Below are 455661 nucleotides of genomic sequence, written 5' to 3'. Positions count from 1 at the left end.
GGAACTCGACGCCGTCCTGGTGAACGGCACCAGGGTCGCGCGGGGTAGCAGGGTGCGGCTGCACCCGTCGCGGCGCGCCGACGCCCAGGACCTGTTCTACGCCGACAAGACCGCGCGAGTGACGTCGGTGCACGCCGACGTCGACGGCGGCGAGCACATCGGTGTCGTCCTCGACGACGACCCCGCCGCCGACCTGCACGACTGGTACGGCCGTCATCTCTACTTCGCGCCCGACGAGGTGGAGCCGCTCGTGGAAGGGAGAGCACCATGGAAGTAGTCGGTCGGATCACGGTGGCACTGGTGGCCGCGGCGGTCCTCGCGGTGGCGGTGGTCGGGGTGCGGTCGATCCCCGACATCCAGCGCTACCTGAGAATGCGCCGCATGTGAGCTGAGGAAGGACTCGTCATCACGCCCCGAATACTGGTGGCCGGGATCGGCAACATCTTCCTCGGAGACGACGGCTTCGGACCCGAGGTGATCCGGCGCGTCCCGCCCCGGCTCACCGGGCCGGACGTCCGGGTGACGGACTACGGGATCAGAGGCATGCACCTGGCCTACGACCTGCTCGACGACTGGTCGGCCCTGGTTCTCGTCGACGCTGTTCCCGACCGCGGCGCGCCGGGCACGCTGGACGTCTTCGACGCCGATCTCCGAACCCACACCGGCCGAACAGGTCTGGACGCCCACGCGATGGACCCGGCCGCGGTGTTCGCCAGCCTGGACGCACTCGGCGGGACACCGCCGCGCACCGTGGTCGTCGGCTGCCAGGTCGCGACGGTGGCGGAGGGAATCGGGCTTTCGCCCGTCGTCGCCGCCGCGGTACCGGCCGCTGTGCGTGCCGTCGAGGACGTGGTGGCCGGCCTGGCGACGCACTCCGCGGCGGGGAGGGGCTGATCATGTGCCTCGGTATCCCAGGACAGGTGGTCGGCATGGTGGACGGCTACGGTGACCAGCTGGCGCTCGTCGACGTCGCCGGCGAACACCGCAAGGTCAACGTCGGCATGCTGCCCGAGGAACACTTCGCGGCCGGCGACTGGGTGATCATCCACATGGGTTTCGTCGTCGAAAAAACCGACAAGGCCGGCGCGGACGCCGCGCTGGCCGGCCTGGAGCTGATGGGCAGAGGGCGCACCGCCGAGGAGTCACCATGAGCGGCCGCAGGCGGGTCCGCGTCTGCGTGCGCGGTGTGGTGCAGGGCGTCGGCTTCCGGCCTTTCGTGTACACCCTGGCCACTGCGTTCGGACTGTCGGGTTCGGTGCGTAACGACAGCACCGGCGCACTCATCGAGATCGAGGGCGCCGAAGCGGACATCGATCGCTTCCTGTCCCGGCTGCGCACCGATCCACCACCCCTGTCTTTCGTGGAATCTGTTGAGGTGCAGGATATTCCGCTGGTGGGCGGCACCGGATTCGCGATCGCCGACACCTCGCGCACCGGCGGCGGCCGCACACTCGTCTCCCCCGATGTCGCCATGTGCGCCGACTGCGCCTGCGAGTTGCGCGCCCCGGGCAACCGCCGCTACCGGCACCCGTTCATCAACTGCACCAACTGCGGCCCGCGATTCACGATCACCGCGGCACTGCCGTATGACCGCGCGTCGACCACGATGGCGGGCTTTCCGATGTGTGCCGCCTGCGCACGCGAATACACCGACCCCGCCGACCGCCGGTTCCACGCGCAGCCCATCTGCTGCCCGCAGTGCGGGCCGACGCTGCGATACCGGGACGGTACCGGGGGCGAAACCCACGGCGAGCTCGCGTTGCGTGCCGCCAGGGAGCTGCTGTGCGGCGGCGGCGTGCTGGCGGTCAAGGGCGTCGGCGGCTACCACCTGGCCTGTGATGCCGCCGATCACCACGCCGTCAACGGGCTGCGCACGCGGAAACGCCGCGGCGACAAACCGTTCGCGGTGATGGTGCCCGATCTCGCCGCGGCACGGACCATCGCCGAACCGGACCCGGCGTCCGCGGCGCTCCTGGGCAGCGTGGCCCGCCCGATCGTGTTGATCCCGCGGCGCTGCGGCGCGCCGATCGACCAGGCGGTGGCGCCGCACAACCCCGACCTCGGGGTGCTGCTGGCCTACACCCCGTTACACACCCTGCTGTTCGGCCTCGACGGCGACGAACCCGGGCCACAGGCTCTGGTGATGACGTCGGGCAATCTGGGAGGCGAACCCATCTGCTTCACCGACACAGACGCGCTCCACCGGCTCCGCGGCCTGGCCGACGGATGGCTGATGCACGACCGGCCCATCCTCGTCCCCTGCGACGACTCGGTGATGCGCGCCGACACCCCGGTCCGGCGCTCACGCGGTTACGCACCTCTGCCGATCGCCCTTCCGGTCGCGGTACCCCCCACACTCGCCGTGGGCGCAGATCTGAAGAACACCATGGCCGTCGCGGACGGCAGGTATGCCTGGCTCAGTCAGCACATCGGCGACATGGACGACCTGGCCACCCTGTCGGCGTTCGACTCCGCACAGCAGCATCTCCGGGTCCTGACCGCGGTGGAACCGGAGGTATTGGTCACCGATGCGCATCCGCGGTACCGCTCGACGGCGTGGGCGCTGCGCAACGCCGCCGGCCGTCCGGTACGCAGCGTGCAACACCACCACGCGCACCTGGCCGCGGTGATGGCCGAGCACGGCATGGACGGCGCCGCGCCCGTCCTCGGATTCGCTTTCGACGGAACGGGGTACGGCCCCGACGGGGCGGTGTGGGGCGGTGAGGTTCTGCTCGCCGACTACAAGGGTTACCGGCGGCTGGCCCGGCTGCGCTATGTGCCGCTGCCGGGCGGTGACGTCAGCGTGCTGCGTCCGTACCGGATGGCGCTGGCCCATCTGTGGGCCGCCGGCCTGCCGTGGACGCCGGACCTGGCACCGGTACGAACATGCCCGCCCCGGGAACAGCGGGTACTGCGCCACCAGCTCGAGACCGGCTTGGGGTGCGCACCGACCTCCAGCATGGGCAGGCTGTTCGACGCGGTGTCGGCGCTGGCCGGCGTTCGTCAGATCGTCGATTACGAGGCGCAGGCGGCGATCGAACTCGAAGGTCGGTCCCGCGACTGTGACTGCGGCACAGCCGGTTACCGGTTCGCCGTCGACCACGCGCCATCCACGGCGGAGATCGACCCCGCCCCCGTGCTGTCGGCGGTGGTCGACGACGCCCGCGCCGGTGTCGCCGCCGGTGTGATCGGGGCGCGTTTTCACGACGCGGTGGCCGCGCTGATCCTCGAGCTCGCGCTCGCCAACCGCGGCTACACCGTGGCCCTGTCGGGCGGAGTGTTCCAGAATGCCCTGTTGCTGCGCCGGTCGCGCATGCTGTTGGCCGCGAACGGGTTCGACGTCATCACACATCACCGTGTGCCACCCAACGACGGCGGTGTCGCGCTGGGTCAGCTGATCATAGGAAACGCCGTCTGAAAGGGAGGACGCCGATGTGTCTGGCAGTACCGGGAAAGATCATCAGCATCGAAGAACGTGACGGCACGCTGATGTCGGTCGTCGACTTCGGCGGCGTCAAGAAGGATGTGTGCCTGCAGTACCTCCCCGACGCCGAGATCGGCCACTACGTCGTCGTCCACGTCGGCTTCGCCATCCAGCGGCTCGACGAGGAGTCGGCACGGCGCACGCTGGCCGAGTTCGAGCACCTCGGCGTCCTCAAGGAGGAATTCGCTGACGGTTTCGAGCTGGCAGCGCGGCAGGCGGGCACCGCCAATCCCGCAACCGACGGACCTTCGGAGGTGAGGTCGTGAAGTATCTCGACGAATTCAGCAACCCGGAGCTGGCCGCACGGCTCCTCGACCAGATCAGGTCGGCCACCACCCGACGCTGGTCGATCATGGAAGTCTGTGGCGGGCAGACCCATTCCATCATCCGGCACGGTATCGACCAACTGCTGCCGGACACCGTCGAAATGATCCACGGGCCGGGGTGCCCCGTGTGCGTCACGCCGTTGGAGATCATCGACAAGGCCCTGGAGATCGCATCCCGGCCGGACGTGATCTTCTGCTCGTTCGGCGACATGCTGCGGGTGCCCGGCAGCGAGAAGGACCTGTTCCGCGTCAAGAGCCAAGGGGGCGACATCCGGGTCGTGTACTCCCCACTGGACGCGCTGACGATCGCGCGGGACAACCCGGACCGGCAGGTGGTGTTCTTCGGTATCGGCTTCGAGACCACCGCGCCCGCCAACGCGATGACGGTCTACCAAGCCAAAAGGCTTGGCATCGGCAACTTCTCGCTGCTGGTGTCCCACGTGCTCGTACCGCCGGCGATCTCGGCGATCATGGAGTCCCCGACGTGCCGCGTCCAGGCGTTCCTGGCGGCCGGCCATGTGTGCACCGTGATGGGCACCGGTGAGTATCCGCCGCTGTGCGACAAGTTCGGAATCCCGATCGTGGTCACCGGTTTCGAGCCCCTGGACATCCTGGAGGGCATCCGGCGCACGGTGATGCAACTCGAATCCGGCCGCCATGAACTGGAGAACGCCTACCCCCGCGCCGTTCAGGACGTCGGCAACCCGGCCGCCAAGGCGATGCTGCTCGACGTGTTCGAGGTGACCGACCGGGCCTGGCGCGGGATCGGCGTGATTCCCGCCAGTGGTTGGCGGCTGTCCGACGCCTACCGGGATTTCGACGCCGAACAGCGCTTCGCCGTCAGCGACATCCACACCGAGGAGTCCGCGGTGTGCCGCTCCGGCGAGGTTCTGCAGGGGCTCATCAAACCACACGAGTGTGCGGCCTTCGGAACCCTGTGCACACCGCGAAACCCGCTGGGGGCCACCATGGTCTCGTCCGAGGGCGCCTGTGCGGCGTACTACCTGTACCGGCGCCTCGAGGTGACCAATGCCTGATACCGAGCCGGAGGCGAGCATCGATATGGAGTCGTGGGTGTGCCCGGCCCCGTTGCGCGACGCCCCCAACATCGTGATGGGACATGGCGGCGGTGGCGCCATGTCCGGCGAGCTCATCGAGCAACTGTTCCTGCCCGCGTACGGGCCGGCCGCCGACGCGGCGATGGGAGATTCGGCGATCGTCGACCTCGGCGGCGCCCGCCTGGCGTTCTCCACCGACTCGTTCGTCGTCAAGCCGATGTTCTTTCCGGGCGGTTCGATCGGCGACCTGGCGGTCAACGGCACGGTCAACGACCTGGCGATGGCCGGAGCGGTTCCGAAAGTGCTCTCGACCGCCTTCATCCTCGAGGAGGGCACGCCGCTGGAGGAGCTGGCACGGATTGCCCAGGCGGTGGGCACCGCGGCGCTGGCGGCCGGGGTCAGGCTGGTCACCGGTGATACGAAGGTCGTCGACTCCGGCCACGGTGACGGGGTCTATCTGAACACCGCGGGTATCGGGCTGATCGACGAGCGCACCGACATCCGTCCGCAGCGGGCGGCGCCGGGCGACGCGGTGATCGTCAGCGGCGACATCGGCGTCCACGGGGTTGCCGTGCTCAGTTGCCGCGAAGGCCTGGAGTTCGCCACCGCGGTCTCCAGCGACACCGCTCCGCTACACGGACTGGTGGCCGCGATGGTCGCCACGGGCGCGGACCTGCACGCACTGCGTGACCCGACGCGCGGTGGGCTGGCCGCGACGCTCAACGAGATCGCCCGGGCCGCCGGGGCCGGTGTGTCGATCGACGAACGCGCGCTGCCTGTTCCGGCGGCGGTGCGCGACGCGTGCAGCATGCTCGGCCTCGACCCGCTCTATGTCGCCAATGAGGGCAAGCTGGTCGCGTTCGTCGCCGCCGCGGACGCCGACCGGGTGCTCGCCGCGATGCGCGCGCATCCACTGGGCGCGCGCGCGGCGGTCATCGGCACCTGTGTTGCCGAACATCCGGGCATGGTGGTGGCCAGGACGGCGCTGGGCGGCACCAGGGTGGTGGACCTGCCGATCGGCGAGCAACTGCCCCGGATCTGCTGACATGCCGGCCCCCGCCGGACAGCACCGCACCGGCCACACGCTGTTCGCGCGTTTCGCCTATCCGCCGAACGAACTCGGGTACTGCGGGCCGGAGGACACCGGCGCGTTGCTCGGGACCGCGGAGCAGACGACCGCGGTGGCGCGGGAGTTCGACGGCGCGTGGCCGTACCTTCAGGCGATCGCGGACGCGGCCGGTGTCGCCGACCCGCTCGACCGGAACGTGGTACGCACTTACTGGGTGGGCGGTCCGCTCCTCGACGCGGTGGGCCGCAAGGACCTGCTCGCCCGGCTCCGGTCAGCGTTCGCCGGTCAGGTGACGGGGCTGCTCGATGAGGTGGGCGATCAGGCAACTGCGTTGGCGCACCACAGTTTTCACGTGCTCGTGGTGTATCCGTGGGTGAGATTCCTGGACCGAGACCCGGGCACAGCGCTGCGCATCCTGCAGAATTGCCGGATCCGTTGGGGCACCGTGACTTCCGTTGACGACGACCATGTGCTCATCGACTCGGCACCGCTCACCTTCGACGCCGGCCGTCTGTCGCTCGGCGACCTCGAAACCGAGCGGGTGCGCTGGCACCGCGACGGCACGTCGCTGACCACCAGACCGGACGTCGGCGATGTCGTGGCCGCCCACTGGGACTGGGTGTGCGAGCGTCTGAGCGAGGCGGACACCGCCGCTCTGAACGCGGCGACGCAGGCCACCCTCGGACTCGTCGCCACCGCCAGAAACCGATCTTGACCAGGGAGAACGCCCCGACCACGCGGTTTCGGTGACCACCCCGGGGGTATCCGCTCCAGCGGGCTTGGCCGCGACGAGCGGCGGCCTGTGAGGAGGGCAACCCATGGACAATGGTAGAGAAAGCGGATCCCGCGACACTGGGGCAGATGAGCCGTCGGGCGGACCGGTAGACCGGCCGTCCGGCGCCATCGAGGGCGCCGAATCGGTGCCCAGTCACGGCGAACCGGGGCAGAACGACTTCGAGACAGGATTCACGACGGAACCTCCGCGGGATGTCGAGCCCGAAGTGCCGCCGTACGCCGGGCGGAAGAAATCGGCTGATTCCGGAAGCGCAGGCGGCGAGCAGAATCACTGACCGGTCACCACTGGTCGCGGGGCACATCGAAGTCGGCGCACAGCGCCCGCCATACCTCGCGGGGCTCGACGCCGTCCTCGATCGCCTGCGCCGCGGTACGGCCGCCGATGCTGGTCAGAACATGGTCCATCAGCATCGACGAGGCCCGCACCGCACCGAACTGCCCCTCGACGAGTTCGTGGAATTCCGTCAACCGCACAGGCCCAAACTACGCCGGGTCCCCGATCGCGTCATGGCACACCCGTACCGGATCGGCGACTTCGGCGGCTCCGGCCCCGGCCCGGCGGGCCGCCGCGCGGTAACTCGGCGTCGCGAGCACCTCCTGCACGGCCGCGCCCAGCGCCCCTGCGGTCAACGGCCGCACGAGGCGCGCACTGCCCTGTCGGACAAGGCGATTGGCGATCTCCCACTGGTCTCCTCCACCCGGGACCACCACCATCGGAACCCCGGCCAGCAGCGACTTCGCGACCGTCCCATGGCCGCCGCCACAGATCAGCACATCGGCCCGGGACAGCAGCTCGTCCTGGCGGCCCAGACCCACCACCGCCCACGGCGGCACCTCGGCGTCGGGTCCGTGCAGGCAGGACACGGCCACCCGGGCTCCCGCGGGCAGCACCTCGCCGGGCACCAGGCTGGTCAGCGCCAGCTCGGCCAGGCCGACCGCACCGGTCGTGGCGGTCGACGGGGCCACCACGACGACGGGACCGTCGCCGTCGGGCAACCGCAGCACGTCGGTTGTCGGTTCGTAATGCAGCGGTCCCACGATGACGGCCTCGGCCGGCCAGTCCGGGCGCGCCACCTCCAGCGCGGGCAGCGTGGCGATCAGGCGGCGCACCGGCCCGGGGTCCTCGCCCGGCAGCCCGATCCCCCGCCGCGCCTCGGAGCGCTGCCGCAGCCCGTCCCGCCATGATTTCGCGCTCAACGCGCGCAACACCGTGTCGCGCAGCCGACCGCGCAGGCCGGTTCCCGGCGCCAGGCCGCTGCCGATGGGCGGCAGCCCCTTGGACGGCCGATAGAGCGGGTGGGTGTTCAATTCCACCCACGGCAGACCGAGCAGGTCGGCGGCCAGCCCACCACAGGCGGTGATCGAATCCGAGACCACCAGATCCGGATCCAGCGCTGCGATGAGGTCCCGGTTCAGGACGGCCATCCGGGCGGCACGCTGGTGGATCTTCGCGCCGGCGTCGGCGTCGTCGTCCTCCGCCGTGGGGTCCAGACCGCGCAGTTCGACCGCGTCGATGCCGTCATGGCGCGCCGCCTCGAGCCATCTCGTTCCGGTGAGTAGCGTCGGCGCGTCTCCGGCGGCGCGCAACTTCAGGCACAGCGCGATAGCCGGAAATGCATGCCCGGGGTCGGGTCCCGCGACCACGGCTACGCGCATGCGGGCTACCCTGCCACACCGTCGGCCCGTTAGGCTCCGACGGTATGACCGACGATGCCCCGCAACCGCTGCTGCCGACCTCCGACTCCACTCCCGCTCTCCCCACCATCGACGCCGCGGAAACGGTGCAGAGGTTCTGTTCGCGATGGCGGATCAGGATTTCGACACGATCGAAGCGCTGGCCGCTCCGGATCTGCTCTGGCAGAACGTCGGTCTGCCGTCGATCCGGGGACGGAGCAGGATCCTCAAGTTGCTGCGCGGCGGTGAAGGCAAGTTCGGTTTCCTGGTGAAGTTCCACCGCATCGCCGCTTCCGATGAGCGCTCGGAGCAGACCGGCATCGGCGGCACGGTGCTGACCGAACGCACCGACGCGCTGATCTTCGGGCCGCTGCGCCTGCAGTTCTGGGTGTGCGGCACATTCGAGCTGAACGCCGACGGGCAGATCACGTTGTGGCGGGATTACTTCGACTTCCTCGACGTGATGGTCAAGGCGCCGCTGCGGGCCCTCGCGGGCCTGGTGGTGCCGTCCCTGCGCCCGACGTTCTGAGCGCAACCGGACTCCCGAACGCCGGCACCCCGCTCCAGGCCCTCCGGGCGGCTCGCAGCGAGCCTCACGCTTGTTTCAGGCGGCCCAACTCGTCGAACGCCTGCGCCCACGCGGTCAATCGGTCGGTGGCCATCCCCAGCTCGTCGCGGTAGCGCCGCTGCGTCATCGGTGAACTCGACATGGCACCGCTGTTCGCCGCCGCCACCAACTGCGCTGCCGCGGAGACCATTTCGTTGTACTGCCGAGCTCCGCGGTCGAGCTGGGTGGTGAACGCGGTGATCGTCGGCGCCAGGTATACGCGCGAATGCGGCGCCGACTTCACGGCCTTCTCCATCGACACCACCTCTGCGGCGGTGGCGACTATGGTCGCCGCGGTCTGCTCAGCGGCCACCCGCAATTCGGAGAGTTCGCCGACGGGCAGCATCTGCCCGCGCTCCATCACGCCGAGTAGCGAGAACAGCCCGCGTTCGGAGGCCGCGAGCGAGGCCATCGGCTGGCGGGCCGCCGATCCCCAGGGCGGCAGCCGGCGACCGGTGCGGGCCCGCTGTGGCGGAAGCGGTTCGCCGCGCAGCCAACGGTAGCGCAGGAATGACAGGGTGGCCAGGAACGCGGCGCCGACCGCGATCGGCGCTGGGATGAACAGCGCCCACACCGGGGTGCTCCACGACGCCAGCAGCGCGGTGACCGCCAGCCAGAACAGCGTCGACACGGTGAAGAACACCCCGAGCCGCAGCGCCCAGCGCCGCTTACGCAGCAATTTGGCACGCGGATCGGCGGCGGCATTGAGTTTCTCGGCCACCAGGTCCGACCATTCTGCGGCGGTGTCGATGCCGCGCTGGGCCAGAGAACGCCAGGCTTCGGGTCGGCCGGTCCGAGTGCTCACGTCATGCTCCCGTGGATGTTATTGCGACAGCGGGTTTTCCGGTGTCGGGTTGGCGGCCGGTGTGGCAGGGGTCTGGGTGGGGGCCGCCGGAGTGGCACCGCCGGCGGGCAGCTGCTCGCCGCGCATCGACGCCCGGATCTGCTCCAGCCGTGAATGCCCGGCCATCTGGACGCTGGCCTGCTGGACCTCCAGCATCCGGCCCTGCACCGAGTTCTGGGCCAGTTCGGCCGAGCCCATCGCGTTGGCGTAGCGACGCTCGATCTTGTCGCGCACCTCGTCGAGGCTGGGAGTGCTGCCCGGGGCGGCGATCTCGCTCATCGAACGCAGCGAGGCGCTGACCTGTTCCTGCATCTTGGCCTGCTCCAGCTGGGACAGCAGCTTGGTGCGTTCGGCGATCTTCTGCTGCAGCACCATCGCGTTCTGCTCGACGGCCTTCTTGGCCTGACCGGCGGCCTGCAGCGCCTGGTCGTGCAGCCCTTTGAGGTCCTCGACGCTCTGCTCGGCGGTCACCAGTTGCGCGGCGAACGCCTCGGCGGCGTTGTTGTACTCGGTGGCCTTGGCCGCGTCACCGGCTGCTACGGCTTGATCGGCCAGCGTCAGCGCTTGGCGGACGTTGACCTGGAGCTTCTCGATGTCGGCGAGTTGGCGGTTGAGCCGCATCTCCAGCTGGCGCTGGTTGCCGATCACTTGCGCCGCCTGCTGCGTCAGCGCCTGGTGCTGGCGCTGGGCCTCCTCGATGGCTTGCTGGATCTGCACCTTCGGGTCGGCGTATTCGTCGACCTTGGAGCTGAACAGCGCCATGAGGTATTTCCACGCCTTGGTGAACGGATTGGCCATGAGTTCATTCCGCCTTCGTGTCTGTCGAACGGTGTCGGCTGTACCGGCAAGTACCTAAACCCAACTTATCGGTTCGGCGCAGATCGCCACACCCCTGCAGGGGGACCGGGTCAGGCCACCGCCATCGACACGACCTGGGGAATGACCACCTTGGTGCTGACGTCGATTCCGGCGGCGCTGGCAACCTTGCCCGCCTCGCGGGCTTGGGCCGCCCGGGACTCCTCGAGGGCCAGGTCGTCACCGGCCTCGGACAGCACCCGCGACAACGGCACGTCCAACGCGCCGCAGATGGCGCTGAGCAGCTCGCTGGAGGCCTCCTTGCGACCGCGCTCGACCTCGGACAGATAGCCGAGGCTCACTCGCGCCGAGTCCGAGACCTGCCGCAGGGTGCGCCCCTGCTCGACCCGGGCGCGACGCAGCACGTCGCCGATGACCTCGCGCAGCAATGTCGTCATCGCGCGTCCCTTCCGATTGATGTCGGTTTGCTCAGTAGTGCAACGCCCGATACCGCCCGGATGGTTCCCGGACGACGACGGCGATGTTCACTGCTGTTCGACCAGCCGGCGCAGATGGCGCACCGCGGCCCTGACCGCGGCCATCCGGATGTCCCAGCGACCTCCGGTGAGCTGCAGCGGCACCACGTCGGTGTCGAGCGGACCGGCCAGACCGAGGAACACCGTTCCCACCGGATGACCGGCGTGCGGCTCCGGACCGGCGACACCGGTGAGGCCGACGCCCCAGGTCGCCCCGCAGCGCTGCATCGCGCCGACCGCCAGCGCGCGGGCCGTCGGTGCGGCGACCGGACCGACGTCGGCGAGCAGTTCGGGTGCCACCCCGGCCAGGCCGGCCTTGGTGTCGACGGTGTAGGTGATCAGCCCGCCCCGGAGCACCGCGCTCGCACCCGGCACCCCGCCCAGGGTGGCGGCGAGCAGACCCGCCGTCAGTAACTCCGCGGTGGCCACGGTCTGCCCGCGCACGGTCAGATCGGCGACCAGCGCCCGCGCGTCGTCATCGACCAGCGGGTCGTCCACGCCAGTCCCTGACGGCCGAGACGAAGTAGTCCACTCCCGTGGTCACGGTCAGCACCACCGCGGTGAGCATGATCACCCACGCGGCGGTCAGCCAGCCGTCGGACAGCGGCAGGATGAACAGCCCGATCGCCACGGCCTGCACCAGGGTCTTGAGCTTGCCGCCGCGGCTGGCCGGGATCACGCCGCGGCGCAGCACCACCAGTCGCAGCACCGTCACGCTCAGTTCGCGGACCAGGATCAGCACGGTCACCCACCAGGGCAGGTCGCCGAGCACCGACAGCCCGATCAGCGCCGAACCGATCAGCGCCTTGTCGGCGATCGGGTCGGCCAGGGTGCCGAACTCGGTGACCATGCCATAGCTGCGGGCCAGGGCGCCGTCGAAGTGGTCGGTGATCACCGCCACCGCGAAGATGGTGAATGCGGTTACCCGCCAGGTGGTTTCGTGGCCATCGCCGACGAACAGCGCGACCAGGAACACGGGCACCAGCACCATCCGCACGCCGGTGAGCATGTTGGCGAGGTTTGCGACCCGGGCACGGGGAACCACAGGATCGGTATGTGGTTGGCCCGGCACCGACACAGAATACTGGTTGCCCTTGCCGATACTCTTCGGTGCATGAGCGCAGATCCGGACGCATCCGCCGGTGAACTGCTGGTGCGCCGCGCCACCACCTCCGACGTGCCGGGGATCAAGGCACTCGTCGACATCTATGCCGGCAAGATCCTGCTGGAGAAGAATCTGGTGACCCTGTACGAGTCCGTGCAGGAGTTCTGGGTCGGCGAGCTCGACGGCGAACTCATCGGGTGCGGGGCACTGCACGTGCTCTGGTCCGATCTCGGCGAGGTGCGCACCGTGGCGGTGCACCCCAAGGTGCGCGGCCGCGGCGTCGGGCACGCGATCGTCGATCGTCTGCTGGCGGTGGCCGCCGAACTGCACCTGCGGCGGATCTTCGTGCTCACCTTCGAAACCGAGTTCTTCGGACGGCACGGGTTCCAGGAGATCGACGGCACCCCCGTCACCGCCGAGGTGTACGAGGAGATGTGCCGGTCCTACGACACCGGCGTCGCCGAGTTTCTGGACCTCTCCTACGTCAAGCCCAACATCCTGGGCAACACCCGGATGCTGCTCACTCTCTGAGCCCTCTGTCGCCGAAACCGCATTCCACGCGGTCGAAACGCGACTTGACGCGCGTGGAATGCGATTTCGGCGGGTTAGAAGTCGGGGTCGTCCGCGTCGGCATCATCGGCGGCGCCGTTGGCATCCGATCCGCCCCGGATCAGCGCCAGCGTCCCCGCCAGCTCGTCGGGCTTGACCAGCACCTCGCGCGCCTTCGACCCCTCCGAGGGGCCGACGATCCCCCTCGTCTCCATGAGGTCCATCAGCCGGCCGGCCTTGGCGAACCCGACCCGCAGCTTGCGCTGCAGCATCGAGGTGGAGCCGAACTGCGAGGACACCACCAACTCGACGGCCTGTAGGAACACGTCCATGTCGTCGCCGATGTCGGGGTCCACGTCCTTGCGCTCGCCGGCCTTGACCGCGGTAACGCCTTCGACGAACTCGGGCTCTGCCTGTTCCTTGGTGGCCGAGACGACTGCGTGGATCTCCTCGTCGGTGATGAACGCTCCCTGCAGGCGCAGCGGTTTGTTCGCGCCCATCGGCAGGAACAGCCCGTCGCCCATGCCGATCAGCTTCTCGGCGCCGGGCTGGTCGAGGATGACGCGGCTGTCGGTCAACGACGACGTCGCGAATGCCAGCCGTGACGGCACGTTGGTCTTGATCAGACCGGTGACGACGTCGACGGACGGCCGCTGCGTCGCCAGCACCAGGTGAATCCCCGCCGCGCGCGCTTTCTGGGTGATCCGCACGATCGCCTCTTCGACGTCGCGGGGCGCGGTCATCATCAGGTCGGCCAGCTCGTCGACGATCGCCAGGATGTAGGGGTAGGGCTTGTACTCGCGCTTACTGCCCAGCGGCGCGGTGATCTCGCCGGAGCGCACCTTCTCGTTGAACACGTCGATGTGCCGCACCCGCGAGGCCTGCATGTCCTGGTAGCGCTGCTCCATCTCCTCGACCAGCCAAGCCAGCGCGGCGGCCGCCTTCTTCGGTTCGGTGATGATCGGCGTGATCAGATGCGGAATGCCCTCATACGGGGTCAGTTCCACCATCTTGGGGTCGATCAGGATCATCCTGACCTCGTCAGGAGTGGCGCGCGCCAGCAGCGAGACCAGCATCGAGTTCACGAAGCTGGACTTGCCGGAGCCGGTGGAGCCGGCCACCAGCAGGTGCGGCATCTTGGCCAGGTTGGCCGAGATCATCTCACCCTCGATGTCCTTGCCCAGCCCAATGACCAGCGGATGGTGGTCTGAACGGGTCACCGGATCGGTGAGCACGTCGGCCAGGCGCACCATCTCGCGGTCGGTGTTGGGCACCTCGATGCCGACGGCCGATTTGCCCGGGATCGGCGCGAGCATGCGCACACTCTCGGTGGCCACCGCGTAGGCGATGTTGCGGTGCAGCGCGGTGATCTTCTCGACCTTGACGCCCGGGCCGAGTTCGACCTCGTAGCGCGTGACGGTCGGCCCGCGGGTGCAGCCGGTCACCGCGGCGTCGACCTTGAACTGTTGCAGTACCGAGGTGATGGCGTCGGTCATCGCCTGATTCGCCGACGTCAGCCGCTTCGGCGGATCCCCGGCGATGAGCAGGTCCAGCGACGGCAGCGTGTAGGGGCCATCCACCACCCGGTCCAGCGTGAGCTTGGGCTCCCTGCGGGGCTTCTTCTTCTCGCGGACGGGCGCCGGGGCAGGCGGCTCCTCATCGTCGAGCGGATAGTTGTCCATCGGCGTGCCGACCGGGCCCGCCGGCTTTGCGAGCGGCTCGGTGGGCTGATTGGCCGTCGGCCACGACCGAGCCTCGTCCTTGCCGAAGTCGGCCTCGTCGTAGTAGCCGTCGGAGAAGTCTTCGGCACCCGCAGCGCCGGGCTCGTCGTCGTCGTAGTCGTCGTACTGGTCGTCGTCGTAGTTGTCGTCGTAGTCGGCGTAGTCACGCTGCCAGCGGGTGGTGAACATGTCCCGGACGACCGAGGGCACCTCGCGGATGGTCGTGCCGGTGACAAGCAGCAGGCCGAACAGCACACCGATGAACAGCAGCGGCGCGGCGATCCAGGCGGTCAGCCCGTCCGACAGCGGGCCGCCGATCGCGAAGCCCAGGAACCCGCCCGCGTGCTGACGTTCGATCGGACCCTGCGGCGCACCCGACCACAGGTGCCAGAGGCCCAGTGCGGGCAGCGCGATCATCGTGAAACCCAGGATCAGCCTCGGCCGGGACTCGGGGTCGGGTTCCGACCGCATCAAGGTGACGCCGATGGCCGCCAGCACGATCGGCACCAGCACCACCGCCGCACCGATCACCACCCGCACCACCGTGTCGATCCAGGCGCCGACCGGGCGGGCCGCCTCGAACCATGAGCTCGCGGCCACCACGACTGCCAGGCCGAGCAGCGCCAGCGCGATGCCGTCGCGCCGATGTCCGGGCTCCAGATCGCGGGCCCGGCCCACCGACCGCGCCGTGCTGCCCGCCCCCTTGGCCAGCATCAGCCAACCGGCCCGCACCCCGCGACCGACCGCGGTTCCCGCCGCGGCCACCGGCGACGGGTGCCGCCGGGCGGGCTTACGGCGCGAGGCCGTCGGCCGCGCCGGCCGGGACCCGCCCCGCGCAGGCGCCTTTGACCTGCTCGGACGGGCTGCAGATCGGGACGCGGTCTTACTCGCCATGCCGGTAAGCCTAGTCCCAAAGGTCTCATATGCACCATCTGCCACAGTGGTCACAGATTGGTGACGGCCCCTGACCTGCATCGGATGCGGTGTGAGGCGCGGCACGTGCGCTGAGTAGGGTGGACAACTGTCCAAAACACCGCAGCGAGGAGTTGCCATGCCCGTCGTCGTCGTCGCCACCATGAAGGCCAAGCCCGAGTCCGTCGACGCGGTCCGTTCCGCATGCCAGACGGCCATCGAGGCGGTACACGGTGAGCCCGGCTGCGATCTCTACGCATTGCACGAAGCGGACGGCACGTTCGTCTTCGTCGAGCAGTGGGCCGACGGCGACGCGCTGCAGAAGCACAGCGCGGCACCCGCGGTAGGGACGCTGTTCGGCACGATCGGCGAACTACTCGACGGCGCCCCCGATATCAAGGTGCTGCAGCCCGTGGTGGCCGGCGATCCGACCAAGGGCCGGCTGCGTCCATAGCGGGTCGACATGGGTGAACTCAACGGCAAAGTCGCCTTCATCACCGGCGCCGCCCGGGGCCAGGGCCGCGCCCATGCGGTGAAACTCGCCTCCGAGGGAGCCGACATCATCGCGCTGGACGTGTGCGCGCAGATCGACTCGGTACCCTACCCCATGGCCACTCCGGAGGATCTGGCCGCGACGGTCAAGCTCGTGGAGGACACCGGCGCGCGGATCGTCAGCTACGAGGCCGACGTGCGGGATCGCGACGCGGTCAAGGCCGCGGTGCGGGGCGGCACCGAGCAACTCGGCGACCGTCTCGACATTGTGGTGGCCAACGCCGGCATCGCGCCGATGGCCGCGGCCGACGCATGGCAGGACGTGATCGACGTCAACCTCACCGGCGTCTACAACACCATCGACGTCGCGATGAAGCCGATGATCAAGTTCGGCAACGGCGGGTCGATCGTGCTGACCAGTTCGGTGGCCGGCCTGATCGGCCTCGGCGCACCGATGGCGGGTTCGGTCGGCTACGCCGCCGCCAAGCACGGCATCGTCGGCATCATGCGGGTGTACGCCAATTTCCTTGCGCAGTACAGCATCCGGGTCAATTCAGTGCACCCGTCGGCGGTGAACACCCCGATGATCGACAACGAGTTCACCCGCTCCTGGCTTGAAGGCTTGGTTAAGGAGAACGACGGCGGTCCCGACATGGGCAACGCGCTGCCGGTGTCGGCGCTGGAACCGGAGGACATCGCCAACGCGGTGTTCTGGCTGGTGTCCGACGCCGCCCGCTATGTCACCGGCGTCACGCTCCCGGTCGACGCGGGGTATATCAATAAACGATGAGTGCCCCGAACGCCGCCGCGCAGACCGCCTTCGGGCCGATGGTGCTGGCGGCGATCGAACACAATGAACCGCCGCACCGGCGCCTGGTCGACGACGATCTGGCCGAGTCGTTCCTGCCCAGGCACCTCAGGCTGCTGGTCGGGTCGACCCGCGCGGCCGCACTGCGCCGCGCGGTGCACGCCGCCACCGAGCGGTCGGGGCCGGGGCTGTGGGCGAGCATCGCCTGCCGTAAGCGCTACATCGATGAGCGGCTGTCCGATCCGCTCAACGTCGCCGACGCGGTCGTGGTGCTCGGCTCAGGGCTGGACACCCGCGCCTGCCGGATCGCCCGCCACGGCGACCTGCCCGTCTTCGAGGTCGACCAGCAGGTCAACGTCGACCGCAAAGCCGGGGTGCTGCAGCGCGTGCTGGGCGGGACGCCGGCGTCCGTGCATCTGGTTCCGGTCGATTTCGAGAACGACGCGCTGATCCCCGCGCTGGAATCGCACGGATACCGCCCGGAACACCGCACCTTCTTCATCTGGGAGGGTGTCACGCAATACCCCAGCCAGGACGCGGTGCACGCGACCCTGTCCCAGCTGGCGTCCGCCGCGCCCGGCAGCAGGCTCATCTTCACCTACATCCGGCAGGACTTCATCGACGGCACCGACCGGCACGGAGCCGATGCGGTCTATCGCCGGTTCCGCGGCCGCCGCCAGGTGTGGCAGTCGGGCATGGTGCCCGAACTCGTCGGCGAACAGCTCGCCGAACACGGCTGGCGCCTCGTCGAGCAGGCCGGCCCGAGCTACTTTCGCGACACCTATATCCGGCCCACCGGCCGGACGCTGGCGGCCTCCCCCATCGAATGGACCGTTCTGGCCGAACGCTGAGTTCGCGACTCCGTCACGCCAGGTCGGCGTAGCATCGGATTCGTCGGGGGGCTCATCGAGCCAGGCCGTTGCCAGATCCTTGCAGGGCCCGTCGGCCATCGGTCGCGGGGCACGAGGGGGACGTGATGCTCGACTCGGAGACAACGGGGCCGTGGCCGCCATCCTGATCGCCGAGGACGAGCCCCGGATCTCCGCCTTCGTCCGAAAAGGATTGTCGGCCAACGGATTTGCAGTGAGTGTGGTTGCCGACGGGATCTCCGCGCTCATGCAGGCGCGTAGCGGCAGTTTCGACCTCATGCTTCTCGACACCGGACTCCCGGGAATGGACGGCTTCACGGTGCTGCGGCGGCTTCGCGCCGAGGGAAGTTCGCTGCCTGTGCTGATGCTGACCTCGCGGGCCAGAGCCGCGGAGTCGGCCCGGATGCTCGAGGCGGGCGCCGAGGACTCCATCGCCAAGCCGTTCCGGTTCGAGGAACTCCTTGCCCGGGTGCGTCTTCGGCTCGCCGCCGGACGCGTCGCCGGGCCCACGACGCTCAAATACGGCACCCTGTCGCTGGACCTGCGGACCCGCCGCGCCCACGTCGGCGACTACTCCGTGGACCTGTCGGCGCGCGAGTGCAAGCTGGCCGAGACCTTCCTGCGCCATCCGGGTCAGGTGCTCACCCGCGAGCAGCTGCTGCAACAGGTGTGGGGCCAGGACTACGAGCCGGGGTCCAACGTCGTCGACGTCTATGTCCGGTACCTGCGGCGCAAGCTCGGCGCGAGCCGGTTCGTCACGCTGCGGGGACGCGGTTACCGGCTCGAACCGATCTGATCCTTCGTCAGCAAACACTTCTCGGTCGGCCTCGTCCGGTCCGCCGGCGACTTCGGCCAGATTGCGGGATGCCACCCCCCGAGCCGGAAGGCGTAGCCGAGTCCACCCCGGGGGATGTTGTGCCCGTCGGCACCACCCAGCCTCCTGAACAGCCAAAGCCGCACCGAGGTCGCGCATGACGCATTAGCTGAAATTGTCACTGCGTAATTGACGAAACCCGATATTCGGTGGAGGGGGCCCGATTTTGTCGATGCCGCATCGCACGCCGGCGTCGCCGTGCATACTCTACTGGTCAGCGATACCGCAGCGAATCGACCAGCCGCCGCGGGCCACGGCTTGTGAGGGGTAGCCGTGACACGTCGGCGGCGCTTCCGCTCTCAGATCTCGATGACCGTCGGGACGATCATCGGCTGCCTCCGGTAGGTCTCCCCGACCCACTTGCCCACCGTCCGCCGTACCGCCTGCGCGATGCGCGAGGGATCGGTGATGTTCTGCGAGGCGAGTTGCTCCAACTCCGCTTCGATCTTCCTGGCCACCGGTTCCAGCGCCTTGGGATCCTCGGAGAATCCCCGCGAGTGCAGGTGCGCCGGAGCAGCCGCCCGGCCGGTGCCGCGGCGCACGACGACCGTGACGGCCACGAAGCCCGACGACAGGATGAGCCGTTCCCCGAGGGTGGCGTCGCCGACATCGCCGGTGATCAGCCCGTCGACGAACATCTTCCCGACCGGCACGGCGCCGGCGATGCTCGCCCGCCCGGCCACCAGGTCGACACTGACGCCGTTCTCGGCGAGCAGGATGTTCTCCTCGGGCACCCCGGTCCGGGCGGCCAGCTCCGCGTTGGCACGGAGCATCCGCCACGTCCCGTGCACCGGCATCACGTTGCGCGGCCGCACCCCGTTGTAGAGGAACAACAGTTCGCCCGCGTACGCGTGGCCCGAGACATGAACGCGCGCTTGCTGATTGGTGACGACCCGGGCGCCGATCTTGGCCAGCGCGTCCATCACCCCGTAGACCGCCTCCTCGTTGCCCGGAATCAGCGACGACGACAGGATGATCAGGTCTCCGGCAGTCAGCGTGATGCTGCGGTGCTCGCCGCGCGACATCCGCGACAGCGCGGCCATCGGCTCGCCCTGGGTGCCGGTGGTGATCAGCACCACCCGGTCGGCGGGCATCATCTCGGCCGCGGCGATGTCGACCACGTCCTCATCGGCGACCTTGAGGTAGCCGAGTTCGCGCGCGATGGTCATGTTGCGCACCATCGAGCGACCGACGAAGGAGACCTTGCGGTCCAGAGCGACCGCAGCGTCGATGATCGACTGCACACGGTCGACGTTGGATGCGAAACAGGCGACGATCACCCGGCCCTCGGCGCCACCCATGAGCCGGTGAAGGGCCGGGCCCACCTCACTCTCGGAGGGTCCGACACCGGGGATCTCGGAGTTGGTGGAGTCGCACAGGAACAGGTCGACCCCCGCGTCGCCGAGCCGGGACATCCCCGGCAGGTCGGTGGGCCTGCCGTCGGGCGGCAACTGGTCGAGCTTGATGTCACCGGTGTGCAGCACGGTCCCGGCCCCGGTGTGGATGCCGATGGCCAGGCAGCCGGGAATCGAGTGGTTGACCGCGAAGTACTGGCACTCGAAGACACCGTGGGTGCTCTTCTGCCCCTCGGTGACCTCGACGAATTTCGGCGAAAGACGATGTTCCCGGCACTTCTCGGCCACCAGCGCCAGCGTGAACTTCGAACCCACGATCGGGATGTCGGCACGCTGCTTGAGCAGGAACGGGATCGCGCCGATGTGGTCTTCATGGGCATGGGTGACGACGAGCGCCTCGATGTCGTCGAGACGGTCGGCGAGGTGCCGCAGGTCGGGCAGGATCAGGTCGACGCCGGGTTCGTCGTGGGTGGGGAACAGCACCCCGCAATCCACGATGAGCAGACGTCCCAGATGTTCGAAAACGGTCATGTTGCGGCCGATTTCGTTGATCCCGCCGAGTGCGGTGACCCGCAGTCCGCCGGGGGCCAGTGGTCCCGGTGCCTTGAGCTCGGAGTTCACTACCGGCCCGCTACCGAAGCACGCCTGCGGCGCGCATGTCGCCGGCCAGGGCCTCAAGCTGTTCGTCGGTGGCCGGGATCTGCGGCAGCCGCGGCTCACCCGCCTCGAACCCTTGCAGCCGCAGCCCCGCCTTGGACAGGGTGACCCCGCCGAGCCGCGCCTGGGCGCGTGCGAGCGGGCCGAGCGAGACGCTGATCTTGCGCGCCGTCGCGACGTCTCCGGACGCGAAGGCCCCCATCATGTGCCGCAGCTGCGCGGCGGCCAGATGACCCCACACGCTGATGAAGCCGACCGCACCCATCGCCAGCCACGGCAGGTTCAGGGCGTCGTCGCCGGAGTAGTAACTCAGGCCGGTCTCGGCGATGATCTGCCCGCCGCCGTGCAGGTCCCCCTTGGCGTCCTTGATCGCGACGATGTTCGGGTGGCCGGCCAGCGCTCGGATGGTGTCCCACTCGATCGGCACCACCGAGCGCGGCGGGATGTCGTACAGGATCACCGGCAGCTCGGTCGCGTCGGCGACAGCGGTGAAGTGCGCCACCAGTCCGGCCTGCGGCGGACGTGAGTAGTACGGGGTGACGACCAGCAGTCCGTGCGCACCCTCGGCGGCGCTGGCCTTCGCCAGATGCACGCTGTGCGCGGTGTCGTAAGAGCCTGCACCGGCGATGATTCGCGCGCGGTCGCCGACGGCTTCGAGCACCGTGCGCAGCAGCACGAGCTTCTCGTCGTCGGTCGTGGTCGGCGACTCACCGGTGGTACCGGACACCACCAGACCGTCGCAACCGGCGTCGACCAGCCGGTTCGCCAACCGGGCCGCGGCGTCGGTGTCCAGCGACCCGTCGGGCTTGAACGGAGTAACCATCGCGGTCAACAGGGTGCCCAACCGGGCCGGGGCGTCGAATCCGCTGGTACTCACGGGCACCAAGATTACCCGGTCACCCTCGCTCGCCACGAATGCCTTTGCAGTCAGATTTCGGTTGCCAACGGGCTGGTGGCCACCTCCGTGCCGTCGGCGAGCACGCTGATCTCGAAGTCCGAGAACACCTGCGGTGCGGCGTCGGTGAGTTGACGCAGGCATTCGACGGCCAGCCGCCGAATCTCCCGGTCGGCATGTTCGCTGGCCCGCATGGCGACGAAATGCCGCCACGCCCGATAGTTGCCCGTCACGACGATCCGGGTCTCGGTCGCGTTGGGCAGCACCGAACGCGCAGCTTGGCGGGCCTGCTTGGCGCGCAGCGTCGACGCGCCCTGTTCGGTGAACTTAGCCTGCAGTCGAGCGAGCAGTTCGGTATAGGCGGCACGGCTCGCGTCCGCGGCCTCGGTGAAGATCTGCAGCAGCTCGGGATCGTCCTCGATGTCCGGCGGCGCAACCACCTGCGAGTCGTGCTCGGGCACATACCGCTGCGACAGCTGCGAGTAGGAGAAGTGCCGGTGCCGGATCAACTCGTGCGTGCACGACCGGGAAAGGCCGGTGATGTAGAACGACACCGATGCGTGCTCGAGTACCGAGAAGTGGCCGACGTCGATGATGTGGCGAACGTAGGCGGCGTTGGTCGCGGTGCGCGGGTTGGGCTTGTTCCAGCTCTGGTAGCACGCGCGGCCGGCGAATTCGACCAGTGCGGCACCGCCGTCGGCGTCGGTGCTCCACGGCACGTCGGCGGGCGCGGTGAACTCCGTCTTGGCGATCAGTTGCACGCGCAGCGGCGCGATCTCGGCCATCGGGTGAGCCTAACGTGCACCGATTTGCCGACCCGGCGTTGACGAGACCGCGGCCACGCCCACCGCGTCACTCCCACATCGCCGCCACGGACGCAGCCGGGATGACAAAACTCGGGGCCTGAGGCCAGGAATGCGCTGCTTGATTCTCGGGACTTCCGAAAAGCCCCGCACAGGCTACGCACAAGGAATTTCCCGCTCGACGGAGAATCGGGGATTCTTGCCATCCACGATGTTCTGCAACGTGCCGCGCGCGAACCCGGTCGCGGCCTCTAACTCCAGAAAGCTGTAGCCGAGGTCTTTGGCTGCCCGGATGAGATCGTAGAGCTTCAACGTCGTAGTGACCGCTTCGTGCACACGTTGATTGATCGCAACCAGCGTCCGGTCCCCGATCGTCGGATCAGCACGCAATTCAGTCACTATCCGTTCCTCCCCCTGATGAGCGCGCCGCCTCCGCATACCGAGGCGCGAGGTCTTCCATCTGTTCGATGACAAGCTTGATGGCCGCCGGCTGTTTGTCCGGCGGGTACTTGTACTTCACCAGCAGCCGTTTGATCGACGATCGCAGTTTCGCACGCACATCGTCACGCACTGTCCAGTCGGTCTTGGTGTCGCGTTGCATGACGGTCACCAGTTCTCGTGCGATCTGAGCGAGCACGTCCTCGCCTTGAAGCTCGACCGCTGATTCGTTCTCGGCGACGGCGTCATAGAACGCCAACTCGTCGTGCGACAGGGGCGGTGAGAACCGCTTCCCCCGGTCGGCCTCCGCGGCAACTTCTTTCGCCATCTCGATCAGCTCGGCGATGATTTCTGCCGAGGTGAGCTGCTGGTTGGTGTACTTGCGCATCAGTTCGGAGACGCGGTCGGAGAACGACCGCTGGCGCACCAGGTTGTTGCGCGTGGCGACGCCCATCTCTTCGGTGATCAACGCCCGCAGGGCTTCGATTGCCAGGTGCGCGTTGTCGGACCGCTTAACCTTGGCCTCGAACTCAGGTGTCAGCTCTGACAGCGACGGCTTGGGCAGCCCCGCAGCATCGTAGATGTCGACGATTCCGCCGGCCGCAGTGGTTTCATCAACCAGCACTGACAGCAGGCGTTTGATGTCCTCGGGGATCGGCTTGCCCTCAGCTTGGCGCTGTTGAGCGTCGAGCTTGCCCATCACCACCCGGACCTGCTCGTAAAACTTGACCGTCTGGCGGAGGTCGTCCAGCGTCTGGCTCCCGGCGCACAGCGACCAGGCCCGGGCCAACTGCGCCGACAACGTCCGGAACCGGTCCCCCAGCGTCGGCTCGGTCTGGTTGCCTGGTGTTTCGGGAGCCCGCAGCTTGCCGGCAAGGTGCACCGCCGCCGACAGCCAGCTCACCTGTTGAGATGCCACCTTTGTCCGCCAATCGTAGACGGCGCAGAGCGCGTCAAGTTGGTTGATCAGGGTGGTGGTGAGGGCGACGGCCTCGTCGATGTCCTTGCCGACGGGCTTCTCTTTACGGTCGGTCTCGGTGTACTCGGCGAGTGCCGCGGCCAGGTTGTCGACCAACGGCGCGTATGCGACGAGCAGTCCGGACGGCTTGCCTCGGAACTTGCGGTTCACCCGCGCAAGGGTCTGCATCAACAGCGCACCCTTCATCGGGCGGTCCAGGTACAGCGTGTGCAGCGGCGGCGCGTCGAACCCGGTGAGCATCATGTCCTTAACGAGCACGATCTGGAGCTTGTCGTCGGGGTCGCGCAGCCGTTTCTGGATGACCTTATTCAGGGCTTCACGGCGCACGTGTTTGACGATCGGTGCCGGATCCTGTGGGGAGCCGGAGTAGACGACCTTGATGACGCCCTTGTCGACGGCCTCGTCGTGCCACTCCGGTCTCAGCTTGACGATTTCCTCGTACAGCCGAGCGCAGATCTCGCGGGTTGCGCCGACGATGAACGCCTTGCCCGTTGATTCGATGAACGGCCGCATGGCCTCGGAGCGGGCATCCCAGTGGGTGACGATGTCCTCGGCGAGTTTCGCGAGCCGCTCCGGAGCGCCGTAGATGGCGTTGATGACGGCGACGGATTTCTCGATCTGGGCGCGTTCAACGTCGTCGAGTCCGAGGGTGGCCTCGTCGACGGCGTGGTCCAGGTCGTCCTCGCTCAGCTTCTCCGACCACCCCACCTTGGCCAGTCGTGGCTCAAAGAACACCGGCACCGTGGCTTTGTCCGTGACGGCGCGCGTCAGGTCGTAAACGTCAATGTCCTTGCCGAACACGTCTCGGGTGTTCCGATCGACGTCGGAGATCGGAGTGCCGGTGAAAGCGATGAACACCGCGTTGGGTAGAGCGTCACGGATGTGACGGGCGTAGCCGTCGAGGTCGTCGTAGTGGCTGCGGTGCGCCTCATCGACGATGACGACGATATTGCGTCGGTCGGTCAGCAGCGGATGGTCCGCGCCGGACTCCTGTTCCTGTTTGGTGAGCCCGAATTTCTGCAGGGTGGTGAAGTAGATGCCGCCGGTGGCGCGGTTGGTCAGTTCGTCACGCAACTGCGCACGTTTGGTGACTTTGACCGGAGACTCGCCGAGTAGTTGGGATCGGTTGAACGTCTCGTAGAGCTGGGAGTCCAGTTCCTTGCGGTCGGTGACGACGACGATGGTGGGGTTCTTCAGCTTCGGCTGCTGTGCGACAAGGTGGGCATAGAGCTCCATCTCCATCGACTTGCCCGAGCCCTGGGTGTGCCAGACGACGCCCGCCTTGCCGTTGGTTTCGGCGGCCTGCACGGTCGAGCCGGCGGCCTTGGTGACCGCGAAGTACTGGTGGGGCTTGGCGATCCGCTTGGTGAGGCCGCCGTCCTCGTCGAAGGCGGTGAAGTTGCGCAGCAATTGCAGGAACCGCTCGGTGTTGAAGAGCCCATCGATCAGCGTCTCCAGTTCGATGGGCACGGTTTCGTCCTCGGCCACGCTCCCGATGCGGATGAGCTTGCCATCATCATCGACGTTCCACGGCGCGAAGTGCTCCAGCGGGGTGAACGGAGTGCCGTAACGGGCGTTGATGCCGTCGCTGACCACGATGAGGACCGCGAACCGGAAGGCCATGGGAAACTCACGCAGGTAGGTCTGCAGCTGTGCGTGCGCCCCGGCGATGTCGGCGTGTTTGGCACCGGCCTGCTTGAGTTCGATGATCGCCACCGGCAGCCCGTTGAGGTAGAGCACGATGTCGAAGCGGCGCTGCAGTTCCGCGGTGCGGACCGTGACCTGTCGGACGGCAAGGAATTCGTTGTCGTCGGGTCGGTGGCTGACGAGCCTGATGGTCGGGTTCTGTTCGATGCCGTCGGAGTCGATGTAACTGATGCCGCGGTAGCCGCCGACGAGGTACCGATGCAGCCGATAGTTCTCGGCCAACGCATCCTGTGATTGGGGCTGCAGGATTTCGGCGCGGGCCTGCTCCAGATACTCCCCCGGCACAGAGGGATTGAGTTCGCGCATCTTCGTCAGCATGCGGTCGGGCAGCACGATGTCAGCCCACGAGTCTCGGCCACCACCGGTGCCGGGCGCGACGTCGGTGCCGGTCAGCTTCTGCCACTCGTGCTCGGAGAGAGTGTCGAGGGCGACGAGTTCCCAGTCGGCTTCGCTGAATCCGGTCATGTCTCGTCTCCTTGGTGGGCCGTACTCTCGAGTTCGGCTTCTAGTTCCTCGACTGTGGGAAGGCTGGTTTCGAGCTCTTCAGGCAGGCTGGCGGTGATCGTGGTCTTCCACTCGGCGACCCCGATGGGTGCGGTGTAGCCGCGCAGCGCGTATTCGGCGACGACGTTGTCCTTGGTTTTGCACAGGAGCAGTCCGATGGTGGGCTTGTCGTCAGCGTGGCGTAGCAGATCGTCGACAGCGGCCATGTACATGCCGAGCTGCCCGAGGTACCTGGGGTCGAAGTCGCCGACCTTGAGCTCGACCACAACGAAGCAGCGCAGCCTCAAGTGGTAGAAGAGCAGGTCTGCGTAGAAGTCGGCGTCTCCGATCTCGAGGTGGACCTGGCGCCCGACGAAGGCGAAACCCTGTCCGAGTTCGAGTAGGAACTTCTCGACGTGGTCGGTCAGTGCGAGTTCGAGGTCGTGTTCGCGGCGTAGGTCTGCGATGCCGACGAAGTCGAAAAGGTAGGGGTCGCGGGTCGCCCGTTGGGCGAGATCGGAGTCGGCCGGCGGCAGCGTGCTGGCGAAGTTGGTGATTGCTTGGCCAGCGCGGAGGTGGAGCTGTCCGTCGATGTGGTGGACCAGGATGTCCCGGCTCCAACCCTGCTCGATCGCCGCGCGGGCGTACCATAACCGCAGGTCGCGGCTGTTCAGCTTCTCCAGCAGTGCTATCTGATGGCGCCACGGCAATGTTGCAACGCCGCGTTGCACAATCGCCCAGTCCGGCCATGCCTCGGCGAACGTGCGCATGTACCTGAGGTTTCGGGGCGAAAATCCCTTCGCGTCAGGGAACCGCTCGCGCAGATCGGCGGCCAGTCGGTCCACGACTCGGGCACCCCAGCCTTCGAACTCCATGCGGGCCACGATCTCTCTACCAATGCGCCAATACGTGGCGACCAACTCCTGATTGGCGGCGATGACCGCTCGTTGCCGTCCTGCGTCGACGTGGTCGGCGACGGCGTCGAGCATCTCGGGATACCAATCCGGCACAGCGGCCGCGGTGGATGCCAGGGGAAATCGTGGGCCCGATGCGCCGGCCTTCTGCTCATTGCTCATGGCGTCCACTTTCTGCGCAGGGACCGACAACCCAGCGTGGACCGCGCCACTTCTGCGGCCCGCCGTCAGGCGGCCTGTCGCACCTCGCAAGACTGCGTGAGAAACGGAAGACAACTGCGATTGATCGGTCAGAGCGCATCGCTGCCCAATGCCTCAGCGTCATTGACGCGGACCTTGCCGGACATCAGTAGCTGGAGGAGTTCATCGCGAGTGCGCGCAAGCGCGACGGATTCTTCGGTGACCGCTCTGGTCACGGCGGCGAATCGCACCGCAATCGCGTCGAACTCGCCAACGTTCGATGGCACCTGAAGCACTAACGTCTTAAGGTTTCCCATGCTGATCTTGGGTTGAACAGCACCTGTGACGAGATGCGCGACGTTTGACCGGATTATGGATTGTCGAAGTGTTTCGGTCGCGACTCCGTTGCCTTTCAGCACATGTGCGTGATTGTTGACCCACGACGGTCCCCAAATGTATTGCACGATCGGGTGCCCCTGGTCGTCAATAACTGAACCATCTTCGCCCACCAGCACCAACGGTTCGTCGAATATGGCTTCGTCGACGAAATCCAATCGACCAGCAGCGCCGTAGTAGGGAACAGCGCCCTTCCGTTCTTCGCGCTGGCGAGATGATAACGGAATGCGCTCTCGGTTCCGAAAGATCGCAAGCTCGCCAAGATCGACTTCCTGACTACCTCTGGACAGGAACGATGCATACTCAGCCGCAACGAGCGACTCGGTTAATCTGAGGAGGTGGTCGTTAGCAGCAATCTTGTCATCGAGGGCATTGAGGACCTCTGCAATGGCGCCTTGCTCGCGCACATCCTCATGCACAAAGAATCGCAGACGACCGAAGTCGCCCTTCTTGAAGTGTGGAATCATAGTGCCCACGTGCATATTTTCGATTCTTGACTGAACGTCCGCTGCGCGGATCCGATAGTACAGATACCGCGAGTTGCAGGTCTCCGGTTTGGCGCGGAGCGCCACCATATCCTGTGCGATACAGAACGGAACTGGGTCTGGGACAACAGCGACCCGCCCCGGCGTCCCCTTGCACACGAACAGAACATCATTCGGTTCTGGATGGGCTCTAAACCAATTCGAGTACGTCTCTTCATCGACGAACCTGACGTTCTCGAACACTGGTTCGCGATAGCCACTTTTCACACAATTAGTTGCAATTAGAGGCATACCAGTCTCAGCTGTCGGACACGTCCGACCACGATTGTCGACTATGAAGCCGACCAGATCCAGCAAGCTGCGCTCCACCAGTGTGCTCACGAGAGCCGCTCCAGCTGCTGCCGCACAACCTGTTCCAACCGCGCCGACTCATCGAATGCCTCCAATAGTTGCTTCTTCAGCCGGGCGATCTTGTCGTCAATGGGCTCGCCGTCGTCCTCGACCTCGGCCGCCCCGACATACCGCCCCGGTGTCAGCGCATAATCTGCGGCCTTGATCTCCGCTAGCGTCGCCGACCTGCAGAAGCCTGGAACATCCTCGTATTCCACACCTTTGGCGGCCGCTGACTTCGATCCCCGCCAGGCGTGGTAGGTGTCGCCAATCCGCACGATCTCCTCGTTGGTGAGCGCCCGCTCGGCGCGATCAACCATGTAGCCCAGTTCGCGGGCGTCGATAAAGAGCACCTGCCCGGTCCTATCCATCGAGCCCTGATTGCCTGCGGCCTTGTCCTTCGCGAAGAACCACAGGCACACGGGGATTCCGGTGCTGCGGAACAGCTGGGTGGGCAGCGCGATCATGCAGGACACCAGATCGGCTTCGACGATCTGGGCACGAATATCGCCTTCTCCGTTCGAGTTTGACGACATCGACCCATTGGCCATCACAACACCGGCTTTACCGCCGGGCGCGAGCTTGGACAGGATGTGTTGGATCCACGCGTAGTTCGCGTTGTTGGCCGGCGGCACACCGAATCGCCAGCGCGGGTCTTCCTCGTTACGGGTCCAATCCTTGATGTTGAACGGCGGATTGGCCATCACGTAGTCCATCTGGACATCGGCATGCTGGTCGCGAGCGAAGGTGTCCCCCCACCGCGCACCCAGCCCCTTGTTGTCGATGCCGTGGATGGCGAGGTTCATCTTGGCCATCCGCCACGTCTCCTCGATGCTCTCCTGGCCATAGATCGCAACGTCTTTCGCGTCACCGTCGTGTTCGGCGATGAATTTCTCGGTCTGCACGAACATGCCGCCCGAACCGCAGCACGGGTCATACACCCGACCTTTGGACGGTTCGAGCACCTCGACGATCACCTTGACCACGCTGGGCGGAGTGAAGAACTCGCCACCCCGTTTACCCTCCGCGCGAGCGAAGTTGCCGAGGAAGTACTCGTAGACCTCGCCCATCAGGTCGCGGGCCCTGTGCTCACCCTGACGACTGAACCGCGCACTGTTGAACAGGTCGATCAATTCCCCGAGCCGCCGCTGATCGATGTTGTCGCGGTTGTACAACCGCGGCAGCGTGCCCTGCAGCGTGGGGTTGGCGGTCATGACGGCGTCCATCGCCTCGTCGATGAGTTGGCCGACGTTCTTGGCGGCCTCGCTGCCCGCGGCCTGCTTACCCTTGGCGTTTTCGGCCAGGAACACCCACCGTGCGATCGGTGGCACCACGAACACGTTGTACCCGTGGTACTCCTCGGGATCGTCGATCAATTCTTCGATCTGAGTCTCGTCCATGCCTTCGGCGGCAAGCTCCGCGCGGATTGCTTCGCGCCGCTCGTCGAACGCATCGGAGACGTATTTGAGGAACACCAAACCCAGGATCACGTCCTTGTACTGGTTTGCCGACAGCGAGCCGCGCAGTTTGTCGGCGGCCTTCCAGAGCGTGTCCTTGAGCTCCTTCATGGTTGACGGCGCCTGCGGTTCTTGCTTCTTACGGGGCGGCATCGCTATCCGTCCTTTCCTGTTCCGACCGCCGCGGCGACGCCGGGCGTGGTGGCTGTGGCCCCGAGCGCCAGAGCGCCGGCGGCGACTCCATCGATCAAGGCAGACTTCAATTCTCGGGCCGCTTCGACCCGGCGGCGGGCTTCCTGTTCGTAAACACCGGCGTCACGCAGTGCCGTTTCCAGCAGCTCGGCTTCCTCACGACCGAGGACCGGGACGCTCCAGGTCTCCCAATCGGTTCCCGGCGATACCCGTTCGTTGATGACGGTGGCCAAGAGATGGGGACCGATCAGGGCGGCCGCCGAGATGCGGAGGATCCGCGCCGGGCACGCGACCATCGCCCCACCCTCCGAATCCACCCAGGCCCGCGGCTGCGGCTTCTCGATGAACACCACATCACCGGGCTCGGTCCGCGCCGCGCGGGGATACTTGAGCTCGGCGTCGAACGGATCCAGTGTCAGCGCCCCGACCAGTTCGACGGGCAGCACCCGAACGGAACCGTCTGGTGCCCCGTCGGCGGGGTCGATCCGTCGGCCGCGTTGGATGATCAGCTGCTTGTGAAGGTGCAACTCGCCGAGAGATCGGTGCTGCAGCTTGATGTTGGCCGGTGATGATTCCACCAGCACGTCGAAAGGTTGGAGGGGCGTGGTGGTGACCAACGTCGCACGGTGCACGCTTTCCAGATGGTCAGCAGCACGGCTGCCGCCGAGCTTCACCGCGCGTACGCCCCGCGGCACCACCGGCCCTCGGGCAAGCGTGGCCGCCAACGCCAGCCCGCGCGCATACCGGTAGGCACGTCCCTCCGTCTGCGCAAGGGCCCCTGCGATATCAGCGGCAAGGTCGGTGAACTCGATGACGCCATCGGCGCCGAGGTCGGCAACCGACACCACCTCGGCATTCGCACCGCCCACGCAGATCCACACCGCCAGCGCCTGCCGGTGCGCCTCGCGCCACAGACCACGCGGAAGACGCAGCGCCGCCACCAGATTGCCGACACGCAGCACGTCCGCGCGACGTGCCTGCAGCGGCCCGGCTAGATCATCGGCCAGTGATGCCGCCGTTCCGATCACGATGGCGATGCTGCCGGGCGCGAGTCCGAGGACGATGTCATCGAGTCGATCGAGCGATGCCGCAACCTCCAGGCTGATCAGCGACGACATCGATACCTGTTGCGCAGCAGTACGTTCACGCACATGGATACCGCGGATCAGAGCGCGGCGCCGCAGAGCTCGGCTGTCCGTCGTGATGTCGAGGCCGCACACCTGGGCGACATCGAGCGCGACGGCGGCATCGTCAGCGGACAACACCACATCCTCATGTTCAAGATGGACGATGGCCGCCTCCACGATTGACCGCAACAGCGCGACGGCGTCCGGCGTCAGGTCACGCAGCGCCATCTCACGCTTGAGGCGTCCGTTCTCGAGTCGATCCAACGCATCACCGGGCCCATGGGATGCGGCGATCAAATCGTCCACATACTCAAGCGCGGCCGGTGTCGGTGTCATCTGCCGGCACTCCGCCGCAATCACCGTGTCGTCGGGGTCGAACTCCTCCGCCGCGCGAACCCGCTCGTCCGCCGTTGTCTGGGCGAGCTCCAGGCCCGTGAGAACGTACCAGCACACCAACGTGACGATGTCCTCAAGCTCGCTACCGTCGGGCACTGCGACGGCCGGTGCGTCGTACTGGTGCTCAGGGTTATTTCCGCGGCCGGTCCTGGCCAGCCAGTCGACCACCTCGTCGCGGTCGAACCGCGCTATGCCGGCCACCTTCTCGACGGGGTCGGGAAACGGCAGTAACACGCCGCGGACATACCGACGCTTTCGCCACATGCTGACGACCGGACGCTGTACGTTGGCGAGGTCGGCGACATCCTGCAACGTCATCGTGCGCAAAGCCGACACCTCCCCTCGCCAGAATCAAACTAAGCTGCGGCGTATTGACATCGCAACAGTAGTTTCCGATAAGCCCCCTTATCAGTGTTTGACGTTGATCCGATGATGTGGACCACAGCATCCTCGGGATCACCCGCACCGAGCGGTCGACACGAGAGGAACTGCCATGAGCGACACCCAGCGAGCCCATCTGCACGACGACAACACCGCCGTCGTCATCGAGAACCTGTCCGTCCGAGACAAGGACGTCGTTCGCGAAGCCCAGCGTTGGACCACGGGAGAGCGCAGCGACATCGTCGACGACCCGACGGTCCTCGCCTGCGCCGACCTCACCCAGTTCGTCACCGAAGCCGTCAAGATCGGCGCACACGCGCTGTCAGCAACCGGCCAATCCCAGGATTCGAGGGCCCTTGAGCGGATGCTGAAGGAGGTCGGCGAGAAGGCGTCCGACGCGACATCTAAAGCGGCCGAGCTCACCGAACGCACCGTGAAGGACGCAACCGCCACAGTGACCAAGGCCGCGGCGGACGCCAAGAAGGCCATCGTCGAAGCGGACGAGACCAGCCGCAAGGAGTTCACCAGGTCGGTGGCTGCGGCCAAGACCGAACTCAACGACGCGGTGCGACGGATCTTCGCCGGCGAGAACCCCGAACTCCTGGAACGACTGCAGCCATTGCTCGACAAGTTCGGCACCGATCTCGACGCCAAGAGCAAGGCCAGCATCAGCGAAGTCCTCGCCAAGGCCGTCAAGCAATTCGACCCCAGCGATCCCACGTCGCCCATGGCCAAGCACTCCGCGAGCCTGGAAGCACGTCAGCAACTGTTGACCGAACAGATCGGCAAGAACCACGACGTCATCGCCAAGAAAGTCGATGACCTCGCCACCGCTCTGAAGGTCCAGGACGCACGCACCAAGCTGAGCAAGGTCACCCCGATCAAGGGTGACACGTTCGAAAACCAGGTCAACGTCGTCCTGGCGGCGGTGGCGGCCGGCCTCGGCGACGAATACACCGACACGCGTGCAAGCGTCGGCCACTTGTCACGGTCGAAGAAGGGCGACGGGCTTCTGACCGTCGACGGTGGTATCGCGCGCGTGGTCATCGAAATGACGGACTCGGCCCGCGGGGGTTGGGCCGAGTACCTGGACGAGGCCGAGCGCAACCGGCATGCCGGCGCCGCGCTCGGCCTCGTCCGAACCCCCGAGCAGAACGGTGGTCAATCCATCCGGGTCCTCGGCTCGCGACGCATCGTGCTGGCGTTTGATCCGACCACCGACGATCCCGATCTTGTCCGCACCGCCATCATGCTGCTACGCACCGCAGCACTAGCGTCGGCCACCCGCCGTGGCGCCGAACAGTTGGCGACCGCTGAGGAGAAGATCACGGCTGCTGTCGCGCAGCTGGATCGCGTCGATGACATCAAGAAGGCCGCCGGCGCCATCCACAAGAACGCCGACAAGATCGAGAACGGATGCACAGCAGCGACTTCTGCGATCAATCGGTTGCTCAACGACGCACTTGCCGCCTTGGCCGAAGCCCACCCGGAGGATGGCAGCGCCTCCTCGGACGCCGTGGCCTGACCATCCGCACGTCCCAACGAAACGAAGAGAAGCCCGTGAACCGAATCGCACTGTGCGTCATCCCCATCGCTCCCCTGGCCATCGCAGCGCTGTCCGGCTGTGTCGCGCAGGATCAGACCAAGGCCCGACCGAACACCCCCGCTGCGGCGTGGTCAGAGGCGACGACGACGCCCAGTCCGATGGTCTCGCCACCGACGGCCGCCGATTTCGAAGTCGGGGTGATCGTCACCGAGCAGAAGTGCTTCGGCTCAGCCGGCTGCAACTACCGGTACACCATAAATCCGCAGTACGTCAGCGCGAAGCCGCTGCCGGACAAGACCACCGTCGTCTTCACCGTCACTGGTGGCGACCAGGACCAAGTCGGCAACTTCACCATCGACCAGGACGGCACTGCCACGTTCGACCGCGAGACGTCGATCTCCGGACAGGAGAACGCCAACTTCCGGGCCACGGTAACGCAGGTGATCCCGGGACGGTGACACTTCGACATTCGCTAATCAGCAAACTTGTGTCACTGGCCGCCGCTAACCTTCCCCTCGGATCTGACCGAATCCGCCTCACCTACAAAGGGAGCATTGCCTGTGTCCAGCCGTCGACGTCAAGCCGATCTGCCGTTGATCGTGGCCGGCAACGACACGCGCGACGACACCGACAAACCGGCGGACCGCAAGTCAACCGAGGAGTGGCGTGTGGTTGCACTCAACATCCTGCACGGTGGCGGCAGCCGCGTGGATGCACTCGCCCGCAGGCTCTTGAGCTACGACGCCGACGTCCTTGTGCTGACCGAGTTCCGTCCGACCGGGACCGGCAAGATCCTCATCGACCGATTGGAAGCGAGTGGCTACGAAGTCTCATATCCTGCGCCGGTCATACAAAATTCGGTGCTCGTCGCTGCGCGCGCGGGCATCAACCGCGCGTGGGCCTTCAGCGACGAACTTGAGGCTCGCCGGCTGTGGTGCGTCGACGTCGACGGCCTCGTCGTCTGCGGTGTCGGCATGCCCAACAAGTACGCGAAGCTTCCCTACTGGGAGGCGCTGGTCGATAGCGGACGCTCCGGCTGGGTCGACCTGTTCGTCGGCGACTTCAACACCGGTGACAACAACCTGGACAAAGATCCTCGTGGGGCCAGGTTTGTGGCGGCTGAGATGCCCGGGCGACTCGTCGAAACCGGTTATGTGGATTTGTGGCGATCAGCCCATGCCGGGGTCCGCGAGTACTCATGGTTCAGCAATACCGGCAACGGATTCCGTATCGATCATGCATTCGCCACTCCAAAGTTGGCCCGCACCGTGACGGGTTGCGAATTCGACCACGCACCCCGAGTCGAGCAGGAGACTGATCACTCTGCGCTGATCGTCTCTTTCACCCGCGCCCCCACTGGTAACGCCGCCCTCACCCCCCGCCTCCTCGAAGAGATCACGCGATGTCTCGACGCGAGTCCGATGCGACACGGCGTCGTCTTCCGCGGGATGCGCGCTGGCCTGACCGCTGAGCAGATGGCCTCTGAGTCCGGCAAGAGCGTCGCACACATCAAGAAGTTCATGCGCAGCGTCGATTTGTTGCTCACCGGACAGCTACCTGGCCCCGGGCCGACACGGATGGCGCTGACGAATTCCTATGTCTATCGCGAGCTGAAGAACTTCTCGATCTCCACCGAGCTGAGCCATTACGTTGACCTGCGACTTCGGGAACTGCAGGGTCTCAACTCGGATATTGACATCAAAGAGCCGTTGAAACGGAGAAGCTTGCCACGAGCAACTTCGGCACGCTGTAAAGTTGCCCCACCTGAAGCGCTGAAGTAGCGCTACGGATTGGCGGCGATGAAGTCGACGACGACGGTCGCCAGTTCGCGGCCCTTGTCCTCCTGCAGGAAATGCCCGCCGCCGGCAATGGTCACCTCCGGCTGCCCCTGGGCGCCCGGGATCAATGTGCGCAGCGGCTCATCGGCCCCGCGGGTGATCGGATCAGAATCCGAGAACGCACACAGGAACGGCTTGTCGAACGTGCGGAGCACCTCCCATGCCGCCCGGTTGGCCGGCGCGGCGGGGTCGTCGGGGCTGGTGGGCACCAGCGTCGGGAACTGCCGCGCGCCGGCCTTGTACGAATCGTCCGGGAATGGTGCGTCGTAGGCGGCGATAACCTCTGGGGAAAGCGTCGACACGCACCCGCCGTCGACGATCTTGCCGACCGGGAAATGGGGGGTCTCCTGACTGAACCGCTGCCACGCCAGGAAGGCTTCACCGGGGTGCTGATCGCCGGTGGGCAGCGTGGTGTTGGCCGCGACCACCCGGGCGAACCGGTCCGGATGCTCACCGACCAGGCGCAGCCCGATCAGCCCGCCCCAGTCCTGGCACACGAGCGTGATCCCGGCCAGGCCGATCGCGTCGATCGCGCCCCACGTCCAGTCCACGTGCGCCTGGTAGGTGTAATCCTCGCGGCGGGCCGGCTTGTCGCTGCGGCCGAACCCGACCAGGTCGATCGCGACCGCCCGCAGCCCCGCTTCGACCAGGACGGGGATCATCCGCCGGTACAGATAGCTCCACGACGGCTCCCCGTGCAGCAGCAGCACCACCGGGCCGTCGGCCGGACCTTCGTCGAGGTAGTGCACCCGTAGCCCGCCGACGTCGACGTAGTGCGGGGCGAACGGGAAGTCGGGCAGGTCGGCGAAGCGCTCATCGGGGGTGCGGAGAACATCCATTGGCTCAGCTTGCCAAGGCCGCGCGCAATTCGGTCGCCAAATCGCCGCGCTCACCTACGACCACGTCGCCCAGGCCGAGCCACTCTGCCATGGTCTGCAATTCGGCGGCCAACCCGCGCGCGACGTGCGCGCCGTCCCGACCGTCCTCGGTGAACGCGCCGAGTACGGCGAGCGCGCCGTTCACCCGGTCGGCCTTGAGGTCGACGCGTCCCGCGAGATCACCGTCGAGCAGAAAAGGCCACACGTAGTAGCCGAACTGCCGCTTATGGGCCGGGGTGTAGATCTCGATGCGGTAATGGAAATCGAAGAGACGCTCCACCCGCGGCCGGAAGAAGATCAGCGGGTCGAACGGGCACAACAGCGCAGTGCCGCGGTCCCGGCGCGGGACGCTCTGCCCGGTGCGCAGATAGGCCGGGGCCGACCATCCCTCGACGTCGACCTTCTCGATCTCGCCGGCGGCGACCAGTTCGGCTATGGCGGGCTTGACCTGCCGGGCATTGAGCCGGAAGTAGTCGCGCAGATCGGCTTCGCTCGCGACGCCGAGCGAGGTGGCCGCGCGCAGGACCAACTCGCGCACCGCCTCGGCCTCGTCGACCTCACGCCCGACCACCTCGGCGGGCAGCACGCGCTCGGTCAGGTCGTAGTGCCGCGCGAACCCGAGCCGGGTGGCCGTGGTCAGCACGCCGGCCGACCACAGCGCCTCGGCGACCCACTTCGTATCGCTGCGATCCCACCAGGGCCCTTTGCGGCCACGGGGCTCAGATGCCAGGTAAGCCTCGATCTGACCTGCGGTCGAGGGACCGAGCGTGGCGACCGCTTCAACGATGTCGTCGGCGAGTGCGGCGTTCTTCTTCACGATCTCGACGCCCCACCGGCCGTGCCGGTACTCCCGCATCCGCCACCGCATCAACGGCCAGTCATCGACGGCCATCAACGCGGCTTCGTGCGCCCAGTATTCGACCAGCAACCGCGGTGAGCGCGCCGAATGGCTCCATGCGGCACGGTCCAGCAGATCGCGGTCGTAAGGACCGAGACGGCTGAACACCGGCGCGTAGTGCGCCCGCACCGCTACCGACACCGAGTCCAGCTGCAGCACCTGCAGCCGGGAGATCAGCCGCTTCAGATGCGCGCGTGTGACCGGCCCCGTCGGCTTCGGCTCGTGAAACCCCTGGGCCGCGACGGCGATCCGGCGGGCCTGTAGGGCGGTCAACGTCGCGCTACGAAGAGAGGACGCCATCGGGTTATCGTGGCCTACCGCACCGACAACTCGGTCCGCGGCGTCTGGCGCAGTTGCGGCCCGTAGCGAGGCCCGACGGCAGATCTCACGCCGCGCGAGCGTTCAGCGCCGTACGTAGGTGTAGAACCGGTAGCGCAGCCCTGACGAGCTCTCGCGCCAGTCCTGCTCGGTACCGACCCACGCCTCGTCGAGCACCGGCGCCAGCGCGTCGTCGTCCTCTCTGCGCAGATCGATGTCCACCTCGGTGACCTCGCACCGCGTCGCCGACGGCAACGCCAGCCCGTAGATCTGCGAGCCACCGATCACCCATGCGTCGTCCAGCGGGGCGTCCTCCAGGGAGGTCACCACCTCTGCGCCGTCGGCCGTGTAGTCAGCCTGCCGGGAGACCACGACATTCCGGCGGCCGGGCAGCGGCCGGAACCGCTGCGGCAGCGACTCCCACGTCAACCGGCCCATGATCACGGTGCGGCCCATGGTGAGCTCCTTGAACCGGACCATGTCCTCCGGCACACGCCACGGGATCCCGTTGCCGCGTCCGATGACTCCGGAACTGGACTGCGCCCAGATCAGGTTCAGATCCCACATACTCATGATTCGGACCTGCAAGCAGTCCTCAACATCTTCGATTCGGACCTGCAAGCAGTCCTCAACATCTTCGATTCGGACCTGCAAGCAGTCCTCAACATCTTCGATTCGGACCTGCAAGCAGTCCTCAACATCTTCGATTCGGACCTGCAAGCAGTCCTCATACAGCCACCGGGGCCTTGATCGCCGGATGCGGGTCATAGTTTCTGATGACGACGTCCTCATAGGTGTAGTCGAAGATCGAATCCCGCGGCGCGAGAACGAGTTCCGGGTAAGGCCGCGGATCACGGGAGAGTTGCTCGATGACCTGGTCGACGTGGTTGTCGTAGATGTGGCAGTCACCGCCGGTCCAGATGAACTCCCCCACGCCCAGGCCCGCCTGCGCGGCCATCATGTGGGTCAGCAGCGCATAGCTGGCGATATTGAACGGCACGCCGAGGAACAGGTCGGCGCTGCGCTGGTACAACTGGCAACTCAGCTTGCCGTCGGCGACGTAGAACTGGAAGAACGCATGACACGGCGGCAGCGCCATCTGTGGGATCTCGCCGACGTTCCAGGCCGAGACGATGTTGCGGCGCGAGTCGGGATCGCGCTTGAGCAGGTCCAGCGCCGCGCTGATCTGGTCGATGTGCTCACCGGACGGGGTCGGCCAGGACCGCCACTGCACCCCGTAGACCGGACCCAAATCGCCTGTCGGAGAAGCCCATTCATCCCAGATTGTGACACCGTGGTCCTGCAGCCACCGGACGTTCGAGTCGCCGCGCAGAAACCACAGCAGTTCATAGACGATGGACTTGGTGTGCACCTTCTTGGTGGTGATCAGCGGGAACCCGGCGTTCAGGTCGTACCGCATCTGATGACCGAACAGGCTGCGGGTGCCGGTTCCGGTGCGGTCGGATTTGGTGATGCCGGTATCGAGCACCAGACGCAACAAGTCCTCGTAGGGCGTGGGGATCGGCACGCGCCAAGCTTACGTCGCCCGAACAGAGGCGAGCAGTTCGACGCGGCCCAGCGCGTTCCTCATCCGATCCACTGTTTCCGGGGCGAGTAGTGCGGATTGCTGTAATCATCGAATCGTGACGTTTCCGCGGGATACCGGGGATATCCCACGACCAACCGAATTGGCCGCCGTCGCCGACTTCTTCCAGGCTGTGGCCGAGCAACCTGCCGCACTTCTGATCGAGGGTGAAGCCGGCATCGGCAAGAGCACCGTCTGGCTGTCCGCGCTCGAGCGGGCCCACTCGTGCGGAATGCGCGTACTCCGTGCACGTTCGGCCGCCGCTGAATCGGTACTGGCCTATGCGGCGCTGGCCGACCTGATCCGGGGCGTCGACCCCCCGGTGTTGGCGAATCTGCCGGAGCCCCAGCGACGAGCGCTGGACCGGGTGATGCTGCGGGCGGGCGTCGAGGACGTCGCCACCGACCCACTCGCCGTGGCGGCAGGTTTCTTGTCGGTCATCGACATCCTGACAGCGGAGTCGCCCGTGCTCATCGCGATCGATGACCTCCAGTGGCTGGACACCTCGAGCGCAAGCGCCCTCGCATTCGCCTGCGCCCGCCTCACCGGTCAGGTGGGATTGCTCGGCACGGTACGCACCCCCACAGACGGCGACCGCGCCCCGCCGCTGCCCCAGATGCCACGGCCGGACCGCACCCGGCGAATACGAGTGCAGCCCTTGTCGGTCGGTGCGCTCCATGCGGTTCTGCACGAACGGCTGGGGCGGACGTACTCGCGACGGACAATGGTGCGGATACACGAGGTCTCCGCCGGTAACCCGCTCTATGCCCTCGAGTTGGCCCGCTCGATCGGGGATGCGGCCACGCTCGCCGATCAGCCGCTGCCTCCCACCCTGGCGGACGTGGTGCGAACCCGCCTCGGCGCCTTGGACGCCGAGCTGCAGGACGTGCTGCTGGCCGCCGCCTGCGCCGCAAGCCCGACCGTCGAACTCGTCGCTCGTACGTCCCGCAGAGGCATCGACAGGACCGTGGAACTACTGGAAGTGGCCGAGAACAAAGGAGTCATCGGGATCGAGGGCAACGGTGTGCGTTTCACCCACCCCCTGCTGGCTTGGGGGATCTACACCTCGGCCGCCCCGGCGAAGCGCCGGGAGACCCACCGGCGACTCGCCGACGCCATCGAGGAACCAGAGTTGCGGGCCCGGCACCTGGCTCTCGGCTCCACCCATGGTGACCCCCGCACCCTTCGGTCGCTGGACGCGGCAGCCGAGTCAGCACGAAGCCGCGGAGCACCGGTGGCGGCAGCCGAACTCACCGATCTGGCCATCGGACTGGGCGGAGACACACCGCAGCGACGAATCCTGTCGGCTCAACACCATTTCCATGCCGGCGAGCCCGCGCGTGCGCGTGCCGAGCTGGAAGCGACGATCGCTCAGCTGCCGCCTGGAGTGCTGCGCGCCGAGGCGACAAGTCTGCTCGGCTACATCCGATTGCTCGACGACAGTTTCCCGGAGGCCGTCGAACTCCTTGAGGGGGCGATACCCGACGCCGCCGGCCATCCCCCGGTCGTGGTGCCGGTGCTGGTCGCCCTGTCTTTCGCACTGTTCAACACGGGCCGCCTGGACGATGCGATACGGCGCGCCGAGGAGTCGGTGACCAGTGCCGAAAATCTGGGGCGCCCCGACTTGCTGAGTCAAGCACTGAGCATGCGGGCCATGATGGCCTTCTTGCGGGGCGACGGCGCCGATGAAGCGGGTCTGCGACGAGCGGTGGAAATGGAGGACCCTCAGGCCAACATCCCGAGCGCGTTCCGGCCCAGAGCGCACCAGGCTGTCATCCGCGCGTGGGTGGGCGAGCTCGATGAGGCTCACGCCGATATGCGCTCACTGCGAAGGCAGTGCATCGAACGCGGTGAGGACGGCGAGCTGATGTTCGTCGCGTTCCACAGCGCGATGACCGAGATATGGCGAGGGAACTTCGCCGACGCCACATTGATCGTCGAAGACACCGTCTTGCTCGCCCAGCAGCTCGGGGGGGACCTGCCGATGTCGGTGACACTCACCGCCCGGGCGCTACTCGGGGCTTACACGGGCCGGGCCGACGACGCGCGCAAGGATGTCACTTCGGCGCTGGCAGCAAGCCAACGCTGTGGGTCGGCACTGCTCGGCGAGTGGCCGAGGACAGCGCTGGGGTTCCTCGAGGTGTCACTCGGCGACCATCAAGCCGCCCTCGACACCCTCGAACCTCTGCTGCCGAAGCTTCGCGCTGCACCGAACGCGACCGAGATCATCACGGCGTCGTTCGTCGCTGATGCCGTCGAGGCGATGGTCGCCCTGGATCGTTGTTCTTCGGCGCTTCCCCTCGTGGAAGCGCTCGAACTCAACGGCCGCCGTCTCGGCCGCGCCTGGATGCTTGCTGTGGGGGCGCGGGGCCGGGCGATGGTGTCGGCCGCCTGCGGCGACGTCGACGCGGCGGTGGTGGCCGCCCACCACGCGATGTCGCGACACGAGCATCTGCCGATGCCGTTCGAGCGAGCACGCACGCAGCTCCTCCTCGGCCAGCTTCAACGTCGACAGCGCCACAAAGAGGACGCGGCGGCAACACTGCAGGACGCGCTGAAGACTTTCGAGCAACTCGGTACCCCGTTGTGGGCCAACCGGGCACGCGCTGAGTTGGGCCGCGCGAATGTCGGCCCACACCGCGACGCCGTGCTCACGCCATCCGAACGGCGGGTGGCCGAACTCGCCGCGTCGGGGTTGACGAACCGCGGCATTGCGGCCGCCATGTTCATCAGCCCAAAAACCGTGGAAGCCAACTTGTCCCGCATCTACGCCAAGCTCGGCATCCACTCGCGGGCCGAACTCGGGCGGCACATGAGCCGACCCGGCGTATAGGGACAATCGCCCTCCACATCGGAAAAGCATAGGGAAACACCCGATTAATCCGCCCCCTGTTCGGGCCTACGCTCCGCGTAGCCGGCTCGGGTGTCTCGCCGAACTGATCCCTGGCCGGTTCAACAAACGCCGGCGATGTCGACCACTGATGGAGAAGTCATGAGCAAACAGATACCCAAGCTATGGGCCATGTTGGCCGCCGCGGCCGTCGTCTTCGGGCTTGTGTGGGTGGCGCCGGCGGCGGTGCCCACTCTGGCCCCGAGCATGACGCCCGTGGCGAATGCCGACGTGCTGCCCAATGGCTATGACGTGAACTGTACGAAATCCAACGACGGCCAGGTGGTGTGCACCATTGCGGGCTGCCCGCGAGTACACGAGGATCTCGCCGGGGACGTCGTGCACACCAAGATCAATGGCGGGCCACAAGCCGAGCTGGACAAGGCGTGCGGCAACGTCACAACCCAGGTCGTCAACACGTCCTCAGGTTTTAATCTGGCGATCCAAGGCTGTCGCAAGAGTACGTTCGGCAGCGATGATTGTGGTGCCTGGTCGGACTACAGGTACACGCCTCCCGCGCCGCCCGCACCTCAAGTTGTTCAGTGCCCGCCTGGGTCGAAGAGCGCCACCGTTCCAGTCGGGCAACAGTGCCAGTTGGCCGACGTGCAGTGCCCGCCTGGCTCGAAGTCCCCGACCGTTCCAGCGGGCCAGACGTGTGCCTTGGCACAGAAGAACTGCCCGCCGGGATCGTTGTCGGCGACCGTTCCGGGTGACCAGCAGTGCGCAGCTCCGACGAATGCAGTGTCGATGAACGTGACTCGGGCCGGGCTCAACGCCAATGTCGCGGTCACCAACAAATCGGCACTGCCCGCCGAATGCGCCTACACCGCAACAAGAACGAGCGGATTGCTCGGGCCGGAAACAGTGAACAGGAACGTCAGCGTCGGCGCGAACAGCACCGGAAACATCACCGACCTGTTGTGGCCGCCACCTCTTGTCAGTTACCGCGCGACTGTGCGATGCACGGCCGACTATGACGGGAAACAGGTCACCATCGGCGAGTCCACCCAGAACGTGAGCGGATAGTCTCGACCGCTCACTGCAACAACGGAAGTGCCTGCCCTGCCTGGGCGACCAGGGGCCTGCGCAAGCCCCCGAGCCTCCAGGCAGGAAGGCACTCTCGTCGGGCAAGCGCAAGCCGCAGTGTTTCATCAGCTGGGTTGCGCCTGAGCCGTGCAACCAAGACGCACGCCCCCAGTAGACCTCGGGCCTCTCCCCCGCTGCCGCGAAGCGGACGCCCGCTCTGATGAGTCGTTTCCGAGTCGTAGGGAAACACCCGATTTACCCTGTCCGCCAACGCGATAGCTTCGATTTGATGAACATCTCCGTCCCGTGCTATCTCGTCGAGTGGTACCGATCGTCAGCCACCGCCGAGTCGCTCGAGGAGACAGCGGCCCGACTCAACGAGTGCGCGGCGTCGGTATCCGCGTTGGGACCGCCCGTGCATCTACTGTCCATGGTTGCCGTGCCCGGCGACGAAGTTCTGTTCGGTGTCTTCACGGCAGGATCGGCGAGCGCCGTCGCACAGACATGCGACCGGGCCGGCATACCGGCCCAGCGCGTCACCACCGCCACCGACCTGGATCTGTCACAGTGACCCCGGCCCGCGCGGTGTCACGCGCTATTCAGGAAGCTGCGGTCCGACCTTGCGCGCGAGTTCGACGGCCGCGTTGTCGGCCTGGTCAGCCGACATGCTGAGCACCGCGACCTGCACACTGTTGTTCCGCCCGGCCGCAGGAAACTCCACCTGGCCGTAGCCCAGGAACCGCATCCCGTCCGGACCCGGCCGGCCGACGTCGGGCATTCCGGGCTCTGGTGGGGGTAATGTGCCGTTGATCGCCGTACCGGGGTTGCCGATCTCCAGCGAAATCGACTCGTAATTCTCCGGGTTCTCCCACACGCATGCAGGTACCTCGGGGTTGTTCGAGGTCGACCTACCTTCCACGGTCACGCCGAGCAACGCCGAGATATCCTCTGCCGCAATCAGCGAACACGCGTCGATCGCAGATGCGTGTCCAGCGTCGGCGGCGACGGTTCTCGACGTGTCGCCGGCATTGGCGTCACCGCCGCTGGGGCCGCTCTGCGAACCGCACCCCGCCATGGTCAAACACAGGACAGCCGACACGAGGCGAGAAGTCGTCGTGAGATCTTTCATCCGAACCCCCTTGATCAGCAGTTGTCACGAATTGCGCACGCAGTCGTAGGTGAGCGGGATTTCGTCGCCCAATCCGACGACGTCGAACTGGTCGACGCCGATCGCGTCGAACGAGTGCGCGTCGATCCCGAGGTCGGCCCACTTCGCGGCGCTGGTTCGATCGTCGGCGAAGGTCAGCGGGATCTCTCCCCCGTCGGAGAGCAGCATGCCGAACGTCTTGAGTGCCCGCAGGATCACCTTCTCCCCTTCCGAGTAGTCCGATTCGTCGAAGCCGGACTTCAACCGAAACCGCACGCCGTAGGGAGGTGCGTCTGGATCGGCACTTGTCGGACCACCGGCATGGGTGGCTGGTCGGACGTAGACGGATTCCTTGATTCTGTCGTTCGGGAGTATGAACCGAAGCGCATGATCGACTGCGCCAGAGGCAACTTCGTCGGCGGTCGGGGTGAGAGCGGCGATCGGGAAGCCGGCGGCGTCAGCGCTCGTGCACTGGTCGCCGCGTAGGGTCGGCGGGTACTTCTTGTCGAGATCCCATACGAAAAAACCTTGCGCCGTGATGGTTTCACCTTCTGCAGTGGCTTGATAGGTCTCGTAGAGTCTCCGGCCGTCGCGGTCGGCGACGAGCAGATGACAGTCACCCTGCCCCGCGCTGTCGCCTGACGCGTCACACGTGAGATCCGGTGACCCTTCGATGTTGGCGTCCAGCGGAACCGGCATCTCGGCGGGAACGCTGTCGCATGCCGCACCGCCCCAGCAGTAGTCGTCGGTGCCGACCACCTGGCGGCGCGGCGTGTCGCCGTCGGCGAAAAAGACAGGGATGGAGAAATCGATCTGGAGAGCGTTGTCGCCGCCCCAGCCGCCCATGCTGCTCAGCGCCTGCACGATCGCGTCGCTGCGGTCGGATATTTCTGCTCCGGAGACGTCGGTGGTCCACGGTTGCGGACCGCTGAACAGGCCGTCGTATGACGCCGGCCGCGGGGCCGGACTCGCGGCGTATCCGCTCTGTGATTGACCGCCGCAGCCAGAGGATGCGACAACAACTGCGCACACGATCGTGAGGGTCTCGGTACGCAGTGTCCCCACCATGCTCACGCTCCGCTGCCTCAAATATCTCGCCGGTTGCTGAAGTGCCGACAGCGTGGTCTGCCCTCCGGGACGGGACGCTATATCGGGTATGTCCGCGATAAATCGGGTGTTTCCCTATGGTGGTCGGGGCACGCACAGCGTGCGTCGACCCGGCTGAGGTAGAACGGAACCCATGCCGAGGATCACCGATACGATCACCACCGCAGACGGCGCCTGCCCCGTCAGCCTGCACACGCCAGACTCCGACGGGCCGTGGCCCGGCATTGTCATGTATCCCGACGCCGGAGGCGCCCGACCGACCTTCCGCGCGATGGCGGACAGGTTGGCCGGCTACGGCTACGCCGTGCTCGTGCCCGACGTGTATTACCGCGACGGTGACTGGGCGCCGTTCACGATGGCGACGGTGTTCGAGGACGAGGCCGAGCGTCGTCGACTGTTCGGCATGATCTCCAAGATCACCCCCGAGATCATGACGTCCGACGCGATCGCGTTCTTCGACTACCTGGCGGCCCGGCCCGAGGTCCGGGGCGCGTCGTTCGGCACGACCGGGTACTGCATGGGCGGCCGCACGTCGCTGGTGGTGGCCGGGCGGGTCCCCGATCGGGTCGCGGCGGCGATGTCCTTCCACGGGGGCGGCCTGGCCACCGACGACACCAGCAGCCCGCATCTGCTCGCCGACAAGATCCGCGCCGCGGTCTACATCGGTGCGGCCCGCAGCGACCGGTCGTTCACCACCGCCGACGGTGAACGACTGGAGAAGGCGCTGACCGATGCCGGCGTCGAGCACACCATCGAGTGGTACTCGGCGTTTCACGGGTTCGCGGTGCCCGACAACGGGCCCTATGACGAGCCCGCCGCGCGCCGGCACTGGGACGCGATGCGTTCTTTCTTCAACAGTCACCTAGTCTGAGCTGCGTGTACGACCAGAGTTTCGGTGAATCGGCGTTCGGTGAGCAGGGCCGGCGGATAGACCCCGTGCTGGCCCGCAGTTGGTTGCTGGTCAACGGTGCGCAGTACGAGCGCTTCGACGCGGCCGCCCACTCCAGGGCCGACATCGTGGTCCTCGACATCGAGGACGCCGTCGCGCCGAAGGACAAGGCCGCGGCCCGGGCCAACGTGATGCGCTGGCTCGGTGAGGGCCACACCGACTGGGTCCGGGTGAACGGGTTCGGCACCGAGTGGTGGGCCGGTGATCTGGAGATGCTGGCGGGCAGCCCGGTGGGCGGGGTCATGCTGGCGATGGTGGAGTCGGTCGACCATGTCACCGAGACCGCCAAGCGCCTGCCCGGCGTGCCGATCGTCGCGCTCGTCGAGACCGCGCGCGGCCTGGAGCGAATCAACGAGATCGCCTCTGCTAAGGGCACCTTCCGCTTGGCGTTCGGTATCGGCGATTTCCGGCGCGACACCGGCTTCGGTGACAACCCGATGACGCTGGCCTACGCGCGGTCGCGCTTCACGATCGCTGCGAAAGCCGCTCATCTGGCGAGCGCGATCGACGGTCCCACCGTCGGGTCCAGCGCACAGAAGCTCAGCGAGGCCACTGCCGTGTCAGCGGAGTTCGGCATGACCGGCAAGATCTGCCTGACCCCCGAACAGTGCCTGACCGTCAACGAGGGGCTCTCCCCGTCGGCGGAGGAGATCGCCTGGGCGAAGGAGTTTCTCATCGAGTACGAGCGTGACGGCGGCGAGATCCGCAATGGCTCCGATCTTCCGCGCATCGCCCGCGCCAACAAGATCCTGGAGCTTGCGCGCGCATACGACATCGAACCGTCAGAGTTCAACGACGTCGACGAGCCCACTCACATCCCGGCCCCGTCGGACACCTACCACTACTGAGGCTGGGGTCCATCACTTTAGGCTAGGGGCGCCGCCTGCGCGCCAAGTAGGTCGTGACGGCCCGCAACGCGCCGCGCGCGGCGTAGATCCCGGCAAGCACCGTCAGGATGATCAGCACGACGAACATGACAAGCCAGTTCGTGCGGGAGTGCTCGACGTTCCACCAGACGATGGTGAACAGAATGGCGCAGATGAACACCACGATGTCGCGCCAGTTCCCCTGGTAGGAGGCCGCCAGTTCACGGAGCTCGCGGCTCTTGTCGGCGGCGGCGATCAGGCCGTCGATGCGCATGTCGATGATGCGCTGAAGTTCGGCGCGACGCTGCGCCTGGTCAGCCGGGAGTCGGTCCAAAAGATCCAGGTCCTTGGCGATCGCCGCGCGTGTTGGCCGTCGCTCAGGATGCAGACGATGGCGTCACTGTGGATGCAGACGTGATTTCGGGGGTCGGTCTGCATTGTGACGGGGTAATCGTCGCGGCGACGCGGTGGTCGTCATGGTGACGACTGTCGGCAGGCATGGTGATGACGCCCCCGGCGGCAGCGCGGGGACGTCGGAGGGTCAGCCGGGTGGCGCCAGAAGGCGGCCGCGGGTGTACATCCCGATCAGGGTCCACGGCGGCTCACCGAGGGCGTAGCGGCGGCGGTCCCAGTAGGCCGCTGCCGACAACAGCGACAGCGCGTGGTGCAACATGTTCCCTCGGTAGCGCAGCGCGGTGAACGTGTCGGGGTCCAGGGCGAGCAGCTGCTCGGTCCCGTCGCGTGCGAGACGGTCCAGGTGCTCTGGCGGTAGTCGGCGAAGCCAGCGGCGCACGGTGGACACCGGCCGCCCCATGGTCGCCGCGATACGCCGGTGTCCGAGTCCATTTGCTTTGTGCAGCAATGCTGTTCCAATCACTGCGGTGGTGTCGGCATGGCGTGGCTGCAGAGCGGCGGGCATCACGATATGCGTTGACGAGCAGGACCGGCATCGCGTGCGGCGGGGGCGCACCGTGATCGTGGTCCCGTCGTGATCGCGCACGGAGCGCCGCCTGCCGTAGCCCCAAGAAGTCAGCTGGCCGTCGCGGCACCGCGGGCAGCGGAGTTCGCCGGCGGCGAGCAGTTTCTCGGCCAGTTCGCCGGTGCGCGCGACGATCACCGCAGAGCCAGTCCATGATCCACCAGCCTTACCTATCACCCGGGAACCGGGATAGGGGTCAGTTCGTGTTGGGCGACCGCAGAATCGACGCGTCCGCCGTCACCGATTGTGACGATCTCGGGATTCGGCATCGCGCCGGAGCCGAAATGGACTCTGCGCGAGCAGACCAGCGCGGGGTCCGTTCGTGGGCACGCTGATGATGCAGACGACCGCCGTCCCCGACCCGGGATTTCGACAACTTCAATGACGATCACCCCCGCCGTGGTCGTCACACAGAGGGACGGTCAACAGCGCGCACGTCAGGCGGACGCAGGTTCCCCGCGGCCAGACCGAGCAGCGCACCACCTGCGATCGGTGCGCCGGCCAGGGCGATTTCGGCGATGCCGGGCATGAGACTCCTTCGTCAGACCATCAGTGTCGCGGCCACTGTCGCACCCAGATTCCAGCACGCTTCCAAGTCGCTTCTGGTCGGCTTGCCGGAGACGATCACAGTTTCGGCGGCTTTCTCCCACTTGAGCGCACCGGTGATCGCTGCGAGTGCCCGCTCAGCGCCCTCGGTGCCTTCGTTGCCGTGCAGATACATCCCGAACGGCCGGCCCTGCGCCGAATCCAGCAGGGGGTAATACGACTGGTCGAACGCGTGCTTGAGCGCGCCGCTCATGTAACCGAGGTTGGCCGGAGTGCCCAGCAAGTAGCCGTCGGCGGCCAGCATCTCGGCCGGTGAGACCGTCAGCGCTGCACGGCGCAGCACCTCGACACCCTCGATCTCGGGATCCGTCGCGCCGGCGAGCACCGCCTCGAACATCTCGTGGCAGTGGGGCGACGGGGTGTGGTGCACGATCAGCAGCGTCTTGCTCATCGGGCCGACTCCTCGAGCAGTACCGCCTTCTTCATCGTCTCCCGAGCGCGGCCGCGGTCACCGGCGTAGTCGTACGCGCGTGCCAGCCGGTACCAGCGGAGCCAGTTCTCGGGGTCGGCCTCCAGTTCGTCGCGCACCGCGCCGAACAACGCGTCGGCCGCATCGCGTTCGATACGGCCAGACGGCCTTCGCGGCAGGTCGCTGATGTCGAGCTCCATTCCCTGTTCGCGGGCAAGCCGCGCCAGTCTCTGATGTGCCAGACCGGCTTTCAGTGTCGCCACCATCGCCCAGATTCCGATGACGGGCAGGATCAGGATGGCCGCCCCGAGCCCGATCGGCGCCGGCTCCCCCGAGGAGATCAAGATCCACGCCGCCCGCCCGAGCAGGACGAAATACACGACGAGCGCGACGCACATGAAGCCGATCATCAGCTGTGTGCGCAGGGCGCGCGCCCCGTCACTCATGTCAGGTCGAGCAGGGATTCGATGCCGATCGTCAGACCCGGATGTTCCCGGATCTTGCGCACGGCCAACAGCACACCGGGTACGAAGGAGGTGCGGTCGATGCTGTCGTGACGGATGGTCAGCGTCTCTCCGAGCGTGCCGAACAGAACTTCCTGGTGTGCGACCAGGCCGGCGAGCCGCACGGAGTGCACGGGGACGCCGTCGACGTCCGCTCCCCTGGCGCCGTCGAGACCGGTACTGGTGGCATCCGGGTTGGGCGGCATGCCTTTTCGTGCCTCGGCGATGAGGCGGGCGGTCCGCATGGCGGTTCCCGACGGCGCGTCAGCCTTGTGCGGATGGTGCAGTTCGATGACCTCGACCGACTCGAAGTACTTGGCGGCCTGCTGCGCGAAGTGCATCGACAGCACGGCGCCGATCGCGAAGTTCGGCGCGATGAGCACCGAGGCGCCCGGTGTGGCCGCAAGCCATTCCCTGACCTGATCGAGGCGCTCGTCGGTGAAGCCGGTGGTGCCGACGACCGCATGAATCCCGTTGTCGATCAAGAACTTCAGATTGTCCATGACGACACTGGGATGGGTGAAGTCGATGACGACCTCGGTGTCGCTGTCCACGAGCGCGGACAGCGAGTCGCCGGCATCGACACCCGTGGTGAAGGTCAGGTCGTCGGCGGCCTCGACGCCCGCCACCATCGTCGCGCCCACCTTGCCCTTGGCGCCCAGCACTCCCACTCGCATGGGCTCACCCTAGCGTCCCAGCTCAGGCCTCAGGAATTTCGCTCGCCGCCGCTGACTTTGCCGGGTCCCCGCGGTCGATCTGCAGGCGTCGGCGCTGACCTGGGGCGCTCCCAAGGATCAGTTGGTGGTGGGTGGTGGGGGTTGGAAGGGTGTGTACCACTTCCACTGAGCCCGTTCGCCGGACGGCCCACGATAGGGCGCGACTTCGGGTGGGGGTTGGGTCGGGGGACGGGCCAGTGACCCGGGTTCGAGGTGTCGGCCGGTGCTGTCGGTGACTGTGAGCCGCTCGGCGGGTCCGGTGATGGTGAGGACGCCGCGGTGATGCAACCGGTGGTGGTGGGGACAGACCAGCACCAGGTTGTCCAACTCGGTCAGCCCGCCGTCTTCCCAATGCCGGATGTGATGGGCGTGCAACCCCCGCGTGGCCCCACACCCAGGCACCACACACGTGCGATCACGATGCTCCAACGCCCGCCGCAACCGCCGGCTGATCGTGCGGGTCGTGCGCCCGGAACCGATGACCTGCCCATGGCGTTCGAACCACACCTCACACGTGGCATCACAAGACAGATACCGACGATCGGCAGCCGAGAGCGCCGGCCCCAAATGCAGGGAGGCGATGCGGTCTTTGACATCGACATGCATCACCACCGTGGTGTGCTGCCCATGCGGGCGCCGCGCCACCTCAACATCCCAGCCCGCCTTCACCAGCGCCCAGAACGCCGCCACCGTGTCCGGCAACGGCGCCCGCCCCACACCCTCACCGCGATCGCCGGTGTCGTAGCCGCGGTCGGTGATGTCGTGGTCGGTGTCGTGGCCGTCGGCGTGGTCGGTGATGTTGTGGTCGCGTTTCCACTGCGCCACCAACGCCTCGTGATGAGACCGCAGCGCCGTGTCGAACGTCGCCGCCTCATCATGGGGCAACGCGATCCGCCAATAGGTGTACTGCTCATCACTGGTCTTGGTGATCGACGCCCGCGGCGCGGGATCCGGCCTGACCGCGGGTTCAGACCGGGACTCGGCCTCGGCCTCAGAGTCGGATTCAGGGTCCGACTCAGGGTCACAGCCGGATTCGGGGTCACAGCCGGGTTCGGGTTCGGGGCGGGGTTCCTGCTTGACCGCGATACGCAACTGGGCCACCGTCGAATGGGCGGCCAACTCGGCGTAATGATCGTCAGAACCCGCCCCCGCGCCCTCGGCGATCACCCCGACCTGATCCAACGACAGCCGGCCCTCCCGCAAATCCCGGCTACAGCGCGGAAACTCCCCAAGCCGGCGCGCCACCGCCACGATCGTCTCGGCGTTACGAAACGAAGTACCCAACTTCCACGCGATCAACCCCTCCATCGACCGCACACCGGTGAACCCCCACAACCCGGCACCATCGATCTCGGCAGCGATCTGCGCGATACGCCCATCAATGGCGTTGCGCTGACCCGCCAACTCCCCCAACTCCTCGAAAAACGCCTCAAGACGATCAGACTGACCCACCACACCACCAGTGCCAGTACCAGTCGGGACCCTCGAGGACATAACCCCATCCTCCCAGCACCCACCGACAAAAAACGGCCGCGCGAAACCGACTCAGGACGGCCTCTTTTCGCCGAATCGGCAGTAAACAGTCAGTGGTGAAATGACCGGGCCGTGCTGGTTCACTTGCTCTGCCTGTCTTGCTACGAAAAACGACATGCTTGCCGAGGATGCACGGCCTCGACCGGAAGCGCGCGCCCATTCCATACGACTCCGGGTCCGTAAGACGCTGCCACGTTCCACACCCCGGCTAGTCTCATGGGATGACTCGTGGCTTCCGGCGGGCGCCGGCGCTCACCTTGGCTGCTGCATGTGCGTTGACGGGCGGCGTGCTGTCCGCGGCGCCCGCGGCCGCGGCACCGTACGGCAGCAACGGCGTCTTCGGTGTCACCACCCAGCCCCGCGACGGCTGGGCGACCGCGTACATCCCGCCCGGGCACTACCGCGTAGACCAGTCCCCCAGCATGCAGCCTTACCAGAGCCCGCCCGGCCGCTGGTTCCGGTGCAGCGACTTCCCCTGTGCGCCAACATCTCCGGGGAACATCATCGGAATGGGCGCGGCCCTGCGGGACGTGCCGACGTTCGTCGAAATTCTGCCCAGCGACGTGGCCGTTGCGCTGCACAACGTGACGCTGACCCCTGCCTGAGGTTCAGCACACCAGGGCCGGATCGAAGGTGGCCCGCGCAGCGACGGAGGCCGCCGCAGCGGCCACCAGCACCGTGGCATCACCGTCGCGGCCCTTCGGGAGGACGATCTCCGCGCTGTCGGGACCGTCGCGGTGGGCCATCAGCCAGTCGTACAACAACCAGTCCAGCGCGCACGCGACGTCGTAGGGATCGGCATCGGTCTGCGCTGCAGATGAAACCACCTTCTGCATGGCCTCGCAGTGCTCACGGCGTGCGGCGTCCTTGTTGGTGCCCGAGCTGTCGTACAGCAACATCGACAACGTCAGCGGCAACCGGGTGCCCGCCTCGGTGCGCACCACCCAGCGGCCGCCTTTCCACGGCCGGGCATGGTCCACCTGCGCCATCTCGCCGTATCCGCCGACGACACCTGGCTTCGGTTCGTCGAGTTCACCGTCAAGGGGGGCCGGCCCTAGCATGTCCAACGGATGTCGGGCCAGAATCGACATCAGCACTGCGGTGCCGATGATCTGGCCGGCCCTGGAATCCGGCGCGAGTCCGAGACGCTCCACTGCTCGCGCATAGTCCAGGCACGCCCGGTCCACACTGCGATAGAGCTCGCCCAGATCCTGACGGTCCTGAACCGTCGGCCTCCGCCCGCCGCCGAGGAGCTCCCCGAACCGCCGGGAAGCATCGATCAGCGAATCGTCGAGCGCGGACAGATGCGTCGCCACCAACCGGTCGGGTTCGTCGTCCTCGCCGACGAGCACGTGCAGCGTGGTGGGCGCTCCGTCGGATGTCGTCCAGTAGAAACCGATCTGGCCGTCGTCCTGCACGATCAGCGGCCTCAAGATCGTCTCCAGATCATGACGCGGTTGTTGCCCGAGTCCGCAACGGCCAACAGATCGCCGTGCAGGCTCACGCCGTACGGCCAGCAGAGGGTGTCGCGCCCCACCAGCGACCAGCGGTTCTCGCCGTTGGACCCGAAGTCGGGTTGGGCCAGCACATGATCGGCCGGCCGACCCCCGAGCGCCCCCGCCTGCACACCGTCCCACACCAGGATTCGATTGTTGGCCGTGTCCGCCACGACGACGCAGCCACCGTCGAGGTCTATCGCGTACGGGAACCGGAACCTGTCACCGGTGTGCGGGCCATAGGGCCACTCCTGCGCGGTGACGAAATCAGGCTGTCCCAGAACGAGATTCGCGGGAGCATCGGCGGCCGGGTGCGGTGACCAGCCGAGCACGCGATGATCTCCGGCATCGGCGACCAGCAGCAGCTCCGACGTCCCGGCGATCGCATGCGGCCACCGAAAGCTCGCCGGTCCGACCGCCTGGCCCCGGTTCTCCTCCCTGGCACTCGCCGTCGGCTGCCCGAGCACGATGTCCGCCGCCTGCCCCGGTTCCGGGATGCCGCCGCTCCACCCCAACACCCTCCGGTTGCCGGTGTCCGCCACCCAGAACCGGTCACCGAGCCTTGCGAATCCGAAGGGCCAGTAGAAGGTCCCCGCCGAGCAGGCCCGGCCCGCATTGGGTTCCACGGATCCGGCGTCGGGCTGCCCGAGCACCACGTCGGGTGCCACATCGTCGGACTCGGGCACCCGGTTCCAGATCAGCAACCGATGATGCCACGCGTCGGCGACGATCAGCCGGCCGTCGATGATCGCGACGCCGGTCGGCAGGTTCATCCCGCGCTCGGGCCCGCGGCCTCCCGCCGCACGGCCCTCCGAAATCCCGTCCGGCTGACCGAGGACCACATCCGCGTCCTGCTCGTCGCTATCCGGCAGGCCGTGCCAGATCAGGACGCGGTGGTTGCCGGAGTCTGCGACGACGACGTGCTCGTCGTCGACGAAAACCCCACGCGGCGAATACATCCAGGCCATGCTTGGGGTCGCTTGGGGCAACGCCAACCCACCCGGCGCTGGTGCTCCCAGCCAGCGCAGCGGTCGCCAGCCGCCGCTGTTGTCCTCGGCCGGCGGCGCTTCCGGTGAGTGGCCGGCAGGCCGCCCGGCAATGGTGTGCCGCACCGTGTAACGGCTCATCGGCCGGTCCGAACCCAGACATCCCCATCGTCGATCCGCAACGGTAGCTGCTCCAGTTGCACCCCCGGCGCGGACAGGCACTCCCCCGACTCCGCGTCATAGCAGAACCCGTGCCACGGACACGTCAGCGTGCCCGCCGTGGCGTCGAAGACCGCATCGCCGAGCGGCAGCGCCTCGTGGGCGCACTCGTTGTAGAAAGCCGACAGTTTCTGTCCGATGTTGACCACGAGGACGTCGCCGCCGAGGACCCGGATCTCGTCGACGGCGATCGAGTCCACGCGGCCGACGTTCACCCATCCGTCCGCCTCCGCTCTGGGCGGTATCCGCAGCGCCTCGACCGGTATCAGCGTCGGTGTGGCCTCGCCGGACACCACCTCGACCGCCTCCAGATTCGGAACACCCTGCAACAGAGCGGCTTCGACGAGCTCGCGAAGAGTCACCGAGGCCATCGAACAACCGTTGCAGGCCCCTTCGAGCCGGACGAACGCCACGCGGTCGTCGACCCGCACCAGCGTCACGTCCCCACCATGGCTGTGCAGTTGCGGGCGAACGGCGGCCAGCGCCCGCTCGGCCAGCGTCACCGGATCGGGCCGGATGATGCCGTGCAGCGTCAGCAGCATCCGGACCACAGGGTCGTCGACCAGATCGAACAGCAGCGGCCGCGCAGCGTCGTCAGCCCGCATCCGGGCCACGATCGTCGTCAGCCCGGCGCGATGGATTTCCTCCACGGCCGCCTTGAGTTCTTCAGCCGCTGCCCGCGCGGTCGGGTCGAGTTCGGCCAGTGCCGCGACCGCAGCATCGACACGCCTGGCAAGAACCTCGAGATCGGCTGCGCCTGCGTCCACGGCAGTCATCGGGCGCCCTCGCGGGAGATCTCGTCGAGCACGCCGCGCACCGCGCGGACCGATTCGGTGTCCCCGTGCTCCTCGAAAAGGAAGCGCGCCTCGTACAGCCTGGCCTTCGCCTGGTCGAACAGACCGAGATGGGCAAGCACGTTGCCCTGGTTGGCCAGCACCCGTGCGCGCCCGTGCGGGTCGACGTCCCGGTCGCGGGCATCCAGCACGGCCTCGTAGATCTCAACCGCCTCGACAAGGTTCTCCTGGCGGTGACGAGAGGGGCTGTACACCAACGAGTTCGCCAAATTCAGCTGCACGCTCGCCCACCGTTGCGGATGCTCGTCGCGGGTGAACACCGTGAGCGCCTGGCGCAACGACTGCGCGGCGATGCCCAGCCGCAGCTGGCTCGACGCCTCCACCATCGGCATCGTCAGGTAGGCGGTGGCCAGATCGGCGTGACCCGAGGCCCACAGCAGCGGAGCGTCCTCGCAGCGGATCAACTGCAGTGCCGAGTGGTAGTGCGGTATCGCTGAGGGCATCAGCTCAGGTCGGAGCGCGGCCTGCTCGTGCAGCATGCCCGCGGCGGTGAGGTGCAGTTCGGCGCGAGCGACCTTCAGCCCGTCGGCACCGTCGAGCAGCGCAAGTGCCCGGTCCACCCGCGCCAGGGCGGACGGGTCGTCACCGTCGCGGCAGATACCGGCGGCCGCGCCGAGCAGGACGCCGGCCAGCGGTCTGCTCACCGGCGCCGCCGCCTCTGCGGCCGCGTCGAGCAGCTGCACGGCCTTCGCCGGTGCGTCCGCGGCGATCGCTGCCGACGCGGCGGTGGCGAGCACCGCGGCAGCAAGCTCGCCGCCGAGTCCGTCAGCGCCGGGGACCTCGTCACTGCGTCCGAGCGCGAACAACACCACGTCGACGAGCACCCCGAACTCGCCGAGATCTGCGCGTACCGCGTCGGGATCGGCCGAGTCGGGATCGAGAACGAACCGGTTGTAGCGCGCCACGGCATCGTCACCGGCCAGTGCCGCCAGCGCAGCGTCGCGGTCACCGACCAGCGCATGCCGGTGCCCGGCCAGCCGGTCGGGCCACACCTCGGGCAGGCGGCCGGCCAGCAGCGCAGCACGCACCGGGTCGGTGTCGTCGCCGGCGGGGATCAGCAGATAGCCGAGGGGAAGGCCGAACACACCGAGTGGTTGCGGTCGCGCCACCAGGTCCGCGGCGCCTCGCCCGGTCGGTTCAACGGCGGTGTCGGTCACGGCCCTCCCAGGGGACTCATCGCAGATCCCGTTCTGCGGCACGCTTGATCAGATCGGCCGCCAGATCCGCGCGGCGACGGGTGCGGTGCGTGCTGATCCGTCTGCGCACCACCGCGTCGTCGAACACGACGACGACATCGACGGCCCACTGTCCGCGTTCGGGCACCACCACTGCCTCGACGGCACGCGCATTGTCGTCACTCACGAGCATCACCGGTCCAGCCTCGGTTCGTCGCCGAGGGGAATGCGCAACGCCGACTGGTCATCGTCCCAGGATGCGCCCCGAACGCCCGTCATAGCGAGGTCCATGAGCACCTCACGAACCAGAACCGACCGGTCCCCGGCGGGTGTGCGTTGCTTGAGCAGCAGTCCGCCGCTTCGGGGGCCACGCAGCGGGATGAGCCATAAGGCACCGTCACGCACCACCGCGGCCACGGCGTCGGACGGAAACCTCGCGGCCGCGAGCTCGGCGTCCAGCCGCAGATATCCGTCCGCGGTGAACTCGACCGTGACCTCACGCCGGCCGGCGGGACGCAGCGGTGCCAGGTAGTCGCGCTCGACGATGGCCAGGACCTCTTCCATTGCGGTCGCCACCGGTTCCGAGAGGTCGGCCCCCATCTCGACGCTGTCGACCTCGATCAGGAACACGGTGATGTCGGTGGGACACGCGTCGCCCAGCGCCCAGCGCGCGAACGCGATCGCGTGATCCCAGCGGAACGAATGGGTGTGCAAACCCTGCAGCGGCGGCAACTCGGCGAGTTCCGCACCGGGCACCCGGAACGTCGTGCCGGGCGCCGAACCCGTGGCCGCCGCGTCGATGATGACCACCCGTCGAGCACCGTTCATCTGGAATGCGACGTCCATGCCGGCGGTGCCACCGTCGACGAGCTTCGCGCCGTCGGGCACGCCGCGCTCCCACAGGTGGCGGACCAGGACCGGACCGACCCCGTCGTCGCCGCGCAGCAGATTTCCGCAGCCGATCACCAGCAGCTCGCAACCCGGCGGCTGGAGGGATGCCGCCGGGCTGCAAGCTTCGGGATCTGTCCCAGGTGACGCCAGTTCACACCATCCCGTTGATCACGAACTTGCTCAGTTCCCGGCCGGTCTTGCCGTCGTAGGCATGCACCGTGCACACCAGGCAGGAATCGAAACTGCGGGCGACGTGGCCGAGTTCGACCGGATCCTCGGCGTCGACGATCGGGGATCCGACCAGCGCCCGCTCGATCGGGCCGAGCACCTCCGAGCCGTCCCGAGGTCCGATGTTCCACGCGGTGGGAGTGACCACCTGGTAGTTCTTGATCTTGCTGTCCTCGATCACGATCCAGTCCGACAGTGCACCGCGCGCGGCTTCGGTGGAACCGAAACCCTTGCCTTCGGCGTACTCGGTGGGCTTGGTGTAGAAGCTCTCCTTCAGCTCCAACGCATCGAGCCACTGCCGCGTCCACTTGTAGTACTTGGGTGCCTCGTGCATGCGGGCCAGTTGGCGCACCATCACCGACGGGCCGATGGTGTTGTAGATGTCGCCGAACAGCGGGTCGTTGTCCTGATGCGCGGCGGCGTCGGGTCCGGCCGCCGCCATGCGGCGCGCCAGCGGTCCTGCCTCCAACGGGATATTGCCCAGATCCCCCACGGCGTAGCGCGGCGACTTGGCCCAGCTGTACTTGCCCTGCTTGCGTCCCTGCTCGGGGTCGATCGGGATGGTCTCGCCGTCGAACGGGTGCAGTGGCCGGTCGCCCTGGTAGAAGGAGTGCGTGACGTCCTCGCGGACGTTGGCCTGGTCGAACTCGAAGTAACGACCGTCGGCGTACACCCCGGAGCGGCCGATCAATGCTGCGTTGCGGCCGTCGATCGTGGGGTTCTCGTACAGGGACGGCTCGAAATATGTTCCGGTGGCAAGGTAATTGCCCACCCCCTGGCCGTACTTGTCGAGCCCGACGTCCAGGCAGTACCTGATGAAGAACCCGCAGTCGCTGTTGTACTGCGCTTCGTTCTCGTCCACCCAGGCCAGTACGTCGTTCCAGGTCTTGTTTTCCAGCCAGCGGTCCACCGAACAGCCCAGCCACTGGCCTTCCAGCCAGGCATCGTTCCAGTGCTCGAGGATCGCGATGGAACGGGTGACGTCACTGAGCGTGGGGGCGCACATCACCCCGCCCGGAACCATGAAGCTCGAGTGGGGCCATTGCCCGCCGTAGATCGCATACACCTCAACAGGTTTGGCGCTCAACACGACACCGGGTTGGTAGCTGGTGCCGACATACGGCGCGAATCGGCGGACAGCCTCGTCATACAACGCCGACTTCGCATAGTTCTTGTTGGTCAGATCGATGGCGAACAGTGCATAGAAGTAGCGCGGGATCGACTGCAACGTCTCACACGCCTGACAGATGTTGCGCACCAGCGTCGCGTTGTGCGGCATGTGGGTGCGCCACGCGGTGTCCAAGGCATACGCGGACTTGTAGAGATGGCTTCCGCCGCAGATGCCGCAGATGCGCGGGCACACCACCAGTCCCGACTGAGGGTCCTTGCCCTGCAGGATGATCTCGAATCCGCGGAACATCGCCGCCTCGGTCCACGCCGAGGTGACGACCCCGTCCTCGATCGTGACGCGGACGTCGAGGTCACCCTCGACGCGGCCGAGCGGGCTGACGAAGAGATCCAGCTTTGACGCCATATGAAAAGTCCTTCCTCGGACGCGCTAGACCACGAACATGTCTTCTTTGGACCACTGCGGCGCCGCGATCCGCGCGGCCGCCGCCAGGCCCATGTACGTGAGGTGATCGGTTCCCTCGGGAACTTCCTTCGGGATCATGCCGCTGACCTTCTGCGTCTTGAACAGCGTCCCCGGCGCCAGGTCGAAGTGCGGGAACTCCGGTTCGGTGCAGCCGATGCAGGGCATCCCGGCCCGGGTCTTCGACGACTGCCGGTTCCACAGAATCCGGTTGCACGGGGAGTGCGTCATCGGACCGCGGCAGCCGAATTCATAGAACAGGCAACCGGTTCGGGTTCCCTCACCGAACGACAGGGTGGACTGCTTGTACTCGAAGAACTGCACCCGGGTGCAGCCGGTCTGGGTGAACGTCTTGAAGAACGTCTCCGGGCGGTGCAGGTCGTCGAGCGTGATGTCGCCGGCGCGGCCGGTGGCCAGCGCCACCAGGATCTGGGTGATCCAGTCCGGGTGAGCGGGGCAGCCAGGCACATTGATCACCGGGAGGCCCATCTTCGACCGGAAGTCGGGGCCGAGGAAGCCGCCCTTCTCCCGCTTGTGGAACTGCAGTCCGGTGGACCCCGACGGGTTGGGTTCCATCGCGGGGATACCGCCCCAGCAGGCGCAGTCACCGATCGCGACGACGATCTGCGCGGCTCCGGCCAGGTCGGTGACCCAGTCCTTCATCGGGCGGTCGGCGAACATGTCCGTGCGGCCGCCGTAGGCCTGCATGACCGTGCCCTCGAACACGAAGATGTCGAGCGGCCGCTGCCCGTCGGCGCAGTCCCGGAAGACCTTCTGGGCGTTCTCCCCGAGTTCGAGCCCCAGCGACGGGTGCCAGAGGAGATCGAGGCCGAAGTCGACGATCAGGTCGACGACGTTGGGCTCCTCGGCGTTGAGGAACGACATGGTGTTGCCACTACATGCCCCACCCTGGAACCACAGCACCGATGCCATGAGCACTCCTCTCGGTCACCGGAAGCGCAGGCCTCCGGAGCAATCAGTTCCCGAATTCAGTTGTGCGGGACCGCGTTGCGTGCGGTCAGACTCGTCGCCCGAAGGCCCGGGCCACTTCGAGCAGGTAGACGAGACCACGTGTGACGTCGGGATCCCTGGCGGCGCCGCGCAGCGTCTTCCACACCCCACGGACCCCGCGGGGCGACGCCGGCATCGACTGCCGCGCCGACACCAGCGCGTCGCCGAGGGCGGCGACCACGTCGGCGCCCTGCGGCTTGGTCAGTGAGGAGTTCAGCAGCGTGCTGATCGCCGGCGCCGCGTTCACCAGCCCACTCGTCAGAACGGCCAGGCTGGCCGACAACTCGCCGAGGTCACCGGTTTGGCCCTTGAGCTCACCGATCGCCGAGGTCAGGTTCGCGGTGATGTCGTCGCCGCGACGGACGAAACCGTCGAGCCCGGTGACCAGGACTGCCAACAGATCTGCATGCTCGAGCAACGTGTCCAGCGCTTCGGCGACCCGGGGGTCGTCGAGGCGGTCCCGGAGCGCGGCGGACGGTCCGGAGACGGTCGGATCCAGAACGGGAGTTGACGACCCACCGTTGGTGTTCACACTCGACCTCCCTGCCGACTCCCCCGCGCGGAGGGATGAACCTCAACGTACTCAGCCGTCGCGGCCCTGCCTATCGCTTTCGCGCAACCGCTATCAGGATTGCGCAGACATGACTACGCTGAAGCGAGTCCGATGTTTAGGAGACGTTGCCGTGCCGACGCGAATTCCGTTATCCCGCCTCGAAGTTAGCCTTCCCTATCTTGCGCGGAAATAGCGGTCCCGGTGTCGCGGCTGACGCGCTTGGGCTTCATCGACATCAGGCGCACGAGTGATCCGGTCCGTCGGAAGGTGCGTTCGCGCGGGGTGCCGCCGGCGCTCACCGAGCACGAGATCTTCTACACCGAGGACATCAGCAAGGCGAAGCGGCTGATCGGCCGCGCCTTGTCGCCGCTGACGCTGACGGTGGATCCCGCCGACGCCGACGGGTTCGCGGCCACCATGCACGGCATCCGGCTGCGCAACGTCAGCATGCTCTACCTCGACCTGCACGTGCCCGCCTCGATCGACATCCCGGAGTCGGGCCGCTACTACGCGGTGCACATGCCGATGAACGGGGTGGCCACGGTTCACCACCCGTCCTCGACGTTTCAGGCCAGCACGATGCGCTCACTGGTCTCAAGCCCGGGTGTGCCGCTGCGCATCGACCTCGGTGTCGACACCCCGCAACTGCTGATCCGCATCGAGCAGCAGGCGATGGCCGCCCATGTGACCCGGCTGATCGGCCGTAATCTGGCGCGGCCGTTGGTGTTCGAGCCCGAGTTCGACCTGGCCACCGAGGCGGCGATGCGCTGGCACGCGGCGGTTCAGCTCGTGCACACCGAGGTCTACCACGCCGGCTCGCTGATTCAGAAGGGTCGCGCGATCGGGCCGGTCGAGGAACTGGTGATGAGCAGCCTGCTGCACCTCCAACCGTCGAACTACCACGCCGACATCACCCAGCCCTCACCCCCGGATCCCCGCCGCACGGTCATCCAGCAGGCGATGGATTTCATCGACGACCATCTGGCGGAACGCATCACGATGGATTCGCTGGCGACCGCCGTGCACATGAGCGTGCGGTCGATTCAGCAGGGCTTCCGCTCCGAACTCGGCATGTCGCCGATGGCGTTCGTCCGTGAGCGGCGCTTGGAGCGGGTGCACGAGGAACTCGCCGACGCCATCCCGTCCGATGGTGTGACGGTGACCGCGGTGGCCGAGCGCTGGGGTTTCCACCATCTCGGCAGCTTTGCGGTGGAGTACCGGAAACGCTGGGGCGAGGCGCCGTCGGAGACGCTGCGCCGCTGAACCTCAGCAGATCCGTGGAAGTTGCTCCCCCAGTTCACGTTCCACCACCCGGGTGGTGCCGAACGGGGTGCGGGCCACCGCCATGCCGGGATGGTCGGCGACGACGCGCCCGATCACCGCGGCGCCGACGCCCTCGGGGCAACCACGCATCGCGGCGAGGACCGCCTCGGCGTGCTCGGGGGCCACGAACGCCACCATCTTGCCCTCGTTGGCGACCTGCAGCGGATCCAGCCCGAGGAACGAGCAGGCCGACGCCACGGTCTCGGGGACCGGAATGGCCGCCTCGTCGAGGTCCACGCCGACCGATGCGGCCCGGGCGATCTCGACGACCGACGCCACCAGGCCGCCGCGGGTGGGATCGCGCAGCGTGTGCACCGCACCGGGCTCGCCTGCAGCCAGCATCGCGCCCACCAGCCGGTGCAGCGGTGCGCTGTCGGTGGTCACCACGGTGCCGAAGTCGATCCCCTCGCGCACGCTCATGATGGCGACCCCGTGCTCGCCGATGTCACCCGAGACGATCACCACGTCGCCGGGGCGGGCCCGTTCCGGGCCGATCGCGACCCCCGGCGGGACGACTCCCACCCCGGCGGTATTGATGAAAAGCTGGTCGGCACCGCCCTTCCCGACGACCTTGGTGTCACCGGTGACGATGGGAACCCCGGCTTCGGCGGCGGCCCTGCCCATCGTCGCCGCGACGGTGCCGAGCACGTCGATCTCCAGGCCCTCCTCGAGGATGAACCCGGCGGTGATCCCGATCGGTTGCGCTCCGCTGCAGGCCAGATCGTTGATCGTGCCGTTGACCGCGAGGTCGCCGATGTTGCCGCCGGGGAAGAACAGCGGCTGCACGACGTAGGAGTCGGTGGTCAGCGCGATGCGGCCGGCGCCGGTGTCGAGCACCGCCGAATCGCGGCTCGGTCCGGGCTGAGATCCGAACGCCGGCAGGAAGAGGTTTTCGATCAGCTCCTCGGACAGCACGCCACCGCCGCCATGCCCCAGCACCACGCGTCTCGTCTCGCGCAGCGGCAGCGGGCACACCCAGTCGGCGGGGTCGACGGACACGGGCGTGTCAGGCATGCGCTGGCTTCGATGTCGGCGCCGGCGCGCCTCCGGCCGTTTCCAGCCGGCGGAACTGGTAGTACGCGGCACACGCGCCCTCGCTGGACACCATGGTCGCGCCCAGCGGTGTGCGCGGCGTACAGGTGCGGCCGAACGCCGGACACTCGTTGGGCTTGAGCAGCCCCTGCAGGACCTCCCCACTGTGGCACTCGGCGGATTCGGCCACCTGCAGATGCCCGACACCGAACCGCCGCTCGGCGTCGTAGTCCGCATAGCGTGGCGACAGGGTCCATCCGGACCGCGGGATCATGCCGATGCCGCGCCACTGCCGGTCGGTGACCGTGAACACGTCGGCGAGCGTCTGCTTAGCCACCACGTTGCCCTCGGCGCTGACGGCGCGGGGGTAGGCGTTGCGCAGCGCGGGTGTGCCCTCTTCCAGTAGCTCGACCACCTGCCGCACGCCTTCGAGCAGGTCCAGCGGTTCGAAACCGGTGACGACGATGGGCACCCCGAATTGTTCGACCAGGGGCTGATATTCGGCGGTGCCCATGACCGAGCAGACGTGGCCGGCGGCCAGGAAGCCCTGCACGCGGTTCGTCGGTGACGACAGGATCGCGGTGATCGCCGGCGGCACCAGCACATGCGAGACCAGCATCGAGAAGTTGGTCAGCCCGAGTCGCTGGGCGTGCAGCACCGCCATCGCGTTGGCCGGTGCGGTGGTCTCGAACCCGACACCGAAGAACACCACCTGCTTGTCCGGGTTGTCCGCGGCGATCCGGGTGGCGTCCAGTGGGGAGTACACGATGCGGACGTCTCCACCGCGGGCGCGCACGCCGAACAGGTCCTGGCTGCTGCCGGGAACCCGCAGCATGTCGCCGAACGAGCAGAAGATGACGTCCTCGCGCGCCGCGATGGCCAGGGCCCGGTCGATCATCTCCAGCGGCGTGACGCACACCGGGCAGCCCGGGCCGTGGATGAACTCGACCGCTCCGGCCAGCAACTGGTCGATTCCGTTGCGGATGATCGAATGTGTCTGTCCACCGCAGACTTCCATGATGGTCCAGGGCTTCGTGGCCCGACGGCGGATCGCGTCGACCAACACCGCTGCCGCCGCCGGGTCGCGGAACTCGTCGAGATATCTCATGCCGGGTCCCTCCTGCCCACCGGCTGCTCGCCGGCCAGTTCCTCGTCGAGGACGCCGAGCTCGGCGAACATGCGCAGCGTCTCGTGGGCCGACACCTCATCCAGTCGGGCGATCGCGAACCCGGCGTGCACGATCGTGTACTCGCCGACCTCCATGTCAGGGAGGTAGGCCAGGCACACCGTCTTGGTGGTGCCGCCGAACTCGACCGTGGACATCCGTGTCCCGGCCTCCTCCCAGATCTCGATCACCTTGCCGGGGATTCCGAGGCACATGGACCGCTCCTTTCCCGAAACATCCTTTGCGAGAGCGTTGCCGCTGCGACAGCCGCCTGCCCCAACGCCAGTCCGCCGTCATTGCACGGCACCACCCGGTGGGTGAGCACTTCCAGCCCGCGCGCACGGAGGCCGCGGGTGATTCCGGCCAGCAGCCTGCGGTTGGCGAACACCCCGCCGGTCAGCCCGATGGTCGGGATACCCGCGGCCACCGCGGCGTCGCCCGCGGCCCGCACCGTCGCGCGCACGACGGCGTCGTGAAACGCCATGGCCAGATCGGCGGTGGGCACCCCGCGGCGCACCCCGTCGACCAACGCGGTGATCACCGGTGCCGGGTCGAGGACTCCGGCGGTCACCTCGAAGTCGACGGCCCGCCAGGGACGCCCGGCACGGGCCCGGTGCTCCAGCTCGATCGCGGCCTGACCTTCGTAGCTGACCTGCCGGCACACCCCGAGAAGGCTGGACACCGCATCGAAGAGCCGCCCCATGCTTGTGGTGGGCACGCATCCCACGCCGCGCCGCAGTTGCTGGGTGAGGATGTGCAGGCCGGCTGCGCCGAGGGCGGCCACCGGCGGGAGATCGTCGGACGCCTCGATCCCGGCCCGGTCGAGCAGGTCCAGCGCGATGCGCGCGGGTTGGCGCACCGCTCCTTCGCCACCCGGCAGCGCGAACGGTGCCAGGTGGCCGACCCGGGTGAAGCGAGCCGGATCGCGGACTGCGAGCAGCTCGCCACCCCAGATCGTGCCGTCGGTGCCGAAACCGGTGCCGTCGTAGGTGACCGCGATGATCGGCTCGCCGAGCCTGCGGTGTTCGGCGAGCAGCGAGACGACGTGTGCGTGGTGGTGCTGCACGGCCAGGAGCCGATCGCCCCGCCGTTGGGCCCACCGCGTGGTCGCGTACTGCGGGTGCAGGTCGTGCGCGAGCACGGTGGGCGCACTGCCGGTGAGAAAACCCAGGTGATCCACCGCGGCCGCGAAGCAGTCCTGGGTGCGCGGGTCGGCCATGTCGCCCAGGTGCGACGACAGATGTGCGCGGCCGTGCCTGCCTGTCAACGCGAATGTGGTCTTGATGTCACCGCCCGTGGCGAGGATCACCGGCAGGTCGTCGGGCTCGCCGGAACCGATGGACACCGGAAGTGGCGCGTAGCCGCGAGAGCGCCTCAGCGGGACCTCGTTTCCGTCATCGTCGATGCTCACCACGGAGTCTTCGCAGGGCACGTGAATCGGCCGGTCGTGGGTCAACACCGCATCGGCGAGGCCGTCGATCCAATCCAGGTCACCGTCGCGGAACACGATCGGCGAACCGCCCTGGTTGGCCGAGGTCATCACCAGTGCCGGCATGTCGGGCTCGGCGAACAGCAGGTGGTGCACCGGCGAGTAGGCCAGCATGACGCCCAGCTCGGTCAGGTTCGGCGCGACGTGGATGCTGACCGCTCCGGCCCGTGCCGGCAGCAGCACGATCGGGGCGGCCGCCGACGTCAGCGACCGAGCGGCGGCATCGTCGACATGGCAGATTCGGCGCGCCGCCTCGATGTCGGCGGCCATCACCGCGAAGGGCTTGGCAGGCCGGTTCTTTCGTCGTCGCAGCCGCGCGACAGCATCGTCGTCATCGGCACGGCAGGCGAGGTGGTAACCGCCCACGCCCTTGACCGCGACGATCAGGCCCGCGCGCAGCGCCGCGGCGGCCGACTCGACCGCACCGCCGTGCGGGCCCGGACCATGCCACGACAATGTCGGCCCACATTCGGGACAGGCGATGGTCTGCGCGTGATAGCGACGGTCGGCCGGGTCACCGTACTCGGCGGCGCATGACGGGCACATTGCGAACCCCGCCATCGTGGTGGTGGGGCGGTCGTAGGGCACATCGGTGATCACCGTGTACCGCGGTCCGCAGTTGGTGCAGGTGATGAACGGATGGCGGTGGCGCCGGTCGGCGGGGTCGAACAACTCGCGCAGGCAGTCTGCGCAGGTGGCGATGTCGGGTGACACCAGCGTGCGGTCACCGTCGTCACCGGACGGCGTGCTATCGAGGATGCGGAAAACCGTCTCCCCGAGCGCCGGACGCATCTCGGTGGCGAACGAGTCGACACACGCCAGCGGCGGCGGGGCGTCGCGAAGGGTTCGGACCGCCACGTCGACGCGGGGTCCGGGACCCTCCAGTTCGCACCGGACAGCGCGCGCGTCGTTGAGAACAAAACCGGCCAACCGGTTCTGCGCGGCGATCCGCGCGACGGCGGGCCGGAAGCCCACACCCTGGACCACTCCGGTGATGGTCAACCGCACCCGCACGGTGTCACTCGGCACGGGCACCGCCGTGTTCTCCGAACGAGCGCTCATGGGCGCGGTCTCCTCTGAACTACAGCCGTCCTGCGTCCCTGGGCTGAGAGCGCAGACCGGTGTCGCCAGGTTAGCCCCGGCAACAGGTCACAACAATCGCAATCTCGCACAAGATGTCTGCGCGTTTCCGATGCCCGTGCGGGCTTATCCTTCGATCTGTGCACGAGTTGTCGTTATGTCACGCCATCGCCGGCGTGGTGAAGACGCATGCCGCCGGCCGTCGGGTCGATGTGGTGCGGGTGCGGGTGGGCGCGCTGCGCCAGGTGGTGCCGGACTCGCTCCTGTTCTGCTGGACGATCGTCCGTGAGCACGAGCACCTCGGCGACGCCGAACTGGAGCTCGAACGGGTACCCGCGGCGGTGGATTGCCGCGGCTGCGGACGGCAGTCCGAGATCGCCTCCCGGTGGTCGGTCTGCTGTCCCTCATGCGGCAGCGGGGATGTCGCCGTGGTGCGCGGCGACGAGTTCCTGGTGACCTCGATCGACGTGGCCTCCGAGGTCGGGCATGGGTAGGTTCCACCGCCATGACGACGGGACGGCGCACACCCACGACCATGACGGCAGCCCTTCCCACGACCACGGTGACCACAGCGGCTACCACACCGCCGCCGAGCGTGTCGACGTGCTGGAGGCCATCTTCTCCGAGAACGACCTGCGTGCCGCGGCGAACCGAAATGCCTTCGAAGAAAACGGGATCCGTGCGCTGAACCTGATGAGCTCGCCCGGATCGGGCAAGACCAGCCTGCTCGCGGTCACACTTGACGAGCTGGTCGGCGAGATCGCGATCGGTGTCATCGAAGGTGACATCGCCACCGACCTGGATGCCGCAAGGCTTGAAGGTCGGGGCGCGCAGATCTCACTCCTGAACACCGACAACGGTTTCGGCGGTGAGTGCCATCTCGATGCCCCGATGGTGCACCGGGCACTGGCCGGCCTCAATCTTGCCGGTCTCGACCTGGTCGTCATCGAGAATGTCGGAAACCTGGTGTGTCCCGCCGAATTCGACGTGGGCGAGCACGCGAAGGTGATGGTGTACTCACTGACCGAGGGCGAGGACAAGCCGCTGAAGTACCCGGTGATGTTCCGCGCCGTCGATGTGGTGCTGCTGAACAAGATCGACCTGGCGCCCTACCTGGACGCAGACGTCGCGACCTACACGGAGCGGATCCGGCAGGTCAACCCCACGGCCACGGTGCTGCCGGTGAGCGCGAAGACAGGCGAGGGCATGTCCGAGTGGTACCGGTGGCTACGGGCCTTCGCCAAGGACTGATGCTCACAGCGGCGAGGCGCCGCGCAGGTGCTCGAAGATCAGCGACGTCTGCGTGCCCGCGACGTCGGCGTCGGCGTTGAGATTCTCCACCACGAACGCCCGCAGGTCGTCGGTGTCACGGGCGGCCACATGCAGGATGAAGTCGTCGGCACCGGCCAGGAAATACACGTCCATCACCTGCGGCTTGCTGCGGATCTGCTGAATGAAGTTGCGGATCTTGCCGCGCGCAGTGAACTGCAGGCTGACCGAGATCATCGCCTGAAGTGTCAGCCCGATCGCCGCCGGATCGATGTCGGCGTAGAACCCGCCGATCACCCCCAGCTCCTGCAGGCGACGCACCCGGCCGTGGCAGGTCGACGGCGCGATGCCGACGAGTTCGGCCAGCGCACTGTTGGAGATACGCGCGTCCGAGTGCAGCGCGGTGAGGATCCGCCGGTCGATGTCGTCGACGGCGGCCCGAACATCCTTCGACGACACGGGCCCTTCCCCACGATAACCCGATGATTCTGCGGCCATAGCCCGATTCTAACGAATCTTCGACAAGAAGATTGCCAACAATCCGCTGTTTCTTCACACTTTGTCTAGCCAGTCATCACAGCGAGGAGCGATCATGCGCGTCGGCATCCCGACGGAGATCAAGAACAACGAGTACCGGGTCGCGGTCACCCCGGCAGGGGTTGCGGAGTTGGTGCGACGCGGGCACGAGGTCCTCATCCAGTCCGGGGCGGGTGACGGATCGGCGATCTCGGACGCCGACTTCAAGCGCGCCGGCGCACAGCTGGTCACCGGCGCCGACGAGGTGTGGGCCGAGGCCGAACTGCTGCTCAAGGTCAAAGAACCGATCGAAGCCGAGTACTCGCGGATGCGCGAAGGCCAGACCCTGTTCACCTACCTGCACCTGGCGGCGTCCAGGTCGTGCACTGACGCGCTCATGGCCTCACGCACCACGTCGATCGCCTACGAAACCGTCCAGACGGCCGACGGTGCGCTGCCGTTGCTCGCGCCGATGAGCGAGGTGGCGGGGCGACTCTCCGCGCAGGTGGGTGCCTATCACCTGATGCGCACCCAGGGCGGCCGCGGCGTCCTGATGGGCGGCGTCCCCGGTGTCGCGCCGGCCAAGGTCGTGGTCATCGGCGGTGGCATGGCCGGCGACAATGCCGCCGCCGTGGCCTGGGGCATGGGCGCGCACGTCACCGTGTTCGACCTCAACGTCAACACACTGCGCAAGATCGACGCCGAGTACGGCGGCGCCATCGAGACCCGTTACTCATCGAGGCTCGACCTGGAGGATGCGGTCAAGCAGGCCGACCTGGTGATCGGCGCGGTCCTGGTGCCCGGCCACAAGGCCCCCAAGCTCGTCACCAATTCGACGGTGGCGGCGATGAAGCCGGGTGCGGTCCTTGTCGACATCGCCATCGACCAGGGCGGCTGCTTCGAGGATTCCCGCCCCACCACCCACGACGATCCGACGTTCACGGTGCACGACACGGTGTTCTACTGCGTGGCCAACATGCCCGGCGCGGTGCCGCGTACGTCGACGTGGGCGCTGACCAACGCCACGATGCCCTACGTGCTCAAGATCGCCGACAAGGGCTGGCGGGATGCCTGCCGCGCCGATGCCGCGCTGGCGAATGGGCTCTCGACCCATGAGGGCGCGCTGCTGTCCGATGAGGTGGCCGCCGATCTCGATCTGCCCTACACCGATCCGGCCGACGTCCTGGCCTGAGGACATCAGTCGAACAGGTCACCGTCGACGTAGAACCACCGGCCGGCGCGCACCGCGAACCGGGACCGCTCGTGCAGGGCCCCGGTTCCGTGGTGGGCGAGGAACTCCACTTCGCCGGTCTGGTCACCGGGTCGGCCTGCGACGAAGTCGACCACCTCCAGCCGCGTCCACGTCACCGTGGCATCGTCGGCGATGCCGTCTGGTCGCGTGCGCGGATGCCACGTCCGCCAGATGTAGTCGGCCTCACCCGCGACGTACGCGCTGTAGCGCGACCTCATGAGCTGTTCGGCGGTCTGCGCCTGCCGCTCCCCTTGATGGAGCGGCAGGCAGCAGCGTCCGTACGGGTCACCGCTGCCACAGGGGCAGTCCTGGTCAGCTCGCATGGTCACAGTGTGCCTGATTTGACGGGTGTCAAGTACGATCGGCGGCATGGTTGCGCTGACCGACGTGCTCACCGACGTTCCGACCACCACCGCCGGGGCGCTGGAGCTCTTCGACTCCTGCCCTGCCATCGAGACCGACTTCATGCTCGGCACCTGGCACGGTGTGGAACTGCCGACCGGCCATCGACTGGACGGGCTGCTGGCCGCCAGCGGCTGGTGGGGCAAACACTTCAAGGACTGCGAAACAGTCCACCCGTTGCTCTTCCCCACCGCCGACGGCACCGGCCTGTGGCCGCTGAACCCGGTGCTGGCGTTCGCCGGCCTCGGAGCGGCCGCCAGGCTGCCCGCACTCGGGAGCCGCGGCTTCGCGGGCGTCATCACCGCGCTCAAACCCGCCCTCCGGGCGCGGGGGCCCAAGGCCAGGCTGCGCACCACCCGCTACCGCGGCGTGGACACCGCCACGATGATCTACGACCAGCTACCGGTCAACGACGTGTTCCGCTCGATCGACGACCGAACCGTGCTGGGCGCGATGGATCTGCGCGGTATCAGGACGCCGTATTTCTTTGTGCTGCAACGCGACAACTCGCTGCGACTAACCTAGTTCGGACAGCGCCAGCGCTGCCAGCTCACCGATGAGCGGGCGCAGACTCGGGGCGTCGGGGTCATCGATCGCGGACCTGGTCATCAGCGACAGCAGCACCTGCTGCCCGGCAGGACCGTACGCCACGCCGACATCGTTGGTGGTGCCGTAATCCCCGCTACCCGTCTTGTCCGCGCTGGTGTATCCGGCGGGCAGGCCCGCGCGCATGCTCGAGGTCTGATTGGCCAGCATCCAGTCCAGGAGCTGTCGGCGGGTCGGCGGATTCAGCACGTCGCCGGTCAGGATGTTGCGGTAACCGTCACCCAGCGCACGCGGCGTGCTGGTGTCCCTCGGATCCCCCGGCAGCGCGGAATTCAACTCGACCTCCCAGCGGTCCAACCGCGTGCGGTGGTCGCCGATGCTGCGTGCGAACACGGTGATCGCCTGCGGGCCGCCCAGCACGCGCAGCAGACCGTTGGCCGCTGCGTTGTCGCTCTGCTGCAGCGCGGCCTGACACAACTCGGCCAACGACATCGACGTCCCCACCCGCGGCTCGGTCACCGGCGAATGGGGACGGATGTCCCCGGGCTCGATCGGGATCGCGTCGTTGAGCGTCAGCTCACCCGTCTGGGTCCGCTGCAGCACCGCCGCCGCGGCGTAGGCCTTGAACGTCGAGCACATCGCGAAAGGTTCGTCAGCACCGAACTCGATACCCCGCTGCGTGTCCAGATCCAGTGCATACAAACCGATCTGAGCGTTGTGTCGCTGTCCGAGCGCCTCTATGCGTTGGTCCAGCGGAGGCAGCGGCTCGACCGGGTCGGCGAGAACGGTCTGCGGGGAACACGCGGCCAATGCCACCAGTGACACCCCGCCGAACAACACGTGTCGTCGGGAGAATTCCGTCATCGGGAGCCAGGCTACCGGTCAGCTCCCGATCCTCTGCAACGGCCGCGGCAGCGACCGCTTCCTGTGCACCGGGCCGAGCACCGCCGCACCGAAGGGTTTGGTGAGCAGTTGCCGCGCGACCGCGTTGACGTCCTCGAGGGTGACCTCGTCGATGCGCGCCAGCGTCTCGGCGATGCTGCGGTGCTTGCCGTAGTTCAGCTCGCTGCGCCCGATCCGGTTCATCCGCGACGCCGAATCCTCGAGACCGAGCACCAGCCCGCCCCGCAGCGACCCCTTCGCGATCCTGCACTCGTCGGCGGTGATTCCGTCACGGGCCACCTCGGTCAGCACGTCGGTGGTCACCCGCACGACCTCGTCGAACCGCTCCGGTAGGCACCCTGCGTAGATCGACAGTGCTCCACTCTCGGCGAATGTGTCCACCGTGGAATACACCGAGTACGCCAGCCCGCGCGTCTCCCGGATCTGTTGGAACAGGCGCGAACTCAGGCCACCACCGAGAGCGGTGTTGAGCACCGACAGCGCCCAGCGATGATCCCAGTTCCGTCCCGGGGTCCGCACCCCGAGCGACAAGTGGGTCTGCTCGGCGTCACGGCGCACCAGATGCAGCGACGGCTTGCCGTTCACCCGTCCCGCCCCCTTGCGGGGCGGCACCGGGGCCCGCCCGCGCACCAGCCGCGGACCGAAGTGCTCACGGACGAGCCGGACCACCTCGTCGTGCTCGACGTTTCCGGCGACGGCGACGACCATCCGATCCGGCGTGTAGCGGCGCAGGTGGAAGGAATGCAGCTGAGCCCGCGTCATCGCCGAGATCGACTCGACACTGCCGATCACCGGTCGGCCGACGGGGTGGTCACCGAACATCGCCGACAGGAAGACGTCGCCGAGCGTGTCCTCCGGGTCGTCGTCGCGCATGGCGATCTCTTCGAGCACCACGTCCCGCTCGATCTCGACGTCCTCGGCGAGGCATCGCCCACGCAGCACTACGTCGGCGACGAGATCGACGGCCAGCGCCAGATCCGAGTCCAGCACGTGTGCGTAGTAGCACGTGTGCTCCCGGGTGGTGAACGCGTTCAGCTCACCGCCGACCGCGTCCATCGCCTGGGCGATCTCGACCGCGGTGCGGGTCGGCGTCGCCTTGAACAACAAGTGTTCGAGGAAATGGGCCGCACCGGCCACGCTGCGGCCCTCGTCGCGGGATCCGACGTTCACCCACACCCCGACCGATGCCGAATGCACCGACGGGATGTGCTCGGTGACCACACGCAGGCCACCGGGCAACAGGGTGCGGCGGACCGCCTTCGACTCAGCTGCTCGGCGTCGCTGCATCAACCGGCGCGTCAGCGGGTGCGTCTGCGGCGTCTTCGGCAACCAGGACCAAGGAGATCTTGCCGCGGTTGTCGATGTCGGCGATCTCCACGCGGAGTTTGTCGCCGACCTTGGCGATGTCCTCGACCTTGGCGATCCGCTTGCCGCGGCCCAGCTTCGAGATGTGCACCAGCCCGTCGCGGCCCGGCAGCAGCGACACGAAGGCACCGAAGTCGGTGGTCTTGACGACGGTTCCGAGGAACCGCTCGCCGACCTTGGGCAGCTGCGGGTTGGCGATCGCGTTGATCTTGTCGATCGCGGCCTGCGCCGACTCGCCGTTGGACGCGCCGACGAACACGGTGCCGTCGTCCTCGATCGAGATCGACGCGCCGGTCTCCTCGGTGATCGAGTTGATCATCTTGCCCTTGGGGCCGATGACCTCGCCGATCTTGTCGACCGGAACCTTGATCGTGGTGATCCGCGGCGCGTACGGGCTCATCTCGTCGGGCCCGTCGATCGCTTCGGCCATCACCTCGAGGATGGTGATCCGAGCGTCCTTGGCCTGGGCCAGCGCGTTGGCCAGCACCTGAGACGGGATGCCGTCGAGCTTGGTGTCGAGCTGCAGCGCGGTGACGAAGTCCTTCGTGCCTGCGCACTTGAAGTCCATGTCGCCGAACGCGTCCTCGGCGCCGAGGATGTCGGTCAGCGTGACGAAGCGGCGCTCGGTCTTGCCATCAACTTCAACGTCGTCGGACACCAGGCCCATCGCGATACCGGCCACCGGGGCTTTCAGGGGCACACCGGCGTTCAGCAGCGACAGCGTCGACGCACACACCGAACCCATCGAGGTCGAGCCGTTGGAGCTCAACGCCTCCGATACCTGGCGAATGGCGAAGGGGAACTCCTCGACGCTGGGCAGCACCGGCACCAAGGCCCGCTCGGCGAGTGCCCCGTGGCCGATCTCGCGGCGCTTGGGCGACCCGACGCGGCCGGTCTCACCGGTCGAGAACGGCGGGAAGTTGTAGTGGTGCATGTAGCGCTTGGACGTCTCCGGCCCCAGCGAGTCGATCTGCTGAGCCATCTTGACCATGTCGAGCGTGGTGACACCCAGGATCTGGGTCTCGCCGCGCTCGAACAGCGCGCTGCCGTGTGCCCGCGGGACGACCGCGACCTCGGCCGAGAGCGCGCGGATGTCGGTGACACCGCGGCCGTCGATACGGAAGTGATCGGTCAGGATGCGCTGGCGCACAAGCTTTTTGGTCAGCGCGCGGTAGGCGGCACCGATCTCTTTCTCTCGGCCGGCGTACTGCTCGGCGAGCCGCTCGAGCACCTCGGCCTTGATCTCGTCGAGGCGGTCATTGCGCTCGTTCTTGTTCGCGATGGTCAGCGCCTCCGACAGCGCCTCGGTGGCCACCGAAGCCACCGCGTAGTAGACGTCGTCGCCGTAGTCCGGGAACAGCGGGTACTCGGCGGTCTCCTTGCCTGCGGCGCCGGCCAGCTCGGCCTGGGCGTCGCACAGCACCGCGATGAACGGCTTGGCGGCTTCCAGACCCTCGGCCACCACGGACTCGGTGGGTGCACCGGCGCCACCGGCCACGAGGTCGATGACGTTCTCGGTGGCCTCGGCCTCGACCATCATGATCGCGACGTCATCGTCCACCTTGCGGCCCGCGACGACCATGTCGAACACGGCATGCTCGAGCTGCTCGACGGTCGGGAAGGCAACCCACTGCCCACCCTCGGCGGTGCCGACAGTCGGATCATTGATGAGGGCGACGCGCACACCGCCGACCGGGCCGGAGAACGGCAGGCCGGAGATCTGGGTCGACGCCGAGGCGGCGTTGATGGCCAGCACGTCGTACAGATCCTTGGGATCCAGGCTCAGCACGGTGACGACGACCTGGATCTCGTTGCGCAGACCGCTGACGAACGACGGGCGCAGCGGCCGGTCGATCAGGCGGCAGGTCAGGATCGCGTCGGTGGAGGGACGGCCCTCACGGCGGAAGAACGAACCGGGGATGCGGCCGGCGGCGTACATGCGCTCTTCGACGTCGATCGTCAACGGGAAGAAGTCGAAATGCTCCTTGGGCGCCTTGCTGGCGGTGGTGGCGCTCAGGAGCATGGTCTCGTCGTCGAGGTAGGCGACGACGGCGCCGGCGGCCTGCTGGGCCAGCCGACCGGTCTCGAAACGAATGGTGCGGGTGCCGAAGCTCCCGTTGTCGATGGTGGCGGTGGATTCGAACACGCCTTCTTCGATTTCAACTACAGACATGGACGTCCGTATGACCTCTCTGATTCACATCAGCGGTTTCGCGTGAGCACGCGCGGTGTGTGCGGACAGCTCCGGAGACCCGGGATGCCGCGCCCGGATGCGTCGACGGCCGTCGATCGAAGCTGCCGGAGTGTTCCTCCGGCAGCCACTACCGAAGACCGCGCGATCGGGCGGTTCGTGTCATGTCACGCGGGAGCGGTGCACGCGGATCTGCGAGGACCGCACCCAGTGTTCGTGCCGTACGGCATCCGAACGCACCCATGCTACATCGCGGCATACCGGAAACCCCTAATCCACCGCACCTGGTCGAGCCGGAAACGCCCGTGGCCGTGACCGCGCGGGGCGGTCACGGCCACGGGGCTCGTTACGTGTGAGGATCCGGCGGTCAGACCGGACGCGTCAGCGGCGCAGGCCGAGACGCTCGATCAGCGACCGGTAGCGCTGCACGTCGACCTGGGCGACGTACTTGAGCAGTCGGCGGCGACGGCCGACGAGCAGCAGCAGACCGCGACGCGAGTGGTGGTCGTGCTTGTGCTGCTTGAGGTGCTCGGTGAGGTCGACGATGCGCTTGGTGAGCAGCGCGACCTGAGCCTCCGGAGAACCGGTGTCGGTGTCGTGCAGGCCGTACTGGCCCAAGATTTCCTTCTTCTGTTCGGCAGTGAGCGCCACGAAACAACTCCATCAATTCGGTCCGCGAACATTGGGGCCCGGTTCAGACACCAGCCCCGAAAAGCGCGGCCACCGCGAACTGCAGCACGCGCCGGGTCGGCGAGGAGTCTAGCAGCGGCCACAGCCGGCCGACGAATCGGCGAACGGGCCGGCTAGCGGGCCGACAAGATGGTGCGGGCACGTTCGGTGTCGGTATCCATCGCACTCACCAGATCGGCCACCGAGTCGAATTTCTCCTGCCCCCGCAGACGGGCGACGAAGTCGACGGCGACGTGCTGACCGTACAGGTCAGCGGTGGTGTCCAGTACGAACGCCTCCACGGTGCGGGTGCGTCCGGAGAAGGTCGGGTTGGTGCCGACCGACACCGCGGCCTGGTAGCGCTCGCCGGGAGTCACGGTGCCGACGACCGGACCGTGCCCGAGCACGGTGAACCACGCCGCGTAGACGCCGTCGGCCGGGATCGCCGAGTACATCGGCGGTGCAACGTTGGCGGTCGGGAAGCCGAGCACCCGGCCGCGCCCGTCGCCCCGCACCACCACACCCTCGACGCGGTGCGGCCGGCCGAGCGCCTCCGCCGCGGCGACCATGTCGCCGGCGTCGACGCAGGAGCGGATATAGGTCGACGAGAACGTGACGGTCTCGTCGCGGTGATGCTCGGCGACCAGCGAGAGCGAGTCCACCGCAAAGCCGAACCGCTCCCCCGCCTTGCGGAGCAGGTCGACGTTGCCCGCCGCCTTCTTGCCGAAGGTGAAGTTGTCTCCCACGACCACCTCGACCACGTGCAGCCGTTCCACCAGCAGCTCGTGGATGTAGCGCTCCGGGGTCAGCTTCATGAAGTCGGCGGTGAACGGCATCACCAGGAAAACGTCGATACCGAGTTCCTCGACCAGCTCGGCGCGCCGGGTCAGCGTGGTGAGCTGGGCCGGGTGACTGCCCGGGAACACGACCTCCATCGGGTGCGGGTCGAAGGTCATCAGCACGACCGGTACGCCGCGCGAGCGTCCGGCCTTGACCGCACGGCTGATCAGCTCCTGGTGTCCGCGATGGACACCGTCGAAGACCCCGATGGTGACGACACATCGGCCCCAGTCTGTGGGGATTTCGTCCTGCCCCCGCCAGCGCTGCACGCCGCTAGCCTACGACCCTTGCGCAACTCCGGCCTAAACACCGGCCGAGCGACACCCCCGGATCGAGTTTCGATTGCCTAAACTTCATCCTCGTGAGTCCTGACGGCAATTCCGCCAACCCCGCCGATCTGTCGACGGTCGCCCAGGACTATCTGAAGGTCATCTGGACCGCGCAAGAGTGGTCGCACGAGAAAGTCAGCACCAAACTGCTGGCCGAGCGGATCGGGGTGTCGGCCAGCACCGCGTCGGAGTCCATCCGCAAGCTGGCCGATCAGGGTCTGGTCGACCACGAGAAGTACGGCGCCGTCACGCTCACCGATGCCGGCCGCCGCGCCGCGCTGGCCATGGTGCGCCGGCACCGGCTGATGGAGACGTTCCTGGTCAACGAGCTCGGCTACAGCTGGGACGAGGTGCACGACGAGGCCGAGGTGCTCGAGCACGCCGTCTCCGACCGGATGCTCGACCGGATCGACGCCAAGCTCGGCTATCCGACGCGGGACCCGCACGGCGACCCGATCCCTGCAGCCGACGGCAAGGTGCCGACCCCACCGGCGCGTCAGCTCTCGGACTGTCAGAACGGCGAGGCCGGCACCGTCGCCCGCATCTCCGACGCCGACCCCGAGATGCTGCGGTACTTCGACACCGTCGGGATCAGCCTGGATTCACGGTTGCGGGTGGTGGCCCGCCGCGACTTCGCCGGCATGATCTCGGTGGCCATAGAGAATCCGGCGAATTCCGACGTGACGGCCGATGAAACCACTGTCGATTTGGGAAGCCCGGCCGCACAGGCGATCTGGGTCATAGCGTAGGAGTGCCGATGGCCAAGCTCGAGATGTCCCGTTCGCTACCGATGCCGGCCGAGAAGGCCTGGGGACACGCATCGGACCTGTCGACGCTGGGCGACTGGATGAGCATGCATCAGGGGTGGCGTTCGGAGCTGCCCGACCAACTCGACGTCGGCGTGACCGTTGTCGGGGTGGCCGGCGCGAAGGGCATGCGCAACCGGGTGACGTGGACGGTGCGCAGGTTCGATCCCCCGTCGGCGCTGGAGATCAGCGGCGAGGGTGTGGGCGGCACGCGCTACAAGCTGGCGATGAAGGTCGCGTCCTCCGGCGACGGCTGCATGTTCACCGTGCGGATGGACCTCGGCGGCGCCCCGCTGTTCGGCCCGATCGGCGCGGCCGCGGTGCGCGCCGTCAAGGGCGACATCGACAAGTCGATCAAGCAGTTCGAGCAGCTCTACGCGTAGCCACGGCCCAGTCGCACGTGTCGGCGTCTCGGCGTCGGTCGCGTACACATCCCGGCGGGCGGTCGCGGCAGGGCGGCGCTACAGCGTGGCAGGCCGGATCACCACCACGGACTTCGTCCGCGAGCCCGCGTCCTCCAAGAGCGCCATCACGCGCCCGTCCGGCGCCGTGGCGGCGTACACGCCCTCGATTCCGGCGGGCGGCAGGGGTCGCCCGTGGCTTGCGTCCACCGCCTCCGCGTCGGTGAGCTCGCGCCGCGGAAACGCCTGCAGGCACGCCTCGTCCAGCGAGTAACTGAGTTCCGGGCGCTCACCCAGCTGCTCCAGGGTGCGCGCCTGATCCAATCCGATTCCGCCCACCCGGGTTCGGCGCAGCGCGGTCAGGTGCCCGCCGACACCCAGCGCGGCGCCGAGGTCACGGGCCAGCGCCCGGATATAGGTCCCACTCGAACAGTCCACGGCCACATCGACATCGATGACGCCGTCGACTCCTTCGATCTCTCGCCGAACCTCCAGCACGTCGAAGCGGTCGATGCGCACCGGGCGGGCCGCCAACTCCACGGCCTGCCCTTCGCGGACCATCTGGTAGGCGCGCTTGCCGGCCACCTTGATCGCGCTGACCGACGACGGCACCTGCTCGATCGGGCCGCGCAGCGGCCCCAGCGCGGCCTCGATAGCCGAGTCGGTGAGGTGGGACGCCGAAATCGATTGCAGCGCTTCGCCTTCGGCGTCCTCGGTGGAGGTCGTCTGCCCCAGCCTGACCGTCGCCTCATACGACTTATCCGTCGCCGTCAGCAGACCGAGGATCTTGGTGGCGCGTTCGATCCCGACGATCAGCACTCCCGTCGCCATCGGGTCCAGCGTGCCCGCATGTCCGACCTTGCGGGTGCCGAACAGACGGCGGCAGCGGCCGACGACGTCATGGCTCGTCATACCGCACGGTTTGTCGACGACGACCAGCCCGGCTGCTGTCACAGGACGATCGCGGTCAGTGCGATCCCGTCGCGGATCGACCACCGCCCCGCCAGAGACGTCAGCGGCGGACCGGTCTCCGCTTGCGGGTCGATCAGGATCTCCGAGGTGAACGTTCCCGCCTGTCCGCAGGAGTCGACCTCGAACGTGATGTGCGCGTCCTCGAAACCCAGCCATCGGTGCGTCAGCGGGAACCACGCCTTGTATGTCGCCTCCTTGGCGCAGAACAGCACCCGGTCCCAGTGCACCCCGCCGGGCATCGCGGAGAGCTCGTGACGTTCGGCGGGCAGGCTGATCGCGTCGAGCACACCGTCGGGCAGCACGTCATGGGGTTCGGCGTCGATCCCCACCGACCGCACCTCGGCCCGCCGCCCCACGGCCGCGCCGCGGAATCCCTCGCAGTGGGTCAGGCTACCGACGATGCCGTCGGGCCAGCACGGTTCGCCCTTCTGGCCCTTGAGAATCGGTACGGGTTCCATCCCGAGGTCGACGAGAGCCTGGCGCGCGCAGTAGCGCACGGTGATGAACTCGTTGCGCCGCTTGGCCACCGACTTCGCGATCAGCGGCTCCTCTTCCGGCAGCGGAGCCAATTCCCGCGGATCCGAGTACATCTCGGCCGCAGCCAGCGCGTCGCTCTCGCCTGGGAGCACCCCGGCGAGCAGTTTGGCCGCGATCACGCCCGATCCCTGATCCGCTGCTGCATCTTGGCGGCGTTGTCGCGCATCTCCTGGGTGATCTGAAAGTGCCCACCGAACTCGTTGAGATAACCCGGCGCGTATTTCGGGTCCGGGAGAATCTGACGCAGCCAACGGTAGGGCCGCCGCCGACGCCACTCCCGCGGATAGCCGACCGAGACCTCTTCGAACCGCACGCCGTCGTACCAGGTGGTGCGTGGGATGTGCAGGTGCCCGTACACCGAGCAGACCGCGTTGTAGCGGGTGTGCCAGTCCGCGGTCGCGGTGGTGCCGCACCACAGCGAAAACTCGGGGTAGAACATCGCGTCGCAGGGTTCGCGCACCATCGGGAAATGGTTGACCTGGATCGTGGGCATCATCCAGTCCAGGTCCTCCAGGCGTTTGCGGGTGTAGTTCACCCGGTCGCGGCACCATGCGTCACGCGTCGAGTACGGCTCCGCGGACAGCAGATACTCATCGGTGCCGACGATATTGCGTTCCTTGGCGATCGCCAGCCCCTCGGCCTTGGTCCCGGCGCCCTGGGGCAGGAACGAATAGTCGTAGAGCAGGAACATCGGCACGATGGTCGCCGGCCCGCCCTCCTCGGTCCACACCGGGAACGGGTGCTCCGGGGTGACGATGCCCATCTCGTCGCACATGTTGACCAGGTAGTCGTAGCGGGCCTTGCCGAAGATCTGCATCGGGTCACGGTTGGTGGTCCACAACTCGTGGTTGCCGGGCACCCAGATCACCTTGGCGAAACGTTTTCTGAGCAGGTCCAGTGCCCACCGGATCTCGTCGGTGCGCTCGGCGACGTCACCGGCCACGATCAGCCAGTCGTCGGGAGAAGCCGGGTGCAGCGACTCGGTGACCGGCTTGTTGCCGGTGTGCCCGGTATGGAGGTCACTGACCGCCCACAGGGTCGGGCGCCGTTCGTCAGTGGTCACGACACCCAAGCCTACTGGTGGACCACAGGAGCCGGCCGGGCGGCAACTAGAACATGTTCTAGGTTCCCGCCCGGCGGCCCGGAGCCGACCGTTACACTCCCGGGCAGACCGGCGATGAACCAGGCGGCAGCCCGCGACGCGGCGGCCACGAGACCCAGGGGGTGTGATGGTCGCCAAGCTGCGACTGTTCTCGGCGCTGTGCGCGCTGGTCGCAGCGGTGGTCGTGGTGGTGCAGACCAGCCCGGCCGTGGTCACCGGCCCGGACGACGTGGACCTCCGCTCGACGTTCGTGCCGCTGCCGAACGCGACCACCACGATCAAGTCGCCGGTGCTTGACCTCACCGACCCCGATCCGTTCGACCCATGCCGGGACATCCCGCTCGACGTCGTCCAGCGCATCGGGTTGGCGTTCACCCCGCCGGCGCACGAGGACAGCCTGCGCTGCAAGTACGACGCCGGGAACTACCAGATGGCCGTCGAGGCGGTCGTGTGGCGCACCTATGAAGAAACGCTGCCGCCTGACGCGGTCGAACTCGACATCAACGGGCACCGCGCCGCCCAGTTCTGGATCATGAAACCGACCGACTGGAACAACCGCTGGTGGATCACCTGCATGGTGGCGTTCAAGACCAGCTACGGGGTGATCCAGCAGTCCCTGTTCTATTCGCCCATCTACTCCGAGCCGGATCCGGACTGCATGCAGACCAACCTGCAGCGCGCACACGAGCTGAGCCCCTTCTACATCTACTGATGAGATTGCTGGACCTACCGATATCCGCTGATGTCGCTCGGACATCTGGCGGCGGTGAACTGGCCAGTAGGGTTCGCTAGGTGAGCTCTGGAATCGTCCGCCGGACCCGGCACGCCGTCAGCCGCACCCTGGGGCTTCCGCCGCCGGTCTGCGATTTCACGGTGCACCGGGCGGTGCGGGTACCGATGCGCGACGGGGTCGAACTGGTCGCCGACCACTACGTGCCCCACACCGGCGTGCCCGCGGGCACACTGCTGGTGCGCGGCCCCTACGGGCGCGGTTACCCGTTCGCGGCGCTGTTCGGGTCGTTCTACGCCGCGCGCGGCTACCACGTCGTCTTCCAGAGTGTGCGCGGTACCTACGGCTCGGGCGGAGGGTTCGACCCGTTCGTCAACGAGGTCGACGACGGCGCGGACACCGCCGCCTGGCTGCGCGACCAGCCATGGTTCACCGGCACGTTCGCCACGGTCGGGTTGTCCTACCTGGGCTTCACCCAGTGGGCGCTGCTCTCGGACCCGCCGCCGGAGCTCAGGGCCGCGGTGATCACTGTCGGCCCCACCGACGTCAGCGGGCCCCGCTGGGGCACCGGGTCGTTCGGGCTGAACGACTTCCTGGGCTGGAGCGATCTGGTGGGACGGCAGGAGGATCCGAACCGGCTGCGCACCCTGGTGCGTCAGGCCCGCGCGCAGCGCCGCGTCACGGAGGCGTCGCTGGGGCTGCCGCTCGGTGCGGCCAGTCGCGCGCTGCTCGGTGACGGCGCACCGTGGTTCGAGTCCTGGCTGGACCACCCCGAGATCGACGACCCGTTCTGGAGCCGCCTCCGACTCCGCCGTGCGCCCGAACGCGCAGAGGTGCCGGTGTTGTTGCTGACCGGCTGGCAGGATCTGTTCGTCGAGCAGACTCTCGAGCACTACAGCCTGCTTGCCGGCCGCGGCGTTCCCGCCGGGCTCACGGTCGGGCCGTGGACGCACGGACACATGATGACCAAGGCCGCGCCGATCGTGCTCCGGGAAACCCTCGACTGGCTCGCCACCCATCTGGGCGGGGCGCCGCCGCAGCGCCGCTCGCCGGTCCGCATCCACCTGAGTGGCCGCGGCTGGCTCGACCTGCCGGACTGGGAACCCGCGATGCCGGCGTTGGTCTTGCATCCGCAGCCGGGCGGCGCACTGGCGGCGACGGCGCCTCATGACGGGGCATCGGCCACCTTCGTGTACAACCCGGCAGATCCGACCCCGACGGTCGGCGGGCGTCTGCTCTCCCCCGTCGGCGGATACCGCGACGACACCGCACTGGCCCGTCGCGCTGACGTCGTCACGTTCACCGGCCCGCCGCTGGCCGCCGACCTGCACCTCGTCGGTGCGCCCGTGCTGGAGGTGGCACACTCGTGCGCCAACCCGCACAACGACCTGTTCGCGCGGATCAGTCAGGTCGACGCGCAAGGACGCTCCCGCAACGTCAGTGACGGCTACGTGGCGTCGGCACCGGACTCCGGCACCGTGCGAATCGAGCTCGACCCGACCGCGTGGACGTTCCCGGCCGGATCACGGATCCGGCTGCTGATCGCCGGCGGCTCCCACCCTCGCTTCCTGCGCAACCTGGGCACCGGCGAACACGCAGCCACCGCAACCGCATGTGCGACCGCCCGGCACACCGTGCACCTGGGAGCGGACACCCATCTGAGGCTGCCGGCCGGCCCACACCCGCCGTCAGCCGACTGAGCTCCGCACGAGCCCGGCGACGCGGTCCAGCTCGCAGTCGGTGTGCACCGGCGGGCCCCAGACCGGGTCGACGGGCAGCTGGACCCAGCTGGAACAACCGCGGTAGTCCGGGGTGCGCACCAGGCGCACCGGCTCGGCCAGCGGCACCGCCGAGACGACCAGTGCGGTCAGCCGATGCCGGGGGCGGAAGTCGAGCCGGTCGGACCGCACCGACTCTTCCGTCCAGATATGAAATGGCGCAACGGCTTTCAGTCCTTCTGGCCGCTCCACAGCGATAGCGGCAACCACGGTCGCACCCGCGCGCACCACGATGGCGTCCTCGGTGCTGTCGGCGGCTGCCGGCTCGAGCAGATCGCGGTGTTCAGGACGGACCCGCTCGGCGTGACTGTGCGCCACGGTCGGGAACAACAGGAACCGCGACGCGGCCACTTCGGGAGCCACCTCGAAGCGCTTCTCGTGGATTCCCCCCTTGCGCAGCAGCACGGTCTGCCTGCCGTCGAGCAGCGCGTGGATCGCCGCACTCCACTCCTTGAGGGCGGGCCGGGCCAGGGTGGCTGTCATGCCAGGTTCAGCCGTGCCCGCACTTCGGGGCGGCGCAGCGGCGGAACGGTCTTCGGGGGTTGCCGACGTGGCTGCAGGCCGGCCAGCAGTCTTCGGGTGGATTCGGTGACCTCGGCGACCGCGGCTTCGAACGCGTCAACGTTGGCCCCCGACGGCCGGGTGATGCCGCTGACCTTCCGGACGTACTGCCGGGCCGCGGCCTCGATCTCGTCGGCCGTCGCGGCCGGTTCGAGGCCGCGTAGCTCGGTGATGTTTCGGCACATGGAATCCACGATAGGGCGCGCAGGCGGGGGCCGATACGGTGTGGCGATGAGCACCGCAGAGGACGTCTTGCTGATCGACACCCAGGACCGCATCCAGATCCTGACGCTGAACCGGCCCGGGTCCCGCAACGCGCTGTCGGCCGCGTTGCGCGGCCGCCTGTTCGAGGCGCTACGTGAAGCGGAGGCCGACGATGACGTCGATGTCGTGATCCTTACGGGTGCCGATCCGGTCTTCTGCGCCGGTCTGGACCTCAAAGAGCTCGGCGACACCACCGAACTGCCCGACATCTCACCGAAGTGGCCGCCGATGACCAAGCCGGTGATCGGGGCGATCAACGGCGCCGCGGTGACCGGCGGCCTGGAGATCGCGTTGTACTGCGACATCCTGATCGCCTCCGAGCAGGCCCGCTTCGCCGACACCCACGCCCGGGTCGGCCTGCTGCCCACCTGGGGCCTGTCGGTCCGGCTGCCGCAGAAGGTCGGCGTCGGAATGGCCAGGCGTATGAGCATGACCGGCGACTACCTGTCGGCCGAGGACGCGCTGCGGTGCGGGCTGGTCACGCAGGTGGTGCCGCACGGCGAGCTGCTCGGCACAGCTCGCCAGATCGCGACGTCGATCGTCGGCAACAACCAGAAGGCGGTGCGCGCGCTGATGGCGTCCTACCACCAGATCGACGAGGCGCAGAACAGTGCGGCGCTGTGGCAGGAGGCGGCAGCGGCCCGCGAATGGATGAAAAGCACCAGCGGCGACGACATCGCGGCGAGCCGCAGCGGTGTGATGGACCGCGGCCGGACGCAGGTCCGGCAATAGGGCGAAGCCGGACGCAGGTCCGGCACCTACTGGTACCGCGAACGTGCGTGTCTGTGCCTTCCGCCCCGGCGTGTCGCTCGCAGATCCGCACGCTCGGCGGCTTGACAGCGCCCCCGCCGGGTGCGCCAGAGTCGAGCCATGAGCGCAGTCGAACGCCCGGTCAACCACCATGGTGATCACCCGGGATTCTGCGGACTGACCGGTGATCTGTTCGCGGTGCTCTTCCTGCTCGCCGGCCGCCGCACCGCGGTGCTGGCGGCCGACCTGACCGACATCACGGCGGGCGACCACGTCGTCGACATCGGGTGCGGGCCAGGCAACGGCGCCCGCACCGCGGCGGCGCGGGGTGCGCGGGTCACCGGTGTCGACCCGTCCGACTCGATGTTGCGGGTGGCGCGCGCAGTCACCCGGGGGCGTCCGGCGATCACCTGGGCCCAGGGCACAGCCGAGGTGCTGCCGGTGCCGGACGCGTCAGCGACGGTCGTGTGGGCTCTGGCCACGGTGCACCACTGGCGCGACGTCAGCCTGGCCCTGGCCGAGATTCATCGGGTGCTCGTGCCCGGTGGGCGGTTACTCGCCGTGGAGCGGCAGGTGGCGCCCGACGCCACCGGTTTCGCCAGCCATGGATGGACCGAACAGCAAGCGAGAACCTTTGCGGCACTGTCCGACACCGCCGGACTGGGAGACGCCACAGTCGATGTTGCCCGCGCCGGCCGGCGCGAGGTGTGGACGGTCACCGCGACACGGCGCCCGGCTGTATGAGGACGGTCTTGAAGGCGACCGTCAGCGGGTGCCGGGCACCAGCCAGCGGCCCGACAGCGCCCGCCAGCCGACGAACATCAGCCGCAGCACCATGAAGGTGCTCAGCCCGGCCCAGATCCCCAGCAGCCCCCACCCGAAGGCCAGCGACAGCCAGGTCAGCGGCAGGAAGCCGACCAGCGCGCTGATCAGTGTCGCGTTGCGCATGAACGTCGCATCGCCTGCCCCGAGCAGCACCCCGTCGAGCGCGAAAACGATTCCGGCGACCGGTAGCTGGGCCACCAGGAACCACCACGGCACGCCGATCTGGTCGAGCACCGAACGGTCGTCGGTGAACACCGTCGGGAACACCTGCGAACCCAGCGCGAACACGGCCGCCAGCACCACACCGGCCACCGTTGAGAACAGCGTCACCCGCCACGCCACCGTCTTGGCGTGGTTCAGCTGACCCGCACCGAGCGCGGCGCCGACCAGCGACTGCGCGGCGATGGCCAACGAATCGAGGACGAGCGCAAGGAAGTTCCACAGCTGCAGCACCACCTGGTGCGCGGCGACGGCGGCGGCCCCGAACCGGGCGGCCACCGCTCCGGCGGAGATGAAGCAGGCCTGGAACGCCATGGTCCGCAGCACCAGGTCGCGACCCATCACCACCTGCGCGCGCAGCACTTGCGGCCGCAGCCGCAACGGCACCTTCTCGACGACCAACGCGCGGCAGAACAATGCCGCCGCCAGGTACTGCCCCACCACGTTGGCCACCGCGGAGCCGGCCAGACCCAGTTCGGGGGCGCCCAGCCAGCCGTACACCAGCAGTGGGCACAGCACCGCCGAAACCGCGAAGCCGAAGATCACGTAGCGCAGCGGGCGCACGGTGTCCTGCACGCCGCGCATCCACCCGTTGCCTGCGGCCGCGATCAGGATCGCGGGCACCGCCAGACTGGCGATGCGCACCCAGGGCAGCGCCGCTTCGGCGATCTCGCCGCCGGCGGCCAGCGCCGACACCAGCGGCACCGCCGTCAGTTGGACGGTGATGACGATCGTGGTGCCGATACCCAGCGCCAACCAGGTGGCCTGCACGCCTTCCTCGACGGCCGCCCGCCGATCGCCGGCGCCGTAGAAGCGTGCCGCGCGGGCAGTGGTGCCGTAGGACAGGAAGGTCAGCTGTGAACTGAGCACGCCCATGATCAGCGCGCCGATCGCGAGTCCGGCCAGGCTCAGGGCGCCCAGCCGACCGATGACCGCCAGATCGAAGAGCAGATAGATCGGTTCGGCGGCGAGCACGCCGAGCGCGGGGAAGGCGAGCGCGGCGATCCGCCGGTTGGTCGCCGGGACCGGCTCAACCAAGGGCGGTACGCAGCGCCTCGACGAGGTCGTCGGCAGTTCCCGACGCGGAATAGCCGGCCGCCAACCGATGCCCGCCGCCGCCGAAAGTGCTTGCCACCGTGGACACATCCAGCGACTTCGACCGCATCGACACCGACCAGCGGCGGGGACCGATCTCCTTGAACACCGCCGCCACTTCGGCCTGCTGCGTGGTGCGCACGATGTCGACGATGCTCTCGATCTCCTCCGAGCGCGCCGCCGACCATTCCTCGTGGTCGACGACGGCGTAGACGAAACCGCGTCCGCCTGCCGCGTCGGTGTCCAGGCGCGCCGAACCCAGCACCCGCGACAGCATGGGCAGCCACGCGAACGGGTGGGTGTCGAGCAGAGTGCGGCTCACCGCGGCGTTGTCCACGCCGATCTCGACCAGTCGCGCCGCCAACCGGTGGGCGCGGGCACTGGCCCAGCGGAACGACCCGGTGTCGGTGGTCAGCCCGGCGTAGAGGCAGTGCGCCACCGCGAGATCGATCGGTTTGTCCCAGGCGTCGAGCAGGTCGGCGACCAGCATCGTCGTCGAATCCGCGGCGGGGTCGACGAAGTTGGCGGTGCCGAACAGCTGGTTCGACGCGTGATGGTCGATGACCAGGACGTCGCGGTCGGACTCGACGAGCTCGCGCAGCGCGCCCAGCCGGTTGATGCTGGGGATGTCGACGGTGACCACCAGGTCGGCATCCCGGCGCAGGTCCTGCGGCGCCACCAGCAGGTGCCCACCCGGCAGCGTGTGCAACGACTCGGGAAGCTCGTCAGGCTCGGCGAAGCTCACCTGGACGCTCTTGTCCGCCTGCGCGAGGACCAGCGCCAGCGCCAGTCCGGCGCCGATGGTGTCGGCGTCGGGAAAGACGTGACACACCACGCTGACACTGTCGGCCGCCGTCAGCAATTCGGCGGCTGCGGAGGCGTCGACGTGCGCGCCCAATCGGGCGGCGGCCGCACTGCTGACGGTGGCCGAGCCGCCGAATCGGGCGGTGGTCGGGACGTCAGTCGTCGCGTCTGTCATCGAGCGCGTCAAAGTCACCCGTGTCCTCAGCGTCCCCGGTTGCTTCGTCCTCCGCCCCCATTACACGGTACGGGTCGGTTTCCCCGGCGTGCTTGGCACCCTGCCGAACTCTCGCCAAATCCTCATCTGCGGCCCGCGCCCGGGCCAGCAGCTCCTCCATGCGGTGGGCCGCGTCGGGCACCGTGTCGCGGACGAACGACAAGGTCGGCGTGAACCGGACCCCCAACGAGGCGCCGACCCTGGTACGCAGCACACCTTTGGCCTTCTCCAGCCCGGCGGCAGCACCCTCGTAGTCGGGTTCCTCGTCAAGGGACCGGCCCAGCACCGTGTAGTACAGGGTCGCGTCGTGCAGGTCATTGGTGACCTTCGCGTCCGTGATCGTCACCCCGGTTAGCCGGGGATCTTTGATCTCGTACTCGATGGCTGAGGCGACGACCGTGGAGATCCGCTTGGCGAGCCGTTTCGCCCGTGCGGGATCAGGCACGACGCTCCTCGCGCGAGCGCTCGGTCACTACGCCCTCGCCTTCTCGACCAGCTCGTACGTCTCGATGACGTCGCCTTCCTTGATGTCGGAGTACGTCAAGGTCAGACCGCATTCGTAACCGTCGCGGACCTCGGTGACGTCCTCCTTCTCGCGGCGCAGCGACGACACGGTGAGGTTCTCGGCGACCACGACGTTGTCGCGCAGCAGGCGCGCCTTGGCGTTGCGCCGCATGATGCCCGACTGGACGAGGCAGCCGGCGATGTTGCCGACCTTCGACGACCGGAAGATCGCCCGGATCTCGGCGCGGCCGAGCTCGCGCTCCTCGTAGATCGGCTTGAGCATGCCCTTGAGCGCGCTCTCGATCTCGTCGATGGCCTGGTAGATCACCGAGTAGTACCGGATCTCCACGCCCTCACGGTTGGCCAGCTCCGTCGCCTTGCCCTCGGCACGGACGTTGAAGCCGATGATGATCGCGTCCGACGCCGACGCCAGGTTGACGTTGGTCTCGGTGACACCGCCGACGCCGCGGTCGATGACGCGCAGTTCCACCTCGTCGTCGACCTGGATGCCCAGCAGGGCCTCCTCGAGCGCCTCGACCGTACCGGCGTTGTCGCCCTTGAGGATCAGGTTCAGCTGGCTGGTTTCCTTCAGCGCCGAATCCAAGTCCTCCAGGCTGATCCGCTTGCGGGTGCGGGCGGCCAGCGCGTTGCGCTTGCGCGCGCTGCGCCGGTCGGCGATCTGCCGTGCGATGCGGTCCTCGTCGACGACCAGGAAGTTGTCACCGGCGCCGGGCACTGATGTGAACCCGATGACCTGCACCGGCCGTGACGGCAGCGCCTCGGTGACGTCCTCGCCGTGTTCGTCGACCATGCGGCGGACGCGGCCGTAAGCGTCGCCCGCGACCACCGAGTCGCCGACCCGCAGCGTGCCGCGCTGGATGAGCACGGTCGCCACCGGGCCGCGGCCCCGGTCCAGATGCGCCTCGATCGCGACGCCCTGGGCCTCCATGTCGGGGTTGGCCCGCAGGTCCAGCGACGCGTCGGCGGTCAGGATGACGGCTTCCAGCAGCGCCTCGATGTTGGTGCCCGCCTTGGCGGAGATGTCGACGAACATCGTGTCGCCGCCGTACTCCTCGGGCACCAGCCCGTACTCGGTGAGCTGACCACGGATCTTGGAAGGGTCGGCGCCCTCCTTGTCGATCTTGTTGACCGCGACCACGATCGGCACATCGGCGGCTTGGGCGTGGTTGACCGCCTCCACCGTCTGCGGCATCACGCCGTCGTCGGCTGCGACCACCAGGATCGCGATGTCGGTGGCCTTCGCGCCGCGGGCACGCATGGCGGTGAACGCCTCGTGGCCCGGGGTGTCGATGAACGTGATGGGCCGCTCGTTGCCGTCCAGATCGACGGTGACCTGGTAGGCGCCGATGTGCTGGGTGATGCCGCCGGCCTCGCCCTCGCGGACGGTGGCGTTGCGGATCGTGTCCAGCAGGCGGGTCTTGCCGTGGTCGACGTGACCCATGACGGTGACGACCGGCGGCCGGAACTCGAGGTCCTCCTCGCCGCCCTCGTCCTCGCCGTAGGACAGGTCGAAGGACTGCAGCAGCTCGCGGTCCTCGTCCTCCGGGGACACGACCTGCACGACGTAGTTCATCTCGCTGCCGAGCAGCTCGAGGGTCTCGTCGCCGACGGACTGTGTCGCGGTCACCATCTCACCGAGGTTGAACAGCGCCTGGACCAGCGAGGCCGGGTTGGCGTTGATCTTCTCGGCGAAATCGCTCAGCGACGCGCCGCGGGCCAGCCGGATCGTCTCGCCGTTGCCGTGCGGGAGCCGCACGCCGCCGACGACCGGGGCCTGCATGTTCTCGTATTCGGCCCTTTTCGCGCGCTTCGACTTGCGACCACGCTTCGGGGCGCCGCCGGGACGGCCGAAGGCGCCTGCGGCGCCGCCGCGCTGACCGGGACGGCCACCGCCGCCACCGGGACGACCGCGGAATCCACCGCCTGCAGCGGCACCGCCGCCACCGCCGGCACCGCCACCGCGGTAGTTACCGCCACCGCCACCGCCGCCGGGACGGCCGACGCCGCCGGGTGCAGGGCGCGGGCCGCCACCGGGGCGAGGGCCGCCACCGGGGCGCGGGCCCTGTCCGGGACGCGCGCCGGCCGGGCGCGGCGGCATGTTGCCGGGCGTAGCGCCGGGGCGGGGGCCGCCACCGGGGCGGGGGCCGCCGGCACCGGGGCCGGGCCGGGGCCCGCCCGGACCCTGCGGCCTGGGCGCCGGCCGCTCGACCGGTTGCTGCGAAGAGAAGGGGTTGTTGCCCACGCGAGGCGTCCTCGGCGCGGGCTTCGGGGCGCCCGGCCGGGGACCGCCGGGACCCGGCCGCGGTCCGGGGGTCGGGGTGGGCCGGGCCGACGGTGCCGCGGGGGTCGCCTGCGGGGCCGCGGCAGCCGGGCTGGGCGGTGCGGCCGGGGGCTGCGCCGGCGCGGCCGGCGGTGCCGGAGGCGCAGGCGGTGCGGCCGGTGCCGCGGGCTGCTGGACTACGGGAGGGCCGGGCTTGGGCGCCGGCCGGCTCTGCGGCGCGGCCGGCTTGGCCGCGGCTGCTGCGGAGCCGTTTCCGCCGGCGGCACCGGCGGACTTGTCCGGCTTGGATCCGCCGAACGATTCACGCAGCCGGCGCGCGACGGGAGCCTCCACCGTCGAGGACGCCGACTTGACGAATTCACCCTGCTCACTGAGCCGGGCGAGCACTTCCTTACTCGTGACACCGAGTTCCTTAGCCAACTCGTGCACGCGGGCCTTACCTGCCACTACATCTCCTGTCTGGGAGGCGACAGCGGTGGTAGGCGCCGCGCCTCGGTTTAGCTATGACGCATGGTCATCGGGACTTCACGGTGTGCTCATGTTCTTCGCTTACCTGTTCTCTAGCCCGAGTGTGTCGTGGCGCCCCCGGTCGGGAACGCGTCGGACAACGCGGTGATGTCCGGTGAACCGGTGATCCGTAGCGCTCGGCTGAACGCCCGCCGCCGAACTGCGGCTTGCAGGCAACCCGGATCGGGGTGCAGCCAAGCGCCCCGCCCAGGAAGCCGTCTCGCTTCGTCAACGGTCACGGCGTGCTCGCCATTCCCGGAGTCGACAGCGACAACCCGGAGCAAATCGACGGCCAGCTCTCGTTTCCGGCATCCGATGCAGGTCCGCACCGGTGCACCCGAGGGTTTGACGGTGTTTTTCCGCATCCGAGCCGATGTCTCGCGCTGGACCACGGCTGAGTCTACCGTCACCGCAGTGCTGAGAGGAAAACCGGTGCGCAATGGCCAGTGGTGTCGGCTCAGTGTTCGCCGGACCGTTCGCCGGACCTCTCCGGTCGCGGCGCGTGCGCGGACGGGCCGGGATGCCCTTCGGCCGCCGCATCGTCGCTGCGGATGTCGATGCGCCAGCCGGTCAGCCGCGCCGCCAGGCGCGCGTTCTGACCTTCCTTGCCGATCGCCAGGGACAGCTGGAAGTCCGGCACGATGACCCGCGCCGCCCGTGCGGCCTCGTCGATCACCGTCACCGAGACCACCTTGGCCGGCGAGAGCGCGTTGGCAACGAACCGGGCGGGGTCCTCGTCGTAGTCGATGATGTCGATCTTCTCGCCGGACAACTCGCTCATTACGTTGCGCACCCGCTGCCCCATCGGCCCGATGCAGGCGCCTTTGGCGTTGAGCCCGGGCGCCCTGGACGCGACGGCGATCTTGGAGCGGTGCCCTGCCTCCCGCGCCACCGCGACGATCTCCACCGAGCCGTCGGCGATCTCGGGCACCTCCAGCGAGAACAACTTGCGCACCAGGTTCGGGTGCGTCCGCGACAGCGTGATGAGCGGTTCCCTGGCCCCGCGGGTCACCCCGACGACGTAGCAGCGCAGTCGGTCGCCGTGCTCGTAGCTCTCACCGGGCACCTGTTCGGCGGCCGGAATCACGCCCTCGGAACCCTTGGTCTCGCTACCCATCCGCACCACCACCAGACCGCGGGCATTGGCGCGGGCATCGCGCTGGATCACCCCGGCGACGATGTCACCCTCGCGGGCCGAGAACTCGCCGTAGTTCTTTTCGTTCTCGGCGTCGCGCAGGCGCTGCAGGATCACCTGCCGAGCCGTGGTCGCCGCGATCCGGCCGAAACCCTCAGGGGTGTCGTCCCATTCGTGCAGCACATTGCCGTCTTGATCGGTCTGCCTGGCCATGACCTTGACCACGCCGGTCTTGCGGTCAATGTCGATGCGGGCGTCGGGCTCGTGGCCTTCGGTGTGCCGGTAGGCCGTCAGCAGCGCCGTCTTGATGGTGTCGACCACCACGTCGACGGTGATTCCTTTGTCGGCTTCGATGGCATGCAGGGCCGCCATGTCGATGTTCATGCTCAGGCTTCCTCTCCGGAGACGCCGGCCAGCTCCAGCTCCCGTGGGTTCGGCGGCGAAAACTCCACCTGGACAACAGCTTCGGCGATCGAGTCGATCGCGATGTCGCGGACCGTCAGGTTGTTCCGGGCCTCACGCACGACGACCCCGACGGTGCCGTCGCCGACGCGGCCGATGCGGCCGGTCAGCGTCGAGCCGTCGACCAGCGCGATCCGGGCGAGCCGGCCCTGCGCTCTGCGGTAGTGCTTCTCGGTGGTCAGCGGGCGGTCCACCCCAGGTGACGTCACCTCGAGCACGTAGGGTGCGGTGTCGAGATCGTCGAGTAGCGCGGACGCCGTGCGGGACAGTTCGGCGATCGAATCGAGGTCCAGGCCCCGATCACTGTCGGTGACGACGGTGATGCGCGGCGGACGCGCGGCGGTGTCGATGACCACGTCCTCGATGTCGTATCCGGCGCGCGCGAATTCGCCGTCGAGCAGTTCGACCACCTGTCGTTGCGACGGTAATCCCGCAGACCGCTCCGCCACGGCGAGCTCCTCGTCTTGAGTTGTCCGGACACGGCCCGCAGGAAGGGCTCCTGCGAATCCGACACCCCACGATACGCCAGCGCCGAGGGGTCAAGGACCGAAAGCACGCGGCACCGGGACGGGGTGGCAGGATGTGGTCGTGCCGAGCCAGCCGCCGACCGTCAGCCGTCGACGTGTGCTCGTCGGTACGGCCGCCCTGGCCGCCTTGGGTGTCGGCGCTGCGGCCTGCGGCGCCCCGTCGCCTCCCCCTGACCTCGACGATCTCACCACCGCACTGGACCGGGCCCGCTCCGACAGCCGGCTCGCCGGCGACCTCGCCACCACGTCGCGCGGACAGCTCGCCGACGCGCTGACAGAGGTCGCCGCGCAGCGCTCGGCGCACGCCGAGGCGCTGGCCGAGGAGATCGTGCGCATGACCGGGCAGGCCGCCCCGACCACCAGCGCCACCGCCACGACGACGTCGACCCCGGCGTCGGTGCCCGAACCGCGGGTCGACGACGTGATCGGCGCGCTACGCACGTCGGCTGACAGCGCCGCGGCCGCGGCCGGCGCGCTGTCCGGATACCGGGCCGGACTGCTGGCGTCCATCGCCGCCTCCTGCACGTGCGCCTACACCGTCGCCCTGGCCGGCGCGGGGGGTGCGCGATGACCTCACCCCGCCCGGACGCGCCGTCGCGGCCCGACGACGCGGCCGACGGCGCGCTGTTCGACGCCCTGGCCACCGAGCACGCCACCATCTACGGGTACGGCCTGGTGTCCGCGCACTCGACTCCGGAGGTGAACTACCTGGTCTCGGACGCGATGGCAGAGCATCGCAAGCGGCGCGAAGCGGCCGTCGCCCTCCTGGAGGAGCGCGGGGTCGAGCCCGCCCTGCCCGCGGCCGGCTACCGGATGCCGTCGGAGGTGGACACACCGAAGGACGCGGTCAACCTCGCGATCACGATGGAGGAGGACGCCGCGGTGGCCTGGCGCGCCGTTGTCGAGCAGGCCACCGACCAGGACGTCCGAGCCTTCGGCGTGACCGCACTGACCGAATGCGCGATCACCGCCGCACGGTGGCGCACGATCCGCGGAGACACCTCGGTCACCGTCGCGTTCCCCGGCGGAACCGAATAGAGCCTCCCGTCACGCCCCGGCGAGCGCGGCGCTGATCAGCTCGGCCGCCTCCGCCGCGGGGATCTCGCGCTTGTCGCCGCCGAAACGGTCCCGCAGCTCGACCACCCCGTCGGCCCATCCGCGGCCCACCACGACGATCCACGGCACCCCGAGGAGTTCGGCGTCCTTGAACTTCACCCCCGGCGAGGCCGTGCGGTCGTCGAGCAGCACCTCGACACCGCGCCGGTCGAGTTGAGCGGCCAGTTCGGTGGCGCCGGTGCGCGCGTCGGCGTCCTTGTTGGCGATCACCACGTGCACGTCGAACGGCGACACCGACGACGGCCAACGCAGGCCGAGTTCGTCGTGGTGCTGTTCGGCGATCACCGCGACCAACCGCGACACCCCGATGCCGTACGAGCCCATGGTCAGCCGCACCGGTTTGCCGTCCTCGCCGAGCACGTCGGCGCTGAACGCATCGGCGTATTTGCGACCCAGCTGGAACACGTGACCGATCTCGATGCCGCGCGCGGCGACCAGCGGCCCGGCGCCGTCCGGGGACGGGTCACCCTCGCGGACCTCGGCGGCCTCGATGGTGCCGTCGGGGGTGAAGTCGCGGCCGGCGACCAGGTCGACGTAGTGCTTGCCCGACTCGTCGGCGCCGGTGATCCAGGAGGTGCCGTCCACCACCCTCGGATCGACCAGGTAGCGAACACCGTTGGCCAACAGCGCCTTCGGGCCGATGTAGCCCTTCACCAGGAACGGGTAGCGGGCGAAGTCGGCGTCGTCGAGCATCGCGTACTCGGCCGGTTCCAGCGCCGCACCGAGGCGTTTGTCGTCGACCTCGCGGTCGCCGGGCACCCCGACGGCGAGCAGTTCCCAGTCCCCGCCCGGCTCCCGCACCTTCATCAGCACGTTCTTCAACGTGTCAGCGGCGGTGACGGCCCGCCCGGAGAAGCTCGGCAGGTTCGCGCCGTTGGCCCAGTCGACCAGCGCGGCGATGGTCGGGGTGTCGGGTGTGTCGTGGGCGACGGCGTCGGGCAGGCCGTCGAAAGGGATCGGTTCGGGCGCGGTGGTGATGACGGCCTCCACGTTGGCCGCGTAGCCGGACTGCACGCAGCGCACGTAGGTGTCCTCACCGACCTCGCTTTCGGCCAGGAACTCCTCCGAGGCGCTGCCGCCCATCGCCCCGGACACCGCGGAGACGATCACGTAGCGAACCATCAACCGGTCGAAAATCCGTTGATAGGCCTCGCGGTGGGCGATGTAGGCGTTCTTGAGGCCGGCGTCGTCGATGTCGAACGAGTACGAGTCCTTCATCAGGAACTCGCGGCCGCGCAGGATGCCGGCACGCGGCCGCGCCTCGTCACGGTACTTGTTCTGGATCTGGTACAGCCGCAGCGGGAAATCCTTGTACGACGAGTACTCACCCTTGACGGTGAGGGTGAACATCTCTTCGTGGGTGGGCCCGAGCAGGTAGTCGTTGGCGCGGCGGTCCTGCAGCCGGAACAGGGTGTCGCCGTACTCGGTCCAGCGGTTGGTGGTCTCGTAGGGCGCACGCGGCAGCAGTGCCGGGAAGAGGATCTCCTGTCCCCCGATGGCGTCCATCTCGTCGCGGACGATTTTCTCGATCTTGCGCAGCACCTTCAGTCCGAGAGGCAGCCAGCTGTACAGGCCGGGGCCGACCGGCCGGACGTATCCGGCCCGGATGAGCAGCTTGTGGCTCGGGACTTCGGCGTCGGCCGGGTCGTCGCGCAGCGTGCGCAGGAACAGCTCGGACATGCGGGTGATCACAGGCGAACACCTTACTGACCCCGCACCTTCCGGCGGATTTCGGGACTTAGAGCTCCCCCGCGTCGATCGCGTCCTTGACTTCCTGGGCGTGCGCGACCTGCTCGGCGGTGTACTTGATGAACAGCGCCGCCCCGCCGACGACGATCGCGACCGCGGCCACCCACAGCAGGCCGTAGGCGTAGCCCTGATCCAGGGCGTGCAGCTGCGCGGGGTTCATGTCTTTGACCGGGCCGGTGGTGCCGCCGAGGTACAGCGTGCGCGACGTGATGACCGCCTGGATGATCGCGAGCACCACGGGACCGCCGAGGTTCTGCAGCATCAGCGCGATCGCCGACACCGGGCCGATCTGGTCGAAGCCGACGCCGGCGATCGCCGAGATCATCAGCGGCACGACGATCATGCCGATACCGAAGCCGCCGATCGTGATGGGCAGCACCAGATTCGGGAAGTACGGGATTCCGGCGTCCAGGGTCGAGCCGTAGAGCATCGCGGCCAGAACCAGGACGCCGCCGCCGATCACGAGCACCCGGGGCGGGAACTTCGACACCAGCGCCGAGGACAAGCCCAGCCCGATGCCGAGTGCGATCACGAACGGGATGAAGCCGACGCCCGCCTTCAGCGCGCTATAGCCCATGATGTCCTGCACGTACAACCCGATGGTCACGGTCAGGGTGAACATCACGCCGCCGGCGAGGAAGATGGCCGCGAACGTGGCGACCCGGTTGCGGTCGTGGAACAGCTCGAACGGCACGACCGGGTTTTCGGCGGTGCGCTCGACCCACAGGAATGCGAGCAGGCAGCCGACGGCGGCGACGCCCGAGGCGATGGTCACCGGCGAGACCCAGCCGGCCTCCGGGCCCATCGAGAACGCGAACACCGCCGCGGTGCAGCCCATGGTGGCCAGCAGGGCGCCGGCCGCGTCGAGCTTCAGGCGCTCGCGGTTGGTCTCGCGCAGAGTCTTGCGGGCCAGATAGATCATGATCAGCCCGATCGGCACGTTCACCAGGAACGCCAGCCGCCAGGACACCTCGGTCAGCGCGCCGCCGACCACCAGGCCCATCACCGAGCCGACGCCGGTCATCGCGGCGAACACCGCGGTGGCCGCGTTGCGTGCGGGGCCCTTCGGGAACGTTGTGGCGATCAGCGCCAGCGCTGTCGGCGACGCGATCGCCGCGCCCACCCCCTGCAGCAGCCGGGCGATGACCAGGGTGGCCTCGTCCCATGCGATGCCGCACAGGATCGAGGCGATGGTGAACAGCGTGACGCCGACGATGAAGGTGCGCTTGCGGCCGATGGTGTCGCCGAGTCGGCCACCGAGCAGCATCAGGCCGCCGAAGGTCAGCACATAGGCGGTGATGACCCAGCTGCGGCCCGCGTCGGAGAGGTTGAGTTCATCCTGAATCTTCGGCAGTGCGACGATGGCGATGGTGCTGTCCATCGTGGCCAACAGCTGCATGCCGCCGATCGCGATGACCGCGGCGATGAAGCGCCGCGACGGCAACCATGCCGGTGTCTTGCCAACTCGTGCTCCGTCGCCTCCGCGGCCGCCGGCCGTCTCACCCGTCCCCGTGACGCGGGCGGGCAGGGCTCGCTTCGGGGCCCGCTCCGAGCCCCGCTTGTCCCTGCCCTCTGCATCACGTCGGATGGCGGCACGCTCCGCATCGTTGAGAGCCGTCATAACGGGCTACCCTACAGTAATATTAAGAATCCTCTAAGCCCCGAAGCCGGCCACAGCGCCGATCACGATGATCGCCGGGGGCCTGATGCCGTCGGACCGGATCCGCTCAGGGGCGTCGGCGAGCGTCGCTCGCAAAGTCCGCTGCGCGGCGGTCGTGCCGTGCTGAACCACCAGAACCGGCGTATTCGCTGGTCTGCCGCCTCTTAGCAGCACTTCCACGAACTGTTCGATCCGTTCCACAGCCATCAGCAAAACGATGGTGCCGCTCATCGCGGCCAGCGCATCCCAATTCACTAACGATTCGGGGTGGTCCGGCGCAACATGGCCGCTGACCACCACGAACTCGTGGGTCAGACCGCGGTGCGTGACCGGTATCCCGGCCAGCGCGGGGACCGCTATGGCACTGGTCACACCCGGTACGACGGTGACCGGAACCCCGGCTTCGGCGCACGCGATCACCTCTTCGTACCCGCGGGCGAACACGAACGGGTCGCCACCTTTGAGCCGGACGACGAACTTGCCCTCCCGGGCCCGCGCGACGAGCACCTCGTTGATCGCGTCCTGCGCCATCGCGCGCCCGTACGGGATCTTGGCCGCGTCGATCACCTCGACCTCGGGCGAGAGCTCGGAGAGCAGGTCCTGCGGGGCGAGCCGGTCGGCGACCACGACGTCGGCATGCGCGAGCAGCCTGCGGCCCCGCACGGTGATCAGCTCGGGATCCCCGGGTCCCCCGCCGACCAGAGCGACGGTGCCCTTCGTCACCCCCGGCGCCGCCGAGCTGTCCACCCCGATCAAGCCCTGCGCAAGGGCCTCGTGAATCGCGGTGCGGATGCCGGCGGAGCGACGGTGCTCGCCGCCGGCCAGCACGCCGACGGACAGACCCTCGTAGTCGAAGGTCGCCGGCGTGACGGCGGTGCCCTCGACCGCGACGTCGGCGCGCACGCAGAACACATGCCTGCGCTCGGCCTCGGACACGATCGCGGCGTTCACCGCGGGGTCGTCGGTGGCGGCGATCACATACCAGGCGCCCTCCAGGTCGCCTTCACGAAACTCGCGCAGCGTCAGCGTGATTCCGTCGATGGCCTCGACCGCCGGGGTGGCGGCCTTGGTGATGACGTGGACGTCGGCGCCGCTGGCGACCAGCAGCGGCAGGCGCCGCTGCGCGACGGTGCCCCCGCCCACGACGACGACCTTCTTGCCGGCCAGACGAAGGCCCACCAGATAGGCGTTCTCGGAACTCACACTGCTCCTCGCGTCCGCCGAACTCACCCGGCGAGCTTAGAGGTTGCCGCGGCCGCGACGAAGCGGGCGACTGCCTGCGGGTGCGCGGCAGGGTGGGTGTGCAGATAGCCGGCGTGCACCCCGCCGAGCACCGCGCCGTCCTCGACCGGGCGTCCACCGCGGCCCGCGTAGCGCCATGCGGGTGTCCGGTCGGAGGCGAATTTCACTGTGGTCCGGTGGAATTCGTGACCGACCACCCGGTCTCCGACGGCGTGCAGCGACGAGTCCGCGACCGCCACCGCGTCACGGTAACCCAGCGTCAGCGAGTCGGTGAACGCCGCCGATCCGGACACCACGCCGCACATCGGGTGTCCGTCGAGGTCGTTCACCAGGTAGGTCAGGCCGGCGCATTCGGCGTGCACGGGGGCGCCGCGCCCGGCCAGCGCCCTGATCTGCGCCCGCACGGGTTCGTTGGCCGCCAGCTGCGGCCCGAACTCCTCGGGGAACCCGCCGGGCAGCACCAGCGCCGCGCAGCCCTCGGGCAACGGCTCCGCCAGCGGGTCGAAGTCCACCACATCAGCTCCCGAAGCGGTCAGGATCTCGCGGTGCTCGGCGTATCCGAAGGTGAACGCCCGGCCCGCCGCGAGCGCGACGGTGACCCGCTCGGTCGGCGCGCACTGGGACGGGGTCCACGACGGACCGTCGACTCGGCTGGCGGCGACGGCGACGACGGCGTCGAGGTCGACGTGGCGGGCCACCAGCTCCGTCATCGCGGCGACCGCGGCGGTGGCCCGGCGGCCGTGTTCGACGGCGGTGACCAGGCCGAGGTGGCGCGACGGGACGGCGAGTTCGTCGGCGCGCGGGATGGAGCCGAGCACCGGCACCCCGGCCTGCTCACACGCTTGGCGCAGCACGTCGTCGTGGCGGGGCGAGCCGACCCGGTTGAGGATCACCCCGGCCAGCCGCACGGACCGGTCGAACGTGGCGAAACCGTGCAGCAGTGCGGCGATGCTGTGACTCTGGCCCCGCGCATCGACCACGAGCACCACGGGAGACCCGAGCAGCCCCGCCACGTGTGCGGTGGAGCCCCGGGCCGGGCCGGCAGCGATGTCGGCGATGCGGCCGTCGAACAGTCCCATCACCCCCTCGACCACCGCGATGTCGGCGTCGTCGCTGCCGTGCCGGTACAGCGGCCCGATCAGCGGCTCGCCGACCAGCATCGGGTCGAGGTTGCGGCCCGGCCGGCCGGTTGCCAGCGCGTGATAGCCCGGGTCGATGAAGTCGGGTCCGACCTTGAACGGCGCCACCCGGCGGCCGGCCCGGCCCAGCGCGCCCATCAGCCCGGTGGCCACGGTCGTCTTCCCGCTGCCGGAAGCCGGCGCGGCGATCACGACGGCCGGGGTGCTCACGCGCCGCTCCCCCACCTGCGCGAGCGTGCGTGTCTGCGGGCGACACTCCGCGGAAACTCCGAATATTGCGCACGCTCGGCGGCGGTACCACCGGTTGGGCGACACGCGTGCGCCGCGCTGGGACGAACCTGCGTTGATGGCGGGTGAGTGAGAGAGGCCGACCAACGTGCGCCGGCGCGGGACGAGTACAAGCTGAAACCGAACGAGCGTGCGCCGAATGCGGTGCGAGTGTGCGCTTTCTTCGGGAAATGCACGGCGTGTCGGTCGCAGACACGCACGCTCGCGCAGGGGGGGACGGCGCTCACCACTCGATGCCCTTCTGGCCCTTGCGGCCGGCGTCCATCGGGTGTTTGACCTTGGTCATCTCCGTGACCAGATCGGCCGCGTCGAGCAGCTTCTGCGGCGCGTCGCGGCCGGTGATCACCACATGCTGGGTGCCGGGACGGGCCGTTAGCGTGGCGACCACCTCATCGACGTCCACCCAGCCCCACTTGAGTGGATAGGTGAATTCGTCGAGCACATAGAAGTCGTGGCGCTCCTCGCCGAGGCGGCGCGCGATCTCGGCCCAGCCGTCCGCCGCCGCGGCTGCGTGGTCCACCTCGGAACCCGCCTTGCGCGTCCACGACCAGCCGGCGCCCATCTTGTGCCATTCCACCGGACCGCCGACCCCGCGCTCGTCGTGCGCGCGGCCGAGTTCGCGCAACGCGGTCTCTTCGCCGACCTTCCACTTCGCGCTCTTGACGAACTGGAACACCGCGATGTCGAAGCCCTGGTTCCACGCGCGCAGCGCCATTCCGAACGCGGCCGTCGACTTACCCTTGCCCGGCCCGGTGTGCACCGCCAGCAGCGGAGCGTTGCGCCGCGCGCGGGTGGTCAGGCCATCGTCGGGAACAGTCAGCGGTTGCCCCTGTGGCATCGCGCCACCTCCTATGCAGCGCCCCGGTCGGCCTGCGCCTTGACCAGGGAGGTGAGATTGTCGGCCCGCAGTTCGGCCAGCCGCACCGCCGGCGCGCCGAGCTGACGAGCCAGCTCCTGTGCCAGATCGAGCCTGATGTAGGACGTCTCGCAGTCGACGACCACCGCGGCCGCGCCTTCGGCGACGAGCCGGGCCGCCGCGGTCCGCGCGCGCCCCAGCGGGTCCGGCCCGCCGGTCGCGCGGCCGTCGGTCAGCACCACGACCAGACTGCGACGGGCGCGGTCCCTGGCACGTTCCCGGACCACCATGTCGCGTGCCGCGAGCAGCCCCTGCCCCAGGGGTGTCCGGCCGCCGGTGTCGAAGCGCGAAAGCCGCCGGCTCGCGATGTACACCGACGACGTCGGCGGCAGCAGCACACTGGCGTCCTGGCCGCGAAACGTGATGACCGCGACCTTGTCCCGGCGTTGGTAGGCATCCCGCAGCAGCGACAGGGTGGCACCCGCGACGGCCGACATCCGGTCCCGCGCCGCCATCGACCCCGACGCGTCGACGACGAAGATCACCAGATTGCCCTCGCGTCCCTCCCGGACCGCGCGTCGGACGTCGTCGGGGGCGGGCCGCACCGCGCCGGGACCGGCTTGCCGGCCCGCGGCCGTGAGCAGCGTGGCGAACACGTGCATCCCGTGGCCGGCGTCCGGCTCGGCGGTCTCCGACACCACGGTGCCGGTCCGGTTGCGTGCCCGGGAGCGACGCCCGGGCGCCCCTTCGCCGACGCCGGGGACGACGAGAGCGCGGGTTTTGAAGGTGGTCGACGGCGGTGCGCTCTGGCGCGGCGGCGCACCTGAACGGCGTTGCTGCCCTTGACCATCAGAAGGCTGCTCAGACTCGGGAGCCCCGCCGCCGGACGGATCCGGGTCCGGCTCGGGATCCGGCTGCGCCTCTGCTGATTCGGCCGCCTGCTCCATGGCCTCGTCGAGCCGATCCTGGTCCAGTCCGGGATCATCGAACGGGTCGCGGCGGCGGCGGTGCGGCAGCGCGAGTTCGGCAGCCACACGGATGTCCTCTTCATCGACCGTCACGTCACCCGTCGTTTGGCTCGCCCCGGGGGTCGAACCGCGCCACGCCGCGTGGGCCACCGCGGTGCGAGCCACCACCAGGTCTGCGCGCATGCCGTCGACGTCGAAGGCCGCGCACAGTGCCGCGATGCGCCGTAACTCGCTGTCGGGCAACACCACTTCGGCGACCAACGCCCGTGCCGCCGCGATCCGGGCGGCCAGTTCGGCGTCCTCGGCGGCGTACCGGGCGGCGAACGCGGCCGGGTCTGCCTCGTAGGCCAGCCGGGCGCGGATCACTTCGGCACGGACATCGACGTCGCGCGACGCCGCCACGTCGACGGTGAGCCCGAACCGGTCGAGCAACTGCGGACGCAGTTCCCCCTCTTCGGGATTCATCGTGCCGATGAGCACGAACCGCGCGTCGTGGCTGTGCGAGACGCCGTCCCGTTCGATGTGCACCCGCCCCATCGCCGCGGCGTCCAGCAGCACGTCGACCAGATGATCGTGCAACAGGTTGACCTCGTCGACGTAAAGCACTCCGCGGTGTGCGCGCGCCAGCAGCCCCGGCGAGAACGCGTGTTCGCCGTCTCGCAACACCTTCTGCAGGTCCAGGGATCCGACGACCCGGTCCTCGGTGGCGCCGATCGGCAGTTCCACCAGCTGCCCGCCCTCGTCGCCGGCCGTCCTGAACGCAGCGGCCAGCACCTGCGCAAGGCCGCGCACCGCAGTCGACTTCGCGGTGCCCTTCTCCCCGCGGATCAGGACTCCACCGATGTCGGGCCGAACAGCGCACAGCATCAACGCCAGGCGAAGCCGGTCGTGGCCGACGACCGCGCTGAACGGGTAGATCGGAGGGGACGGATCCAACGAGATCACGGCTTCACCATCGGCACGTGCGGGATCCCGTCGTCGAGGAACTCGTCACCGTTGCGGACGAACCCGTGCCTGCCGTACATCTCCTCCAGGTAGGTCTGGGCGTTGATATGGCAGGGGAAGTCACCCACCTCGGCCAGCGCGGCCTGCAGGAGCCGGGCGGTGTGTCCGCGGCCGCGGTCACCGCGTTTGGTGCACACCCGGCCGATCCGGAACGCCTTCTGCCCAGCCGGATGTTCCTCCATCAGGCGTAATGTCGAAATAACTTCTCCTTCAGGGTTTTCCAGCCAGAAGTGGCGCGTCTCGGCAAGCAGATCCCGACCGTCGAGCTCAGGGTAGGGGGTGGCCTGCTCGACCACGAACACCTCCACGCGGAGCTTGAGCAACTCGTAGAGGGTCGCGGCGTCGAGGTCCTTAGCCCAGCTGCGGCGCAGCGCCACTGTCATCCGGTGGTCCCGGCTCAGACGGTCGCCGCGGTGGTCGGGGTGTGTTCGGTGCCCGCCGTCGATCCGTCGCCGGTGATCGCCGGGACACCGCTGGCCGGCTGGTCAAGCTTGAGCACCTTGGTCCCGTGCGCCCATATTTGCTCGAAAAGCGCAGGCTCATCGGATAATTGGACCCCAAGTGACGGAACCATCTCCTTGAGCTTGGGTTCCCAGCCGGCGTAGCGGTCGGCGAAGCACCGCTTCATCACGTCGAACATGGCGGGCACCGCGGTCGACGCGCCCGGCGACGCGCCGAGCAGGCCGGCGATGCTGCCGTCGGCCGCGGCGAGCACCGTGGTGCCGAATTCCAGCACCCCGCCCTTGCCCTTGGCCTTGCGGATCACCTGCACGCGCTGTCCGGCGATGACGAGTTCCCAGTCGGAATCCCTTGCGCTGGGTGCGAAGTCACGCAGGTTCTCGACGCGGGCCGACTCACTGAGCAGCAGCTGACCGATCAGGTACTTCAGCAGCCCCATCTCGGTGAGGCCCACACCCAGCATGGACACCAGGTTGTCGGGTTTGACCGAGAACGGCAGGTCGGTGATCTTGCCCTGCTTGAGGAACTTCGGCGACCACCCGGCGAACGGGCCGAACAGCAGCCACGACTTGTCGTTGATGACACGGGTATCGAGGTGGGGCACCGACATGGGCGGGGCACCCAGCGGTGGAAGACCGTAGACCTTGGCCTGGTGGGCCGCAGTCAGCACCGGGTTGTCGGTGCGCAGGAACTGGCCGCCGACCGGGAAGCCGCCGAACCCCTTGGCTTCCTTGATGCCGGCCTTCTGCAGCAGCGGCAGCGCGCCGCCGCCGGCACCCACGAACACGAACTTGGCGTTGATGGTGCGCTTCTGCCCGGTGCGGCGGTTGACGATCTTGACCGTCCACGAGCCGTCGGAGTCCTGGCTGAGGTTGCGTACCTCGTGGCCGAACAGCGTGGTCATCCCGTTCTGGGCCCCGAAACCGATGAGCTGGCGGGACAGCGCGCCGAAGTCGACGTCGGTGCCGTCCTGCGTCCAGTTCAGGCCGACGGGCTCGGAGAAGTCACGCTTCTCGGCCATCAGCGGCAGCCGGCGCGCGAACTCGGCGGGATCGTCGATGAACTCCATCGTCGCGAACAGCGGGTTGGTGACCAGCGCGTCGTAGCGCTTGCGCAGGTACTGCACATTGTCGGCCCCGCTGACGAAGCTGACGTGCGGGATCGGGTTGAGGAAGCTGCGCACGTCGGGCAGCACGCCGGTCTCGACGGCGTAGGACCAGAACTGCCGAGACACCTGGAACTGCTCGTTGACGTTGACCGCCTTGGCGATGTCGATCGAGCCGTCGGGACGCGCCGGCGTGTAGTTGAGCTCACACAGGGCGGAGTGGCCGGTGCCGGCGTTGTTCCACGGATCGCTGCTCTCGGCGGCCGCCCCGTCGAGGCGCTCGACCAACGTCATCGACCAGTTCGGCTCGACCAGCCGCAGCAGCGCGCTGAGGGTGGCGCTCATGATGCCCGCTCCGACCAGCAGGACGTCTGTCTTCTGTGGTTCTGACACCTTTTCGATGGTCCTTCGTGGTCGCTGCCCGTTGAACACGGCTTACCGGTGTTCAGGTTATCCCGCCGACCTCCGGCGTAACCCGCCGACCACTGCCCCGACCACTAGGGTGGCGAACGTGTCTGGATGGGTGCCCGACGTGCTGCCCGGATATTGGCAGCGCACCTTCGCGCTGGGCCCCGACCCGGACGGCGAGGGCGCGCTGGAGGCGACGCTGGTGCGCCGGGGTGACCCGGATCCGTCGGCACGGCATGCGGTGTTGATGGTGCATGGTTTCACCGACTACTTCTTCAACACCGAGTTCGCCGACCACCTCGCGGCCCGGGGGTTTCGCTTCTACGCACTCGACCTGCATAAATGCGGACGTTCGCACCGCGAGGGACAGACTCCGCACTTCACCACGGACCTGGCCCGCTACGACGTCGAGCTGCAGCGTTCGCTCGCCGCGATCACCGCCGAGGCCCCGGGCAGAGTGCTGGTGTACGGACACTCGGCGGGCGGCCTGGTGGTGTCGCTGTGGCTGCACCGGCTGCGTGCCCGGCAGCCTGCCGCGCACCGCAGCGTGTCCGGGCTGGTGCTCAACAGCCCGTGGCTGGACCTGCAGGGTCCCGCGATCCTGCGCACGCCGCCCACGACGGCGGCGTTGACGGCCATGCGCCGGCTGCGCAAGCACTCGGTGGTGCGACGTCCGAGCCAGGGCGGCTACGGCGCCACGCTGCACCGCGACTACTTCGGTGAGTTCGACTACAACCTGCAGTGGAAACCCGTCGGCGGTTTCCCGGTGAAGGCCGGCTGGATCCATGCCGTACGGCGGGCGCAGGCCAAGCTGCACCGCGGCCTCGACGTCGGCGTGCCCAACCTGATCCTGCGCTCGGACCGCAGTGTGCGCGAGGTCGCCGACCCGGAGCGGATCCAGCGCGGCGACGCGGTGCTCGACGTCAGGCAGATCGCCCGCTGGGCAGGGTGCATCGGCAACCGGACGACCATCGTGCCGATCACCGACGCCAAGCACGACGTGTTCCTGTCCCTGCCGGAACCGCGCCGGGCCGCCTACATCGAGCTGGACCGCTGGCTGGACTGGCATCTGACCGGAACCGCTGGTGGTACAACGAATTTCGACGAAAGAAGAGGCCATGGCTGACTTCGACATCGCCATCATCGGGACCGGCTCCGGGAGCTCGATCCTCGACGAGCGTTATGTCGACAAGCGGGTGGCGATCTGCGAGCAGGGCGTGTTCGGTGGCACCTGCCTGAACGTGGGATGTATCCCGACGAAGATGTTCGTCTACGCGGCCGGGGTCGCGCATCAGATCGTCGAGTCGAGCCGTTTCGGCGTGGACGGCCGCCTCGACGGCGTGCGCTGGCCCGACATCGTGTCGCGAATCTTCGGCCGCATCGACCCGCTGGCCAGCGGCGGTGAACACTACCGGCGCTCGTCGCCCAACGTGGAGGTCTTCGCCGCCCACACCCGGTTCGCTGGGCGCAGGACCGGTGACGGCTACCGGCTGCGCACCGACGACGGTGACGAGTTCACCGCCGATCAGGTGGTGATCGCGGCCGGCGCGCGCGCCACCGTGCCGCCGGCGATCGCCGAGTGCGGGGTCAGGTACCACACCAGCGACACCATCATGCGGATCTCGGAGCTGCCCGAACACCTCGTCATCGTCGGCGGCGGCTTCGTCGCCGCCGAGTTCGCGCACGTGTTCTCCTCGCTGGGATCACGGGTGACGATCGTGCTGCGCGGCACCACGATGCTCTCGCACTGCGATGACACCGTCTGCGAACGGTTCACCGACCTCGCAGGCAAGAAGTGGGAGATCCGCAGCCGGCGAAACATCGTGGCCGGCGAATCCGACAGCTCGGGGGTGCGTCTGCGCCTCGACGACGACTCGACTGTCCACGCCGACGCGCTGCTGGTGGCCACCGGCCGCGTCCCCAACGGCGATCTGCTCGACGCGCACCTCGCCGGCGTCGACGTCGTGGACGGCCGGGTGGTCGTCGACGAGTTCCAGCGCACCACGGCGCGCGACGTGTTCGCGCTCGGGGACGTCAGCTCCCCCTATCAGCTCAAGCACGTCGCCAACCACGAGGCCCGGGTGGTCAAGCACAACCTGCTGCAGAACTGGGACGACACCGACGCCCTGATGCCCGCCAATCACCGCCACGTCCCGTCAGCGGTGTTCACCGAGCCTCAGATCGCCTGCGTGGGGCTCACCGAGAACGAGGCGCGCGCAGCCGGGTATCGCATCCGCTCCAAGGTGCAGGACTACAGCGACGTCGCCTACGGGTGGGCGATGGAGGACTCGACCGGGTTCGCGAAGCTGATCGTCGACGACGAGACCGGGCTGCTGCTCGGCGCGCACATCATGGGGCATCAGGCGTCGTCGATCATTCAGCCGCTGATCCAGGCGATGACGTTCGACCTGCCCGCCCGGGACATGGCCCGCGGCCAGTACTGGATCCACCCGGCCCTGCCCGAGGTGGTCGAGAATGCGCTGCTGGCGCTGTGCGGCGAGCCGCCTTGGCCGCCGTCGAAGAGGCACTGAAGACGCGGCAGAAGAACCCGCCCGGGATCTCCCGATGACACCAGCGGCCGGCCTCAGGCGGCCACGACGTTCCTCAGGTAGCCGCGGTCGACCGCGACATCGACCAACAACTTGCGCAGCGCGCGACGGCCACGGTGCAGTCGCGACATGACCGTGCCGACCGGAACGTCGAGAATGTGCGCAATCTCCCTGTAGCGCAAACCTTCTACGTCGGCGTAGTACACCACCAGACGCTGGTCTTCACGCAATGCGCCGATGGCATCCCTGACCTCGTCGTCTCCGAGCGCCTCGAGTGCGGCGACCTCGGCTGACGGCAGGCCGGTGGACGAATGGCGCGCTTGTCCGGCGAACTGGGCGTCGGTGATGTCTTCGGACAGAAGCTCTTCCGGCCGGCACCGAGCCCTGCGGTAGGAGGTGATCCACGTGTTGGTCATGATCCGCAGCAGCCAGGCCCGCGTGTTCGTGCCGTCCTCGAAACGGTGGAATGCGCGGTACGCCTTGACCATCGTCTCCTGCACCAGGTCCTCGGCGTCTGCGGGGTTGCCGGTGTGGCGGACCGCGGCGCGGTAGAGCTGATCGAGCAACGGCAGCACGTCGCGCTCGAATCGTTTTCCGACCAGGTCCTCCTGCACGGTGTCTTCGGACTGTCGCGCCATGGGTGAAACCTCCAATTGGATTCTCCGACTGTTGAATCCACTCTATGGACGAAATACGCGGCCAAGCGGTTCACATAGGAACCACAAACATTTGAGATTCGTGTGAATAGGTTCGAGGGCCGCACATGCAGGTGCACATATGAGATCTCTATGAGGGTGGTGACGTACCGCGGCACGGCGGCGACAATGGTCGGGTGACATTTGCGCCGATCGAGGACCAGGGGCCCCGTCGCGCGATCCTGGGCAAGCTGCCTCGGATGTACCGCGCGGACGGGTCACCGATCCGCGTGTTGCTCGTCGACGACGAGCGGGCCTTGACCAATCTGGTCAGGATGGCGCTTCAGTACGAAGGGTGGGAGATCGACGTCGCCCATGATGCCGCCGAGGCCGTCGCCAAACATCAGTCCGACACGTTCGACCTGCTGGTTCTGGACATCATGCTGCCGGACATGGACGGGCTCGGCGTGCTGGCGCGGCTGCGCGAGTCCGGTCCCTATACCCCCGCGCTGTTCCTGACCGCCCGGGACTCCGTCGCCGACCGCGTCACCGGCCTGACCGCCGGCGGCGACGATTACATGACCAAGCCGTTCTCGCTGGAGGAGCTCGTCGCGAGGCTGCGCGGACTGCTGCGCCGCTCGGCCTTTCTCACGCCGGCGGACGACGAGTCGCTGACGGCCGGAGACCTCACGCTCGACGCCGCGAGTCGGGAGGTGACGCGGGCCGGCGAGCCGGTCTCGCTGACCTCCACCGAATTCGAGCTGCTGCGACTGCTGATGCGCCATCAACGGAAGGCGTTGAGCCGCAGCGATATTCTCAGACAGGTCTGGGACTACGACTTCGGCGGACGCACCAGCATCGTCGATCTGTACGTGTCGTATCTGCGTAAGAAGATCGATGCGGGCCGGGAGCCGCTCATCCACACCGTCCGCGGCGTCGGCTACATGCTGCGGCCGGCCCGATGACACGCACCTGGCAGAGGTGGACGCTGTTGCGGCAGCTCGTCGTCGGGGTGTCGGTGGTCGTGATGCTCGCCCTCGTCTCCGTCGGCGCGCTGACAGTGATGACGATGCGGTCCTCGGTGCTGGGCATCATCGACACCCAACTGTCGGGCGCGGCCGACGGCAGCGTGAACTCGGTGGCCAAATATCGCAGCACACCGGGCCCGGACGGGCAGATGCCCGGACCCGCTGAGATGAAACCGCTGACCCATCTGATCGGCCAGGCACCCGGCAACGTCGTCGCGCTGATCCAGAACGGTCAGGTGGTGGACTCGGCCTACTTCGGTGACGGCGATGCGCAGGCGGCCCCCGCCGAGGCCGTCGCGAAGATCGCCGAACTGTCGTGGACCGACCCGCGGGCCCGCACCGTCGAACTGCCCGCGCTGGGCTGGTACCGGATGGTGAGCCGGCCCGGTGACGGAGACGAGGTGCTCGTCACCGGGGTGTCGCGGGCGCCGGCGTGGGACGTGATGGTCCGCGAGACCGTGATCGTCTCGGGGATCACCGCGGTCGCACTGCTGCTCACCGCGCTGAGCACGCTCGCCATCGTCCGATTCGCGCTGCGGCCGTTGCGTCGCGTCGCCGCGACCGCGGCGGAGGTGGCCGGTCTGCCCCTCGACCGCGACAACCACGCGATCACCGCGCGTGTGCCCGCCGGTGACACCGATCCCAGTACCGAGGTGGGGCTCGTCGGCCACACCCTCAACCGGCTCCTCGATCACGTCGAGCACGCGCTGGCCGATGCCGCGGCGTCCGATCGGCGGATGCGCCAGTTCATCACCGACGCCAGCCACGAGCTGCGCACGCCCCTGGCCGCCATTCATGGGTATGCGGAGTTGACCCGTCAGGACAGCTCGGTGCTGCCCGAAACCACCGAATACTCGCTGTCGCGCATCGAGTCGGAAGCCCGGCGAATGCACTCTCTGGTGGCCGATCTGTTGTTGCTCGCCCGCCTCGACGAGGGCCAGGACCTGCAGACAACCGAGGTGGATCTCACCGATCTGGTCGTCGACGCCGTCAACGACGCGACGGTGTACGCGCCGGAGCACCACTGGCTGGCCTCGGTGCCCGCCGATGTCACGCACGTGCTCGGCGATCGCGCCCGGCTGCACCAGATGCTGGCCAACCTGTTGTCCAACGCGCGCGTGCACACCCCGCCGGGCACCACTGTGACCACCACGGTTTGCCACGGCACAGCGGCCGACGGCACCGGGTACGTGGAGGTGACGGTGGCCGACGATGGACCGGGGATCGACCCGCACCTGTTGCCGCATCTGTTCGAGCGGTTCGTGCGCGCCGACAGGTCGCGGTCCCGCCAGACCGGCAGTTTCGGTCTCGGGCTGGCCATCGTCGCGTCGATCGTCGAGTCGCACGGTGGCGCGATCGCCGCCACCTCGGGGTCGGGGAAGACGACGTTCCGCATCCAGCTGCCCACCGTGGCGGTCAGGGCCGAGCAGCCGGCGTCAATGTGAGCCGACCGTGAAACCCCAGGGCAGTTCGAGGCGGTGTGCGGCAAGCAGTTCAGTGTCGGAGAGCACGTCTTCGACGGGCCCGTCGGCGACGATCACGCCGTGGTCCATCACGATCGCCCGTCGGCACAACTGAGCCGCATAGGGCAGATCGTGGGTGACGATGAGCATGGTCGCGTCCAGCCCGGACAACGTCTCGGCCAGCTCTCGGCGTGCGACGGGGTCGAGGTTGGCCGACGGTTCGTCGAGCACGAGCACCTCGGGTGCGCATGCCAGCACGGTCGCCAGCGCGGCGCGGCGCCGCTGCCCACCGGACATGTGGGCGGGGCTGCGTTCGGCGAGCTCGCTCATCGACACCGCGGCCAGCGCGTGGGCGACGCGCGCGTCCAACTCGGCTCCGCGCAGACCGAAGTTCGCCGGGCCGAAGGCCACGTCCTGGGCCAGGGTCGGCATGAACAACTGGTCGTCAGGATCCTGGAAGACAAGGCCAACCTTGCGCCGTATCTCGCGAAGGGTACTGCGGGACAACCGGATTCCGCCGATCTCGATGGTTCCTTCGAGCGCGGACAGCACACCGTTGAGGTGCAGCATCAGCGTGGTCTTGCCCGCCCCGTTGGGTCCGAGCAGAGCCACCCGCTCGCCGGGGGCGATGTCCAGGTCGATGCCCCCGAGCGCGACGTGCCCGTCGGGATAGGCGTAGCGCAGACCGCGCACCCGCACCGCCGGCGTCATATCGTCAGCCATGCGCTCGTGGCCACCACCGCGGCGGCCGCCGCGGGCAGCAGCGCCGCCGCCCACTGCCGCGGTGTCGCTGCGGCGGCGCATCCGGCGCCGACCGCGAGCGCGGGGACTCGGCCATCGAACCCGCGGGACAGCATCGCCAGGTATACCCGTTCCCCTCGCTCGTAGGACCGCAGGAACAGCGACCCGACGCCGGCAGCGGTCGCGCCGATCTGGTGCAGCATCCGCGGTGAGTCCCCGCGCGAGATGCGCGCCATCCGCATCCGGCGGACCTCGGCGGAGAGCACGTCCACGTAGCGGATCATCAGGGTCAGCACCGACACGATGACCGGCGGCACCCGAAGTCTGCTCAGCGCGACCGGCAACTCGCGGGCCGTGGTGGTGGCGGCGACGGTCAGCGACGCGGCCACGCCCAGAGTGCCCTTGATCACGATGCCCCACGCCGCATACAGACCGGCGACCGAGAGCTGCATGCCCGCGACGGTGATCCGCTCACCGCCCTCGGCGAACGGCAGCAGCACGGCGAGCACGATGAACGGCGCCTCGATCAGCATGCGCGGCGCGATCCAGGCCACCGGGATCCGCGCCACCCGCCACACGGCGAGCAGGATCAGCGCGTAGATCGCGAAGGGCCAGAACAGCTCTCGCGGGGTCGCCACGACTGCCAGGACGAAGACCACCAGGCCGACGATCTTCACCTCGGCCGGCGCGCGGTGGACCGGGGAGTCACCGTCGCGGTAGAGCGGATGCGAGTGACCGCCGCCCACGTCAATCCCCTACTGTGGGTTCGGGTTTGGACCGGGAACGCGCGATCAACCAGAACCCGGCGCCGGCGACCGCCACCGTGACGACAACGCCGATGATCCCGGCCAGCCCTCCGGTCCCGTCCCGGCCACCGATCGAGTAGTCCGCCAGTGGTGATTCACCGAGCGGGTGGTCCTCGGCATGCTGGGCGATGCACTCGCCGCGCAGTTGCTCACCGTCGGCGGTCTCGACGACCTCGCAGCCGCGCAGCGTCGCCGAATCAAGGCCGTCGGGGCTGGAACTGGCGAAGTACGAGACGCCACCGGCGATCAGCAGCGTGGCGAGCACGAACCCGATCCAGAACCACCGGCGGCGCGGTGTCGTCACGGTCATGCCGGAACCGCCGTCCGCGAGCGGTCGGTGCGCAGCAGGTACACCAGGTCCGGACGCGCCCTGACCACCGCCACCACCGTCAGCGCGGTGATGGCGCCCTCGCCGATCCCGATCAGGACGTGGGTGCCGAACATGTACGCCGCGACGGTGCCCAGTGATGTGGTCGCCGCCCCGCCGAGTGCGTACTCAAGCACGAATCCCATGGCCGCGCAGACCGTTCCTACCAGCCCCGAGACGAACGCGATGACCCCGACGCCCGCAACGGCGACGTTGTCGCGGCCGCGACGGATGAGCCGGTAGAGCAGCAGCGCCGTGCCGTAGCCGGCAGCCACCCCGAACACCGACATGTTCGTGATGTTCGTGCCGAGCGCGGTCACGCCGCCGTCGGCGAACAACAGCGCCTGCACGACAAGCACGATCGCCACGCACAGCGCTCCGGTGAACGGGCCCACCAGGATGGCCGCGAGCGCGCCGCCGAGGAGGTGGCCGCTGACCCCGGGCAGGATCGGGAAGTTCACCATCTGCACGGCGAAGATGAACGCGGCCACCAGTCCGGCCAGCGGCACCGTGCGCTCGTCGAGTTCCTCGCGGGCCCGCCACGCGCAGACCGCGAGCGCGGCGATCGCGACCATCATGAAGAACACGGAGACAGGCGCGCCGACGATGCCGTCGCTCATGTGCATCGCGACGAGTTGGGTGTTCACACCGCGAGCCTATTCCTGCATCTGAACATCTGTCTACCTGAACAGATGACTAGGGCGGGACCTGCCCGTCCGGACGGTTCAGCCGTGCCTGGCGCCGATCCAGTGCAGAAGATCGTGCACCGTCTCGTCCTCCAGGCGGTAGGTCACCGACCGGCCGGCGCGGGTGCTGTTGACCCAGCCCTGCTGGCGCAGCACCCGCAGGGCCTGCGACACGGCGTTCTCCGAACGTCCCAGCGCGGCGGCCAGATCGCTGACGCAGATGCCGGGCGCGCGGTGCAGGCACAGCAGGATCTCCAACCGGTGCGGGTCCGAAACCAGATCGAACCGCTGCGCCCAACCGGGAGTGTCCACTTCGGCCAGCGCCGACGACGCCCGCTCGACGAGTTGCTGATCCTCCACACGTGCAATCTAGCCCCCGCTCAGGACGCACTGACTGCCCGCTTCGGCGGCGTGTCGACGGGCCGTACGCGCCCCGGCGCCCCGATCTCAGTCCAGAAACCCGTGCAGCAGCGCCGCCGAACCCCACACGTGCGCGGCCATCGTCTCGGCCGCGGCGTCCGCGTCCCCGGCCAGGATCGCCATCACGATCGCCTCGTGCTGTTCATCGGAGTGCGCGATGTTGCGTGTCAGCAGCGGGATGCAATCCAGCAGTTCGTTCAGCCGCATCCGGTTCTGCGCCACCAACGGCACCAGTGACGGCACCCCGGCCGCCTCGGCGATCGCCAGGTGCAGCCGCGAGTCCAGCCGGCGGTAGTCCTCGGGGGCGCAACCGCGGACATCGAGCAACCGGCTCCACAGCGCCTCGCGTTCGGTCGCGGTCAAGGTACGCGCGGCCGCCATCCGCGCCGCGCCCGTTTCGAGGATCTCGCGCAGCCGCACCGCATCGTCGATGTCGGCCCGGCTAAACGCCACCTTCCCGGTCCTCGGCGCCGGAAGCGCATCGGCGAGAAACGTGCCGCCGTACCGTCCGCGACGCGACACCAGGTAGCCGGCGTCGGCCAACGACTTGATCGCCTCGCGGACGGTGTCCCGGCTGACGCCCATCTGCGCGGCGAGTCCCCGCTCCGGCGGCAGTGATTCGCCTGGCTGCAGCACACCGAGCCGGATCGTCTGCAGCAGCCGCTGGACGGTGTCCTCGAACGCGTTGAGCGGGCGCACCGGACGCAGGAGCGCATCTGTGGCCATCTCCTCGCGCAAGCGCTCGTCGGTAGCTGTCTGCTCCTCGCGCAAGCGCTCGTCGGGACCCTCCCGAGCATCCGGTTCCGCCATCGGGCACCTGCTACAGCGGCGTCACGTAGTGACCGCTGATGCCGCCGTCGACGAGGAAGGACGACGCGGTGATGAACGACGCGTCGTCGCTGGCCAGGAAAGCCACCGCGGCGGCGAGTTCCTCGGGCTCGGCGAATCGGCCGACCGGCACGTGCACCAGCCGGCGCGCCGCGCGTTCGGGATCCTTGGCGAACAGCTCCTGCAGCAGCGGGGTGTTGACCGGTCCGGGGCACAGCGCGTTCACGCGGATGCCCTGGCGCGCGTACTGCACGCCGAGTTCACGCGAGATCGCCAGCACACCACCCTTGGACGCGGTGTAGGAGATCTGCGACGTCGCCGAACCCATCACCGCCACGAAGGACGCGGTGTTGATGATCGAGCCCTTCTGCTGCGGCACCATGTGGCGCAGTGCGGCTTTGCAGCACAGGAAGACCGATTTGAGGTTGATGTCCTGGACCCGCTGCCAGGCGTCGAGACCGGTGTTCTCGATGAGGTCGTCCTCCGGTGGCGAGATGCCGGCGTTGTTGAACGCGATGTCGACCGAACCGTGCACCTCGGCCGCGGTGTCGAACAGCGCGTCCACCGCCACCTGATCCGACACGTCGACCTGGACGAACGTCCCATTCAGATCATCGGCCACGCTCTTGCCCGCGGTCGGGTCGATGTCGCCGATGACGATCGTGGCCCCTTCGGCGCGCAACCGGCGCGCGCTCGCCAGCCCGATACCGCTGGCGCCGCCGGTGATCACGGCGACCTTGCCGGCGAGTCGTTGGGTCAGATCCATCTAGTTGGCCTCCTGAACTGCGAAGAAAACATTCTTGGTTTCGGTGAACGACAACGGCGCGTCCGGCCCGAGCTCGCGCCCGAGACCGGACTGCTTGAACCCGCCGAACGGCGTGTTGTAGCGCACCGAGGAATGCGAATTGACCGACAGGTTGCCGGCTTCCACCGCCCGCGACACCCGCATCGCGCGGGACAGGTTCTCGGTCCAGATCGAGCCGGACAGACCGTACACGGTGTCGTTGGCCAGTGCGATCGCGTCGGCCTCGTCGTCGAACGGCAGCACGGTGACCACGGGCCCGAAGATCTCCTCGGTGACCGTGCGGTCGTCGCGCTGCGGCGTCAGCACCGTCGGCGGGAACCAGAACCCCGGCCCCGACGGCGCGTCGCCGCGGAACGCCACCGGCGCCCCGTCCGGGACGTAAGCCGCCACCGAGTTCCAGTGCGCCTTGGACACCAACGGGCCCATCTCGGTGGCGTCGGAGGCCGGGTCGCCGACGGCCACACCCTTGACGGCGGGCTCGAACAACTCCATGAACCGGTCGAATACGTTGCGCTGCACCAGGATACGGCTGCGTGCGCAGCAGTCCTGCCCGGAGTTGTCGAACACCCCGTAGGGCGCCGTCGCCGCGGCACGCTCCAGGTCGCAGTCGTCGAAGACGATGTTGGCGCTCTTGCCGCCCAGTTCCAGGGTGACGCGTTTCACCTGCGTCGCCGCCCCGGCCATCACCCGCATGCCGACCTCGGTGGAGCCGGTGAACACGATCTTGCGGACATCGGGATGGCTGACGAACCGCTCCCCGACCACCGAGCCGCGCCCGGGCAACACCTGGAACAGATCGGCGGGCAACCCGGCCTCGGCGGCGAGTTCACCGAGGCGCATCGTGGTCAGCGGTGTCCACTCGGCGGGTTTGACCAGCACCGCGTTGCCTGCCGCCAGCGCCGGCGCGAACCCCCATGCCGCGATCGTCATGGGGAAGTTCCACGGCGTGATCACGCCGACCACGCCGAGCGGCTCGTTGAACGTCACGTCCAGCCCGCCGGCGACCGGAATCTGCTTGCCCGACAACCGTTCCGGCGCCGCGGCGTAGTACTGCAGCACGTCGCGGACGTGCCCGGCCTCCCACCGGGCGTTGCCGATCGGGTGACCGGAGTTCGCCACCTCGAGCTGGGCGAGCTCTTCGACGTGGGCGTCGACGATCGTGGCGAAGGCGCGTAGCGCGGCGGCCCGCTCGGCCGGCGCCTGCGCGGCCCAGCGGCGCTGGGCCGCCTTCGCCCGCGCCACCGCGTCGTCGACACCGGCCTCGTCGGTGTGCTCGACGCTGCGCAGCACCTCCTCGGTCGCCGGATTGATCACATCGCTGACGGTCATCGACTCACTTTCTGTCTCGTCTGCGCGGCATAACCGGCCGCGGCGCTCACCAGACCCGCGAACAGCCGCAGGTCGTCCAGTCGTTCCTCCGGGTGCCACTGCACCGCCACCACCCAGTGATCGGGGTAGCGCGCCGGGTCGGTCTCGACGGCCTCGATCACCCCGTCGGTGGTATCCGACGCACCGACGATCAGCCCGTCACCGAGCCGGTCGATGGCCTGGTGGTGGTAACACTGCGCCTGGGTGTCCGGCCCGACCAGGGCCGCCACCCGGGTGCCCGGCACGGTGGCGATCGACGACGTGCTGAACACCGCATTGCCCTGCTGGTGGCGGGTGTGTCCGACAACGTCGGGCAGGTGCTGGTGCAGCGTCCCGCCGAGCGCGACGTTGAGCACCTGCGCGCCCCGGCAGATGCCCAGTACCGGCACCCCGCGGCGCAGCGCGGCCCGCAGCAGCGCGAACTCGAACGCGTCGCGGGCAAGCCCGTCCGGAACGGCTTCGTCGGTGTTCGGATGCCGCCCAGCCCCATAGCTTGCCGGGTCCACATCGCGCCCGCCGGTGATGACCAGCCCGTCGAGTCCGTCGATCACACGCTCGGCGACGGCGTCGTCGGCCGGTTGCGGCGGCAGCAGCACCGAGATACCGCCCGCCATGCCGACGCCCTCGAAGTAGATGGCGGGCAGGAAACTGGCCCGCACATCCCACACTCCGGTCTGGGCTTGTTGCAGATACGTCGTCAGGCCGATCACCGGGCGCGCATCAGAGTCGCTCAAAGCCACGTTTCCTTTCCCAGTCCGTGACGGCGGCATTGAAAGCCTTGAGTTCAATCGCCGCATTGTTGAGGTAGTGGTCGACGACGTCGTCGCCGAACGCCTCCCGTGCGACCTTCGACTTGTCGAGCAGGTCGGCGGCCTCGGCCAGCGTGGTCGGCAGCCGGTCGGCGCCGCTGGTGTAGGCGTTGCCCTCCAACGGGTCGCCGAGCTCGAGCTCGTTGTCGATCCCGTACAGGCCGCCGGCGATCAACGCCGACACGGCCAGGTACTGGTTGACGTCACCGCCGGGGGCGCGATTCTCGACCCGCATCGCGTGGCCACGGCCGACCACGCGCATCGCGCAGGTGCGGTTGTCCAGTCCCCAGGCGACGGCGGTCGGAGCAAAACTGCCTTCCACGTATCGCTTGTAGGAATTGATGTTGGGCGCGTAGAACAACGTCATCTCGCGCATCGTGGCCAATTGCCCGGCGATGAAGCTGCGGAACATCTTCGACATTCCCAAGGGGTCCGAGTCGTCGGCCAACACCGCGCTGCCGTCATCCCCCCGCAACGAGATGTGGATGTGACAGCTGTTGCCCTCGCTCTCGTCGAACTTCGCCATGAAGGTCAGGCTTTGGCCGTGCTGGTCGGCGATCTCCTTGGCCCCGTTGCGGTAGATCGTGTGGTTGTCGCACGTCACACGGGCGTGGTCGTACCGGAATGCGATCTCCTGCTGGCCGAGGTTGCACTCGCCCTTGACGCCTTCGCAGTACATGCCCGCGCCGTCCATGCCGAGTCGGATGTCGCGCAGCAACGGCTCCATCCGGGTCGACGCGTGGATTGCGTAGTCGACGTTGTAGTCCGTCGCGGGCGTCAACCCGCGGTAGTCGGCCTTCCAGGCGTCGCGGTAGGTGTCGTCGAAGACCATGAACTCCAACTCGGTGCCGACGTAGGGCACCAGACCGCGCCCGGCGAGGCGATCGATCTGCTTGTTGAGGATGCTGCGGGGCGCCTGCGTGACGGGTGTGTGGTCGGTCCACGACAGGTCGGCCATGACCAGCGCGGTGCCCGGCAGCCAGGGCACCACCCGCAGCGTGTCGAAGTCCGGGGTCATCACCATGTCGCCGTAGCCGGTCGCCCAGCTGGAGATGGCGTAGCCGTCCACGGTGTTCATGTCGACGTCCACGGCCAGCAGGTAGTTACAGCATTCGGCGCCGTGGTCGGCGACGTCCTCGACGAACAGCCGTGCGGACACCCGCTTGCCCGTGAGCCGGCCCTGCATGTCGCAGAACCCGACGATGACGGTGTCAATCACTCCGTCCACCACCAGCTGCTCCAGCGCCGCCTTGGTCAACATGCCGCGTTTATTCATCACCAGCCCGACCTTCCTCGAGGTTTCGTCTGCCGACCGACCATTGCGGGGGCATCGGTGGCGGAATGCCCACTTTGCACGAACACATTTCCATGTCCAAAGGTAGGACACCAGACCAATAGCCGATCTGCTTGTGACGAGCGTCTCGATCTTGATCGCCGTGCCGGGGGTTAGGCGCGTTGACGCCGGGGTAATTACGACCGCACTGCCGGGCGTTGGCGCACGGCTGCGCCATTGGTCAGGTAGAGCCCGTCAAGCCGTCACAGAGTAGGGTCGAAAAGGTGTGTGGAGCCACCGGCGAGGTGCGCCTCGACGGAACAACCCCGAATATCAGCGCCGTCGCGGCGATGGCCGAGGTCATGGTCCCGCGCGGACCGGACGCCGCAGGGGCGTGGTCGCAGGGCCGCGTCGCCCTCGGACACCGGCGGCTGAAGATCATCGACCTGTCCGAGGCGGGCGCACAGCCCATGGTCGACTCCGAGCTGGGCCTGACCGTGGCCTGGAACGGCTGCATCTACAACTACGAGCAGCTGCGCGACGAACTGTCCGGCCACGGCTACCGCTTCTTCTCCCACAGCGACACCGAGGTGCTGCTGAAGGGTTACCACCACTGGGGCGACCGCTTCGTCGACCACCTCAAGGGGATGTTCGCGTTCGCGATCGTCGAACGCGACAGCGGGCGGGTGCTGCTGGGCCGTGACCGGCTCGGCATCAAGCCGCTCTACCTGAGCCGCACCAACGACCGGGTCCGGTTCGCTTCCTCGCTGCCCGCGCTGCTCGCCGGCGATGACATCGACACCCGGATCGACCCGGTGGCGCTGCACCACTACATGACCTTCCACTCGGTGGTGCCCGCGCCCCGCACCATCCTGCGCGGCGTCGAAAAGCTGCCGCCGGCCACGCTGATGGCGATCGAGCCGGACGGCCGGGTCGCCACCACCACGTACTGGGAGCCCGACTTCACCCCCCGAGACGACCGCGCCGACTGGTCCGAGAAGGACTGGGAGGACGCCGTGCTGGAGTCGCTGCGGGTGGCGGTCAAGCGCCGCCTGGTCGCCGATGTCCCGGTGGGCTGCCTGCTCTCCGGGGGAGTCGACTCCAGCCTGATCGTCGGGTTGCTCGCCGAGGCGGGTCAGCACGGGCTGGCGACGTTCTCGATCGGCTTCGAATCGGTGGGCGGCGTGGCGGGCGACGAGTTCAAGTACTCCGACATCGTCGCCGAGCGCTTCGGCACCGACCATCATCAGATCCGCATCGGCACCGACCGGATGTTGCCCGCGCTCGGCGGGGCGATCGCCGCGATGAGCGAGCCGATGGTCAGCCACGACTGCGTGGCGTTCTACCTGCTCAGCCAGGAGGTCGCCAAGCACGTCAAGGTGGTGCAGTCTGGGCAGGGCGCCGACGAGGTGTTCGCCGGCTACCACTGGTACCCGCCGATGGGGGAGCCCGACGCGGCGTCGCTGGAGGGGTCGGTGGCCGGCTACCGGGCCGCGTTCTTCGACCGCGACCAGGCCGGGTACCGCGACATCGTCTCCCCCGCCTACCTGACCGCCGACGACCCGAGCGAGCTGTTCGTCACCGAGCATTTCGCCCGGCCGGGCGCACAGACCGGCGTCGACAGGGCGTTGCGACTGGACACCACCGTGATGCTCGTCGACGACCCGGTCAAGCGGGTCGACAACATGACGATGGCCTGGGGTCTGGAGGGCCGGGTGCCGTTCCTCGACCACGAGCTCGTCGAGCTCGCCGCCACCTGCCCGCCGCAGTACAAGACCGCCCACGGAGGCAAGGGTGTGCTCAAACAGGCTGCCCGACAGGTGATCCCGTCGGAGGTGATCGACCGCCCGAAGGGGTACTTCCCGGTGCCGGCGCTGACCCATCTCGAAGGCCCGTACCTGGACATGGTGCGTGACGCGCTGTACGAGCCGGCCGCCAAGGAGCGCGGGCTGTTCCGGCCCGAGGCGGTGGAGCGGCTGCTCGCCGACCCCAACGGCCGTCTCACACCGCTGCGCGGCAACGAGCTGTGGCAGATCGCGCTGCTGGAACTGTGGCTGCAGCGCCACGGCATCAACGGGCCGGCCGCATGACCGCAGACCCCACCGCCGACAACCCGGAAGCCATCACCCTGGCGCTGCACGAGGCCGCCACGCCCGACGTGCTCGACACCATGGCCGACGATGTGGTCCTCGAACTCGGTTGGGGCCGGCTGATTTTCGGCCAGACATTCGCCGATCCGGAGCATCTGGCCGACGTCCTGCGGCAGGAGGGACAGGGCCGGCGCGACATCTGCATCTACGCCCGCGAGCCGCACGTGCTGGTGTCCCGGGCCCCCGCCGAGCTGTTCATCGATCCGAGCCACACCTACCGGCTGAGGTTCGCCGACACCGCGATCGACACCAAATCACCGACCGGTTTCCGGGTCCGCGGACTGGAGAGCCGCGACGACGCCGACGAGATGAACCGGGTCTACGTGCGCTGCGGCATGGTGCCGGCACCGACCGACGTCATCTGGGACAACCAGCACGAACAGCCCGCCGTCGACTATCTGGTGGCGGTCAGCGACGAGGACGGCTCGGTGCTGGGCACCGTCACCGGTGTCGACCACCGCGCGCTGTTCTCCGACCCGGAGAACGGGTCGAGCCTGTGGACCCTGGCCGTCGATCCCGCCGCCGCCCTGCCCGGTGTCGGGGCCGCACTGACGCGCGGCCTGGCCGAGCTCTACCGCGAGCGCGGCCGCGCCTACATGGACCTGTCGGTCACCCATGACAACGACGCCGCGATCGCGCTCTACGAGAAGCTCGGGTTCCACCGGGTTCCGGTGATGGCGGTGAAACGAAAGAACGCGATCAACGAGCCGCTGTTCACCCATCCGCCCGAGACCGTGGAGGATCTCAACCCGTACGCCCGGATCCTCGCCGACGAGGCGCTGCGCCGCGGAATCTGGGTGGAGGTGCTCGACGCCGAGGCGGGCGAGATGCGGCTGTCCCACGGCGGTCGCAGCGTGGTGACCCGGGAGTCGTTGTCCGAGTACACCTCTGCGGTCGCCATGGCGCGCTGCGACGACAAGCGCCTGACCCGCCGCATCGTGTCGGAGGCAGGCATCGCGGTGCCGAAGGGGCGGCTGGCCACCTTCGACAAGGCCGACCACGACTTCCTGGCCCAGGTCGGCGACGTCGTGGTCAAACCCACCCGCGGCGAGCAGGGCAAGGGCATCACGGTCGGGGTCGACGGACCGGACGAGCTCGACGCCGCGTTGGCCCGGGCCCGCGAACAACACCCGGAGGTGCTGATCGAGCAGCGGGCCGAGGGCGACGACCTGCGCCTGGTCGTGATCGACGGCAAGGTGGTGGCCGCCGCGTTGCGCATGCCTGCCGAGATCACCGGCACCGGCCAGCACACCATCGGCGAGCTGATCGAGACGCAGAGCCGGCGCCGCGCGGCCGCCACCGGCGGCGAGTCACGCATCCCGATGGACGCGGTGACCGAGAACACGGTCCGGGAGGCCGGTTACTCCTTCGACGATGTACTGCCCGAAGGCGAGCGGCTGCGGGTCCGCAGAACCGCGAACCTGCATCAGGGTGGCACCATCCACGACGTCACCGCGATCGTCCATCCCGAGCTGTGCCGGGTGGGTGTCGCGGCCGCCGAGGCGATCGGCATCCCGGTGACGGGCATCGATCTTCTCGTGCCCGACGTCACCAAGCCGGAGTACGTGTTCATCGAGGCCAACGAGCGGCCCGGGCTGGCCAACCATGAGCCGCAGCCCACCGCGGCGGCCTTCATCGACTTCCTGTTCCCCGGCCAGCCCGGTCTGCCGCAGGCATGGACCCCGGACGAGGTCCCGGGCGCGCGCGCGTGACCGGCTACCAGGTGCTGGTGCGCATCACGATCTCGGCGGCCAACTGAGCGGTCGAATCGGCGGCGTTGCGCCGTCCGAGCAGATCGACGATGCGGTACTCGCCGTACACATAGCGCTGGCTGGCTTTGGCGACCGCTCGGGCGGCGCTGGTACTGACCAGTGCGGTGGTGTTCAGCTCCACCGGCGGACAGTGTTCGTCACGCACCACACCGTTGAGATCCGCGACCCGCGGGTGTCCCCGGTCGATGACGACCAGCCCGATGAACCGGTCCAGCCGGGTGGCGGCCAGCTCCCAGGCCAGCTCGCCGCCGAGCTTGTCGCCCACCAGCAGTGCCCACCGCACCTCGAGCGTGTCCAGGATGCTGATGACGGCCTTGGCGGTCAGGCGCGGGTCCGGGCCGATCACCACGGTTCTCAGCGAGGCGGTGTGCAGCCGCTGGCACACTCCCGCGTACGCGGCGGGTGACTGCTGGGCTGCACCGAGCAGCACCACCACCGACCCTCGCTCGGGACCGGTGACCTGGACGGGCACCGAGAAGCCGTCGACAGTCACCATGGGAGAGGGCATTGCGCCACGCTACAGTGCAGAGCCGAGTCGGCGCGGCGGTTTTCACGCTGTTGACCTGAGCCTGCGCCGGGCGTCAAACCGCTTGTGCGCGTTGGGCCTGCTTCCCGGTGACCTCCAGAAAGATCTGTGGGAGCGTGCCTTTGACGGCGATCGACGCGTCGTCGGTCGGGAACGCGATGCCGAAGACCGCCATCTGACCGACGTTCTCGAATGCGAAGTACACGCTGTTGTCGGCGCCGCGCAGGCGCATCGTCTGCTGATAGACCAGGGCGTCGCGACGCGGACTGGGCAGCGCCGTAGTAGTCATGGGGATGCCGGGGTCGCCCGGCTCGAAGAAGGTCTCGTACTCGGCGCACCGCCGCGCGGTGTCGGCGAGCCGCTCCAGATCCAGCCGCCAGGTCAGCAGCGTGATCACCATGCGGGCGCCGTCGTAGGCCGCCACATACTCCGCGGCGCTGCCCGGCCCCCATTCCGCGGTCACGGCGATGTCGCGGGTCAGCGCGTCGGCGCATCCTTCGGGGCGGGACAGCATGGCCGGGGGCCGTTCGACGTTGTCCCCGCGCGGTTCGTTGACGACGCGCTCGTAGCGCACCCCGGGAGGGAAGTCGGCCTCGGTGAGCACCGCACGCTCCAGCTTGGCGCCGGGCCAGGTTGCGGTGCCGGTGACGGCGTGACCGCACCCGGCGAGCAGGCAGCAGACCGCCACCGCGACGAGCCCGCGCCTGCCCATGGCGCCAGGCTACCGAGAACCTCAGAGTTGGGTGAGAATCTCTGCCCCGCTGTCGGTGACCACCAGCGTGTGCTCGAACTGGGCCGTCCACTTCTTGTCTTTGGTGGCCACCGTCCAGTCGTCGTCCCAGATCTCGTAGTCCAGGCTGCCCAGGTTGATCATCGGTTCGATGGTGAAGGTCATCCCCGGCTCGAGCACCGTCTCCACCGCGGGCTGGTCATAGTGCAACACCACCAGACCGTTGTGGAAGGTGGTGCCGATCCCGTGTCCGGTGAAGTCGCGAACCACGTTGTAGCCGAAGCGGTTTGCGTAGGACTCGATGACGCGGCCGACGATCGACAGGGCGCGGCCGGGTTTGACGGCCTTGATCGCGCGCATGGTGGCCTCGTGCGTGCGTTCGACGAGCAGCCGGTGCTCCTCGCTGACGTTGCCGGCCAGGAAGGTGGCGTTGGTGTCGCCGTGCACGCCGTCGATGTAGGCCGTGACGTCGATGTTGACGATGTCACCGTCCTCGATGACGGTCGAGTCGGGGATGCCGTGGCAGATGATCTCATTCAGCGACGTGCAGCAGGATTTCGGAAAACCCTTGTAGCCCAGCGTGGACGGGTACGCGCCGTGATCGACCATGTACTCGTGGGCGATCCGGTCGAGGTGATCGGTGGTCACCCCGGGCGCCACCGCCTTGCCGGCCTCGGCGAGCGCGCCCGCCGCGATCCGGCCGGCCACCCGCATCTTCTCGATCACTTCCGGGGTCTGCACCCACGGCTCGTGGCCCTCGGCCGCGGTCGGCTTACCGACATACTCCGGGCGCGGAATCGACTTGGGCACCGGCAGCACGGGCGAGACCGTGCCGGGCCGGAGGGCGGTCCTTACTGACATGTGGCAATGCTAGCGTTCCGCCATGCAGGTCACCCCGGGCCACTTGTTCGCCCAGATGGACTTTCGCGACGTCGAGGTCTCCGATGAGAGCGTGGTGATCGAACTGGACAACCGGCCCGATCTGACGAATCGGCGCGGCGCCCTGCAGGGAGGTCTGGTCGCGACGCTGATCGACATCGCCGCCGGCCGGTTGGCCGAACGCCACGTCGGGCCCGGCCAGGACGTGACCACCGCCGACATGACCATCCACTACCTGTCTCCGGTGTTGGAGGGTCCCGCCCGCGCCGAGGCGACCGTCGTCCGGGCCGGACGCCGCCTCTCGGTGATCGCCGTCGACGTCACGGACGTCTCCCGCGACCGGCTGGCCGCGCGCGGCACGGTCAGCTTCGCCGTCCTCGATCCGCGTTAGCGGAACGGGATCGACGTCAGTTCGTGCGCAGCGGTCCCACACGCCACGACTTGCGCGGTCCGCGGATGTCGACCGATCCGCACACCACCTTGCCGGTGAGAATCACGTGCGGGTTACCTTCGGCCGGAGCGTCCCTGCGGTGGTCACGGGCGCTGCCGACGTTGACCTCGACGTCGTCGATGGATGCGCTGGCCCCGTCGGGAAGGCGCAGGTCCAGACCGCCGAACTTCAGGTCCAGCTCGATGACCACGATGGGGCCCGCGAACCGGGCCTTGGTCAGATCGAGATCGACCGAACCCATCCGCCGGTGCAGCGCGAGCCGCGACGGCACCACCCACTCGCCCTGACGTTTGAGCGAGCCGAGCACGCCGCGCAGCTCGATGCGGTCGGCTGCCGACGTCACGATCGCGCCCGGGCCAGGCAGGTCGCCGACAAGGGCGTCGAGTTCTGAACGCATCCGCGCCTGCGACACCGCCGCCGACCGTTCCTCGAATTCGCCGATGTCGATGAGGCCGAGGGCCACGGCGTTGTGCAGCCGGCGCAGGGTGCCGTTGCGGTCGACGTCGGAGATGCGCATTTCGACGGCGTCGGCCGCGCGGGATCCCGAGTTGTCCGGGCGGCGTCGGCCGTGGTTGATGTCCGTCATGACGGTGTCCACGGTACCGCCGTGGGCGTCAGGCCAGATAGTCCGGCGGCAGGGCGTCGAGCATGCCCTTGAGCATCCGCACCGCGTACTCCGAACTGCCGCCGCCGACGATGAGCGCCGAGAACGCCATGTCTCCGCGGTATCCGGTGAACCACGAGTGCGATCCGCCGGCGAACTCGGCCTCGCCGGTCTTACCGCGCACGTCGCCGGCGCCCTGTAGGTCCTTGGCGGTGCCGTTGGTCACGACCAGGCGCATCATCGGGCGCAGACCGTCCACCACCTCGGCCGGGATCGGCTGCTGGTCGCCGGTGACCTGGGTGTCGCGCCCCTCGATCAGGCGCGGCACCGGAGTGCGGCCGGCTGCGACCGTGGCCGCGGCCAGCGCCATCCCGAACGGACTGGCCAGCACCTTGCCCTGACCGAAGCCGTCCTCGGTGCGTTCGGTGAGGTTCACCGTCGGAGGCACCGACCCGCTGACGGTGCTCAACCCGGGGATGTCGTAGTCGGCGCCGATACCGTACTGCGAGGCGGCCTGAGTGAGCCCCCGCGGCGGCATCCGGCTGGCCAGTTCGGCGAAGGTGGTGTTGCACGAGCTGGCGAACGCCCGGGACATCGGCACGGTGCCGAGGTCGAAACCGCCGTAGTTGGGCACGGTGCGGTGACCGATGTCCATACGCCCGGGGCAGCCCAACAGGGTGTTCGGCGTGGCCATCTGGCGTTCGATCGCCGCGCCCGCGGTCACGATCTTGAACGTCGACCCTGGCGGGAACAGGCCCATGGTCGCCAGCGGTCCCTCCCGATCGGCGGCGGTGTTCTGCGCCACCGCGAGGATTTCCCCGGTCGAGGGTTTGATCACGACGATCATGGCCTGCTTGTCGGTGACGTCGACGGCGTTCTGCGCCGCGGTCTGCACCGCACGGTCCAGGCTGATGCTCACCGACGGCGCCGGCTGGCCGGGCACCTCGTTGAGTACATCGACATCGACGCCGTTCTGGTTCACCGTGACGACGCGCCAGCCGGGGTCTCCGTCGAGATCCTCGGCGACCGTCTTCTTGATCTCGTTGACCACCGCGGGCGCGAATGTCGGGTCGGTGGGCACCATCTCCGGCTGCGGAGTGATCACCACCCCGGGCACCGACGCGAGGGCACCGGCCACCGCATCGTGGTCGGCCTGATTCAGCGTCAGCAGGCTCAGCGCGCCCTTCTTCGAGCTGGCCAGCTCGGCGAGGCGCTGCGCGTCGAGGGTGTTGTCGAACCGGTGCAGCGCGCCGACGATCTTGTGTGCGGTGGGCATCAGGTCGGCGCCGGCGGCCTCGGCGTCGAGCGCGAAGTGATACCGGTAGCCGGGCACCAGCACGTTGGTTCCCGTGCGCTCGTGCACCGAGGCCCGCGGCGGGGCGTCGGCACGCAGCGCGAACGTCTGGTTCTCCCCCAGCCTCGGGTGCAGTCCGGTGGCGCCCCAGCGCACCTCCCACCGGCCTTCGTCACGCACCATGTTGAGTTGGCCGTCGTAGGTCCAGGTCCGGTTCTTGGGCAGGTGCCACGTGTAGCGGTAGGTCACGCTGCCGGTGTCCTCCGCGTATTTCGAACTGAGGATCTGTGCGTCCAGCCCGGTCGCCTGCAGCCCCGCCCAAGCCTCGTTGAGCGCCGCCCGCGCCTCCTCGGGCCGGTCGGCCAGCTGCGCGGCGGCGCCGGTGTCACCGGTGGCCAGCGCGGCGAAGAACTCCTCGGCGGTTGGTTCGGGCCCGTTGGGCCGTGGCGTACATGCCCCGAGCGCCATCACCACCGCAGCCACGGTCGCGAGTCCGGTCATGCGCGTTGCAGATGTGAACAGTGATGCCATTGAGGCAAATGTTAAGAAGAAACGATCCGATTTCGGTGCAGGCGCGCGGCCCCTCCGCGCCGAAATTGCATTCCACGCGCGTCAAGTTGCGATATGCGCGCGCGGAACGCAATTTCGGCCGCGCGAGTGGCCCCCTGGGCGGTGGAGGTCACCCGCCGGCGGCGGGTGCGCGGACCACCAGCGGCACAGCCGGGAAGTAGGCGGCCATCTCCGAGCGCGACGCGCGCAGCGCCGCGGTGCCGTATCCCTGCTTGCGGTGAGCGGGGTGGATCCAGACCCGCACGCCGACCTCGCCCTCGGCCAGGTCGCCGAACACCATGCCGACCTTCGTCGATCCGACCTCGGCGACCAGCCAGGCAGACTCCTCGGCGGCCACCCGGGCCGCCGCCGCGGCGATCTCATCGCCGAGATCACCTGCGGGCGCGGCGGTTCCGTCCCCGGCCGAGCGCATGTCGTCGGTGCGCGCGGCGAAGATGTCGCGGTCCCGTTCAGGAGCGAACGGCCGCAGCATCAGCCGGCGCGCCGACCCGGCGGTCTGCTCGGGCGGGCGGTAGTCCTGCTCCTGACTGTTGAGGTCCTCCAGCTCGGCGGCGATCCGGCGCCGCGAGACCTTGGTGAGCCGGTCGAACGACAACCGCAGCACGGCCTCGGCAGCCTCGCCCGAGGTGTCGAGCAGATCGGCCAGCGCCTCGATCGCCGCGTCGTAGTCGTCGGAGGCGACGACCGCGTCGAGCACCTCGTGCCGGCGTTCCAGCGCCTGGACGAGCGCGGTCGCCATCTCGCGGCTCGCCGCGGCCGCCATCTCGCGGCTCGCCGCGGCCGCCATCTCGCGGCTCGCCGCGGTGGCCATCTCGCGGCTCGCCGCGGTGGCCATCTCGCGGCTCGCCGCGGTCGCGTCAGGCTCGGTCATAGAGGAAGCGTAGGCGCAGTTTCAGATCAGTCGAGCAGCACCGTCGCGAACGACGCGATCTCGGTGAAGCCGATACGGGCGTAGGTCGCCCTCGCCACGGTGTTGAAGCTGTTCACGTACAGGCTGGCGATACGGCCGCCGCCGACGATCGCGGCGGCGACCGTCGCGGTGCCGGCGGTGCCGATCCCCCGGCCGCGCTGGTCGGGGTGCACCCACACGCCCTGGATCTGCCCGACCGCCGGGGACTGCGAGCCGACCTCAGCCTTGAAGACCACCTCACCGCGGTCGAACCGGGCCCAGGCCCGCCCGGCGGCGATCAGTCCGGCGACCCGGCGGCGGTAGCCGCGGCCACCATCACCGACTCGAGGATCGATGCCGACCTCACCGATGAACATGTCGATCGCGGCGACGAGATAGGCGTCGATCTCCTCCATGCGCACCTGGCGCACGGCGGGATCGATGGCGCACAACGGCGCCGCGCTCAGCGCCATCAACGGCTGATGCGCCCGCACGTCGCGGGCCGGGCCCCAGACGGGTTCGAGACGCTGCCACATCGGAAGCACCAACTCGGCGCGGCCGACCAGGGACGAACAGCGGCGGGCGCTGCTCATCGCCTTGTCCGCGAACGCATTCAGGTCGCCGGGGGCCCCACGCAGCGGAATGAGGTTGGCGCCGGCGAAGCACAGCGACTCGCTGGCGCGCCTGCGGGTCCACAGTTCCCCGCCGATCGCCGACGGTTCGATGCCGTGCTCGGCCACCCGCGAGGCGACCATGCAGGCGGCCACCGGGTCCTCGTCGAGAACCTGCCGGACGGCCACCATGTCGCGGATGTCGCGCACCACCGACACCCTTCGCTCATCTACGAGGCGAAATAGCGGAGGAGCCGACATCTGGACTCTTTCTGAGCTGACCCTGAGCCAATGGCCCCACGCGTGGGGCCGTCTCTCAGCTTACGGTCACAATAGGCGAACCGGTGGCACCTTCAGAACCCTGTGCGTCGCCCATCTCCGCACCCATCTCGCCGGCAAGGCGCAGCGCCTCCTCGATCAACGTCTCGACGATCTGCGCCTCCGGGACGGTCTTGATGACCTCACCCTTGACGAAGATCTGTCCCTTGCCGTTGCCGGACGCCACCCCGAGGTCGGCCTCGCGCGCCTCGCCGGGTCCGTTGACGACGCAGCCCATCACCGCCACGCGCAGCGGCACGTCCATGCCCTCCAGGCCGGCCGTGACCTCATTGGCCAGCGTGTACACGTCCACCTGCGCGCGTCCGCACGACGGGCACGACACGATCTCCAGGCCGCGCGGCCGCAGGTTCAGCGACTCCAGAATCTGGTTGCCCACCTTGACCTCTTCGGCCGGCGGCGCCGACAGCGACACCCGGATGGTGTCGCCGATGCCCTTGGACAGCAGCGCGCCGAACGCGACGGCGGACTTGATGGTGCCCTGGAATGCCGGCCCGGCTTCGGTGACGCCGAGATGCAGCGGATAGTCGCACTGCGCGGCGAGCTGCTCGTAGGCGGCGACCATGACGACGGGGTCGTTGTGCTTGACGCTGATCTTGATGTCGCCGAAGCCGTGTTCCTCGAACAGCGAGGCCTCCCACAGCGCCGACTCGACCAACGCTTCCGGGGTCGCCTTGCCGTACTTCTGCAGGAAGCGCTTGTCCAGCGATCCGGCGTTGACGCCGATGCGGATCGGGATGCCCGCGTCGGCCGCCGCCTTGGCGACCTCGGCGACCCGGCCGTCGAACTCCTTGATGTTGCCCGGATTCACCCGCACCGCAGCGCATCCGGCGTCGATCGCGGCGAAGATGTACTTCGGCTGGAAGTGGATGTCGGCGATCACCGGGATCTTCGACTTCTTCGCGATGACCGGCAGCGCGTCGGCGTCCTCCTGGCGCGGGCAGGCCACCCGCACGATGTCGCAGCCCGACGCCGTCAGCTCGGCGATCTGCTGCAGCGTGGCGTTGATGTCGTGGGTCTTGGTGGTGCACATCGACTGCACCGAGATCGGGTGGTCACTGCCGACGCCGACGTCACGCACCATCAGCTGGCGGGTCTTGCGGCGGGGAGCCAGTACCGGCGCCGGCGCCGCCGGCATCCCCAGACCGATTGAGGTCATTGTTCGAGTCTCCTACTGGAACCTGCGTTCATTGGAACAGCGTGATCGGGTTGATTACGTCGGCGGTCACGGTGAGCAGCGTGAAGCCCAGCATCGCGATGATCACCACGTACGTCAGGGGCATCAGCTTGAGATAGTTGACGGGAGCCGCGGCGACTTTGCCTCGCGTCTGGCGGACCATGTTGCGGACCTTCTCGTAGAGCGCGATCGAGATGTGCCCGCCGTCCAGCGGCAGGAGCGGGATCAGGTTGACCGCGCCCAGCACGAAGTTCAGCTGTGCGAGAAAGAACCAGAACGCCACCCAGATGCCGTGCTCGACGGTCTCGCCGCCGATCCGGGACGCGCCGACCACGCTGATCGGCGTCTCGGGGTCGCGCTCGCCGCCGGTGATCGAGTGCACGAGCGCCCCGATCTTGGTCGGGATCTTCACGATCGCCTTGCCGAGTTCCACGGCGAGGTCCTTGGTGAACACCAGCGTCCCGGGGACCGCGGTGAGCGGGTTGTACTGCGTCGGCCCGAACTGCGCGGCCGTGACGCCGATGCTCCCGACGTCGACTGGCACGGCGGGACCCTCGTTCCCGCCGACGACGTAGCGCTGGCTCGGGGTGACGTCGACGGTGGTGGTGAACTCGCGCGTCTGACCGTTCTCGTCCCTTTGCACGGTCAGCGCGGTGGGGCCGTTCTCCTTACGCACCGCCTCGACGAGGGCGTCGAACGTGGCGACCTCGGTGTCGCCGACCTTGACGATGACGTCGCCGGCCTGGATGCCGGCGGCGGCCGCCGGGCTGTTGGCGATGCAGTCACCCAACTGGCCTTGCGCCACCTCGGATTTGATGCATGACGTCTCCCCGACCACCGCGGTGGTGGGGGCCTTGATGTTGGGCAGACCCCAGATGATCGCGATCGCGTAGATCAGCACCAGCCCGATGACGAAGTTCATCGCCGGCCCGGCGAACAGCACCGCGACGCGCTTCCAGGTCTTCTGCTTGTACATCGCGTACGGCCGGTCCTCGGGGTCGAGTTCCTCGACCGCGGTCATGCCGGCGATGTCGCAGAATCCGCCGAGCGGCACCGCCTTGACGCCGTACTCGGTCTCGCCCAGCTTGTTGGGCCGCCGGGTCGACCACAGCGTCGGGCCGAAGCCGACGAAGTAGCGGCGCACCTTCATGCCTGTGGCGCGCGCCACCCACATATGGCCGCATTCGTGCAACGCCACCGACACCAGAATGGCGATCGCGAACAGCGTCACGCCGAGCACGTACATCATCGGGCGGGGAGTCCTATCATCTGCGACCTGCGGGTTCCTGCTCGACCGCCTGTCGGGCCCGATCACGGGCCCAGTCCTGGGCGTCGAGTACGTCATCCACGGTAGCTGGTTCGGCCGCCCATCGGTCGGCAGCGCGCAGCACATGGTCGACGGTGCGCACGATGGCCGGGAACCGGATCCGTCCGGCGAGGAACGCCGCCGCCGCCTCCTCGTTGGCGGCGTTGTAGACCGCGGTCAGGCAGCCGCCACCCCGGCCGGCCTCGCGGGCCAGCGCCACCGCCGGGAACACGTCGTCGTCGAGCGGTTCGAAATCCCAGCGCGAGGCCGTGGTGAAATCGCAGGCCGCCGCGGCGCCGGGGACGCGTGACGGCCACCCCAGTGCGAGCGCGATCGGCAGCTTCATGTCAGGCGGGCTGGCCTGCGCGAGGGTGGACCCGTCGGTGAACGTGACCATCGAGTGCACGATCGACTGCGGATGCACCACCACCTCAATGCGGTCGTAGTCGATCCCGAACAGCAGGTGCGTCTCGATCAGTTCGAGCCCCTTGTTCACCAGCGAGGCCGAGTTCAGGGTGTTCATCGGGCCCATCGACCAGGTGGGGTGCGCAGCGGCCTGCTCGGGGGTGACGTCCTCGAGTCGCTCCGCGGTCCAGCCGCGGAACGGCCCCCCGGACGCGGTGAGCACCAGCTTCGCGACCTCGTCGCCGCTGCCGCCGCGCAGGCACTGCGCCAGCGCGGAGTGTTCCGAGTCGACCGGCACGATCTGGCCCGGGGCGGCCGCCTTCTGCACCAGCGGACCGCCCGCGATCAAGGACTCCTTGTTGGCCAGCGCCAGCCGCGCGCCGGTGGCCAGGGCGGCCAGCGTGGGTTTCAGGCCCAGCGCCCCGACCAGCGCGTTGAGCACCACGTCGGCCTCGGTGTTCTCGACGAGACGGGTGGCGGCGTCGGGACCCGAGTACATGGTCCCGCCCAGCGCGGCCGCGGCGGCCTCGTCGGCGACGGCGATGTTGGTCACCCCGGTCTCGGCACGCTGCCGCGCCAGCAGGTCGGCATTGCCGCCGCCGGCCGCGAGCCCGACGACCTCGAAGCGGTCCGGGTTGGCGGCGATCACCTCGAGCGCCTGGGTACCGATGGAGCCTGTGCTGCCCAGGATCAGCACACGCCGTCGCGCTCCGCTTTCGCTCACCGACCCATTGTGCCGGTCGCGCGGCCCCGGTCTCCAAGTGTGACGCGAGTGTGACGTCGGCGCCTGGGACCCATCCGCAGGCACGGCAGCTGGGAATCACCCGTGTGCGAACTCCAGTGCGGGCAACGGAGCCCCGTACTTGACGAAAGGGATCAGGAAATGATGACAGCTCGTCGGAAGACCGCTGCTGTGGCAGGAATCGCTGCCGTGGCCCTCTTCGGTGCCGCTTGTTCGAGCGAGGAAGCCGAAAGCACCGCGACGTCGGCCAGCGTCACAGCCTCGTCGGCCATGGAGTCGGCGACCAACGGGATGACGACGTCGTCGGCGGCGCCGATGGCGGATCCCGCGGCCAACCTCATCGGTTCGGGTTGCGCGGCCTACGCCGAGCAGGTTCCGGACGGGCCCGGCTCCGTGGCCGGGATGGCGGCCGATCCGGTGACGGTGGCCGCGTCGAACAACCCGATGCTCACCACACTGACCCAGGCGCTGTCCGGTCAGCTCAACCCGAACGTCAACCTCGTCGACACGCTCAACGGCGGCGAGTTCACCGTGTTCGCCCCGACCGACGACGCGTTCGCCAAGATCGACCCCGCCACGATCGAGACGCTCAAGACCGACTCCGACCTGCTGACCAGCATCCTGACCTACCACGTGGTGCCAGGCCAGGCCGCGCCCGACCAGGTCGCCGGCGAGCACACCACGGTGCAGGGCGCACCCGTCACGGTCACCGGCGCAGGCAACGACCTCAAGGTCAACGAGGCCGGACTGGTGTGCGGCGGGGTCACGACTGCCAACGCCACCGTGTACATGATCGACACCGTCCTCATGCCGCCCGCTAACTGATCCACCAATCCATCACTGCAGGAAAGGAATTCACGATCATGACCGTCAAGTTGAAGTCTCTGGCCGGTGCGGGTATCGCGGTGGCAGCCGCCGTCGGGCTGTCCTTCGGAGCGGCCGCGACGGCCTCCGCGGCGCCGGTCGGGCCGGGGTGCGCGGGCTACGTGCAGCAGGTCCCGGACGGCCCCGGGTCGGTGCAGGGCATGGCGGCTTCGCCGGTGGCAACTGCGGCGTCGAACAACCCGTTGCTGACCACGCTGACCCAGGCCGTCTCCGGTCAGCTCAACCCGCATGTGAACCTCGTCGACACGCTCAACGGCGGCGAGTTCACCGTGTTCGCGCCGACCGACGACGCGTTCGCCAAGATCGACCCCGCCACGATCGAGACACTCAAGACCGACGCCGACCTGCTGACCAGCATCCTGACCTATCACGTGGTGCCGGGCCAGGCCGCCCCTGACCAGGTGGTCGGTGAGCACGTGACGGTGCAGGGCGCTCCGGTCACCGTGACCGGGTCCGTCGACGACCTGTTGGTCAACGACGCGTCGGTGGTGTGCGGCGGCGTGCAGACGGCCAACGCCACGGTGTACCTGATCGACACGGTGCTGATGCCGCCGGCAGCGTAGCCGGATCAGCACCACTGCAGAGGATCCCCCGCACGCAGTTCCCCCGGCCGGTGCGGGGGATCCTCCTGTCCACCGGAGTTGGGGCGGGAAGGTCTGGTCAGCGTCGCACCTTCGCGATCACAGTCTCGGCGAACCGCTCGATCGGCGCGCGGAACCGTTCCACGCCGCGGACGCCCCCGGTCTCGGCGCCCAGCCACGGCGCGACCATCACCGAGGTGATGCCGGCCTCCTCGGCGCGCAGATACAGATCGGGGGAGGCGGGCTCCATCAGGGCCAGCAGGATGTCGAACGGCTCGTCGGCCCGACCGTACTCTCGCCGCAGTTCGGTGAGTCGGCGCGCGTAGCCGACCGCGTCGTCCCACCGGTAGGCGTACCCGACCCAGCCGTCACACAGCCGGGCGGCGCGCCGCAGCGCGGCCTCGGACTCTCCCCCGGTCAGGATCGGCACCGGGCCCGGCGGGTGCGGTTCGATCATCATCTCGGGCACCCGGTAGTGCTCACCGCTCCAGGACACCCAGCCGCCCTGCCACAGCGCCCGAAGCGCCGGGATCATCTCGTCGAGCCGTCTGCCGCGGGTGCGGAAATCCTGGCCCATCAACGCGTACTCCTCGCGCATCCAGCCGATGCCTGCGGCCAGGCTCACCCGCCCGCCGGACAACACCGCCGCGGTGGCGACCTGTTTGGCCACCTCCAGCAGCGGCCGGGCCGGCGCGATGTACACGGCGTTGGAGAACCGCAACCGGGTGGTGACCGCAGCCATCGCCCCGGTCAGCACCCACGCGTGCGGCCATTCGGTCTCGGGCTGCCACGGCGGCGCCCCGCTCGCCGAATCGGGATAGGCCGAGTTCAGCGCGCGCGGATAGATCATGTGGTCGGAAGTCACCATGCCGTCGTATCCGGCTTCGTCGAGCATCCGCGCCAGCGGCACGGCCTCGGTCGCCTTCAGGAATGCCGCACCCGACCAGAACTGCACAGTGCTTACCCTTTCGTCACTTTCGCCGGCTCTTGTTTCTCTAGCGGAGTTTGGGGGCAGCATCAACGACATGCCCGCCGTGTTGTGGTTGCGCCGCGATCTGCGGCTCTCCGACCTTCCGGCCCTGCTGGCCGCCGCCGACGTCGACGGCGCCGACACCGAGGTGCTGGCCTGCTATGTGCTCGACCCCCGGCTGAAGGCTTCGTCGGGTCCACGGCGGCTGCAATACCTGTACGACGCGCTGCGCGACGTACACGACCGGCTCGACGGGCGGCTGCTGGTGACCGAGGGCCATCCCGGGACCCGGATCCCCGCTCTCGCGAAAGCCATCGGGGCATCGTCGGTGCACGTGTCGCAGGACTTCACCCCGTTCGGCCGGCGTCGCGACGACCAGGTGCGCGACGCGCTCGGCGACATCGAGTTGGTGGCGACCGGCTCGCCCTACCTGGTCTCCCCCGGCCGCGTGACCAAGGGCGACGGCACCCCCTACAAGGTGTTCACGCCGTTCTTCGCGGCGTGGCGCAAGCACGGCTGGCGCCGCCCCGCCGAATCGGGGCCGAAGTCGGCGCACTGGATCCACCCGTCCGACGTGAAGGGCGCTCGCGCGGTGCAGATCCCCGACGCCGGGGTTGAGCTCGAGCTCCCCGCCGGCGAGACGGCGGCGCTGCGGGCGTGGCGACAGTTCGTCGCCGATGGGCTCACCGGCTACGCGGAGGACCGCAACCGTCCCGATCTTTCGGCCACCAGCCGCATGTCGGCGCATCTGAAATTCGGGGCGATTCATCCGCGGACGATGGCCGCCGATCTGGGCCGAGGCAACGGCGCGCAGGCCTATCTGCGCGAGCTGGCGTTCCGGGATTTCTACGCCTCGGTGGTGTGTGAATGGCCGGACAGCACGTGGTGGAACTGGAACCGGAGTTTCGACACGATCGAGGTCGACGACGGCCAGGATGCCGAGACATCCTTCGAGGCCTGGAAGAAGGGCAGGACCGGTTTCCCGATCGTCGACGCCGGTATGCGGCAGCTGGCCGAGGTCGGCTTCATGCACAACCGGGTGCGGATGATCGCGGCGTCGTTTCTGGTCAAGGATCTGCACCTGCCGTGGCAGTGGGGTGCCCGCTGGTTCCTCGAACAGCTCGTCGACGGCGACATGGCCAACAATCAGCACGGCTGGCAGTGGGCGGCCGGCTGCGGCACCGACGCCGCACCGTACTTCCGGGTGTTCAACCCGACGACCCAGGGCAAGAAGTTCGATCCGTCCGGTGACTACGTGCGGCGCTGGGTGCCCGAGCTGGCCGGTGTCGACGACGTGCACGACCTCGGGGCCGACCGGCCCGAGGACTATCCGGCACCGATCGTCGACCACGGGCGGGAACGCGCCGAGGCGCTGCGCCGGTACGGCGCCATCGGCTAAAGCCGGTACGGCGCCATCGGCTGACTACTTCAGCGTCTGGCCCGCATCCAACGGGATCGCGGCGCCGGTCAGATAGCGGCCCGACGGCCCACACAGGTAGACCATCGTGTCGCTGACGTGGTGCGGTTCCATCATCGGCAGTTGCAGTAGCGCCTGCTGCGCGGCGCTGAACGACGGGTGCTCGCCGGCCCACTCGGCCAGTGCCTCGTTGAGCACCATCGGCGTGGCCACGCCGCCGGGGTGCACGGAGTTGACCCGGACGTTCTTCTCGGCCAGCGAGCGGGCGAAGTGGCGCATGACCCCGACGACGCCGTGCTTGGCGGCGGTGTAGCCGGCCGCGCCGTGGTTCATGGTGGCGAATTCGGTACTCACGGAGGTGAACCCGGCTGCCGAACTGGTGATCACGATCGCGCCGCCGTCTGGGTTGCGCAGCAGCGCGGGCAGGGCGGCCTCGATGGTGAAATACACCCCGTTCAGCATCACGGCGATCGCGTCGGTGAACGCGGTGATGTCGCGGCCCTGCGCTCCGGCGGCAGGAAGAATGCCGGCGTTGGCGAGTACGAAGTCGAGCCGGCCGAATTCTGCCACTCCCTTGGCCACCACGTCGGCGAGCCGGTTCCGGTCGCGGACGTCGCCCTGCTCGGCCACGATCCGGCGGCCGGTCTTCTCGACCAACCGCACCGTCTCGTCAAGGTCCTCGGGGGTGGCCATCGGGTAGGCGACGCACTCGAGTTGGTCGCACAGATCCAGCGCGATGACGTCGGCGCCCTCCTCGGCGAACCGAACGGCATGGGCGCGGCCCTGGCCGCGTGCCGCGCCGGTGATGAAAACGACCTTGTCCTGCAGGACCTGCGGTGCCATGACCGCCCAGCCTACCGAGTAGGCCCAAGGTCTACGGCGGTCCGTAGTAGGCCTGTGTCAGAATGACCGTTGACTGTCAGCCCGATCATGAGGAGCAGCCGTGGCAAGCACCGAGGTGGAACGACGCACTGGTGTCGACGTCGAGGACGTGCCGTCTGCCGAATGGGGCTGGTCGACGGAGAACTACCGCTTCTACCAGATCGGTGGGCTGCTGGTGGCGGGCTTCCTGCTGCTGATGATCCACGGCAATCACACCGGACGGGTGGAGGACTGGTTCATGGTCGGCTTCGCGGCCGTGGTGCTCGCGTTCGTCGCGCGCAGCTGGTACATCCACCGCCACCGCGACACGCAGTAACGGCGGGCGCCGGCGTCCACTAGCGATTCGGGAGCGGCACCAGATCGGCGCCGTCCGGCGGATACCAGAGCGCCGCGCTGACGAATTCCTCGACGGTCAGATCGGCAACGATCTGACCGGTTGTCTGCAATGCCCTGCTCTTGAACGCACGGGCGGCGGCACTGAGCCGGTGCCTTACCCGGTCGAATCGTCCGTCGGGACCGAACGAGCCCGCATCGCCCCAGACGGTGATCTCGGCGCGGGCAGTGTCGGCCAGAGCCGACATTTCTGCCCGCAACCCGGCGTTCTCCCGCAGCACTCGCGCGTCCATCGCCACGGCTGCGCCTGCGGTACCGCACAGCGCCTCGAGGAGGGACTCCTGCACCTCGACGTCAACGCCGAGGATCCTCAGGGCCCGGGTGTCGTGGCCCGGCGGAATCGTGACGGTGACCTGCCAGCCCGCCCGCGCCCGGTCGCACAGCCAACCGCCCGCGGCGCCGACCACGCCGTCGACGTCGGCGGCGAACACGGTCAGGTCGTAGGTGCGCAGGGTCTCGCCGGCGATGCGAACCCCGGACCGCCGTCGTTCGAACTGCGCGAAGTCGTCTGTCTCGAACGTCCGGCCTCTCACCGTCTGCCTCCAGTCTGCGTCGCGCATCGCGTGACACTCCAGACAGGGTGACATTTTGGAGTCGATCTGTAAAGTCTCCATCCGATTTCCGCGCGCAGCGGCAGGACCTGCGACGCCGCGAAAGCGCGCGCCGATCAACAGGTTCCGAGGTTCAGAGGGCCGGAGCCAGCGGCAGGGTCTTCTCGACAGGTGTCAGCTTGTCGGACAGACCGGCCGCGGCGCGAATCTCGGCGAACGAGGCGATCAGCGCGTCGGTCGCCTCGTGCGGGTCTTTCAGCGTCCGGTCGTCGGTGAGCACCGAGATCGACAGTTGGTCGACATAGCTCCACACCGTGATGTTCATCCCGCTGCCCGCGACGATCGGCCCCACCGAGTAGATCTCGTCCACGACCGCACCCTTTATCACCCCCCGCTCCTTCGGGCCCGGCACGTTGGAGATGGTCAGGTTCATCACCATCGCGGACTCCACCCGGCGGGCCTGCGTCCGGAAGATCGGCGGAGTGGCGGCCGGCGGCAGATAGGTCAACCAGGACGGCAGCAGTGTCGGCCCGAGCAGGCCGTGGTTCTCCTTCGCGATGGCGGTCGCGGTCGCGGTGAGCCGCACCCGCGCGATGGGATCGGGTACATGAACCGGTAAAGACGGTGTCATGTAAGTGAATTCGTTACCGACGAGCCGCCCGGGTGAGGTGTCGAAACTGACGGGCACACCCGCGATCAACGGCGAGTCGGCCTTCTTGTCGTAGCGCAGCTGCAGTTCACGCAGAGCTCCGGCCGCCGTGGCGAGCACGATGTCGTTGAGGGTGACCCCGAGGTGTCGGGCGGTCTCCTTGACGTCCGCGAGCGCCAGCGGGGCGGTGGCGAAGCGGCGGCCCGGCGTCACCACATGGTTGAGAAAGGTCGGCGGCGGCGCGAAGTTGCGCGCCAGGTCGGGATGCCGGCCACGCTCGCGGGCCTGCCTGCGCACCCGCGAGACACCGGCGGCGGTTTCGTTGACCAACCTGGGCAGCCGGCGCAGCTGACGCACGTGATCGCGGGCCGCGGCCTTTAGTAGGGCGCGCGGCGCTGTCGAGTCCGGGGGCACCTCGGCGAGCTGACCCCCCACCTCGGGCTCGCGGGGCTGAATCGCCATCGCTAGCTGGTTCGCCGACGCGACACCGTCGGCGAGCACGTGATGTACCTTGTGGATCACGGCGATCCTGTTGTCCGCCAATCCTTCTGCGACATACATCTCCCACAGCGGGTATCGGCGGTCCAGCGGCGTGCTCGCGATCTCGCCGATGAGCTGGTCGAGCTCGCGCCGCCCGCCGGGAGCCGGCACCCGCGCTCGGCGGATGTGGTAGTCGACGTCGATCTGCGCGTTCTGCACCCACATCGGGTGATGGAACTTCAGCGGTATGTCCACCAGCTGGTAGCGCAACGGCGCCAGCGCGTGCAGCCGCGGCAGCGCGGCCCGGCGGAAGAACTCGAAGTCGAAGCCGTCGACGGCGGTCACATCGAGCACGCCGACCTTCAAGGTGTGCATGTGGATTTCCGGCGTCTCGCTGTAGAGCATCATGGCGTCCACGCCGTTGAGTCGTTTCACCCGCCACCTCGTTCGTCGTCCACCCGGCCTGCAACGTGGTACCCGTTTCGTCGATTTTCGCCACTTCGCCGGTCCGCGGTCGCCCGAATCGCCGTTCCCGCGGGGGCGATGTCAGGAATGTCTCACCGTCCGGGCCCTCGAAGAGGGACGCTGCTGTGACAATCCACCAGGAGTTTGTAAACTCCTGCAGGACGTCGCCGAGCGAAGGGAAACCGCTGTGATTTGTCCGAGAGTTGTTGGGGCCGGGGAATTTCGATGAGCCTGGTGGCCGGGCACGGTCCACTCAGCCGGGAGCGTGCCGGTCGGTTCAGTCCGCCGGTCGCCGGAGACCTGGTCTACCTTGAGCCGCATCCGCGGCGCGTGCAGGCGTTTCTCGACAACCGTCCGGTGATCGACACCGAGGACGCGTGGATGGTGCACCGTAGGGGTGCGCCGCTGAGCTACGCGTTCCGATCCGCCGACATCGGCGAGCTGCCGAGCACGCCGGTTCCGGAGCTGCCCGGTTATGTCGTGGTGGCCTGGACCGCGGTCGACACCTGGCTGGAAGAGGGGCGCCGGCTGGTGCACTACCCGCCCAACCCGTACCACCGGGTGGACTGCCGCCCCACCGCACGGAGTCTGCGGGTGGCCGTCGGGGGCAGCACGCTCGTCGATACCGACGACACGGTGATCGTGTTCGAGACGGCGCTGCAGCCTCTGCTCTACGTGGCCCCGGCGTTCGTCCGAACGGACGCGCTGCGGCGGTCGGACACCACCAGTTACTGCAACTACAAGGGCTACGCCACGTACTGGACCGCGGTCGTCGAGGGGACCGTCGTGGAGGACGTGGCGTGGAGCTATGCGGACCCGCTGCCCGAGAGCCTGGGAATCAAAGACATGCTCAGTTTCGACGGCGACAAGGTCGACATGACCGCCGACCTGCCGGGATCAGTTGCGGCCCGCTAGGGTCGACGTCTTGTGACAGGTGTCAAACAGAGCTGGATCGCCGATCTAGTGCGGTTCGATCGCCGCGACGACGTATTTGTGGCCTGCCCGGCGGCCGCCGGTCCCGGGTCGCGGTTGTTCGGCGGTCTGATCGCCGCGCAGGCGCTGGCGGCGGCCGGCGCCACGGTCGGCGCCGGCAAGCTGCCTCAGTCGCTACACCTGTATTTCGTGCGGGGCGGCCGCTACGGGGTCGAGGTCGAACTCCACGTGGAGCGCACCCGGGACGGGCGCTCCTTCGACACCCGCCGCGTCACCGCGATCCAGCAGGGCGCAGTGATCCTGGAGATGATCGCGTCGTTCCACGTCCCCGAGCCCGGCCCCGATGAGCACCCCACCCCGGCGCAGTCGGTGACCCTGACCGAAGCAGGGGGCAAGGAACCGGACATCGAGTTCGCCGACCGCTTCGACATCCGCACCAGGCCCGACGACGATTCGGTGTTCGCGGTACCGCCGTTCTGGATCCGCACCCGCGACGAGATCGAGGACGACCCGCTGATCCGGGCATGCACGCTGACGTTCCTGTCCGACTTCGGTCCGGTGCCGGTGGCGCGGCCGTCCGGGGCGCCGCTGGAGCCGGAAGCAGGGTCGGGGACCTTTGCGGCCAGCCTGGACCACTCAGTGTGGTTCCACCGGCCCTTCACACCGCACAACTGGCACCGCTACGAGGTGCATCGGCTCAACGTCGGCGATTCCCGCGGCCTGGTCCAGGGCTCGCTCTACGACACCGCCGGCACGTTGATCGCCACCACGACGCAGGAGGCGCTGTGGCGGTTGTGACCCGATAGGGGCTCGGCGGCAGTGTCGCTTCGGTAGGTTCGGCCGGGTGTCGACGTTGACGAACCGACAGATCGTGTTGCGCCACCGACCGCACGGGTTGGTCGCCCCCGGTGACACCGAACTGGTGACCGCCCCCGTGCCAGAACCCGCCGACGGTGAGGCACTGGTGCGTACGACGTACGTGGGCATCGATGCGGCGGTGCGGACCTGGCTCGACGATCAGCCGAGCTACCTTCCCCCGGTGCAGCTCGGCGAGGTGATCCGCGCGGCGGGGATCGGCGAGGTCGTCGAATCCCGTTGTGCCGCATACGCGGTCGGGGACATCGTGACCACGCTGACCGGGTTCCAGGAATACACGATCGTCCGCGACGACCTCTTCACCACACCGGTGCCGGGCCCCGGCGACCAGGTGGATCAGCTCGCGGTGATGTCCATCTACGGCCCCACCGGCGCCACCGCGTACTTCGGCATGACGGGCATCGGACGTCCGCAACCGGGCGAGACGGTCGTGGTGTCGGCCGCCGCCGGGGCCACCGGCTCGGTCGCCGGGCAGATCGCCAAGATCGCGGGCGCGCGGGTGGTGGGCATCGCCGGCGGCCCGCACAAATGCCGTGCGGTGGTGGAGGACTTCGGCTTCGACGCCTGCATCGACTACCGCAACGACGACCTGCGCGCGGCGCTGCGGGAGCACTGCCCGCGTGGGGTCGACGTGTATTTCGACAACGTCGGCGGCCCGATCCTTGACGCGGTGCTCGGCCGGCTCGCCCAGAAGGCGCGGGTGGTGCTCTGCGGGGTCATCTCCAGCTACCTCACCGGTGAGCATCCGGGGCCGGCCAACTACGTCAATCTGCTGTCCAAGACCGCGATGATGCAGGGATTCAACGCCCTCGACGAATGGGGCCGCTTCGACGAGGCGTTCGCGGCGCTGCGGAGCTGGGAGGAGCAGGGGCTGATCACCCACCGCGAGCACATCTTCGACGGCATCGAGTCCTGCGTCGACGCACTCAACGGTTTGTTCACCGGAGCCAACATCGGCAAGACCCTTGTCAAGGTCGCCGGGTGACCGGCATCGATGCGACGCGTGTCGCGGCTACTACGCCCCGATGACCGATCCGCCGAACTCCTCGATGGCCTCCAGCGTGTGCGCGAGGCTGTCCCCCGGCACGCTCACCTGAATCCAGGTGACTCCGGCCTTCTCGAGATCGGCGACGCCGGAGAGGAACTCGTCGGCGTTGAAGTCCGCGGCACCGGGAGCGCCACCCGCATCGTTGGTGAACGTGATGTCGATGTCCGACGGATCGCGGCCCTCGCCCTCCAGGCGACGGCGCAGATCGTCCACACCGGCCTGGAGATGGTCCACCGTCTCCAACGGCGCCGTACGGGCGGTCTGCGCCAGCACAGCCGGGGCCCGGAACGGACACCAGCCCTGCGCGTACCTCGCGACGCGCGCCCGCGCGGCCGAGGTGTTGCCACCCACCCAGATCGGCGGATGCGGAGCGCTGACCGGCCTCGGATGCGCGGTGATGCCTGTGGCGCTGAAATGCTTGCCGTCGAAGGTGATGTCATCGGTGGTCCAGACCTCGCGGATCACCTGCAACGCCTCTTCGAAGCGTACCGCCCGCTCGTCGAAATCCACACCAAGGGCGCTGAATTCGCGCTTGAGGTAGCCCACGCCCACCGCGAGGGTGAACCTGCCTTCGGAGATCAGGTCCAGCGTCGCACCGGCTTTGGCCACGACAAAGGGGTTGCGGTACGGCAGCACCACGATGTTGGGGATCAGCCGCAGCGTCGTGGTGTGGGCGGCGGCGAATCCCATCGCCACGAAAGGATCGAGTGCGTCGTGCCCACCGGCCTCCAGCCACCGTTGGGTCGGCGCGGGATGGTCGGTGAAGCCGAAGCCGGCGAACCCTGCCTTCTCGGCGGCCGCGGCCACCTTCGCGATCCCCGCGCCCGTGACGAGCTCGGGATTGTAGGGATGGCTGTGCATCGGATGGGTGATCGCGAACCGCATGGGCAGCCCTTTACGTCTCGTCGTCGTCAGAATTTGCTTCTCACTTTGCGAGAATGTCGTTACCATGCAGGCGACCGAAAGTACAGCACTGTCGATGGGGAGGGTGATGAGCAGGCCGGAGATCGGCATCTACCTGCCTCAAATGGGCTTCTCATTCGACGAGGTGTTGCACCGCGCCCGACGCTGCGAAGAACTCGGGATCGAATCGCTGTGGCTCTACGACCACCTGTACGGGCCCGGCATGCCCGACTATCCGTCGATGGAGGCCTGGACGCTGGCCACCGCGCTGCTCAGCCGCACCGACCGTCTGCGGGTCGGACATATGGTGCTGTGCAATCAGTTTCGGCATCCGGTCACGCTGGCCAAGATGGCCACCACGCTGGATCAGATCTCCGGCGGCCGGCTGAGCCTGGGCATCGGCAGCGGATCGATCGAGGACGAACACCGCCGGGCCGGTCTGCCGTGGGGCACCTTCGCCGAACGCTCCGAACAGCTCGGCGAGACATTGCAGATCTTGCATCAGGCCTTCACCGACGAGCGGATCGACTTTGCGGGCAAGCATTTCACCGTGCCCGACATGCCGATCAAACCGGGAGCGGTGCAGCAGCCGCGGCCCCCCATCGTCGTGGGCGGCGTCGGCGAGAAGTTCACGCTCCCTCTGGTGGCGCGATATGCCGACGTGTGGAACGTACCGACCTACGCACTGGGCCAGATCAAGGAGAAGATCGCGGCCCTGCGGTCCATCTGCGACGACGTCGGCCGCGACCCGGACACCATCACGCTCTCCATCGAGGCCGTGATGGCACTCGCGCCGGACGACGCCGCGCTGCCGAAGGTGCGAGGCCTGGCGGAAAAGCGGTTCGGTGGTGAAGGTTTCGGGCTACACGACACCGACTTGATCGGCACGCCGGCAGTGATGGTCGATCGGCTCGGGGCGCTGGTCGAGATGGGCTTCGGGCAGATCGTGCTTTTCACGCACGATCGGGGTTCCGATCAAACGCTCGAACTGCTGGCAGGGGAAGTGATTCCCCAGCTCTGATCACGCTTCGGTTTCGGTGCCCGCCAGGCGCTTCACGCATGCTTATCCACAATTGGCGAATCGGTTCACAGCCGGCCAACTACCGACCTGATTCGTCACAGCCCGCCGGTAGAATCGCACACATGTTCGAAGTATCGGTTCCGGAGCCCGGCCAGCTCACCGGGCTCTCGGATGCCGAGCTCATCGACGCCGCCGCGACCACCTCGCGGATGGAGAACGCGGTGTGTGCCCGCAAGCTGGCGGTGATGGCCGAACTGTTCACCCGCCGCGTCGACCTCGCCCCCGAAGACCGACTGGACTGGTGGGTCGACCCCGAAGCCGCGGTCACCGCCGAACTGGCCGCGGCGTATCGGATCACCCACGGGTTGGCGCTGCACCAGGCCTACCGCGCGGTGGAGCTGCGCGACCGCCTCCCCAAACTCGGGGCGCTGTTCCTGCAGGGGCTGATCAGCGAGATGTTGGTGCGCGCGATCATCACCCGCACCGACCTGATCACCGACCCGGACTTGATCGCCGCCGTCGACGCCGATCTGGCCGCCGACATCCTCGGCTGGGGACCGTTGTCGGTGAAAAAGACCGAAGCCGAGATCGACACCATCGTCGAACGCCACGACCCCGACGCCGTGCGCCAAAGCCGTGGAGGCGACTTGGGGCGCACGATCGAGTTCGGCAACCTCGGTGACGCGCCTGGGTTCACCACGGTGTGGGCGCGGATGTTCGACGGTGACGCCGCTGCTGGGGAACGCACCCTGACCGCGATGGCCTACAGCGTCTGCGACGCCGATCCCCGCACCCTCGACGACCGCCGCAAGGACGCCCTGGCCGCCCTGTTCCACGGGATCACCACCCTGGCCTGCCGCTGCGGCAACGGTGATTGCGAGGCTGCCACCAACCCCCGCCCAGTGCGCGAGATCATCGTCTACGCCCTCACCGACCACACCACCAAGCAGCAGGCAGACACCGACCGGGCGCCCGCCGAACTGCGCGACGACCCGCCCGGCGGCGCCGAGTCTGACGGGCCGCGGGGTGGGGGCACGGCGGCCACACCGCGGCGCAGCGCACCCACCCTGGTCCCGGGGCGCTCGGGCTATATCTTCGGGGCCGGGTTCATGCCTGCGCCGTTCTTCGACGCCATGCTCGACGGCGCCAAAATCCGCGAAGTCGTCCACCCCGGCAATTCCGGGCCGCAGCCTCGCTACACCCCGTCGGCCGCGCTTGCTGAGTTCGTGCGTTGCCGCGATCTGACCTGTCGCTTCCCCGGCTGCGACCAACCTGCCACCACCGCTGACATCGACCACACCGTCCCGCACCCTGTCGGGCCCACGCACGCGTCAAAGCTTAGGTGCTAGTAAACTACCCTCATGGCGAAGGTAAAGAGTCCAGGTCAGCGCGTCGGGGTGCGGTCAGTGGCGATCTATGCCCGAATTTCGGCGGATGTGGAGGGCACCGGGCTCGGGGTGGCGCGGCAGTTGGAAGATTGCCGCAAGCTCGCCGCCGATCGGGGCTGGCCGATCGGCGATGAATATGTCGACAACGACGTTTCGGCCTACTCCGGTAAGCCGCGCCGCGAGTATGCCCGCATGTTGGCCGACCTGACATCCGGTGCCCGGGATGCGGTGATCGTGTACAACCTCGATCGGCTGCACCGCCGGCCAGTCGAACTGGAAGAATTCGTGACGCTGTGTGAATCGTCGGGCGTGCGCGATGTCGCTACCGTGACCGCCGACATTGACCTGGGTAATGATGACGGGCTGTTCATGGCCCGCATCTTTGCCGCGTTTGCTGCCAAAGAATCCGGGCGCAAATCCGCCCGCGTGCGTCGCAAGCTGTTGCAGAACGCCGAACAAGGACTGCCGCACGGCTCGGTACGCCCATTCGGGTACGAGTCCGACAAGATCACCCTGCGCGACGCTGAGGCCAAGGTCATTCGCGAGATGGTCGACCGCTACCTGGCCGGCGCCTCGATCCGGTCATTGACCATCTGGCTCAACGATGCCGGCATTGCCCCGGCCGTCGCGAAGTCGTGGCAGACCTCCGCGGTACGCCAAATCCTTACCTCCGGGCGTATCGCTGGCCTGCGCGAGCACCACGGCGAGGTGATCGGCCCCGCGACCTGGACAGCGATCATCACTCCGGCCGAACGCGACCGCATCTTGGCCCGCATGGCGACCCGGGCACTGACCAAAACCCGCGCCCCACGCACCTACCTTCTGTCGGGCATGTTGCGCTGCGGGCGCTGCGGGAATCGATTGTTTTCCCAAGCACGCCACAGCAATCCAGACAACCGGGTCCGCCGCTACGTGTGTTTGAAAGGCCCCGATCACGGCGGCTGCGGCCGTCTGACGGTGGTGGCGTCGCCGGTCGAGGAACTGCTCACTGATGCTGTGTTGACCCGGTTGGACTCCCCGCAGCTCGCGGAGGCATTGGCAGGTAAGTCCAGTGTGGATGCTGATGTCGCCGCATTGGCGACCCAGCTGGAAGCCGACCAGGCCCGCTTGGATGAGCTTGCCGGACTGTATGCCGCCGGCGCGGTGTCTGCGCGGGAATGGATTGCCGCCCGCGACCCCATCACCGAGCGGATCGCCCAGGCTCGCCGCGACATCGCGCACGCTACCGACACTAGCTCGGTGGTGGATCTGGCTGGCTGCGGCGAGGTGCTGCGCGGCCAATGGGACGACCTCGACATCGACCGCCAACAAGCCATCATCAAATCAGTGCTCGATCACGCCGTCATCGCACCCGGCAACCCCGGCTCGCGCAGCCTCGACATCAATCGCGTCCAGCCAGCGTGGCGCATCTAGATGTCGTTCGGCGTGCCGTTGGCTTCTCGGATTTGAGCCAGCGTCGGTCGATCGCCAGTTCGCCCGGGGACGCGCCCACCGAGCGAGCGGCTGGCCAGGTCGGCGACGATTGACACGTATCGACGCGCTTCTCGTGCGGCTTTGCTTGCGCCCCAGAAACACTCCACTGGGAACCCTCCGCTTGCCGAACGTTTCAGGTGTGTCGTGGATATTGGTACCCGTCGCGGAGATCGGGCCGAGAGTCGATGTGTGCCCACAACTTTGACGAGTACGTTTTGTCCCTGCGGATGGTGTCGACGAGGTCGGCGAGCATCACCAGCCATGCCCATGGTGAGGCTGTCTGATATAGCTGCGGCTCGACGTGCTTGAATTTGTTGAGTACTGGTGGCGGGACGTCGGGAACGCGATGCCATACACGTGAGTGGTGAGCGCAGATGTTGCGCAGGACGACCATCGATCTCATGAGTGATGCGGTAAATCCGGAGTGGGGAAACCCGAAGGTTTTGCACACGGCGGTGCGCACGGTGTGCTGATCGAGCAGTCCATACATCTTCGACAGTGTTCCGAAGCTGAACACCTCCACCGCTGCCCATACCGGCGGCGTCTCGTTCTTTGCGGTGTGATGCGCCACGAATTTCTCTTTTGAGCGGGTGAGTTCGTCGTGGATGTCGGCGATCAGCAAATCGCGAAGAACGTTGCCGTAGCGGTCTCGCCTGTCGATGTAGGACGCCGGTTCCAGATAGCTATCCACCGGCATATGCATTGCGATGTAGTAGGCAAAGCGCGAACGGAAGGTCACTTCCAGGATCGACAGTCCCTCCATCAGGATGCAGCGAAGTTCGTGGTCGAAAGTGTAGGTCGCAGTGATCTGTGCCACGGTGCCGCCGGCGGTGAACCGGTTGTCCCCGTGTCCGGGCCGGACCTGGAAGTATCTCCAGTAACCCGAGAGTCGGTAGTAGTTGTTGTCGATCAGCAGGCGTACCGCTGCGTGGTACTCGGCCTTGCGCTGCTCGTAATCGTCGTCCGGTGGCAGCGGGATGGGCAGTCCTCGTTGGACCAGCAGCTCGATCTGCTTGTCAATCGGCAGTGCGGGTTTGGCCATTCCGGGGATACTAGCCAATAAAAAGCCCCGCCTGGTTGGGGAAGCTTGCGCTCTAGCCCTGGCGGGGTCTGTTAACTACAACCTACACGACTTTGGCGACAATGAAAACTGCCCGTGCATCGCGATGTTCACCACTGTAGATCACAGTATGTCGGGGAGGTTACCCGCTGTTGACCGTTCGTATGCATCGAAATGCCTGATGAGGTCGGTGTTCCGATGCCCACCAGTTGAGCGTCGGGGCCGACGAACGTCGGGGGCAGATACGACGTCATCGCTCGGGTAACCGTGTGCCGACCGAGGGGTCTGCCCGGCCAGCGGCGGGACTAGCAATGGGGACGACCCCGTCTGCCCGAGCAGTCGCGACGTGGTCACAGCGAACGGTGCGTTGCTGGGCATCTTCACGCCGGAACGTGATCCGCCGAGACCGTTCTCAGACGCACGAGGCAAGCACGCGGCGGCCAGCGTGCCTAGCCGATAGACAGCCTGCGCGAGATGGTGGTGTGCGCCCCCGTTCGGGATCAGTATCCACGTAGATCTTTGATCTCCGGGGGAACGTTGGTTGCGTGCTGTTTTGTCCAGGTGCCGTCGTTGTCGGGCGCGACGTGGAAGGTTCCTACGTCGCTGGACAGGATCCACAGCTGATTAGGTTCTGTCGATAGCCAGGTGAACAGCACGCCGTGGCGGGTGCTGTAGGCGGCATCGTCGCGGTAGACCTCGTTGCCGTCTTTGTCGCGGATGACATCGACCAACGTTTTCACGGTGTTCTGAGGAGCGCCGTCCTCGGCGTAGGCGGTATAGAGCCCTGATGGCGAGGGTTTCGGTTCGCCGGGGCGCACGGCGCGCTCATCGGTCTCGCTGTCGCGACCGAAGAGGCCGCAGCCCACAACGGCCGCAGCTACGGCGAGTACCAGCGTCACAGTGGTGACGATTCGGAATGTCATTGGTACGGGTAGCCTTTCGCGGTGACCAAAGCTCCGCTTTGGTCGAGGACAAACTCGGTTTGACTGTGCCAGCCGATGTGAATCTGGTAAGGGTGCGCCTGACCGAGGGTGATGATCTCGGCGATTCGGTCTTTGAACGTGTCCGTCGCATACTGAGCGTTGGCATCGATGATGTCGTTCCACTGATAGCCGCCGTCGACCGTCACCTTGTACGTGCCGGCGGATAGCGGTTCCACGTGGGTTGTCCCGTTGATTCTGAAGCCGCCCGCGTCATCGTTGGTGCCGTTGAGGTACTGGTATCCGGTGATGGATTCGCCGTTCTGCGTTGTCGCCGCGAACTGCGCAGAGTAGTCACGCTGCGCCCCGTGGCCGGCCAAGTACTCGTTGAGTGACTGTTGCGCCTGGCCACGTACCTGGCCGTCGAGTTCTCGGGCCAGCCCGTTGTGGTCCATCATGTACTGCGACCATTCGGGGTTGTCCTGGATGGTCCAGTCACGGCCACCGCCAACCAGGTAGCGATCGAGGATGGCCCGTCCCGCCCAGTCGCTGTCGAGCCAGTCAGCGCCGCCGCTGTCTCCGCCTTCGGGTCGCCGGAACAAGCCATCGTCGCGCACCCGCCGCCCGTACTCGCCGTCGGGATCGCGTTCGCGTCCGTCGGGATGGCGGGCGTCCCGATCGCGGGTTTCGCTGTCGACGAGCTGGACGGTGCCGTCGTGGCCACCGTTCTCCTCGACGAAGGTGATTCCGTCGAGTTCGGTGGCTTTGGCGGTGATCCGCCGGCCGATTAGGGTGTCGGTGGCTACGAGTTGTTCAGTGTTCCACCGGATGTTCTCGGTGTGCTCGGCGGCGGCAGTGTGGCGGGCGGCGATGGTCGACAAATCGAGGCGCCGAGTATCGGTCACGCTCAAGTCGTCGCCGACCCGAAACCCGTCGGCTTCGGCTTCGGCGATCGCTTCCAGCGCAGCCCGCTGGGCCGCCCGCAGATCGTCGGCGCCGGCCTGCGCTAGGTCGGCAGCGGCGCGCACGGTGTCACCGGCCGCGCGTACGACGTTGGTGTCCTGTGTGACCCGGTCGAGTGCGGCGTCTTTGGCGGTGCCTTCCCAGTCGGTGCCACCGGGCGCGGCGATGTTGCGGCGGTGCTGTTCGAACAGTTCCTCAGATTCACTGGCTGATATTCGCCATCGCGCTGCCGCGTGCTCAAGGTGGGTCCTGTCCCAGGTTTCGATCTGTGAGCGCGTCAGTAGCGCACCTACTGGTGTTGTCACCGCGCTCATATAGTCCTCGTCACGTTCTCGGCGGCGGCCTCGTCGCTGTGGGTGTACACCGTCGCCGCGGTCCGCAGATCACTGCCCTGGCCCGCGACCCGTCGGGATTGGCCAACCCGCAGCGCGGCCAGCGCGCGGTCCAGCGCCGCCACACCAGCATGGCTTGGCTGGCTCCCTCCTGCGTTACCACCGGAGTCGGTGGCAAGTCCTTGCGCGATCTCCGCACTGCCGACCGCAGCCTTATCGAGCCCCGCCGCGTCAACGGCCAGCCGATCTGTCACCACATCCCCCTCGACCACAGATAGCTATCCAGCACAGTATCACCTGACCACCACACTGTTCGCCAGCGTCGACGGGTTTGCTGTCACTCGATATGGCCCGCATAGGACCGGGTCGGACAGCCATCCCGACCGAGGAAACGGTGCCGTGCTCGTGGGGGCAGGGTGAAGAAGGTGAACGGCACGCCTTCGCTGGGCCAGAGGGCGCCATGCCGCATCAGCCAAGCGGCTTCAGCACTCACTGATTGTCTGAAGCTCCCCCGGCAGTGGTCGGGCGTCGACCGGCCGCAGTTCTTCGACGATCGTCTCGACTGCGCCTTGTTGGCGCATCGCCTCCGCGCGGTGCTGACCGTTCATGAACCTCAAGGGCTCGCCCGGTTCGCGGATGAGGCTGATCGGGTCCCACCACAACGACCGCGCGGCCTCAGCGATATCTGCCGGCAGGTCCGCGGGCAGATCGTGTTCGCTGCTGCCCTGCAGGGCAGCGATGCTGGCTGCGGCCCAGTCGACGGCCAGGTAACGCCCCATGTCTCGGAACGGCTGGCTGCCGGGGAGTTCACGCACCGGGATACGCCGGAGCACGACGGCATGGGTGGGAGGCGGCGGGGTGTAAGGGACGTATCCCCCGCCATGATCCCACTGGGCGCCCAGACGGTGCAGTGTTGCCAGTTCCTCGGCGTCGACCTCCCGGCAATGCGCGAACCTACCCTGGGTGTCGTAGTCGATCGCGACGACGTTCGGCCAGCCCTTGTAGCGAAGACGCGGGTTGAGCAGGTTGAAGATGAGGGTCGGCGGCGCTGTGTGCTTGCCGAAGAACTCCGCCCAGATGGTGCGTCGGTAGGCTTCGGCGGCGTTAACGTGACTGGCGCCGCGGTCACCGTCGCGCAAGGTGATCAGTGCCAGGCCGTGTCCCCGTTCGTCGCGGAACGCCTGGACGCGGGAAGTGGCGACAGCGTCGAGATGCCACATGTGGATGTCGGCCGTGCGGCCGGGGCGCTGCCACAATCTGCGCAGCGTTGCTGCTGCGTGGCGATGCCAACCAGTCATGAGATCAATTCTGACGGTGCGGCGCCCACCGTGGGTGCGACGCGCCGTGTCCTGCCGTAGCGAAGGGACGCGTGGTCATGTTGTGGCGATCTTCGGACACCGTGAGCAGGGAATCCCACCAGCGACCGCCACACCAATGCGGTCGCCGGCGGGCCGTTGGCCGGGGGGTTTTCTGGCCGCGACTGATGGTGCGCGGCGGCCAGGGGCTGGCGTCAAGGCGCGAACCGGGGTTCGCCCGCGTTGCAGCTGTGGCCTGGACATCAGCCCCCGCCCACCGCAAAGTGTCGTGATGCGCCCAGAGACCGAAAACAATGCTTGACCGGGCAACCTATCGGTAGTGCTCGCCCACGTTCGGTCAGGTGCTGCGCAGCAGGGTGGCGATATCGGCGAGAACAGCCGGGTTGGTGATGGTGACCGCGAGCTGTTGCCGCTCACAAGACTGCACAAGCCAGGCGGTGAATTCTTCACGACTGTAGGACTTTTCACTTTGGTGGTTGCTCACGTGCGCCTGTGGGTTAGCCATCGGGCACCTCGCCCTGCATGTCACGACGCTGGTTCTGTAGCGCTTCGCACGCAGTGCGTCGTTGCTGGATGCGGTGTAGTGCGGCGGTGATGGTCAGGGTGCGCTCACCGAGGCTGGTGTGGCCGGCGCGGTCGAACTCCCACGCCACCAGTTCATCGCCGTCCCCGTCTTGGGTGACCGGGTTGTGCTGGTGTGCAGTATTTTTCGCGTTCTGTTCGCGGGTCCAGGTGGCGCGATGTTGGCGTAGTGCGGTCATTGTGGTCGAGTAGCGGCGGGATTTGCTGGTGATGTGACCTCGGAACCCGAGGGTGTGCAGCCAGCGCCTGACGCCGCTGAGTCCTCTGTCGGCGAGATCGCTGATGGTGGTCAGGATTGCGCGCACATGCTCGGACACGTCCAGGTCGGGTATGGCTTCGGTGGACAGGCGGCGGGCGCTGATGCCGAGGTCGGCTAGGGATTTGGTGACGTATTTGGCGAGGTAGCGCGCTACCCGCCGGCCAGACAGTGACCGACCGGTCGACGAATCCTGCTCTGGTGACACCTTCTTCACCGGATCGGTGGGTGTGATGGGGCGGGTGTCGATTTGGCCGCCGAAGAGGATCACCCGCACGCCATCGTCCGCGCAGGGGTCGTTGACGGTCAGGCTGACGCTGCGGGCGGCGTGCTGGATGATCGCGGCGAGCTCGGTTGCGCCCACGGGTGATTCCCAGTCACTCTGCTGACTGTCGTCGTGGGGGTCCAGCCGGATCAGGGTGTGGATGTGTGGGATGGCGCGGGCTTGCAGTTCAACGACTTTGAGGAAGCTCACCCGGATCCAGTCGGGGTCGACCCCGACGGCTTTTAGGTTCTTGCGGAGTGCGCGGCGCAGGGCGATGGTGAATCGTCGCCACAGTTCGGGCAGGTGCCAGGTGAACAGCACGTGCCCGACATAGTCATAGCATTCGGCACACAATGGCTGACCGACCTGGTCGTCATCATCGTCATGGACAGTGCTGCACCACAACGGTTTTCCGTGGCGGCAGCGCTGATAGCCACCGGTGCGATGGTGGTCCCGACACACCCGCTGCTTGTGCGCGCTATCGCCTGTGGTGTGGACGGGGCCGAAGCTGGGCGCGGTCAGCGTGAGGAACACTTGCGGGCGATCGGCCACCGTGATGGGCATGTCGTGGTGGCCGCCGGCGGCACCGGCGTGCACGAGTTGCCAGGTGTCGCGGGCGTAGAGGTCCGAGCAGGAGGGGCAGATGTGGGCGCGGCGGTTGTTGCACCGCGTCCATACCACCCGCTGCCGCCCGTATTCATCGGCGCCGACCAGTTGGATGGGGTGGGCGCAGAAGCCGACCGATTCCGCACGCCGCCACCATGATTCGTACCCCATCGAGGCCGCGCGGCGCACCATCTCATCGATCACTGTGGCGGTGTCGACCGTATCCGGAATGCCGGGCAGGGCGAGTTGTGGTGGTGTGGGGTTATTCACCAGTGCCCTCGTTCGGCGTCCGGCCGCTGTCGGTGCTGCGTGGCCGCTGGTTGTGTGTCGGCCGCCGAGCGGGGCGCGGGAACTGTGTGGCGAGGGTGGTGATGTCGTGGTCGGTGACGTGGAAGGCCCGTACCCGCACGGGTTGGGTGGTTCCGTCGATGAGCATGTAGCCCACGCCCGGGGTGGCGTCGGAGATGCGGTCGCATTCCGCCCCGGCATCGCGGGCGCCTTGTCCGAGGACCATGGTGGTTTGGGTGGCTTCGGTCAGCCGCAGCCCGATCCGGACGGTGAACAGCTGCCGCACCGGGAGAGTGTCTTTGGCGGGGTCTTGCACCGCGGCCACCACCGAAATCCCCACCGCCCGGCCTTGGGAGAGCAGTAGCCCGAGCAGTTGTTCGATTTCGGTGCGGATCTTGCGGTCGGTCACATAGGCGGTGAGTGCGGCGATCTCATCGATCACCACCACAAACAACGGCTCAGATGGGGTCGGGGTGTGCAGCCGGGTGTGGCCGCGCAGCCGATTGGCCCGCTCGTGCATCACCGTGACGAGCGTGCGCAGGAGTTCGAGGGTGGTGTCGGTGGCGTCGTGGCTGAATACCGTGAACATGGGTGCGCCGGCGCCCAGTTCCATGCCGCCTTTGGGGTCGATGACACACAACCGGACCAGGCCGGTCTTGATCCCGGGCGCGATCCCGGCGATCAGCGACCACAACACGCTGCCTTTACCCGCGCCGGTCGCGCCCGCGACCAGGAGGTGATGCCCCAACAGCGGCATGTGCCAGGGGTGGCGGGTTTCGGTGATCCCGACCCGCACTGACTCCAGATCCACCGGTGTGGCCGGGGTGGGCATCGGTAGGGCGATCGGGTCGGCCAGCACATCCCCGCGCATCAGCGTGATCCGCAGTTCGCCGGGCGCGGTGGCGGTGATGGTGATCCGGTCGGCGCGCCAGGCCGCGGCCAGCGCCTCGGATTGTTTGTGCCAATCTGTCGGGGAGTGGCCGGTGACGATCCGCACCGCCAGCACATCGGTGGTTCTTCCGATCGTTACGGTGCGCAGGGTTGGTGTGAGGGTGCGGTCACCGAGTTTTGCGGTCAGTCCGTGCAGGGTGCATGTCGATTCCCAGGCGCGGGTGTAGCGCGACCAGGTCAACCAGCGGCGCCGTACCGGTTCGGTCACCCACGAGCGAAACGACCGCGGGTCCAGCCACGCCCACCCCGCATACCCGGCGCAGAACACGATCGCACAGACGATCCCGCCGCGGGGTCCGTGGGTGATGCCGAGCGCCAGGCTGGCGATGATCGGGAGACTGATGGCGGGGAACAGCACCGCCCACCACAGCAAGTATCCCGCGGCGGTGAAGAGTGACATGACCAGATCCCCGAGCCAGTCGTCATTGTCAGATTGAGTGTTGTTGGTGTTCTTATTGTTTGAAGTCATTGCAGGTGCCCTTCGTGAGCGAAGTGGTCGACGACAGACCCGGGGCCGGGCGTGACACGCTCTTGGTGCCGCGCCTCGGCCGCGGGGTGTTATTTCTGGGTGCGCGACCCCTGCTCACCTGTCGTGGCGCCGGTGATGGCATCGGCGCGGAAGGCCACGCCGCTGCGATCACCTTGCGCCCAGGGGATGGCGACCAGGCTGGTCACCGACACCGGTTGGGTGACCGTGACGTTCGGGTCTCCGGCTACCGTCACGTTCAACACTTCGCCGCCGGTGTCGTCCAATGCCAGCAGCTGCACCGAATGCTGGGGCAGGCCGGTGGAGGTGTCGATTTTGGGGCTGCCCGTCTCGAAGTTGAGTCGCGGCTCGGCCGCCCGGGTGACGATGAACCGTGTCCCGGAGGTATCGATTCTCAAACGCATTGTTCTGCTGTCCTTTACTGGGTTGTGGTGTGCGGTCGTGTGTGCCGCGATCCCAGGACAGCCCTCGGGTGGTGGTCGCCGGAAGTGACAGCCAGTAACAGCCGGTAGCACCCCGACACGCGCACGGCAGTGCTGAGCTGCGCTGATGTGTCAGGCATGATCGAAAGATGGCCGCCGCCGATCCGAACCGTGCGCGCAACGCGCAGCGGCTTCGCGATGCGCGCGCCGAGTACGGGTTCAGCCTCAATGAGCTGGCTGTGGAGGTGCAGAACGTTCGCCGGCTACGCGGCGATACCGAGATCCCGCAGCGGGAATCGTTGCGTCAGATGATTCTGAGTATCGAGCGTGGCGGTGCGTTCGGCGACATGTGGCGCGCCGATTTGGCCGCGGTGTTTGGCCGCGAGCCTGATGAATTGTTCAGCGTGCCGATCGCCTCACCGCTGCCGCACCCGTTGTTGTTGCGGCTGCCTGTCGACGAGGACATCCTGGCGGTGATCACGGCGCAACGCTCGGCGCATATTGAGGCCGAACATGCTCTCGGCCCGCAGCACGCCCGCCCGTTGGTGGAACGTGATCTCGATACCGTCGAAGCCCTCATCAAAACGGCGCCGCGACGGCTCAAACGCGCGGTGACTGAGGCGGCCGGAACGATCGCCGAGGTGGCCGGCTGGATCGCCCAAGACCTCGGTGATCACGCCGCCGCCCAAACTTTGACGCATAAGGCGTTTCTGCACCTGCGGATGGCCAGCCCCGAGGTGCAGGCGATGATCTTGATGCGCCAATCCAACATTCTGGCCCACAGTGAGGCGAGTCTGGCCGTCGATCTGGCCGCCGACGCCGCCGAACTCGTCGAGGGCCGCGAAGCGGGGCGCTTGAAGGCCAGCATTGCCCGCCAGCAGGCCCTGGCCGCGCTGCACAATGGTGATGAACGCAGTTTCTACCGGCACGCTGCCGCCGCACTCGATCTCGGTGATATCGACCCGGTGCCTGGTGATCGGGCCCCCTATGCCCACGCCGCCTATGTGGCCAGCGACATCGCCGCCGGGCATCTACGGCTCGGCAACAACGACAAGGCGCTGGAACTGCTCACCGGTCATCACGCGCAGTGGACCTCCCAGCAGCATCGCGACCGCGCCGTGGCCGATATGCGGCTGCTGCACGCCTACATCGCTGTGCGCGAATACCGCCTCGCGCTGGTGTTGGCCGACACCGCGATCCCCGCCTACCAATCAGCACCCTCACAACGCGCGCACCGACATCTTGCCCGGGCACACACGCTCGTGCGTAACCGCCGCCGCAACGACGCCGACCCGCTGCTACAAGCACTCGGTGCACGCATCCGAAACGCCACCCAAGGAGACCCGTCGTGAGCCACGACATCATCCCCGACCTCACCACCACCGACCCCGCCGCGACCAGCGCGGTCGCGGTGCTGCCGGTGGGGGCCTTCGAGCAGCACGGCCCCCACCTACCGTTGGGCACCGACACCCTGATCGCCTGCGCGATCACCGCAGCCATCACCGAGCACCACCAGGTTCTAGCGCTGCCGCCGATCACGTTCGGCTGCTCACATGAACACGCTGCCTACCCCGGCACCATCAGTATCAGCGCCACCACCCTGGCCGCGATCATCGCCGATATCGGCCAGTCCCTGACCGGCCAGGGCATGCGTGGGTTGATTGTGGTGAACGCGCACGGCGGCAACGCCGTGCTCACCAATGTCGTGCAGCAAGCCAACCAGCCCGCCGGCCCGCTGAACGTGGGCCTGTATCCGAGTCGTGAAGACTGGACCGAGGCCCGCACTGCCGCCGCCATCACCAGCAGCAACCACGACGATATGCACGCCGGCGAACTCGAAACCTCCATCCTCCTCGCCAGCCACCCCGACTACCTGCGCGACGGCTGGGCACAGACCGATCACACCGCCACCGACCGGCGCCACCTGACCACCCTCGGCATCAGCGCCTACACCACCACCGGCGTCATCGGCTACCCCTCACTGGCGACCGAAGCCAAAGGGCACGCCGCCCTCGACCACCTCGGCTGCCACGCCGCCACCCTCATCGACCTCCTCACCATGGTGCGCCGAACCTAGGCACCGCAGCGCAGCAAGGCCCCCGCCACCTGCCGGAACACAGCACTGCCACGAACCGAAACAGCCCCTGGTGTATCCCGAAACGAGGCGTCGCCCCCAGCCTTAACGACAGGGGGCGACTTCAGACAAGCCTCAGACTAAAGCGGCCGAACACCGCTCCCGAGGATCGCGGCGCGCGCGTTTCTCGACAAACAGCGGAACGAAATCCCGGATCCGACTCGCATCGAACCGCGCATACGCCCGCCGCACCGCAGCATCAATGTCCACGCGGGTAGTGCCAGGAAAATCCTGCACCAGCGTGCCCGTGATCTCCATCAGTAGCGTCTGCTCGGCCACCGCACTCATCACCCACCAGCATCCCCACACCACGGCAGCGCCGTCAACACACCGCAGCCAGCGCACGGACCTGTGCCGACGACCTCACAGCCACCGACACCGGGCCGAATCACCGAACGCTCTCGGCAGTCGTGTCCACCACCGCACTGGCACGTCGTCGCCCACGCACGCCATCACCTCATCTCTGACCACGGTTCCGTCACTTTGGCGGCTCCCTGCGGGCTTCGCTTCGCTCCCTGTGCTCCCGTCCGCTGGCGCTCCCGTCCGCGCCGGTCGCTACGCTTCACCCTCCGTCCGCCGCCCGTACGACCAAGCAGCCAGGACAATCATCCGACGCCCGCAGATCAACAGCCACCGCGACGATCCACAGCCTCATCGCGTCCGCCAGCACGACAACCGCCACCGGCAACCCAGTCGACAGCCCGCCCGGCAGTGGCAACACGAGCCGACGCCAACCATCAAGTCGCGGATAAAAGAACGTCTCTGACCTGCAATGTGAGAACTTTCTTTACTGGTATCGAGGAAAGTCCGGACGTCACAGAGCAGTGTGCTTGTCAACGGCAATCCGGGGAAACCCGCGGGACAGTGCCACAGAAAGTAGACCGCCACCCGCAAGGGAGGTAAGGGTGAAACGGTGCGGTAAGAGCGCACCAGCATCCCGGGTGACCGGGATGGCTAGTGTCCTGAGTCATTAATTACGGCTCAGTTGTTAGACTGGGTCATGCCCACTCCTCAGGCTGCTGCGATCGTGTTGACCGATACTGAACGTGCCGAGTTGGAGGGGTGGGCGCGGCGTCGGAGCAGTGCGGCGGGGTTGGCACTGCGGTCGCGAATTGTGTTGGCGGCTGCCGACGGCGGGTCCAACACAGAGTTGGCGGCCAACCTGGGGGTCTCGCGGTCAACGGTGAAACGGTGGCGCAATCGGTTCGTGGAGTTGCGCTGTGACGGCCTGCTCGACGAACCGCGTCCAGGCCGGCCGCGGGTCGTGGGTGACGAGCAGATCAAGGCGTTGATCACCCAGACGCTGGAGTCTGCTCCCAAGGACGCTACGCACTGGTCGACGCGGTCGATGGCCGAGCATCTCGGGTTGAGTCAATCGATGGTCTCCCGTGTCTGGCGGGCGTTCGGATTGGCGCCGCACAAACAGGACTCGTGGAAGCTGTCGAAAGATCCCTTGTTCGTGGAGAAGGTCCGTGACGTCGTCGGGCTCTACCTCGACCCGCCCGAACGCGCGGTGGTGCTGTGTGTGGATGAGAAAACCCAGATCCAGGCACTCAATCGCACCGCGCCGGTGTTCCCGATGCTGCCAGGCACCCCGGCGCGTGCCAGCCACGACTACGTCCGTCACGGTACGTCGAGCCTGTACGCGGCGTTGGATCTGGCCACCGGCCAGGTCATCGGCTCGCTTCACGCCCGGCACCGTAGCCAGGAATTCCTGGCCTTCCTCAAAAAGATCGACGCCGAAGTCCCCGCCGATCTGGACTGCCACGTCGTCCTCGACAACGCCTCCACCCACAAGACGCCGGCGGTAAAGCGTTGGCTGACAAACCATCCCCGGTTCGTCCTGCACTTCACACCGACAAGCTCCAGCTGGCTCAACCTCGTCGAACGCTGGATCGCGGAACTGACTACCAAGAAACTGCGCCGCGGAACCCACACCTCGGTACGCCAACTCAACGCCGACATCCGCGCCTGGATCCAGCACTGGAACAACAACCCCCGGCCCTACGTCTGGACCAAGACCGCCGACCAAATCCTGGCCAACATCGCCAACTACTGCACCCGAATTAATGACTCAGGACACTAGGTAAACCCCACCCGAAGCAAGGCCAAGAAGGCCGCAACCTGGTTGTGGCTGCGCAAGCGTTCAAGGGCTGCTCGCCCGAGTTTGCGGGTAGGCCGCTTGAGGCACCCGGCGACGGTGTGTCCAGATGGATGGTCGCCACCTCGCCGGAAGATCCCGGCGAGGTACAGAATCCGGCTTACAGGCCAACTCGTCCCACCGCTATTCACCACGCGATATATGGACGCTGAATCCCTCTGCTACGCAGCGACCACGCACGGCAGCTTACGATCCGGCTATGAAACATTCGGTGAGGTCAGGTGTCGAAGACCAGTGGCACCGGGCACGCCGCAAGCGGACGGGCAGGTGTTCTGCCCCGTAGCCAACTGGGGTTCCCCAGAAAAGTGCAGCGCGGCGGAACACGTGGAGAGTTGTTTACGACTCCACACCTATCCGGTGCCCGGGGTCAAACCCCGCCCTTCTCGCCACTCAACTCGCGGAAGAAGGCACTCGTGACACACTTCCTTCGCACGCCTTCAAAAATCTCTGTTGATAGCTGATGACATGGGGGCTGCTCGCCCAGCGCGCCAAATAGCGTGGATCAGTCGTGAGTAACACGCGATCCTGGAGATCGATGAACTCTGGCTCGACCAGCATCGACATCACCATCGGGAACAGCGTGTCTCCGTCGAGAGAACAGACGATCAATCGTGAATCAGGCAGATTTGATGCGCGCAGCCAGCGCACTGAGGCACGAGCGCTGTCCAAGCCATCGCTGCTTTCATTGTGGCGATAAGCCACCATCCGCTTGGCCTGAGACAGGGTTTCAAGGAGGTCGAGTTCAGCGTCGCCCTTACCCAAGTAGTGGTTCGCAATCAAGTACTGCCGAAGTTCTCTGATGAACCAGGAATCCTCAGTGGCTTCGAATGCGGCCAGCAACCCCGATATACGACGCGTGGCACTGAGCCGGTTACGTATGAAAGCGTTGATGAAATATGGCCGGATCTGCAATGCGAGAGGTGTCTGATACGGCTCGAACATAAGCGTGAAGTTGACGCGGTGACCCAACTCATGCAGCTTGTGCGCCAAGGAATGTCCGCGTAGGAGATCCTCGGGAGATCCGTCATAGTATCGGTTGTTCAGTAGACCATCGCCAGTCAGGAGCTGACTCGAAGCTGAGGGTGAGATCGCTCCTGTATGAGGGACTTTGACCACCAGGCGGTAGCGCGACAGGATATCCTCGTACATCTGAATCTCGTCGAGTATCTTGGCGAAGTCCTGTTCGTACGGATCGTGGAGTTCGACGGAGATGTCACACCCGGGGCCGACCTCGTCTCCTATTGCCTGTAACACTTCGTTGAGATCAGAGAATTGGCCGCCAACGTTGGCCTCCGGGTTGTTGAGAAAAAGGTCGTAGACGATCCCCGGATTGCAGGTCACATTGGCAATCAGATCGCGACATTCGGCGATTTCGTACGGGTTGGCAGAGTCTGCCGAGAACAGCAATGACGTCGGCCTACGTTGCCCATCCCGGGCATAGCCGATATCGCGAACGAGATCCAGGGTGACAGAGTGTGTCCCGGTGGTCTCCACACGGAAACCGGCTGGTGTGGATTCTCGCTTCGGCTCGAACAGATCAACAACCTCGCGGAAGCGAGCAGAGACATTCACCGCCGAACCAGTCTCGACCTGCGCCAGGATCGAGGGGTGAACTGCGTGAACGTATTCCGAGGCCCCCGACTCGACCCGCAACTGTCGTTCCCTGATCACTGTGGCGGAGTCGAGGTTTGGGTGAAGGGATGTTACGAGCACTGCACTTCCTTTATCTCAGTGGTGGCTTTTACCAGACTTAGGCTGTCTTGGAACGCTTTGCTGGCGGCGATGTCGTCCAGGCGCGTCATACAGGCGCGGCTATAGGCGGAATGGTCGAACTCGGTGAAGTGCGTGGTGCTGGCCGCCGCCGCCCATAGCGCCTCGCGCAAGCGGCTGTGGAAGCGATACATTCGCAGAGCCGCGAGCAGATATTCGAGTGAATCCCCCGTCGAGTTGTACTCGTCGGCGAATTGGCGTTCCTCGACGGCACTCAACTCCCACTTCTCGGCAAAATCACCACAATCGAAGAACCTGTCTCCGCCGCCCGCATACTCCCAATCGATGAGGCTTACGCCCGACTGCGAGACCAGCACGTTGCCAACCGAAAGGTCTGCGTGTAGCAAGCAGGGTTCGTACGTGCCTCGAGCCCGCTGGCAGCGCCTACTCAATTCGATCGCCCACGTGAAGGGAGCGGACGCCTGCGGGATCAATTCCTCGACCCTCCGGAATAGCCACTCAGCGCCATCGAACGGGTCCGAGATGTAGTTTCGCAACCGAGTCCCGCGGGTGTTCTTATGCAGTCGAGACAATGCGGCGGCAGCCAGGGTGATTACCCGCGAGCGGTCTTCGGGTCCGGATGCGCCGGCGTTCTCGAGGAAGTCAGTGATCAGAGCACATGGATCGCCTTGTCGCCATGCCACGAGTTTCGGGCCCAGCTTCAGTTCTTCGACAATCGGCATTACCTGCTTCTGAGTGTGGCGGTTGATTCCGATACGCGCTGCGAGCTCGTTGGAGAGCAACAGTTGAACGGCGAAATCCTCTTGTGCGCCACTGGAATCTGATTCGACGGTGACCCGCCAATTACGATTCGTCATGCCGCCGTCTAGCGCGACCGACTTCCAGGGTCGGCTCGGCCATTGCGCTCGAACGACGGTTTCCAAGTCACGCTGTGCGGTGGAATCTGAGTTAGTCATGGGTCGCCCTGGCCGCTACGCGTGTGTGCCGGAGTCGAGGAACGGTTCGTCCTTCTGAGCCAATCGCTCAGCGGTGGGTACCGCGATGTAGCGTGCCAGGACGATGGCGAGAATGGCCGCAGTCAGCTTTCCTACGAGCACAGCGCCGATCAAGTTTGGCTGGAAGTTGGCCGTGAATGACAGGTGATCGCCCAGCAAGAAGCCACCACATACCACGAACGCGATCGATATCACCTTATCCCGCGGCGACATGTTCTTGACGACGTGGAAGAGCGCGAGCGCATTTGCAGCACCGCCGAGCATTCCGGTGACTCCGGTTTCGCCGATTCCTACCCGATTCCCCAGGCGGCTCAGTGGCCCGGCGAGAAATTTGTTGATCGCGTAGACCATGGGAAACGCACCTGCGAGCATGATTCCGACCGCACCGACGACCTCGAGGGCACGGAAGTGGTCATCCGCCGTGGCAATGATCGGCTCGAATCCCCACGCTCCGAACATCTTCGTGAAGATACCGGTGAAGTACTCGACGATCGACAGTGCGAGGATTATCTTCACGGCCGCATCGATCAGGCGGCCAAAGATGATGAACGCCTTGATCATAAATCCCGGTGCGAACTTCAGTCCGGCGGCGATGGCTACGACGATCAGCAGCAGGGGGAGCAGATTGGCGAGTAGCTCTTGAATGTTGAGGCCGTCAATCACAGTCTCCGAAGGCCCGGTTGTTCGCACATCTCCACGGATGAGCGGACGCGTGATCATTATGATCACCATGGTCACCAAGACCCCGATCGGGATTGTGAGCACGCCCGACATGATGCCCAATGCCATGTATCGCTGGTCGGTCTTCTGTAGCATCGCGAGACCAACGGGGACGGTGAACACAATCGTCGCACCGGCCATGAACCCTGTCACCATTGCCGTGATCCACGCTCCGCTATCACCCGCCGTAGCGAAGGCAAGTTGATACCCGCCCATATCGGAAGCGATGAATGTGGTTGCCGCGATCGAAGGGTCGGCCCCCAATGCTTGCCAGATCGGCCCGGCGCCCTTCTCGACCGCGGTGGTCAGGTATGGGATGGACGCCATGATCCCCGCTACCGGGACGAACAAGTGGCCGATGGAATGAATACCTTGAAGAAATTCCTTCCCAATTCCGGAATCACTGTTACGTATCGCAAATGCAGCACCGATGAGGACGAACGCCATCATGGTGTAGAGAACTATGTTACTGACTATTTGCATGACCCCTCACTTCTGTATGCGGAGCCTTGACGTTCAGGAGTTCTAATAGATGTCTGTATTCGACTACTCCGTCAGTCATGCTCTCGTCCAAACCTTTCCCAGCGTTCTGTATCGGTTGGCCCGGGTCTCCGAGCTCGCTGACGACCACTGCTGCAGCGCTGAGATCTTCATGGATCGTGTAAGTGCTTGGTGTCGCGATTACAGCAGTGATGCCGGCTGTGAGCGCCGCCTGTACACCTATCGCGGAGTCCTCGACAACAACTGCGTCCCCGGCCTTGACGCCCAACCGATTGAGGGCAAGCAGATAAATGTCCGGTGCAGGCTTCTTCAGCTGAACATCATCGCCCGCGCACACAGTGAAGTGGCCGGCCAGGTCCGCTCCCATCACCTTGTTCAGGACCGCACGGACTGATTCGTGCGCAGAGGTCGACGCGACTGCGAGTAGCCAACCTTGTCGAAGCGCTTCGCGAGACAACCGTCGAACGCCGGAGCGAGCCTTAATTGCACCAGAGTCGAGCAATTCGACATATAGTTCGGTCTTTCGCCGATGCCATGTCGCGATCAGGGTTTCGAGTTCGATTCCATTGGTGAGTTCGTGTTGCTCGAGGAATTCTCGGGATAGGAGAGCGCGTAGCCGCTCCTTGCCGCCGCCGACCTGCAGAGCCTGCCGGTAAGTCTCGTCGGTCCACTGGAATGCGACTTTGTTTTCCGCAAAAACCCTATTGAACGCGACTCGATGGCCGTCCCGTTCGGTGTCGGCAAGAACACCATCGCAGTCGAGAATAAGCGCTTTCACGACGACACCGAGCCGGCACTGCCGAACTGTCGGATGTAGTGGACCACGATCTGTTGAAGGTCTTGCCGTACTTGCGCGATTACTGTCAGCGGTTCCGCGGCCGAGGGGTGCGCAGTGAGATAATTTCGGTATCCCTCGATAAAGGCACGCTTCAATGCGGTCGAAATGTTGACCTTTGCACACCCCGCGGCGATCAGTTCGCCGAATTGTTCTGCAGAGAGTCCCGATCCGCCGTGCAAGGCCATAGGGATGTTTGTGGCGGCGACGAGATCCCGGACCCGCTGGATATCCAGCTGGGGCTCTTGCTTATAGAGGCCGTGTGCGTTTCCGATGGCTGGTGCGAAACAGTCGATCCCGGTGACATTGATGAACTCGATGACCTTCTCGAGCGGGTACAGAGTAGGAGCGTCGTCGCTGCCGATGCCGTCCTCGACGCCTTGGATTCCCTCGACCTCGCCTTCGACGTTCACCCCGCGGGCGTGAGCTTCCTCCACCACCTCTTTGGTCTGGGCAGTCGCCTCGCCCAACGACAAGTGGGATGCATCGAACAACACCGAATCCCAGCCCTCGCGGATGCATTCTGAGATGACACCCCGGTCCGGGCAGTGGTCCAGGTGCAGTGACACCGGCGATCCGGAAGCTGAGGATACCAGCTTGAAATGATCCGATAGGCGCCTTGCGCCAATGGATTTCACTGTCTTCACAGATGTCTGGATGATGATCGGCGCTTTCTCTGCCTCTGCAGCCTCAACGGCGGTTCGCAATGTCAACTCATCAAAGACATTGAGCCCCAGGACGCCGTAGTGACCGGCCAGCGCCGCACTGACGATCTCGTTGAAAATGTTGCTTGCCAATTTATTTCGTCCGTTTCGAGGAGGTTGACCAGCGTCCGATACCGAAGGCGGCCAGCGGTACAACGCCCAGAACTGCCAGAACGACGGACACCAGTGGTAGATCGGATCTCTCTAGCGTGACCTCGGATCGCCACGCACCCAGCGAGGCCTTCACGACAATACGGCGGTCTTGGATATGGACACCGTCGACGGTTACGGGGAATCTCCCTACGGGCGACAAGACTTGCATGATCTTCTCCAGTGTTCGTGCCTCAGCGGAGGCGGCTGTCTATTTGACGGACGGTTTCGGTCGCCACAGCCAGCGACTCGTGATCTGTCTTTGGATCCGCCGTTGAAAAGCACTCGTAGACCGTCGGAGCGTCGGAGAACACGGCTCCCTCGATGTTGCGCATAGGAATTCGCCCGGCGGCCAGGATCACCGAGTCCGCGTGAAGCTCTACAGGACCGTCCGCAGTCTCGATCACGAGAGTGTGAAGGCGCGGAAAGCCAAGCACGGCTTTGGGAGTCGCCTGGTCGTATACCTGCACGCCTGCTTGCCATACACCTGTTCCCGGCCCGGCAGTCACCACGGTCACTCGCTCAGCACCCTTGCTCAGCAGCTTGCTGCTCAGGTGATGCGCCAACTCGCCGGCACCGATAACGACGGGTCGACGGCCAGGCAGTAAGCCGGCGTCCAGAAAGTGAAGGGCTGCTGATCCCGGCAACACGCCACTTCCTCGCTCACCACCGATGTTGAGCTCAGCTCGGGTTCGGGGTCGCGTTCCAGTCGCGAGAACGAGCGCTGTGATAGCGGTGCTGGTGGCGCCGTCGATACCCAGTGTCGACAGGCTTCCGTTACGGTATTCGACTGCCAGCGTGCCCAAGACCAGCTTGACACCCGCGGCTTGTGCCGCTTTGACCAGTGTCGCCGCATCGCGCTCAGGCTCCTGCCCCCCGGCCTGTGGGAGTCGTTCCACCAGAGTCACCGTCAACCCTCGTTCGGCCAGCATCCGGGACGCGTGAAGTCCACAGCGGCCACCGCCGGCCACCATCACGTCAGTCATTGGTGTTTCCCACCCCCAAGTCGGAGCCTTCTTCGTGATATGGGATCTGCCAGGGCTCATGGCCCGTGTAGAGCGAGGTGATGAACGAAACACCGGACAGACACGCTGAACCTTGGCACCGGCCCCATGTTGCGTGTGTTCGGCGGGCGACGCCGGCGATCGACGTCGCGGGCAAAGGCGATGACAGCGCTTGGTGAATATCAGCCGCAGTGACCTTCTCGCACGCGCAGATGACGGTGCGCCCGAGCGGGTCGGCGGCTGCGCGTGCACAATCCAGGTCCTGCCAGAGCGGGCTAGAGTAACTCAGGGTGCGAACAGGATTCGGCGCCGCATGGGTGCTAAGGCCTCGTTCCCAGAGCAGGGTGGTCACGTACGGGCCAATCCCCGGCGAAGCCGAGACGCCAGTGGAGCGAATTCCGGCGACTTGCAAGAGATTCTCGGCAGACTCCGACCATCCGATGCGATAGGTCGGATCGGAATTGGCGCGCACGCCGGCAAAACGTTTGGTCACATAGCTCAAGTCGATAGACGGCATCATGTCCATGCACCGACGCAGGACGGCGTCGAGCCCGTCCTCATCCGTTGACCGGTCGAGCTTGTCGTCTTGGTCTTCGGCTGTCGGTCCCAACAACACCGAGCCGTGCGCGGTGGGCAGCACCATCGGGCCGTGCCCAAGCTTCCCCGGGACCCCGGTCAGCATGCCCGGGACCTGGGCGCCGAATTCGCGGTCGAGCAACGCCCACTGTCCGCGTCGCGGCGTGACCGTGAACTCTTCGCCGCCGAGTGCGCGCGACACCTGGTCGGCACCGAGCCCGGCGGCGTTCACCACGAACCTGGGCCGGAAGGTTCGTCGTGAAGTCTCGACGGACAACACCCGGCCGTCGTCGTTCTTCGCGCTCTTGACCGGTTCCGAGAAGTAGAAACGGACACCGTTGAGCGCAGCCTGCTCGGCATAGGCCACCGATAGGCGCACCGAGTCGACCACGCCTTCGTCGGGGATGTGGAGGCCCGCGAGCGTTTTGGTGGACGCGTGCGGTGCCTCCTGAGACACCTCGTCCCCAGTCAGGAGATGGGCGTCGACCCCGTTTTTCTGGGCACGTTCGGCCCACTTCGGCAACTCTTTGACCTCGTCCTCGGTCAATGCGAGCATCGTGATTCCCACACGACGGAAGGCGACACCGAGATCTTCCGCGATCTTCTCCCACTGGGGCGCCGAAGCCAGGATCAGCTGCGCTTCCAGGCTGCCCGGGGCAGCCGACCATCCGCAGTTGGCCACACCACTATTGGCTTTGGACGTCTCTTCTCCGACGTCGTGCCATCGCTCAACCACGGCGACGTCGATGTCGAGGAGCGAGAGCTCCCGCGCGATCGATGTTCCCACCACCCCTGCGCCGATGATCAAGACGTCAACAGCGTTGTCTCGCAACGACAATCTGGCACCTCATTCGATTAAATCTTGGTCCACCCACTGCCCATTTGGACGTCCACCGAAGAATAGGATTAGCCGATATCAAAGGCCAAGGAAACGGCGTCGTATATATGCAAATGGCATATGACCGAGATCGGACCTCGGAATTACCAATAGGTGGACGGTAGCCAACGCGCACATTCACAGCGGGCAGGGTGAAGCGGTGGCCAGCTACGGGCTGGCGACGCCTCAGGTTCCAGATCCCTTGGCGATCGCTTCGGTGAGCAGCGCCTGGAAGTATCGATCAGCGGGTGCCTGGACTACGTTCCGCAATGTCACCGCACGGACATCCCGCTGGCCCCAATCGACCCCCGAGACCGTGAAGTCGACGAGCTCACCGCGCCGTCGCTCATCCGTAATGGCATAAATGGAAACGAACCCGATTCCGGTGCTCTGGCGAGCTACGCGCTTGATCGCGTCGATCGAGCCCATCTCCCACACCGCACCCCAACCCGGATCTGCCGTGTGCAGCCGCAGGGCTTGCGCACGGGTGCTCGAACCATGTTCCTGAACCAACAGTGTTCGAGACTTCAACTGGTCGAGGGAAACGCAGCCATCGGAGGAGATGTCGACTGCGCCGGGACTGCAGATGCCGACGATCTCGTCAGCGCCGATGCTCTCGGAGCGAAGACCGGGCAACTTGGACTCACTGCAGATGATGGCAAGAGTAATCCGCCCCTTGTGTAGCCACTCCATCACGGCTTCAGTCGAACCGACGGAGACCCTCACGGCGACGTCTGGGCAGCGGGCGATGAAAGACGCGACGACAGCGGGCAAGATGTAAGTACCTGGCACCGACGACGCGCCGACGGATAACACTCCCGATCGCAATCCGGCGCGCGCGGCCAGCGTTGATTCACCTGCAGCGAGGCTGGCCAGTGCCTGCGAAGCGCAGCGTGCCAGGATCTGGCCCGCGGGGGTCAGTACCAGTGACCGACCAGAACGTTCGGCTACGGGCTCGCCGGCTGCCGAGTTCAACAGACGTAAATGCTCGCTGGCCGAAGGCTGGCTGATTCCGATGGCAGCAGCCGCTGCGGAGAGGCTCGAAGCCCGATCCAGTTCGATCAGCAACCTCATCCGTGTGGAATCCCACACATCCATCAGTGTCGGCATGACGTCATAGTTCCCTAGTCGGGGCGACATGACCAGCCTGAATCGCTTTGAAGCGCCCGAACCGGCGCTGGCGTGAAGTCGATGAATCTCACGCTGCCTTATCACGCGCACGCCGTCGAAGCGGGCCGGGTCGGCGATCAGCACTCGCTGGCCTTCGGCCAGGACGGCGTTGTTGGCGGTGTTCCACGATACTGCCAAGGCTTCGGCGACGCCGGTGACGGTCAGGTGTTGGCAGACAATGGCTTTGAGCGCCCACTGCAGAGCGCTCCGGGATAGCTTGGCGCGTGGTTCGGCGGCGTTGCTGAGGTCTTGGCGCCACACACGGGCACAGCCGGCGCAGCGGTAGCAACGGATCGTGACCAGCAGTGTGGTGGGGCGCCCGAACGGCTCATGAGCCAGTTCTCGGGTGAGGCTGTCACGGGCACGGCCTTCCTCGCCGCAGCGGCGGACCAGCGGTCCTCGTCGGTGACTCGGCACGCCAGTACCGCGTGATCGGGGTGGACCTGCTGGCCGGTCACCTCCAACCCGAGGTCGTCGAGGCGGCAGAAAGTGGTCAGGTCAGCGCAGGCGAAGCCCGCTCGACCGGTAGCGTTGGGCACGTCGAGGTCTTTCGGATGAGGCGTGTAGGAACCTTCATCTTCGAGAGACCTCGACCCCTATCCGGCAGCGACGCGCCGATCACCTCTACACCCTCAACTGCGAAGAGCCCCTTTACCCGGCTAATCTTGAGCCTCCTGGCGACCGGTATCGCACCGCGCTCCTTCTATTCCGCCGAAAACGCAGAATCCAGGATTACCGCTCACTTTGACGGCCTGCCGGCAGATTTCGTCGCTGCGGCAGTTGCAGCACTTGGCTCACAGTTCGAAGAAGGGTTTCATTCGTACAACGTCGTCAACCCGCATGAAGACGCCGTATCGTTGGATGTCATCGTCGACTGGCTCATTGAAGCGGGCGAGCCGATCCGACGCATCGACCACTATGGTGATTGGTTTATGCGGTTCGATACTGCTGTCCGCGGACTGCCAGAATCATTACGGAAGTACTCCGTCTACACACTGATGGACGGCTACCGGCAACCGCAAACTGCGCTGAGCGGCTCAGCCGTCCCGGCGGATAAATTTGCCACAGCTCTCCGAGAATCGGGTAATGGCACCTCGTCCATCCCGCACATTACTCCGGGCCTCGTCGCGAAATACGATAGCGGACCTGAGGAAACTTGGCCTGGTGGGACTCGCGTGACCTACCGCTCGTTGTGGCAGTCACTGAGCTGATCATCCTGAGCGCCATCAACAAGTTGACACGGGCGAATAGAAGCAAGCCATTAGTTATATAAGGAGACGCAAATGATACGACCCGGAACTACTGCACTAATTACGGGAGCAAGCGGCGGCATAGGCGCAGAGTTCGCAGCACAGCTCGCTGATCGAGAGGTCGACCTCGTCTTGGTGGCACGTAATACCGATAGGCTCGCTGAAGTCCGCGACGTGCTCAACAAGCGCAAACCTCGCGTCCGTATTGATTTGATAGAAGCCGATTTGTCGACTCCTCAATCGGGAGCGGAGATTTCTCGGCAAGTAGCCTTACTCGACCGGCATATCGATGTTCTGATAAATAACGCGGGCGCAGGTATTCATGGTGATTTTTGACTCAGAATATTGAAACGCATTTAGCGCAAATTCAACTTAATAGTATAACTGTAGTAGACCTGACTGCGCGGTTCCTTCCGGGAATGGTGAAGGCAGGCCACGACCTTGTCATCAACATCGCTTCGACCGCCGCGTTCCAACCAACTCCCAGCATGGCGGTGTATGGAGCAACGAAGGCGTTTGTCCTCTCTTTCACCGAGGCTCTATGGCAGGAAACCCGCGAAGCCGGCGTCCGTGTGTTGACCGTATGCCCGGGACCAACCGAGACCGAGTTTTTCGCACGCTCGGGTGAGCAGTTCATGTCGGAAGCGCGACAGACGCCAAAACAAGTTGTAGACGCTGCCCTTAGTGCTGTTTCTAAGTCCACCCCTACCGTTGTATCGGGTGCACGGAACAGTTTACTTGCCTGCTGTTACCGCTTTATGCCAAGACGGGTCATGCTGAAGGTCACACAACGGATGATGAGGCCAGCAGCCGTTCACTAGTAACACAGGGGTGCGACCCGCGGCAACGAGTCGGGCAGGATTCCAATCAAGCCACCGAAGCAGGACCGGGCCGGCGTTGCCGCCCCCGATCGGATGGACAGATCCTCGGAAGAGCACCCTTCACGGGGGCCCGACGATTCACGAGTCACACCCAATCAGGAGGGCGACAGCGATCCTGTCAGCCAGCACAGGGCCAGCCATGCAAATACTTACAGACGGTTCACACTGCCCGAACACACCCCATAGCCAGGCCCGCAACACCAAAACACCGTGGGCTCCCGATGAAACCCCTTCAGTCCGAACGAACCCACGGGACTGGGACGTATTAACGACTTGTCACCAACTTGAAGTGTCTGTGCCGTTTTCATCATTTGCTGAAAACTTTTTGGACCGGACTCGGCGGGTGGCGTGACCGTCAAGACCCCGACGGTACCATCACCTGGACCTCGCCCACCGGCCACACCTACACCACCCACCCCGGCAGCCGTCTCCTCTTCCCGGCCCTGTGCAGGCCGACGGCCACCCTCTGGACCGGTGACCCACCCACCGTCCCCATGACCGACAACCGCGGGGCGATGATGCCCCGGCGCACACGCACCCGCGCGCAGGGCCGCGCCGCCTACATCACCGCAGAACGACAACGCAACGCCGAAACACGCGCCGAAGGCCCGGGCGGCAACGACCCGCCCTTTTAGCGGGGCGGCGAATAGTTCGGCCGGCCGAGCCCGAGGACGTGCTGGGCGATCATGTTGCGGAACACCTCGAGCGTGCCGCCGTAGATGCCGGTCGGTCCGGCCAGCCGGAACAGGTACTCGCCGCTGAGTCCGTCCGGCACCGCGGCCACCGCCCCGCGGACGTCCATCAGTTCCGGGGTGATGTCGCGGAGCGTCTGCGCGATGGCCACCCGGCCGAACATCTCCGGCGTGCTCAGGGCCGCTTCCAATCGGGCGATGCTGCGCCCCAGCCGGTATGCCACCGAGTCGTCGTCGAGCCGCCCGTTCGCGGATACCTCGCCGGCCACCCGGTCGACCTCGTCGGCGAGTAGTAACGCGTGTTCGGACATGACTGCGATCTTGCTCAGCCCGCCGGCGTCACGCTCGACGGTTCCGTGCTCGGCGTTGAGCGCCTCCCGCAGCACGGCCCAGCCGCCGTTGACGGCGCCGACCCGGTATCTGTCATCCACGCGCACATCGCTGTAGTAGGTGATATTGGTGCGGTCGCCGTCAACGGTTCGGATCGGCTGGATGTCGACGCCGGCCGAGTCGAGTGGCACCAGGAACATCGTCAGGCTCTGATGTTTGGGCGCCGCCGGGTCGGTGTTGGTGATCAGGAAGACGTACTGCGCGTGGTGGGCGTTCGACGTGAACATCTTCGAGCCGTTGATGATCCACCCGTCACCGTCACGCACCGCGCGGGTCTTGCACGTGGCTACGTCGGAGCCGCCCTCGGGCTCCGTGTAGCCCAGACAGAGCCGGAACCGTCCGCTCAGCACCTCGGGCAAGATTTCGTCCCTCAGCTCGTCGGACCCGAACCGGTCGACCGCATTCGCGACCATCGACGTGGTGCCCCAGTGGAACCACGGTGTGTGCGCCCGTCCGATCTCCAGCTCCCAGATCCGCCGTTGGACCGGGGTGAAGCCCCCGTCGTGCGCGGCGCGCCAGTCCCGTTCGAGATACCCCGCTGATCCGAGAGCCAGGTGGACCGTCTCGTCGAAGTTATCGCCTGTGCGCCGGTCCCTGGCGATGACGTCGTCAGTCACCACCGACGCCAGGAATCCCGCAGCTCTGCCTGGAAAGCTCTGTCTTCCTCGGACAGTGCGACTTCGGAGAAGTCCATCGTGACACCTCCCGCTCTTGGCACCGCTGTGGCAAGCCACTCCGCAGCGTGACATTATGACGTGGATTTGTAAAGCACGTGGGACGTCGAAGAGGAGTCGGTGTGGGAATCGTGACGACGACGTCGGAGACCGCGTTCACCCAGTCCCCCGAAGTCATCTACGACTTCGTGACCAATCCGGTGAACTGGACGAAGACGTATCCGGGCAGCGCGCACGTCGGGAAGGTGCCGGACAAGTTGCCGCTGGAGGTCGGTGACACCTGGACCGAGACCGGCCCGGACGGCGAACGGATCTTCACCTGGCATCTGGCCATCGCGATGCGGCCGAAGTTGTGGATGTTCAACTCCTTGGGCAACCTCGGCCACGACCGGGACGGCAACGGCGGTATGCCCGGCCGGATCAGCGTCCAGTACAAGTTCACCCGGCCCGGCGAGGGAATCACCCTGTTCAGCAGGACCATGACGGTGGAGGCGTACAAGGACGCGCCGATGCCCGACGGCTTCTTCCGGATCGTGAACCCGGCCAACATCGACGCCTACCACCAGGCGATCGCCCGGGAATTAGCGAACGAAGGCACGGCGTAACGCCGCACCCTGGAGGTTGAAGAGCGCTTCGCTGATCTCCCATTCCGGGACCAGCGAATCGAAACCGTGGCAGGTGCCGCTGAACACATGCAGATCGGTGGCTACACCCGACCACAGCAGTCGTAGCGCATAGTCGATCGCTTCATCACGCAGCGGATCGAGCTCCGAGCAGGTGATCAAGGCGGGCGCCACTGCGGAGAAGTCCTGCGCGCGGGCCGGCACCGCGTCATCTGGAACCGGCCCGTCCGCCCCGTAGTGCCGCCACATCCAGTGCACGGCTTCGCCGTCGAACCCCGGCGTGGTGGTGAACTCCGCCTTCGACGGCGACGGACGGTCGTCGAGCACCGGTTGGTGCAGCATCTGGAACACCACAGGCGGCGCGTCGCCGGCCGCGGCCCGTTGCGCGAGGCCCGCCGCCAGGGCCGCTCCGGCACTGCTGCCCGCCACGGCGATCGTCGCGGCATCGACACCGAGCTCTGCGGCACTGTGGGCCGCCCAGTCCAGGATGGCGGCGGCATCGTCGAGCGCTGCCGGGTACGGGTGTTCGGGGGCCAGCCGGTAGTCGACCGACAGCACGATGCATCGTCCCCGGCGGGCCAGCTCGATGCACTGCCGGTGGTCGGTGTCCAGATTGCCGAGCACGAACGCCCCTGAGTGGCAATAGATCACCGCACCGCACCCGGGCGGTCCGCCGCGGTAGATCCGCACCGCGACCTGGTGCCCGTGCGGGACCGGGACGAAGCGCTGCTCGATCTCCACGCCGACGGGGTCGAGGGTCTCGGCCGTCTCGGCGCGCCGTTGGTTCAGCGAGTCCCGCACCGCGCCGAGGACCGGCGGCGACAGGTCGGTGCGAGCCTGCGCGAGGTGGCGCAGCGCCGGGTCGAGACGCTCGACGATGTCACGCTCGGTCACGGCGGCCTACCGCTGTCCCGCGGTCTGGGCGCCGACACGGATGGCCGACCGGCTCTGCGGTGCGGCGAAGACGTAGTCGCGCGGCCTGAACCGGCGCGTCATCTGCCAGAAGGCCCGAGCGCTGCGCGGCCACTGGGTCACCACGCGGCCGTTGGCGGCGCGGAAGTAACTGCTGCACCGGGTCAGCCACACGGTGCCCTGCATCCAGGCGTCGATCGACTCCAGGTAGCGCGTCATCACGTCGGACCGCACCTCGATGTAGGCCCTGTTCCTGCGCCGCATGTGCTTCAGCGCCCGCACGACGTAGTGCGCCTGCGCCTCCAGAATGAAGATGACGCTGTTGGAGCCGACGTTGGTGTTGGGGCCGTAGAGCATGAAGAAGTTGGGAAAACCGGGCACGGTCATCCCGAGGTAGGCGAACGCCCCGTCGCGCCAGGTGTCACGCAGCAGCGCCCCGTCGGCGCCCCGCACCTCGATCTGCCCGAGGTAATCTGCTGCCGCGTATCCGGTGGCGCACAACACGACGTCGACGTCGAGTTCGGTGCCGTCCTCGGTGACCAGTGATCGCGACCGGAGTCGGCGTGCGGGGCTGGACACCACCTCGACATGCGGCTGGGTCAGCGTCTGCATGTAGTCGGTGGCGAACACCAGACGCTTGCAGCCCAGCGGATGGTCCGGGGTCAGCTTGGCGCGGAGTTCCTCGTCGGGCACGGTCGCTTCCAGCGATCGCAGCGCAACGCTGGTGAATTCCTCGGTCTTGTCACTGCCGTTCTCGATGACCGAGATGTTCGATTCGCTGCGCAGCCACAGCCGGGTCCGGTAGATCTTCTTGGCCAGCGGGACGTGGGCGAACACCCACTTCTCCCGCGCGGTGTACTCGCGGTCCGGTTTGGGCAGCACCCAGGTGGGTGAGCGCTGCACCGAGTACACTTTGGCCGCCTGCTTGGCGACCTCCGGGACCAGTTGGGCCGCAGTCGATCCCGTGCCCAGCACGGCGACGCGGACGCCGCGCAAGTCGACGGAATGATCCCAGCGCGCGGTGTGCATCATCGTCCCGGTGAACGGTTCCTCCTCGACGAGGTCGGGCATCACCGGCTGGGTGAACATCCCGATGGCGGAGACGACGACGTCGAAAGTGTGTTCGTCGCCCGCGGCGGTGGTCAGCAGCCAAGTGCGGGATTCGGGAACCCATTCCGCCGACGCGATCTCGGTGTTGCAGCGCAGGTTCTCGTGCAGGCGGTAGCGCTGAGCGCAGCGTTCGAAGTAGTCCAGGATCTCCTGCTGGCCCGACCACAGTCGCGACCAGTGCGGGTTCAGTTCGAAAGAGTAGGAGTACAGGTGCGATTTCACGTCGCAGGCCAGGCCGGGATAGGTGTTGACGCGCCACGTACCGCCGACGCCGTCTTCGCGGTCGAAGATGGTGAAGTCGGTGAAGCCCGCCTTGCGCAGGAAGATCCCGAGTGCAAGGCCTCCCGGACCGGCGCCGATGATCGCCACGGAGAGCGTCTTGGCCATAGAGATCGTCATCCAATCTGCAGCGACTGCCCACCGTCGACGATGAGCTCCGAACCGGTGATGAAGGAGGCATGCTCGGAGACCAGAAACGCGACCGCGTCGGCGATCTCGGTGGGTCTGCCGATGCGGCCCATCAATGCCGCGCCCGCCAGCCGCGACTGGGTGGCCGGATCCAGCATCGGTGTCTCGACGGGGCCGGGGAACACCGCGTTCACCCGGATCCCCGCAGGCGCCAACTCGACGGCGGCGACCTGGGTCAGGCCGCGCAGAGCCCATTTGGACGAGCCGTAGGCGCTGTGGTTCGGGAACGGGCGGATCGCCCCGGTGCTGCAGGTGTTCACGATCGACGCGTTGGGGACGCCGCGCAGATTCGGCAGTGCCGCCTGGATGCCGAGGAACGGCCCCAGACAGTTGACCCGCCAGCTACCTTCGAAGCCTGCCGCAGTCTCGTCCGACAACGGAGCGCGGTGCAGCACACCGGCATTGTTCACCAATGCGGTCAGCGCACCGAACCTCTCCACTACCGACGCGACCGCGCCGCACCACTGTTCCTCGGAGGTGACGTCCAGGTCGACGGCAACTGCCCTGTCGCCGAATTCCGCCACGGTCTGCCGTAACTCGTCGGCACGCAGATCGCATGCGGCGACGCAGAACCCGTCGCGCACCAGCCGGGCTGTGATCGCCGCACCCTGCCCGCGGGCGGCACCGGTGACCAGTGCGACCCGGTTCGGCGCCATCAGGAGTACCTCGTCGACGCCGGCGCGTCGGTCTGCCCGCGCGCCTCGGCCAGGTGCGCGGCGGCGCCGCGGCGCAGCGCTTGCGACTCCGAGGCCAAGGTGATCATCCGGAATCCTCTCTGCGCCATCTCATTACCGACCAGGCCGGTGTTGGCGTGAACGCCGGCCACCAGGCCGGCACCGGTGGCGACGTGCTGGAGGCGACACATCGCGTCCAGCACATCGGGGTGCGTCCACGCGTCGACCGGGCCGTGCCCCATCGAGATCGCGAGATCGGCAGGGCCGACGTAGATTCCAGCCAGCCCGTCGACACCACAGATGTCGTCGATCGCGGCGAGACCACGGGCGGTCTCGACCATCGCGAACACCGACACACGTTCCTGCAACGCCCTCGGATCGCTGCCCAGGCTCGCGCGCAGCGGCCCGAAGCTGCGTACGCCGGCGGGGGCGTACCGGGTCGCGGCCACCGCCGCGGCGGCCTGTTCGCCCGACTCGACCATCGCTACCACCACACCGTCGGCGCCGGCGTCGAGCACCCTGCCGATCGGCGCCGCGTCGGGGCCCGGCAACCGCACGACCGTGGCGATCGGAACGTGCTCCAGCCGGCGCAGCATCAGCGCGACGTCGGCGTCGCGCAGATACCCGTGCTGGACATCGAATCCGACGTAGTCGTAACCTGCGGCGGCGAACTCCTCCGGCCCGAGCACCGTCGGACCAACCACCCAGCCGCCCCAGATCTGCGCCTTGCCCGACAGGGCCTCCTGCAATCGGCTCGCCATGTCAGGCCACGATCGCGATCTTGATGCGGCCAGGCATGGGGCGCGAGGCGATCTCGAACGCCGCCGTCGCCTCGTCGACCCCGAAGGTGTGGGTCAGGTAGCGGTCCAGCAGCCCCGGGTGGTCGCGGGCGAACGCGTCGGCTTCGGCGAGCACCCGCCTGCGCTCCAGGGTCACCCCTGACTTCAGTGTCAGGTTGTTACGCAGCATGGTGCGCATGCTGATCGGGTACCAGTCGTCGTCGGGCACACCGAAATAGAACACGGAGCCGCCGAACGCCGCGGCCTCGACCGCATGCGACAGCGTGGCGACCTGGTGTCCCACCGCCTCGATCACGATGTCGGGCTTGGTATGCGGACCCAATCGGCTGACCCAGCGGTCGCTGGTGGCCCGCACCACCGTGTCGACCCCGAAGTCCGGGCCGGCGGCGGTACGGTCGACGGGGTCCACGCCGGTGACGTGCGCGGCCCCGGCGGCCTTGGACACATACGAGAACAGCAGACCGATCGAACCCTGCCCGAGCACGGCGACGTGGCGGCCCCTCAGGTCCGGTAGTTGCTCGACCGCGTACAGCACACACGCCAACGGCTGCAACGCCACAGCATGAGCGGGGCTCAGCGACCCCGAATAGGCCGCCAACCCGTCGCCGTCGGCGACCACCTGCTCCATCAGGCCGTCGAAGCCGGACGCCCACCCGACCACCCGGTCTCCGGTCCGGTGTTCGGGATGCCGGCTCGCGATCACCTCACCGGCGATCTCGTGGATCGGGAAGCCGTTCATCTCGGCAGCGCACGCACCGGTGTCGCCCGGAAGTTTGCCTTGGGCGCCCCGGAACCCGGGCAGATCGGACCCGCAGATCCCCGCGGCGAGGAAGCGCAGCAGCACCTGGCCCTCGGCGAGCGACTCCGGAGAGCGTTGCGGCACCTCGGTTTTCTCGAAGGTGAACGGCGCGACGAGACGGTAGGCCCACACGTCAAATCTCCACGGGGAGGTTGTTCCAGCCCCACTGGAAGCTCGACGGGGGCCGCGACGCGGCTTCGGTGTCGACGCGGAAGTCGGGCACCCGTTTGAGCCATTCGGTCACCATGATGGCGATCTCCAGTCGCGCCAGATGCGCTCCGAGGCAGAAGTGCTGCCCGCGGCCGAACGCGAGCAGCCTGGCCATCGGCCGGTTCCAGAGGAACTCGTCGGGCTGCGGGTATTCGCGCTCGTCCCGGTTGGCTGAGGCGAGCAGTGAGATGATGCGCTGGCCCGGGCGGATAATGGTGCCGTGCAGGGTGAACGGCCGGCGCAGCGTGCGCGCGAACCACTGGGCGGGCGCGCAGTAGCGGATCATCTCCTCGCGCGCGACGGGCACGTTGGCGTCCAGATCCGAACGCACCTCGGCGAGTTGGCCCGGCTGCGCCGACAGCTCCCACAGTCCGTGCGCGACGATCTTGGGCACGGTCTCGGTGCCGCCGATGAAGACACCCAGCATCTGCACCGCCGCTTCGGTGTCGGACAGCGCCGACCCGTCGGGCAGCCGGTAGGCCAGCAGGTTGTCGACGATGGACAGCGCGTCGCCCTGCTGTGCGCGCCTGCGCTGCACCACCGGGGTGAGGTACTCCAGGTAGCCGGGCCGCGCGTTGGCCACTTCGACGCCGCTGCCCGGTTGCGCAAGGCTGCCCGCGTTGACAGTGGCCAGCACGTCGCCGGCGAGATCGGTTGGCAGGCCGACGAGTTCGCACACCACTGAGGCCGCGACGATCCCGCCGTAGTCCTGCGTCAGGTCGAACCGGCCCAGTGGTAGCAGTTCGTCGAGCCGCTCGTTGGCCAGCACCCGGATGCGCTCGCCGAGCCTGGCGACGTTCTTGGGCCGGAACGGCGCCGCGGTGCAGCGGCGGACCTCGTCGTAGATCGGCGCATCGAAGTTGGCGTGGAACGGCATCGGGTGCAGGGGCGGATCCGCGACCGGTCCGTCGTTGTGTTCGGCGAGCACCGCCGCGGCCGGCAGCGTCCCCTCCGACGCGACGAACGTCCCGTCGTTGATCTCCAGCACCCGCCAGATGTCGTCGAACCGTGACAGCGCGTAGGTGTCCCACTTGTCCAGGTAGTAGACCGGGTGCTCGTCGCGCAGAATGCGGTAGTACTTCAGCGGGTCGGCCATCACCGCCGGATCGAACGGGTCGTACGTGAAGTCTTGTGCCACGGTCACATTCGCCCTCACTGCAGCGGGGACGGGGGCAGCGCGGCCAGGATGGAATCCTCCCAGCCGTCACGCAACGCGGGAGCAACGCTCATCCAGGTCACGATCTCGGCCGGCGGACTGTCCTTCCACGACGGGTAGTGGTTCTCGAAGCAGTCCCAGTCCCCTTCCAGCGCCCAGTAGTGGATCACCTCGTTGAACCGGAAGGTGGTGATGAACGAGCCCAGCCAGCGCTTGCCGGTCGATTCCGACCACGGCACGTAGAGACGTTCGAGCTCGCGGATGTAGTCGTCCTGGCGGCCGGGCTTGGTCTGCATGATCTCCTGAATCACCAGTCCGGCCTTGAAGTCCGACTGTTGCAGCTGTGCCAGGGTCTTGTTGCTGCGCCCGGCGTACATGATTCGGCCCTCGCCGCGCGCCCCGGTCTCGCGCAGGAATGCCGCCCACTTGCCTGCTGCGGCCTCGTGGCTGCCGCTGCGGGCCTGGGCTCGGCCGATGCGCGCGTAGTCGGCGAACGCGTCGATTTCCCAGACGACGGTGACCTGCGGCCAGTGTCCGTTGTACGGCGTTGTCTCCCAGAGGGCGAACAGCCGGGCGCCGAGCTCGGTCATCATCGGGTGGTACAGGCCGTCGAACTCGGCGACGAACCGCTGGCTGCCCGCCGACCCGAGGTCGATCGTCTCGTGCAGGTAGAGCAACGTGTGGCTGTGGTATTTCTTCATGTTCACGACATGCTCCCGGTTGACAGCTGCACCCAGCGAGCGTGACACTTATCCGGTGTTTTGTAAAGTCATGACATGACGTTCACTCCGCTGGCCAACGGCTTCTGCTTCGGCGAGGGGCCGCGCTGGTTCGAAGGCCTGCTGTGGTTCTCCGACATGCTCGGCGAAGCGGTGCACACCGTGACGCTGGCCGGTGAGATGAGCACGCTCAGTCTGCCCGGCCACGCCCCGTCCGGGCTCGGCTTTCGGCCGGATGGATCGCTGTTGATCGTCTCGACCGAACACCGGCACGTGCTCGGCTACGACGGCGAGTCCGTGACCACCGTCGCCGACCTGTCCGCGATGGTCCCCGCCGCGCTCGGGGACCTGGTGATCGACCGGCACGGTTGCGCCTACGTCGGTTCCCAGGCCCGCGAGGGCGGCGTGATCGTGCGCGTCGATCCCGCCGAACAGCGCGCCGACGTGGTGGCCGACGGGCTGGACTTCCCCAACGGGATGGCCATCACCGCCGACGGACAGACCCTGATCGTCGCCGAATCGACCGGGCGGCGCCTGACGGCGTTCAGCATCGACGACGGCGGATCTCTATTCGCTCCAAGGGTTTTCGCCGATAGCCTGGACGGCCCCCCGGACGGCATCTGCGTTGACGCCGCGGGCGGGGTGTGGGTGGCGATGACGCTGGCGCACCGGTTTGACCGCATCGAGGACGGCGGCACGGTCACCGACCGGATCGATGCCGACGGCCGCGCCGCCATTGCGTGCACCCTGGGTGGCCCCGAGGACCGCACCCTATTCCTGCTGACCGCTCCGGACGCCTACCCTGAGCGCCTGCGCGGCACCAAGCTGTCCCGTCTGGACGCCGTGACCGTCGACATCCCGGCCGCCGCGCCGGCCTGACCCGCCCCGATCGGCCCCGAGAAAGGCAGCGATGTCCGATTCCTATTACGAACTCGTCGACACCGCCGAGGACCGCGGAGAGAAGTTCACCGCCACTGACTTGGTGCGCAGTACGTGGTCGGCGGCCATCCAGCACGCCGCACCGGTGTCGGCACTGCTGGTGCGCGCCCTGCAACGCTGCGAGCCACGGGCCGACACCAGACTCAGCCGCGTGCTGGTCGACCTGCTCGGCCCGGTGCCCGCCGACGGTGAATTCTGGGTCCGCGCGCGACGGGAGCGTCCCGGTACGCAGATCGAACTGATCAGCGCCGAGATGCTGGCCCCGGGGCCCGGCGGCCGGCTGCGGCCGGTGGCCAGGGCCAGCGGCTGGCGGTTGCAGACACTGGACACCGCCGCGGTGGCGCACGCCCCCGCCGAACCGCTGCGCCCGCTCTCGGAGGCCCGCGGCCGGGACATGAAGAAGGACTGGGACCGCAACTACGTCCACAGCCTGGACTGGCGGTGGCTGACCACGCCGATGGCCGCGGGTCCCGGCGAGTCGTGGATCAAACCCGAGGTCGACCTGGTCAGCGGCGAAGCGATGACGCCGCTCGAGCGGTTGTTCGCCGTGGCCGACGACGCCAACGGGATCGGCACCAGACTCGACATCCGCACGTGGACGTTCCTGAACACCGATCTGGCCGTCCACATCCATCGGGTGCCCGCCGGCGAGTGGATCGGGATCCGCGCCGAAACCAGCTACGGCCCGGATGGAATCGGTGCCACACTGGGCACCTTGTTCGACGAGTCCGGACCCGTCGGAGCGATCCAGCAGTCGGTCCTCCTCCGCCCCCGCCCGCCCAAACCCTCTCCCGCGGAATAGCGTTCCTGGCTGCCGCCGGGCCCTCGGCCACGACCAGGAACTCTATTCCGCGGCGAAGTACAGGGCGGCCGCGGGGCACTGCGTCACGGCCTGCTGCATCCGCTCCCGGTCCGACTCAGGACGCTCGGCGCCACGGATGACGACGGTGCCGTCGTCCTGCACCTCGAACACGTCCTCGGCGAGCGATTCGCAGATGCCGTGCCCGGTGCACTTGGTGAGATCGACTCCGACCCTCATGAACGCTCCGATCCTCAGCGCAGATTCCGCAGCTCCGTCTTGGCGGGCTGATCTCCCAGGCGGGGTGCAGTCACCGAAATAGCGTGACACTTAGCCGTAAATTTGTAAAGCTATCCCCATGCCGCAACGGACGCCGGATGCTCGGCCAACTCACGATGCCGACGACCCGGACATCTCCGCGCGTCAACGCATTCTGAGTGCAACGGCAGAAGTGTTGGGCCGCAACGGCATGACAAAGCTCTCGCTGTCGGAGGTGGCGGCCCAGGCCGGGGTCTCGCGGCCGACGTTGTACCGATATTTCGCCGACAAACGTGAACTGCTCGACGTGTTCGTGGTGTGGGAGCGGCAGTACTACGAACAGGCGATCGCGCGCGCCACAGCCGGCCTGCCCGAATCCGAGCGCCTCGACGCGGCTCTGCGGGTCATCGTGGAATATCAACTGTCCTACCCAGGTTTGCGCATGGTCGACGTCGAACCCGACCAGGTGATCCGGCGACTGGCCCGCGTGCTGCCGCTGATGCGCGAGCGGCTGCAGCGACTGTGCACCGGACCGGACGCCGCGCTCGCAGCCGCCACCGCTGTGCGGGTCGCGATCTCGCAGTACCTGGTCCGCAGCGACGATGCCGAGCAGTTCCTCGACCAGCTGCGCCACGCCGCGCGGGTCAGGAACCCAGGACCGTAGATCCGTCCGCGCGGTACAAGGATCGCCTATTCCGAGCTGAGCGCACGCGCAGCGACCTCGGCCAGCACCTCGTCGGTGTGCTCACCCAGACCGGGTGCAACACTACGTATTTGGGCGGGAGTGCCGTGAAAGTCGGCCGGGGTGGCAACCATCGGCACCGAACCGCCGCCAGCGTCGGGGACGTACACGATCCCGCCCGCGGCATGGAACTGTTCGTCGGCGACGACCTGCTCCAGCGAGTTGATCGGCGACCAGAACAGATCCGGCTGTCCGGCAAAGACTTCCGCCCAACCGGCGAGGGTCCTGCTGGCGAAGATCTCGTCGAGCTCGGCGATCAACTCGGTTGCGTGGGCGGCCCGGGCGCGGCCCGTGGCGAACCGTTCGTCGGTCAACCACCCGGGTCGCTGCACCGCCGCGCACAGCGCGGGCCAATGCCGATCACCCTGCAGGCCCACCAGCCAGAACCGTCGTCCGTCGCCGGCGGTGTAGTTGTTCATGCACGGGTTTGCCATCGACTCGCGTTGTCCGATGGCGATCGGATGGCCGGTGATCAGGAACGTGTTGAGGTCGAAGCTGACCGTGTAGGCGCCCTGGCGGTACAGCGAGGTCGTCACGAGTTGCCCTGTCCCGGTGCGGTTACGCGCCACCAACGCAGCACAGACCGCCCCGGCGAGCGTCATACCCGCCATGTGATCGCCCATGCCGCCGCGCTGAAACGGCGGGGTCTCCCCCGGGCGCGTGAGCAGATGGGCCAGGCCGGCCCTGGCCCAGAACGCGGCCACGTCGTAGGCCGGCCGGTCCGCGTCAGGGCCCTGGCTGCCGTATCCGGTGATCAAGCCGTAGACGAGCCGCGGGTTGGCCGTCGCGACCTCGTCGAAGTCCAGCCCGATGCGGCGCAACGCCCCGGTGCGGATGTTGGTCAGGAACACGTCGGCGCCGGCCAGCAGATCGCGCGCTGCGGTGTTGCCGTGAACCGTCGTCAGGTCCAGCACGACGCTACGCTTTCCGCGGTTGTCCATCTCGAACGGCGGGCTGACGTGGTGGCGATCCTGCGGATCGATACCGAGCATCCGGCCGAACGTGCGCGCCGGATCGCCCTCGGGAGGTTCGATCTTGACGACGTCGGCCCCCCAGTCGGCAAGGATTCCGCCGGCGGCCGGACCCGCCACCCACACGCCGAGTTCGACGACTCGAACACCCGCCAACGGACCCGTCATACCGACCACCTCGCGACACTTTACAAAAACACGTGGATTTGTAAGCCTTTGTGAGCTACCGGTCCAAGCCTAGGAGTCAACTGGTGTCCGTCATCGCCAATCGGATCGCTCCCGCCGCGGGGTTGGCCTCCCATCTTGGCCGCGGTATCCGCCGGATCGGGACCGACGCGCTGATCGGCCACCGGCGCGCACTACCCCGCACCCTCGCCGACCTCGACGCGACGGCGATGTCGTCGCTCATGGGACGCACCGTCACATCGGTGACGGTGCTCGACGGCGACGCCGGCACCTCCTCCCGTGCCCGGCTGGCGCTGACCGGCGACGACGTGCCGGGGTCGGTGTTCGTCAAGATGGCGGCGGAGACCGTCGCCATCCGAATCATGGGTGAGCTGGGCAACCTCGCCGCGACCGAGACGCGCTTCTACCGCCAGCTCGCCCCGGAGCTGACCGGCGTACCGGGCAGCTACGGCTCGCGGTTCGACCCGGTCACCGGACGCTTCGTTCTGGTGCTGGAGGATCTGGCCGACCCCTCGAAGGCGCCGTGCGAGTTCCCCGACACCCTGCACCCGATCGATCCGGAGCGGGCCGCTCTGGTGGTCGAACTGCTCGCCCGGCTGCACGCGACGTTCTGGGGCCGATTGCCGGAGCGCAGCGGGACCGGTCCGCTGGGCTGGCTCTACACCGCGTCCGGCGACAGCGCGTCACTGCTCACCGCGCCGCTGCTGCGGACCTCGGCACGGCGGCTGGCCGAGCGCACCGATCTACCGGTGTACCGCGGCCACTTCATCTGCGAGAACTACCGCGCCGCGGCCTCGCTGATCGACCGGCCGCCACACACCGTGATGCACGGCGACGCCCACCCCGGCAACCTGTACTTCCGCGCAGGCCACCCCGGCCTGCTGGACTGGCAGGCGGTCAGGCGTGGACACCCCAGCCGGGAGCTGGCGTACACGCTGGTCACCAGCATGACCGGCGAGGACCGGCGACAGTGTCAACGCGATCTGCTCGACGTGTACCGGGGGGCGCTGGCGGCGTCCGGCGGTCCGGAGCTCGACCGCGACGAACTCTGGGACCGCTACCGGCAGGGCGCGATGTACCCGTATGTCGCGGCACTGATCACCGCCGGGATGGGCGGAATGCAGGACGAGCAGATCGCGGTCAAGGGAGTGGAGCGCAGCCTTGAGGCGCTGGAGGACCTCGACACCGTCGCGTTGCTCGACAAGAGTTTGTGACCGACAGGCCACGCTTTACGATCGACACCGAACCCGTAAGTGAGGCCCCTACGTGAATCAATCCGCAGCCGACGCCGCCGAGGACACCTCGACGAGGACCAGGATTCTCGCGGCCACCGCAGAGGTGCTGGGCCGTTCCGGTCAGACCAAGCTGAGCCTGTCCGAGGTCGCGTTGCAGGCCGGGGTGTCGCGACCGACGCTGTACCGCTGGTTCGCCGACAAGCAGGCGCTTCTCGAGGCGTTCGGCGTTCATGAACGGCAGATGTTCGAGACCGGCATCGCCAAGGCCACGGCCGGCCTGCGGGGTAACGACCGGGTCGATGCGGCGATGCGGTTCATCGTCGAATATCAGCAGTCCTATTCGGGAGTGCGGCTCGTCGACATCGAACCCGAGGTCGTCATCTCCCGGTTGTCCCACATCATTCCGGTGATGCGCGCGCAGTTGGAGAAGCTGCTGCCAGGCGCCAACGGTGCGGTCAAGGCCGCCACCGCGATCCGAGTTGCGGTCTCGCATTACATCGTGCGCGCCGACGACGACGATCAGTTCCTGGCTCAGTTGCGCCATGCGGTGGGAATCAAGACAAGCTAACCGAAACGCGTGACACTCGGCGGAAAACTTGTAAAGCTGTCCCCATGACGACAGCGGAGACCGAAACCGGAGTGCTCGCCGGCGACGAGCGCATGCTCATCGACGGGGAACTGCAAGCCACCGGAAGCGGAGCCACCTTCGAGGTCATCCATCCGGCCAGTGAGCAGGTCGCCGGACACGCCACCGACGGCACGGTCGAGGACATCCAGCGTGCCGTCGGCGCGGCGCGGCGGGCCTTCGACGAGACCGACTGGTCGCGCGATCTCGACTTCCGCTATCACTGCCTCAGCCAGTTGCACGATGCGCTGGAGCGCAACAAGGAGCGGCTGCGTCGCATCTTGATCACCGAGGTGGGCTGTCCCGTCTCGGTGACCGGCAGCCAGATCGAGAGCCCGATCGAAGAGGTCAGGCACTGGGCAGAACACGGCCGCAACTTCGACTATCTAATCGACAACGGCGTCCATGACACGCCGCTCGGGCCGGCACGACGCAAGATCCACTACGAGGCGGTCGGCGTCGTGGGCGCGATCACCCCCTGGAATGTGCCGTTCTATCTCAACATCGCCGAGACGGTGCCGGCGTTGATGGCCGGCAACACCGTGGTGCTCAAGCCCGCCCAGCTGACCCCGTGGTCGGGCACCGAGTACGGCCGAATCGTGGCCGAGGAGACCGACATTCCGGCCGGGGTGTTCAACGTAGTGGTCTCCAACGCCAACGAGGTGGGTGCCGCGCTGTCCGCCGATCCCCGCGTGGACATGATCACGTTCACCGGGTCCACCGCGACCGGGCGGGCGATCCTGGCCGCGGGCGCGCCGACGGTCAAGAAGACGCTGCTCGAACTCGGCGGCAAATCGGCCCACATCGTCCTCGACGACGCCGACTTCAACGCCGCGCTGCCGATGGCGGCGATGATGGCGTGCGTGATGTCAGGCCAGTCCTGCATCCTGCCGTCCCGGATCCTGTTGCCGCGCAGCCGGTATGACGAGGGCATCGATACGCTTCGGACGATGATGGAGAACTTCCCGGTCGGGGATCCGTGGACGCCGGGCAACATGCAGGGACCCCAGATCAGCGAGACGCAGCGGCAGAAGGTCCTCGGCCTGATCTCCTCGGGTATCGACTCCGGTGCGCGGCTGGTCACCGGCGGTGGCATCCCGGAGAACCTGCCGGTGGGGTACTACACACAGCCCACCCTGCTCGCCGACGTGGATCCGAATTCGGTGGTGGCGCAAGAGGAGATCTTCGGGCCGGTACTGACCGTCACCCCCTACGGCACCGACGACGAAGCCATCGCGATCGCCAACAACACGATCTACGGTCTGTCCGGCGAGGTCAGCAGCGCCGACGTTGACCGCGCGTTCGCCGTCGCCTGCCGGATGCGCACCGGCAATGTGACCATCAACGGCAAGAGCCACTTCGGCATCGGCAGCCCGTTCGGCGGCACCAAGCAGTCCGGCCTGGGGTACCGCAACGGTGAAGAGGGTTACAAGGAGTATCTGGAGGCCAAGACGATCGGCATGCCGGACCAGTGAGTCTGCGGCAGCTGGCCGATCGTCTGGAGATCGAGAACCTGCTGACGCGCTACTGCCGTGCCGTCGACTTCAAGGACTGGGCGCTGTACCGGTCGATGTTCGCCGACGGCGCCCGCGTGGACTATTCGGCGGCCGGCCTGTTCGCAGGCACCTCCGACGATGCGGTCGGATATCTCACCAGGCACCAGGGGTCGATCACGGTCGGCATGCACTACGTCACCAACATCGAAGCCGAGATCGACGGCGACACCGCCCGCGTGGTGGCCATGTGGTTCAACGCCGTTGAGCTGCCCGGGAAGTCGGGCATCAGTTTCTTCGCCGGGCGGTGGCACGACGAGATGACACGGACTCCGCAGGGCTGGCGGATCCGCGCCCTGCGACTGGAGGTGGTGTGATGACCGACGCTTCCCGGGTGAGCGACGAACTGGAGATCCGTGATCTGTTGAGCCGCTACGCCCGCGGCGTCGACACCAAGGACTGGGAGCTGTACCGCTCGGTGTTCACCGAGGACGCGGTGATCGACTACTCGTCGGCAGGCATCCCGCCGGGCTCCCGGGACGAGATCACCGGCCTGTTCAGCAAGGCGTTCGCGGCGATTCCGTGGACGATGCACTACATCACCAACATCGAGGCCGAGTTCGATTCGGGGCCCGATGGCGACACCGCCACCGTGCGCGCGATGTTCTACAACCCGATGCAGCTGCCGGGCATGGCGGAACAGAGTTCGTGCGGCGGGTACTACTTCCACGACCTCGTCCGCACGCCGGACGGCTGGCGCAGCCGCCACCTGCGGGAGGACAACGTGTGGTTCGTCAACCGGCCCGGCGCCACGCCGTGACGCGTCAGCTCTGAGCAGCGAGTTGGCCGCAGGCGGCGGCGATTTCGCGGCCGCGGGTATCACGCACGGTGCAGGAGACCCCACGCTCGCGCACCCGCCGGACGAACTCGCGCTCGACCGGCTTGGGGCTGGCGTCCCACTCACTGCCCGGGGTCGGGTTCAACGGGATCAGGTTCACGTGCACCAGGGGGCCGAGCTTGCCGTGCAGCTTCTTGCCCAGCAGATCCGCCCGCCACGGCTGGTCGTTCACGTCGCGGATCAACGCGTATTCGATCGACACCCGGCGCCCGGTCACGTCGGCGTAGTAGCGCGCCGCGTCGAGGACTTCGTCGACCTTCCAGCGGTTGTTCACCGGCACCAGGGTGTCGCGCAGCTCGTCGTCGGGAGTGTGCAGCGACACCGCCAGCGTCACGTTGAGCCGCTCGTCGGCCAGCTTGCGGATCGCCGGGGCCAGGCCGACCGTCGACACCGTCACCGACCGGGCCGAGATGCCGAAGCCGTCCGGCGCGGGCGCGGTGATTCGCTTCACGGCGGCAAGGACGCGGTTGTAGTTGGCCAGCGGTTCGCCCATGCCCATGAAGACGATGTTGGACAGCCTTCCCCCATCGCGGTTGCGCAGTTCGGCGCCGGCGAAGCGGACCTGTTCGAGGATCTCGGCCGTCGACAGGTTGCGCTTCAGTCCGCCCTGCCCCGTCGCGCAGAACGGGCACGCCATCCCGCAGCCGGCCTGTGACGAGATGCACACGGTGTTGCGGTCGGGATAGCGCATCAGCACCGACTCGAACGTGGTGTTGTCGCCCGCGCGCCACAGCACCTTGCGGGTCTCACCGGAGTCGCACTCGATCTCGCGATCGGCGTGCAGCAGCGTCGGGAACAGCGTGGCGCCGACCTGGTCGCGTACCGCAGCAGGCAGGTCGGTCATCTCGCGCGGGTCGGCGATCAGCCGGCTGAAGTATTGGTTGGCCAGCTGTTTTCCCCGGAAGGCGGGTAACCCGAGCTCGGCGACCGCGGCTGACCTCTCGGCGTCGGTGAGGTCGGCGAAATGCTTCGGCGGCAGCGCGCGGCGCGGAGCGTCGAAGACCAGAGGAAGTGGATTCGGCATGACTGCCGTCCAGTATCCCCTGCTGACGGGCGCTCAAGCCAACAGCGGCGGTCAGGCCAGCAGCGTCAGCACGATCCAGGTGGCGACCGCCGACGACAACATGGCGTCGATGCGGTCCATCATGCCGCCGTGGCCGGGCAGCAGATTGCTCATGTCCTTGATGCCGAGGTCGCGTTTGAACTGGGACTCGACCAGATCCCCGAGGGTGCCCGTGATCACCAGCATCAGGCCGAGCGCGACGCCGGCCCACCACGGCTTGTCGAGCAGGAAGACCACGGCAAGCACCGACGCGGTCACGCCGAACAGCAGCGAGCCGGCCAGTCCCTCCCAGGACTTCTTGGGACTGATCGCCGGGGCCATGGTGTGCTTGCCGAACAGCACTCCGGCGATGTAGCCGCCGATGTCGGAGAACACCACGCCGAGCATCAGGCAGAACACGCGGTTGGCGCCGTCCTCGGGGTAGATGAGCAGCGCGCCGAAGCTGGCGAACAGCGGCACCCAGGTCGCGAGGAACACCGCGGCGCCGATGTCACGCGAGTAGTTCTCCGGCGCGTGTTTGAGGCCCTGCCCGACCAGCCGCCAGATCATGCACACCACGACGGTGGCGGCGAAGCCGCCCAAGGCTCCCGCCGGACCGAACGGCCAGGTCAGCCACAGCGTGGCCTGACCGCCGACCAACAGCGGCACCATCGGGATCCGATATCCGGCCTCCCGGAGGCGGCTGCTGACCTCATAGGTGGCGATCGCGACCGCGGACGCCACCAGGGCGAGCCACAGGTAGGGCGCGAAGAGCAGGATCGCGATCAGTCCGCCGCCGAGGGCGGCGCCCACGGCGATGGCGGCGGGCAGATTGCGCCCGGCACGTGACGACTTCGTCGGCGGCTCGTCGACCGGCTGGGGTCCCACGGGGGTCGAGTGCTGGTCGGTCATGGTCAGACCTCCAGCAACTCGCCTTCCTTGTGCTTGACCAATTCGTCGATCTGGTTGGTGTACTGGTGGGTGGTCTTGTCGAGGTCCTTCTCCGCGCGGGTCACCTCGTCCTCACCCGCGTCGCCGTCCTTCTTGATGCGCGACAGCTCCTCCATCGCCTTGCGGCGGATGTTGCGCACCGACACCTTGGCGTCCTCGCCTTTGGCCTTGGCCTGCTTGACCAGGTCGCGGCGCCGTTCCTCGGTGAGCTGCGGGATCGACACCCGGATGACGTTGCCGTCGTTGGTGGGGTTCACCCCCAGGTCGGAGTGGCGGATCGCGTCCTCGATGTTGCGCAGCTGGTTGGACTCGTAGGGCTTGATGACGACGAGCCGGGCCTCGGGCACGTTGATGCTGGACAGCTGGGTGATCGGGGTGGCGGCGCCGTAGTAGTCGACGTGGATGCGGTTGAACATCCCCGGGTTGGCGCGGCCGGTGCGAATCGACGCGAGGTCGTCGCGTGCCACCGAGACGGCCTTCTCCATCTTCTCCTCGGCATCGAAGAGGGTTTCGTCGATCACTGCTTGTCTCCCGTCGCTGTCGCTGCCCCGGTGCCCACGGCTAGGTGGTGACCAGTGTCCCGATCTTCTCACCCGCGACGGCGCGCGCGATATTGCCGTCGACGAGCAGATTGAACACCAGGATCGGCATACCGTTGTCCATGCACAAACTGAACGCCGTCGCGTCGGCGACTTTGAGCCCGCGGTCGATGACCTCGCGGTGACTGATCGCGGGGAGCAGTTCTGCGTTCTGGTCCACGCGCGGGTCGGCGGTGAACACCCCGTCGACCGCCTTGGCCATCAGCACCACGTCGGCCCCGATCTCCAGCGCACGCTGGGCGGCGGTGGTGTCGGTGGAGAAGTACGGCAGCCCCATGCCGGCGCCGAAGATCACGACGCGGCCCTTCTCCAGGTGCCGTACCGCGCGCAGCGGAATGTAGGGCTCGGCTACCTGTCCCATGGTGATGGCCGTCTGCACGCGGGTGTCGATGCCCTCCTTCTGCAGGAAATCCTGCAGCGCAAGGCTGTTCATCACGGTGCCGAGCATGCCCATGTAGTCCGAGCGGGTGCGCTCCATGCCCCGCTGCTGCAGTTGGGCACCGCGGAAGAAGTTGCCGCCGCCGATGACGACCGCGACCTGCGCCCCGCTGCGGACGACTTCGGCGATCTGGCGGGCCACCAGTGCGACCACGTCGGGATCGAGCCCGACCTGCCCGCCGCCGAACATCTCGCCGCCGAGTTTCAGCAGGACCCTGCCGTACGCGGGTCTGATCGGGGAGGACGGGTCGGCGATCGGCTTGGCCGTTGGGTCTGCCATCGGGCTCCTTCCGGACTGCGAACGCGACACGATTGCCCCAATCCTGCCAAACTCGCGCGCCACTTTTTCCCGCGACCGTGCGAGTCTGCGGCCGCCACGCCGAGAAATCCTCCGACTCGGCGCACGCTCGCCGCCGCCACACGTGTCGCCGCGGTCTCGCCAGCCCAGGTAGAGGGGGTGACGCCACGGCTTTTCCCGGCGCTGACCCCGGCCGCCGACGCCGCGCCGGCGGTGGTCGGGAGGTAGGTGAGTGCGTTCGGCTCAGGACTCCAGGGCCCGGTCCGCCACGGGCAGGGCGGCGTGACCGCTGTGGCAGGCCTTGGGTGGTGACGGCGGCAGATCCAGCGCCGGGTTCCCGTCGAAGAAGCCGATCGGCTTCAGATGGAACCCGGTGTACGCGCACGGCATCACCGGCCAGTCCTCGGGCCGCACGACGTGGTGGGCGCCGAGGGTGTACCAGAGCACGACGTCGGTGTTCTCCAGCGGCGCGTCGTCGGCGATGAACTCAGGCAGACCCTGGACGTCCGCCGACTGGTACATGTAGTCGCCCGCCGCGAACCGCTCGGCCGGGTCGTACTTGGTCACCCAGAGATTGTGTTGCAGGAACCGGGCGCGGTCGTAGATGTAGGACCCCTCCTGCACCATCACCGGCACGATGTCCTTGGGCACCAGCTTGTAGGCCAGCGGGATGCCGAGTTCGTTGGTTTTCGACGGGTTGGTGATCTTCCAGTACCGGCCGGTGGACCAGTTCCAGTCACGCGCGCCGCAGGCCTCGGAGGCCACCACGGTGTCCTTGGTGATCCACGCGTTGCGGTGCGGGTTGAGCGCCGGATCCGGTTCCGGCACCGAATCGACTTCGTAGACACTGTTTCCCGGACCGTCGATGCACATGTCGAGGCGGAAGTTGAAGAAGTGCTGGTGATTCGGGCCGTAGATTCCGGGCGCGACCATCTTGCCCCAGCGCGGCTGCTCCCCCGGACCGACCTCGACCGCCCCGGTGGTCAGCACACCGGAGAGCTTGACCTCGACCTCGATTGACGCGTCGTTGTAGAAGTACCAGAAGAACCCGTACTCGTAGTTGCCCACGGTGCAGATCATCGAGATCACCAACCGGCGGGAGCGCCGGACCTCCACCTCGCCGGTGCGGAAGTCGGTGTGCTTCCAGGAGATTCCGAAGTCCTCTTCGTGCATGCAGATCGCGTTGGGGATGGTGACGGCGTTGCCGTTGGAATCGTTGACCGTGCCGTCGAAATAGTGGATCTCGCCGAGGCAGTCGCAGCCGAGCGTCAGTGGGTTCGCCGAGAACCCCATCCCGACCTCGCCCATGTCGAAGACGTTCTTGTTCCAGTGGGTGGGCGCGCTGTCGCCGTAGGGCACCACCATCTCCGACAACGATGCCCGGTACATGATCGGGCGGGTCTCGCCGCGGTCGGTGTAGGTGACCTCGTGCAGTGTGATGCCCTCGCGAGGGTTGAACCCGATCCGCAGAGACCACTTCTGCCACTGCACTTTCCAGCCGTCGACGGTGAAGCTGGGGCCGTCAGGCTGGGTGATCTCGATGGCGTTCACGTCGTCGCGGAACTGGGTGAACGCCGGCCGGTTGTTCGGGTCGAACATGAACTGCTCGGTGTAGTTGCCCGCGGTCGGGGGCAGCGGCACCACGCCGTGGTCTTCGACGTCGAGGACGGTCATGGCGTCGAGGTCGAACGTGACGATCAACCCCTCGACCGGACGGGCATACCCGTGTTCGGAGGGGGCGGCACGCACGAAGGTCAGCGGCCGGCAGATCAGCGCGGAGCGCTCGTAGTGGTCCTGCGCACCGTAGTAGCCCGCCGGCCACGGGTCGATCATCGCCAGGCTGAAATCGGTGACCCCGCGCTTTCGCATCGCGTCCTGCCAGCGGGGGTCCTCCCGGACCTTCTCCTCCACCCCCGTCATGTGCCCGACGAGATACGACGGAAATCGTCCCGGGATGGGGGTCCAGGAGTCGATCACGCGCGCGGTGAGGTCGACGACGGCCTCGTAGATCAGCTTCGCCGCGGCGTCGTACATGGTCAGGAACGCCCGCCGGGCGACGGCCTGCCCCTCGAAGGTCAGCGCCGGGTTCTTGTCCGGCTCGGCAAGCTGGATCATCACGAATTTCAGCGTGGTCGTTGCATATTCGGAGGCCGTCACCACCGCCGCGGCGGCCTCGATCTCGGCTCCGGTCAACGGATCGAGCGGGTAGGCCCCGAGCGCCGCATCGTGCTCGCCGCGAGTGCGGGTGTCCTCCATCGTCATTTCGCGGTTTCCTTGTTCCCTGTGGTTTCTTCTGTGGTGGTGAGATCAAAGACCGCAAGGTGTGCCAGCGCGTCCTCCTGACTGACCTTGTGCGCCGAAGCCGGCCGAAGATGTACACCGTCAGGCCGAGGACGAACATGCCCAGGCTGATGCCGCCGACCCAGGTCATCCAGGTGGCGCCGGGCACGTCGATCCACGGCGTGACGAACGAGTAGTAGATGCCGCCGACGGTGCCGACAGACCCGACGACGACCGCAGTCCACACCCCGGCCATACCACCGGGAATCCGCCAGAACTGTTCGCTGGCATACCGATCCGCGTACTTCTTGCGCGCCACCACCACCGGGATTAGGAAGAAGAATCCCGACAGCAGCCACACCGTCGACAGGCCGCCCTGCAGGTAGATGGTGACGTTGGCCATGCTGCTCTGCGAGTACAGACCGACCAGGATCACCGAGGAAATCACGCCCTGGATCAGGATGGCGGTCACCGGGTTACGCGTGCGCGGGTTCAGATGGGTGAAGAGCCGGGGCAGGTGGCGCTCCAGACCGGACACGAAGATCAGTCTCGAGTAGGCGACCTGGTAGGTCATCAGGGCCACGATGATGATGAACGCCAGCACGGCCGCGCAGACCTCCATCAGACCGGGGAAGCCGGCGACGTCGAGCATGCCGATGACGCCGGTCACGGGATCGATTTCGTCGCCGGGCAGCGCCATCATGGTCCCGAGCGTGGTCATCAGGTAGATGGCGACCAGAGCCGTTGATCCCCAGAGGATCATCTTCGGACCGCTCTTGCGCACCGACAGGAACTCCGCGCCCATGTTGTAGGGCGTCTCGACGCCGAGCAGGTACAGCAGCACCGTTCCGTACAGGAATCCGGCGACCGCGAAGTTCGGGATGGTGGCTTCGGCCCAACTGAACGGAGTCGCCGACCCGTTGTCGACGGCAAACAGCAGACCACTGAGGAAGATGGTCAGTGCCAGCACCCCGTAGACCACGAAGACGACATTCATGATCTTCTGGTTGGCGGCCAGCTTCGCCAACGCCAGACCGATCACCGTCCACAGGATGACCAGCTGACAGATGATGCTGGTGGTGAGGCCGAGTTCGGCGTGGAAGGCCAGCAGCAGGAACTGCAGCACCACCGCCGGCGAGGACGCGGCGTTGAGGATCACCGGCACCCAGGACAGATAACCGCCGATGAATCCCCACGTCTCCCCCATGGTCCGGGTGGCCCAGATGTAGACCCCGCCCTGGCCCGGCCACAGGTTGCCGAGTTCGACGACCGCCATCCCCGCGGGGACCAGGAAGGTCAGAATTCCCAGCACCCACATCGGAATCGCCGTCCACCCTCCGGCTGCCATCACCGAGGAGCCGGTGATCCAGCAGATGATGAAGACGTAGGCGGCCGTGAGGCCGAAGGTGGTCATCACCTTGGGCAGGATCTGTTCGGGGACCAATTCGGTGGTCATGAGTTTGTCGCGCTGAGCCGACGCCGCGGGCTCGGTTTGGGTCATTGTGCTCTCCCACTGGGATTCTCGTTCAGTTGACGATCTGTCCGTCTTTCATCCGGACGACACGGCTCGCTTCGTCGGCCACCGTGGGGTCGTGGGTACTCGCGACCACGGTCACGCCGAGGGTCGAGCACAGGTCGCGCAGCATCCGCACCACCGTCTCGCCGGTGCGGTGATCGAGATTGGCGGTGGGTTCGTCGGCCAGCACCAGCTTGGGGTTGCTGATCAGCGAGCGGGCGATCGCGGTGCGCTGCTGTTCCCCGCCCGACATCTTGGTGGGCTGATGGTTGATGCGATGTCCGAGCCCGACCAGCTCCAGAAGCTCGATGGCGCGGGTACGCAGCGCTTTGCGGTCATAGGGCTCGAACATCAGTGGCAGCTCGACGTTCTCGACGGCCGACAGGAACGGGATCAGGTTGTAGCTCTGGAAGATGAACCCGATCGTGTCGTGGCGCAGGGCCGCGTACTGGCTCTCGGTCAGCGTCGCGGTGTCTTGACCGGCGATGCGCACGGTGCCCTTGGTGGGCCGGTCCAGACCGCCGATGATGTTGAGCAGCGTGGACTTTCCGCTGCCGCTGGGTCCCATCAGGCACACGAACTCACCGGGTGTCACCGTCAGGTCGGCGGCCTTGAGCGCCTTGACGACCTCGTCGCCGAGTTTGTGCAGCTTCCACACGTCGGCGATCTCGATCACCGGTGCGGCGCCGGTGGTCTCCTCGAGAGCGGTCACGGTCAGCCTCCTGAGGCCAGGGAGCGGATCGGCGGCCGCGACGCCGCCTTCCAGGTGGGCACGATGCTGGTGGCCAGCGCGGCCACGACGCTGACCAGGACCGCGACCGCGGCCCCGACGGCCAGACCCGGGTAGGAGACCCCGGTCGCGACGACGCCCAGCAGCGCCAGCACGATCCCGGCCGCGACCGCCAGGGCGGCACCGGCCAGCGCGCCGAGTACGGCGGCGGTCACCGGCTCGACGAGCAGCGCGGCCACCACCGGCCCGCGCCGGACACCGTTGGCGGCCAGCACACCGAGTTCGCGGGTGCGGTGGGCAACGGTCCTGGTGGTCGCCACGGCGACCTCGGCGATACCGACGAGAAGGACGGCGATGGCGATCAGCACCACGGCACGGGCGATTTCGTCGGCATGTCCGAGCGAGGCCGACTGGGCGCGGATGCCGTCGGACATCGCGAAGACCAGCACGACCAAGAACGCGCCGGTGGCCGTCGTGACGGCGGGCAGCACCAGTTCCTGCGCCCGCCGGCGGGTCGCCAGCCAGCCGTATGCCAGACCTCTGCGGGTGCTCATCGGTCCCCCAGCAGCGCGACCGGCCGTTGTTGCAACAGGCGGTGAACCGGGACCAGCGCGCCGACGATCGCCATGGCCGGTAGGAACATCGCGGTCAACGCCGCGCCCTGCAGCCAGGACCCCAACGACGAGATCTCCGGAATCACCACCGCGACAACAGCACCGGCGGTCACGACGCCGACGACGTACGCGGTGAGGAAGATGAGTGCCGACTCGACCAGAAAGAAGTACAGCACCTCGTCGGCGAGGCCGATGCTCGACATGATCCCGAACTCGCGTCGCCGTTCGGTCACCGCGGCCAGGAACGACGACACCGCGATCACGAAACCCAGCCCCAGCCCGACGGTCGAGATCAGTCCGAGCGTCGATCCGGTAACCTTGCCCGAGAACAGCGCGGAGTACTTCTGTTCGAACGTCAGGGGTCCGGAGCCGCCGACGGTGTCGTAGATCAGCCCCGCTCCGGCGGGATCCGGTGCCACCGCTGGATCCGGCGTCGCCGGAAGACCCACCGCCGCGCCGAAGATCTGGGCGAGATCACGGCGTTGCTGCTGGCCCTCGGGCGCCCACACCGTCCACCAGCCGTGGTCACCGATCACGGACCGGGCCACCGGGGTCGGGACCGTCAGCGACTGTCCGGCGCCGTCGATCGAAACTGTCAGTTGTCGGGTGCCGACGGTGATACGGTCGCCGTCGGAGAGCGAAAGACGTTCGGCTGCAGCGTCTCCCAGCACGGCCTCACCGGCGGGGACATCGTCTGCGCCGCGCAGCGCTACGGTGTGACCGCCGAGTTGGATGACGCCGGACACCGTGCGCGTCGCAATCCAGCCGTCGGGTAGGCGATGGCCGGGGGCGGTCCGTCGGCGACCAGCGCCTCCGCGGCGGGGTCGAAGTGCACGCCCGCGGCGGGCACCACCCAGAGTTGTGCTCCGCCAAGCACTTCGGCGACCGAAGCTTCACCGGTGGTGGCGAATCCGGCGGAGACGGTGCGCACCACCGTCACGCATGCGATGGCCAGCGCGATGCCGAGCACCGAGAGCACGAAGCGCTCCGGGCGGCGTGCGACATTGGCCAGCGCGAACCGGACCAGGCACGTGAAGGTGCTTGCTGACCCGGTGGGGAGCTGCGGCGATCGCACTGCGGTCGGCGCTGCACCGGCCTGACTGGTCTCCACGAGAAGCGATGGTGCGGGCCGAACGTTTCGCGCACCGCGCTGCGCAGTGTCGGGGTTGTTAACAGCACCCCGGTGCCGTTACGGCGTCGTGTCGTCGCCGCAACGGATTTCGCCGGTGGGGCCGGTCAATCCTGGATCCGACGCCAGGGTTGCGCCTCTTCGAGCTCGAACGCCAGCCGCAGCAGGCGGGCCTCCTCTCCCACACCGGCGGAGAACATCATGCCGACGGGGAGCCCGTCCTCGGACTGCGCCAGCGGCAACGAGATTGCCGGCTCGCCGGTGGCGTTCTGCAGCGGGGTGAACGCCACCCAGTCGACGAGCCGGTCGATGATCTGCCGGTACGGCGCGGTCGGGTCGAGATGCCCGACGCGCGGCGGCACGTCGGCCAGGGTCGGCATCAGCACCACGTCGTAGCTCGCGTGCAGTCGCGACGTGACGCGGCGGACCCGGGCCAGCCGCGCGATCGCGGTCGGCAACCGGTGCAGATTGCGGGCGGCGTGCTGCTCGAGGCCCAGCGACAGGTTGTCGAGGCGACTGCGGTCGAAGGTCGGACCGAAGCTGCGCCGGCCGCCACGCACGAGGGCGAACGCCAGGAACGACCAGTAGAGCAGGAAGTCGTCCATGAACCGCTGCGGCACCGGGTTGTCGATGACGGTGATGCGGTGGCCGAGGGACTCCAGAAGGGCCGCCGTCTTGAGGGTGAGTTCGCTGACCTCGGGCCCGGCTTCACGTGCGATGGACTGCGTGCACACCGCGATGCTCAGGCGCCGCGGGTCGGGTCCGGCGACGTCGCCGATCCTCGGCAGCTTCGGGTTCATCACGACCTTCTCCATCTCGCGGTAGAAGGCCGCGGTGTCGCGCACCGACCGCGTCACCACGCCGTTGGCCACGATGCGCAACGGCATCTGACGCATTTCCTTGTCCAACGGCAGCCGGCCGCGGGACGGCTTGAGCCCTACCAGCCCGTTGCACGAGGCCGGGATACGGATGGAGCCGCCGCCGTCGTTGGCGTGCGCGATCGGCACCACACCGGCGGCGACGAACGCCGCGGATCCGGAGGACGAGGCGCCGGCGGTGTGGTCGGTGTGCCACGGGTTGCGCACCGCCCCCAGTCGGGGGTGCTCGGCGGCGGCACTGAATCCGAACTCCGACATGCGGGTCCGCCCGAGGGGTACCAAACCGGTGGCCAGGTACGCGGCGGCGAAGTCACCGTGGTCGGGGGCGGGCACCGGATCCCAGGCGTCGGTGCCGTTCATCGTGGGCATTCCGGCGACGGCCACGTTGTCCTTGACGAAAGACGGCACGCCGTCGAAGAACCCGCCGTGGGGGCGATGCGCCCGGCCGCGGGCCCTGGCCCGGTCGTAAGCCTCGTAGGCGAGACCGTTCAGAGCGGGGTTGACCTTCTCGGTGCGGGCGATGGCGGCCTCGAAGAGTTCGCCGGCGGACACCGCCCCGCGCTTGAGTGCGGCGACCAGGCCGACGGCATCGGAGTCACCCAGGGCGTCGTCGCCGAACGCGTGCACACGATCCATGGCCGAACGGTACCAAAGCGTACCGAGTGGGACGGGATGTTCGCCGCGGCCGTCACTCCGCGCGGCGCAGCACCGCTCCCACGGTCATCGCCAGGACCTTCCAGTCCAGCCACAGCGACCAGTTCTCGATGTAGAAGTTGTCCCATTCGGCGCGGTCGGCGATCGAGGTCTGCCCGCGGAGGCCATGCACCTGCGCCCAGCCGGTGATACCGGCCTTGACCCGGTGCCGATCGCCATAGCGCGCGATCTGGATGTTGAACAGGTCGACGTACTCGGGTCGTTCCGGCCGCGGTCCGACCAGGCTCATCTCGCCCTTGATGACGTTGATCAACTGAGGCAGTTCGTCCAGCGACGTGGCCCGCATGATCTTGCCGATCGCGGTGCGCCGATCCTCCCCCTCGACACCGCCGGGCGCCGAATCCGGGTTCAGCGTGAACGCGGCATCGGATTCCCTGGGCGGGCGCATCGAACGGAACTTCAGGCATCTGAACACCCGGCCGTCGCGGCCGACCCGAGGCTGACCGAAAAAGATCGGCCCCGGGGAGCTCAACCGCACCAGCAGCATCAGGGTGAGGAACAGCGGCGAGATCGCGACGAGGCCCAGTGTGGCGACCACGCGATCGGACACGTGCTTGGCCACGAACTGCCAGCTTCGCGGATCGGTGCGTGGCGCGGCGATCAGCGGCAGGCCACCGATGTGGTCGATGCGGGCGTGCACGCCGATGGTGTCGAAGATCCGCGGCACGATCCAGACCGCCACCCCACGGTCGTGCGCGATGCGGACCGCCGCGGACAGCGCCTCGTCGCGGGTGCGGGAGAACGCGACGACCATGCATTCGGCGCCGGTGAGGGTGATCGCCTCATCGAGGCGGTCCAGCTTGCCTAGATACGGGATGCTCGACGGCTTGTCCCTGTCGATCCCCATCGACGGCGCCTCGTCGTCGACCAGTCCGACGGGCCTCAAGCCGTACTCCGGGGTGACGTCGAGCCGGTCGACGACCTTGGCGGCGATGCGCCCGTTGCCCACGATCAGGGTGGGCGCGGTGAGGATGTTGCGCCGGAACAGCCGGCGCCTGATCGAGAAGCGCAGCAGCCTGCCGAGGGGCACCAGGATGGCCGCGCACATCCAGATCCGGGCCACAGCTCCGCTGCGAGATCCCTCGATGGTGGTGTTGAGAACGAGACCGGACAGCAACAGCATCGCGGCGAGCGCCGTGACCGCCTGGATCGTGGGCAGCTCGTCCAGAAAGGTGCGCTGCAGGGAGCGCTGGTAAAGGCCACGGATCGCGCTCATCGCGACGATCGTCGGTGCGAAGAACCATAGCATCCAGATCGGAGGACCTTGCACGTCCGCGTGGGTGGCCCACGTCATTCCGACGGCCACCGAAATCGACCCGGTCGTCAGGTCGACCAGCGGACCTACAACCGACTCCCAGGCCTTGCGCAGACGTAACTGTCCGAAGTCGACTTCTTCGTCGACCGCATAATCTTCCCCGACATCGCTGTTTGCCGTGCGGCGGGACTCAACGGTGTCGGTCACCGCGGACCATGGCGGTTTTGCCCGGCGAACATGCAGTGAGGTTAACTCTGAACCGCCAGATTCTGGCAAAAATTGAGCCTTGACGCGGCCATCAATTGGCAACCGGGTTAGCTGTAGGTTTTGCTGCGTGTAATGATCTTGATCGGCGGCAAAGACTGGGGAAGCCCGACTGGCGCACGTGGGCGATGTTGCGCCGGTTGCGTCAGGTACAGCAAACAACCCGGGCCGGAGCGGCATTCCGTGCGTCGCACTCCTGGCACCAAGCACAAGGCCCCCGAGACGTGGTCTCGGGGGCCTTGGCGGATGTCAGCGGGTCAGGCCTGACCGACCTCGAAACGGACGAAGCGCGTCACAGTGACGCCGGCTTCGTCGAGCAGGGCCTTGACCGACTTCTTGTTGTCGGACACCGACGGCTGGTCGAGCAGCACGACGTCCTTGTAGAACCCGGTGACGCGACCTTCGACGATCTTGGGCAGCGCCTGCTCGGGCTTGCCCTCGTTGCGGGCGGTCTCCTCGGCGATGCGCCGCTCGTTGGCGACGATGTCCTCGGGCACGTCCTCACGGGTGAGGTACTTGGCCTTCAGCGCGGCGATCTGCAGTGCGACCGCGTGCGCGGCCGACTTGTCGTCACCGGTGTACTCGACCAGCACACCCACAGCGGGCGGCAGGTCGGCGGCGCGCTTGTGCAGATACGTCTCGACCGTGCCGTCGAAGTAGGTGGCACGGCGAAGCTCCAGCTTCTCACCGATCTTGGCCGACAGGTCCGCGATGGCCTGTTCGACGGTGGTGTCTCCGAGCTTGACGGCCTTGAGGGCCTCCACGTCGCCCGCCTTGGCCCCGGCGGCCGCGGCGACGACCTGGTCGGCCAGCGCCTGGAACTCGCTGTTCTTCGCGACGAAGTCCGTCTCGGAGTTCAGCTCGATCAGCGCGCCGTCCTTGGCGGCGACCAGGCCCTCGGCGGTGGCGCGTTCGGCCCGCTTGCCGACGTCCTTGGCGCCCTTGATGCGCAACAGCTCGACGGCCTTGTCGAAGTCGCCCTCGGCCTCGACCAGCGCGTTCTTCGAATCCAGCATGCCGGCACCGGTCAGCTCCCGGAGGCGCTTGACGTCGGCGGCGGTGTAGTTAGCCATAGGTGTCTTTCCTTAAAAGGCGTCGCGAATTAGGAGGACTGCTCGGGCGCGGCGGCCTCGCCGGCCGCCGCCTCGGGTGCGGCGGTGGTGGCACCGGCAAGGAGCTCCTGCTCCCACTCGGCCAGCGGCTCGGCGGCCACCCCTTCTTGGCCGGCGGCCTGCTTGTCCGAACCGGCGCCGGCACGAGCCTGCAGGCCCTCGGCGACCGCGGAGGCGATCACCCTGGTCAGCAGCGCGGCCGAGCGGATGGCGTCGTCGTTGCCCGGGATCGGGTAGTCGACGAGATCCGGGTCGCAGTTGGTGTCGAGGATCGCGATGACCGGGATGCCCAGCTTGCGGGCCTCACCGACGGCGATGTGCTCCTTGTTGGTGTCCACGACCCACACGGCGCTGGGCACCTTCTGCATGTCGCGAATACCGCCGAGGCTGCGCTCGAGCTTGTTCTTCTCGCGGGTCAGCATCAGGATTTCCTTCTTGGTGCGACCCTCGAACCCACCGGTCTGCTCCATGGCCTCGAGTTCCTTGAGGCGCTGCAGACGCTTGTGCACGGTGGAGAAGTTGGTGAGCATGCCGCCCAGCCAGCGCTGGTTCACGTACGGCATGCCGACGCGAGTCGCCTCCTCGGCGATGGATTCCTGGGCCTGCTTCTTGGTGCCGACGAACATGATCGAACCGCCGTGCGCGACCGTCTCCTTGACGAACTCGTACGCCTTGTCGATGTAGGTCAGCGTCTGCTGCAGGTCGATGATGTAGATGCCGTTGCGGTCGGTGAAGATGAACCGCTTCATCTTGGGGTTCCAGCGACGGGTCTGGTGCCCGAAGTGTGCGCCGCTGTCGAGCAGCTGCTTCATGGTTACAACAGCCATAATCGGCCATACCTCTTTGGTTGTCGGTTGTCGTCCGGCATCGGGTGAGCCGAACCCTGGCGACTGCTTCGATGCCGGACCCGCTTTCGAGGAGAACCCCGGGGGCGGGACCGCCCGGCATACGAGGTAACGAACCGGTGGGTTCGTGCCACAGACGCGCGAAGTCAGCCCGCGCAAACGAGCTGCGGGTAGGAGTTTACACGCTCGGAGCAGGTGCTTTTACCACCCAGCGGCGCTTCGGCCGGTGATCCACAGGTTCGAATTTTCCGACTTCATCTTTCTCGCGCCAGTCCGCTGAACTGGAGAAGATGCGAATCAACGGGGTGGCCGGCGGGGTGGCCGTGGTCGTCGGGCTGCTCTGTGCGCCGTCGGCCGCGGCCGACGAGGGCCGGCTCGGGTGGCCGCTGCAGCCGCGTCCGGCGGTGGTCCGAACGTTCGACGCTCCGTCGCCGAACTGGCAGCGCGGGCACCGCGGGGTTGATCTGGCCGCTTCCGCCGGGCAGCCGGTGTATGCGGCGGCGGCGGGCACGGTCGTCTTCGCCGGTGAGCTCGCGGGCCGGCCGCTGGTGTCGATCGCCCACCCGGGCGGGCTGCGCACCAGCTACGAACCCGTCGATCCCGCCGTGAGGCAGGGCCAGACGGTGGCACAGGGCTCCGCGCTCGGTGTGCTCGTCGCAGGGCATCCGGGGTGTGCCGCAGCCACCTGCCTGCACTGGGGCGCGATGTGGGGGCCGGCGGCGCGCGCCGACTATGTCGATCCGCTGGGGCTGGTGGCCACCACACCGATACGGCTGAAACCGGTGCGCTGAGCATTTCAGGCGAACAATGCTGCGGCGCAGACGGATCGGGCTCACCTATGCGCGCGGATGGGCCTGATCGTGCACGGCACGCAGCCGCGCGACGGTGACGTGGGTGTAGAGCTGGGTGGTGGCCAGCGTCGAGTGGCCCAGCATCTCCTGCACGACGCGCAGGTCGGCACCGCCCTCGAGCAGATGGGTCGCGGCGCTGTGCCGCAACCCGTGCGGCCCGATGTCGGGTGCGCCGTCCACCGCGGCCATCGTCTGGTGCACCACGGTCCGGGCCTGGCGGGGGTCGAGGCGTCCACCTCGGGCACCGAGCAGCAGTGCGGGCCCGGAGCTGGCGGTGACCAGTTCGGGACGACCGTCGGTCAGCCAGGAGGTCAGCGCGGCGTGTGCCGGTTCCCCGTACGGCACGGTGCGCTGCTTGTTGCCCTTGCCCAGTACCCGCACCAGCCGCCGCGACGTGTCGACGTCGTCGATGTCCAGCCCGCAGAGTTCGCTGACGCGGATCCCGGTGGCGTAGAGCAGCTCGACGATGAGGCGATCGCGCAACGCGAGCGGATCCCCCTGCTCCGCACCGGAGGTCGCGGCCTCCATCGCGTCGCGGGCCTGATCCTGGCGCAGCACCGCGGGCAGCGTGCGGTGCGCCTTGGGCACCTGCAGCCGGACCGCCGGATCCTCGGTCAGCAGTCCGCGCCGCACCGCCCAGGCCGTGAACGTCTTGACCGCAGAGGTGCGGCGGGCCAGCGTCGAGCGGGCCGCGCCCGCGCTCGCCTGCGCCGCCAACCAGGATCGCAGGACCGGCAGGGTGATCGCCCCTGGTCCCGCCCCGGGGCGGCGTTCGTCCACGAAGTCGAACAGCGAGCGCAGATCGCCGAGGTAGGCGCGGCGGGTGTGGTCGGAGCGCCCGCGTTCCAGCGCGAGGTATTCGTCGAACTCGTCGAGGTAGGCCTCGATGGCCGGGTCGCTGCGCTCCTGACCGCCGGTCTGCACGCCCCTACCGTGGCAGAACCCCGTCCGGGGTTTCAGAGGACGCGCCGCACCGTGTCCGGAGTGAGATCCGCCAGGCTGCGATAGCCGTCGACGGCCATGATCAGATCGGTCTCGGCCAGCAGCGACCGCAGCACATGCACGAGCCCGTCCTCACCGCCACCTGCCAGACCGTAGGCATAGGGCCTGCCGACCCCGACGGCGGTGGCGCCGAGGGCGAGTGCCTTGACGATGTCGGCACCGCTGCGGATCCCCGAGTCGAACAGGACCGGCAGGCCGTCGGCGGCCGCCACCACCCCGGGCAGGCAGTCCAGTGCCGGCAGTCCCCCGTTGGCCTGACGTCCGCCGTGGGTCGAGCAGTAGATCCCGTCGACGCCGGCGTCCTTGGCGCGGCGCACGTCGTCGGGATGACACAAGCCCTTGAGCACCAGCGGCAGGTCGGTGAGTGAGCGCAGCCAGGGCAGGTCGTCCCACGTGAGCGGATTGCCGAACAGCCCAACCCATTTGAGGACGGCGGCCTGCATGTTCTCCTCCGGCGGCTGGGCCAGGGAGGCCCGGAAGACGGGGTCGCTGGTGTAGTTGGCCAGGCAGCGCCCGCGCAGCTGCGGGAAGTTCGACATCGCAAGGTCGCGCGGTCGCCAGCCCGGGATCCAGGTGTCGAGGGTGACGATGATCGCCTTGTAGCCGGCGGCTTCGGCGCGGTGCACCAGGCTGGCGGCCAGGTCCCGGTCGGTCGGGGTGTACAGCTGGAAGAAGCCCGGCGTGTCGCCGAACTCTGCGGCGACATCCTCCAGCGGGTCCTCGGTGAGCGTGGAGACGGTCATCGGGACCCCCGTGCGCGCCGCGGCACGGGCGGTCGCCAGATCGCCGTGGCCCGTCTGCGAGCAGATGCCGATGACGCCGATCGGCGCCATGAACAGCGGCGACGGCAGCCGCATCCCGAACAGGTCGACGGTGAGGTCACGTTCGGTGGCACCGACGAGCATCCGCGGGATCAGTCCCCAGCGGTCGAACGCGGTGCGGTTGGCGCGCTGGGTCTGTTCGTCCCCGGCCCCGCCGACGACGTAGGACCAGACAGATGGCGGCATCGCCGACTCGGCTTTGGCCTCCCATCCGGCGTAGTCCATCGGGAAATTGGGCAGAATGCCGGACAGGCCCTGCAGATAGATCTCGAGCTGGTAGTTGCCGAAGGTCATGGGGCTAAGCGTGCCATCGACGTGCCAGCCCGACGGTCATCGGGCTGTGCCAGCGTTGGTTCGGCGCGCCCTACGTCGACTCGGCCTCGGCGAGCTCGCGCTTCCACTGCCGGAACGTCTCCTCGGTGCGGCCGCGCCGCCAGTACCCCGAGATCGAGGACGCCCACTTGGGCTCGACCCCGCGTTCCTTGCGGATATAGGGCCGCAGGTTGTGCATCACCGCCTGAGCCTCACCGTGGATGAAGACCTGCACCTGCCCCGGCAACCACGGCGTCTCCTTGACTGCTGCGATCAACGGGGCGTGGTCGCCCGCCACGTCGTCGAAGACCAGATCCGCGCGGCCGCCGCGATAGATCCACGACACGTCGACGCCGGGGGGCGCGTTCAATTCGATCTCGTCTTCCGGACCGGCGACCTCGATGAACACCTTGCCGATCGCATCGTCGGGCAAGGCTTCCAGCGCGACGCTGATCGCCGGTATCGCCGACTCGTCGCCGGCGAACAAATGCCAGTCGGCGGCAGGATCAGGGGCGTAGGCGCCGCTGGGTCCCATCACGAACAAGCGCTGCCCCGGCGCGGCTGATGCCGCCCACGGACCGGCGACGCCGTGTTCGCCGTGCACGACGAAGTCGATGGTGAGCTCCCGCCGTTCGGTGTCGGCGCGGCGAACGGTGTAGGTCCGCACGGTGGGCCGCCGTTCGGGCGGCAGCGCGTTGAAACTGTCCTGCGTCAGAGGCTGCGCGAGTTGCGAGGCGTCGACGTCGTCGGCGACGAACACCAATTTGACGTAGGAGTCCGTGTACTGGCTCGGCGTGAACGTATCGAAGCCGTTGCCGCCGAGTACAACTCGCACGATATGAGGGCCCAGTTGCTCGGTGCGTACCACCTCGAAGGTGTGCACGGGACGTCCTGCCACTTCACTTCCTTTGCTACTCAGCTGTCCTTGACGACTATACGAGCGGAAGCCGCCGCGCAGCGGCCTCCCCGGCCGGGCACTTACCCGCTACGTGACCGCCGATGCCAGCGCCGCCAGTTTCGCGTCGAGTTCGCGGGCCGCGGCCGACAGCTCCGGATTCGGTGTGACCACCATCAGCGACGACGGTTGCACGTAGATGAGGCTGCTGCGGCCCGCGGGCTCGTCGGTGATGAGCAGTTCGTGGTGATCCAGCCGCCGTGGTCCAGCGTCGCGAACAGCATGAACCCGTGCGGCCCGGCGTGCGGTGCGACGCGTGCACGGTAGTCGGCCCAGTCGGTCGATGCCGCGGCGATGTCCTCGATTCTCACGGGTTCCTCGCCGACGTCGGTGTTCAGCGCCCGCACCAGGTCGTCGAACGTCTTGCCGCTGTCGTACCCGATTCGCACACCCTGAAACGGGATCCGTTGCGGCACAACATCGGACATGATCTCTCCCTTATAGCGCGCGTCGCGGGCATCACCTGGACATCGGCGGCCGATGCGCTCACCCCTGGCTCCACGCCGGCGGCCGGTGATTTCATTTCCCCGGGACCGGCTCAGGTCAAGCGCCACTGACCCCCCTCACACTCGACGAGGCCGTCGATCTCCATCAGCGCCAGCGGGCCCAGCACCTGTTCGGGCGCCACCCCGGCACTGACGGCGATCTCGTCGACGGTGCGCACGCCGCGCCGCGGCAACGCCTCGTAAACCTGGCGCTGCACCTCGCTCAAGTGGTCCAACGGCGTGACCGGATGCTCCAGATCGGGGGCAAACTCGCCGATGTGTCCCATCACCTCGACGATCTCCGGCGCGCGCGTCACCAGCACGGTGTGTTCCCGCCGCAGCAACTCGTGACAGCCCGCCGACGCGGTCGAGGTCACCGGGCCCGGAACCACACACACCCGCCGGCCCAGCGACCTGGCCCAGGCCGCGGTGTTGGCCGCCCCGCTGCGCAGCCCCGCCTCGACCACCACCGTCGCGCCCGTCAGCGCGGCCACCAGCCGGTTACGCGTCAGGAACCGGTGCCGCGCAGGGCGCACACCCGGCGGATACTCGCTGACCACGAGGCCGTTACGCGCGATGCGATGCAACAGCGCCGAATGCCCGGCCGGATACGGCACATCCACACCGCACGCCAGCACCGCCACGGTCTGGCCGTCCGACCCGAGCGCCGCGCGGTGCGCCGCGCCGTCGATGCCGTAGGCACCGCCGGATACCACCGCGACGTCACGCTCGACCAATCCTGCGGCGAAGTCCGCGGCGACGTACTCGCCGTAGGCCGTCGCCGCGCGTGTCCCGACGATCGCGACGCTCCGTTCAGTGAGGTCCGCCAAATGTGCAGGGCCCAGCACCCACAGCGCGAGCGGCGCCAGACCCTGCGGTCGCTCGGCATGGTCGACGCCGGCGAACGAACGGAATGCCAGGGTCGGCCACTCCTGGTCCCCGGCGGTCAGCAGCCGCCCGCCCATCCGGTCCAGAGTCTCCAGATCTGTTGCCGCGCAATCGACGGCGTGTCTGGCTTCGGTGGCCCCCAGCAGGTCGCCCCCGACGACGCGGCGGCGGACGCGCTCGGCGGCCGCGACCGCCCCCTCCTCGGACACCAGCTCGGCCAGCGCCTGATTGGGCGGTTCGGCCACCCTCGACAGATAGGCCCACGCCCGGCGCGTGGTCTCGTCCATCAGAACCCCCGTCCCTGACGGAAACTCATCGCGGTGGCGACGTCGTCGAGGTTCGGTGTGGTGCGACCTGCCAGATCGCACAATGTCCACGCGACGCGCATCGCCCGGTCCATGCCGCGGATACTCATGGTTCCGCGGTCCACCGCCGCGCGCAGCGGCTTCATCGCCTGCGGGCTCAGCCGGAACCGGCGCCGCAGCAGAGCTCCGCTGACCTCGGCATTCGTAGTGATCCCGTGTGGTCGCCAACGGTCCTCGGCCGCAGCCCGTGCCGCCCAGACACGCTGCCGGACAACCGAAGTCGTCTCCACTTCCTGATCGGTGAACGTCCCCTCCCGCGACGCGTGCATCTCCACCCGCAGATCCACCCGGTCGACCAACGGCCCGGACAGCTTGCTGCGGTAGCGTCGCTTCTCGGCCACCCCGCAGATGCAGTCGCGGGGATCCGGCGGCGCGCACGGGCAGATGTTCGCGGCCAGGACCAACTGGAAGCGGCAGCGGTAGCACGCCACGCCGTCGCGCCGGGCCAGCCGGATCTCGCCGTCCTCCAACGGGGTTCGCAGCGCCTCCAGCACCGCCGAGTTGATCTCGGCGAACTCGTCGAGGAACAGCACTCCGCGGTGGGCCCGACTGACCGCGCCGGGGCGCGCCATCCCCGAGCCGCCGCCGACGAGCGCGGCGACACTGGTGGTGTGGTGTGGGGCAACAAAGGGCGGCCGGGTGATCAACGGTGCGTCACCGGCCAGCAGACCCGCCACCGAGTGGATCGCGGTGACCTCGAGTGACTCGGCATCCGACAGGGGCGGCAACAGTCCCGGAAGCCGCTGCGCCAGCATGGTTTTCCCGACCCCGGGCGGGCCGGTCATCAACAGGTTGTGAGCGCCCGCTGCGGCCACCTCGACCGCATAGCGCGCCTGGGTCTGCCCGATCACATCGGCGAGGTCGGGCACCTGCTCGGCCATCTGCGGTATCTGCTCGACCGGCCGCTCCAGATCCCCTGTGCCGGCCAGCCACGCGTGCAGCTGCCGCAGGGTGCCCACGCCCCACACCTCGATTCCGTCGACGAGGCTCGCCTCGGCCACGTTGGCCATCGGCACCACCGCCGCCGGCCAGCCCTGTCGCTGGGCGGCCAGCACCGCGGGCAGCACGCCGTTGATCGGGCGCACCCGCCCGTCCAATGCCAGCTCGCCGAGCAGCACCGTCTTCTCCAGCCGCGGCCAGGACTTCTTCTGGTCGGCCGACAACACCGCCGCAGCCAGCGCGATGTCGTAGACCGAACCCATCTTCGGCAACGTCGCCGGTGACAACCCCAGCGTCAGCCGCGCCATCGGCCACTCGAAGCCGCAGTTGCTGATCGCCGCGCGGACCCGGTCACGCGACTCCCGCAGCGCGGCGTCGGCCAGACCGACCAGATACACCCCGGGCAGGCCCGAGGAGATGTCAGCCTCGATCTCCACGATCTCGCCCTCGACCCCGCGCACCGCCACCGAGAACGCCCGGCCCAGCGTCCCCATCACCCCACCGCCTTCACATGGGTGAGCTCCGGGGTGCGCCGGCGCCCGACCCGCACGGTGATCACGTCGACCCGCACCGCAGCCCAGCGCTCGCTCTGGGTGGCCAGCCACAGCCCGGCCAGTCTCCGCAACCGGCGCACCTTGGCCGGGGACACCGCCTGCGCGACCCCGCCGTAGTGCTCAGTGGTGCGGGTCTTCACCTCGACGAACACCACCACGCGGCCGTCCGCGGCGATGACGTCCAATTCCCCGTAGCGGCAGCGCCAATTACGCGCCAGCACCCGCAACCCCAAAGCCTGCAGGTACTCCACCGCGAGCTGTTCGCCCAGCGCCCCGATCTCGGCGCGGCTTTCTGTTCCGGTCATACAGCCACCGTTGTCGATGGCGCCGACAGAACCGCCGACCCATCCCCAGACCCGAATCGATCCCCAGAATGCGACAGTTGTGGGAACCCACAGTTTCTGTGAGAGGACAGATCTGGCATATCCGGCTCGCCGCCACCACGCGAGTGTCACGCTGGTGACACCGAGGTCGTCTCTGGGGAAGATGCGGTGGCACCAACGGGAAGCCGTCGTCGCTCTGGAACTTCGCGGCGAACACCGCGCTGCCGCATCCACCGAGAACCAGCCAGAACGTTCCGATGAACTCGGCTGCAAGACGATGAAAAAGTGTGGGATCGCGCATGGTGCCGCACTCCTGCGAACCCGATACCCCAGAACCTGCGCGATCCAGTAGGACGGCAGTGCCCTCCATTCCACCCGTCGCGCCAGGGCTGCGCCCAGCGTCACCGCGGGGTTGAAATGCCCGCCGGAGATCGTGCCGAACGCGTACACACCGGTGAGGTCTGCTCGCCGGCCTGGTGATCTTCGTGGTCGCGCGCGGCCGAGCCGGCTGGACGGCGACCGGCAACATGGCCGCCAACGGATACGGCGCCCACTCCCCCGGCGGCTACACACTGTGGGCGGTGCTCCTCGCCGAGGTCGTTCTGACCTTCATGTTCCTGCTGGTGATCCTCGGCGCCACCGATGATCGCGCGCCCAAGGGATTCGCCGGACTGGCGATCGGCCTGACGCTCACACTCATCCACCTCATTTCCATCCCGATTTCGAACACCTCGGTCAACCCGGCGCGCTCGACCGGCGTCGCCTTCTTCAACGGCGACGGCGCACCCGCGCAGTTGTGGGTGTTCTGGCTGGCTCCTCTGATCGGCGCCGCGATCGCCGGGCTGGCCTACCCGTTCCTGTTCGGCCACCGGGAAGAACTGGCCGACCGCCCGGTGCGCACCGACTCATTGGATGTCGACCTGGAAGTCGACGACACCCGCTGACTCTCGGCGGGCTCTGCGGACGATCGCTACGCTCCGCTGACGCCGGACGCCCGTCTTCGGGAACGTCGTTTCACCGGCGTCAAATCGGGGGATCCCGGGACCATCAGTCGACCAGGAGGACCTCCGATGGGCACCCGACCTTCTGCAGCGTCGCTGCACCGCTCCGCCCACGGCGCCGCCGACCGCGCCACCGACAGCGGCGCGTTCGAGTATCTTGCCCGGGCGGGTTTCGCCGCCAGCGGTGTGTTGCACCTGCTGGTCGGCTTCATCATCGCCCGGCTGGCGTTCGTCGGCGGCGGGTCTCCTCAGGGCAACGCCGACCAGTCCGGTGCGCTAGCCACGCTGGCCCACCAGACCGGCGGCACCGTCATCCTGTGGGCGGCGGCGGCGGGACTGGTGGCTCTGGGGTTGTGGCGCGTCGCGGAGGCCGTGATCGGCGCCAAACCGGGTGAGAGTTCCGGGCGCCGGGGCGACAACCCGGCATGGAAACGGGGCAAGGCTCTGGCGCTGGCCGCGGTGAACTTCGCGATCGCGTTCTCGGCCGCCCGCTACGCGATGGGCTCCGGCCAGTCCAGCACCCAGCAGAACGCCGGTATGTCCGCACAGCTGATGCAGTCCGGGTGGGGCAAGGCCGTGCTGATCGCCGTCGGCGTCGGCGTCGCCGCGGTCGGCGCCTACCACGTGTACAAGGGCGTATCGGAGAAATTCCTGGACGACCTGCGCGTCTCGGGTGGCACCGCGGTCACCGCGATCGGCATCACCGGATACGTGGCCAAGGGTCTGGTCCTGGCCGGTGCCGGTCTGCTCGTCGTGATCGCGACCCTGCAGGCCGATCCGTCCAAGGCCACCGGCCTGGACGCCGCGGTCAAGACGCTGGGTCAGGCGCCGTTCGGAAAAGTACTGCTGATCGCCGCGGCGCTGGGTATCGCCGCGTTCGGTGTCTACAGCTTCATCAGGAGCCGGTACAGCCGGATGTGACGGCTGGGGCCCCGAGGTGAGGTGAGGGTATCTTCACTCGGGTGGACAGGCTGGTCGACCATCTGCGCGGTCACGGTGACCGTCCCGCGCTGTTCACCGTCGACCAGCAGCTCAGCTACCGCGAGCTCGCACAACGGGTCGACGACTGCGCGCAGACGCTGGGACCGCGTCGTCGGCTGATCCTGCTGGAAACCAGGAACGACGTCACCGCGCTGGTCCGCTACCTCGGTGCGCTGGCGGGCGGACACGTCGTACTGCCCGTCCCCGCCGGGCGCGACCACAGCGACATGATCGCCACCTATCAGCCCGACGTGGTCATGAACACCGCAGGCGTTCACGTCCACTCCGAGGCGGCCCATACACTGCACGACGACCTCGCGCTGGTGATGTCCACGTCGGGCAGCACCGGCTCTCCCAAGCTGGTCCGGCTGTCGCGCACCAACCTGCTCGCCAATGCCAGGTCGATCGCCGAATATCTGCAGATCCGCCAAACCGACCGCGCCGCAACCACCTTGCCGATGTCGTACTGCTACGGCCTGTCGGTCATCCACAGCCATCTGCTCATCGGCGCGGCGCTGATCCTGACCGAGAAGTCGGTGACCGACGACTGTTTCTGGGAGTTGTTCAACGGCCGACGCGGCACCACCTTCGCCGGCGTCCCATACACCTTCGAACTGCTCGACCGAATCGGCTTCGAGTCCCTTCACCTGCCGGATCTGCGCTACGTCACCCAGGCCGGCGGCCGGATGGCCCCCGAGCGGGTCCGCAGATACGCAGCCCTCGCCGACCGGCAGGGTTGGGAGCTGTACGTGATGTACGGAGCCACCGAAGCCACGGCCCGCATGGCCTACCTACCCCCCGATCTCGCCCGAACGCGCAGCACCGCGATCGGGCGCCCGATCCCGGGTGGGTCGTTTGCCCTCGAACCCGTCGACGAGTGGCCCGAGCCCGGCGCCGGCGAGCTGGTGTACCGGGGCGCCAACGTGATGATGGGCTACGCCCATCACCCGGCCGACCTCGCCCGCGGCCCGGAACTCGACGCACTGCGCACCGGTGACATCGCCCGCCGGGGCGCCGACGGGTTGTACGAGGTGATCGGCCGCAGAAGCCGGTTCGTGAAGATGTACGGTCTGCGCCTCGACCTCCAGCAGCTCGAGGACACGCTGGGCGACGCCGGGGTGCGCGCGCTGTGCACCGACAACGGCGACCGCCTCGCCGTGGTGGCCACCGCCGACCACGACGCGGACGAGGTGCGACGCATTGCGGCCGGCGCGGCCGGGGTACCGGCGGGCGCCGTCGACGTCGCCTGCGTGCGCGAACTGCCCACCTTGCCGACCGGCAAGCCCGACTACCGCGCCGCCCGGGCCCTGACCGCGCGCGCTCCCCGCCCGGCGCAGCACGACGGTGACCTGCGGCGGCTCTTCGCCGACGTACTGCATCTCGACCCGGACACGATCGACGACCACGCCAGCTTCGTCGATCTCGGTGGCAACTCACTGAGCTACGTCACCATGTCGGTACGGCTGGAGCGCACCCTCGGTCGGCTGCCCGCCGACTGGCAGCGACTGTCGCTTTGCGAACTGCAGAACCTGCCCGCGCCGCGACGGCCACGGTGGCAGGTGTGGGCCGGCACGCTGGAGACCAGCGTGGCGCTGCGCGCCGTGGCGATCCTGCTGATCGTCGGTTCGCACGCCGAACTTTTCGAGCTGTGGGGCGGCGCGCACATCCTCCTCGGCGTCGCCGGCTACAATTTCGGCCGGTTCTGCCTGACGCCGCTACCACGCACCACCCGCATCAGGCACCTGCGCGCCACGATCGCGTGGGTCGCGGTCCCGTCGATGCTGTGGGTGGCGTTCACGCTCGCCGTCACCGATGACTATCACGCGTCGAACCTGTTGCTGGCCAACAAGTTCCTCGGGCCGCACGACAGCATGACCGCCGGGCGGCTGTGGTTCGTCGAAGTGCTGGTGTGGACGCTGATCGCGCTGGCCGCGCTGTTCTGGATACCGGCCGCCGACCGCCTGGAACGCCGCCATCCATTCGCCGTCGCGATGGCGTTCCTGGCATTGGGAATGCTGCTGCGTTACGGCGTTCTCGGCGGCGACACCAGAGACGCCTGGTTCACGATGTTGGCGTTCTGGTTCTTCGCGGCGGGATGGGCCGCCGCGAAGGCCTCCACCGCGTGGCAGCGCGCCGCCGTCACCGCGGTGCTGTTGGCCGGCATAATCGGCTACTTCGACGACCCACTCCGCCAGTTCCTGGTGTTCACCGGTCTGGCGCTGTTGATCTGGCTGCCCGCGGTCCGCTGCCCATCGGGTGTCGCCGTGGTGGCCGGTGTCATCGCCGAAGCGTCGCTGTACACCTATCTGACGCACTACCAGATCTATCCGCTGTTCGGCAGCCACGAACTGGTCGGCATCGTCGCCTCGGTCGTCGTGGGTGTCACGGTGTCCGCGGCGGTCACCCTGGCCCGGCAGCGGTGGCATGAGCGCAGACTCAGCCGGCCGGGTCCGGCGCGGGCTCCCGCTCTGCGATGAGTCCCTCCTGAACGAGGGTCGCCGCGACGACGCCGTCGGCGCCGATGAGGCTGGCGGTCACCACGCCGCGGCCCCGCGCGGCGGCCGGTGACCGGCACTCGAGCAGGTTCCATTGGTCGGCACGCAGCTCCCGGTGGAACCACACCGACGAATCGGTGGTGCCGCTGCGGTGGGTGCGCGCCCGCATCGAATGGCCGTGGACCTGCAGGGCGGGATCGATCAGGTACACATCGGTGACGTAGACGGCGACGAGCGTGTGCAGCAACGTCTCGTCGGGCAGGTCGACAGTGGTCCGCCACCACAGCCGCCGGACGAAGTCCTCGCCGGTGCCGGAGTCGACGAAGCGGAGGTCGAGTTCGTCCAGCGGCATCGACGGCGCCGGCCCGGCCGGCCCGGTCTTCGGCAGCGTGCCGGGATCCACCTCCGGCCGTATCCTGCGGCCGTGTTCGGGACCGGGCAGCGCGGCCGCGAAAGACACCGTGGCCGTGGTGAGCAGCCGCCCGTTCTGCGCGGAGTCGATCCGCCGGGATGCAGCGGTACGGCCGTCGTGGACCTTAGCCACCCGGTAGTCGACCGGTTCACCGGCCTCGCCGCCGCGCAGGAACTGCAGGTGCATCGCCGTCGGCGCCTTCGCGGGGTCCACGGTGCGGGCGGCCGCCGCGAGGCTCTGCGCCACCAGCTGTCCCCCGTAGGCGCGTTTTCCCGCCGGCCCGCCGGCACGCCCCCGCCAGGTGTCGGGCCCGCTCGCGGTGACGTCAAGCAACTCGCGCAGCACGCTCACGCGACGGTGCCCGACCCGTACAGGTCGTCGATCTGGCCGCGGTCCATGGCCAACCAGTCCCCCAGTACCGCGGCGGTGTCGTCGCCGAGTGCCGGGGCGGGCACAGCGCGCGGATAGGCGCCGTCGATCGACACCGGGAGACCGGCCGCCAGGTAACGGCCCACCCGCGGCTGATCGAGCTCGGTGAACAGCGGGTTGTGGGTCACCCGGGGATCGGCGGCGGTCTCACCGAAGGTCTGGTAGCGCTCCCACAGCACCGATGTCGTCGACAGCGCGGTCGCGATCTCGGCGCCGGTGCGGGCGCTGAACCACTCGGCGAACAACGCGCTCAACGCTTCCCGGTGCCGGTACCGCTCACCCTCGTCGGAGAAGTCGACCCCCAGCGAATGTGCGAGCGCGGCAACGGCTTCGGTGGTCCCGGTCAGGGAGGTCAGGTCACGGAAGTGCCGGCCGGTCAGCGCGACGACCATGTAGGAGACTCCGTCGCTGCTGGTGAAGTTCTGCCCGTAGGTGCCGTAGACGGCGTTGCCGATGCGTTGGCGCGAGGTGCCGTTGATCATCGCCTCGGTGAGCAGGCTGAGGTTGCCCGCGGTCGCCAGCGCGACGTTCTCCAGCGGGATGCTGACCTGCTGGCCGCGCCCGGTGGCGTCGCGGTGGCGCAACGCAGTGAGCACCGAGAGTGCCGCGTAGAGACCGCAGCTCACGTCCCACGCCGGAAGCACGTGATTGACCGGGGTGCTCAGCTCCGCCGGACCGGTCACCAACGGGAACCCGATGGCGGCGTTCACCGTGTAGTCGACTCCGGTGCCGCCGTCGTGGCGCCCGGACACCTCGACATGGATCAGGTCGGGGCGCACCCTGGCCAGAGTCTCGTAGGAATGCCATTGCCGCCCAGCGACATTGGTGATGAACACGCCAGCATCGGCGACCAGGCGGGTGACCAGTTCCTGCCCGTCCTCGGAGCGCATGTCCACGGCCAGCGACCGCTTGCCCTTGTTCAGGCCGGCCCAGTAGATGCTGTCGCCGGATTCGGTGAGCGGCCAGCGGCGGTAGTCCGCAGCCCCGCCGACCGGATCGACGCGCAGCACCTCGGCGCCGAGCTGAGCCAGGGTCATCCCCGCCAACGGGACTGCCACGAAGCTCGAGATCTCGACGACCCGTACTCCGGCCAACGGCCGCGCCGGGTCGGGCGCTGATTCGGTCATCCGCTCAAGCTAGCAAGCGCCGGATCACACCAACTCGATCGCCTCGGCGATCGACGGCAGCACCCGGCTGGGGCGGAACGGGTAGCGCTCGACGTCCTCGATGGTCGTCGACCCGGTCAGCACCAGGATGGTCTCCAGCCCGGCCTCGATACCCGCCACCACGTCGGTGTCCATCCGGTCCCCGACCATCACGGTGGATTCAGAATGCGCCGCAATGCGGTTCAGCGCGCTGCGGAACATCATCGGGTTCGGCTTGCCCACGAAATACGGTTCCCGCCCGGTGGCCTTGGTGATCATGGCCGCGACCGATCCGGTGGCCGGCAACGGCCCCTCGGCCGACGGTCCGGTGACGTCTGGGTTGGTCGCGATGAACCGCGCACCACCCAGGATGAGGCGCACGGCCTTGGTGATCGCTTCGAACGAGTAGGTGCGGGTCTCGCCGAGCACCACGAAGTCCGGCGAGATGTCGGTCAATGTGTAACCCGCCTCGTGTAGTGCCGTGGTCAACCCCGCTTCCCCGATCACGTAGGCGGAGCCGCCGGGCAGCTGGTCGGCCAGAAACGCCGCGGTCGCCAGCGCGGAGGTCCAGATCGAGCCCTCCGGGACGGCCAGCCCGGAGCGGACCAGCCGGGCGGCTAGATCCCGGGGGGTGAAGATCGAATTGTTGGTGAGCACCAGGAACGGCCGCTCCCGGTCGATGAGACGCTGCAGGAATTCTGCAGCACCCGGAAGCGCGTGTTCTTCGCGGACGAGCACGCCGTCCATGTCGGTCAGCCAGCACTGCGGTGTGGAACGCACGCCCTCCAGTGTGTCAGCCGTGGCTACCGGGCAAGCTACTCGGGCAGCCGCAGTTCGGGCTTCTCGACCTCTTCGATGTTGACGTCCTTGAACGTGATCACCCGGACCTGCTTGACGAACCGCGCCGGCCGGTACATGTCCCAGACCCACGCGTCGCCCAACCGCAGCTCGAAGTACACCTCGCCGTCGGCGTTGCGCGGGATCATCTCGACGCTGTTGGCCAGATAGAACCGCCGCTCGGTCTCCACGACATAGCTGAACTGCCCGACGATGTCCTTGTACTCGCGGTAGAGCGAGAGCTCCATCTCGGTTTCGTACTTCTCGAGATCTTCGGCACTCATCGGCTCAGCTGTCCTTCGGGTTGATCGCCGTCCATCGGCATGTCCACCAGCATTGTCCCGCACACCAGTTCTGCATGCTCTTGGGGTTCCCCGTCGATCACCAAACGCCGCACATTGATGAACGAGTACCGGTGCTGACGGGACGGACCGAGCCGGTTCAGCGCCGCACTGTGGGCGCGCGTGCTGTATCCCTTGTGCTCGGCGAAACCGTAGCCTGGGTGCTCGTCTTCCATCGCCACCATCAACCGGTCGCGGCTCACCTTGGCCAGCACACTGGCTGCGGCGATGCAGGCCGCGGCCGCATCGCCGCCCACCACCGGCAACGACGGCATCGGCAGACCTGGCACCCGGAATCCGTCCGAGAGCACGTACCCCGGCCGCACCGACAACCCGGCGACCGCGCGCCTCATCCCCTCGATGTTGGCCACGTGCACCCCGCGCCGGTCCACTTCCTCCGACGGGATGAACACCACGTGGTAGGCCAGCGCGTAGCGGCGGATCAGCGGGAACAGTCGTTCACGCTCGGCTTCGTTGAGCTTCTTCGAGTCGTCGAGGGCAGCCAGGCTCTCCAGCCGATTGGGTCCGAGCACACATGCGGCCACGACCAGCGGGCCGGCGCAGGCGCCGCGGCCGACTTCGTCGACGCCGGCGACCGGACCCAGGCCGGCCCGGTAGAGCGCCGACTCCAGGGTCCGCAGTCCCGACGCTTTGCGGATGACGGTCCGTGGCGGCCAGACAGGCACGTGTCCCCCGTTAAGTCTGCGGGTTCACCGAGCTCACAGCGCCCCACCGCCCGGGCGGCCAGGCGATGAACCGGGCCTTTCCGATGACATTCTCCTCCGGGATCGTCCCGGCCGTCGGGTCACCGGTGCAGAGCAGGCCGCGCTGTGCGTCGGCGGGCACGTTCGCGCAATGCGTCCGCGAGTCGGCCGAATGGGTGCGGTTGTCGCCCATCACCCACAGCCGGCCCTCGGGCACGGTCACCGGCCCGAACTCGTTGCCCAGGCACGGGTACACCGCGGGGTCGGCCATCATCGTCTCGGGATCGAGGTACGGCTCGTTCAGCCGCTTGCCGTCGACCGTCAGACCGGTGTCGACCCGGCACTGCACGGTCTGTCCGCCCACGGCGATGATCCGCTTCACCAGATCGTTCTGGTCGGGAGGCACGAAACCGACGACCGACAGCGCGTTCTGCACCCATCGAACCGCGGTGTTGTCGGAGCGGATCGATTTGTAGCCGATGCTCCAGTTGGGCGGACCCTTGAAGACGACGACGTCGCCGGGCTCGGGCGAGGAGAACCGGTAGGTCAGCTTGTCGACCATGATCCGGTCACCCACACACCCGTTGCAGCCGTGCAGGGTCGGCTCCATCGACTCCGACGGGATCAGGTAGGGCCGCGCGATGAACGTCAGCATCACGTAGTACAGCACCAGCGCGATGCTGATGAGGATCGCAGCCTCACGGACCGCACCGCGCTTCTTCTTGCCCGGCAACTCGTCGCTCTCGGTCGCGACGGGATCGGGCTTTTCGAGTGTGCGCTCGGCGGACGAATCGTCGGGACCCGAGGATCCCGCGGGCCCGGAGGGGTCGGAAGCGGATGTCACGGGATCAGCGTAGCCACCGCGGCGTCACCGCCTGCGCGGTGAGCAGGCTCAGCGCTTTTCCTTGATCTTGGCCTTCTTGCCACGCAGCTCGCGCAGGTAGTACAGCTTGGCCCGGCGGACATCACCGCGGGTGAGCACGTCGATGTGATCGATGTTGGGCGAGTGCACGGGGAAGGTGCGCTCGACGCCGACGCCGTAGCTCTCCTTGCGGACCGTGAACGTCTCGCGAACCCCGCCACCCTGACGGCGGAGGACGACACCCTTGAAGACCTGGATGCGTTCCTTGGAGCCCTCGATGACCTTCACGTGGACGTTGACGGTGTCACCGGGGCCAAAGTCCGGGACATCGTCACGCAACGACGCCTGGTCGACGAAATCCAGCGTGTTCATCGGTGACACTTCCTTGCTGTTCGCGGCTCCGTACCGGCGTCGTGGTGACGCACACGGGACCGATGGGGTTTCGGACGTCTTGGGCAGGTCGTGCGGCGTGGACGTACCCGCCGTGCACAGACAACTGCCCAATTGTGCCAGACGCGGGGCTTATCCCCGAAATCCGGTGGCCACCGCCACGTCGGCGACGTGTTTGCGCCACCCGCGGCCGGTCTGTACCCGCTACCCTGGCTGTACCGGGCGGCAACGGCACGCTGTCCGGATTCGGGGACAGCGTCGGCCCAACACATTATGGAGGAAGCACGATGCGACGGCCGTCACGGCTGTTCACGACCACCGCGGCGCTGACCGTCGCCGCGGCCACCGCCGCAGGGTGCACGGCCACGGGCAACACGTCCTCACCGCCCCCCAACAGCCCGCACCTCACGGTGGTGGCGCCGCTGGGCACCATGGCCCCGCTGCCTGAGGCTCCTCCCGACGAACCTCCGGCCGCCTTCTCCGGTCTGCCCGACCGCGCGGCCCGGGCGACCGCGCAGGCCGCGGATGCCGGCGCAGAGATCACCACGGCGGTGCTGGACCGCAACACCGGCCAGCTGGTGACCAACGGCAACGACATGACGATCGCGATCGCCTCGGTGGCGAAGCTGTTCATCGCCGACGACCTGCTGCTTCAGGTCGCCAACGGGGATACCGAGCTGTCCCCCAAGGACCGCGCGTCGCTGGACCTCATGCTCCGGGCCTCCGATGACAGCGCCGCGGAGGTTTTCTGGAACCGCAGCGGCAGAAGCGCGATCATCGACCGGGTGGTCAAGCGCTACGGGTTGTCCGCCACCCGCCGGCCCGGTAACGGCCGCTGGTTCAACACCACCAGCACCGCGACCGACCTCGTCCGCTACTACGACATGCTGCTGTCCGGGGCCGGCGGCCTGCCGCCCGAGCAGGTGAAGATCATCCTGTCGAACCTCGCGGCGTCCACTCCCACGGCGCCGGACGGGATGGTGCCCGGCGGAGTCTACCCGCAGCGGTTCGGCATCCCGGAGGGCTTGTTCGCCGAACGCGTCGCAGTCAAGCAGGGCTGGATGTGCTGCGTCGGCGCCGACTGGATGCACCTGTCGACCGGTGTGGTCGGCACCGATCGCCGCTACATCGTGGTCATCGGTTCGATGCAGCCGGCCAGTGACGATGTCGCGCGTCAGACCATCACCGACGCCGTCAAGACGATGTTCCCCGGCGGCCGGATCTAGTCGGGCCGGTCCTGGCCGTCGTTGCGCTCCAGCAGGTCCGGGCGCCGCTCCTGCGTGCGCCGCAGCCCCTGCTCGCGTCGCCAGGCGGCGATCCGGGCGTGGTTACCGGAGAGCAGCACCTCGGGAACATCGAGTCCGCGCCAGCTCGCGGGCCGCGTGTAGCTGGGCCCCTCCAGCAGACCGCCGACCAGTTCGGAGTGCGAATCGTCCTGGTAGGAAGCAGGATTGCCCAGGACGTCGGGCAGCAGACGCACGACGGCCTCGATCATCACCACCGCGGCGGACTCACCGCCGGGCAGCACGTAGTCGCCGATCGAGACCTCTTCGACCCGCATCCGCCGGGCGGCGTCGTCCATCACCCGCTGATCGATGCCCTCATACCGCCCGCATGCGAACACCAGGTGGCGCTCCCCCGCCCACCGCTGCGCGGTGGCCTGTGTGAACAGCCGTCCTGCCGGCGACGGCACCACCAAAAGGCTTTCCGGCGTGCAGATCTCGTCGAGCGCCGCACCCCAGACCGGCGCTTTCATCACCATTCCGGGGCCGCCGCCGTACGGCGAGTCGTCTACCGAGCGGTGCACGTCGTGCGTCCAGTCCCGCAGGTCGTGCACCGCCAATCCCACGATCCCCGCCTCGATCGCTTTGCCGGGCAACGCCTGCCGCAGCGCGTCCAGGAACGCGGGGAAGATGGTGACGACATCAATCTTCACGGGCTCTGCATCCTCAGAGGTCGAGCAGACCCTCGGGAGGGTCGACCTCGATCGCGTTGTCCGCCAACGACACCGACACCACGATCGCCGACACGAACGGCACCAGCACCTCGGCGCCGTCGGGATCACGCACGGCCAGCAGTTCGCCCGCGGCGGTGTGCAGCACCTCGGCGACGGTACCCACAGGCCGGCCGTCGGTGGTGGTGACGACCATGCCCTCGAGTTGATGGTCGTAGAACTCGTCGGGGTCCTCGATCGGCGGCAGATCCGCCGAGTCGACCAGGAAGATCGTGCCCCGCAACGCGTCGGCGCCATCGCGGTCGCCGACACCCTGCAGGCGGACGAGCATCCGATCCCCGTGGGGACGCACGGTCTCGATGACGTAGTCACGCTCGGCGCCACCCCGCGACGGACGGCCACGCAATACGGCGCCGGGAACAAAACGGGCTTGGGGGTCGTCGGTGCGAACCTCGACCGAGAGTTCACCCGTGACGCCGTGCGCTTTGACGACGCGCCCGACAACCAGGTCCATCAGGTGCGACGCTACTGGTCGGTGTCCACCACGTCGACGCGGATCCCTCGACCGCCGATGCCCGCCACCAGCGTGCGCAGCGCAGTCGCGGTGCGACCGCCCCGGCCGATGACCTTGCCGAGGTCATCGGGGTGGACGTGGACCTCGACGGTGCGGCCACGGCGATTGGTCACCATGTCGACACGGACGTCATCGGGGTTGTCGACGATTCCGCGGACCAGATGCTCGACGGCGTCGACGACGACAGAGCTCACGTCCGCGCTCAGCTCTCGGACTCGGCAGGAGCCTCGGCGGCGGGCGCCTCGGCCCCGGTGGTCTCGGCCGACTCGGCGGCCTCGTCCTTCTTGGCCGGCGCCTTCTTCTTCTTCGGCGTGGTGGCCGCGGTGGCCGGGGCGCCGTCGGCCTCGGCGAGGGCGGCGTTGAACAGGTCCAGCTTGGACGGCTTGGGTTCCTTGACCTTCAGCGTGCCTTCCGCACCCGGCAGGCCCTTGAACTTCTGCCAGTCGCCGGTGATCTTCAGCAGCTGCAGCACGGGCTCGGTGGGCTGGGCGCCGACGCCCAACCAGTACTGTGCGCGCTCCGAGTCGATTTCGATGACGCTCGGCTCTTCCTTCGGGTGGTACCGGCCGATGACCTCGATGGCGCGACCGTCGCGGCGGTTGCGCGCATCGGCGACGGCGATGCGGTACTGCGGATTGCGGATCTTGCCGAAGCGGGCGAGCTTGATCTTGACAGCCATGGTTGAGCGACTTCTCCTGTGATTGCCACGTTTGCAATTCGAGCGATCACCGGCGGGATGCCGGGACCCGGTTTTGCCTTACGCGTGTGACCGCCACACGGCACATCCCGTCGAGGAAGCCGTGCGCGGACAGCCGCCTATTGTGCCAGACCGGCGCCCACCCGAGGAAATCCGCGGGCCACCCGCCGCCTGTACCTTTACAAAACTGGCCCCGGATGTCACCTTCTAGCCATGGATGACGCCGCCGTGCTGGTGGAGATCGAGGCGATCAAGCAGCTCAAGGCACGCTACTGCAGATACCTGGACACCAAGGACTGGAACTCCTGGCGGTCGCTGTTCACCGACGACTTCCACAGCGACACCACCGGGGCCGGCGGAACAGTGATCGACGGCGCCGACGAGTTCGTCGCGTTCACCCGCAAAAGCCTCGGCGCCCGCGCGACCGTGCATCAGGTACACGCGCCGGAGATCGCGCTGTCGTCGCCGACGACCGCGAACGGGGTCTGGGCGCTGGAGGACGTGGTGCGGCTGGCGCCCGGGGTGAACATGCGCGGATACGGCCACTACACGGAGGCATACGCGAAGATCGACGGCCGCTGGGTGATCACCTCGTCCACGCTGACCCGGCTGCGCGAGGACATCTTCAACCTCGCGGTGTCGGTGTACGTGTCGGACCGGATCAAGCGGACCGTGGGCCGGGTGGGCCGCCGGTTGGTGCGCTGAGCGCACAGCACCGTCAGGTCTCACATCAGCTTGTCGAAGCACTTCTCCTCGACCCGCCGGCTCATCCGCCACCCTTGCCGGGTGCGAACGAACTCGTCGACGTACCAGATCCCGACGAAGTAGATCTGCGGGTTCTCCCCGCCCATCACCATCGGATTGAAACAGATCGCCCGGCACGACGCCCTGGCGCCGTCGATGCGGATGTCGGCATTGCTGACGAGGTGGTAATACGCCGGGAAGTTCGGCAGCACTTCCTTCAGCCACGCCTTCACCTCGGGGAAGGCCCCGTCGACGCCGCCGCTGACGCGGTAGTCGATGTAGGCGTCCGGGGTGAAGACGGCGTCGAGGTCGTCGAACCGCCGTCCGTCGATCGCGCTCGAGTAATCGATCAGCAGTTGCTGGATCTCCAGCCGGTCCGAGATCTCCTCAAGGCTCAACATGGCTCGATTGAACACGACCGGGGCGCGGTTTAGGCTCACCTGTCGTGCGAACGCTTCTCGCGTGCCTCGGCGCCGTGCTGTGCCTGACCGGCGGGTTCTCTCTTCCCCCGGCCGGCGCAGTGCCTGTCACGGGGATCGTGCAGCCCGCAGGTTCGACGCCGATCCCCGACGGCCCCGCCCAGGCCTGGATCGTCGCCGACATGGACACCGGCGAGGTGTTGGCCGCCCGCGACGAGCACGGGCATTACGCCCCGGCCAGCACCATCAAGGTGCTGCTGGCCATGGTCGTGCTCGACGAACTCCCGCTGGACGCGACCATCGTCGCCAACGAGGCCGACACCAGGGTCGAGTGCAACTGCGCCGGGGTGGCTCCCGGTCAGACGTACACGACCCGTCAGCTGCTGGAGGCTCTGCTGCTGGTGTCGGGCAACGACGCCGCCAACACGCTGGCCACCATGCTCGGCGGGCACGACGTCGCGGTGACGAAGATGAACGCCAAGGCCGCGATGCTGGGCGCCTACGGCACGAACGCGGGCTCGCCATCGGGTATCGACGGACCCGGCATCGACATCTGGTCCACCCCGCACGATCTCGCGGTGATCTTCCGCGCCGCTATGGGCAACCCGGTGTTCGCGCAGATCACCGCCCAGCCCACCGCGGTCTTCCCGACCAAGGCCGGGGACGTCGTACTGGTCAACCAGAACGAACTGCTGCACCGCTATCCGGGCGCCTTCGGCGGCAAGACCGGCTACACCGATCTGGCCCGCAAGACCTTCGTCGGCGGCGCTGCCCGCAACGGCCGCCACCTGGTCGTGGCGCTGATGTACGGGTTGGTCAAGGACGGCGGGCCGACGTACTGGGACCAGGCGGCGGCGCTGCTGGATTGGGGTTTCGCGCTGGGCCCGAACTCCGGCGTCAGCCGGTTCTGAGCCGGTCCGGGAACTCGATACCCGAAGGAGACCTGTTCGCGCGCCGGACGAGTCCTTTCCCGATTAACGTCGCCACTCGTGCGAAGACGACTCGCGGGGCTGGCGCTCGCCCTCAGCGCGGTGCTGCCTGCGGCCCCGCTGTCGGCTGCACCGACTACGCAAGCCCAGCCTGTCGCTGAACCCGTTGCAGCGCAACCACTTCCGGATGGACCGGCCCAGGCCTGGCTGGTTGCCGATCTCGACACCGGTCGCGTGCTGGCCAGCAAGGACCCGTACGGCAGCTACGCCCCGGCCAGCACGATCAAGGTGCTGCTGGCGATGACGGTGCTCGACCATCTTCGGCCGGACAACTTCGCGCGCGCCAACGAATCCCACACCAAGGTCGAATGTTCCTGTGTGGGGCTCAAACCCGGGCAGGCCTACACCACCGCGCAACTGGTCGCGGCGATCCTGATGGTGTCGGGCAACGATGCGGCCAACATGCTGGCCGACATGCTCGGCGGGCAGCGGGTCGCCGTCGCGGCGATGAACCGCAAGGCAGCGCTGGTCGGCGCACGCGGCACCAAGGCGTCGTCGCCGTCGGGACTGGACGGACCCGGCTGGGAATCCGTCACCACCCCGCACGACCTCGCCGTCATCATGCGCGCGGCACTGAAGTATCCGTTGATCGCGCAGATCATGCGGTCCCCGTCCGCGCCGTTCCCCGGAAAGACGCTGCACAACCAGAACGAGTTGCTCAGCCGCTATCCCGGCGATCTCGGCGGAAAGACGGGTTTCACCAACCTGGCGCGCAAGACCTACGTCGGCGCGGCGCAACGCGGCAGCCGGCGCCTGGTCGTCGTCCAGATGTACGGCACCGGCGACCTCTACGGTCAGGCGATCCGGCTGCTGGACTACGGATTCAGCCAGCCGTGAGCCGCGAAGTCGCAGCGCCCTCAGGCGTCACAGCTATCCGCATACTGCAGGGCGCCACTCGCACTTCTCCTGCAAAACGTCGATAGCTGTGACGGATGACGCCGCCGGCGCCGGGTCACCACATCAGTAGACGACGCCCCGCAGCATCACCAGCGTCGGGTCGGCCAGCACCCCGGCCCCTGAGCGCGGATCCTCGCGGTAGCACACCAGGTCCGCCGACGCGCCGTGGGCCAGTCCGGGACGGCGCAGCCACTCGCGGGCGTCCCAGCATGCCGCGCCGAGCGCCTCGGTGGGCGTCATGCCGATGGCCTTGAGCGCGTCCACCTCCTCGGCGATGCGGCCATGCGCCACCGCGCTGCCCGCATCCGAACCCGCGAAGATCGGCACGCCCGCCTCGTGTGCGGCACCGATGCGGGCAGAACAGGATTCGTAGAGCGCCCGCATGTGCTTCTGATAGGCCGGGTACCTGTGCGCCGAGGCGGCGATGTCCGGGAAGTTCTCGATGTTGATCAGGGTGGGCACCAGCGCCGTGCCGTGCTCAACCATCAGACCGATGGTGTCCTCGGTCAGCCCGGTGCCGTGTTCGATGCAGTCGATGCCGGCCTTGATCAGGCCGGGCAGCGCGTCCTCGCCGAACACATGCGCGGTGACGCGGGCGCCATTGGCATGCGCGGCGTCGATCGCCGCCGCCAGCACGTCGTCGGACCACAGCGGCGCCAGATCCCCGCTGTCGCGGTCGATCCAGTCCCCTACCAGCTTGACCCAGCCGTCTCCCCAGCGGGCCTGCTCGGCCACCGCCTCCGGGAGCTGCCATTCGTCTTCGAGCTCCTGGGCGAACCCCCGGGAGTACCGCCGCGGCCGCGCCAGGTGACGCCCGGCGCGAATGATGCGCGGCAGTTCGGGGCGGTCGTCGAAGCTGCGGGTGTCGGTCGGCGAGCCGGCGTCGCGCAGCAGCAGAGCGCCCACGCCACGCTCGGTCTCGGCCTGGGCGATCGCCTCGTCCAGCGGGATCTCGCCGTGCGGCCCGAGCCCGACGTGGCAGTGCGCGTCGACGAGCCCGGGCAGGATCCAGCCGTCATCCCCGTCGGCGCCGAAAACCGTCTCGGCGCCGGCCACCGGCTCCGCGCTGAGGCGTCCATGGACGATCCACCACTCAACGGGTTCGCCGTCGGGCAGGCTGCGGCCCCGCAGATGCAGCGGGGTGCGGTCGGCCGTCAATTCTTGGGAAACTTCAGCTTCGACAGATCGATGTCGGCCAGTCCCGGCGGCAGCTCGTCGAGCCCCTTGGGCATGTTCGACAGGTCGGGGAAGCCGGCAGGCATCCCGGGCATACCGGCGCCGAGCGGATTGCGCTTCGGCGGCGTCGGTCCCTTGCGTCCCTTCTTGCCCGCCTGCTTGTTCTTGCCCTTGCCGGCCTTACGCGTGTTCTTGCGGCCGAACGGCATCCCCATCTGTCCGGCCATCTGCGACATCATCTTGCGGGCATCGAAGAACCGGTCGACGAGCTGGTTGACCTCGGCCACCGTGACGCCGGAGCCGTTGGCGATACGCAGCCGGCGGGAGGCATTGATGATCTTGGGGTCCGCGCGCTCCTGCGGCGTCATACCCCGAATGATGGCCTGCACGCGGTCGAGCTGGCTGTCGTCGACCGCGGCCAGCGCATCCTTCATCTGGCCCGCACCGGGCAGCATGCCCAGCAGGTTCCCGATCGGCCCCATCTTGCGGATCATCAGCATCTGCTCGAGGAAGTCCTCGAGCGTCAGCTCACCGCTGCCGATCTTGGCCGCGGTGGCCTCGGCCTGCGCGGCGTCGAAGTGCTGCTCGGCTTGCTCGATGAGGGTCAGCACATCGCCCATGCCGAGGATCCGGCTGGCCATCCGGTCAGGATGGAAGACGTCGAAGTCCTCGAGCTTCTCCCCCGCCGATGCGAACAGGATCGGCACCCCGGTGACCTCCCGCACCGACAGTGCCGCGCCGCCGCGGGCGTCGCCGTCGAGCTTGGTCAGCACCACACCGGTGAATCCGACGCCCTCGCGGAACGCGTCGGCGGTGGTCACCGCGTCCTGACCGATCATCGCGTCGAGGACGAACAGCACCTCGTCGGGGTTCACGGCGTCGCGGATCGCCGCGGCCTGCGCCATCAGCTCCTCGTCGATGCCGAGCCGGCCCGCGGTGTCGACGATCACCACGTCGAAGAGCTTGGCCTTGGCCTCGGCCAGACCCGCCGCCGCCACCGACACCGGATCGCCGGTGGTCATCTGCTCGATCGTCGCGCCGTCCGGGGACACGCCCGGGTGCGGCGCGAACACGCTCACGCCCGCCCGCTCACCGACGATCTGCAGCTGGTTGACCGCCCCCGGCCGCTGCAGGTCACAGGCCACCAGCAGCGGTGTGTGCCCCTGGCCTTTGAGCCACCGGGCGAGCTTGCCTGCCAGCGTCGTCTTACCCGAACCCTGCAGACCGGCCAGCATGATGACCGTCGGTGGGTTGCGCGCGAACGCCAGCTGGCGCGTCTGGCCACCGAGGATCCCGATGAGCTCCTCGTTGACGATCTTGACGACCTGCTGGGCGGGATTCAGCGCCGCGGACACCTCGGCGCCCTTGGCGCGGTCCTTGATGCGCGAGATGAACGCGCGCACGACGGGCAGCGAGACGTCGGCCTCGAGAAGTGCCAGTCGGATCTCGCGCGCGGTGGCATCGATGTCGGCGTCGGTGAGCCGACCCTTGCCGCGCAAGCCCGAGAGGGCTCCGGTCAACCGGTCGGACAGGGATTCAAACACGAGGCCAAGCCTATCGCGGGCGGCGCAGCGGGTTCGGGGCGCTGCTGGCCACTAGCTGGCCTCGACGGCTGCGGGCTTTGCCGGCGGGGCCGGCAGAACCGCGTACAGTTCCCGTTCCACGTTGTGCCGGGCCGCCGGGTCGTCTGTGGGCAGCACGATCCCGAACGCGTCGACCACCGACGAGCCCATGGTGGTGACCTTGGCCCATGCGATGTCGGCCCCGGCGCGTTCGAACACACGGGTGAGCACGGCGAGCAGGCCGGCGCGGTCGGTGGCCCGGATCTCGGCGACCGCCTGGCCGGCACCCGCGCCGTCGTGCCACAGCACCAGTGGTGGTGCCGCAGGAGCGTTGATCGGCACCGCGGCGCGGATCTCCCCCGCCCGGACCGTCCCGGCGGCGTCGGCTTCCTTCTTCTCCAGCAGGCCCATCACATCGAGTTCGCCGTCGAGGGCGAGAATCAGCTGCTGGCGCAGCAGCTGCGCGGCGGGCGGTGTGCCGAAGTGCGGTGAGACCACGAAACTGTTGATGGCCGAGCCCTCGTGTCCGTTCACCGACGCCGAGTGCACGCGCAACGAGTTCAGCGCCAGCACCCCGGCCGCTTTGGACAGCACCCCGCGGCTGTCGGGGGCGATCATCGTGACGTTGTAGATGTGCGGCGTGTCGGCGGGAGTCAACTCCACGTGGACCCCGACCTCGCGGGCCAGCTCGACGAACCGCGGATCGATGGGATCGGGATGCGGAAACGGCTCCCCGGCCATCACCAGCCGACAGCGGCGGACGAGTTCGCCGATCAGCGACGCCTTCCAGTCGCCCCACACCCCGGGACCGGTAGCCAGCGAGTCGGCCTCAGCCAGGGCGTGCAGCAGTTCGAGCACCACGGGGTCACCGTCGAGCGCGTCCACGACGGCGGAGATGGTGGTGGGATCCTGCAGGTCACGCCTGGTCGCGGTGTGCGCCAGCAGCAGGTGATGGCGCACGAGGGTGGACAGGATCTTGATGTCCGACGGCCACAATCCGAGCCGGCTGCCGATCTGATCGGCCAGTTCGGCGCCGATGACGCTGTGATCGCCGCCGCGGCCCTTGCCGATGTCGTGGACCAGCGCGCCGAGCACCAGCAGGTCGGGACGCGACACGCGCGTGGTGAAAGCGCTTGCACGGGACACTGTTTCGACGAGGTGGCGGTCGACGGTCCAGATGTGGACGACGTCGCGCGGCGGCAGGTCGCGCACCGCGCCCCATTCGGGAAACAGCCGGCCCCACAGCCCGGTGCGGTCGAGGGCCTCGATGGTGGCCACCGCCGACGGCCCTGCCGCCAGCATCACCAACAGATCCTTGAGGGCCTGCCGCGGCCACGGTGTCCGCAGTTCCGGCGCGGCCGCGGCCAGCCGACTCAAGGTCGAGGCCGCCATCGGCAGCCCCGTGGTCGCCGACGCGGCGGCCACCCTCAGGATCAGTCCGGGGTCGCGCTCCGGACGGGCGTCGCGGGCCAGGATCACCTCGCCGTTGAACTCGATGACCCCTTCGTCGAGCGGTCGGCGGACGGGTCGGCGGAGCACGGCCAGCCCACGCCGGGGCAGCGCGTTGGCCGCGGTGCGGATACCCGCGTCGACGTAGTAGCTGACGGTGCGGGCGGCATCGGAGAGCATGCGCGCCAGGTCGAACCGATCGCCGATGCGCAGCGCGGCACCGATCTCGTCGGCGTGCTGGGCCAGCAGGAGTTCCCGGCCGCGGCCGGCCACCCGGTGCAGCTCGGTGCGGACGTTGAGCAGCGAAAGATGCGCCTCGCCAAGGGTTTCGATCGGTGAGGCCAATGAACGGCTGGGGTAAACGTCGGCCAACTGGGCGATCGCCAGCGCATTGAGGAGTTGGACGTCGCGCAGCCCACCCCTGCCGCACTTGAGATCCGGCTCGGCGCGGTGCGCGATCTCGCCGCTGCGTTGCCACCGGGCTCTGGTGTGCTCGACGAGTTCGTCGAACCGCGACGCGATCCCGGTGCGCCACTGCCGCCGGGCCCCGCCGATCAGCAGTGCGGACAGGTCGCCGTCACCGGCGATGTGCCGCGCCTCGAGCATCGCCAGCCCCGCCGAGATGTCCTCACCCGCGACGCGCAGCGCCCCGGGCACCGTACGGACGCTGTGGTCGAGGCGAATGTTGGCGTCCCACAATGGATACCACAACAATTCGGCCACCTCAGCGATGTCCTCGGGTGGCATGTTGTCGTGCAGCAGCATCAGATCCAGGTCCGAGTACGGCAACAGCTCGCCGCGCCCCAGACCGCCGGTCGCGACGATGGCGAACCCGCTCGTCGCGGTGATGCCGATCTCGGTGGCCTTTGTGGTGAGCCAGAAGTCGTAGAGATCGAGCAGTGCGTCGCGCAGCGCCGCCGCGTCGAGCTGGTGGCTGCCGGAGACCAACTGCTCGGCTGCGGCGACGAGATCGGTTGCCGGCCGCGACGATACCGCCGCCGGACGCTCCCAACGGGGAGCGCCGGCGGCGGAATGAGATCTCTGCTCTTTCATGGTTTGTCCTCCCGGCACTTGACGATCCAGCACTCACACGGCGCAAATGCCGGGAGACGACCATTCACTGAACGTTACGGATCAAAGGGCATCGGCCCCGCGTTCACCGGTGCGCACCCGCACCACCGCCTCGACCGGACTGACCCAGACCTTGCCGTCACCGATCTTTCCGGTGCGGGCGGCCTGGACGATGACGTCCACCACCTTGTCGACGGCGGCGTCGTCGACGACCACCTCGACGCGCACCTTCGGGACGAAGTCCACCGAGTACTCCGCGCCGCGGTAGACCTCGGTGTGCCCCTTCTGCCGGCCGTAGCCCTGGACCTCGCTGACGGTCATGCCGAGAATGCCCGTCTGCTCCAGACCGGTCTTGACATCTTCCAGCGTGAACGGCTTGACGATCGCGGTTATCAGCTTCATGTAGTTGATCCCTTCCGATGAAATTGTCGCCGGTCAGGCGAGCTCGTAAGCCGTTTCGGCATGTTCGGTTTCATCGATACCAGTGTCCTCATCCTCCTTGGACACCCGCCAGCCCAGAGGCTTGACGATGAACGCGATGATGGCGGTCATGATTGCGGTGAACACTACGGCAACCAGTGCGATCACGATCTGCACCACGAGTTGCTGGAAGCCGCCGCCGTAGAACAGCCCGGTCTCGGTGGCCAGCAGACCGATGCCGATGGTGCCCCACAGGCCGGCCACGAGGTGCACACCGACGACGTCGAGCGAATCGTCATACCCGAACTTGTACTTCAGCGCGATGGCCAGCGCGGACAGCACACCCGCGACCGCACCGAGGATGAGCGAACCGATCGCGCTCAGCGAGCCACACGCCGGGGTGATGGCCACCAGACCCGCCACGATGCCCGATGCCGCGCCCACGCTGGTGGCGTGACCGTCCCGGATACGCTCGACGAGCAACCAGGACAGCATCGCCGCTGCGGTGGCGGCGGTGGTGTTCACCCACACCGCACCGGCCAGCATGTCGGCGGCGCCCTCGGAGCCTACGTTGAAGCCGAACCAGCCGAACCACAGGATCGCCGCGCCGAGCATCACGAACGGGATGTTGTGCGGCCGGAAAGCGGTCTTGCCGAAGCCTGTCCGCTTTCCGAGCAGGATTGCCAGCACGAGAGCGGCTACACCGGCGTTGATGTGCACCACGGTGCCACCGGCGAAGTCGATGGGCGACACGTTGGCCACGCCTTCGTCATCGACGCCGAAGAGCTTGGCCGCGATGCCGCCCTCGGCACCGGAGAGCAGGCCGCCGCCCCAAACCATGTGCGCCAGAGGGAAGTACACGAGCGTGACCCAGATGCCGCCGAACACCAGCCAGGTGCCGAACTTCATGCGCTCGGCGACCGCACCGCTGATCAGCGCGACGGTGATCACCGCGAAGGTGAGCTGGAAGGCCACCCACACGATGGCCGGTACGGTGCCGAAGCCGCCGAGCACATAGGTGCTGACCCCGTCGACCTCGCGGACCTCGGTGAGCTGGCTGAGCCCGAACAACGCGAAGGGATTGTCGAAGACCCCGAAGAAGTTGCCCTCCCCGGTGTGCGCCGACGAGAACGACATCGAGTAACCCCACAACACGTAGATGACGCTGACGACTCCGATCGAGCCGAACGACATCATCATCATGTTGAGGACGGACTTCTGCCGGGACAGACCACCGTAGAAGAACGCCAGGCCCGGGGTCATGAACAGCACCAGCGCTGCGGAGGTGAGCACCCATGCCGTGTCTCCGGCGCTCAGTCCCCCTTCCCCGAATGGCGCGAACTGGTCGTCTGGCAGGGCCAAGACCACATCGTGTAAGCCGAATGCCACTTTGTGTGAACCTCCTTGGGATGACGGCCGACCACGATCGGCCTCCCGAAGAGACTCTTTTGCGAGCGTTTCACCTGTGATTCTGTTGTGTTTCGCCGACGTGAACGGACGCGCCGATGTCGTTACGCTCGTGTTTCACCAGGGGTGATCAGCAAAATTCCGGAGCACTTTCTGGGAATTCGCTGTCCGCCGAACGTCAGCCGAGCAACGCGTCGACGAACGCCGCCGGCTCGAACGGAGCCAGATCGTCGGGTCCCTCGCCGAGGCCGACGAGCTTGACCGGCACACCGAGCTCCTGTTGCACACGGAACACGATGCCGCCCTTGGCCGTCCCGTCCAGCTTGGTCAGCACCACGCCGGTGATGTCGACGACCTCGGCGAAGACCCGGGCCTGCGGCAGGCTGTTCTGGCCGATCGTCGCATCCAGCACCAGCAGGACCTCGTCGACGGCGGCGCGCTTGCCCACCACGCGCTTGACCTTGCCCAGCTCGTCCATCAAACCCGTCTTGGTGTGCAGGCGGCCGGCGGTGTCGATGACCACGACGTCGGCGCCGGACTCGATACCGGTGTCGACGGCGTCGAAGGCGACCGAGGCCGGGTCGGCCCCTTCCGGACCACGCACCACCTGCGCGCCCACCCGCGACGCCCAGGACTGCAGCTGATCGGCGGCCGCCGCACGGAACGTATCCGCCGCACCGAGCACCACGCGGCGACCGTCGGCGACGAGCACGCGGGCCAGCTTGCCGACGGTCGTCGTCTTACCGGTGCCGTTGACACCCACGACGAGCAACACCGACGGTTTGTCGGCGTGCGGCAGCGCCTTGATCGAGCGATCCAGGTCGGGTTGCAGCTCGGCGATCAGGACCTCACGCAGCACAGCCCGCGCGTCGGCCTCGGTGCGCACACCGCTGCTGGCCATCTTGGCCCGCAGCGAGGTGATGACCGACTCGGCGACGACCGGACCGAGGTCGGCGATCAACAGCGTGTCCTCGACCTCTTCCCACGAGTCCTCGTCGAGGTCGCCGCCGCCGAGCAGCCCCAGCATGCTGCGCCCCAAGGTGTTCTGCGACTTCGACAGCCGGCCGCGCAGCCGGTCCAGCCGGCCCTCGGTGGGCGCGATGTCCTCGATCTGCGGTGCCACGGGCTCGGCGGTCTCCGTGGCCGGCTCCGGCGCGGCGGTCTCGGGAAGCGCTTCGGGCTCAGGGACCGCCTCGGGTTCCGGTGGGGGGACCACCTCGGGTTCCGGTGCGGGGGGCGCGGCGGGAGCCTCGGTGACCGGCTTCTCGACGGGCTCAGGCGGCAGCACCGGCGGCTCGGGCAAGCGGACGTCGGCGATGGGACGCTTGGGTGCGTCGCGCGGGATGGTGGCATCATCGCCGACGGCGGGTAGACCACTGGTGTCTATCCGTTCCGGGGCCTTCGGTGGGGCCTGCACCGGTGCCGACTGGGCGAATGTGATGCCTGACTTGGCGGTATAGCCGCCCGAACGATCGACGGGAGTGGCAGTGTCTGGAGCCGACAACTTGATCCGGCGACGGCGGTACCGCACCAGGCCCACGACGAGCGCGACGAGCAGCAGAACGGCGATGACCGCGATGGCGATCCAGAGACCTTCACTCACCGCCCCATTGTCTCAGGGGACCTGACCGGTGACGTCCGACCCCGGCTCCGCCCTGCAGCACCGCAAACGCCGGCACATCGACGTGTGCCTCACCGAGGCCGTCGACTACCAGACGGTGAGCACCGGTCTGGAGCGCTACCGGCTGCCCTACAACGCGCTGACCCAGACCGATCTGGGCGGCGTCGATCTGAGCACCGAGTTCCTCGGGTGCCGGTTGCGCGCCCCGGTGCTGATCGGTGCGATGACCGGCGGCGCCGCGCTGTCGGGAATCATCAACCGAAATCTGGCCGCCGCGGCCCAACAGCTCGGTATCGGGATGATGCTCGGCTCGCAGCGCGTGATGCTTGACGACGCCGAGGCGGCGTCCAGCTTCGACGTCCGCGGCGTGGCGCCCGACGTGCTGCTGATCGGCAACATCGGGCTGGCGCAGCTTCGTACGTCGATGATGCCGGGGCTGGCCGCGGCCCTGGACAAGGTCGGCGCCAACGGCCTTGCGGTGCACACCAACCCGCTGCAGGAAGCCATGCAGCACAACGGCGACACCGATTTCTCGGGCTCGATCGCACGGCTGTGCGAGGTCGCCGGGGAGATCGGCTACCCGGTCATGCTCAAGGAGGTCGGCCACGGCATCGGCGGCGCCGCCGCCGAGCAGCTCATCGACTGCCCGATCGCTGCCGTCGACGTCGCGGGCGCCGGCGGCACCTCGTGGGCGCGCATCGAGCAGTTCGTCCGCTACGGCGACGTGCGCTATCCGGCACTGGCCGAATGGGGCATCCCGACCGCCCAGGCGTTGACAGAGGTGCGGCGCGTCCTTCCCGACATGCCGCTGGTCGCCTCCGGTGGCATCCGCACCGGAATGGACGCCGCCAAGGCGCTCGCGATGGGCGCCCGGGTGGTGGCCGTCGCGCGGCCCCTGCTCGCCCCGGCCGTCGAATCCGTCGACGCGGTGGTGGACTGGCTGCAGCGCTTCCTCGACGAGTTGCTGGTCTGCCTGCACGGGAGCGGCGCGTCCGACCTGGCGGCACTGCGCGAGCGCGGAGTCACCCCGCTCGCCTGACGATGATCGTCAGGACGGGCTGGTGACGAGCTCCTGGCCGCGCATCCGCTGCGAGATCACCGTCGTGATGCCGTCGCCGCGCATCGTGACACCGTAAAGCGCGTCGGCGACCTCCATCGTCGGCTTCTGGTGGGTGATGACGATGAGCTGCGAGCGCTCCCGCAGCTGCTCGAACAGACTGATCAGGCGCCGCAGATTGACGTCGTCGAGCGCGGCCTCCACCTCGTCCATCACATAGAACGGCGAGGGCCGGGCCCGGAAGATGGCCACCAGCATCGCGACCGCGGTCAGGGACTTCTCACCACCGGAGAGCAGCGACAGCCGTTTGATCTTCTTACCCGGAGGCCTGGCCTCGACCTCGATGCCGGTGGTGAGCATGTCGGACGGGTCGGTCAGCAGCAGCCGACCCTCACCGCCGGGAAACAGCGTGGAGAACACCTGCGTGAACTCGCGCTCGACATCCATGTATGCCTCGGTGAAAACCTGAAGGATCCGCGAGTCCACGTCGGCGATGACGTCGAGGAGGTCCTTACGGGCGGCCTTGACGTCCTCGAGCTGGGTGGACAGGAAGTTGTAGCGCTCCTCCAGGGCCGCGAACTCTTCCAGTGCAAGGGGATTGACCCGCCCCAGCTCGCGCAGCTCTTTCTCGGCGCGCTTGGCCCGCCGCTCCTGGGTGGCGCGGTCGTACGGCATCGGCGCCGGCGCCACCACCTGCTCACCGCGCTCACGGGCCTGCTCGTACTCGACCATCTCCAGTTCGGTCGGTGGCAGCGCAACATCGGGCCCGTACTCGCCGATCAGGTCGGCGACGGCCATGCCGAACTGTTCGAGCACCTGCTGCTCCAGCTGTTCGATCCGCAGCGCCGCCTGGGCCTTGGCGACCTCGTCGCGGTGCAGCGCGTCGGTGAGCGCCGCGATCCGGGTGCTCAGTTCGTTGACCTCTTCGCGGGCCTTCGTCAGCGCGCCCGCCCTGACCTGGCGTTCGGCGGCGACTTCGTCGCGCACACGCGACGCCACCGCCACCGCCTCGCTCAACCGCCGGGCGACGAGCCGTCCGGACTCCGCGACGGCTGAGGCGACTGCGGCCGCATGCACGCGCGCCTCCCGCGCCCGCGCCGCCCGCGCCCTGGCCTCACGCTCGGCGACCGCTGCGCGCCGCAGCGAATCAGCACGTCCTCGAACGGCGTTCGCCCGTTCCTCGGCGGTACGCACGGCAAGCCGGGCCTCGACCTCTGCCGAACGGGCGGCCTCGGCCGCGGCCGTCGACTCCGAGCGGTCGACGACCTCGACGTCGAACATCGGCTCCTGCTGGGCCTGGTGCAGACGCTGTTCCAGTTCGGTCAGTTCCTCGACGGTGCGGTTGCGGCCTGCCTCCAGTTCGTCGCGCTGCTTGATCAGCCGCTGCCACTCGTCGTCAGCCGCCCGGGCGTCCTGCCCGAGGCGACCGAGCTGCTCGTAGATCGCCGAGATCGCGGCGTCGGACTCGTTCAGCGCGGCCAGGGCCTGTTCGGCGGCGTCTTGGCGCGCCGACTGCTCGGCCAGTGCACCGGACAATGCCGCCGAGAGTTCTCTGGTCTGCCGCTCGGCGGCGGCCAGTTCGGTGCGGGCCTTGTCCACCTCGGAGGTGATCTCCAGCGTGCTGGGTTTGCGATCCGAGCCGCCGCTGACCCACCCCGCCCCGACCAGATCGCCGTCGGCGGTCACGGCGCGCAAGTGAGGTTGGGCGGCAACCAATTCCAGCGCCGAGGCGAGGTCGTCGACGACCGCCACACCGGCGAGCATCGCGGTGACCGCGCCCCGGATCCGCGGCGCCGGGTCGACCAGGTCGCCGGCCCACGCGGCGCCCGCCGGCAACGGCCCCGTCACCGGTGCCTGAGCCGCCCAGTCCCCCAGCACGATGGCCGCCCGCCCGCCGTCGGCCTCCTTCAGCGCGACCAGAGCCTGCCTGGCGGCCCCGGAGTCCTCGGCGGCGAGCGCGTCGGCCGCCGCACCCAGGACAGCCGCCACCGCGGCCTCGTGCCCGGGACGCACCTTGACGAGATTGGCGAGGGAATCGAAAAGCCCTCCGCCGCCGTGGTTCTCTTTGAGCCAGGCAGCTCCGTCGCGGCGCTCCAGGCCCACCGACAGCGCGTCGATACGGGCCTGCAACGACGCCACCTGGCGCTCGGCGGCACGCTCGGCGGCCTGCAGTTCGGCAACACGTTCGTCGGCCAGACGCAGTGCCGCCACGGTGCGGTCGTGGTGGTCGTCCAGACCGACCTCGCCGGCGTCGAGTTCGGCGACCCGGCCCTGGACGGTCTCGAACTCGGCCTGCGCCTGCTGGGCGCGGGCGGCGGCCTCGTCGATGCCGGCGGTCAGCCGCGCCACCGTCTCGTCGACGGAGTCCACCCGGGTGCGCATGGTGTCGACCTGGCCGGACAGCCGGGCCAGACCCTCGCGGCGGTCGGCCTCGGCGCGGGCGGCCGCCATATGGGCGCGCTCTGCCTCGGCGGCCGCCCGTTCGCGCTCGCTGAGTTCCTCTCGGGCGGCCTCCAGTCGGGCCTGGGACTCGGCGAGCTCGTCGAGCAGCTGCCGTTCCTGCTCGGCGACGGCGTCGGCCTGGGCTTCGAGCTCGTCGGGGTCGGGACCGGCGGAGAAGTCGGGCTCGGCGTCGAGGTGCTGGGCCCGTTCGGTGGCGATGCGCACCGTCGCGCCGACCCGTTCGGCCAGCGCGGAGAGTCGGAACCATCGCTGTTGAGCGGCATCGGCCCGCTCACTGAGGTCCCCGACGGCGCTCTCGTGGGCGTCCAGTTCGCCGGTCCTGGCCTCCAGCCGCTCGCTGAGTTCGTCGTGCTCCCGGCGCAGCGCCGTCTCGGCCTGGTTGGTGTCGTCGAATTCGGCCTTGCGGGTGACCAGGTCGTCGGCGGCCAGCCGCAGACGAGCGTCCCGCAGGTCGGCCTGGATGGTCTGCGCCCGGCGCGCCATCTCGGCCTGCCGGCCCAGCGGTTTGAGCTGACGGCGCAGCTCGGTGGTCAGATCGGTCAGGCGCGCCAGGTTCGCCGACATCGAGTCGAGCTTGCGGACCGCCTTTTCCTTGCGTTTGCGGTGCTTGAGGACCCCGGCCGCCTCCTCGATGAACGCGCGCCGGTCCTCCGGGCGGGATTCCAGGATCTCGGAGAGCTTGCCCTGACCCACGATGACGTGCATCTCGCGGCCGATGCCGGAGTCGGACAGGAGCTCCTGCACGTCCATCAAACGGCAACTGCTGCCGTTGATTTCGTACTCACCCGCGCCGTCGCGGAACATCCTGCGGGTGATCGACACCTCGGAGTACTCGATGGGCAGCGCGTTGTCGGAGTTGTCGATGGTCAGGGTCACCTCGGCGCGGCCCAGCGGTGCCCGCGACGAGGTGCCGGCGAAGATGACGTCTTCCATCTTGCCGCCGCGCAGCGTCTTGGCGCCCTGCTCCCCCATCACCCAGGTCAGCGCGTCGACGACATTGGATTTGCCCGAGCCGTTGGGACCGACGACGCAGGTGATGCCCGGTTCGAAACGCAGAGTCGTCGGCGAGGCGAAGGACTTGAAGCCCTTCAGCGTCAGACTCTTCAGATGCATGACGCGTTACCCTACCGCCGGAAACCTCACCGCTCGGTGAAGCCCGCGATCGCGTCGGCCGGCTCGCTCCAGTCGGCGATGACCTTGTCCACCTGGCCGGGGGTCTTACCCCCTTTGAGCAGGTCAAGCAGCTGTTCGCAGGCCTGCCGCGGTCCCTGGGCCACCACCTGCACACGGCCGTCGGGTTTGTTGGCCGCGTAGCCGGTCAGGCCCAGTTCAAGCGCCCGGGAACGCGTCCACCAGCGGAAACCCACCCCTTGAACATGCCCGTGCACCCAGGCGGTGAGCCGAACATCACTTTCCGCCAACATCTTTCACCTCAGTCACCCCAAACGTCACTTCCGTCCCGCTCTTCAACGTCCGCCCCACTGTGCACACCTGATCGACGGCCCGCTCGACCACCGTGAGCAGGCGGGCCTTGTCCTGCTCGCCAAGCCCGGACAGGTCGATCTCGAGTACCTCACTGAGCAGTGGATAGCGCTCCTGCTCGCGGTCCGCGGCTCCGGACACGCTGATCGTGGCCTGATAGTCGTCGCCCAGACGGCGGCGCAGCGGTTGGTCGCTGGACATCCCGCTGCAGGCGGCCAGCGCGATCTTCATCAGCTCACCCGGCGTGAACACGCCCTCGACGTCCTCGGAGCCGATCAGCACCTCGGCGCCCCGCGTGCTGCGCCCCGTATAACGACGCACGCCCGTGCGCTCCACCCACAGTTCGGTCACGCACTATTTGTACTACCTGCGCCGAAATCGCATTCCACGCGCGTCAAGTCGCCGGTCGAGCGCGTGGAATGCGATTTCGGCGGTTCAGGTTCGGGGACGGGGTTGGCAGCGGGGGCAGTAGAACGACGAACGGTTCATGAATTTGTCGCGCCGCATGATCGCCCCGCACCGGCGGCACGGCTCGCCTTCGCGGCCGTAGGCGTCCAGCGAGCGGTCGAAGTAGCCGGATTCCCCGTTGACGTTGACGTAGAGCGAGTCGAACGACGTGCCGCCCTGGGCCAGCGCATCGGTCATCACGGCCGCGGCGGCGTCGAGCAACTCGGCGAGCTTGGCCCGCGACACCCCCGAGGCGAGCCGGGCGCCGTTGATCTTCGCCCGCCACAGCGCCTCGTCGGCGTAGATGTTGCCGATCCCCGAGACCACGGTCTGGTCGAGGAGCTGACGCTTGATCTCGGAGTGCTTGCGCCGCAACACCTTCACCACCGCGTCGCGGTCGAAGAGCGGATCGAGCGGGTCACGCGCGATGTGCGCGACCGGGGCGGGCACCTCGGTGCCGTCGACGGTGACCAGATCGGCGATCATCCAGCCGCCGAAGGTGCGTTGGTCGACGAAACTCAGCGTGGTGCCGTCGTCGAGCAGTGCCGCGATGCGCAGATGATTCTCGTTCTCTATGGGTCCCAGCAGCATCTGCCCACTCATGCCCAGATGCACCACCAGCGCTGCGTCAGATTCTCTTCGCGCCAGCGGCTCATCGGTCCCGTCGCCCAGCGTCAGCCACAGGTACTTGCCCCGCCGGCCGGTTCCGGTGATCGTCGTGTCGAGCAATCGGGCGGTCAGGTCGGCGGGTCCGGCTTCGTGGCGGCGCACCGCACGGGGGTGGTGCACCCGGACCGCTGTGATCATCTTCCCGGTGACGTGTTCGCCGAGCCCGCGCCGGACCACCTCCACCTCGGGGAGTTCAGGCATGCCGGTCAGTCACCGTTGAGGGCGTGCCACGCCGCCGCGGCCGCCTTGAGTTCGGCTTCCTTCTTCGTTCGGCCGACGCCCCTGCCGTGCTCACTCTCCCCGACCACCACCAGCGCGGTGAACTCCTTGTCGTGGTCGGGCCCGGTGGAGGTGACGACGTACGCCGGCGCGCCCAGGCCTCGCGAGGCGGTCAGCTCCTGCAGGCTGCTCTTCCAGTCCAGACCCGCCCCGAGGGTCGGCGCCGTGTCCAGCAGCGTGCCGAACAACCGCAGGATGACCTGGCGGGCGACCTCCACACCGTGTTCGAGATAAATTGCGCCCAAAAGAGATTCGACGCCGTCGGCGAGAATGCTGGACTTGTCGGCGCCGCCGGAGTTCTCCTCGCCCTTGCCCAGCAACAGGTAGGCGCCCAGACCGTGCTCGGTCAGCCGGCGGCCGACGTCGGCGAGGGCCTGGGTGTTGACGATGCTGGCCCGCAACTTGGCCAGATCGCCCTCGGAGCGGTCCGGATGCCGGTGGTACAGCTCCTCGGTGATGGTGAGGCCCAGCACCGAATCGCCCAGGAATTCCAGACGTTCGTTGGTCGGAACGCCACCGTTCTCGTAGGAGTAGCTGCGATGCGTCAGCGCGATGGTGAGCAGCTCACCCGGCAGTTCGACACCGAGCGCGTCGAGCAGGAGCGCACGGTCCACCGTCACGAGTCATCTCCAGGGCTCTGCTCGCGAAGCTCGGTCAGCTTCGCCCACCGCGGATCGATCTGCTCGTGGTGATGCCCCGGTTCGGCCTCGGCCAACCGGACCCCGCACTCGGGGCACAGACCCGCGCAATCGGGCGTGCACACGGGCGAGAACGGCAGGGCCAACCCCACCGCGTCGGTGATCGACTGTTCCAGGTCGACGGTCTCGACGCCCCTGTTGTGGCCTACCCGCGGGACCTCGTCGGCCTCGGTGGTCTCCTCGGTCTTGCTGTCGGGATAGGCGAACAGCTCGGTGAGATCGATGACCACCTCCCCGGTGATCGGCGTCAGGCACCGCGCGCATTCACCGGTGGTCGGGGCCGACATGGTCCCGGTGACCAGCACACCTTCGGACACCGACTGCAAGCGCAGATCCAGGTCCAGCGGCGCGCCTTCGGCCACCGCCACCAGCTCCACGCCCATCCGGGCCGGGCTCGGCACTGTCTCGTCGACCGTAATCATCGAACCCGGTCGCCGGCCGAGCCGGGAAATGTCGATCACCAACGGCGACCGTGATCCTCGGTGCGCTGCGTTGACGTCCGTCGCCATGCCCGTATCGTACGGTGGCCCTTCGGCGAGCTACCGGGCCGCGTAGTCGTGCGTGCCGGCGGCGGTGCGCAGCTGGTGACGTCCACGACCGACCGACCGCAGCGTGCCGTTGAGGAAATCCTCGAACTCGGCCAGCTTGCTGTCGACGTAGATGTCGCACTCGCCGCGCAGCCGGTCGGCCTCGGCGTGCGCGGAGTCGATCATCCTGGTGGCCTCGGCGGTGGCGGTGGCCACCACCTCAGTCTGGGACACCAGACGCTGCTGCTCTTTGATGCCCTCCTGCACGGCCTTCTCGTAGGCGAGGTTGCCGCTCTCGATCAGCCGGTCCGCCTCGGACTTGGCGCGTCCGGTGCTGGCCTCGTACTCGCGCTTGGCAGTCGCCGCGATGCGGGCGGCCTCTTCCCTCACCTCGGTCACCATGCGCTCGCTGTGCGCACGCGCCTCGGCGACCATGCGGTCGGCCTGGGATTTGGCATCGGCGAGTAGCCGGTCCGCCTCGGCCCGGGCGTGGTTGACCATCGAATCCGCCTCGGCATTGGCCGTCGACACGGTGGACTCGGCGTGCTCCTTCGCCTCACGCAGCAGGGAGTCCCTCGCGTCCAGGACGTCCTGCGCGTCGTCGAGCTCACCGGGGATCGCGTCCTTGATGTCGTCGATCAACTCCAGGACGTCCCCGCGCGGCACCACACAGCCCGCCGTCATCGGCACACCGCGGGCTTCTTCGACGATCGCACCCAACTCATCGAGAGCTTCGAACACTCGGTACACGGCGACACCCTCCAGGCGTAGTTGTTAGTTACCAGTGTGCCTGGTGTTATGCCTGTGACTGGGCTTCCGTTGCCGGTGTGTCGCAGACGAGGCTCGACTGGCATCCGTCCGCGTGGATTATGTCAACCAGCCGGACACGGGCCAATGTCAGCGCAAGGCCGACCCGATCGCGTCGCGGGCCCGGTCCAGCATCGACGCGAACGGTCCGACCGCGAAGTTGAGCTTGGCCGATTCCACCCCGGGGTGCGGTCGGGTCGGCGCGATCGCCTCGGCGGCACGCACCGCCCCTGCCAGGCTCTTGAGCTCGTCGGCGTCGAGTTCACGCTTGAGCTTGGTGAACTCCTCGCTCTCCTCACGCTCGGCATGCTCGAGCACGGCGTCGCGGAACTTCGTCAGCTCGGTGAGAAACTCCTCGGACGCGATGTCGAGCTTCTCCAGTGCGACCAGCTGCTCCTTGGCCTCATGTTCCTCGCGCAGGCGGGCATCGACGATCTCGTCACCGGAATCCACCTCCCGCCGGGCTCGTGGATGAATCACCATCTCCTCGGCGGTCTCGTGTACGGCGAGCAGCTGACGCAGATCGGTGAACGCCTTCTCGCGCGCCTTGTCTTCAGACGCGTGGAGCACGTCGTCGAACATGTCCTTGATCAGGTTGTGCTGATCCCTCAGGAACGCGACGACGTCGTCGGCGGATTGAACGAATGTCTCAGGCACGGTCGGCACCTCCGTGTGACGGGCTGAATGGCCGGTGCTCAAGGGCTGCACACCGGTTCCCTGTGCGTACCCGCGCGCGGGTGACTCAACCCCGCTCGGCGAGCCTGGCCTTCAGCCGTGCGTTCACCGGCTCCGGCAGCAGTTCCGAGACGTCACCGCCGAGCATCGCCACCTCCTTGGCCAGCGACGACGACACGAACGAGTAGCGCGGTGTGGTAGCGACGAAGAACGTGTCGACTCCGGCGACGTGCCGGTTCATCTGCGCCATCTGCAGCTCGTACTCGAAGTCGGTGCCGGTGCGCAGGCCCTTCACGATGGCGGTCAGCCCGCGCTCCTTGACGAAGTCGACGATCAGCCCCTGCCCCGACTCGACGCGCAGGTTGGGCAGGTGGGTGGTCGACGCCTCGATCAGCGCGATGCGCTCGTCGTGGGTGAACAGCCCGGACTTGTTCGGGTTCACCATCACCGCGACCACGACCTCGTCGAACTGCGCCGCGGCACGCTCGAAGACGTCGATGTGACCGAGGGTCACCGGATCGAAGGATCCCGGGCACACCGCTCCACTCATGTCGGTCGACGCTAGCAGCGTTGCGCGGCCTCGACGCGGGTGTCCCCGTAGCGGCGGGGCTTCCATACCGACCACCCATCCGGCCAGGCGATGTCGCGGCCCGATGCGGGACGTTCCACCACGACTACCGTGCCTGGCGCGGTCCACCCGGCCGCGACCAGCGACCGCAGGACGTCGTCGACTTGTGCGGCGTCGATCTCGTAGGGCGGGTCGGCCAGCACCAGATCCACCGGCCGGGGTGCGCCCGCGGACAGGACCGACGACACCGAGCCGCGCCGCACGTCCGCGTGGCGAACCCCCAGCCCGGCGATGTTCTGCTCGATCACCGCCGCGGCCCTGGCGTCGGACTCGACGAACAGCGCCGACGCCGCTCCGCGCGACAACGCCTCAAGGCCCAGCGCACCCGAACCGGCGTACAGGTCGAGCACGCGCAGGCCGGCGAAGTCGATCCTCGCCGACAGGACGTTGAACAACGACTCGCGCACCCGGTCGGTCGTCGGCCGCGTGCCCCGGCCCGACCGTTGCTGCGGCACCGCGATGCGCCGACCGCCGAACTTCCCGGCGACGATCCGGCTCAGGATGCGTCCCCGGTCGCTTCACTCTTCCCCGTCGAACCGATCACCACCAGCAGATCTCCGCCCTCGACCTGAGCGGTGGCCGACACCGCGATCCGGGCGACCGTGCCCGCCTTCGGCGCGGTGATCGCGGCCTCCATCTTCATCGCCTCGATGGTCGCGATGGTCTGGCCCGCCTCGACCGTGTCCCCCTCCCCGACGCTGACGGTGACCACGCCGGCAAAGGGTGCGGCCACATGGTCGGAATTGGTGCGGTCGGCTTTCTCGGCGGTGGGCACGTCGCTGGCGACACTGCGGTCGCGGACCACCACCGGCCGCAGCTGCCCGTTGATGATGCACATCACGGTGCGCATGCCCCGCTCGTCGGCATCGGAGATCGCCTCGAGGCCGATCAGCAGTTCCACGCCCCGTTCCAGGGTGACGCGGTGCTCGTCCCCGTGGCGCAACCCGTAGAAGAACTGGTTGGCCGACAGGCTCGACGTGTCGCCGTAAAGCTCGCGGTGCGCCTCGAATTCCTTTGTGGGACCGGGGAACAGCAGCCTGTTCAGCGTTGCCTGCCTGGTCGGGCCCGCGTCGGCCAGCGCCGCGGTGTCCTCGTCACTGAGTTCGGCAGGCGGCTTGGCCGGCGCCCGACCGGCCAGCGCCTTGGACCGCAACGGTTCCGGCCACCCGCCGGGAGGATCTCCCAGCTCGCCGCGCAGGAAGCCGATCACCGAGTCCGGAATGTCGAAACGAGCCGGGTCCTCGGCGAATTCGTCGGCCGACACGCCGGCGCCGACGAGCGCCAGGGCCAGATCGCCGACCACCTTCGACGACGGTGTCACCTTGACCAGCCTGCCCAGGATCCGGTCGGCCGCCGCGTAACTCGCCTCGATCTCCTCGAAGCGGTCCCCCAGCCCCAGCGCGATCGCCTGCTGACGCAAATTCGACAACTGACCGCCCGGGATCTCGTGGCGGTAGACCCGGCCGGTGGGAGTCGGCGGACCGGCCGCGGCGACATCGAAGGGCGCGTACACCTTTCGCAGCGCCTCCCAGTACGGCTCCAGATCGCACACCGCCGACAACGACAGCCCGGTGTCGAACTCGGTGTGCGCGGTGGCCGCCACGATCGAACTCAGCGCAGGCTGGCTGGTCGTGCCCGCCAGCGGCGCCGACGCGCCGTCGACCGCACTGGCGCCGGCCTGCCACGCCGCCAGGTACGTGGCGAGCTGACCGCCCGGGGTGTCATGGGTGTGGACGTGCACAGGCAGGTCGAAGCGACTACGCAGCGCGCTGACCAACTGCGCCGCCGCCTGCGGGCGTAGCAGTCCGGCCATGTCCTTGATCCCGAGCACATGCGCGCCCGCGTCGACGATCTGCTCGGCGAGCTTGAGGTAGTAGTCCAGCGTGTAGAGGTTCTCGCCCGGATCGGACAGGTCCCCGGTGTAGGACATCGCGACCTCGGCGACCGCCGTGCCCGTCTCGCGGACCGCATCGATCGCCGGCCGCATCGAGTCGACATTGTTGAGCGCGTCGAAGATCCGGTAGATGTCGATGCCCGTCGCGGTTGCCTCCTGCACGAACGCATGGGTCACCGACTCCGGGTACGGGGTGTAACCGACGGTGTTGCGGCCCCGCAGCAGCATCTGCAGACAGATGTTGGGTACCGCCTCACGCAGAGCGGCCAGCCGCTCCCACGGATCCTCCTTGAGGAACCGCAGCGCCACGTCATACGTGGCGCCGCCCCAGCACTCGATGGAGAGCAGCTGCGGAGTCATCCGCGCGATGTAGGGCGCCACCATCAGCAGACCGGACGTGCGAATCCTGGTGGCCAGCAACGATTGATGTGCGTCGCGGAAGGTCGTGTCGGTGACGCCGACCGCCTTGGACTCACGCATCCACCGCGCGAACGCCTCCGGTCCGACCTCGGAGAGCAGATGCTTGCTGCCCCGCGGCGGCATCGAGTCCAGGTCGATCGGCGGCAGCTTGTCGTGCGGATACACCGTCGACGGCCGCGGCCCGTGCGGCTGATTGACCGTGACGTCGGCCAGATAGTTCAGGATCTTGGTGCCGCGGTCGGCGGGTGAGCGTGCGGTGAGCAGATACGGGCGGTCGTCGATGAAGGAGGTGTTGACGCGTCCGGCGCGGAAGTCCGGGTCGTCGATCACCGCCTGCAGGAACGGGATGTTCGTCGACACCCCGCGCACCCTGAACTCGGCGAGCGCGCGGTGGGCCCGGGCCACTGCGGTGTCGAAATCCCTTCCGCGACATGTCAGTTTGACCAGCATCGAGTCGAAATGCGCACCGATCTCTGCGCCCAGGTGCGCACCACCGTCGAGGCGGATGCCGGCGCCGCCCGGTGACCGGTAGGCGGTGATCCGCCCGGTGTCGGGCCGGAAGCCGTTGGCGGGGTCCTCGGTGGTGATCCGGCACTGCATCGCGAATCCCCGTGGCGCCGTCAACATCTCCTGGCTCAGCCCGAGATCGCCGAGCGTCTCCCCCGAGGCGATCCGCAACTGGCTGGAGACCAGGTCGACGTCGGTGATCTCCTCGGTGACGGTGTGTTCGACCTGGATGCGTGGATTGCATTCGATGAACACGTGGTGGCCGCGTTCGTCGAGCAGAAACTCCACGGTGCCCGCGCAGGAGTAGTCGATCTCCCGCGCGAACGCGACCGCATCGTCGCAGATCTTCTGCCGCAGCTCCGGGGACAGGTTCGGCGCCGGCGCCAGCTCGATGACCTTCTGGTGACGGCGCTGCACGCTGCAGTCCCGTTCGAACAGATGCATCACGTTGCCGTCGTTGTCGGCGAGAATCTGCACCTCGATGTGACGCGGGTTGAGTACCGCCTGCTCGAGGTAGACATTCGGGTCGCCGAACGCGGACTCGGCTTCCCGGCTGGCGGCTTCCACCGCCTCGGCCAGCGCGTCCCGGTCGGCGACGCGGCGCATGCCCCGGCCGCCGCCGCCGGACACGGCCTTGACGAACAGCGGGAACTCCATCCCCTGGGCCGCCTCGACGAGTTGCTCGACCGACGACGAGGGTGCCGACGACGTCAGGACCGGCAGGCCGGCCGCGCGCGCCGCCTCGATGGCACGCGTCTTGTTCCCGGTCAGCTCCAGCACACCGGCGCTGGGGCCGACGAACGTGATGCCCGCCGCGGCGCACGACGCGGCCAGTTCCGGGTTCTCCGACAGGAAACCGTAGCCGGGGTACACCGCGTCACACCCGGCCTGCACGGCCACCCGCATGATCTCGTCGACAGACAGGTAGGCCCGGACAGGATGCCCGACCTCGCCGATCTGATAGGACTCGTCGGCCTTCAACCGGTGCAGCGAATTGCGATCTTCGTATGGATACACCGCGACGGTCGCGATGCCCATCTCATAGGCCGCGCGGAACGCGCGGATCGCGATCTCACCACGGTTGGCGACGAGGACTTTGGAGATCTGACCGGCCACGGTTCACCTTAACCTCGCAGGTCAATCTCACAGGAACCGCATGCGGGATGTGATCGGATCACGACGGCGGCGCCGTGGGTCAGATGAGGGTGGACCAGTAGTTCCAGAAGCGCTCGAGGATCAGCAGCAGCACCGCGGTGAACCACAGCGTCACCAGTGACCAGCGCCAGGTGTGCAGTGCACGGATCACGCCGCTGTTGCTGCGCTGCGGCTGGACCGCGATCGAGGCGGCCACCACCAGCAGCGGGATCGTGACCGCCCACACCACCATGCAGTACGGGCACAGTGCACCGATGCGGTACAGGCTCTGAAAGATCAGCCAGTGCACGAAGACCGTGCCGGCCAGGGTGCCCACGGCCAGGCCTGCCCAATACCATCGGCCAAGCCCGACCTTCGCCAGCGCGAGGACACCGGTGACGACGACGACGGAGAACGCCACGATGCCGATCAGCGGGTTCGGGAAACCGAACAGTGACGCCTGCGGGGTGACCATCACCGACCCGCACGACAGCACCGGGTTGATGCTGCAGGAGGGCACGTAGCTCGGGTCGATCAGCAGTTCGATCTTTTCGACCGTCAGGGTCAGCGCGGCGGCGAGCCCGACCACTCCGGCGATGAGCACCCACAGCGCGGATGCCCGCGGAACCTCGACCGCGGCCGGCCGGTCGACCGACGGATCGGGGTGGTCGACGGACCCGGCCATGGTCGCGGTCATGAGGCCGGGACGGGTTGCGGGGCGGGCGCCGGCGGTGCGGCTTCCAGCCCGGGCACGTCGCCGACGATCTCCTTGACCTTGGCGACCAGCGCGTCGGGGGTGCTGTACTGGTAGTCCTCGCCGTTGATGCGGACCGACGGAGTGGACTTGATGCCCGTCGCCGCAGCCAGGCCGGCCACCATGTCGACGTAGGTCCCCTTGTTGATGCAGTCCGCCACCCCGCCAGAGGCACCGGACTGACGCGCGATCTCGATGAGGCGGGCGTTGTCCGGGTAGACCGCGCCGGTCTCACCGGGTTGCTGGGCGTAGAGCGCGGCATGGAAGCGGCGGAACGCGTCGATCGACTCATCGGCGACGCAGTACGCGGCGCCACCGGCGCGCGACGGGTAGTTGTTGTTCTGCGGCCGGTCGAGGATGGCGACCATGTAGTAGTCGGCCGCGATCGCGCCGGAGTCGATGAGCTTGTCGATCGTAGGACCGAACTGCTGCTCGAAGGCGCCGCAGTGCGGGCAGAGGAAGTCCTCGTAGAGGCTCAGGACGGCCTTGGGCTCGTCGGTGCCTTCCTTTTTGATCAGGCTGCTCGATTCGACCCGGATGGCCCGGGACTCACCGGCGGTGGGCTTGTCGTCGGCGGAGAGCACGATGTACAGCACCAAAGTGACCGCGAAGATCACCACGACGGCGGTCAGACCGATCTGGACGAGCAGGTTGCGCTTACGGTCGGCTGCCTTCAGGTCGTAACGCGCGTTCTTCTTGGGTTTGGTGGCCACGGGTCTCAGAGTACCGGCGTCGCCGGCCCCCCTTCAGTGGGCGCGGGTCAGATGCGCACGCATCGCCGAGATGAGGTCGCCGGTGGCGGCCGCGCTGGCACCGCCGAGCGGGAAGAAGTTCGCGAAGCCGTGGATCAGCGAACCGTATTCCCGGTAGTCCACGGGCGTGCCGGCGGTGCGCAGCGCGTCGGCGTAATGGCGGCCCTCGTCGCGCAGCGGGTCGAAGCCGGCGGTCGCGACCAGTGCCGGCGACAACCCGGACAGGTCGCCGGCCCGCAGCGGTGACACCCGGGCGTCGGTGCCTTCGAGCTGCGCCTCCCCGAGGAATCGCTCGCTGAACCAGTCCATGTCCCGCTTGGTCAGGAAGAAGCCGCGGGCGAACAGCGTCTTGGACCTGGTCTCGCTCTGGTAGTCGGTCACCGGGTACAGCAGCAGCTGCAGGGCGGGCCGCGGCGCGCCCTCGTCCCGGGCCCGGATCGCGACCAGCGCGGACAGATTCGCGCCCGCACTGTCACCGCCGACGGCCACCCGGCCCGGGTCGGCGCCGAAGTCGGCGGCGTGCTCGCGTGCCCACAGGTAGGAGGCGTAGGCATCCTCGGCTCCGGCGGGTGCCGGATGCTCCGGCGCCAGGCGGTAGTCCACGGACAGCACGTGTACGCCGCCGGTGCGGCAGATCTCCCGGCACAGGTCGTCGTGGCTGTCGATGCTGCCGATCACGTGGCCGCCGCCGTGGAAGAACACCAGCAGCGGCGCCTCGGGCAGATCGGTGCGGTAATGCCGCGCCTTGCGGGGGCCGTCGGCCCCGTCGACCGTGAGGTCTGTCACGGCCGCGACCGGGATCCGCTTTGCGAAGCTGCTCGCGAGCTGTTCCAGTTGCCGCCGGGCGGCCACGTGGTCGTCGTCGGCCACCAACCCGTCGAGCCCGAGCAGATGCTGGCCGGCGAGCATCAGCTGCATCGTGGTGTCGAGGGTGTTCCCGTCGAGCGTGATCGAGCGTCCACCCAGCAGAACCCGCTTGACGGAGTCGGGGATCCGCGGCATCCCGCGCAGCGTGACACCGGCGATCCTGTTCGCCAGCACGTCACTGCTCGGCCCCGCGACGCCGAGTTTGCGACGCACCTGCGGCTGTGCTGGTCGGTCGGCGACGGGGTCCGTCACGGTTTCGGTCACGGTTGCTCCTCGTGGTGTGGCGCTGATTAGGCCGGTACAGATGGCGGCAATATAGTCTTCGCCAGCATTCCACTTCAGAAAAGAAGGTGACATGACGTCGGCGGCAGCTATCCCCACCGTCACACTCAACGACGACAACACCATGCCGGTGATCGGCCTCGGTGTGGGTGAGTTGTCGGAGGCCGAGGCCGAGCAGTCCGTGCTGGCGGCGTTGGAGGCCGGCTACCGGCTGATCGACACCGCAGCCGCGTACGGCAACGAAGCCGCCGTCGGGCGCGCGGTCGCACAGTCCGGGGTGCCTCGCGAGGAGCTGTTCATCACGACCAAGCTCGCCACCGAGGAACTCGGCTTCCAGTCCTCCCAGGACGCCATCAGGGCGAGCCTGGAGCGTCTGGGTCTGGAGTACGTCGACCTGTATCTGATCCACTGGCCCGCGGGCGAGCAGGGCAAGTACATCGACAGTTGGGGCGGGCTGATGAAGTCCAAAGAGGTCGGCTTGGCTCGTTCGATCGGGGTGAGCAACTTTTCCGCCCACCACCTCGACGACGTCATCGGCCTGTCATTCTTCACCCCGGCGGTCAACCAGATTGAGCTGCACCCGCTGCTCAACCAGGCCGAACTGCGGGCGGTCAACGCCGAGCACGGCATCGTGACCGAGGCCTACGGCCCGCTCGGGGTGGGCCGCCTGCTGAGCAACAGCGTGGTCACCGGCATCGCCGACGCGCACGGCAGGACACCGGCGCAGGTGCTGCTGCGCTGGAGCCTGCAACTCGGCAACGTCGTGATCTCGCGGTCGACCTCGCCGGAGCGCATCACGTCGAACCTCGACGTGTTCGGCTTCGAACTCGACGACGAGCAGATGAACGCCCTCAACGCGCTCGACGAAGGCACCCGGTTCCGCCCGGACCCCGAGACCTACGCCGGCTCCTAACGGGCAACCGTCCAGCGATGGCCGGCTTCGGCGAACCCGAGCGGTAGGGTCTGCCGCATGTGTACGCCGAGAGCGCGTGCCCGAGGGCTTCGCGGAGCCCTGATCGGGCTCTCGTCGGCGACGCTCACATCCGGCGCCCACCTCGCGGCGGGCGGAAGCTTCCCGCGCGGCGGCGCTCTGATACTCGCCGTGCTGCTCTGCGCGACGGTCGGGGCGGTCTCGGCCACTGTCCGTGTCGAGGGACGAGCAGCGAGTTGGGCCGCCACCACGGCCGCCCTGGCCTTCGCCCAGGTTCTGGGGCACGTGGCGCTGACCGTGACAAGCCACCACCACGGCGGTGACGGGCTCGTACCCGGCACGCTGATGACGGCCGTGCATCTCGGCGCGGCGGTCACGCTCGGCGGCGCCATCGCCGCGGCGGAATATCTGTACATCGTCTGCGCCTCGGTGCTGTGCTGGCTGCGGCTCTTCGCCGGCCGCGCCCCCCGCCCTGTTCCGCGCGCCAGGCGCCGGACGACGAAAGTGGTTGTGGCCCGGCCTGTTCTGGCCACCGGGTTGGGGATGCGGGCCCCGCCACGGGGTGTCGCGACCGCCTGACGTTCGCCCTCGCTCTCACCCCATTTCCTTGTGCGCCGCAGCGGTTGCGCTGCGGTCTTCACGTGCCCACCGGTGCCGCGTCGTGCGCACCGGATGGCCGCGTGTGCGCACTGACCCGTAAAGGCCTCACCGATGCCCCTTCCCGAGAACACCCTCGACCCGTCTGATGACCTGTCCCTGCCTCAGGCGATTCCCAAGCGCCGATGGCGGCCGCTGGCCACTCGGCTCCATTTCTACGCAGGGGTGCTGGTGGCGCCGCTTCTCGTGGTCGCCGCCGTCACCGGCGCGTTGTACGCGCTGGCGCCCACCGTCGAAAAGTGGTTCTACCGCGACGTTCTGACCGTCGATTCCGGCGACGTCGCGCTGCCCTTGGACCAACAGATCACCGCTGCGCGCTCGGCGTTCCCCGACCTTGACGCGACCGGGCTGCGGCCGCCGGCCACGGCGACCGAGTCCACCCGCGTCTACTTCGCCGACCCCGGGCTGGCCGAGGACATGCTGCGAGCGGTGTTCGTCGACCCGTACACCGGGCAGGTCCTCGGCGATCTGCCCACGTGGTTCGGATACCTGCCGGTGAGCACGTGGCTCGATGGCCTGCACCGCCATCTCAATCTCGGCGAGCCCGGCCGCATCTACAGCGAGACCGCCGCGTCCTGGCTCTGGGTGATCGCGCTCGGGGGCCTGTTTCTATGGCTGGCCAAGGCCTCGGACGACCGCCGCCGCGGCCGCACCGCACGGATCCTGACCGTGGATCGCGGCGGGCGCGGGCGCTCCCGCACCCTGAACTGGCACGGCGTCACGGGTGTGTGGCTGCTCGCCGGGCTGCTGTTTCTGTCCGCCACCGGGATCACCTGGTCCACCTACGCCGGCGCCCACGTCAGCGACATCCGCACAGCACTGAACTGGCAACGCCCGCAACTGGATTCCACACTGCCGACCACGGATGGGCATTCCGGACACGGCGGGCACCAGGCGGGCGGCCCGGTACCCGCACCGACGCCGATCGACTACGACGCCGCACTCGACGCCGCGGCCGGTGCCGGCGTCCACCTCCCGGTGGAAGTCAGCGTGCCCGCCGACCACGGACAGGGCATCACCGTGACCGAGATCGACAAGCCGTACCGGTTGACCACCAACTCCGCCGTGGTCGACCCCGGCAGCAACGCGGTCACCGCGCGCATCGACTACTGGCGCGACTACGCGCTGGTCGCGAAGCTCGCCGACTGGGGCATCCGCGCGCACATGGGCATGTTGTTCGGACTGCTCAACCGGTTGCTGTTGCTGGGCGTCGCGGTGGGTCTGCTTACCGTGATCGTCCGCGGCTACCGGATGTGGTGGCAGCGCAGGCCTACGCGCGGCTCCGCCTGGGCCGTTGGCCGGCCTCCGCTGCGCGCAGGGCTACGGTCGCTCCCCCTACCCGCGATGTGCGCAGTCATCGTGACCGCCGTGGCCGTCGGGTGGTTCCTACCGACGCTCGGACTCACCCTGGCCGCGTTCATCGCGGTTGACACCGTCATCGGCACTGCCAAACGCCGTAAGGCGGAACACCATGTTTGACAGACGACTCGGTATCACCCTGGCGGCACTGGCGATCTCGGTGCCGACCGCCTGCACGTCGACGAGCCATGACACAGATGCGACGATGGCTTCGCGAGTCAGCGTCGAGGACCAGTGGGCACGTGCGGCGGACACCGGCATGACGGCGGTGTTCGGAACGTTCACCAACACCGGCGGCGCAGAAGTGCACATCGTCGGCGCGGAATCGCCCTCGGCCGCGCGGGTGGAGATCCACGAGATCGCCCGCAGCGGCGACGGCGCCAACACCATGCGGCCCAAGGCAGGCGGGATCACGATCGCGCCGGGCCGCAGTCATGAACTGGCGCCCGGCGGCGACCACTTGATGCTGATGGACCTCGCCGGCCCGCTGCGCCCGGGCACCGACGTGGAGGTCACCGTCGCGTTCGGCGACGGCTCCACCCTGCCCGTCACCGCACAGGTCCGCGACTTCGCCGGGGCCGACGAGGAGTACTCCTCCGGTGACCACCAACACGGTCATGGCTGACCGGCGGCATCCCCTGGTCAGCAGGCGTCGCCTGCTGACCGGGGGTGCCGCACTGGCCGGTGCGGCATCCCTGACCGGGTGCACCCCCGTAGAATCATCAAGTTCGCCAACAGGATTCGGCACTGAGACGATTCCGTTTCACGGTCCGCACCAGGCGGGAGTCGGCACGGATCCCCAGGCCCACGCCCTGTTCGTGGCGTTGGACCTCGTTCCCACCCACGGGCGTGACCTTCGCGAGACGCTCGCCGCGGTCCTCAAGCTGTGGAGCGCGGACGCCGCACGCCTGACCCAGGGGCGCCCCGCACTGGCGGACACCGAACCGGAACTGGCCCACCGACCCGCCCGACTGACGGTCACCGTCGGTGTCGGTCCGCAGGTTTTCGGCAAGAGCGGTCTGGCGCATCGGCTCCCGAGTTCGGTCGCCGAGCTGCCGCGGTTCAGCACCGACCGCCTCGAACCGCGGTGGTGTGGCGGGGACGTTGCGCTCCAGATCTGCGCCGACGACCCACTCGTCGTCGCGCACACCGCACGAGTGTTGTTGAAGAACGTCCGCACCATGACGACCCAGCGCTGGCGTCAGAGCGGCTTCCGTACGGCCCGGGGCGCCGACTCGTCGGGCGCCACCATGCGCAATCTGATGGGGCAGGTCGACGGCACCGTGAATCCGAGGGAGAGCGCCGATCTGGACCGTCTGGTGTGGGACGACGGCTCCGGCCAGCCGTGGTTCGCCGGCGGGACGGTGCTGGCGCTTCGCCGCATCCGTATCGAATTGGACACATGGGACGAACTCGACCGGGCCAGCAAGGAGTTGACGGTGGGCCGGCGGCTCGCCACCGGAGCGCCGCTGACCGGCTCTCACGAGAGCGACGAGCCCGATCTGGATGCCACGGAGAACGGCATCCCGGTCATTGCCCCCAATTCTCATGTGGCGTTGGCCCGACACCGATCCGACGGTGAGCAGTTCCTACGCCGGGCCTACAACTACGACGACCCTCCGTTGACCGGCACCACCGACGCCGGGCTGATCTTCGCGGCCTACCAACGCGATCCGGCACGCCAGTTCGTGCCCGTCCAGCAGAGGCTGGCCGAAGCCGATGCGCTCAACCCGTGGATCACCACGATCGGGTCGGCGGTGTTCGCGATCCTGCCCGGCGCCGCCGAGGACGGCTACCTGGGCCAGGGTCTGCTGGAATGAGCTGCGCGCGAGCGCCGTCCTGTTCAGATGGCCCCTTGCATACCGGTGGCTGCGGATATCGCCGGCGGCGGTTTCTCGCCTCGTTCAACCGCGCGGGCAGGTCTCTGCCGCCTCCCGCAGCACCGGCGCCGACGGCGCATCCACCGGCAGCCCATATCCCCGCAGCACCGCGATGAATTGGATCGCGTACTGACAGTGGAACGCACCGTTGGCCGGCATCCACACCGCCGGCGGCTTGTCGCCCTTGTCCTGATTCGCCTCACCGGACACGGCCAGCAGGTTGGCCGGATCATTGGCGAACCGCTCCCTCAGCTCGTCGGTCCAGTGCCGCGCACCGAGATCCCATGCCAGCGCCAGCGGCACGATGTGGTCGATCTGCACCGAGGCGCCCACCTGGTTGCCGCGGACGAAGGCCACCGTCGCGTTGGTGTACGGGTCGCGCAGCGTCCCCGTCGCGACGGCGGTGGGGCAGCGAGAGATCGCCACGTAGGTCTTGTCGACGAGGTCACGGTCCAGGATGTCGTTTCGCGTGTCGCACCCGTTGCGCCCGCCCGGGGCGCTGGTGTCGTCGGTCCAAGACTCGCCGAAAGCCGACCGGCGGTAGTCATTTCCGCGCACCCGGGCGGGAACGATCGGAATGCCTTCCAGCACATCGGCACCGGGGGCGACGGTCGGGATGTCCGCCACAGCGATGTGGGACGACGGCGACTGCGCAACGACGCTGACCTGGTAGGCGACGATGACGGCGAGCAGCACCGAGACGGCGAGCCACAGCGTCTGCTTACGGCTCACGACATGTCCAGGAACTGGACCCGATCGGTGTCGGTGAACGGCGCCGACAGCGTCGCCATGCCCCGGTCGTGCGGATCAGTGTCGTAGACGGTCTCGCACAGTTCCCGGGCGGCCAGGATGATCTCGAGGTGTTGGGCCAGCGACAGGAACCGCAACGTGATGGGCCGGCCGGACTGGAAGTACCCCAGCACGTCGCCCTCGCTGCGCTCCCGCAGGTCGAGATCGGCCAGGGCGAACCCGTCCAGGGTGCTCGCCACCGCCGTCAAGCGTTGTCCGGCTTTGGAATGCTGGGGCAGCCTGGTGACGAGCAGGCAGAGGCTGGGATGCTCACCGCGGCCGATGCGGCCACGCAACTGGTGCAGCTGGCTGATGCCGAAGCGGTCGGCGTCCATCACCACCATCATCGTGGCGTTGGGCACGTCGACACCGACCTCGATCACCGTCGTGCACACCAGCACGTCGATCTCACCGGCCCGGAACGCGGCCATCACCGCTTCCTTCTCATCGCCCGACAGGCGTCCGTGCATCAGGCCCAGGCGCAGGTGCTTCAGCGGGCCGCGCTGCAGCCGCTCGAACATCTCCACCACCGTGACCGGCGGCGGGCCCTGCTCGTTGCTCTGGTTCTTGGCCCTGGTGTGGGGGTCCTTCTTCCCGGCAGCCGTCTTCGGGTCGCCCCTCCCATTGCCGTCGGATTCGCCGTCGGATTTGTCGTCCTCGTCGATCCGCGAGGCGACGACGTAGGCCTGACGGCCGGCCGCGACCTCCTCGGCGATGCGGGCCCACGCGCGGTCTAACCAGGCCGGTTTCTGGGTCTGGAAGATCGTGTTGGTGCTGATGGGTTGGCGTCCGCGGGGCAGCTCGCGCAGGGTGGAGGTTTCCAGGTCGCCGTAGTAGGTGAGCGCGACGGTCCTCGGGATCGGCGTGGCGGTCATCACCAGCAGGTGCGGTGTGATGCCGACACGGGACTTGGCGCGCAACCGGTCTCGTTGCTCCACGCCGAACCGGTGCTGTTCGTCGACCACGACCATGCCCAGGTTGTCGAACTCCACGGCGTCCTGCAGAAGCGCGTGTGTGCCGATGACGATGCCGGCCGCACCGGAGGTGATCTCCCGGCGGGCATCGCGTTTCTGTTGGGCGGACATCGATCCCGTCAGCAGTGCGACCCGGGTGGCGTTGTCGGCCGCGCCGAGCTCTCCGGCCCCCGCCAGCGGTCCCAGCATCGACCGGATCGACAGAGCATGTTGGGCGGCAAGGACTTCGGTGGGCGCCAGCAGCGCGCATTGGTAGCCGGCGTCGACCATCTGGAGCATCGCCAGCAGCGACACCACGGTTTTGCCGGAACCCACCTCGCCCTGCAGCATGCGGTTCATCGGCCGGGCGCCGCCGAGTTCGGCCGAGATGACGTCGAGGACCTCGAGCTGGCCCGCGGTGAGAGCGAACGGCAGCCGCGCCGACATCGCCGCCATGAGGCCGTCGTCGCGCCGTCGTGCCGGCGGCCCTGATGCGCTGAGCTCGCCGTGCCGTCGCACCACCAGACCCCATTGCAGACCGACCGCTTCGTCGAAGGTCAGCCGCTCGATCGCGCGGGCGCGCTCCTGGGCGTCGTCGCTGCGGTGCACCGCGCGCAACGCGTCGTCCTCGGACATCAGATCGTGTTCGCGCACAAACCAATCCGGCAAGGTTTCGGGGACGGGATCGAGCACGGCCAGCATCTGGCGCACGCACGCGTAGATTTCCCAGGTCTGCACCTTGGCGGTGGCCCCGTAGATCGGGAAGAAATTCTTCTCGAACTCGGCCAGCAGCTCGTCGTCGCTGGCGTCGGTGGTGGCGGCGATCGACGTCAACGATTTGGTGCCGATCTTCTTGCCGGACGCCGAGTTCAGCACCATGAACGCCGGATGGGTCAACTGCATGGTGCCGCGGTAATAGCCGACCTCACCGGAGAGCATCACCTTGGCGCCTTCGACCAGAGTGTTCTTCAGGTACTTGGGGTTGAAGAAGGTGGCCGTCACCTTGGGCCGCCGGTCGCGCAGCGTGACGACGAGGAACTCGCGCGACGGCGGGCGTTGAGCCCGCTTCAGCTCGGCCTTCTCGATCACGTCGACGAAGGTGACGTGCTCGCCTTCGGAGAGGTCGAGCTCCTCGCCTTCGCCTCGGACGGTCATCGCGTCGCTGTACTTGCGCGGGAAGTAGCGCAGCAGATCGTTGACGGTGCGCAGCCCGAGGTGCTCTTCGAGCGACGCTGCGGCCTTCTTGCCGAGCACGAAATCCAGGCTGTCGTCGAGTTTGGCCATCTCACTCCACTCCGATCAGCACCGCGTCGACGCGGTGGCCGGTGTGGAAGGCCGCCATCTCGGTCCCCGGATGGTGGCGGTGGACGTGCCGGATCAGCGCGTCGGCGATCTCGGGATCCACACCGTCACCGGTCAGCACGGTCACCAGCTCACCTCCGGAGGCGAGCAGCAGGTCGATCAATCCCGCCGCCGCCGCCGTGAGGTCGTCGCCGACGATGACCACCTCGTCGCCGACGATGCCCAGACCGTCTCCGGGCTTGCAGGCGCCGGCCCACGTCAATGCCTCTTCGGCGGCGACGCGCACCGCGCCGTACCGAGCCGCCGCCGCGGCCCTGGCCATGGTGTAGCCGTCGTCGACGACGCGGCGCTCGGGGTCGTGGACGGCCAGGGCCGCCAGGCCCTGCACCATGGACCCGGTCGGCACCGGCACCATGTCGATCCCCCAGTCGGAGGCGACCGCGCATCCGGCGACGATCTCCTCGGCGGCGACGTACCCGTTGGGCAGCACCATCACCTGGGCGGCTCCGGTGTTGACCAGGGCATGCAGCAACCGTTGAGCGCTGACCGGCTCATCGGGGCGTGGCCGCAGCACCTCGGCGCCCTCTCCGGTGAACAGGCTTTCGGCGCCGTCCCCGTCGGCGACGGCCAGCACGGCGCGCTGCCGGCTCCAGCTGCCGGCGGCCGGCCGGTCCGCACCACCGCGCAGCGACGTGATCTGGATCCGGCTCAGGGTGCCCACCGCCAGACCCGCCTCGACCGCGGCCCCCGCATCGTCGGCGTGGACGTGGACCGAGAAGTGCCCGGGGCGGGCATCGCCGCCGAATCCCGAGGCCGCGATCGCGATCGAGTCGCCCAGTTCGTCGAGTCGGGCCCGTAATTTCTCGACGCCCTCGACCTGGCATCCGCTGAGCAGGTACATCACCTCGAAACCGGGACCGGTGTGCGCTGCCGGTGCCGGCGGTGGGGTTTTCGAGGGTGCATAGACGGTCCGGCGCGGCGCCTGTCCGGTCAGCGTCGCGCACAGTGCGTCGAGCAGGACCACCAGGCCGCGGCCCCCGGCGTCGACGACCCCGGCGTCGGCCAGCACGTCGAGCTGGGAGGGGGTGCGATCCAGCGCGGCTCCGGCGGCGTGGGCGCACACGGTCACCACCTCAGGCAGGTCCGCATCCGCCAGGACCGAGTCCTCGGCCGCCTCGGCCGCGTCGTGCAGGACCGAGACGATGGTTCCCGGCACGGCTTCGCCCATCGATGCGACGACGAGCGTCAGCGCGTGCCGCAGCGAAGCGCTCAGCAGCGCACCGCTGATGTCGGTGAGCACGCCTTGCCGATCTTCAGCGGCGGACGCGGTGACCTCGGCGAGGGCCCGCAGGATCTGGGACAGGATCACCCCGGAGTTGCCGCGGGCGCCGCGCAGCGCCCCGTCGGCCAGCGCCGCGGCGACTTCCGCGACGTCCGCGCCGGCGTCGCAGGCGTCCGCCTGCGCCCACGCCGCACGCATCGTGAACAGCATGTTCGTCCCGGTATCCGAGTCGGCGACCGGGAACACGTTCAACCGGTTGATCTCGTCGGTGTGGCTGACCAGGTCCGCGACGGCAGCATGCGCCCAGCGCCGTAGGGCGGACGCATCGAGGCGCCGAACCGACATCCCACCTCCACACTGCTTCCGACGTCGGCGTCAGCCTAGCCAGTGGCGGGGACAGCGCCGAAGCGTGCAGGATGGCCTGTGCACAGCGCGGGCCCGGGTTTTGGTGTTCTCTGCGACGGCCGGTATCCTGATCAGGTTGTCGGGTCGCGCCGCCTCTGAGGTGGCCGGAGGAATCCAGACCCCGACCCAAGAACCCTTAAGTACTAATTCGAGGAGTTTCAACATGGCTGCCGTGTGCGAGATCTGCGGGAAGGGCCCCGGCTTCGGCAAGTCGGTGTCGCACTCCCATCGCCGGACCAGCCGTCGGTGGAACCCGAACATCCAGTCGGTGCGCGCGGTGTCGGGCCCGGGCGGGAACAAGCACCGCGTCAATGTGTGCACGTCCTGCCTGAAGGCCGGCAAGGTTTCGCGCGGCTGATACTCGACCCGGCGAGGCATTCGACGGGTGACGAAGCGCGGTCGGCGTGATACGCCGACCGCTGTTCGTTTATGCGCGTACTCGCTGACCCCGCGCGCCGCCCGCTAGTGTCCTGAGTCATTAATTGCGATCTAGTTGTTAGACTGGGTTGTGCCGACACCTCATGCCGCGAAGATTGTCTTGACCACTGACGAGCGGGCCGAGTTGGAGGGGTGGGCGCGGCGACGATCCAGTGCCGCGGGTCTGGCGATGCGGGCTCGAATTGTGTTGGCAGCCGCCGACGGTGGCTCCAACACCGAACTCGCCGATCGGCTGGAACTGTCGATCGGCACGGTGCGGCGATGGCGCAACCGGTTCGTCGAATTACGTCTAGACGGGTTGGTTGACGAGCCTCGCCCGGGTCGTCCGCGGGTCGTCGGCGACGACCAGATCGAAGCGTTGATCACCAAGACGCTGGAGACCACCCCGCCGGATGCCACTCATTGGTCGACCCGCTCGATGGCCGCTCATTTGGGGTTGAGTCAGTCGATGGTGTCGCGGGTCTGGCGAGCGTTCGGACTGGCTCCCCACAAGCAGGACTCATGGAAGCTATCGAAGGATCCGCTGTTCGTGGCCAAAGTCCGCGATGTCGTCGGCCTGTACCTGGACCCGCCGGAGCGGGCGCTGGTGCTCTGCGTGGATGAGAAGACGCAGATCCAGGCCCTTAATCGCACCCAGCCCGTGTTTCCGATGCTGCCCGGAACCCCGGCGCGAGCCAGCCACGACTACGTCCGCCACGGCACCTCCAGCTTGTACGCCGCCCTCGACCTGACCACCGGCAAGGTCATCGGCGCGCTGCACTCCCGGCACCGGGCCACCGAGTTCCTGGCCTTCCTCAAGAAGATCGATGCCGAAGTTCCCGACGATCTCGATGTGCATCTGGTCCTCGACAATGCCTCCACACACAAGACGCCTGCGGTGAAGCGTTGGCTGGCAAGCCATCCCAGATTCGTCCTGCACTTCACCCCGACCAGCTCCTCGTGGCTCAATCTCGTCGAGCGCTGGTTTGCCGAGCTGACCACCAAGAAACTGCGCCGCTCCACTCACACCTCGGTGCGGCAACTCAACGCCGATATCCGTGCCTGGATCGACACCTGGAACGACAACCCCAAGCCTTACGTCTGGACTAAGACCGCCGACCAGATCCTGGCAAGCATCGCCAACTACTGCAACCGAATTAATGACTCAGGACACTAGGGCAAACGCCAGTCGATCGACTCGGCACCCATCTGGGTGAGCAGGTCGTTGGCGCGGCTGAACGGTTTTGACCCGAAGAATCCGCGCGACGCCGAGAGCGGCGACGGATGCGGGGATTCGATGACTGCGGTGTCGCCCAGCATGGGGCGCAGTGTCGAGGCGTCCCTGCCCCACAGCACGGCCACCAGAGGCTGCTCGCGGGCAACCAGCGCGCGGATCGCGCATTCGGTGACCGCCTCCCAGCCCTTACCCCGATGTGAGGCGGGGGTGCCGGGCCGCACCGTCAGCACCCTGTTGAGCAGCATCACGCCCTGTTCGCACCAGGGCGTCAGATCCCCGCAGACGGGCGCCGGGTGGCCGAGATCCGCCCGGTACTCCTTGAAGATGTTGTCGAGACTGCGCGGCAGCGGCTTCACGTCGGGCGCGACCGAGAAACTCAGGCCGACGGCGTGGCCGGGTGTCGGGTACGGATCCTGACCGACGATCAGCACCCGGACCTTGTCCAGCGGAAACGTGAACGCACGCAGTACGTTCTCCCCGGAGGGCAGGTACCGGTGTCCGGCGGCGAGTTCGGCGCGCAGGAACTCCCCCATCTGTGCCACCTGGGATTCGACCGGCGCCAGCGCCGCGGCCCACCCGTCGTCGATCAGTTCCCGCAGAGGACGTGCTGTCACGAGAGGCCAACTTAGCGGGCCTCAGAACGACTGCCAGCCCCGGTCTCCCTGCCACGGTGCGCCGTCGACGGTGACACCGGCGGCAGCGGGCGGAACCGCCACGCTGCCGATGACGCGCCAGCCCGGCGGCGGTTCGGCGCGGAACGTGGCCACCAGTGCGTGGTCCTCTCCCCCGCCGAGCACCCACTGCAGCGCATCGGCGCCGGCCTCGGCCGCCGCCTCGGCGACTGCCTCGATGTCGGGACGCAGACCTTCGCTGGAGAGATCGATGTGCACGTTCGACGCGAACGCGATGTGCCCGAGGTCGGCAAGCAGTCCGTCGGAGACGTCGGTCATCGAGGTCGCGCCCGCCCGGGACGCGATCCGGCCCTGCCCGTAGGGCGGCTCGGGAACGAGATGGCGGCGACGCAGCGCCGCATGCCCTTCGATTCCCTTGTGCCACAATGCGTATCCCGCATGGGAGCGACCGAGTTCACCGGTTATGGCCACGATGTCCCCGGGTCGGGCACCGTCGCGACGCACCGGCTCCCGACCGTCGAGGTCGCCCAGCGCGGCGACCGACACCACCCACTGCGGTGCCGAGACGGTGTCTCCGCCGACGATGCTCGCGCCGATCGACTCGGCCTCGTGCCACATCCCGTCGGCCAGTTCCACCGCGCTCGCGGTGCGGGTGTGCCCGGGCGCCCCGAATCCGATGACGAACGCGGTGGTCCGCCCGCCCATGGCTTCGATGTCAGCGGCGTTCTGCGCGATGGCTTTTCGCCCGACGTCGTGCGGGGTGGACCAGTCCAGCCGGAAATGCCGGTTCTCGATGAGCATGTCGGTGCATACGACGGTCCGGCCGTCCGACGCGATGACGACGGCCGCGTCGTCACCGGGGCCGAGCGCGACGAACGGGGGCTGGCGACGGCCGGCGACCAGTCTGTCGATCACGGCGAATTCGCCCGACTGCGACAGCGTGTCGTCGGCGCCCTCGTCCGCCATCGCCCGATCCTCCCGCCGTCCTGAACGCTCGACGCACCTGCGGTACGTTTGGTCCCTGCGGCGTGGAGTCTATGCAGCCAATGAAGGGATTTCGCCAGTGGTCGAGGCTTTCGTTCTCATCCAGACCGAGGTCGGCCGCGCCGAAGTCATCGCCAAACAGCTCGCGGGGCTGACCGGTGTGTCGTCGTCGGAGTACGTGACCGGCCCCTATGACGTGGTGGTGCGGGTGACCGCGGGGTCTCTCGACGAGCTGAAGACGACGATCGTGCCTGGTGTGCAGCAGGTTGCCGGGATCACCCGCACCCTGACCTGTCCTATCGCAAGGGGGGCGCACCCCTAGAGTTTGACGTGTGAACAGCCCGACCACAGACGGTCCGCCGCGGTGGGCGCTGCTCGCCGCGCTGATCATCGCCGTCGGCAGTGTGGTCGCCGTGATCGGCACGATCGCGGTCAGGCAACGCGTGCCGGCGCCTCAGCCGGTGGCGATCGCGGCGCTGCCCGCCCCCCAGGCCGAGAGCCCGCAATGCGCGGGGTTGGTCGCTGCGTTGCCCGACGCGCTCGGCGACTACCGGCGCGCCGAGGTCGTGGAACCCGCGCCCCCCGGCACGGCCGCGTGGCAGCGGGAGCACGGTGGTGAAGCGCTGATCCTGCGGTGCGGACTGGAGCGGCCCGCCGAGTTCGTATCCGGGACTCCCGTGCAGGTGGTGGACGGGGTGCAGTGGTTCCGGGTGGGCGAAGCGGGGGCGGGAAATGACCGGGTGGGCGAAGCGGGGGCGGGAAATGACCGGTTGGGCGAAGCGGGGGCGGGAGATTCGCGCAGCACCTGGTTCGTCGTGGACCGGCCCGTGTACGTGGCGCTGACGTTGCCGGCGGATTCCGGCCCGACACCGATCCAGGTGCTCTCGCAAGCGATCACCGACACTCTTGCGCCCCGCCCGCCGGATCCTGGGCCCGTTGGCGCGCCGCCGCGCTAGCCGCTACCGCAGACCGGTGCCGCGGGCGAGCGCCGTGTCGACCATGGTCGCCAGCAGGGTCGGGTAATCGACGCCGCTGGCCGCCCACATCCGCGGATACATCGAGATCGTGGTGAATCCGGGCATCGTGTTGATCTCGTTGATGACGGGCCCGTTATCGGTGAGGAAGAAGTCCACCCGGGCCAGACCCTGGCAGTCGATCGCCTGGAAGGCGCGGATCGACAGTTGCCGCACCACGTCGGCGACGTCGTCGTCGACTTTGGCGGGCACGTCGAGTTCGGCGGCGTCGTCGAGGTACTTGGTCTCGAAGTCGTAGAAGCCGTCTTCCCTGCCGCGCACGCCGGCCACCCGGATCTCACCCACCGTGCTGGCCGCGAGCCGCCCGTCCGGGAATTCGAGCACACCGCATTCGAGTTCGCGTCCCGGGATGGCGGCCTCGACGATGACCTTCGGGTCGTGACGTCGGGCCAGCTCGACCGAGGCGTCCAGGTCGTCCCAGGACACGACGCGGCTGACACCGATCGACGACCCTCCGCGGGAGGGTTTGACGAACACCGGTAAACCGAGCCGCTCCCGGTCATCGAGCGACACGGTGGCGGCACCGCGGCGCAGCACCACATGGTCGCCGACCGGCAGTCCGGCGGCGGTGAGCAGCTTCTTGGTGAACTCCTTGTCCATGCCGGCCGCACTGGCGAACACCCCGGCGCCGACGTACGGCACCCCGGCGAGTTCCAGCAGTCCCTGAATCGTGCCGTCCTCGCCGTAGGGGCCGTGCAGCACCGGGAACACGACGTCGACGGAGGCCAGCAGCTCACCGGCGTGGTCGCCGAGGGACACCAGCTGGCCGCGCCGACCGGGGTCGGCGGCCAGGGCAAGCTCGATGCCAGACGAGGGGCTGACGCCCGGCAGGGTGCCGTCGGTGATCGCCAGCGCCTCGGGCCGGCCGTCGGTGAGCACCCACGATCCTTCGGGCGTGATGCCGACGGCGACCACCTCGAACCGCTGCGGGTCGAGGTTGCGCAGGATGCTGCCTGCGGATACACACGAGATCGCGTGTTCGGAGCTACGTCCGCCGTAGACGACGGCGACTCGGATGCGGGCAGTCACAACCTAGAGAGGCTACCGGCCCGCCCGTGTCACGCCGCCCCGAGTGCCTGCCGGACGTCGTCGACGATGTCGTCGGTGTCCTCGATCCCCAGCGAGATCCGGGCGAACCCGCCGGAGACGGGGTCCCCCCAGCGGGCCCGTCGGTCGACCGAGGTGTGGATTCCGCCGAAGCTCGTGGACGCCACCAGCAACGCGCTTCGCCGCACGAGATCGTGCACCGCGTCGGCGTCGGCCAACTCCACCGCCACGATGCCGCCGAACCGCCGCATCTGAGCGGACGCGATCGCGTGTGACGGATCCTCGGGTAGGCCGGGATAGCGCACAGATCGCACCGCCGGGTGGGAACGCAGCATCAGCGCCAACGCCGCGGCGTTCTGGCACTGTCTCTCGAACCGCAATCCGGCACTGCCCAGGCTGCGTAGCACCAGCCAGGCTTCGAAGGCACCGAGGATGGGCCCGGCGAGAAGTCGTTCGCGCTCGATGCGTTCCATCAGTTCGGGGTGGCTTCCCGCCACGTAGCCGGCGAGGACATCGTGATGGCCGGCCAGCGCCTTGGTGGCGCTGGCGACCACCAGGTCGGCGCCGAGCGACAACGGTTGCTGTCCGAGCGGAGTGGCGGTGGTGTTGTCGACGACGAGCACCGTCCGCTGCGACCGGCACGTCATGGCCAGCCGGTGCAGTTCCACCACGTCGAGTCCGGGGTTCGACGGGGTCTCGGCCAGCACCACGTCCGCGTCACGGGCTGCGTCGCACATCTGGTCGCACCGCGCTTCGACGACGGTGACGCCGCGCGGCGCGAGGTACTCCTTGGCGTAGGCACGCACCTGGTAATACCCGTCCGCCGGCACCACCAGCGTGTGGCCCGGCTCGGCCAGGATCCGCAGCACCGCGGTCAGCGCGGCCATTCCCGAACCGAAAGTCAGTGCGCGCGCAGCCCCTTCGAGCTGGGCCAGCGCGGACTCCAGTTGCCGCCACGTCGGGTTGGACTTGCGGCCATAGCTGTCAAGGGCTTCGTCCTCGTCCGCGCCGAGGTGATAGGCCGCCACCGGCACCAGCGGCTGCGCCACTGGCTCGCCCGGAATACCCTGGGCGACAACGGATTTGACGCTGCGTGTGGAGTCTCCGTAGGTGCCGGTCATCGGCGCTCACTCCGGCTTGGGGGTGCGACCGAGGAGCAGCGAGACCGCATCGTCGACCGACAATCCCCGGTGGCACACCCGGTGCACCGCCTCGGTGAGCGGCATCTCGACGTCGTAGCTCGAGGCCAACGCCAGCACTGACTGGCACGACGTCACCCCCTCGGCCACGTGGCCTCCGGTCGCCTCCCGGGCGGCCTCGATGGTGCCACCCTTGCCCAGATGTTCCCCGAACGAGCGGTTCCGGGACTGCGGTGAGGTGCAGGTGGCCACCAGATCTCCGATCCCCGCGAGGCCGGCCAGGGTGGCGGGCTTGGCTCCCAACGCAATTCCCAGACGCATGATCTCGGCCAGCCCACGCGTGATGATGGCCGCTGCGGTGTTCTCGCCGAGCCCCACACCGGCGGCCATTCCGCAGGCCAGCGCGATGACGTTCTTGCATGCGCCGCCGATCTCGGCGCCGATGACATCGGAGTTGGTGTACGGCCGGAAGTACCCGGTGGCCAGCGCCCGCTGCAGTGCGACCGCCCGGCCGGAGTCGCTGCAGGCGACGACCGTGGCCGCCGGCTGCTCCTCGGCGATCTCGCGGGCCAGATTCGGCCCGCTGACGACGGCGACCCTTCCCGGGTCGGCGCCGGTCACCGAGATGATGACCTGACTCATCCGCATCAGCGTGTCCAGTTCGATGCCTTTGGCCAGATTCACCAACGTGGTGTCGGCGCCGAGGTACCCCTTCCACAGTTCGAGATTGGCCCGCAGGGTCTGTGACGGAACCGCCAGAAACACCGTGCACGGTGCACCGAGCGCTTCGGCCGGATCACTGGTGGCGCGAATCGATGGGGGCAGCGCGACATCCAGGTAGCCGGCGTTACGGTGGGTCCGGTTGATCTCGTCGGCCAACTCCGCCCGGCGGGCCCACAACGTGACGTTGTTGCCGGCATCGGCCAACACCTTGGCCAGGGCTGTTCCCCAGGCCCCGGCCCCCATTACCGCTGCTTCCACCACGGCTTCAGACTAACCGGGAATAACCGACTGGCAGGATGGCGCTCGTGAGCGGCATGAACATCAACCGCGCCGACATCGGCCTGGTGATCGCGGTCAAGCGGCTCACTGCTGCCAAGACACGGCTGGCTCCGGTGTTTTCGGCCGCGGCCCGCGAGGACGTCGTGCTGGCGATGCTCGTCGACACCATCACCGCTGCCATGGCCGTCCCAGCCCTGCGCTCGGTGCTGGTCGTGACCCCCGACCGCGATGCCGCCGAGGCCGCCCGCAGGACCGGCGCCCGCGTGCTCACCGACCCGACACCGGAGGGCCATCGGGACCCACTGAACAACGCGTTGAACGCGGCCGAGGCAGTGGCCCGCCGGCAGAGCGCGAATATCGTTGCTTTACAGGGTGATCTGCCCTGTCTGCAGACCATCGAACTGGCCGAGGCGATCGCCGCGGCGCGGGCGCATCCGCGCAGTTTCGTCGCCGACCGGCACGGCACCGGAACCTCGGCTCTGTTCGCGTTCGGAGTCGCGCTTAAACCGCGGTTCGGACCCGACTCCGCGCGGCGTCATCGCCGTTCCGGTGCCGTCGAGCTGGCCGGGCCCTGGCCGGGGCTGCGCTCGGACATCGACACCCCTGAGGACCTGCTCGCCGCCCGTGACCACGGCGTCGGCCCGGCCACCGCGCAGGCGATCGGACGCGTCGTGAATCCGTGACCCATCTCGGTGGCAGGAGCACCCGGGTATAGGGAATCATCGACAGATATGACCGAAGCCCAGACCAGGCCCGACCAGGCGGAGCCCTCCGGGCTCTCCGAGACGTCCGAGACGGTCGCCCCGCCGCCGGTCGCCGCACCCACGGATTCGGCACCCGTGGCGCCGCCCGCGGCGACGTCACCCACCGTCGAGAACCCACTGCCTGATGACCGCTACCTGAACCGGGAATTGAGTTGGCTGGACTTCAACGCCCGTGTGCTCGCGCTCGCGGCCGACCCGTCGTTGCCGCTGTTGGAACGCGCCAAGTTCCTGGCGATCTTCGCGTCCAATCTCGACGAGTTCTACATGGTGCGGGTGGCTGGGCTGAAGCGCCGCGACGAGATGGGACTGTCGGTGCGTTCTGCCGATGGGCTCTCGCCGCGTGAACAGCTGCGCCGCATCAGCGAACGGACCCAGCAGATCGCCAGCCGGCACGCGCGAGTGTTCCTCGACTCGGTACGGCCGGCACTGGCCGAAGAGGGCATCGTCATCGTCACCTGGGCCGAACTCGACGAGGCCGAGCGGGGCAGACTCTCCACCTATTTCCACGAGCAGGTCTTCCCGGTGCTCACTCCGCTGGCGGTCGATCCTGCCCACCCGTTCCCGTTCGTGAGCGGGTTGAGCCTGAACCTCGCCATCACCGTCAAGCACCCCGACGACGGCGGCCAGCATTTCGCGCGAATCAAAGTGCCCGACAACGTGGACCGCTTCGTCGAACTCGCCGGCAGGGAAGACACCCCCGGCACGGTGCGGTTCCTGCCGATGGAGGAACTGATCGCGGCGTTCCTTCCGGTGTTGTTTCCGGGCCTGGAAGTGGTGGAGCACCATGCGTTCCGCATCACCCGAAATGCCGATTTCGAGGTGGAGGAAGACCGCGACGAAGACCTGTTGCAGGCGCTCGAACGCGAGTTGGCCCGGCGGCGCTTCGGATCTCCGGTACGCCTTGAGGTCTCCGACGACATGACCGAGAGCATGCTGGAACTGCTGCTGCGTGAACTCGATGTCGCGCCCGGGGACGTGGTCGAGGTGCCCGGGCTTCTGGATCTCTCGTCGCTGTGGCAGATCTACAAGGTGGACCGGCCGGCGCTCAAGGATCCGCCGTTCGTGCCGGCCACGCCGTCGGCGTTCGGCGAGCGCGAGACCCCCAAGAGCATCTTCGCCGCGCTGCGTGACGGCGACGTCCTGGTGCATCACCCCTACGACTCGTTCTCGACCACCGTGCAGCGCTTCATCGAACAAGCTGCCGCAGACCCCAATGTGCTTGCCATCAAACAGACCCTCTACCGCACCTCAGGTGATTCGCCGATCGTCAACGCGCTGATCGACGCCGCCGAGGCCGGCAAGCAGGTGGTGGCATTGGTTGAGATCAAGGCCCGGTTCGACGAACAGGCCAACATCAAGTGGGCGCGCGCACTCGAACAAGCCGGTGTGCATGTGGTCTACGGGCTCATCGGATTGAAGACACACTGCAAGACGTGCCTGGTGGTGCGCCGGGAGGGATCGACCATCCGCCGCTACTGCCATGTCGGCACCGGCAATTACAACCCGAAGACGGCGCGCCTCTACGAGGACATCGGCCTGCTGACGGCCGCACCCGACATCGGCGCCGACCTGACCGACCTGTTCAATTCACTGACGGGTTACTCACGCAAGGAGTCCTACCGCAACCTGCTGGTGGCGCCGTACGGTGTGCGCAAGGGCATCATCGAGCGCATCGAACGGGAGATCGCTGCCACCCGGGACGGAGCCGACGGCCGGATTCGCTTGAAGGCAAATGCTTTGGTCGACGAGCAGGTCATCGACGCGCTGTACCGCGCGTCGCAGGCCGGGGTGCGCGTCGAGGTCGTGGTCCGCGGAATCTGCGCGCTGCGCCCGGGTGTACCCGGCTTCTCGGAGAACATCACGGTGCGGTCGATCCTCGGCCGGTTCCTCGAACATTCACGGATCATTCATTTCCGCGCCATCGACGAATACTGGATCGGGAGCGCCGACATGATGCACCGTAATCTCGACCGGCGGGTGGAAGTCATGGCGCAGGTCAAAGATCCACGTTTGACCGCACAACTGAACGACATCTTTGAATCTGCGGTCGACCCGAGTACGCGGTGCTGGGAACTCGGTCCCGACGGGAATTGGACCGCGTCGCCACAGGAAGGGCACACCGTGCGGGACCATCAGCGATCGCTGATGGAGCGACATCGGCACCCGTGACCGCTCTTCCCATTCGCGAATGACACGCAGGAGTTGAGGTGCCGAAGGAGCACAAGCGGGATGCCGTCGTGGTGAAGAAGTCACCGATCCTGGCAGCCGGCGCAGTACTGTGGCGTCCCCAGGAGTGCACGGACACACCGGAGATCGCGGTGGTGCACCGACCCCGCTACGACGACTGGTCACTGCCTAAAGGCAAGGTCGACCCGGACGAAACCGAGCCGGTCACCGCGGTGCGTGAGATCGAGGAGGAGACGGGTTACCGCGCCCGCCTCGGGCGGCGGCTGCCCACCGTCACCTATCCGGTCGACAACGCCACGAAGAAGGTGCGGTACTGGGCCGCGCGCTGCCTGGGCGGCGAATTCGCCCCGAACGCCGAAGTCGACGAACTGCGGTGGCTCTCCGCCGAGGACGCGATGTCCACGCTGAGCTACCCGCACGACCGCAAGGTTCTCCGCCACTTCCTCAAACATCCCGCCGACACCCAGACGGTGCTCATCGTTCGGCACGGCACCGCCGGTGACAAGAAACGCTACCGCGGCGACGACCGAAAGCGCCCATTGGACAAGCATGGCCGCGCCCAGGCCGAGGCACTGGTCACACAGTTGCTGGCGTTCGGAGCCGAAGAACTGTTCGCCGCCGACCGGGTGCGCTGCCGGCAGACGCTCGAGCCGTTGGCCGAAGAACTCGGCACGGTGATCCACGTCGAGCCGATGCTCACCGAAGAGGCGTACGCGGAGGACCGCAAGGCCGCCCGGCACCGCGTTCTCGAAATCGCCGAGAAGTCGGTCACACCGGTGATCTGCACCCAGGGGAAGGTGATTCCCGACCTCATCGCCTGGTGGTGCGAGCGCGACGGGGTACGGCCGGACAAGTCCCGCAACCGCAAGGGCAGCACGTGGGTGATGTCCCTGCATGAGGGCCGGCTCATCGCCGCCGACCACATCGGCAGCCCACTACCCCCGAAAAAGTGATGCCGCAATTGAATACAACTTCGTCGTAACGGCGACACGAAATACGCCGCGGATCATCAGATCCGCGGCGTATCCGTGAGAACGTGTTACTTGCGTCCGCGCTTGGCCGGAGCCTTCTTGGCGGGCGCCTTCTTCGCGGCGGTGGCCTTCTTGGCCGGAGCCTTGGTCGCGGCCTTCTTGGCCGGAGCCTTCTTGGCGGGCGCCTTCTTCGCGGCGGTGGCCTTCTTGGCCGGAGCCTTGGTCGCGGCCTTCTTGGCCGGAGCCTTCTTGGCCGGAGCCGCCTTCTTCGCGGCGGTGGCCTTCTTGGCGGGAGCCTTGGTCGCGGCCTTCTTGGCCGGAGCCTTCTTGGCCGGAGCCGCCTTCTTGGCAGCGGCCTTCTTGGCCGGAGCCTTCTTGGCTGCCTTGCGCGCGGTGCTCGTCGCGGTCACGCCGCGCTTGACCGCCGGCCCTTCGGCCGGAAGCTTCTGTGCGCCAGAGACAACAGCCTTGAACTGAGCGCCGGGACGGAACGCCGGAACTGAGGTGGGCTTCACCTTTACGGTCTCGCCGGTACGCGGATTGCGCGCCACGCGGGCGGCGCGACGCCGCTGCTCGAAAACACCGAAGCCGGTGATGGTGACGCTCTCACCCTTGTGCACGGCGCGCACGATGGTGTCGACAACGTTCTCCACCGCCGCAGTCGCTTGCCGACGATCCGAGCCCAACTTCTCCGTGAGTACGTCGATGAGCTCTGCTTTGTTCATGCAAAACCTCCGAAACCAGTGGCCCTCTCTGGGCCGACTAGTGGACACGGTAAACCCATTGCCTGCTGATTTCCAAGAGCCACGCGCAATTTCAGGCGTGCACAGCGAACTTTTTTCAATCCGCTTGGCTCCCTTACCGTCCTATCGGAGCCCGCGAAAAGAGGGTTTCAGGCGCGGGATTTCGGCCTTTCGGCCGCCCGATCACGCCGGAAGTGTGGAGGGTTTCCACTCCGGCCTGCGTCGCTCAAAATTCTCGATTTCGTCGAGTTTGCGCAGCGTAAGGCCTATATCGTCGAGTCCCTCGAGTAGCCGCCAAGCGGTGTAATCGTCAATGTTGAACGGCACCATCATGGTTGCGGCGGTGATGGTCCGATCTTGAAGATTGACAGTGATTTCCGTCCCGGGATGCTGCTCTATGAGCTTCCACAACAATTCGACGTCATCCTGCGCCACTTCCGCCGCCAGTAGACCGGCCTTGCCGGCGTTGCCCCGGAAAATATCGGCGAATCGGGATGAGATGACTACCCGGAATCCGAAGTCCATCAGCGCCCAGACCGCATGTTCGCGTGACGACCCGGTGCCGAAATCCGGTCCGGCGACCAGAACCGAGCCCCTGTCGAACGGCGGTGAATTCAAGACGAAGGACGGGTCGGTGCGCCAGGCCGCGAAAAGACCGTCCTCGAATCCCGTTCGGGTCACCCGCTTCAAATAGACCGCGGGGATGATCTGGTCGGTGTCGACGTTCGAGCGGCGCAGCGGAACGCCGATCCCGGTGTGGGTGCGGAAAGCTTCCATGACAGTCTCCTGAGGTCTCAGTGGGCCGAATCGGCGGCCAGGTCGGCGGGGGAAGACAGCGTGCCGCGCACCGCGGTCGCGGCGGCCACCGCGGGCGAGACGAGATGCGTTCGTCCGCCCTTGCCCTGCCGCCCCTCGAAATTCCGGTTCGAGGTCGATGCGCATCGCTCCCCCGGGGCGAGTTGATCCGGGTTCATCCCGAGGCACATCGAGCATCCCGCCTGGCGCCATTCGGCCCCTGCGGCAGTGAAGATCTCACCCAGGCCCTCGGCTTCGGCCTGGGCGCGCACCCGCATCGAACCGGGAACGACCAGCATCCGGACGTCGTCGGCCACCTTCCGGCCGCGCAGCACGTCGGCGACCACGCGCAGATCCTCGATCCGGCCGTTCGTGCACGATCCGACGAACACCGTGTCGACCGGGATTTCACGCAGCGGAGTACCCGGACGAAGGTCCATGTAAGCCAACGCCTTTTCGGCGGCCAGGCGCTCCCCCTCGTCGAAGATCATCTCGGGGTCTGGGACCGATCCGCTCAGTGGGACACCCTGGCCGGGATTGGTGCCCCACGTCACGAAGGGGCTCAGCGTCGAGGCGTCGATGTAGATCTCGGTGTCGAACTGGGCGCCCTCGTCGGTGCGCAGCTGGCTCCACGCCTCGACCGCGGCGTCCCACTGAGCCCCCGCAGGAGCATGCGGACGGCCACGCAGGAATTCGAACGTCTTCTCGTCGGGGGCGATCATGCCCGCCCTGGCGCCCGCCTCGATGCTCATGTTGCAGACCGTCATCCGGCCTTCCATGGACAGCGATTCGATGGCGCTGCCCCGGTATTCGATCACGTGACCCTGACCGCCGCCGGTGCCGATCTTTGCGATGACGGCGAGGATGATGTCCTTGGCGCTGACTCCGGGCGGGAGTTCGCCGTCGACATTGACCGCCATGGTCTTGAACGGCCGCAGCGGAAGCGTCTGGGTGGCAAGCACATGTTCGACCTCAGAGGTTCCGATCCCCATCGCCAGAGCGCCGAACGCACCGTGCGTCGAGGTGTGGCTGTCACCACAGACCACGGTCATGCCCGGCTGGGTCAGACCCAACTGCGGCCCGATGATGTGCACGATGCCCTGCTCGACATCTCCCATCGGGTGGAGTCTGATGCCGAAATCCGCACAGTTCCGCCGGAGAGTCTCGACCTGGGTGCGTGAGACCGGGTCGGCGATCGGCTTGTCGATGTCGACGGTCGGCACGTTGTGGTCCTCGGTGGCGATCGTTAGATCGGGCCGGCGCACCGGGCGTCCGGCCAGCCGCAAGCCGTCGAAGGCCTGCGGGCTGGTGACCTCGTGGAGGATATGCAGATCGATGTAGATGAGGTCCGGCTGACGCGCGGCACCCTCACCGGTGCCCGGAACGACGACGTGATCGCTCCACACCTTCTCGGCGAGCGTGCGGGGCTGGTTCGCGATGGCCATCTTGACTGTCTCACAATCTGGGAAGCTAGTATCTCCTTGTGAGACAGAATAGCGGTATCGGCGTGCTGGACAAAGCGGTCACCGTGCTTCACGCGGTAGCCGAGTCCCCCTGCGGTCTCGCCGATCTCTGCGAGCGCACCGACCTACCGCGGGCGACTGCGCACCGGCTCGCCGTCGGATTGGAAACCCACCGGCTCCTCGCACGCGACGGCGACGGACAATGGCGTCTCGGTCCGGCACTGACCGAACTCGCCGGGCATGTCAACGATCCGCTGCTGACCGCCGGTGCTGTGGTGCTGCCCCGGCTGCGCGAATTGACCGGGGAGAGTGTGCAGCTCTACCGGCGGGAGGGTACCGCCCGCATCTGTATCGCGGCCCTGGAGCCGCCCGCCGGTCTACGTGACACCGTTCCCGTCGGCACCCGACTGCCCATGACGGCGGGTTCGGGAGCCAAGGTGCTGCTCGCCTTCGCAGATGCGGCCACCCAGCAGGCGGTGCTGCCGTCGGCCATGTTCACCGACCGGACCCTGGCCGAGGTGCGCAAGCGGGGCTGGGCCCAGAGCGCCGCCGAACGCGAGCCCGGTGTGGCCAGCGTCTCGGCTCCGGTGCGCGACGGCCGGGGTGCGGTCATCGCCGCCGTCTCGGTCTCCGGGCCCATCGACCGGATGGGCCGCCGGCCCGGGGCGCGCTGGGCGGCCGATCTGGTCGCCGCGGCCGATGCGCTGACCCGGCGGCTGTAGCGAGCGCCCGGCGCCCGGGCTACGGAGACACCACCGCCCGGTCGACATTGCGTGGTCTCACGCGGTCCCGGGCGAGTGCTGGGCGAGTACGCAACGAAAAACTCCGGCGCCCTCGGATGAGGAACCGGAGTGTTGCTTTGTACCCCCGATGGGATTCGAACCCACGCTACCGCCGTGAGAGGGCGGCGTCCTAGGCCGCTAGACGACGGGGGCTAGAACTGGTGCCGGTTGGAAAGCATAGCTCAGGTGAGAATGCAGACCTAATCAGTGGCGTTGGCTGGGGTACCAGGACTCGAACCTAGAATGGCTGAACCAGAATCAGCTGTGTTGCCAATTACACCATACCCCATTGGCTGCTTGTAACCGCTGGTCACAAGCCCCTTTTCGGCCCGGCGTGCGTCGGTGTCACCTTCGCGCGCCTTTCACGGGCCGACGAGCAGACTACCAAAGATTTCGGACTGATTTTTCACGGCACCGCCGTCGCGGCCGCCGCGGCGTGATCCCGGCCGGCCTGCAACCGCGCCAAGCTGCGGTCGCGGCCGAGAAGCTCCAGCGACTCGAACAGCGGCGGGCTCACCGACGAGCCCGTCGCGGCCACCCGGACCGGACCGAAGGCCTTGCGCGGTTTGAGCTCGAGCGCTTCGATCAGCGCGGACTTCAGCGCCGCCTCGATGGCCGCCGCGTCCCACGTCGCGATGCCCTGAAGTGCTTGCACCGCGGCGTCGAGTACCGGCACCGCCTCGGCCTTGAGTTCCTTGGCCGCCGATTTGTCGTCGAGTGCGAACGAGGCGTCGTCGAGGAACTTCAACAGATCCCAGGCGTCGCCGAGCACGACGATCCGGGTCTGCACCAGCCGGGCCGCCTCGGCGAAGCCGACCTCGTCCAGACCGGTGCGGTAGCCGTGAGCGGCGAAGTACTCCCCGAGCCGGCGGATGAACTCGGCCTCGTCGAGCATCCGGATGTGCTCGGCGTTGAGCGCTTCGGCCTTCTTCTGGTCGAACCGCGCCGGATTGGAGTTCACGTCGGCGACGTCGAACGCGGCGACCATCTCGTCCAGGCTGAAGATGTCGCGGTCACCGGCGATCGACCAGCCCAGCAGGGCAAGGTAATTGAGCAGGCCCTCGGGGATGAACCCACGGTCCCGGTGCAGGAACAGATTGGATTGCGGGTCGCGTTTGGACAGCTTCTTGTTGCCCTCGCCGAGGACCGGAGGAAGATGGGCGAATTGCGGTGTCATATCGGTCACACCGATGCGGATCAGCGCGGCGTAGAGCGCGAGCTGCCGGGGAGTGGACGGCAGGAGGTCCTCGCCACGGAGCACGTGTGTGATTTTCATCAACGCGTCGTCGACCGGATTGACCAAGGTGTACAACGGGTCTCCGCTGGCTCGCGTGAGCGCGAAATCCGGCACCGACCCCGCGGGGAACGTGGTCTCGCCGCGGACGAGGTCGTTCCAGGTCAGTTCCGTGTCGGGCATGCGCAGCCGGACGACCGGCCGGCGGCCCTCGGCGCGGAACGCCGCGCGCTGCTCCTCGGTCAGCTCGCGGTCGTAGTTGTCGTATCCGAGTTTGGGGTTGCGCCCGGCGGCGATATGGCGGGCCTCGACCTCCTCGGCGGTCGAGTAGGCCTCGTAGGCTTCGCCGGCGGCGAGCAGGCGCTCGATCACGTCGAGATAGATCTCGCGGCGCTGCGACTGGCGGTACGGGGCGTGCGGACCGCCGACCTCGGGACCTTCGTCCCAGTCCATTCCCAGCCACCGCAGTGCGTCCAGCAGCGCAACATAGCTGTCCTCACTGTCGCGGGCGGCGTCGGTGTCCTCGATGCGGAAGACGAACGCGCCGCCGGTGTGCCGGGCGTAGGCCCAGTTGAACAGCGCGGTACGGATCAGGCCGACGTGGGGCGTCCCGGTCGGCGACGGGCAGAATCTGACACGTACCGCATTCGAGGTCGTCACGATCTTCCTTTTCTGACAACAGGATTGGTGAGGGTCCCGATCCCTTCGACAGTGATGCTGACGACGTCACCGTGCTCCAGCGGGCCCACCCCTTCCGGGGTTCCGGTCAAGATGAGATCACCGGGCAGCAAGGTCATCACCGCCGAGACCCACTCGATGATCGCGCCGACGTCGTGGATCATCAACGACGTCCGGCTCCGTTGTTTGACTTCGCCGTTGACCTCCGTGCGGATTTCGAGGTCGGAGGGGTCGAGGTCTGTTTCGATCCACGGTCCCACCGGGCAGAAGGTGTCGTGGCCCTTGGCACGCGTCCACTGGCCGTCCTTGCTCTGCTGATCCCGCGCCGACACATCGTTGGCGATCGTGTAGCCCAGGATGTTCTCGGCGGCGCGCGAGGCCGGAACGTCCTTGCAGGGCCGGCCGATCACCACGGCCAGTTCGCCTTCGAAGTGCACCGGGTTGGCGTCGGCGGGAAGTTGGATCGGCGTATAGGGCCCGATGATCGCCGTGTTCGGCTTGAGGAAGATGATCGGGTCCTCGAAGGTGCCCCCGCCCATCTCCTCGATGTGCGCGGCGTAGTTCTTGCCCATCGCCACGACCTTGCTGGCCAGGATAGGTGCGAGGAGTCGCACATCGGCCAGCGGCCACTGCCTGCCGGTGAAGGTGGGCGTACCGAAGGGATGCTCGGCGATCTCTCGGGCCACCGCCGCGGCCGGGTCGTCGGGCGGACCCTCGATAGAGACGAAGGCGACACCGTCGGGGCTGGCAATTCGTCCGAGACGCATAGGGCCAGCCTAGTGCGCGATACACCCGCCGCCGACGGCACGCCACCCACGCCAGAAAGTCTCATATTTTGGGAACCCCATTCAGGATTGTGAGACACGTGTGCGACCATGGCGCCATGGGAACCACGTCGGTCAGCGCGTTGAGGCGCTGGTCGATGCTGGCTGTCGGGCTGTCGGCGACGCTGTGCGCCAACGTGTTCATCAACGGTGTCGCGTTCCTGATACCGACGCTGCACGACGAACGCGGCCTCGATCTGGCGGCGGCCGGGCTGATGTCGTCACTGCCCAGCCTGGGGATGGTCACGACGCTGATCGCCTGGGGCTACGTCGTCGATCGCGTCGGCGAACGGGTCGTGCTGACGCTCGGGTCGGCCCTGACCGCCGCGGCGGCGTTCGCGGCGGCCTCGGCGGACTCCCTTCTGACCACAGGTGTTTTCCTGTTCCTGGGTGGTATGGCCGCCGCGAGCAGCAATACCGCCAGTGGACGGCTCGTGGTCGGCTGGTTCGACGCCGAACAGCGTGGCCTGGTGATGGGCATCCGACAGACCGCTCAGCCCCTCGGCGTGGGCGTCGGCGCGCTGGTGATCCCGCGGCTGGCCGAGGCCGAGGGAGTCTCGGCAGCGCTACTCTTCCCGGCCGTGGTGTGCGCGGCGGCAGCGGTGCTCTGCGCGGTCGCGGTGATCGACCCACCGCGGCCCCCGCGCGCCGAGGCCGGCGACAGTGTCCTGAGCAACCCGTACCGCGGCTCACCGATGCTGTGGCGCATCCACCTCACGTCCGCGCTGCTCGTCGTCCCCCAGGTCGTGGTGTGGACGTTCACGCTGGTGTGGCTGATCGCCCGGCACGGCTGGTCGGCCGAATCCGCGGGCCTGCTGGTGATGCTGGCCTAGATCCTCGGGGCCGCAGGGCGAATCGGTGCGGGCCGGTGGTCGGACATGTTCGTCAGGCGCACCGGCGACCTGATCGCTTCACGGCTGCGTCCGATCCGCATCATCGCCGCCGCCGCGGCGGCCGCGATGGCCCTCTTGGCAGTGACCGACTGGCTGGGTTCGCCAGTGAGCATCGCGCTGATGATCGTCGCCTCGGTGATCACCGTGTCGGACAACGGTTTGGCGTTCACTCTCATCGCCGAGTACGCGGGTCCGTTCTGGAGCGGACGCGCACTGGGCACCCAGAACACCAGCCAACTGTTCGCCCAGGGCATCGCTCCGCCGCTGTTCGGCGGACTGATCGCGGTCGCCGGCTACCCGGTGGCGTTCGCGGTGTGCGCCCTGTTCCCGTTGTTGGCGATTCCGGCGGTGCCGCTGACGGTCGAGTCAGACCGCTGACCGACTGTGGCGGGGCAGCGCGATCAACGCCGCGGCCAGGAAGCACAGCGCCCCGAGAAATGTGCCGAAGTTGGCCAGCCATTCGTCTGCGGTGACGCCGTCCTTGCGGATGAACGCGGCGGCCGCCGACACCCCGAACGCGACGCAGCCGGTGAGGTTGACCGCGTTGGTGATCCAGTCGCGCGACCCGGACCTCACCGCCCCGACGGCGGCGACCGCCGCCATCGCCATCGCGCCGCTGATCAGGAAGAACAATGAGCCGGTCACGTCGGGCACCCAGACGTAGCGACGTTCGGCGAGCACCGCGTGGGCCCGTACCGCGGCGCCGGTGCTCAGGTTGAACAACAACGTCCCGGCGAACTGTGCTGCGGCTGCCGACCATTCGAGACGCTCGGCGCGGTCGGCGAGGACCAGTTGCATCCACGCCGCGGTGGTGAAGAACCAGGAGCCGACAAAGCACAGCAGATCCGCCGGCGCGGCCCCCACCCATCCCGGGAAGCGGGGCGCGGTGGCGAGCGCGAAGAGCGACGAGCCGATGGCGAACAACCAGCACTGCCGCGTCAGCGACGCGCACGCCGCGATGGCTACAGCTTTCCGAGGATCCGGTCGCCGACCTCGGTAGTCGACAGCTTCTCGTCTCCCCGGGTGGCCAGGTGTTCGGCGACCGCCCGGTCGACCCGCGTCGCGGCATCGATCTCGGCCATGTGGGCCAGCAGCAGCGACACCGACATGATGGCCGCCGTCGGATCGGCGATCCCCTGCCCCGCGATATCGGGCGCGCTGCCGTGCACCGGCTCGAACATCGACGGATTGGTCAGCGTGGCATCGATGTTGCCGCTGGCGGCCAGCCCGATACCACCGCAGACCGCGGCGGCGAGGTCGGTGATGATGTCGCCGAACAGATTGTCGGTGACGATCACGTCGAAGCGGCCGGGATCGGTGACCATGTGGATGGTCGCGGCGTCGACGTGCTGATAGGCGACCTCGACCTCCGGGAACTCGGCGGCGACCGCCTGCACCGTGCGCCACCACAGTGAGCCGGCGTTGGTCAGCACGTTGTTCTTGTGCACCAAGGTCAGGTGCTTACGCCGTTGGTAGGCGCGCTTGAACGCGTCCTGAACCACCCGGCGCACCCCGTAGGCGGTGTTCACGCTGACCTCGGTGGCGATTTCGTGCGGCGTGCCCACCCGGATCGCGCCGCCGTTGCCCGTGTAGGGCCCTTCGGTGCCCTCACGCACGACGACGAAATCGATCTCCGGGTCGCCGGCGAGCGGACTCTGCACACCGGGGTAGAGCCGGCCGGGCCGCAGATTGATGTGGTGGTCGAGTTCGAACCGGATGCGCAGCAGCAGACCGCGCTCCAGCAGTCCGCTGGGCACCGAGGGATCCCCGATCGCGCCCAGCAGGATCGCGTCGTGACCCTTCAGCTCCTCGAGCACGGAGTCCGGCAGCACCTCACCGGTCTTGTGGTACTGCCGTGCGCCGAGGTCGTATTCGGTCTTCTCCACTCCGGGCAGCACGGCGTCAAGCACCTTGAGCGCCTCGCCGATCACCTCCGGTCCGATGCCGTCACCGGCGATCACGGCCAGTTTGATCGTTGCACTCATGTCAGGTCCACCACTTCCAGCGTCACGGCGTCCACGTCGCGGCCGATGGCAGCGAGGACGTCCTCGGGCACTTCACGGTCGAGTCGCAGCATGATCGTCGCACCGCTGCCGTCGGCGTCCTGGCTCAGCTGCGCGGCCAGAATGTTCACCGCGGCGCCGCCGAGCAGGGTGCCGATCTTGCCCAGCGCGCCGGGCTGATCGTCGTAGTTGATGATCAGGTTGACGCCCTCGGCACGCAGATCGAAATTGCGACCGTTGATCTGGACGATCTTCTCCACCAGCTGGGGGCCCGACAACGTGCCCGAGACGTTGACCGTGGAACCGTCGGCGGCCACCCCGCGGACGTCGACGACGCTGCGGTGGTTGGGGCTCTCGGACTCGGTGTCGATCGAGGCCTCGACGCCGCGCTCGGCGGCCAGTGCCGGGGCGTTGACGAACGTGACACGCGACGCGGAGCCGGAGCCGTCGTCGAGGTCCTCGATGACCGCTGAGAACAGGCCGCGCAACGCCGAAAGCCGGAGCACCCCGACGTCCTCGGAGGCCAGCTCGCCGCGCACCTGCACGCACAGGTTGGTGGGCAGCTCCGTCGACAAGGCCCCGACGAGCAACCCGAGCTTGCGGACCAGGTCCAGCCACGGGGCGACCTCCTCGCCGACGGCGCCGCCGCCGACGTTGACCGCATCCGGGACGAACTCACCGGCCAGGGCCAGCTTCACGCTGACCGCCACATCGGTGCCGGCGCGATCCTGCGCCTCGGCGGTCGACGCGCCCAGATGCGGCGTGACGACGACCTGCGGCAGATCGAACAGCGGGCTGTCGGTGCACGGTTCGGTGGCGAACACGTCCAGTCCGGCACCGCGGACGTGGCCGCTGGCGATCGCCTCGGCCAGGGCAGCCTCGTCGATCAACCCGCCGCGGGCCGCGTTGACGATGATCACACCCGGCTTGGTGCCGGCCAGCGCCTCCTTGCCGATCAGGCCGGCCGTCTCCTTGGTCTTGGGCAGGTGCACGGAGATGAAATCGGCGCGGCTGAGCAACTCGTCGAGCGGCAGCAGCTCGATGCCGAGTTGCGCGGCGCGCGCGTGGGACACATACGGGTCATAGGCGGTGATGTGCGCACCGAATGCGGCGAGCCGCTGGGCTACCAGCTGCCCGATGCGGCCCAGACCGACCACGCCCACGGTCTTGCCGAAGATCTCGGTTCCCGAGAATGCCGAGCGTTTCCACGTGCGCTGGCGCAACGTCGCATCGGCGGCGGGGATCTGGCGAGCGGTCGACAGCAGCAGGGCCACGGCATGCTCGGCGGCGCTGTGGATGTTGGACGTCGGCGCGTTGACGACCAGCACACCGCGGGCGGTCGCGGCGTCGACGTCGACGTTGTCCAGGCCCACGCCCGCGCGGGCGACGATCTTGAGTTTCGGGGCCGCGGCGAGGACCTCGGCGTCGACGGTCGTGGCCGAGCGCACCAGCAGCGCGTCGGCGTCGGCCACCGCGGCCAGCAGCTTCTCCCGGTCCGGTCCGTCGACCCAGCGGACCTCGACCTGGTCGCCCAGGGCCTCCACGGTCGATTGGGCCAGCTTGTCGGCGATCAGTACCACAGGAAGACTCACGAGGCCTCAGCCTAATGGGCTCTAATGGCCAGGTGGAATTGACCGTCGTCGGGAGTGGACCCAACGGACTGGCCGCGGCCGTGATCTGCGCGCGAGCAGGGCTGTCGGTGCGGGTGATCGAAGCGCAGGCCACACCCGGTGGGGGCGCACGGACGCTGCCCGATCCGGAGTTCGGCGGTGTGACGCACGACATCTGCTCGGCGGTGCACCCGCTGGCGCTGGCGTCACCGTTCTTCTCCGAGTTCGACCTGCGTGCCCGCGGGGTGACACTGGCGGTGCCGGAGGTGTCCTATGGCAATCCGCTGCTCGGCCGCCCGGCGGCCATCGGATACCGCGACATCGAACGCACCTGCGCCGAGCTCGACCACGGGGCGTCCTGGCGGCGGCTGCTCGGGCCGTTGGTCGCCGACTGCGACGGCGTGGTCGGATTGCTGCTGGGCGACAAGCGGTCGATCCCGCCGAGTCTGCCCGCCGCCGTGCGGGTCGCTCCCCGGCTGTTGGCCCAGGGCACCCCGGCCTGGGGCACGCTGGTCGGCGAGGATGCCCGCGCTTTGTTCACCGGCGTTGCGGCACATACGATTTCGAGGATGCCATCGCTCGTATCGGCCGGCGCCGGACTGATGTTGGCGACCCTGGGCCATGCGGTCGGATGGCCGATCCCGGTAGGGGGCTCGCAGGCGGTCCCGGACGCGCTGATCGCGGATCTGCGCGCCCACGGCGGGGAACTGATCCTCGGCGAGACGGTGACGAGTCCGCCTGCGGGCGTGGTGCTCTACGACACCGCGCCGACGGCCCTACTAGACATCTACGGCGACCGGTTGCCCGAGCGCTACGCGAAAACGTTGCGGCGCTACCGATATGGGCCCGGTGTGGCGAAGGTCGACTTCGTACTCTCCGGCGAGATCCCTTGGCGGGACGCACGTCTGGCCGATACGCCGACACTGCACCTGGGTGGTGATCGCGCCACGATGGCCTTGGCGGAGAAGGAAATCGCCGCGGGTAGGCATCCTCAGTGGCCGATGGTGCTGGCCTCGCTGCCTCATCTGGCTGATCCGGGCCGCATCGACGCGCAGGGCCGCCGGCCCCTGTGGACCTATGCCCATGTGCCTGCCGGCTCGACGGTCGACATGGCCGAGGCCGTCACCGAGGTGTTCGAGAGGTTCGCCCCCGGCTTCCGGGACGTGGTGGTCGGCGTGCGCAGCATCCCGGCGGCGCGGTTGTCCGACCACAATGCCAACCTGGTGGGCGGGGACATCGGCGTCGGCGCCAACAACATGGTCAGCGCCCTGACCGGACCCGCGCTGCGGTGGAACCCGTGGACGACGCCGGTACCGAAGGCGTATCTGTGTTCGTCGGCCACCCCGCCCGGCGGCGGCGTGCACGGAATGGCCGGTTTCTACGCCGCCCGCACCGTGTTGCGGCGGGAGTTCGGCATCAAGACTCTGCCGTCGCTGGCCCCGCGGCCCCAGTGATGTCGGCGCGTTCATACACTCTTTTCGGCGACGACGGGCACGCCGATATCGCGCGTAGGGTGGCGCCATGACGAAACTGGCGGTCATCTACTACTCGGCGACGGGCCACGGCACTGCCATGGCCCACCGTGTCGCGACCGCGGCCGAGGCGGCCGGCGCCGAGGTACGGGTGCGGCACGTCGCCGAGACCCGCGACCCCGAGACATTCGCCAACAACCCCGCGTGGATGGCGAATTATCAAGCGACGAAGGACCTTCCGGCCGCGACCGGCGACGACATCGTGTGGGCGGACGCGGTGATCTTCGGCTCCCCCACCCGCTTCGGCAACATGGCCTCGCAATTCCGGACGTTCATCGACTCCCTCGGTGGGCTGTGGGCGCAGGGCAAGCTCGCCGACAAGGTGTACGCCGGATTCACGTCGTCCCAAACCGCCCACGGCGGCCAGGAGACCACGCTGATCACCCTGTACATCACGCTGATGCACTTCGGCGGCATCATCGTGCCGCCCGGATACACCGACGCGATCAAGTTCGCCGACGGCAACCCGTACGGCGTCGGCCACATCACCGGCCCCGAGAACCGCAACGAGCTCGACGACACGACGCTGGCCGCGCTCGATCACCTGGCCCGGCGGGTCGTCGGCGTCGCCGACCGGCTGCATTAGGCGGGCTCGCCGCCCTTGGGCAGCGCACGCATCGCCGTGCGGATGGCCAGGAAGATCAACGTCGACGTCACCAGGAACACCGGCCACCCCATGGCGATCCTCGCCACGGCGAGTATGCCGTCCTGGTCGGTGTCGTAAAGATAGAACTGCACCCCGAACCGCGTCGCCGACACCGCCGCCATCATCAGCGTCACCAGGTCGAAGGCCGTGCGGACACGGCGGGTTCGCCGCCAGGTGCCGTCGCGCCCGGTCATCCACGCCCACACGACCCCGATCAACGGCCGGCGGACGATGACCGAGCCGGTGAACAGGACCGCCATCATCAGATACAGCCAGATGCCGGGAAGGTAGAAGTCCTTGGCCTGCCCGGTGACCAACGCGAAACCCGCGCCCACTGCGACTCCGGCGAAACCGAACAGCGCGGGCCGGGTGGACTCGCGGTGCACCAGCTGCCAGGCCAGCACGCACGCCCCGGCGACCACCGCCGCGATCAGTGCGGGTGTCAACCCGGCAACCGAGTTGAGCGCGGCGAACGTCGTGACCGGCAGCGCGGTGTATACGAGTCCGCGGATGCCGCCGGCACGCGCCAGCAGCGCCGAGGCCGGAGTCGGGGTGCCCGTCATGATCACCGAGAGTACCGACCCCCGCGCGGGTCCCCCGGAACAGCAATCCCGGTCGTGATCAGCGACTGATCACGACCGGGATTACTATTCCGCGACGGGAACGGACCGGCTAGGCGGTCTCGGTGATGGGGCGGTCGACCCAGCTCATGAGGTCGCGCAGCTTCTTGCCGGTGACCTCGATCGGATGCTCGGCGTTCTGCTTGCGCAGACCCTCGAGCTCCTTGTTCCCACCCTCGACGTTGGCGACCAGACGCTTGACGAACGTGCCGTCCTGGATGTCCTTGAGGATGTCCTGCATGCGCTTCTTGGTGTCGGCGTCGATGACGCGCGGGCCGGACAGGTAGCCGCCGAACTCCGCGGTGTCGGACACCGAGTAGTTCATCCGCGCGATACCACCCTCGTACATCAGGTCGACGATCAGCTTGAGCTCGTGCAGCACCTCGAAGTAGGCCATCTCGGGGGCGTAGCCCGCCTCGACCATGACCTCGAAGCCGGTCTTGACCAGTTCCTCGGTGCCACCGCACAACACGGCCTGCTCACCGAACAGGTCGGTCTCGGTCTCCTCCTTGAACGTGGTCTTGATGACACCGGCGCGGGCACCGCCGATGGCGGCGGCGTACGACAGCGCCAGCGCCTGGCCCTCACCCTTGGGATCCTGGTCGATCGCGATCAGGCAGGGCACACCCTTGCCGTCGACGAACTGGCGGCGCACCAGGTGACCCGGGCCCTTGGGGGCGACCATGCCGATGGTGACGTTGGCCGGCGGCTTGATCAGGCCGAAGTGGATGTTGAGGCCGTGGCCGAAGAACAGCGCGTTGCCGTCTTCGAGGTTGGGCTCGATGTCCTTGGTGAAGATCTCGGCCTGCGCGGTGTCGGGCGCCAGCAGCATGATCACGTCGGCCCACTTGGCGACCTCGGCCGGGGTGTCGACCTCCAGGCCCTGCTCGGTGACCTTCTCGCGGGACTTCGAGCCCTCCTTGAGGCCGACCTTCACCTCGACGCCGGAGTCGCGCAGGCTCAGCGAGTGCGCGTGCCCCTGGCTGCCGTAGCCGATGACGGCGACCTTGCGACCCTGGATGATCGACAGGTCCGCGTCGGCGTCATAGAACATCTCAACTGCCATCGTTATGAATCTTCTTTCTCTGTTTGCTTTTCAGGTATTTACTTGGTGCTGATACCGCGCGGGCCGCGGGACAGCGACACCACACCGGACTGGACGATCTCCCGGATCCCATAAGGCTCGAGCACCCTCAGCAGCGCCTCGATCTTGCCAGGTGTCCCGGTGGCCTCGACGGTCAGTGACTCGTTGGAGACGTCGACGACCTTGGCGCGGAACAGGTTGACGGCCTCGATGACCTGACCGCGGGTGGCGGCGTCGGTGCGGACCTTGATCAGCGCGAGCTCGCGGGAGACCGAGTGCTCCTCGTCCTGCTCGACGATCTTGATCACGTTGACGAGCTTGTTGAGCTGCTTGGTGATCTGCTCCAGCGGCGATTCCTCGACGTCGACCACGATGGTCATCCGGGAGAGGTTCTTGTGTTCGGTGCCCCCGACGGCGAGCGACTGGATGTTGTAGCCGCGCCTTGAGAACAGCGAGGCCACGCGGGCCAACACGCCGGGCTTGTCCTCGACCAGCACCGACAGCGTGTGGGTGATGCTCATCAGTGCGCTCCGTTCTTCGCGCAAGCGCTCATGCCCGCGTCCATGTTCTTCGCGCAAGCGCTCATCAGGCGTGCCCCTCTTCGTTGTCGAACAGCGGCCGGATACCGCGGGCCGCCTGGATCTCGTCGTTGCTGGTGCCTGCGGCCACCATCGGCCACACCTGGGCGTCGGCGCCGACGACGAACTCGATCACCACCGGGCGGTCGTTGATCGCGCGAGCCTGGGCGATCACGTCGGCGACGTCCTCTTCACGCTCGCAGCGCAACCCGACACAGCCCAGCGCCTCGGACAGCTTGACGAAATCCGGGATGCGGCGGGTGTGGGTGGCCAGATCGGTCTGGCTGTAGCGCTCCTCGTAGAACAGCGTCTGCCACTGGCGCACCATGCCGAGGTTGCCGTTGTTGATCAGCGCGACCTTGATCGGCACCCCTTCGATGGCGCACGTCGCCAGCTCCTGGTTGGTCATCTGGAAGCAGCCGTCGCCGTCGATCGCCCACACCTCGGCCTCGGGCCGGCCCATCTTCGCGCCCATGGCCGCCGGCACCGCGAAACCCATGGTGCCCAGACCACCGGAGTTGATCCACGTCTTGGGGTTCTCGTAGGAGATGAACTGCGCGGCCCACATCTGGTGCTGGCCCACCCCGGCCACGTAGACGGCGTCGGCTCCGGCCATCTTGCCCAGCGTCTCGATGACGAACTCCGGCGACAGGCTGCCGTCACTCTGCGGGCCGTAGCTCAACGGGTAGGTCGACTGGATTCCGCGCAGGTACTCCGACCAGTTGTCCAGTCGCGCCGAATCGGCCGCGCCATCCCTGCGCAGCGCATCGATCAGATCAGTGATGACGGCCTTGACGTCACCCACGATCGGCACGTCGGCGTGGCGGTTCTTGCCGATCTCGGCGGGATCGATGTCGGCGTGGATCACCTTCGCCTCGGGGGCGAACGAATCCAGTTTGCCGGTCACCCGGTCGTCGAAACGGGTGCCCAGCGCGATCAGCAGATCGCTGCGCTGCAGGGCGGCCACCGCGGCGACCGTGCCGTGCATGCCGGGCATACCCATGTTCTGCGGATGGCTGTCCGGGAACGCGCCGCGGGCCATCAGCGTGGTCACGACGGGGATGCCGGTCAGCTCGGCCAGCTCGAGCAGCTGCTCGCTGGCCTCGCCGCGGATCACGCCGCCGCCGACGTAGAGCACCGGCTTGCGCGCCTCGGCGATCAGTTTGGCCGCTTCGCGGATCTGCCGGTTGTGTGGTTTCGTATTCGGCTTGTAGCCGGGCAGCTCGAACTGCGGCGGCCAGGCGAACGTGCATTCCCCCTGCAGGATGTCCTTGGGGATGTCGACCAGCACAGGCCCGGGCCGTCCGCTGGAGGCGATGTGAAACGCCTCGGCGATGACCCGCGCGATGTCGTCGCCGTCGCGCACCAGGAAGTTGTGCTTGGTGATCGGCATCGTGATGCCGGAGATGTCGGCTTCCTGGAACGCGTCGGTGCCGATCAACCCGCGTCCGACCTGCCCGGTGATCGCCACCATCGGGATCGAGTCCATGTAGGCGTCGGCCAGCGGGGTGACCAGGTTGGTGGCCCCGGGCCCGGAGGTCGCCATGCACACGCCGACCCGCCCGGTGGCGTGCGCGTAACCGCTGGCGGCGTGCCCACCGCCCTGCTCATGACGCACCAGCACGTGCCGGAGCTTCTGCGAGTCGAACAGCGGGTCATAGACCGGCAGCACCGCACCGCCGGGGATGCCGAAGATGACATCGACACCGAGTTCCTCGAGCGCACGGATCACCGCCTGCGCTCCGGTCAGCTGTTGCGGGGCAACGTTGTTCGGTCGGCCAATGGCTTGCGACGGGGATGACGCGGAGTCGTGCTTCGCGTCATCCGCTGTCCCGTTCGTCGGGGTCGCCGACTGCTCGGGCGGTCGCTTGGTAGGTGCGCTCACGGTGTCCTCTTGGTCCTTGTCGGTCGACTGATCTTCTCAAATCGATGCTGGGGCAACAAAAAACCCCCGTCAGCCCGGCGGCTGTACGAGGGTTGCGCGTCGATGCGGTTTTGCTATGCCCCGAGCAGGGCCAGCGCGGCATCAACGCGCAACCCAATTACTACGAGCCCGGGGGTCTGCATAGCAGACGACGGTAGCCGCCGAACTGGCAAAAGGTCAAATCAGCTCGGCGCGGGAAGCCGACCGAGACGGTGAGATGATGGCGGCATGCGTACTCCCCCGGCTTCGGAGAAGGCTCCCGTCGTCATCAGGATCTCACCGATGGCTCATGTCGCGATCGGCTTTCTGACGGTGGCCATGCTCGCCGTCGTCTTCGCCGGGCCGGCCTGGTTCATCCTGTTCTTCCTGATTCCGCTGACCTTGTCGATCGTCGTGATGCGCTACCGCACGGTCGCCGACCGGGACACCGTCACCGCGCGCACCATGCTGCACAGCCGGACGGTGCGCTGGGATGACATCGACGGGCTGCGATTCGGGCGCACCGCGTGGGCGGTGGCACACAAGCGCGACGGGACCGAGCTGTCCTTGCCGGCCGTGACGTTCTCGACGCTGCCGTTGCTGACCGCCGCCAGCGGCGGACGGGTGCCCAACCCGTACGAGTGAGGGTGGATCAGCCCAGCGGGTTGGTCCCGTTGAGCAGCACCCAGATCGCGATGCCGGCGCCCACACCCAGCAGCAGCGCGGCGAAGGATCCGATGAAGGGACGGCGGGCCCAGCCCCGTCCCGCGTCCAGGCCGTAGCGGCCGGGGCCCACGAGGATGATGGCCGCCACGGCGCAGACCAGCACGATCTTGTACTCGTGCCCGTCGGTGAGGAAGGCCGAGAGTCTGGCTTCCTGATGGGCGATCGTGGCTTCGGCCAGCACCGAGGTGATCAGGTAACCGAGGGCCCCGGCCGCGGCGATCGGGGTGCAGAGACCGATGACCAGCAGTACACCGGCGGCGATCTGGCCGCCGGCGGCGACGTAGGTCAGGATGTCGGCGTGCCGGAACCCGACGTCGCCGAGTGAGTCACGGAAACCGTCCAGTCCGGGGCCGCCCCACCAACCGAACACCTTCTGCAGGCCATGGCCGATGAGCAGCACGCCGACCGTGACGCGCAGCAGCAACAGCCCGAGGTCCTGGGTGCCCCTGCGATCGTCGCGCCGGTCGGCGTCGACCACACCGACCTCGGTGGGTGCTGCCGTCGCACCGTAGGCCCCGGGTGCCAGCCCGGCGCCGGGCTGCACGTAGGGCAGCGGTTCAGGGTCGTTGAGCAGCGCGAACGGCTGCTGATTGGCCGGTTTGGCCGAGTCGTAGCGCGGAATTGCGGTGGTCTCGAAGTCGCCGCCGTAGTTCGTCGTGGGGAGGTCGTCTTCCGGGTCCACCAGGCTCGCCGACGCAGGCCGCCCAGCCGAATCGTCGGGCCGCTGCCAGAGGCCTGGGTCATGGGGGCTCGTCACGTCAGCCAGGGTAAGTGCTGTCCGGCTCACAACCGGGGATTGGCGCGGCGCGTTGAACACGTGTTTCTTTCAGCCGTCCCAGGTCGCGGCGGGGAGCGCGTGGCGGGCTCCGTCCGGGGATCCGTAACCTGGCCTGCATGAGCGAGCGTCGGTCGTTGGGGCCTCTTGTCGTGCTGCTGAGCGCGGCGCTGCTTGCCGGCGCCGGCTGTGCCCGGTTCGACTCCGCGCAGTCCCAGCCGTTCACGACCGAACCGCAGCTTGCCCCGGGTCCGACGTCGACGCCGCCGCCTCCTCCTCCCCTGCCGGCCAAGCCGTTTCCCAAGGAGTGCCCGGCGCCCGGCGTCATGCAGGGCTGTCTGGAGAGCACCAGCGGTCTGATCATGCTGCCCGACAGCCAGTCCGCGCTGGTCGCCGAACGCACCACCGGCGCGGTCAAGCAGGTGTCGGTGCGGGCCGAGCCCATCACCAAGATGGTCATCCCGGTCGACCCCAGCGGTGACGGCGGCCTGATGGACATCGTGATGTCGCCGACCTTCATCCAGGACCGGCTGATGTACGCCTACGTCAGCACACCGACCGACAACCGTGTCGTGCGCATCGTCGAGGGTGACCCGCCCAAGCCGATCCTGACCGGCATCCCGAAAGGGGCCACCGGCAACACCGGCTCGTTGATCTTCACCAGCCCGACCACCCTGATGGTGCAGACCGGGGACGCCGGAAACCCGGCGCTGGCCGCCGATCCCGGCTCGCTGGCAGGCAAGCTGCTGCGCATCGAGCAGCCGACCACCGTCGATCAGGCCCCGACCACCACCGCGCTGTCAGGGTTGGGTCCCGGCGGCGGGGTGTGCGTGGACCCGGCCGACGAGTCGCTCTACGTCACCGACCGGACGCCGACCGCCGACCGGCTGCAGCGCATCACCAAAGACTCCAAGGTGTCCACGGTGTGGACGTGGCCGGACCGACCCGGTGTCGCGGGCTGCGCCGCGCTCGACGGCACCGTGCTGGTCAATCTGGTCAACACCAAGCAGACCGTCGCGGTGCGGATGGCCCCGGAAACCGGTGCGGTGACCGGGGATCCGGAGGTGGTCCGTCAGGACCAGCACGGGCACGCCTGGGCACTGGAGGTCTCTCCCGACGGCAACGTGTGGGGCGCCACCGTCAACAAGACCTCCGGCGACGCGATGAAACTCGACGACGTGGTGTTCCCGTTGTTCCCGCAGGGTGGCGGGTTCCCGCGCACCAACGCCGACAACACCTAGCCCGGCAGACGCAGCATCAGCCTGGTGCCGCCCTGCGGGCTGACCTCCAACGAGGCTGTGCCACCGTGGATCTCAGCCTGCTGAGCGACCAGCGCCAGTCCGAGTCCTGAACCCGAGCGGGACGCGGTGGTCCCCCGGTGGAAGCGCTCGAACACCGCGGCGCGCTCCTCTTCGGGCACCCCGGAGCCGTTGTCGTCCACGGCGATCTCCACCCCGGACTGCGAGCTGACCACACTCAGCCGGATCTGGGTGGCACCACCGTGCTTGACGGCGTTGGCGATGGCGTTGTCGATGACGAGCCGCAGCCCCGCGGGCATGCCGAGCATCAACACCGACGTCGACGACGCCAGCGACACGTCCAGGCCGGGATAATTGCGCATCGCGTCGTGGGCGGCGCGGTCGAGCAACTCGGCGACGTCGACCGGGACGAAGTCGTCCACCGTGGTCAGCTGTCCCTGCGCCAGCCGCTCCAACGCCGACAGCGTGGCCTCGATCCGCGACTGGGTGCGGATCACATCGCCGATGACCTCGTCGCGCTGCTCGGCACCGAGGTCGAGCGTGGTGAGCACCTCGAGGTTGGTCCGCATCGCCGTCAGTGGGGTCCGCAGCTCGTGGGAGGCCACCGACGCGAAGTCGCGCGCCGTCTCCAGCGCGGCCCGGGTGCGCTGCTGCTCGTCGCCTATCCGGGCCAGCATGCCCTCGACCGCCTCGGAGATCTCGACCGCCTCCCACACGCCGCGCACCTGCACCTCGTCGGGCGCGGACTGCGCGTTGATGGCGCGGGCCTGCTGGGCCAGCAGCCGGAACGGGTTGACCATGATCAGCCCGATGACCCAGCCGATCACCAGCGTGCTGAGGATCACCCCGAAACAGATCCAGAACACCCGCCAGTGCAGGGAATCGATGCGGGCCTGGGTGTCGGCCAGCGGCGCACCGAGCGCGATCGACGCACTCGGCGTGGTGATGGTGCGCACCCGGTACTCGACTCCGTCGATCGTCGCGTCGGCGTACCCGCTCGGCAGTTCGGGGAGCACGATGTCGGCCGGGATGGACACGGTGGTGCCGCCGGTGCGAGCGGTGCGCACCAGTCCGCCCTCGGTCGGTTCCGGGCCGACGCCGTCCTGCGCGCTGCGCAGCAGCGTGGTGACGTCGCCGAGGCTGGACAGTGAGTCCAACCGCCGGTCGAGCTGGTCGTACTGGTCGTTGGTGACGCCGACCCAGACCCATACACCCAGCGTCAGCACCAGGATGATCACCCCTAGCTGGGCGAGGATGACGATCGACCGCAGCGACAGCAGCCGCAGCGGGTGCTGCAGGACGCGAAAGACCAGGTCCTGGATGCGGGTCATCTAGTTGCAGGCGGCCATGACGAGTTCACGCACCCGCGCGGCGTCGGCCTGGCCCTTCGTGGCCTTCATCACCGCGCCGACGATCGCGCCCGCGGCCTGCACCTTGCCGCCGCGGATCTTGTCGGCGATGTCGGGATTGGCGGCCAGCGCCTCGTCGACCGCGGCTTGGATCAACGAGTCGTCGCGCACCACGACCAGTCCGCGGTCGGCCATCACCTGCTCCGGCTCGCCCTCCCCGGCCAGCACACCCTCGACGACCTGGCGGGCGAGCTTGTTGGACAGCTTGCCGTCGTCGACGAGCTTGACCACCGCAGCCACCTGCGCCGGGGTGATCGGCAACGCGTCGAGTTCGACGTCGAGTTCGTTGGCCTTCTGCACCAGAAAGTTGCCCCACCACGCGCGCGCGGCGTCGCTGGACACACCGTGCTCGACCGTCGCGGCGATCAGGTCGAGCGCGCCGATGTTGACGAGGTCGCGCATCACCTCGTCGGAGATGCCCCAGTCCTGCTGAATCCGCTTGCGCGCCAACCACGGCAGCTCGGGAAGCGTGCCGCGCAACCGTTCCACCCAATCGGCGCTGGGCGCCACCGGCTCGAGGTCCGGCTCGGGGAAGTAGCGGTAGTCCTGCGCCGTCTCCTTGCTGCGCCCGGGCGAGGTGTGTCCATCCTCGTGGAAGTGCCGGGTCTCCTGGACGACGGTGCCGTCGCTGTCCAGAACCGCGGCCTGTCTGCGCATCTCGTAGCGGACCGCGATCTCGACGCTCTTGAGGGAGTTGACATTCTTGGTCTCGGTGCGGGTGCCGAACTCGGCCTGCCCGATCGGTTTGAGGGACACATTGGAGTCGCAGCGCATCGAGCCCTGATCCATCCGGACATCGGAGACGTCCAACGCGCGCAACAGGTCCCGCAACGCGGTGACATACGCCCGGGCGATCTCGGGGGCACGCTCGCCGGCGCCTTCGACGGGTTTGGTGACGATCTCGATCAGCGGCACGCCGGAGCGGTTGTAGTCGGCCAGCGAGGTCGTCGCCCCCGCGATACGTCCGGTGTCGCTGCCGAGGTGGGTCAGCTTGCCGGTGTCTTCCTCCATGTGGGCGCGCTCGATCTCGACGCGCCAGGTGCTGCCGTCGTCGAGCGGGACGTCGAGATACCCGTTGAACGCGATCGGCTCGTCGTACTGCGAGATCTGGTAGTTCTTCGGCTGGTCCGGATAGAAGTAGTTCTTCCGCGCGAACCGGCACCACGACGCGATCTCGCAGTTGAGTGCCAGACCGATCCGGATCGCGGACTCCACCGCGGCCTCGTTGAGCACGGGCAGGGAACCGGGCAGGCCCAGGCAGACCGGGCACACCAGGGTGTTGGGTTCGGCGCCGAACCGGTTGGCGCACCCGCAGAACATCTTGGTCGCGGTCGAGAGCTCGACGTGGACCTCCAGGCCGAGCACGGGTTCGTACTTGGCGATGACCTCGTCGTAATCGAGCAGCGGTGCGTTGGCCGAGGTCACGGAAGTCATGCCCCCGATCCTAGTGGCCGTCAACCGAAGAACTCGGCGGCGTCGTCGTAGCGGCTCTGCGGGACCAACTTGAGCTGGCGCACCGCGTCGGCCAGCGGCACCCGCCCGATCTCCTGGCCGCGCAGGGACACCATCATGCCGTACTCGCCGGCGTGCGCGGCGTCGGCGGCGTTGACCCCGAACCGGGTGGCCAGCACGCGGTCGTAGGCGGTCGGCGTACCGCCGCGCTGCACGTGCCCGAGCACCGTCACGCGGACCTCTTTGCTGATCCGTTTCTCCACCTCGATCGCCAGTTGCTGCGCGACGCCGGTGAACTTCTCGTGGCCGAACTCGTCGATGCCGCCCTGGCGCAGCTGCATCGACCCCTCGGCCGGCTTGGCGCCCTCGGCGACCACGCAGATGAAATGCGAATCACCTCGCACGAAGCGCTGCTTGACCAGCCGGCACACCTCTTCGACGTCGAACGGCTGCTCGGGGATCAGCGTCATGTGCGCCCCTGAGGCCAGGCCGGCGTTGAGCGCGATCCAGCCGGCATGCCGCCCCATCACCTCGACCAGCATCACCCGCTGGTGGGATTCGGCGGTGCTGTGCAGCCGGTCGATGGCCTCGGTGGCGACAGTCAGCGCGGTGTCGTGGCCGAACGTGACGTCGGTGCAGTCGATGTCGTTGTCGATGGTCTTGGGCACCCCGACGACGGGAACGTTCTCCTCGGACAGCCAGTGCGCCGCGGTCAGCGTGCCCTCTCCCCCGATCGGGATCAGCACGTCGATGCCGTTGTCCTCCAGCGTCTGCTTGATCTGGTCCAGACCGGCGCGCAGCTTGTCGGGATTCACCCGCGCGGTGCCGAGAATGGTGCCGCCCTTGGCGAGCAGCCGGTCGTTGCGATCGTCGTTGCGCAGCTGGATGCGCCGGTCCTCCAGCAGACCGCGCCAGCCGTCCTGGAAGCCGACCACTGACGATCCGTACCGCACGTCGCACGTGCGCACGACCGCCCTGATCACGGCGTTCAGCCCGGGACAGTCACCTCCGCCGGTCAGCACTCCGATACGCATGGCTCCATCTAACCCGCTCAGAGCGCGGTCGGCAGCGGTCCTCTCGCGGTTTCGTAGGCCGCACCCACCCGGTAGAGCCGGTCGTCGGCCAGTGCCGGGGCCATGATCTGCAGGCCCACGGGAAGATTGTCGTCGGCCGCGAGGCCCGACGGCACCGACATCCCGGAGTGGCCGGCCAGGTTCAGCGGCAGCGTGCACAGGTCGAACAGGTACATCGCCAGCGGATCGTCGACCTTCTCGCCGAGCGGGAACGCCGTAGAAGGAGTAGTGGGGGTCACCAAGACGTCGACCTTCTGATATGCCTCGTCGAGGTCACGGGCGATCAACGTGCGTACCTTCTGGGCCTGGTTGTTATAGGCGTCGTAATAGCCGGCAGACAACGCGTACGTGCCGATCATGATGCGGCGCTTGACCTCTGGCCCGAACCCGACTGCACGGGTGATCGCCATGACCTCTTCGGCGCTGCGGGTGCCGTCGTCGCCGGCCCGCAACCCGTACCGCATGCCGTCGAACTTCGCGAGGTTCGACGACACCTCCGAGGGCAGGATCAGGTAGTAGGCCGACAGCGAGTGGTCGAAGTGCGGGCAATCGACCTCGCTGACCTGCGCGCCGAGCGCGGTCAACTGCTCGACGGCGGCGTTGAACGACTCGAGCACGCCCGGCTGGTAGCCCTCGCCACTGCGCAACTGCTTGACCACCCCGATGCGCACCCCCTTGAGGTCGCCGTGCGCACCGGCGCGCGCCGCGGCGACGACGTCGGGCACCTCGGCGTTCACTGACGTCGAGTCGCGCGGATCGTGACCCGCGATCACCTGGTGCAGCAGCGCGGTGTCCAGGACCGTGCGCGCACACGGGCCGCCCTGATCGAGCGAAGACGCGCACGCCACCAGCCCGTAGCGGGACACGGTGCCGTAAGTCGGTTTGACCCCGACGGTGGCGGTCAGCGCGGCGGGCTGACGGATCGATCCGCCGGTGTCGGTGCCGATGGCCAGCGGGGCCTGGAAGGCGGCCAGCGCGGCGGCGCTGCCGCCGCCCGACCCGCCGGGCACCCGGTCGACGTTCCACGGATTGCGGGTGGGCCCGTAGGCCGAGTTCTCGGTCGACGATCCCATCGCGAACTCGTCCATGTTCGTCTTGCCGAGGATCGGGATGCCGGCGGCCCGCAGCTTCGCGGTGACGGTGGCGTCGTACGGCGAGGTCCAGCCCTCCAGGATCTTCGATCCGCAGGTGGTGGGCATGTCGGTCGTGGTGAAGACGTCTTTGAGCGCCAGCGGGACACCGGCCAGCGGCGAGGCGGGCCTTTCACCGGCGGCGAGAGACTTGTCGACGGTGGCCGCGGCGTCCAGCGCCCGCTCCGCGGCGACGTGCAAGAACGCGTGGTAGCGCTCATCGGTGTCGGCGATCTGGTCCAGGAAGGCCTGCGTCACCTCGGTCGAGGACACCTCTTTGGCGGCGATCTTCTCGCCGAGGGTTGCCGCATCGAGCTTGATGAGACTCATTCGGGCTCCCCCAGGATCCGCGGCACCGCGAAGCGGCCGTCAACGGCTTTCGGCGCGGCTGCCAGCGCCTCTTCCTGGGACAGGCTCGGCTGCGGGTCGTCGGGCCGGAACACGTTCACGTCCTTCAGCGGGTTGTCGGTGGCTTCGACGCCGGTGACGTCGACGGCCTGGATCTGGCTGACGTGAGCGAGGATGGCGTCCAGCTGACCGGCGAAGCTGTCCAGTTCGCTGTCGGTCAGGGCGAGTCGGGCGAGGCGCGCCAGGTGGGCTACCTCGTCTCGGGAGATCTGTGACACGACCATCAAGCCTAGTTCAACCGGGCCCGGGCGCCGCCGCCCGAGTCGCCCGCCCCGCCCGGACCGTGACACAGTGTTGGCCGTGCCTTCCTATCTGCTGCGGGTTCAGCTGGCGGACCGGCCGGGCAGCCTGGGTTCCCTGGCCGTCGCGCTCGGCTCGGTGGGCGCCGACATCCTGTCCCTCGACGTGGTGGAGCGCGGCGCCGGTTACGCGATCGACGACCTGGTGGTCGAACTGCCCGCCGGGGCGATGCCCGACATGCTGATCACCGCAGCCGAGAACCTCAACGGCGTCTACGTCGACAGCATCCGCCCGCACACCGGCCTGCTGGAAGCACATCGTGAACTCGAGTTGATCGACCACGTCGCGGCCGCGCACGGCAGACGCACCCGGCTGCAGGTGCTCGTCGACGAGGCGCCACGGGTGTTGCGCGTCGGCTGGTGCACCGTGGTGCAACTGACCGACACCGGCTCCGAGCGTGTGGTCGGCAGCCCGGGCGCACCCGAGACTCAGGCCGCCGAGACACCCTGGCTGCCGCTCGAACGTGCGGTGGCCCTGGACGGCACCGCAGATTGGGTGCCCCAGGTGTGGCGGGACATGGACACCGCGCTGGCCGCTGCACCGCTGGCCGACCCGCGGACCGCGATCATGCTCGGCCGCCCCGGGGGCCCGGCGTTCCGGCCCAGCGAGGTCGCCCGCCTGGGCTACCTGGCCGGGATCGTCACCACCATCATCGGCTGACCGGCGACTCAACCGTCGCCGGTGTCGCCGTCCGGCGCGGCGTCGGGTCCGTTCTCCAGCAGCCGGCGGAAGCCGTCCTCGTCGAGCACCGGCACACCCAGTTCAATGGCCTTGTCGTACTTGGACCCCGGCGAATCACCGGCCACGACGTACGCGGTCTTCTTCGATACCGATCCGGCCGCTTTGCCGCCGCGGGCGATGATCGCCTCCTTGGCCTCGTCGCGGCTGAAGCCGGCAAGCGAGCCCGTGACCACGATCGAGAGGCCCTCGAGGGTGCGTTCGATGCTGGCGTCGCGCTCGTCGGCCATGCGGACCCCGGCCGTGCGCCACTTGTCGACGATGGCGTGGTGCCAGTCGACGGTGAACCATTCGGTGACCGCCGCCGCGATCGTCGGCCCCACCCCTTCGGTGGCGGCCAGCTGTTCCTCGGAGGCGGCCATGATCGCGTCGAGGCTGCCGAACTCGGTGGCCAGCGCCCGCGCCGCGGTCGGCCCGACGTGGCGAATCGACAGGGCGACGAGCACCCGCCACAGCGGTTGGGATTTCGCCTTACCCAGATTGGCCAACAGCCGCTTGCCGTTGGCCGAGAGCTCACCGGCTTTGGTGGTGAACAGCTCGGTGCGCAACAGATCTTCGGCGGTGAGATCGAACAGGTCGCCCTCGTCGCCGATCGCGCCTGCCTGCAGCAGCGCCGTCGCCGCTTCGTAGCCGAGCCCTTCGATGTCGAAGGCGCCACGGCCGGCGACGTGAAAGACCCGCTCCCGCAACTGTGCCGGGCAGGTCCGCGAGTTCGGGCAGCGAATGTCGGCGTCGCCCTCCTTGGCCGGGGCCAGCTTGGTGCCGCATTCCGGGCAGTGGGTCGGCATGTGGAACTCGCGTTCGCTGCCGTCCCGCAGGTCGACGACCGGGCCGAGCACCTCGGGGATCACGTCGCCGGCCTTGCGGATCACCACGGTGTCACCGATCAGCACACCCTTGCGTTTGACCTCAGAACCGTTGTGCAGCGTGGCCAGCCCGACGGTGGATCCGGCGATCTTGACCGGTTCCATGTAGGCGAAGGGGGTCACGCGCCCGGTGCGCCCGACGTTGACCCGGATATCGAGCAGCTTGGTCTGCGCCTCTTCCGGCGGGTACTTGTAAGCCACCGCCCAGCGCGGTGCGCGCGAGGTCGCCCCGAGCCGCCGCTGCAGTGCGACGTCGTCGACTTTGACCACGACGCCATCGATCTCGTGCTCGACGTCGTGGCGGTGCTCGCCCCAGTAGGCGATCCGTTCGGTGACCGCGTCCAGGCCCTTCACCTGGGCGGTGTTTGACGAGACCGGCAGCCCCCACGCCTTGAGCGCGCGGTACGCCTCGTGCAGGGAGGTGAAGGGGAATCCCTCAGAACCCTCGATGTGGCCCAGGCCGTGGCAGATCATCCGCAACCGGCGCCGTGCGGTGACGGCGGGATTCTTCTGGCGCAGTGAGCCGGCCGCGCTGTTGCGCGGGTTGGCGAACGGCGGTTTACCCTCGGCGACCAACCCGGCGTTGAGGTCCTCGAAGTCGGCCACCCTGAAGAACACCTCGCCGCGTACTTCGAGCACCGCCGGAAGCGGGAATTCGTCTGTGCCGCTGAGCCGTTCAGGAATATCGTCGATCGTGCGAGCATTGAGCGTGACGTCCTCACCGGTACGACCGTCACCGCGGGTGGCCGCGCGCTCGAGCCGACCGTCGCGGTAGACCAGGGCCAGCGCCACCCCGTCGATCTTCAGCTCGCAGAGATACTGCGCGCTCGCCCCGATCTCGGTCTTGATGCGGGCGGCCCACGCGGCGAGCTCGTCGGGGGTGAAAACATTGTCCAGGCTGAGCATCCGATCCAGATGCTCGGCGGGGGTGAAGTCCGTCGCGAACCCGGCACCGCCCACGAGCTGGGTCGGCGAGTCGGGGGTGCGCAGCTCGGGATGGTCGTCTTCGAGGGCCTGCAGCCTGCGCAGCATCGCGTCGAACTCGGCGTCGGTGATGATCGGAGCGTCGCGCACGTAATAGCGGAACTGATGGTCGCGCACCTCGTCGGCGAGCTCCTGCCACTGGCGCCGCAGATCCGCGTCGCGCGGGTCGTCGGCCTGCTCGGCCAGCACTGCCTCGGGATCCGGGGTCGCCTCGGGACTCACCCTGGAAGGCTATCGAAGGCTCCCGACACAGACCCCTGCGTAGGCTGCACACATGCCTCATCCGTTGATGTTCGGCGAGGACGACATGGGTCTGGCCGAGGTCCGCGACATCGCGCTCGGGTTCCCCGAGGCGTTCGAGAAAGTCTCCTGGGGCCGGCCGGTGTTCTGCGCGCCGAAGATGTTCACCGTCTACGGAGGCAGTGTCAAAGGCGCCGCGAAGGGTGAGTTCACCGAGCATCCGCATTCGGTGCTGGTGAAAGTCGACGACAGTGACCGCAAGGCGCTCGAGCAGGACCGCCGGTTCTTCCTCCCGGCCTACCTCGGTCCGTTCGGTTGGCTGGGGCTGGACCTGACCGCGGCGAAGGTGGACTGGACGGAGGTCGCCGAACTCGTCGACGCATCCTTCCGGATGGCGGCCTCGAAAAAACTCGTCAGGCAGCTCGACCAACGGCGGGCCGACGGGGCCCACGGCATGGTTCGATCGGAGTCACCATGACCTTTCCCAGCCCTTTCCCCGAAGTCGACATCCCGACCGCCAGCGTCTACGACTACCTTTTCGCCGACATCTCCGGACCCGACGACCCTCACCTCGACCGGGTGGCGCTGATCGACGCGAGGTCGGGCAGACACACCACCTACCGCGAGATGATAGCCCGGATCGACTCGTTCGCCGGAGCGCTGGCCCAGCGCGGCATCGGCGTCGGCGATGTGGTCGGGCTGCTCGCCCCCAACAGCTCGGCGTTCGCCGTCGCCTTCCACGGCATCCTGCGTGCCGGTGCCACGGCGACGACGATCAACGCGCTGTTCACCGCCAAGGACATCGCCAAGCAGCTCACCGACTCCGGGGCCGGCATGCTTCTTACGGTGACGGCTCTGCTCCCGCAGGCCAAGGAGGGCGCGGCGGCGGCCGGGCTGTCCGACGAGGATCTGGTGGTGCTCGACGGCGCCGGCCGTGACGGCTCCGGCGAGGGGGCGGGTCATCCCAACGCGGCCGACCTGCTGGCGTCGGGAATGCCTGCGCCGCAGGTGAATTTCGCGCCGTCATCACATCTTGCGGTGCTGCCCTACAGTTCCGGGACGACGGGCAACCCCAAGGGTGTGATGCTGACGCACCGCAACCTGGTCGCCAACGTCGCCCAGATCCGCCCGCTGCACGGCATGGAGCCCGACGACGTCGTGCTGGCCGTGCTGCCGTTCTTCCACATCTACGGGATGACTGTGCTGCTCAACGCCGCGCTGCACGCGCGCGCCAGGCTGGTCATCATGCCGAGTTTCGACCTCGGCGAATTCCTGCGCAACATCGCCGAACACCGCTGCACCATCGCGTTCATCGCACCGCCGGTGGCGGTGGCGCTGGCCAAGCACCCGCTGGTCGACGAGCACGATTTGTCCTCGCTCAACGTCGTGATGTCGGGGGCCGCCCCGCTCGACGCCGATCTCGGCCACGCCGTCGCGAAGCGCCTGGACTGCAAGGTGGTTCAGGGTTACGGCATGAGTGAGCTCAGCCCCGTCAGCCACATCACCCCGTTCGACGGCGGCCTGGTCGACATGCACGACGAGGCGCCGCTGAGTTCGGTGGGCTGGACGGTGCCCAACGCGGCCTCCAAACTCGTCGACCCGGAGACCGGCAAGGAGATCCCGATCCCCGACGAGGGTCTGAGCCAGACCGGCGAGCTGTGGTTCAAAGGCCCCAACGTGATGGCCGGGTACCTCAACAACGACGAGGCCACCCGCACCACCATCGACGACGACGGCTGGCTGCACACCGGTGATCTGGCCCAGATCGACGCCAAGGGACTGGTGTACATCGTCGACCGGCTCAAGGAGCTGATCAAGTACAAGGGCTACCAGGTGCCGCCCGCCGAGCTCGAAGCGGTGCTGCTGACCCATCCCGGCATCGCCGACGCCGCGGTGATCGGCGTGCACGACGACGAAGGCGAGGAGGTGCCGAAGGCGTTCGTGGTCAAGCAGCCCGACGCGACCCTCACCGCAGACGAGGTCATGGAGTTCGTCGCCGGCCAGGTCGCGCCCTATAAGAAAGTCCGTCAGGTCGAGTTCATCGACGCGATCCCGAAATCGGCCTCCGGCAAGATCCTGCGCAAAGACCTGCGCGCCTAGGCGCGGTCTAGCCGCCAGATTTGGTTCCTGCCACGGCTTTTCGCCTCATAGAGGGCGCTGTCGGCGCGGGACACGGTGGCGACCAGGGTGTCGGCCGGGGTGTGGGCGGTGTAGCCGATCGAGCACGTCTGACCGAACGACACACACTGGCGCAACCGGTGCAGGATCTTTTCGGCCTGCTCGGGTGTGGTGTCGGGCAGTGCGACGATGAACTCCTCGCCGCCCCAGCGCGCGAAGATGTCGCCGCTGCGGATCGATGCGCTCGCCGCTGTCGCGAAGTGCTGCAGCAGCGCGTCCCCGACGGTGTGTCCACGGGTGTCGTTGAACGCCTTGAAGTTGTCGAGATCGATGACGGCCACCGTCATCGGTGCACCGTCGGCATCGGCCAGCAGTGCAGCCACCCGGGTGTCCCACGCGCGCCGGTTCAGCACACCGGTCAACGGGTCGGTGGACGCGGAGTGTTTTAGCGCGGCGTGCACCGCGGCGATCGCGGACACGTCACGCACCTCCAGCTGGACGCTCACTTCCCCGGCGTGATCGATCGTCGTCACGTTGAACTCCACCGCGATCTCGGTGCCGTCCATCCGCAGCAGCGTGCCGCGTTGGGAGCGCTCCAGGCGTCCGCCGGCGGTGACCTCGTCCAACAGCCTGCGCGCGGTCGAGCGAAAGCGTTCCGGCACGAACTCCAGGCCGGGAACCGAGGTGATCTGCTCGGCGGACTGCCCGCCCAGCAGCGTGACCGCTTCGCCGTTGACGTAGGACAGGCTGCCGTCGACGTTGGCGACCACGACCGCGGCAGGTGACTGCTCGACCAGTGCCCGCCACCGCTGTTCGGCCTCGGCGTGCGCGGCGCGCGCGGTGGCCAACTCTGTCACGTCGGTCGAGACCCCGCCGGTGCCGATCACCTCGCCACGGTCGTCGAACAACGGGAACTTCGACGAGCGGTAGATGTGCGCCGAACCGTCCTGGTGCACGACCTCCTCGGTGAACACGCGCCACTCCCGGCTTTCCATGATCTGCAGATCGTTGCGGCGGTAGTCGTCGGCGATCTGCGGGTCGAAGAAGTCGTGATCGGTCCCGCCGATCAACGTCCGGCCGGCGCCGGTGACGTGTTCCAGTGCGCGATTGGCCATCACGAATCGGCCGTCGACGTCCTTGGCGAAGACCAGCACGTCGGTGTGTTCCAGCACCGCTTCGATCATCCGCTGCTGGGCGTGCAGCGCGGAGTCCGCGGCCAGGCGCCGCTTGATCTCGGAGGCGTACAGGCGGGCCCGGCTGCGCAGCTCCAGCAGGTTCATCACCTGCCCGGCCAAGGTTTGCAGGTGTGTGCGCTGAACGTCGGACAACGTGCGGGGTGTCCGGTCCATGACACAGAGGGTGCCCACCGCGTGTCCGTCCTCGGTGACCAGCGGCACCCCGGCGTAGAACCGCACGTGCGGCGCCCCCGTGACCATCGGGTGGTCGACGAACCTCGGATCCCGGTGGGTGTCCGGAATTTCGAGCAGGGCCGCATCCGCGATGGTGTGCGCGCAGAGCGAGTGCTCCCGGGCGGTCTCCGTGATGTCCACGCCATGGCGGGATTTCACCCACTGGCGGGCGGCGTCGATGAAGCCGATGAGCGCCATCGGCATCTCGCACACGTGCGCAGCAAGCATCGTCAGACCGTCGAACGACTCTTCAGCGGCGGTGTCGAGGATCTCGAAGGAGTCCAGCGCGAGCAGGCGCGGGATCTCACCGTCGAGACAGTCCCCGGCACCGTGTCGACTCGAGCACTTCCCCGACAACAGCACCATCCCCGTGACGTGCGGCGCTCTACCCGTGACCGATCTCGATCAGCGCCTACCCGAGAGTAGACGAGTCCGTACCAAGGGTCGACCGTTTCAGATCCCCTCGGGGTCGTCGACCAGTCTGTCAACGGCCTGCTGCGACAATTCGATTGCGCTGCGCGCCCAGGTCACTGTCGCACCGGCGAGTCCGCAGGCCGGAGTGATCCCGATCCGGCTGCGCAGCACGTCGCGGGCGAACCCGAGTCGGTCGGTCACCGTGGCCACCGACGCGGCGATCTGTTCTGCCGCCGGTCGGGGGTCGGGGGCCGTGGCGGGCACCGCACCGAGAAGCACCGTGCGGTCGGACTCGACGAACTCGCCGATCCCGTCCAGATCTGCGGCGGTGAGCGTGCCAAGGTCCACAGAAACGGCGCTTATCACACTGCGCTGCAACACCTTCCACGGCACCTCGGCAGCACAGCAGTGCACCGCGGCTTCACCGCCGACCGCCTCTGCGCACTCGTCGAGCAGCGCGGTGACCAAAGACTCGTCCACGGGATGCACCGGGTTCAGACTGGTGACCCCGGTGAGCCGGCCCGCCAGTGCCGCCGGCAGCGACGGTTCGTCGAACTGAACCACGATCGGGCTCTCCAGCCGGCGGGCGAGCTCTGCCCGGTGCGCGGCCACCCCCTCGGCCAGCGACGTCGTCAGGTCCCGGACGGCGCCTCGGTCGGTGATCGCGCGGTGTCCCCCGCCGAGCTCCAGCTGCGCCGCCAGCGTCACCGGTCCCGGCGCCTGCACCTTGACCACCCGGCCCGTACCGCGCAGCCCGGCCTTCTCCCAGGCCTCTTCGAGAGCGTCCATGTCCTCGTCGAGTAGACCGGCGGCGCGGCGGGTCGCCGAACTACGGCCCTGGGCGATGCGGTAACCGCGAGGCACGATGTCGAGGCCGATGTCGACGAGCAGCGCACCCGCCCGGCCGATCATGTCTGCCCCGACACCCCGCCCGGGAAGCTCCACCAGGTGCGGAAGGCGGTGCAGTTCACCGACGACCACCTCCGCGGCGTCCCTGGCCGACGTGCCCGGCCAGGATCCGATACCGGTCGCGGTCGCGAAAACACTCACTCGTACGACGATATTGGACCCACTATGGTCAGTACATGACGGGCCGTGTATCGGTGCCACTGTGGTGCGCCGTGGCGATCCTGGCCGCTGGATGCGCACAGCAGGTGACCGGGTCGCCGACCCGCGCCGCCCCCGGCGTGGACGAGGGCTCCCGCTCGCCGGTGGACGTGGACGCCATCCTGCTCGATCGCCCTCAGATGCAGGCGGTGACCGGCGCCGGCGAACATCTGACCGCGATTCCGGGAACCGACAGCAAGGCGCCGGTCGACATCGATTTCATGATCGGAACCGTTCCGCCGCAATGTGATTGGATTTACGCCGAGACCCGGGTGTTCGGACCCGAGGTCGAGGAGTTCCACAAACTGACCTACCAGAATCCCCCGCGGGGCGCGCTGATCTCACAGGGCGCGGCCGGCTACCGGGATGCCGGCACCGCGCAACGGGCCTTCGATTCGGTCGTCGCCCAGATCGACGGCTGCGCCGCGACGAGCCCCGGCCGCGCATTGGTCGGCGCGGTGACGACCACCGCCGACTCGGTGCACACCAGACCCGGCGACTGCGGGCGCGACTACCGGGTGAAGTCGGCGGTGCTCGTCGAAGTCACCTTCTGCGGGTTCCCGGAGTCGGTGCCCGAGCTGGTGATGACCAACATCCTGGTCGACGTTCCGGGGTGAACGGTCAGCGGGCGGTGCGGATGGTCGCGCTGCCGAGCACCTCGTCGCCGTCCGGGTCGGGCCGGTACAGCACCAGGGTCTGCCCCGGCGCCACGCCACGCAGCGGGCTGCGCAGATTCACCTCAAGCACACCGTCGCCGAGTTCGGCGACCGCCCCGACCACCCCGCCGTGCGCGCGGACCTGCACGGCGCACTCGACCGGCCCGGCGGGTGCGGCACCCGAGGTGAACACCGGCGCATCGCCGACGAGCCGGGTGACCTCCAGGTCGTCGAGGTCACCGACCTGCACGGTGCCGGTGGTCGCGTCGATCCCCGTCACATAGCGCGGACGGCCGTCAGGGCCGGGGCCGGGGATGCCGAGGCCCTTGCGCTGACCGATGGTGAACCCGTGCACGCCGTCGTGCTCGGCGAGCACGGCGCCGGCGGCGTCGACCACCGCACCGCGGCGCACGCCGATGCGGGCTCCGAGGAACGCCTTGGTGTCGCCGGACGGGATGAAGCAGATGTCGTGGCTGTCGGCCTTGTCGGCGACCGCCAGGCCTCGCCGTGCCGCCTCCTCGCGGATCGCGGACTTCGGGGTGTCCCCGATCGGGAACACCGCGTGGCGCAACTGCTCGGCGGTCAGCACCGCCAGCACGTAGGACTGGTCTTTGTCGTGGTCGACCGCGCGCCGCAACCGGCCGTCGGCCAACCGCGCGTAGTGCCCGGTGGCCAGCGCGTCGAATCCCAGCGCCAGCGCGCGGGCGGCCAGCGCCGAGAACTTGATCCGCTCATTGCAGCGCACACACGGATTCGGCGTCTCGCCGCGCGCGTAGGACTCGACGAAGTCGTCGATCACGTCCTCTTTGAAGCGGTCGGCGAAATCCCACACGTAGAACGGGATACCGAGCACATCGGCGACCCGGCGCGCATCGCCGGCATCCTCCTTGGAACAACAACCGCGGGATCCGGTGCGGAGCGTGCCTGGCGCCGTCGACAGCGCCAGATGCACCCCGACCACGTCGTGTCCGGCATCGACCATTCTGGCGGCGGCCACCGAGGAGTCCACGCCACCGCTCATCGCGACGAGCACCCGCATGGCTACTGCCGCCCCGAACTGGCCAGCGCGGCCGCTCGTGCACGTTCCACGGCGGCGGGCAGCACGTCGAGCACGGCGTCGACGTCGGCGTCGGTGCTGGTGTGCCCGAGCGACAGCCGCAGCGAGCCGCGGGCACTGGCCGGATCGGCGCCCATCGCGGTCAGCACATGGGACGGCTGCGCCACCCCGGCTGTGCACGCCGACCCCGTTGAGCATTCGATTCCCTTGGCGTCCAGCAACATCAGCAGCGAATCGCCCTCGCAGCCGCGGAACGTGAAGTGTGCGTTGCCCGGTAACCGCCCCGGCCCCGTTGCACCGTTGACGTCGACGTCGTCGATGGTGTCGAGCACGCCGTCGATCAGCCTGTCGCGCAGCGCGCGGATCCGCTCGGCCGCGGTGTCCATTCCGTCGACGGCGACACGCGCGGCTGCGGCCATACCCATCACGCCGGCGACATCCTGTGTCCCCGAACGGACGTCACGCTCCTGACCTCCGCCGTGCAGCTGCGGAACGCACGCGGTCTCGCGGCGCAGCAGCAGTGCGCCCACACCGGTGGGGCCGCCAAACTTGTGCGCGGTGACGCTCATCGCCGACAGGCCGCTGGCGGCGAAGTCCACCGGCAGCTGACCGACCACCTGGATCGCATCGCTATGCATCGGTATGCTGAATTCACTTGCGACAGAGGCGATTTCAGAGACAGGCATGATGGTGCCGACCTCGTTGTTGGCCCACATCACCGAGATCAGCGCGACATCGGAGGGATCGCCGACCGCCGAACGCACGTCGGACGGATCGACGGCGCCGTACCGGTCGACCGGCAACCAGGTGACCTCGGCGTCCTCGTGCTCGACCAGCCACTCCACCGCGTCCAGCACCGCATGGTGCTCGACCGGGGTGGTGACGATCCGGCGCCGTTGCGGCGACGAACGGCGCCGCGCCCAGTAGATGCCCTTGATTGCGAGGTTGTCACTCTCGGTGCCACCGGCGGTGAAGATCACTTCCGACGGGCGCGCGCCCAGCAGCTGGGCCAGGGTCTCGCGGGACTCCTCCAGCCTGCGCCGGGCCATGCGCCCCGAGCCGTGCAGCGAGGCGGCGTTGCCCACCGTCGCCATGGCAACCGTCATGGCCTCGATGGCGGCGGGGCGCATCGGGGTGGTGGCGGCGTGGTCGAGGTAGACCGGCGAAGACATAACCGTTCAAGGATAGCCGTCGCAGAATGGGCGGCCGCCATCGCGCTCAGGCCACCATGCAGTGACCCTCGGCGCAGTCGGAGATCGCCCGGCGGTCGAGTCCCGCCCCGCCGGGGGCGGCGAATCCGTCCCCGCCGCGGACGGCGGCCTCACAGCGGGCCGCCAGGTCACGGCGGTCGACGCCCGGCAGTTGCAGCGAGTCGACGTGGATGTGGCAGACGGTGCGGCGTGCGGTGATCACCCGCCTGATAGAGGTCAGCAACGTGTCGTCCCCCACGAAGGCCGGCACGGTGGACGCCCGGCCGTCCTTGTGCCGGTAACTGAGCCGCAGTGGCTGCACCGGGCGTCCCGCGTCGATCGCGGCCTGGAACATCGCCGGGCGGAACCGGCCGTAGCTCAGCCCGCACCAGGTGGTGCCTTCCGGAAACGCGACCACCGTGTCCCCTGCCCTGAGCCGATTGGCGACTGCGGCCACCACCGCCGGCAGCCGGCGCAACCGGGCCCGGTCGATCGGGATCACCTTCATGAGCCGGACGATCGGACCGAGCGCGGGCCAGTCGACGAGGTCGGCGCGGGCGACGAAGGAACCGGGCAGCACCGTCGCGATGGCGAAGACGTCCAGCCACGACACGTGCCCGCTGACCACCAGCACGCCCCGCAGGTTGCGTATCGGCCCTCCTGACACGGACATCCGCACACCGAGACTGCGGAGCATCAGCCGGCAGTACCCGCGCTGCAGATGCGACCGGCCGGGCAGCGGCAGTGCCAGCAGCCACACTCCGGCGAACAGCGTGGCTGCTGCGCAGACGCGCACCGTGGTGCGCACGGCGACCACCCAGCGCCGGCCGGGGCCGTCGGCTCCAGTGTGCACACACCGCGCGCCGCAGGTCGCGCGCTGCAGCCACGCGTGTTCGCGGGTCAGGTTCATGACCGCGTCCCGTCGGCGACCGCGGCCGAAGCCATCCCGACCGAGCGGAGCCGGCGCAGGTACCGCGTGTCGGCGTCCTGCTTGCCGAGCAGCGCGGGGAAGTCGCCGACGCCGAAATCCGGGTCGTGGGCGGGTTCGCCGCACACCTGGGCGCCCAATCTCAGATATCCGCGCATCAGGGCCGGCACCGACAACCGGGCGGGTGGGTCGATCTCGTCGAGGGTGCGACCGTCGACCATCACGGGCCGGTACGGGTACACGGTGTGTTCGGCGGGCGCGGCGTGCCGGCGGTTGACGAAGTCGCGCACGCCGCGCAGGTGGCTGCCGGCCGGGCTGCGACCGGCGGGATCCGCGACGGGCACCGAGACGCATCCGGCCACGTAGTCGTAGCCACTGCGGTCCAGGTAGGCGAGGATGCCCGCCCACATCAGCAGCACCACGGCGCCGTTGCGGTGTCCCTCACGCACCACAGCGCGGCCCATTTCGACCAGCGAGGGCCGGAGCGGGTCGAGTGCGGTGACGTCGAACTCGGTCGCCGTGTACAGCCCGCCTGCGGCGATCGCACCGGGCGGCGGCAGCATCCGGTAGCAGCCGACCAGTTCGCCGGTGGCGTCGTCGCGGACGAGCAGATGATCGCAGTATTCGTCGAACCGGTCGGCGTCCAGACCGCCGGAATTGCCGTCGCCGGCGAGCGCGAAGCCGGGCTCGGTGCTGAACACGTCGTAGCGCAACCGCTGCGCGGCCTCGATGGAGTCGCCGTCGGTGCACAACAGCAGGCTGTAGCGGGGCGTGGACGGGGCGGATCCGCGCTGCGCGTGATCGATGTCGTCGGGGGCGATGAGTACAGAAGCAGTGCTCATGGCGCCACGCTCGTGCAGCCGCCTCTCGTCAGGGCGTCCAGCGCGTGTCGTGTCCGTGAGCGCCAGGTGACGTCTTGGCCCGTTCAGCCCGCCGTCGGCCGGGCGTCGAACCGAACGGTGCCCAGCACGGCGCCGTCGCCGGTGACCAAGCTCGTGTCGTCGACGGGAGTGCCGAAGTACGTGGACCGCGGATCGACGACGACCGTCTTGTCGGCACCCCGCCCGGCCAATACCGTGCGCGCCAGGTCGGCGAACGAGATCTTCTCCGGCCCGCCGACGTTCACGACCCCGTTGACGGGCGCGGCGACGGCGACGCGGACCACCTCGAGGGCGACGTCATCGGCGGCGATCGGCTGGATCCGGGCATCCGGCACCCGCACCTCGTCGCCGTCCTGCATCGAGCCGACGATCGCGTCGGCGAACTCCTGAAACTGGGTGGCGCGCACGATGCTGAAGGGCAGACCGGATGTGGCGATCGTCTCCTCCTGCACGACTTTTGCGCGCATATAGCCACTCGCGGGCAGTCCGTCGGCGCCGACGATCGACAGCGCGACGTAGTGCCGGACACCCGAATCCCGGGCGGCGTTGACCAGGTTCGCCGAGGACCGGGTGAAGAAATCCATCACCGGGTCGTCGTCGAACGACGGGGAATTGGTGACGTCGACGAGGACGTCGGCGCCGGTGAGGGCCTCGGTGAGGCCCTCGCCGGTGAGCACGTCGGCCCCCGACGAACGCGATGCCGCCACGACGTCGTGACCGTCGCGCTGCAGCAGGTCGACCACCTTCGAGCCGATGAGGCCGGTGGCCCCGACAACTGAAATCCTCATGGGTCAATACTGACCCTCGGCTACCTGTGAGGGAACCCGCGGTGTCCAACCCACCAGACACAAAATCGCACGTCCGCGAGGCGAAACGTGCGATTTTGTGTCTGCTCGCGCAGCGGAACTCAGCCCTTGCGGGCCTTCACCGCGTCGGTCAGCTGCGGCGTCACCTTGAACAGGTCACCGACGATGCCGAGGTCGGCGATCTCGAAGATCGGCGCTTCCTCGTCTTTGTTGACCGCGATGATGGTCTTCGAGGTCTGCATGCCGGCGCGGTGCTGGATCGCCCCGGAGATGCCCAAGGCGATGTACAGCTGCGGCGACACGGTCTTACCGGTCTGGCCGACCTGGAACTGGCCAGGGTAGTAACCCGAGTCGACCGCGGCACGCGAGGCGCCCACCGCGCCACCGAGCGAGTCCGCGAGATCCTCGACGATGCCGAAGTTCTCGGCACTGCCGACGCCACGGCCGCCCGACACCACGACGGTGGCCTCGGTGAGCTCCGGACGGTCGCCGGCCACCGCAGGCTCTCGCGAGGTGATCTTGGTGGCGTTCTCGGCCGGGGCGGGCACGTCGACGTTGACGACCTCTCCTGCACCGTCGGCAGGCTGGGCCTCGACGGAACCGGGGCGCACGGTGATGATCGGGGTGTCCCCGACGGCCTCGGCCTCGACGGTGAAGGCACCACCGAAGATCGAGTGGATGCCCTTGCCGCCCTCCTTGACCTCGACGACGTCGCTCAGGATGCCCGAGCCGATGCGGGCCGCGAGCCGACCTGCGATCTCCTTGCCGTCAGCACTGGACGCCAGCAGCACCGCCGCCGGCGTGGCGGACTCGGCCAGCGCGGCCAGCACGTCCACGTACGGGGTGATCAGGTAGTTCTCGGCGTCGTCGGACTCGGCGACGTAGATCTTCGCCGCACCGGCCGACTTCAGGCCGTCGATCAGGCCCTCGGCGGTGCCCGGCTTGCCGACCACGACGGCGGCGGGTTCACCGAGCGCGCGGGCGGCGGTGATCAGTTCGGAGGTGACCTTTTTCAGCGCACCTTCAGCGTGCTCGGTGAGCACAAGTACTTCAGCCATGGGTTCGTTTGCCTCTATGTCTGTCTGTCGATGGGAAGGTTCTAGATGATTTTCTGGGCAACCAGGTACTCGGCGATCTTGGTGCCGCCGTCGCCCTCGTCGGTGACCTTCTCGCCCGCGGTCTTGGGCGGCTTCGGCGTCGAGGACAGCACCTTCGACCCGGCGTTGGCCACGCCTACCTCGTCACTCTCGACGCCGATGTCGGCCAATGTCAGCTTGGTGACTTCCTTCTTCTTCGCGGCCATGATGCCCTTGAAGGACGGGAAGCGGGGTTCGTTGATCTTCTCGTTCACGCTGACCACGGCCGGCAGCGAGGCCTCGAGGGTGAAGACACCGTCGTCGGTCTCACGCTCGGCGGTGACCTTGCCGTTCTCGACGGTCAGCTTGCGCACGTGGGTCAGCTGCGGCAGGCCGAGGTACTCGGCGATGATCGCCGGTACGGCGCCGCCGGTGCCGTCGGTGGCCTCGTTGCCCGCGAGCACCAGCTCGGTGCCCTCGATGGTGCCCAGCGCGCGAGCCAGCGCCCAGCCCGTCTGGACCATGTCGGAGCCGTGCATGCCCTCGTCGACCAGGTGCACGGCCTTGTCGGCGCCCATCGACAACGCCTTGCGGATCGCCTCGGTGGCCCGCTCGGGACCGGCCGTCAGGACCGTGACCGTGCTGTCGCCGCCCTCGCGCTCCTTGATCAGGAGTGCCTCTTCGACGGCGCGCTCGTTGATCTCGTCGAGCACAGCGTCGGCGGCCTCCCGGTCCAGGGTGTAGTCACCGTCGGACAACTTGCGCTCAGACCATGTGTCTGGGACCTGTTTGATCAGGACCACGATGTTCGTCATGACTCTGGTTCGTCCTCCTCGAAAGGGGCCGGTGGTCGACCCGCCATACCACGATTGCCGCAGGCACCACGATGTTACCAGCGGGTAACTTTGGGTGCTTCGCACGAACACCATAGCTGGTCGATGTTTGCGTTCAGTCAGGGCGGCGATCAGATGGTGCTCACGAAGAGTTCGCCATCGGTCGGTTACGGGTTAGCCTGCCTTGCAATGAGCGCATCTGTTACCAGCGGTCCGGTCGGCGAGCCGGTCCCCATGGCATTGACCGGCGAGCGGACCGTCCCCGGGGTTGCCGAGGAGAACTACTGGTTCCGCCGCCACGAGGTGGTGTACCGCCGGCTGGTCGAGCGGTGCCGTGACCGTGACGTGCTGGAGGCCGGCTGCGGCGAGGGATACGGCGCGGACCTGATCGCCGACGTCGCCCGTTCGGTGATCGGCCTGGACTACGACGAGTCGGCGGTGGCGCACGTGCGGGCGCGCTATCCCCGCGTCGACATGCGCCACGGCAACCTCGCCGAGTTGCCGTTGCCGACGGCCTCGGTCGACGTGGTGGTGAACTTCCAGGTGATCGAACACCTTTGGGATCAGGGCCAGTTCGCGGCCGAGTGCGCCAGGGTCCTGCGCCCCGGCGGGGTGCTGCTCATGTCCACGCCCAACCGCATCACGTTCTCCCCCGGTCGGGACACCCCGGTCAATCCCTTCCACACCCGCGAACTCAACGCCGCCGAGCTCACCGAGCTTCTGGAAGGAGCCGGTTTCACGATGGAGGCGATGCTCGGGGTCTTCCACGGGCGCCGCCTCGCCGAGATCGACGCCCGGCACGGCGGTTCGGTCATCGACGCACAGATCGAGCGGGCGCTGGCCGACGCGCCGTGGACTGCAGAACTGCTCGCGGACATCGAATCGGTCACGATCGACGACTTCGACCTGGTGCAGGCGACGGCCGGCGAAACCGGGCGACACATCGACGACAGCCTCGACTTGGTGGCTATAGCGGTGCGGCCGTGAGCGGAGCGAACAAAGCACCGGAGAGCGGAGCGAACAGAGCACCGGAGAGCGGAGCGAACAAAGCACCGGAGAGCGGAGCGAACAAAGCACCGGAGAGCGGAGCGAACAAAGCACCGGAGAGCGGAGCGAACAAAGCACCGGTACCCGGGCTGTTCACTCTGGTGCTGCACACGCACCTGCCGTGGCTGGCTCATCACGGCCGCTGGCCGGTCGGCGAGGAGTGGCTGTACCAGTCGTGGTCGGCGTCCTATCTGCCCCTGGTGCGGGTGCTGCGCACGCTGGCCGCCGAGGACCGCCGCCATCTGATCACCCTCGGTGTCACACCGGTGGTCGCCGCGCAGCTCGACGACCCGTACTGCCTGCAGGGCATGCAGCACTGGCTGGCCAACTGGCAGCTGCGTGCGCTCGAGGCGGCGACCATGCGCACCGCGGCGGGGACCTCGCCGGCCTCGGATCGGAAAGCCTTGCGCCGGTTCGGTTCCCGCGAGCACGCCGAGGCCGAGCGTGAGCTCGGCGAGTTTGACTCGCTGTGGCGTCACGGCGCCAGCCCGGTGTTCCGGGAGCTTCTCGACGGTGAGGTCGTCGAGCTACTCGGCGGACCGTTGGCCCATCCGTTCCAGCCGCTGTTGAACCCTCGGCTGCGCGAGTTCGCGCTGCGCGAAGGCTTGGCCGACGCCGGACATCGGTTCGCGCACACGCCGGCCGGCATCTGGGCGCCGGAGTGTGCCTATGCGTCGGGCATGGAGACCGGTTACGCCGCGGCGGGCGTGGGCCACTTCATGGTGGACGGGCCGTCGTTGCGCGGCGACACCGCGCTGGGCAGGCCGGTCGGCGATTCCGGCGTCGTCGCTTTCGGCCGCGATCTGCAGGTCAGCTACCGCGTGTGGTCGCCGCGGTCCGGCTATCCGGGTCACGCCGCCTACCGCGACTTCCATACTTACGACCACGCCACCGGCCTCAAACCCGCCCGGGTGACCGGCCGCAATGTGCCGTCGGAGGACAAGGCGCCGTATGACCCGGCCCGTGCTGATGCCGCGGTCGACGTCCATGTCGCTGATTTCGTGGAGACGGTGCGCCGGCGTCTGCAGTCCGAGAGCGAGCGGATCGGCAGGCCCGCACATGTGGTCGCCGCCTTCGACACCGAGTTGTTCGGCCACTGGTGGTACGAGGGCCCGGTCTGGCTGGAGCGGGTGTTGCGGGCACTGCCTGCCGGCGGTGTGCGGGTCGGAACACTCTCGGACGCGATCGCCGAAGGCTATGTCGGCGAGCCGGTGGAACTCCCGCCCAGCTCGTGGGGTTCGGGCAAGGACTGGCAGGTGTGGTCGGGTGAGAAGGTGGCCGATCTGGTGCACCTGAACAACGAGGTCGTCGACACGGCGCTGAGCACCGTCGACAAGGCACTGGCCCGCGGCGCATCGTTGGATGCCGCCGCCCCAAGGGATTTCGTGGCCGATCAGATCCTGCGCGAGACCTTGCTGACGGTGTCGAGCGACTGGCCGTTCATGGTCAGCAAGGACTCCGCGGCCGACTATGCGCGCTACCGCGCCCACCTCCATGCACACGCCACGCGCGAGATCGCGGCGGCGGCGGCCTCGGGCCGCGACGAACAGGCGCAGCGGCTGGCCGAGGGCTGGAACCGTGCCGACGGGCTGTTCGGAGCACTCGACGCCCGGAGGTTGCCCACCGAATGAACATGAAGATCCTGCTGGTGTCGTGGGAATACCCGCCGGTGGTGATCGGCGGGCTCGGCCGCCACGTGCACCATCTGGCCACCGAACTCGTCGCGGCCGGCCACGAGGTCGTGGTGCTCAGCCGGCGTCCGACCGGAACGGATCCGCAGACCCATCCGACCACCGACGAGGTCCACGAAGGGGTGCGGGTGATCGCGGCCGCCGAGGATCCGCACGAGTTCACCTTCGGCACCGACATGATGGCCTGGACCCTGGCGATGGGTCACGCGATGATCCGCGCCGGTCTGGTGCTGGCCGACTGGCGGCCCGACCTCGTCCACGCGCACGACTGGCTGGTCGCCCATCCCGCTGTCACCCTCGCCCAATTCTTCGATGTGCCTTTGGTTTCCACGATCCACGCCACCGAGGCGGGGCGACACTCCGGTTGGGTCTCGGGCGCGGTGAGCCGTCAGGTGCACGCGCTGGAATCGTGGCTGGTCCAGGATACGGACTCGCTGATCACCTGTTCGGCGTCGATGCGCGAGGAGATCACCACCCTGTTCGGACCCGAGCTCGCCGAGATCTCGGTGATCCCCAACGGGATCGACACCGACGGTTGGCCTTTCGCGACCCGCCGGCCCCACCCCGGACCGGCGGAACTGCTGTACTTCGGCCGCCTCGAGTACGAGAAGGGCGTCCACGACGCCATCGCGGCGCTGCCGCGGATCCGCCGCACCCATCCCGGCACCACGCTGACCATCGCCGGTGACGGCACGCAACTGAACTTCCTGACCGAGCAGGCGCGCAAACACAAGGTGTTCAAGGCGACGAATTTCATCGGCCGCGTTGACCATTCAGAACTGCTGCAGTTGCTGCACCGGGCCGATGCGGCGGTGCTGCCGTCGCATTACGAGCCGTTCGGAATCGTCGCGCTCGAAGCGGCCGCGACCGGCACGCCGCTGGTGACCTCCACCGCGGGCGGACTCGGCGAGGCGGTCATCGACGGGGTGACGGGTGTGTCCTATCCGGCCGGTGATGTGGCGGCATTGGCCACCGCGGTGCGCACGCTGCTCGATGATCCGGCGGCGGCCCAGCGGAGGGCGATCGCGGCGAGGGAACGCCTCACGTCGGACTTCGCGTGGCACACCGTGGCGGCCGAGACCGCACAGGTGTACCTGGCGGCCAAGCGTGCCGAGCGCAGGCCCCAGCCCCGGCGACCGATCGTGGAACGGCCGCTGCCCGACCGGTGACGCGCCGAACTCGCATTCCTTGCGGTCGCTGGTGCGGAACGGCCGCGTGGAATGCGGTTTCGGCGGACTAGCGGGAGGCCTTCTTGCGTTCGATGTCGGCTAGCGCCGCGGCCAGTTCGGCCCGCTCGGCCGCCGACGTCTCCCACGACAGCTTGCGGTTCTTGACGACCTTGCCGGGTGCGCCAACGACGATCGAGTAGTCCGGGATCTCACCCTTGACCACCGCGTGGGCACCCAGTACGCATCCGCGGCCGATGCTGGTGCCGCGCAGCACGGTGACCTTGGCGGCCAGCCAGGTGTCCGGGCCGATCCGCACCGGGCTCTTCACGATGCCTTGATCCTTGATCGGTAGTTCGATGCTGTCCATCTTGTGGTCGAAATCGCAGACGTAGCACCAGTCGGCCATCAGCACGGAATCACCGAGCTCGATGTCGAGGTAGGTGTTGATGACGTTGTCGCGGCCGAGCACCGTCTTGTCCCCGATGCGCAGCGATCCCTCGTGGCAGCGGATCGTGTTCTTGTCGCCGATGTGCACCCAGCGCCCGATCTCCATCTGCGCGAGTTCCGGCGTGCACTGAATCTCGACGTTCTTGCCGAGGAACACCATGCCGCGGGTGATGACGTGCGGATTGGCCAGCTTGAATTTCAGCAGTCGCCAGTACCGCACCAGGTACCACGGGGTGTAGGCGCGGTTGGCCAGGACCCATTTCAGCGAGGCGAGCGTGAGGAAATCGGCCTGGCGAGGGTCCCGTAGACGGGATCCCCGCCAGCGCTTGTGCAGCGGCGCTCCCCACATCGTTGTCATGGCCGGAGAGCCTACGCGCCCGCCCGTGACATTCCCGGGTCGCTCCGCTCCCGCCCTCCGAAAGGGTCAACGGTTACCCTCACGTGGGCTCGATGTACACCGCGATCAGAAGGGATCCCGTGCTCCGGCGAATCATCGCATTGGCCTCGACGGCGCTGATCGCAGGTGCGCTGGCTGGGTGCGGCAACACCGACTCCTGGGTAGAGGCCCGTGCCGCCACCGGCTGGTCAGCACAGTATGCCGACGCCGCAAACAGCAGCTCCTCCCCCGTCACCGGGGCCGACACGCTGCGTCTGGAGTGGGCGCGGTCGGTCAAGGGTGAGCTCGGCGCGCAGGTGGCGCTCGGCTCGGGCAACTACCTGGCGGCCAACGGGCAGACCAGGGCGGGTTGCTCGCTGATGGTGTGGGAGACCGACAACCGCGGCAGGCAACGCTGGTGCACCCGCCTGGTGCAGGGCGGCGGCTTCGCCAGCCCGCTGTTCGACGGATTCGACAATCTCTACATCGGCCAGCCCGGCGCCATCCTGTCCTTCCCGACCACCCAGTGGGTCCGCTGGCGCCAGCCGGTGATCGGCATGCCCATGACGGCCCGCATCCTCAACCCCGGGCGCCTGCTCGTGGTCACCCATCTGGGGCAGGTGCTGGTGTTCGACGCCCACCGCGGCACCGTCACCGGCACGTCACTGGATCTGGTCGCCGGGGTGGACCCGACCGACTCGGAGCGCGGGTTGCAGGACTGCCGGCTGGGTGGGCCGCGGTGCCCGGTGGCCGCCGCCCCGGCCTACTCGGAGGCCGCCGGCATGGTGGTGCTGACGCTCTGGGAGCCGGATGCGGACAAACCGATGCTGGTCGGTCTGCGCTATCAGCCCGGTCAGACCCCGCAGCTCAGTCGCGCATGGACCAGTGACGCCGTCGGCGGCGGCCCGCTGGCCAGCCCGGTGCTGTCCCCGGACGGGTCGACGGTGTACGTCAGCGGCCGCGACGAAAGACTGTGGGCGCTCAACGTCGACGACGGCAGTGCGAAGTGGTCGGTTCCGATGGACTACCTGGCCCAGACCCCGCCGTCGGTGACGCCCGGTGGGCTCATCGTCGCCGGGGGCGGGCCGGGGTCACGGCTGACTGCGGTGCGCGACACCGCCGAAGAGGGCGAGGTGCTCTGGACCCGCGACGACGTGTCACCCCTGACCACCTCCAGCCTGACCGGGGTCGGCTATACCGTGGTGCGCGACGGCGAGGACACCGACGAGCGGCCTGCCGGGCTGGCGCTGCAGGTGTTCAGCCTCGGCGACGGCGCGACCCTGCACACCCATCCACTCCCGAACGCGACCGGATGGCCGGTCGGCGTGTCGGTGGGTCATGACCGCCGCGTCGTCACGGCCACCAGCGCCGGGCAGGTCTACGGCTTCGCGCCTGCGTGAGCGGAGCTGCTAACGCAGGCGTCACGGTCCGGAAATACCGACCTTGCGCAGTGATGCGAACATGCACACTCAGATGACCCGGACAAGCCGACGAACCAATAGGTAGAGGGGACGCATATGTCCGAATTCCTGAGCGCATTCAACGACCTGGTCTGGCATGAGACCCTCGTCTACCTCTGTCTTGCCGCGGGCGTCTACTTCTCGATCAGATCGCGCTTTGTGCAGGTGCGCCAAGTCCCTGAGATGGTCCGGCTCATGCTCAAGGGCGAGAAATCGCCGTCAGGGTGTCCAGTTTCCAGGCGCTGACGATGTCTCTGGCCGGGCGGGTCGGCACCGGCAACATCGCCGGCGTGGCCACCGCGATAGCGTTCGGCGGGCCCGGTGCGCTGTTCTGGATGTGGGCGGTCGCCTTTCTCGGCGCATCCACGTCATTCGTGGAATGCACGCTCGGCCAAATCTATAAGGACCGCGACAAGCTCACCGGAGAGTACCGCGGCGGGCCCGCCTACTACTTCAGCACCGCGTTGTCCCACACCGCCGCAGCGGGAGCGATGAAGGCCTACGGCTTCGTCTTCGCGGCCGTCACGCTGCTGGCGATGGGTCTGCTGCTGCCCGGCGTGCAGTCCAACTCGATGGCGTCGGCGATGAACTCCGCGTGGGGTTTCTCGAAATGGTGGGTTGCGGTCGGCATAGTGATCGTGCTGGCCTTCGTCATCATCGGCGGGGTGAAGCGGATCGCGACGTTCGCGTCGATCGTGGTGCCGTTCATGGCGGTCACCTACATCGTGCTGGCGCTGATCGTCGTGCTGATGAACGCCGGTGACATTCCGGAGATCATCGGCTTGATCTTCTCCAGTGCGTTCGGCGTCGACGCGGGGTTCGGCGCGATCATCGGTGCAGCGGTGATGTGGGGCGTCAAACGCGGAATCGATTCGAACGAGGCGGGTCAGGGCACCGGTCCGCACGCCGCGGCAGCAGCGGAGGTGTCACACCCGGCCAAACAGGGGCTCGTGCAGGCGTTCGCGGTCTACGTCGACACCCTGTTCGTCTGCTCGGCGACCGGCTTCCTGATCTTGTCCACCGGCGCCTACCGGGTGTTCGAGGGTGAGAGCGCCGACGGTGCGGTGCTCAGCGAGGGCGGCAGTATCCTGCCCGCCGACGCCGAGGTGGGCCCGACGTTCGCCCAGGTAGGCTTCGACACCCTGTGGAGCGGGGCGGGCTCCAGTTTCATCGCGGTCTCGCTGGCGTTCTTCTGCCTGACCACGATCATCGCCTACTACTACATGGCCGAGACCAACCTGCGCTTCCTTCTGGGCAACGCCGCCACCGTCGACATTCCCTACCTTCGGAGCACGGTCGGATCGACGGCCACGATGTTGCTGCAGGCGCTGATCCTGGTGTCGGTGACGATCGGCGCCGTCTCGACCGCCTCGGAGGCGTGGACGCTCGGTGACATCGGCGTCGGCCTGATGGCGTGGCTGAACATCATCGGCATCCTGATCCTGCAGCAGCCCGCCTACAAAGCGCTGTGGGACTACGAAAAGCAGAAGAAGCAAGGTCTGGATCCCAGGTTCGATCCGGTCGCCCTGGGCATCAGGAACGCGACGTTCTGGGAGAACTACGACCCCGCCACCGGCAGGGACAAGCAGCCGACCGTCACCGGGGGCTGACGGGTGTCTCCAGCGCCAGCATCGGAGCGACCGCGCTGCGCGGGACGGTGGCCTGCAGCGCGCCGCCGGCACCGGGCATGATCTCGCCCTGACCGAAATAGAAGATCAGCGAATCGTCGGTGATCGCGAACTCTTGGTACTTCGCCGGATCGAGCCCGTCGGCCGCTGAGATCGGCGCGTCGACGCCAAGCTGGCGGGAGATGTCGGCCTGCACTATCGGGAAGATCGCGTCCAGTGGCTTGCTGTCCGCCTTGAAGAGCGTGTCGAAGGTGATCGGGGCCTTCTTCGCCACGTCCCAGTTGAACGCCTTGAACCAGGTCTGCGGGTGCGCGCCGCCGACATTCTCGTAGACCTCGAATACCACGCTGCGGGTGCCGCCGTCGTCGCGCCCGGTCCGGTAACCGGTTCCCCGGGCGTCGAGGACGTAGGGCAGATTCCACGAACCCGGCATCTCCGAGACGTTGACGAAGCCATCTCGGGTCTGCCTCAGATAGTCGACGAGCGCCCGCTGGTCGGGATAGTCGGCCGGGAACGTGTAATCCAGTCGATAGGTGGGGTTCTCGGCGTGCACGTGGCAGATCTGGTCGGCGTCGACGGTGCCGCCCAGCTCCGCGCAGGCCGACTGGGCCGCGGCCGTGGGTGCGGCCACCAGGCCCACCGAGAGACCGGCGGCCGTCAAAGCAGCGGCTAAGATGCGCATCGTCGGACGTCCTCGTGATCGGCGCCTCGTGGACTCGGCGCATGGCGAACTGATAGGGCCAGGGTACGTGAGCTTTCAGCGTGACGGACGACATATGAATGCCGTTGCCCGGCTTGCCACCCCGGAACCCAGCCGGGTGATGACCACGCTCACATGAGCGTCCCCGCGCAGCCGCAGCCGACTGCGCAACACGTCCGGATCGACGGCGACACCGCGGACGAGGATTTCGACAGCTCCGGCGGCGTGGCGCGAAAGCGCCTGCCGCAGGTGTCGTTCGCTGAACGCCACCTGCTCCAGGACCTCGAAGCCGCGCTGACCGTCGGGTAACCGGTCGCCGGACAGGTAGGCAATGTCGCGGTCGAGCTGCCAGAGCCCGTGCCGCGCCGCGTACTGGCGCACCAGTCCAGAGCGCACCACCGCGCCGTCGGGGTCGACGATCCACCGCCCCGCCGGCGCCACCGCGCACTCCCCGGGATCGGTGTCGGTGAGCTGTTCTCCGGTGTCCAGGACGGTCGCTCGCCGCCGCACGCCTGCCGCCAGTCCCCGTGACCACAGGCATGCCTCGCGGACACTTCCTCCCAGCGATGTCACCTCGATCTCGCCTTCGAAGCCGAGCTCGGCGAGAACCGCGAAATCGACTCCAGGGGCGCACTTCACGACGTGGTCGCGGTGGCGCAGCACGTCGAGCAGCTCGTCCAGCGCAGGCACGTAACCACGCGGAGCGAACCGCCTCCTGGCGCCGCTGCGCCGCGCCGGGTCGACGACGACGACCGCGTCGGCGGTGACCGGCGCGAGCGCGTCGGCCCGGCACAGCGGCACGGTGGCGCCCACGTTGTGCCGGGCCATCGCCAGCCGTACCGGGTCGATGTCGCTACCCAGTACGAAGTCGGCCCGATTGCGAAGCGCGGCAAGCTCACTGCCGATCGAACAGGTGGCGTCGTGCACCGTTCTGCCGGACAGCCTGCGCGCCCGATGTTCGGCGACCGGTGCTGCCGTGGCCTGCTGCAGCGCGTCGTCGGTGAACAACCAGTCCGCCGCATCGGCGAACTTCGCGACTGCTTTGCGCCGCAGTCTGACGGTCTCCACCAGCACCGCTGTCCGGTCACCGAAACGGCTTCTGGCCGAGGCGATATCCGCTACCAACGATGAGTCGGTCAGCGCGTGGCGGGACATCTCGGCCAGGGCCTGCCGGCCGGTGCCACTGCGCAGGTAGGCCACATCGGAAAGGCCGAACTCTACGACGGTTTGACCCCGGTCACCATGACGTTGTAAAACCAGCCCTTCGGCACCACACGGCGCCAAACGTTGGCGTCCACCCAGGACAGCGTGGTCCAGCTTCCGAAGGCGAATTTCGCCCAGCCCCAACCCAACCGGCCCGGCGGCACGGCCGCCTCGAAGGTACGGACCGGCCAGCCCAGCATCGCGGCGGTGAATTCCTCGCTGGCCGTGCGGACTTCGACCGCTCCGGCGTTGGCGGCCATCCGCTCCAGGTCGGCGGGATCGAAGGTGTGCAGATCGACCACGGCCTCGAGTGCGGCCGCCCGCGACGACTCGTCGAGCTCGGCCTGCGGCCTGCGCCAGCCGGCCAGCATCGGCAGCTTGGTGACGTTGGTCGCGACGCGCCACGTCAGCGTCGACAGCTCACGGGCATACCGGTTACCGACTGTGGTGGGCTCCCCCGCGAACACGAACCGCCCCCCGGGCTTGAGCACCCGCACGACCTCACGCAGCGACAGCTCCACGTCGGGAATGTGGTGCAGCACGGCGTGGCCGACCACCAGGTCGAAGGTGTTGTCCTCGTACGGGATGCCCTCGGCGTCGGCGACGCGGCCGTCGATGTCCAGTCCCAGCGACTGACCGTTGCGGGTGGCGACCTTGACCATCCCCGGCGAAAGGTCCGTCACCGATCCGCGACGCGCAACCCCGGCCTGGATCAGGTTGAGCAGAAAGAAGCCTGTCCCGCAGCCCAGCTCGAGGGCCCGATCGTAGGGCAGCTCGCGCTGCACCTCCTCGGGCACCGCGGCGTCGAACCGGCCGCGGGCGTAGTCGACGCAGCGCTGGTCGTAGGAGATGGACCACTTCTCGTCGTAGGTTTCGGCCTCCCAGTCGTGGTAGAGCACCTGGGCCAGCTTGGTGTCGTGCATCGCGGCTTCGACCTGCTCTTTGGTCGCGTGGGGCTGCGGAGCCGGGACGGCGACATCAGAGTAGGCGCCGGGTTCCTTCGTTTCCGTCATGCAGGGCAGCCTAACGTCCGTCGGCGCCGGTGCTCTCATCGCGGGTGAACGACCACTTCGCGGCTGCCAGCACCTCGGCCGGGTAGTCGGTGAAGCGACCGGCCCAGGCCCGCGCCGCGTCGTAGACGCCGTCCGGGGCCACCATCTCGTCGATCAGGCCGAGCGCCAGCGCCTCCCGGGCATCGACGAACCGGCCGCTGAACACCAGATCCCTGGCCTTGCTCTGGCCGATCGCGCGGGCCAGGCGCGCGGCGCCGGTGCCGGTGGGCGCCCGGCCGGCCAGGATCTCCGTCGCCCCGAACTTCACGTTGTCCCCGCTCACCCGCCAGTCGGCCGCCAACGCCAGCGTCAGCCCGGCGCCGAGCGCATAACCGGTGATCGCGGCCACGGTCGGCTTGGGCAGGTTCACCAGCGCGTCGAGCGCGTCGACGGCGACCCGTTCCGCGGCTGCGGCCTCCTCGGCGGTCAACGTGTTCAGTTCCGGCATGTCCTCCCCGGCCGAGAAGATCTCATGGCCTCCGAACAGGATCACCGCCGACACCTCGGGCCGGGCCCCCAGGTCGGCTGCGGCTTCGGTGAGCTCCCGATACACCTGGCGGGTCAGCGCGTTCGTCGGCGGCCGGGACACCAGCAGCGTGGCGATCCGCTGCCCGTCGCCGGGGGCCAGGACCGTGCTGACGAACTCCGTCACGCGAGCGGCGCCCCGTCGGTGTAGCCCTGCGGAGCCCGCCGGTTGCGCGCCGCGTTGTAGCGCTCACCGTCGAAGAACTCGATCTCCCAGTTCCCGCCGTTGCGGGCGGCGAGCGAGGGTTCGATGGCGACGATCTTGCGTTCCACGGCGAGCACCTCGGACACGGTGCGCCCGTTCAGCGCGTCGAGCTGCGTCCACGTCGGCGGCAGCAGAAAGCTGCGGCCGTCGGCGAAGTCGTCGAGGGCGGCCTGCGGGGTCACCCAGTCGGCCTTGTCGGTTTCGGTGTTGTCGCCGTCGGCGCGCTGCCCCTGAGGCAGCGCTCCCACGAAGAAGTAGGTGTCGTAGCGGTGGGTGCGCTCCTCCTTGGGAGTGACCCAGTTCGCCCACGGCCGCAGCAGATCGGCGCGCAGCACCAGCTTCTCCGAGCGCAGGAACTCACCGAACGACAGCGACTTGTTCTCCAGCGCCGCCCGCTGCTCGCGGTACACCGAGGCATCGTCGACCAGCAGGTCCGGATCGTCGGCCGCGCCGGCGAACAGCACGCCGGACTCTTCGAAGGTCTCGCGCGCGGCGGCGCACACGAGCGCCTCGGCGAGTTCGGGATCCACGTTGAATCGCTCGGCCCACCAGTTGCGGTCCGGACCGTGCCAGGCGACGTCGGCGTTGCGGTCCCGGTCGTCGACGCCCCCGCCGGGGAACACCATCACCCCGGCGACGAAGTCCATCGCCGAGTGCCTGCGCATCAGGAAGATCTTGATGCCCTCAGGCGTGTCGCGCACCAGCATCACGGTCGCGGCGGGGCGGGGCACCAGCGGGTCGGGGTCGGTCATGCACGTCTCCTGTGGGCGGCGCGGCTACGGGTGCGGCGGGCGAAATAGCGTCCGTCGATGTAGTCCAGCGCGATGGACTGGCCGAAGGCCTTGGACAGATTCTCGGCGGTCAGCACATCGCTGAGGAGTCCGGAGTCAACCACTTTGCCTTCGGACAGGATCAGGCAGTGGGAGAAGCCCGGCGGGATCTCCTCGACGTGATGGGTGACCAGCACCAGCGCCGGGGCATCGGGATCGGCGGCCAGATCGCTCATCCGCGCCACCAGCTCCTCCCGGCCGCCCAGGTCGAGCCCTGCGGCCGGCTCGTCGAGCAACAGCAGCTCCGGGTCGGTCATCAGGGACCGCGCGATCAGTACCCGCTTGCGCTCGCCCTCCGACAGCGTCCCGAACGTGCGCTCGGCGAGGTGCTCGGCGCCGACGCTCTCCAGCATGTCGACGGCCTGCACGTAGTCCACCTCGTCGTATTCCTCGCGCCACCGCCCCAGCACCGCGTAGCCCGCGGACACCACGAGATCCCGCACCGTCTCGTCGTCGGGAACCCGCTGGGACAGCGCCGCGCTGCTCAGCCCGACGCGCGAACGCAGTTCCGACATGTCGACGCGGCCGAGCCGCTCCCCCAGGACATACGCGGTGCCCGACGAGGGGTGCTCCATCGCGGCCGCCATGCGCAGCAACGAGGTCTTGCCCGCCCCGTTCGGCCCGATCACCACCCAGCGTTCGTCGAGTTCCACCGACCAGGTCACCGGGCCCACCAGCAACCGCCCGTTGCGGCGCAGGGTGACGTTGGCGAAGTCGATCAGCAGGTCGGGGTCGGCTTCCGGCACCGGATCCTGCACGGCATCGGAGCGGTCGTCGACTGGCACCCGACCATCGTAGTCAGCTCGAAATCGCCCGCCCGTCGCCGCCGTTGAGGACGACCCGATCGGCCACCGCGGCGGTGCCCGCATCCCGTTCGGCGATGCGCCGGCCGGTCCCCGGACGCGGCGATTCGACCCGGGCCCATCCGCTGGCCGCCAGTACCCGCCGCGGCGTCAGCCGCAGAAACAGTTGCACCAGCGGACCGATACCGAACGCGTAGACGAGCGTGCCGATGCCGACCGTGCCGCCGAGACCCAACCCACCGCCAGCACCGTGACTTCGATGCCGGTCCGGATCAGGCGCACCGACCGGCCTGTGCGCACGACCAGACCGGTCATGAGGCCGTCGCGCGGTCCGGGACCGAGCCCGGCGCCGATGTAGAGCACGGTGCTCAGTGCGTTGAGGACGACCGCGGTGCCCAGAAGCGTCGCGCGCACGGGCAGAGACTCCGGTGCCGGAATGAGCCACAGCGCGACGTCGACGCTGACCGCGATCACGACCACGTTGGCGACGGTGCCGATCCCGGGCCGGTTGCGCAGCGGGATCCAGGCCAGCAGCACCACCACGCCGGTCACCGCCGAGGCGGTCCCGATGCTCATGCCGGTCCGCTCCGACAAGCCCTGATGGAACACGTCCCACGGGTCCAGGCCGAGGCCGCTGCGGACCATCATCGCCATCGACACGCCATAACCGCACAACCCGGCGAGCAGCGCCGCGCCTCGCAGTGCTGCGCGCGGGACCGCCGCCACTACGCGTGGTCCGGGAAGTGCATTCGGATCGCGTCCAGCTCACTGCGCACGCGTCGGGCGTCGGAATCGCGCTCGTCGACGGTGCTGCCCATCGAAGGCAGGTAGTACAGGTCGGCCAGCCGCTGGCCCAGGCGAGATAACCAGTGCGTCATGCGGCCATGATGGGCCAGAACTGGCTTGCCTCTCAATATCCAGTTGAGCAATACTGGCCCTAATGACTGGCGCAATGGCGGTGCGATCGCTCGATGTGGACCTTTTGGCTCGCGAGCTGGGTAACTGGCGGACGTCCAGTCGCACGGGGCCGGCGTATCACGGTCTCGCCGATGCCATCCGGTTGCTGATCATCGACGGCCGGGTCCCGGTCGGTGCCCGGCTGCCCAGCGAGCGGGCACTCGCCGAGGCGCTGCACGTGTCCCGCACCACGGTCACGGCGGCCTACGCGCAGTTGCGCGACGACGGCTACCTCAATGCACGGCGCGGCGCCCGCAGCACCACCGCGCTGCCGCTGAGCCCGACCGAGCCCGCACCCGCCACCACGGCCGCCGCCAATCTCGCGGCGGCCACCCTGGCCGCCCCTGCGGCCGTCGTCTCGCAGGCATTCGTCGACGCCGCCGCACAGGTCACCCCGTACCTGCACGACATCGGCATCGAATTGTTCGGGGTGCCGCCACTGCGCGCTGCGATCGCCGAAAGATATTGTGCGCGTGGGCTTCCCACTGAACCTGACGAGATCATGGTGACCACCGGAGCGTTGCACGCGATCGGGTTGATCCTGGCCACCTACACCCAGCCCGGGGATCGCGTCCTCGTCGAACAACCCACCTATCACGGGGCACTGGCGGCGATGGCCTCGCGCGGCGTGCGACCGGCGCCGGTGGCGATGACACCCGACGGCTGGGAGCTCGACGCCGTCGAGGCCACTATTCGGCAACTGGCACCCAAGCTCGCGTACCTGATCCCCGACAACCACAATCCGACCGGTATGACCATGCCGGTCGCCGAGCGGAAGCGCTTGGCGCACATCATCAGTGACACCCGCACCCGCACGGTTGCCGACGAGACCATCACCGACATGTGGCTCGACGAACAGGTACCCGCCCCGTTCGCCGCGTCGATGACGACGCGGCGCGACCTGGTGCTGACGGTCGGCTCGATGTCGAAGTCGTTCTGGGGCGGTCTGCGGATCGGCTGGATCCGCGCCGACCGAAGCTCGCTGGCCACCATCGCCGCGTTGCGGCCTTCGGTGGACATGGGCACCCCGATCCTCGAACAGCTCGCCGGGGCCCGGCTTCTGGCGGCCGAGGATGAGGTGCTGCCCGAGCGCCGCGACCTGCTGCGGTCCCGGCGGTCCCTGCTGCTGCGGCTGCTCGCCGAGCACCTTCCCGACTGGCAACCGGTGCCGGGCACCGGTGGCCTGTCGCTGTGGGTGCGGTTGCCCGCCCCGATGAGTTCGGCGTTGTCGGCGGCAGCGTCGCGGATGGGGCTGGAGATCCCGCCCGGTCCGCGCTTCGGGGTGGACGGCACGCTGGAACGCTTCATCCGGGTGCCCTACGCGCTGCCGGATCCTCAGCTGGTCGACGCGATCGAGTTGCTGGCGCGGGCCTGGCGCAGCGTCACCGGTATGACCCCGCCGGAACCGACCGCCGTCGTGGTCTGAGCCGGCCTCAGTCGGGAATCTCGACGCGGCGGACCACGCCGTCGAGGGCGTCCGCCGCTTCGATCTCGCCGCGGGTGATGCCGAGGATGAACAGCACGGTGTCCAGATAGGGAAGGTTGAGCGAGGCGTCGGCAACCTCACGCAGTGCCGGCTTGGCGTTGAATGCCACACCGAGTCCCGCGGCCGACAGCATGTCGATGTCGTTGGCGCCGTCGCCCACCGCCACCGTCTGCTCCATCGTCACCCCGGCCTGTTGGGCGAAGTTGCGCAGCGCCTTGGCTTTTCCCGGCCGGTCGACGACGTCGCCGACCACCCGGCCGGTGAGCTTGCCGTCGACGATCTCCAGTTCGTTGGCGGCGACGAAGTCCATCATCAGCTCGTGCGCGAGCGGCTCGATGACCTGCCGGAAGCCCCCCGAGACGATGCCGCAGTAATAGCCGAGTCGGCGCAGCGTGCGGATGGTGGTGCGCGCGCCCGGTGTGAGCTCGATCTGCTCGGCGACGTCGTCGAGCACCGAGGCCGGCAGACCGGCAAGGGTCGCCACCCGCCGGTGCAACGATTCGGCGAAATCGAGTTCGCCGCGCATCGCGGCCTCGGTGACCTCGGCCACGGCGGCCTCGGCGCCGGCGTGGGCGGCCAGCATCTCGATGACCTCGCCCTGGATCAACGTGGAATCGACATCGAAAACGATCAGCCGCTTGGCCCGCCGCGACAGGCTGTAGTCCTCCAGCGCGATGTCGACGCTCTCCTGCACGGCGACGCGGGCCAGCACCTGCTGCAGACGGCTGTACACCCCCGCAGGAACCGACACCCGTAGCTCGAGCCCGGTCACCGGGTAGTCGGAGACACCGCGGATGTAATCGATGTTCACCCCGAGCGCGGCGGCCTCCTTGGCGACGACGCCGAACGCCGAGGCGGTGATCGGCCGGCCCAGCACCACGATGGTGTGGGTGGACGGCTCCCGCATCACCGGCAGCCCGTCGCTGCCCTCGATGGTGACGTCGAGGCCGACGCCGTGGATCGCCGCTTCGACCTCGTCGCGCAACTCGGAGCGGCCGGCGACCTCGGGGGTCACCGCGACCAGCACTCCGAGCGTCAGCCGACCGCGGATCACGACCTGTTCGACGTTGAGCAGCTCAACCCGGTGCCGGGACAGCACCTCGAACAGTGCGGACGTGACGCCCGGCTGGTCCTTCCCGGTGACGGTGATCAGCAGCGACGACCGGTCGCGTGACGAGCCGACAGTCCAGTTCTGTGATGCGCTCACGCGTGGGTGCCGCTCGTCGGCTCCGTCAGCTACGTACTTCGACGTCGTCGATCCGGGTCACGTCGCCGTCCTCCGGCCCGTGGGCCCGGCCCACGTGGGCTTCGCGGCGCATCCGCTCGATCATGTGCGGGTAGTGCAGTTCGAACGCGGGACGCTCGGAGCGGATCCGGGGCAACTCGGTGAAGTTGTGCCGCGGCGGCGGGCAACTGGTGGCCCACTCCAGCGAGTTGCCGTATCCCCACGGATCATCGACGGTGACGACCTCGCCGTAACGCCAGCTCTTGAACACGTTCCACAGGAACGGCAGCGTGGAGGCGCCGAGGATGAACGCGCCGATGGTCGACACCACGTTGAGCGTGGTGAACCCGTCGCTGGGCAGGTAGTCCGCGTAGCGGCGCGGCATGCCCTCGTCACCGAGCCAGTGCTGCACCAGGAAGGTGGTGTGGAAACCGATGAACGTCAGCCAGAAGTGCAGCTTGCCCAGCCGTTCGTCGAGCAGCCGGCCGGTCATCTTCGGGAACCAGAAGTAGATGCCGGCGTAGGTGGCGAACACGATGGTGCCGAACAGCACGTAATGGAAGTGCGCGATGACGAAGTAGCTGTCGGTGACGTGGAAGTCCAGCGGCGGGCTGGCCAGCAGCACGCCGGACAGGCCACCGAGCAGGAACGTCGCGATGAAGCCGATCGAGAACAGCATGGGTGTCTCGAACGTCAACTGGCCCTTCCACATCGTGCCGATCCAGTTGAAGAACTTGATACCGGTCGGCACCGCGATCAGGAACGTCATGAAGCTGAAGAACGGCAGCAGCACAGCGCCGGTGGCATACATGTGGTGCGCCCACACCGCGACCGACAGAGCGGCGATGCCGAGGGTGGCGTAGATCAGCGTGGTGTAGCCGAAGATCGGCTTGCGGGAGAACACCGGGAAGATCTCGCTGACGATGCCGAAGAACGGCAGCGCGATGATGTAGACCTCGGGGTGGCCGAAGAACCAGAACAGGTGCTGCCACAACAACACACCGCCGTTGGCGGGGTCGTAGACGTGCGCCCCGAGGTGGCGGTCGGCGGCCAGCCCGAACAGCGCCGCGGTCAGGATCGGGAACGCCAGCAGCACCAGGATCGAGGTCACCAGGATGTTCCAGGTGAAGATCGGCATCCGGAACATCGTCATGCCCGGCGCACGCATGCACACCACGGTGGTGATCATGTTCACGCCGCCCAGGATGGTGCCCAGACCACCGACCGCCAGGCCCATGATCCACAGGTCACCGCCTGCTCCGGGCGAGTGGATGGCGTCGGTCAGCGGCGAGTACGCGGTCCAGCCGAAGTCGGCCGCACCACCGGGGGTGATGAAGCCGGCGGTCGCGATCAGCGCGCCGAACAGGAACAGCCAGAACGAGAACGCGTTCAGCCGCGGGAACGCGACGTCGGGGGCGCCGATCTGCAGCGGGAGCACCAGGTTCGCGAAGCCGAACACGATCGGCGTCGCGTAGAACAGCAGCATCACCGTGCCGTGCATGGTGAACAGCTGGTTGAACTGCTCGTTCGACAGGAACTGCAGCCCGGGCGCGGCCAGCTCGGTCCTCATGAACAGCGCCATCAGGCCGCCGATCAGGAAGAACGCGAAGCACGCGACGCAGTACATGATGCCGATCAGCTTGTGATCGGTGGTGGTGATCAGTTTGTAGATCAGGTTGCCCTTGGGTCCCAGCCGTGCCGGGAACGGCCGCCGAGCTTCAAGTTCTCCGATTGGGGGCGCTTCCGCTACCAACTGGTCCTCCAACCTTCCGTATCGCTGACCGGGATGACCGGATCGAACAGTCGGCGGGGCCGACGATTCGTATGAATCCTAACTCCCCGGAGCGACTGCGCTCGGGGTGGTCCTACATACCGTCGTAATTGGCCTGGCGCGGATCTTGTGACATGCCCTGACCTGCCGGGCGATGCACAGATGTTAACGTCGGCCCGTGCTGATCACGGGAGCGCGGGCGGGCCGCTGGGCCTCCCGGTCGGCGGGCCTGACCGCGGTCGGCACCGCGATCGTCGTCGCCGCGCTCAACGGCTGCGGCTCCTCCGGTGATGCCCCCGCCGCCACGCCCGGCGCGACCTCGGTCACCACCAGCGTCACCCGCATCGCGAGCGCGGGCGTGCTCGGCAACGACCGCAGGCCCGACGAATCCTGCGCGCCCGAACCGGCACCGCTCGACGACGGTCCCCCGGACCGCGAGGTGCGCAACGCGACCGGGCACGGCATCTCTCCCCCGATTCCCGAAGTCACCCAGGTGCGCGCGGACCCGCAGCGCATCGTCGTGCTCGCGGGCGACCAGCTCGACGCCCTGTGCGCGCTCGGACTGCAGTCCCGCATCGTGGCGGCCGCGCTGCCCGACGGTTCGCAGACACAACCGGCCTACCTCGGCACGGTGATCCATGAACTGCCCGGCGCCGGTGACCGCAGTGACCCCGACCTCGACGCCGTCCGGGCTGCCGAACCGGATCTGATCCTCGGATCGGTGGCGCTGACCCCACAGGACCATCCCGGGCTCGCCGAGATCGCGCCGACCGTCTTCACCGGTCCTGCGGGCGCGGCGTGGAAGGACACGCTGCGGACCGTGGGTGCGGCCACCGGGCGCATAGGGGCAGCGAACGCGGTGATCGAGGAGTTCGACCGCCAGGCCGACCAAATCGGTCAGGACAGCGACGCGACACATTTCCAGGCATCGGTGGTGCAGTTCACAGACACCACGATGAGGGTGTTCGGCCCCGACAGCTTCCCCGGCAGCGTGCTGGCCGAGGTCGGGGTCGATCGCCCGGCCGCGCAGCGCTTCACCGGCAAGCCGTACGTCGAGGTCGGCATCACAGACGAGGATCTCGGGGATTCGCCCGACTTCTCGATCGCCGACGGCGACATCCTCTATGTGTCGTTCGCCACTGCCGAAGCCCGCGAACGCGCGCCTGAGGTGCTCAACAGCGATGCGTGGCGGCGGCTGTCGGCCAACCGCGACGATCGGGTGTTCGCGGTGAACAACGAGGTGTGGCAGAGCGGCGGCAATGTGGTGGCCGCACGCGGAATCCTCGCCGACCTACGATGGGTCAACGCACCGATCAACTGACGGCCCGGGATTAACGCACCGGCCCCCGCGGTTGGAAATCGACGAGCCGCAGCGTTGCGGCAATTTTCGCGGCACCCGGCCTGCCCAGGCAGGGGTCTCATGCCAGAAATTCGATGAGTTAGAGGTAATGATGAGCACCGTTTCCGCATTCGCAGCCACTTCGCCCGACGCTCCGCTGACCAGAACGACCGTCACGCGCCGTGACGTCGGACCGCACGACGTGGCGTTCGACATCCACTTCGCCGGCATCTGCCACTCCGACATCCACACCGTGCGGGGCGAATGGGGGGCCGCCGAGTACCCGATCGTGCCGGGACACGAAATCGCCGGCATCGTCACCGAAATCGGCTCCGAGGTAACGAAATTCAAGGTCGGAGACCGGGTCGGCGTGGGGTGCTTCGTCGACTCGTGCCGCGAGTGCGAGGCATGCCGCGCCGGCGAGGAGCAGTACTGCACCGGCGGTGGGATGGTCGGCACCTACAACGCTGTCGGTCGTGACGGCGAGCGCACGCAGGGCGGGTACAGCGGCGCGATCGTGGTCGACGAGAACTATGTGCTGACCATTCCGGACGCGATCCCGCTGGACCAGGCGGCCCCGCTGCTGTGCGCGGGCATCACCACGTATTCGCCGCTGCACCACTGGAACGCCGGGCCGGGCAAGAAGGTGGCGGTAATCGGTCTGGGCGGACTCGGACACCTTGCGGTCAAGCTGGCCGTCGCGATGGGCGCCGAGGTGACGGTGCTCAGTCAGTCACTCAAGAAGATGGAGGACGGTCTGCGCCTGGGCGCGTCCGACTACCGCGCCACCAGCGACCGCGACACCTTCAAAGAGCTGCAGGGCACTTTCGACCTGATCCTCAACACCGTGTCAGCCAACCTGAAGATGGACGACTACCTCAAGCTGCTCAAGCTGGACGGCACCCTGGTCGAACTCGGCATGCCCGAGCATCCGATGGAGGTCCCGGCCGGTGCGCTGGTGTTCGGACGGCGCAGCATCGCAGGCTCGTTGATCGGCGGCATCGCCGAGACCCAGGAGATGCTCGACTTCTGCGCCGAGCACGGGGTGGCCCCGGAGATCGAGATCATCGAGCCGGACGACATCAACGAGGCCTACGAACGTGTCGTGGCCAGCGACGTGCGATACCGGTTCGTCATCGACACCAGCTCGCTGCGCTGACGGTCAGTCCGCGTCGTCTCTGTCGGCGTCCAGCCCCGCCAGTGGCCACCCTGCCGCGGCCAGTATCGCCGCCACCCGAGCGACGTTCTCCGGCCCGGCATCGTGGTGTGTGACGTCCTTGATGAAGGCCTCGATCTCGTCGTGGTCGATCTTCGTTTCGGCGGCGGTCGGCGAGCGGTCCTCGGTGAGGCGGGCGATCACCTCGCGGATCTGTTCCTCGGTCAATGGGGTGGCACGTAACAGCGCAAACAGCGGTACACGATCCGGACCGGGGACGCCCCCGGGATAACCGGCGCGCAGCCATTCCAGGATCGACTGGAACAGGGACTTGGCGTTCACGGATCCAGTGTCCTCTCAACCGGCGGCGCGCCCGCTGCCGGGGCGGCCGAACGCGGTCCCAAGTGAGTTCCTCCGGGAGTGCTTGCAGCGCAGGGCAGTTCAACGGCGTCAGCATGTACAGCACCCCGTGCGCGGCGGCCGCGCGCCGATGCTGCGCGAACCGATTCGACGGTGACATGACAGTGCGAGAATGAGGCGCCACGCTCACGCCGGGGGCCGGGAGGACACATGAGCGCGCCGAGGGTTGTCGTCGCCGACGACGACGTGTTGTTGCGCGAAGGGCTTGCCAGCCTGATGGAGCGCTCGGGTTTCGATGTGGTCGGACAGGCCGGTGACGGTGTGTCGCTGCTGGATCTGGTTCGGGAACATCGGCCGACACTGGTGTTGACCGACATCCGGATGCCGCCGACTCACACCAGCGAAGGGCTCGACGCGGCCCGCACGATACGGGCGGAATCTCCGGAGGTCGGCATCGTGGTGCTGTCGGCCCATGTCGACGTCGACCATGCGATGGAGCTGCTGGCCGGTGGCCACGCGATCGGCTATCTGCTGAAGAGTCGGGTCACCGACGTCGCCGATTTCGTCGACACGCTGCAGCGGGTCGCCAATGGCGCGTCCGTGGTCGACCCGGCCCTGGTGGCCGAACTGGTCTCGGCCCGCAAGCGCGACGATCCGCTGGCCGCGCTCAGCGCGCGCGAGCACGAGGTGCTGACGTTGATGGCCGAAGGATTGTCCAACGCCGGCATCGGGCGCCGCTTATGGGTGACCGAGGGCACGGTGGAAAAGCACGTGCGCAGCATTCTGACCAAGCTGAACCTGCCGGAGACCGGTGACGATCACCGCCGGGTGCGCGCGGTGATCATGTACCTGGAATCCCGCTGACCCGGTCCAGCAATTCTCTGATCGCCCGCGGAGTCAGGGCGAGTTTGGGCAGGAAGCCCAAAGCCGGGCTGGCGGCGATCAAGTCGGCGAAGTCCTGCCCGTCGTGGGTCGACGTCAGGATGACGGGGATGTCGCGCATCTTTTCGGCGACGTCGAACCCGCTTTCGGCGCCGAGGTTCACGTCGACCAGCGCCACGTCCGGATGCAGTTCCCGGGCTCGGCGCAGCGCCTCGTCGGTGTCGCCCGCAGAGCCGACGACCACGATGCCGCCGCGCTCCAGCAGCGTACGGGCTGCGTCCCGGAAGTCGGCGCTGTCGTCGACGATCAGGCAGCGCGGCGCAGTCATGCTTCCAGCTTGGCAGCATCGGCCACCGACGGCATTCCTGTTAGCGGGAAAACACGGTGCCCTCCGCGCACCACCCGCCACACGCTCAGTCTGGTTGCACCGCAGCGCCGTACGGAGGACAGGCGACGTCGCCGCGGGTCACCCGACGGGCTAGAAGTCCCAGTCCTCGTCTTCGGTGTTGACGGCCTTACCGATCACGTAGCTCGACCCTGAGCCGGAGAAGAAGTCGTGGTTCTGCACAGGTGTGAGGCCACGGGCTTGAAAGTGCGTTTGAGCTGGAATTATTCAAACCTCTTCATGCCTCTAGTAACCCGTAATATTCAGTACGTTGTGGGCAAAATGTGGGCACGCGAGGCCTAGCATCCGTGCCTGCAGACCCTCGGCTTCTTCGCTTAATTAACGGACCTTGTCTCTCTCGGGGAGAGGAGTCGACTGCGGCACCGGCTCCCTAGGTCAAGCCGTCTCCTTAAGGCCCCGGTAAATGATCGGGACAAGCTCGGCGAGCAACTTCTGGGACAGATCGGGGTTGTTGATGATCTGAGTCGACAGATCCTCGGATGAGGCCATCGCGCCGATGACCGCTGAGATGAACTCGCTGTGCAGGTCCGGGCTGGCCGAGAACTGAGCCAAGGTGTTGTGCTGGGCCTGCTGCTGCAGGGTTTCGCTCTCCTGGAGTCGATCCTTCACGTGGGTGACGACGTTGTTGACGCTGGATTCTGGGTGGTCACCGGAGAACAGGTCGTTGATTTTTTCGATCACCTCGGCCAGGGCGACCATCTCTGGGTCTTTGACGCTGCCGGTTCCGGCATCGGTGGTGGGTTCTAGCGGCACGCCCCCGGCGAGCTTGCCGGAGGTAGTGCCCTGTTCGTGTTGGGCGATGTAGTCGAAGTCCACGGTCGACAGGTCGATCTCGTGCTGGAGTTGTTCGGCGGTGATCACCGGGGCGAGATGGCGCAGGTAGATCGACAGCTTCTCCAGGGCGAGGTCTTCGTAGTTGACGATCTGGGACAAGAAGTCGTACTGGCGCAGGAAGGTGCCGACGTCTTTGCGGAACATGATCAGTTCATCGAGTGCGGCGTTGTCGTTGGCCTCGACTGCGGTGCGCTCGCGGTCGCGGAACCGGTCTCGGGCCGGGGTCACCCACTTGGTGAGCGCGTTGTTGCCCTTGTTGGCCAGGTAGTCGACAACGAGGCCCTCGACCTCGGCTTCGTGGTAGATCGCGGCGGCGTCGAGCTTGGCCATGGTCTCGTGCACGATGTTGGGGTCGGTGACATCGCTGAGGGTGGTGGCTTCGTAGTAGGGCTCGAAGGCGTCCACGATCTCTTCAGCGCTGTTGGCGAAATCCAGCACAAAAGTCTGGTCCTTGCCCGGCGCGACGCGGTTGAGCCGCGACAGGGTCTGCACTGCTGCGACGCCGGAGAGACGCTTGTCGACGTACATGGCGACCAGTAGGGGCTGGTCGAAGCCGGTTTGGAACTTGTTGGCGACGAGCATCACCTGGTACTCGTCGGTGGCGAAGGCATCGCGCAGGTCGCGACCTTTCAAGCCCGGATTCAGCGTCGTTTCGGTGGCCTTGTCGATGCCGGAGTCGGGGTCGCTAACTTCGCCGGAGAACGCCACCAGTGCCGCCACATCGTCATAGCCTTGCTCGGCGGCGTACTTGTCGAAGGCCAGCTTGTAGCGCACCGCTGCCTTGCGTGACGAGGTGACCACCATGGCCTTGGCTTTGCCGTCGAGTCGCCAGCCCACGTTGGCGCGGAAGTGCTCGACGATGATCGCCACTTTCTGGGAGATGTTCGTCGGGTGCAGCTTGACCCAGTTCATCACCGACTTGACCGCTGCCGACTTGTCCACCAGGTCGCCGTTGGCGCTGCCGGTGACCGCGACGGTGCCGGTGCTGGTCGCTTCCGACTCGTAGGACTGACCGTTGTGGGTGAGGCGGAAGGCTGTCTTGTACGGGGTGTAGTTCTTCAGCACGTCGAGGATGAAGCCTTCTTCGATGGCCTGCTGCATCGAGTACAGGTGGAAGGGGTGTGGCTTGCCGCCTGCGCCTTTGTGCCCGAACAGCTCCAGGGTCTTGGCCTTCGGGGTGGCGGTGAACGCGAAGAACGAGATGTTGGTCGACTCGGCCCGTGCCGCGATCTCCGCCGCTAGAACATCCTCAGCGTCGACGGAGCCGCCGTCTTCGAGGTCGTCCAGCTCGGTGGCTGCCAGGGCGGCCTTGAGCCTCTTGGAGGCTTCCCCGGCCTGCGACGAATGGGCCTCGTCGGCGATCACCGCGAAGTTCTTGCCCTTCAGCGAAGCCTGAGTATGGATCAGATCTAGCGCGTGGGGGAAAGTCTGGATGGTGACGATGATGATCTTCGTCCCGCCGCTGAGCGCGTCTGCCAGCTCCTGGGACTTAGATCCGCCCAATCCGGCGATGTGCGCGACGACACCGGGGGTGCGGTCGATCTGGCGGATCGCTTCCTGCAACTGGGCATCGAGCACGTTGCGGTCGGTGATCACGATGACCGAGTCGAACACCGGCTTGTTCGCCTCGTCGTGCAACACCGACAGCCGATGCGCGAGCCAGGAAATGGAGTTTGTCTTGCCCGATCCGGCGCTGTGCTGGATCAGATAGCGGCGTCCCGGCCCCTGCGTGCTTGCCGCCTGCAGGAGTCGGGTGACTGCATCCCACTGGTGGTAGCGCGGGAACAGCATCGTCTGCGTGCGGACCTTCTTGTCCGAGACTGGGTCGATCTTGTCAGTGACCTGCAGGTGCAGGAAACGCCCCAGAATGTCGAGCCAGGTGTCGCGCTGCAGGATCTCGCGCCACAGGTAGTCCGTCGGCGACCCGTGCGAACTGGGCGGGTTTCCGGCGTGGTGGTTGTTGCCCCGGTTGAACGGCAGAAAGAACGTGTTCTTGCCCGCCAGCTTGGTGGTCATCTGCACCTCGCTGTTGGACACTGCGAAGTGCACCACCGCCCGCGACCCGAAGGCCAACAACGGCTCGCCCTTGGGTAGGCGATGGTTCTTGTACTGCAGCACCGCATCGGTGATGTTCTGGGTGAAGTCGGTCTTCAACTCAGCCGTAGCCACCGGAATACCGTTGACGAAGAACACGAGGTCGATGCTGTTGGAGTTCTGTGTCGAGTAGTGCACCTGGCGCATCACTCGCAGCCGCACCGCGTCATACCGCTTCTGTGTGGTCTCGTTCAACGAGGTATTGGGTCGGAACTGGCACATCGTGAACTGCGCATTGAGGTCCTTGAACCCGCGTCGCAGGACCGACAACGTGCCGCCATTTGCTTTCGGGTCAGCGCCCAACTGCTTCACTAGGGTCGCCAGCACACCTGCCCGCGCCCTCTTCAGAGCCTCACCCGTCAGTTCGGACTTGACGCGCTTCGCGAGCTGCTCCGGCTGTGTGGCGGCGAGCCAATCAAAGACATCGCCCGGGAACAAAGCCAGTTCCTGGTCGTACCCCTCGTCCGTCGGCGAGTACAGCCAGCCATGCTCGGCAAGGTACTGGCAGATCTCGGCCTCGAACGAGGACTCGTGATGCTGTTGGGCCATTGCAGCTATGTTTCGATGCTCGTCGGCGCGATCGCGAGTTGTTCGAGGTCGCTGATGGACTGCCCCTGTGCATTGCGCCAGCTCGTTCGCCCGTTGTTCTCGCCACCTACCAGCGCGCATCCTGCCGCCGAGGGCGAGCCGAACAGGTGATCCTTGAGGAACACCAATTCGTGCTCTCCCACTTTGATCACTCCCTCTGCTTCCAGAGCTGCGCGTTGCACCGCGATGCCAGGCCGGGCGGACTTGCGGATGTCGGGACGTCCCTTGGACCCGGCGACCACTAACAGCCCTTCCGGGGTCTGGAATCCCGTTGCCTCACATCCGGCTTCGCGGAAGAACAGGCTCTCCGACTCGTCACTGTTCGACTTCTCCGGCGACGACGCCGCAGCGGGCTTCACTGCTTCGAGCACAGGTGCGCCAAGAGTGGCCAACAGGACCGCGATGGTGTCGATGAACTCCTGACAATCAGCCTCAAGAGGCTCCGGCGTGAACGGGTTCGATGCCTGGTTGCCGTTGACCAGGTTGTACCGCCCGGCAGACCTGGCCCGCCCCAATGACAGCCACTCGAGGTAGGCCGCATGGGTGGAGGTCCACTCGTTGGTCAGCGATACCGCCACCATGGCCTTAGTCCAGAAGTCCTTCGACGAGGTGTGCTGTTGTAGCCGCACACCCACGTTCCCGGACTGGCCGATGTAGCACTGAGGCGCTTCATCCTCGTTCGACCCGAAAAGGTAGTACACGCCGACCTGCGTAGATTCTGGACGCTGCAGGAAGTGCGGGAGCAACGAACGAGGCACTTCAAATACCCGGACGGTGCGTGTCGTCAGATTGGCCACCCGCAGCCCGGCGGGGTCACCGGACGGTAGGTAGATCTGGATCGTCTGCGCCCGTGTCACGGCTAAGCCACCGCCCCCCGCACGTCGATCTTGCCGGTCACGGCTTCGGTGATGAGCGCAGAACGGTACTCCCGGAGCCTCGAGATCATCTCCTCAGCCTTCGCCGCCAGTGTGTCAATTGCACCAGTCCGCTCGGTGACTAGCTTTACAATTCTCCGCTGCTCCGCCAACGGTGGAAGAGGAATATGAATGGCTGCCGCGTCGGCTTGGTAAATGGTCTTATGCGTTGAACCCATCATCAATGCTGCGAAGTGATCTTTCATCGCTCGGAATACGAAGACGAGATATTCCGGCAGCAGCGAAGGTCCGCATATCCAATTCCAAAAGTCCTGGCTTGTGGCCATCGGAATGGGCATGATTCCGCTGAAACCGACGGAAGCGGTGCGTGAAAACACGACAGTGCCCGCCGGAAGGAGTTCAGCAGCAGAATTGGCTAGGCCTAGCTCGCTGATGCTGTTCGCTGTTTCTGCGAGATAGATCCTCGTACCGTTGCGCAACTGCCACACGTCAGCCAAGGTGAACCAGGGAATTGTGGTGTTATTCCAGTAATCGGCAACCGATCGACTTGGCGTGTGGCCGGTCTTCATAGTCGCCACGCGGCGGATGTTCACCACATTCCAGTGAGTAGGCACGCGCCCTATCCACTGAACACCGGAGTCCGTCATCTCGGCGTCAGCGTCGAGTCCTTTGGTGACGGCGTGGGTGATGGTGGCGGCGCGGTCCTCACGCAGGGTGGCGATGAGCTGCTCCTGCTTGGCAATCAGGGCGTCAACCTTCGCAGTCTCAAGGTCGAGGAACTTAACTATCCAGCACTGTTCAGCCAAACTCGGAGCAGGCACACGTTGACTCGATACCTGAGTTCCAGTTATCAACGGCTGCGCAGTTTTAGAAGCCAGCTCATTGAGATTTCGGGCTTGGAGTACAAGCTGCAGATAGCGGGCATTGAACCCCGAACGGATTCCAACACGGAGAGCGTTGTCCGTGATCCAAGCAGGCGGTGAGACTTGGTGGACGTTTCCACATAGTGCGCCAACGCGTCCAACCGCAAGCGCATCGACTTTGGTGTTACTTATGTCCGTGTAGCCCATCACCCCGTACCGCCGATCACGGGCACGTCAGACAGCTCATCCTTGATCCGAACAAACCGGTCAGTGGGAAGGAACTCTCCGCTCGTGCATGAGGTGTGCCACGCGAGCTTGCTTACGTCCCATCCAATGGGGACGGAATCAAGCCAGTCGAGTCCCGTCTTTTTGTAGGCAGGATATGAAGGCCGGTTCACGGTCCCACCTCGGCCAACATCGCCTGGATCTCGCCTACGAGGGCACGAAGGTCTTTCTGGATCTCGTCTAGCGGTCTCGGCGGGACATATTGGTAGAAGTGCCGGGTGAAGGGGATTTCGTAGCCGACCTTGGTCTTGTCGTGGTCGATCCATGCGGTAGGTAGGTGGGATTGAACTTCGCGGGCGAAGTACTCCTCGATGCCCTCGGTCAGTGGCACGTTCTCGGTGTCACGAAGGGCGGGGTTAGGTTCGGGCTTGCCTTTGGAGTCGGTGACGATGACCGCGTCTTCGTCGTGCTCGCCGAGGATCGACCAGACCGTCTTCACGAGAGGCGCGCCTGGCTTCGTCAGTCCGGCTTTGTCGAGCACGTCTTTGAGTTCGGTGACGAACTCGTCGCGATCTTTCCACTCCCAGCCGATCAGCGTCGTGAGGGCATTCCGTAGGGCGGCCTTCTCGCCTTCCTTGAGCTTGGCCACGCTCTTCTGCGCCAGGACTTCCTCGACCTTCTCCTCGGTCGGGGTGAATCTGAGCTGCAGGGGACGTTCGACGGTGATTGTGGAGTAGCCGAACTCCTCACCCTTGAAGACTTTGGAGTGGGCGTCGTGCTCGTCGGTGGCGTGCTGGTTGCGAAAGCTGTCGTAGAGGTTGCAGATTCGGTCGATGTCCTTTGGGCGAAGCTCCTTGCGCTTGGAGCCGAGCGACTTTCTCATCTTGCCGAACATGTCGACGGCGTTGATGAGCTGGATGTTGCCCTTGCGCTTGGCGGGTTTGTTGTTGTCCAGGATCCAGATGTAGGTGCTGATGCCGGTGTTGTAGAACATGTCGGTTGGCAGGGCGATGATGGCGTCGAGCAGGTCGTTCTCGATGATCCATTGCCGGATGTTCGATTCCCCCGACCCGGCTCCGCCGGTGAACAGCGGTGAACCGTTCAGGACGATGGCCAGGCGGCTGCCGCCTTCCCCGTTCTTGACGGGCTGCATCTTGGAGATCAGGTGCATCAAGAACAGCAGCGACCCGTCGGAAACTCGGGGCAGGCCAGGGCCGAAGCGTCCGGCGAAGCCGCGCTGCTCGTACTCGTCGGTGACCGACTTCTGCTGGGTATTCCAGGCGACCCCGAACGGGGGGTTGGACAGCAGGAAGTCGAAGTGTTTGGTGCGGAAGCCGTCGTCGGTGAGGGTGTCGCCGAGGTAGATGTTGTCGACGTCCTGGCCCTTGATGATCATGTCGGACTTGCACATCGCGTATGAGCGAGGGTTGATGTCCTGCCCGTAGAGCACGGGTCGGGCTTTGGGGTTCATCTCGATGAGGTGGTCGTAGGCCGTCGAGAGCATGCCGCCGGTTCCGGCGGCGGGGTCATAGATGGTACGGACCGTGCCGGGCTTGGTGAGCACGTCGTCTTGGGTGTGGAACAGGATGTCCACCATCAGCGCGATGACCTCGCGAGGCGTGAAGTGATCACCGGCCTGAGCGTTGTTGGATTCGGCGAACTTGCGGATCAGCTCTTCGAAGACGTAGCCCATGTCGTGATTGCTGATCACCTTGGGGTGCAGGTCGACGGCGGCGAACTCCTTGACGATCAGATACAGCCGGTCGGACTTGGCGAGGTCGCCGATGAGGTCCACCATGCGGAAGCCGTCGAAGACGTCGCGCACGTTGGGTGAGAACCGCTCGATGTAGTCGATCAGGTTGTCAGCCACACCCTCGGGGTCGCCCACCAGGGCCGCGAACGTCCACCGCGACGTGTTGTAGAACGGCAGCTTGAACTTAGCTTTCAACATGACGGTGGGGTCGACCTTGCTCGCCTGAATCTTCTTGTACTCGGCGAGCACCTCGTCCTTGGTCGGTTCGAGAATGCAGTCCAGGCGGCGCAGGATGGTGAACGGCAAGATCACGTCGCCGTACTGGTTGGGCTGATATGGCCCCCGCAGCAGGTCAGCGATCTTCCAGATCAGATTCGCGTTGGTCTGCGCCATGTTCTCGATCTACTCCCCACTTCCGATTCCGAGACCCCTGGAAGTTACCTCGCGCCGAAGAGCACAGGCAGGGTTTGCCTCGCTCGGTGGTCCGGGTGTCGAGGACTCACTGGATCTACGGGGAGAGGGTGGGTCAGCAGAAGTGTCGGTCGACATATGCACACTGGGCGGATGGTCCGTACTGGTGCACGCGCTCAGGCGCTGCAGAAACTCTTGAACCGCGCCGGTCTGGTATCCGCAGCTTCAAGTCCCGCAGCGCCCCGGCTGGATGACCTGCCGGACGAAGCCCAGGCCGAGGTGGTCGCGACGTATCGCGCCCTCGGTGGAACGGAACCGGTGCGGCCTCCCCGCCCTGGAGCCTGGGACCTGGCCTTCGATGGCGGGCTGGTGGTCGAACTCGACGAGGAGCTTCACTTCAACCGATACCGGGCAAATACCCTCGAATCACCGTGGGCAGCGAACCTGCCGTGGTACGAGGACTACCCCGCCTTCTGCAGTCAGCACGAAGCAAAGTGCCTCGATGCTGGCAAGTGGGGCAAGCGATGGACGACCCCCTCCTGCGAGTCGATGTTCGGGCCTCCCGGAGCACCCGGTGAGCTTGAGGGGCCGGGCGCTCCGAGATGGAAGCAACGCGCTCTCTACGACGCCATGAAGGACATTGCTGCACTGGCCTCCGATTCGCTACACCTGGTCAGGTTGTCCGTGTGGGACACCATCGGCGACATCAGACTCGGTGATGCGCTAGTCGTCGGCACACCGGTTAATCCCGGCGAGCTTCGCGAGCTAGTCGACCGGCGCACTTCGTTTAAGCGGTAGCCGTGTGGTCTGTCGCGTCGCCCAAGTAGCGGTATAGGGTCGCTCGGCTGACGCCCAAGTACTTTGCGATGTCGCGACCGAGGTGCCCGTCAGCCTTCATCCGCTTAGCAGTGGCGATGTGGTCTACGTCGTCGACCTTGCGGGGTCGCCCGAACTTGGTGCCGTTCGCCCGAGACGCTTCACGCTTTAGGGCCGTGCGTTCTTTGATCAGTTCACGTTCGTATTCAGCCAGTGACCCCAGCACTCCGATCATCATCCGTCCTGCTGGGGTGGATGAGTCGATGCCGTCGGAGGTCGACACCAGAGTGACACCCCGCTCGGTCAATTCCCTCACCGTCTGCAGAATGTGCAGCATGTTCCGCCCGAGCCGATCGAGCTTCCAGACCACCACAGTGTCGCCCTCGCGCACGTAGGCCATCAGCTCGGCCAGGCCGGGGCGGTCGTCACGGGCACCGGACATCACATCCGAGAACATCTTCGTGACTCCGGCAACGTTCAGCGCATCGTTTTGTTGATCGAGGGTCTGGGTGACGGTCGAGACGCGGGTGTAACCGATGCGGGTACCGGTGGTCGTGGTGGTTGCGTTCACCCAGCTAGTGTCTCATAAATGCTCTAGCCGCTACTAATGAAACACCGAGATTCGAGACTAACTTTCGAGACACATCGAGCTGGCGGAACTGCTTCACCCGCCACCGCTCGCGAGCTATCTCGAATGTGGTCATTAGTGAGACACGTCAACTCCTATGTCGGGCGGCGTGCCCAGCCTGACTACGACGTGTCCGCGAGATGTCACCCCGACGGGGTGGAGGAAGTCCTCGACGAAATGTCGGTCGCATTCCGCGTGAGGCGTGTGACCATGGCCGCCACAGCACGCCGATGCCGTTCAGCAACGGACGGGATCGGCCGCCTGGGCATCCGAGGTGTCGGCGCGGCTTATATCTGACCTACTGACATCAACCAACCGAAACGTTTGCCATGATGAGAGCGATATGTCGGTGGCAGCCGACGAGTGGGGCTTGAGACGTTACGGGGGATTCGCCAGATGGAGCCAACGCAGCAGAGCAGCCTGTCGTGGGTCAAGTGGCTTGTGATTGCCGTCGCCGTGGTGGTCGTCGGTAGTGGTGCTTGGTACGCGTGGGGCTACTTCGCGGCGAAAGGATCGATTGATGCGGTGCGGGACGCGACGGTGACAGAGGGCACTTCAACGGCTGAGATTATTTCTCAGCTAAGAGGCGACACGAACGGCGACGGAAAAGTAACGAAGGATGAAATCCAACAAAGTAACCCCCTCGAGGCGGCAAAAATCGACACCGAATACCTTCTGAAGGCCTATGCGCAAGATTTCGATGATTGGCGAGAAGATTCATTCAAATTCTTATATAAATATATGACCCCTGAGCAGAGAGAAGTTGTAAAGATGCCGGGATTAACCGACAAATCACAACTCTCTGATCAGGAAGTTGCAAACATCGTGAGTATTGATATTGCGGACGCGAGTATGCAGCAAGATAAACCAGAAGAAGGTCAACGCATGCTTCCACTCGTTATCGATCCAGGCTGTGAAGGATTTGAGACATTCTTCAAGATGGTACCTATGGAAGGCATGATTATTGCCGCATATCGACAAGTCGGACCAGAGCTAGAACGCATAAAATCAAAATCATTCATGGGCATAGACCTGACCAATACAGAACAAGCAAGGATCATAAAACAAGAAATCCTACCAGGCATAGGCGACGACCCTACAATTAGAAAACAACAGTACGGTCTATACACGCTCAATACTGTCAATGGCCACAGTTCATGGAAAATTGTTCAAAAATGGGATGACGACAATTCGGAACTTCTTGATGCAATTCGCCCCTATAGATAGCATCTCATTACGCTTGTAATAATCTGATAGCAGATATGTTGGGTCTACTCAAAGAAAACCGGAACGATTAGCCTAACCATTCCGTCTCGAATCAAACGGCCATCCTGGCTTACCCCTCGGATTCACCTTCCACCGCCCTCGGCGCTGCATCTCTTCTTATGGCGTCGTGCAACACATAGCATGGTTGCATCCGTTATGCAGGCGACCGTGCAAAGAGTAGCGGCACGGAACGGAGTCATCGGCTGGCCGCGAACCAACCATGCAGGGACCGTCAGCGCCCGTCGGTCGCACAGCTCCGCCGGTTCCGTTGAATGGAGTTTCAGTCATCGTCGTCGTCAGGGTGGATCTCGTTGATGATGCCCACCTGTATCGCCTCGATCAGGTAGTCGTTCAGATTCCAGACGCCCGATCGCCAGGTCTCGGGCGGCAAAGTCGCCGCCTCCGCCTCGACGTCGGCGACCAACTCGTCGTAGGTGTAGAGGACACCATTCATTTCATAAATGGCGTCAGCGTCCATAAACATCGCCACCAACCTGATGCGCGATGTACACCCAACGCGTGGCTATATCAGGCGACCTTGCGATTAACGGCTGATGCGTCGACCGATCTTGGTTGCGGGTGGCGCAATCGTGCCTGTTTGCAGTGGATTTAATCATCGGTAGACCGATTTTACCAGTTCAGAGCCAGTCCCCGCATGCGAGAAGCGACTCGAATTTGGAGAAATAACAGGACCGGCTGGTTCCCATTCTTCACTTCGGAGCAGCCGCGCTGCAGGTCACCCATAGGCGGTGATCGAATCACAATTTCTTGCGCATTCTTGCGCTTCACTTCACCAATCTTTAGCCGCACTACAGAGCGAGCAAGGCACGTTGCGCTCAGCACTTATGCAGCTGCGTGCGCACTCGCAGCTCCGATGATCCCGTGGGGACGAGGCATCGCAACAATCCAAGTGCCCTGCCTGAAGTGATCTTCTATGACGGTTGCCATGAACTTCCGGTCAACGTCGCCGGTGCCTGAGATCCGCTACCGGTCGTCGATACCACCCGCCATTAACTCCGCCGACGTGGCACCGTACTGATCGAGTGTAGCGTCGCTCCACGTAATACACGAGCTGGTGGTCACAGTCATTAACGCGAAACCCGCTGTGTCTCAGTTGTTCTAGGCGCTACAAGGTTTCAGTGCGTGCGACCAATGGGCCTGGTTCGGCCTCGGCATCGGGCAACTTGCGCCGGTAGCGCAACACGTCCTTGCCGCCCCTGTCGTCGCCTTAGTCCTCAGGGCCGCTTCTGGGGCCTCAGAGCCGTTCTCCGGCGTAGCTGTCACCAGGATCAAGGTCTCAGGGCTCCGGGGCCTGCTGTGGGTCCAGCGCGGGGGTCCCCTGTTCTGCGGGTGCGTCATTCGTCTGCTCAATGTCGTTGGTGCACATACCTTCTAGCTCCTTACGTATTGAGTCCCGTGATGAAGATGCCCGGAAATTCTCCGGGCTCGATGCCGAACTCGTCGGCCTGATGCTCGGTGATGAACGTTCCGCCGGAGAGAGACGAGACCTCGCGGGACGCGGTCATGCCCAGGAGGTTGCCGTCAGGGTCGGCAAGGACCTCTCCGGGATGTGGCCGGTGCAGGGCTTGCCGTAGGCGGCGGACTGGCGTTCCATGGCCACACGGGTCAGCCCAGGGGTGGGCACGACGTCACGAGGTGGTCGGGGCTCGACGTTGGCGAACAGCGCCCTCGCGTACTCGCGGGCCTCCTGGTCGTCGTCATGGTCGTCGGTCATGGTGCGGGCGTTCCTCTCGGTCGAAAGATGTTGGCGGCTAGAACTTTTCCGGTATAGATCGCAGTGGCGTGGTACCAGGAGGTGGCCAGGGCATAGCTCATGGCGAACAGCGTCAGGTTGGTCAGCCAGGAGGTGGTCATGCTCGGGTGCCCTTCGGTGTTGAAGGCCAGGGACCGGGGTCGTTGGCCTCCCAGGAGATCTTGGAGAGTCGTCTCAAACCCTTCCGGCTCGCTGCGTGTCTATTCCATAGACACGCTCGCCTGTGAGACAGCGGTGAGACTGAGGATGAGACAGCGATGAGACTGCTGAGACTGCGCTGGTCAGAGGCGTAGAGCCCGTGAGACTGCCCTGGGACTGCCTGTCTCACCGGAATAAGAGACGATGAGACTTCGCAGGTCAGAGGCTTGAGACAGGTTGAGAGAGTGCAACGCTCTGACCTGCACAGTCTCACGGGTGTCTTACGGCGATGAGACAGCATCTGGCTACCCATCGATGGCCTCTTGGCGGGCGACCAGGTGCAGGTTGCCTCTGGCGTCCTCGCGGATGCGCCCCCGTTGGATCTCGGTCGTGCGCCAGCGGTAGACCGTGGCGCGAGACAACCCGGTCATCACGATCAGATCAGGGACCGATGCACCCTTGACGTTGTTGGAGAACGTCTCTCGCATCGTGGCCATCAGCCGCTGTGCAGCGACTGTCTCATCGCCGAACGGGGATCTGCTCGCGGTCTGGCCTTCGACGACCAGCGAGTCGGCCTCGTTGCGCATGGCGAGGGCGAACCGGTGCCCGTCGGGTCCGTCCTTGAACTTCTCGCACCGCAAGATCACCTCGTTGGTGTCGGCCTCGCGCTTGGCCGACCAGACGGTGTCGGCGTCGTCCTCGATGCCGGAGAACCCACGGGTGTCGTTGTCGCCCTTGTCGGTGTGAGCTACCGCGAGCACCGAGCCGTTGGCGGTTGCGCGCTTGATTCGGTCCAGGTTGTCAACGACCACGCCCATGTCGGTGTCGTTGCCGTTGGCACCACCGGACACCCTGCGCAGCGTGTCGACGATGACCAGCCCGTAGCCGCCGCGCTCGATGTGGTCCAGCAGGTGGGCGTAGTCGTCGCGGGCGCGAAACACGTTGACCGCCGACCGGCGCACCACGAACCAGTCGGGGTCGACCTTGATGTCGTGAGCGGCTTCCCAGGCGCGCACGCGCTGGGCGATGCCGTGAGCACCTTCAGCGGCGATGTAGAGCACCTTGACCCGCTCCACGGCCTTGCCCTGCCATGGCGCGCCGGTGGCCAGGCACAGCCCCCAGTCCAGGGCCACGAATGACTTGAAGGACGCATCACGGCCTCGCAGGATCGCGTAGGTGTGACGGGACAGCACATCTGCGATCAGCGGTTCCGGCGGCTCAAGCTCGTCGAGCTGGTCGGTGGTCAGGAACTCGTTGTCGAGCTTGCAGTTGGTCCCGGCGCGCTCGACGATCTCGCGGGCATCCTGGGCCACCTGACGCAGCGTGCCCACCGGGTCGTCGTACAGCATCACAGCGGTGCGCCGGTATAGCTCCTGGCCCTCGTTGACGACATAGCGGCGCTGGAGTTCCTCCACGAGCCAGCCAGCGGCCTCCTCCACCCCGTTCGGGTGCGGGATCTGCACCGAGGGGAACTCCTCGGCCAGCACGACCATGGTCGGTTGCATCCCGTGCTCACGCTGGTAGGCCAGCAGTCGCTCGAACGCAGCACGGTGGAGCGGGTCCTCGAACACCTCCGGGGACAGCTTGGCCTGGATCACCTCGGCCATGCCCTGGCCGGTCATCATGCGGCTCAGCAGCTTGGTTTCAAGCGCGGCAGACATCGGTCACCTCCCGATGAGGTGTACCGGCATACCCCACCAGGGTAATCTCGTTGCAGTCCGAGGCGTTGGACTTGTGGGCCGTCCTGGTGGCATTGCTGCCGGGGCGGCTCTCTTCATGTGAAGGACTCACGAGGGACTCGGCTCCTCGACGTGCTGGGCGTGTGGCCCAGCGCCCGCCTGGTCGTCTAGGTCGGGCAGATCGGGGTCTGCAAGCCGGTCGCGGTCAGCCTGCTCGCGGCAGGGTGCGGTGTCCATCACTTGGCACCCCCTACGGACTGGACGTTCTCGTCCACCCAGGCGTAGACGTCCTCCCACCGATAGCGGACCGAGCGGCCCAGCTTCACATAGCGCGGGCCGTGACCCTCGAACCGCAGCCGCGATAGCTGGTTGAGGGTTGTGTTGAGGTATTCGGCCACCTCTCGGGCCTTGGCGAGACCTGCACGCTCCGGTGCATGGCGGTCCTCGTTGAGTTGCCCCGTTTTCGCTTGAGGGCACCGTGATTGCTGCGACATGCCCAAAACGGTACGGACACCAAGCGGCACGCCAAAGCACGAAAAGCCCTGTCCCGCATAGCACCTAGAAGGTAGCGACCGGCCAACTTATAGCCACCTAGAAGGATCTAGCCCTCAGGTCACGTCGTTTGCTGAGGGTCGTAGATCCTCGGCCAATAGTCACAACTAGGTAACGGACACTTGCCGAGAGGCGGTACGTGCCTTGTCCAGAGCGGTGGCGACCGCCTCCAAGTCGTCGTCGAACAGGTCGGCGTAGATGTCCAGGGTCATCGCCGCCGAGGCATGACCAAGCATGCGCTGCACGGCCTTGACGTTGGCCCCCGCACTAATGGCCAGCGAGGCGGCGGTGTGGCGCAGGTCGTGCGGCGTCACCCGAGGCACCCCAGAGGCTGTGACCGCCTTGGCGAACCAACCAGATACGGGGTGTGGTCGGCGCAGGTGCGCGCCTCCGCCGAACAACAGATCTCCCCTACCCTTGTTCTCACACTGGCGCGCCAGCAGAGGAACTAGGAACTCAGGTAGCGGCACCACTCGCTGCTTGTGCGCCTTGGGGGTCCCGACGTGGATGTCGGTACCTGACTGCACGGCGTTTTCGTGGATCAGGGCACGCTTGCGCAACAGGTCCAGGTCTGCCACCCGCAGACCGATCGCCTCGCCCCACCGAAGACCCGTGTAAGCCAGCGTGAGGACAAGAGCACCGTTCTCCCCCGCACTGTCGGCCAGAGAGTCGACCTGTTGATGGTCGAGGTACACCGGCCTCTTGCGCGCCGCTTTGGGCAGCGCCAGACCGGCGGCGGGATTCTTGGGGATCAGGTTGTCGGTCACGGCGTCGGCGAGGATCTGGGCCAGCACATAGTGGGCGCGCTTGATCGTCGCAGGCTTGATCGCCGTGGCCTCCTCGGTGCTCTGACCTAGCTCGGCGATCCAGTGACCGACGGCGCTCGCTTTGATGTCCCCCAGCGCGACATGTCCCCATCGCGGCTTCACCCGCACGCGCCAGGTCGTCTCCATGACGGCGTACCCGGACGGCTTCAGGTGCCCCTTCTGGCGGTCCAGCCACGCCTGCCCGAGGTCGTCGAGCGTCCGACGGGCGTCGGCGGGGTTGACGTACTCGCCACGCATCTTGGCCACCTCGACAGTGTTGGCGAACCGCTCGGCCTCGCGCTTAGTCCTGAACCCGCGCTTGTCGGTCTGTCGGTTGTCCGGCGTGCGGTATCGAACCCGGTAACGCCTGCCCTGCTTTGTTTCGTATGCCGCCACGACTGCCACGCCTACAGCGTAGAGAAATGTGGGCAAAATGTGGGCAGAAGGCCTCGGGAGCTAAGAGCGGTTCGGCATCACCGATCTGGTCAAGGCAGCCTCGGTCGGTGTCAAAATGGTCTTGAGCTGGACCTTTAGAAGTCCCAGTCCTCGTCTTCGGTGACCACGGCCTTGCCGATCACATAGCTGGAGCCCGAGCCGGAGAAGAAGTCGTGGTTCTCGTCGGCGTTGGGGCTCAGCGCGGACAAGATCGCCGGGTTGACGTCGGTCTCATCGCGCGGGAACAACGCCTCGTAGCCGAGGTTCATCAGTGCCTTGTTGGCGTTGTAGCGCAGGAACTTCTTGACGTCCTCGGTCAAGCCGACCTCGTCGTACAGATCCTGGGTGTATTCGACCTCGTTGTCGTAAAGCTCGAAGAGCAGTTCGTAGGTGTAGTCCTTGAGCTCCTGGCGGGTGGCCTCGTCGGTGAGCGCGAGGCCCCGCTGGAACTTGTAGCCGATGTAGTAGCCGTGCACGGCCTCGTCGCGGATGATCAGCCGGATCATGTCGGCGGTGTTCGTCAGCTTGGCCCGGCTGCTCCAGTACATCGGCAGGTAGAAGCCGGAGTAGAACAGGAAGCTCTCCAACAGGGTCGAGGCCACCTTGCGCTTGAGCGGCTCGTCGCCTTTGTAGTACTGCATGACGATCTCGGCCTTGCGCTGCAGGTTGGGGTTTTCCTCCGACCAGCGGAACGCGTCGTCGATCTCGGAGGTGGAGCACAGCGTCGAGAAGATGTTGGAGTAGCTGCGCGCGTGCACGGACTCCATGAACGCGATGTTGGTGTACACCGCTTCCTCGTGCGGGGTCAGCGCGTCCGGGATGAGGCTGACGGCGCCGACGGTGCCCTGGATGGTGTCGAGCAACGTAAGACCGGTGAACACCCGCATCGTCAGCTGCTTCTCGTGGTCGGTCAGCGTGTTCCAGGACGGGATGTCATTGGACACCGGGACCTTCTCCGGCAGCCAGAAGTTGCCGGTGAGGCGGTCCCAGACCTCGGCGTCCTTGTCGTCCTGCAGGCGGTTCCAGTTGATGGCCGAGACACGGTCGATCAGTTTCATGCCATCGCTCACGAAAACCCCTTCACCTGCGAAAAGTTGTCACACCAGACCCATCCGGGCCGGCTGGATCGACACTACCCCTGGTATCGGGAGTCGCGCGCCAACACGAGATGTTGTGTCTGGCGTGTCGCCTCGAGAGTGCACACAGATCGTCTGCCGGCGCCGTTTCGCGATCTCACCGCACTCTCGAACGGTCAGCTGGAGAACGCGTACTCCGAGGCGTCGAACCGGCGGGTGGCCAGCCAGTACTGCCAGGTCATACCGCTCCAGAGGGTGCGATTGACGCCGAGCTCGTCGAGGTACCAGCTGCGGCAGCCACCGGTGCTCCACACCGTGCCGGCGAGCTCGTTCTGCAGCTCGTCGTTGTAGCGGTCCTGCGCCGCGCGCGTGGGCGCCAGCGCCTGCGCGCCGGCCTTGTCGACCGCGGCGATCGCCTTGGCGGCATAGCGGATCTGCGACTCGATCATGAACACCACCGAGTTGTGTCCCAGCGCGGTGTTGGGGCCGAGCAAAAAGAACAGGTTCGGCATGTCGGCGACGGTGATGCCGCGCAGCGCGGCGATGCCCTCGCGGTTCCACCGGTCGACCAGATCCTCCCCGCCAGGGCCCTTGATGTCGACGTAGGTGTAGGAGTCGGTGACGTGGAAGCCGGTCGCGAACACCACCACGTCGGCTTCCCTTTCGACCCCGTCGCCGGTGACGATGCCCCGTGAGGTGAACCGGGCGATGCGGTCGGTGATCACCTCGGTCTTCGGGTCGGCGATGCCGCGGTAGTAGGTGTCGGAGTTGAGGATTCGTTTGCACCCCGCCCGGTAGTCCGGGGTGAGTTTGCGCCGGAGTTCGCGGTCCTTGACCGAGCGGCGGATGTTCCACTTGCCGGCCATCTCCCCGAGCTTGAGCAACCGGGGCTGCTTGGTCATCGCGAATCCGACCGCCTCGTGCAGCCAGTAGATGCCGGCGCGCATGGCGGCCCTGGTACCGGGCACGTTGCTGAACACACGCTGCAACCGTTCCGGGATCGGGTTGTTCGGCCTGGGCATCACCCAGGCCGGGGTGCGCTGGTAGAGCTGCAGTTCACCGACGTCCTTGACGATCTCGGGCACGATCTGGATGGCGCTGGCGCCGGTGCCGATCACCGCCACCTTCTTGCCGGTGATGTCGACGTCGTGGTCCCACTGAGCGGAGTGGAATGCGATCCGCCCGGCGGCCAGGTAGTCGTCGTAGCCGTCGAACTCCGGGATCAGCGGGATGTGCAGCCCGCCCGCTCCGGAGACCAGGAACTGCGCGACGAACTCGCGGCCGTCCTTGGTGTAGACGTGCCAACGCATCTCGTCGTCGTCCCACACCGCGCGGTCGACATGCGCGCCGAACTCGATGTAGCGGCGCAGCCCGTACTTGGCGGTGACCCCGAGTAGGTAGTCCTGGATCTCCGGCTGGAACGACCACATGTGTGTCCAGTCGGCCTTCGGTTCGAACGAGAACGAGTACATGTGCGACGGGATGTCGCAGGCGCAGCCGGGGTAGGTGTTGTCCCGCCAGGTGCCGCCGATCTCGTCGGCCTTCTCCAGGATGAGGAACTCGACGCCGCGTTGCTGCAGTTCGATCGCCATGCCGAGCCCGGAGAAGCCGGAGCCGATGATCAGGGCGCGGGTGCGGACCGGCACCTGTCCGGTGGAGGTCGTGTCAGCGTGTTCAGCCACGGTCATGACGCCGACTGTACCTGGGAACGCCGGTACCGTTTAAGTACATTCCGCCGAAATCGCATTCCACGTGGGCTTTCGGGCGGTTTCGGCGCGCGGAATGCAATTTCGGCGCTGATCAGGCCGGAGTGACCAGGCCGTGCTTGAGCGCGAACATGCTGGCGCCGATGCGGTTGCCTGCGCCGATCTTCGTGTAGATCCGCTCGACGTGGTTGCGTGCTGTTTTTCCCGAGATCCCGAGCGTCGCGGCGATCTCCTTGTTCGACGCGCCGCGGGCGACCAGGCACAGCACCTCGATCTCGCGCGGGGTGAGCCCGCAGGGACGCGGGCTGGGGCGACGGCTGCGGTGGCCGCCGGCCTGGAGGACCGCGTCGACGGCGGCCTCGTCGAGCTGACCTCCGCGCACCCGCTCACGCAACCGGGCCGCCGCCCCCGCTCCGGGCAGCGGCTCGCGGTACGGGCGGGGCTCCAGCGCGGATCGGTAGGCCACGGCTGCGGCGAGAATCCGGTCGGGCAGGCCCAGGGCCGCGGCGGGCTGCCCGCGTGGATACCCGGAACCGTCCACGCACTCGTGGTGATTGCCGGCCACTGCCGCGACCACCCCGAGGCCGTCGACCTGGCTGAGGATGCGCACGGTCAGATACGGGTGCAGCCGCACCCGCTCGAGCTCCCCGGCGGTCAGCGACGACGGCTTCGACCAGATCTGGTTGGACACCCCGATGCGGCCCAGATCGTGCACGTGTCCGGCGCGGCGCACGACGGTGACGGTGTCGCAATCCAAACCCGCCAGGCTCGCGGCATCGGCGGCGAGCGCGGCGACCGCACGCGAATGCCCAAGTGTGAAAGGGCATTTGAGGTCAACGAAGTCGCCGAGCGCCACCAACATGGAGTCGAGTTCCGCGGCGCCGAGCCGCTGTCCGTAGTCGGGAGCTTCGCGCGAGGCGACCGTCCAGGCCTCCCCTGGGGCCGGAAGCGACAGCACACGCCCGGCGTCGGCGGTGAACGCGTCGACCACGCGCGGATCGAACTGACCACCGCGCCGGCTGCGGGCCATCGCGACCGCTCCGTCGACGCCGTAGGTGCGATGGTGCACCTCCGCCACGTCGGCGAGCTGTGCCACCCGCATCGGCATCGGGATGCCGTCCCCGCCGACGCCGGCGGGAAGTCCGCCGCCGTCGTAGCGCTCGAAGGTGTAGCCGAGCACGGACTGCACCTCCGCGCTCAGGCCCAACCGGTCGGCCAGCATGCCCGCCGACGAGCAGTGGGAATGGATCAGTTGCGAGATCTGGCCCCGCGCATCGGCGAAAAGCGTTGCCATGGGTTGCGTCCAGCAGAGTGGTGTACGAGTCGGACCTGATCAGCGGTACCGGCGTGTCGTAGCCGACTGATTGAGGGTCATCGCGTGATTCTTCGAGAGACCCGTCAAAGTCACTCGAGCAAAGGAATCAACGCGATGACCACTGCCCACAATATCGACCTGCCCGCGGTGCTTGCCGAACGACTCACCACAGCGCACCCTGACGTGCTGCGTGAGCTGCTGGCCACGTTCATCCACACCCTGATGGGTGCAGAGGCCGACGCCCTGTGCGGCGCCGGCTACGGCGAGCGCAGCACTGAGCGGACCAACTCCCGCAACGGCTATCGGCACCGCCAGTTCGACACCCGCGCGGGAACATTGAATCTCGCAATCCCGAAGCTGCGGCAGGGCTCGTACTTCCCGGACTGGCTGCTGGAACGCCGCAAACGCGCCGAGCGGGCGCTGACGACGGTGGTCGCGACCTGCTACCTGCTCGGGGTTTCGACGCGGCGGATGGACAAGCTCGTCGAAACTCTCGGCATCACGTCGTTGTCGAAGTCGCAGGTGTCGGTGATGGCCAAGGAACTCGACGTCGCCGTGGAGGCGTTTCGCACCCGCCCGCTGGACGCCGGCCCGTACACGTTCGTGGCCGCCGACGCCTTGGTCCTCAAGGTCCGCGAGCAGGGCCGGGTGGTCAACGTGCACGCCCTGATCGCCGTCGGGGTCAACGCCGAGGGCTACCGTGAAATCCTCGGCATCGACGTCACCACCGCCGAGGACGGCGCGGGCTGGCTGACGTTCTGGCGGTCGCTGACCGCCCGCGGGCTGTCTGGGGTGAAGCTGGTTACCAGTGACGCCCACGCCGGGCTGGTGGCCGCGATCGGAGCCACTCTGCCCGGTGCGGCCTGGCAGCGCTGCCGCACGCACTACACGACGAATCTGATGAGCGTCACACCGAAGGCGTCCTGGCCCTGGGTACGCACCCTAGTGCATTCGGTGTTCGACCAACCCGACGCGGAATCCGTTGCTGCACAATACGACCGGATCATCGACGCGCTCGCCGACAAGCTGCCCAAGGTGGCCGATCACCTCGAAGCGGCCCGACCGGACCTGTTGGCGTTCACCGCGTTCCCCAAGCAGATCTGGCGCCAGATCTGGAGCAACAATCCCCAGGAACTTAACCGGCCCTCGGGGTCGGATCAACTCTCGGTGGTCGATTGGTCAGCGGTCGAGGCGGTGCAGGTGGTCGGTCAACGCCTCGGCGACACGGTGGTGACGGGCGGCTTCGTCGAGCCAGCCACGGGCGCGGGCATCTGCTTCGAGAGTCTGGATGTCGGTGCGTTGCGCTTCGAGTGCGCCTCGGAACTCGGGGCCGGTGACGAAGTTGTCGCAGGTTTCGCAGATGTTGGCATAGGGGCAGGCGCCGGCACTGTGGTGGCGGGCGCAGTAGCCGTGGGCGACACGTGTTTTGAGCATCTCACTACCGAGCCAGCTGACCGCATCGGGGACGATGGGTTTGCCGACCGGAGTGAGAGTGAACTGTCGTCGCATCTTTCCCATGGCCTGGTCATAGGCATCGCGCAGCGTCGGTGAGGCCAAGGTGGCGTAACGCAAAGTCATCTGCGGGGTGACATGTCCGAGCAGTGCCATCAAGGCCTGCAGGCTCATGCCTGCGTTCGCGAGCTCGGTGGCCCATGTGTGGCGTAGCTGATGCGGGGTTACCACCAGCGGTGCGCCGCCGGTCCCGCGCAGCCCGCAGGACTCGATGGCGGCGAGCAGGCCATTGCGTAACCGCGTCTGTCCGAGACGGCGGCCGTGCGCAACGAACAGGAAATCGGTAGGCGCTCCGGTACGGGGATGCGGCAGTGGGCGGCAAACACCACGTCTGCTGGTCCACTGGTCCAATGCGGCAATGGTGTTGGCCGAGAGCGGAACCATGCGTTCGGTGGCGAGCTTGCCCAACGGAACTTTCAACCAGGTGCCGGCGGGTCCGTAGTCGACGACGCTGCCGAGTTCGAGGTCGAGCAGCTCCCCGATCCGCAGCCCTGCCCCGCGAAGCACTGTCAGCCCGACGCGGGCGAACGTATCCTCCAGCTGGGCAACCGCGTTCATCACCGCGGCGTCGATATCAGGTGGTAGGGCCTGCGGCAGGGGTTGATCGAGTTTCGGGATATCGACGGCGAAGACCAGACGACGCGGCGGTGCCTGCTCCCAGCCCCATTCGGTGATGTCGTCGAGTAGGTTGCGCACGCTCAGTACCGTCGATTGGATCACGGCCTTGGAGATGGTGCGTCCGGCGCCGGCGGCGGCGCGTTGTCCACGCCAGGTGCGGGCGCGATTCCAGACCAGGAAACCCTCGATGTGACTGCGATCCAGATCCCCGAACGAGGTGAGCTCGGGATGAGTGGTGGTGAGATAGTCCGCGAACGGCAGCAAATCGTTGATCAACGATTCGACGGATTTCGGACGCAGCACCGATGCCCGGACGGTGACATAACGCAGCAGCGTCTCCCGGATCAGGTCAGTCATCGCCACGTCGGCGAAGCGTTGGGCGTAGCTGCGGGCCCAACGCCGCCGCCGTGGTGGTGTATCGACGATGCGAGCCTGAAAAAGCATCTGCCGCAACCCGGCTATCCGGTTGCGGTAGGCGCGCCTCGACGATGCCGGAATCGATTGTGTGGCAGCCAGCGCGGTGTCGAACTTGTCGACCGTGCCGTTGTCGACATCGTCGACGAGTCCGCCGTGCCAGGCGAGCAGCACCGCCAGACATTCACCCAAGACCGTCTCGATCCACTGTGGTGTCCAGCCCAAGGCCAGCCCGGCGGTGCGCACGGCGGCGAATCCGCCCGGGTCACGGTCCTCGACGGCTCGTCCCAGACCAGTGAGGTTCTTGACGGCCGCGAGTTCGAGGTCGAGGCGCAACTCGCCCCGGCCAATGACATGACACAGCAGTGGCCAGGCCCCGTTGTTGCGCAGATCGGCCAACCGCTCGACCGCCGGTCTGGTCATCCAGTCCCGCAGATCCGGGTGCTCGGTCAGGAAGGTGCTCGCGCCGCGGGTGCGGCCACGCACCGACCTGCTACTGAGACCAAGGCTGGCAACGTGTTCGAGATAGTCGTCCAGCACCGCATCCGGGTCAGCCAGCAGGTCCATCGATGCGAGCGTCTGGGTGGTCATCGTCGTGTCCCGGCAAGGCTGGCGCGAGCCGCACCGTATTCGGCGGCGAGTTGCTCGACCGACAGGTGCACATATCCGGCGGTGGTTTCCGGGGACACGTGGCCCATCAACTCCCGCAGCGCCATCAGATCGATTCCAGCAGAGGCGAGTTCGGTGCCGTAGGTATGGCGCAGCCGGTGTGGACGTACCCTCGTCGCACCAGACAGGTCTCGGTGCCGCCGAAACAGTGACCGCAGTCCGGCCTCGGTGACCGGGGCCCCCGCGGAGGGTCCGCGCAGCACCACGAAACACTCCTCGGTCGTCAACCCTGGTGGGCGTTCGAGGCGCAGATAGGCCGACAGTTCGGTGAAGAATGCTGCATCGACCGGTACCACCCGCTCCTTCGAGCCTTTACCAAGCACCCGCACCCGCCGTCGACCGAAGTCGATGTCGGCCAACCGCAAGGACCGCACCTCGGCGCTGCGCAGGCCCCCAAAGAGCATCGCCCACACCATCGCCCGATCCCGGTGGGTTCGCAACGACGCCACGAACCGCTCGACTGCATTGGCATCGAGAGACTCGGGCAGTAACCGCGGTTGCCGCACCAGCCGGCCTCCGGCCCGAGGCCGACCCGGGCCCAGATGCCCGAGCAGTCCCCGCGCCACCGGTCTCAGCCCCTGCCCGCGCCGCGGTGAGGGCACCGGGTTCTCGGAGCGCGTCCCGGTCATCACCAGGTACTCGAAGAACGCCCGCACCGCCGAGACCCGCCGGTTGACCGTCGATGCCGCCGCGCTCCCGCCATTCCTTCTCGCCGGGCTGCGCCGGTGGTCACGGCGCACATCCTGCCAGTCGATCCACTCGAACACCTCCACCGGCGTCACCGCCGCCACCGCGAGATCACGGTCCAGCAGGAACCGAGCCAGATTGAGCACATCGAACGCATACGCCCGCACCGTCGCCGCACTGAACCCGCGTCCGGCCAGATGCACCAGGAATGCGTTTGCCGCTGCGCACCCCTCCCACGGGCCATCGATCACATAGCCGTCACTGCTGGTGCGCACCCGAACAGTCATCGCCTACCCCTCTCGGCCCCGCCAGCATGCGCCACACATGACCCGCGGCCTCGAACCTCACGCCGCATCCACAGTCGTGTCGTGGGAGGGCCGGTTAACCGATCGGCTCAACAAAGAGATCCGCCGCCGCACCGACGTCGTGGGCATCTTCCCCGACCGCAACGCCCTGATCCGCCTCGTCGGCGCCGTGCTGGCCGAACAACACGACGAATGGGCTGAATCCCGGCGCTACCTCGGCCTCGACGTCCTCAGCAAATCACGCGCCGTCAACGACACCCCGACCGAACAGGAGGCCACCCCCGCGGCACTGACCGCCTGAACCATTAACTCGAAGAATCACACGACAGCGTCGTACACCACGCCCATGGACTTGACCTTGCCATGACGCTCAATCGGTGCAGCAGCGGCTGTCCCCGGCCGGTGTTGGCGAGTAGGAACCGCAGGTACGGCAGACCCGACCAGTCGACGAGGTAGGAGTCATGCCGCACGGCGATGTCGTCACCGAACCAGCGTGCGTACTCGTGCGAATCGGCGTGACATCCGATCCACATGAGCAACGCGATGTAGTAGCAGCAGTCGCGCTCGGCGCGGTCCAATCCCAGCCGGTCGGCGATCCGGGTGGCGATGACCGCCGACCGCAGCATGTGCTCGGCCGGCTGCCCGAGCCCGAGGTCGATGGCAATGGACAGCGCCGCCAGCAGTTCGGCTCTGCTGGGCGATCGGGCCGGATGCTCGGCCGGCGGCGCCATCCGCTGATTCTGCCTGTTCACGCTCGCACTGGTCAGCCGAACGCCACGGTGCGCTCGGCGGCCCGATGCCGATCGGCGTCGAAGTTCTCGAAGTGGCCGGACCCGATCACGCCGATGCCGCGCTGCGGAAGCCGGAAGTCCCCGAGCCGGGCCTGGCGCAACAACGGGCCGATCGGACCGAGGTCCTGACCGCGCAGCATCGCCTCAGACGCGCTGACAGCCCACACCGTTCTCGGGGCGACCATGTAGCGCTGGCCGTTGGCGGCGGTGCCGGTGAGCCGGATGTCGCCCACCCCGAGGGTGGGGCCGGCGATCCGGCTGATCAGCGACAGCGTCGACGGATTGGTCCACGCCGACTCCGGCAGCCGCCCGCCGATGGACGTCATCAGCCGGGTGGCCCAGGTGTTGCGCATCTCGACCGTCCATCGGAGCAGTCCGGGGATCTCGATGCGCACCGACCACGGCGACTCCCAGGTCAGGCCGATGTCGCACTGCACGGGATCGTTGGGGGTTGCCGAGCTGAAGTACCGCGCGCAACTCTGCTGGCCGGGTGTGGTGGCGTAGAAGGTCCACGTGCATGCCGGGTCTCGGTGCCAGACGGAGACGTAGGCGGGTGCGAAAGTCGTTGCGGGGAACTGTCGCAACGCCAGGTAGTGGCCGTTCGAGAAGGGCAGCCCCATGATGCCGAACCCGACGAAGCGTTCGTCGTCTCCGGCGGGAAGGACGGGATGTGCGGTAACGGCCGCGGCGGCGGCCCGGGGGGTGAGGTAGGTGTTCATGCCTGTAGATCGTCGGCGCGCGCCCGTCGCGCCACATGAGGCATCTGCCTCAATTTCCGGACCCGCCGAAACTGCATTCCGCGCGGCGGTTCGCGCGAAAAGTGCACGTGGAACGCGATCTCGGCGAAGAGGGTCAGGCGACCTCTTCGCGGCGTTTGACGCCCTCGTGCAGCGGCACGTCAGGGTCGATCTTGATGCCCAGCACCTCGCAGGTGCCGTTGATGGAGCCGACCATGATGGTGGTCAGGTAGTCGACGAACTTCTCCGACGGCAGCCGCCGCGGACTGTCGCGCTCGGGGCCCAACCACCAGTCGGTGGCCGAAGCCGCCGCCCCGAAGGTCGCGAACCCGGCGAGTTCGAAGGCCGCGTAGTCGAGCTCCATGTCGCTGAGCTCGTTGTTGAACATGTCGGCCATCGCCAATGTGATGTCGCGGCCCTCGTTGAGTGCGCGCATCGCCGACTCGCTCTGCTCGGCGAAGCGGCCCTGCATCAGGAAACGGATGACGTTGGGGTGCTCGTCGACCAGTCGGACGTATTGCTCGATGGCCCGGTACACCACGGTGCGCGCGGCATCGGTGGAGAGGTTGATCGACGGGAAGATCGCCGCCCACAGCATGTCCCGCATGCGCTGACCGATCGCCTGGAACAGGTCGGACTTGTCGGTGAAGTGGCGGTAGATCTTGGGTTTGGCGGTGCCGGCCTCTTCGGCGATCTCGCGCAGCGAGACCTCGGGTCCCAGCCGGTCGATGGCCCGGAACGCGGCGTCGACGATCTCCGAACGCACCTTCTTGCGGTGCTCACGCCAGCGTTCGCTGCGGGCGTCCACCTTGGCACCCGGCTCTTCGGAGGAACGCGTCCTCGACCCTCGTCGCACGCGATCACTGTACCCGCCCCAGCGTTGCTGACCTGCTAAGACCGCGTGACGTCACACTCGGCTCACCGTCATGACCCGGTGTGGCCAGGCGAATTCGCCCGCCGCGCACATACAGGGAGTTTGGGTACTATCTCCAGCGACAGCCGCTCGACGAGAGAGATTCATGACGCAGCGATACGACGTGGTCATCGCAGGTGGAGGACCCTCCGGGTCAGCCGCCGCGTGGCAGGCAGCGCAGACCGGTGCCAAGGTAGTGGTACTGGACAAGGCACAGTTTCCCCGCTCCAAGCCCTGCGGTGACGGTCTGACCGCCCGTGCGGTCAGCTACCTGCAGAAGATGGGCCTGGCCGACGAGGTCGCCACCTATCACCGGGTGAACCGGGTCACGGTGTTCAGCCCGAGCCGCTGGGAGCTGTCGTTCCCCAAACGTCCCGGCATGCCCGACCACGGTCACACCGTGAGCCGGGAACACCTCGACACCGTGCTGCTCAAGCACGCGGAGTCGGCCGGGGCCGAGATCCGGCAGGGCGCCGAGGTCGCCGGGCCGGAGTTCGACGCCACCGGACGGGTGATCGGTGTGGTGCTCAAGAGCGGCGAGAAGGTGTACGGCGACGCGGTGATCGCCGCCGACGGCGCCTACTCCCCCATCAAGCGGGCGTTGAAGATCGACTCCGAGTACAACGGCTACTCCGCGATCGCGATCCGCTCAGAGATGCCGGCCAACCGCCCGGACTCCGATTCGCTGGACATCTACCTGAAGCTGATGTTCCAGGGCGACCAGTTGCCCGGATACGGCTGGGTGTTCCCGATGGGCAATGGACTCTTCAACATCGGGCTGGGCTACGTCAACAGCTACAAGAACTGGCAGTCGATCAATGCCACGCAGTTCCTCGGCGACTTCCTGCGCACGCTGCCGCGCGAGTGGGATCTGCCGCCGATCGAGGAGCTCAAGAAGAACAAAAGCGTGCGCGCGTGGCGGTTGCCGATGGGCTTCACCGCGTGGCCGCCGTGGCGTCCCGGCGTGCTGTTCACCGGTGACTCGTTGGGGGCGGGCAAGCCGGCCTCCGGCGCGGGCATCTCCAAGGCGCTCGAATCCGGTTTGGCCGCAGGCGAATGCGCGGTGGCGGCGCTGACCAACGGCGGTCCCGACGACTTCACCAACTACGCGCAGCGCATGGAGGCTGCGTGGGGCAGGGAGTATCGGCGCGGCCGCTACATGCACAAGTTGATCGGACAGCCCAAGCTGGCCAACGCCGGCGTGAAGCTCATCGACAACGCGGCGTTCCGTGACCGAATGCTCAAGGCGCTGTACAAGAAGGCCCAGGGTCCGCAGCACAGCTTCTGAATCGGCACGTCCTGTGTACGAAGCCGCGGTGACCCTCGGAGCCGAGGCTGCTCGGCGCCTCGACGCAGCAGGCACCGTGACGATCGAGCGTGGCATGTCCGACGACGAATTGGACCGTGTCGAGCACGAGGTGGGTGTCGAGTTCGCCGACGATCACCGCGCGTTCCTGGCGGCAGGACTGCCCACGGGCGGGTCGTGGCCGAACTGGCGCGCCGAAGGCCGCAGAAGTCTGACCAGACGGCTGCAACTGCCCATCGTGGGCGTGCTGTTCGCCGTCGAGTGGGATCGGTTCTGGTATGACGGCTGGGGTCGGCGGCCGGCGCAGACGAAGCACGCGCTGCGCACCGCGCGCTACCACCTGGAGCGTGCGCCGATGCTGGTGCCGATCTGTTCTCACCACTACCTGCCGGCCGGCCATGGATTGTCCGGGCATCCGGTGCTGTCGGTGGTGCGCACCGATGTCGTCATCCGCGGCGCGAACCTTGCCGACTACGTCTCCGCCGAGTTCGGGACGGTCGAGCCGGACGCGAGGCAGGCAGCAGTGACCGTCGAGTTCTGGTCGACGCTGTTGGGCTGAGTGAGATGTCGCCGCCGCGGGCTACCGTGCGTTCATGGAGCAACGCATCAGCCTGATCACCCTCGGCGTCGACGACCTCGTCCGTGCGCGTCGGTTCTACGAACAGGGTCTGGGCTGGGTGCCGAAGGCCGCTCCGGACGGCGTCGTGTTCTATCAGCTGCCCGGCCTCGCGTTCGCGTTGTTCGGACGGGCCGACCTCGCCGCGGATGCGCACCATCCTGTCGACGGCCGGTTCAGCGGTATCACCATCGCGATCAATCAGCGCACCGAAGCCGATGTCGACGCGGTGCTCGCCCAGGCGCACGCCGCGGGGGCGACAATCCTCAAGGCCGCCGAACGGGTGTTCTGGGGCGGTTACTCGGGTTACTTCGCCGATCCGGACGGCCACGTCTGGGAGGTCGCACTGAACCCGGAGTGGACCATCAACGACGACGGCACCTTGTCGATCTGAGGGTCAGATCCCGGTGACGACGGTCAGGAGGATCACGGAATCCTCCAGCGCGGCAAGGTTGTGCCGTTCCGAGGGGATGATCAGGTACTCACCCTCGCCGAGTTCGGCCGATGCGCTCGACGTATTGAGGCGAACCCGGCCGTGTAGCACCAGAAGTGTTGCCTCACCCGGGCTTTCGTGATCGTCGAGGCGCTGATCGGCCAGCAGCGCGATCGCGGTCTGGCGCAACTTGTGTTCGTGCCCGCCGTACACGGTGTGCGCGGCCCGGCCCGCGCGCGCATTGCGAGCAGCCTCGAGCTGTTCGGCTGCGGTCTCTTTCAGGGACACCACGTCCATGACTCACACTCCTTCACTGTCGTCCGCCACCACACGTGTAGGGCGGAGCACCAATCCGACTTCGCACGAACCCCCATGGGGATCCGGTGTCACCGCCACACCGTAGCGGCCGCCGACCGCGTCGGCGTTGAGGTCGATCACCTCTTGGATCAATCCCTGCTGGATACCGCGAACCACCTCGGGTGCGGTCTTGGCGACCTCAGCGAGGGGGCAGGTGCACAGTTGCACCGTCACCTCACCGAAGGACGACATCACCGAACGCACCTGGAAACCCAACTCGGTCAGCGTCGCCACGACGAGGTCTCCGACCGAGGTCTCGTCGCGGGCCCTGGCCAGCCGCACGCGGTGCGCCAGGTCTGCCCCGATGCGGCGTGCTCGCGTTTCCCGCTCCTCGGCGGTGCCACCGAGATGCGTCGCGAACAGCGACACGATGTCGGCGTAGTCGAGTCGTGGCGCCGGCTCGTAGGTCAGCTTGGGCCGCCCGGCTCCCGATTTGCGACTGCCCGCGCGCCGCACGAACCCCTGGGCTTCCAGTGTCGACAGGTGGAACCGCGCTGTGGTGATGTGGATCTGCAGCAGATCGGCGACACCCTGGGCATCGACCGGACCGTCGGCTTCCCGTAACAGACCCAGCACCCTGTGGCGCTGGCGGCCCGCTGCGCGGTCCCGCGTCTCGCCGGCGGCGCTGCTCACCACTGCCATGAGTCAAGTGTGTCATTGCCCAGGTACGACGCCGACGACCGCAACGGCGGTCAGCGAGTGCCGGTACCGCTGGAAGGTCTTGCGCATGCCGATGACCCTCCGACGTGCCGCAGGACGCCGGATCAAGTTGCCCACGATGCGCAGCGCACCGAGGGGTCCTTCGTCGGCGAGCACGCGTGCCGGGTTGAGCAGCGCCATCGGCGCGTGGTCGACGCGCGAGATCTCGAAGCCCGCGTCGGTGAGCAACGTGGTCCACTCGGCAGTGGTCAGCGGGCGGGCATTGACCTTGATGGCCCGCGACATGTCGCGGCGGATGTCGTCCTTGATGTCCTGGGACAGGCCGTCGGGGGTCAGCCCCAACTCGTGGATCGCGTAACGGCCGCCCGGCCGCAGCACACGGAACGCTTCGCCGATGATGGCACGCTTCGCCTTGTCGCCCTGCATGGTGAGCATGGCCTCGCCGACCACCACGTCAGCGCTGGCCTTGGGCAACCCGGTCGACACCGCGTCGGCGACGACCACCGTGCCACCGACCGGGGCGACGATGGAGCGCACCTGTTCGGTCGCCGCGGCGGTGTCGTCGACGCCGACGTAGGAGTGCGGTTTCCGGGCGACGATGTCGGTCGCCGTGCGGCCGAGTCCAGGCCCGAGCTCGACGACGTCTGCGCCCTCGATACGCGCGGCCGAAAGCAGACGCGTCGTCAGCTCCAGCCCGCCCGGGCGCAACACTCTCTTGCCCAGTCGGGCCAGCAGCCAGTGGCCGGGAAGGTCGGCGTCACCCCGCTCGGCGAGCGGGAGAGGTGAATCAGCCATGGCGGACAGTCCTTTCGACAGCGGCGACCAGGAAGATCGCCGTGGACAGTGAACACACGTAGAGCAGAGCGGCGTTCTGGCTCCACGGAGGAATGAGCACCGCGTCCTGGCCGGTGGCGTAGACGCCGTTGAGAACCGGCATGAACCGCTGCAGGAACGCGCCACTGGGGAGATATCCCGCGGCGGATTCAACCGCGTACACCCACAACAGGATCACCGCCGCGGAGCCGAGCGGCGACCGGGTCAGCGCGCCGACGCCGATACCGGCGCCGGCGGCGAAGAAACTCAGCAGCGGCACGGTCCACAGCAGCCGCTGTGCCACCGGATCGGTCGCCGACACCGATCCGTAGACGTGCGGCGAGGCCACCGGCAGTAACAGGAGCACCGCGAGAAGCGTGAGGGCGGCGGCCGCAGCGCCGAGCGTGCCGTAGAACCACCACCGGCCTGCCAGTACCGGCCACTGGCGGTGAGCCGCCAGGCGAACGTATTCCCCAGTGTGGTAACGACTCTCGCAGGCCTGCCCGTCGGAGGCGGCCACTGCCACCACCGCGGTGGTGACGGTGATCACCCAATAGGCCGCGTTGGAGGTCGGCACCTGCAGGACCGAGATCTGCCCCGGTATGCGCGCGAAGGTCTCGGCGGCGATCGCGATCGCGAACGTGATCACCGCCGGCAGCACCACCGCGGCAGGGATCAGGACCGTCCACAGCCGACTCCGGCCGCCCGTCCGGACCATCTCGGCGCGCGCACCGCGCACCACTGGTGCCACGCTCATGCGTACATCGCCGCATCGAGCAGTGCCGATTCCAACCAATCGCGCGGTTCGTAGCCGGTGGGTATGACGTCATCGAGGGCACCGTGTACTCGCGGACGGCCGCTGTCGAGCAGCAGCACGTGATCGGCGGACAGCACGACTTCGGCGAGCAGATGCGTCGCTACGACCACCGCACACCCGTCGTCGGAGAGTCGTCGGAGAAGCCCACGGAACCAGACGATCCCGGGGACGTCGAGGCCGTTGAGCGGTTCGTCGAACAGCAACGCCCGTGGCCGGCACAACAGCGCGCCCGCGATGGACAGCCGCTGCCTGGCGCCCAGCGACAGCGCGCCGATCCGCTCCCGGCGCTGCGTATAAAGCCCGGTTTCCTCCAGAACGTCGGTGACCCTGTCCGCCGCAGCACCGGCGAGCGCAGCCAGCCACCTGAGGTGCCGCACGACCGTCTGGCGCGGATCGAGCGCGCCGGGGCCGAGGTGAACACCGACCTGATCGGGGTCCCCGTTGGGCGGGCGACCGTTCACCGTGACGGTGCCGCGGTCCGGGCGATCCAGTCCCGCGATCAGCCGCAGAAGCGTGGTCTTGCCTGCTCCATTGAGGCCCAGCAGTGCCGTCACCGTACCTGCCGGAAGCTCGACGGAGACGCCGTCGAGCACCAGTGTGGAGCCGAAACTCTTGGCGAGAAACGATGTTTCGATCATTCGAAGTTGCACGGGACCGGCAGGCCGATCGTCTTGATGCCGTTGCACAGTGATTTGCTCGCCAGCTTCCACCGGCCGTCGATACGCCGCCATTCGGCGACGACCTGCACGGTCGGCGCACCCTGCCGACTCGCGTTGATCACCGCGGTGTGCCTGTCCGGCTCGTGGGTCTCGGGGCCGGTGACCATGCTCGACCCTCTGGGCGGCCGAAAGAAGCCGACGCGGTAGATCATCTTCGGCACCACGACGGCGCGCGAACCGCCCTCCAGTTGCGCGGCCTTGACGTCATCCGGGGCGGGCGAGGCGACCAGGAGACGAATCTGTGCGTCGAGTTCTGCCAGCGAGGGCACCTCGGAGATGATCGCGAAGTCATCTGCTGCCATCGGGTCGGCGTGAACCGCGGGATCGGCAGTCGCAGCGGGCGCTGTGACCGTCGCCAACGCCATGGCGACCGAGGCCGTCACCGCCGCCTGGGTCGCGCGTAGCCGTCGGGCCATGTCTCACCCCTAATTAACCGGAAAACTTTCCGCTTAATGTAGGAGCACACGCCGATAGAGGCAAGCCTTACCTTGGACCATGGGTCAGCGACGGCCGCGCCCGGGCTTGCGCGTGACTTTCCCCGCGGCGGCGCGGGCTGCCTGTTTGGCCAGCGTCTTCTCCCGCGCCGTCCGCTTGCGCTCCGGTGCGGCCTGCCCGCGGGACGAGCCGGGTTTGCGACCGCGCACGATCCCGATGAACTCCTCGAGGATTTCCGACTGTGGTCCCTCGGGGAAGGCGAGCGCCACCGAGCAGGTCGGAGCGCCGACCACGGGTCGATACGTGAGGTCCTTGCGGTGATGCAGCCGGGCCAGCGACTGAGGCAGGAGGAGCACCCCGAGCCCAGCTGCGACGAGTTCCGTTGCCGCTTCGGTGGTTTTGGGCCGATGCTCGACGGGGTCACCGGGCGCGTGCGGCCAGTCCACGACGGTGTCCAGCGGAGTCAGGATGGCTTCGTCGAGCAACTCACCCGGGTCGACCTCGTTGGCCGCGGTCAGCACGTGCTCGACCGGCACCACCACGACCGTCGTCTCTTCGTACAGCGGGATGACGGCGAGACCCGAAAGGTCGGCGGGCAATCGCAGCACCGCGACGTCGACGCTGCCGTCTCGGACCGCGGCGACGGCGTCGGCGGCGGTGACACTGCGCAGGTGCAGCGGCACCTCCGGGTGGCGGTCCGTCCAGGTTCGCGCCCATTTTCCCGGCGTCGCACCCGGGACGTATCCGAGGGTCAGCGAGGGCCGGGTCACCGCATCAGGCTACCGGCGGGTGTCGTCGTTAAGCTCTAGCCATGAGCAGGCCGAACGCGCAGTCCATGAAGCCCGCGACCGCGGCGAAGAAGCTGGACGTCTACCTGCCCGCGACGCCCGAGGACTTCCAGCAGAATCCGATCACCCGCGCCGAGCTGGCCGCGCTGCAGGACGACCCGCCGCAGTGGCTGACCGATCTGCGCAAGAACGGGCCGCACCCGAAGAACCTCGTCGCTGCCAAGCTCGGCGTCTCGATCGCGGCGTTGGCCCGCAACGACGTCGACGGTGCGCTCACCACCGAGCAGATCAACGCCCTGCTCGAAGAGAAGCCCGAATGGCTGACGGCCGAACGCGAGAGCTACCAGGCGGTGCTCCGCGAGCAACGTCGCCTCAAGTCTCTACGAGCGGAACGCGACAGCTGAGCCGCCGCCGACTTTGGGCCTTATGCGCGCATGATCACCAGATCGCGTATCTAAGGCCCACAGTCAGGCGCTGGCGCCTTGCTTAAAGGCCGAACAGATCGTTGAGCCGATCAAAAAACCGGTCAATGCGCTGCTCGAACCAAGTGCCGTTCACCCACTTCTTCCAGGCATAGATCGCCGCGAAAATCACCAGCACGATCCCGAATACCAGCACGATGATCAGGACAACTTCGGCCGTGGTCGACACCAAGGAGCCTTTTGGCTCACAAACCCATCCGAGACGCTGTCAGAGCGGCTAGGGATGGACAAGTACAGGCTGAACCATCAAGCTACGTTCACGCCAGCAGTCAAAGTTTGTCAGTCATCACATGTTGACGCTTCCTGCGGCATATGCGTAGCCAGCCAATTTGCCGCCCCAACGTACGTGGTTCCACAGACGAACTCAGCGTTATCGAGCGCGGCGCTAGCCCGCGCTTCGATATGGGTTCGGCGCACAGTCATCTGCAGAAATACCTGCCTCAGCCGCGGCTTCACGTGTCAGGACCCCTGTCGAGGCGTCGCCGTTAGGCAAGCGATTCCATCCACGATCGAGATTGCCGGTTCTGTAAGCATTTACAAGGTCCAATACGTCGACAGTTAGGTGGTGGTGGCTGCAAAGCGCCCGCGTGTTGATGAATACCTCGTGGACGTCACTTCTCGAACACCGAATGTACGCACATAGTGCTTCTGCGTTAGGCAACCCATCTACGGCGCTCAGGGCCCGCACGCTTCCGCGAAAGCCGGCCAGCTTGAGCCGCTTTCGCAGTTCAGGTACGCCGAGTATAAACAGCGGACTGTCACCTTGATCACTCATGATCATCCTTCACCAATACTTGTCTCAGTCGTATCGCCCTACAGCATGCAGCTGACGCAACCCTCGACCTCGGTGCCTTCGAGGGCCATCTGGCGCAGCCGGATGTAGTACAGCGTCTTGATGCCCTTGCGCCACGCGTAGATCTGCGCCTTGTTCACGTCGCGGGTGGTGGCGGTGTCCTTGAAGAACAGCGTCAGGCTCAATCCCTGGTCGACGTGCTGGGTGGCTGCGGCGTAGGTGTCGATGACCTTCTCGTAGCCGATCTCGTACGCGTCCTGGTAGTACTCCAGGTTGTCGTTGGTCATGTAGGGCGCCGGGTAATAGACCCGCCCGATCTTGCCTTCCTTGCGGATCTCGACCTTGCTGGCGATCGGGTGGATCGAGCTCGTCGAATGGTTGATGTAGGAGATCGAGCCCGTCGGGGGGACGGCCTGCAGGTTCTGGTTGTAGATGCCGTGCTGCTGTACGGACTCCTTGAGCCGCGTCCAGTCCTGCTGATCGGGGATGCGGATGCCGGCATCGGCGAAAAGTTGACGCACCTTGTCGGTCTTGGGCTCCCACACGTGATCGGTGTACTTGTCGAAGAACTCCCCCGACGCGTACTTGGATTTCTCGAAGCCCTTGAACGCCGTACCCCGCTCGATCGCAATGCGATTCGACGCGCGCAGCGCGTGGTAGAGCACCGTGTAGAAGTAGATGTTGGTGAAGTCCACGCCCTCGTCGGAGCCGTAGAAGATCCGCTCGCGCGCCAGATAGCCGTGCAGGTTCATCTGCCCCAGCCCGATCGCGTGAGAGTCATTGTTGCCCTGCTCGATCGAGGGCACCGACGTGATGCTGGTTTGGTCGCTCACCGCGGTCAGCGCCCGGATCGCGACCTCGATGGTCTGCGCGAAGTCCGGTGAGTCCATCGCCTTGGCGATGTTCAGCGACCCGAGGTTGCAGGAGATGTCCTTGCCGACCTTCTTGTAGGACAGGTCGTCGTTGAACTCCGACGGCGTCGAGACCTGCAGGATCTCCGAGCACAGGTTCGAATGGGTGATCTTGCCCGCGATGGGATTGGCCCGGTTCACCGTGTCCTCGAACATGATGTACGGGTAGCCCGACTCGAACTGCAGCTCGGCCAGGGTCTGGAAGAACTCGCGCGCCTTGATCTTGGTCTTGCGGATCCGCGCGTCGTCGACCATCTCGTAATACTTCTCGGTGACCGAGATGTCGGCGAACGGAACGCCGTAGACCCGCTCGACGTCGTACGGCGAGAACAGATACATGTCCTCGTTCTTCTTGGCCAGCTCGAAGGTGATGTCGGGAATCACCACGCCCAGGCTCAGCGTCTTGATCCGGATCTTCTCATCCGCGTTCTCCCGCTTGGTGTCCAGGAAGCGGTAGATGTCGGGATGGTGGGCATGCAGGTACACCGCGCCGGCACCCTGGCGGGCACCGAGCTGGTTGGCGTAGGAGAACGAGTCCTCCAGCAGCTTCATGATCGGGATGACGCCGGAGCTCTGGTTCTCGATGTTCTTGATCGGCGCGCCGTGCTCGCGAATGTTGGTCAGCAGCAACGCGACTCCGCCACCGCGCTTGGACAGCTGCAGCGCCGAGTTGATCGAGCGGCCGATCGACTCCATGTTGTCCTCGATGCGCAGCAGGAAGCAGCTCACCGGCTCGCCGCGCTGCTTCTTGCCCGAGTTCAGGAATGTCGGGGTGGCCGGCTGGAACCTGCCGTCGATGATCTCGTCGACGAGCTTCTCGGCCAGCGTGGTGTCGCCGGCGGCCAGGGTCAGCGCCACCATCACCACGCGGTCCTCGAAGCGCTCCAGGTAGCGCTTCCCGTCGAAGGTCTTGAGCGTGTAGGACGTGTAGTACTTGAACGCGCCGACGAACGTCGGGAACCGGAACTTCTTGGCGTACGCGCGATCCAGCAATTCCTTGACGAAGTTGCGCGAGTACTGGTCGAGCACCTCGCGCTCGTAGTACTCCTTCTCGATCAGGTAGTCGAGCTTCTCATCCTGACTGTGGAAGAACACCGTGTTCTGGTTGACGTGCTGCAAGAAATACTCGCGCGCCGCCTGCACGTCCTTGTCGAACTGAATCTTGCCGTCGGCGTCGTAGAGATTCAGCATCGCGTTGAGCGCGTGGTAATCCGTCTCCCCCGGAAGCGCGTGCGCGCCGGTGGTTACAGGTTCTGCAGCTGTGACGGTTGGTGACACGTCTGGTCCTTCCGGGCGTCGGCCCAAAAATCACTCAGGCCCGCACGGACGGCGAACACGTCGTCCGTGGTTCCCATGAGTTCGAATCGGTACAGGAAAGGGACGCCACACTTACGGGAGACGACAACCCCCGCGTATCCGAATTCGGCGCCGAAGTTGGTGTTGCCCGCGGCGATGACGCCGCGGATCAACGACCGGTTGTGTTCGTTGTTGAGGAAGGCGATCACCTGCTTGGGCACGTAGCCCCCGCGATCGGGATCGGGACCAATGGCGTGCCCGCCACCGTAGGTGGGCAGCACCAGCACGTAGGGCTCTCGGACGACCTCGGGGTCCTCGATGCGCCCGTGGATCGGAATCCGGGTGGCCGGAATCTCCAGCTTCTGAACGAAGCGGTGCGTGTTCTCCGAGACGCTGGAGAAGTAGACGAGATTGCTCATGCTGGCCCCCTCCGCTTCCGGTCTGTCCGATCCCGATTACCCGCGTACTGCTCAGTGGTGGCCGGTGGCCACCCCCGTCATGCCGTTGCGCTGACGGCGCCTGCCAGCGCCTTGATCCGGTCGGGACGGAAGCCCGACCAGTGGTCGTTGCCCGCGACCACAACCGGTGCCTGCAGGTAGCCCAGGGCCATCACGTAGTCGCGGGCCTCGTTGTCCAGGCTGATGTCGACGACGTCGTAGGCGATGCCCGCCTTGTCCAGGGCCTTGTAGGTGGCGTTGCACTGCACGCAGGCCGGCTTGGTGTACACGGTGACGGGTGCTGGCTGAGTCATCTGCGGTACGGCTCCTAACGCCAAGGTGGGGCAAAACGGGCTGGCAACTGCTTCGGTGGTGCTTCTCGCTGTTATCAGCGGTCCGACGGCGCCTAAAATTCCAGGCCGTCCGGGCCGAGTGCTGGTGTATCGGGGACCCGACGGCGCCGGCACTTCTGGCTCCGGCCGACCCCACATCTTGGGGGTCCGTCGGTGTTCGAAACACTACACCTAGTGGCCGACATTCAGAAGGGATACAAGATGTTCTGAATGACATTTCTGAAATTCCCAGGTCGTAAGCACTTCGGAGGCGCACGGACCGGCGTGTCGCATGTCACACCGGCGTGTCGCGGCGCAAAGGATGCCATGACACACCTATCTATCAGCACCCACCGACATCCCTGCGCCAGTGCCAAGACGGCCACACGCTGCCAGCAAACATCGAGAAACGCATGTCAGACAGCGCGCCACCGTGCGCGTGTTCGTGCACCCGCTCGGCACCACCCGATCCCCGGGCGGGACACGATCGCGCGGCGCCCGGGCGGGCGTACCCCAGCCACCTTCGAGCCTGCGGATCCGACAGTTACCTGCGGATCCGACAGTTATAGGTACCTGACTACTGAGGGGTTCTGCTCCGCCGCAGGCGACGATCTTGTATGTGTCGGTACGACCCGGTGTCGAGGTCGTGCCCTGAGCTGAGCCGGGGCGGAAATGACAATCAAAACGCACCTATGTCCGGTTCGGTCATCGGTGTCCGCCCGGCAACGACAGCGTCGTCGCCTCAGCTCCTTCGCACGAAGGATGGCGACCATCGCAAGCGCGATGCTGGTGGTGGCCACAGCCCCGCTGGGGCCGCCGTTGACAAGCCCACCCGCCGTCGACATGTCCGCCGACACCACCGCGCTGATCATGTGTGGCACCACCTGCCCCACGCCGGACGACACCGTCGTCGACATCGTCAAGGACCAGTACATCGCCCCGACCCATCCGGGCGACATCGACTACGTCAAGGTGACCACGCCCGAAGAGTTCTGGCCCATCACCGGGCTCACTGGTGCACCATCCTTGTGTCGGTGATCTTGGATGGATTGCCGATGCACCCGAGGTGCCGCTGATCTATCGCCCTGCTCGCTCGACACATTCGATGTCCAGCATGAGTTCTGCGGAGGCCAGTGGTTACCCGGGGCGCGTTGACCGTCGACAGGGCTATGCGCCACCGAGCGCCGCTCAGTGAGCGAACCGGCAGTCGTGCCCCGGAACCTGCACATAAGGGTGCCTCCCCACTGGGCTTAGCAGCGAGGAGGCTGTCATGAAGTCTGCCCGAAATACCCTGCCAACGGAACCCACCAATGGGCTCACCTGTGGAATCGACTGGGCCCGCGATGATCACGCGGTCTCGATCGTCGATGCCAAAGGCCGCGAGATCACCCGCAAAACGATCGGTCACCACGCCGTTGGGCTGCGTGATCTGCTCACCACACTGCAGCGCGTCGGTGTCGGAGAAGTCGCCATCGAACGCCCCGACGGTCCGGTTGTAGATGCCCTGCTCGAGGCCGGGATCACCGTCGTGGTGATCAGTCCCAACCAGGTGAAGAACCTGCGCGGGCGCTACGGATCGGCCGGCAACAAAGACGACCGCTTCGACGCGTTCGTCCTGGCCGACACCTTGCGCACCGACCGGACCCGGCTGCGGCCCCTGCAGCCCGACAGCCCGGCCACCGTCGCCCTGCGTCAGACCTGTCGAGCCCGCAAAAATCTGGTCGCTCACCGCGTGGCGATCGCCAACCAGCTGCGGGCTCATCTGATGATCGTCTTTCCCGGCGCGATCGGGCTGTTCGCCGATATCGACTCGCCGATCAGCCTGGCCTTTTTGGCCCGCTTTGACTGCCAGGACCGCGCCGACTGGCTCTCGGTCACCCGGATGGCCAACTGGCTGGCCAGCGTTGGCTACAGCGGCCGCACCCACGCCAGTGAACTGCACCGACGACTCACCGCCGCGCCTCGCGGCGCCACCGGTATCGACGGTGCCACCATCACCGCGACCTTCGTCGAGGTGTTGAGCACTGTGAGCGCCCAGATCAAAACCCTCGACCAGAGCATCGCCGAGCAACTCGACGCTCACGCCGATGCTCATATCTTCACCAGCCTGCCCCGCTCGGGCACCTTCCGTGCCGCCCGACTGCTCGCCGAAATGGGCGACTGCCGCGCACGGTTCCCCACCCCCGAATCGCTGGCGTGCCTGGCCGGAGTCGCCCCCTCCACCCGCCAGTCCGGGAAAGTCAAACACGTCGGATTCCGCTGGGCTGCAGACAAACAACTCCGCGACGCCGTATGCGATTTCGCCGGTGACAGTCGTCGAGCCAACCCCTGGGCTGCCGATCTCTACAACCGCGCCCGAGCCCGCGGACACGACCACCCCCACGCCGTGCGCATCCTCGCCCGCGCCTGGCTCTACATCCTCTGGCACTGCTGGCACGACGAAGTCGCCTACGATCCCACCCAACACAGGGCCCTCCAAAAGCTGATCAACCAGGATCAACCCAGGGCGGCTTGACACAGGGCAACTCATGCGTCTCATCGGACTCGCGCTGGGTGACGAGCGACTGTTCGGCCCCGGTGGGCCGGCGTGGCCGGACGAACCGTGGTGGAAACTGTCCGGACTCTTCGACCTGACCGCCAATCAATCACTGCAGAAAGGTGCGGACAGCCTGGAGGCGGCGATCGCGGCCAACGACAACGACCACCGGGTCGTCTACGGCGTCTCGCAGGGCGCCGGGGTCGCGAACGTAGTGAAGCGCAGGCTGGCCGAACAGTATCCGGGCGGGACCGAAGACCACATCCCCGACATCGACTTCGTGCTCAGCGGTGACCCCAATCTGCCCAACGGCGGCTTGGCCTCCCGCTTTCCCGGCCTCTACATTCCGGTCCTGGATCTTCTCCTCAACGGCCCCGCCGCAACCGACACCCCGTTCGACACGATCGAGATCGCCCGGCAGTACGACGGATTCACCGATTTCCCGTTGTATCCCCTCAATCTGCTCGCCGACCTGAATGCCATTCTGGGCGTCCTCTACGTGCACACACACATCTTCGACGTCAGCCTGCCCGCCCAGGAGCCGACGAAGTCTCCTGCCTTCCGAGGCACACACGGCGACACCAGCTACTACGTCTTCGAGAATCCGGATCTGCCGCTGTTCGGTCCGCTGCGCACGCTGGGTGTGCCAGAGCCACTGATCGATGTGGTGGAGCCGTTCTTCCGGGTGCTTGTCGAACTCGGCTATGACCGCACCATCCCGCCCTGGGACCCCACCCCGGCGCGGTTGATCCCGAAGTTCGACCCGGTCAAGCTCATCGTCGACCTCGTCAACGCGGTAGGAGAGGGCATCAACAATGCGGCGGCCCTCCTGGGCCTGCCGCCGGTGGTGAAGACGTCCGCGCCGGCCACCTCGACAGACCGTGACGATGTGAACATCAACGCAGCCGAGACCGAAGCGGCGCACACCGGCGACGCGCCGCATGCCGTCTCCGACCCCGCCGTGGCGGCATCAGCGCACTCGCGCGGCGAGCACATGTCCACGGTTGCCACAAACACCTCCCGAAGCGTGAACCCGACCCAGAGCGATGCAACGACAGTCGCTGTCCAGGAAGGGCGGAATTCGTCAGACGGACAACCGTCGGAGACGCCGCTGGTAGCAACTGTCGGATTGGACGACGGGTCCATCGAGACTCAAGAAGTCACCGCGACGGACGAACTCCTGTCGGCGACTGACGCGCCCTTACCCGACGCCAATGCCATTGACCACGTCACCGCTGGCGGCACCACTGACGACGCCGCCGCTGACGAGACCCCAGATCTGACCGCTGAATCGGCGTTACGGGAGGCATTCACAAGCAAGTTGAAACGGATACCGACATCCTTCACGTTCGATACCCCGTCGTCAGCCACGTCATCGCACGCTGCCGATCCCGGCTTGAGAACATCGAGCGACTGCGCGGAAAGAGGGGCGCCAGACGGCAGCGGTGACACCACGCCGCCGACGAGTCGACCCGGTTCGTCAGACAAGGGAGCCGCTTGAACGGCAGGCGTTCCTAGTGAGCTGGTACGGAAGGCAGCCCTGCGGGACCGCGCGACGCGAGACCCGCGACCCGTTCAGGCGATCTCGGCGACCAGCTTGCCCACGATGTCGCGCAGGCGGCCCGCCACCTCCGCGTTCTCCCGCGGGTGCTTGCCGTCGAGCGTCTTGGTGGGGATCGACAGGTCGAGATCCTCGACCACGCGCGGGCCTGCGATGCCGAACGACTTCCTGGTCTCGTCGTGCGCCCACACCCCGCCGTACTGCCCCAGTGCCGCACCGACGACCGCCAGCGGCTTGCCGTTGAGCGCGCCGTTGCCATAAGGGCGTGACAGCCAGTCGATCGCGTTCTTCAACACGCCCGGAATGCTGCCGTTGTATTCGGGGGTGATCACGAGCGCGGCATCGGCCCGGGCGGCGGCGGCGCGCAGAGCGGCCACCGGTTCGGCCACCTCGTCGTTGTCGATGTCCTCGTTGTAGAACGGCAGGTCGCCGAGTCGGTCGAACCATTCCAGCATCACACCGTCGGGAGCGCTCTCCACAGCCAGTTCGGCCAGTTGCCGGTTCACCGATGCAGCCCGCAAGCTGCCCACCAGAACCAGTACGGTGTTGTTCGCGCCCTCGGTCATCGCGGCCCTCTCCTTGGTCTGTTCGATCCTTGCACCAACCAACCGGACCACAGTCCGTTCTATTCCGGCTGAGTTAAAGTTGCGAGGTGAGCGTGGCGGAGAACCGTAATGGCGCACCGGCGCTGCCGGTGAGCCGGCCGGGACTGTCCGAACGAGGCGATGCGGCGCGCAACCGGGCGCTGCTCATCGACGCGGCGCGTCGGCTGGTCGACGAACACGGCGCCGAGGCTGTCACCACCGACGACATCGCCGCGGCCGCCGGAGTGGGCAAAGGCACCCTTTTCCGCCGGTTCGGCAGCCGCGCGGGACTGATGATCGTCCTGCTCGACGAAGCGGAGAAGGCCCAGCAGGAGGCCTTCCTGTTCGGCCCGCCCCCGCTGGGACCGCAGGCTCCCCCGCTGCAGCGCCTGACGGCCTACGGCAGGGAGCGCCTCAAATTCGTCGACGCCCACCACGCGCTGCTCGCCGACGTCAGCCGCGATCCTCAGATGCGGTTCAACGCGCCGATGACGCTGCACCACAGCCATATCCGCCATCTTCTCGAATCCGCCGGAACCACAGGCGACCTCGACGCCCAGGCCAGCGCACTGCTGGCACTGCTCGACGCCGACTACGTGCACCACCAGATCCACGACCGGCACCGCACCCTCGACGAACTCGGGGATGCGTGGGAGACCGTGGCGCGCAAACTCTGCGGCTCGTGACCGCATCCGGGACCACCGCCGGCAGGCAGTGGATCCTGCACGTCGACCTCGACCAGTTCCTCGCCTCAGTCGAGCTGCGCCGACATCCCGAGCTCGTCGGGCTGCCGGTGATCGTCGGCGGCAGCGGCGACCCCACCGAACCGCGCAAAGTGGTCACCTGCGCGTCCTATGAAGCGCGCGAATTCGGTGTGCACGCCGGGATGCCGTTGCGCTCCGCGGCCCGCCGGTGTCCCGACGCCACGTTCCTGCCCTCCGACCCGGACGCCTACAACGCGGCCTCCGAACAAGTGATGAACCTGCTGCGCGACCTCGGCCACCCCGTGGAGGTGTGGGGCTGGGACGAGGCCTACCTCGGAGCGCAGGTGGACGACCCCGTCGCCCTGGCCCACCGGATCCAGCGGGTGATCTCGACCGAGACGGGCTTGTCGTGCTCGGTGGGCATCAGCGACAACAAGCAGCGCGCCAAGGTGGCCACCGGTTTCGGTAAGCCCGCGGGTGTGCACGCCCTCACCGACGACAACTGGATGCTCACCATGGGTGACCGTCCGGTCGACGCGCTGTGGGGGGTAGGCCCCAAGACCGCGAGAAAGCTTGCGGCTATGGATATCTCGACGGTGGCTGAGCTGGCGCGCACCGACCCGGCGGAGCTCACCGCCACGTTCGGTCCTACGACCGGTCTGTGGATCCTGCTGCTGGCCAAGGGCGGCGGTGACTCCACCGTCAGCGCCGAACCGTGGGTGCCGCGCTCGCGCAGTCACATCGTCACCTTTGCGCGTGACATCGCCGAGCGCGACGAGATGGCCGCGGCCGTCGTGGATCTGGCGCAGCGCACGCTGGCCGAGGTCGTCGAGCAGCAGCGCATCGTCACCCGCGTGGCGGTCACCGTGCGCACCAGCACCTTCTACACCCGCACCAAGATCCGCAAGCTCGCCGCGCCGACCACCGACCGTGATCCCGTGGTAGCCACCGCGCTCGAGCTCCTCGAGCAGTTCGATCTCGACCGTCCGGTGCGGCTGCTCGGCGTGCGCCTGGAGCTGGTCATGCCCGATTCGGGGAAGTGAACTCCGCCCCCGCGATACGGTGGCGCCCATGCAGTTCACGGTGCCGGGGTTCGACGAGTGGATGAGCGACGCACTCTCCCGGGAGGCGACCGAGGCCGGCGAGAGCGTCGGCGTGTTCGTCAGCCGGGCGGTCGCCGCCCGGATGGCCGTCGAACGGGCCAGGCGCGGCGACCAGGGCCTGCACGAACTGCTCATCCGCATCCGCGAGTCCGGTCTGCAGCCCCCTGATCGGATCGACGACGCGGCCGCCGGGTCGGTGATGTCCGACCCGGAACGGCTGGATGCGCTCTATGAGACCGGGATGCTGAACGCCGAACGCGCGCGGAGCCTGGACCGGGTGGTCGAGATGGTGGTCGCGGCGTTGGCGGTGCCGTGCGCCGCAGTGACCCTGGTCGATCGGGACACCCAGTACATGTGCAGCGCGATCGGCCTCACCGGCGACCTGGCGGTCACCCGGAAAGGATCCGTGGAAGGCTCGCTGGGCCGCGAGATCGTCATCTCCGGCAGACCGCTCGTCGTGGAGGACGCGCGGCAGGAACCGCTCCTGAGCGACCACAACGCGGTGCGTGAGGGCTTGGTGGTCGCCTACGCGGGTTTCCCGTTGACCGATGCCCACGGCCACACGATCGGCACGTTGAGCGCGTGGGACCTTCATCCCCGCCGGTGGACGTCGGGCCACCTGCAAGTGCTGGAGGATTTCGTCGTGATGATCCGCGCCCGGATCTTCGGTATCCCCCCGGACTGAATCGGCTCGTCGGCCGGTAGCAATACGCTCGGACGCATGCTCGGGACTGTCGCGATCCGCGGATACCGCTCGCTGCGCGAACTCGTGCTGCCGCTGCGCCGGCTGACCGTCATCACCGGCGCCAACGGCACCGGAAAGTCGTCGTTGTATCGCGCGCTGCATCTGCTCGCCGACTGCGGCCGCGGCGAGGTGATCGCGTCGTTCGCCCGCGAGGGCGGGGTGGAATCGGCGATGTGGGCGGGCCCGGAACATCTGGGCGGCGCGCGGCGCACCGGCACCGCGCAGGGCGGCCCGCGCACCCGCTCGGTGTCCATCGAGATGGGTTACGCATCAGACGATTTCGGATACCTGATCGACCTGGGCCTGCCGCAGGCAGGCGGGACGGCGTTCACCCGGGATCCGGAGGTCAAGCGGGAGTTGGTGTTCGCCGGACCGGTGGCCCGCCCGGCCGCCACCCTGGTGCGCCGCGTGCGTGGTCTGGTCGAGGTGGCCGCCGAGAGCGGCCGGGGTTTCGACGCGCTCACCCGCAACCTTCCTGCTCATCGGAGCGTGCTGGCCGATTGGGCCGCTGCGGTGCCCGAGTTGGTGGGTGTCCGGGAACGGTTGCGGGACTGGCGGTTCTACGACGGCTTCCGCGCCGACAGTGGCGCTCCCGCGCGCCGGCCCCAGGTGGGAACCCGGACGCCGGTGCTCGCCGACGACGGCGCCGACCTGGCCGCGGCGGTCCAGACGATCCTTGAGACGGGCACAGATGATCTCGCGCGCGCGGTCGCCGAGGCGTTCGACGGCGCGACGGTGTCGGTCGCGGTCACCGACGGTCTCTTCGACCTGAACCTGCATCAGCGCGGTATGCTGCGCCCACTGCGCAGCGCCGAGATCTCCGACGGCACACTGCGATTCCTGCTGTGGGCGGCGGCACTGCTCAGCCCCAACCCGCCGTCGTTGATGGTCCTCAACGAGCCGGAGACCTCACTGCATCCCGACCTGGTGCGCCCGCTGGCCGATCTCATCGCGGCCGCTGCGGAGCGCACGCAGGTCATCGTGGTGACGCACTCCGCGGCGCTGCGCAACCACCTGGGCGCCGAGCCGATCGGATCGGACGGTGACGCCTGGGAGATCGAGCTCTACAAGGACTGGGGCGAGACCAAGGTCGCCGAGCAGGGCCTGCTCACCACCCCACCGTGGGCATGGGGCACCCGCTGAAAGGTCAGCCGCGCTTGACCTTCGGCCGCAGCGCCCGGCTGAACAGGATGTTCACCTGCTTCATGGCGAGACTGTAGGGCCACCACATCGTCCGCTTGAACAGGTACAGCGCCCGGATGTCGTTGGACGTGTACACCAGATAGCGGTTCTTGAGCACACCGTCGAGGATCGTCTCCGCGGCCGCCTCCGGCGACACGGCGTGCCCCGAGAAACGACCGGTCCACTTCTGGACGTTGGGGTCGTCGCGGTCGACGCCGGCGATGTGCACGCTATCCACCAGTGGGGTCCGCACCGCGCCCGGCACCACCACCGACACCCCGATGCGGTGCCGCGCGAGGTCGAATCGCAACACCTCGGACAAGCCCCGCAGCCCGTACTTGCTCGCGCTATATGCCGCATGCCAGGGCAGCGCCACGATGCCGGCGGCCGAGGACACGTTGACCAGGTGGCCGCCGCGGCGGGCCTGGACCATCGGGGGCACGAAGGTCTCGATGACATGTATCGGACCCATGAGGTTGACGTCCACCATCGACTTCCAGTCGCGATGGGTCAGCTTGTCCACGGTGCCCCAGGCCGAGATCCCGGCGATGTTCATGACGACGTCCATCGCCGGATGCGCGGCGTGGACGTCGGCGCCGAAGGCCGCCACCGCGTCGTGGTCGGAGATGTCCAAGGCGCGGTGCGCCGAGACGACACCCCCCAGCGCGCGGGCGTCGGCGACGGTCAGCTCCAGCTTGTCGGCGTCCCGGTCGGTCAGGAACAGCTCAGCGCCGTGGGCAGCCAGCCTGAGTGCGGTCGCACGCCCGATCCCGCTGGCGGCGCCGGTGATCAGACACCGCTTGCCGGCGAACCCGTCGATTCTGTTCCCCTTGGCCATGGGGAACGACACTACGGCGGAAGCGTCGCCGACCGCCGCGGCGGGGTTAGGTAGTGTCTGTTAATTGCGGACGCGGTGATAGATGATGATCGCAGCTAGGGTGACGCCCCCGAGGTAGCTCAGCGCGTATTTGTCGTATCGGGTGGCGATACCTCGCCAGTGCTTGAAGCGGTTGAAGGATCGCTCGACGGTGTTGCGGTGCTTATAGATTCGCCCGGAGAACGCCGGTGGCCGTCCGCCTTTGCTTCCCCGGCTCTTTCGGCGGGCGATCTGGTCGCTGCGCTCGGGAATGGTGTGGGCGATTTTGAGCTGGCGCAGTCGGGCTCGGGTCGAGTCATGGGAGTACGCCTTATCGGGCTCTTCGCGCTTGAGCGGGGTGCCCGGTAGTTGATGGGGCTCGTGGCCCCGACATGCTGTTGGTCTCTCACAACGCGACAACAGCGAGGCCACGAGCATGAACGAGGGTACGTCAGTGCTGCTCGGGCTGGAGGACGAGTTCACCGTCCTGCAGCTCGAACGAATCGATGCCGACACGGTGCGTGTCGTCATCGAGGTCATCGACCCGGAGGGCGCCTGCCCCGAGTGCGGGGTGCTCACCTCAAGGATCAAGGAGCGGCCACTGGTTCGAGTCAAGGACTTGCCTGCCTCCGGCCAAAGAACCGATCTGTGGTGGCTCAAACGGCGCTTGGTGTGCCGCGAACCGGCCTGTGGGACAGCGACATTCACGCAGCAGTCCCGCGCTGTGCCGGCACGGTCGCGGCTCACGACCCGGCTACGAGAGAAGATCGGTTCGGCGATCGCGTCGGGCAACCGCGCCGTCAGCGAGGTCGCTAGCGAGTACCAGGTGGCGTGGTCGACCGCGCACCGGGCGCTCATCGCACTGGCCAACCAGTGGCTGCCCGAGCCGGAACCCACCCGCGTGCTCGGCATCGACGAGACCCGCGCCCGGTCGGTGCGCTGGGTGCTCGAAGAGGCCGGCTGGACACGGTCGAACCCGTGGATGACCTCGTTCGTCAACGCCGACCCCACCCTGCCCGGGCACCTTCTCGGGCTGACCCCGGGACGCTCCGGGGCGTGCGTGATCGACTGGCTCGCGCTGCAGACACCCGCGTTCCGGGCCGGCATCGACCTGGTCGTGATCGACCAGTCCGCGCCGTACGCGGGCGGGATCCGCACCGCCCTGCCGGACGCGCGGATCGCAGTCGACAAGTGGCATCTCGTCGCCCTCGCCAACCTCATGGTCACCCAGGTCCGTCAACGGATCACCCGGCAACTGCACGGCCGCCGCGGCACCGCCACCGACAAAGTCTGGGCCAGCCGGCAACTGCTGCTCATCGGCTACGAGCACCTCACCGTGAAGCAAAAGGCCCGGTTCAACGCCGCCCTCGCCGCCGAGGATCCGACCAACGAGATCGCCGCCGCGCATGCCGTCAAGGAACGCCTGCGCCTGCTGCTGGCCGAACACCAGCCGCACCAGATCCGGCGCAGGCTGTACGACTTCTACGACGCCGCCGCCCGCGCCGACATGGAGGAAACCAGCCGCCTGGCGACCACGATCGACACCTGGTGGCCAGCGGTGCTCGTCGCGCTCACCGAGGACGTGACCAACGCCCGCACCGAGGGCTTCAACCGGATCATCAAGCAAACCAAGCGTGTCGGATGCGGCTTCACCAACATGGACAACTACCGAAGGCGCATCATGGTCCACATCGCCCTCACCCGAGGGCAGAGACCAGCGGTCAAGTCCAGGGACGTGGTGTACGACGTCGTCGTGTGATTCTTCGAGGTGATGGTTCAGGTGGTCAGTGCCGCGGGGGTGGCCTCCTGTTCGGTCGGGGTGTCGTTGACGGTGCGTGATTTGCTCAGGACGTCGAGTCCGAGGTAGCGCCGGGATTCGGCCCATTCGTCGTGTTGTTCGGCCAGGACGGCGCCGACGAGGCGGATCAGGGCGTCGCGGTCGGGGAAGATACCCACGACGTCGGTGCGCCGGCGGATCTCTTTGTTGAGCCGTTCCTGCGGGTTGTTGGACCAGATCTGGCGCCAGATCTGCTTGGGGAACGCGGTGAACGCGAGTAGGTCTGGCCGGGCTGCCTCCAAGTGATCAGCGACCTTGGGCAGTTTGTCGGCGAGCGCGTCGATGATCCGGTCATATTGTGCAGCAACGGATTCAGCATCAGGTTGATCGAACACCGAGTGCAGCAGCGTGCGCACCCACGGCCACGACGCTTTCGGGGTGATGGCCATCAGGTTGGTCGTGTAGTGCGTTCTGCAGCGCTGCCACGTCGCGCCGGGCAGGGTGGCGCCGATCGCGGCCACCAGGCCGGCGTGGGCGTCACTGGTAACCAGTTTGACCCCAGACAGTCCGCGGGCGGTCAGCGACCGCCAGAACGTCAACCAGCCGGCCCCGTCCTCGGCGGTCGTGACGTCGATACCGAGGATCTCGCGGTAGCCCTCCTTGTTGACCCCGACCGCGATCAGCGCGTGCACGTTGACCACCCGGCCCTGCTCGCGGACCTTGAGGACCAAGGCGTCGGCGGCCACGAACGTGTACGGCCCGGCATCCAGCGGGCGGGTGCGAAACGCCTCCACGGCGACGTCGAGTTCCTTGGCCATCACCGACACCTGCGACTTCGACAACGACGTGATGCCGAGAGTTTCGACGAGCTTGTCCATCCGCCGCGTCGAAACCCCGAGCAGGTAGCAGGTCGCGACCACCGTCGTCAGAGCCCGCTCCGCGCGTTTGCGGCGTTCCAGCAGCCAGTCCGGGAAGTACGAGCCCTGCCGCAGCTTCGGGATTGCGAGATTCAATGTTCCCGCGCGGGTGTCGAACTGGCGGTGCCGATAGCCGTTGCGGGAATTGGTCCGCTCGGTGCTGCGCTCGCCGTAGCCGGCGCCGCACAGGGCGTCGGCCTCAGCACCCATCAGGGTGTGGATAAACGTGGCCAGCAGCTCGCGCAACACGTCGGGATGGGCGGTGGTGAGTCGTTCAGCCAGCACCGCAGGCAGGTCGATATTGTGGGCAGCGGTCATCGCGTCGATTCCTTTGCTCGAGTGACTTTGGACGGTCTCTCGAAGAATCACGCGATGACCCTCAATCAGTCGGCTACGACACGCCGGTACCGCTGATCAGGTCCGACTCGTACACCACTCTGCTGGACGCAACCAGACCAGCAGCATGAAATCAGCACACGCCCCGCTCAAATGCGGAGAGCCCCTTTATCTCTGCAGTAAACGCCCGGCCCGTCTTCGGCGCGCCTCGTGCCACACATGCCTTCCCGCTCGGGTTGCGGCGGGCCATAATTCGCCTTTCACGTGCCCGGCTTGCCGTCTTCGGAGCTGGGCCTTGACACCCCTGCACCGGGTACCCCCGCATCAGTACCGCACCTGCCGCTGGGCAGTCGATGCATCACCTGTCCGAACGGAATCGACCGGCCCCACGCTGATCACTGCTCCCACACCGCCGAAGCACTTCAACCGATCCGTCACTGCAGCATCATCGAGAAGCCGTCCTCGACACCGGCAGGTCCCGGGCCCGCTGGCTGTGATGTCTTCGCGCTGGCGGCGTCGGCGGGGAGAGGATTTCGCAGTGAGCAGCACCGCTCTCTCCGGGATCGAGGCGACCACCGAATCCGGCCCGCGGTGCTGCACGAAACCTTGGGGGCTCCATCGAGCCAGTGGCAATCCGGCCCGTGGTTGCCTCACCATGGAGCGATGACTGCTGAGCGTTGCCGATCCACCCCCGATCCTGCCGAACCCCTTTCCGATGCCGAGCTGCTCATCGGCCTGGTGGTCTCACCATCCCTGAGTGCGATGCTCGGCCCCGAGGTCACCACCTCGGTGCGCAAGATTTTGGTGCAGCGGTATCCGGGAGTGCGCTGGCAACTGAAGATGGCCGAAGACCGGCTGGTCGATCCACCCACCGAGACCTTGGACCTGCTGGAGGCGGCCCGAAACCGCGTGCTGGAGGAGAACTGGGATTTGGCCGTGGTGCTCACCGATATCCCCCTGAAGACCGGCCGACGTCCGGTGCTCACCCAGCTCAGCCCCGTGCACGGGGTAGGACTGGTCTCCGTCCCAACCCTGGGAGCCGTGCACGTGCGGCAGAAGGTGCAAGAGACCACCGTGCACGTGGTCGGGCAGCTCCTGGGCTACGACGCCGAAGACCTCAACGCCCAGCGGGATCTTGCTCGAAGAGCCCACCAGCTGTCCACCGATCTCGACGAACGCCCGGACGACAACGTCGTGCAGTTCACGGCCCGAGTGCTGAGCGGCAACGTGCGGTTGCTGCTGGGCATGATCCGCGCCAACCAGCCTTGGGCCTTCGTGGCCCGGCTCTCCCGGGCGATGGTCGTGGCAGCGGCCACCGGCATGCTGACATTGGTGGCCTCGGACCTATGGGTACTGGCCATGGCCTACTGGCCGGTGCGCCTGGTCCTGCTGGCGGTGATGGCGATCGGGGCGGTGAGTGCCACCCTGATCCTGGGAGCCGACTTGTGGGAGCGCCCACGGCGGCGAGCCCAACGTGAGCAGGTGATCCTGTTCAATTTGGCCACCACCGCGACCGTGGCCATCGGGGTTGTGGTGTTCTACCTCGGCTTATTCATCCTGTCCTGGGTCGGCGCGCTGCTGCTCATCGACGAGCAGGTACTGGCCGGTGTCGCCGGTCACCCAGTGAACGCTTTGGACTACGCGAAGATCAGCTGGCTCACCGCCAGCCTGGCCACCGTGGGCGGAGCACTAGGAGCTGGACTGGAGGACGACGATGTGGTGCGCGCCGCTGCCTACACCCGGTCCAGCACCTGACACAGCCCCAGCACAGAAGAAACTGAAACATCTACGCGTTGATGCCACGTCTATGCAGGTGTCATTGCCGGTCGCGATGACTTGGTGGGCTCAGCGCAGTGCGCTGCCTCGTACTCGGCGGGTGGGGCGTTGCCGAGGCGGGTGTGCGGGCGGGCGACTGTTGTACCTGTCGATCCGGGATCCGCACCGCCCTGCCGGACGCGCGGATCGCAGTCGACAAGTGGCATCTCGTCGCCCTCGCCAACCTCATGGTCACCCAGGTCCGTCAACGGATCACCCGGCAACTGCACGGCCGCCGCGGCACCGCCACCGACAAAGTCTGGGCCAGCCGGCAACTGCTGCTCATCGGCTACGAGCACCTCACCGTGAAGCAAAAGGCCCGGTTCAACGCCGCCCTCGCCGCCGAGGATCCGACCAACGAGATCGCCGCCGCGCATGCCGTCAAGGAACGCCTGCGCCTGCTGCTGGCCGAACACCAGCCGCACCAGATCCGGCGCAGGCTGTACGACTTCTACGACGCCGCCGCCCGCGCCGACATGGAGGAAACCAGCCGCCTGGCGACCACGATCGACACCTGGTGGCCAGCGGTGCTCGTCGCGCTCACCGAGGACGTGACCAACGCCCGCACCGAGGGCTTCAACCGGATCATCAAGCAAACCAAGCGTGTCGGATGCGGCTTCACCAACATGGACAACTACCGAAGGCGCATCATGGTCCACATCGCCCTCACCCGAGGGCAGAGACCAGCAGCATGAAATCAGCACACGCCCCGCTCAAATGCGGAGAGCCCCTTATCGGCGAGTAGCCGAAACTTTGGGCCCTGATGGGCAGTCAGCAGTGGCCACAGCATCGGGTTGTCGCCGGCTTGCCCCGGCGACAGTGCCATGGTGACCGCGCTGCAGCGTTGATCGGCCAGCGCGTGGATCTTCGTTGTCAGCCCGCCGCGTGAACGGCCGATGGCATGGTCATCGGGCTCATCGGGGTGTTTGTTGTAATTCGACAGATCCCCCTGTGTGGCGACCAGGGCGGGCACCAGCGGCATGCTGATGTACACGCACGCTGGTCGAATCCACCGCCAGCAGCAGTTCGACTAGCTCAGCGTCAGCGTCATCGACATCGATGTCACGGGAGATCGCTGCGAAGATCTGCGCGTAGGTGCCGTCGGTGGACCACCGCAGGTGACGTTCAGCCACCGACTGCCAGGCGCCGAACTGCGCGGGCAGATCGCGCCACGGAGATCCAGTCCGGTAACGCCAGATAATTCCTTCCAGCGTCACCCGATGATCGTTCCACGGCCGCCCGCGCCGTCGACCCGAAGGCAGTACCGGCTCAATCACCGACCACAAGTCATCAGAAATCACATCAGTCCGTAACACTTAAACAGCATCAGGCACAACATCGTTCACATTAAGCAGACACGCCCTAGTCCGCGGTGAGCCTGTCGCCGCCCCACAGGCCGGTCAACCACATCCGTTCCACGATGTCGACCGCGCGGGCGGGATCCTCGCCCCGGCCGATGAACGCGCTGTCGTGGGACAGCGTCATCGCCGTCACCGCGATCAGGGTGCGCACCAGCGCCGGCAGGTCATCGGAGATCGGGCGCGCGCCGGAGTCGTGTTCGACCAGTCCGACGATCTTGTCCACCACCGAGTCCTGGAAGTCGTCCATGATCTCGCGGATCTGGGCGTCGGTGTTGCGGGCCAGGTTGCACGCGCCCATGATCGGGTCGTTTCTGGAGTACACCGTGGCGGCGTAGCCAACCATGCGCCGGGCGAACTCCGACGGCGACTCGGTGAGCTCGCGGGGTGCGAAGTCGTGGGTCAGCTGATCCAGCTCGGCCATCGCCTCGGCCACGATCACCGCGAGCACCGCGTACTTCGAGTCGAAGTAGAAGTAGAAGCCGGACCGGGCCACCCCCGCCCGCTCGCTGATGGTGCTCACCGAGAGATCGGCGAAGGAGCCTTCCTGCAGCAGTTCGCGAACGGCGGTCACGATGGCGTCCCGCTGACGGTCACCTCTACTCCGGCGAAGGTCGGTGGCAGTGGGATCGGCCGTCATGCCTGTAAACCTTGGCATCACCACACCTCCGACACAAACCTAAGAAACTTGACAGCCGTCAAGAGTCTCGACCAGGATAGCGGCCAAAGTGACATCGACCACAGCCTTCGACTCCAGGAGCGTTCAAGTGCCGACAGTCTCGACCACAGATTATCTGCTCGACCAGGCCAAACGGCGGCTCAAGCCGACGCCGGTCACCATTCCGGGAATGGGCGCGGTGGAGAAGCGCCTCAAAGACAAGCAGTGGGACCAGTTCGTGCTCGCCGAGCCACCGGCCGGCAGCGAGTTGAAACCGATCCGCGGCGACGCCGGGCTGCCCATCATCGGGCACATGATCGAGATCTTCCGGGGTGGCCCCGACTTCATCCTGGAGATCTACCGCAAGCACGGGCCGGTGTACTTCGCCGAATCCCCCGCGCTCTCGTCGGTGATGGCGCTGGGCCCCGACGCGACCCAGGCGGTGTTCACCAACCGCAACAAGGATTTCTCCCAGCGCGCCTGGGACCCGGTCATCGGGCCGTTCTTCGAGGGCGGGCTGATGCTGCTCGATTTCGACGAGCACCTGTTCCACCGCCGAATCATGCAGGAGGCGTTCACCCGCACCCGGCTGACCGGCTACGTCTCGCACATCGATTCGGTGGCCTCGGCGGTGCTGGCCAACGACTGGGTCGCCAATGATCCGCGGTTCCTGTTCCATCCCGCGATCAAGGAACTCACCCTCGACATCGCCTCCGAGGTGTTCATGGGTGTGCCGGCGGGCACGGACCGCGCCCTGGTCACGACCGTGAACCAGGCGTTCACCACGACTACGCGCGCCGGCAACGCGATCGTGCGCAAGCCGGTGCCGCCGCTGACCTGGTGGCGGGGCATCAAGGCGCGCAAGACGCTGGAGGACTACTTCTCCAGCCGGATCGACGAGAAGCGGCGCTCGGAGAGCACCGACATGTTGAGCGTGCTGTGCCACTCCGCCGACGAGGACGGTCAGAGCTTCACCGACGACCAGATCGTCAGCCACATGATCTTCCTGATGATGGCTGCGCACGACACGTCGACCTCGACGATGACCACGATGGCCTACCACCTGGCCGCCAATCCGCAGTGGCAGGACCGGTTGCGCGAGGAGTCCGCGCGCATCGGCAACGGCCCGCTGGACATCGAGGCGTTGGAGAAGCTCGAGACCTACGACCTGGTGATCAACGAGTCGCTGCGGATGATGACGCCGCTGCCGTTCAACTTCCGCCAGGCTGTCCGCGACACCGACCTGCTGGGCTACTACATCCCGGCCGGCACCAACGTGGTGACGTGGCCGTCGATCAACCACCGGCTGCCCGAGCTGTGGACCGATCCCGACAAGTTCGACCCGGAACGGTTCGCCGAACCGCGCAACGAGCACAAGAGGCACCGGTACGCGTTCGCCCCGTTCGGCGGCGGCGCCCACAAGTGCATCGGCATGGTGTTCGGTCAGCTGGAGATCAAGACGGTCATGCACCGCCTGCTGCAGAACTACCGGCTCGAGCTGCCGCGCCCCGGATACCAGCCGCGCTACGACTACGGCGGCATGCCGGTCCCGTTGGACGGTATGCCGATCGTGCTGCGCCCACTGCACTGATTTGCCTTCCGCCGACATTGCATTCCAGCAGCTCGTCACTCGACCTTCGGCTGCTGGAATGCAATTTCGGCGCTAACTGGCGACCATCAGCCGGTTGGCGCACGCGACGACCGCGCGCAACGCCGACTCGGTCGGATCGTCGGACCACCCCATCGCCCACTGCGAGCTCTCGCCGTCGCTGCCCTGGATGAACGTCGCGGTGTGCTCACCGGCACGCAACTGGTGAAAGGCCGTCATCTCGACGGCAACGCCGTGCTCATAGAGCATCGCGGTCAGCGCGGCGACCGGACCGCACGCCGCCGCACGGGAGGTGCCGATGCGGTCTCCCAGCGCCAGCGTCGCCTGGTAGTGGCGCACCTGCGGCCCCAGCCGCCGCTCACCGTCGACGCAGCACCACTGCCCCAGCCGCACCGGGCCGGACGCCGGCGCGTACTCGTGGAAGAACTCGTCGAACGACTTGGTCGCAGCCGGCTCGCGCAGCGCGCTCGGCAGGCGGCCGTCGATGACGGCGGCGAAGGTCATCGGTGCACCATCTGACGTGGAGATCGGGGAGTTCATGTGCCGGCCTTTTCGATCCGAGAGGAAGCGACCGACAGAAGTAGCGACGACCCACAGCGGGGGGTCGGTCAGGATCAGACCCCGCTGCGGGTTCCTACTACGAGTCGCCTCGGCACGTCAGCGATGCTAGACCTCCGCGATCGCGAGGTGCAACCGGCACAATGTGCCGGTGTCCTGGTCGCAAGCGGTGCTGCTGTTCGCGGCCGGAATCGCCGGTGGATTGACCGGCAGCATCGCCGGATTGGCGTCCGTGGCGACCTATCCGGCTCTGCTGGTGGTGGGGCTGCCCCCGGTGACGGCCAATGTCACCAACACCGTCGCGCTGGTCTTCAACGGCATCGGGTCGATTCTGGGATCGCGGCCCGAGTTGGCCGGACAGGGTGCGATGTTGAAGCGGGTGCTGCCGTTCGCCGCGGTCGGTGGCGCCGCCGGTGCGGTCCTGCTGTTGTCGACGCCGGCGGAGGGTTTCGAGAAGATCGTGCCGATGCTGCTCGGGTTCGCGTCCCTGGCGATCCTGCTCCCGGTGCGGCCGAGCCGGGACAGCCCGGGCGCGTCGCGGCGTCGCCGTACCCTCACACTCGCCCTGCAGGGTGTCGCGGTGTTCGCGATCTGCATCTACGGCGGCTACTTCGGCGCCGCGGCAGGGGTGCTGCTGCTCGCACTGTTCCTGCGCCTCGGCGGCGAGACACTGGCGCATGCCAACGCGGGCAAGAACGTCGTCCTGGGTCTGGCCAACGGCGTCGCCGCGCTGATCTTCGCAGCGGTGGCGCCCGTGCAGTGGGTCGCGGCGCTCGTGCTGGGAGCCGGGTGCCTGCTCGGCTCCAGGCTCGGCCCGGTGGTGGTGCGGCACAGCCCGGACAAACCTCTCCGTATCGCGATCGGACTGGCCGGTGTCACCCTCGCGGTCAAGCTCGGGGTGGACGCCTACCGCTGATCACACGAATGGGTTGTCGCCCTTGGACACCCACGTTCCGAGCGCGATCAGGTTTTCCGCCGAGGCGTGCAACCGCTCCCCGGCCTCCGCGCTGGCCTGGCCGGCCAGATAGCGCGACCACGTACCCTCGATGACGATCGCGAGCTTGAAGCACGCCATCGCGACATACCAGTCCAGGCGTTCCGGGCGGCGCCCGCCCGCGTCCAGATACGCCTCGACGAGTTCTGGCCGCGTGGCCAGACCCCCGAGGGCGGCGAGGGCGGAACCGGCGTCGATCGGATTCGGCCCGTCCGGCCAGCAGACGAGCATCCACCCGAGATCGAGCAACGGGTCACCCACGGTGCACATCTCCCAGTCGATGAACGCCGCGAGTTCGGGGACGTCCCGACGCAGCAGCACATTGTTCAGATGGCAGTCACCGTGCATGATCCCCGGCGCCGCATCCTCGGGGCGGCAGGTCTCCAGCCAGTCGGCCAGCGTGTGCACCGACGGGAACGACTCGGGCGAGTAGCGGTCGTGCCGGTAGCTCTCCAGCAGCCGCATGAACTGCGGAACTTGGCGCGCGAGAAAGGATCCCGGTCGTTTGAGCTCTGCCAACGGGCTGCCCTCCCACGCCACCTTGCCCAATTCGGCCAGACTCGCCGCAAATGACAGCCCCACGCGGTGCCGCATGCCGGCGTCGCGCACGTAGGCCTCATCGGCCTCGGTGCCCGGATTGAACCCGTCGATCGCCTCCATCAGGTAGAACACCACCCCGAGCACGTCGAGGTCCTCACACCCGGCGATCAGTTCCGGATGCGGCACCGCGGTGCCTTTCAGGGTCTGCAGCACGGCGATCTCGCGGCGCATGGTGTTGTCGCTGGTGGGTCTCGGGTGCTGCGGCGGCCGGCGCAACACCATCGGCCGCCCGTCCACCCGCAGCCGTACCACGATGTTCTGCGACCCACCGGTCAACGGGGTGACATCGGTGAGCGTCGACCCGATCCCGCTCCCCCGCACCCACTTCCGCAGCGCATCCTGTTCTGTCTCGGTCAGCGTCACGTCGACTGGCATGCCGCCATCGTCTCAGGGCACCCGCGCAGATCAGTCCAGAATGCGCCGCGCCACGTTGGTGGAGACGAGGTCGAGCAGTTCGTCGGCACGGCCGGCGAGGATCGTTCTGATCGCGTACAGGGAGAACCCCTTGGCCTGTTCGGCGGTGATGGCAGGCGGGATCGACAATTCCTGCCGCGCCGTGATGACGTCGACGACGGCAGGACCGCCGGCGGCGAACGCGTCCGCCAATGCCGGCTCGAGTTGATCCGGGCGCTCGACACGCCGGCCGAAGACGCCCATCGCCTGTGCCACGGCGGCGAAATCCGGGTTGGTCAGGTCGGTGCCGAAGTTGACGATGCCGGCCGCCTTCATCTCCAGTTCGACGAAGTTCAGCGACGAGTTGTTGAACACGACGACCTTGACCGGTAACCGGTTCTGGATCAACGTGATCAGCTCGCCGAACAACATCGTCAATCCGCCGTCTCCGGCCAGCGCCACCACCTGGCGTTGCGGGAACGCGGTTTGCGCCCCGATCGCATGCGGCAGCGCGTTGGCCATCGTGCCGTGATTGAACGACCCGATGAGCCTGCGCCGGCCGTTCATCGTCAGGTAACGCGCCGCCCACACCACCGGCGACCCCACGTCGGCGGTGAAAACCGCGTCGCCGTCGGCCATCCTATTGACCAGCCCCGCAACATATTCCGGCCTGATCGGAGTGCGGTTGCGGTCATTGACGGCGAGCTCGTCGAGGGTCTTGCGGGTTTTGCGGTAGTGCCTGCGCGAGCGGTCCAGGTGGGTGCGGTCCGCCTTCTGGTGCAGCAGCGGCTGCAATGCGGCCAGGGTGTCGCCGACGGAGCCGACCAGCCCCAGGTCGATCGGGGTGCGCCGGCCGAGATGCCGACCACGGATGTCGACCTGGATGACCTTCGCGCGGTCGGGATAGAACTGCTGATAGGGAAAGTCGGTGCCCAGCATCAGCAGCAGGTCGGCTTCCTTGATCGCCTTATAGCCGGACGCGAAGCCCAGCAGCCCGGTCATCCCGACGTCGTACGGATTGTCGTATTCGATGAAGTCCTTGCCGCGCAACGCATGCACCACCGGGGCGTGCAACGTCGCGGCGAGCCGGACGAGTTCGTCGTGCGCTCCCTCCACGCCTGCACCGCCGAGGATCGTCACCGCCTGCGCGGCGTTGAGCATGGCCGCCGCCTCGCGCAGGCCGGCGTCGTCGGGGCGCACCACCGACCTGGCGGCGACGACCGGCCGCGTCTGCCAGGCTGTGGGCTCGGCCTTTTGCAGGAAGATCTCGCCGGGGATCACGACCACCGCGACACCGCGATCCTCGACCGCGGCCCGCATGGCCATGTGCAGGATGCGCGGCAGCATCTCGGCGGTGCTGACCAGTTCCCGGTAGACACTGCACTCGCGGAACAGTTCCTGCGGGTGGGTTTCCTGGAAGTACTCCGAGCCGATCTCGGCGCGCGGGATGTGGGCGGCGATCGCCAGCACCGGCACCCGGCTCCGCTGGGCGTCGAACAGTCCGTTGATCAGGTGCAGGTTGCCGGGGCCGCAGCTGCCGGCGCAGACCGCGAGCTGTCCGGTCAGGGCCGCGTCGGCTGCCGCGGCGAACGCGGCCGTCTCCTCGTGGCGCACATGTTCCCAGCTGATCTGACCGGAACGGCGCAGCGCGTCGGTGAAGCCGTTGAGGCTGTCCCCGGGAAGTCCGTAGACCCGCCGGACACCGCTGGTGTGAAGGGTCGCGATGACGTGCTCGGCAACAGTCGCCACCCCACCCACCGTAGCGCTGAATCGGGCACGCTACGCGACATCGAGTGCCAATGCGCGCCCGATTCGCCTCTGCTACTTGGGGGCGAAGCGCTGGCCGGCGTCCAGGCGCAGGCACTGGCCGTTCAGCATCGGGTTCTCGACGATCGCGACGGCGAGCCTGGCGTACTCCTCGGGCTTGCCGAGGCGCTTCGGGAACGCCGCGTCCTTGGTCAGCATGCTGACGTACTCGTCGGGGATGCCCTCGGTGAGCCCGGTGGCGAACAGGCTCGGCGCGATCGCAAGCGCGCGGATACCCAGGCTGCCGAGATCCCGCGCCATAGTCAGGCACATACCGGCGATCGCGGCCTTGGAGGCGGTGTAGGCGACCTGGCCGATCTGGCCCTCGAAGGCCGCGATCGAGGCGGTGTTGATGATGACGCCCCGCTCTTCGGCCTCGTCGTCGACCGGGTCGTTCTTCGACATCTGCCACGCGGCGAGCCGGCTGATGTTGAAGGTGCCGATCAGGTTCAGGTCGATGCTCTTGCGGAACGACTCCAGGCTGTGCGGGCCGTCCTTCTTCAGGGTGCGCTCGGCGATGCCGCCGCCGGCGGTGGTGACCGCGATGTGCAGGCCGCCGAGGGCTTCGACGGCCTGGCTGAGCACGGACTCGGTGCCCTCGAAGTCGGTGATGTCGACCTCGTGGAAGGTGCCACCGATCTGGTCGGCCACCTCCTTGCCCTTGGACTGCGGACGATCCAGCACCGCCACGCTCGCCCCGCGCTTGGCCAGTGCTTCCGCGGTGGCCCGTCCGAAGCCCGACGCGCCGCCGACAACGACGGCCTTCTTGCCCTCGATCTCCATCTGTTCCCTTTCCCGACTTTGCAGAATGTGGACGATTTGTAAAGCCCATCTGCAACCTAGCGGATGACATGCTTCGGTAAGACTCTCGGGTTCTGCGCGACGGTAATTTGGCAGCATGAGCACACGCGGCGCCAGAGCCATGGCCGGCATCGCGGCCGCCGCGGTCAGCGTCGGGGTCGCGCAACTTCTGGCCGCCGCGTTCGGGCCGCAGTCCGACGTGCGCACCGCCGTCGGTTCAGCGGTGATCGATCGGACCCCCGGACCGGTGAAGGACTGGGCGATCAGCACCTTCGGCACCGCCGACAAGCTGGCTCTGACGGTAATGGTGCTCGTCGTGATCGCGGCACTCGCCGCCGTCGCGGGCGTCCTCGAATCCAGGCGCCGTCCGTGGGGCAGCGCGGTGATCGTACTGGCCGGCGTGGTCGGCTGCGCGGCGGTGCTGTCCCGCGCCGGCGCGACGGTGGTCGACGTGGCGCCCACCCTGGTGGGCACGGCATGCGGTGTCGCGGCGCTGCGGCTGCTGGTGTCGGGCCGGTTCGGCGACGCGGCGGACGGGCCCGGCACCGACGAGGGCCGGCGGCTGTCGTTGGTCACCCTCGGCCTGCTGGGTGCCGGGGTGGCGAGCGGTGTCGTCGGCGCGGTCGTCGGCCGCTGGACGTCGTCGGTGTCCGGCGACCGCGAGGCGTTCACGCTGCCGAAGCCCGGCAGGGCGGCGCCGCCCATCCCAGACACTGTGCAGCCCAAGGGCGTTGAGCTTCCGTCGTTCGTCACGCGTAACGCCGACTTCTACCGCATCGACACCGCGCTGACCGTCCCGCAGCTCAGCCGACAGGACTGGCGGTTACGGATTCACGGCATGGTGGACCGCGAGATCGAGCTCCGCTTCCCCGATCTGGAGCGCTTCGAGGTTGTCGAGAAGGTCGTCACGTTGACGTGCGTGTCCAATCCTGTTGGGGGCGATCTGATTTCGAATGCAGTGTGGACGGGGTACCGCGTCCGGGACCTGCTCGCCGAGGCCGGTGTGCAGCCCGATGCCGACATGGTGCTGTCGATGTCGGTGGACGGCTGGACGGCGGGCACGCCTGTCGAGGCGCTCACCGGCGCCGATGCGCTGCTGGCCATCGGCATGAACGGTGAACCGTTGCCCACCGAGCACGGCTACCCCGCGCGCCTGGTGGTGCCGGGGCTGTACGGCTACGTTTCGGCCACCAAGTGGGTGACCGATCTGGAGGTGACGCGATTCGACCGCGCGCAGGCGTACTGGACGCGGCTGGGATGGTCGGCCCGCGGCCCCATCAAGACCGCGTCGCGGATCGACGTGCCCCGCGCCGGCCAGGACGTCCCCGTCGGTCCGGTCACGTTCGGCGGCGTCGCGTGGGCCCAGAACCGCGGGGTGCGCGCCGTCGAAGTCCAGATCGATGACGGCCAGTGGCAACCGGCCACCCTCGGCGAGGCCTATTCCGGGGACACCTGGCGGTTGTGGAGTTTCCCGTGGGACGCGCGTGAGCCGGGCTTTCACCGCATCACGGTCCGTGCCACCGACAACGCCGGTTACACGCAGACCTCCGAGCGTGCCGACCCGGTCCCCGATGGGGCGACAGGCTGGCACTCGATCACCTTCGTCGTGAGGTGAGCTCGCCGAACTCGCATTCCACGCGGTCCTTTCACGGTTCTGGCCGCGTGGAATGCGATTTCGGCGAGCTTGAGAGGATCATGGCGTGCTGTTGGTAGACGTCGCCACCGCTTCTGCGGACGTCGCGGCTTCCACGGCGCGGCTGGCCAAGATCGCCCGGATCTCCGAGCTGCTGGGGGCGGCCGGCGCGGGCGGCGATGCCCGGCAGGTCGACGTCGTCGTGTCCTGGCTGTCCGGCGAGTTGACGCAACGCCAGATCGGAGTGGGATGGGCGTCCGTGCGGTCGGTGCCCGCCCCGGCCGACGTGCCCACCCTGACGGTCCACCAGGTGGACGCGCTCCTCGGCGAGATCGGAGCCACGTCCGGCAAGGGTTCCCAGGCCCGCCGCGCCGAACTCCTGGCCGGACTCTTCGCCGCCGCCACCGCCGTCGAGCAGACTTTCCTGCGCCGCCTGCTCACCGGCGAGCTACGACAGGGCGCCCTGGTCGGGGTGATGACCGACGCGGTCGGCAAAGCCGCCGGGATTCCGGCCGCCGCGGTGCGTCGCGCCGCGATGCTTGGCGGCGACCTTCCCGCGGTGGCCGCCGCGGCCATCACCGAGGGCGAGTCCGCGCTCGCCCGGTTCACCCTGCAGGTCGGCCGGCCGGTGGGGCCGATGCTGGCCCAGACGGCCACCGGCGTCGCCGACGCGCTCGAACGCTTCGGAGGACCTACCCTGTTCGAAACCAAGCTCGACGGGGCACGGGTGCAGATCCACCGCCGCGGCGACGCAGTGTCGATCTTCACCCGCAGCCTCGACGATGTCACAGCCCGGCTGCCCGAGATCGTCGACGCGACGCTGGCGCTGCCGGTCACCGATCTGATCGCCGACGCCGAGGCGATCGCGCTGCGGGCCGACGGCCGCCCGCACCGGTTCCAGATCACCGCCGCGCGCTTCGGGCGCCGCGGCGGCGCGGCGAGCGCGGCGGCCCAGAGACTGTCGGTGTTCTTCTTCGACCTCCTGCACGCCGACGGCCTCGACCTACTCGATCTGCCCGCCGAAGCGCGCATCGCCCGACTCGACGCGACGGTGCCCCAGGAGCAGCGCGTCGACCGGTTGCTGACCTCGGACCCGGCGGCCGCCCAGGCCTTTCTCGACGCGACGCTGGCAGCGGGCCATGAAGGCGTGATGGCGAAATCGCCGACAGCCCCGTACGAAGCCGGCCGCCGCGGCGCGGGTTGGCTCAAGGTCAAGCCCGTCCACACCCTCGACCTCGTGGTGTTGGCCGTGGAGTGGGGATCGGGACGGCGCACCGGCAAGCTGTCGAACATCCATCTCGGCGCCCGGGACCCGGCCACCGGCGGCTTCGTGATGCTGGGAAAGACGTTCAAGGGCATGACTGACGAGATGCTGGCGTGGCAGACGGAGAGATTCCTGGCGCTGGCCGCCGGAGCGGCCCCGGCCGCGACATCAGACCGAGGAGCGGCCCCGGCCGCGACATCAGACGGCCATGTCGTCAAGGTCCGGCCCGAGCAGGTCGTCGAGATCGCGTTCGACGGAATCCAGACCTCCTCGCGCTACCCCGGTGGGATGGCGCTGCGCTTCGCGCGGGTGTTGCGCTACCGCGATGACAAGACCGCCGAGGAGGCTGACACCATCGACACGGTGCGCGCGTTCTACGAACGCGGAAGCTGACATCGCAATAGGAGGTTTCCGCACACGTGCGCTCCGTCCGGTGCCAGTATCGAGACAAGGCATGGATCCAGGGCAGAAACACAGTCGAGCCGACGGAGAGACCGGGAGACACCGTGGCCACACCCACCGCCGCATCGGACCGCATCGAAGAGACCGATGGGGAGATCACCTACATCCGCACCGACGAGGACCTGCCACCGGTGGCGATCGTCGACAGGTCGCCGATCACCGTCAAACACAAGATCATCTTCACCGTCGTCGCGCTTCTCGGCGCCACCGCCTGGGCGATCATCGCGTTCTTCCGCGGCGAGACAGTCAACGCGGTCTGGTTCGTCATCGCCGCGATCTGCACCTATGTGATCGGTTTCCGGTTCTACGCCCGGCTGATCGAGATGAAGATCGTCCAACCGCGCGACGACAACGCCACGCCCGCAGAGGTTTTCGAGAACGGCACCGACTACATGCCGACCGACCGGCGGGTGCTGTACGGTCACCACTTCGCCGCGATCGCCGGGGCGGGTCCGCTGGTGGGACCGGTGCTGGCCACCCAGATGGGTTATCTGCCGGGCGCGATCTGGATCATCATCGGCGCGGTCGTCGCCGGCGGCGTGCAGGACTACCTGGTGATGTCGATCTCGGTGCGGCGGCGCGGACGGTCGCTGGGGCAGATGGCGCGCGACGAGCTCGGGGTCGTCGGCGGCGCCGCCGCGATCGTGGGTGTGCTGGTCATCATGGTCATCCTGCTCGCGGTGCTGGCGTTGGTGGTGGTCGGCGCGCTGGCTGAAAGCCCCTGGGGTGTCTTCTCGATCGCGATGACGATCCCCATCGCGATCTTCATGGGGCTCTATCTGAGGTTCCTGCGTCCGGGCCGGGTCTCCGAGGTCTCACTGATCGGAGTGGCGTTGCTGCTGCTGGCGGTGGTCGCCGGCGGTTGGGTCGCCGAAACGAGCTGGGGCGCCGAGTGGTTCACGCTGTCGAAGGTGGCGCTGTCCTGGTGCATCATCATTTACGGCCTGGCCGCCTCGGTGCTGCCGGTGTGGTTCCTGCTGGCGCCCCGCGACTATCTCTCGACGTTCATGAAGGTCGGCACCATCGCGCTGCTGGCGGTCGGCATTCTGCTGGCGCGTCCGGTGATGGAGGCGCCGGCGATCTCCCAGTTCGCCACCAGCGGAACCGGCCCGGTGTTCGCCGGTTCGCTGTTCCCGTTCCTGTTCATCACGATCGCTTGCGGTGCCTTGTCGGGTTTCCACGCGCTGATCTCCTCCGGCACCACGCCCAAGCTGCTGGAGAAGGAGAGCCAGATGCGGCTCATCGGCTACGGCGGCATGCTCACCGAGTCGTTCGTGGCGATCATGGCGCTGATCACCGCCGCGATCCTCAACCAGCACCTGTATTTCGCGATGAACGCGCCGTCGGCCGCGACGGGCGCCACCGCCCAGAGCGCCGCCGACTACGTCAACGGGCTGGGGCTGTCCGGGCCGCCGATCACCGGGCAGGAGATCAGCGACGCCGCCAGAAGTGTCGGCGAGGAGTCCATCGTGTCGCGCACCGGCGGTGCCCCGACCCTGGCGTTCGGCATGTCGGAGGTGTTGCACCAGGTGTTCGGCGGCGCGAGCCTCAAGGCGTTCTGGTACCACTTCGCGATCATGTTCGAGGCGCTGTTCATCCTCACCACCGTCGACGCCGGCACCCGCGTGGCCAGGTTCATGCTGTCCGACGGACTGGGCAACCTCGGCGGCCCGCTCAAGAAGCTGCGCAATCCCAGCTGGCGGGTCGGCGCGTGGATCTGCAGCATCATCGTCGTCGCCGCATGGGGCAGCATCCTGCTGATGGGGGTCACCGACCCGCTGGGCGGCATCAACACGCTGTTCCCGCTGTTCGGCATCGCCAACCAGCTGCTGGCGGCCATCGCGTTGACGGTCGTGACCGTCGTGGTGATCAAACGCGGACTGCTGAAATGGGCGTGGATACCGGGGATCCCGTTGCTGTGGGACCTCGTGGTCACGATGACGGCGTCGTGGCAGAAGATCTTCTCCGGCGACCCGAAGGTCGGATACTGGACCCAGCACTTCCAGTACCGCAACGCGCGGGACGGCGGGGCCACCAGCTTCGGCGCCGCCAAGGACGCCGGCCAGCTCGACGCCGTCATCCGCAACACGTTCATCCAGGGCACGCTGTCGATCGTCTTCGCCGTACTGGTGCTGATCGTGTTCGTCGCCGGACTGATCGTGGCGCTGAGAGCGATTCGCGGCCACGGCGGGCCGACCAGTGAAGACGCTCCGCTACCTTCCCGCATGTTCGCCCCTTCGGGCATGGTCATGACCTCGGCGGAGAAGGAGGTGCAGAAGCAATGGGACGCGTTACCGCGGCCGCACGCCAAGCCGTCGGCCGCATCGGCTGGTACTGCCAAACCCTGATGGGCGACAACCACTATCAGCGCTATCTGGATCACCACGCGCGCAGACACACGGGTGAGCCCCCGCTGTCCGAACGCGAGTACTGGCGGCGCCGTCACGCAGCCGCCGACGCCGACCCGGGTGCTCGCTGCTGTTGACCCGCCACGCTAAACTGTCGGCCATACGGTAAGCGCACACAGATCGGGCACGACGATGAACAAAGACGACATGATTTTGATCAGCGTGGATGATCACATCGTCGAGCCGCCGGACATGTTCAAGAATCATCTGCCGCGCAGGTATTTGGATGAGGCGCCGCGGTTGGTGCACAACCCGGATGGCAGTGATACCTGGCAGTTCCGGGATGTGGTGATCCCGAACGTGGCGCTCAATGCGGTGGCGGGCCGGCCGAAAGAGGAGTACGGCCTGGAGCCGCAGGGGCTCGATGAGATCAGGCCCGGGTGTTGGCAGGTTGATGAGCGGGTCAAGGACATGAACGCCGGCGGGATTTTGGGGTCGATGTGTTTTCCGTCGTTTCCGGGGTTCGCGGGCCGGTTGTTCGCCACCGAGGATGCGGAGTTCAGTCTGGCGTTGGTGCAGGCCTACAACGATTGGCATGTCGAGGAATGGTGCGGGGCCTATCCGGCGCGGTTCATTCCGATGACGTTGCCGGTGATCTGGGATCCGCAGGCCTGTGCGGCTGAGATCCGCCGCAATGCCGCCCGTGGGGTGCATTCGTTGACGTTCACCGAGAATCCGGCGGCGATGGGCTATCCGAGTTTCCATGATTTCGAGCATTGGAAGCCGATGTGGGATGCGTTGGTCGATACCGACACGGTGCTCAATGTGCATATCGGGTCCTCGGGGCGGTTGGCGATCACCGCCCCGGATGCGCCGATGGACGTGATGATCACGTTGCAGCCGATGAACATCGTCCAAGCCGCGGCGGATCTGCTGTGGTCGCGGCCGATCAAGGAGTATCCGGATCTGAAGATCGCGTTGTCCGAGGGTGGGACGGGGTGGATCCCGTATTTCCTGGAGCGGGTGGACCGGACCTATGAGATGCATTCGACCTGGACCGGGCAGGACTTCAAGGGCAAGCTGCCCAGCGAGGTGTTCCGCGAGCATTTCCTGACCTGCTTCATCGCCGATCCCGTCGGTGTCACCACCCGGCATCAGATCGGGGTGGACAACATCTGCTGGGAGGCCGACTACCCGCACAGTGATTCGATGTGGCCCGGCGCGCCCGAGCAGCTCGACGAGGTCCTCAAGGCCAACAACGTGCCCGACGACGAGGTCGACAAGATGACCTACCAGAACGCGATGCGCTGGTATCACTGGGACGCGTTCAGCCACATCCCCAAAGACCAGGCCACCGTCGGAGCCCTACGCAAAGCCGCCGAAGGACACGACGTCTCCATCCAAGCCCTATCCCACCATAAGGAGGGTGAACGAGGCGGCGGCGCAGGGCATTTCGATGCCCTCAGGGCAGCCGCCCGGGGGAATTCCGGCAGCGACTAGCTTTCGCCGAAATCGCATTCCATGCGCGAAAAGTCGCGCGATAGCCGCGTGGAATGCGATTTCGGCGGGTCGTTGAACATCAGCGCGTCAGCGAGTACCGGATCGGCAGGTGCTTGAGCCCTCCGACGAAGATCGTCGCGATGTGCTCGGGCTTGCCGGCCAGCTCGACCGACTTCAGCCGCGGCAGCAGCTCGGTGAAGAAGCTGTTGATCTCCATGCGGGCCAGCGCGGCACCCAGGCAGAAGTGCACGCCGTAGCCGAACGCGACATGCTTGTTGGGGTCACGGCCGACGTCGAAGGTGAACGGATCGGCCAACACATCCTCGTCCCGGTTCCCGGACGGGTATGACAGCAGAACCGACTCCCCCGCCGCGATTTTCACGCCGCGGACCTCGGCATCCCGCTGGGCGGTCCGCATGAATTCCTTGACCGGGGTCACCCACCGGATCATCTCTTCGGTCGCCAGCGGCATCAGGTCGGGGTTCTGCTGCAGCCGCCGCAACTGATCGGGGTTCTCGATCAGCGCCTGCAACCCGCCCGAGATCGTGGCGCTGGTGGTGTCGTGGCCGGCGGTGGCGACGATCAGGTAGTAGGAGACCGTGTCGATGTCGGACAGCGGTTCACCGTCGATACGGGCGTTGGCGATCGCCGAGGCCAGATCCTCGGTGGGGTGAGCCCGACGCGCCGCGGTGATCTCGTTGAAATAGTTGAACATGTCGAACAGCGCCAGCCCGCGTTCCTCCATCGAGGCCCCACGCTGAAGTTCGGCGTCGTCGTTGCCGAACAGTTCCTGCGTGTAGGTCAGCATCCGGCCGAAATCCGACTCCGGGATGCCCAGCAGGGACATGATCACATACAGCGGGAAGTTCACCGCGACCTCCTGCACGAAATCGCATTCGCCGCCGCGCTCGTACATCTGGTCGACGAAGGTCCTCGCCAGCTCGTCCACGCGAACCTTCAGCGCGCGCATGGCTTTCGGCCGGAACCAGTCCGCGCCGATCGCCCTGACCTTGCGATGCTGCGGATCGTCGAGATGAATCAGGGTGCTGATGCCCATGGATGCGTGCTGGGCGTCGCCTTCGGCGGTCGTCAGCACGGGCCGGGGCGAGTTCGTGAAGACGATGTTGTCGCGCTCGATGGCCATGATGTCGGCGTGCTTGGTGATGGCCCAAAACGGGTTGTAGCCGGCTACCTCGACCCACGACACCGGCGCGCTGGCGCGCAGGCGGGTCATCGCCGCGTGCAACCGCGCTTCGTCGGCGTAGGCGCTGGGATCGGCGAACACCTTGGCCGCCTCGTCGGCGATACGAACGCTCATCACATCTCCTTCATCATTCGCAGGCGCGCAAATCGGTGACCAGGTCGACCACCGTCGCCTCGTCGATGGACGGCGGAAAGCCCACCAGCACACGGTCGATCAGGCCGTCGCACCGTGCCCGGATCTTGTCCACCACGTCATCGACCAACGCGACGACGGCGAATTCTTCGAGGATGGCGTCGTCGACGAGCGACCCCATCGTGTCCCAGTCACCCAGCCGCGAGAGCCGGTGCATCTCGGTCTGCAGATCGCCCCAGCCGTGCAGCTCCAACACGTTTCGGTAGGCCGGCGTGGAGGCGTAGAACGCGATCTGCTTGCGGGTCGCCACCGCGGCCGTGGCCAGCTGCTGTTCGTCGTGGCCGGTGACGACGAACAACGGGCTGGCCACCTCGATGTCCGCGCGCTTACGGCCGGCCCGTTCGATCCCCCGCGTCAACGTCGGGACCGTGACCTCCCGGAGGTAGCGCTGCGTCGAGAACGCGTGCGCGAGTAGACCGTCGGCGACCTCGCCGCACATCTCGGTCATCCGGTCTCCCACGGCGGCGACGAAGACCAACGGATCGCCGTGCGGCTGGCCGGGCGGGACGAACATCGGCGTCATCAACTTATGGGTGTAGAACTCGCCGTCGAAGGCCAGCCGGGAGCCATCACGCCAGCACGCCCAGATCGCGCGCAGGGCGAGCACGAACTCCTGCATCCGCGCGACGGGCCTGCTCCACGGCATGCTGAACCGCTTCTCGATGTGCGGCTTGATCTGCGACCCCAGGCCGAGGATGAACCGCCCCTGCGAGTAGTCCTGCAGATCCCAACCGATCTGGGCCACCGTCATGGGGTTGCGCGCGAACGCCACCGCGATGCTGGTGCCCAGCTCGATGCTGTGCGTGTGTTCGGCGGCCAACGTCAGCGGCAGGAACGGATCATGATTGATCTCGGCCGTCCAGCAACCGTCGTAGCCCCGCCGTTCCAGCGTTCTCGCCGCGGCGGGAACCTGGGACAGTTGACTGACGACGGCAGCGTCCACCTTCAGGCCGCCTCCAGCACCCATGCTGAATGAAGCTACAGTAAGCAATTCAGTAAGGTCAACGCCGGAAGTCGCGTGCCGGCCGAGGACAGGAGTATGCGCATGGCCAGTGCCGAGGATTGGAAGGACACCCTCGACGAGCTCACGCGCCGGCGTGAGGTGTCCAGGGCCATGGGCGGCGACGAGCGCCTCGCCAGGCACCACGGCAAGGGCAAGCTCGACGCGCGCGGGCGCCTCGACCATCTGCTGGACAAGGGCTCCTTCCGCGAGTTCGGCACCCTGGTCGGCGGTGACATCGCCGCCGACGGCATCGTCACCGGCTCCGGTCTGATCGACGGCAGACCGGTGCTGGTCGGTGCGGAGGACTTCACCACGTTGGCCGGCAGCATCGGACCCGGCGGCAACGCGAAGCGGTACCGTCTGGCCGAACTGGCGCTGCGAGATCGCGTTCCGATGGTGATGCTGCTGGAGGGCGCAGGGTTCCGGCCCAGCGGCGAGCATTACGGGCGCACGCCCACCGACCTGCTGGCACAGGCACAGTGCTCTGGCAGGGTGCCGACGGTCAGCGGGCTGTTCGGACCGTCGGCCGGGCACGGCGCGCTGGTCGCGCCGGTGTGCGACTGGACGATCATGACCAACCAGGGCGCGATCTTCACCGCGGGCCCGCCGGTGGTGAAAGAGTCCACCGGCGAGGAGATCTCGAAGGAGGACCTGGGCGGCCCGTCGGTGGCGCTGGCCAGCGGGGTGATCCACAACCTCGGCCAGGACGATGCCGCGGTGCTCGACGACATCCGGCGCTATCTGTCCTACTTCCCGTCGAGTGCGTGGTCGTATCCGGCGCCGCGGCCGGCGAGCGAGTCGACCGCCCGCCGGGCCACCCCGGAGCTGCTGGAGATCGTGCCGCGTGGCAACCGCCAGGTGTACGACATGCGCGCGGTGCTCGACGTCGTATTCGACGACACCGCCTGGTTCGAGGTGCAGCCGAAGTTCGGGCCGGCGATGATCACCGCGCTGGCCCACCTCGGGGGCCACCCGGTGGCGGTGGTGGCCAACCAGCCCAAGGTGCTGGCCGGCTCGATCGACGCCGACGCCGCCGACAAGGCCGCGCACTTCATCATGGTCGCCGACGCGTTTCATCTACCGATCGTGTTCCTGGCCGACAACCCGGGGATGCTGCCCGGCAGCCGGTCGGAGAAGACCGGGGTGCTGCGCAGCGGGGCCCGCATGTTCGCCGCGCAGACGGCCGCGACGACGCTGAAACTGCATGTGACTCTGCGGAAGGCGTACGGCTTCGGGTCGATGGTGATGTCGCTGCTGGGCTTCGACAATCAGAGTGCGACGTTCGCGTACCCGGGCGCGACGATGGGCGCGATGAGCGCAGCGGCCCTGAGCCGGGCGTCGCACGCCACCGAGGACATCGAGGCCAAACTGCGCCAGGCCGAGGTGGACGCGTCGTTCCGGTCGGCGGGGCACCTCGGCTTCGACGACCTGATCCATCCCGAGGAGACGCGCGACGTGCTGCTCGACGCGCTCGAGCGTGGGCTCTACAGCCGGCAGCTCGCGGCGCAACCGGTGACCCGCACGGCGATCACCCCCTAGCCGCCAGGGATGTCGGCGTGTTCATCAGCACTGAGGCAGGACGGACACCCCGACCTCACGAGCTCCGGTAGGCGGCGATCACCGGCTCGAGTTCGTCGGGCGTGGCACCGTGCATGATCACCGCGTCGGCGCCGTAGTCGAATTCCTTGCGGACCCGGGCCGCGCACTGCTGCGGCGAGCCGGTGGCCGCGGGCTCCAGCCACTCGTCGGGGATCAGCGTGGCGATGTGCTCGATCTGCTCGGCGGTGGCCTTGTGGTCGATGCCGCCCCCGAAGGACTGCACCACCTTGTCGTCGCGGAACCGTTGCAGCACAGCCGGATCCCAGCCGTTGGTGTTGACCAGCAGGTCGCCGTACCCCTGCAGGTAGGTGGCCAGCCGGGCCACGGTTTTCTTCAACCGCAGTTCCTCGGGCAGGTGATCCCCGACCGTCGCGAAGCACGACCACACCCGCACCGACGCCGGGTCACGGCCGGCCCGTTCGGCGGCGTCCTTGACCGTCTTGACCGCGCGCTGCAGCGTCTCCGGGGTGAAGTAGGTATGCAGGATGACGTCGTCGAACTCGCGGCCGCCCAGCTCCAGTGTCTGCGGGCCGAACGCGACGATGGCCAGCCGGATGTCCTCGCGGAAGTCCGGATCCAGGAACAGCACCGGGTATTTGCCGAGCGGCCCGTCGTGGTTGAAGATCAGCTCGCCGCGCCAGAGCTTGCGCATCACCTGCGCGAAGTCCTCCATCTGCGCGGTGGTCACCGTCGGTATCCCGAAAGCGTTGTAGATCGCGCCGATACCGCGGCCGATGCCGAGGGTGAACCGCCCGCCGGAGAGCCGGTGCATGGTGGTGGCCCACGAACCGGTGATCAGCGGGTGGCGCGTGTTGTGGTTGGTGGCCGCGGTGGCGATCTGCATGCGGCTGGTGACGGCCAGCGCCGCGCCGGTCAATGACGAGGCTTCTTTGACGTTCCAGCGCTCGGAAATGAATCCCGTTCCGAAGCCCAGCTCCTCACCGCGACGGGCCTCGTCCATCAGCGTGGCGGGGCCCTCGCCGCCGGCTCCGGCCAGCAGGTAGAAACCGAGCTCCTCCGATACAGTGTCGTTTCCCGACGGCGCGTCGCTGCTTGCCTCCGACTGTCTCATTGCGATGTCGCTCCGCTCCCAGGCTTCGACGTCATGCCCAAACTCCTTGCTTGTAACCGCAATTCCAGACCTCGGTGATCCTGCCCTCGACGACGCGGAAGATCTCCATACTGCTGATCGTGTATTCGGTGCCGTCCTTGAGCGTCATCGGTGACTGGTACACGATCGCCACATGTTCGCCGTCGTCGCCGGCGACCACCAGGTTCAGGTCGAAACGGATGGTCTCGAACATATCCCAGTGATCGACGATGCGGGCCACCGCCTGCTCGTGGGTCAGAGTCGTCGACTCGCCGACATCGTGCCGGACCACCGTGTCGCCCATCAACTCCTCGGCGAGCGCGAGGTCGCGGTGATTCCAGACCACGAAGTTGCACTGCTCGACCACGTCACGCGCCGACCGCGTCATGCGAACACCTCCACGGCATCGATGTCGTCGACCGCGGCGACGGCGCGGGCAGTCAGCTCCAGACACAGTGCCCGGGAGCGCTCCGGCAGGGTGTCCCAGCCGATCAGGGTGATGACCGGGAGCACCATCACATAGGCCACCGCGAATCGATAGTGCCGCCAGGCGTCGTCGAAGCCGTAGGACGTGAGGCCCCGGTCCCGCAGCACCCCGAGATACTCCCGCACCAGCGACTCGTCGTGTCCCCGGCGCGCCGCGACCGGCAGACCCTGACTGACCAGGTAGCCGATGTCCGCGGCGCCGCAGCCCACCGACGCGAACTGGAAGTCGACGATCTTCAGACGGTCACCGTCGAAGAACATGTTGTCGGCGCGGATGTCGCCGTGCAGCAGCATCGAGTGCTCGGTCAGCGCCGACAGCGCCTGCGGGGCCGACTCGGCGAACCGGTCGGCGAAGCGCGCCACCCGGCGGGGCACGGCGGCGCCGGACTTGTCGCGGTATACCTGCCATCCCGGCGCGAACGCCGGCACCAGCAGGTCACGGACGACCGGCGTCGACAGACTCGGAAAGTCCTGCAGGACGCCGACATTCACCGGATCCGCTGACCACGCGTGCAGCGCCGCCAGAGTCGCGACCGCCAACCGCGCACGGTCGACCGACAGCCCCGCCAGATGGTCGGCATTGTCCCAGTCCCGCAGATCTTCGAGCAGCAGCACGAAATCGACGGAATCCTGGGCAATCCGGGCGGTGTAGACCCGCGGCGTGTCCATCGGGGCGCGCCCGGCCACGTCGCGGTAGAACCTGAGTTCGCGCCGGTAACCGTCGAGAAGTTCCATCGCACCACGCGCCTCGGACTCCGCGGGCAGTTTGGCGATCAGGCTGGCGGGCACCTCCCCGGTGCCGGTGAGGTACAGACGGTAGAGCAGAGACGAGAACCCCGAGTCCTCGGCGATCCGTTCGGCACGGACATCGGTCACCGTGCTCGCACCCGACAGTCCGGCATCGGTACGCAACGCCTCGGTCAGCCACCGTGGCGTGATCTCGGCGATGGAGCGGGGCACCGCCGCCGTCTCCCGCGCGTCGGTCATGCCACTCGAAGTCACCGTTGACCTCCCACACTTATTTGACGCCGCGCAACTAAGTTAGGGGTCCGGCGTTTAACATGCAAGGGTGCCTTCTCCCGCCGCAGGGTTGACCCAACCTCAGCGCCTTGAGCTCTCGGCTCGCAGACTCCTACAGGCCTCCGTGGCATTGATCGGCGAAAAGGGTTGGGAAGCAACGACAGCTGCGGAGATCGGGCTACGCGCCGGCTATAGCAGGGCGATGGTGCACGCCCGCTACGGCAGCAAGGACGCGCTGCTGGAAACCCTATTCGCCACCGAGTACGAGAAGAAGTTGAGCCCAGCGCCGGATCCCGGTTCCGACGGGCTGACCCAGGCGCTGGCGCATGTCGACCGGATCGCGCTGTTGCACGCCGAGGACCCGGACCTGTGCCGAGCAGTCTTCGTGCTGACCTTCGAAGCCGCCAAGACCAGCTCACAGGCGCATCCGTACATCCGCATGTGGCTCGAACGTGCAGCCAACACCGTCCAGGCCGGTCTGCGTCAGGGGATCGCCGACGGGTCCGTGCGGGCCGACGTCGATATCGCAAGAGCCGTCAACGATTTCGGCGCGTCCGTGTTGGGTACCGCATATCAGTGGATCATGCAGGCCTATCCGTACGACGTCGCCGAGGAACTGGCTTACGTACGAGGGCGACTGGTCAGCACCTACGGCGCCGGGTAGCGCGGGCATCACGCGAGTTTGAATCCGCGGTAACCCGCCTGCGCGACCTCGTCGCAGCGGCGACGGTACTCCGGGATGCCCGCGGTGTAGCCCATGTACATGCGCTTCTTGCCGGGCACGTTGCCGCCGTTGTACCACGAGTTGCACGACGGGTGTACGAGCACCGTGGGCGCCACCAGTGCGGTGGCATCGTCGATCCACTGCTGCTGGGCTTCGGGCAGCGCCTCGATGGTGTGGTAGCCATGTCCGCGCAGATAGGTCAGGCAGGCTCCGATCCATTCCACGTTCTGCTCCAACGGTGCGACGAAATTCGATGCCGCGGAGGGACTTCCGGGCCCCTGGATGGTGAACAGGTTCGGGAAGCCGGCGACCGCGAGACCGAGGTAGCTCAACGGCCCCTCCTCGGCCCAGAATCGCCCCAGCGACGCCCCGGCACGGCCGCGCACGTCGATCCGGCTCAGCGCGCCGGTCATCGCGTCGAATCCCGTCGCATAGATCAGCACGTCGAGTTCGTGCAGGCCGCGTTCGGTCTCCAGCCCGGCGCAACGCACCGACACGATGGGATCGTCGCGCAGGTCCACCAGCGTGACATTGTCGCGGTTGAAGGTCTCGTAGTAGCCCTGGTCGATGATCGGCCGTTTGCACGCGAACGGGTGGCTCGGTGTCAGCGCCCTGGCGGTGTCGGGGTCGGTGACGATGCGGGCCACGGCCTGCCCGTACAGCCGGGCGGCCATCTGGTTGGCCTCGATGTCGAAGAACAGGTCACCCCAGTTCAGCGCACCCATGATGCCGTTCTCGTCGACCGCGCGCCGCCGCTCCTGCTCCGAGGCGGACTTCAGCGCCGGCTTGGTCAGCATCTCCAGCAGCACCGAGAATGCGCTCAGCCGCGCCGCGCCGACAGGATGTTCGCGCTGGGCGGCGCGGATCTGCGGGTAACGGGCCTTGAGCTCGTCGAGCTCGCCCGGTTCGAACTTGCGCACCTCCCAGGGCAGCGTGTAGGCCGGAGAACGTTGAAAAACTTTGAGCTGCATGGCTTCCCGCGCAACAACCGGGATCAGCTGAACCCCGGTGGAACCCGTGCCGATCACCCCGACCCGCAGACCGGTCAGATCGGCACCGCGCTCGGGCCAGCGGCTGGTGAACAACGAGCTGCCACCGAAGGTGTCCATGCCGGGTATCGACGGTTCCAGCGGCACTGACAGGATCCCGGTGGCGGCGACGACGAAAGGAGCCGCGAACGTCTCCCCCGTCCCCGTCTGCACCAACCACTCGCCGGCGTCCTCGTCGAATGTCATGGCCACGACGTCCATGCCGAACGCGATGTTGCGGCGCAGATCGAGCCGGTCGGCGACGAAGTTGAGATACGCCTCGATCTCCGGCTGGGCCGGCATGGTCTCGGTCCACACCCACTCCTGCTGGATCTCCTCGGAGAAGCTGTAGGAGTACTCGATGCTCTCGATGTCGCAGCGCGCCCCCGGATAGCGGTTGAACAACCACGTACCGCCCACGTCGTGCGCGCGCTCGAGCACCCGGACCCGCAGGCCGAGCTCGCGTAGGTGGTGCAGCGCGTAAAGGCCGGAGAAGCCGGCCCCCACCACGAGTACGTCGAAGCGGGCCGCGCCATGTTCCATCGTCACGGTTCCTCCGGGCTCGACATACTGTCGCTGTTACAGTATCGATGCCCACAGGCACCCGTGGCGGATCCGCACAATTCGTTTCCGCCGTGCGCCGGATGGCCGCCGCAGCAGAGGAGTCGTCATGAAAGTCCCCTTCACCTGGAAGGTCACCGGGTGGTTCATGATCGGTTGGTCGGCCGAGTACGAGGTGGGCGAGGTCAAGGCGCTCAAGTATTTCGGCGAGGATCTGGCCGCATACCGCGACGAATCGGGTCGTCTGCACGTCCTGGAAGCGCACTGCAAACACCTCGGCGCGCACATCGGCCACGGCGGCAAGGTGGTCGGGGACTGCGTCGAGTGTCCGTTCCACGGCTGGCGCTGGGGCCCGGAGGGAGACAACACCTACATCCCCTACCAGCCGGACCGCCCCAACCGCGGTCTGCGATTGCGGTCCTTCCCGGTCAAGGAGCAGTACGGCTGCATCTTCGTGTGGCACCAGCCCCAGGGCAAGGAACCGCAGTGGGAACTGCCGGACATCTTCTGGAAGTTCCCGCAGTTCGAGACCGACGCGAACGCCTACTACCGGCCTTATCCGGAGTTCTCCAGCCGCGCGGACGCCATTCCCGTGCATCCGCAGATCGTCGCCGAGAACGGGCCCGACAGCTCGCACTTCCGCTATGTGCACGGCGCGTCGGTGACACCGGTCTGCCTGCACTGGGAACACGTCGACCAGGAGTGGCGGTTCCTGACCGGCTGGCCCGACGCGCGCAGCGACGACCCGAACGCGATGGCGCTGAAGATCCACAGCCACTTTTCCGGCCTCGGGTTCGCGATGAGTGCGTTCGAAGGTTCGTCGAACCACCGGCTGATCTTCGCCTGCACGCCGGTCGACGACGAGGTCTCGGACATGTTCTATTCGATCTGGTGGCCCAAGCTGATCGGGGAGACCTCTGATGTGCCGCCGCCCGAAGTGATCGAGAGGGTGCAGCGGCAGTTCCTCAAGACCGTGTGGGAGGACTGCGACATCTGGCGCTATCAGAAGTACGTGGAGAACCCGCCGCTGGCCAAGATCGACGCAAAGCCGTACATGGCGATGCGCAAGTGGGCGCAGCGGTTCTACGAGGTTCCCGCCGAGGTGCCGCCGGCGGGTACGACCACCGCATGAGGGTCCCCCTCGCCGAGCTCGTTGCACCGGCGCATACCGCGGTGATCACCCAGGAATGTCAGGGCGCGGTGGTGGGGCCCGACGCCGGACTGGCCGCGCTCGCCGACGAGGCGCGTCGCGGGGCGCTGCCCAACATCGCCCGGCTGTTGCCGGTGGCCCGCGCCGCGGGCGCGTCCGTCGTGCACTGTCTGGTTCAGCGCCGCGCCGACGGGCGCGGAGCCAACCACAACGCCAAGATCTTCGCCCTCGGGGCCTCCGGTGTGGACATCACCCCGGGTAGTCCCGGCACCCAGCTGGTACCGGAGATCGACGCCCAGCCAACCGATCTGGTACTGCATCGGTGGCACGGGCTGGGGCCGATGGGCGGCACCGACCTGGACGCGGTCCTGCGCAACCTCGACGTGCGCACGATCGTCGCCGTGGGCGTGTCGGTGAACGTCGCGATCACCAACCTCGTCATGGACGCCGTCAACGCGGGCTACCGGGTGGTCGTTCCCCGGGACGCCGTCGCCGGGGTACCGGCGGACTATGCGGCCGCCGTCATCGACAACACGCTGTCGCTGCTGGCGACCGTGACCACCACCGACGAACTGCTCGACACCTGGAGGTAGCCCCATGGGCATACAACTTTCGGCCATCTGTCCACTCGGCGGGCGTCGCCGTCTAGAGTCCATCGCATGACCGAGTCGATTCAGTTCACCGTCCCGGCTGCCGCCGACGCCGTCGCGGCCGTGATCGGCGACCGCGAGTTCATCGTCCAGGGCGACCGTCGCTACACCTACGCGCAGATCGTGCAGCGCTCCAACCGGCTCGGCGCCTACCTGCACGCCCGGGGGCTCGGCTGCCATACCGAGCGTTCCGAGCTGCCGGGCCACGAGGTCGGTCAGGACCTGCTGGGCATCTACGCCCACAACGGTCCCGAATACATCGAGGGCATGCTCGGGGCGTGGCGGGCCCGCGTCGCGCCGTTCAACGTGAACTACCGCTACGTCAAGAGCGAGCTGCACTATCTGCTGTCGGACTCCGGCGCCACCGCGCTGCTCTATCACGGCGCATTCGCGCCGCGGCTGGCCGAAGTACTGCCCGACCTGCCCGACCTCAAGGTGCTCATCCAGATCGCCGATGATTCGGGCAATGAATTGCTGCCCGGCGCAGTCGATTACGAGTCGATCGTGGCCGACGGGCCCTCCGATCCGCCGCCAGTCGAACCGTCGCCCGACGACCTCTACGTGCTCTACACCGGCGGAACCACCGGCATGCCCAAGGGGGTGCTGTGGCGTCAGCACGACATCTTCATGACCTCGTTCGGCGGCCGCAGCCTCTACACCGGTGAGCTGATCTCGACGCTGGACGACGTCGCGAAACGGTGCGTGGAGTCCCCCGGCACCAAGCTCATGGTGCTGCCCCCGCTGATGCACGGCGCCGCGCAGTGGGCGGTCTTCACCGCGATGAACACCGGTCAGACCGTGGTGTTCTCGCCGGTCACCAGCCACCTCGACGTCGACGACGTGATCGCCACCATCGAACGGGAGAAGGTGCTGGCCGTCACGGTGGTCGGCGACACCATGGCCCGGCCGTTGGCCGAGGCGTTCGAACGGACCGACGCCGACCTGTCGGCGTTGGCCGTGGTGGCCAACGGCGGCGCACAGCTCACCCCGACCGCCAAGCAGCGCCTGATCGACGCCAAACCGAATCTGATGGTCGTCGACGGGGTCGGCTCGTCGGAGACCGGCGCCCAGATGACGCACATGTCGGCACCGGGCGCGGTGTCGACCGGGAAGTTCACCGCCGGACCTGACACGTTCGTCGCCGCGGAGGATCTCGGCTCGATCCTGGAACCGGGCCATGACGGGATGGGCTGGCTGGCCCAGCGCGGCTACGTCCCGCTGGGTTACAAGGGCGACGCCGCCAAGACCGCGGCGACGTTCCCGGTGATCGACGGGGTGCGCTACTCGGTCCCCGGCGACCGGGCCCGACACCTCGCCGACGGGGCGGTCGAACTACTCGGCCGCGATTCGGTCACGATCAACTCCGGCGGCGAGAAGATCTTCGCCGAGGAGGTCGAGTCGGCCATCGCGTCGCATCCGGCCGTCGCCGACGTCGTGGTGGCCGGACGGCCGAGTGACCGCTGGGGCCAGGAGGTGGTCGCCGTGGTCGCACTCGCCGACGGCGCGAGCGCCACCGCCGACGAGTTGATCGAGCACGCCTCGGCGGTGATCGCGCGCTACAAGCTGCCCAAGGCAGTGGTGTTCCGGCCGGTGATCGAGCGCAGTCCGGCGGGTAAGGCCGACTACCGGTGGGCGCGGGAGCAGGTCGTCAGCGGTTCCTGAGTCGACGGCGGGTGCGCCGGTGGGCCATCCGCAGCCCCAGCGCGGTGGTCAGGCGCATCGAGGCCGGGAACGGTGGCGCCGCGCGACCGGTGATCGTGAACGGCAGATCGCTGCCGACCACGGTGCGGTAGTGGCTGAACGCGTCGAAACCCGCCTTGCCGTGGTAGGCGCCCATGCCGCTGCGCCCCACCCCGCCGAACGGCGCCGCTGACGGAATCATCTGCGCGGCAAAGTCGTTGCGGGCCACACCGCCGCTTCGGGTGTGCTCGACGAACCACCGGAAATCGGCGTCATCGGGACCGAACCAGTAGGCCACTAGCGGTGCGGGGCGCGCGTTGACGTAGTCGACGACGTCGGCGATCCGGCGGTAGGGCCGCACGGTGAGCACCGGTCCGAACGTCTCCTCGTCGGCGATGCGCATGCCGTCGTCGACGTCGAGCACGATGGTCGGCGCGATCTTGCGAGTCCGGCGGTCCGGCAGCGTCTCGTTCGGCGGTGCCACCGTTTCCACCCGGGCGCCCTTGGCCCGGGCATCCTCGATGAGGGCGACGACGCGGTCGAAGTTCGCCTCGTTGACCGAGGAGCAGTAGTCGGTGTTGTCCACGATGGAGCCGAACATGTCTCGTAGCGTGTCGCGGGCGACCGCGACGAACTTCTCTATGCGGTCGGCGGGCACGAACACATAGTCGGGGCACACGCACACCTGACCGCCGTTGATCATGCGGCCCTGCGCAATTCGGGTGGCTGCGCGGGCGAGGTCCGCGGCGGGCGCCACCACCACCGGGTTCTTGCCCCCGAGCTCGAGAGTCACCGGGACCAGGTTCGCAGCGGCCGCCTGTCCGACCAGCGCGCCGACACCCGGGGACCCGGTGAAGAATAGGTGGTCGAACGGCAGGGCGGCGAACTCCGCGGCCACCGCGGCGTCGCCGGTGACCACCGCCAGCTCCGCGGCGTCGAAGTAGGCCGGCGCCACCGCCTGCATCAGCGCAGCGGTCCGCGGCGTCACCTCCGACATCTTGATCATCACCCGATTGCCCGCCGCGAACGCCGCCGCCGCCGGCAACACCACCAGGTTCAGCGGAAAATTCCAGGGTCCGATGATCCCGACGACCCCCAGAGGTGACGGTCGCACCTCGGCCCGCAACCCCAGCGGCCGGGCCGGGCGCATCAGTTTGACGGGTTTCATCCATTGCCGCACATGGGCTCTGGTGTGTTCGACCACCGAAATCATGCCCATGATCTCGGTGAAAAGTGTTCCGGCCCTTGGCCGGGTGCCGTAATCGGCTGCCATCGCGTCTACGAAATCGTCGGCGTTGTCCAGCACGAGAGCCAGTAGCCGGTCGATGCGGTTGCGGCGCAACGCCTCGTCGGGAGGTCCGTCGGCGACGAACGCACTTCGCTGACGCCCGAGCAGCTCCGTCATCGGTTCCGGCCGGCTCGCGGTCATACCGCCCAGCAGCACTGTCATGTCCGACCCCTCTGTCCGGCAACGCGTGCGGTAAGCGCAACGGTAACATCCGGCACGGCATTGTCGGCCGTCGGCGAGTTCTTTACAGTCGTCCTTACTGTCGGACATTCGGGAAATTGCGGAAGTCGGTGCCCATGCAGGTTGAGAAGCGCAAGATCGTCGTCGTCGGAGCGGGTTCCGGCATCGGCGCGGCGGTCGCCGCGCACTTCCACGACAACGGTGACCACGTGCTGGCGGTCGATCTGCGCCCCAACGAGACACCCGCCGCGGCGCACACGCAGTGCGATCTGCGTGACCCACAGAGCATCGGCGGCCTCCTCGCCGACCTTGAGTCGGACTGGGACGTGCTCGCGCACGTCGCCGGGGTTCCGGGCACCGCGCCGGCCAACGACGTGCTGACGGTCAACTATCTGGGCATGCGCAAGATGGTCGAGGGCATGTTGCCGCGCATGCGCCGCGGCGGTTCGGTGGTCGCCGTCGCATCGATCGCCGGGATCGGCTGGGAGCAGCGCCTCGACGAGCTCTCCGAACTACTGGCCGCCACCGATCCCGAGGGCGTCGCCGCCTGGCAGTCCCGCCAGGATCCGTCGTATCCGGTGTACACCACCTCCAAGCAGGCGGTGATCCTGTACGCCAAGCGGCTCGCCGGCACCGCGCTGGCCCGGTACGGGGTGCGCGTCAACACCGTCAGCCCCGGGCCGGTGCAGACCCCGATCCTCGCCGACTTCGAACAGACGATGGGCAAGGACATCCTCGACATACTGCGCGACACCTACGGCAGACACGGCACCGTCGAGGACATCGTGCCCGTCATCGCGTTTCTTGCCTCCGACGCCGCGCAGTGGATCAACGGCCAGGATGTGCATGTGGATTCGGGGTTCGTCACGTCGATGACGGCGGGCACGCCGATCGCGCTGTAGGGCGACGCTGTACACGTCGATACTGTAAGCGTTACAGTATTGGCGTGGAGACTCCGGCGCAGGACCTCGCGAAGGGCGAGCCCATAGATCTGCGCGACCCCTACCCGATGTTCGCGCGCCGACGTGCCGAAGGCGGGGTGTTCCGCGGGTCGGTGATGGACTGGTCGAAGACACCGGATTCGCTGCGGCCCGACAACCTCTATGCGGCAGTGTCCTTCGACGCGGTCAATCGGGTGTTCCGGGACGGCAAGGTGTTCAATTCACGGATCTACGATTCCACGATCGGACTGTTCATCGGCCCCACCATTCTTGCCATGGAGGGCAAAACCCATTGGGAGCACCGCAATCTGGTCTCCGCCGCGTTCAAGACGCGGTCGCTGACCCGGTGGGAACCGGAGATCGTGCGGCCGGTGGTCAACGGTCTGATCGACGAGATCGTCGACCGCGGGCAGGCGGACCTGGTGCGCGACTTCACCCTGGAGTTCCCCACCCGGGTGATCTCGCGGCTGCTCGGCCTGCCTGGGGAGGACCTGCCGTGGTTCCGCAAGCGTGCCGTCGAACTGATCAGCTACACCATCAAATACAAGCGGGCGTTCGAGGCGTCGGCAGCGCTCAAGGACTACTTCCTCGCCCAGATCGACAAGCGGAGGGCCGCGCCGACCGATGACATCATCGGCGCTCTGGTGTCGGCCGAGATCGACGGCGAACGCCTCACCGACGAGGCGATCTACTCGTTCCTGCGCCTGCTGCTGCCGGCGGGCCTGGAGACCACCTTCCGTTCGTCGGGCAACCTGCTCTACCTGCTGCTGACCCATCGCGACCAGTTCGAGGCCGTCAACGCCGACCCTTCGCTGATCGGCGCGGCCATCGAGGAGGGGCTGCGCTACGAGACCCCGCTGACGACCGTGCAGCGTTTCGCCAACGAGGACACCGAGGTCGACGGCGTCGAGATCCCGGCCGGTTCGGTGATCGATGTCTGCATCGGAGCGGCCAACCGCGACGAGGCCCGCTGGGAGCGCGCCGAGGAGTTCGACATCTTTCGCACGCGGACCCCGCACCTCTCCTTCGCCGCCGGCGAGCACACCTGCATGGGCCTGCACCTGGCCAGGATGGAGACCCGGGTGGCCGTGGAAACCCTGTTGAGCAGGCTGTCGGACATCCAGCTGATCACCGACGACGACCCGCACATCCACGGCCAGCCGTTCCGCTCCCCGACCGCGCTGCCGGTCACGTTCACGCCCGCCACGCACTAGCCCCGCGGACCAGCGTCAGAATCCATGCCAAAGCGCCATACCGCCGCGGAACAGCATTCCTGGTCGCGATGTGGACCCGAATCACAGCCCTGGCTTCACGCTCGCCGGCTTGCCCTGCCACGCTCGCAAACCGACCAGCCATGCCGGGGCCCGCGAAGGTGATCAGCTGCGCCTGCGCTCGCGCCGGGCGATCGTCTTGGTCTCCAGGTACTGCTGGAATCCTTCGACCCCGCACTGTCTTCCAATGCCGCTGCTCTTGTAGCCGCCGAACGGGGCGTCGGCGCCGTAGAACATTCCGCCGTTTACGCCCAAGGATCCGGTCCGGACCCGGCGGGCGATGCTCATCCCACGCTCGGCCGACCGCGACATCACCGCACCGGCCAACCCGAAGGCGCTGTCGTTGGCGAGGCGCACGGCGTCGTCGTCATCGTCGAACGGCAGCAGCACCAGGACCGGGCCGAACACCTCCTGCTGCGCGATCGCGGCGCTGTTGCCGACACCGACCACCACGGTCGGCGCGACGTAGTGACCGTCGGCGAGATGCTCCGGCAGCCCCTCGACGGGACCGCCGCCCACGGTGATCTCGGCGCCTGCGGCGCGCGCCCCGTCGATCGCGGCGAGCACGCGGTCCCTCTGCGCGGCGCTGATCACTGGGCCCACCAGGGTGCCGGGGTCGACCGGATCCCCCACCGGCATGGCCGCGTACGCGGCGGTGATGTCGGCGACGGCCTGGTCGTACAGCGACCGATGGATGAGCATCCGACTGGTCGCGGCGCAGGCTTGCCCGGCGTGGACGCAGACTCCCATCGCGGTGGGGACGATCACCGCGGGGTTGGCGTCGTCGAGGACGATGGCCGCCGACTTCCCACCGAGCTCAAGGAGCATCCGTTTCATCGTGTCGGCGCCCTGGCGCATCAGCAGCTTGCCGACGGCGGTGGATCCGGTGAACGACACCAGGTCTACGCGCGGGTCGGTCCCGAGCAGACCGGCGACCTCATTGAACGGCGTGGGCACGACGTTGACCACCCCGGCCGGGATGTCGGTGTTCTCGGCGATGAGCCGGCCCAGCCGGGTGGCGTTCCACGGGGTGTTCGGATCGGGCTTGAGGACGACGGTGTTGCCGGCAGCCAGCGCGGGCCCGAGCTTGTTGAGGATGACCTCGATCGGGAAGTTCGACGGGGTGATCGCGGCGACCACGCCGACGGGCTCCTTGACCACCGTGCGGATGTTGCGCTCGCCGAACAGTCCGCCGCCGTCGAGCAGTCGCTCCCACTCGAACGCGTCGATCAGCGAAGCCGGGTAGCGCAGCGACTCGGCCAGCGGCCAGTCCAGCTGGGCAGATTCGGACGTCATCACCGGGCAACCCACTTCGGCCACGAGTTCGGTTCGCAGTTCGCCTTTTTCGGACTCGATCGCGTCCTGCAGCTGAGCCAGGCACCGTTTGCGCAACTCCCGATTCGTCGGCCAGTCGGTGGTGTCGAAGGCGGTGCGTGCCGCGGCGACGGCGCGTAGCATGTCCCGCTCGCCGGCCGCCGCGGTCACGCCGAGCACGGCACCGGTGGCCGGACTGCGGTTGTCGAACTGCGCGCCGGACTCGGCGCCGACCAACTCGCCGTCGATCAGCATCCGTCGCTCGGCCCGCTGCGCAGCACGCCGGCCCCAGTCGACACTGGTGTCGGTACCGTCGATTGTTTCGGTCACCGCGTCGCTCAATCGGACACCTCCGGGGCCGCCATTCTCGGATGCTCAACGGTAAACATTACAGTATTGATCCTCCGCTAGACTCCCCGACAAGCGCCGTTCGACACCGTCGTCCAGAAGGGGAATCCACGTGATCAAGGTGATGGAGGGCGTCCGCGTCCTCGAGGTTGCGCAGTTCACGTTCGTCCCGGCGGCGGGCGCGATCCTCGCCGATTGGGGCGCCGACGTCATCAAGGTCGAGCACCCCGTACGCGGTGACACCCAGCGCGGCTTCATCAACATGGGCGGGTTCGCGCTCGACCCGAATCGTCACCCGCTGATCGAGCATCCCAACCGCGGCAAGCGCAGCGTCGGCATCGACGTGTCCACGCCCGGCGGCCAGGAGGTTCTCTACGAGATCGCCAAGACCGCCGACGTGTTCCTGACCAACTACATGCCGGTCCAGCGCCAGAAGAACAAGTTCGACATCGAGCACATCCGCGCGGTCAACCCCAACATCATCTACGCCCGAGGCAGCGCCTACGGCGACAAGGGGCCCGAGCGCGACACCGGCGGCTTCGACGGCACCGCGTTCTGGACGCGCAGCGGTGTTGGGCACGCACTGACCCCCGAGGAGATCGGCGGCGCGCTCTCACAGGGGATTCCGGCGTTCGGCGACTCGATAGGCGGGATGAACATCGCCGGCGGGATCTCGGCGGCGTTGTTCCACCGCGAACGCACCGGCGAGGCCGTCGAACTCGACGTGTCGCTGCTGAGCACCGCGTGGTGGGCGGCGGGAGCCAGCGTGACGCAGGGCATGGAGACCGGTGAGACGATGCGCTCGCTGATGCCCGATTCGGACAGCTCGGTCAACCCGTTCATGGCGAACTACCTGACTTCCGACGGCGGCACCATCAACCTGTGCATCGTGAGCCCGACCGGCTACATCCGCGATGCCTTCGAGCATCTCGGCCTGCCGGAACTGGCCGACGATCCGCGGTTCAACGACGTCATGCCGTTGATCGAGAACTCCGAGGAAGCGGCCCGGCGCATCGCCGAGTCGATCCGCAGCAGGCCGTTCGAGTACTGGCGCGAGCACCTGAAAACCATGAAGGGTCAGTGGGCGCCGTTCCAGAGTCTGGTCGACCTGGGCACCGACGAGCAGGCCCTGGCCAACGACATGGTCGTCGAGGTGGAGGCGAGCGACGGTGGCACGCCGTTCAAGGTGGTGCGCGGCCCGGTGCAGTTCAACCACGAGCCGCTGCAGACCACCCGGGCGCCGCAGGCCTCAGAGCACACCGAGATCGTGCTGATGGAGCTCGGGCTGGACTGGGACCGCATCGAGGCCCTGAAGGACAGCGGCGCCATCGCCTAGCCCAACCTCGCGCCGAAATCGCATTCCACGCTGCAACTTTCGCGACAAAGCCGCGTGGAATGCGATTTCGGCGGAATGTCACACAGGTTCGACACGGACCGGTACGCCGGTCAGCCACGCCATCCCGGACAGCGATTCCACGTCACCGGGCTCGCTGGAGGTCAACTGGTTGACGTTGGGGCCGCCGGCCCGATTCGCGAGCTGCCATCCGCCGGATCCGTTGTGCCCCCAGCCGTGTGGCAGCGCGATCACCCCGGCCACGATGTCCCTGGTCAGCGTAATGGGCACGGTGATCCGGCCGTAGGGTGAGCTCACCTTGACCTCGCTGCCATCGCCGATCGAGAGGTCGGCGGCGTCGTCGGCGTTCATCAGCCCGTGCGGGCTACGGTCGCCGCGCATCAGCAGCGGGGCGTTGTGCATCCACGAATTCTCCGAACGCGGCTCGCGCATCCCGATCATCCTCAGCGGGTAGTCCGCCGGCGCGTTCGGCACGGCCAGCATGGCGATCTCACGTTCGATGTCGCTGTGAGGCAGGTGGATCCGGCCGTTCAGGTAGGAGACCGTTTCCTTGAGCACCCCGGTTCTCAGATGCGGCGAGAGGACCGTCCCGTGCGGGTGGTCGCGCGTCAGCCGGGCGAAGGTCAGCCCGCCACGGCGCAGTCCGAAGCGGTCACCGCCCGCACAGAGACGGATGATCCCGTCGGCGAGCCGCCGCGGTGTGAACGGCACCCCGAGCCGCTTCGACACGCGTCCCGCCCCGATCAGGGCCGCGAAGACGCGTGACTGCCCCGACAACCGGTGTATCAGCTCGCCGACGATCTCCCACTCCTGCCGGGCCTGGCCCACAGGCGCGATCACCGCTTCGGTGGCCTGACGAAACGGTGTGGCCTGGAACGGCTGGAAGGTCAGCGGAAAGTCGTCGCGTTCGTACATGGTCGTCACCGGAAGGACGTAATCGCAGTGAGCCGAGGTCTCGGTCAGGTAGAAGTCCAATGCGACAGCTAGTTCCGACGAGTCCAGAGCCGCGGCGAGCTCGTCACCGTTGGGCACCGACAACACCGGGTTGCCCGCACTGATGAACATCGCCCGGATCTGGCGCTCGCCCGGGGTGGTCATCTCCTTGGCCATCAGCGCCGCCGGCTCGGAGCCGATGACTGCCCGGAAGCCGCCGATGCGAGAACGCCGGCGCCGGTAGGTCCGCCGCAAGAGTGCGCCCATGCCGACGTTCACCCACCGCTGTCCCGGCAGACCCTTTCGCTGATGACCGAACCGCCCGGGACGTCGAAGTTGCCCGCGACGAGGTTGACGACGTCGATCAGGTAGGACGTCAGGGTGCCGTGCCGGCCGACACAGGTCCCCAGTCGCCCGTAGACGGCTGCGCGTGGGGTCGTCGCGAGGTCACGGGCCAGCCCGCGCACCACCTCGGGGTCGATCCCGGTGCGGGCCGCGGTGGCCTCGGGTTCAAACGGCGCCACCTGATCCCCCAGCCAGTCGAGACCGTCTGCGCGGGTGGTGATTTCGCACGTGTGCGCAAGTTCCTCGGCGAACATCACGTGCAGCAGCGACAGCAACAGCAACGCGTCGGTGTCGGGCACGATGCCGCACCACTCGAACTGGACCGCCGTCTCGGTCTTGCGGGGATCGATCACCACGACGCGGCCGCCCCGCCGGACGATGTCGTGCATCCGGTCCTTGATGCGCGGCGCGGTCAGGAAACTCCCGTGGGAAACCACCGGATTGGCGCCGATCACGACGAGGAGGTCGGTGCGGGTCAGGTCCGGAATGGGTACCGAGGTCGGGGTGCCGTAGAGCAGCTGACTGGCCATCAGCCGGCTGTTGGTGTCCTGCGAGGACGCTGTGTAGAAGTGGGTGCTCGCACCCAGGCCCTTGATGAAGGCAAGTATCGAGAGCACGTGCGAATAGCTGAACGCGCCCGGATTGCCCATGTACCAGCCGACGGCGCCAGGACCCCGGTCATGCAGCACCGTCGACAGCCTTGCGGTGATGTCGGTGAGCGCTTCCTCCCACCCCACCGGCACGAATCCGGCGGGTGTGCGCCGCATCGGCGTGGTCACCCGATCAGGGTCATTGACGACCCCGGTGAACGCGATGCCCTTCTGGCAGGCGAAACCGGCCGACAACGGATGCTCCTTGTCCGGGCGCAGCGCGGTCAGCGTGCCGTCCTCGACGGTGGCGATCATGCCGCACAGCGGCTCGCAGATCCGGCAGAACGTGCTCTTCTGGACCACCTCGGACATCCGATCGCCTTCCCGTGCTGATATTCGCTAGTCTGAGCACAATGCGCTGGATTGTCGATGGCATGAACGTCATCGGTTCGCGCCCCGACGGCTGGTGGCGCGACCGGCACCGCGCGATGGCCAACCTTGTGGAGTCCCTCGATCGGTGGGCGGCCGATGACGACGCCGAGGTGACGGTGGTGTTCGAGCGTCCCCCGTCCCCACCCATCGAGTCCACAGTGGTCGCGGTGACGAGCGCACCGTCACCCGCACCGAACTCCGCCGACGACGAGATCGCCCGGATGGTTCGCGACGACCCGCATCCGGAGCAGATCCGGGTCGCCACATCGGATCGCGCATTGTCCGAGCGGGTTCGCGCGGCGGGTGCGACGGTCTTCCCGGCCGAACGCTTCCGCGAGCTCATCGACCCACGCTGAGTTTCACCGCAGGATCCGCACCCGAACGTTCACCCACGACTTCGTAGCGCGGCAGCTGCTGCCACTGAACGAGATGGCGCGCGAATGTCAGCGCCGCACTGCCCACCAGCTTCGTCACCGTTTCGTCCATCGCCTGCGTGCCGGACTCCGACATGTCGATCTGGTCCGGCTCACGGTGCAGCGCCTCGTCGACAGCCTGACCTGCTGCCGGTACTTCTCCGGCCACCCCAGCGTTCGGCGATCACATCGACCGGAAGTAGACCGAGAAGTCCTGCGGCACATCGAAACCGTCACCGCTGACCAGGCTGCGCATCACGTGGTGTTCCACGGGTCGATCGAGATGATCATCTTGGCCGCGACCCTCTCTCCCCGCCGGAGTCATGCTGTGCCTCCACGCCGGCCATGGCCGCGTCCTGTAAGCCATCCAGTTGTGCTTTCGGTAAAAGTCATCCTATCCTGCTGGTGGCCGCCGTGTGCAAGACAGGACGGGACGTGACCGACGCCTATTACGACCTCGTCGACTCCGACGACGCCCGCGGAGAGAAGTTCGCGGCATCCGAGCACGTCATAAGCACGTGGGGATCCGACATGCAGAACGCCGCACCGGTGTCGGCACTGCTGGTCCGGGCGGCCGAGCACTGCGCCCCGCGTGACGACATGCGTCTGAGCCGCGTCGTGGTCGATCTGCTGGGCCCGGTACCGGTCGCCGGCGACCTGTGGGTGCGCGCCGCCGTCGAACGTCCCGGCCGCAAGATCGAGTTGGTCGGCGCCGAGATGCTCGCGGACGGGCCGGACGGGACACCCAGGCCGGTCGCGACCGCATCGGCGTGGCGGTTCCAGCGATCGGAGGCCGGGCCGCTGCCGGACTCCCCCGCCAAACCGATGCGACCGGTCGGCGAGGGCCGGCGCCGCCTGCCCGACGACGGCGCTGAGCGGACTTACATCCAGAGCCTGGACTGGCGCTGGCTCAACGACATTCTCAACAGCGCGCGGGCCGAGTGCTGGGCGTGCCCGCTGGTCGACCTCGTCGCCGGCGAGGAGATGACTCCCGCTCAGCGTTTGTTCTCCGTCGCCGATATCGCCAACGGCATGGGCAGCCGGCTCGACACCGGCCGGTACACCTTTCTCAACACCGACCTCGCCGTGCACCTCCACCGGCTGCCGGCGGGCCCGTGGATCGGGGTCCGCTCGGAGAACCACTACGGCGACGACGGAGTCGGAGTGTCGCGCGGGATGTTGTTCGACGAAACCGGACCGGTGGCGGCCATCCAACAGGCCCAGCTGGTCCGCCGGCGCCAGTAGGCCGTAACCGACACCGCGGAAAGGACTCTCACACCATGCACGACGTCGCGATCATCGGGGTCGGACTCCACCCGTTCGGCCGGTTCGAGGGAAAGACCGCCATGCAGATGGGGGTCGACGCGATCACCGCCGCCGTCACGGATGCGGGTGTGTCCTGGAACGACATCCAGTTCGGCGTTGGTGGCAGCTGGACGGTCGCCAACCCGGATGCCATCGTCGGCATGGTCGGACTGTCCGGCATCCCGTTCACCAACGTGTTCAACGCCTGCGCGACGGCCGCGAGCGCCACCAAGGCCTGCGCCGACGGAATCCGCTTGGGCGACTACGATATCGGCATCGCAGTGGGGCTGGACAAGCATCCGCGCGGCGCGTTCACCGAAGATCCCGGCCTGGTCGGCATGCCCAGCTGGTACGCCGAGAACGGCCAGTACCTGACTACGCAGTTCTTCGGCATGAAGGCCAACCGCTACCTGCACGAGCACGGCATCAGCCATCGCACGCTGGCGAAGGTGGTCAACAAGAACCTGCGCAACGGCGCGCTCAATCCCAACGCATTCCGGCGTAAGCCGATGGACGAGGACGTGATCCTGGACTCGCCGATGCTGAACTACCCGCTGACGCAGTACATGTTCTGCTCCCCCGACGAAGGCGCCGCCGCGGTGGTCATGTGCCGGGCCGACCTCGCGCACCGGTACACCGACAAGCCGATCTTCGTGCGCGCAGTGGAGGTCCGTACCCGCAAATACGGTGCCTACGAGGTGAATACGACGTTCGCACCGGTCGACGAGGATGTCGCGCCCACCGTCTACGCCTCCCGCGCGGCGTTCGAGAAAGCGGGTATCGAACCGTCCGACGTGGACGTGATCCAGTTGCAGGACACCGACGCCGGCGCCGAGATCATCCACATGGCTGAGGCCGGCTTCTGCGCCGACGGCGACCAGGAGAAGCTGATCAGCGACGGTGCCACCGAGATCGGCGGGGCGATGCCGGTCAACACCGACGGCGGGCTGCTGGCCAATGGTGAGCCGATCGGCGCATCCGGGCTGCGGCAGGTGCACGAAATCGTCCGGCAGTTGCGCGGGCAGGCCGGTGACCGGCAGATCCCCGGCGAGCCGAAAGTCGGTTTCGCACAGTTGTACGGAGCGCCGGGCACCGCGGGCGCGACGATCCTCACTACTTAGACTTCCGCGAAATTGCATTCCAGCAGCGCAATATCGAGTAAACCCCTGCTGGAATGCAATTTCGGCGAGATTCAGGACGCTGTGCGCGGCGGTGAGTAGTTCGGCTTGCCCAGGCCCAGCACGTACTGCGCGATCATGTTGCGGAACACCTCCAGGGTGCCGCCGTAGATCCCGACCAGCGGCGCGAACCGGTAGATGTACTCGGACGCCCCGTCGTCGGCGGCGCCATCGGTGCCCACCGGCAACGCCGAGGCGGCGCCCATGACGTCCATCAGGTCCGGTGAGATGTCGCGCATGGTCTGCGCCAGCGCGACCCGGCCGAAGATCGACGGCGCCGACAGGGAAGCCTCGAGCCGGGCCACGCTGCGGCCCAGTCGGTAGGCGACGGCGCCGTCGTCGATCAGCCTTCGGCCGTTGGGGTCAGGGACCGTCGACTTCTGTGCGGTCTTATCGACCGCAGCGGCCATGAACATGGCCTGGTGCATCATGATCGACACGTCGGCCAGACCGTCGTCCGCGGCGGCGACGTCACCGTGCTCGGCGTTGAGCGGCTCGCGCACCACCGCCCACCCGCCGTTGACCTCGCCCAGCCGGTACCGGTCGTCGATTCGGACGTCGCTGTAGTAGACGATGTTGGTGCGGTCGCCGTCGACGGTGCGGATACCTTGGATCTCGATCCCCGGGGTATCCAGCGGCACCAGAAACATGGTGAGACTCTTATGTTTCGGCGCGCCCGGATCGGTGTTGGTGATCAGGAAGACGTACTGGCAATTGTGGGCGCCGGTGGTGAACATCTTCGATCCATTGATGATCCACTGGTCCCCGTCGCGCACCGCCCGGGTCTTACACGTCGCGACATCCGAGCCACCCTCGGGCTCGGTGTAGCCCAGGCACAACCGCACGTGCCCACTGTAGACACGCGGCAGCACTTCGTCTTTGAGCTCAGGTGAGCCGAACTTCTCCACCGACTTGGTGATCATCGCGGTGGTCCCGGACGTCACCCAGGGCACTTGGGCGCGGCGTTTCTCCAGTTCCCAGATCCGTCGCTGCACCCGTGTGAACGGCCGCTCGGTGGCCGGGTTCCAGTCACGATCGAGGTAACCCGCCGCGCCGAGCGCGAGGTGCACGCCCTCATCGAAGTTGTCGCCGGTCTCCCGGTCCCGGCGGATCACCTCCTCGGTGACGATCTCGCTCAGGAAGGACCGGACCTCGTCCTGGAACTTCTGCTCGTCGTCCGAGAGCTCCACCCGTGAGAAATCCACTGTTCAGCTCCGTCCCTCGCGCTCGGCCACGATGCCGGCGATGTACTTGGCGGTGGCACCCGGATCGCCGCCGGCAACCGCCCACCCCCTGGCCCGAACCAGGTACGCCGTCGCGGCGGCCTCGGCGGAAACCCCGAGACCGCCCTGGACGTGGACGGCCATCGTGGCAGCCTTGGCAGCCTCCTCTGCCATGAACACGAACACCGACGGCGCCAGTTCCCGGCGTTCGTCGGGCTCGTTGTCGAGGAACCAGGCCGCGCGGCGAGCCAGGTTGCGGCCACCCTGCACGGTGATCGCGATGTTCGCCAGCGGATGCGAGATCGCCTGCAGCGTCGAGATCGGCACACCGAGCGTGTAGCGCGTCTTGGAGAACTCCGCAGCGATGGTCATGGTCTCCTCGACAAGTCCGACCAGTGCCGCACCGGTCAACAGGCGCCATTCATCCAGCGCGCGTCGGTATTCGGCCAGCGCCTCCGGCCCGCTGCCCAGCACCGTGCGGCTGTCGGCACCGGCGGGATCCACCCACGCCATCGGCAGCTTGCCGATGTTGTCGACCCGGGCCGGACGGGTCGAGAACCCGCAGAGCACGACGTCGTCCCCGTCGCGGACCACGACGTGGTCGGCGACGGAGCCCGCCGGGATCAACCTGACCCCGGAGCCGTTGTCCTGCTGCGGATCCAGTGCGACGATCTGCCGGCCGTCGACGATCTCGACGTCGACACCGCCGAGACGGGCCAGCAGCCGGGCCGCCACGACGTGGTCGATCCACGGCACCGGCGCCAGTGAGCGCCCGACCTCCTCGGCGACCAGCGTCAGGTCCACCAGCGTGGCCCCGTCACCGCCCACGGACTCCGGAAGCGCCATCGTCGTGGCCCCCATGGCGCACAACCGCTCCCACAGGCTCTTGTCGAAGCCGGACTCCTCGGCGGCGCGCACCGTCTCGATGGTGCAGCGGGTGGCGAAGAAGTCTCTATAGGCCGCCTGGAGGGCCTGATGGTCCTCGGACAGGCTGTAGTCCAGCCTGCGCAGTTCGTAGCGGTCCACGGTCAGGTCTCCTGTTCTGCGGGGCCGAAGAAGAAGTCGTTGGCGTTGTTGTAGAGATAGTTGTCCAGGACTTTGGGGGGCAGGTCGAGCGCGAGCGCCTCGGGGACGACGCGGCTCTGCCGCAGCACCGGCCAGTCCGAGGCGAAGATCACCTTGTTCTTGCCGCGGGTGCGCATGAAGTGAATCAGGCTGTCGGGCAGACGTTTCGGTGACCATGCCGAGGTCATGATGCGTAAGTTGGCGTACTTGATCAACAACCGGATCGCGACGTCCCACCACGGGTCCGCACCGTGGATCATGCACAGCTTCAACTCTGGGAAGCGCACACAGACTCGGTCGAGGTGGATCGGGTTCTGCACCTCGCCGGGAATCGGCGGTCCCGGCAGCCCGGTGTTGATGCACAGCGGCAGCCCGAGTTCGGCGCACTTGGTGTAGAGCGGATAGTAGACCGCATCACTGGGCGGGTACATGCCGTCACCCCAGAAGCTGGGTCCGACAACGGCATACGCCACCGGCAGGTCGGCGACGACCGCTGTGAGCTCACGTAGCGAGGGTATCGGGCGCAGCAGATTCACGCCGCCGACGGCGAGGGCGAACTTGTCCGGGCGTTCCTCGACGAACTTGCGGGCGGTGACAGAGGGCTTGGCGAGGTTGTCCATCAGGATGGCCTTCTCGACACCGTGCTCGGCCATCTCGTCGAGCAGCGCCGGCAACTCGACTTGGTCGTATAGGGAATGCGGACCCTTGAAGTAGTCGTCGCGGACCTTGAGCATGAACTCGGGTTGCTTGGCTGTCTCACCGAAGTGCACGTTGACCAGCGCATCAATGACGCGGTTGACCTTCGGGGTCACGGCTGACCCGCCAGCGTGTCCTGCTGTGTCACCTGGCTTTTCGCCCATCGATAGTCGGCCTTTCCGTTGCCCAACCGGCGCACAGTGTCGACAAAGAGGAATTCCTTGGGCGCCTTGTAGCGGGCCAGCGACGAGTGGCACGCCTGCCGCAGCGCCTCGGGCTCCACCACCGCGCCTGGATGCTTCTGGATCAGCGCGACGATCTCCTGACCCCAGCGCTCGCTGTCGCGACCGATCACCAGCGCGTCGGCGACGCCGGTGTGTGCGCGCAGCACTTCCTCGACCTCTTCGACGAAAACCTTCTCGCCGCCGGTGTTGATGACCAGCGAGTCACGCCCGTACAGCCGGATGGTGCCGTCGGCCTCCAGCGAAGCCCGGTCCCCGGAGATCACCACACGCCGACCGTCGACCGACGGGAACGTCCGCGCGGTCGCGTCGGCATCGTCGAAGTAGCCCAGCGGAATCCGGCCCTCCCGCGCCACCCAGCCGATCTCGCCGTCGCCAGGCTGCAAGAACCTGGTGCGGTCTTCGGACAGCAGGACCACACCGTCGCGCCGTTCGAAGGTGTCCTTGCGGTCATCGCGCAGGCTGCGCCCGAAGGCCATGTTCCCGGTCTCCGACGACCCGTAGCCGTTGATCAACGTGATCTGCGGAAGCAGCTCAAGCAGCGCGTCCTGGTGACGCTGGTTGGTTGCCGCGCCTCCGGTGCCGATCGCGAACAGCGACGACAGATCATAGGGGCGACACCGCAGCTCGGCGATCAGCGGTCCGGCGTACGCGTCGCCGACCATGGTCATCAGGCCGACCTTCTCGCGTTCGGCGGTGGCCAGCACCGCGGCCGCATCGAGTGTCGGTTTGTCGTACAGGATCACGGTCTGGCCGTTGAGCAGTGCCGCGAACGCGGTCCACATCCCGGCGGCGTGCATCAGCGGCGACACCGCGAACCAGGGCGGTCCGGCGTGCTGCACCTTGGCATGGATCTCGTCGACCGATTCGTGGTCGGCGCCGTTCATGGATACCACGTAGGTGTCGGATTGGCGCCACATCACGCCTTTGGGCCGGCCGGTGGTCCCGCCGGTGCAGATCATCATCACGTCGTCGGGCGACGGCGTGATCGGCTGGTCCGCCTCGCCCGCGACGAGCGCGTCGCCCAGGTTCACCGCACCGGTCAGCGCAGGCGCGTCAGAGCCGTCGTCGATCGAGATGATCACGTCCACGCCGTCGCGGGGCAGCACGTCGGCGAACTTCGCGCCGAGCGAGCGGTGGACGACGACCGCCCGGGGCCGCAGATACGCCAGCAGTTCGTCGACCTCGCGCGGCGTGTAGATGAAGTTGACGTTCACAGGTACCGCACGCGCCTTCAGCGCGCCGATCACCATGTCCGGGTACTGGTCGTTGTGCATGATCAGCGCGACGCGGTCCTGGCCGCACTCCCAGCCGTCGAGCGCGTCGCGCTCCTGGTGCGCGCCGATCCCGTTGGCGCTCAGGAAGTTCGCGAGCCGACGGGTGCGCTCGGCCGTCTGCGCGTACGTGCTCCGGCGGTCACCGCAGACCGTCATCAACCGGTCGGGTATCGCGTCGGCGATGGCGTCGACGACACTGCCGATCGTCCACTCGGACACCGTCACACTCCTCGCGTCCGGGGCATCGTCAGGTGGTGGTGATGTGTGCGCCGACGAGGGTGAGAGCGTTGTCGCGCATCACCTTGCGGGTGTCCTCGTGGCTGAACTCGGGGAACTGCGGAATGTCAGCGGTGAACGACGTGGGATCGGCCAACCCCTCCCCGTGCGGCCAGTCCGACCCGAACAGGATCTTGTCCACCCCGATGGTGTCGGCGAGCAGTTTGACGTCGTCCTCGTAGTACGGCGCGATCCAGACGTTGTTCCGCAGCTGCTCGAGCGGGTCCTCCTTGTAGTGGTGCGGCGCATTGTTCGCGGACTTCTTGAGCCGCTTGATCAGCCGGTACACGAAGTAGGAGCCGTTCTCGATGCTGGCCACCTTGAGCTTGGGGTGCCGGGTGAACACCTGGTGGACGATCATTGCGGCGATGGTGTCGTGGATGGCGCGATCGTCCATGATCACCATGTCGAGCGGATCGCGCTTGCCGAAGCCTTTGAACACCCCACTGCCGCCCCACAGGGCCGGGATGGCCATGTAGCCGGAGTCGGACAGGTGGAAGACCACCGGGACGCCCGCTTCGGCCAGCCGCGCCCACACCGGGTCGTGCACCGGATCGCCGAGCGAGCGGGGCCGGACTTCACCGGGCACCGGCGCAGGCCGCACGCACACGATCTTGGCGCCCCGGCTGAGGACGAACTCGACCTCCTCGACCGCCTTCGGCACGTCGGCCAGCGAGATGATCGGCGCGGCGAGGATGCGATGGTCCGGCCGGTCGAATCCCCAGTCCTCGTCGAGCCACAGGTTGAACGCGTGGACCGACGCCATGGTGGCCGGGATGTCGTGCTTGAGACCTTCCTCGACGCCGCACGCGAACGTCGGCAGCATGAACGCCGTCTCGAGGTTCTGCTTGTCGAGGATCGTCACCCGGGCGTCACGGTTCTGGTACTCGGGGTGGTCGGCGAGTCGATCGACCTTCATCAGCGAGGCGGGGTCGACGCCCTCGGGGATCTCACCCCGGAACAGCAGGTCCAGGCAGCCCGGTTCGATGATCGGGTCGAAGGTGGGGTTCGGGATGAAGTGATTGATCACCCCGCCGAACACCGCGTAGGTGCGCTTGCCGTCGCTGAGCATCTGCACCCCGCGGCTGCGGAACTCCTTGGGCAGGTGGCGGGTGAACGAGTCGATCGGCTCGTAGTAGTGGTTGTCGACGTCGATCGCCCGGTAATCCAGTGGTTGTACCTTCGGATGCTGGGGTGGCAACGCGTCGTGCTCTGCAGTCATGGCGTCTCCTCCTTGAGCGGTGGGAAGCTGGGCGGTCTCTTCTCGAAGAAGGCGGTGATGCCCTCGATGAAGTCGGGACGGAGCATCGACTCGTGCATCAGTTTCTCCGCATCCGCACTCGCATCGTGCAGGTTTCGCACAGCGTCCCCAAAGATCTGCCGCTTGATCACCGCGAGTGAAGTCGGCGCGCAATGGCGGGCCATGTCCTCGGCGTAGGCCAGGGTGTGCGTCATCAGGGCCTCGGGGGCGACGACGTCGGTGACCAGCCCGAGTTCTTTGGCTTCCTCGGCGTAGAACGTGCGCCCGGACAGCAGCAGGTCGGTCGCGGCGCCCCAGCCGACGATCCGCGGCAGGATCCATGAGATCCCGTATTCGGCGATCAGGCCGCGGCGGGAGAACGCGGTGGTGAACTTCGCGCCCGCCGCGGCGAAGCGGATGTCACACATCAGCGCCTGGGTGAAGCCGATGCCGGCGCAGGCGCCGTTGATCGCCGCGATCAAGGGTTTGCGCAACTGGGTGACGAAGTGCGGATGGCGTTCACCGACAAGCTGGGACACGTCGGTGTCGACCGGGCCCGCCTCCCCTTCGCCTCGCTCGCCGCTGCCGGCTTCGCTGATCGAGTCCAGGTCCCCCATGTCGGCGCCGGCGCAGAACGCCCGACCGTTTCCGGTGAGCACGATGACGCGGACGTCGGGGTCAGCCTCGGCACGGTCGATGCACCGGTAGAACGCGCGCGCCAGGCCCCCGCCCCAGGAGTTCATCCGTTCCGGCCGGTTCAGCGTCAGCACCGCGACGCCGCTGTCGCCCACCTCGTACAGCACCGGCTCTGGGGCTGCGGCAGCCGGCTGTCCGGCGCGATCGACAGCGCTCACCGACAAACCTCCTCAGCTCGACAGATGCTCATACTGTACACCTATCGGTAGTGGCTTCTACAACCGCTCGGGCGGCTATTCGCCTGTCCGCCCGAGGTTCTGGTAAGCGGCGCGAATCCGCTTCTGCGCCAACTCCGCAAGCTGATCCGGCCTCAAATCCCGGCGACGTCCGGATCCCCCTGATCAGGTGAAGTCGCTACCGCCGTCGACGTTGATGTTGGCGCCGGTCATGTAGGAGTTCCGCCGCGACGCCAAAAACGCGACGACGGGCCCGATCTCGGTCGGCAGGCCGGCGCGGGGCAGATGCGCGGGGTGGCCGAAATACTCATCGATCGCGGCCATCAGCGCATACGGGTCGCTGCCGTCGACGCCCACCGAGTCGGCCCAGCCGAGCAACGCCTCGGATGCGATACTGCCGGGCGAGACGACGTTGACCATGATCTCGTCCGGCGCCAGCAGAAGCGAGAGGTTTTTCGAGACACTGGTGACCATCGCCTTCGCGGCGGTGTACGCCGGCAGGATGACACTCTGGCGCTGCGTCGAGTGCGCCGAGAAGTTCACGATGCGCGCCCACTCCGCCGCCCGCAGCAGCGGCAAGGCGGCGCGCACGCACCTCACCATGCCCATCGCACCCGCGTCGACGGCCCGGCTCCAGTCGGCGTCGGTCAATTCGTCGAACGTTCCGCGCACATCGGGGCCGACGGCGTTGACCAGGATGTTGAGCTCGCCGTTCCACCGCTCACCCAGTGCGGCGAACGCACGCTGAACGGCGGTGTCGTCGGTGGTGTCAGCCACCACCCCCACGGAATCCGGACTGCCCCGGCCCCGCAACTGCGCGGCCGCGTCGTCCAGCGCGTCGCGGGAACGGCCGATCAGCGCGACGCGCGCGCCGTCGTCGGCGAAGCACTGCGCAGCGGCCAGGCCCATACCGCGGTGACCGCCGACGACGACCGCGGTGGCGTCGCGCAGGCCCAGGTCCATTCAGACGTTCCCGTCCAGCCGAACCGACCCCCTCAGGTGCCCGTCCAGTTCGGCTTGCGTTTCTCGGCGAATGCCGTCGCGCCTTCCATCGCGTCCTTGGACGAGAAGACCGGGAAGGCGATTTCGCCCTGCTTCTTCCACATCTCGGCCTCGGTCCAGTCTGCCGACTTCACGATGACCTCCTTGGTCGCCGCAACCGCCAGCGGACCGTTGGCGGTGATCCGTTCGGCCAGCGCCAGTGCGCCGTCGAGCGCCCCGCCCGGTTCGGTCAACACGTTGACGAAGCCCCACTGCGAAGCCTCCTCGGCGGTGAAGCTGTCGCCGGTCAGCGCGAGTTCGAGCGCTTTCTGATACGGGATTCGCTTCTGCAGCCGCAGCAGGCCGCCGCCCGCGGCCACCAGCCCGCGCTTGACCTCGGGAATGCCGAACTTCGCGTTCTTGGCAGCCACGATCAGATCGGTGGCCAACACGATCTCGGTGCCACCGGCCAGCGCGTAGCCCTCGACCGCGGAGATCACCGGCTTGCGCGGCGGACGCTCGGTGAACCCGATCCCGCGACCTTCGATGGCGGGCACCTCGCCGGCCATGAACGCCTTCAGATCCATCCCGGCGCAGAAGTTGCCGCCCGCGCCGGTGATGATCGCCACCGACAGCTCAGGGGTGCCGTCCAGCTCGTCCATTGCGTCGGCCAGGCCCTGCGCCACCGCGAGGTTGAAGGCGTTGCGCGCCTCCGGGCGGTTGATGGTGATGATCAGAACCCGGTCCCTGCGTTCCAGAAGAACCTCGTCAGCCACGTGTCGCCCTTCACTTTTCGAGTGGGATGTCGTCGCGTATCGCTGGAAAAGCTTACTATAGGACTTACAGTAAATGGTCGGAACCGCGACGTGGGTTCCGGTCGGAACCCACCGGTAAGGTCGCGCAGACGACGACGCAGCGAGCTGACCGCAAAGACGCAGGCCAGCGTACCTACGGCGGTGGATTCCCGACCGGCCGCCCCGCCCGACGGCGCTGCGGACGCAGCATCGAGACGATGGAGGTGCCCCAGTGGCGAAGCAGGCGACCGCGGAGAAGCGGCAACGGCGTGAGCGCGGGTCCATCAATCCCGACGACATCATCAAGGGCGCTTTCGAACTCGCCGAACAGGTCGGCATCGACAACCTGAGCATGCCGCTGCTGGGCAAGCATCTCGGCGTGGGCGTCACCAGCATCTACTGGTACTTCCGCAAGAAGGACGATCTGCTCAACGCGATGACCGATCGCGCGTTGCGTCAGTACGCGTTCGCCACTCCGTATGTCGAGGCCAAGGACTGGCGCGAGACGCTGGCCAACCATGCCCGGTCGATGCGCCACACGTTCAACGGCAACCCGATCCTGTGCGACCTGATTCTGATCCGTTCGGCGTTGAGCCCGCGTGCGGCGAAAGTGGGTGTGCAGGAGGTGGAGAAGGCGATCAGCAGCCTGGTCGAAGCGGGCCTGTCCCCCGAAGACGCCTTCGACACCTACTCCGCGATGTCTGTCCACGTGCGCGGATCGGTGGTGCTGCAGCGTCTGCGCGAGAAAAACCTCGCCGGCGAGGACGGCCACGGCGACATCGACGACACCATGGCGATCGACCCGGAGTCCGCCCCACTGCTGGCCGCAGTCACGCAGAAGGGTCACCACCTGAGTGCGTCAGACGACCGCAACTTCGAGTTCGGCCTGCAGTGCATCCTCGATCACGCCGACCTCCTCATCGAGCAGAACGCCAGGCCCGCACGCAAGACCGCGAAAGCCCCCGCCCGTAAGCGCTGATCTCCCATCGCGCCGAAATCGCATTCCACGCGGTCGTTTCGCGACCTGACCCGCGTGGAATGCGATTTCGCCGGAGGCTTTAGACCTCGATGACGACGCCGCCACCCTGGCCGCCGCCGGCGCACATCGCGGCGACACCGATGCCGCCGCCGCGGCGCTGCAGTTCGCAGACCAGCGTGGTGACCATCCGGGCGCCGGAGGCGGCGATGGGATGCCCGAGGCTGCAGCCGCTGCCGGAGAAGTTCACGAGTTCCTCGTCGATGCCGTACTCCTTGCAGGCCGCGATCGGGACGGACGCGAACGCCTCGTTGATCTCCCATAGGGCGACGTCGGACGGTTTCAGCCCGGCCCGGTCGAGCACCCTGCCGATGACCTTGACTCCGCCCAGGCCGGTGTCGCGCGGGGCCACGCCCACCGCACCCCACGCCCTGACCTTGGCCATCACGTCGAGGCCGTTCGCAGCGGCGTAGTCGGCCTCGACGAGGGCCACGCCCGCGGCGGCGTCGTTGGTGCCGCTGCTGTTGCCCGCGGTGATCGAGAAGCCGTCGATTTCGGGGTGCAGCACCTTCAAGCCCGCCAGCTTCTCCACGGTGGTGTCGCGGCGCGGGTGCTCGTCGACGCTGAAGTCGATGACCGAACCGTCGAACTGCTCGACCTTGAGCGGCACGATCTCATCGACGAACTTGCCGGCGTCGATCGCGGCGACGGCACGCTGGTGGGACCGGGCGGCCCATGCGTCCATCTCCTCGCGGGTGATGCCCGCGGCCTGCGCGGTGTTCCAGCCGACGGTGATGGACATGTCCCTGGTCGGCGCGTCCGGCGTCTCGACGTGCGTGGGCGGCATCCACCGCTCCTCGAACTTCAGCTCGGGGCCGGGGATGCGCCAGTTCACCAGCGGGGTCATCGACAGCGACTGCACGCCCCCGGCGATCAGCACCCGCTCCATGCCGGAGCCGATCTGGGCAGACGCGTTGCCGATCGCGGTGAGGCTGCCGGCGCAGTGCCGATTCACCGATTGACCGGGCACATGCTGCAGTCCGGCGGCATCGGCGGCGTAGCGTGCGAGATCGCCACCACCGTAATGAGATTCAGCGAAGATGATGTCGTCGATGTCGGCGGGGTCGACGCCGGAGCGGCGGATGACCTCGGGCAGCACCGTGGTGATCAGGGTTTCGGGCGGGGTGTTGACCAGTGCGCCCTTGAACGAGCGGCCGATGGCCGTCCGGGCAGCACCGACGATGACGGGTGTTGGCATGCTCTTCGACCTCGGTTTCGTGACAGACAGACGTTACAAAACTAACAGATAATGTAGTGTCGACAGAAGGTGAGCCAGATCACTCGGCGTGGGAGTCGGGGTATAGCTCGGGCTCCGGGACGTGGAAATGCTCGTCACGCAGCCGGAAGGCCTCTCTCGTCCCGTGCTGCGCACGCGTCTTGACGAAGTTGAACTCACCCTCGGCGAACTGCAGGTTCGTCCCGTATGCGTGGAACAGGTAGCTCGCGACCTCTTCGCCCTGATAGGCCTGACTCTGCTCGACGAGCCGGAACGCCTCCTTGGCGATCACCACACCGTCGGCCGGCATTTTCGCGGCCTTCTCGGCCCAGTACCGCGCCCTGGCCGGCACCGCGGCAGCGTCACAGGTGTCGGTGAACACGCCCAGGTGCTCGACATCCCCGGCCGAGATGACGTCACCGGTCAGCAGCAGCCGCCGGGCCAGCACCGGGCCCAGCCGGTGGAAAAACATGTGCAAGCTACCCAGCGCGGGCCCGAGGAATCGGGTGGCCGGCATGCCGATCCTGGTGTCGCGGGCGATCACCGAGATGTCGGTCATCAACGCCATCTCGAACCCACCGCCCAGCGCGTACCCGCTGATCTCCCCGACGGTGACCTTCGGGAAGCCCATCAGGTTGTGGTAGAAGCCGAAGGACTTGCGGTCCACTGTCAGCCGCCGACGCTGACTGGGCCGCCTGGCCCCAGGAGCGCCCTGGTCGCGCCCGGACCCGCCATACCAGCCGTACGCGTTGTTCATATCGGCGCCGGTGCTGAACACGCCGTCGGCCCCGCGCAGCAACACCACGGTGATGTCGTCGTCCTCGGCGACGTCGTCGAGGTAGCGTGCGAGCAAGTTCCGCATCGAGGCGTCGTAGGAGTTGCGCCGCTTCGGGTTGTTCAGCGTGATGGTGGCAATGCGCTTGTCGCGATCGACCTCGAACAGCACGCGGCCGTCATCGGTGCTCGTCATGGTGAATCCTGTCGTCGTGGGGTGTCAACGGTCGTGATTGGCGATCAGCTTCGCTTCGATGGTTCTGTCCGAGCCGACGGCCAGGGTGTTGCGGCGGGCGGCGGCGAGGTGATCCTGCGCCAATCGCACTGCGCGTGAGGAGTTTCCGTCGACGATCGCCTCGATGATCCGCTGATGATCGCGCAATGCCGCGCGCATGATCTTCGGCCGCATCGGTTCCTCGGGGTGGCATTCGTCGCTCCACACCGAGGACTCGTGCGCTGACCAGATGACCTCAAGCGACCCGATGAGCAGGATCATCGACTCGTTGCCGCACCGCGCCACGACCGTTTCATGAAACCGGCGAGCGTTGGGCACATAACGAGACGAGTGATCGAAATGCTCGACCTGCGCGTCGATCGCCGCCTGCAGGTGAGGAACCACCTCGGTCAGACGGTCCTCACGCGCCGCGCACATCCCGGCACAGATCGGTTCCAGATGCAGCAGCGCCTCGCTGACGTCGGTCGGGGTGGCCGAGCGGGTCTGCAACACCATGCCGATCATCTGTGCGGTGCGCTCAGCCGAGGGCAGGTGCACGACCGCCCCGCCGACGTTGCCGCGCCGCACCGAGATCAGACCGTCGGACTCCAGGATGTGGACGGCCTCCCGCACGGCGGGCGGACTGACCCCGAATTCGGCGAACAGGGCCTCCTGTGAGGGCAGCACGTCGCCCGCCTTGAGCCGCCCGGTCAGGATGTCGTCACGCAGCCGGGACGCCACGAGTTCTGCGACCCGTGGCTGGCGAATACGCGGTGCCGGCACTGTTCCCTCGACGGCCTTTCCTTGCTAAGTTGTACAAGATACTAATCGTAGTGCCAACTGTATGGCTATCTGTATAGCTTTTCCGCAGCGCCTGAAGGGACGGTGCCTGGTGCGAGACGACGCCGGCGCGGTGCGAAGCGTCAGGGACGACGCGGTCCTGCGGATCATTCTCGACCGACCCGCCCGGCGAAACTCGCTGAGCCACCCGATGATCGACGATCTGGTCGCGACCCTGACCTGCGCCGCCTCGGACGACTCGGTGCGTGCGATCCACCTGACCGGCGCCGGCGAGGATTTCTGCTCCGGCGCCGATTGGGTCGCCACCAACAGCAGTGGCCGCAGACCGAGGCCGGGCAACCTCGTCCGGCGTATCCCGCACGCGGCCAACCGGGTTGTCGAATTGATCGCCACAGTTCACCTGCCGGTGGTGTGCACCGTGCGCGGCTGGGCGGTCGGGCTGGGCGCCAATCTTGCCCTCGCCGCGGACTTCACCCTCGCCACTCCCGAGTCGAACCTGTGGGAACCGTTCGTCGACCGCGGCTTCAGTCCGGATTCCGGCTCGACCTGGCTGCTACCACGCCTTGCCGGTGTGGCGCGCGCCAAACGCATGCTGCTGCTGGGCGAGAAGGTGACCGGCGCCGACGCCGCGGACTGGGGGCTGATCCATCAGGCGCTGCCGGCCGACGAGATCGACGCGGCGGCAAGCGACTTGGTGACCCGGCTGGCATCGGGACCGACGGTGGCGCTCGGGCTGGCCAAGCAGGCGATCAACTACGGCCTGCACGCGACCCTGCCCCAGTCCATGGCCCACGAGTTGGCGAGTCTGGAACTGGCCTGTCGGACAGCAGATTTCAAAGAGGGACTGGCAGCGTTCCGGGCTCGCCGCGCTCCCGATTTCAAGGGCGAATGAGGAAAGAAGACACGTGAGTCCCCACACCTACGACACCATCGGCTACGAGGTCGACGGACACAAGGCCACCATCACGCTGAACCGGCCCGAGGCACTCAACGCGCTGTCCCCGCACATGATCGGTGAACTGCGGGCGGCCTACGACGAGGTGGAGAACGACGATGACGTGTGGCTGATGATCGTCACCGGGACCGGCCGGGCGTTCTGCACCGGCGCGGACGTCAAGGAGATCCCGGAGGACGGCAAGGTCATCTACGAACGGCCCTATCTGTCGACCTACGACCAGTGGGAAGCCCCGCAGGAGGGCACACCCCCGTTCCGCCGGATGGCCAAACCGGTGCTCGCCGCGATCAACGGGATCTGTTGCGGCGCCGGGCTCGACTGGGTAACGACCGGGGACATCGTGATCGCGTCGGACAAGGCCACCTTCTTCGACCCTCACGTCAGCATCGGGTTGGTCGCCGCCCGGGAGACGGTGCGACTGGCCCGCGCCTTGCCGCGGTCGGTGGCCCTGCGGATGGCGTTGATGGGTAAGCACGAGCGCATGAGCGCCGAGCGCGCCTACGAACTGGGAATGGTGACCGAGGTCGTCGAGCACGACAAGCTGCTCGAGCGTGCCCACGAGATCGCCGACGTCGTGAACTCCAACGCCCCCCTCGCGGTGCGCGGCACCCGGCTGGCCATCCACAAGACCCTCGACCTACCGCTCCTGGAGGGCGAGATCCTCGCCGAGACATTCCGCGAGCGCGTGGTGCGCACCGAGGACGCCCAGGAAGGACCGCTGGCCTTCGTCGAGAAACGCACCCCCAACTGGCAGTGCCGATGAGCGCCGGCCCGAAGATCACAGGCCCCCGATGACGTTCGACACGGTCCTGCTCGACCTCGACTACCAAGCCCGCGTCGGCACGGTCACCCTCAACCGGCCGGACACGCTGAACTCCTTCAACCGTACGATGTGCGAGGAGATGAAGGAGGTCTGGCGGATCCTCAAGGCCGACGAGGACATCAACGCGGTGGTGTTGCGCGCCGCGGGTGAACGGGCCTTCAGCGCCGGCCTGGACATCCGATCCAGCTACGGGCAGCCCGAAATCGTCTGGAATCACGAGGATCCCGGCGAGCTGCTGAGCCCCAAATGGCAGAAGATGTGGAAGCCGGTGGTGTGCGCCGTGCAGGGCATGTGCACCGCCGGCGCGTTGTACTTCGTCAACGAGGCCGACATTGTGATCTGCTCGCAGGGGGCGACGTTCTTCGACTCCCACGTCAGCGCAGGGCTGGTGTCCGCACTGGAGCCGGTGGGCCTGATGCGCCGGGTCGGCCTCGGTGACACACTGCGAATGGCGTTGATGGGCAACGACGAACGCGTCGGTGCACAGACCGCGCTACGCATCGGCCTGGTCACCGAAGTGGTCGCCGAGAACGAGCTGTGGGAACGCGCACACGAGATCGCCGCGACGGTCGCAGCCAAGCCCCCGACCGCCACCCAGGGCACGGTGAAGGCGATCTGGGAATCGCTGGACAAACCGTATCGCGCGGCGATGGACCAGGGCCTGATCTACACCAGGCTCGGCAACCCGATCGCCCAGGCAGAGCTGGCCGAGCGCCCCGTCCCCAAGACCCCGCCGCGGATCCGCTGATGCGGCATCGGCTTTCGCAACGAATCGACGATGTCCTGGCTCTGGACCCGGCGGGACAGGCGATCCAGTTCGACGGCCGGTGGACCACCTGGGAGCAGGTCGGGACCGTGGCGCACCGCATCGGTGACCTCGTCGGCACCGCTCGTGCGGGGATCATGCTGCGTAACAGTCCCGCCCACGTGGCGGCACTTCTGGGTGTGCTCTCCGGCGGCGGCACCGTCGTCGTCATCAATCCGGCCCGCGGGGACGACCGCACCCGGTCGGACATCCAGGCGCTGCGGCTGCCGATCATCATCGGTTCCTCCCAAGACCTCGCGACCTCGGCGCCGGACACGACGGCGACCACGGTGACCATCGACGGACTCGATGAGCCGCCGAAGCTGCGCCTCGGCAGCGCCTCCGACGACGCGGGCCGCCCGGGAGTGGCGGTGTGGATGCTGACCAGCGGCACCACCGGCCCACCCAAGCGGGTCGATCTCACCTACGACGTGCTGGCCCGCAGCGTGTTGGGCGCCGATTCCGACGCGGCGGCACCGACCGAGCTACGGCGCAGCGTGGCGATCGTGAACTCGCCGCTGGTGCACGTCGGCGGGGTGTATCGGGTGCTGCTGTGCCTGGCCGAGGCACGACCGTTCGTGCTGTTGCCGAAGTTCGACCTCAAGCAGTGGGCCGACGCCGTGCGTGAGCACCGCCCCCGCGCCGTGTCGCTGGTACCGGCGGCACTGAGGATGGTGCTGCACTCCGATCTGACCCGCGAGGATCTGGACGGCATCCGTGTCGTGACGTCGGGGACCGCCCCACTATCCGCCGATGATGCCGACGCGTTCACCGAGAAGTTCGGCATCCCGGTGCTGACCTCCTACGCGGCAACGGAATTCGGCGGCGGTGTGGCCGGCTGGACGCTGACGGACCACCAGAGATTCTGGCGAGACAAACGTGGCAGCGTCGGTAGGGCCAATCCGGGCGCACAGCTGCGCGTCGTCGACGACAGCGGCGCGCCTGTGCCGCCCGGGCAGCAGGGTCTGCTGGAAGTCATTCCGGCCCAGATGGCCGGCAGCCGTGACTGGATGCAGACCACCGACCTGGCCCGTATCGACGAAGACGGATTCGTGTGGATCCTCGGGCGCGCCGACCAGGCGATCATTCGGGGCGGGTTCAAGGTGATGCCCGACGACGTCAAGAGCGCGCTCGAAGGACATCCCGCGGTCGCCGGCGCCGCGGTGGTCGGGCGGTCGGATCCACGGCTCGGCGAAACCCCCGTCGCGCTGGTCGAGTTGCGCCCCGGTATCCACGCAGCACCGGACGAGCTGCTGGCTTACCTGCAGACCCGGCTGGCGCGCTATGAGATCCCGAGCGAGCTGGTGATCACCGACGCCATTCCGCGCACCCCGTCGGGAAAACCCGACCTGGCCGCCGTGCGCTCCCACTTCGCGCCGTCGAGACCGCTGTCCCGGTGACCGTCGCCGAAGTGCTGCGCCGGCAGCGGACGCCGCCGGACAAGCCCTTGCTGATCTGCGATCGCACCCGCCTGAGTCACGGCCGGGCCGTTGAACGCTCGGCCGTGCTGGCTCGGAAGCTGGTCGCACTCGGCGTCGGAAAAGGCACGCACGTCGGCCTGCTGTACCCCAACGGCGCCGACTTCGTCGTCGCGATGCTGGCGGCCACCCGCATCGGAGCCGTCGCGGTTCCGTTCTCCACGTTCGGCACCGTGCCGGAGATGCACAGGCAGTTGGTGCACAGCGACGTCTCGGTGCTGCTGGCCGCGCGCAGCTTTCGCTCCCACGACTACGTGCAGACGCTGACCGACGCCGTCGGCGCACCGCTGACAACCGGATCTGTCTTCACCGCCACCGCACCGGTGCTGCGGCACGTGCTGTTCGACACCGAAGACGATGTCGCACATGCCGGATCCATCGACGAAGCATCGCTGCGAGCCCTGGAGGACGACGTCGAGGGCTGCGACCCGATGGCGATCATCTACACGTCGGGGTCGACCAGTGATCCCAAGGGCGTCGTGCACACCCACGAGGCGCTGCTGGCACATCAACGCAGTCTCAACGAGATCCGCGGACTGACCGCCGACGATCGCCTGTTCTGCAACTCGCCGTTCTTCTGGATCGGAGGGTTCGCGTTCGGCCTGCTGGCCGTCCTGGTGGCCGGTGCCACGCTGATCTGCTCCAATGCCACCGACGCGGCCGACACCCTCGACCTGCTCGAGTCCGAGAAGCCCACCCTCACCAACGGATTCGTCGCCGGCATCGCGCACCTGCCACGCCATCCCAGCTTCGCGCACCGCGACCTGTCCTCGATGCGGCGCGGCAATCTCTACCCCATCATGGCCGTCGACGCGCGACCGGCCGACCCCGAACTGCGGCACAACATGCTCGGGATGACCGAGGCGGGCAGTGTCGTGCTTCTCAGCGGCGACGAGTCCGATCAGCCGGAGTCACGCCGCGGCTCGTTCGGGTTCCTGGCTCCCGGGTTCGAGGCGCGGATCGTCGACCCCGACACCCGCGCTGACGTCGAGGTGAACGCTCTCGGGATCCTTCTGCTGCGAGGGCCGTTCCTGATGCAGGGCTATTGGGGCCGTGCCCGCGAGGACTGTTTCGACGGCGACGGCTGGTTCGACACCGGGGATCTGGTGCGGCGCGACAGCGACGGCGTGTATTACTTCGTCGGGCGGGCCGGCGCGATGATCAAGACCGCGGGCGCAAACGTGGCTCCCGCCGAGGTGGAGAAGGCGATCACCGCGGTGATCCCTGATCCGGATGCCGCCGTCCATGTCGTCGGACTACCCGATGTCGAACGTGGTCAACTCGTCGCCGCCGTGATCGCGACCGGCAGCGGCGCCCCGGTCGACCTGCCCAGCCTTCAGCGCGCACTGCGCCCCGAGCTGTCGGCATACAAGATCCCCCTGCGGGTCATCGCGGTGCGGCACGCCGAAATCCCGACGCTGTCCAGTGGCAAGGCGGATCTCGCCGCCCTGCGAGGACTTTTCGATGACTGACACGATCGACGCACTGCTGCGCGCGCACGCCACGCGCCACGGCGCCAAGGACGCGATCGTCGACCCCGCCGAGCGGATCAGCTACGCCGAACTCGACAGGCTCACCCGAGAGTTCGGCGCAGCGATGGTCGCAGCGGGCATCGGCAAGGGTGCGCGGGTCGGGCTGTTGATGCCCAACGGTGTGGCGTGGGCGCGGATCGCGTTGGCGCTGATGCGGATCGGGGCCGTGGTGGTACCGCTGAGCACCTTGCTCACCCGCCGGGAACTGTCGGCGCAGCTGCGCACCGCCTCGGTCCAGCATCTGATCGCCGTCGGCGAGTTCCGCGGCCACCGCTATCTCGACGACCTGGACGCCCCTCCCTCGCTGCGGACGGTGCGGACGCCCGGGCAGGTGTTCGCGCTGCCCAGCCATCCGGCAGCCGCCGAGGTCGCCGAGGCGATGTCGCGGGGTGTGCGGCCTGCCGACCCGATGAGCATCGTGTTCACCTCCGGAAGCAGCGGTGCGCCCAAGGGCGTGTGCCACTCGCACGGCAACGCGATCGGTGCGGTTCGGGCCGGTCTCGTCGCACGCTGCATCGACGCCGACACCCGGCTGTACCTGCCGATGCCGTTCTTCTGGATCGGCGGTCTGGGCGCAGGGCTGCTGTCCGCGCTGACGGCGGGAGCGACGCTGATCACCGAGCCGGTGCCACAACCCGAGTCGACCCTGCGCCTCATCGCAGACGAGCGGGTCACGCTGTTCCGCGGCTGGCCGGACCAGGCCGAGGCATTGGCGCGGCACCTGCCGGCGGCGGGGGTCGAGCTGACCGAGCTGCGGGCGGGCAGCCTCGACGCGTTGCTCCCGGCGCCGTTGCGGTCCCGGCCCGGAGCCCGGGCCAGGTTGCTCGGGATGACCGAGTCGTTCGGGCCGTACTGCGGATACCCGGCCGACACCGACATGCCCGAAACCGCCTGGGGCAGTTGCGGCAAACCGTTCGATGGCATGCAGGTGCGCATCGTCGACACCGACTCCGGTGAGCCGGCGCCGACGGGTGCGGTCGGAATGATCCACATTCGCGGTCCTCACGTGATGCGCGGTATCTGCCGCCGCAGCCGTGAAGAGATCTTCACCGCCGACAGCTGGTATCCCACAGGCGATCTAGGCCGTTTCGACGCCGACGGGTTCCTGTACTACCACGGCCGTTCCGACGACATGTTCAAGGTGCGCGGGGCCACGGTGTATCCGTCCGAGGTCGAGCAGGCGCTACGGGCACTCGACGGGGTCGGGATGGCCTTCGTGACCGATGTGCCGGGTCCCGACGGCAACCGCGTGGCCGCCGCCATCGTAGGTGACCCGCACCTCACCGTCGAGAGCCTTCATTCGGCGGCCCGCGAGGTGCTGAGCAGTTTCAAGGTACCGACCGTGTGGAGGCTGCTCGACGAGGACGACGTACCGCGGGGGGCCACCGGCAAGATCGATGTGGCCCGGCTGCGCGCGCTGCTCGCACAGTCCTGAGCGATCAGACCACCTGCTGCTCCCGGAGCTGGGCGACCTGCTCGGCGCCGTATCCGATCTCGAGGAGAATCTCGTCGGTGTGCTCGCCGAGCAGCGGTGCGCGGCTGCGGATCTCACCCGGGGTGGCTGACAGCCGAAACGGGGTCTCGATGATCGGGACGTCTCGCGGCGCGCCGGGGAACGGGACCCGCTGCAAGTACCCCATGGCCCGCACGTGCGGGTCGTCGAGCACCTCCTGCGTCGAGTGCATCGGCGCGGCGGGAAGTTTGGCGGCCTCCAGCAGTTCGAGCACTTCGGCCTTGGTCTTGTCGGCACACCACCGCGCCATGATGTCGTTGAGCACGTCACCGTGCTGCCACCGCAGGTCGTCGTCGGCGAAGCGCGGATCCTCGAACAGCCCGGGCCGGCCCACCAGATCACACCAGCGCTTGAACATCGACGGACCGGCGATCTGCAGCAGCACCCACCCGTCGTCCCGTGTGCGGTACAGGTCGCAGGGCGCCACCGAGGCGCCCTGATTGCCCATGCGTGGCTTGTCGGCGCCGAGCAGGTCGCGTTCGATCAGGAACGCGTTGGACAGCATCAGCGCAGTGGGCAGCAGCGCGCCCTCGACGTGCTGGCCCTCGCCGGTGCGGTCACGATGAAACAGAGCCATCATCACACCGATCGTCAAGGTCAGCGCAGTGCCGAAATCGGCGTACGGCACGACTGTCCGTATCGGCAAGTCAGGCAGGCCCTGCCGGTACACCGCACCCGACATCACCTGTCCCGCGCCGTCGAAGCCGATGCGCTCGCTATAGGGGCCGCCCTCGCCGTACGCGGTCGCGCTGGCGAGGATGATGTCGGGCTTGACGGCTCGCAGGGTGTCGTAGTCCAGACCGCTGGTCCGCATCCCCCCGGCGGGCATGTTGGCGACCACGATGTCGGCGTCGGCGACCAGTCTGCGGGTGATCTCCTTGCCCTCGTCGGTGGTGGAATCCAAGGTCAGCGAACGCTTGTTGCGATTGCACTGCAGGAATGTGCCGCCCTCGCCGCCGGCGGTGACCGACTGCACCCACCGGTCTTCGCCGCCCTCGCGCTTTTCCACCCTGATGACGTCGGCGCCCATGTCCGCCAGCAGCGCAGAACACCACGGCGCCGCGATGAAGCGGCCGTAGTCCAGTACGCGGATGCCGTCGAGAACCCCCATGCCTACCTCCCTCTGCGCGAGCAGACACAAACTCGCACCATTCAGCGCAACAGCGTGCGAGTTTGTGTCTGCTCGCGCATCATCCGATCACGCCGCGCTTGGTGAGATGGTCGATCAGCGGACCTGCCGCGGCGCACAGGTGTTCCGACATCGCCGCGCGCGCGGCCTCACCGTCGCGTGCCTTCAACGCCGCGAGCAGCGCGCGGTGGTCGCGCATCGACTGCGCCGGCCACCCCTGGACGGTCGGATACACCGATTCCAGCGCGAATCTGGTGATCTGTCCCATCAGCTGTGCGAGCTTGGGTGAGCCCGCCGTGAGATTGACGCCGCGGTGGAACTCGTGGTTGAGCCGCACCGCAGCCTCATGATCGTCGGCGTGGTAGGCCGCCTCCAGCTGGTCCTGCACCCGGCCGAGTGCGAGCAGCTGCTCGTCGGTGATGAGTTCGGCGGCGCGACTGGCCAGCACCCCGCCGATGTGGGCCTGCACGTCGGCCACGTCGGCGATGTCGCGGCGGGTGATGGGCAGCACGAGGAATCCGCGCCGGGGCAACTGTGTCAGGAGTCCCTCGGCGCTCAGGCCGAACAGGGCCTCACGTACCGGGGTGACGCTGATCCCGAGTTCGTCGGCCAGCTGCTCCAGGCGGATGTACTGTCCGGCCGGATACGTCCCCTCGAAGATGCGGCGCCGCACGAAACGCGCCACGTCCTCGGCGAGCTGCGGCCTCGCCGCGAAGTCCGGAATGCTCACGCCTGTCAGATCCGGTAGTCCGCCAGCAGCCGCTTGCTGATGATGTTCTTCTGGATCTCGCTGGTGCCCTCACCGATCAGCAGGAAGGGTGCGTCACGCATCAGCCGTTCGATCTCGTATTCCTTGGAGTAGCCGTAGCCGCCGTGGATGCGGAAGCTCTGCTGGGTGACCTCGGCGCACACCTCGCTGGCGAAGTACTTGGCCATGCCCGCGGCCACGTCGTTGCGCTCACCGGAGTCCTTGAGCCGTGCCGCGTTGACCATCATCAGGTGGGCCGCCTCGACTTTGGTCGCCATCTCGGCCAGCTGGAAGGCGATCGCCTGATGTTCGGCGATCGGTTTGCCGAAGGTGTGACGCTGCTGGGCGTAGCGAGTGGCCAGCTCGAACGCCCGGATACCGACCCCGCACGCCCGGGCGGAGACGTTGACGCGTCCGACCTCGACGCCGTCCATCATCTGGAAGAAGCCCTGACCGGGGGCCTCGCCGAGAATGTCGGACGCCTGGGCACGGTAACCGTCGAAGATCAGCTCGGTGGTGTCGATGCCCTTGTAGCCCAGCTTGTCGAGCTTGCCGGGGATGGTCAGCCCGGGCACGACTTCCCCGAACCCTGTGGGCTTTTCGATCAGGAACGCGGTCAGGTTGCGGTGCGGCTTGTCGGCGCCCTCATCGGTGCGGACCAGCGCGGCGACCAGGGTCGAACTGCCCCCGTTGGTGAGCCACATCTTCTGTCCGTCGATGGTGTAGGTGCCGTCGCCGTTGTCCCTGGCCCGTGTCCGGATGGCCGCCACGTCGGAGCCGAGCTCCGGTTCCGACATCGAGAACGCCCCCCGGGTCTCCCCGGTGGCCATCCGCGGCAGGAAGTGGCCCTTCTGCGCATCGGTGCCGTGCTGGCGGACCATGTAGGCCACGATGAAGTGGGTGTTGATCACCCCCGACACGCTCATCCAGCCGCGCGCCAGTTCTTCGACGCACAACGCGTAGGTCAGCAGTGACTCCCCCAGCCCGCCGTATTCCTCGGGGATCATCAGCCCGAACAGACCCATCTCCTTCATGGCGTCGACGATCGCCTGGGGGTAGGTGTCGGAGTGCTCGAGCTCCTGCGCGGTCGGGATGACCTCTTTGTCGACGAATTGCCTTACCGTCGCGACGATCTCAGTCTGGAACTCGGTGAGCCCCAGCGTCTGCGCCAGTCTGGTCACGATGCCACCCTTTCGAAGACCGCGGCCAGACCCTGTCCGCCGCCGATGCACATCGTCTCAAGGCCGTAGCGGCCGTCCCGGCGATGCAGTTCCCGTGCCAGTGTCGCCAGCATGCGGCCCCCGGTGGCCCCGACCGGATGTCCCAGGGAGATGCCCGAGCCGTGGACGTTGGTGCGTTCCAGGTCTGCCGGCGTGAATTTCCATGCGCGCATACAGGCCAGGGCCTGGGCGGCGAACGCCTCGTTGAGCTCGATCAGATCCATATCGGACAGCGCCAACCCGGCTTTCGCCAGCGCGACCTCGCTCGCCGGGACCGGCCCGATGCCCATGACGTCGGGCGCGACCCCGGCCACACCCCACGACACCAACCGCACCAACGGGCGCAGACCCAGATCGGCGGCCTTCTCGGGCGTGGTGACCAGACACATCGAGGCGGCGTCATTCTGGCCGCTGGAGTTGCCGGCCGTCACCGTGGCATCCGAATCCGATTTGGCGAGAACAGGTTTGAGCTTGGCCAAGGACTCCAGCGAGGTGTCCGCCCGCGGATGCTCATCGGTGTCGACGACCTGTGTCCCCGACCGGGCGGTCACCGTCACGGGGATGATGGTCTCGGCGAGCAGTCCGTCTTTTTGTGCGGTGACGGCCCGCCGGTGCGACAGCACGGCCAGCTCGTCCTGCTCCTCGCGTGGGATGCCGTATTCGCGGCGCAGGTTCTCCGCGGTTTCGAGCATGCCGCCCGGGACCGGGTAGTTCTTGCCGCCGGCGGTGGTGCGCCCGCGGGCCAGCGCGTCGTGCACGGTGATGCCGTTTTTCGCGCCGCCCCACCGCATGTCGGTCGAGTGGAACACCACGTTGCTCATCGACTCGGCACCGCCGGCGATGACGAGATCGTTGTTGCCGCTTGCCACTTGCAGGACCGCCTGGATCACGGCCTGCAGTCCGGACCCGCACCTGCGGTCGATCTGCATACCCGGCACCGTCACCGGCAGTCCGGCGTCCAGCGCGATAACCCGGCCTATTGCCGGCGCCTCCATGCTCGGATAGCAGTGCCCGACGACGACGTCCTCGACGGTCTCCGGCGCGACGCCGGTGCGGGCGAGCAGCCCCCGCACCGCGGTCACGCCGAGTTCGACGGCGGTCAGCGACCTGAACATCCCGTTGTAGCGCCCGATCGGGGTGCGCACGGGCTCGCAGATCACCGCTTCACGCATCACAGATGCCGTCCGCCCGTGACCTCCAGGACTGTGCCGGTCATGTACGACGACAGGTTCGAGGCCAGGAACAACGCGACGTTCGCGACCTCTTCGGGCTCGCCGGCGCGGCCCAGTGGAACCTCGGCCACCTTGGAGTCCCAGATACGTTGCGGCATGGCTTCTGTCATCGCCGACCGGATGAGTCCCGGCTGGATGGCGTTGACCCGCACCCCGAGGTAGGCCAGTTCCTTGGACGCGGCTTTGGTCATCCCGACGATGCCGGCCTTGGCCGCCGAGTAGTTGGTCTGGCCGACCATACCGACCTTGCCGGAGATCGACGACATGTTGACGATGGCGCCGCGCTTCTGCTCCCGCATCACCGCCGCTGCGGCGCGAAGACCGTTCCAGGTGCCTTTCAGATGGACGGCGATGACCTGGTCGAACTGCTCTTCGGTCATCTTGCGCATCGTCGCGTCACGGGTGATGCCGGCGTTGTTGACCATGACGTCCAAGGCGCCGAACTCGTCCACCGCGGCGGCGACCAGCGCTTCGACTTCGCCGGAGTCGGTGACATCGCAGCGCACCGCGCGTGCCACGTCGTCGCCGCCGAGCTTGTCGGCGGCCGCGCGGGTGGCGTCGATGTTCACGTCCCCGAGCACCACTCGGGCGCCTTCGTCGACGAAGCGCTGTGCGATCGCGAAGCCCAGCCCCTGAGCCCCTCCGGTGACCACCGCGATTTGACCTGTCAGCAACGACACCTGTTCACCCGTCCTCACGCCTGCAGGGATCCGACCGGACCATACCGGCCGCCAGACCGTCATCATATTTCATATACGATATCGGCCGAACGCGCCCCTACCCTTGTTCCGAACCTTGCGCACCATCTCCGGGCCACCCCGGCCGGTTTCCCGAGGAGTACCCGAGTGACCACAGCCAGCCAGACGAGTGAAGTCAGCGACGAGGATTTCCAGCAGATCCTGGCAGCGACCCGCCAGTTCGTCCGTGACGCGGTGGTACCGCGCGAACAGGAGATCCTGACCGCCGATCAGGTGCCCGACGATCTGCGCGAGCAGGCGAAGTCCATGGGTCTGTTCGGCTACGCGATCCCGCAGGAGTGGGGCGGCCTCGGACTGGATCTCACCCAGGACGTCGAACTCGCGATGGAGCTCGGCTACACCTCGCTGGCACTGCGGTCGATGTTCGGCACCAACAACGGCATCGCCGGCCAGGTCCTCGTCGGTTACGGCACCGACGAGCAGAAGTCGACATGGCTGGAAGGGATCTCCTCGGGAGAGGTGGTCGCGTCGTTCGCGCTGACCGAGCCGGGTGCCGGCTCCAATCCCTCGGGCCTGCGGACCAAGGCGGTCCGCGACCGTGAAGACTGGATCATCAACGGCCAGAAGCGATTCATCACCAACGCTCCGAACGCCGACCTCTTCGTCACGTTCGCCAGGAGCAGGCCGGCCGACGACAAGGGCGCCGGGATCGCGGTTT

The 455661-nt window shown here is 67.5% G+C and carries 431 protein-coding genes, 2 tRNA genes, 1 other RNA gene and 21 pseudogenes (2 of these 455 only partly in view); 157 read left to right on the top strand and 298 right to left on the bottom strand.

Features of this window, described 5'->3' with window-relative positions:
* The 9 genes in view from KXD97_RS19420 to KXD97_RS19385 are tightly spaced (at most 30 nt apart) and all read left to right on the top strand, a layout consistent with a single transcriptional unit that may run on beyond the window.
* A protein-coding gene (locus KXD97_RS19420) for a hypothetical protein (RefSeq protein ID WP_260751697.1) crosses the window boundary here: on the top strand, nucleotides 1-277 show its final stretch. Its footprint begins 1052 nt before the window's first position; only the last 277 of its 1329 coding nucleotides appear in the window; the start codon falls outside the window, past its left edge; the stop codon is at nucleotides 275-277.
* Entirely contained in the window at nucleotides 268-387 is a 120-nt protein-coding gene (locus KXD97_RS33340) for a DUF6893 family small protein (RefSeq protein ID WP_396884425.1), read from the top strand. The genes KXD97_RS19420 and KXD97_RS33340 overlap by 10 nt, the downstream gene beginning before the upstream one ends.
* A 30-nt stretch (nucleotides 388-417) precedes the next feature.
* Nucleotides 418-894, top strand: coding sequence for a hydrogenase maturation protease (locus tag KXD97_RS19415; RefSeq protein WP_260758066.1), 477 nt, complete (start codon nucleotides 418-420; stop codon nucleotides 892-894).
* Between the two features lie 2 nt (nucleotides 895-896).
* Nucleotides 897-1151 carry a HypC/HybG/HupF family hydrogenase formation chaperone gene (locus tag KXD97_RS19410; protein WP_260751696.1) on the top strand — a complete coding sequence of 85 codons (255 nt, stop codon included), beginning with the start codon at nucleotides 897-899 and terminating at the stop codon, nucleotides 1149-1151.
* Nucleotides 1148-3418 (top strand): carbamoyltransferase HypF, encoded by a 2271-nt coding sequence (hypF, locus tag KXD97_RS19405; protein WP_260751694.1) that lies wholly within the window; start codon nucleotides 1148-1150, stop codon nucleotides 3416-3418. Before KXD97_RS19410 ends, hypF (KXD97_RS19405) begins: the two co-directional genes overlap by 4 nt.
* Nucleotides 3419-3432: 14 nt before the next feature.
* Nucleotides 3433-3750 carry a HypC/HybG/HupF family hydrogenase formation chaperone gene (locus KXD97_RS19400; protein ID WP_260751692.1) on the top strand — a complete coding sequence of 106 codons (318 nt, stop codon included), beginning with the start codon at nucleotides 3433-3435 and terminating at the stop codon, nucleotides 3748-3750.
* Nucleotides 3747-4847, top strand: coding sequence for a hydrogenase formation protein HypD (hypD, locus tag KXD97_RS19395; protein ID WP_260751690.1), 1101 nt, complete (start codon nucleotides 3747-3749; stop codon nucleotides 4845-4847). Before KXD97_RS19400 ends, hypD (KXD97_RS19395) begins: the two co-directional genes overlap by 4 nt.
* On the top strand, nucleotides 4840-5913 hold the full coding sequence (gene hypE / locus KXD97_RS19390; RefSeq protein WP_313901311.1) for a hydrogenase expression/formation protein HypE: 1074 nt from the start codon (nucleotides 4840-4842) through the stop codon (nucleotides 5911-5913). The genes hypD (KXD97_RS19395) and hypE (KXD97_RS19390) overlap by 8 nt, the downstream gene beginning before the upstream one ends.
* A 1-nt stretch (nucleotide 5914) precedes the next feature.
* Entirely contained in the window at nucleotides 5915-6652 is a 738-nt protein-coding gene (locus tag KXD97_RS19385; RefSeq protein ID WP_260751688.1) for a DUF6390 family protein, read from the top strand.
* 359 nt (nucleotides 6653-7011) lie between these two features.
* On the opposite strand, the gene KXD97_RS19380 is transcribed toward KXD97_RS19385, so the two are convergent.
* Both KXD97_RS19380 and KXD97_RS19375 read right to left on the bottom strand, forming a co-directional pair.
* Nucleotides 7012-7206 carry a DUF3046 domain-containing protein gene (locus KXD97_RS19380; protein ID WP_260751686.1) on the bottom strand — a complete coding sequence of 65 codons (195 nt, stop codon included), beginning with the start codon at nucleotides 7204-7206 and terminating at the stop codon, nucleotides 7012-7014.
* Between the two features lie 9 nt (nucleotides 7207-7215).
* Nucleotides 7216-8388: a glycosyltransferase gene (locus tag KXD97_RS19375; protein ID WP_260751685.1), complete on the bottom strand. Its 1173-nt coding sequence runs from the start codon at nucleotides 8386-8388 to the stop codon at nucleotides 7216-7218.
* A 145-nt stretch (nucleotides 8389-8533) separates the two neighbouring features.
* On the opposite strand from KXD97_RS19375, the gene KXD97_RS19370 reads away from it, so the two are divergent.
* Nucleotides 8534-8935, top strand: coding sequence for a limonene-1,2-epoxide hydrolase family protein (locus KXD97_RS19370; RefSeq protein WP_313901310.1), 402 nt, complete (start codon nucleotides 8534-8536; stop codon nucleotides 8933-8935).
* Nucleotides 8936-8999: 64 nt separating this feature from the next.
* Here KXD97_RS19370 and KXD97_RS19365 read toward each other — a convergent pair whose 3' ends face one another.
* The 5 genes from KXD97_RS19365 to pgsA all read right to left on the bottom strand — a co-directional run bounded on the left by KXD97_RS19365 (nucleotide 9000) and on the right by pgsA (nucleotide 12260).
* Nucleotides 9000-9818: a phage shock envelope stress response protein PspM gene (locus KXD97_RS19365; RefSeq protein ID WP_260751684.1), complete on the bottom strand. Its 819-nt coding sequence runs from the start codon at nucleotides 9816-9818 to the stop codon at nucleotides 9000-9002.
* Between the two features lie 18 nt (nucleotides 9819-9836).
* The gene (gene pspA / locus KXD97_RS19360) at nucleotides 9837-10655 is read right to left on the bottom strand and encodes a phage shock protein PspA (RefSeq protein ID WP_260751683.1); all 819 of its coding nucleotides are present in this window, start codon (nucleotides 10653-10655) and stop codon (nucleotides 9837-9839) included.
* Between the two features lie 110 nt (nucleotides 10656-10765).
* Nucleotides 10766-11110 carry a transcriptional regulator ClgR gene (gene clgR / locus KXD97_RS19355; RefSeq protein WP_260751682.1) on the bottom strand — a complete coding sequence of 115 codons (345 nt, stop codon included), beginning with the start codon at nucleotides 11108-11110 and terminating at the stop codon, nucleotides 10766-10768.
* Nucleotides 11111-11197: 87 nt separating this feature from the next.
* Nucleotides 11198-11686: a CinA family protein gene (locus KXD97_RS19350; protein ID WP_260751681.1), complete on the bottom strand. Its 489-nt coding sequence runs from the start codon at nucleotides 11684-11686 to the stop codon at nucleotides 11198-11200.
* A complete protein-coding gene (pgsA, locus tag KXD97_RS19345; RefSeq protein WP_260751680.1) occupies nucleotides 11664-12260 on the bottom strand; it encodes a CDP-diacylglycerol--glycerol-3-phosphate 3-phosphatidyltransferase in 597 nt (198 codons plus the stop codon). Before pgsA ends, KXD97_RS19350 begins: the two co-directional genes overlap by 23 nt.
* A 42-nt stretch (nucleotides 12261-12302) precedes the next feature.
* Here pgsA and KXD97_RS19340 point away from each other — a divergent pair, with 42 nt between their 5' ends.
* On the top strand, nucleotides 12303-12824 hold the full coding sequence (locus tag KXD97_RS19340; RefSeq protein WP_260751678.1) for an amino-acid N-acetyltransferase: 522 nt from the start codon (nucleotides 12303-12305) through the stop codon (nucleotides 12822-12824).
* Between the two features lie 74 nt (nucleotides 12825-12898).
* On the opposite strand, the gene KXD97_RS19335 is transcribed toward KXD97_RS19340, so the two are convergent.
* A complete protein-coding gene (locus KXD97_RS19335; RefSeq protein WP_396884417.1) occupies nucleotides 12899-15616 on the bottom strand; it encodes a DNA translocase FtsK 4TM domain-containing protein in 2718 nt (905 codons plus the stop codon).
* Between KXD97_RS19335 and KXD97_RS19330 the strand changes: the two genes are divergently transcribed.
* From KXD97_RS19330 to KXD97_RS19315, 4 genes are all read left to right on the top strand, one after another.
* On the top strand, nucleotides 15615-15929 hold the full coding sequence (locus KXD97_RS19330) for a putative quinol monooxygenase (protein ID WP_260751677.1): 315 nt from the start codon (nucleotides 15615-15617) through the stop codon (nucleotides 15927-15929). The two genes, KXD97_RS19335 and KXD97_RS19330, sit on opposite strands and share 2 nt — an antisense overlap.
* Nucleotides 15930-15938: 9 nt before the next feature.
* Complete coding sequence (locus tag KXD97_RS19325) at nucleotides 15939-16757, top strand: mycofactocin-coupled SDR family oxidoreductase (RefSeq protein ID WP_260751676.1); 819 nt, start codon at nucleotides 15939-15941, stop codon at nucleotides 16755-16757.
* Complete coding sequence (locus KXD97_RS19320; protein ID WP_260751675.1) at nucleotides 16754-17626, top strand: SAM-dependent methyltransferase; 873 nt, start codon at nucleotides 16754-16756, stop codon at nucleotides 17624-17626. Before KXD97_RS19325 ends, KXD97_RS19320 begins: the two co-directional genes overlap by 4 nt.
* Nucleotides 17627-17777: 151 nt before the next feature.
* Nucleotides 17778-18440: a response regulator transcription factor gene (locus tag KXD97_RS19315; protein WP_260751673.1), complete on the top strand. Its 663-nt coding sequence runs from the start codon at nucleotides 17778-17780 to the stop codon at nucleotides 18438-18440.
* A gap of 377 nt (nucleotides 18441-18817) precedes the next feature.
* Here KXD97_RS19315 and KXD97_RS19310 read toward each other — a convergent pair whose 3' ends face one another.
* The 8 genes from KXD97_RS19310 to KXD97_RS19275 all read right to left on the bottom strand — a co-directional run bounded on the left by KXD97_RS19310 (nucleotide 18818) and on the right by KXD97_RS19275 (nucleotide 29810).
* Nucleotides 18818-20494: a ribonuclease J gene (locus KXD97_RS19310; protein WP_260751672.1), complete on the bottom strand. Its 1677-nt coding sequence runs from the start codon at nucleotides 20492-20494 to the stop codon at nucleotides 18818-18820.
* 10 nt (nucleotides 20495-20504) lie between these two features.
* The gene (gene dapA, locus KXD97_RS19305; RefSeq protein ID WP_260751671.1) at nucleotides 20505-21407 is read right to left on the bottom strand and encodes a 4-hydroxy-tetrahydrodipicolinate synthase; all 903 of its coding nucleotides are present in this window, start codon (nucleotides 21405-21407) and stop codon (nucleotides 20505-20507) included.
* 50 nt (nucleotides 21408-21457) lie between these two features.
* Nucleotides 21458-22210, bottom strand: a complete 753-nt coding sequence (gene thyX / locus KXD97_RS19300; protein ID WP_260751667.1) for an FAD-dependent thymidylate synthase — start codon at nucleotides 22208-22210, stop codon at nucleotides 21458-21460.
* Between the two features lie 174 nt (nucleotides 22211-22384).
* Nucleotides 22385-22627: a hypothetical protein gene (locus tag KXD97_RS19295; RefSeq protein ID WP_260751665.1), complete on the bottom strand. Its 243-nt coding sequence runs from the start codon at nucleotides 22625-22627 to the stop codon at nucleotides 22385-22387.
* Nucleotides 22620-25817 (bottom strand): type I restriction endonuclease subunit R, encoded by a 3198-nt coding sequence (locus KXD97_RS19290; protein WP_260751663.1) that lies wholly within the window; start codon nucleotides 25815-25817, stop codon nucleotides 22620-22622. Before KXD97_RS19290 ends, KXD97_RS19295 begins: the two co-directional genes overlap by 8 nt.
* The gene (locus tag KXD97_RS19285; protein ID WP_260751662.1) at nucleotides 25814-26911 is read right to left on the bottom strand and encodes a YhcG family protein; all 1098 of its coding nucleotides are present in this window, start codon (nucleotides 26909-26911) and stop codon (nucleotides 25814-25816) included. Before KXD97_RS19285 ends, KXD97_RS19290 begins: the two co-directional genes overlap by 4 nt.
* Nucleotides 26912-27039: 128 nt before the next feature.
* A complete protein-coding gene (locus KXD97_RS19280) occupies nucleotides 27040-28191 on the bottom strand; it encodes a restriction endonuclease subunit S (protein WP_260751660.1) in 1152 nt (383 codons plus the stop codon).
* A complete protein-coding gene (locus KXD97_RS19275) occupies nucleotides 28188-29810 on the bottom strand; it encodes a class I SAM-dependent DNA methyltransferase (protein ID WP_260751658.1) in 1623 nt (540 codons plus the stop codon). The genes KXD97_RS19280 and KXD97_RS19275 overlap by 4 nt, the downstream gene beginning before the upstream one ends.
* 258 nt (nucleotides 29811-30068) lie before the next feature.
* Here KXD97_RS19275 and KXD97_RS33335 point away from each other — a divergent pair, with 258 nt between their 5' ends.
* The 4 genes from KXD97_RS33335 to KXD97_RS19255 all read left to right on the top strand — a co-directional run bounded on the left by KXD97_RS33335 (nucleotide 30069) and on the right by KXD97_RS19255 (nucleotide 35080).
* A complete protein-coding gene (locus tag KXD97_RS33335; RefSeq protein ID WP_396885472.1) occupies nucleotides 30069-30368 on the top strand; it encodes a type VI secretion system Vgr family protein in 300 nt (99 codons plus the stop codon).
* Between the two features lie 1497 nt (nucleotides 30369-31865).
* Nucleotides 31866-33278 (top strand): Fis family transcriptional regulator, encoded by a 1413-nt coding sequence (locus KXD97_RS19265; protein WP_260751654.1) that lies wholly within the window; start codon nucleotides 31866-31868, stop codon nucleotides 33276-33278.
* A gap of 35 nt (nucleotides 33279-33313) precedes the next feature.
* Nucleotides 33314-33757 carry a hypothetical protein gene (locus KXD97_RS19260; RefSeq protein WP_260751652.1) on the top strand — a complete coding sequence of 148 codons (444 nt, stop codon included), beginning with the start codon at nucleotides 33314-33316 and terminating at the stop codon, nucleotides 33755-33757.
* A 102-nt stretch (nucleotides 33758-33859) separates the two neighbouring features.
* The gene (locus KXD97_RS19255) at nucleotides 33860-35080 is read left to right on the top strand and encodes an endonuclease/exonuclease/phosphatase family protein (RefSeq protein WP_260751649.1); all 1221 of its coding nucleotides are present in this window, start codon (nucleotides 33860-33862) and stop codon (nucleotides 35078-35080) included.
* Between the two features lie 2 nt (nucleotides 35081-35082).
* Here the strand turns inward: KXD97_RS19255 and KXD97_RS19250 are convergent, their stop codons facing one another.
* The 4 genes from KXD97_RS19250 to KXD97_RS19235 form a co-directional block, all read right to left on the bottom strand.
* The gene (locus KXD97_RS19250) at nucleotides 35083-35976 is read right to left on the bottom strand and encodes a haloalkane dehalogenase (protein WP_260751644.1); all 894 of its coding nucleotides are present in this window, start codon (nucleotides 35974-35976) and stop codon (nucleotides 35083-35085) included.
* Nucleotides 35977-35980: 4 nt separating this feature from the next.
* Nucleotides 35981-37213, bottom strand: coding sequence for a winged helix-turn-helix domain-containing protein (locus KXD97_RS19245; RefSeq protein WP_260751643.1), 1233 nt, complete (start codon nucleotides 37211-37213; stop codon nucleotides 35981-35983).
* A gap of 102 nt (nucleotides 37214-37315) precedes the next feature.
* Nucleotides 37316-37798: a dihydrofolate reductase gene (locus tag KXD97_RS19240; RefSeq protein WP_260758062.1), complete on the bottom strand. Its 483-nt coding sequence runs from the start codon at nucleotides 37796-37798 to the stop codon at nucleotides 37316-37318.
* A 160-nt stretch (nucleotides 37799-37958) separates the two neighbouring features.
* A complete protein-coding gene (locus KXD97_RS19235; protein ID WP_260751642.1) occupies nucleotides 37959-38759 on the bottom strand; it encodes a thymidylate synthase in 801 nt (266 codons plus the stop codon).
* 115 nt (nucleotides 38760-38874) lie between these two features.
* Here KXD97_RS19235 and KXD97_RS19230 point away from each other — a divergent pair, with 115 nt between their 5' ends.
* The 3 genes from KXD97_RS19230 to KXD97_RS19220 all read left to right on the top strand — a co-directional run bounded on the left by KXD97_RS19230 (nucleotide 38875) and on the right by KXD97_RS19220 (nucleotide 43303).
* On the top strand, nucleotides 38875-41649 hold the full coding sequence (locus KXD97_RS19230; protein WP_260751641.1) for a LuxR family transcriptional regulator: 2775 nt from the start codon (nucleotides 38875-38877) through the stop codon (nucleotides 41647-41649).
* 159 nt (nucleotides 41650-41808) lie between these two features.
* Nucleotides 41809-42732 carry a hypothetical protein gene (locus tag KXD97_RS19225; RefSeq protein ID WP_260751639.1) on the top strand — a complete coding sequence of 308 codons (924 nt, stop codon included), beginning with the start codon at nucleotides 41809-41811 and terminating at the stop codon, nucleotides 42730-42732.
* Nucleotides 42733-43021: 289 nt separating this feature from the next.
* Nucleotides 43022-43303: a hypothetical protein gene (locus KXD97_RS19220; RefSeq protein WP_260751636.1), complete on the top strand. Its 282-nt coding sequence runs from the start codon at nucleotides 43022-43024 to the stop codon at nucleotides 43301-43303.
* A 24-nt stretch (nucleotides 43304-43327) separates the two neighbouring features.
* On the opposite strand, the gene KXD97_RS19215 is transcribed toward KXD97_RS19220, so the two are convergent.
* Together KXD97_RS19215 and KXD97_RS19210 are read right to left on the bottom strand one after the other, a co-directional pair.
* Nucleotides 43328-43861, bottom strand: coding sequence for a DUF3558 domain-containing protein (locus tag KXD97_RS19215; protein ID WP_260751634.1), 534 nt, complete (start codon nucleotides 43859-43861; stop codon nucleotides 43328-43330).
* 24 nt (nucleotides 43862-43885) lie between these two features.
* Entirely contained in the window at nucleotides 43886-44953 is a 1068-nt protein-coding gene (locus tag KXD97_RS19210; RefSeq protein ID WP_260751633.1) for a hypothetical protein, read from the bottom strand.
* A gap of 166 nt (nucleotides 44954-45119) precedes the next feature.
* Here KXD97_RS19210 and KXD97_RS19205 point away from each other — a divergent pair, with 166 nt between their 5' ends.
* Both KXD97_RS19205 and KXD97_RS19200 read left to right on the top strand, forming a co-directional pair.
* Nucleotides 45120-45857, top strand: coding sequence for a dienelactone hydrolase family protein (locus tag KXD97_RS19205; protein ID WP_260751630.1), 738 nt, complete (start codon nucleotides 45120-45122; stop codon nucleotides 45855-45857).
* A gap of 5 nt (nucleotides 45858-45862) precedes the next feature.
* Nucleotides 45863-46783 carry an HpcH/HpaI aldolase/citrate lyase family protein gene (locus KXD97_RS19200; protein ID WP_396884406.1) on the top strand — a complete coding sequence of 307 codons (921 nt, stop codon included), beginning with the start codon at nucleotides 45863-45865 and terminating at the stop codon, nucleotides 46781-46783.
* A 22-nt stretch (nucleotides 46784-46805) separates the two neighbouring features.
* Here the strand turns inward: KXD97_RS19200 and KXD97_RS19195 are convergent, their stop codons facing one another.
* The 7 genes from KXD97_RS19195 to KXD97_RS19165 all read right to left on the bottom strand — a co-directional run bounded on the left by KXD97_RS19195 (nucleotide 46806) and on the right by KXD97_RS19165 (nucleotide 51508).
* Nucleotides 46806-47189, bottom strand: coding sequence for a hypothetical protein (locus KXD97_RS19195; protein WP_260758060.1), 384 nt, complete (start codon nucleotides 47187-47189; stop codon nucleotides 46806-46808).
* Nucleotides 47190-47342: 153 nt separating this feature from the next.
* Nucleotides 47343-47918, bottom strand: a complete 576-nt coding sequence (locus KXD97_RS19190; protein WP_260751629.1) for a DUF6431 domain-containing protein — start codon at nucleotides 47916-47918, stop codon at nucleotides 47343-47345.
* A gap of 268 nt (nucleotides 47919-48186) precedes the next feature.
* Nucleotides 48187-48309 (bottom strand): hypothetical protein, encoded by a 123-nt coding sequence (locus tag KXD97_RS19185; RefSeq protein ID WP_260758288.1) that lies wholly within the window; start codon nucleotides 48307-48309, stop codon nucleotides 48187-48189.
* Between the two features lie 12 nt (nucleotides 48310-48321).
* Complete coding sequence (locus KXD97_RS19180) at nucleotides 48322-48777, bottom strand: flavodoxin family protein (protein WP_260751627.1); 456 nt, start codon at nucleotides 48775-48777, stop codon at nucleotides 48322-48324.
* Complete coding sequence (locus KXD97_RS19175) at nucleotides 48774-49241, bottom strand: hypothetical protein (RefSeq protein ID WP_260751626.1); 468 nt, start codon at nucleotides 49239-49241, stop codon at nucleotides 48774-48776. The genes KXD97_RS19180 and KXD97_RS19175 overlap by 4 nt, the downstream gene beginning before the upstream one ends.
* Nucleotides 49238-49975 carry a 4-hydroxy-tetrahydrodipicolinate reductase gene (gene dapB, locus KXD97_RS19170; protein ID WP_260751625.1) on the bottom strand — a complete coding sequence of 246 codons (738 nt, stop codon included), beginning with the start codon at nucleotides 49973-49975 and terminating at the stop codon, nucleotides 49238-49240. Before dapB ends, KXD97_RS19175 begins: the two co-directional genes overlap by 4 nt.
* 117 nt (nucleotides 49976-50092) lie before the next feature.
* Nucleotides 50093-51508, bottom strand: coding sequence for an HNH endonuclease signature motif containing protein (locus KXD97_RS19165; protein WP_260751622.1), 1416 nt, complete (start codon nucleotides 51506-51508; stop codon nucleotides 50093-50095).
* 260 nt (nucleotides 51509-51768) lie between these two features.
* On the opposite strand from KXD97_RS19165, the gene KXD97_RS19160 reads away from it, so the two are divergent.
* Entirely contained in the window at nucleotides 51769-52152 is a 384-nt protein-coding gene (locus KXD97_RS19160; protein ID WP_260751620.1) for a hypothetical protein, read from the top strand.
* A gap of 3 nt (nucleotides 52153-52155) precedes the next feature.
* On the opposite strand, the gene KXD97_RS19155 is transcribed toward KXD97_RS19160, so the two are convergent.
* From KXD97_RS19155 to KXD97_RS19115, 9 genes are all read right to left on the bottom strand, one after another.
* Nucleotides 52156-52980 (bottom strand): hypothetical protein, encoded by an 825-nt coding sequence (locus KXD97_RS19155; RefSeq protein ID WP_222881202.1) that lies wholly within the window; start codon nucleotides 52978-52980, stop codon nucleotides 52156-52158.
* Nucleotides 52977-54170, bottom strand: coding sequence for an NHL repeat-containing protein (locus tag KXD97_RS19150; protein WP_222881201.1), 1194 nt, complete (start codon nucleotides 54168-54170; stop codon nucleotides 52977-52979). The genes KXD97_RS19155 and KXD97_RS19150 overlap by 4 nt, the downstream gene beginning before the upstream one ends.
* On the bottom strand, nucleotides 54167-55024 hold the full coding sequence (locus KXD97_RS19145; RefSeq protein ID WP_260751618.1) for a NifU family protein: 858 nt from the start codon (nucleotides 55022-55024) through the stop codon (nucleotides 54167-54169). The genes KXD97_RS19150 and KXD97_RS19145 overlap by 4 nt, the downstream gene beginning before the upstream one ends.
* Nucleotides 55021-56259: a hypothetical protein gene (locus KXD97_RS19140; RefSeq protein ID WP_260751617.1), complete on the bottom strand. Its 1239-nt coding sequence runs from the start codon at nucleotides 56257-56259 to the stop codon at nucleotides 55021-55023. The genes KXD97_RS19145 and KXD97_RS19140 overlap by 4 nt, the downstream gene beginning before the upstream one ends.
* A gap of 16 nt (nucleotides 56260-56275) precedes the next feature.
* Nucleotides 56276-56470 (bottom strand): hypothetical protein, encoded by a 195-nt coding sequence (locus tag KXD97_RS19135; RefSeq protein ID WP_260758059.1) that lies wholly within the window; start codon nucleotides 56468-56470, stop codon nucleotides 56276-56278.
* Nucleotides 56470-57243: a hydrogenase maturation protease gene (locus KXD97_RS19130; protein WP_222881198.1), complete on the bottom strand. Its 774-nt coding sequence runs from the start codon at nucleotides 57241-57243 to the stop codon at nucleotides 56470-56472. The genes KXD97_RS19135 and KXD97_RS19130 overlap by 1 nt, the downstream gene beginning before the upstream one ends.
* A gap of 76 nt (nucleotides 57244-57319) precedes the next feature.
* The gene (locus KXD97_RS19125; protein ID WP_105388585.1) at nucleotides 57320-58930 is read right to left on the bottom strand and encodes a nickel-dependent hydrogenase large subunit; all 1611 of its coding nucleotides are present in this window, start codon (nucleotides 58928-58930) and stop codon (nucleotides 57320-57322) included.
* A gap of 24 nt (nucleotides 58931-58954) precedes the next feature.
* Nucleotides 58955-59920: a hydrogenase gene (locus KXD97_RS19120; protein ID WP_222881197.1), complete on the bottom strand. Its 966-nt coding sequence runs from the start codon at nucleotides 59918-59920 to the stop codon at nucleotides 58955-58957.
* 85 nt (nucleotides 59921-60005) lie between these two features.
* The gene (locus tag KXD97_RS19115) at nucleotides 60006-60530 is read right to left on the bottom strand and encodes a DUF1641 domain-containing protein (RefSeq protein WP_222881196.1); all 525 of its coding nucleotides are present in this window, start codon (nucleotides 60528-60530) and stop codon (nucleotides 60006-60008) included.
* Nucleotides 60531-60818: 288 nt separating this feature from the next.
* Here KXD97_RS19115 and KXD97_RS19110 point away from each other — a divergent pair, with 288 nt between their 5' ends.
* Nucleotides 60819-61814 (top strand): AraC family transcriptional regulator, encoded by a 996-nt coding sequence (locus tag KXD97_RS19110; RefSeq protein ID WP_260751612.1) that lies wholly within the window; start codon nucleotides 60819-60821, stop codon nucleotides 61812-61814.
* Nucleotides 61815-61817: 3 nt separating this feature from the next.
* Here KXD97_RS19110 and hypE (KXD97_RS19105) read toward each other — a convergent pair whose 3' ends face one another.
* From hypE (KXD97_RS19105) to hypF (KXD97_RS19090), 4 genes are read right to left on the bottom strand one after another with little or no spacing between them, the layout of a single operon-like run.
* On the bottom strand, nucleotides 61818-62888 hold the full coding sequence (hypE, locus tag KXD97_RS19105) for a hydrogenase expression/formation protein HypE (RefSeq protein ID WP_222881194.1): 1071 nt from the start codon (nucleotides 62886-62888) through the stop codon (nucleotides 61818-61820).
* Nucleotides 62881-64014, bottom strand: a complete 1134-nt coding sequence (gene hypD, locus KXD97_RS19100; protein WP_260751609.1) for a hydrogenase formation protein HypD — start codon at nucleotides 64012-64014, stop codon at nucleotides 62881-62883. The genes hypE (KXD97_RS19105) and hypD (KXD97_RS19100) overlap by 8 nt, the downstream gene beginning before the upstream one ends.
* Nucleotides 64011-64286: a HypC/HybG/HupF family hydrogenase formation chaperone gene (locus KXD97_RS19095; RefSeq protein ID WP_222881192.1), complete on the bottom strand. Its 276-nt coding sequence runs from the start codon at nucleotides 64284-64286 to the stop codon at nucleotides 64011-64013. Before KXD97_RS19095 ends, hypD (KXD97_RS19100) begins: the two co-directional genes overlap by 4 nt.
* The gene (hypF, locus tag KXD97_RS19090; protein ID WP_260751606.1) at nucleotides 64259-66622 is read right to left on the bottom strand and encodes a carbamoyltransferase HypF; all 2364 of its coding nucleotides are present in this window, start codon (nucleotides 66620-66622) and stop codon (nucleotides 64259-64261) included. The genes KXD97_RS19095 and hypF (KXD97_RS19090) overlap by 28 nt, the downstream gene beginning before the upstream one ends.
* Nucleotides 66623-66780: 158 nt before the next feature.
* Between hypF (KXD97_RS19090) and KXD97_RS19085 the strand changes: the two genes are divergently transcribed.
* Together KXD97_RS19085 and hypB are read left to right on the top strand one after the other, a co-directional pair.
* Nucleotides 66781-67134, top strand: a complete 354-nt coding sequence (locus KXD97_RS19085; RefSeq protein WP_260751605.1) for a hydrogenase maturation nickel metallochaperone HypA — start codon at nucleotides 66781-66783, stop codon at nucleotides 67132-67134.
* Entirely contained in the window at nucleotides 67127-67891 is a 765-nt protein-coding gene (hypB, locus tag KXD97_RS19080; protein ID WP_011779583.1) for a hydrogenase nickel incorporation protein HypB, read from the top strand. The genes KXD97_RS19085 and hypB overlap by 8 nt, the downstream gene beginning before the upstream one ends.
* Before the next feature lie 3 nt (nucleotides 67892-67894).
* Here the strand turns inward: hypB and KXD97_RS19075 are convergent, their stop codons facing one another.
* Entirely contained in the window at nucleotides 67895-68407 is a 513-nt protein-coding gene (locus KXD97_RS19075; RefSeq protein WP_260751604.1) for an Lrp/AsnC family transcriptional regulator, read from the bottom strand.
* Nucleotides 68408-68501: 94 nt separating this feature from the next.
* Here KXD97_RS19075 and ald point away from each other — a divergent pair, with 94 nt between their 5' ends.
* Nucleotides 68502-69617, top strand: coding sequence for an alanine dehydrogenase (gene ald, locus KXD97_RS19070; protein WP_260751603.1), 1116 nt, complete (start codon nucleotides 68502-68504; stop codon nucleotides 69615-69617).
* Between the two features lie 5 nt (nucleotides 69618-69622).
* Here the strand turns inward: ald and KXD97_RS19065 are convergent, their stop codons facing one another.
* Entirely contained in the window at nucleotides 69623-70000 is a 378-nt protein-coding gene (locus KXD97_RS19065) for a YchJ family protein (RefSeq protein ID WP_260751602.1), read from the bottom strand.
* Nucleotides 70001-70046: 46 nt separating this feature from the next.
* Here KXD97_RS19065 and KXD97_RS19060 point away from each other — a divergent pair, with 46 nt between their 5' ends.
* On the top strand, nucleotides 70047-70604 hold the full coding sequence (locus KXD97_RS19060) for a DUF4334 domain-containing protein (protein ID WP_041306264.1): 558 nt from the start codon (nucleotides 70047-70049) through the stop codon (nucleotides 70602-70604).
* Here the strand turns inward: KXD97_RS19060 and bla are convergent.
* The 5 genes from bla to KXD97_RS19035 form a co-directional block, all read right to left on the bottom strand.
* Nucleotides 70596-71489 (bottom strand): class A beta-lactamase, encoded by an 894-nt coding sequence (bla, locus tag KXD97_RS19055; protein ID WP_260751601.1) that lies wholly within the window; start codon nucleotides 71487-71489, stop codon nucleotides 70596-70598. The genes KXD97_RS19060 and bla overlap by 9 nt on opposite strands.
* An 18-nt stretch (nucleotides 71490-71507) precedes the next feature.
* Nucleotides 71508-72815, bottom strand: coding sequence for a pitrilysin family protein (locus KXD97_RS19050; RefSeq protein WP_260751600.1), 1308 nt, complete (start codon nucleotides 72813-72815; stop codon nucleotides 71508-71510).
* On the bottom strand, nucleotides 72793-75066 hold the full coding sequence (locus tag KXD97_RS19045) for a polyribonucleotide nucleotidyltransferase (RefSeq protein ID WP_260751598.1): 2274 nt from the start codon (nucleotides 75064-75066) through the stop codon (nucleotides 72793-72795). The genes KXD97_RS19050 and KXD97_RS19045 overlap by 23 nt, the downstream gene beginning before the upstream one ends.
* A gap of 399 nt (nucleotides 75067-75465) precedes the next feature.
* Complete coding sequence (gene rpsO, locus KXD97_RS19040; protein ID WP_260751597.1) at nucleotides 75466-75735, bottom strand: 30S ribosomal protein S15; 270 nt, start codon at nucleotides 75733-75735, stop codon at nucleotides 75466-75468.
* A gap of 152 nt (nucleotides 75736-75887) precedes the next feature.
* Nucleotides 75888-76862 (bottom strand): bifunctional riboflavin kinase/FAD synthetase, encoded by a 975-nt coding sequence (locus tag KXD97_RS19035; RefSeq protein WP_260751596.1) that lies wholly within the window; start codon nucleotides 76860-76862, stop codon nucleotides 75888-75890.
* A 92-nt stretch (nucleotides 76863-76954) separates the two neighbouring features.
* Between KXD97_RS19035 and mntR the strand changes: the two genes are divergently transcribed.
* Both mntR and KXD97_RS19025 read left to right on the top strand, forming a co-directional pair.
* Entirely contained in the window at nucleotides 76955-77671 is a 717-nt protein-coding gene (gene mntR / locus KXD97_RS19030) for a manganese-binding transcriptional regulator MntR (protein ID WP_260751594.1), read from the top strand.
* Nucleotides 77672-77679: 8 nt separating this feature from the next.
* Nucleotides 77680-78111: an SRPBCC family protein gene (locus KXD97_RS19025; RefSeq protein ID WP_260751593.1), complete on the top strand. Its 432-nt coding sequence runs from the start codon at nucleotides 77680-77682 to the stop codon at nucleotides 78109-78111.
* Between the two features lie 78 nt (nucleotides 78112-78189).
* Here KXD97_RS19025 and truB read toward each other — a convergent pair whose 3' ends face one another.
* From truB to KXD97_RS19010, 3 genes are read right to left on the bottom strand one after another with little or no spacing between them, the layout of a single operon-like run.
* Nucleotides 78190-79083: a tRNA pseudouridine(55) synthase TruB gene (gene truB / locus KXD97_RS19020; RefSeq protein ID WP_396884392.1), complete on the bottom strand. Its 894-nt coding sequence runs from the start codon at nucleotides 79081-79083 to the stop codon at nucleotides 78190-78192.
* The gene (locus KXD97_RS19015) at nucleotides 79080-79757 is read right to left on the bottom strand and encodes a 4'-phosphopantetheinyl transferase (RefSeq protein WP_313901309.1); all 678 of its coding nucleotides are present in this window, start codon (nucleotides 79755-79757) and stop codon (nucleotides 79080-79082) included. The genes truB and KXD97_RS19015 overlap by 4 nt, the downstream gene beginning before the upstream one ends.
* A complete protein-coding gene (locus tag KXD97_RS19010) occupies nucleotides 79754-80701 on the bottom strand; it encodes a metallophosphoesterase (protein ID WP_260751592.1) in 948 nt (315 codons plus the stop codon). Before KXD97_RS19010 ends, KXD97_RS19015 begins: the two co-directional genes overlap by 4 nt.
* Nucleotides 80702-80867: 166 nt before the next feature.
* Here KXD97_RS19010 and KXD97_RS19005 point away from each other — a divergent pair, with 166 nt between their 5' ends.
* Nucleotides 80868-81452 (top strand): DUF3558 domain-containing protein, encoded by a 585-nt coding sequence (locus KXD97_RS19005; protein WP_260751591.1) that lies wholly within the window; start codon nucleotides 80868-80870, stop codon nucleotides 81450-81452.
* An 80-nt stretch (nucleotides 81453-81532) separates the two neighbouring features.
* Nucleotides 81533-83170 (top strand): CocE/NonD family hydrolase, encoded by a 1638-nt coding sequence (locus KXD97_RS19000; RefSeq protein ID WP_260751590.1) that lies wholly within the window; start codon nucleotides 81533-81535, stop codon nucleotides 83168-83170.
* On the opposite strand, the gene KXD97_RS18995 is transcribed toward KXD97_RS19000, so the two are convergent.
* Together KXD97_RS18995 and KXD97_RS18990 are read right to left on the bottom strand one after the other, a co-directional pair.
* A complete protein-coding gene (locus tag KXD97_RS18995; RefSeq protein ID WP_260751588.1) occupies nucleotides 83159-83731 on the bottom strand; it encodes a DUF1802 family protein in 573 nt (190 codons plus the stop codon). The two genes, KXD97_RS19000 and KXD97_RS18995, sit on opposite strands and share 12 nt — an antisense overlap.
* Nucleotides 83728-83994 (bottom strand): DUF2277 domain-containing protein, encoded by a 267-nt coding sequence (locus tag KXD97_RS18990; protein ID WP_260751587.1) that lies wholly within the window; start codon nucleotides 83992-83994, stop codon nucleotides 83728-83730. The genes KXD97_RS18995 and KXD97_RS18990 overlap by 4 nt, the downstream gene beginning before the upstream one ends.
* A 46-nt stretch (nucleotides 83995-84040) precedes the next feature.
* On the opposite strand from KXD97_RS18990, the gene KXD97_RS18985 reads away from it, so the two are divergent.
* Both KXD97_RS18985 and KXD97_RS18980 read left to right on the top strand, forming a co-directional pair.
* Nucleotides 84041-84805 carry an enoyl-CoA hydratase gene (locus KXD97_RS18985; RefSeq protein ID WP_260751586.1) on the top strand — a complete coding sequence of 255 codons (765 nt, stop codon included), beginning with the start codon at nucleotides 84041-84043 and terminating at the stop codon, nucleotides 84803-84805.
* 138 nt (nucleotides 84806-84943) lie between these two features.
* The gene (locus KXD97_RS18980; RefSeq protein WP_260751585.1) at nucleotides 84944-85567 is read left to right on the top strand and encodes a class I SAM-dependent methyltransferase; all 624 of its coding nucleotides are present in this window, start codon (nucleotides 84944-84946) and stop codon (nucleotides 85565-85567) included.
* Between the two features lie 21 nt (nucleotides 85568-85588).
* On the opposite strand, the gene KXD97_RS18975 is transcribed toward KXD97_RS18980, so the two are convergent.
* The 7 genes from KXD97_RS18975 to rimP form a co-directional block, all read right to left on the bottom strand.
* The gene (locus KXD97_RS18975) at nucleotides 85589-86905 is read right to left on the bottom strand and encodes an MATE family efflux transporter (RefSeq protein ID WP_260751584.1); all 1317 of its coding nucleotides are present in this window, start codon (nucleotides 86903-86905) and stop codon (nucleotides 85589-85591) included.
* A complete protein-coding gene (locus KXD97_RS18970) occupies nucleotides 86898-87941 on the bottom strand; it encodes a bifunctional oligoribonuclease/PAP phosphatase NrnA (RefSeq protein WP_260751583.1) in 1044 nt (347 codons plus the stop codon). The genes KXD97_RS18975 and KXD97_RS18970 overlap by 8 nt, the downstream gene beginning before the upstream one ends.
* Complete coding sequence (rbfA, locus tag KXD97_RS18965; protein WP_260751582.1) at nucleotides 87922-88425, bottom strand: 30S ribosome-binding factor RbfA; 504 nt, start codon at nucleotides 88423-88425, stop codon at nucleotides 87922-87924. Before rbfA ends, KXD97_RS18970 begins: the two co-directional genes overlap by 20 nt.
* A gap of 27 nt (nucleotides 88426-88452) precedes the next feature.
* Nucleotides 88453-91233, bottom strand: a complete 2781-nt coding sequence (gene infB, locus KXD97_RS18960; RefSeq protein WP_260751581.1) for a translation initiation factor IF-2 — start codon at nucleotides 91231-91233, stop codon at nucleotides 88453-88455.
* Between the two features lie 113 nt (nucleotides 91234-91346).
* Nucleotides 91347-91658 carry a YlxR family protein gene (locus KXD97_RS18955; protein ID WP_396884386.1) on the bottom strand — a complete coding sequence of 104 codons (312 nt, stop codon included), beginning with the start codon at nucleotides 91656-91658 and terminating at the stop codon, nucleotides 91347-91349.
* A 92-nt stretch (nucleotides 91659-91750) separates the two neighbouring features.
* On the bottom strand, nucleotides 91751-92812 hold the full coding sequence (gene nusA / locus KXD97_RS18950; RefSeq protein ID WP_260751580.1) for a transcription termination factor NusA: 1062 nt from the start codon (nucleotides 92810-92812) through the stop codon (nucleotides 91751-91753).
* A 2-nt stretch (nucleotides 92813-92814) separates the two neighbouring features.
* Nucleotides 92815-93339: a ribosome maturation factor RimP gene (gene rimP, locus KXD97_RS18945; RefSeq protein WP_260751579.1), complete on the bottom strand. Its 525-nt coding sequence runs from the start codon at nucleotides 93337-93339 to the stop codon at nucleotides 92815-92817.
* A 139-nt stretch (nucleotides 93340-93478) separates the two neighbouring features.
* Here rimP and KXD97_RS18940 point away from each other — a divergent pair, with 139 nt between their 5' ends.
* Together KXD97_RS18940 and KXD97_RS18935 are read left to right on the top strand one after the other, a co-directional pair.
* Entirely contained in the window at nucleotides 93479-93988 is a 510-nt protein-coding gene (locus tag KXD97_RS18940; RefSeq protein WP_260751578.1) for a hypothetical protein, read from the top strand.
* A complete protein-coding gene (locus tag KXD97_RS18935) occupies nucleotides 93985-94455 on the top strand; it encodes a ferritin-like domain-containing protein (RefSeq protein ID WP_260751577.1) in 471 nt (156 codons plus the stop codon). The genes KXD97_RS18940 and KXD97_RS18935 overlap by 4 nt, the downstream gene beginning before the upstream one ends.
* A gap of 9 nt (nucleotides 94456-94464) precedes the next feature.
* Here KXD97_RS18935 and KXD97_RS18930 read toward each other — a convergent pair whose 3' ends face one another.
* The 8 genes from KXD97_RS18930 to mqo all read right to left on the bottom strand — a co-directional run bounded on the left by KXD97_RS18930 (nucleotide 94465) and on the right by mqo (nucleotide 105397).
* The gene (locus KXD97_RS18930; protein ID WP_260751576.1) at nucleotides 94465-96225 is read right to left on the bottom strand and encodes a proline--tRNA ligase; all 1761 of its coding nucleotides are present in this window, start codon (nucleotides 96223-96225) and stop codon (nucleotides 94465-94467) included.
* 46 nt (nucleotides 96226-96271) lie between these two features.
* Nucleotides 96272-97903, bottom strand: a complete 1632-nt coding sequence (locus KXD97_RS18925) for an MFS transporter (protein WP_260751575.1) — start codon at nucleotides 97901-97903, stop codon at nucleotides 96272-96274.
* A 33-nt stretch (nucleotides 97904-97936) separates the two neighbouring features.
* Nucleotides 97937-99145, bottom strand: coding sequence for a uroporphyrinogen-III C-methyltransferase (gene cobA, locus KXD97_RS18920; protein ID WP_260751574.1), 1209 nt, complete (start codon nucleotides 99143-99145; stop codon nucleotides 97937-97939).
* A 23-nt stretch (nucleotides 99146-99168) separates the two neighbouring features.
* Entirely contained in the window at nucleotides 99169-100533 is a 1365-nt protein-coding gene (locus KXD97_RS18915; protein WP_260751573.1) for a cobyrinate a,c-diamide synthase, read from the bottom strand.
* A gap of 301 nt (nucleotides 100534-100834) precedes the next feature.
* Nucleotides 100835-101449, bottom strand: a complete 615-nt coding sequence (gene cobO / locus KXD97_RS18910) for a cob(I)yrinic acid a,c-diamide adenosyltransferase (RefSeq protein WP_260751572.1) — start codon at nucleotides 101447-101449, stop codon at nucleotides 100835-100837.
* 11 nt (nucleotides 101450-101460) lie between these two features.
* Entirely contained in the window at nucleotides 101461-103302 is a 1842-nt protein-coding gene (locus tag KXD97_RS18905; RefSeq protein ID WP_260758055.1) for a VWA domain-containing protein, read from the bottom strand.
* A gap of 74 nt (nucleotides 103303-103376) precedes the next feature.
* Nucleotides 103377-103823 (bottom strand): GNAT family N-acetyltransferase, encoded by a 447-nt coding sequence (locus KXD97_RS18900; RefSeq protein ID WP_260751570.1) that lies wholly within the window; start codon nucleotides 103821-103823, stop codon nucleotides 103377-103379.
* 14 nt (nucleotides 103824-103837) lie between these two features.
* The gene (gene mqo, locus KXD97_RS18895; RefSeq protein WP_260751568.1) at nucleotides 103838-105397 is read right to left on the bottom strand and encodes a malate dehydrogenase (quinone); all 1560 of its coding nucleotides are present in this window, start codon (nucleotides 105395-105397) and stop codon (nucleotides 103838-103840) included.
* 118 nt (nucleotides 105398-105515) lie between these two features.
* Between mqo and KXD97_RS18890 the strand changes: the two genes are divergently transcribed.
* Both KXD97_RS18890 and mtr read left to right on the top strand, forming a co-directional pair.
* The gene (locus KXD97_RS18890) at nucleotides 105516-106538 is read left to right on the top strand and encodes an alpha/beta hydrolase (RefSeq protein WP_260751566.1); all 1023 of its coding nucleotides are present in this window, start codon (nucleotides 105516-105518) and stop codon (nucleotides 106536-106538) included.
* A complete protein-coding gene (gene mtr / locus KXD97_RS18885) occupies nucleotides 106531-107943 on the top strand; it encodes a mycothione reductase (RefSeq protein ID WP_260751565.1) in 1413 nt (470 codons plus the stop codon). The genes KXD97_RS18890 and mtr overlap by 8 nt, the downstream gene beginning before the upstream one ends.
* Nucleotides 107944-107996: 53 nt before the next feature.
* Here the strand turns inward: mtr and KXD97_RS18880 are convergent, their stop codons facing one another.
* Nucleotides 107997-108599 (bottom strand): sigma-70 family RNA polymerase sigma factor, encoded by a 603-nt coding sequence (locus tag KXD97_RS18880; RefSeq protein ID WP_260751563.1) that lies wholly within the window; start codon nucleotides 108597-108599, stop codon nucleotides 107997-107999.
* Between the two features lie 257 nt (nucleotides 108600-108856).
* Between KXD97_RS18880 and KXD97_RS18875 the strand changes: the two genes are divergently transcribed.
* Nucleotides 108857-109561, top strand: a complete 705-nt coding sequence (locus KXD97_RS18875; protein ID WP_260758054.1) for a response regulator transcription factor — start codon at nucleotides 108857-108859, stop codon at nucleotides 109559-109561.
* Nucleotides 109558-111069: a cell wall metabolism sensor histidine kinase WalK gene (locus tag KXD97_RS18870; protein ID WP_260751562.1), complete on the top strand. Its 1512-nt coding sequence runs from the start codon at nucleotides 109558-109560 to the stop codon at nucleotides 111067-111069. The genes KXD97_RS18875 and KXD97_RS18870 overlap by 4 nt, the downstream gene beginning before the upstream one ends.
* On the opposite strand, the gene KXD97_RS18865 is transcribed toward KXD97_RS18870, so the two are convergent.
* The 10 genes from KXD97_RS18865 to KXD97_RS18820 form a co-directional block, all read right to left on the bottom strand.
* Nucleotides 111061-111810: an energy-coupling factor ABC transporter ATP-binding protein gene (locus tag KXD97_RS18865; RefSeq protein ID WP_260751561.1), complete on the bottom strand. Its 750-nt coding sequence runs from the start codon at nucleotides 111808-111810 to the stop codon at nucleotides 111061-111063. The two genes, KXD97_RS18870 and KXD97_RS18865, sit on opposite strands and share 9 nt — an antisense overlap.
* Nucleotides 111795-112574 (bottom strand): cobalt ECF transporter T component CbiQ, encoded by a 780-nt coding sequence (cbiQ, locus tag KXD97_RS18860; protein WP_260751560.1) that lies wholly within the window; start codon nucleotides 112572-112574, stop codon nucleotides 111795-111797. The genes KXD97_RS18865 and cbiQ overlap by 16 nt, the downstream gene beginning before the upstream one ends.
* Nucleotide 112575: 1 nt before the next feature.
* Nucleotides 112576-112944, bottom strand: a complete 369-nt coding sequence (locus tag KXD97_RS18855; protein WP_260751555.1) for a PDGLE domain-containing protein — start codon at nucleotides 112942-112944, stop codon at nucleotides 112576-112578.
* On the bottom strand, nucleotides 112941-113627 hold the full coding sequence (locus tag KXD97_RS18850; RefSeq protein WP_396885468.1) for an energy-coupling factor ABC transporter permease: 687 nt from the start codon (nucleotides 113625-113627) through the stop codon (nucleotides 112941-112943). Before KXD97_RS18850 ends, KXD97_RS18855 begins: the two co-directional genes overlap by 4 nt.
* Before the next feature lie 99 nt (nucleotides 113628-113726).
* Entirely contained in the window at nucleotides 113727-114047 is a 321-nt protein-coding gene (locus KXD97_RS18845) for an ArsR/SmtB family transcription factor (protein ID WP_396884377.1), read from the bottom strand.
* A gap of 87 nt (nucleotides 114048-114134) precedes the next feature.
* Nucleotides 114135-114833, bottom strand: a complete 699-nt coding sequence (locus KXD97_RS18840; protein WP_260758052.1) for a FadR/GntR family transcriptional regulator — start codon at nucleotides 114831-114833, stop codon at nucleotides 114135-114137.
* A gap of 94 nt (nucleotides 114834-114927) precedes the next feature.
* Nucleotides 114928-115701, bottom strand: coding sequence for a 3-oxoacyl-ACP reductase (locus tag KXD97_RS18835; protein ID WP_260751553.1), 774 nt, complete (start codon nucleotides 115699-115701; stop codon nucleotides 114928-114930).
* Nucleotides 115702-117069 (bottom strand): aldehyde dehydrogenase, encoded by a 1368-nt coding sequence (locus tag KXD97_RS18830; RefSeq protein WP_260751550.1) that lies wholly within the window; start codon nucleotides 117067-117069, stop codon nucleotides 115702-115704.
* Nucleotides 117066-117878 carry a gamma-glutamyl-gamma-aminobutyrate hydrolase family protein gene (locus KXD97_RS18825; RefSeq protein WP_396884375.1) on the bottom strand — a complete coding sequence of 271 codons (813 nt, stop codon included), beginning with the start codon at nucleotides 117876-117878 and terminating at the stop codon, nucleotides 117066-117068. The genes KXD97_RS18830 and KXD97_RS18825 overlap by 4 nt, the downstream gene beginning before the upstream one ends.
* Nucleotides 117829-119193 carry a glutamine synthetase family protein gene (locus KXD97_RS18820; RefSeq protein ID WP_260758051.1) on the bottom strand — a complete coding sequence of 455 codons (1365 nt, stop codon included), beginning with the start codon at nucleotides 119191-119193 and terminating at the stop codon, nucleotides 117829-117831. Before KXD97_RS18820 ends, KXD97_RS18825 begins: the two co-directional genes overlap by 50 nt.
* Nucleotides 119194-119474: 281 nt before the next feature.
* Between KXD97_RS18820 and KXD97_RS18815 the strand changes: the two genes are divergently transcribed.
* Together KXD97_RS18815 and ngg are read left to right on the top strand one after the other, a co-directional pair.
* Complete coding sequence (locus KXD97_RS18815; protein ID WP_260751546.1) at nucleotides 119475-121280, top strand: N-acetylglutaminylglutamine amidotransferase; 1806 nt, start codon at nucleotides 119475-119477, stop codon at nucleotides 121278-121280.
* Complete coding sequence (ngg, locus tag KXD97_RS18810; RefSeq protein WP_260751544.1) at nucleotides 121277-123052, top strand: N-acetylglutaminylglutamine synthetase; 1776 nt, start codon at nucleotides 121277-121279, stop codon at nucleotides 123050-123052. Before KXD97_RS18815 ends, ngg begins: the two co-directional genes overlap by 4 nt.
* Nucleotides 123053-123056: 4 nt before the next feature.
* Here ngg and KXD97_RS18805 read toward each other — a convergent pair whose 3' ends face one another.
* From KXD97_RS18805 to map, 3 genes are all read right to left on the bottom strand, one after another.
* The gene (locus tag KXD97_RS18805; protein ID WP_260751543.1) at nucleotides 123057-123620 is read right to left on the bottom strand and encodes an alpha/beta fold hydrolase; all 564 of its coding nucleotides are present in this window, start codon (nucleotides 123618-123620) and stop codon (nucleotides 123057-123059) included.
* Nucleotides 123621-123693: 73 nt separating this feature from the next.
* The gene (locus KXD97_RS18800) at nucleotides 123694-124350 is read right to left on the bottom strand and encodes a hypothetical protein (RefSeq protein ID WP_260751542.1); all 657 of its coding nucleotides are present in this window, start codon (nucleotides 124348-124350) and stop codon (nucleotides 123694-123696) included.
* 21 nt (nucleotides 124351-124371) lie between these two features.
* Nucleotides 124372-125229 (bottom strand): type I methionyl aminopeptidase, encoded by an 858-nt coding sequence (gene map / locus KXD97_RS18795; RefSeq protein WP_260751540.1) that lies wholly within the window; start codon nucleotides 125227-125229, stop codon nucleotides 124372-124374.
* Between the two features lie 22 nt (nucleotides 125230-125251).
* Here map and KXD97_RS18790 point away from each other — a divergent pair, with 22 nt between their 5' ends.
* Nucleotides 125252-125638: a PaaI family thioesterase gene (locus KXD97_RS18790; RefSeq protein ID WP_260751539.1), complete on the top strand. Its 387-nt coding sequence runs from the start codon at nucleotides 125252-125254 to the stop codon at nucleotides 125636-125638.
* A gap of 16 nt (nucleotides 125639-125654) precedes the next feature.
* On the opposite strand, the gene KXD97_RS18785 is transcribed toward KXD97_RS18790, so the two are convergent.
* The 7 genes from KXD97_RS18785 to dxr all read right to left on the bottom strand — a co-directional run bounded on the left by KXD97_RS18785 (nucleotide 125655) and on the right by dxr (nucleotide 133614).
* On the bottom strand, nucleotides 125655-126284 hold the full coding sequence (locus KXD97_RS18785) for a DUF1707 domain-containing protein (protein ID WP_260751538.1): 630 nt from the start codon (nucleotides 126282-126284) through the stop codon (nucleotides 125655-125657).
* Between the two features lie 28 nt (nucleotides 126285-126312).
* Nucleotides 126313-128127 (bottom strand): penicillin-binding transpeptidase domain-containing protein, encoded by a 1815-nt coding sequence (locus tag KXD97_RS18780; RefSeq protein WP_260751537.1) that lies wholly within the window; start codon nucleotides 128125-128127, stop codon nucleotides 126313-126315.
* Nucleotides 128128-128275: 148 nt separating this feature from the next.
* Nucleotides 128276-128929 (bottom strand): GNAT family N-acetyltransferase, encoded by a 654-nt coding sequence (locus KXD97_RS18775; RefSeq protein WP_260758050.1) that lies wholly within the window; start codon nucleotides 128927-128929, stop codon nucleotides 128276-128278.
* A 134-nt stretch (nucleotides 128930-129063) separates the two neighbouring features.
* Nucleotides 129064-129927: a GNAT family N-acetyltransferase gene (locus KXD97_RS18770; RefSeq protein ID WP_260751536.1), complete on the bottom strand. Its 864-nt coding sequence runs from the start codon at nucleotides 129925-129927 to the stop codon at nucleotides 129064-129066.
* Nucleotides 129928-129982: 55 nt separating this feature from the next.
* Nucleotides 129983-131161, bottom strand: a complete 1179-nt coding sequence (ispG, locus tag KXD97_RS18765; protein ID WP_260751534.1) for a flavodoxin-dependent (E)-4-hydroxy-3-methylbut-2-enyl-diphosphate synthase — start codon at nucleotides 131159-131161, stop codon at nucleotides 129983-129985.
* A gap of 28 nt (nucleotides 131162-131189) precedes the next feature.
* A complete protein-coding gene (locus tag KXD97_RS18760) occupies nucleotides 131190-132428 on the bottom strand; it encodes an RIP metalloprotease (protein ID WP_260751533.1) in 1239 nt (412 codons plus the stop codon).
* Nucleotides 132429-132444: 16 nt separating this feature from the next.
* Entirely contained in the window at nucleotides 132445-133614 is a 1170-nt protein-coding gene (dxr, locus tag KXD97_RS18755; protein WP_260751532.1) for a 1-deoxy-D-xylulose-5-phosphate reductoisomerase, read from the bottom strand.
* 159 nt (nucleotides 133615-133773) lie between these two features.
* Between dxr and KXD97_RS18750 the strand changes: the two genes are divergently transcribed.
* Together KXD97_RS18750 and KXD97_RS18745 are read left to right on the top strand one after the other, a co-directional pair.
* The gene (locus tag KXD97_RS18750; RefSeq protein ID WP_260751530.1) at nucleotides 133774-134457 is read left to right on the top strand and encodes a fasciclin domain-containing protein; all 684 of its coding nucleotides are present in this window, start codon (nucleotides 133774-133776) and stop codon (nucleotides 134455-134457) included.
* A gap of 38 nt (nucleotides 134458-134495) precedes the next feature.
* A complete protein-coding gene (locus KXD97_RS18745) occupies nucleotides 134496-135080 on the top strand; it encodes a fasciclin domain-containing protein (RefSeq protein ID WP_313901308.1) in 585 nt (194 codons plus the stop codon).
* 97 nt (nucleotides 135081-135177) lie between these two features.
* Here KXD97_RS18745 and KXD97_RS18740 read toward each other — a convergent pair whose 3' ends face one another.
* The gene (locus KXD97_RS18740) at nucleotides 135178-136053 is read right to left on the bottom strand and encodes a TIGR03619 family F420-dependent LLM class oxidoreductase (protein WP_260751529.1); all 876 of its coding nucleotides are present in this window, start codon (nucleotides 136051-136053) and stop codon (nucleotides 135178-135180) included.
* A gap of 70 nt (nucleotides 136054-136123) precedes the next feature.
* On the opposite strand from KXD97_RS18740, the gene KXD97_RS18735 reads away from it, so the two are divergent.
* Nucleotides 136124-137467, top strand: coding sequence for a deoxyribodipyrimidine photo-lyase (locus tag KXD97_RS18735; RefSeq protein WP_260751528.1), 1344 nt, complete (start codon nucleotides 136124-136126; stop codon nucleotides 137465-137467).
* A 24-nt stretch (nucleotides 137468-137491) separates the two neighbouring features.
* On the opposite strand, the gene KXD97_RS18730 is transcribed toward KXD97_RS18735, so the two are convergent.
* Nucleotides 137492-138328 (bottom strand): mycofactocin-coupled SDR family oxidoreductase, encoded by an 837-nt coding sequence (locus KXD97_RS18730; protein WP_260751527.1) that lies wholly within the window; start codon nucleotides 138326-138328, stop codon nucleotides 137492-137494.
* A gap of 100 nt (nucleotides 138329-138428) precedes the next feature.
* Between KXD97_RS18730 and KXD97_RS18725 the strand changes: the two genes are divergently transcribed.
* The gene (locus KXD97_RS18725) at nucleotides 138429-138683 is read left to right on the top strand and encodes a DUF2631 domain-containing protein (RefSeq protein WP_260751526.1); all 255 of its coding nucleotides are present in this window, start codon (nucleotides 138429-138431) and stop codon (nucleotides 138681-138683) included.
* A gap of 19 nt (nucleotides 138684-138702) precedes the next feature.
* Here the strand turns inward: KXD97_RS18725 and KXD97_RS18720 are convergent, their stop codons facing one another.
* Together KXD97_RS18720 and KXD97_RS18715 are read right to left on the bottom strand one after the other, a co-directional pair.
* A complete protein-coding gene (locus KXD97_RS18720) occupies nucleotides 138703-139320 on the bottom strand; it encodes a hypothetical protein (protein ID WP_260751525.1) in 618 nt (205 codons plus the stop codon).
* A gap of 124 nt (nucleotides 139321-139444) precedes the next feature.
* Nucleotides 139445-140875 carry a wax ester/triacylglycerol synthase family O-acyltransferase gene (locus KXD97_RS18715; RefSeq protein WP_260751523.1) on the bottom strand — a complete coding sequence of 477 codons (1431 nt, stop codon included), beginning with the start codon at nucleotides 140873-140875 and terminating at the stop codon, nucleotides 139445-139447.
* A gap of 255 nt (nucleotides 140876-141130) precedes the next feature.
* On the opposite strand from KXD97_RS18715, the gene KXD97_RS18710 reads away from it, so the two are divergent.
* Genes KXD97_RS18710 through KXD97_RS18700 form a run of 3 tightly spaced genes read left to right on the top strand, consistent with a single transcriptional unit; the run spans nucleotide 141131 to nucleotide 143699 of the window.
* Entirely contained in the window at nucleotides 141131-141820 is a 690-nt protein-coding gene (locus KXD97_RS18710; protein WP_260751521.1) for a DUF427 domain-containing protein, read from the top strand.
* 12 nt (nucleotides 141821-141832) lie between these two features.
* Nucleotides 141833-142636 carry an acyl-CoA thioesterase II gene (locus KXD97_RS18705; protein WP_260751520.1) on the top strand — a complete coding sequence of 268 codons (804 nt, stop codon included), beginning with the start codon at nucleotides 141833-141835 and terminating at the stop codon, nucleotides 142634-142636.
* Nucleotides 142637-142682: 46 nt separating this feature from the next.
* Nucleotides 142683-143699: an NADP-dependent oxidoreductase gene (locus KXD97_RS18700; RefSeq protein WP_260751518.1), complete on the top strand. Its 1017-nt coding sequence runs from the start codon at nucleotides 142683-142685 to the stop codon at nucleotides 143697-143699.
* Between the two features lie 30 nt (nucleotides 143700-143729).
* On the opposite strand, the gene KXD97_RS18695 is transcribed toward KXD97_RS18700, so the two are convergent.
* Complete coding sequence (locus tag KXD97_RS18695; protein ID WP_260751516.1) at nucleotides 143730-144647, bottom strand: LLM class F420-dependent oxidoreductase; 918 nt, start codon at nucleotides 144645-144647, stop codon at nucleotides 143730-143732.
* Nucleotides 144648-144753: 106 nt separating this feature from the next.
* Here KXD97_RS18695 and KXD97_RS18690 point away from each other — a divergent pair, with 106 nt between their 5' ends.
* The 3 genes and pseudogenes from KXD97_RS18690 to KXD97_RS18680 all read left to right on the top strand — a co-directional run bounded on the left by KXD97_RS18690 (nucleotide 144754) and on the right by KXD97_RS18680 (nucleotide 148487).
* Nucleotides 144754-145686 carry an LLM class flavin-dependent oxidoreductase gene (locus tag KXD97_RS18690; RefSeq protein ID WP_260751515.1) on the top strand — a complete coding sequence of 311 codons (933 nt, stop codon included), beginning with the start codon at nucleotides 144754-144756 and terminating at the stop codon, nucleotides 145684-145686.
* Nucleotides 145687-145808: 122 nt separating this feature from the next.
* Nucleotides 145809-147032, top strand: a pseudogene (locus tag KXD97_RS18685) (DUF222 domain-containing protein); the annotation flags it as partial.
* Nucleotides 147033-147047: 15 nt separating this feature from the next.
* Complete coding sequence (locus KXD97_RS18680) at nucleotides 147048-148487, top strand: recombinase family protein (RefSeq protein WP_073908059.1); 1440 nt, start codon at nucleotides 147048-147050, stop codon at nucleotides 148485-148487.
* A gap of 193 nt (nucleotides 148488-148680) precedes the next feature.
* On the opposite strand, the gene KXD97_RS18675 is transcribed toward KXD97_RS18680, so the two are convergent.
* From KXD97_RS18675 to KXD97_RS18635, 9 genes are all read right to left on the bottom strand, one after another.
* Nucleotides 148681-149589, bottom strand: coding sequence for an Abi family protein (locus tag KXD97_RS18675; RefSeq protein WP_051558597.1), 909 nt, complete (start codon nucleotides 149587-149589; stop codon nucleotides 148681-148683).
* 518 nt (nucleotides 149590-150107) lie between these two features.
* A complete protein-coding gene (locus tag KXD97_RS18670; RefSeq protein ID WP_220098987.1) occupies nucleotides 150108-150530 on the bottom strand; it encodes a hypothetical protein in 423 nt (140 codons plus the stop codon).
* Nucleotides 150527-151804, bottom strand: coding sequence for a hypothetical protein (locus tag KXD97_RS18665; RefSeq protein WP_067991401.1), 1278 nt, complete (start codon nucleotides 151802-151804; stop codon nucleotides 150527-150529). The genes KXD97_RS18670 and KXD97_RS18665 overlap by 4 nt, the downstream gene beginning before the upstream one ends.
* Nucleotides 151801-152076, bottom strand: coding sequence for a hypothetical protein (locus tag KXD97_RS18660; protein WP_036376325.1), 276 nt, complete (start codon nucleotides 152074-152076; stop codon nucleotides 151801-151803). Before KXD97_RS18660 ends, KXD97_RS18665 begins: the two co-directional genes overlap by 4 nt.
* A 228-nt stretch (nucleotides 152077-152304) precedes the next feature.
* Entirely contained in the window at nucleotides 152305-153120 is an 816-nt protein-coding gene (locus KXD97_RS18655) for a hypothetical protein (protein WP_051558595.1), read from the bottom strand.
* Between the two features lie 355 nt (nucleotides 153121-153475).
* Nucleotides 153476-153643, bottom strand: coding sequence for a hypothetical protein (locus KXD97_RS18650; RefSeq protein ID WP_165804665.1), 168 nt, complete (start codon nucleotides 153641-153643; stop codon nucleotides 153476-153478).
* The gene (locus KXD97_RS18645; RefSeq protein ID WP_229480067.1) at nucleotides 153636-155117 is read right to left on the bottom strand and encodes a replication initiator; all 1482 of its coding nucleotides are present in this window, start codon (nucleotides 155115-155117) and stop codon (nucleotides 153636-153638) included. The genes KXD97_RS18650 and KXD97_RS18645 overlap by 8 nt, the downstream gene beginning before the upstream one ends.
* Nucleotides 155110-156555 (bottom strand): FtsK/SpoIIIE domain-containing protein, encoded by a 1446-nt coding sequence (locus tag KXD97_RS18640; protein ID WP_036376246.1) that lies wholly within the window; start codon nucleotides 156553-156555, stop codon nucleotides 155110-155112. Before KXD97_RS18640 ends, KXD97_RS18645 begins: the two co-directional genes overlap by 8 nt.
* An 89-nt stretch (nucleotides 156556-156644) precedes the next feature.
* Nucleotides 156645-156977, bottom strand: coding sequence for a hypothetical protein (locus tag KXD97_RS18635; RefSeq protein ID WP_036376243.1), 333 nt, complete (start codon nucleotides 156975-156977; stop codon nucleotides 156645-156647).
* A 167-nt stretch (nucleotides 156978-157144) separates the two neighbouring features.
* Between KXD97_RS18635 and KXD97_RS18630 the strand changes: the two genes are divergently transcribed.
* Together KXD97_RS18630 and KXD97_RS18625 are read left to right on the top strand one after the other, a co-directional pair.
* On the top strand, nucleotides 157145-158347 hold the full coding sequence (locus KXD97_RS18630) for a hypothetical protein (protein WP_067991398.1): 1203 nt from the start codon (nucleotides 157145-157147) through the stop codon (nucleotides 158345-158347).
* Nucleotides 158344-159072 (top strand): creatininase family protein, encoded by a 729-nt coding sequence (locus tag KXD97_RS18625; RefSeq protein WP_036376238.1) that lies wholly within the window; start codon nucleotides 158344-158346, stop codon nucleotides 159070-159072. The genes KXD97_RS18630 and KXD97_RS18625 overlap by 4 nt, the downstream gene beginning before the upstream one ends.
* 132 nt (nucleotides 159073-159204) lie before the next feature.
* Here the strand turns inward: KXD97_RS18625 and KXD97_RS18620 are convergent, their stop codons facing one another.
* Complete coding sequence (locus KXD97_RS18620; protein ID WP_036376236.1) at nucleotides 159205-159417, bottom strand: three-helix bundle dimerization domain-containing protein; 213 nt, start codon at nucleotides 159415-159417, stop codon at nucleotides 159205-159207.
* A gap of 482 nt (nucleotides 159418-159899) precedes the next feature.
* On the opposite strand from KXD97_RS18620, the gene rnpB reads away from it, so the two are divergent.
* Together rnpB and KXD97_RS18610 are read left to right on the top strand one after the other, a co-directional pair.
* Nucleotides 159900-160096: RNase P RNA component class A (gene rnpB / locus KXD97_RS18615), an RNA gene on the top strand.
* Between the two features lie 33 nt (nucleotides 160097-160129).
* Entirely contained in the window at nucleotides 160130-161215 is a 1086-nt protein-coding gene (locus tag KXD97_RS18610) for an IS630 family transposase (RefSeq protein WP_036376233.1), read from the top strand.
* Nucleotides 161216-161680: 465 nt separating this feature from the next.
* On the opposite strand, the gene KXD97_RS18605 is transcribed toward KXD97_RS18610, so the two are convergent.
* From KXD97_RS18605 to KXD97_RS18565, 9 genes and pseudogenes are all read right to left on the bottom strand, one after another.
* Nucleotides 161681-162943, bottom strand: coding sequence for a transaldolase (locus tag KXD97_RS18605; protein WP_133167750.1), 1263 nt, complete (start codon nucleotides 162941-162943; stop codon nucleotides 161681-161683).
* A 50-nt stretch (nucleotides 162944-162993) separates the two neighbouring features.
* Nucleotides 162994-163977 carry a phosphotransferase gene (locus KXD97_RS18600; protein ID WP_073908056.1) on the bottom strand — a complete coding sequence of 328 codons (984 nt, stop codon included), beginning with the start codon at nucleotides 163975-163977 and terminating at the stop codon, nucleotides 162994-162996.
* A gap of 15 nt (nucleotides 163978-163992) precedes the next feature.
* On the bottom strand, nucleotides 163993-165186 hold the full coding sequence (locus tag KXD97_RS18595) for an ethanolamine utilization protein EutH (RefSeq protein ID WP_158498048.1): 1194 nt from the start codon (nucleotides 165184-165186) through the stop codon (nucleotides 163993-163995).
* Between the two features lie 16 nt (nucleotides 165187-165202).
* Nucleotides 165203-166015 carry an HAD-IA family hydrolase gene (locus KXD97_RS18590; RefSeq protein ID WP_073908053.1) on the bottom strand — a complete coding sequence of 271 codons (813 nt, stop codon included), beginning with the start codon at nucleotides 166013-166015 and terminating at the stop codon, nucleotides 165203-165205.
* Nucleotides 166012-166869 carry a class II fructose-bisphosphate aldolase gene (locus KXD97_RS18585; protein WP_067991392.1) on the bottom strand — a complete coding sequence of 286 codons (858 nt, stop codon included), beginning with the start codon at nucleotides 166867-166869 and terminating at the stop codon, nucleotides 166012-166014. The genes KXD97_RS18590 and KXD97_RS18585 overlap by 4 nt, the downstream gene beginning before the upstream one ends.
* A 251-nt stretch (nucleotides 166870-167120) precedes the next feature.
* On the bottom strand, nucleotides 167121-167912 hold the full coding sequence (locus KXD97_RS18580) for an FAD-dependent oxidoreductase (RefSeq protein ID WP_067991389.1): 792 nt from the start codon (nucleotides 167910-167912) through the stop codon (nucleotides 167121-167123).
* Nucleotides 167905-169314, bottom strand: a complete 1410-nt coding sequence (locus KXD97_RS18575; RefSeq protein WP_051558593.1) for an NAD(P)/FAD-dependent oxidoreductase — start codon at nucleotides 169312-169314, stop codon at nucleotides 167905-167907. Before KXD97_RS18575 ends, KXD97_RS18580 begins: the two co-directional genes overlap by 8 nt.
* Before the next feature lie 255 nt (nucleotides 169315-169569).
* The gene (locus KXD97_RS18570) at nucleotides 169570-170457 is read right to left on the bottom strand and encodes a LysR substrate-binding domain-containing protein (RefSeq protein ID WP_229480072.1); all 888 of its coding nucleotides are present in this window, start codon (nucleotides 170455-170457) and stop codon (nucleotides 169570-169572) included.
* Between the two features lie 135 nt (nucleotides 170458-170592).
* Nucleotides 170593-171092 (bottom strand): annotated as a pseudogene (locus KXD97_RS18565) (ISL3 family transposase); the annotation flags it as partial.
* On the opposite strand from KXD97_RS18565, the gene KXD97_RS18560 reads away from it, so the two are divergent.
* From KXD97_RS18560 to KXD97_RS33325, 5 genes and pseudogenes are all read left to right on the top strand, one after another.
* Nucleotides 170982-171764: a hypothetical protein gene (locus KXD97_RS18560; protein WP_165804664.1), complete on the top strand. Its 783-nt coding sequence runs from the start codon at nucleotides 170982-170984 to the stop codon at nucleotides 171762-171764. The pseudogene KXD97_RS18565 and the gene KXD97_RS18560 sit on opposite strands and share 111 nt — an antisense overlap.
* A 72-nt stretch (nucleotides 171765-171836) precedes the next feature.
* Nucleotides 171837-172139, top strand: a complete 303-nt coding sequence (locus KXD97_RS33150) for an SDR family oxidoreductase (protein ID WP_084182408.1) — start codon at nucleotides 171837-171839, stop codon at nucleotides 172137-172139.
* A complete protein-coding gene (locus KXD97_RS33145; RefSeq protein ID WP_306666500.1) occupies nucleotides 172136-172624 on the top strand; it encodes an SDR family oxidoreductase in 489 nt (162 codons plus the stop codon). The genes KXD97_RS33150 and KXD97_RS33145 overlap by 4 nt, the downstream gene beginning before the upstream one ends.
* A 338-nt stretch (nucleotides 172625-172962) precedes the next feature.
* Nucleotides 172963-173119 (top strand): annotated as a pseudogene (locus tag KXD97_RS33330) (HNH endonuclease); the annotation flags it as partial.
* A 59-nt stretch (nucleotides 173120-173178) separates the two neighbouring features.
* Nucleotides 173179-173319: a hypothetical protein gene (locus KXD97_RS33325; RefSeq protein ID WP_396884352.1), complete on the top strand. Its 141-nt coding sequence runs from the start codon at nucleotides 173179-173181 to the stop codon at nucleotides 173317-173319.
* Here the strand turns inward: KXD97_RS33325 and KXD97_RS18545 are convergent.
* A pseudogene (locus KXD97_RS18545) lies at nucleotides 173316-174460 on the bottom strand (acyl-CoA dehydrogenase family protein). The gene KXD97_RS33325 and the pseudogene KXD97_RS18545 overlap by 4 nt on opposite strands.
* 102 nt (nucleotides 174461-174562) lie before the next feature.
* Here KXD97_RS18545 and KXD97_RS18540 point away from each other — a divergent pair.
* Complete coding sequence (locus KXD97_RS18540) at nucleotides 174563-175045, top strand: SRPBCC family protein (protein ID WP_260751512.1); 483 nt, start codon at nucleotides 174563-174565, stop codon at nucleotides 175043-175045.
* Here the strand turns inward: KXD97_RS18540 and KXD97_RS18535 are convergent.
* From KXD97_RS18535 to KXD97_RS18505, 7 genes are read right to left on the bottom strand one after another with little or no spacing between them, the layout of a single operon-like run.
* Nucleotides 175022-175957 carry an alpha/beta hydrolase gene (locus tag KXD97_RS18535; protein ID WP_260751511.1) on the bottom strand — a complete coding sequence of 312 codons (936 nt, stop codon included), beginning with the start codon at nucleotides 175955-175957 and terminating at the stop codon, nucleotides 175022-175024. The two genes, KXD97_RS18540 and KXD97_RS18535, sit on opposite strands and share 24 nt — an antisense overlap.
* Before the next feature lie 6 nt (nucleotides 175958-175963).
* A complete protein-coding gene (locus KXD97_RS18530; protein ID WP_260758048.1) occupies nucleotides 175964-177472 on the bottom strand; it encodes an NAD(P)/FAD-dependent oxidoreductase in 1509 nt (502 codons plus the stop codon).
* 8 nt (nucleotides 177473-177480) lie between these two features.
* Complete coding sequence (locus tag KXD97_RS18525; RefSeq protein ID WP_260751510.1) at nucleotides 177481-178209, bottom strand: SDR family NAD(P)-dependent oxidoreductase; 729 nt, start codon at nucleotides 178207-178209, stop codon at nucleotides 177481-177483.
* Nucleotides 178209-178988: an HpcH/HpaI aldolase/citrate lyase family protein gene (locus KXD97_RS18520; protein WP_260751509.1), complete on the bottom strand. Its 780-nt coding sequence runs from the start codon at nucleotides 178986-178988 to the stop codon at nucleotides 178209-178211. Before KXD97_RS18520 ends, KXD97_RS18525 begins: the two co-directional genes overlap by 1 nt.
* 1 nt (nucleotide 178989) lies before the next feature.
* Nucleotides 178990-179958 (bottom strand): zinc-binding dehydrogenase, encoded by a 969-nt coding sequence (locus KXD97_RS18515; RefSeq protein WP_260751508.1) that lies wholly within the window; start codon nucleotides 179956-179958, stop codon nucleotides 178990-178992.
* 1 nt (nucleotide 179959) lies between these two features.
* Entirely contained in the window at nucleotides 179960-181132 is a 1173-nt protein-coding gene (locus KXD97_RS18510; RefSeq protein WP_260758041.1) for a cytochrome P450, read from the bottom strand.
* A 56-nt stretch (nucleotides 181133-181188) separates the two neighbouring features.
* Nucleotides 181189-181893 carry an NIPSNAP family protein gene (locus KXD97_RS18505; RefSeq protein ID WP_260758040.1) on the bottom strand — a complete coding sequence of 235 codons (705 nt, stop codon included), beginning with the start codon at nucleotides 181891-181893 and terminating at the stop codon, nucleotides 181189-181191.
* 75 nt (nucleotides 181894-181968) lie between these two features.
* Here KXD97_RS18505 and KXD97_RS18500 point away from each other — a divergent pair, with 75 nt between their 5' ends.
* A complete protein-coding gene (locus KXD97_RS18500; RefSeq protein WP_260751507.1) occupies nucleotides 181969-182790 on the top strand; it encodes an SMP-30/gluconolactonase/LRE family protein in 822 nt (273 codons plus the stop codon).
* Between the two features lie 31 nt (nucleotides 182791-182821).
* The gene (locus KXD97_RS18495; RefSeq protein ID WP_260751506.1) at nucleotides 182822-183652 is read left to right on the top strand and encodes a thioesterase family protein; all 831 of its coding nucleotides are present in this window, start codon (nucleotides 182822-182824) and stop codon (nucleotides 183650-183652) included.
* 42 nt (nucleotides 183653-183694) lie between these two features.
* On the opposite strand, the gene KXD97_RS18490 is transcribed toward KXD97_RS18495, so the two are convergent.
* Nucleotides 183695-183889, bottom strand: a complete 195-nt coding sequence (locus tag KXD97_RS18490) for a ferredoxin (RefSeq protein WP_260751505.1) — start codon at nucleotides 183887-183889, stop codon at nucleotides 183695-183697.
* Nucleotides 183890-184007: 118 nt separating this feature from the next.
* Here KXD97_RS18490 and KXD97_RS18485 point away from each other — a divergent pair, with 118 nt between their 5' ends.
* Nucleotides 184008-184571 carry a TetR/AcrR family transcriptional regulator gene (locus KXD97_RS18485; protein WP_260751504.1) on the top strand — a complete coding sequence of 188 codons (564 nt, stop codon included), beginning with the start codon at nucleotides 184008-184010 and terminating at the stop codon, nucleotides 184569-184571.
* 26 nt (nucleotides 184572-184597) lie between these two features.
* Here KXD97_RS18485 and KXD97_RS18480 read toward each other — a convergent pair whose 3' ends face one another.
* The gene (locus tag KXD97_RS18480) at nucleotides 184598-185788 is read right to left on the bottom strand and encodes a CaiB/BaiF CoA-transferase family protein (RefSeq protein ID WP_260751503.1); all 1191 of its coding nucleotides are present in this window, start codon (nucleotides 185786-185788) and stop codon (nucleotides 184598-184600) included.
* 80 nt (nucleotides 185789-185868) lie between these two features.
* On the opposite strand from KXD97_RS18480, the gene KXD97_RS18475 reads away from it, so the two are divergent.
* Genes KXD97_RS18475 through KXD97_RS18455 form a run of 5 tightly spaced genes read left to right on the top strand, consistent with a single transcriptional unit; the run spans nucleotide 185869 to nucleotide 189979 of the window.
* A complete protein-coding gene (locus tag KXD97_RS18475; RefSeq protein WP_396885464.1) occupies nucleotides 185869-187020 on the top strand; it encodes a phosphotransferase in 1152 nt (383 codons plus the stop codon).
* A gap of 52 nt (nucleotides 187021-187072) precedes the next feature.
* Nucleotides 187073-187609 carry a TetR/AcrR family transcriptional regulator gene (locus KXD97_RS18470; RefSeq protein ID WP_260751501.1) on the top strand — a complete coding sequence of 179 codons (537 nt, stop codon included), beginning with the start codon at nucleotides 187073-187075 and terminating at the stop codon, nucleotides 187607-187609.
* A gap of 44 nt (nucleotides 187610-187653) precedes the next feature.
* Nucleotides 187654-189141, top strand: a complete 1488-nt coding sequence (locus tag KXD97_RS18465) for an aldehyde dehydrogenase family protein (RefSeq protein WP_260751500.1) — start codon at nucleotides 187654-187656, stop codon at nucleotides 189139-189141.
* On the top strand, nucleotides 189138-189536 hold the full coding sequence (locus KXD97_RS18460; protein ID WP_260751499.1) for a nuclear transport factor 2 family protein: 399 nt from the start codon (nucleotides 189138-189140) through the stop codon (nucleotides 189534-189536). Before KXD97_RS18465 ends, KXD97_RS18460 begins: the two co-directional genes overlap by 4 nt.
* On the top strand, nucleotides 189536-189979 hold the full coding sequence (locus KXD97_RS18455; protein WP_260751498.1) for a nuclear transport factor 2 family protein: 444 nt from the start codon (nucleotides 189536-189538) through the stop codon (nucleotides 189977-189979). The genes KXD97_RS18460 and KXD97_RS18455 overlap by 1 nt, the downstream gene beginning before the upstream one ends.
* A 4-nt stretch (nucleotides 189980-189983) precedes the next feature.
* Here KXD97_RS18455 and rlmN read toward each other — a convergent pair whose 3' ends face one another.
* The 13 genes and pseudogenes from rlmN to rpsB form a co-directional block, all read right to left on the bottom strand.
* Entirely contained in the window at nucleotides 189984-191081 is a 1098-nt protein-coding gene (gene rlmN / locus KXD97_RS18450) for a 23S rRNA (adenine(2503)-C(2))-methyltransferase RlmN (protein WP_260751497.1), read from the bottom strand.
* Between the two features lie 51 nt (nucleotides 191082-191132).
* Nucleotides 191133-192011: a phosphatidate cytidylyltransferase gene (locus KXD97_RS18445; protein WP_260751496.1), complete on the bottom strand. Its 879-nt coding sequence runs from the start codon at nucleotides 192009-192011 to the stop codon at nucleotides 191133-191135.
* Between the two features lie 2 nt (nucleotides 192012-192013).
* On the bottom strand, nucleotides 192014-192571 hold the full coding sequence (frr, locus tag KXD97_RS18440; protein ID WP_260751495.1) for a ribosome recycling factor: 558 nt from the start codon (nucleotides 192569-192571) through the stop codon (nucleotides 192014-192016).
* Nucleotides 192572-192611: 40 nt separating this feature from the next.
* Nucleotides 192612-193367: a UMP kinase gene (gene pyrH, locus KXD97_RS18435; protein ID WP_260751494.1), complete on the bottom strand. Its 756-nt coding sequence runs from the start codon at nucleotides 193365-193367 to the stop codon at nucleotides 192612-192614.
* Nucleotides 193368-193628: 261 nt separating this feature from the next.
* Nucleotides 193629-195647, bottom strand: coding sequence for a primary-amine oxidase (locus KXD97_RS18430; RefSeq protein ID WP_260751493.1), 2019 nt, complete (start codon nucleotides 195645-195647; stop codon nucleotides 193629-193631).
* Nucleotides 195644-197166: pseudogene (locus tag KXD97_RS18425) on the bottom strand (APC family permease). Before KXD97_RS18425 ends, KXD97_RS18430 begins: the two are co-directional and overlap by 4 nt.
* Before the next feature lie 25 nt (nucleotides 197167-197191).
* Entirely contained in the window at nucleotides 197192-197893 is a 702-nt protein-coding gene (locus KXD97_RS18420; protein ID WP_260751492.1) for an ABC transporter ATP-binding protein, read from the bottom strand.
* Between the two features lie 2 nt (nucleotides 197894-197895).
* Complete coding sequence (locus KXD97_RS18415) at nucleotides 197896-198465, bottom strand: FtsX-like permease family protein (protein ID WP_260751491.1); 570 nt, start codon at nucleotides 198463-198465, stop codon at nucleotides 197896-197898.
* A pseudogene (locus tag KXD97_RS18410) lies at nucleotides 198462-199636 on the bottom strand (FtsX-like permease family protein). Before KXD97_RS18410 ends, KXD97_RS18415 begins: the two are co-directional and overlap by 4 nt.
* A 125-nt stretch (nucleotides 199637-199761) precedes the next feature.
* Nucleotides 199762-201168: an amidase gene (locus KXD97_RS18405; protein ID WP_260751490.1), complete on the bottom strand. Its 1407-nt coding sequence runs from the start codon at nucleotides 201166-201168 to the stop codon at nucleotides 199762-199764.
* Between the two features lie 52 nt (nucleotides 201169-201220).
* Nucleotides 201221-202708, bottom strand: a complete 1488-nt coding sequence (locus KXD97_RS18400) for a sugar transferase (protein WP_260751489.1) — start codon at nucleotides 202706-202708, stop codon at nucleotides 201221-201223.
* Between the two features lie 314 nt (nucleotides 202709-203022).
* Nucleotides 203023-203838 carry a translation elongation factor Ts gene (tsf, locus tag KXD97_RS18395; protein WP_260751488.1) on the bottom strand — a complete coding sequence of 272 codons (816 nt, stop codon included), beginning with the start codon at nucleotides 203836-203838 and terminating at the stop codon, nucleotides 203023-203025.
* Between the two features lie 29 nt (nucleotides 203839-203867).
* Complete coding sequence (gene rpsB, locus KXD97_RS18390) at nucleotides 203868-204704, bottom strand: 30S ribosomal protein S2 (RefSeq protein ID WP_260751487.1); 837 nt, start codon at nucleotides 204702-204704, stop codon at nucleotides 203868-203870.
* 308 nt (nucleotides 204705-205012) lie between these two features.
* On the opposite strand from rpsB, the gene KXD97_RS18385 reads away from it, so the two are divergent.
* Nucleotides 205013-205513, top strand: a complete 501-nt coding sequence (locus KXD97_RS18385) for a M23 family metallopeptidase (protein WP_260751486.1) — start codon at nucleotides 205013-205015, stop codon at nucleotides 205511-205513.
* Between the two features lie 45 nt (nucleotides 205514-205558).
* Here the strand turns inward: KXD97_RS18385 and KXD97_RS18380 are convergent, their stop codons facing one another.
* From KXD97_RS18380 to KXD97_RS33320, 9 genes and pseudogenes are all read right to left on the bottom strand, one after another.
* Nucleotides 205559-206461, bottom strand: a complete 903-nt coding sequence (locus KXD97_RS18380) for a tyrosine recombinase XerC (RefSeq protein ID WP_260758039.1) — start codon at nucleotides 206459-206461, stop codon at nucleotides 205559-205561.
* 68 nt (nucleotides 206462-206529) lie between these two features.
* Complete coding sequence (locus KXD97_RS18375; protein ID WP_260751485.1) at nucleotides 206530-207690, bottom strand: lactate 2-monooxygenase; 1161 nt, start codon at nucleotides 207688-207690, stop codon at nucleotides 206530-206532.
* A 70-nt stretch (nucleotides 207691-207760) separates the two neighbouring features.
* Nucleotides 207761-208606: a siderophore-interacting protein gene (locus KXD97_RS18370; RefSeq protein WP_260751484.1), complete on the bottom strand. Its 846-nt coding sequence runs from the start codon at nucleotides 208604-208606 to the stop codon at nucleotides 207761-207763.
* Nucleotides 208607-208693: 87 nt separating this feature from the next.
* Nucleotides 208694-209091: pseudogene (locus KXD97_RS18365) on the bottom strand (hypothetical protein).
* A 110-nt stretch (nucleotides 209092-209201) separates the two neighbouring features.
* Nucleotides 209202-210323, bottom strand: a complete 1122-nt coding sequence (gene dprA, locus KXD97_RS18360) for a DNA-processing protein DprA (RefSeq protein ID WP_260751483.1) — start codon at nucleotides 210321-210323, stop codon at nucleotides 209202-209204.
* The gene (locus KXD97_RS18355) at nucleotides 210323-211834 is read right to left on the bottom strand and encodes a YifB family Mg chelatase-like AAA ATPase (protein WP_260751482.1); all 1512 of its coding nucleotides are present in this window, start codon (nucleotides 211832-211834) and stop codon (nucleotides 210323-210325) included. The genes dprA and KXD97_RS18355 overlap by 1 nt, the downstream gene beginning before the upstream one ends.
* Complete coding sequence (locus KXD97_RS18350) at nucleotides 211834-212199, bottom strand: YraN family protein (protein ID WP_260751481.1); 366 nt, start codon at nucleotides 212197-212199, stop codon at nucleotides 211834-211836. Before KXD97_RS18350 ends, KXD97_RS18355 begins: the two co-directional genes overlap by 1 nt.
* Before the next feature lie 199 nt (nucleotides 212200-212398).
* Nucleotides 212399-212518 (bottom strand): annotated as a pseudogene (locus tag KXD97_RS18345) (aquaporin); the annotation flags it as partial.
* Nucleotides 212519-212544: 26 nt separating this feature from the next.
* Nucleotides 212545-212676: pseudogene (locus KXD97_RS33320) on the bottom strand (aquaporin); the annotation flags it as partial.
* Between KXD97_RS33320 and KXD97_RS18340 the strand changes: the two are divergent.
* From KXD97_RS18340 to KXD97_RS18330, 3 genes and pseudogenes are all read left to right on the top strand, one after another.
* Nucleotides 212676-213161, top strand: a pseudogene (locus KXD97_RS18340) (aquaporin); the annotation flags it as partial. The pseudogenes KXD97_RS33320 and KXD97_RS18340 overlap by 1 nt on opposite strands.
* Before the next feature lie 126 nt (nucleotides 213162-213287).
* Entirely contained in the window at nucleotides 213288-214139 is an 852-nt protein-coding gene (locus KXD97_RS18335) for a DUF1206 domain-containing protein (RefSeq protein ID WP_260751480.1), read from the top strand.
* A 41-nt stretch (nucleotides 214140-214180) separates the two neighbouring features.
* Nucleotides 214181-216676 carry an AMP-binding protein gene (locus tag KXD97_RS18330; RefSeq protein ID WP_260751479.1) on the top strand — a complete coding sequence of 832 codons (2496 nt, stop codon included), beginning with the start codon at nucleotides 214181-214183 and terminating at the stop codon, nucleotides 216674-216676.
* On the opposite strand, the gene KXD97_RS18325 is transcribed toward KXD97_RS18330, so the two are convergent.
* From KXD97_RS18325 to rplS, 7 genes are read right to left on the bottom strand one after another with little or no spacing between them, the layout of a single operon-like run.
* Nucleotides 216636-217457 (bottom strand): acyl-CoA thioesterase II, encoded by an 822-nt coding sequence (locus tag KXD97_RS18325; protein ID WP_260751478.1) that lies wholly within the window; start codon nucleotides 217455-217457, stop codon nucleotides 216636-216638. The genes KXD97_RS18330 and KXD97_RS18325 overlap by 41 nt on opposite strands.
* Complete coding sequence (locus tag KXD97_RS18320) at nucleotides 217454-218662, bottom strand: CoA transferase (protein ID WP_260751477.1); 1209 nt, start codon at nucleotides 218660-218662, stop codon at nucleotides 217454-217456. Before KXD97_RS18320 ends, KXD97_RS18325 begins: the two co-directional genes overlap by 4 nt.
* 24 nt (nucleotides 218663-218686) lie before the next feature.
* Nucleotides 218687-219460: an HAD-IIA family hydrolase gene (locus tag KXD97_RS18315; protein WP_260751476.1), complete on the bottom strand. Its 774-nt coding sequence runs from the start codon at nucleotides 219458-219460 to the stop codon at nucleotides 218687-218689.
* Between the two features lie 35 nt (nucleotides 219461-219495).
* Nucleotides 219496-219801, bottom strand: coding sequence for a DUF2469 domain-containing protein (locus KXD97_RS18310; protein ID WP_011895015.1), 306 nt, complete (start codon nucleotides 219799-219801; stop codon nucleotides 219496-219498).
* Nucleotides 219798-220544: a ribonuclease HII gene (locus KXD97_RS18305; RefSeq protein WP_260751475.1), complete on the bottom strand. Its 747-nt coding sequence runs from the start codon at nucleotides 220542-220544 to the stop codon at nucleotides 219798-219800. The genes KXD97_RS18310 and KXD97_RS18305 overlap by 4 nt, the downstream gene beginning before the upstream one ends.
* Before the next feature lie 10 nt (nucleotides 220545-220554).
* Nucleotides 220555-221406, bottom strand: coding sequence for a signal peptidase I (lepB, locus tag KXD97_RS18300; protein ID WP_260751474.1), 852 nt, complete (start codon nucleotides 221404-221406; stop codon nucleotides 220555-220557).
* Nucleotides 221407-221454: 48 nt separating this feature from the next.
* Nucleotides 221455-221796 (bottom strand): 50S ribosomal protein L19, encoded by a 342-nt coding sequence (rplS, locus tag KXD97_RS18295; protein WP_260751473.1) that lies wholly within the window; start codon nucleotides 221794-221796, stop codon nucleotides 221455-221457.
* Between the two features lie 305 nt (nucleotides 221797-222101).
* Here rplS and KXD97_RS18290 point away from each other — a divergent pair, with 305 nt between their 5' ends.
* Nucleotides 222102-223040, top strand: coding sequence for a class A beta-lactamase-related serine hydrolase (locus KXD97_RS18290; protein ID WP_260751472.1), 939 nt, complete (start codon nucleotides 222102-222104; stop codon nucleotides 223038-223040).
* Here the strand turns inward: KXD97_RS18290 and trmD are convergent.
* From trmD to rpsP, 4 genes are read right to left on the bottom strand one after another with little or no spacing between them, the layout of a single operon-like run.
* Nucleotides 223037-223750 (bottom strand): tRNA (guanosine(37)-N1)-methyltransferase TrmD, encoded by a 714-nt coding sequence (trmD, locus tag KXD97_RS18285; RefSeq protein WP_260751470.1) that lies wholly within the window; start codon nucleotides 223748-223750, stop codon nucleotides 223037-223039. The two genes, KXD97_RS18290 and trmD, sit on opposite strands and share 4 nt — an antisense overlap.
* Before the next feature lie 13 nt (nucleotides 223751-223763).
* Nucleotides 223764-224282, bottom strand: coding sequence for a ribosome maturation factor RimM (rimM, locus tag KXD97_RS18280; protein WP_260751468.1), 519 nt, complete (start codon nucleotides 224280-224282; stop codon nucleotides 223764-223766).
* A gap of 11 nt (nucleotides 224283-224293) precedes the next feature.
* The gene (locus KXD97_RS18275) at nucleotides 224294-224536 is read right to left on the bottom strand and encodes an RNA-binding protein (RefSeq protein ID WP_003928628.1); all 243 of its coding nucleotides are present in this window, start codon (nucleotides 224534-224536) and stop codon (nucleotides 224294-224296) included.
* Nucleotides 224537-224544: 8 nt separating this feature from the next.
* Nucleotides 224545-225021, bottom strand: coding sequence for a 30S ribosomal protein S16 (gene rpsP, locus KXD97_RS18270; RefSeq protein WP_260751452.1), 477 nt, complete (start codon nucleotides 225019-225021; stop codon nucleotides 224545-224547).
* Between the two features lie 231 nt (nucleotides 225022-225252).
* Here rpsP and KXD97_RS18265 point away from each other — a divergent pair, with 231 nt between their 5' ends.
* On the top strand, nucleotides 225253-225744 hold the full coding sequence (locus tag KXD97_RS18265; RefSeq protein WP_260751451.1) for a nuclear transport factor 2 family protein: 492 nt from the start codon (nucleotides 225253-225255) through the stop codon (nucleotides 225742-225744).
* A gap of 20 nt (nucleotides 225745-225764) precedes the next feature.
* On the opposite strand, the gene KXD97_RS18260 is transcribed toward KXD97_RS18265, so the two are convergent.
* Nucleotides 225765-226184 (bottom strand): nuclear transport factor 2 family protein, encoded by a 420-nt coding sequence (locus KXD97_RS18260; RefSeq protein ID WP_260751450.1) that lies wholly within the window; start codon nucleotides 226182-226184, stop codon nucleotides 225765-225767.
* A gap of 44 nt (nucleotides 226185-226228) precedes the next feature.
* Between KXD97_RS18260 and KXD97_RS18255 the strand changes: the two genes are divergently transcribed.
* Both KXD97_RS18255 and KXD97_RS18250 read left to right on the top strand, forming a co-directional pair.
* A complete protein-coding gene (locus KXD97_RS18255; protein ID WP_313901307.1) occupies nucleotides 226229-227113 on the top strand; it encodes a D-alanyl-D-alanine carboxypeptidase family protein in 885 nt (294 codons plus the stop codon).
* Between the two features lie 78 nt (nucleotides 227114-227191).
* On the top strand, nucleotides 227192-228028 hold the full coding sequence (locus KXD97_RS18250) for a D-alanyl-D-alanine carboxypeptidase family protein (protein ID WP_260751449.1): 837 nt from the start codon (nucleotides 227192-227194) through the stop codon (nucleotides 228026-228028).
* A gap of 123 nt (nucleotides 228029-228151) precedes the next feature.
* Here KXD97_RS18250 and KXD97_RS18245 read toward each other — a convergent pair whose 3' ends face one another.
* From KXD97_RS18245 to ftsY, 6 genes are all read right to left on the bottom strand, one after another.
* The gene (locus KXD97_RS18245; protein ID WP_260751448.1) at nucleotides 228152-229246 is read right to left on the bottom strand and encodes an amidohydrolase family protein; all 1095 of its coding nucleotides are present in this window, start codon (nucleotides 229244-229246) and stop codon (nucleotides 228152-228154) included.
* Complete coding sequence (ffh, locus tag KXD97_RS18240) at nucleotides 229243-230808, bottom strand: signal recognition particle protein (RefSeq protein ID WP_260751447.1); 1566 nt, start codon at nucleotides 230806-230808, stop codon at nucleotides 229243-229245. Before ffh ends, KXD97_RS18245 begins: the two co-directional genes overlap by 4 nt.
* A 51-nt stretch (nucleotides 230809-230859) precedes the next feature.
* Entirely contained in the window at nucleotides 230860-233328 is a 2469-nt protein-coding gene (locus KXD97_RS18235; RefSeq protein WP_260751446.1) for a [protein-PII] uridylyltransferase, read from the bottom strand.
* An 81-nt stretch (nucleotides 233329-233409) separates the two neighbouring features.
* Complete coding sequence (locus KXD97_RS18230; protein WP_003928638.1) at nucleotides 233410-233748, bottom strand: P-II family nitrogen regulator; 339 nt, start codon at nucleotides 233746-233748, stop codon at nucleotides 233410-233412.
* A 33-nt stretch (nucleotides 233749-233781) separates the two neighbouring features.
* Nucleotides 233782-235134 (bottom strand): ammonium transporter, encoded by a 1353-nt coding sequence (locus tag KXD97_RS18225; RefSeq protein ID WP_260758037.1) that lies wholly within the window; start codon nucleotides 235132-235134, stop codon nucleotides 233782-233784.
* A gap of 217 nt (nucleotides 235135-235351) precedes the next feature.
* Nucleotides 235352-236776 (bottom strand): signal recognition particle-docking protein FtsY, encoded by a 1425-nt coding sequence (gene ftsY, locus KXD97_RS18220; protein WP_260751445.1) that lies wholly within the window; start codon nucleotides 236774-236776, stop codon nucleotides 235352-235354.
* Nucleotides 236777-236804: 28 nt separating this feature from the next.
* Between ftsY and fni the strand changes: the two genes are divergently transcribed.
* Nucleotides 236805-237833: a type 2 isopentenyl-diphosphate Delta-isomerase gene (gene fni, locus KXD97_RS18215; RefSeq protein ID WP_260751442.1), complete on the top strand. Its 1029-nt coding sequence runs from the start codon at nucleotides 236805-236807 to the stop codon at nucleotides 237831-237833.
* Between the two features lie 9 nt (nucleotides 237834-237842).
* Here the strand turns inward: fni and smc are convergent, their stop codons facing one another.
* The 14 genes from smc to KXD97_RS18145 all read right to left on the bottom strand — a co-directional run bounded on the left by smc (nucleotide 237843) and on the right by KXD97_RS18145 (nucleotide 253106).
* Entirely contained in the window at nucleotides 237843-241427 is a 3585-nt protein-coding gene (gene smc, locus KXD97_RS18210; RefSeq protein WP_260751440.1) for a chromosome segregation protein SMC, read from the bottom strand.
* A gap of 26 nt (nucleotides 241428-241453) precedes the next feature.
* Nucleotides 241454-241738: an acylphosphatase gene (locus KXD97_RS18205; RefSeq protein ID WP_260751438.1), complete on the bottom strand. Its 285-nt coding sequence runs from the start codon at nucleotides 241736-241738 to the stop codon at nucleotides 241454-241456.
* Nucleotides 241722-242147: an OsmC family protein gene (locus tag KXD97_RS18200; protein WP_260751437.1), complete on the bottom strand. Its 426-nt coding sequence runs from the start codon at nucleotides 242145-242147 to the stop codon at nucleotides 241722-241724. Before KXD97_RS18200 ends, KXD97_RS18205 begins: the two co-directional genes overlap by 17 nt.
* An 84-nt stretch (nucleotides 242148-242231) precedes the next feature.
* Nucleotides 242232-243113, bottom strand: coding sequence for a bifunctional DNA-formamidopyrimidine glycosylase/DNA-(apurinic or apyrimidinic site) lyase (gene mutM / locus KXD97_RS18195; protein WP_260751436.1), 882 nt, complete (start codon nucleotides 243111-243113; stop codon nucleotides 242232-242234).
* A gap of 5 nt (nucleotides 243114-243118) precedes the next feature.
* Nucleotides 243119-243811, bottom strand: coding sequence for a ribonuclease III (gene rnc / locus KXD97_RS18190; RefSeq protein WP_260751435.1), 693 nt, complete (start codon nucleotides 243809-243811; stop codon nucleotides 243119-243121).
* Nucleotides 243808-244398: a DUF177 domain-containing protein gene (locus tag KXD97_RS18185; protein WP_260751432.1), complete on the bottom strand. Its 591-nt coding sequence runs from the start codon at nucleotides 244396-244398 to the stop codon at nucleotides 243808-243810. Before KXD97_RS18185 ends, rnc begins: the two co-directional genes overlap by 4 nt.
* Nucleotides 244399-244428: 30 nt before the next feature.
* Nucleotides 244429-245166 carry a cell division protein SepIVA gene (gene sepIVA, locus KXD97_RS18180; protein WP_260751430.1) on the bottom strand — a complete coding sequence of 246 codons (738 nt, stop codon included), beginning with the start codon at nucleotides 245164-245166 and terminating at the stop codon, nucleotides 244429-244431.
* Between the two features lie 147 nt (nucleotides 245167-245313).
* Complete coding sequence (locus tag KXD97_RS18175; protein WP_260751429.1) at nucleotides 245314-245880, bottom strand: hemerythrin domain-containing protein; 567 nt, start codon at nucleotides 245878-245880, stop codon at nucleotides 245314-245316.
* An 85-nt stretch (nucleotides 245881-245965) separates the two neighbouring features.
* Nucleotides 245966-246448: a pantetheine-phosphate adenylyltransferase gene (gene coaD / locus KXD97_RS18170; RefSeq protein ID WP_260751428.1), complete on the bottom strand. Its 483-nt coding sequence runs from the start codon at nucleotides 246446-246448 to the stop codon at nucleotides 245966-245968.
* Nucleotides 246449-246459: 11 nt separating this feature from the next.
* The gene (rsmD, locus tag KXD97_RS18165) at nucleotides 246460-247026 is read right to left on the bottom strand and encodes a 16S rRNA (guanine(966)-N(2))-methyltransferase RsmD (RefSeq protein WP_260758036.1); all 567 of its coding nucleotides are present in this window, start codon (nucleotides 247024-247026) and stop codon (nucleotides 246460-246462) included.
* Nucleotides 247023-250451 carry a pyruvate carboxylase gene (locus KXD97_RS18160; RefSeq protein ID WP_260758035.1) on the bottom strand — a complete coding sequence of 1143 codons (3429 nt, stop codon included), beginning with the start codon at nucleotides 250449-250451 and terminating at the stop codon, nucleotides 247023-247025. The genes rsmD and KXD97_RS18160 overlap by 4 nt, the downstream gene beginning before the upstream one ends.
* A gap of 91 nt (nucleotides 250452-250542) precedes the next feature.
* The gene (locus tag KXD97_RS18155; RefSeq protein WP_396884324.1) at nucleotides 250543-251178 is read right to left on the bottom strand and encodes a vitamin K epoxide reductase family protein; all 636 of its coding nucleotides are present in this window, start codon (nucleotides 251176-251178) and stop codon (nucleotides 250543-250545) included.
* On the bottom strand, nucleotides 251175-251948 hold the full coding sequence (locus tag KXD97_RS18150) for a DsbA family protein (RefSeq protein ID WP_260751426.1): 774 nt from the start codon (nucleotides 251946-251948) through the stop codon (nucleotides 251175-251177). Before KXD97_RS18150 ends, KXD97_RS18155 begins: the two co-directional genes overlap by 4 nt.
* 33 nt (nucleotides 251949-251981) lie before the next feature.
* Nucleotides 251982-253106, bottom strand: a complete 1125-nt coding sequence (locus KXD97_RS18145) for an alpha/beta hydrolase (RefSeq protein ID WP_396885461.1) — start codon at nucleotides 253104-253106, stop codon at nucleotides 251982-251984.
* 103 nt (nucleotides 253107-253209) lie between these two features.
* On the opposite strand from KXD97_RS18145, the gene KXD97_RS18140 reads away from it, so the two are divergent.
* From KXD97_RS18140 to KXD97_RS18120, 5 genes are all read left to right on the top strand, one after another.
* Nucleotides 253210-254049, top strand: a complete 840-nt coding sequence (locus KXD97_RS18140; RefSeq protein WP_260751424.1) for an aldo/keto reductase — start codon at nucleotides 253210-253212, stop codon at nucleotides 254047-254049.
* Between the two features lie 57 nt (nucleotides 254050-254106).
* Nucleotides 254107-254646, top strand: a complete 540-nt coding sequence (locus KXD97_RS18135; RefSeq protein ID WP_260751422.1) for a hypothetical protein — start codon at nucleotides 254107-254109, stop codon at nucleotides 254644-254646.
* A gap of 132 nt (nucleotides 254647-254778) precedes the next feature.
* Nucleotides 254779-256203, top strand: coding sequence for a PepSY domain-containing protein (locus KXD97_RS18130; protein WP_260751421.1), 1425 nt, complete (start codon nucleotides 254779-254781; stop codon nucleotides 256201-256203).
* A complete protein-coding gene (locus KXD97_RS18125) occupies nucleotides 256196-256708 on the top strand; it encodes a copper chaperone PCu(A)C (RefSeq protein ID WP_260751420.1) in 513 nt (170 codons plus the stop codon). The genes KXD97_RS18130 and KXD97_RS18125 overlap by 8 nt, the downstream gene beginning before the upstream one ends.
* Nucleotides 256701-257903 (top strand): Dyp-type peroxidase, encoded by a 1203-nt coding sequence (locus KXD97_RS18120; protein WP_260758033.1) that lies wholly within the window; start codon nucleotides 256701-256703, stop codon nucleotides 257901-257903. Before KXD97_RS18125 ends, KXD97_RS18120 begins: the two co-directional genes overlap by 8 nt.
* An 84-nt stretch (nucleotides 257904-257987) precedes the next feature.
* Here KXD97_RS18120 and KXD97_RS18115 read toward each other — a convergent pair whose 3' ends face one another.
* From KXD97_RS18115 to KXD97_RS18105, 3 genes are read right to left on the bottom strand one after another with little or no spacing between them, the layout of a single operon-like run.
* Nucleotides 257988-258695 (bottom strand): HNH endonuclease family protein, encoded by a 708-nt coding sequence (locus tag KXD97_RS18115; RefSeq protein WP_260751419.1) that lies wholly within the window; start codon nucleotides 258693-258695, stop codon nucleotides 257988-257990.
* Nucleotides 258692-260989, bottom strand: coding sequence for an ATP-dependent DNA helicase RecG (gene recG / locus KXD97_RS18110; RefSeq protein ID WP_260751417.1), 2298 nt, complete (start codon nucleotides 260987-260989; stop codon nucleotides 258692-258694). The genes KXD97_RS18115 and recG overlap by 4 nt, the downstream gene beginning before the upstream one ends.
* Nucleotide 260990: 1 nt before the next feature.
* Nucleotides 260991-262634: a DAK2 domain-containing protein gene (locus tag KXD97_RS18105; protein ID WP_260751416.1), complete on the bottom strand. Its 1644-nt coding sequence runs from the start codon at nucleotides 262632-262634 to the stop codon at nucleotides 260991-260993.
* 223 nt (nucleotides 262635-262857) lie between these two features.
* Here KXD97_RS18105 and rpmB point away from each other — a divergent pair, with 223 nt between their 5' ends.
* Nucleotides 262858-263052: a 50S ribosomal protein L28 gene (rpmB, locus tag KXD97_RS18100; protein ID WP_104864700.1), complete on the top strand. Its 195-nt coding sequence runs from the start codon at nucleotides 262858-262860 to the stop codon at nucleotides 263050-263052.
* Nucleotides 263053-263202: 150 nt separating this feature from the next.
* The gene (locus tag KXD97_RS18095; protein ID WP_260751415.1) at nucleotides 263203-264288 is read left to right on the top strand and encodes an IS630 family transposase; all 1086 of its coding nucleotides are present in this window, start codon (nucleotides 263203-263205) and stop codon (nucleotides 264286-264288) included.
* On the opposite strand, the gene KXD97_RS18090 is transcribed toward KXD97_RS18095, so the two are convergent.
* Entirely contained in the window at nucleotides 264285-264962 is a 678-nt protein-coding gene (locus tag KXD97_RS18090; protein WP_260751413.1) for a uracil-DNA glycosylase, read from the bottom strand. The genes KXD97_RS18095 and KXD97_RS18090 overlap by 4 nt on opposite strands.
* Nucleotides 264963-264983: 21 nt before the next feature.
* Nucleotides 264984-265946: a thiamine-phosphate kinase gene (locus tag KXD97_RS18085; RefSeq protein ID WP_260751411.1), complete on the bottom strand. Its 963-nt coding sequence runs from the start codon at nucleotides 265944-265946 to the stop codon at nucleotides 264984-264986.
* A 97-nt stretch (nucleotides 265947-266043) separates the two neighbouring features.
* Here KXD97_RS18085 and KXD97_RS18080 point away from each other — a divergent pair, with 97 nt between their 5' ends.
* Both KXD97_RS18080 and KXD97_RS18075 read left to right on the top strand, forming a co-directional pair.
* Nucleotides 266044-266286, top strand: coding sequence for an Lrp/AsnC family transcriptional regulator (locus KXD97_RS18080; RefSeq protein ID WP_260751409.1), 243 nt, complete (start codon nucleotides 266044-266046; stop codon nucleotides 266284-266286).
* 10 nt (nucleotides 266287-266296) lie between these two features.
* On the top strand, nucleotides 266297-266920 hold the full coding sequence (locus KXD97_RS18075) for a DUF3515 domain-containing protein (RefSeq protein WP_260751408.1): 624 nt from the start codon (nucleotides 266297-266299) through the stop codon (nucleotides 266918-266920).
* A gap of 3 nt (nucleotides 266921-266923) precedes the next feature.
* On the opposite strand, the gene KXD97_RS18070 is transcribed toward KXD97_RS18075, so the two are convergent.
* The 3 genes from KXD97_RS18070 to KXD97_RS18060 are packed head-to-tail and all read right to left on the bottom strand — an operon-like array spanning nucleotide 266924 to nucleotide 270150.
* Nucleotides 266924-268027 (bottom strand): D-alanine--D-alanine ligase family protein, encoded by a 1104-nt coding sequence (locus KXD97_RS18070; protein WP_260751406.1) that lies wholly within the window; start codon nucleotides 268025-268027, stop codon nucleotides 266924-266926.
* Between the two features lie 29 nt (nucleotides 268028-268056).
* Entirely contained in the window at nucleotides 268057-269166 is a 1110-nt protein-coding gene (locus KXD97_RS18065) for a cystathionine gamma-lyase (RefSeq protein ID WP_260751405.1), read from the bottom strand.
* Between the two features lie 6 nt (nucleotides 269167-269172).
* Nucleotides 269173-270150: an NAD(P)H-dependent glycerol-3-phosphate dehydrogenase gene (locus KXD97_RS18060; RefSeq protein ID WP_260751404.1), complete on the bottom strand. Its 978-nt coding sequence runs from the start codon at nucleotides 270148-270150 to the stop codon at nucleotides 269173-269175.
* A 53-nt stretch (nucleotides 270151-270203) separates the two neighbouring features.
* Between KXD97_RS18060 and cofC the strand changes: the two genes are divergently transcribed.
* From cofC to KXD97_RS18045, 3 genes are read left to right on the top strand one after another with little or no spacing between them, the layout of a single operon-like run.
* The gene (gene cofC, locus KXD97_RS18055) at nucleotides 270204-270869 is read left to right on the top strand and encodes a 2-phospho-L-lactate guanylyltransferase (protein WP_260751403.1); all 666 of its coding nucleotides are present in this window, start codon (nucleotides 270204-270206) and stop codon (nucleotides 270867-270869) included.
* A 48-nt stretch (nucleotides 270870-270917) separates the two neighbouring features.
* On the top strand, nucleotides 270918-273119 hold the full coding sequence (locus KXD97_RS18050; RefSeq protein ID WP_260751402.1) for an RNA degradosome polyphosphate kinase: 2202 nt from the start codon (nucleotides 270918-270920) through the stop codon (nucleotides 273117-273119).
* Between the two features lie 38 nt (nucleotides 273120-273157).
* A complete protein-coding gene (locus KXD97_RS18045) occupies nucleotides 273158-274090 on the top strand; it encodes an NUDIX hydrolase (protein ID WP_313901306.1) in 933 nt (310 codons plus the stop codon).
* An 86-nt stretch (nucleotides 274091-274176) separates the two neighbouring features.
* Here KXD97_RS18045 and KXD97_RS18040 read toward each other — a convergent pair whose 3' ends face one another.
* The 3 genes from KXD97_RS18040 to leuC form a co-directional block, all read right to left on the bottom strand.
* Nucleotides 274177-274833 carry an HU family DNA-binding protein gene (locus KXD97_RS18040; RefSeq protein WP_260751401.1) on the bottom strand — a complete coding sequence of 219 codons (657 nt, stop codon included), beginning with the start codon at nucleotides 274831-274833 and terminating at the stop codon, nucleotides 274177-274179.
* Between the two features lie 201 nt (nucleotides 274834-275034).
* Nucleotides 275035-275628 carry a 3-isopropylmalate dehydratase small subunit gene (leuD, locus tag KXD97_RS18035; protein WP_260751400.1) on the bottom strand — a complete coding sequence of 198 codons (594 nt, stop codon included), beginning with the start codon at nucleotides 275626-275628 and terminating at the stop codon, nucleotides 275035-275037.
* 17 nt (nucleotides 275629-275645) lie between these two features.
* Nucleotides 275646-277091: a 3-isopropylmalate dehydratase large subunit gene (leuC, locus tag KXD97_RS18030; RefSeq protein WP_260751399.1), complete on the bottom strand. Its 1446-nt coding sequence runs from the start codon at nucleotides 277089-277091 to the stop codon at nucleotides 275646-275648.
* A gap of 38 nt (nucleotides 277092-277129) precedes the next feature.
* Between leuC and KXD97_RS18025 the strand changes: the two genes are divergently transcribed.
* Complete coding sequence (locus KXD97_RS18025; RefSeq protein ID WP_260751398.1) at nucleotides 277130-277831, top strand: IclR family transcriptional regulator; 702 nt, start codon at nucleotides 277130-277132, stop codon at nucleotides 277829-277831.
* Nucleotides 277832-277971: 140 nt separating this feature from the next.
* On the opposite strand, the gene KXD97_RS18020 is transcribed toward KXD97_RS18025, so the two are convergent.
* From KXD97_RS18020 to KXD97_RS18005, 4 genes are all read right to left on the bottom strand, one after another.
* Nucleotides 277972-278044 (bottom strand) — tRNA-Glu (locus tag KXD97_RS18020).
* Between the two features lie 61 nt (nucleotides 278045-278105).
* Nucleotides 278106-278180: transfer RNA gene (locus tag KXD97_RS18015), tRNA-Gln, on the bottom strand.
* Between the two features lie 117 nt (nucleotides 278181-278297).
* The gene (gene gltX / locus KXD97_RS18010; protein WP_260751397.1) at nucleotides 278298-279785 is read right to left on the bottom strand and encodes a glutamate--tRNA ligase; all 1488 of its coding nucleotides are present in this window, start codon (nucleotides 279783-279785) and stop codon (nucleotides 278298-278300) included.
* On the bottom strand, nucleotides 279782-280570 hold the full coding sequence (locus KXD97_RS18005; protein WP_260751396.1) for a fumarylacetoacetate hydrolase family protein: 789 nt from the start codon (nucleotides 280568-280570) through the stop codon (nucleotides 279782-279784). The genes gltX and KXD97_RS18005 overlap by 4 nt, the downstream gene beginning before the upstream one ends.
* A gap of 116 nt (nucleotides 280571-280686) precedes the next feature.
* On the opposite strand from KXD97_RS18005, the pseudogene KXD97_RS18000 reads away from it, so the two are divergent.
* Nucleotides 280687-281898, top strand: a pseudogene (locus KXD97_RS18000) (MFS transporter).
* Here KXD97_RS18000 and KXD97_RS17995 read toward each other — a convergent pair.
* From KXD97_RS17995 to serA, 3 genes are read right to left on the bottom strand one after another with little or no spacing between them, the layout of a single operon-like run.
* Nucleotides 281887-282444 carry a hypothetical protein gene (locus tag KXD97_RS17995; protein WP_260751395.1) on the bottom strand — a complete coding sequence of 186 codons (558 nt, stop codon included), beginning with the start codon at nucleotides 282442-282444 and terminating at the stop codon, nucleotides 281887-281889. The pseudogene KXD97_RS18000 and the gene KXD97_RS17995 overlap by 12 nt on opposite strands.
* Before the next feature lie 38 nt (nucleotides 282445-282482).
* Complete coding sequence (locus KXD97_RS17990; RefSeq protein WP_260758031.1) at nucleotides 282483-283493, bottom strand: 3-isopropylmalate dehydrogenase; 1011 nt, start codon at nucleotides 283491-283493, stop codon at nucleotides 282483-282485.
* 8 nt (nucleotides 283494-283501) lie between these two features.
* Complete coding sequence (gene serA, locus KXD97_RS17985) at nucleotides 283502-285115, bottom strand: phosphoglycerate dehydrogenase (RefSeq protein ID WP_260751394.1); 1614 nt, start codon at nucleotides 285113-285115, stop codon at nucleotides 283502-283504.
* A gap of 32 nt (nucleotides 285116-285147) precedes the next feature.
* Here serA and KXD97_RS17980 point away from each other — a divergent pair, with 32 nt between their 5' ends.
* Together KXD97_RS17980 and wrbA are read left to right on the top strand one after the other, a co-directional pair.
* On the top strand, nucleotides 285148-286587 hold the full coding sequence (locus KXD97_RS17980) for an NAD(P)/FAD-dependent oxidoreductase (protein WP_260751393.1): 1440 nt from the start codon (nucleotides 285148-285150) through the stop codon (nucleotides 286585-286587).
* A gap of 67 nt (nucleotides 286588-286654) precedes the next feature.
* Nucleotides 286655-287251 carry an NAD(P)H:quinone oxidoreductase gene (gene wrbA / locus KXD97_RS17975; RefSeq protein ID WP_260751392.1) on the top strand — a complete coding sequence of 199 codons (597 nt, stop codon included), beginning with the start codon at nucleotides 286655-286657 and terminating at the stop codon, nucleotides 287249-287251.
* On the opposite strand, the gene KXD97_RS17970 is transcribed toward wrbA, so the two are convergent.
* The 4 genes from KXD97_RS17970 to KXD97_RS17955 form a co-directional block, all read right to left on the bottom strand.
* Complete coding sequence (locus KXD97_RS17970) at nucleotides 287248-287874, bottom strand: DUF3159 domain-containing protein (protein ID WP_260751391.1); 627 nt, start codon at nucleotides 287872-287874, stop codon at nucleotides 287248-287250. The two genes, wrbA and KXD97_RS17970, sit on opposite strands and share 4 nt — an antisense overlap.
* Before the next feature lie 109 nt (nucleotides 287875-287983).
* Nucleotides 287984-288985, bottom strand: coding sequence for a ketol-acid reductoisomerase (ilvC, locus tag KXD97_RS17965; RefSeq protein ID WP_260758030.1), 1002 nt, complete (start codon nucleotides 288983-288985; stop codon nucleotides 287984-287986).
* Nucleotides 288986-289035: 50 nt separating this feature from the next.
* Nucleotides 289036-289536 carry an acetolactate synthase small subunit gene (gene ilvN / locus KXD97_RS17960; RefSeq protein WP_396884309.1) on the bottom strand — a complete coding sequence of 167 codons (501 nt, stop codon included), beginning with the start codon at nucleotides 289534-289536 and terminating at the stop codon, nucleotides 289036-289038.
* Nucleotides 289537-289600: 64 nt separating this feature from the next.
* Entirely contained in the window at nucleotides 289601-291478 is a 1878-nt protein-coding gene (locus KXD97_RS17955; protein ID WP_396884307.1) for an acetolactate synthase large subunit, read from the bottom strand.
* 267 nt (nucleotides 291479-291745) lie between these two features.
* On the opposite strand from KXD97_RS17955, the gene KXD97_RS17950 reads away from it, so the two are divergent.
* Nucleotides 291746-292141, top strand: coding sequence for a PH domain-containing protein (locus KXD97_RS17950; RefSeq protein ID WP_260751390.1), 396 nt, complete (start codon nucleotides 291746-291748; stop codon nucleotides 292139-292141).
* A gap of 7 nt (nucleotides 292142-292148) precedes the next feature.
* Here the strand turns inward: KXD97_RS17950 and KXD97_RS17945 are convergent, their stop codons facing one another.
* The gene (locus KXD97_RS17945) at nucleotides 292149-292979 is read right to left on the bottom strand and encodes a DoxX family protein (RefSeq protein ID WP_260751389.1); all 831 of its coding nucleotides are present in this window, start codon (nucleotides 292977-292979) and stop codon (nucleotides 292149-292151) included.
* Nucleotides 292980-293116: 137 nt separating this feature from the next.
* Between KXD97_RS17945 and KXD97_RS17940 the strand changes: the two genes are divergently transcribed.
* On the top strand, nucleotides 293117-294238 hold the full coding sequence (locus KXD97_RS17940) for a sorbosone dehydrogenase family protein (RefSeq protein WP_260751387.1): 1122 nt from the start codon (nucleotides 293117-293119) through the stop codon (nucleotides 294236-294238).
* Here the strand turns inward: KXD97_RS17940 and KXD97_RS17935 are convergent.
* From KXD97_RS17935 to gatC, 5 genes are read right to left on the bottom strand one after another with little or no spacing between them, the layout of a single operon-like run.
* A complete protein-coding gene (locus tag KXD97_RS17935) occupies nucleotides 294235-295587 on the bottom strand; it encodes a sensor histidine kinase KdpD (RefSeq protein WP_260751386.1) in 1353 nt (450 codons plus the stop codon). The two genes, KXD97_RS17940 and KXD97_RS17935, sit on opposite strands and share 4 nt — an antisense overlap.
* Nucleotides 295588-297099 (bottom strand): Asp-tRNA(Asn)/Glu-tRNA(Gln) amidotransferase subunit GatB, encoded by a 1512-nt coding sequence (gatB, locus tag KXD97_RS17930; protein WP_260751384.1) that lies wholly within the window; start codon nucleotides 297097-297099, stop codon nucleotides 295588-295590.
* A 20-nt stretch (nucleotides 297100-297119) separates the two neighbouring features.
* The gene (locus KXD97_RS17925; protein WP_260751381.1) at nucleotides 297120-298151 is read right to left on the bottom strand and encodes an ATP-dependent 6-phosphofructokinase; all 1032 of its coding nucleotides are present in this window, start codon (nucleotides 298149-298151) and stop codon (nucleotides 297120-297122) included.
* A 17-nt stretch (nucleotides 298152-298168) separates the two neighbouring features.
* Nucleotides 298169-299650: an Asp-tRNA(Asn)/Glu-tRNA(Gln) amidotransferase subunit GatA gene (gene gatA / locus KXD97_RS17920; protein WP_260751380.1), complete on the bottom strand. Its 1482-nt coding sequence runs from the start codon at nucleotides 299648-299650 to the stop codon at nucleotides 298169-298171.
* Nucleotides 299647-299946, bottom strand: coding sequence for an Asp-tRNA(Asn)/Glu-tRNA(Gln) amidotransferase subunit GatC (gatC, locus tag KXD97_RS17915; protein WP_260758027.1), 300 nt, complete (start codon nucleotides 299944-299946; stop codon nucleotides 299647-299649). The genes gatA and gatC overlap by 4 nt, the downstream gene beginning before the upstream one ends.
* An 82-nt stretch (nucleotides 299947-300028) precedes the next feature.
* Between gatC and KXD97_RS17910 the strand changes: the two genes are divergently transcribed.
* Complete coding sequence (locus tag KXD97_RS17910) at nucleotides 300029-300688, top strand: amino acid-binding protein (RefSeq protein WP_260751379.1); 660 nt, start codon at nucleotides 300029-300031, stop codon at nucleotides 300686-300688.
* A gap of 8 nt (nucleotides 300689-300696) precedes the next feature.
* Here KXD97_RS17910 and ligA read toward each other — a convergent pair whose 3' ends face one another.
* Nucleotides 300697-302802, bottom strand: coding sequence for an NAD-dependent DNA ligase LigA (gene ligA / locus KXD97_RS17905; RefSeq protein ID WP_260758026.1), 2106 nt, complete (start codon nucleotides 302800-302802; stop codon nucleotides 300697-300699).
* An 88-nt stretch (nucleotides 302803-302890) separates the two neighbouring features.
* Here ligA and KXD97_RS17900 point away from each other — a divergent pair, with 88 nt between their 5' ends.
* On the top strand, nucleotides 302891-303334 hold the full coding sequence (locus tag KXD97_RS17900) for an MmcQ/YjbR family DNA-binding protein (protein WP_260751378.1): 444 nt from the start codon (nucleotides 302891-302893) through the stop codon (nucleotides 303332-303334).
* Entirely contained in the window at nucleotides 303331-304956 is a 1626-nt protein-coding gene (locus KXD97_RS17895) for a 4-coumarate--CoA ligase family protein (protein WP_260751377.1), read from the top strand. The genes KXD97_RS17900 and KXD97_RS17895 overlap by 4 nt, the downstream gene beginning before the upstream one ends.
* On the opposite strand, the gene KXD97_RS17890 is transcribed toward KXD97_RS17895, so the two are convergent.
* Nucleotides 304953-306749, bottom strand: coding sequence for a diguanylate cyclase domain-containing protein (locus tag KXD97_RS17890; RefSeq protein ID WP_260751376.1), 1797 nt, complete (start codon nucleotides 306747-306749; stop codon nucleotides 304953-304955). The genes KXD97_RS17895 and KXD97_RS17890 overlap by 4 nt on opposite strands.
* Nucleotides 306750-306836: 87 nt before the next feature.
* Entirely contained in the window at nucleotides 306837-307847 is a 1011-nt protein-coding gene (locus tag KXD97_RS17885) for a methionine synthase (RefSeq protein ID WP_260751375.1), read from the bottom strand.
* A 35-nt stretch (nucleotides 307848-307882) separates the two neighbouring features.
* Between KXD97_RS17885 and KXD97_RS17880 the strand changes: the two genes are divergently transcribed.
* On the top strand, nucleotides 307883-308521 hold the full coding sequence (locus KXD97_RS17880; protein WP_260751374.1) for a sensor domain-containing protein: 639 nt from the start codon (nucleotides 307883-307885) through the stop codon (nucleotides 308519-308521).
* 4 nt (nucleotides 308522-308525) lie between these two features.
* Here KXD97_RS17880 and mnmA read toward each other — a convergent pair whose 3' ends face one another.
* The 7 genes from mnmA to KXD97_RS17845 all read right to left on the bottom strand — a co-directional run bounded on the left by mnmA (nucleotide 308526) and on the right by KXD97_RS17845 (nucleotide 315313).
* A complete protein-coding gene (mnmA, locus tag KXD97_RS17875) occupies nucleotides 308526-309599 on the bottom strand; it encodes a tRNA 2-thiouridine(34) synthase MnmA (RefSeq protein WP_260751373.1) in 1074 nt (357 codons plus the stop codon).
* 2 nt (nucleotides 309600-309601) lie between these two features.
* A complete protein-coding gene (locus tag KXD97_RS17870) occupies nucleotides 309602-310789 on the bottom strand; it encodes a cysteine desulfurase family protein (protein ID WP_260751372.1) in 1188 nt (395 codons plus the stop codon).
* Nucleotides 310790-310835: 46 nt separating this feature from the next.
* Entirely contained in the window at nucleotides 310836-311717 is an 882-nt protein-coding gene (locus KXD97_RS17865; protein ID WP_260751371.1) for a 1-acyl-sn-glycerol-3-phosphate acyltransferase, read from the bottom strand.
* The gene (locus KXD97_RS17860; RefSeq protein ID WP_260751370.1) at nucleotides 311714-312577 is read right to left on the bottom strand and encodes a GNAT family N-acetyltransferase; all 864 of its coding nucleotides are present in this window, start codon (nucleotides 312575-312577) and stop codon (nucleotides 311714-311716) included. Before KXD97_RS17860 ends, KXD97_RS17865 begins: the two co-directional genes overlap by 4 nt.
* A gap of 83 nt (nucleotides 312578-312660) precedes the next feature.
* The gene (locus KXD97_RS17855; RefSeq protein ID WP_260751369.1) at nucleotides 312661-313404 is read right to left on the bottom strand and encodes an SDR family oxidoreductase; all 744 of its coding nucleotides are present in this window, start codon (nucleotides 313402-313404) and stop codon (nucleotides 312661-312663) included.
* A 119-nt stretch (nucleotides 313405-313523) separates the two neighbouring features.
* Nucleotides 313524-314480, bottom strand: coding sequence for an electron transfer flavoprotein subunit alpha/FixB family protein (locus KXD97_RS17850; protein WP_260751368.1), 957 nt, complete (start codon nucleotides 314478-314480; stop codon nucleotides 313524-313526).
* Between the two features lie 41 nt (nucleotides 314481-314521).
* Nucleotides 314522-315313 carry an electron transfer flavoprotein subunit beta/FixA family protein gene (locus KXD97_RS17845; RefSeq protein ID WP_260751367.1) on the bottom strand — a complete coding sequence of 264 codons (792 nt, stop codon included), beginning with the start codon at nucleotides 315311-315313 and terminating at the stop codon, nucleotides 314522-314524.
* Between the two features lie 207 nt (nucleotides 315314-315520).
* On the opposite strand from KXD97_RS17845, the gene KXD97_RS17840 reads away from it, so the two are divergent.
* The 3 genes from KXD97_RS17840 (at nucleotide 315521) to KXD97_RS17830 (ending at nucleotide 319238) form a co-directional block, all read left to right on the top strand.
* Nucleotides 315521-316318: a bifunctional 2-polyprenyl-6-hydroxyphenol methylase/3-demethylubiquinol 3-O-methyltransferase UbiG gene (locus tag KXD97_RS17840; protein WP_260751366.1), complete on the top strand. Its 798-nt coding sequence runs from the start codon at nucleotides 315521-315523 to the stop codon at nucleotides 316316-316318.
* 149 nt (nucleotides 316319-316467) lie between these two features.
* Nucleotides 316468-318009, top strand: a complete 1542-nt coding sequence (locus tag KXD97_RS17835) for a glycoside hydrolase family 57 protein (RefSeq protein ID WP_260758025.1) — start codon at nucleotides 316468-316470, stop codon at nucleotides 318007-318009.
* A 2-nt stretch (nucleotides 318010-318011) separates the two neighbouring features.
* Entirely contained in the window at nucleotides 318012-319238 is a 1227-nt protein-coding gene (locus KXD97_RS17830) for a glycosyltransferase family 4 protein (protein WP_260758024.1), read from the top strand.
* Between the two features lie 67 nt (nucleotides 319239-319305).
* Here KXD97_RS17830 and KXD97_RS17825 read toward each other — a convergent pair whose 3' ends face one another.
* Complete coding sequence (locus tag KXD97_RS17825) at nucleotides 319306-320043, bottom strand: acyltransferase (RefSeq protein ID WP_260751365.1); 738 nt, start codon at nucleotides 320041-320043, stop codon at nucleotides 319306-319308.
* A gap of 119 nt (nucleotides 320044-320162) precedes the next feature.
* On the opposite strand from KXD97_RS17825, the gene KXD97_RS17820 reads away from it, so the two are divergent.
* Together KXD97_RS17820 and KXD97_RS17815 are read left to right on the top strand one after the other, a co-directional pair.
* On the top strand, nucleotides 320163-321461 hold the full coding sequence (locus KXD97_RS17820; protein ID WP_260751364.1) for a PQQ-binding-like beta-propeller repeat protein: 1299 nt from the start codon (nucleotides 320163-320165) through the stop codon (nucleotides 321459-321461).
* Between the two features lie 117 nt (nucleotides 321462-321578).
* Nucleotides 321579-323131: pseudogene (locus KXD97_RS17815) on the top strand (alanine/glycine:cation symporter family protein).
* On the opposite strand, the gene KXD97_RS17810 reads toward KXD97_RS17815, so the two are convergent.
* From KXD97_RS17810 to KXD97_RS17775, 8 genes and pseudogenes are all read right to left on the bottom strand, one after another.
* A complete protein-coding gene (locus tag KXD97_RS17810; RefSeq protein ID WP_260751363.1) occupies nucleotides 323118-323831 on the bottom strand; it encodes an esterase in 714 nt (237 codons plus the stop codon). The pseudogene KXD97_RS17815 and the gene KXD97_RS17810 overlap by 14 nt on opposite strands.
* A gap of 75 nt (nucleotides 323832-323906) precedes the next feature.
* Nucleotides 323907-325133: a THUMP-like domain-containing protein gene (locus KXD97_RS17805; protein ID WP_260751362.1), complete on the bottom strand. Its 1227-nt coding sequence runs from the start codon at nucleotides 325131-325133 to the stop codon at nucleotides 323907-323909.
* Nucleotides 325067-326065: a class I SAM-dependent methyltransferase gene (locus KXD97_RS17800; RefSeq protein ID WP_260751361.1), complete on the bottom strand. Its 999-nt coding sequence runs from the start codon at nucleotides 326063-326065 to the stop codon at nucleotides 325067-325069. The genes KXD97_RS17805 and KXD97_RS17800 overlap by 67 nt, the downstream gene beginning before the upstream one ends.
* Nucleotides 326066-326075: 10 nt before the next feature.
* Nucleotides 326076-326756 carry an enoyl-CoA hydratase gene (locus KXD97_RS17795; RefSeq protein ID WP_260751360.1) on the bottom strand — a complete coding sequence of 227 codons (681 nt, stop codon included), beginning with the start codon at nucleotides 326754-326756 and terminating at the stop codon, nucleotides 326076-326078.
* Nucleotides 326753-327586 (bottom strand): NUDIX hydrolase, encoded by an 834-nt coding sequence (locus KXD97_RS17790; RefSeq protein WP_260751359.1) that lies wholly within the window; start codon nucleotides 327584-327586, stop codon nucleotides 326753-326755. The genes KXD97_RS17795 and KXD97_RS17790 overlap by 4 nt, the downstream gene beginning before the upstream one ends.
* On the bottom strand, nucleotides 327583-328422 hold the full coding sequence (locus tag KXD97_RS17785; protein WP_260758023.1) for an ABC transporter ATP-binding protein: 840 nt from the start codon (nucleotides 328420-328422) through the stop codon (nucleotides 327583-327585). Before KXD97_RS17785 ends, KXD97_RS17790 begins: the two co-directional genes overlap by 4 nt.
* 40 nt (nucleotides 328423-328462) lie before the next feature.
* A pseudogene (locus KXD97_RS17780) lies at nucleotides 328463-329121 on the bottom strand (YitT family protein).
* A gap of 71 nt (nucleotides 329122-329192) precedes the next feature.
* Nucleotides 329193-329345: a hypothetical protein gene (locus KXD97_RS17775; protein ID WP_260751358.1), complete on the bottom strand. Its 153-nt coding sequence runs from the start codon at nucleotides 329343-329345 to the stop codon at nucleotides 329193-329195.
* A 62-nt stretch (nucleotides 329346-329407) separates the two neighbouring features.
* Here KXD97_RS17775 and KXD97_RS17770 point away from each other — a divergent pair, with 62 nt between their 5' ends.
* Nucleotides 329408-330850 carry a PLP-dependent aminotransferase family protein gene (locus KXD97_RS17770; protein WP_260751357.1) on the top strand — a complete coding sequence of 481 codons (1443 nt, stop codon included), beginning with the start codon at nucleotides 329408-329410 and terminating at the stop codon, nucleotides 330848-330850.
* 7 nt (nucleotides 330851-330857) lie between these two features.
* Here the strand turns inward: KXD97_RS17770 and serB are convergent, their stop codons facing one another.
* Both serB and ctaD read right to left on the bottom strand, forming a co-directional pair.
* Nucleotides 330858-332117 carry a phosphoserine phosphatase SerB gene (serB, locus tag KXD97_RS17765; RefSeq protein WP_260751356.1) on the bottom strand — a complete coding sequence of 420 codons (1260 nt, stop codon included), beginning with the start codon at nucleotides 332115-332117 and terminating at the stop codon, nucleotides 330858-330860.
* A gap of 25 nt (nucleotides 332118-332142) precedes the next feature.
* The gene (gene ctaD, locus KXD97_RS17760; RefSeq protein ID WP_260758022.1) at nucleotides 332143-333888 is read right to left on the bottom strand and encodes a cytochrome c oxidase subunit I; all 1746 of its coding nucleotides are present in this window, start codon (nucleotides 333886-333888) and stop codon (nucleotides 332143-332145) included.
* 196 nt (nucleotides 333889-334084) lie between these two features.
* Between ctaD and KXD97_RS17755 the strand changes: the two genes are divergently transcribed.
* Together KXD97_RS17755 and KXD97_RS17750 are read left to right on the top strand one after the other, a co-directional pair.
* A complete protein-coding gene (locus KXD97_RS17755; RefSeq protein ID WP_260751355.1) occupies nucleotides 334085-335227 on the top strand; it encodes an iron-siderophore ABC transporter substrate-binding protein in 1143 nt (380 codons plus the stop codon).
* A gap of 130 nt (nucleotides 335228-335357) precedes the next feature.
* Entirely contained in the window at nucleotides 335358-336404 is a 1047-nt protein-coding gene (locus KXD97_RS17750) for an NAD(P)-dependent alcohol dehydrogenase (protein WP_260751354.1), read from the top strand.
* Between the two features lie 3 nt (nucleotides 336405-336407).
* Here KXD97_RS17750 and KXD97_RS17745 read toward each other — a convergent pair whose 3' ends face one another.
* Nucleotides 336408-336743, bottom strand: coding sequence for a DUF3349 domain-containing protein (locus KXD97_RS17745; RefSeq protein WP_260751352.1), 336 nt, complete (start codon nucleotides 336741-336743; stop codon nucleotides 336408-336410).
* 228 nt (nucleotides 336744-336971) lie between these two features.
* On the opposite strand from KXD97_RS17745, the gene KXD97_RS17740 reads away from it, so the two are divergent.
* Complete coding sequence (locus KXD97_RS17740) at nucleotides 336972-337625, top strand: response regulator transcription factor (RefSeq protein WP_260751351.1); 654 nt, start codon at nucleotides 336972-336974, stop codon at nucleotides 337623-337625.
* Here the strand turns inward: KXD97_RS17740 and KXD97_RS17735 are convergent.
* The 6 genes and pseudogenes from KXD97_RS17735 to KXD97_RS17715 form a co-directional block, all read right to left on the bottom strand.
* The gene (locus KXD97_RS17735; RefSeq protein ID WP_260751350.1) at nucleotides 337603-337971 is read right to left on the bottom strand and encodes a response regulator; all 369 of its coding nucleotides are present in this window, start codon (nucleotides 337969-337971) and stop codon (nucleotides 337603-337605) included. The two genes, KXD97_RS17740 and KXD97_RS17735, sit on opposite strands and share 23 nt — an antisense overlap.
* A gap of 150 nt (nucleotides 337972-338121) precedes the next feature.
* A pseudogene (locus KXD97_RS33315) lies at nucleotides 338122-338208 on the bottom strand (hypothetical protein); the annotation flags it as partial.
* Nucleotides 338209-338424: 216 nt separating this feature from the next.
* Nucleotides 338425-341526 (bottom strand): type I restriction endonuclease subunit R, encoded by a 3102-nt coding sequence (locus KXD97_RS17730; RefSeq protein ID WP_260751349.1) that lies wholly within the window; start codon nucleotides 341524-341526, stop codon nucleotides 338425-338427.
* Nucleotides 341527-341531: 5 nt separating this feature from the next.
* The gene (locus tag KXD97_RS17725; protein ID WP_260751348.1) at nucleotides 341532-342362 is read right to left on the bottom strand and encodes a GIY-YIG nuclease family protein; all 831 of its coding nucleotides are present in this window, start codon (nucleotides 342360-342362) and stop codon (nucleotides 341532-341534) included.
* Nucleotides 342363-342424: 62 nt separating this feature from the next.
* Nucleotides 342425-343261, bottom strand: a complete 837-nt coding sequence (locus KXD97_RS17720) for a restriction endonuclease subunit S (protein ID WP_260751347.1) — start codon at nucleotides 343259-343261, stop codon at nucleotides 342425-342427.
* A gap of 436 nt (nucleotides 343262-343697) precedes the next feature.
* On the bottom strand, nucleotides 343698-345674 hold the full coding sequence (locus KXD97_RS17715) for a class I SAM-dependent DNA methyltransferase (protein WP_260751346.1): 1977 nt from the start codon (nucleotides 345672-345674) through the stop codon (nucleotides 343698-343700).
* Nucleotides 345675-345845: 171 nt separating this feature from the next.
* Between KXD97_RS17715 and KXD97_RS17710 the strand changes: the two genes are divergently transcribed.
* A complete protein-coding gene (locus KXD97_RS17710; protein WP_260751345.1) occupies nucleotides 345846-346490 on the top strand; it encodes a hypothetical protein in 645 nt (214 codons plus the stop codon).
* On the opposite strand, the gene KXD97_RS17705 is transcribed toward KXD97_RS17710, so the two are convergent.
* Complete coding sequence (locus KXD97_RS17705) at nucleotides 346480-347079, bottom strand: recombinase family protein (RefSeq protein ID WP_260751344.1); 600 nt, start codon at nucleotides 347077-347079, stop codon at nucleotides 346480-346482. The genes KXD97_RS17710 and KXD97_RS17705 overlap by 11 nt on opposite strands.
* Nucleotides 347080-347532: 453 nt before the next feature.
* Between KXD97_RS17705 and KXD97_RS17700 the strand changes: the two genes are divergently transcribed.
* A complete protein-coding gene (locus KXD97_RS17700) occupies nucleotides 347533-348363 on the top strand; it encodes a hypothetical protein (protein WP_260751343.1) in 831 nt (276 codons plus the stop codon).
* Nucleotides 348364-348682: 319 nt separating this feature from the next.
* Here the strand turns inward: KXD97_RS17700 and KXD97_RS17695 are convergent, their stop codons facing one another.
* The 10 genes and pseudogenes from KXD97_RS17695 to KXD97_RS17650 form a co-directional block, all read right to left on the bottom strand.
* A complete protein-coding gene (locus KXD97_RS17695) occupies nucleotides 348683-348856 on the bottom strand; it encodes a hypothetical protein (RefSeq protein ID WP_260751342.1) in 174 nt (57 codons plus the stop codon).
* A 946-nt stretch (nucleotides 348857-349802) separates the two neighbouring features.
* On the bottom strand, nucleotides 349803-349928 hold the full coding sequence (locus KXD97_RS17690; protein ID WP_260751341.1) for a hypothetical protein: 126 nt from the start codon (nucleotides 349926-349928) through the stop codon (nucleotides 349803-349805).
* A complete protein-coding gene (locus KXD97_RS17685; protein WP_260751340.1) occupies nucleotides 349925-350137 on the bottom strand; it encodes a hypothetical protein in 213 nt (70 codons plus the stop codon). The genes KXD97_RS17690 and KXD97_RS17685 overlap by 4 nt, the downstream gene beginning before the upstream one ends.
* A complete protein-coding gene (locus KXD97_RS17680) occupies nucleotides 350134-350277 on the bottom strand; it encodes a hypothetical protein (RefSeq protein WP_260751339.1) in 144 nt (47 codons plus the stop codon). The genes KXD97_RS17685 and KXD97_RS17680 overlap by 4 nt, the downstream gene beginning before the upstream one ends.
* Before the next feature lie 342 nt (nucleotides 350278-350619).
* The gene (locus KXD97_RS17675; protein ID WP_260751338.1) at nucleotides 350620-351975 is read right to left on the bottom strand and encodes a helicase RepA family protein; all 1356 of its coding nucleotides are present in this window, start codon (nucleotides 351973-351975) and stop codon (nucleotides 350620-350622) included.
* A 254-nt stretch (nucleotides 351976-352229) separates the two neighbouring features.
* Nucleotides 352230-352487 carry an AlpA family transcriptional regulator gene (locus KXD97_RS17670; protein WP_260751337.1) on the bottom strand — a complete coding sequence of 86 codons (258 nt, stop codon included), beginning with the start codon at nucleotides 352485-352487 and terminating at the stop codon, nucleotides 352230-352232.
* Between the two features lie 165 nt (nucleotides 352488-352652).
* Complete coding sequence (locus tag KXD97_RS17665; protein WP_260751336.1) at nucleotides 352653-353756, bottom strand: site-specific integrase; 1104 nt, start codon at nucleotides 353754-353756, stop codon at nucleotides 352653-352655.
* Nucleotides 353757-353881: 125 nt separating this feature from the next.
* Nucleotides 353882-354844, bottom strand: a complete 963-nt coding sequence (gene nrdF / locus KXD97_RS17660) for a class 1b ribonucleoside-diphosphate reductase subunit beta (protein WP_396885456.1) — start codon at nucleotides 354842-354844, stop codon at nucleotides 353882-353884.
* 194 nt (nucleotides 354845-355038) lie between these two features.
* Nucleotides 355039-356550, bottom strand: coding sequence for an NAD(P)/FAD-dependent oxidoreductase (locus KXD97_RS17655; RefSeq protein WP_260751334.1), 1512 nt, complete (start codon nucleotides 356548-356550; stop codon nucleotides 355039-355041).
* A gap of 112 nt (nucleotides 356551-356662) precedes the next feature.
* A pseudogene (locus KXD97_RS17650) lies at nucleotides 356663-357862 on the bottom strand (HD domain-containing phosphohydrolase); the annotation flags it as partial.
* 135 nt (nucleotides 357863-357997) lie between these two features.
* Between KXD97_RS17650 and KXD97_RS17645 the strand changes: the two are divergent.
* Nucleotides 357998-359026 (top strand): annotated as a pseudogene (locus tag KXD97_RS17645) (IS256 family transposase); the annotation flags it as partial.
* A gap of 36 nt (nucleotides 359027-359062) precedes the next feature.
* Here KXD97_RS17645 and KXD97_RS17640 read toward each other — a convergent pair.
* Together KXD97_RS17640 and KXD97_RS17635 are read right to left on the bottom strand one after the other, a co-directional pair.
* On the bottom strand, nucleotides 359063-361018 hold the full coding sequence (locus KXD97_RS17640) for a tyrosine-type recombinase/integrase (protein WP_260751333.1): 1956 nt from the start codon (nucleotides 361016-361018) through the stop codon (nucleotides 359063-359065).
* The gene (locus KXD97_RS17635) at nucleotides 361015-362070 is read right to left on the bottom strand and encodes a tyrosine-type recombinase/integrase (protein ID WP_260751332.1); all 1056 of its coding nucleotides are present in this window, start codon (nucleotides 362068-362070) and stop codon (nucleotides 361015-361017) included. The genes KXD97_RS17640 and KXD97_RS17635 overlap by 4 nt, the downstream gene beginning before the upstream one ends.
* An 82-nt stretch (nucleotides 362071-362152) precedes the next feature.
* Here KXD97_RS17635 and KXD97_RS17630 point away from each other — a divergent pair.
* Nucleotides 362153-362389 (top strand): annotated as a pseudogene (locus KXD97_RS17630) (transposase); the annotation flags it as partial.
* A 58-nt stretch (nucleotides 362390-362447) separates the two neighbouring features.
* Here KXD97_RS17630 and KXD97_RS17625 read toward each other — a convergent pair.
* The 3 genes and pseudogenes from KXD97_RS17625 to KXD97_RS17615 all read right to left on the bottom strand — a co-directional run.
* Nucleotides 362448-362819, bottom strand: a pseudogene (locus tag KXD97_RS17625) (LuxR family transcriptional regulator); the annotation flags it as partial.
* Between the two features lie 32 nt (nucleotides 362820-362851).
* Nucleotides 362852-363598: a hypothetical protein gene (locus KXD97_RS17620; protein ID WP_260751331.1), complete on the bottom strand. Its 747-nt coding sequence runs from the start codon at nucleotides 363596-363598 to the stop codon at nucleotides 362852-362854.
* Nucleotides 363599-363731: 133 nt separating this feature from the next.
* Nucleotides 363732-364472, bottom strand: a complete 741-nt coding sequence (locus tag KXD97_RS17615) for a TetR/AcrR family transcriptional regulator (protein WP_260751330.1) — start codon at nucleotides 364470-364472, stop codon at nucleotides 363732-363734.
* A 163-nt stretch (nucleotides 364473-364635) separates the two neighbouring features.
* On the opposite strand from KXD97_RS17615, the gene KXD97_RS17610 reads away from it, so the two are divergent.
* The 3 genes from KXD97_RS17610 to KXD97_RS17600 are packed head-to-tail and all read left to right on the top strand — an operon-like array spanning nucleotide 364636 to nucleotide 366845.
* Complete coding sequence (locus KXD97_RS17610; RefSeq protein ID WP_260751329.1) at nucleotides 364636-365817, top strand: NAD(P)/FAD-dependent oxidoreductase; 1182 nt, start codon at nucleotides 364636-364638, stop codon at nucleotides 365815-365817.
* A gap of 28 nt (nucleotides 365818-365845) precedes the next feature.
* Nucleotides 365846-366394 carry a hypothetical protein gene (locus tag KXD97_RS17605; RefSeq protein WP_260751328.1) on the top strand — a complete coding sequence of 183 codons (549 nt, stop codon included), beginning with the start codon at nucleotides 365846-365848 and terminating at the stop codon, nucleotides 366392-366394.
* A gap of 34 nt (nucleotides 366395-366428) precedes the next feature.
* Nucleotides 366429-366845 (top strand): VOC family protein, encoded by a 417-nt coding sequence (locus KXD97_RS17600; protein ID WP_260751327.1) that lies wholly within the window; start codon nucleotides 366429-366431, stop codon nucleotides 366843-366845.
* Between the two features lie 3 nt (nucleotides 366846-366848).
* Here the strand turns inward: KXD97_RS17600 and KXD97_RS17595 are convergent, their stop codons facing one another.
* From KXD97_RS17595 to KXD97_RS17565, 7 genes are all read right to left on the bottom strand, one after another.
* A complete protein-coding gene (locus KXD97_RS17595) occupies nucleotides 366849-367181 on the bottom strand; it encodes a cupin (RefSeq protein WP_260751326.1) in 333 nt (110 codons plus the stop codon).
* 3 nt (nucleotides 367182-367184) lie between these two features.
* Nucleotides 367185-367883 (bottom strand): metalloregulator ArsR/SmtB family transcription factor, encoded by a 699-nt coding sequence (locus KXD97_RS17590; protein ID WP_260751325.1) that lies wholly within the window; start codon nucleotides 367881-367883, stop codon nucleotides 367185-367187.
* Nucleotides 367884-367895: 12 nt separating this feature from the next.
* Nucleotides 367896-368696, bottom strand: a complete 801-nt coding sequence (locus tag KXD97_RS17585; RefSeq protein WP_260751324.1) for a class I SAM-dependent methyltransferase — start codon at nucleotides 368694-368696, stop codon at nucleotides 367896-367898.
* The gene (locus KXD97_RS17580) at nucleotides 368689-369471 is read right to left on the bottom strand and encodes an ABC transporter permease (protein ID WP_260751323.1); all 783 of its coding nucleotides are present in this window, start codon (nucleotides 369469-369471) and stop codon (nucleotides 368689-368691) included. Before KXD97_RS17580 ends, KXD97_RS17585 begins: the two co-directional genes overlap by 8 nt.
* Nucleotides 369468-370169, bottom strand: a complete 702-nt coding sequence (locus tag KXD97_RS17575; RefSeq protein ID WP_260751322.1) for an ABC transporter ATP-binding protein — start codon at nucleotides 370167-370169, stop codon at nucleotides 369468-369470. Before KXD97_RS17575 ends, KXD97_RS17580 begins: the two co-directional genes overlap by 4 nt.
* Nucleotides 370166-370615, bottom strand: a complete 450-nt coding sequence (locus KXD97_RS17570) for a hypothetical protein (protein WP_396885454.1) — start codon at nucleotides 370613-370615, stop codon at nucleotides 370166-370168. The genes KXD97_RS17575 and KXD97_RS17570 overlap by 4 nt, the downstream gene beginning before the upstream one ends.
* Before the next feature lie 135 nt (nucleotides 370616-370750).
* Nucleotides 370751-371455: a LysR substrate-binding domain-containing protein gene (locus tag KXD97_RS17565; RefSeq protein ID WP_260751320.1), complete on the bottom strand. Its 705-nt coding sequence runs from the start codon at nucleotides 371453-371455 to the stop codon at nucleotides 370751-370753.
* Between the two features lie 41 nt (nucleotides 371456-371496).
* On the opposite strand from KXD97_RS17565, the gene KXD97_RS17560 reads away from it, so the two are divergent.
* Nucleotides 371497-371877: a DUF5997 family protein gene (locus KXD97_RS17560; RefSeq protein ID WP_260751319.1), complete on the top strand. Its 381-nt coding sequence runs from the start codon at nucleotides 371497-371499 to the stop codon at nucleotides 371875-371877.
* 82 nt (nucleotides 371878-371959) lie between these two features.
* Here KXD97_RS17560 and KXD97_RS17555 read toward each other — a convergent pair whose 3' ends face one another.
* The 4 genes from KXD97_RS17555 to KXD97_RS17540 form a co-directional block, all read right to left on the bottom strand.
* Nucleotides 371960-372124, bottom strand: coding sequence for a hypothetical protein (locus tag KXD97_RS17555; RefSeq protein ID WP_260751318.1), 165 nt, complete (start codon nucleotides 372122-372124; stop codon nucleotides 371960-371962).
* A 644-nt stretch (nucleotides 372125-372768) separates the two neighbouring features.
* The gene (gene nrdE, locus KXD97_RS17550) at nucleotides 372769-374937 is read right to left on the bottom strand and encodes a class 1b ribonucleoside-diphosphate reductase subunit alpha (RefSeq protein WP_260751317.1); all 2169 of its coding nucleotides are present in this window, start codon (nucleotides 374935-374937) and stop codon (nucleotides 372769-372771) included.
* Complete coding sequence (gene nrdI, locus KXD97_RS17545; RefSeq protein ID WP_260751316.1) at nucleotides 374904-375374, bottom strand: class Ib ribonucleoside-diphosphate reductase assembly flavoprotein NrdI; 471 nt, start codon at nucleotides 375372-375374, stop codon at nucleotides 374904-374906. The genes nrdE and nrdI overlap by 34 nt, the downstream gene beginning before the upstream one ends.
* A gap of 77 nt (nucleotides 375375-375451) precedes the next feature.
* Nucleotides 375452-375706: a redoxin NrdH gene (locus KXD97_RS17540; protein ID WP_260751315.1), complete on the bottom strand. Its 255-nt coding sequence runs from the start codon at nucleotides 375704-375706 to the stop codon at nucleotides 375452-375454.
* A gap of 780 nt (nucleotides 375707-376486) precedes the next feature.
* Here KXD97_RS17540 and KXD97_RS17535 point away from each other — a divergent pair.
* The 3 genes from KXD97_RS17535 (at nucleotide 376487) to KXD97_RS17525 (ending at nucleotide 379761) form a co-directional block, all read left to right on the top strand.
* On the top strand, nucleotides 376487-376762 hold the full coding sequence (locus KXD97_RS17535) for a hypothetical protein (RefSeq protein WP_260751313.1): 276 nt from the start codon (nucleotides 376487-376489) through the stop codon (nucleotides 376760-376762).
* 232 nt (nucleotides 376763-376994) lie between these two features.
* On the top strand, nucleotides 376995-378239 hold the full coding sequence (locus KXD97_RS17530; RefSeq protein WP_260751312.1) for an IS110 family transposase: 1245 nt from the start codon (nucleotides 376995-376997) through the stop codon (nucleotides 378237-378239).
* A gap of 13 nt (nucleotides 378240-378252) precedes the next feature.
* Nucleotides 378253-379761, top strand: coding sequence for a PE-PPE domain-containing protein (locus KXD97_RS17525; protein WP_260751311.1), 1509 nt, complete (start codon nucleotides 378253-378255; stop codon nucleotides 379759-379761).
* Nucleotides 379762-379835: 74 nt separating this feature from the next.
* Here KXD97_RS17525 and KXD97_RS17520 read toward each other — a convergent pair whose 3' ends face one another.
* Nucleotides 379836-380387, bottom strand: a complete 552-nt coding sequence (locus tag KXD97_RS17520) for an NAD(P)H-dependent oxidoreductase (protein WP_260751310.1) — start codon at nucleotides 380385-380387, stop codon at nucleotides 379836-379838.
* Nucleotides 380388-380473: 86 nt separating this feature from the next.
* Between KXD97_RS17520 and KXD97_RS17515 the strand changes: the two genes are divergently transcribed.
* From KXD97_RS17515 to KXD97_RS17500, 4 genes are read left to right on the top strand one after another with little or no spacing between them, the layout of a single operon-like run.
* Nucleotides 380474-381091, top strand: coding sequence for a TetR/AcrR family transcriptional regulator (locus KXD97_RS17515; protein ID WP_396884278.1), 618 nt, complete (start codon nucleotides 380474-380476; stop codon nucleotides 381089-381091).
* A complete protein-coding gene (locus tag KXD97_RS17510) occupies nucleotides 381088-382152 on the top strand; it encodes a DNA polymerase IV (protein WP_260751309.1) in 1065 nt (354 codons plus the stop codon). The genes KXD97_RS17515 and KXD97_RS17510 overlap by 4 nt, the downstream gene beginning before the upstream one ends.
* A gap of 28 nt (nucleotides 382153-382180) precedes the next feature.
* A complete protein-coding gene (locus tag KXD97_RS17505; protein ID WP_260751307.1) occupies nucleotides 382181-382897 on the top strand; it encodes a GAF domain-containing protein in 717 nt (238 codons plus the stop codon).
* Nucleotides 382898-382933: 36 nt separating this feature from the next.
* Nucleotides 382934-384100 carry an AAA family ATPase gene (locus KXD97_RS17500; protein WP_260751306.1) on the top strand — a complete coding sequence of 389 codons (1167 nt, stop codon included), beginning with the start codon at nucleotides 382934-382936 and terminating at the stop codon, nucleotides 384098-384100.
* A 4-nt stretch (nucleotides 384101-384104) separates the two neighbouring features.
* Here KXD97_RS17500 and KXD97_RS17495 read toward each other — a convergent pair whose 3' ends face one another.
* Together KXD97_RS17495 and KXD97_RS17490 are read right to left on the bottom strand one after the other, a co-directional pair.
* Nucleotides 384105-384977 carry an SDR family oxidoreductase gene (locus KXD97_RS17495; protein ID WP_260751303.1) on the bottom strand — a complete coding sequence of 291 codons (873 nt, stop codon included), beginning with the start codon at nucleotides 384975-384977 and terminating at the stop codon, nucleotides 384105-384107.
* A gap of 60 nt (nucleotides 384978-385037) precedes the next feature.
* Nucleotides 385038-385331 (bottom strand): annotated as a pseudogene (locus KXD97_RS17490) (transposase); the annotation flags it as partial.
* Between the two features lie 100 nt (nucleotides 385332-385431).
* Between KXD97_RS17490 and KXD97_RS17485 the strand changes: the two are divergent.
* Complete coding sequence (locus KXD97_RS17485) at nucleotides 385432-386754, top strand: ISL3 family transposase (RefSeq protein ID WP_260751301.1); 1323 nt, start codon at nucleotides 385432-385434, stop codon at nucleotides 386752-386754.
* A 17-nt stretch (nucleotides 386755-386771) separates the two neighbouring features.
* Here KXD97_RS17485 and KXD97_RS17480 read toward each other — a convergent pair whose 3' ends face one another.
* Nucleotides 386772-388007, bottom strand: a complete 1236-nt coding sequence (locus KXD97_RS17480) for an IS256 family transposase (protein WP_260751300.1) — start codon at nucleotides 388005-388007, stop codon at nucleotides 386772-386774.
* 681 nt (nucleotides 388008-388688) lie between these two features.
* Here KXD97_RS17480 and KXD97_RS17475 point away from each other — a divergent pair.
* Both KXD97_RS17475 and KXD97_RS17470 read left to right on the top strand, forming a co-directional pair.
* Nucleotides 388689-389780 (top strand): hypothetical protein, encoded by a 1092-nt coding sequence (locus KXD97_RS17475; protein WP_260751298.1) that lies wholly within the window; start codon nucleotides 388689-388691, stop codon nucleotides 389778-389780.
* Nucleotides 389781-389878: 98 nt separating this feature from the next.
* A complete protein-coding gene (locus KXD97_RS17470; protein ID WP_260751297.1) occupies nucleotides 389879-390535 on the top strand; it encodes a transposase in 657 nt (218 codons plus the stop codon).
* Between the two features lie 26 nt (nucleotides 390536-390561).
* Here KXD97_RS17470 and KXD97_RS17465 read toward each other — a convergent pair.
* Both KXD97_RS17465 and KXD97_RS17460 read right to left on the bottom strand, forming a co-directional pair.
* A pseudogene (locus KXD97_RS17465) lies at nucleotides 390562-391156 on the bottom strand (IS5 family transposase); the annotation flags it as partial.
* A gap of 46 nt (nucleotides 391157-391202) precedes the next feature.
* Nucleotides 391203-391838, bottom strand: coding sequence for a TetR/AcrR family transcriptional regulator (locus tag KXD97_RS17460; RefSeq protein ID WP_260751296.1), 636 nt, complete (start codon nucleotides 391836-391838; stop codon nucleotides 391203-391205).
* 127 nt (nucleotides 391839-391965) lie between these two features.
* Here KXD97_RS17460 and KXD97_RS17455 point away from each other — a divergent pair, with 127 nt between their 5' ends.
* Nucleotides 391966-393447 (top strand): cytochrome P450, encoded by a 1482-nt coding sequence (locus KXD97_RS17455; RefSeq protein WP_260751295.1) that lies wholly within the window; start codon nucleotides 391966-391968, stop codon nucleotides 393445-393447.
* Nucleotides 393448-393519: 72 nt separating this feature from the next.
* Here KXD97_RS17455 and KXD97_RS17450 read toward each other — a convergent pair whose 3' ends face one another.
* Nucleotides 393520-393969: a homocitrate synthase gene (locus KXD97_RS17450; RefSeq protein ID WP_260751294.1), complete on the bottom strand. Its 450-nt coding sequence runs from the start codon at nucleotides 393967-393969 to the stop codon at nucleotides 393520-393522.
* A gap of 205 nt (nucleotides 393970-394174) precedes the next feature.
* On the opposite strand from KXD97_RS17450, the gene KXD97_RS17445 reads away from it, so the two are divergent.
* Nucleotides 394175-394939 carry a sulfite exporter TauE/SafE family protein gene (locus KXD97_RS17445; protein WP_260751293.1) on the top strand — a complete coding sequence of 255 codons (765 nt, stop codon included), beginning with the start codon at nucleotides 394175-394177 and terminating at the stop codon, nucleotides 394937-394939.
* On the opposite strand, the gene KXD97_RS17440 is transcribed toward KXD97_RS17445, so the two are convergent.
* The 3 genes from KXD97_RS17440 to KXD97_RS17430 form a co-directional block, all read right to left on the bottom strand.
* Nucleotides 394940-395992 (bottom strand): phosphotransferase family protein, encoded by a 1053-nt coding sequence (locus tag KXD97_RS17440; RefSeq protein WP_260751292.1) that lies wholly within the window; start codon nucleotides 395990-395992, stop codon nucleotides 394940-394942.
* 30 nt (nucleotides 395993-396022) lie between these two features.
* Complete coding sequence (gene poxB / locus KXD97_RS17435; RefSeq protein WP_260751291.1) at nucleotides 396023-397759, bottom strand: ubiquinone-dependent pyruvate dehydrogenase; 1737 nt, start codon at nucleotides 397757-397759, stop codon at nucleotides 396023-396025.
* Between the two features lie 72 nt (nucleotides 397760-397831).
* Nucleotides 397832-398599 carry an SDR family NAD(P)-dependent oxidoreductase gene (locus tag KXD97_RS17430; RefSeq protein ID WP_260751290.1) on the bottom strand — a complete coding sequence of 256 codons (768 nt, stop codon included), beginning with the start codon at nucleotides 398597-398599 and terminating at the stop codon, nucleotides 397832-397834.
* A 115-nt stretch (nucleotides 398600-398714) separates the two neighbouring features.
* Here KXD97_RS17430 and KXD97_RS17425 point away from each other — a divergent pair, with 115 nt between their 5' ends.
* From KXD97_RS17425 to KXD97_RS17405, 5 genes are all read left to right on the top strand, one after another.
* Nucleotides 398715-400232 (top strand): molybdopterin-dependent oxidoreductase, encoded by a 1518-nt coding sequence (locus KXD97_RS17425; RefSeq protein WP_260751289.1) that lies wholly within the window; start codon nucleotides 398715-398717, stop codon nucleotides 400230-400232.
* Between the two features lie 85 nt (nucleotides 400233-400317).
* The gene (locus KXD97_RS17420) at nucleotides 400318-401907 is read left to right on the top strand and encodes an ATP-dependent DNA ligase (protein ID WP_260751288.1); all 1590 of its coding nucleotides are present in this window, start codon (nucleotides 400318-400320) and stop codon (nucleotides 401905-401907) included.
* Between the two features lie 113 nt (nucleotides 401908-402020).
* Complete coding sequence (locus KXD97_RS17415) at nucleotides 402021-404324, top strand: carbon starvation CstA family protein (RefSeq protein WP_260751287.1); 2304 nt, start codon at nucleotides 402021-402023, stop codon at nucleotides 404322-404324.
* Entirely contained in the window at nucleotides 404258-404461 is a 204-nt protein-coding gene (locus tag KXD97_RS17410) for a YbdD/YjiX family protein (RefSeq protein WP_260751286.1), read from the top strand. Before KXD97_RS17415 ends, KXD97_RS17410 begins: the two co-directional genes overlap by 67 nt.
* A gap of 55 nt (nucleotides 404462-404516) precedes the next feature.
* The gene (locus KXD97_RS17405) at nucleotides 404517-405824 is read left to right on the top strand and encodes an amidohydrolase family protein (RefSeq protein ID WP_260751285.1); all 1308 of its coding nucleotides are present in this window, start codon (nucleotides 404517-404519) and stop codon (nucleotides 405822-405824) included.
* A gap of 79 nt (nucleotides 405825-405903) precedes the next feature.
* Here KXD97_RS17405 and KXD97_RS17400 read toward each other — a convergent pair whose 3' ends face one another.
* Entirely contained in the window at nucleotides 405904-407142 is a 1239-nt protein-coding gene (locus KXD97_RS17400; RefSeq protein ID WP_260751284.1) for a cytochrome P450, read from the bottom strand.
* A gap of 13 nt (nucleotides 407143-407155) precedes the next feature.
* A complete protein-coding gene (locus KXD97_RS17395) occupies nucleotides 407156-408187 on the bottom strand; it encodes an LLM class F420-dependent oxidoreductase (protein ID WP_260751283.1) in 1032 nt (343 codons plus the stop codon).
* A gap of 78 nt (nucleotides 408188-408265) precedes the next feature.
* On the opposite strand from KXD97_RS17395, the gene KXD97_RS17390 reads away from it, so the two are divergent.
* Nucleotides 408266-409762, top strand: coding sequence for an acyl-CoA carboxylase subunit beta (locus tag KXD97_RS17390; RefSeq protein WP_260751282.1), 1497 nt, complete (start codon nucleotides 408266-408268; stop codon nucleotides 409760-409762).
* 55 nt (nucleotides 409763-409817) lie between these two features.
* On the opposite strand, the gene KXD97_RS17385 is transcribed toward KXD97_RS17390, so the two are convergent.
* From KXD97_RS17385 to KXD97_RS17375, 3 genes are read right to left on the bottom strand one after another with little or no spacing between them, the layout of a single operon-like run.
* Nucleotides 409818-410894 carry a TIGR03857 family LLM class F420-dependent oxidoreductase gene (locus tag KXD97_RS17385; RefSeq protein WP_260751281.1) on the bottom strand — a complete coding sequence of 359 codons (1077 nt, stop codon included), beginning with the start codon at nucleotides 410892-410894 and terminating at the stop codon, nucleotides 409818-409820.
* 31 nt (nucleotides 410895-410925) lie between these two features.
* The gene (locus KXD97_RS17380; protein ID WP_260751280.1) at nucleotides 410926-411300 is read right to left on the bottom strand and encodes a nuclear transport factor 2 family protein; all 375 of its coding nucleotides are present in this window, start codon (nucleotides 411298-411300) and stop codon (nucleotides 410926-410928) included.
* Nucleotides 411297-412385 (bottom strand): ecdysteroid 22-kinase family protein, encoded by a 1089-nt coding sequence (locus KXD97_RS17375; protein WP_260751278.1) that lies wholly within the window; start codon nucleotides 412383-412385, stop codon nucleotides 411297-411299. The genes KXD97_RS17380 and KXD97_RS17375 overlap by 4 nt, the downstream gene beginning before the upstream one ends.
* An 82-nt stretch (nucleotides 412386-412467) precedes the next feature.
* On the opposite strand from KXD97_RS17375, the gene KXD97_RS17370 reads away from it, so the two are divergent.
* Nucleotides 412468-413082: a TetR/AcrR family transcriptional regulator gene (locus tag KXD97_RS17370; RefSeq protein WP_260751277.1), complete on the top strand. Its 615-nt coding sequence runs from the start codon at nucleotides 412468-412470 to the stop codon at nucleotides 413080-413082.
* An 8-nt stretch (nucleotides 413083-413090) separates the two neighbouring features.
* Here the strand turns inward: KXD97_RS17370 and KXD97_RS17365 are convergent, their stop codons facing one another.
* Nucleotides 413091-414713 (bottom strand): NAD(P)/FAD-dependent oxidoreductase, encoded by a 1623-nt coding sequence (locus tag KXD97_RS17365; RefSeq protein WP_260758020.1) that lies wholly within the window; start codon nucleotides 414711-414713, stop codon nucleotides 413091-413093.
* Nucleotides 414714-414840: 127 nt separating this feature from the next.
* Between KXD97_RS17365 and KXD97_RS17360 the strand changes: the two genes are divergently transcribed.
* From KXD97_RS17360 to KXD97_RS17350, 3 genes are all read left to right on the top strand, one after another.
* A complete protein-coding gene (locus KXD97_RS17360) occupies nucleotides 414841-415863 on the top strand; it encodes an aromatic ring-hydroxylating dioxygenase subunit alpha (protein ID WP_260751276.1) in 1023 nt (340 codons plus the stop codon).
* On the top strand, nucleotides 415860-416474 hold the full coding sequence (locus KXD97_RS17355; protein ID WP_260751275.1) for a cysteine hydrolase: 615 nt from the start codon (nucleotides 415860-415862) through the stop codon (nucleotides 416472-416474). Before KXD97_RS17360 ends, KXD97_RS17355 begins: the two co-directional genes overlap by 4 nt.
* 66 nt (nucleotides 416475-416540) lie before the next feature.
* The gene (locus KXD97_RS17350) at nucleotides 416541-418193 is read left to right on the top strand and encodes an acyl-CoA synthetase (protein WP_260751274.1); all 1653 of its coding nucleotides are present in this window, start codon (nucleotides 416541-416543) and stop codon (nucleotides 418191-418193) included.
* Here the strand turns inward: KXD97_RS17350 and KXD97_RS17345 are convergent.
* Entirely contained in the window at nucleotides 418180-419661 is a 1482-nt protein-coding gene (locus KXD97_RS17345; RefSeq protein WP_260751273.1) for an aldehyde dehydrogenase family protein, read from the bottom strand. The two genes, KXD97_RS17350 and KXD97_RS17345, sit on opposite strands and share 14 nt — an antisense overlap.
* Nucleotides 419662-419795: 134 nt before the next feature.
* Between KXD97_RS17345 and KXD97_RS17340 the strand changes: the two genes are divergently transcribed.
* Together KXD97_RS17340 and KXD97_RS17335 are read left to right on the top strand one after the other, a co-directional pair.
* Nucleotides 419796-420581: a 3-alpha-hydroxysteroid 3-dehydrogenase gene (locus KXD97_RS17340; RefSeq protein ID WP_260751272.1), complete on the top strand. Its 786-nt coding sequence runs from the start codon at nucleotides 419796-419798 to the stop codon at nucleotides 420579-420581.
* A gap of 44 nt (nucleotides 420582-420625) precedes the next feature.
* Nucleotides 420626-421834 carry a cytochrome P450 gene (locus KXD97_RS17335; protein WP_260751271.1) on the top strand — a complete coding sequence of 403 codons (1209 nt, stop codon included), beginning with the start codon at nucleotides 420626-420628 and terminating at the stop codon, nucleotides 421832-421834.
* Between the two features lie 162 nt (nucleotides 421835-421996).
* On the opposite strand, the gene KXD97_RS17330 is transcribed toward KXD97_RS17335, so the two are convergent.
* A complete protein-coding gene (locus tag KXD97_RS17330; RefSeq protein WP_396885452.1) occupies nucleotides 421997-423460 on the bottom strand; it encodes an aldehyde dehydrogenase family protein in 1464 nt (487 codons plus the stop codon).
* Nucleotides 423461-423677: 217 nt separating this feature from the next.
* Here KXD97_RS17330 and KXD97_RS17325 point away from each other — a divergent pair, with 217 nt between their 5' ends.
* The gene (locus tag KXD97_RS17325; RefSeq protein WP_260758019.1) at nucleotides 423678-424889 is read left to right on the top strand and encodes a CaiB/BaiF CoA-transferase family protein; all 1212 of its coding nucleotides are present in this window, start codon (nucleotides 423678-423680) and stop codon (nucleotides 424887-424889) included.
* 78 nt (nucleotides 424890-424967) lie between these two features.
* Here the strand turns inward: KXD97_RS17325 and KXD97_RS17320 are convergent.
* A pseudogene (locus KXD97_RS17320) lies at nucleotides 424968-427147 on the bottom strand (molybdopterin-dependent oxidoreductase).
* Between the two features lie 41 nt (nucleotides 427148-427188).
* Here KXD97_RS17320 and KXD97_RS17315 point away from each other — a divergent pair.
* On the top strand, nucleotides 427189-427563 hold the full coding sequence (locus tag KXD97_RS17315; RefSeq protein WP_260751267.1) for an NYN domain-containing protein: 375 nt from the start codon (nucleotides 427189-427191) through the stop codon (nucleotides 427561-427563).
* On the opposite strand, the gene KXD97_RS17310 is transcribed toward KXD97_RS17315, so the two are convergent.
* A complete protein-coding gene (locus KXD97_RS17310) occupies nucleotides 427547-427789 on the bottom strand; it encodes a hypothetical protein (RefSeq protein WP_260751266.1) in 243 nt (80 codons plus the stop codon). The two genes, KXD97_RS17315 and KXD97_RS17310, sit on opposite strands and share 17 nt — an antisense overlap.
* Nucleotides 427790-427804: 15 nt before the next feature.
* The gene (locus KXD97_RS17305) at nucleotides 427805-427945 is read right to left on the bottom strand and encodes a hypothetical protein (protein WP_260751265.1); all 141 of its coding nucleotides are present in this window, start codon (nucleotides 427943-427945) and stop codon (nucleotides 427805-427807) included.
* Nucleotides 427946-428055: 110 nt separating this feature from the next.
* Here KXD97_RS17305 and KXD97_RS17300 point away from each other — a divergent pair, with 110 nt between their 5' ends.
* Both KXD97_RS17300 and KXD97_RS17295 read left to right on the top strand, forming a co-directional pair.
* Entirely contained in the window at nucleotides 428056-428865 is an 810-nt protein-coding gene (locus KXD97_RS17300; protein WP_260751264.1) for a thioesterase family protein, read from the top strand.
* Nucleotides 428866-428900: 35 nt separating this feature from the next.
* On the top strand, nucleotides 428901-430046 hold the full coding sequence (locus KXD97_RS17295) for a thiolase family protein (protein WP_260751263.1): 1146 nt from the start codon (nucleotides 428901-428903) through the stop codon (nucleotides 430044-430046).
* A gap of 71 nt (nucleotides 430047-430117) precedes the next feature.
* Here KXD97_RS17295 and KXD97_RS17290 read toward each other — a convergent pair whose 3' ends face one another.
* The 8 genes from KXD97_RS17290 to KXD97_RS17255 all read right to left on the bottom strand — a co-directional run bounded on the left by KXD97_RS17290 (nucleotide 430118) and on the right by KXD97_RS17255 (nucleotide 438751).
* Nucleotides 430118-431308: an acyl-CoA dehydrogenase family protein gene (locus KXD97_RS17290; RefSeq protein ID WP_260751262.1), complete on the bottom strand. Its 1191-nt coding sequence runs from the start codon at nucleotides 431306-431308 to the stop codon at nucleotides 430118-430120.
* Nucleotides 431309-431311: 3 nt separating this feature from the next.
* Nucleotides 431312-432352, bottom strand: coding sequence for an acyl-CoA dehydrogenase family protein (locus KXD97_RS17285; protein ID WP_260751261.1), 1041 nt, complete (start codon nucleotides 432350-432352; stop codon nucleotides 431312-431314).
* Nucleotides 432353-432354: 2 nt separating this feature from the next.
* The gene (locus KXD97_RS17280; RefSeq protein ID WP_396885450.1) at nucleotides 432355-433125 is read right to left on the bottom strand and encodes an amidohydrolase family protein; all 771 of its coding nucleotides are present in this window, start codon (nucleotides 433123-433125) and stop codon (nucleotides 432355-432357) included.
* 74 nt (nucleotides 433126-433199) lie between these two features.
* Nucleotides 433200-434825, bottom strand: a complete 1626-nt coding sequence (locus KXD97_RS17275) for an acyl-CoA synthetase (protein WP_260751259.1) — start codon at nucleotides 434823-434825, stop codon at nucleotides 433200-433202.
* A gap of 28 nt (nucleotides 434826-434853) precedes the next feature.
* Nucleotides 434854-436104, bottom strand: a complete 1251-nt coding sequence (locus KXD97_RS17270) for an amidohydrolase family protein (protein WP_260751258.1) — start codon at nucleotides 436102-436104, stop codon at nucleotides 434854-434856.
* Nucleotides 436101-436976 carry an enoyl-CoA hydratase gene (locus KXD97_RS17265; RefSeq protein ID WP_260751257.1) on the bottom strand — a complete coding sequence of 292 codons (876 nt, stop codon included), beginning with the start codon at nucleotides 436974-436976 and terminating at the stop codon, nucleotides 436101-436103. The genes KXD97_RS17270 and KXD97_RS17265 overlap by 4 nt, the downstream gene beginning before the upstream one ends.
* Before the next feature lie 183 nt (nucleotides 436977-437159).
* Entirely contained in the window at nucleotides 437160-437957 is a 798-nt protein-coding gene (locus tag KXD97_RS17260) for an SDR family NAD(P)-dependent oxidoreductase (protein ID WP_260751256.1), read from the bottom strand.
* A 32-nt stretch (nucleotides 437958-437989) separates the two neighbouring features.
* A complete protein-coding gene (locus KXD97_RS17255) occupies nucleotides 437990-438751 on the bottom strand; it encodes a crotonase/enoyl-CoA hydratase family protein (RefSeq protein WP_260751254.1) in 762 nt (253 codons plus the stop codon).
* Nucleotides 438752-439001: 250 nt separating this feature from the next.
* On the opposite strand from KXD97_RS17255, the gene KXD97_RS17250 reads away from it, so the two are divergent.
* Nucleotides 439002-439748, top strand: a complete 747-nt coding sequence (locus KXD97_RS17250; RefSeq protein ID WP_260751253.1) for a TetR/AcrR family transcriptional regulator — start codon at nucleotides 439002-439004, stop codon at nucleotides 439746-439748.
* 79 nt (nucleotides 439749-439827) lie between these two features.
* Here KXD97_RS17250 and KXD97_RS17245 read toward each other — a convergent pair whose 3' ends face one another.
* From KXD97_RS17245 to KXD97_RS17235, 3 genes are all read right to left on the bottom strand, one after another.
* Complete coding sequence (locus KXD97_RS17245; RefSeq protein WP_260751252.1) at nucleotides 439828-441003, bottom strand: thiolase family protein; 1176 nt, start codon at nucleotides 441001-441003, stop codon at nucleotides 439828-439830.
* 79 nt (nucleotides 441004-441082) lie between these two features.
* Nucleotides 441083-441991, bottom strand: a complete 909-nt coding sequence (locus KXD97_RS17240; RefSeq protein WP_260751251.1) for an enoyl-CoA hydratase/isomerase family protein — start codon at nucleotides 441989-441991, stop codon at nucleotides 441083-441085.
* 24 nt (nucleotides 441992-442015) lie between these two features.
* A complete protein-coding gene (locus KXD97_RS17235; RefSeq protein WP_260751250.1) occupies nucleotides 442016-442792 on the bottom strand; it encodes a FadR/GntR family transcriptional regulator in 777 nt (258 codons plus the stop codon).
* Nucleotides 442793-442901: 109 nt separating this feature from the next.
* Here KXD97_RS17235 and KXD97_RS17230 point away from each other — a divergent pair, with 109 nt between their 5' ends.
* Genes KXD97_RS17230 through KXD97_RS17205 form a run of 6 tightly spaced genes read left to right on the top strand, consistent with a single transcriptional unit; the run spans nucleotide 442902 to nucleotide 449838 of the window.
* Nucleotides 442902-443702 carry an enoyl-CoA hydratase-related protein gene (locus KXD97_RS17230; RefSeq protein ID WP_260751249.1) on the top strand — a complete coding sequence of 267 codons (801 nt, stop codon included), beginning with the start codon at nucleotides 442902-442904 and terminating at the stop codon, nucleotides 443700-443702.
* Between the two features lie 13 nt (nucleotides 443703-443715).
* Complete coding sequence (locus KXD97_RS17225) at nucleotides 443716-444528, top strand: enoyl-CoA hydratase/isomerase family protein (protein WP_260751248.1); 813 nt, start codon at nucleotides 443716-443718, stop codon at nucleotides 444526-444528.
* A gap of 28 nt (nucleotides 444529-444556) precedes the next feature.
* Nucleotides 444557-445336 carry an enoyl-CoA hydratase/isomerase family protein gene (locus tag KXD97_RS17220; RefSeq protein ID WP_260751247.1) on the top strand — a complete coding sequence of 260 codons (780 nt, stop codon included), beginning with the start codon at nucleotides 444557-444559 and terminating at the stop codon, nucleotides 445334-445336.
* Nucleotides 445336-446793 (top strand): class I adenylate-forming enzyme family protein, encoded by a 1458-nt coding sequence (locus KXD97_RS17215; protein WP_260751246.1) that lies wholly within the window; start codon nucleotides 445336-445338, stop codon nucleotides 446791-446793. The genes KXD97_RS17220 and KXD97_RS17215 overlap by 1 nt, the downstream gene beginning before the upstream one ends.
* Nucleotides 446790-448343: a class I adenylate-forming enzyme family protein gene (locus KXD97_RS17210; RefSeq protein WP_260751245.1), complete on the top strand. Its 1554-nt coding sequence runs from the start codon at nucleotides 446790-446792 to the stop codon at nucleotides 448341-448343. Before KXD97_RS17215 ends, KXD97_RS17210 begins: the two co-directional genes overlap by 4 nt.
* Nucleotides 448336-449838 (top strand): class I adenylate-forming enzyme family protein, encoded by a 1503-nt coding sequence (locus KXD97_RS17205; RefSeq protein ID WP_260751244.1) that lies wholly within the window; start codon nucleotides 448336-448338, stop codon nucleotides 449836-449838. The genes KXD97_RS17210 and KXD97_RS17205 overlap by 8 nt, the downstream gene beginning before the upstream one ends.
* Before the next feature lie 4 nt (nucleotides 449839-449842).
* Here the strand turns inward: KXD97_RS17205 and KXD97_RS17200 are convergent, their stop codons facing one another.
* The 5 genes from KXD97_RS17200 to fabG form a co-directional block, all read right to left on the bottom strand.
* A complete protein-coding gene (locus KXD97_RS17200) occupies nucleotides 449843-451027 on the bottom strand; it encodes a CaiB/BaiF CoA-transferase family protein (RefSeq protein WP_260751243.1) in 1185 nt (394 codons plus the stop codon).
* A 79-nt stretch (nucleotides 451028-451106) separates the two neighbouring features.
* The gene (locus tag KXD97_RS17195; RefSeq protein ID WP_260751242.1) at nucleotides 451107-451775 is read right to left on the bottom strand and encodes a GntR family transcriptional regulator; all 669 of its coding nucleotides are present in this window, start codon (nucleotides 451773-451775) and stop codon (nucleotides 451107-451109) included.
* Nucleotides 451776-451780: 5 nt separating this feature from the next.
* Nucleotides 451781-452974: an acyl-CoA dehydrogenase family protein gene (locus KXD97_RS17190; RefSeq protein ID WP_260751241.1), complete on the bottom strand. Its 1194-nt coding sequence runs from the start codon at nucleotides 452972-452974 to the stop codon at nucleotides 451781-451783.
* Complete coding sequence (locus KXD97_RS17185) at nucleotides 452971-454185, bottom strand: acetyl-CoA C-acetyltransferase (protein ID WP_260751240.1); 1215 nt, start codon at nucleotides 454183-454185, stop codon at nucleotides 452971-452973. Before KXD97_RS17185 ends, KXD97_RS17190 begins: the two co-directional genes overlap by 4 nt.
* Nucleotides 454185-454988 (bottom strand): 3-oxoacyl-ACP reductase FabG, encoded by an 804-nt coding sequence (gene fabG, locus KXD97_RS17180; RefSeq protein ID WP_396884254.1) that lies wholly within the window; start codon nucleotides 454986-454988, stop codon nucleotides 454185-454187. The genes KXD97_RS17185 and fabG overlap by 1 nt, the downstream gene beginning before the upstream one ends.
* 102 nt (nucleotides 454989-455090) lie before the next feature.
* On the opposite strand from fabG, the gene KXD97_RS17175 reads away from it, so the two are divergent.
* A protein-coding gene (locus KXD97_RS17175) for an acyl-CoA dehydrogenase family protein (RefSeq protein ID WP_260751238.1) crosses the window boundary here: on the top strand, nucleotides 455091-455661 show its beginning. Its footprint extends 608 nt past the window's final position; only the first 571 of its 1179 coding nucleotides appear in the window; its start codon is at nucleotides 455091-455093; the stop codon falls past the right edge of the window.

This window comes from Mycobacterium sp. SMC-8, from assembly GCF_025263565.1.
Lineage (GTDB): Bacteria > Actinomycetota > Actinomycetes > Mycobacteriales > Mycobacteriaceae > Mycobacterium.
The sequence above is the reverse complement of the archived record's forward strand: the minus strand, read 5'-3'. Positions and strand labels throughout refer to the sequence as shown.

Excerpts from the sequence above, each read along its gene's own strand:
- KXD97_RS33340 (WP_396884425.1), top strand. The coding sequence starts at position 268 with ATGGAAGTAGTCGGTCGGATCACGGTGGCACTGGTGGCCGCGGCGGTC.
- KXD97_RS19410 (WP_260751696.1), top strand. The coding sequence starts at position 897 with ATGTGCCTCGGTATCCCAGGACAGGTGGTCGGCATGGTGGACGGCTAC.
- hypF (WP_260751694.1), top strand. The coding sequence starts at position 1,148 with ATGAGCGGCCGCAGGCGGGTCCGCGTCTGCGTGCGCGGTGTGGTGCAG.
- KXD97_RS19400 (WP_260751692.1), top strand. The coding sequence starts at position 3,433 with ATGTGTCTGGCAGTACCGGGAAAGATCATCAGCATCGAAGAACGTGAC.
- hypE (WP_313901311.1), top strand. The coding sequence starts at position 4,840 with ATGCCTGATACCGAGCCGGAGGCGAGCATCGATATGGAGTCGTGGGTG.
- KXD97_RS19385 (WP_260751688.1), top strand. The coding sequence starts at position 5,915 with ATGCCGGCCCCCGCCGGACAGCACCGCACCGGCCACACGCTGTTCGCG.
- KXD97_RS19375 (WP_260751685.1), bottom strand. The coding sequence starts at position 8,388 with ATGCGCGTAGCCGTGGTCGCGGGACCCGACCCCGGGCATGCATTTCCG.
- KXD97_RS19370 (WP_313901310.1), top strand. The coding sequence starts at position 8,534 with ATGGCGGATCAGGATTTCGACACGATCGAAGCGCTGGCCGCTCCGGAT.
- pspA (WP_260751683.1), bottom strand. The coding sequence starts at position 10,655 with ATGGCCAATCCGTTCACCAAGGCGTGGAAATACCTCATGGCGCTGTTC.
- clgR (WP_260751682.1), bottom strand. The coding sequence starts at position 11,110 with ATGACGACATTGCTGCGCGAGGTCATCGGCGACGTGCTGCGTCGCGCC.
- KXD97_RS19340 (WP_260751678.1), top strand. The coding sequence starts at position 12,303 with ATGAGCGCAGATCCGGACGCATCCGCCGGTGAACTGCTGGTGCGCCGC.
- KXD97_RS19330 (WP_260751677.1), top strand. The coding sequence starts at position 15,615 with ATGCCCGTCGTCGTCGTCGCCACCATGAAGGCCAAGCCCGAGTCCGTC.
- KXD97_RS19335 (WP_396884417.1), bottom strand. The coding sequence starts at position 15,616 with ATGGCAACTCCTCGCTGCGGTGTTTTGGACAGTTGTCCACCCTACTCA.
- KXD97_RS19325 (WP_260751676.1), top strand. The coding sequence starts at position 15,939 with ATGGGTGAACTCAACGGCAAAGTCGCCTTCATCACCGGCGCCGCCCGG.
- KXD97_RS19320 (WP_260751675.1), top strand. The coding sequence starts at position 16,754 with ATGAGTGCCCCGAACGCCGCCGCGCAGACCGCCTTCGGGCCGATGGTG.
- thyX (WP_260751667.1), bottom strand. The coding sequence starts at position 22,210 with ATGGCCGAGATCGCGCCGCTGCGCGTGCAACTGATCGCCAAGACGGAG.
- KXD97_RS19290 (WP_260751663.1), bottom strand. The coding sequence starts at position 25,817 with ATGACCGGATTCAGCGAAGCCGACTGGGAACTCGTCGCCCTCGACACT.
- KXD97_RS19285 (WP_260751662.1), bottom strand. The coding sequence starts at position 26,911 with ATGAGCAATGAGCAGAAGGCCGGCGCATCGGGCCCACGATTTCCCCTG.
- KXD97_RS19275 (WP_260751658.1), bottom strand. The coding sequence starts at position 29,810 with ATGCCGCCCCGTAAGAAGCAAGAACCGCAGGCGCCGTCAACCATGAAG.
- KXD97_RS33335 (WP_396885472.1), top strand. The coding sequence starts at position 30,069 with ATGACGGTGGCCAAGAGATGGGGACCGATCAGGGCGGCCGCCGAGATG.
- KXD97_RS19265 (WP_260751654.1), top strand. The coding sequence starts at position 31,866 with ATGAGCGACACCCAGCGAGCCCATCTGCACGACGACAACACCGCCGTC.
- KXD97_RS19250 (WP_260751644.1), bottom strand. The coding sequence starts at position 35,976 with ATGGATGTTCTCCGCACCCCCGATGAGCGCTTCGCCGACCTGCCCGAC.
- KXD97_RS19245 (WP_260751643.1), bottom strand. The coding sequence starts at position 37,213 with ATGGCGTCCTCTCTTCGTAGCGCGACGTTGACCGCCCTACAGGCCCGC.
- KXD97_RS19240 (WP_260758062.1), bottom strand. The coding sequence starts at position 37,798 with ATGTGGGATCTGAACCTGATCTGGGCGCAGTCCAGTTCCGGAGTCATC.
- KXD97_RS19225 (WP_260751639.1), top strand. The coding sequence starts at position 41,809 with ATGAGCAAACAGATACCCAAGCTATGGGCCATGTTGGCCGCCGCGGCC.
- KXD97_RS19220 (WP_260751636.1), top strand. The coding sequence starts at position 43,022 with ATGAACATCTCCGTCCCGTGCTATCTCGTCGAGTGGTACCGATCGTCA.
- KXD97_RS19215 (WP_260751634.1), bottom strand. The coding sequence starts at position 43,861 with ATGAAAGATCTCACGACGACTTCTCGCCTCGTGTCGGCTGTCCTGTGT.
- KXD97_RS19205 (WP_260751630.1), top strand. The coding sequence starts at position 45,120 with ATGCCGAGGATCACCGATACGATCACCACCGCAGACGGCGCCTGCCCC.
- KXD97_RS19185 (WP_260758288.1), bottom strand. The coding sequence starts at position 48,309 with ATGCCCGGCATCGCCGAAATCGCCCTGGCCGGCGCACCGATCGCAGGT.
- KXD97_RS19180 (WP_260751627.1), bottom strand. The coding sequence starts at position 48,777 with ATGAGCAAGACGCTGCTGATCGTGCACCACACCCCGTCGCCCCACTGC.
- KXD97_RS19175 (WP_260751626.1), bottom strand. The coding sequence starts at position 49,241 with ATGAGTGACGGGGCGCGCGCCCTGCGCACACAGCTGATGATCGGCTTC.
- dapB (WP_260751625.1), bottom strand. The coding sequence starts at position 49,975 with ATGCGAGTGGGAGTGCTGGGCGCCAAGGGCAAGGTGGGCGCGACGATG.
- KXD97_RS19165 (WP_260751622.1), bottom strand. The coding sequence starts at position 51,508 with ATGTCCTCGAGGGTCCCGACTGGTACTGGCACTGGTGGTGTGGTGGGT.
- KXD97_RS19160 (WP_260751620.1), top strand. The coding sequence starts at position 51,769 with ATGACTCGTGGCTTCCGGCGGGCGCCGGCGCTCACCTTGGCTGCTGCA.
- KXD97_RS19150 (WP_222881201.1), bottom strand. The coding sequence starts at position 54,170 with ATGAGCCGTTACACGGTGCGGCACACCATTGCCGGGCGGCCTGCCGGC.
- KXD97_RS19145 (WP_260751618.1), bottom strand. The coding sequence starts at position 55,024 with ATGACTGCCGTGGACGCAGGCGCAGCCGATCTCGAGGTTCTTGCCAGG.
- KXD97_RS19135 (WP_260758059.1), bottom strand. The coding sequence starts at position 56,470 with ATGCTCGTGAGTGACGACAATGCGCGTGCCGTCGAGGCAGTGGTGGTG.
- KXD97_RS19125 (WP_105388585.1), bottom strand. The coding sequence starts at position 58,930 with ATGGCGTCAAAGCTGGATCTCTTCGTCAGCCCGCTCGGCCGCGTCGAG.
- KXD97_RS19120 (WP_222881197.1), bottom strand. The coding sequence starts at position 59,920 with ATGGCATCGGTGCTGTGGTTCCAGGGTGGGGCATGTAGTGGCAACACC.
- hypE (WP_222881194.1), bottom strand. The coding sequence starts at position 62,888 with ATGCCTGACACGCCCGTGTCCGTCGACCCCGCCGACTGGGTGTGCCCG.
- hypD (WP_260751609.1), bottom strand. The coding sequence starts at position 64,014 with ATGAGATATCTCGACGAGTTCCGCGACCCGGCGGCGGCAGCGGTGTTG.
- KXD97_RS19095 (WP_222881192.1), bottom strand. The coding sequence starts at position 64,286 with ATGTGCCTCGGAATCCCCGGCAAGGTGATCGAGATCTGGGAGGAGGCC.
- hypF (WP_260751606.1), bottom strand. The coding sequence starts at position 66,622 with ATGAGCGCTCGTTCGGAGAACACGGCGGTGCCCGTGCCGAGTGACACC.
- hypB (WP_011779583.1), top strand. The coding sequence starts at position 67,127 with ATGGGTAGGTTCCACCGCCATGACGACGGGACGGCGCACACCCACGAC.
- KXD97_RS19075 (WP_260751604.1), bottom strand. The coding sequence starts at position 68,407 with ATGGCCGCAGAATCATCGGGTTATCGTGGGGAAGGGCCCGTGTCGTCG.
- ald (WP_260751603.1), top strand. The coding sequence starts at position 68,502 with ATGCGCGTCGGCATCCCGACGGAGATCAAGAACAACGAGTACCGGGTC.
- KXD97_RS19065 (WP_260751602.1), bottom strand. The coding sequence starts at position 70,000 with ATGCGAGCTGACCAGGACTGCCCCTGTGGCAGCGGTGACCCGTACGGA.
- KXD97_RS19060 (WP_041306264.1), top strand. The coding sequence starts at position 70,047 with ATGGTTGCGCTGACCGACGTGCTCACCGACGTTCCGACCACCACCGCC.
- bla (WP_260751601.1), bottom strand. The coding sequence starts at position 71,489 with ATGACGGAATTCTCCCGACGACACGTGTTGTTCGGCGGGGTGTCACTG.
- KXD97_RS19050 (WP_260751600.1), bottom strand. The coding sequence starts at position 72,815 with ATGCAGCGACGCCGAGCAGCTGAGTCGAAGGCGGTCCGCCGCACCCTG.
- KXD97_RS19045 (WP_260751598.1), bottom strand. The coding sequence starts at position 75,066 with ATGTCTGTAGTTGAAATCGAAGAAGGCGTGTTCGAATCCACCGCCACC.
- KXD97_RS19025 (WP_260751593.1), top strand. The coding sequence starts at position 77,680 with ATGGCCAAGCTCGAGATGTCCCGTTCGCTACCGATGCCGGCCGAGAAG.
- KXD97_RS19005 (WP_260751591.1), top strand. The coding sequence starts at position 80,868 with ATGGTCGCCAAGCTGCGACTGTTCTCGGCGCTGTGCGCGCTGGTCGCA.
- KXD97_RS18995 (WP_260751588.1), bottom strand. The coding sequence starts at position 83,731 with ATGACAGCCACCCTGGCCCGGCCCGCCCTCAAGGAGTGGAGTGCGGCG.
- KXD97_RS18990 (WP_260751587.1), bottom strand. The coding sequence starts at position 83,994 with ATGTGCCGAAACATCACCGAGCTACGCGGCCTCGAACCGGCCGCGACG.
- KXD97_RS18985 (WP_260751586.1), top strand. The coding sequence starts at position 84,041 with ATGAGCACCGCAGAGGACGTCTTGCTGATCGACACCCAGGACCGCATC.
- KXD97_RS18980 (WP_260751585.1), top strand. The coding sequence starts at position 84,944 with ATGAGCGCAGTCGAACGCCCGGTCAACCACCATGGTGATCACCCGGGA.
- KXD97_RS18970 (WP_260751583.1), bottom strand. The coding sequence starts at position 87,941 with ATGACAGACGCGACGACTGACGTCCCGACCACCGCCCGATTCGGCGGC.
- KXD97_RS18955 (WP_396884386.1), bottom strand. The coding sequence starts at position 91,658 with ATGCGGAAAAACACCGTCAAACCCTCGGGTGCACCGGTGCGGACCTGC.
- nusA (WP_260751580.1), bottom strand. The coding sequence starts at position 92,812 with ATGAACATCGACATGGCGGCCCTGCATGCCATCGAAGCCGACAAAGGA.
- KXD97_RS18935 (WP_260751577.1), top strand. The coding sequence starts at position 93,985 with ATGACCTCACCCCGCCCGGACGCGCCGTCGCGGCCCGACGACGCGGCC.
- KXD97_RS18925 (WP_260751575.1), bottom strand. The coding sequence starts at position 97,903 with ATGACGGCTCTCAACGATGCGGAGCGTGCCGCCATCCGACGTGATGCA.
- cobO (WP_260751572.1), bottom strand. The coding sequence starts at position 101,449 with ATGCCACAGGGGCAACCGCTGACTGTTCCCGACGATGGCCTGACCACC.
- KXD97_RS18905 (WP_260758055.1), bottom strand. The coding sequence starts at position 103,302 with ATGCTGTGCGCTGTTCGGCCCGACATCGGTGGAGTCCTGATCCGCGGG.
- KXD97_RS18900 (WP_260751570.1), bottom strand. The coding sequence starts at position 103,823 with ATGACAGTGGCGCTGCGCCGCAGCTGGGCTAAGGACCTCGACGCCGCG.
- mtr (WP_260751565.1), top strand. The coding sequence starts at position 106,531 with ATGGCTGACTTCGACATCGCCATCATCGGGACCGGCTCCGGGAGCTCG.
- KXD97_RS18880 (WP_260751563.1), bottom strand. The coding sequence starts at position 108,599 with ATGGCGCGACAGTCCGAAGACACCGTGCAGGAGGACCTGGTCGGAAAA.
- KXD97_RS18875 (WP_260758054.1), top strand. The coding sequence starts at position 108,857 with ATGTACCGCGCGGACGGGTCACCGATCCGCGTGTTGCTCGTCGACGAC.
- KXD97_RS18870 (WP_260751562.1), top strand. The coding sequence starts at position 109,558 with ATGACACGCACCTGGCAGAGGTGGACGCTGTTGCGGCAGCTCGTCGTC.
- KXD97_RS18865 (WP_260751561.1), bottom strand. The coding sequence starts at position 111,810 with ATGGCTGACGATATGACGCCGGCGGTGCGGGTGCGCGGTCTGCGCTAC.
- KXD97_RS18855 (WP_260751555.1), bottom strand. The coding sequence starts at position 112,944 with ATGACCGTGACGACACCGCGCCGCCGGTGGTTCTGGATCGGGTTCGTG.
- KXD97_RS18850 (WP_396885468.1), bottom strand. The coding sequence starts at position 113,627 with ATGCACATGAGCGACGGCATCGTCGGCGCGCCTGTCTCCGTGTTCTTC.
- KXD97_RS18840 (WP_260758052.1), bottom strand. The coding sequence starts at position 114,833 with ATGGCCACAGATGCGCTCCTGCGTCCGGTGCGCCCGCTCAACGCGTTC.
- KXD97_RS18835 (WP_260751553.1), bottom strand. The coding sequence starts at position 115,701 with ATGGATCTGACCCAACGACTCGCCGGCAAGGTCGCCGTGATCACCGGC.
- KXD97_RS18830 (WP_260751550.1), bottom strand. The coding sequence starts at position 117,069 with ATGACCGTCAGCGATGTGATCAATCCGGCGACCGAGGAGGTGCTGCGC.
- KXD97_RS18825 (WP_396884375.1), bottom strand. The coding sequence starts at position 117,878 with ATGCCGCCGTCACGGACTGGGAAAGGAAACGTGGCTTTGAGCGACTCT.
- KXD97_RS18820 (WP_260758051.1), bottom strand. The coding sequence starts at position 119,193 with ATGAATAAACGCGGCATGTTGACCAAGGCGGCGCTGGAGCAGCTGGTG.
- ngg (WP_260751544.1), top strand. The coding sequence starts at position 121,277 with ATGACCGCAGACCCCACCGCCGACAACCCGGAAGCCATCACCCTGGCG.
- KXD97_RS18805 (WP_260751543.1), bottom strand. The coding sequence starts at position 123,620 with ATGCCCTCTCCCATGGTGACTGTCGACGGCTTCTCGGTGCCCGTCCAG.
- KXD97_RS18800 (WP_260751542.1), bottom strand. The coding sequence starts at position 124,350 with ATGGGCAGGCGCGGGCTCGTCGCGGTGGCGGTCTGCTGCCTGCTCGCC.
- map (WP_260751540.1), bottom strand. The coding sequence starts at position 125,229 with ATGTCAGTAAGGACCGCCCTCCGGCCCGGCACGGTCTCGCCCGTGCTG.
- KXD97_RS18790 (WP_260751539.1), top strand. The coding sequence starts at position 125,252 with ATGCAGGTCACCCCGGGCCACTTGTTCGCCCAGATGGACTTTCGCGAC.
- KXD97_RS18785 (WP_260751538.1), bottom strand. The coding sequence starts at position 126,284 with ATGACGGACATCAACCACGGCCGACGCCGCCCGGACAACTCGGGATCC.
- KXD97_RS18780 (WP_260751537.1), bottom strand. The coding sequence starts at position 128,127 with ATGGCATCACTGTTCACATCTGCAACGCGCATGACCGGACTCGCGACC.
- KXD97_RS18775 (WP_260758050.1), bottom strand. The coding sequence starts at position 128,929 with ATGGCGGCCGCGGCGAGCCGCGAGATGGCGACCGCGCTCGTCCAGGCG.
- KXD97_RS18770 (WP_260751536.1), bottom strand. The coding sequence starts at position 129,927 with ATGTCGGCTCCTCCGCTATTTCGCCTCGTAGATGAGCGAAGGGTGTCG.
- ispG (WP_260751534.1), bottom strand. The coding sequence starts at position 131,161 with ATGACCTCAATCGGTCTGGGGATGCCGGCGGCGCCGGCGCCGGTACTG.
- KXD97_RS18760 (WP_260751533.1), bottom strand. The coding sequence starts at position 132,428 with ATGATGTACGTGCTCGGCGTGACGCTGTTCGCGATCGCCATTCTGGTG.
- KXD97_RS18750 (WP_260751530.1), top strand. The coding sequence starts at position 133,774 with ATGATGACAGCTCGTCGGAAGACCGCTGCTGTGGCAGGAATCGCTGCC.
- KXD97_RS18745 (WP_313901308.1), top strand. The coding sequence starts at position 134,496 with ATGACCGTCAAGTTGAAGTCTCTGGCCGGTGCGGGTATCGCGGTGGCA.
- KXD97_RS18735 (WP_260751528.1), top strand. The coding sequence starts at position 136,124 with ATGCCCGCCGTGTTGTGGTTGCGCCGCGATCTGCGGCTCTCCGACCTT.
- KXD97_RS18730 (WP_260751527.1), bottom strand. The coding sequence starts at position 138,328 with ATGGCACCGCAGGTCCTGCAGGACAAGGTCGTTTTCATCACCGGCGCG.
- KXD97_RS18720 (WP_260751525.1), bottom strand. The coding sequence starts at position 139,320 with ATGCGCGACGCAGACTGGAGGCAGACGGTGAGAGGCCGGACGTTCGAG.
- KXD97_RS18710 (WP_260751521.1), top strand. The coding sequence starts at position 141,131 with ATGAGCCTGGTGGCCGGGCACGGTCCACTCAGCCGGGAGCGTGCCGGT.
- KXD97_RS18695 (WP_260751516.1), bottom strand. The coding sequence starts at position 144,647 with ATGCGGTTCGCGATCACCCATCCGATGCACAGCCATCCCTACAATCCC.
- KXD97_RS18690 (WP_260751515.1), top strand. The coding sequence starts at position 144,754 with ATGAGCAGGCCGGAGATCGGCATCTACCTGCCTCAAATGGGCTTCTCA.
- KXD97_RS18680 (WP_073908059.1), top strand. The coding sequence starts at position 147,048 with ATGGCGAAGGTAAAGAGTCCAGGTCAGCGCGTCGGGGTGCGGTCAGTG.
- KXD97_RS18675 (WP_051558597.1), bottom strand. The coding sequence starts at position 149,589 with ATGGCCAAACCCGCACTGCCGATTGACAAGCAGATCGAGCTGCTGGTC.
- KXD97_RS18670 (WP_220098987.1), bottom strand. The coding sequence starts at position 150,530 with ATGACATTCCGAATCGTCACCACTGTGACGCTGGTACTCGCCGTAGCT.
- KXD97_RS18665 (WP_067991401.1), bottom strand. The coding sequence starts at position 151,804 with ATGAGCGCGGTGACAACACCAGTAGGTGCGCTACTGACGCGCTCACAG.
- KXD97_RS18655 (WP_051558595.1), bottom strand. The coding sequence starts at position 153,120 with ATGACTGGTTGGCATCGCCACGCAGCAGCAACGCTGCGCAGATTGTGG.
- KXD97_RS18650 (WP_165804665.1), bottom strand. The coding sequence starts at position 153,643 with ATGGCTAACCCACAGGCGCACGTGAGCAACCACCAAAGTGAAAAGTCC.
- KXD97_RS18640 (WP_036376246.1), bottom strand. The coding sequence starts at position 156,555 with ATGACTTCAAACAATAAGAACACCAACAACACTCAATCTGACAATGAC.
- KXD97_RS18635 (WP_036376243.1), bottom strand. The coding sequence starts at position 156,977 with ATGCGTTTGAGAATCGATACCTCCGGGACACGGTTCATCGTCACCCGG.
- KXD97_RS18630 (WP_067991398.1), top strand. The coding sequence starts at position 157,145 with ATGGCCGCCGCCGATCCGAACCGTGCGCGCAACGCGCAGCGGCTTCGC.
- KXD97_RS18620 (WP_036376236.1), bottom strand. The coding sequence starts at position 159,417 with ATGAGTGCGGTGGCCGAGCAGACGCTACTGATGGAGATCACGGGCACG.
- KXD97_RS18610 (WP_036376233.1), top strand. The coding sequence starts at position 160,130 with ATGCCCACTCCTCAGGCTGCTGCGATCGTGTTGACCGATACTGAACGT.
- KXD97_RS18600 (WP_073908056.1), bottom strand. The coding sequence starts at position 163,977 with ATGACTAACTCAGATTCCACCGCACAGCGTGACTTGGAAACCGTCGTT.
- KXD97_RS18595 (WP_158498048.1), bottom strand. The coding sequence starts at position 165,186 with ATGATGGCGTTCGTCCTCATCGGTGCTGCATTTGCGATACGTAACAGT.
- KXD97_RS18580 (WP_067991389.1), bottom strand. The coding sequence starts at position 167,912 with ATGACTGACGTGATGGTGGCCGGCGGTGGCCGCTGTGGACTTCACGCG.
- KXD97_RS18570 (WP_229480072.1), bottom strand. The coding sequence starts at position 170,457 with ATGAGGTTGCTGATCGAACTGGATCGGGCTTCGAGCCTCTCCGCAGCG.
- KXD97_RS33150 (WP_084182408.1), top strand. The coding sequence starts at position 171,837 with ATGATACGACCCGGAACTACTGCACTAATTACGGGAGCAAGCGGCGGC.
- KXD97_RS33325 (WP_396884352.1), top strand. The coding sequence starts at position 173,179 with ATGACCGACAACCGCGGGGCGATGATGCCCCGGCGCACACGCACCCGC.
- KXD97_RS18530 (WP_260758048.1), bottom strand. The coding sequence starts at position 177,472 with ATGGCCAAGACGCTCTCCGTGGCGATCATCGGCGCCGGTCCGGGAGGC.
- KXD97_RS18525 (WP_260751510.1), bottom strand. The coding sequence starts at position 178,209 with ATGGCGCCGAACCGGGTCGCACTGGTCACCGGTGCCGCCCGCGGGCAG.
- KXD97_RS18520 (WP_260751509.1), bottom strand. The coding sequence starts at position 178,988 with ATGGCGAGCCGATTGCAGGAGGCCCTGTCGGGCAAGGCGCAGATCTGG.
- KXD97_RS18510 (WP_260758041.1), bottom strand. The coding sequence starts at position 181,132 with ATGGCCGACCCGCTGAAGTACTACCGCATTCTGCGCGACGAGCACCCG.
- KXD97_RS18505 (WP_260758040.1), bottom strand. The coding sequence starts at position 181,893 with ATGAAGAAATACCACAGCCACACGTTGCTCTACCTGCACGAGACGATC.
- KXD97_RS18500 (WP_260751507.1), top strand. The coding sequence starts at position 181,969 with ATGACGTTCACTCCGCTGGCCAACGGCTTCTGCTTCGGCGAGGGGCCG.
- KXD97_RS18495 (WP_260751506.1), top strand. The coding sequence starts at position 182,822 with ATGTCCGATTCCTATTACGAACTCGTCGACACCGCCGAGGACCGCGGA.
- KXD97_RS18490 (WP_260751505.1), bottom strand. The coding sequence starts at position 183,889 with ATGAGGGTCGGAGTCGATCTCACCAAGTGCACCGGGCACGGCATCTGC.
- KXD97_RS18485 (WP_260751504.1), top strand. The coding sequence starts at position 184,008 with ATGCCGCAACGGACGCCGGATGCTCGGCCAACTCACGATGCCGACGAC.
- KXD97_RS18480 (WP_260751503.1), bottom strand. The coding sequence starts at position 185,788 with ATGACGGGTCCGTTGGCGGGTGTTCGAGTCGTCGAACTCGGCGTGTGG.
- KXD97_RS18465 (WP_260751500.1), top strand. The coding sequence starts at position 187,654 with ATGACGACAGCGGAGACCGAAACCGGAGTGCTCGCCGGCGACGAGCGC.
- KXD97_RS18455 (WP_260751498.1), top strand. The coding sequence starts at position 189,536 with ATGACCGACGCTTCCCGGGTGAGCGACGAACTGGAGATCCGTGATCTG.
- rlmN (WP_260751497.1), bottom strand. The coding sequence starts at position 191,081 with ATGCCGAATCCACTTCCTCTGGTCTTCGACGCTCCGCGCCGCGCGCTG.
- KXD97_RS18445 (WP_260751496.1), bottom strand. The coding sequence starts at position 192,011 with ATGACCGACCAGCACTCGACCCCCGTGGGACCCCAGCCGGTCGACGAG.
- pyrH (WP_260751494.1), bottom strand. The coding sequence starts at position 193,367 with ATGGCAGACCCAACGGCCAAGCCGATCGCCGACCCGTCCTCCCCGATC.
- KXD97_RS18430 (WP_260751493.1), bottom strand. The coding sequence starts at position 195,647 with ATGACGATGGAGGACACCCGCACTCGCGGCGAGCACGATGCGGCGCTC.
- KXD97_RS18415 (WP_260751491.1), bottom strand. The coding sequence starts at position 198,465 with ATGAGCACCCGCAGAGGTCTGGCATACGGCTGGCTGGCGACCCGCCGG.
- KXD97_RS18405 (WP_260751490.1), bottom strand. The coding sequence starts at position 201,168 with ATGGATCGTGTGCACGCGTTCGGCGACGACGCCCTGGGTGACTCCGAT.
- tsf (WP_260751488.1), bottom strand. The coding sequence starts at position 203,838 with ATGGCTAACTACACCGCCGCCGACGTCAAGCGCCTCCGGGAGCTGACC.
- rpsB (WP_260751487.1), bottom strand. The coding sequence starts at position 204,704 with ATGGCTGTTGTAACCATGAAGCAGCTGCTCGACAGCGGCGCACACTTC.
- KXD97_RS18385 (WP_260751486.1), top strand. The coding sequence starts at position 205,013 with ATGCGAATCAACGGGGTGGCCGGCGGGGTGGCCGTGGTCGTCGGGCTG.
- KXD97_RS18375 (WP_260751485.1), bottom strand. The coding sequence starts at position 207,690 with ATGACCTTCGGCAACTACCAGCTCGAGATCTATCTGCAGGGCCTGTCC.
- dprA (WP_260751483.1), bottom strand. The coding sequence starts at position 210,323 with ATGGACGAGACCACGCGCCGGGCGTGGGCCTATCTGTCGAGGGTGGCC.
- KXD97_RS18355 (WP_260751482.1), bottom strand. The coding sequence starts at position 211,834 with ATGGGGACGCTGGGCCGGGCGTTCTCGGTGGCGGTGCGCGGGGTCGAG.
- KXD97_RS18350 (WP_260751481.1), bottom strand. The coding sequence starts at position 212,199 with ATGACCGGAACAGAAAGCCGCGCCGAGATCGGGGCGCTGGGCGAACAG.
- KXD97_RS18335 (WP_260751480.1), top strand. The coding sequence starts at position 213,288 with ATGGGCACCCGACCTTCTGCAGCGTCGCTGCACCGCTCCGCCCACGGC.
- KXD97_RS18320 (WP_260751477.1), bottom strand. The coding sequence starts at position 218,662 with ATGACCGAATCAGCGCCCGACCCGGCGCGGCCGTTGGCCGGAGTACGG.
- KXD97_RS18310 (WP_011895015.1), bottom strand. The coding sequence starts at position 219,801 with ATGAGTGCCGAAGATCTCGAGAAGTACGAAACCGAGATGGAGCTCTCG.
- rplS (WP_260751473.1), bottom strand. The coding sequence starts at position 221,796 with ATGAACACGCTGGATTTCGTCGACCAGGCGTCGTTGCGTGACGATGTC.
- KXD97_RS18290 (WP_260751472.1), top strand. The coding sequence starts at position 222,102 with ATGCGACGGCCGTCACGGCTGTTCACGACCACCGCGGCGCTGACCGTC.
- rimM (WP_260751468.1), bottom strand. The coding sequence starts at position 224,282 with ATGGACCTGGTTGTCGGGCGCGTCGTCAAAGCGCACGGCGTCACGGGT.
- rpsP (WP_260751452.1), bottom strand. The coding sequence starts at position 225,021 with ATGGCTGTCAAGATCAAGCTCGCCCGCTTCGGCAAGATCCGCAATCCG.
- KXD97_RS18265 (WP_260751451.1), top strand. The coding sequence starts at position 225,253 with ATGGATGACGCCGCCGTGCTGGTGGAGATCGAGGCGATCAAGCAGCTC.
- KXD97_RS18260 (WP_260751450.1), bottom strand. The coding sequence starts at position 226,184 with ATGTTGAGCCTTGAGGAGATCTCGGACCGGCTGGAGATCCAGCAACTG.
- KXD97_RS18235 (WP_260751446.1), bottom strand. The coding sequence starts at position 233,328 with ATGAAAGAGCAGAGATCTCATTCCGCCGCCGGCGCTCCCCGTTGGGAG.
- KXD97_RS18230 (WP_003928638.1), bottom strand. The coding sequence starts at position 233,748 with ATGAAGCTGATAACCGCGATCGTCAAGCCGTTCACGCTGGAAGATGTC.
- smc (WP_260751440.1), bottom strand. The coding sequence starts at position 241,427 with ATGCATCTGAAGAGTCTGACGCTGAAGGGCTTCAAGTCCTTCGCCTCG.
- KXD97_RS18205 (WP_260751438.1), bottom strand. The coding sequence starts at position 241,738 with ATGTTGGCGGAAAGTGATGTTCGGCTCACCGCCTGGGTGCACGGGCAT.
- mutM (WP_260751436.1), bottom strand. The coding sequence starts at position 243,113 with ATGCCTGAACTCCCCGAGGTGGAGGTGGTCCGGCGCGGGCTCGGCGAA.
- KXD97_RS18185 (WP_260751432.1), bottom strand. The coding sequence starts at position 244,398 with ATGGCGACGGACGTCAACGCAGCGCACCGAGGATCACGGTCGCCGTTG.
- coaD (WP_260751428.1), bottom strand. The coding sequence starts at position 246,448 with ATGAGTGGAGCGGTGTGCCCGGGATCCTTCGATCCGGTGACCCTCGGT.
- KXD97_RS18155 (WP_396884324.1), bottom strand. The coding sequence starts at position 251,178 with ATGACCGCGACCATGGCCGGGTCCGTCGACCACCCCGATCCGTCGGTC.
- KXD97_RS18140 (WP_260751424.1), top strand. The coding sequence starts at position 253,210 with ATGACGTCGGCGGCAGCTATCCCCACCGTCACACTCAACGACGACAAC.
- KXD97_RS18135 (WP_260751422.1), top strand. The coding sequence starts at position 254,107 with ATGTGTACGCCGAGAGCGCGTGCCCGAGGGCTTCGCGGAGCCCTGATC.
- KXD97_RS18130 (WP_260751421.1), top strand. The coding sequence starts at position 254,779 with ATGCCCCTTCCCGAGAACACCCTCGACCCGTCTGATGACCTGTCCCTG.
- KXD97_RS18125 (WP_260751420.1), top strand. The coding sequence starts at position 256,196 with ATGTTTGACAGACGACTCGGTATCACCCTGGCGGCACTGGCGATCTCG.
- KXD97_RS18120 (WP_260758033.1), top strand. The coding sequence starts at position 256,701 with ATGGCTGACCGGCGGCATCCCCTGGTCAGCAGGCGTCGCCTGCTGACC.
- recG (WP_260751417.1), bottom strand. The coding sequence starts at position 260,989 with ATGGCCAAACTCGACGACAGCCTGGATTTCGTGCTCGGCAAGAAGGCC.
- KXD97_RS18105 (WP_260751416.1), bottom strand. The coding sequence starts at position 262,634 with ATGTCGGTTCGGCGCCTCGATGCGTCCGCCCTACGGCGCTGGGCGCAT.
- rpmB (WP_104864700.1), top strand. The coding sequence starts at position 262,858 with ATGGCTGCCGTGTGCGAGATCTGCGGGAAGGGCCCCGGCTTCGGCAAG.
- KXD97_RS18085 (WP_260751411.1), bottom strand. The coding sequence starts at position 265,946 with ATGGCGGACGAGGGCGCCGACGACACGCTGTCGCAGTCGGGCGAATTC.
- KXD97_RS18065 (WP_260751405.1), bottom strand. The coding sequence starts at position 269,166 with ATGACCGGCACCTACGGAGACTCCACACGCAGCGTCAAATCCGTTGTC.
- KXD97_RS18060 (WP_260751404.1), bottom strand. The coding sequence starts at position 270,150 with ATGGGGGCCGGGGCCTGGGGAACAGCCCTGGCCAAGGTGTTGGCCGAT.
- cofC (WP_260751403.1), top strand. The coding sequence starts at position 270,204 with ATGGCGCTCGTGAGCGGCATGAACATCAACCGCGCCGACATCGGCCTG.
- KXD97_RS18050 (WP_260751402.1), top strand. The coding sequence starts at position 270,918 with ATGACCGAAGCCCAGACCAGGCCCGACCAGGCGGAGCCCTCCGGGCTC.
- KXD97_RS18040 (WP_260751401.1), bottom strand. The coding sequence starts at position 274,833 with ATGAACAAAGCAGAGCTCATCGACGTACTCACGGAGAAGTTGGGCTCG.
- leuD (WP_260751400.1), bottom strand. The coding sequence starts at position 275,628 with ATGGAAGCTTTCCGCACCCACACCGGGATCGGCGTTCCGCTGCGCCGC.
- leuC (WP_260751399.1), bottom strand. The coding sequence starts at position 277,091 with ATGGCCATCGCGAACCAGCCCCGCACGCTCGCCGAGAAGGTGTGGAGC.
- KXD97_RS18005 (WP_260751396.1), bottom strand. The coding sequence starts at position 280,570 with ATGCGTCTCGGACGAATTGCCAGCCCCGACGGTGTCGCCTTCGTCTCT.
- wrbA (WP_260751392.1), top strand. The coding sequence starts at position 286,655 with ATGACGAAACTGGCGGTCATCTACTACTCGGCGACGGGCCACGGCACT.
- KXD97_RS17970 (WP_260751391.1), bottom strand. The coding sequence starts at position 287,874 with ATGACGGGCACCCCGACTCCGGCCTCGGCGCTGCTGGCGCGTGCCGGC.
- ilvC (WP_260758030.1), bottom strand. The coding sequence starts at position 288,985 with ATGTTCTATGACGCCGACGCGGACCTGTCGATCATCCAGGGTCGCAAG.
- ilvN (WP_396884309.1), bottom strand. The coding sequence starts at position 289,536 with ATGAGCATCACCCACACGCTGTCGGTGCTGGTCGAGGACAAGCCCGGC.
- KXD97_RS17950 (WP_260751390.1), top strand. The coding sequence starts at position 291,746 with ATGCGTACTCCCCCGGCTTCGGAGAAGGCTCCCGTCGTCATCAGGATC.
- KXD97_RS17940 (WP_260751387.1), top strand. The coding sequence starts at position 293,117 with ATGAGCGAGCGTCGGTCGTTGGGGCCTCTTGTCGTGCTGCTGAGCGCG.
- KXD97_RS17935 (WP_260751386.1), bottom strand. The coding sequence starts at position 295,587 with ATGACCCGCATCCAGGACCTGGTCTTTCGCGTCCTGCAGCACCCGCTG.
- gatB (WP_260751384.1), bottom strand. The coding sequence starts at position 297,099 with ATGACTTCCGTGACCTCGGCCAACGCACCGCTGCTCGATTACGACGAG.
- KXD97_RS17925 (WP_260751381.1), bottom strand. The coding sequence starts at position 298,151 with ATGCGTATCGGAGTGCTGACCGGCGGAGGTGACTGTCCCGGGCTGAAC.
- gatA (WP_260751380.1), bottom strand. The coding sequence starts at position 299,650 with ATGAGTCTCATCAAGCTCGATGCGGCAACCCTCGGCGAGAAGATCGCC.
- KXD97_RS17900 (WP_260751378.1), top strand. The coding sequence starts at position 302,891 with ATGCCTCATCCGTTGATGTTCGGCGAGGACGACATGGGTCTGGCCGAG.
- KXD97_RS17895 (WP_260751377.1), top strand. The coding sequence starts at position 303,331 with ATGACCTTTCCCAGCCCTTTCCCCGAAGTCGACATCCCGACCGCCAGC.
- KXD97_RS17890 (WP_260751376.1), bottom strand. The coding sequence starts at position 306,749 with ATGGTGCTGTTGTCGGGGAAGTGCTCGAGTCGACACGGTGCCGGGGAC.
- KXD97_RS17880 (WP_260751374.1), top strand. The coding sequence starts at position 307,883 with ATGACGGGCCGTGTATCGGTGCCACTGTGGTGCGCCGTGGCGATCCTG.
- mnmA (WP_260751373.1), bottom strand. The coding sequence starts at position 309,599 with ATGCGGGTGCTCGTCGCGATGAGCGGTGGCGTGGACTCCTCGGTGGCC.
- KXD97_RS17870 (WP_260751372.1), bottom strand. The coding sequence starts at position 310,789 with ATGTCTTCGCCGGTCTACCTCGACCACGCCGCCACCACCCCGATGCGC.
- KXD97_RS17865 (WP_260751371.1), bottom strand. The coding sequence starts at position 311,717 with ATGAACCTGACCCGCGAACACGCGTGGCTGCAGCGCGCGACCTGCGGC.
- KXD97_RS17860 (WP_260751370.1), bottom strand. The coding sequence starts at position 312,577 with ATGAGCACTGCTTCTGTACTCATCGCCCCCGACGACATCGATCACGCG.
- KXD97_RS17855 (WP_260751369.1), bottom strand. The coding sequence starts at position 313,404 with ATGAGGATTTCAGTTGTCGGGGCCACCGGCCTCATCGGCTCGAAGGTG.
- KXD97_RS17850 (WP_260751368.1), bottom strand. The coding sequence starts at position 314,480 with ATGGCTGAAGTACTTGTGCTCACCGAGCACGCTGAAGGTGCGCTGAAA.
- KXD97_RS17845 (WP_260751367.1), bottom strand. The coding sequence starts at position 315,313 with ATGACGAACATCGTGGTCCTGATCAAACAGGTCCCAGACACATGGTCT.
- KXD97_RS17840 (WP_260751366.1), top strand. The coding sequence starts at position 315,521 with ATGAGCGCATCTGTTACCAGCGGTCCGGTCGGCGAGCCGGTCCCCATG.
- KXD97_RS17830 (WP_260758024.1), top strand. The coding sequence starts at position 318,012 with ATGAAGATCCTGCTGGTGTCGTGGGAATACCCGCCGGTGGTGATCGGC.
- KXD97_RS17825 (WP_260751365.1), bottom strand. The coding sequence starts at position 320,043 with ATGACAACGATGTGGGGAGCGCCGCTGCACAAGCGCTGGCGGGGATCC.
- KXD97_RS17810 (WP_260751363.1), bottom strand. The coding sequence starts at position 323,831 with ATGCGCATCTTAGCCGCTGCTTTGACGGCCGCCGGTCTCTCGGTGGGC.
- KXD97_RS17800 (WP_260751361.1), bottom strand. The coding sequence starts at position 326,065 with ATGACGGAAACGAAGGAACCCGGCGCCTACTCTGATGTCGCCGTCCCG.
- KXD97_RS17790 (WP_260751359.1), bottom strand. The coding sequence starts at position 327,586 with ATGACCGACCCCGACCCGCTGGTGCCCCGCCCCGCCGCGACCGTGATG.
- KXD97_RS17775 (WP_260751358.1), bottom strand. The coding sequence starts at position 329,345 with ATGACGCACTGGTTATCTCGCCTGGGCCAGCGGCTGGCCGACCTGTAC.
- KXD97_RS17770 (WP_260751357.1), top strand. The coding sequence starts at position 329,408 with ATGACTGGCGCAATGGCGGTGCGATCGCTCGATGTGGACCTTTTGGCT.
- KXD97_RS17750 (WP_260751354.1), top strand. The coding sequence starts at position 335,358 with ATGAGCACCGTTTCCGCATTCGCAGCCACTTCGCCCGACGCTCCGCTG.
- KXD97_RS17740 (WP_260751351.1), top strand. The coding sequence starts at position 336,972 with ATGAGCGCGCCGAGGGTTGTCGTCGCCGACGACGACGTGTTGTTGCGC.
- KXD97_RS17735 (WP_260751350.1), bottom strand. The coding sequence starts at position 337,971 with ATGACTGCGCCGCGCTGCCTGATCGTCGACGACAGCGCCGACTTCCGG.
- KXD97_RS17730 (WP_260751349.1), bottom strand. The coding sequence starts at position 341,526 with ATGGCCCAACAGCATCACGAGTCCTCGTTCGAGGCCGAGATCTGCCAG.
- KXD97_RS17715 (WP_260751346.1), bottom strand. The coding sequence starts at position 345,674 with ATGGCGCAGACCAACGCGAATCTGATCTGGAAGATCGCTGACCTGCTG.
- KXD97_RS17710 (WP_260751345.1), top strand. The coding sequence starts at position 345,846 with ATGGTCCGTACTGGTGCACGCGCTCAGGCGCTGCAGAAACTCTTGAAC.
- KXD97_RS17700 (WP_260751343.1), top strand. The coding sequence starts at position 347,533 with ATGGAGCCAACGCAGCAGAGCAGCCTGTCGTGGGTCAAGTGGCTTGTG.
- KXD97_RS17695 (WP_260751342.1), bottom strand. The coding sequence starts at position 348,856 with ATGAATGGTGTCCTCTACACCTACGACGAGTTGGTCGCCGACGTCGAG.
- KXD97_RS17690 (WP_260751341.1), bottom strand. The coding sequence starts at position 349,928 with ATGACCGCGTCCCGCGAGGTCTCGTCTCTCTCCGGCGGAACGTTCATC.
- KXD97_RS17685 (WP_260751340.1), bottom strand. The coding sequence starts at position 350,137 with ATGACCGACGACCATGACGACGACCAGGAGGCCCGCGAGTACGCGAGG.
- KXD97_RS17680 (WP_260751339.1), bottom strand. The coding sequence starts at position 350,277 with ATGACCACCTCCTGGCTGACCAACCTGACGCTGTTCGCCATGAGCTAT.
- KXD97_RS17675 (WP_260751338.1), bottom strand. The coding sequence starts at position 351,975 with ATGTCTGCCGCGCTTGAAACCAAGCTGCTGAGCCGCATGATGACCGGC.
- KXD97_RS17670 (WP_260751337.1), bottom strand. The coding sequence starts at position 352,487 with ATGTCGCAGCAATCACGGTGCCCTCAAGCGAAAACGGGGCAACTCAAC.
- nrdF (WP_396885456.1), bottom strand. The coding sequence starts at position 354,844 with ATGAAACTGATCGACCGTGTCTCGGCCATCAACTGGAACCGCCTGCAG.
- KXD97_RS17655 (WP_260751334.1), bottom strand. The coding sequence starts at position 356,550 with ATGACCGTGGCTGAACACGCTGACACGACCTCCACCGGACAGGTGCCG.
- KXD97_RS17640 (WP_260751333.1), bottom strand. The coding sequence starts at position 361,018 with ATGACCACCCAGACGCTCGCATCGATGGACCTGCTGGCTGACCCGGAT.
- KXD97_RS17635 (WP_260751332.1), bottom strand. The coding sequence starts at position 362,070 with ATGACTGTTCGGGTGCGCACCAGCAGTGACGGCTATGTGATCGATGGC.
- KXD97_RS17620 (WP_260751331.1), bottom strand. The coding sequence starts at position 363,598 with ATGAACACCTACCTCACCCCCCGGGCCGCCGCCGCGGCCGTTACCGCA.
- KXD97_RS17610 (WP_260751329.1), top strand. The coding sequence starts at position 364,636 with ATGACGCAGCGATACGACGTGGTCATCGCAGGTGGAGGACCCTCCGGG.
- KXD97_RS17600 (WP_260751327.1), top strand. The coding sequence starts at position 366,429 with ATGGAGCAACGCATCAGCCTGATCACCCTCGGCGTCGACGACCTCGTC.
- KXD97_RS17595 (WP_260751326.1), bottom strand. The coding sequence starts at position 367,181 with ATGGACGTGGTGTCCCTGAAAGAGACCGCAGCCGAACAGCTCGAGGCT.
- KXD97_RS17590 (WP_260751325.1), bottom strand. The coding sequence starts at position 367,883 with ATGGCAGTGGTGAGCAGCGCCGCCGGCGAGACGCGGGACCGCGCAGCG.
- KXD97_RS17585 (WP_260751324.1), bottom strand. The coding sequence starts at position 368,696 with ATGGCTGATTCACCTCTCCCGCTCGCCGAGCGGGGTGACGCCGACCTT.
- KXD97_RS17580 (WP_260751323.1), bottom strand. The coding sequence starts at position 369,471 with ATGAGCGTGGCACCAGTGGTGCGCGGTGCGCGCGCCGAGATGGTCCGG.
- KXD97_RS17575 (WP_260751322.1), bottom strand. The coding sequence starts at position 370,169 with ATGATCGAAACATCGTTTCTCGCCAAGAGTTTCGGCTCCACACTGGTG.
- KXD97_RS17570 (WP_396885454.1), bottom strand. The coding sequence starts at position 370,615 with ATGGCGTTGGCGACGGTCACAGCGCCCGCTGCGACTGCCGATCCCGCG.
- KXD97_RS17560 (WP_260751319.1), top strand. The coding sequence starts at position 371,497 with ATGAGCAGGCCGAACGCGCAGTCCATGAAGCCCGCGACCGCGGCGAAG.
- nrdI (WP_260751316.1), bottom strand. The coding sequence starts at position 375,374 with ATGAGCAATCTCGTCTACTTCTCCAGCGTCTCGGAGAACACGCACCGC.
- KXD97_RS17540 (WP_260751315.1), bottom strand. The coding sequence starts at position 375,706 with ATGACTCAGCCAGCACCCGTCACCGTGTACACCAAGCCGGCCTGCGTG.
- KXD97_RS17535 (WP_260751313.1), top strand. The coding sequence starts at position 376,487 with ATGGCGACCATCGCAAGCGCGATGCTGGTGGTGGCCACAGCCCCGCTG.
- KXD97_RS17530 (WP_260751312.1), top strand. The coding sequence starts at position 376,995 with ATGAAGTCTGCCCGAAATACCCTGCCAACGGAACCCACCAATGGGCTC.
- KXD97_RS17525 (WP_260751311.1), top strand. The coding sequence starts at position 378,253 with ATGCGTCTCATCGGACTCGCGCTGGGTGACGAGCGACTGTTCGGCCCC.
- KXD97_RS17520 (WP_260751310.1), bottom strand. The coding sequence starts at position 380,387 with ATGACCGAGGGCGCGAACAACACCGTACTGGTTCTGGTGGGCAGCTTG.
- KXD97_RS17505 (WP_260751307.1), top strand. The coding sequence starts at position 382,181 with ATGCAGTTCACGGTGCCGGGGTTCGACGAGTGGATGAGCGACGCACTC.
- KXD97_RS17500 (WP_260751306.1), top strand. The coding sequence starts at position 382,934 with ATGCTCGGGACTGTCGCGATCCGCGGATACCGCTCGCTGCGCGAACTC.
- KXD97_RS17495 (WP_260751303.1), bottom strand. The coding sequence starts at position 384,977 with ATGGCCAAGGGGAACAGAATCGACGGGTTCGCCGGCAAGCGGTGTCTG.
- KXD97_RS17485 (WP_260751301.1), top strand. The coding sequence starts at position 385,432 with ATGAACGAGGGTACGTCAGTGCTGCTCGGGCTGGAGGACGAGTTCACC.
- KXD97_RS17480 (WP_260751300.1), bottom strand. The coding sequence starts at position 388,007 with ATGACCGCTGCCCACAATATCGACCTGCCTGCGGTGCTGGCTGAACGA.
- KXD97_RS17475 (WP_260751298.1), top strand. The coding sequence starts at position 388,689 with ATGACTGCTGAGCGTTGCCGATCCACCCCCGATCCTGCCGAACCCCTT.
- KXD97_RS17460 (WP_260751296.1), bottom strand. The coding sequence starts at position 391,838 with ATGACGGCCGATCCCACTGCCACCGACCTTCGCCGGAGTAGAGGTGAC.
- KXD97_RS17450 (WP_260751294.1), bottom strand. The coding sequence starts at position 393,969 with ATGACCTTCGCCGCCGTCATCGACGGCCGCCTGCCGAGCGCGCTGCGC.
- KXD97_RS17440 (WP_260751292.1), bottom strand. The coding sequence starts at position 395,992 with ATGCCAGTCGACGTGACGCTGACCGAGACAGAACAGGATGCGCTGCGG.
- KXD97_RS17430 (WP_260751290.1), bottom strand. The coding sequence starts at position 398,599 with ATGGAGATCGAGGGCAAGAAGGCCGTCGTTGTCGGCGGCGCGTCGGGC.
- KXD97_RS17425 (WP_260751289.1), top strand. The coding sequence starts at position 398,715 with ATGAGCACACGCGGCGCCAGAGCCATGGCCGGCATCGCGGCCGCCGCG.
- KXD97_RS17410 (WP_260751286.1), top strand. The coding sequence starts at position 404,258 with ATGGGACGCGTTACCGCGGCCGCACGCCAAGCCGTCGGCCGCATCGGC.
- KXD97_RS17405 (WP_260751285.1), top strand. The coding sequence starts at position 404,517 with ATGAACAAAGACGACATGATTTTGATCAGCGTGGATGATCACATCGTC.
- KXD97_RS17400 (WP_260751284.1), bottom strand. The coding sequence starts at position 407,142 with ATGAGCGTTCGTATCGCCGACGAGGCGGCCAAGGTGTTCGCCGATCCC.
- KXD97_RS17395 (WP_260751283.1), bottom strand. The coding sequence starts at position 408,187 with ATGGGTGCTGGAGGCGGCCTGAAGGTGGACGCTGCCGTCGTCAGTCAA.
- KXD97_RS17390 (WP_260751282.1), top strand. The coding sequence starts at position 408,266 with ATGGCCAGTGCCGAGGATTGGAAGGACACCCTCGACGAGCTCACGCGC.
- KXD97_RS17385 (WP_260751281.1), bottom strand. The coding sequence starts at position 410,894 with ATGAGACAGTCGGAGGCAAGCAGCGACGCGCCGTCGGGAAACGACACT.
- KXD97_RS17380 (WP_260751280.1), bottom strand. The coding sequence starts at position 411,300 with ATGACGCGGTCGGCGCGTGACGTGGTCGAGCAGTGCAACTTCGTGGTC.
- KXD97_RS17375 (WP_260751278.1), bottom strand. The coding sequence starts at position 412,385 with ATGACCGACGCGCGGGAGACGGCGGCGGTGCCCCGCTCCATCGCCGAG.
- KXD97_RS17365 (WP_260758020.1), bottom strand. The coding sequence starts at position 414,713 with ATGGAACATGGCGCGGCCCGCTTCGACGTACTCGTGGTGGGGGCCGGC.
- KXD97_RS17360 (WP_260751276.1), top strand. The coding sequence starts at position 414,841 with ATGAAAGTCCCCTTCACCTGGAAGGTCACCGGGTGGTTCATGATCGGT.
- KXD97_RS17355 (WP_260751275.1), top strand. The coding sequence starts at position 415,860 with ATGAGGGTCCCCCTCGCCGAGCTCGTTGCACCGGCGCATACCGCGGTG.
- KXD97_RS17350 (WP_260751274.1), top strand. The coding sequence starts at position 416,541 with ATGACCGAGTCGATTCAGTTCACCGTCCCGGCTGCCGCCGACGCCGTC.
- KXD97_RS17345 (WP_260751273.1), bottom strand. The coding sequence starts at position 419,661 with ATGACAGTGCTGCTGGGCGGTATGACCGCGAGCCGGCCGGAACCGATG.
- KXD97_RS17340 (WP_260751272.1), top strand. The coding sequence starts at position 419,796 with ATGCAGGTTGAGAAGCGCAAGATCGTCGTCGTCGGAGCGGGTTCCGGC.
- KXD97_RS17330 (WP_396885452.1), bottom strand. The coding sequence starts at position 423,460 with ATGCTGATCGACGGCGAGTTGGTCGGCGCCGAGTCCGGCGCGCAGTTC.
- KXD97_RS17325 (WP_260758019.1), top strand. The coding sequence starts at position 423,678 with ATGGAGGGCGTCCGCGTCCTCGAGGTTGCGCAGTTCACGTTCGTCCCG.
- KXD97_RS17315 (WP_260751267.1), top strand. The coding sequence starts at position 427,189 with ATGCGCTGGATTGTCGATGGCATGAACGTCATCGGTTCGCGCCCCGAC.
- KXD97_RS17305 (WP_260751265.1), bottom strand. The coding sequence starts at position 427,945 with ATGACTCCGGCGGGGAGAGAGGGTCGCGGCCAAGATGATCATCTCGAT.
- KXD97_RS17295 (WP_260751263.1), top strand. The coding sequence starts at position 428,901 with ATGCACGACGTCGCGATCATCGGGGTCGGACTCCACCCGTTCGGCCGG.
- KXD97_RS17280 (WP_396885450.1), bottom strand. The coding sequence starts at position 433,125 with ATGCTCAAGGTCCGCGACGACTACTTCAAGGGTCCGCATTCCCTATAC.
- KXD97_RS17270 (WP_260751258.1), bottom strand. The coding sequence starts at position 436,104 with ATGACTGCAGAGCACGACGCGTTGCCACCCCAGCATCCGAAGGTACAA.
- KXD97_RS17260 (WP_260751256.1), bottom strand. The coding sequence starts at position 437,957 with ATGGACCTGGGCCTGCGCGACGCCACCGCGGTCGTCGTCGGCGGTCAC.
- KXD97_RS17245 (WP_260751252.1), bottom strand. The coding sequence starts at position 441,003 with ATGCCAACACCCGTCATCGTCGGTGCTGCCCGGACGGCCATCGGCCGC.
- KXD97_RS17240 (WP_260751251.1), bottom strand. The coding sequence starts at position 441,991 with ATGACGAGCACCGATGACGGCCGCGTGCTGTTCGAGGTCGATCGCGAC.
- KXD97_RS17220 (WP_260751247.1), top strand. The coding sequence starts at position 444,557 with ATGACGTTCGACACGGTCCTGCTCGACCTCGACTACCAAGCCCGCGTC.
- KXD97_RS17215 (WP_260751246.1), top strand. The coding sequence starts at position 445,336 with ATGCGGCATCGGCTTTCGCAACGAATCGACGATGTCCTGGCTCTGGAC.
- KXD97_RS17205 (WP_260751244.1), top strand. The coding sequence starts at position 448,336 with ATGACTGACACGATCGACGCACTGCTGCGCGCGCACGCCACGCGCCAC.
- KXD97_RS17200 (WP_260751243.1), bottom strand. The coding sequence starts at position 451,027 with ATGGGGGTTCTCGACGGCATCCGCGTACTGGACTACGGCCGCTTCATC.
- KXD97_RS17185 (WP_260751240.1), bottom strand. The coding sequence starts at position 454,185 with ATGCGTGAAGCGGTGATCTGCGAGCCCGTGCGCACCCCGATCGGGCGC.
- fabG (WP_396884254.1), bottom strand. The coding sequence starts at position 454,988 with ATGACGGTCTGGCGGCCGGTATGGTCCGGTCGGATCCCTGCAGGCGTG.